Raw genomic sequence first — 461,373 nt, 5'->3', positions numbered from 1 at the left:
TTAGTCGTCCGCCTGTTCCGAGAGGGGAAGTTCGGCAAGGGGGAGGTGGTTATACAGGGAGTCGACGACGACACAGGTAATGCGCGAAGGTTCCGCGTTGAGTTGGATGAATCTGAATACAAGCTGGCAGTGCGAGCACATGGAACCGGCCTCGAAGTCACTGCTACCGGCGATCTTGATATCCGTGGAACGCGCCGCTCGCTACGTCGGTTGACCTCCTTCTCGGTGCTGCCTGGAATTGAGGACGATTAGGGGTTCCAGTACTGCATTCTTAGTTCTTGAGGTAGTGGGTCGCTGTGTCTTCGGTAGTGGCTGATGATTGTGCGGACCCTGATTCAGGGCCGGGCGAAGAAGAACGGCCCGTTCAGGGGTGGCGCCTTCTGTTGACGCACTTGAGAACGGAATGCAGAGGCAGATCGGCTTCTTGACGAGGCCGGCTCCTCGCGTGTGTCTGGGAGTGCGAGGAGCCTATGGAGACCGTCCGGAGAGTGGTCCAGGCCGTCAAAGGTGGGTAGATCTGGGCTTCGATATGCTCGGACGGTGAGCTCCGCGAGAACGCTTGTGCTGTGGGACATCGATCACACGTTGGTCAGCATTGACGGGATCGGCAAGGACATCTACGCCGAGGCCTTCCGTCTGGTCACCGGGCAGCCGATGGAGCGGGTCGCGGCCATGGCGGGGCGGACCGATTGGGCGATCACGGTGGAGACGCTCCGAATGCACGGCGTCGAGGTGTCGGATCGGCTGCTGGACTCCTTCGGGGTGGCCCTCGCCGAGGCGTTCGTCGTTCACGAGGCGGCGATCTCGGGGCGGGGCAGGGTCCTGGCCGGAGTACGCGAGGTGCTCGATGTGCTGGCGGGCCGGGCCGATGTGATCCAGTCGGTGCTCACCGGGAACATGGAGCCTCTCGCGATCGGCAAGCTCAGGGCGTTCGGGCTGGAGCACTTCGTGGACTTCGAGGTGGGCGCCTACGGGATGGACCACGAGGACCGTGCCGTGCTGGTGGGCATGGCGCAGAAGCGTGCCGCCCAGAAGTACGGGGAATCCTTCACCACGCACAACACCGTGCTGGTCGGGGACACGCCGAACGACATCCTCGCCGGCCACCTGGGCGGAGCGAGGGTGGTCGCCGTCGCCACCGGCTCCAGCGATGTCCGCGCGCTGAAGGAGGCCGGTGCCGATCTGGTGCTGGAGGACCTCACCGACACGGACGCCGTCGTGCGGGCCGTACTCGTCGCGGCGGATGGGTAGCGCTCGTGACAAAGGCCTATTTCCGAGGCCTCCTCGGAGGGTAGTCGCGGTAGATCACGGGATTCTTCTCGGCTCCGGGGAACACCATGATCAGTAATTGGACTGTGCCGTCAGGGGCGTCGATGTGCTCCTGCGCGGTCTTGCGCCCGCGGACGTGGACGCGGACCCGGTAGCTTCCCGGTCCACCGGCGGCGAGATTGGGAAGCCGTCCGCCCTCGCCGTCCACGATGACCATGACTCCCTTCGCGGTCTCGTAGCCGACCTCGACGACCTGCTCCCACCCCCGGGTCTCCACCGGCGGACGGCGCCGGTAGGCCTCGCCCGTCACGCACGCGTGGCCGATCTCGTCCGCCGCCCAGATGTTCAGCGCGCCGGGCCCGCTTCCGACCAGGTCGGCGATCATGTCACCGACCTCCCCGCCCTCGCTCCCCTCGTCCCACGCGTTGATGTGCCAGAACTCCGTCCACATGGTCGCGCGGACCTGTCGCACCGGCTTGATCCTCGGCCGGTGGCGGGGGTGAGCGGCACAGCTCTTCTCCGCCGCCGCGATGAAGGCGTCGTTCTCCGCCTGCCTTTGCCGCTCTCTTTCCTGCTCCACCTCGGCCACCTTGGGACACAGCCTCGTCAGTGGCCCCACCAGTGAGTTCATCTCACCGATCACTTTCGACACGGCGGGTGCGTTGATGTCGCCCCCGTTCCGTACGGCCAGCTCGCACAGATGGCGGCCGTACGCGAGAAGCTCGCGGTCCGGCAGGTCCGCCAGCTGGGGCACGCCTTCACCGAATGCGCCATCCCGGATCCCGCACAGGAATCCCTTCTCGCGTCCGTCGAGCTCGGATGCGACGCCGTCGCCGAATCCGGCGCAGTCGAGTGTCTGCGAGTCGCTCACCTTCCCGGCCGCGGTGTCGGCCACCGCGCCGATGATGATCATGATCGCGAGCGACACCGCGGTCCCCGTACGGGCGAGGCGGCCTCTCCGGGAGGGGCCCGGAGTGCGGACGGCGAGGAGCACGAGGGCCACGGGGACCAGGTAGTAGAGGTCCATCGTGATGCCCCAGCCCGTCACCTCCAGCGGCCCCCAGCTCTCCATGCACCTGCGATCGGCGGACGCGTCGAGCATGAACAGCAGCGGGGAGGGGAGGTGGCGGACGATCATCACTGTGACGGCGGAGTGGGCGAGGATCCGGCCGAGCCGGGGGCGGCCGGTCCGCTCGCTCAGCAGCCGTCCTCCCCAGGCGAGGGCGATCAGTGGTGCGGACCCGAACCACAGAAGAGGGAAATCCCAGACCGGGTCGAGCAGCGACTGCAGCTGAGAGTCGACCTCGTAACCCGTGCACCGTCCCCAGGAGACCCAGCTGAAAAAGACGCCGCCCTCCGCGCCGGACCACATCGGCGCGACCCGGAAATAGATGTCGGGGGCCACGGTGGTCAGGATCGCCGCCGCCCAGAGAATTGATGATCTTTTGGGCACGAGACGGAAGGCTATAGGGCCTTTATCGCGTCTATTACGGCAACGACGGGTTGTGATGGGATCTTCATTTGTGGTGGCCGATGCGGGCTTCTCGGCGCTGCCGCCCCGCATCGGCTCGGGGAAGCTGTCTCACATCGGCTCGGCGCTGCCGCCTCACATTGGCTCGGGAAAGCCGCCTCACATCGGCTCGGGTGAGCCGGCTGCCGCGGCCCGGGTGTCGACGAGGCGGACCAGCTCCGGAAGAGCCGTGCCCAATGGAGCGTCGACGGCGAGGGCCGCGTATTTGTCGCCGCGGGTCGGGCCCTGGTTGACGATCGCCACGGGGATGCCGAGTTTCGCGGCGTGCAGGACGAACCGGCGGCCTGACATCACCGTCAACGACGACCCGAGAACCAGGAGCAGGCGCGCTCTCTCCACGAGGGCGAAGCACTCGCGCACGCGCTCCGCCGGGACGGTCTCCCCGAAGAAGACCACGTCGGGCTTCAACACCCCTCCGTCGCACGCCCGGCATCCGACCACCTGGAACCCGTCGACCTCCTCATCCCCCAGCTCGACGTCACCGTCCGGGTTGACCGTGGTGGCCCGGGCGCCGAAGTAGGGGTTGGCCCGGGTCAGGCGCTGGTCCAGCTCCTCCCGCGGGCTGGAGTCGCCGCAGTCCAGGCAGATCACGTGGTGCAGGCTGCCGTGCAGTTCGACGACCGCCCGGGCGCCGCCCGCCTGGTGCAGGCCGTCGACGTTCTGCGTCACGACGCCGGCCACCAGGCCCAGCCGTTGGAGGTGCGCGACCGCGTGGTGGCCGCTGTTCGGCGTAGCCCGGGTCATCGCCCGCCATCCGACATAGCTACGGGCCCAGTAACGACGCCTGGCCGCCGGGTCGCCGACGAACGTCTGGTAGGTCATCGGGGTGTGCCGGCGCGAGGCCCCGCTCGGCCCCCGGTAGTCGGGGATCCCCGACTCCGTCGACAGCCCGGCCCCGCTGAGCACCACGACCTCGCCCGCGGCCAGCAGCTTCGCCAGCATGCTCGTACCCTCGTTCACCCCTCCATGCTGCCCCACCACGTGTGCGGGGCGCTCTCCGGCCGCCGTCGAGCACCACGTGTGCGGGGCGGTCTTCGGCCGCCGTCGAGCCGCGCTGCCCCGACCTCTCCGGGGCCGGGTCAGGCATCGGCAGGCCGGGGATCGCAGGCCCGGCTACCCGTGCTCGGCGAGCCAGGCCTGTAGCTCGCGGTGCCGGAACTGGTAGCCGGTACCCGCCACCCGCAGGAGCCCCGCCTGGCACGCCCATTGGCAGAACGCGGCGAACCGCCAGGGCAGCCGCCCGCGCAGGGCGGCGAGCATGATGCCGATCACGTAGTACGCGCCGCTGCTGCCCACGGTGAGCCCGCCCACGAACGCCAATACGAGCCCACCCACGAGCCCGGACCAGAGTCCGATTTCAAGATCGACCCGGAGTCCCATCGGAGGATCGACCACGGCCCCTAGCGCGACCATGAGCCCGAAGCCCACCGCGATCGTGATCACCTCTGACAGGCGATCATCGTCTCTGCTCTCGCCTGGGGGGCTGATGAATCCCTGCGCGGACGTCAAGGAGGTGAGCATGACGAATATGAGCCCGAATATGAATCCGAACGGCCCTCCCACGAGCCCTCCCATGATCCCGAGCACGAGACCGGACGCCAGACCGAACACGAGATCGCGGTGGACGGCCTGCCGAGGGGAGACGAGATCGGCTGACGGGTTCCACGACCCCCGACCGCCCATGAGTCCGAACACGAGCCCGCCGACGGGCCCTCCCACGAGCCCGAAGACGGCCATCACCACGAGCTCGGTCCGTACGGTGCCGAACACGCTTCCGATCGCGGCCAAGCCCACGATCAGGAGTCCGCTCATGAGACCGCCCCCGAGGCCGGCCTGGAGTGCGGGGGCGGAGATGTTCCGCATGGTGACGTGAGGTGCGGGCCATTCGGCGTGGGAGAGGAGGAGGGGGAGGGACGTCATCCCGAGGACGGCACCCATCACCCAGCGAGGGGTCTCGTCAGGCCAAGGGGCGGGCGGGAACGGGATGAGGACGGGGGCGGCGACGGCGACGATGCCGACGAGCAGCGCCGTGGTGTGCAGCAGGCGGGTCAGGTGGCGGCCGCCGATCGGCCACAGCAGATGCGGGACGATGTCGACCTCGGACATGCCGCTGGGGGCGGGGTGGTGCTGCAGATAGCCGGCCTGCCAGCGCAGGTGCCGGGCCAGCGCGGTGAGCCACCGCTCCACCTGCTCAGGGGTGTAGGAGCTACGGCCGCGGGGGGTCAGCGCGGTCGCGGCCGGGATGAAATTGGCCAGCATGCCGCTCTCCAGCCGCTGCCGGGTCTGGGCCGCCGTCTCCGTGCTGTGGTGATCGGTATGCGGGACGAGCTGGGCGGCCTGGCCGGGGTCGTGGTCGATGGCGCTGGTGGCCAGTATCAGCCGCCAGGGCGTGGACAGGAACTCCCGCACGCCCGCATGCCCGGGATGATCGATCCGGTCCAGTACGGCTTGCCAGGCGTGATGCTGGCGGGGCTGGTAGCGGTAGCGCCTGTGCAGGTAGTCGGTGACCTGCTGAACGGTGAGCGGCTGGATGGTGATCTGGCGGGCGTGTTCGAGCAGCAGGCCGCGTTCGAGCAACTGGGTGTGGCGGTCCGGACGGGTGGTCACCACCACCGGGCCGAACACCGCGCCGGTGTAGAAGCGGTTGAGTTCTTCGATCAACGCGGCTGCCCGCACCGGTGCGGCGTCCCGCTTTTCCAGGACGTCCCCCCGTTTTTCCAGGGCGTCTCCCTGGTTCTCCAGGGCGTCCCCCTGGCCGCCCGGCGCCGGGTCACTGCCGGGGGCCGGGCTCCCGCCGCCGGTCTGGACGGGATCGGGGTCCATCTCGTCCAGACCGTCCAGGATCGGGAGGACGGCGTGCTCGGCGACCAGACGCGCGGCCTCCTGACGGGACATGGCGTAGCCGAGGACGAGCTGGTCGGCCAGCCAGTCGGCCGGCGGCCGGCCGGTGGGCCAGGAGGCGGCGCTCAGGCGGACCGCGACCGGTCCGCCGGCGGCGGGGTCGTCGAGGATGGCCTGGTTCAGGTCGATCACCAGTTGGATCGCCAGCATCGTCTTGCCCGATCCCCGCTCCCCGACGATGATCAGACGCTGGTCGGGCAGGGCCGAGAAGTAACCGGCGACGCCGGCCGGGGTGCCCTGTCCGGCGGGTGGTCCGCCGGCGTCGCCCCCGGCCGGGACGGGATCGGTCTCCTGCCAGAACAGCAGCCCCGCCGCCTTCTTCGACACCCATCTCGCCACCGCGCTGCCCTCTGGCTCCCGGCCGTCGCCGTCACGGCCGCGATCAGCGCCGTAGCCGGCGGCCGCGGGATCGGTGTCGTCGAAGGACAGGTCGGCGGCGATGACACCACGCAGCAGTGCGGCCCGCACCTGGCATTCCTGCTGATGGACCTGGCGGGCCAGAGCCACCCGCACCGGCTCCGGCACGGTGGAGCGGCGAGCGGTGACGGAGGGCACCACGATGCTCACCACAGCCAGCGGGAGGCCGATGATCTGGCTGATGTTCGCCACGGTGGCGAGCCAATCGGGACCTCCCGCGGCGACGATGAGGTAGATCGATCCGCTCAGGAGGATCGTGAGCCCGAGCGAGATCAGCCCCAGCCGTGTGGACGCCCGCGACCGCCGCCACAGATTCCGCATGATCGTATGATGATGCGTTCCGCTCCGGCCCGGGATCGAAACGTCTCATTGTGGTTCACGTGTGACACGCTGCCGCGCGGGCGCGTCAGCGGCGGATCCGGTCGGCGTAGGCGCGCAACCGGGCCGCAGCCTCGGCCAGGTCGGCGGAGGCCACCGTACAGGCGGCGATGTGGGCGTTCACGGTCTCCCGCAGCCACTCCGGCGTGGCGCCCTCACCGTCCAGCCGGACGCCGATCTCCCGTAGGCGTTCGGCGCATTCGGCGAGCACGCGGGCGTCGGACCGCAGGACTCCCGCGTGGGCGGCGATCGCTTCGGGGACGGCGGGCATCCGAATACTCCTTCGGCTCAGATGGTCGGGGACGCCGGTCAGGTGGTCCATACGAGGACGTCGGTCAGGTGGTCCGTACGGGGACGCCGGCGGCGCGGAGTGTCTGGTGGGCGACGGTGGACAGGCACAGCAGCGGGCGGGCGCCGTCGAGGCCCAGCTCTCGCAGGTGCCGGGCCATGGGGTGAGCCGTCTGCCCGACGGCCAGCCGTGCCCGTGGCGCGGGATGCGCCCGTCCCCGGCCGCGTGCCTCGACGCAGGACCGCAGCGTGGTGCCCTCGCGGCGGGAGTAGCCGACCAGGTCCCAGGCCTCGGCGGGGATCCCAGGGCCGAGGGGGCCGCGGAAGGTGAGGAGCGTGCCGTCCGGGCCGCCGGCCACGACGCGGGCGGACCTCGCCGTGACTGCGACGTCCAGGGCCGCGACGGACGGCTCGCAGCCCCAGATCTCCGGCGCCACGGCTGACACGGTGTCCGTGTCGACCACGGAGTCGAGGAGAAAGCTGCCGGAGCGCCTGCGGTCCGCTCTCCGGACGAGATCCGGCCAGACCCGGAACGGCCGCGGCCGCCACGGATCGTGCACGACGATCCCGAGCTGGACCTCACGGTAGCCGCCCAGGCTGGTCCGCCGGTTCCAGAACGCGTGGACGGCGACGAGGGCACGCCCCGCGACCTGGACGGCGGGCCCGAGCCCGGTCCCCTCCAGCAGGGACGCCGCCACGCCCGGGTCCGCGGCGAAGTAGGCCGTGAGGGCGGACCCGTCCTGGCATCTGACCGGCAGTTCGAGCGTCCCCCGCGAGGTCACCGCCGGATAGGTCGGCACGGTGAGGAAGGGGAAGCCCTCGGGGTGGGGGTCGCGGTCGAACAGCAGATAGGCCTGCGAGCGGGTGACCGGGCCCCGGTACGGCGTGAGCTGACGGTCGATCCGGTCGCGGGCCTCGGGCAGGTCGTCGGCGATGTTGGCGGTGTAGTGCTCGATGCTGTGGCAGATCGGGAACAGATGGGTCGAGTCGAAGTAGTCGACCACGTACCAGCCGGGATGCAGGTCGAAGCAGCCGCCCGCGCCCTGCCCGTCCAGGGTGGGGATGATGTCGTGCTGGTTGGTGACGCTGGCGATCCACGTCCGCGGGTCGGCGGGTCTCTTGAAGTCGACCGGCGAACCGACGGCCACGGCGTGGGTGACGGTGTAGCGGGCGCAGAATCCCGGGTCCTGCGCCAGGTTCATGATCGCCGCACCGCCCGCGCTGTGCCCGATCAGGGCGATCTCGGCTCCCGGCGGGATGCCGAAGTCGTCGACGGCCTTGATCAGCGCGCGGCTGTAGGGGCCGCTGTCCAGTACGGCGCTGCTGAAGGCGCCGAGCAGATCCTGCGGCGAGTCGTTGTCGGGCCGGCCGGACCGCATGCCGGGCACCTGGACGACGTGGCGCACCACCCCGTCCGGGCCCGCCACACTCTGGATGAGCATCCGCCCGGTCGTGCCGACGGCGCCGATGTTGCGGAGGAAGCCGAGCAACGACCCCTCCGAGCTCAGCCGCGCGGACTCGGCCGGGTCCAGCTCCAGCCGGCGCGCGCCGCCCTCTCCCGTGTCGAGGACCGCTACGGCCCGGTTGCTCAGGCCGATGATCGGATCGGCGCTGGCGTACCCCTTCCCGGTCGCGATCAGCCAGGCGGCGGTGTCGTTGAGCGGGTTCTCGTCCAGCAGGGCCCGCAGGGCGAGGACCTCGCCGAAGACCGGGGCGAGCTCACTGAGCGTGCGTACGGCGCCGCGGTCCTTCAACAGGGCGCGCAGTGCCCGGACCGACTCGATGTCGCGGTCGGCGCCGACCGCTCCGATGAGCCTGCCCAGCAGAGGGTCGTCGGCCAGCTCCGGATGGTCCAGGGTCACGGCGGTGATCCGCAACCGCAGCGAGGTCGCCAGGATGAGGACGGCCAGGCTCTCCACGCCGGTCATGCCGCCGAGCTTGGCCGCGAGACCGCCCAGCCGTCCGCCGGCGACCGCGTATCCGAGCCCCCTCCGATCCGTCACCGCGCGGAGCAGGGCGCGCTGGGCCCGGTATCCCTCCGCCGGGGCGTACGGCAGGGCGCCGAGCACGGCGCCGTCGGTGAGCGCCGCCGTGGCGTGGACGGACGCCTCCCGGATCGCCACCCCGATCTCGGACAGCTCCCGGGCTGCGGCGCGCAGCAGCTTCGCGTCCGCGGCCGGGGCACCTTCGGCCAGGGCGCCCTGGGCGGGGGAACCTCCGGCCGGGGTGTCGCCGGCCGGGGTCTCTCCGGACGGGGCGCTCGCGGCGGGGGGACCTCCGGCCGGGGCGCCTTCGGCTGTGGTGTCCCCGGCCAGAGCGCCTTCGGCGGGGAGATCCCCGGCCGGGGCGCCTTCGGCCGCGGCGTCTCCGGACGGGTCGCCCTCCCCGCGGGCGTCGGAGCGGGGGCGGGTCCCGGAGGCATCCGCGCCGCTCACCGCGCTCCCTGCCGGGTCATGCTCACGAAACGCGGTCGCGGGTCCTCCGGGACGTTGCGGTGGAGCACGTCCGACAGTGTTCGCGTGGTGGCGATGACCTTCATCCCGTGCGGGGAGAAGGTCGCGGCGTTGAACACCCGCGACGCCAGCAGCGGATTGGTCAGCGCCTGCGAGAAGGCGTCAATGGCGATGATCTTCGTCAGGAGCGGCGGCAGCATGGCGTTCGGGGCGCCCGGCTCCTCGGCGAACAGGCCGACGTACAGATCCAGGTCGTCCACGTTCCGGTAGAGCTCGCCGAGCGCCTCGCTCACCCTCGCGTCACCGGAGACCTGGTCGAAGCGGCGCACGCGGGGGAAGCGGCAGTGCTCACGGTAGCTGTTGTAGGGGGCCAGCTTCAGGGCCCGCGATTCGGCGACGCTGGCCACGTCGACCGCCCGCAGCACGGGGTCGGTGTTGAACAGGCCGATGCGCCCCGCGCGCTGCCGGGAGGCGTCCTCGAAGAGCCGGCCCAGGCCCGGCCCGGGGATGAGCGCTCCACCGACCAGGGTCTCCGCCATCGGAAGCTCCCGGTCGCCCACGGCCAGTTTGGAGGGGATCAGGCTGTGCCAGCGGTAGACGAGGTTGAACTCCGCCGAGGCCCAGTTCTCCCGGTGCCAGGGCGCGCGGGCCAGCATGGTGGAGAGCCGCGGATCCAGGGCGAAGCGGAAGTGGTAGGGCGTGATGTGGTTGATGTACTCCTCCACCACCAGTTTGATGAGGAGCACGATGAGGATGTTGCGCGCCGTCTGGAACAGGCGCTCGTCGTCCCAGCGCGGATAGTGGCCTGCCAGCAGGCGCGCCACCCTGTTGTGCTCGCGCAGGAACAGCACCGTGAGCATGGTGAAACCGAGCTGGATGTTGCCGCGGTCGCTGCCCGTCGCGAACAGGGTGTCGCGCTGCGCGTCGGTGAGCTCGTCGAAACGGATCACGCTCAGCGCGGAGAACTCGTCTTTGATCTTGCCGTTCTCGCAGAGCTTGGGAGGGAACTCCGCGCCGTTGACGAGCCGGCTCTTGAGCAGTCCGCCGTCGAACGTCCGGAGGGCGGCGGTCGCCGCCTCGTCGAGCCCGTAGAGCTGGTTCAGGTCGATGTGGTGGTTCGAGCTGTTCTTACGCGGATCCCTGGGGACGTGGGTGTCGCCGCGGAGGAACCCGTCGGTGAACCACTGGGCGAAGTAGGCGAACAGCACGGTGGACCGGGGACACGGGATCATGGCGTCACCCCGGGTGAACAGGTCGGCGGCCTGTTCGGGGGTGGGCCGGCCGCCCTCGGGTCCGGAGACCGGCGGCATGTGACGCCCGCTGAACGTCCGATCGGTCAGCGAGGCCCACGAGGTGTAGTCGGCCATGGTGCTCAGCGGCTCGGGCCGTGGTGGCATCTCGCGGACCGCGTGGTCGATCAGCGAGGCGTTGAGGTGCCGCCGTACGGGCTGGACGCGCTGGGCGAGGTCCCACAGCGGACGTCCGCTGGTCAGGGCCAGGAACCTGAGGCGGTTGGCGGCGCCGTCGGTCGCGATGCTTCGCGCCCGCGCTCTGCTGGGTGCCACCGTCACGCCTCCTGCACGTCTGAGCCGGGACGTCCGTCCGGGCCGAGACCCAGGACGAACCGGTCGGGGAAGATCCCGTGGCTGCGGACGATCGCTCCCTCCGGTGGCGGGAGCACGCGCACGCCGGGGCGGCGGAACAGGCGGCGCACGACCTCGCAGATGACGACTCTGGCGGGGTGCACGCCGAGGCAGGCGTGGTGGCCGTGTCCGAAGTGCAGCTGGAGGTGCTCCGGCCGGTCGAGGCGGAAGTCGTCCGGCTCCTCCACCACGTCCGCGTCGAACATGGCCGAGGCCGGCGCCGCGAGCACGAACGTCCCCGCGGGGATGACCGTCCGGCGCGGGGTGCCGGCGGCGAGGACGTAGTCGCGCTCGCACAGCCGGGGGAGCAGCTTGAAGAACGGGCTGAACCGCAGCGCCTCCCAGACATGGCGATCGAAACGGGCGGGATCCGGGTCGGCGGCGGCGGCGATGGCCTCCGCCCGCACCCGCGGGCGGAGCATGAGCTGCTCCACCGCCTCCACCATGGCCCCCGGCCCGCTCTCCACGAACCCGAGGGGCAGCCCCGCCATGTTGATCAGCAGGCGCTCGTCGTCGAGGCCGACCTCGGCCGGGAGGGTCGTACGGATGAGGCGGCCGAAGACGTCATCGGGCGCCTCGCGCCCCGCCTCCAGGGCGGCCCGGCGTTCGGCGAGCAGGTCGCGCAGGTAGGCCATCATCTCCGCGCCCGCGCGGACCGACCCGGCCTGGATCGCCGGATCGCCCTGGAAGTTGGCGAAGCCGTCGGTGATCACGGCTCTCGTCCACCGCGACAGGGTCTCCGGAGTGGGCCCGGGGAAGCCGAAATACTCCCCGCACACCCGCAGGGTGACATGCCGGAAGAGCTCGCCGACGGCTTCGATCCGCCCTCGCCGCGACGCGGCGTCCAGGGCCTCGTCCGCGATCCGCCCCGCCAGCCCGCGCAGGTCCGCCGCGTCCTGGGGGGCGAGCATGACCTGCATCAGCCCCTTCTCCCGCCAGTTCATCGGCGTCGCGTCCCGGCCCAGCATGAACGGGGCGCCCAGCGCCGCGTCCAGGCGCGGGCCGAAGGCCCGGACCGTGAAGGTCTCCTCCCGGGAGAGCACCTCGACGACGTCGGCGAAACGGGTCACGACGGTGAAGGCCGGTGTGACGAAGATCGGCCGCTGGGTGCGGAGCTCCGCGAAGAGGGCGCGCCAGTCCGTGCGCATCCATTCCCGGACGAGGCCGAACGCGGCGATCGGATCGCGCGCCACGGCCACGTCGTATCGCTCCAGATGGCCGCCCATGGTCGATTGATCAACAGCACCCATGCCGTAGGACCCTCCGCTCCACGCGTGAACCGACCACTGAAGCCATGGCGAACAGAGATCGTCACTTTCCGTAGCCACAATCTAGGCAGGCGATACATTAGCTCAAGATGGCTACTGAATGCATTGTTTTGACTCCAGTAAGTAATTAAGGCATCACTTCCCGGCAACTCCCGCCGTCCGGCCGTCCGGCCGTTCAATGGGTGGCCGGACCGGCCCCGCCGGATCGCACACCAGGCGGTCTTCGCCGACCGCGAGGAGGCAGCGTGACCATCTCGGCCTTCCCGCCGGGTCAGCCGGAGTCAGGCAGGGCCGAGACGGTGGCGGTCACGGCCGGCCGCCGCACCGTCTACCTGGTCGTCCTCGTCGTCCTGCCGGTGCTGACCCTGGCCGCGGCGGTCCCCGCAGCCTGGGGATGGGGGATCGGTCCACGTGACGCGGTCATCGCCGTCGTCATGTATCTGATCAGCATTTTCGGGATCGCGATCGGCTACCACCGGCACTTCACCCATCGTGCCTTCAAGTGCCGCAGGCCACTGCGCATCGCCCTCATGCTGGCCGGCGGCATGGCCCTCGAAGGCCCGGTCACGCTGTGGACGGCCGAGCACCGCCGCCACCACAAGTACGCCGACCGGGCCGGCGACCCGCACTCGCCCTGGCGCTACGGCGACAGCGGCCTGGCCCTGCTGCGCGGCATGGCGCACGCCCACATCGGCTGGTTCTACACCGCGCGCAGCCGTTCCAGCCGGCAGCGCTGGGTGCCGGACCTGATGGCCGATCCGGACGTCCGGCGGTTCGACGCAGCCTACCCGGCCGTCGCGGCGCTGTCGTTCCTGCTGCCCGCCGCGGCGGGAGGGCTGTGGTCGATGTCGTGGACCGGTATGTGGACCGCCCTCTTCTGGGGCGGGCTGGTCCGCTACGCCGTGGTGCACCATGTGACCTGGTCGGTTAACTCCATCGCCCACACCTTCGGCGACCGCCCCTTCAGGACCAGGGACCGGTCGTCCAACGTCCGGTGGGTGGCGTTCCTGACCCTCGGCGAGGGCTGGCACAACTGGCACCACGTCGACCCTGCCTGCGCCCGCCACGGGGTGCTCAGAGGCCAGCTCGACCCGAGCGCCCGGCTGATCCGCTGGTTCGAGCGGGCGGGCTGGGCGTACGGCGTGCGCTGGCCGGACCCCGCGCGCCTGGCCGCCCGCCGCGTCGAGGCGGGACCGGGGACGTCCGGGGCGGGAGCGGGACCGTCCGGGGCGGGACCGGGGACGTCCGCCGGGCGGGATCCCGGGCGGCCGGCGCGAGGCGGGGAAAGAGCGCGAGGCGGGGAAAGGGACGGCGTCCGCCGAGCGCCGCCGCGCGTCTGACCGGGCAGCCGCCGGAGCGGCCCCGGGCGGACCCGCTCCGGCGACCCCGGACGGAGCCGCCGGAGCGGGTCCGTCCGGGGTCGCCGGCCGCGACGGCCTACCCTCGCACCCCCGTCACCTCCTCCCCGCTCACCTCGTCGCCGTCCGGGACCAGGGCGCCGCTGAACTGGGCGGAGTACAGCCGGTGGTAGGCGCCCCGAGCGGCCAGCAGCTCGTCGTGGGTGCCCTGCTCGACGATGCGGCCCCCGTCCATCACCAGGATGAGGTCGGCGTCGCGGATGGTGGACAGGCGGTGGGCGATGACGAAGCTGGTGCGGTCGGAGCGGAGGGCGGCCATCGCGTGCTGGACCAGGACCTCGGTCCGGGTGTCGACCGAGCTGGTGGCCTCGTCGAGGATGAGCAGCGACGGGTCGGCGAGGAAGGCGCGGGCGATGGTCAGGAGCTGTTTCTCTCCGGCGCTGACGTTGTTGCCCTCGTCGTCGATCACGGTGTCGTAGCCGTCGGGCAGGGTGCGGACGAACCGGTCGACGAACGTGGCCCGCGCGGCGGCCTGGAGCTGCTCCTCGGTCGCCCCGGGGTTGCCGTAGGCGATGTTCTCGCGGATGGTGCCGCCGAACAGCCAGGTGTCCTGGAGCACCATGCCGATGTGCGAGCGCAGGTCCTCGCGGCGCATCGCGGTGATGTCGACCCCGTCGAGGGTGATCCGGCCGGCGTCCAGCTCGTAGAAGCGCATGATCAGGTTGACGAGGGTCGTCTTTCCCGCACCGGTCGGGCCGACGATCGCGACCGTGTGCCCGGGCTCGGCCACCAGCGACAGGTCCTCGATGAGGGGCTGCTCCGGGACGTAGCGGAAGGACACCTGCTCGAACTCGACGCGGCCCCGCCGGGCGGTGGGCGGCACCGGGTCGGCGGGGTCCGGGGACTGGTCCTCGGCGTCCAGCAGCTCGAAGACCCGCTCGGCCGACGCCACCCCCGACTGCAGCAGGTTGGCCATCGAGGCGACCTGGGTCAGGGGCTGGGTGAACTGCCGTGAGTACTGGATGAACGCCTGGACGTCACCCAGGCTCATCGACCCGGTGGCGACCCGCAGGCCCCCGACGACGGCGATGGCGACGTAGTTGAGGTTCCCGATGAACATCATCATCGGCATGATGATCCCGGAGACGAACTGGGCGCCGAAGCTGGCCTTGAACAGCTCCTCGTTCCTGTCCCGGAACACCTGCTCGACCTCCGGCTGCCGCCCGAAGACCTTCACCAGCTCGTGGCCGGTGAAGGCCTCCTCGATGTGGGCGTTCAGGGTGCCGGTGTTGGCCCACTGCGCGACGAAGAACTTCTGCGAGCGTTTCGCGATCTGCCCGGTGACGATTATCGACAGCGGGATGGTCACCAGGGCGATCAGCGCGAGCAGCGGCGATATCACGAACATCATCGCCAGCACGCCGATCACGGTCAGCAGCGAGGTCAGCAGCTGGCTCATCGTCTGCTGCAGGGTCTGGGACACGTTGTCGATGTCGTTGGTGACCCGGCTGAGCAGCTCACCGCGCGGCTGGCCGTCGAAGAACTTCAGGGGGAGCCGGTTCAGCTTGTCCTCGACGTCCGCCCGCAGCCGGAACACGCTGCGCTGCACCACGTCGTTGAGCAGGTAACCCTGCAACCAGCTGAAGACCGAAGCCGCGACGTAGAGCGCCAGGGCCCACACCAGGACCGTGCCCAGTGCGCCGAAGTCGATCCCGTGACCGGGCACGACGTCCATCCGTGCGAGCAGGGCGGCGAAGTTGTCGTCGCCCGACGCGCGGGCGGCCTGGACCGCCTGCTCCGTGGTCGTCCCGGCGGGAAGCTGCTTGCCGATCACACCGCTGAAGATCAGGTCCGTCGCGTGGCCGAGGATCTTCGGTCCCACGACGGCGAAAACCACGCTGGTCACGGCGAGGCCGATCACGGCCAGGATCCTCGGGCGTTCGGGGCTCAGCCGCCGCATCAGCCGCCGCAGGGACGGCCCGAAGTTCATCGACTTCTCCGCGGGCATCCCGGCCCCCCCGAAGGGCCCCCGGCCGAAGCCTCCGCCGCCCGCCGGCGGTCGTGTGGTCGTCACGGGCTTGTCGCTCATGCTGCGCTCCCCGCGGTCAGTTGGGACTCGACGATCTCGATGTATGTCGGGCAGGAATCCAGCAGCTCGTCGTGGGTCCCCATGCCGACGATCACTCCGTCGTCGAGGACGATGATCTGGTCGGCGTCGGCGATGGTGGACACCCGCTGGCCGACGATGACGACGGCGGCCTGGGCGGTGTGCGGGCGCAGGGCGGCGCGGAGCCGGGCGTCGGTGGTCAGGTCGAGGGCCGAGAACGAGTCGTCGAACAGGTAGATCTCGGGTCTGCTGACCAGCGCCCTGGCGATCGAGAGCCGCTGCCGCTGCCCGCCGGACACGTTCGTGCCGCCCTGCGTGATGGGGGCCTCAAGGCCCTCGGGCATCGCCTCGACGAAGTCGCGGGCCTGGGCGACCTCCAGCGCCTCCCACAGCTCCTCGTCACTGGCGTCCGGGTTGCCGTAGCGCAGGTTGCTCGCGACGGTGCCGCTGAACAGGTACGGCTTCTGCGGTACCAGGCCGATGCGTGTCCAGAGCATCTGCGGATCGAGGTCGCGGACGTCGACGCCGTCGACCGACACCGTGCCGGAGGTGGCGTCGAACAGCCTGGGCACCAGGGAGACCAGTGTCGTCTTGCCCGCCCCGGTGCTGCCGATGACGGCGGTGGTCTGCCCGGCGGTGACGCGGAAGGAGATGCCGGACAGCACCGGTGCCGCCGCGCCCGGGTAGCGGAACTCGACGTCACGCAGCTCCAGCTCGGCGCGGCCGTGCACCTGCCGTACGGGATCCCGGGGCGGGGTCACCGACGACTCGGTGTCCAGCACCTCGATGATGCGCTCGGCGCAGACCGCGGCTCGCGGGATCATCATCGAGATGAAGGTGGCCATCATCATCGAGGCAAGGATCTGCATCAGATACATGAGGAACGCGGTGAGGGCGCCGACCTGCATCTCGCCGCTGTCCACGCGGCTCGCGCCGAACCACAGTACGGCGACGCTGGAGGCGTTGAGGATCAGCATCACGACGGGGAAGATGAGCGCGGTCAGCCGCCCGACGCGCAGCGAGGTCCCGGTCAGCGCGTCGTTCGCCGCGGCGAACCGGCGGGTCTCCTCGCGTTCCCGGACGAAGGCGCGGACGACCCGGATGCCGGAGAGCTGCTCGCGCAGCACCTGGTTGACCACGTCGATGCGGTCCTGCATCGCCCGGAACTGGGGGACCATGCGCGAGATGATCAGGCCGATCGACACCAGCAGCGCCGGGACGCAGACCAGCATGAGCCAGGACAGGCCGAGGTCCTGCCGCAACGCCATGACGATGCCGCCGACGCCCATGATCGGCGCGGCGACCAGCATCGTGCAGGTCATCACCACGAGCATCTGCACCTGCTGCACGTCGTTGGTGCTGCGGGTGATCAGCGAGGGCGCTCCGAACTGGGCGACCTCCCGGGCGGAGAACCCGCCCACCCGGTGGAAGACGGCCGAGCGGACGTCGCGCCCGAATCCCATCGCCGCGCGGGCGCCGTAGTAGACCGCCGCGATCGAGCAGGCGATCTGCACGAGGGACACGGCCAGCATCCAGCCCCCGGCGGACAGGATGTAGCCGGTGTCGCCGACGGCGACGCCCCGGTCGATGATGTCCGCGTTCAGGCTGGGCAGGTACAGCGAGGCTATGGTGCCGACCAGCTGCAGCACCACCACGGCGGTCAGCGTCGACGAGTAGGGCCGCAGGTAGGTGCGGAGCAGCCGGCTCAGCATGGGGGTTCCCCGCTCGTGGAGTCCGGGTGGAGCGCGTCGTGCCCGGGACGCAGGCGGATGCCGTCCAGCAGCGTGGAGACGATCTCCGTGGGTGATATCGGGTCGTCGGCGACGAACCGGGGATGGCTGAACGCGACGGTCAGCAGCTGCAGCCGGCGCGCGGCCTCGTGCGGCTCGCAGCGCAACTGGTCGCGTCCGGTGTCGATCAGGTCGACGAGCGCCTGCCCGATGAGAACGCCCTGGTCGGATCGGGCGCGGCGGTCGCGGTCCGTCTCGGGGGCTCCGAGGCATCCCAGCGCGTCCAGCAGCCGGAAGACGCGTGCCGTACGCTGCTGCAGGAGCTCGACCGCCGCGACGAGCCGGTCCGGCAGGGGAGCGGTGCGGTCGATGGCCGCCAGGTCCCGCAGGAGCGGGGAGGGGTCGAAGGCGCTGGCCACGGCCGCGCCCACGAGCTCGTCCTTGGTGGTGAAGACCCGGAAGATCGTCCCTTCGGCGACGCCGGCCGCCTGCGCGATCTGCCGGGTGCTCACGTCGGGGCCGTGGGCGAGCACCAGCGACAGGGTTGATTCGATGAGCGCGGCACGCCGTTCGTCCGGTGGGAGGGGAGCCGCGCGCTGGGAGGTCAAGATCACCCGGGTCACCCTAGTACAGGAATGAGTGAGTCGCTCACTCATTTAACTGACCGGTATCCGGCCCGTCCGTACGGCGTCCGCGGTCGCAGCGCCTCCCGGGCCTAGCTTGACCTGCGCGGCCGTTAGGTCGGCGGGGGTGCCGGGTATGGCCCGCCGTACGGGTGAGCGGGTAGGGCCGTCGTGCGGACAGGGAGGTGCGTCCATGGCTCTCGTCGACCGGGAATGCGTCCTGCGGCTGCTGGAGTCACCGGATCCCGACACCGCGCTGGTGTTCGTCCGCGGCGACTGCCTGATCCTGCGGGACGAGGAGATCGACGACGATCACCGGCCGCTGATCATCGTGCGCCGCCGGGACCTGGAGGGGTTCGTCTCCGGGGACACGGTGACGGACCGGGAGCTCGACACGCTGACGGACCGGCTGGACAACATCGCCCGCGACATCGGGGTCTGAGACTCGCCCTCGCGGGGCCTGGAGGGCGGGGCGGCGCCCGGTGGGTCATTCGGGCGTGTGGAATCTCTCGACGCGGGTGTCGTAGAGAGCGCGGGTGGTCTCGATCTCTTCGACGTGCTCCTCGGCCCAGTGGATGAGGAAGCCGACGGTGTCGAGCAGCGTGCGGCCCAGGGGGGTGAGCGTGTAGTCGACGCGGGGCGGCATGACCGGATACATGGTCCGCGAGACGATGCCGTCGCGCTCCAGCCCGCGCAGGGTGACGGTCAGCATGCGCTGGCTGATGCCGTCGATATCGCGTTTGAGCTCGTTGAACCGCTTGGTGCGGTCGCTCAGCTGGGAGATCACGTACAGCGACCACTTGTCCCCGATGCGCTCCAGGATCTCGCGGGCCCGGCAGGCCGCCGGGGTGTGGCCGGAGGGGAGTGCCGGGGTGTGGCCGGAGGGGAGTGACGTCTCCATGGTTCTCTCCAGGTAACTGGGTGAGGTGAAAGTGCCTTCTTGTGCCCTTTGGGGAAGTGTCACCAGGATAGGTGCGGTTCCTTTTCGGAACTGCCCTACCTGAGGGAACCGGCTTACCCCATGTAACTCAAGGAGACACGATGACGACCAAGGCTGTCGAGATCCCGGGCTATGTCGCCGGGACGTGGAGCATCGACCCGGTCCACTCCGAGGTGGGCTTCGTCGTCCGGCATCTCATGATCAGCAAGGTGCGCGGACGCTTCACCGGCTTCGAGGGCCGGATCGTGACCGGCGACGACCCGCTGGAGTCCAGCGTCACCGCGACCGTCGACCTGACCTCGGTCGACACGGGCAACAAGCAGCGGGACGACCACGTCCGCTCCGCCGACTTCTTCGACGTCGACGAGCATCCGGCCATGACCTACCGGTCCGTCGGGATCCGTCCCGACGGGGACGACTTCCTGCTCGACGGCGAGCTCATGCTCAAGGGGGTGACCCGGCCGGTCCCGCTGAAGCTGGAGATCAACGGGTTCGGCCCCGACCCCTTCGCCGCCGACCCCTTCGCCGGTGCCCGTGCCGGGTTCACGGCCACCGGCGAGATCAACCGCATGGACTTCGGCGTCAGCTACAACGGCCCCATCCCCGGCGGAGGCGTGTCACTGAGCGAGAAGGTCCAGATCGTCATCGAGATCCAGGCGGTCCTCCAGACCGCCGTCGCCCCGTGACGACCGGGTGCGGCCGGAGCGGCGGGTGAGCGGTCACCCCCGCTGACGGGAGTGCCACCTGGCCAGAAGCTCGGCCTCCCGGTCCGGGCTGATCGTCGTGGCCGTGGCGAACGAGGCCTCGGACTCGCGGATCTCGCGCACCGACCTGCGGAGGGGGCGCGGGTCGAGCCCGGCCGCGGTCGCGGCGGCCGGGTCCGCGGTGTTGATCTCCCCGCCGCCCTCCGGCCAGAGCGGCAGCGACCGCCCGTCCTCCCCCTCGGCGAGCAGGAACTCCTGCCCGACCCAGGTCAGCGTGGTCCCCGGTGGCCCGACCTCGGCCACGATCGTCTCCAGCATGTCGCCGAAGGAGAACGGCGGGCGCGGGCTGACCGCGTGGAAGGTGCCCGAGTCCGTCTTCTCGACCATGGCGATGATCCAGGTGCCCATGTCACGTCCGTCGATCACCTGGATCGGGTCCGACGGGTCACCCGGGGCCAGGACCTCGCCGCCGCGTGCGATCCGGTTGACCCAGTAGGTGAAGCGGCCCGTGTAGTCGTGCGGGCCGATCACGTAGGTCGGCCGTACGACCAGCGTCCCCGGCCCGAAGCGGTCGACCGCGGCGCGCTCGCAGAGCACCTTCAGGGGCCCGTAGGTCTCGGCGGTGACCGTCTCCGCGACCGGGCCGTCGGGCTCGGACAGCGGCGAGTCCTCGGTGAAGCCCGGCGCCGGCGGGACGGCGTAGACCGCGGTGGTGGAGATGAAGACGTACTGGCCCGTGGAGAGCACCCCGGCCAGGGAGGCGATCTGCGACGGAAGGTAGGCGCTGGCGTCGATCGTCGCGTCCCACCGCCGGTCACGCAGGATGGACAGGTCCTCGTTCCGGTCGGCCCGCAGGTGTTCCGCCTCGGGGAACAGCTCCGGCCCGGTCTGCCCCCGGTGCAGCAGGGAGACCTCGTGCCCGGCCGCCATCGCGGCCTCGGTGATGTGCCGGCCGACGAACCGGGTTCCACCGATGATCAGAATACGCATGTGGGTCATTTTCCTGCATAAGTTGCATCTGGCTCAGACTTATCCTTCATCCCGAGGGCCGTGGTGTGCGGTTGAGCGCATCCTTTTCGCTGTTAAAGGCGACAACGGGTACGTTGGAGGTGTCCATCGTCGACTTCAGGATGGTCACCGTGACGATCTGGCCAGAGGTGAGACCGCGCGGGCCGTCACAGGCCGCCGGACCTGGCTCTTCGACATCCGGAGCCCGCGGGCCGTCCCCCCACGACCTCCACCTCGACCTGACCGGCCCGCCGGTCCGCCTGAAGGTCAGCGGCGACATCGACCGCACGACCAGAAGGCTCTGGGAAGAGGCACTGGACGGCCTGGTCACCCAGGGCGATGACATGCACATCGACCTCGCCGGACTCACGTTCGTCGACGTCCGGGGAACATGGCTGCTGGCCCAGGCCGCCCACAGCCTCCCCACGGGCAAAAAGGTGTTCCTGCACCACGCGCCCTACTGTCTGAGATCCGTACTCGCCTTGATCGGACCGGACTCCTCCCCGATCGAAGTGGAGACGTGATGACCACGACGACGACCACCACGGTGGATCCGTTCGTCCATCCCGCGCTGTTCTACCGCGGGGCCCGGCAGTATCTCGACGGCACCGTGCCGTTCATCCGCGAGGGCCTGGCGGCCGGAGAGCCGGTCGCGGTGGCCGTACCCCCGCAGAACGTGGAGCTGCTGCGGGCCGAGCTCGGCGAGGCGGCCTCCGAGGTGCGCTTCCTCGACATGACGCAGGCCGGTCGCAACCCGGGGCGCATCATCCCCGGCGTCCTGCGTGCCTTCGCCGACCTCCACCCCGCCGGCAGGGTCCGCATCATCGGCGAGCCGATCTGGGCCGGCCGGTCGGTGACGGAGTATCCCGCGTGCGTCCAGCACGAGGCGCTGATCAACCTCGCGTTCTCCGGCCGCGCCGTCACCATCCTGTGCCCCTACGACCTCGACGGGCTGGACCCCTCGGTCATCGAGGAGGCCGAGATGACCCATCCCATCCTCCAGGACGGGAGCGGCCTGCGCACCAGCCCCGCCTACGCGCCCGAACGCATCATCCAGGACTACAACCGGCCGCTGCCCGACCCGCCGGACGCCGCCTCCCTCGGATTCGCCGGCGGCGACCTGGGGCGCGTGCGAGACTTCGTCGTCGGGCACGCCGCCCGCATGGGGCTCTCCGGAGAGCGTCTCGAGGATCTGCGACTGATCGCCAGCGAGCTGGCGGCCAACAGCCTCGACTACGGAGGAGGCTCGGGAACGGTGCGTATTTGGGGCGAGAACGGGCAGGTGGCCATGGACGTCACCGACGCCGGTCACATCCTCGACCCCCTTGCCGGACGCCGGCCGGTCGATCCCCGCCAGCGGGGCTCTCGCGGCCTGCTCGTCACCAACCTGCTCAGCGACCTGGTCCGCATCCACACCAGCCAGGACGGCACCACCATCCGCGTGTATTTCAGCATCTGAACCGTCCGGACCCCCCAACCCTCTGTCAGAGCCCGTGTCGGCCCTTCGCCCGCCACCAGGTTCCCCCAGGCCGATCACGGCCATGCGGAAGGAAGCGATTCTGAGCCCAGGAGATGGACGTCACCTGCTGCCCTCCGGCAGGTCGAACGTCATGGAGACGAGCATCGGGGCCGCGCCGCTTCCCGGAACGATCGACGCGGAGCGCCTCTCCGCCTCCACGGCGGCGGTGCAGGCCGTGCTCGACGTGATGCCCGGATCGGCGAGCTGGTCCGTGCCGATCCGTGACGCCACGGGAACGATCGTCGACCTCCTCATCCAGGCCGTGAGCCCGGAGGCGGAGGACGTCCACGGCCGGCGGGGCGAGGAACTGGTCGGCCTGCGCACCCGGCAGAGTTACCCGTCGGTGGCGGAGACGCCGCTCTGGCAGGCCTACCTGCGGGTGATGGAGACCGGCACGTCCGAGCGGTACAGCCCGTACGAGCACGTCGAGGTCGCCGACGGCGTCCCGCACCGCTCGACCTACGCCATGCGGATCGCCCGTCTCGACGACGGCCTGCTCGTCACCTGGGTCCGCGACGACATCGGGCAGCGGCTGGAGTCCCGTCTCGCCCGCACCGAGCACCTGGGCAACCTCGGCTGGGGACGCTGGAACATGGTCACCGGGGAGATCGTCTGGTCGCCGCAGCTCTACCGCATCCACGGGCGCGACCCGGCGGAGGGCCCCCTCACCATCGAGGCGTACTCCGACCTCGTCCACAGCGAAGACGCGCCGCTCCTCGCGGGGGCGGCGGACATGTGGACGCGCGGTGGCGGACCCCACGAGCTCGAAGTCCGGATCGGGGTGGGAGATTCCCTCCGCCACATCCGCATCTCGGCCGAGGCCACCCTCGACGCGGCGGGCCGGCCCCTGGAGATCCACGGGATCATGCAGGACATCACCGGCTGGCGCCGGGCGGCCGACGAGCTGGCCAGCGTCAGCCGGCGGCTGGAGGAGGAGAACCAGCTCACCGCCCACCTGCAGAAAATCATCATGCCGGTCCAGGACGAGCCCTACACCCTGCCCGGCCTGCGGGTGGCCGCCCGTTACCAGCCCGCCGAGACGGCGGCCTACCTCGGCGGGGACTGGTACCAGGCGATCGGCCTGGACGACGGTGACGTGCTGCTCGCCGTCGGGGACGTGGCCGGCAACGGGCTGGCCGCCGCCTCCGCCATGGCGAAGCTGCGTCACGCGATCACCGCCCTGGCCTTCGCCCATCACGACCCGGCGGAGATCCTCACCGTGCTGAACCGCCTGCTGTGCAAGCTCCGGCCCGACGTGCTGGCCACCGCGCTCGTGGCCCGCTACCGCCCGGCCGACCGCACCCTGCGGTGGACCCACGCCGGTCACCCCCCGATGCTCCTGGCCCGGGGCTCGCACGTGGAGCGCCTGCTCCATCCGGGCGTGCTGCTCGGCGTCTTCGAGGACGCCGCCTACACCTGCGGCACCGTACGGCTCAGGCCCGACGATCTCATGGTGATGTTCACCGACGGGCTCATCGAGAAGCGCGGCAGCGACCTCTACGAAGGTCTGGATCTCATGAGCGCCGCCCTGACCGAGGCCCTCAGGCCGATCTCCCCCGCCTCCCCGGACCGGCTTCCGGCGGTCATGGACGCCATGGTCCCGGCCAACGCGGCCGACGACACCTGCATCCTGGTCACCCAGGTCACCCAGAACGGTGAGATCATGACGCTCCCCCGCCGGGACGGCTGACGCCGGGCCCTCGCCTGGAGACGCCGGGCCCTCGCTTGGAGACGCCGGGCCCTCGCTTGGAGACGCCCGGCCTCCGTCCGGAGGCGTCCGGCCTCGCCTGGAGGCGTCCGTCCTCCGTCCGGAGGCGTCCGCCGCGCCGCGAAAGCCTGCGAGCAGGCCGGCAGCGTGGCGGCCGGCACGTTCACCGGGGCGTAGCCCGTGAGGCCCCGCAGGGGTCACTGCCCGCGGATGCCACTGATCAGCCGGATCAGCTCGGCCCGCAGGGTCTCGGGGTCCTCCACCCGGTCGGAGATGATCCGCTCGGCGGAGTCGCCGGCCAGGAGCGCGGTGTATGTCCGCTCTCCCCGGGGAGTGCGGGTCACCATCACGCGGCGCCGGTCCACCGGGTCGCGCTCCCTGCTGATGTGGCCGTTGCGTTCGAGCCGGTCGAGCACCGGGCGGATCGTCTGCTCCTCGACGTAGGTGCGGGCCGCGAGCTCCCGCTGGGTCCGGGGGCCGTCATCGAGCGCGTTCAGGGTGAGGAACCCCGCGTGGGTGAGGCCACGTTCGGCGAGCACGGCGTTCCACTCACGCTCCACCAGGCGCGCGGCGACCAGGAGGAGGCGGCCGGTCGGCCAGGACGCGTGGTCGTCCATGGAACTCCATCTGCCGGTGCTCGGATGAAACCCTGAGGTCACGCTATCCGAATGAAGCTCAGGGCACTTAGTGCCGGATCGCGAGGGGCAGCCGGGCGAGTGTGACGAGATCATCGGAGACGGCGCGTGGGGAAAGCCGGGCGCGGTGGGCGGGGAAGTCGGGCGCGGCGCGTGGGGAAAGTCGGGCGCGGTGGGCGGGGCCGCCGCTCGGCGGCCGGAGCCGGCCGCTCGCGATCTCGGCGGTGTCCGTGGCCTCCGCCGCCTCCGCGCTCGCTCCGACCCGGGTGCCGGGTCTCTCAAGTGAGCCCGGCGGCCTCGCACGCGACCCGGACGTCCACCGCGCAGATCTCCTGGACCGTCCAGAAGCCGTCCTTGACCACGGTGTCCTTGATGTTGTCCCAGGTGACCACGGTCGGCTGGATGATCTGGGCGGGGATCGAGGACGAGGTCCCGTTGTCCACGGTCCCGCTCCCGCTGCCGCTGCCCGTCACCGGCTTGCCCGACGCGAGATCGACGGCCAGCTGGGCGGCGTTCACGGCCTCCGGCCTGATCGGTTTGTAGACGGTCATCGTCTGGGTGCCCAGCAGGATGCGCTGGATGGCCGCGAGCTCGGCGTCCTGGCCGGTCAGCGGGGTGCCCTTCCTGACCCCGGCGTTCCGCATCGCGAGGGCGACGCCGCCGGCCATGCCGTCGTTGGCCGCGTACACCCCGATGATCCGTTCGGCGCCGAGCTCGGCGAACGCGGCGGCCGCCTCGGTCCCGGCCCGTTCGGGGCTCCAGCCGGGGGTGTCGTACTCCCTGCCGACGATCACCTGGCCGTTGAGGATCGAGTGGACGCCCTTCTTGAAGTCGTCCGCGTTCGGGTCGGACGGCGAGCCGTTGATCATCACGATCGGTCCCCTCCCGGGGTCGCCACCCGCCTTGAGCGCGTCGAGCAGCGCCTGGCCCTGCATCCTGCCGACCTGGATGTTGTCGAAGGAGGTGTAGGCGTCGATCGGCCCGTGGGCCAGCCGGTCGTAGGCGACGACCTTCACCCCCTGGCTGCGGGCGTTGGACACCGACTGCGCGATCGCCCGGGCGTCCACCGGATCCAGGATGATCACCTTGACGTTCTCGTTGAGCATCGCGTCGAACTGCTGCCGCTGCCGGTCGGGGTCGTCGCCGGCGTTGCCGTAGACGACCTGGCACTTGGGGCAGAGTTCGGCGAGGTGCTCGGTGATGTAGGGGCGGTCGAACTTCTCGTAGCGCGCCGTCCGCGACTCCGGCAGCAGCAGGCCGATCTTGAAGCCCCGGTCCACGGCGCCCGTGTCGCCGGCGGAGGCGGAGGCCGCGCCGCCGTCCCCGGCCTGTCCGGTGGTCCCGCAGGCCGCCATCCCGAACGCCATGGCGAGGGCCATCCCGCCCGCCGCCAGACGGGTCACCGCACTCTTCACTCAAACCCCCCAAGTCCTATCTTTGATATCAAAACCGGGCACTCAGCGGCAGCCGTACCCAGCGGCGGGGAACGCGATGCCCGGCGATCTCCGATCGTTGTGAGATCCCGGTCCGGCGGGCGCCCCGCCGGGGAGCGCTTTCCCGGGAGCGGGGCGCGGCGTCCGCGACTTTCAGCGGTACCTCGCCCTCCGGCCGGTACCTCGCCCTCCGACGGCGCCTCGCCCCCTCAGCCGCCTCGCCGGTCGTCGAGCCACACGTCCGTCTGGCGGGTCGTGCTGGTTCTGGGCGACGACTGGGGTGTGGCCCGGGTCTCCGTCACGGTGAAGTTGGCGACCACGTGCCGGTTGTGGAGGAGAAAGCCGATCACACCCGCGATGGCCTCGACGCTGCCGCGGGCGCGGGCGTGGCCGGTCAGGAGGTAGACCAGCGGCGTGGACGGCTGGTCGAGGGCGAAGCGCCGGCCGTGGTGGTGAACGTCCTGAAGGGTCCTGATGGGGATCGGCCGCTCCGTGGTGAACCAGGCGGCGACCTCCCAGAACGGCAGCGCGGGGTCGGGGCTGACCGATTCCTCGTAGCAGGCCACGCAGCCTCGGCGGGCGTCCTGCCCGTGGGGGCACGCCCAGGAGGCGGCGTCGTGTGGCATGCTGCGCTCAGACATGAGCCGACCGTACCTTCCGTATTCCCATGCGGTGGTTCCCGGGGATCAAATGTCCGGCCAGCCGAGGGCCGGTGGCGCCGGGCCTCCCGGTCGCGGCGGCTGCGGTCTCCGCTCCGGCTGCGGTCTCCACTTCGGCGGCGGCGGCGCCACCACCCGCCGCGACCCCGCCCGCCGGGGTCCGGCCGACCGCGATCCCGCCCGTGGAGGTCCTGTACGTGGAAGTCACCGGCCGCTGAGAATCGTCCAGCCGTGGGCGGGGACGAGCGCCGGGTCACCGGAGGCGGGCGCCGTCTCCGATGTCTCCTCCACGGTGAGCCCGCCGGTCTCCAGCGGGAAGAGGCAGGGCTGGTCGTCGGTGTTGAGCAGCGTCACGATCCTGGGGCACGGGTCGTCCGCGCCGGTCGACACCAGCGCGACAGTCCGGTTGGTCAGGTGGTGAGTGGTGGTGTGGGCCCTGACCAGCCACGGATGGCGGCGGCGCAGGCCGATCAGGCGCTGGTGCAGCCGGTGGACGGGCCATCCCAGGGGAGAGAGGGCGTCCGGACGGCCGGGGAAGGCGGGGCGGATGGCGTCGTCCCCGCCTTCCCGTTCCTCCTTGACGCCGCGGAAGGCCTGCTCGTCGCCGTAGTAGACGCTGGGGACGCCGCCCACGGTGAACAGCACGGCGAGCGCGTGGCCCAGGTGCCGCTCATCGGCGAGACGGCTGGCCAGCCTGGTCACGTCGTGGTTGCCGACGAAGGTCAGCGGGGGCGGTACGGCGTCCAGCAGGCTGTTGTGCCGCTCCAGGGTCCAGGCGAGCTCGAAGAAGTTGCCGTCGTTGAGCGAGCTCCAGATCGCCTTCCACAGCTCGTACTGGGTGACCGAGTCGAGGCCGCTCGCCCTGACGTATTCGGCGTAGTCGCCGTGGATCACCTCCCCGACGAACCACGCGTCGGGGTGGCGCGGCCGCACCTGTGCCAGGGCGCTGCGCCAGAAGCCGGCGGGCACCGCGTAGGCCGCGTCGAGACGCCAGCCGGACGCGCCGCGATCCAGCCAGTGGTCCATGACCCGTACGACGTGGTCGAGCACCTCGGGTTCCTCGTGATTGAGGGCCACGAGCCGGTGATGCCCCTCGAAGGTCGCGTAGTCCGGCTCGCCGCCCTCCCCGAACAGCCGGAACCAGCGCACGTAGCGCGGGTCGGGGTCGGCGGCCGTCGCCCGTGCGAACGCCGGGAACCCCCGGCCCACGTGGTTGAACACCCCGTCCAGGACGATCCGCAGGCCACGGTCGCGCGCCGCCGCGACGAGACGATCGAAGTCCTCGTCGTCGCCGAGCCGCGGATCGATCCGGAAATGGTCGACGGTGTCGTAGCCGTGGGTCTCCGCTGCGAATATCGGGCCCAGCAGCAGCCCCGAGCAGCCCAGGTCCACGGCGTAGTCCAGCCAGGGTTCGAGCTGCCGCAGGCGGTGCCGGACCGGCGTCCCAGGAGACGGCGCCGAGCTCTCCGCGCCCGCGAACCCGAGCGGATAGACATGCCAGAAGACCGTGTGGTCCACCCACGACGCCATGTACGCCCCTTACCCCGGCTCTCCGGCGCGAGCCGTACGGCCCGCGGAAACCGGCTACCCCGGATCAGGTAATCCAGCCTGCCCGATCGGGTGCGGCGTATCCTCGGCGGGGACCCGGTCCCGGCCGCCGCGTCGCGCGGACAGCGGGTTACGTCCACGGATGTGGTGTACGGGTTCCACCGGCGACCGGCGACCGGCGACGATAGCGGCCCCGTTCACCTCCACTCCGCCCCAGGGCCGCTCCATCCGTACGGTGCCGCGCGAAAAGGGCGGCCCCGGGCCCACTCCACCACCCCTTGCTGCGCTTTTGACCTGCACCCCGTACGGCGCCGCGCCGGGGGCACGGTGCCGTGCGAGAAACCGCCGCCGGCCGAGAGCTCGAGCCGGGGTGGCGGCCTGCTCGACCGGCTGTTCAGGGCCGGTCGCCGGCCGGTGTGGTCACTCCAGGGGCCAGGGGCGGGCGATGGCGCCCAGCCGGTTCCAGGCGTTGATCACCGTGATCGTCCAGATGAGCTCGGCCAGCTCGGTCTCGGTGAACTCGGCCGCGGCCCGCCCGTACACCTCGTCGGAGACCGGTCCGTCGGTGAGCCGGGTGCCCGCCTCGGTCAGTTCCAGGGCCGCGCGTTCCCGGCCGGTGAAGAACGGCGTCTCCCGCCACACCGGGAGGGCGAACAGCCGCTGCTCGCTCTCGCCACCCTTCCGGGCGTCCCGGGAGTGCATGTCGACGCAGTAGGCGCAGCCGTTGAGCTGCGAGGCGCGCGCCCTGACCAGCTCCAGCAGGGAGGCCTCCAGCCCGGTCTGCCTGGAGGCCGTGTCCAGCGCGTTCATCGCCCGGTTGATGTGCGGGGCGAGCTCGTCCACCGCCAGCCGGACGGTGGAGGGATTCGTCGTGGTCATGTCAGAGACTCTAGGAAAGCAGTGGATCGGCAATAAGATCCAATATCGTGTCAGAATTTTGGACCACTTTCGGCGTCGACCTGTATCTGGAACTCGACCCCGCGACCGGCCGCCGGTCCGGTCTGGAGCACGCCCTGCGCGACGCGGTCCGTGCCGGACGGCTCGCGCCCCGGGCCCGGATGCCCTCGACCCGCAAGCTGGCCATCGAGCTCGGCCTGTCCCGCGGCACGGTGAGCGCCGCCTACGACCAGCTGATCGCCGAGGGCTACCTGACCGCCCGCCGGGGATCCGGCACCACGGTCGCCGACCTCACTCGCCATCCCGCACCGGCGCCGCCGCCGCGGCAGGATGCCGTCGCGCCCCGCTACGACCTGCGGCCGGGCAGCCCCGACGTGGGCACCTTCCCCGCGGAGGCCTGGGTGCGCTCCACCCGCCGCGCGCTCGCCGCGACGTCGGCCGAGGCCTACGACTACGGCGATCCGCGCGGGCGGATCGAACTCCGCGTCGCGCTGGCCGAATACCTGGGACGGACCCGCGGCGTGTTCACGACCCCCGGGCAGATCGTGATCACTTCCGGCTACGTCCAGGGCCTGGCCCTGCTGGCCCGGGTGCTCGGCGACGCCGGGACGGCTGCGATCGCCATGGAGGACCCGGGCCTGGGCTTTCACCGGGAGGTGGTCCGGCGAGCCGGGCCGGCCGTCGTCGCGCTCCCGGTGGACGGCCGCGGTGCCCGTCCCGACCTGCTGCGCGACCACGAGAGGGTGGGCGCGGTCGTGGTGACCCCGGCCCACCAGTATCCGACCGGGGTCACCCTGCACCCGGCCCGCCGCCGCGCCCTCACCGAGTGGGCGCGCACCCACGACGGCCTGATCGTCGAGGACGACTACGACGGCGAGTTCCGCTACGACCGCCAGCCCGTCGGCGCCCTCCAGGGCATGGCACCCGACCACGTCGCCTACCTGGGCAGCGCGTCCAAGACCCTCGGCCCCGCTCTGCGACTGGGCTGGATGGCGCTGCCGCACCGCCTCGTCGAGCCGGTCGTGGACGCCAAGCTGCATCTCGACCATCACACCGAGGCGGTCGGGCAGCTGGCTCTCGCGGACCTGATCACCACGCATGTCTACGACCGGCACATCCGCGCCTGCCGCCTGCACTACCGGCGCCGGCGGGACCTTCTGCTGGCCCGCCTGGGCTCCGTCCCCGGTCTGGCCGTCCACGGCATCGCGGCGGGACTCCACGCGATGGTCACCCTGCCCGCCGCCGGGCCCGGAGAGCAGGAGACACTCGCCCAGGCCTCGGCGCGGGGCGTGGCCCTGGGAAGTCTGGGCGGCCACTGGCACCGTCCCGGCGACCACCCGCCGGCGATCATCGTCGGGTACGGCACGCCGCGCGAGCATGTGTACCCGGCCGCGCTCGACACCCTCGCGGAGGTTCTCACGCAGGCCGGAGCGCCGCTCCGGCCTGCGTGAAGTGAACAGCCGCCCGCCCGGACCCGGTCCATGCCGGACACTGGTTCAGGAGGCGGGGATGCCCCCTCCGGTCAGGAAAGCTCCTTCCAGTCCAGGTAGCCGTCGGCCAGGTCGTGGACGGCGGCGAGGAGACCGAGCCGGTTGGCTCTGACGGCCGGGTCGTCCGCCATGACCAGCACCTCGTCGAAGAACACGGTGACCGGATGGACGACGACAGCCGCCTCGGCGGCGAAGCGCCGCAGGTCGGTCTCCCCGCGCAGGCCCGCGCGGGCCTTCTCCAGGGCGGTGGCCAGTCCCTCCTCCGCCGGGCTGTCGAACAGTCCCGGGTCGTAGCCGGGCGTGGCACCGGCGGGGATGATGCGGCGGATGCGCTGGACCGCGGCTTCGAGCTCCTGGAAGTCCTCGGTACTCAGCAGGGCGGCGAGGTGGTCGAGGGTCTGCTCGGCGCGGACGGGGCTGTCGACGAGGCCGGCGACGGCCCGGATGTTCGCGGCGGGGTGGCCCTGTTCGAGCATGAGCTGCTCGAACCGGCGCCTGACGAAGTCCAGCACCTGGTCGGGCAGGCGGGCGTCCGTGGGGACGGGCTGGTGGCTCGCGGCGATCGCGAGCGCTTCGCGCAGCGTGAGGCCCGCTAGATCGGGGTGGGCGCGCAGGATGTTGATCACTCCGAGGGCCGCCCGCCGGAGCCCGAACGGATCGGAGCTCCCGGTCGGCTCGGAGCCGATCGCGAACAGCCCAGCCAGCAGGTCGAACCGGTCGGCGAGCGCGAGCAGCGCCCCGGGACGGCTCCGCGGCAGCGCGTCGCCCGCCTGGCGCGGAAGCTCCATCTCGTACAGGGCTTCGGCGACCGCCTCCGGCTCGCCGGCCTGGCGCGCGTACTCGCGGGCCATCACGCCGGCGAGGCTGGACAGCTCGATGACGAGCTCGGACCCCAGGTCGAACTTGGCGAGCCGGCCGGCCCGGCGCAGCGTCTCGCCATCGTCCCCGCCGAGCAGTGCCCGCGCGGCCAGGTCTGAGGCGATCGCGTCGATGCGGTCGGCGCGTTCGGCGACCGAACCCAGCCGGGTCTCGAAGGTGAGCCGCGCCAGACGCCGCTTCATCTCGGTGAGCGGGGTCGCGAGGTCGTTGCGCCAGAAGAACCCGGCGTCCTCGTAGCGGGCGCGCAGGACCGCTCCGTTCCCGGCCCGCACCGCGTCGTGGTCGCACGCGCCGTTGGCGATGGTCACGAACCGGTTCAGCAGCCGGCCGTCGCCGTCCAGGACCGGGAAGTAGCGCTGATGCTTCTTCATGACGGTCGTCAGGATCGCCGCCGGAAGCTCCAGGTACTTCTCGTCGAACGTCCCCAGGATCGCGACGGGCGCCTCGACCAGGTTCGTGACCTCGTCCACGAGGGCGCTCTCGGCCTCGAAGTCGATCCTTCCGCCCGCGCCCGCGGCGAGCCGGGCCGCCTGCTCGACGATGTCGTCGCGCCGTACGGCGGCGTCGGGTTCGATCGCGTGGCGGCGCAGCGTCTCCACGTAGCCGGTCGCGGTGCTGAGGGTGATGACGGGTTCGGCGGCGGTGCGGTGCACGCGGCTGGACCTGCCGGAGGCCAGGTCGGCGACCGTGAACGGCACGACCTCCGCGCCCAGCAGCGCGGTGATCCAGCGGATCGGTCGGCTGTAGGACAGGCCCGGCGAGCGCCAGCGCATGTTCTTCTCGGCGCGCAGTCCGGTGACGATCTCCGGCAGGATCGCGGCGAGCACCTCTCCGGCGGGACGGCCGGGGACGTGCTTGACGTATCCCACGTACTCGCCGCCGCCGGCGCTCAGAGGCGCCAGCTCGGCGACGTCGATGCCCTGGCCGCGCGCGAAGCCCTGCGCAGCCTTGGTCGGAGCGCCCTCGGCGTCGTACGCCGCCGACAGGCGCGGACCGCGGACGGTCTGCTCGTCGTCGTCCTCGCGCGGTGCGATGTCCTCGACGAGCGCCACGATGCGCCGCGGCGAGGACATCACGGTGACGGAGCCGTGCCGTAGCCGCGTGGCGGCCAGCTTCTCGGTGAGCGCCTGCCGTACGGCGTCGGCGGCCCGGGTCGTCTCGGCGGGGGGCAGCTCCTCGACGCCGATCTCGAAGGCGAGCGTCTGGTCCGTGCCGGGCCGCGGGCTCTCCGCGGCCGCCGCCTCGGCCGGCGGGACTTCCACGCCGCCGAGCGGGTAGCCGAGCTCGGCGCGGCGCTCCACCCAGAGCTTGGCGACGCTGTGAGCGAGCCTGCGCATCCGGGCGAACGCCTGGGCCCGCTCGGTCGTGGAGATCGCCCCGCGCGAGTCCAGGACGTTGAACGCCTGGGAGCACTTCAGCACGTACGTGTGGGCGGGGACGGGCAGGCGCGCCTCGACCAGCCGGTCGGCCTCCGCCGCGTACGCCTCGAAGAGGCCGCGCTGCGCGGTGACGTCGGCGTCGTCGAGGTAGTAGCGGCTCATCTCGTACTCGGCCTGGCCGAAGGCCTCGCCGTAGGAGATGCCGGGCGCGTAGGCGATGTCCTTGAAGTGGTCCACGCCCTGGAGCGCCATGATGATGCGCTCCATCCCGTAGGTGATCTCTACCGACACCGGGTCCAGTGTCATGCCGCCGGCCTGCTGGAAGTAGGTGAACTGGGTGATCTCCAGGCCGTCCAGCCACACCTCCCAGCCGAGCCCCCACGCCCCGAGCGCCGGGGACGCCCAGTTGTCCTCCACGAAGCGGACGTCATGCCGGTCGATGTCGATGCCCAGAGCCCTGAGGCTGCCGAGGTAGAGCTCCTGCGGGTCGCCCGGCTCGGGCTTGAGGATCACCTGGAACTGGGTGTGCGTCTGCAGCCGGTTCGGGTTGTCGCCGTAACGGGAGTCGTCGGGCCGGACGCTCGGCTCGACGTACGCCACCCGCCACGGCTCGGGCCCCAGCACGCGCAGCGCGGTCGCCGGGTTCAGGGTGCCCGCCCCGACCTCGGTGTTCATGGGCTGCACCACCATGCATCCCTGCTCGGTCCAGTACCGCGTCAGTGCGAGGAGAGCGTCTTGCATGGTGAGCATGGCCAAAACCCCCGGAAATGATTGTCGAACGGCCGTGAGAGCGGGCCTCGGAAGCGGAGCGCCTGACAGGAGCGAGCCGGCGGTTTCCGAATTCTATCCACCAGCTCGAAAGTCGTCGCGCAAGTCTTCCGGAGTCACCGGTGGGATCCGGTGCGGGGGGCTTCTGAGGCGGGGGAGCCGCGGTCGTCTTCACGCGGTCCGGGGTGCCGGTCGTGTCCTTGCCGGCGGCCGCTCGGGTGACGAGGTATCCGTCGGTCGTTCCGAGCTTTTCTTGCCTTCGTCCGGCGGGAAGTGATTATCCGTAATCTTTCGGCCGGTGGTACGGGCGGTTCCGCCGGGGTCTTCCGCTCTTTTTGTCGGCCGGATTTCTTCTGTTATCTCATTTGTTCCGGAGCTGGTTTTCCGGGGTTTTTCAGAGCGTGGTGGTGGCCGCGGAGTCCCAGGTGGTGCCGTCGGTGGAGTCCCACGTGGTGCCGTCGGTGCCGGCCGAGTCCCAGGTGGTGCCGTCCGTGGAGTCCCAGGTGGTGCCGTCGGTGCCGGCGGCGTCCCAGGTGGTGCCCGCGGCGAGCACCGAGGCCGAGTCCCAGGTGGTGCCGTCGGTGGAGTCCCAGGTGGTGCCCGCCATGACCGCGGTGGCCGAGTCCCACGTGGTGCCCGCCGCTGCCGTGACGGCCTGGCCGCCGATGAGGGCGGTGAATCCGATGACGGTCGAAACAATCGCGGCCGAGAACTTGGCGGTGACGTTGAAGCTGATCTGGGAGGCGGTGGAGTTCTTCATTTCTTTTCTCTTTTCTTGAGTGGTTGTTCTCTTCCGGTACAACCAACTCTGCGCCTTTCGCGGCCCGTGGAACAGGCGGATCGGAGTCAGCAAGTTCCCCCCCGGTGGCAGCTTCCTGCCACCGGGCGCCGGACGGCCTCCACGCGGCCGGCGAGGGTGTTCCCGAGTACGGCGAGCGCGGCCCGACTCCCGCCGTGACGGCGAGTCACGGTCCGGTGCGGGCGATCGCCGGAACGGCCATTGATTCGCCGTTGCTCCGAGCGTATGTTCCTCCCAACATTCGAGTACGCCTCATGTTTTGGGGGTTCTCACATGCATGCACGTCTCCGGCGGAAGATCACGGCGGCCTCCGCGCTCGCGATCCTCACGCTGGCATCCCTCGTCGTGCCCGCATCGGCAGCCACTTTCACCACCGACGACTACTGCCTCGGCGAATGCGCGGACATCCTGCCACCCGGCCAGAACGGCAACGCCACCCTGGTCGAGATCCTCGCCAACCAGTCACTGGGCACGATGCCGCGCCACAGCGACGACCAGCTCGGCAAGTACGCCAACCTCCTCTCCGGCTACACCGGGCTGACCGACGACCAGATCACCACGTTCTTCAACGACAGCTCCTTCGGCGTGCCGGCGGGGCAGGTGCAGAGCACCACGAGCCCCCGGCCGGACGTCACGATCGTCCGGGACAAGGCGACCGGTGTCCCGCACATCACCGGGACGACCAGGGAAGGCACGATGTTCGGCGCCGGGTACGCGGGCGCGCAGGACCGCCTGTGGGTGATGGACCTGATGCGGCACGTCGGCCGTGGCGAGCTGACGCCGTTCGCCGGCGGCGCGCCCGGCAACCGCGCGCTGGAACAGAGCGTCTGGCGGAACTCCCCCTACACCGAGGCGGACTTCCAGGCGCAGATCAACCGGCTCAGGACCTCCGGCACCCGGGGCGCGCAGCTCTACGCCGACGTGCAGAACTACGTGAGCGGGGTCAACGCCTACATCGACCGCTGCATGGCGAACCGGAACTGCCCCGGCGAGTACGTCCTGACCGGGCACCTCGACGCGGTCACCAACGCGGGCGGCCCCGAGGACTTCACCATGACCGACCTGATCGCGGTCTCCGGGGTGGTCGGCGGGCTGTTCGGTGGAGGCGGCGGGGCGGAGATGCAGTCCGCGCTGGTACGGGTGGCGGCGCGGGCCAGGTACGGCACGGCGGCCGGCGACCAGGTCTGGGCGGCGTTCCGGGCGCAGAACGACCCGGAGGCCACGCTCACCCTGCACAACGGCCAGAGCTTCCCCTCCGGGAACGCGACCGGCGCCACCGGGACCGTCCTGCCCGACCCGGCGACGGCACCCGTGGACATCACCGAGAACGAGACCGGGTCGGCCACCACCTCGGCCTCACCCTCCCGGGGCCTGCTGGACGGGCTGATCGTCGACAACTCCAAGCCCGGCATGTCCAACGCCGTGGTGGTGTCGGCGGCCAAGTCGGCCTCCGGGCATCCGATCGCGGTGTTCGGCCCGCAGACGGGCTACTTCGCCCCTCAGCTGCTCATGCTGGAGGAGCTCTCCGGACCCGGCATCCGGGCGCGCGGGGCGGCGTTCGCCGGGCTCAACCTCTACGTGCTGCTCGGCCGGGGCACGGACTACGCCTGGAGCGCGACCTCCAGCGGCCAGGACATCACCGACACCTACGCCCTCCAGCTCTGCGAGCCCGGCGGCGGCACGGTGACCACGGCGTCGAACCACTACCTCTACCGGGGCACCTGCACGGCGATGGAGACGCTGAAGAAGACCAACGCGTGGAAGCCCACCACCGCGGACTCCACCGCCGCCGGTTCCTACGACCTCGTGATGAAGCGCACGAAGTACGGCCTGGTCAGCTGGCGTGGCACCGTCAACGGGCAGCCCACCGCCTTCGCCACCCTGCGGTCGACGTACCAGCACGAGGCCGACTCGGCGATCGGGTTCCAGATGTTCAACGAACCCGCCCAGATGGGCGACGCGGCGGCGTTCGCGGCCTCGGCCTCCAAGATCGGGTTCGCGTTCAACTGGTTCTACGTGAACTCCTCCGACGCGGCCTACTTCATGTCGGGCAACACCCCGGTCAGATCCGCGGTGTCCGACCCGAACCTCCCGATGACGGCCGACGCGGCCCACGAGTGGGCGGGCTTCGACCCGGCGACCAACACCGCGACGTACACGGCTCCCGCCGCCCACCCGCAGACGGCCGACCAGGACTACCTGGTCAGCTGGAACAACAAGCAGGCCAAGGACTACGGCGCCGCGGACGGCAACTTCAGCTTCGGGCCGGTTCACCGGGCCGACCTGCTGGACGCCCCGGTCAAGGCGGCCCTGGCAGGATCCGGCAAGCTCGACCGGGCGGGCACCGTCAAGATCATGGCTGAGGCCGCCACAACCGACCTGCGCGGCAGGAAGGTCCTGCCCGACCTGCTCCGAGTGATCAACAGCGCGACCGTGACCGACCCGGCCCTCGCCTCGGCGGTCTCCAAGCTGTCCGCCTGGGCGTCGTCGGGAGCCAGGAGGCTGGAGGCCTCGCCCGGCGGCAAGGCCTACGCGCACGCCGACGCGATCCGCGTGTTCGACGCGTGGTGGCCCAAGCTCGTCCAGGCGGCGTTCAAGCCCAGCCTGGGAGACGGCCTGTACCAGTCGCTGGTCAACGCCCTCCAGATCAACGAATCACCCTCGGGCCACCAGCAGGGCGACGTCTCCAACCTGCCCACCTCCGCGAACGAGGCCCAGACGCACAAGGGCTCGGCGTTCCAGTACGGCTGGTGGGGCTACGTGAGCAAGGACGTCCGGGCCGTGCTCGGCGACCCGGTCTCCGGCCCGCTGCCCGGCAGGCACTGCGGGGGCGGCACGCCGGCGGGCTGCCGTACGGTCCTGCTGAACAGCCTGTCGGCGGCGCTCGCGGAGCCCGCGACGACGACCTACCCGGCGGACGGCGTGTGCGCGGCGGGTGACCAGTGGTGCGCCGACGCCGTCCAGCAGTCGCCGCTCGGCGGGATCAAGCAGTCGCTGATCTCCTGGCAGAACCGGCCGACCTACCAGCAGGTCGTGTCCTTCCCCGCCCACCGGGGCGACAGCGTCACCAACCTGGCGGGCGGGAAGAAGGCGAGCGCGTCCAGCGTCCAGTCCTTCCTCTATCCGGCGGGCAAGGCCGTCGACGGCGACCCGACGACCCGCTGGTCGAGCGCGGCCGGCGACGACCAGTACCTCCAGGTCGACCTCGGATCCGCCATGACCGTGGCCCGGACGGTGCTGCGCTGGGAGTCGGCCTACGGGACCGGCTACTCGATCCAGACATCGTCCGACGGCTCCACCTGGACCACCGTCCACTCCACCACCACCGGGAACGGCGGCGTGGACAACGTGACGTTCAGCCCGACCACCGCCCGTTACGTCCGCATGCGGGGCGTCACGCGCGCGACGTCGTACGGCTACTCCCTCTACGAGCTGGAGGTCTACTCCCGCTGACGGCGGCGGGGCCGCGCTGAGACGCGGAGTTCGCTGACGGCGGCGGGGCCGCGCTGAGGTGCGGCGCCCGGTTACGGCGGCGAGGGCGGATGGAGACGCGGAGCCCGGTTACGGCGGGCGAGCCGGCCGATCGCGGAGCGCGGAGAGTCGCGACCGCGGAGGCCGTGCAGGACGCCGTGACCGGGCGATCCCGGTGACCGCCGCGCTGGCTACACTCCAGTCATGCGCCGAGCAGCCACGATGCCTTTGCGGCGTGCTGTCGGCCTGCTCGCGGGGGTGCCGACCGGCCTGGTCGGGCTGGGATGGACCTGCGTCGCCTGGGCGGTCGGCGCCGGGCGCGCGAGAAGGGTGACGGCCGCCCTGGTCGAGCTGGAGCGCACGCGTCTGGCCGCCTGGTACGACCACCACCCCGGCAGGGGCCGCGGCGGGCACGCCTACCTCCTCCTGCGGGGCCTCCTCGGAGTGCTGGGCGGCTACCTCGCCGTCACGGGCCTGTTCGTGGCCGCCCTCTTCCTGTACGGCGGAGCCGGGCAGCTCGTCTCGGGCGACACGGACCTGATCCCGCTTGAGTTCCCCGGGGTGCGGCTGACGGGCAGTAGCTGGGCGTACGGCATCGTCCTCGGACTGGCCGCCCTGGCGCTGTCCGTCTTGTGGAGCGCCGCGTTGATCGGCATGGAACGCCGCCTGGCCGACCGCTTCGTGGGCCCCGACCGGAACGAGGCCATGGAACGACGGATCGCCGAGCTGACCGCCTCCCGCACCGGCATCGTGCGAGCCGTCGACGACGAGCGCCGCCGGATCGAGCGCGACCTGCACGACGGGGTCCAGCAACGGGGCGTCGCGCTGGCGATGCTGCTGGGACGGGTGCGGCACACCGCCGATCCCGCCCTGATCGACGAGGCGTACGCGGAGTCCCGGCTCCTCCTTGAGGAGCTGCGCAGCGTGGCGTGGCAGGTCTACCCCACCGCCCTCGACACGCTGGGGCTGCAGACCGCGCTGACGGAGGTGGCGGAGCGCTCCGCCGTACCGGTGACCGTCCGCCACGCGCTCCCCGGCCGGCCCGCGCCGGAGATCGAGACGGCCGTCTACTTCGTGGCCAGGGAGGCCATCACCAACGCGAACAAGCACGCCGGAGCACGTACGATCACAGTCGATCTGCGCGCGGGGGAGGGGGAGGTGATCGTGACGATCTCCGACGACGGACGTGGCGGCGCCTCGCCGGGCGGCGGCGGGCTGTCCGGACTGTCGCGGCGGGTGCGGGCGCTCGACGGGACCTTCGACGTGGACAGCCCGCCCGGCGGCCCGACGAAGGTGACCGCGAGGCTGCCGTGCGCCTGATACTCGCCGACGACTCCGTCCTGCTCCGCGAAGGGCTGGCCCGGCTGCTCCAGGACGCCGGGCACGAGGTGACGGCGGCGGTGGGCGACGCCGGCGCGCTCCTGGACGCCGTGGCCGCTCGGCAGCCGGACGTGGCGGTCATCGACGTGCGCATGCCGCCGTCGCACACCGACGAGGGACTGCGGGCCGCGCTGGAGATCCGTGACCGGTGGCCGGGCGTCGGCGTGCTCGTGCTGTCGCAGTACGTCGAGCAGACCTACGCCTCCAAGCTGCTCGCCGGCCCTCCGGAGGGCCTCGGCTACCTGCTCAAGGACCGGGTGTCGGAGGTGGCCGAATTCCTGGACTCCCTGGAGAGGATCGGCTCCGGCGGCACGGTGTTCGACCCCGACGTGGTCCGGCGGCTGCTCGCCCACACCCCGCTGAGCACGCTGACCGCCCGCGAGCGGGCCGTTCTCGAGCACCTGGCCCAGGGCATGGTCAACACCGCGATCGCCGAACGGCTGCACGTGTCGCAGAGCACGGTGGAGAAGCACGTCAACGCCGTCTTCGACAAGCTCGGCCTCGCCCGCACGCCGGGCTACAGCCGCCGGGTCCTGGCGGTCCTCCGCTACCTCGACGGATGAGCCGCGCGACTGACGCGACGGGCGAGCCGTGGGACTATCGCGATGGACGAGCCGTGTGACCACCGCGATGGATGAGCCGCGCGACTGACGCGACGGGCGAGCCGTGTGATCATCGCGACGGGCGAGCCGTGTGACCACCGCGACGGACGAGCCGTGCGATTACCAGCGCCAGGCCCGCGACGGTGGCCGTCACCAGCCAGATCATGAAGGTCGGATAGAGATAGACCACCTGGATCCACATGATGTCGCTCCCCCGGGCGAGGACCCGGAAGATCGGGACGACCGTCACACACAATGCGAGCGGCGCCAGCCAGGGCAGCAGCCGCAACCGCTGCCATCCCGTACGGCGGGCGGCCCACCGCCGGGAGCGGGCCACCCCGCGCGCCGCCAGCCCGATGGTCACCAGGGTCATCAGCGCGAACACGATGTCGGTGACCAGGTAGGGCGAGGAGGGGATCTCCGGCGCCCCTCCCTCGACCATGGCGACCAGGGCGTCCATGAGGGCGCCGCTGTCGGCGAAGGCCATGCCGGTGTTCGCCATCACCGCGACGCCGTACCCGGACACCGGCATCAGCAGCTGCTCGGCGGTGGAGGTGAACAGATCCCCGCCATGCCGCACGACAGGGGTGCCGCGCTCGGTCTCGCCGATCGACCAGCCGAGGGCGTACTCCTCGTCCTGTTCCGAGGGGGTGCGCATCTCCGTGATGCTCGCGGGGGAGAGGATGCCGTTGTTCTGCGCGATCAGCCAGCGTGCCATGTCGTTCGCGCTGCTGAGCACCCCGCCTGACCCGTTGCCGAATCCGGTCGGCTCCGGCAGCGCGACCGCCTGGCCGAGGATGTAGAGATGGCCACGCGCGCTGTCCGGCAGGTCCCGATCGGTGTCGATGGTCGTGCTGTTGCGCATTCCAAGCGGGGCGAACACGTGCGCCCGGAGATAGCCGGCGAACGGCTCGCCGCTCACCACCTCGACGAGCCGCGCGGCGACCTGGTAGTTCGTGTTGTGGTAGCTGAAGACGGTCCCCGGGTCCGCGGCGAGCTCCGCCGTCCTGAGCCGTGCCACGGCGCCTTCCAGCGTGCCGGGCTGGGGCAGGCTTTTCTCACGGAAGGCCGAGTCGGCCATGCCGGACGTCTGGTTGAGCAGCTGCCGTACGGTGATCCTCGCCGCCCGGGGATCCGCCATCGTGAACTCGGGCAGGTAGCCGCGGACCGGCCGGTCGAGGTCCACCTCGCCCTTCTCCACCAACTGCATGACGGCCAGGGAGGTGAAGGACTTGCTGACCGACGCCACGGCCATGGGAGTGTCCGCCGTCACGGGATCGCCCGCAGCCGTCTCGCCGTACCCCGCGGCGTGGATGACCTCCGTCCCCTTGGTGATCGCCACCGCGGCCCCGGGCAACCCTGTCTTCTCGCGGTACTCCGCGACGAACGCGTCGACGGCCGCGGGGGTGACGGCGCCGGTCGGGATGGGGCCGGTCGGCGGCGGGGACGGGACGTCGGCGGCGGCGGGCGGGAGTAAGGCGAAGCAGATCGCGGCAAGAACGTTTCCAAGCATTCGTCGAAGCTAGTTGCGTGGTCTTGCCCGGGACCATTGCGAGATTCCTCCGCGTCTCGTACGGGAATCCGCCACTCCCGCCCCCGGGAGGGCCGCGGCCCCGGCCTGCCCGGCTGATCGCTACCGTGTCGATGGTGAAGTCGCACCGACGCCTGCGGCGGGGCCGCCGTCCCGCGCGGGACACCCGGCCGCCGACGGGGCGGAGCCACCCCTCACCTGTGGGGCTGACCGGTAGGGACGTCCTCGTCGTCGGCTATTTCTCCGCCAGGCAGAAGCGGTACGCCGCGCTGATGGACGAGCTCGCCGACGCGGTGACGGCCCTGGGTGCCCGCGTGGTGGGACGCTCGGTGCAGCGCCGGGGCGTCTCCGGCGGCGGCGTGAAGGCGATGGATCGTCCCTACTCCTCCCGCACGCTGGTCAGCGCGGGCAAGGCGCGCGAGATCGCACGTGCGCGTGAGGAGTCCGGCGCCGGCGCGGTCGTCTTCCTCAATCCGCTGACAGGCCATCAGCGGGACGTCCTCGCGGAGATCCTCGGCTGCCCGGTGCTCAGCTCCATCGACCTGCGGACGTGACCGACGACCGGACAAACTGGTCCCAGCCCGCCAGGCCGTCTCGGAGCAGACACGGACGGACCGGCAAGATCAAGAGAAGGAGAGCGCATCTTGAACTGGACTCTCGAGGTGGTGGTGGTCCCCGTGTCCGACGTGGACCGCGCCAAGGCCTTCTACTCCCAGCAGCTCGGCTTCACCGTGGACCACGACACCAGGGTCGGCGACGGTGCCCGCGTCGTCCAGCTGACCCCTCCGGGGTCGGGCTGCTCGATCGTGGTGGGTGCCGGGGTCGTCCCGGACATGCCGCCGGGCTCGCTCAAGGGCCTGCAGCTGGTGGTCCCCGACATCCACAGGGCACGTGCCCAACTCGTCGAGCGAGGGGTGGAGGTCAGCGAGGTCCAGGTCATGGGCGAGAGCCCGAACGTCGAGAAGGATCCTCTCGACAACGTCGGATTCGTCTTCTTCGAGGACCCGGACGGCAACGGCTGGGCCGTTCAGCAGATATCGGCGCGGGGGTAGTCGCACTGTCCGGCGCACAGCCGGAACCGGCGGCCCGAACGCCTCGGCCGACACCCCGGTGACACCTCGCGATCCTCCGGGGTGAGGTCGCGTGGAGACGGCCACCACGTGATCATTCGGTGCCCGCGAATGAAGATCGCGTGGTGGCCTGCCGGCGACCCGGCTGACCTCCGGAGGAGGGGGCCGTGTCGCGAGGTCGGGGGCGCGAGGGCGCGGGTGTGAAAGCGAGGGCGCGAGGTCAGGGGCCGGTCAGGCGGCGGTCGCCGCGGGTGGTGACCACGAACACCTGCCAGCTGTAGTAGGCGTAGTAGTTCCTGATGTCCTGCTTGATCTGGCGGGCGTGCAGCAGCACCGCGTCGACGTACGCCTGGGAGTGGTTGTAGGCGTACAGCGCGCGCCGGTAGTCGCGCGGTGCCCCCGAGGCGTGCAGGTAGTTGGCCGCGGCGAGCAGGGCGTCGCGGGTGTCCTGGATGTCGCCGCCCATGCCGTAGGCGGCCCACGTTCCCGGCATGAACTGCATGGGCCCCTTGGCGCCGGTGTGGCTCGGTGACCGCACGCGGCCGAACTTGGTCTCGACGAACATGACCGCCGCCAGCACCTCCCACTCGACGCCGAACCTGCGTTCGGCACGCCGGAAGTGGCCGAGCAGGGCGTCCGCGGGCTCGGGCGGCTGGACGCGGAACTTCGCCGCCCCGCTGATGGGCCGGACGAGGGAGCGCAGGTTCCGGCCGGCCGTCACGTTGTCCTTCGCCGGCCCGGCCAGGGCCTTGGGCAGCCTGGTGTAGGTGCGGGAGGCGACCTTCGGGTTGCGGACCAGGTAGCGGTAGATGCGCTGCTGGTGCAGGGCCAGCAGCACCACCGGCTCGGGGGGCTGGCCCTTGCCGGGGTCGCCGTCGCGCACCCACTCGTCGACGGCACGCCGGAGCTGGGCGGTGGTGGTGGTCAGGGAACGGGCCAGCTGCGACGGGTCGGTGGGGATCGCCGCGTCCGGCGTGGGCAGGGCGGGCACCTGGCCGGCGGGTGTCTGGGGTGCGGACTGCTCCGCCGGCGGCGTCGCCGGCTGCTCCGCGGCGGGCCGGGTCGCCGTCTGGCCGGCGGCAGCCGGTGAGGCGGCGCTCGGCGAGGTGGCGCTCGATGTGGCGGCGCAGCCGGAGATCGCAACGGCCAGGCCGACGAGCGAGGCGACCAGCGGCCTTCCGCGCAGCCGGCCTGTGCGCAGGGTCCGGCCTGTGCGCGGCATCCGGTCTGTGCGGCCGTCCGGCGGCCTGCCACCCAAGGCGTCCGGCTCCGCGGGCATCGTCTGCCCGCCCGGCCGGTGGCCCTGCTCCGGTCGTACGATTCCCGCCTGCTGATCGTTCATCGGCCCCAACGTACCCGAGCGGCGACCTCTGAGGCCGTTTTCCCGAGTGACGGCGGCGCGGGGAGAGCTCGCCGTACCGGTGCCGGAACCCGGCCGGCACGTGTCTTCTCCTCGTGAGGAGAGGCGCCGCACGCGACGTGAAGGCGGTACGGCGCGACCTGTTCCGTGAGGACCGGCAAGATCGCTGTCCGGGCGGCGCATACCTGGTGGAAAGGCCGTGGCCGTGGCGCCGGGCTTGCGTGAGGAGGTCGTGGCCGTGGCGCCGGGCTTGCGTGAGGAGGTCGTGGCCGTGGCGCCGGGCTTGCGTGGGCGGCCAGGACGCGCCGGCCCTACTCGTCGGGCACCTGTTCCCCGACGGTGTCGGTGATCCAGGAGCGGTAGTGGGTCACGTCGGTCCAGATGCCGACCCCCGGCTCACCCTTGGGGTTGGTGGAGCAGCCGGCGCCGCCGTCCATGCGGTCCTCCACGTCGTCGCCGTCGCGCGAGGTGGCTCCGATCAGCTCCCACCGGCCGCCCACCCTGCGGATCTGCGGACCTCCGGAGTCGCCGTTGCAGGCGCTGGCCGCACGCCCGTGCTGCTCGCCGGTGCACAGCTCGCTGCCGCGGTTGAGGGAAACGCACCGGTTGTCGGGCACGCGTACGGTGTCGAGTTCCTGCAACCGCCGGGGACCGTTCTTGCAGGTCGGATCGTTCTTGTCCTCGCATGCCATGCCCCAGCCGATGACGCGGCTCGGCTCGCCCACCCGGCCGGGGGCGTCGGCGATGCGGATGGGTTCGAGGTCTACCTGCCGGTCAAGCTGGACCAGCGCGATGTCGTCCTCGAACTGCCCGCTCCGGCCGCGTCCGTCGGGGCCGGGATGGGTGATGACACGCTTCACACTGGTGAGAGCTCCGCCTTCGCCGCGGTCGAGAGAGCCGACCCGTACCTGCGTCCTGCCGGGCTTCATGAGTCCCTTGCAGTGGGCGGCGGTGACAACCCAGTCGGGGGCGATGAGGGAACCGCCGCAGTGGTGGCCGGGCAGCCCTCGCAGCCGGAAGGAGACCATGAACGAGTAGGGCTCCGTCACGGCCCTCCCGCCGATGATGGAGAGGTGGCCTGTGCCCGCTGAGCGGGCTGTGGCCGCGGCGGCCGTTGTGGCGGTGGTCAGTGCGAGCCCGGTGGCCATGAGGGCGGCGAGCACCGCTGATCGTCTGCCAGTTGCCCTGAACACAGATCTCCCATCGGTTGAGGGGTGCGGCTGGGGAGACACCTTGAATGTTCCGCGATTCGATCGCGGTTCTTCGGCGGCGGGCTCGACGGGGGCAGCCGCACTGGCCCAGCTCACCCAACGGCCCGCACCGCGGACTTCCGACAGCGGCGAGCCGGACGGTTCCACGGTGGCCGGGCCGGCGGCGCCCACCGGCTCGACACGCAGCGACACAAGGCTACCTGCGGCTTCTGGTGGAACCGACGTCGATGAGCCAGGCCGTTCCTGGGAACGACCTGGGGAAACGCCTCCAGGGTCGCCTCGGAATGTACCGCGATCATCGGCCTACGGCTGCACACGATCCCTGGGCGAGCACACGCTGGGCCCGGGGCCACCGGTGCCGGCGGACAGGAGGCCGTGGACTCCCCGGCCTTCGCCGAATGGTCCGAATCAGAAGTATTCGGGGCAAATGTGATCCTAATGTCATAAAGATCCGCCATCGTGGAGAAGTGCGAACGTGGCTCAGTGATCAAGCTAGGAAACGGCTGGGCACGTTTGGCCTGATTGCGCCATCCATCGTGCAGTGTGCCGTGGGTGCCGCGCTGGCCTGGATCGTGGCCGTTCACCTGCTCGGCCACGTCCACCCCCTGTTCGCGCCCATCTCCGTGATGATCTGCGTGGGTGTGGGGCTCGGGCGGCGGCTGCGCAGGGTGGCCGAGCTGGTGGTCGGCGTCAGTCTGGGCGTGGGCATCGGCGACCTGCTGGTGTCCTGGATCGGCTCGGGCCCCTGGCAGATGGCGCTCGTGATCGCGCTGGCCATGACCATCGCGGGGCTGCTGAACAGCGGTGAGCTGTTCGTGTCGCAGGTCGGGTCGTCTGCGGTGCTGGTCGCCATGCTGGTGCCGGGCGAGGACGTCGGCGGGCTGGACCGGATGGCAGACGCGCTCACCGGCGGCGTCATCGGCATCGCCGCGGTCGCATTGCTGCCCGCCAGCCCGCTCACCATCGCGGGCAAGCATCTGTCCGGCGTGCTCGACGCCCTCTCCACCGTGCTGGAGCAGGCGGCGGAGGCGATCGAGAAGTGCGACATGGACCTGGCCGCCGAGGCCCTGGAGGGCGGACGCAGGACCCAGACAGCGGTCGAGGAGTTCGAGGCGGCGCTGGAGAACAGCAAGGAGATCATCATGATCTCGCCGCTGCGCTGGCATCACCGGGCCAGACTGACCAGGTACGAGACCGCCGCCGTCCCGGTGGACCTAGCGCTGCGCAACGCGCGGGTGCTGGTCCGCCGTACGCTCGCGGCGCTGGGCGAGGCCAGCCCGCCACCGGCCGCGCTGGCCGAGTCGCTGCGCGAGGTCTCGGAGGCGGCGCTGCTGCTCCAGCTCGAACTGGGGGCCGGGCGCGAACCGATGCTGGCCAGGCAGGCGTTGCTCGCCGTCGCCGCGCGGGAGCGGCCCAGAAACCTGGGCTTCTCCGCGAACGTCACCATCGCGCAGCTGCGCTCCATCGCCGTCGATCTGCTGGAGGCGACCGGGATGGACCACGACGCGGCCTCGGCCGCGCTGACCCCGCTGAACGAGCCGAGCAACGAGAGCCCGCGCGCCTGAGGCCCGAACAGCCCGGAGGGGCAGCGCCGATGACGGCCCGCCGCCCAGCACATCCGAACATCGCATGATCGAGAAGAGACAGGCGTCATCGGACCTGCTGAGGGCCGCTGTGGGACGGAACCGTCCCACGGTTTCAGAGATTGACAGCGATGAGACGCACTTCACACCCGGCTTCCTGTCACACACGACCCGGGCTACCCGGTCAACCGTGTGCAGAGCCCCGACTCATCGCCGTCGTCAACGCCCGCACCCGCATCAAGGTCGTCAACCGGCAGCCCTGAGCACTGCAGGACCGGCCGGTTCGGCCAGGACACGCCCAGACACGGCCGAAGGCAGATCCGGCCATTCCGCATCGGACCGACGTGGCGAGCCGGAGCGAGCCGGCGTGCCCGTAAGGCCCCTGTCCCTCTGCTCCGCCGCCGCGACTTGAAGGAGAAGACGCATGTCCCAACCTCTCCCGTTCGTCATCGACCCCACCGGCGCCGACCGGCATGCTGAATACCAGGCCATGCGGGCTCGCGGCCCGGCCACCCCCGTGGACATCCTCGGCCTGCGCGCCTGGGCGGTCACCGACCCCGCCCTTCTCAAGTCTCTGCTCACCAGCCCCGATGTCTCCAAAAACGGCCGCGCTCACTACCCGGCCTTTCAGCAGACGACCAGCACGTGGCCGCTCGCCCTGTGGATCGAGGTGCAGAGCATGCTCACCGCATACGGCGCCGACCACCGCAGGTTACGGCGGATGGTCGCCCCCGCCTTCAGCGCACGCCGCATCGCCGAGCTGAGGCCGACCATCCAGTCCCTGGTCGCAGAGCTGATCGACGACCTTGCTGCGGTGCCCCCCGGCCAGGTGGTGGACCTGCGCGAGCGGCTGGCCTACCCGCTGCCCATCGCCGTGATCGGCCACCTGATGGGGGTGCCGGAAGACCAGCGGGACGATTTCCGGCAGCTCGTCGACAACGTCTTCGACAGCACGCTCACGCCTGAGCAGGCCAAGGCCAACACCGCACGTCTTTTCGAGACCACCGAGCAGTTGATCGCCACCAAACGCAGCGACCCCGGCGACGACATGACCTCCCTCCTCATCGCGGCACGCGACGAGGAGTCGGACGGCACCGGCCTCACCGACGTCGAACTGCGCGACACGATGATTCTGATGATCAACGCCGGGTACGAAACGACCGTCAACGTCATCGACCAGGCCGTCTTCGCGATGCTGACGTCCCCCGACCAGCTGCACCTCGTCCGTACAGGCCAGGCCGCCTGGGAGGACGTGGTGGAGGAAACCCTTCGCGCCGAGCCCGCCATCAAGTACTTGCCGCTGCGCTTCGCCGTGACCGACATCAGGCTGCCTGACGGACAGGTCATCGCCGCGGGAGACCCCATCCTCGCCGCGTACGGGGCCGCCAATCGTCACCCCGGCTGGCACGGGCCGGATGCCGACACCTTCGACGTCACCCGCAAGGTGAAGGACCACCTGGCGTTCGGCTACGGCGTGCACTTCTGCCTCGGCGCTCCCCTGGCCCGCCTCGAAGTCGCGGAAGCCCTGCGTCAGCTCTTCGAGCGTTTCCCCGCCATGTCACTCGCGGTACCGGCCGACACGTTGCGGCCGGTACCCACCCTCATCAGCAACGGTCACCAGGAACTCCCCGTGCGCCTGCGCGCCGTCGAGTAGCGCGGCCGGCCGTTCGGCGCCGGGCGCGCCGAGCGGGTCAGCGGGGTGCGGCGCCCGGCAAGGGACGGTCCTCAAGGGCGCCGCGGTTCCGCGGGTACTGATCACTGTGTAGTTGCGCGGCGTGGCGATGGAAGGCAGCGCGGCCCGGTTGCCGGAGGAACACACCGTCCTGAAGCCTCGACACCTCCTGGCGTACCCTGCTGCGATCGCAGGCCGAAACCCCGCGGCCTGTGTCACCGCTCATGCATCGCCAATGTCTTGGATAGGATCTGGCGCGCCAAAGCACCAAGCATCGGTGAATCCCAGCGAAGGTGACAGCGTGACAGAGACCGCGCCGCTGCGGGGACGGCATCGCGAGGTGGCGGAGCTGGACGGGCTGGTGGGCCGTGCCCGCGCCGGTCACAGCGGCGCGCTGGTCGTCTCCGGCGAGGCCGGTGTCGGCAAGACCGCGCTCCTGGACCACATGGCGGTGCGCGCCACGACCGACGTCCGAGTCGAGCGCATCGTCGCGTCGGAGTCTGAGATGGAGCTGGCCTACGCCGGCCTGCAGCAGTTGTGCGGGCACATGATGAGCTCGGCCGGGCGCCTGCCTGCCCCGCAGCGCGAGGCGATCGAGGCGGCGTTCGGCCTGCGCCAGGCCGCCGCGCCCAGCCCGTTCCTCGTCGGGCTCGCAGTGCTCGGGCTGCTCACCGAGGCCGCGGGCGACCGGGCGCTGCTCTGCGTCGTCGACGACGCGCAGTGGCTCGACGAGGCGTCGGCGCGCGCTGTCGCGTTCGCCGCCCGGCGGCTCGATGCCGAGGGGATCGCCATCGTGCTCGCCATGCGCACGGCCGGTGAGGCGTTCGCCGGGATCCGGCAGATGGTTGTCGAAGGGGTGGGCGACGACGACGCGCGCGAGATCCTGCGCCTCTCGGCCCCCGGTGGCCTCGACCGGCGGGTACGCGACCAGCTGATCGCGGAGGCGCGCGGCAACCCACTGGCGCTGCGGGAGCTGCCCCGGTCGCTGAGTCCGGCCGAGATCGCCGGCGGGTTCGCTCTCATCGGCTCGATGCCGCTGGAGAGCCGCATCGAGCAGAGCCTGGTCGGGCAGCTCGAGCCGCTGCCCGAGTCGGCGCGCCTCCTGTTGCTGCTGGCGGCCGCGGACCCGACCGGCGATCCCGGGCTGCTGTGGCGTGCGAGCACGGTACTGGGACTGGGCCTGGAGGACTTCGACGCCGCCAGGGACGCCGATGCGCTCGTCGTCGGCACGCGCGTCGGCTTCCGCCACCCGCTCGTGCGGTCGGCGGTCTACCGGTCTGCGTCGCCGCAGGACCGGCGGCGCGTCCACGCCGCGCTGGCCGACGTCACCAGCGTCGATCACGACCCGGATCGCCGGGCATGGCATCGCGCCAGCGCGACGCTGCACCCGGACGAAGAGGTCGCCGCCGGCCTGGAGCGGTCCGCGGTGCGTGCGCGGACCCGCGGCGGCGCGGCCGCCGCCGGTGCGTTCCTGGAGCGGGCGGCGGAGCTGACGCCCGAGCCGGTCCGCCGCGGGCAGCGGCTGATCGCGGCCGCCGAGGCCAAGCACGAGGCGGGCGCGCCCGCAGCCGCCCTGCGCCTGCTCGACACCGCGCGCGACCATCCCCTCACCGCGTTGCAACAGGCGCTCGTCGCCCGGCTGCACGCCCGCGCCGGATACGCGCTGCGGCGCGACAGCAGCGGTGCGCAGCTCCTCCTCGCCGCTGCGCAGGGCCTCGAAGAGCTCGACCCGGTGCTCGCCCGCGACACCTACATGGAGGCGCTGTCGGCCGCGATCTACGGCGGCCGGCTCGGTGACGCCGAGCAGGTGGCCGCCGTCTCGAACGCGGTCCTGGAGGCGACCGCCGGCGAGGAGTCCGACCGTGCGCGGGACCTGATCCTGCGCGGCCAGGCGCTGCTCGCCGCCAAGGGGCAGGAGGCCGCGCTCGAAACCCTGCGCCGGGCGCAGCGCGCGTTCCTCGAACAGGCTCCGGACTCTCTCGAACTGCACTGGATGTGGTTCGCCTCCCGCGCGGCGCAGGACCTCTGGGACGCCCGCGGCCTCCGCACGCTCGCCGATCGGCAGGTCGAGCTCGCCCGCACCGAAGGCGTCGTGACGGTGCTGCCGATCGCCCTGAGCCTGCTGATGGTGGCGCAGACGGTCGACGGCGAGCTGGACGCGGCCGAGGCCTCCTGCGACGAGATCGACGCCATCAAGGACGTCACGGGCCACCCACTGCCGCAGTACGGACGGTTCTTCCTCGCGGCATACCGAGGGCAGGCCGACGAGGCAGAGCGCCTGGCCGAGCGGATCCGGCCCGACGCGCTCGCGCGGGGCGAGGGGTACGGGCTGAGCGCGGTCAACTTCGGGGAGGCCATCCTCTACAACGGCCTGGGGCGCTTCGCCGAGGCGATGACCTCCGGCCGCCGTGAGCTGCCGTACACGCACGAGCTGAGCCACGCGATGCGCACGCTGCTCGAGCTCGTGGAGGCGGCCACACACACCGGCGAGCGGGTGCTCGCCGAGGAGGCGTTCGAGAAACTGGCGGGCGTCACGCGGCCGGTGGGGACCAACTGGGCGCTGGCCGTGCTGACGATGGCAGAGGCGCAGCTGCGCCAAGGCGACGAGGCCCAGGCCCTGTACCGGGACGCGATCGAGCGTTTCGAACGCGAGCGGATTCCGATCATGGTGGGGCGCTGTCGCCTGCTGTCCGGAGAGGAGCTGAGCCGCCAGGGCCGGCACGAGGACGCGCGCGAGCAGCTCCGGGCCGCGTACGAGGTGTTGTCGGGCATCGGCTTGAACGGCTTCGCCGAGCGCGCCGCACGCGAGCTGAGCGCGAGCGGCGAGACCTTGCGCGTGCGCGCGCACGGGACGGCGGCGCGACTCACCGACCAGGAGCTCAATGTGGCGCGCCTCGCACGCGAAGGACTCACGAACCGGGACATCGGCGCGCGGCTGTTCATCAGCGCGCGCACCGCCGAGTACCACCTGCGCAAGGTCTTCATGAAGCTCGGCATCAGGGGACGCGCCGAGCTGAAGGCCGCGCTCGCCGAGCTCGACCAGGCGGCGCCGGGTACCGGACAGCCCATGGGCAGACGAACGGAATGAACATCTTCGGGAACGGGGCGATGATCGGCGTGCGGCGGGGAGGCGGTGATCCCGGCAGGGACACGTCGGTCAGGTCGAAGACCACGTGGTCGCCGGGCCGGCGGACCCGGTTGACGTAGCAGGCCGGCCGCTGCAGCGGCGGCCAGTGGTTGCAGTCGAGCTTGATCACGTGTTCCGCCTGGACGGCCCGGCCCAGTTCGTCGGCGGACTCGACCTGACAGGCGGGGTCGCGTGCGCCCCGGAACACGAGGCCGGGCGCAGTCATCTTCGCCAGCTCGGGTTCCCACTCGCCGCCCATCCGCATCGCGGAGCGGTAGAGCTTGAGAATGCTGTCCTTCATCGGCGCGTCCACGTGCCGCACCATCTCCTCGGCCAGGTCGGCGGGCACCTCGAAGCCGGTGATCAGGTCGTCGGCGTACTCCTCCTTGGTACTGCCGAAGCCGTCCGGACGTGGAGCGCCGAAGCCCGGCAGGTCCCACGCTTCCACATCGCCACGCTTCAGGTGCCGGCGGACGCCCGCCCGGACGCGGTGGGTGCCGGGGACGCCGTGGACCAGGACGATGACGGGCCGCTCGCTCATGAGTGGACCTTTCCGGTGTTCAGGGCGGTCTTGAGGACGTCGATGGCCTGGGCGGTGGCGGTGCGCGCGGCGTGGGTGTCGCGGACGGGGTTGAGCATCATGAAGTCGTGCGGGTGCGGCACCGCCTCGCGCTCGCCCGCGTACAGGCTCTCGTCCACCCGGGATCCGATGAGGCCGGTCCCACCAACGACGATCTTCATTTCCGGGCTTCGGCGACGCCAGCGGTGCTCGCCGCCGCGGCCGGAACCACCGTCACGGAGTCGATCGGCCCGGCGGCCTCGGTACCTACCCACCAGGCCCCAGTCGTCCGGGCCAGGGTGTCGACCAGGCTCTCCCCAGGGCGCGATGGAGGGGCTCAGGAAACGACCGTGATCACAGTGGCATCGCCGGATGCTGCGGTGCGAACGGAGCCGAGATCGTGACCATGCACCTGTTGGAGTCGCACGGAGACCACGCGGAGCAGACCGATGACCGGTCGGTCGGAAGACGGGACGGAGCCGTTTCGGTGTTCGTCAGCGCCGCGCCCCGGCTCTTCGCGATCGGTCTGCGCGTCCTGCAAGACGTGGGCGAGGCCGAGGACGTGGTGCAGGAGACGTGGCTGCGATGGGCCCGCGCCGACCGCTCGGTCGTCATCAGCCCGCCCGCATTCCTTGCGCTGACCACCACCAGGCTCGCCATCAACGTCGTCCAGTCCGCCCGCAGGCGCCACGAGACCTCCGCCGGCCCCTGGCTTCCCGAGACGACGGACCGCTCTGTCAGCCCCGAGACGGCAGCCGAACGACGCGAGGCGGCCGACACCGCGATCCGGCTGCTGCTGGAGAGACTGACCCCCGCCGAACGCGCGGCCTATCTCCTGCGCGTGGCCTTCGACTACCCCTACCGCCGGATCTCCGAGATCCTCCACCTGGGCGAAGACCATGCGCGGCAGCTCGTGCGACGCGCCCGCGATCACCTCGCCACCGAGCGATGCCACCCGGTGAGCGCCACCGCGCACCGGCGCCTCGTACAGACGTTCCTCGCCGCCGCGCAGACCGGCGACCTCGCCGAACTGGAAGAACTGCTCGCCACCGGTATCGCCCGCTAGGTCGTCCGGCGCGGCGAAGCTCGCCCCGCGCAGGGCCGGTGCCGCTCGCCTACCGGGTCTGGTCGCTCGGGCGGATGAGGATCTCGTTGACCGCGACGTGCTCCGGCTGGGTGACCGCGTACACGACAGCGTTGGCGATGTCCTCGGGCTGCAGGGTCCGCATGGAGGCGGCCATGTTCTGCGCGGCGGCCTGCATCACGGGGTCCGTGATGTGGTCGGCCAGTTCGGTGGCGACGAAGCCGGGCTCGACGACCACGACACGCACGCCCTGGGTGGTGACCTCCTGCCGCAGCGCCTCGGAGAAGGCGGTGATGCCGAACTTGGTCGCGGCGTAGGCGCCGTTGCCGGTCGACGCGATCCGGCCCGAGGTCGAGGAGACCTGCACGACGGCGCCCTTGCGCTCCAGCAGGTGCGGCAGCGCCGCGTGGACCATGTACATCGACCCGAGCAGGTTGGTGTCGACCATGCGCGTCCATTCCGCGGTGTCCGCACCCGCGATCGGACCGGCGAGCATCACCCCGGCGTTGTTCACCAGGATGTCCAGGGCGCCGAAGTGCTCGACGGTCTTGGCGACCGCGGCCGTCACCGAATCTTGGTCGGTGACGTCCAGTTCGAGCGCCGGCATCTCGCTGGGCGCCTTGCGCACCAGAGCCTCCAGACCGACCTGCGCCGAGGTGGCCGGTTCCTGTCGCGGCCGCCGGCAGGGCGACGTGAAGCTCGACCGGCCCGGCACGCCGACGTCGTGCCGCACCGCCTCGGTGACCTTGTCCTTCTCTTCCTGCGCCAGGGGCCTGTCGATCGCCTCCCGCCGCTCCGTGACCGACATCCGACGGGACCGGTGCCCACGGCGGTGCCTCCGTCGCCAGTGGCTTGCCGCATGGCCGTACGGGGTGCGGATGGCGGTGGAAGCGGAGGGGAGAGCGCCGTCAGGTGTCGGCTCGGCCGGAAGCACCGACGGCCCGGCTCTGCCGGACGCGGTCCGGCCACGTCCTCGTGCGATCAGCTCGCGACGGCGCCGGAGACCTGCGCACCCGCACGACGGCGACGCTGCCGCGCGTCGACCCGTCCGAGGTGATCTTGGAGGTGGTGTCCCGGAGCCGGCTCAACGCCGTCAATGATCGAGGGACGGCGTGAGGGGCGAAGATCGTGTCGGGGGCGGTCCGCGACTCCCTCCACATGCGGTCCGCGACTCTCTCCACATGGTGGACGCGCATGAGCGTGCTCTGTTCTTCCGCATGGAGCGGCCAGTCGTCGCCGCTGACCTGGCCGAACGCAGTCGCGTGTACTTTATGACAGCTCGGTCGCCGGCACCCTGGGTCCGGAAACTTGGCCTGGCGTGTGTCTTGGGTGTATTCAGAGTCGTGCAATTGGGACAAAGGCCGGAGCGTGGACAACGTAAGCGGGGCGCCCGGCACGGCGAGAACGTCGGGCTGCTCGGGCGGGGGGCGGAGTGTGCTCTCCTCGACCAGCTGATCGCGGCCGTCCGCATGGGGGAGAGCCGCGTGCTCGTGGTCCACGGCGCGCCGGGAGTCGGAAAGTCAGCGCTGCTGGAGTACGCGGAGAACTCGGCGACGGGCATGCGGGTGCTGCGTGCGGTCGGTGTCGAGTCCGAGATGGAATTGGCTTTCGCCGCATTGCATCAGCTGTGTGCGCCGCTGCTGGATCGGCTGGAGAGCCTTCCCACGCCGCAGCGTGATGCGCTCGAGACGGTGTTCGGGATGCGAGAGGGAATGCCGCCCGAACGCTTCCTGGTCGGGCTGGCAGTACTGAGTCTGCTGTCGGACGCCTCGGAGGGGGGTCCCCTGCTCTGTGTGGTCGACGACGCGCAGTGGATGGACCGGTCCTCGGCGCAGGTCCTCGGCTTCGTCGCCCGGCGGCTGCTGGCGGAGTCGGTCGCCCTCGTCTTCGGCTCCCGCCGGCGGGCTCAGGACTTGCTCGGACTACCGGAGCTGGAAGTCACCGGGCTGAAGGCCGCAGACGCACACGCTCTGCTGAGCTCGGTGACACACGTCCGGATCGATCAAGACATCCGCGATCGGTTCGTGGCCGAGACCAGGGGCAACCCGCTTGCCCTGCTGGAGCTGCCACGTGAGCTGGCCGTGACCCAGGTGGCGGGCGGATTCGGTCTCCTGGACGCCGACACGCTGCCGGGCCGGATCGAGCAGAGCTTCCTGACCCGGATCGAAGGCCTGCCCAAGCAGACCCGGTTGCTCTTGCTGATCGCCGCAGCCGAGCCGGTCGGCGACCCCTCGTTGGTGTGGCGTGCCGCCGAACGGCTCGGCGTCACGCCGGCGACGGTCCTGGCGAGCGGGACGGACGGGCTGCTGGAGTTCGACGTACGGGTGATCTTCCGTCACCCGCTCGTGCGGTCGGCCGTGTACGGGTCGGCGAAGGAGGGGGATCGCCGGGCAGTCCATCTCGCACTGGCGGAGGTCACCGACGCGCAGGCCGACCCGGACCGCCGTGCCTGGCACCTCGCGACCGCGACGGCCGCGCCCGACGAGACCGTCGCCGCCGAACTGGAACGGTCTGCCGGCCGAGCACAGGCGCGCGGTGGGCTGGCCGCCGCAGCGGCGTTCCTGCAGCGGTCCGTGGCACTGACCATCGACACCTCGCGGCGCGCCGAACGTGCTTTGACGGCTGCGGACATCAGCCTCCGGGCGGGCGACATCGAAGCCGCGCGCCGATTCGTCGACATCGCCGACCGGGATGCCCAGAGCGAGTTCCAACGCGTGCGAGCCCACCTGGCACGCGGTCACATCACTTTCGCGGCCGGCTTCAACAACGAGGCGCCGCTGATGTTGCTGACAGCCGCGCAGCGGCTGGAGCCCTTCGACATGGACCTGGCGCGGGAGACGTATTTCATCGCCTGGGGTTCCGCGTCATTCGGTGCCGCGAACCGGGACAGCCTCATGGCCATCTCTCGGGCGATGAGGGAACTCCCCTCTCCCGAAGGTCGTCCGCGCGCTCTCGATCTCGTGCTCGAGGGCTACGCGCTGCTCATCACCGACGGCCGGAGCGCCGCGCTTCCCACGTTGCAAAGGGCGAAGACCGCGCTCGCGGACCATCCCGTGCAGGACCTCCTGAAATGGGGCTGGGCGGCCTGTGGCGTGAGCGCGCTCCTCTGGGAGGACCGGATCATGCCCGATATGCCCGCCAGGGCGCTCGAAGAGGTGCGTACGGCCGGCGCCCTGTCCGAGCTTCCCATCTATCTCCACGCGTTGGGGATACCGATCTTGTTGAGCGGAGAATTCGCCGCCGCAGCGGCGCTCGTCGCCGAATCCGAAGCCGTCGCCGATGCGACGGGCGTGCCGATGACGCAGCACACCCAGCTCCTGCTGACGGCAATGCAGGGTAAGGAGGCCGAGGCCGCGGCGCTGATCGCCGCCACGATCGAAGAGGCCGGTGCCAGTGGTCAGTTGAATGGCGTCGCGTCGGCCCACTGGGCGGCCGCGGTCCTCTACAACGGCCTCGCCCGCTACGGGCTCGCGCTACCGGCGGCCCGGGCCACCCAGAGCGCCAACCCGATCGTCTCCCAATGGGCGCTGCCCGAGCTCGTCGAGGCGGCGGCGCGCGTCGGGGACGACACGGCCGCCCGCGGGGCGCTCGAAGGTCTGGCGGACGCGGCGGAACCGTGCGACACGGACTGGGCACAGGGAATCCTGGCTCGCTGCCGCGCGCTGCTGAGCGACGCCGCCGCCGCGGACGACCTCTACCGCGAGGCGATCGAACGGTTGGGCCGGACGATCTTGCGTCCCGAACTGGCGCGCGCTCACCTGCTGTACGGCGAGTGGCTGCGCCGGGACCGTCAGCGGGCCGAGGCACGGGCTCACCTGCGTACCGCGTACGAGATGTTCGTGTCGACCGGGATGGAGGCGTTCGCCGAGCGTGCCCGCCGCGAGCTTCTCGCCACGGGCGAGACCGTCCGCAAGCGCAAGCACGGGGCCTCGACGAGTGACGAGTTGACGGCGCAGGAGAAACAGATCGCGCTGCTCGTGCGGGACGGCCTCTCCAACCCGGAGATCGGGGCTCGTCTCTTCCTGAGCCCGCGTACGGTCGAGTGGCACCTCCGCAAGATCTTCACCAAGCTCAGGATCAGCTCGCGAAGGCAGCTCGGCGACGCCCTGTCCCGCGGAGAGCATCCATGACGCGGTGAAGTTCAGGGAATGAGCCGCCGGCCGCCGTCGACTTCATGCCGCGCAGCCGCTCCCGGCGCTGCTCGCGTCCGTCGCCGGGCCGGCGGACCGGCAGCGGGGTGTTGACGGACCTGGCGGTGTTCGTGTCGTCCTGGGGCGGGGCGAGCTCGGGGGCGGTGTTCGTGTCGTCCTGGGGCGGGGCGAGCTCGGGGGCGGTGTTCGTGTCGTCCTGGGGCGGGGCGAGCTCGGGGGCGGTGTTCGTGTCGTCCTGGATCGAGGCGAGCTCAAGGGCGGCGATCGCCGTGCTGGCAGGTGCGGCGCGGCGGCCGCGATGACCGCAGTGGCCGCGAGACTCAGGCCCATCCCCGGAATGGCAGGCGTGAGCGTCGGTGCCGAACGTCGGCGATCCGCCGGCCCGGACACGGGCGGCGCACCGTTCTGCCTGGTCCGAGGGGCGCGGAAGGCGATCCGCCGGCCCGAACACGGGTGGCGTACTTCCGCGCGACGCGCAGCGATCCCACCAGATGCTCATCGAGCACATTCCGCGACTGATCGACGTCCATCTCGGTGATGGGTGCGTAGACCGAGCCGCCTCCAGCTGACCGGTACGTGGCCTGCCGGCGCGGGCGGTTCGGTGAGGAACCGGTGCGGCCAGGTCACGGGTACGCGCGGCTTCACCTGCCTGGATGTCGTCCACAACGTGCGTCGATGTTCCGTCCGGCAGCCGTGTGGTCACGGTGGCCGTGCACGCCATGTCGTGGGGTGGTCACGGTGACCATGCACTCCATGTCGTGCCTCCAGAGCTGTCAGCCCGTCAGAATCGGGCCGACGGGGGCCGCTCGGACCCGTGGCCGTCCCTGGCCCCGGTTGACCAGTGAGACTCCCTGGTGCGACCCGGCAGCCGGTTGCGCGAGTCTCGTCGTGCCGGCATTCCGTCCGAGAGCAGGAAGACGAGAGCAGGAAGAGCGGTCATGGAAATGAAGCGTGAAGTCGTCGTGCTGCCGGTCTCGGACGTCGACCGCGCCGAGAACTTCTACACGGCGCTGGGCCGGCGGTTCGACACCGGATCTCGCGGCCGCGTACGGCGAGCACGAGGTGCGCAGCGGTGCGAAGGACCCGGACCGGTCGGACCGGCCGGACTGGTACGCCGGCCACATGGCGCGCGAACAGGCCGGAACCGGACTCCCGTCGTGAGCGCGTCCGCCCACCGTGCCGTCACCGTCTCCGGTCGGCGGCAGTTCGAGCCGGTCGAATGCGAGCGCCATGAGCCGTCGCCAGGGCATGTACGGATACATGTCGAGGCCTGCGGGTTCTGCCACAGCGACGTCCTCGCCGCAGAAGGGCGGCGGCCCCACCGCTCGATGCCGATCGTGCCCGGCCACGTGATCGACGGCGTGATCGAGGCCAGCGGCGACGGTGTCGACCCGGGGTGGCGGGTCGGCGAGCGCGCCGGCGTCGGGTTCCCCGGCGGTCATCGGGCGCGTCGATGCCGCCGCCGGTGCAGGGGTTCGGCCGGCATGGCACCTAAAACTCATCAGTAAACGATCTGCGGCGACGCCCGCTTCCGCGTCGTCCTCGACCCGAGGGAATGAGGCAGCCATGTATGACCGGCCGCTAGACGGAGCCGTCGCGCTCGTCACCGGCGCCAGCAGCGGAATCGGCGCCGCGACCGCGCGCCGCCTCGCCCGCGAGGGCGCGGCGGTAGCCCTGGTCGCCCGTCGCCGCAACCGCCTGGACCAGGTCGCGAGCGACATCGCGGAGCTGGGCGGAGAGGCGGCCGTGTTAGAGGTCGACATCACCGAGCCTGAACGCGCCGACGACATGGTGCAGGACACGCTGGAACGGTTCGGGCGCCTGGACATCCTGGTCAACAACGCCGGGATCATGCTGCTCAACTCGGCGCTGCACACCACCATCGAGGAGTGGGATCGGATGATCTCGCTCAACGTGGCTGCACTGTTGCACGTCACACACGCCGCCATCCCGCACCTGATCTACGCGGCGTCCACATCCCCGCGGCAGGTGGCGGATCTGGTGAACGTCGGCTCGACGGCCGGGCGAGTCGCCCGGCCGGGGAGCAGCGTCTACGGCCTGACCAAGTTCGGCCTGAACGCGTTCACCGAATCGCTTCGCCAGGAACTGCTCGGCGAACGCGTCCGGGTCAGCGTGGTGGAGCCCGGCGCCGTGGACACCGAACTGGTGAACCACCTCAGCGACACCACCCGGGACGCGGCCCGCCGACAGATCGACGGCATCGAAGCGTTGCGGCCGGAGGACATCGCGGACGCGATCAGCTACATCGTCACGCGAGAGCGGCGGGTCGCCGTCAACGAGATACTGGTCCGTGCCGGCGACCAAACGTGGTAACTGCGCCTACTCAAGCGCGAGCCTACGGAGGCCGGTGCCGGCGACGTTCGCCATCTCACTGCCGCCAACATGATCTACTTCCGGCGGGTGGCCGTGCTTGGCGAGTAGCCGCTTGATGATGGAGCGGATCTTGGCCTGGACATCGTCTCGGGTTGCCCAGTCGGTCGAGAGATTCTTGCTGACAGCCACAACGAGGTCGCGGGCGATCGCTGCGAGTTTCTGCTCCCGATGAAGGCATCGCCGTCGCCCATGATGCCTTCACGGTGTCGGCCGCTACGGCCGCGAAGACGGCGAGTTCGTCTGCGGCTTCGGCGTGGCGACGTAAGGCTTGTAATGTCTTGCTGGATATGTCGGCAGGACTACCCACAATGATCATCAGGCTGCACAATTCACTGCATGCGTGCATATGTCGGAGTCACTGACGGCAACTGGTATCAGTTCCTTGCAGACCGCCCGGCCTTGACCGAAGCCAACTTCTGGCGCCCGTCGGGAGGTATGCAGTTCCGCGCGCTCAAGTCCGGAGAGCCGTTCTTCTTCAAAACCCATCACGAGGACAAGCGAGTAGTGCGCCGCGGCCCGCATAACCGCGTGGTTGGCGGCGGCTTCTTCGACGCCTTTGAGCCGCTGCCTCTCTCCGAGGCCTGGCAGATATTCGGTGAGGCCAACGGTGCTGCCGACATGGGGCAGATGAGACGGCGGATCAGCCAGTACCGCAAGCAACCTATAGCTGAGGGCGAAGATCCTGTCATCGGCTGCATCTTGCTCCGAGACACTCGCTTCTTCGACCCTCCTGCGTCGGCTCCTCCCGACTTCGCCCCCAACATCGTTCAGGGCAAGGGCTATGACCTGGCCGTTCCCGAGGCCGGCTACTTTCGTGAGCTGGTTGCCCGCCTGCTCGACGGCCGCCACGTCGAGGGCGATCTCACGCAACCATGGCGGCGCGAAGGCCCGGTCTTCGGCGACCCCCGGTTGGTCCCACAGCGCCTCGGGCAGGGGGCTTTTCAAGCAGTCGTCCTCAACGCCTACCACCGGCAATGCGCGATTACCGGCAGCAGGATCCTCCCTGCCCTCCAAGCTGCTCACATCCGCCCGGTCTCCGCCGGCGGTCAGCATCGCCTGGACAACGGCATTCTGTTGCGCTCAGACGTACACACGCTGTTTGATCGTGGCTATCTGGGCATTGATGCGGAGTATCGGCTATGTGTCAGCCCACGCCTGCGAGAACAGTTCGGCGATGGCGACGAGTTCTATCAGCGTGCCGGAGCTGTGATCGCGCTGCCCGATGAGCGGCATGATCGCCCCGATCGGGACGCCTTGGAGTGGCATCTAAGAGAGGTGTTCTTGGCCTCCTGAAGACCGTGCGCGAGACGCTCCCCGGTTTGGCGCAGATCAGGGCGGCGATCGAGACCCGTTCATGGCCGCGGTAGGCCACTTGTAACCCCGGGGTGTGCCCCTTGCAGGCCCAGGTCCTGGCCTTGGGCGGTCTCAGGTTCCGGCCGGACTCGTCGGCGAAGACGAGCCAGGAGTTCCACTGCGAGGCGCCTGAGCGCGGCCTGCTCGACGCGCTCAATGAAGAGTTCGACCAGGAGCGTCCGGAGTTGGTGGAGGCGCTGACCTACTGCGACATGACCACCAGCCCGGGCGGAACTCCCCTCGACGTCGATGACCGGCTGGCGGAGATCCATTCCCGTTACGGTCCTGAGCACCTGGTCAGCCGGTCGATCAGCAACGCGACTCCGTGCATCTCCTCGGCTGTGCGGGCGGTGCAGGCCGCACTGGCTGACGGTGCTCTGCCGGATGGCCGGGACGGCCGCTGACGGCAGGCCGAGTCCAGGACGCCCTGGCGGCCGGCCAACCGGACTCTCGTTTATCGTGGTCATGGCGCCGCGTGCCTGTCCCGCGCGGCATCCCGCACGCGGAGAGCACGCACCCTTCAGCACAGCGAAAGAAACCAACTCATGATCTTCATTGCCGTCAAGTTCACCGTCCGTCCTGAGCGGAGCGAGGAATGGCTCTCGCTCGTTGACGACTTCACTCAGGCCACTCGGCAGGAGCCGGGCAACGTCTTCTTCGAATGGTCCAGGAGCGTCGAGACGCCCCACCAGTTCGTCCTGCTTGAGGCATTCGCCTCATCCGCGGCGGGCGAGGCCCACGTGGGCTCCGAGCACTTCAAGACCGCCATGGCATGGATGCCCGAGGTGATCGCGGAGACGCCGGAGATCATCAACGTCGAGGTGCCCGGCGAGGGCTGGTCGCAAATGGCAGAGCTGACACCGGCCTAGCCGGCTGATGTACGGCCCTGTGGACTCGGCCTGCTTCTCCGATAGCCGCGGCCCTCGGCCGCCTGGCGGATCTTCGCTCCGCCGTACTGGCCACGCGGGATGCACATGGGGCAGGGGCAGGGGAATCTGCCGTGGGCGTCGGGCATGTATCGCCAGCCGGTCACCGGGTTCACGGCGCGGACGCGGTGGAGCTCCTTGGCGGGGATCGCCCGAGGGACGAACACCTCCTATCCCCGGGCGTCTTCGCATCCGGCGATCAGGGCTGCGGCTCGGCGCTGGGAAGCTCCTGATGGGCCCGTCCATAGTGGCCTACGAACACGGGTTCATCGTCAGGCAGTCGGAAGTCGACGGCGGCCATCGTGCGCCGCCCGCCGCGTCGCAGCTCCCGGCTTCACTGGTGGGTGAGCTGGTAGGAGGGCAGGATCGGCAGGCAGAAGACCTCGGCCGTTCCCCTCGTGGTCGCGGCTGCGGGCGCGAACGCCGGCCCGCCGGATCGAGCGGACGTCATCGGCTGAGGTGAGGTGCGTGAACAGGGTCATTGGGCGTGTTCCCCGGATGTCTTCTCCACCATGATCGGCACCTTACGGGCGCCGGCAAGGCGCGGCCACAGGGTTTGGCTCTGGTGCAAAGCCCGTCGGAAGCGGTGCGTTGGCCACCGCAGCGGGTCAGCTCACCCCGCCCACGATGGCCTTGCCCTCTCGTGCCGCCGCCGCGTAGAACGGCCCGAGGTCCTCGAACCCCTCATGAGCGCCCTCTGCCGCGTCCCGTCGAGCGGCGCCGAATCCCCATCCCTCGCCCATCAGGCCCTGCGCGACGGCCGTCACCTGGCCGGGGTCGAGGACGAACGCCGGGCCGTAGCCGAACTCGTAGCCCTCCACGTCGTTCTCACCGGTCTCGCCGGTCGCCGCCGCGAGCCAGGGATAACACTCCTGCCACTGCGCACTCTCATGCTCGGCCTTGGCTCTGCCCTCCGCGATGGCGCTGAGGGTTCGGTAGTCATCTCCGAACATGTCGGTTTCCGGCTGGAAGCCGACGGGCGCCTGCCCGTCATCGAAGAAGATCTCTCCGATCAGATCAGGGTCCGCCTGTACGGACTCCAGCAGCTCGACATCGATCTTCGCCAGGTTCAACCACATCGACATGATCATGAATGGTAGCCGTGCCGGTCGAGGCCGAGATACGCCTGGCGGAGACCTGCTCTCGGTACGGCCCCGAGCACTTGGTCAGCCGGTCGATCACCCAGGCGACCCGTGCATCACCGCGGTCGTGCGCGCCGTACAGGCCGTGTTGAAGCAGCGCTGGAAATCGCTGCCCTGTCCATCTTCATGATGCTGTGCTGCTCAAGAGATACGTATGACGCGCACAGGCCACAACGTCCTGCCGTGGAATCAGTGAGCGCCCCGGGGATGATGCAGCCCAAGTTACCCATTTCCGCGATAAGGGAAGGGGGGCGTATGTAAAACGCCTAGCATTCCTAGGCGTATGCCCTAATGTTCATCGCCATGAAGATTCGTGCGATCATGGTGGCTGTCGGGGCATCCGTCCTGCTCTCCTCCGGTACGACCAGTGCCTACGCATATCCGGTCAACGATGCCCAGGACTTGACCAACAACTCTCTTTACGCCGTCGGTAAGCTCCCCGAGGCGGCATGTGCGGAGAAACCCGCCAAGGGAAAGACGCTGGCCTCGGTCACGAAGCACGTCAACGCGGTCATCTCCTGCTTGAACGACACCTGGGGTTCCTATCTCAAGGAAGCCAGCCTGCCGTTCGTCCCGACCCTGGTGGAGATGAAGGGCACGTACAAGACGGACTGCCGTGGGCGGACGCTGAGCCCGAAGAAATCAGCGGTCTTCTACTGCGGGGGACACGCCAACTTCATCGTGCAGATCCGTTCTGACTGGCTCAAGGCGTCCGACGATGTCCAGATTTTCGCGCAGCTGAGCTCGGCGTACGGCGAGCACGTGCTGAACATGGTCGACATCGCCGAGGCCTACAACGCCCTGCACGCCGACGACGGCACTGAGATGTCCGAACAGCTCCGCCGTTACAACCTGCAGGCGCAGTGCATCAGCGGAGTGACCGCCAAGAGCCTGTGGTCCGCTCTCGGCTACCCCGCCAAGGACGCCAAACGCCTGGCGGAGCTGGCGAAGACCGGGGCGAACAAGAGCAAGATCGACATATTCGGCAAGGGCGCCAACCTGGCCTACTGGTTCAACCGGGGCTACTCCACCGGCAACCCCAAGTCGTGCAACACCTGGACCGCCCCGTCCGGCAAGGTCGCGTAGCCTGCCGCGACCGAATCCTGTCGCCGCCATTTTCCCGTTCGACGGCACGGCTCTCGCTTCGCGGGCGCCGTGCCGGACGTGGATGGGTTATCCGATGTACGGACCGTCGGCCGTACCGGCCAGGTAGTGCCGGATCCGCAGGCGCATCGACCGGTCCATGGTCAGCGAGTCGATCTCGTCGCGAGGCACCCAGCGCACCTCGCGGGACTCGTCGCTCGGGGTTGGCTCGCCGGCTACCGCGCGGCCGGTTAACACGATGGAGAACTCCTGGCGGGCCTCGCCGTCAGAGGTGTAGAGGATCACATGACGAGGGTCGGTGTAGGTGCCGACCAGGCCGGTGATCTCGCAGGTGATGCCGGTCTCCTCCAGCGTCTCCCGGACGGCTGCCTGCGGCAGGGACTCGCCCAGGTCGATCGCGCCGCCGGGCACGGCCCAGTTGTCGTTGTCGCTTCGCTGGATCATGAGAATGTCCCCGGCGTCGTTGGTGACCACGACGTTCATCGAGGGGACGAGGCTGTTGGGCGCGGGCGCCTCAGGGTCGTCGTAGAAGTCGATGCGGCGGGCCATGGCTCAGGACTCTACGGGGGTGGCGCCGGCCCAGACGGCTTCGAAGCTGTCGGTGTAGGTCGAGACCATGTCCCCGCCCGCTATCTTGCGCAGGTGCATGACCGGGGCGTCGGCGGCGAACTTGCCGTAGATGTGGGTGTTGACGAGAAGTTGGTCGTCCCCGCGGTAGATGGAGTTGTACAGGATGGTGTGGTGCAACCGGATCTCGATGCCCTCGACCTGCTGTAGCGGCCGGTAGAGCATCAGGGCCATCCGGGTCTGCGCGGCCATGCCGTCGCCGACGCCTTCGTCCGCGCCGTGCTGGGCGACTTCGAGCGCGTCCGGGTTACCGAGCAGGATACGGACACGCACCCCGGCCTTGGCCTTCTCGGCGAAGGTGCGCATGATGCCGGTGTCCTGGGCGATGAAGATGCCGCTGTAGACCAGTACGCCGATCTCCTCCTGGGCCGCGGAGAACAGACGTCCCCAGGTGTCCTTGGGTACGGCCCAGCGGTGCGGGTAGACGGTGACGAGTTCGCTTCCGGAGACGGCTGCGGCCTGTTTGGGGGTCAGCGCGTCCGGCCATAGGTAGGCCTCTTCCACGCCGAGGAGTTTGGCGACCGCGAATCTGTGTTTTCGGTACGGTATGCGACCTTGGGTGATCCACCGCTCCACGGTCTTGGCGTCGACCCGGACGGCTTCGGCCAGCGCGTCGACGGTGGTGCCGTGTTCGAGGAGGGCTACCCGTAGCCGCTCGTTCGCCATCTCACCTGCCCGTAGAGGGGACGTCCGGGGACTTGGCAATCGTAGACCGGACGTCCTGAACATGTCCCATCCTGTAGTGATCACGTCCTGACTCCTTGTCGCACTCTCGGTATCGCAAGGCACCACCGGCAGCGACCGAGAGGAGAGCCGACAGTGATCAACCACATCAAGCCGATCGACGAGACCCCCATCTGCGAGTGCGGCGCGGCCCTGGAGCAGGGGCGATTCCGCTGCCTCAAGTGCCGGGCCCGGGACCGCTGGACGCGCCGTCGGCTCGCCAGACACTGGACGGCCGCGAGGAACGGGCAGTCCCGGCGTCCGGCCAACCGTCCGCGCGGCATCGTCGAGGCGGGGGTGATCTGGACGTGACCGCGATCCCGTTGATCATCGGCCTCGTGCTCAGTGTGACCGTAGCCGTCGGCTACGTGCTCGTCCTGGTCGGGATGCGCCAGGAGGACCGGCGGATGCGCCTGGGCGACATCCCACCGAGTCGCGCGGCGGGCCTGGCCCGGCGGGTCACCGGCTGCCACGTGCGAGGATGAGGATGCTACTCGCGCTCGGCAAGCCGGGATTCCACCCGTTCCAATCGCGCAGACAGGTCCTGCAGCGTGGCGCGGATCTCGGAGAGCTCATCGGAGGCCGGCGGAGTCGGGGCGGCGTCCTCGCGGACGAAGACGTCCTTGCCCTGCTGGCCGATGACCAGCCCTTCAGCCCGTAGAGAACCCCCACAGCCAGCTTCACCACGCTCAGCGAGGCGTCGTAGGTGGTCGCGAGCTGGGGCGTGGAGGGCAGCGGGTCACCGGGGGCGAGGGACCCGCGTCGTCGACCAGGACACAGGCAAGATCAAGACCGACAAGGACGGTGACAAGGTCTACGAGTCCGTCCTGCTCGCCGAGGACGAGTTCGGCCGGATCGAACTGGTCAAGGTCGGAGGCAAGCAGAAGTCCAAGACCTTCCGAACCAAGGCGCTGGCCAACAACTTCCTGTCCACGCTTCGCCAGGCGGCGAAGCGGGGAAGAGACCTGCGACGTCGTGACCGGACTCCCTGAGTCGATGTCGGGGCCGGAGAAGGACGTTGGTCCGAGCTTCTTGGACTTCGCTCGGTCGTTCATGGCGTCCTGGTGGCTCCACTCGGCGGCGCGGACACGAGAGACCGACACCTATGCCCTTCTCTCCCTGATTCCCGCCTTCGTCAAGAATCTGCCCGGCAAGCCCGCTGACGAGGAGTTGCGGGCCGTCCTCCGGGACTACGCGCTCCTTCCTGAGGGGCGGCGTGGTGACCTGGCGGCGGACTATCTGCCCATGCTGCGCCGGATGGAGGCAGCTTCACTGCCTCTGGCTACTCCGCAGGAGCCCCGCATCGTCAGGACGGCCCTCGACGCGGTGACGCTCACCTTCGATGACAAGGTGGCGTCGGCCAACTCAGTGCGGTGGAAGCGCTCCGTCCTGCATCACCTGATCGAGACCGCGGTTGAGCTGAGGGAACTGCCCTCCAACTCGTTGAATACGATCAAGTGGAAGCTGCCCGAGGCAACAGACGCCGTCGACCCTCGAACCGTGGTCAATCCGGCACAAGCCCAGGCGCTGCTGGCGGTTCTGCCGTCCATCGGGTGGACGCGCGCTCCTCGGATGGCGGCCATGTTCACCTGCATGTACTACGCCGCGCTCTGGCCTGAGGAAGCCTCGGCACTCGGCCGTCAGAACTGCGAGCTGCCGGAACAAGGGTAGGGACGGCTCGCTTCGGAGAAGGCACGTCCGCAGGCGAACAAGCAGTGGACGAACTCGGGGGAGACCCACGACGAACGCGGTCTCAAGCACCAGGCCAGGAACGACACGCGAGACATCCCTATCCCTCCGGCCCTTGTCACCATCCTCCGAGAACGCCTTGTCCGGTACGGCACGGCCGACGACGGCCGGTTTTTTTTCCGGACGAGCAGGGGCCGTCCGTTCTCCTCATCGGCATACTCAGCTGTCTGGCAGGAAGCTCGACGGCTGGCACTCGCCCCTGAACAGGTCGCATCGCCTCTGCCGGCTCGGCCGTACGACCTGCGCCACGCGACCGTCTCGCTCTGGTTGAACGTGGGCGTTCTGGCCACGGAGGTGGTGAAGCGTGCCGGCCACAGCGTTGACGTTCTGCTGCGTGTCTATACCAAGTGCATGGAGGGGCAGCAGCACCGTGCCAACGGGAAGATCGAAGGCGCTCTGGGCGAATGACGGGTAGGTCTAAGGCGACCTGGATGGCTTGCGGTCAAGTCGCTCACGTCCTGTGGACAGGACTGTAGATCACGTTCTCCTGAACCCTCTATTCATCTCGATGACTGAGATGAGGCATCCAAAACAGAAGGCAGTGCGTCACTATGAGAGGGTTCTGGGCGTACGAAGCAGAGGTAGCGAAAAGTTACGATATGTCGGCAGTAACCGGAGATGAGTTGTCCGCCACGTCTGATGTTGGTTAACTCTGGACGTCTTCCAAGACTCTGCTTGCATACTGCATCTGAAGCATTACTGTAAGTGAATAGAACGTTCGCGGGTCTACCCGGCTGGGTTGCCGGGTAGACCACGTGGAACACAGTGACGCAGGCGCCCTCGTCCTGCCAGACATCAGCGGGCGCAGGCATCACCCTCTAGGGCGCGGTCCTGAGATCTTCTCTCGCTAGTGCGGGAGAGATCCAGGGCCGTCGTCGTCTCCGAAGATTACTTCCCAGATGTGCTGGCCCAGTCCACGAAGGAAGCCGCAGCCAATGGCTGCGGCTGTCGGGAGGATCCAGCGGCGAGGTTTTCCCCCATCCGGGTCTTCGGCACCGACGCGGCGGTGCTTGCCCATGAGTACCACCTCCCCTCGGCCATCGGTCCCCGCTGTTCGGGGACGGACAACGACCGGCCAGCTGACCTCTGGCTGAGGCCCGCTCCGACCCGGTCGCCCTTCGGGCGACCAGCTGGTATCGCCCGATGCAAGGCGATGACCATGAGATGGTGAGGAACAGCCTAGCGACGCTGTGCGATAGCCAATACCTCCTGTGGACAAGCCTTTTTGACGCGTCACGCGTTTCGATCTTGATGGAGGTTAGGGCAGTGTGTGTGGCATATGTCACTACCTGCAGGGACAGGAGCGTCGTCTTCTGACGCTCCTGGTCGAAAGAGGTCAGTCTCTTACCAAAAAATCTTGGTGCGCGTGGTCGCATTTTCGGTATCAGTCGGCATGTGAGGGCGGATGGCGGCCGGCTGGTACGCGTTTTAGATCATTTAGTGTCTGGTCGCTGGGGTCGACGGTGTGTTGGACCTCGGCTTGCCGGGCTGCGGTCGGCGTGGAATCCATCCCGCGCATATCCCGCGATCGGCGACTCATGGCTGCACACGGCTGCGTTCGGCGGCCTATCAAGCAAAAGACCTGCGGCGGAGAGGCCGCAGGTCAGATGAGGAATCGCAAGGTCAACAGAGTGCCCCCGGCATGATTCGAACATGCGACACCCGCTTTAGGAGAGCGGCGGCTATTCCGCCCGGATAGGTGACTTGAGCTGGGCAAATAGCCTACGTGGTGTGGGAGATGCGCAAGATCATCCCGCGTATATCCCCAGCCCGGTCATGCGAGCAACTAGGTCATCCGGTGGCAAGCGGACCTGGACCGCAGCGACACATCGCCATGCTCGGCTTCAGCCGGGCAGTTCAAGCTGGGGCAGCTCAAACCGAGCATGCTGGTGCCGAAGTACGGAGTGTCGCTAAACACCCCCTCCAGCCTGTTGGACGCCTTCTTCACTCGCACCGGCCTGCTCCTCACTGCCGGCTCCCTATGAACTCTGACCTTGTCAACCTCTGTAGTGAATTGCTTACGACAGCAGCCTCTGGAGTGACAGGATGTGCCTCATGGTCGTACCCAACAAAGATATCGGCTTCGCCCAGGATCGCATCAGATGCACCCGAGAGTTGGACGGGACGTTCGCACGGTGGGCTCAGCACGAAGCCCAATCTAGATTTGGGCCACAGCCATGGTCTACGGATCTATCTGCAGGACTGGTGGAAGATGCTCAGCCGTTTCTTGATCGTTGCGTAAAGCTGCGCGATCAGGCGCTTGCGCAGCTTGAAGGCTTTCTTGTGGAGACAGACCTGCAAACCTGCGCTGAACTTACAATCATGCTCGGACAGGTGGCCCCTGACCTGAACGCCGTCACCGGAGCATCGAATGCGTTCTCGTCCGAGCTTGAGCTGGTTTCGACTGGCATACGGTCGTATATTCGGACGGGCGCGTTGACGGTGGAGTCTGTGATGGCCTCATACGCAGCGCTTGTCTCTGCGCGTCGCGTGCTCGTGTTTGAGCAGATGACTACCTGGGCGGATCAATTTCTCGACACACGCACCGCTAAAGGTGGAATCGGTTCGCTCTTTCAGACTGAATGGTTATCCCGACGAGGAAAATTTGTCGGAGCGTTCGATTTTCGGTACCTATCGAGGCTCGTTGATAACTTGCGTGCACGTGGTATTGAGGTACCAGACCCTGCTGGTGTCCAACATGCACTCATCGCATTTCTTAATCGATGGCGGCAGGTCTTGTCGCGTTACTGTGATGCCCTACCCGAATCGGCCGTGACGAAAACCGTGATCGGGACGCATGGACTACTGCACGAGGAGCAGCTTGAACTGTCAGAGCTGGAAATCAAGCTACTGTGCAAGGCTCTTCCCGCCTTGTCGTTGAGTGGTGACGCGATTGCTATGGCGGCGCCGCGCGAGCTCTCGGAGGAAGTCCTACAGTGGGTTGACGCGCTTTCGTTGGACAGTTCAGCGCTAAGCGGTGACCGGAAATATGACCTGTACGCCCTATCTCCTCTGCGCGCTTACCCTATCCTCGTCGGTGCAGAAGGATTTATGCTAACATCACCGCACCGCCTAACTGCCGATCTATCCACCTTAACTGATGAGGTATGGGGTCGCAGATATGGAGAACCATATTTTGCCGCGCGCGGGGCGACTGTCGAGGAACTCGCGCTGGAAACGGTCAGGGCGCTGGCGCCGAATGCGAGTGGATTCGCTCAGGGCGTTTATAGCTCGAGGTCTGGCGAAATACGAGGCGAAGTAGACGCTGTCGCCGTGTGGCGAGATGTTTGCATCGTCTTTGAAGGCAAAGGTGGGTTTCTGTCTCTAGCGGCACGGAGAGGTTCTACGGAGGCAGTGCTCGCTGATCTCTTTAACACGATTTCGCATGGTTACTACCAGGCGGCGCGACTAATTAGACTTATATCCGCCGAAAAAGAAGTTGTTCTCCAGGGCGGGCATGGCTCGACTTTCGCCCTTAATCGAAAAAGTCTTCGGAGGGCATATGTGGTTGTGCCAACCGCGGACCATTTTGGCGATATCACTACGAGACTTGAGTTTTTGTGGAGCAACAAAGTGCTCCCCGAAGGCAGCGCGCCGGTCATCATCTCAGTGCAAGATCTAATGCTGCTCTGCGAAGTGCTCGGCGACATGAAGGAATTTGTAGCGTATCTTGATTTCCGGGAGGAGATTCTTCGCAACAGCTGGATAAGCTTCCATGATGAGCGAGAGATTCTCGGTGCTTACGTAGGCGGGCGAGACGCGGTAACGTCTGGCATGCGGCAGCTGCGCGAAAGCGGACTACTTCGAGACTCGAGCCGTATCCATCTGGTTAGCATCAATCCAGTGCAGGAAGAACGCTACCTGACCCCGTGGATCACCCAGAAGTATGGCAAAGACTTGACGGGAGATGATTCTGTACCTGCACCTATCCGGCATACGGAGCAGACCCTTGGCCAACTGAAGCTTGTGTGGGAGAGTACGCAGGACGTGGCAGCGTATACATCTGCAGCAGCGCTATCCCCGGAGATGCTTAAAGGAATCCTTCAGACCGCCGTTCATCCTCGTGGGAGACGCCCCGTCGTAGAGACGCACGACTACATCACGTCTGTCAGCTACCATGGGTTGCTTGGATTGCAGGCAGCACGGCGTCATCCAGATGTCAAGGCCGCGACGCGAGTGGCCCGTTACGTCATCTTTATGGAGCATTCTGGGGCTGGTGCCCGACTATCACATGCGGAACGCGGCCGACGACACGCATGCTTTCGAGAAGGCAAAGTAGGGTTCGCACTTCAATCTCATGTTGCGATCCACGACCCTTGGTTCACCTGGTTCGAGGGCCGGCGGAAAAGGCACTTCGATCGTGTAGTCGTTGCGGCACTTGAAGTCGATGGCCTACCTCGTGACTTGGCGATCGGGGTCGCAAGGTATGGCATCTCAGATCAGGTGCGCGAGCTGGCGAGTCACGGAGTTGCGATCAGTCGTGCTGCTGAGTTGTGGCTCGGCACCATACGGCGGATCGCAACTGACTTCGCGACACCGGTTGATCAACTCGTCATCGATGCTTCCTCTCTTGTCGAAGTGCTGCGGTATGTCGACAGGGGCGGGCTAGCTCACCGAGACGTTAAAACGATCATCGCAGCGGTGGTGGATGGGGCCGAATCAGTCCACGATGTGATTAGGGCGATGAAGCTGCCATCTGAGGTCTCATCAGATGTCGTCTCTGAGGCGGTTGCCGATGTGGCAGCCGCCCATCCAGACGCGGTGGACAAGTTCGCTGCTGGGCATCGGGGGGTCGAAAACTTCCTGATCGGCCAAGTGATGAGACAGCTCGGTGGACGAGCACAAATTGATAGCGTTCGTTCCGCGCTTGTCCGATACGTTGCTCGATAGGGTGCTGCTCGCCGCATGACGGGCTAATGTTCAGAACGGGGAAACCCATGTGGTGCGCGACAGGCCATCGTTAGCACTCTGCTGCAGGGTCGTGCTGTAGAACTCGGTGATCCAGGTGGCAGTCTTCAGGCGCGTTGCGGGCAGGCACTCGTCCGCAACTGCCAGTGCAGCATGCTGGCAGGGATGGCTACCTACCTACCAGATCCATAACGAAATGCGGGGACTAAAGCCTCATACTTTCACAAAACGCCCCATTGGCTGATGCCTAGGTGCAGCGATGGAGTGAGATATCTGAGTTAATGCCGTAGCATCCGCTCACGGCCCATGTGGCCCATGACTTCCGGAGCGATGTGTGCGGAGGGGTGGCGTTCTGATGGACTGCGTTGTGCCGGTGGCCCTTCCCTGCCGATCTGTATCGGAGCACATGGTGTTGATCCACAACTCGCCGGCTCGGAAACCACTCCGCACCGAAGAAGCGTCTCTACACAAGTCACAGACTGCAGTCTTTCACCGGGATTTGGTCGCCTGTGACTAGCCGGTACACGATCTTCGACCTTCTAGGAGCCTCCCAACGTACCCGTTCCCTCGTGGATCCCCGAGTGGTCCGTACCGTTGCCGAGTTTGTCCGCGCTGGCCTCATACCCAGGATGCCAACCGAGGCAGTACTCGCTGCAGCGTGTCTCGGAGATCCGGTGTCAGCCGTTCGACGCCTCACCGACGTCGGCATGTTGCCCGATGAGTTGCCACCAGAGCTGCGCCAAGCCTTGTCAATCCGCTTGTCTCTAGGGACGGCTGAACTAAACACACGAGCGGTTCTTGCGGATCCCAGTCGCGTTGCGGTCTTCCTCGGTCTCCCGGAGGCCCGCAGCGACAAGGCGGAGTCTCTGCCCGCTGGTGCCGCTCCTGCATACGGGCTGTTTCCTCATCAGCGACGCGCGATCTCGAAAGCACGGGCGTTGCTAGGGAAGGGCAGGACCCGTCTTCTGCTGCACATGCCGACAGGGTCTGGGAAGACGCGTACGACCTTGAGCATGGTATGTGACTTTCTTCGAGAGCACGAGGGGCGACCGGTGCTCTGGCTCGCCTCCACGCGCGAGCTTCTTGACCAGGCGGCGCGCGAGTTCCACCGCGCCTGGAGTTCACTGGGTGATCGTGAAGTCCCCATCCTGGCTGCATGGAGCGGACAGGACTGGCGTAGCGAAGACCTGACCGACGGTCTCCTCGTGGCAAGCCTGCAGACGATCTATGCACGCCGGGCCGAGCCTGGGTTACTCCGCGACCTTGGGCGACGGATAGGGCTGATCGTCTTTGATGAAGCTCACCAAGCTATAGCTCCGACCTACCGGCAGGTTGTGCAACAACTGTCCGTGGCGGGGCAGCCGATCACTCCCATCGTGGGTCTAAGTGCCACGCCGGGACGCACATTTGTGGGTTCTCCTGCAGACGACGAACTCGCGGAGTTCTTCGAGCACACCAAGATCGAGCTCGAGACTGCTTCGGATGGCGGTGCAACTGGCCCGGTTGAGTACCTCATACAGCAGGGCTACCTTGCCGAACCTGAGTTCCGCCTACTAGGTGAGCTACCGGACGTGGACGAAGAGCCGTCCGTCGACAGCGATGATCCAGCCGAGCTGGGGATGGATGAGGGCGACTATCTTAAGGAAGTCACTGCGGCAACGCTGCAGTTGGTTAAGGAGTCGCACCGGCGGATCATCGTCTTTGCGGCGTCCGTCGAGTTGGCCCACGTTGTCGCGGCCACATTGAGAGCATCGGGCGTGCTAGCTGACGCTGTCGATGGCACCACAGCACCGGAGATCCGCGACACTGCGATCCGCATGTATAAGGGTGCAGCGCCCGTAGCTCGCGTGTTAGTCAACTACGGTGTACTGACCACAGGGTTCGATGCTCCACAAACGAGCGCGGTCGTGATAGCTCGCCCCACACGCTCACTCGTGTTGTACAGCCAAATGGTCGGTCGTGGTATCCGCGGTCCAAAGGCCGGAGGAAACGCGAAGGCTGTAGTCGTCACCGTTGTCGACCCCTCGGTTCCCGCTTTCGGCTCTATCGCCGCTGCTTTCACGCACTGGGAGGACTTGTGGTAACGCCAGAAACCACGCAAAGGGAAGCACCTCTCCTTTCTGGTTCGCAGACTGTGAAGTCGATCCGAGACACCGGCTACAAAGGCACTGATTATGCCTTGGCTGAACTGATAGACAACTCCTTTCAATGGGGCGATGCCAACACAGTGCTGTTGGTGATCGTGCAACGCAAGGTACAAGGCAAGCAGCGCGCGGCGAAGCGAGTCGATGAGATCTGGGTCATCGACGATGGCGGAGGCATGACGGACGAGGCGCTCAATCTCGCCTTGTCTTTCGGTGGTTCCGGCAAGTACGACGACCGATCCGGCATCGGCCGTTTCGGTATGGGACTGCCACAGGCAAGCGTTTCGCAGTGTAAGCAAACGGACGTGTGGACCTGGCAGAAGTCGCAGCCAGAAAACGCATCGCACACATATCTCGACCTAAAAGAGGTTGAAGATTCGGCGAAGAAGGCAGCGCTGACGGTTCCCTGGCCGACCACCGCCGGGAGCCCGGATTATACCGAAATGCCTGACTGGGTTCGTGACGTCTTTAAAGAACATGCCATTCCTGATACGTCCATGGGGCTGCCGGTCTATAGCGGTACCGCGATCCGGTGGACGAATCTGGATAAGCTGCGTTGGGTACGTGCCGATGCAATGTTCGCGCACACTGAGTACCTTCTAGGTCGGGTCTACCGCCACTTCCTGACCTCAGATACGCGTCGGCGTAGTATCAAGGTCGCCATCATGGAAGGGGACACCTTGGTTGGGCCCGGCGTGTTCCAGGATGTTAGGCCCAACGACCCGCTGTACCTGCAGCCGGCGTCGGAGACCACGCTGGAGTACTGGGAAGCGGCTGCCGAAGATGATAAAGCCCCGCTAATTCACATCACCGACGAGCCGCCTTTCGCGGAGCACTACGGATCCCGCGATTTCGTGATTCAAAGGCCAGACGGGCAAGGCGCCTCGACGGTCCACGCTCGCCTTTCCCTGGCGAGGCCTGAAGCAAGGCCTGGGCGCAACCCCGGCAAGGATACTCACCAAGGACGCCACGCCCGCGACAACTCGGGTATTTCTGTCATGCGGGCTGACCGCGAGTTGGTTCTGGAGAAAACGTTGGCGCAGGAGGCCACGGACCGCTGGTGGGGTGTCGAGGTCGCGTTCGATCCGTGTCTCGACGAGGTTTTCGGCGTCACCAACAACAAGCAGGATGCCCCTTACCTCGGGCAAGCACTACGTCTGGCGCGCGAGCACCATCTGCCCAAGGACGAGGCGATCGAGGAGGGGCTGTTTGACGAGGAGCATCCCATCGCGGAGCTGTACGACATGGCGTATCAGCTCGTCGCTCTCGTTAACCAGATGAAGCAGGAAGGCAAGAGCGAGAAGCAGGCTGCCTCGCGCGCTCGAGGTACGCAACCAGATGTCACGAATGTGGCCTCCAGCGTCAAGCAGAACCGCTCCGCCGTCACTCCCACGCCTGGCGAGACTGACTTCGCTGACACTAAGCCGGATCCCAGCAAGGCGGTCGAAACGATCCAGCAGGCGTTGGAAGAGCAGGATGTGCCGGCAGAGATCCGCAAGCTGATCATTGCCAACTATCAACGCGGAGTTACGGTCCAGGTGATCGAGCGCCCCATGAAGCAAGCAGCAGCCTTCTTCTGGCCCGACGAGGCCCTCAACCTTGAGATCTTGTGTCTCAATAATGCTCACCCGGCCTACGAGAGCCTAATCAGGCCACTCCGCGTCTCGAGCGAGGAGCTCGAGAGGATGACTGAGGATGAAGCGAAGGGCATGCTCGTGCAGAGCGCAGATGCCATGACATGGCTTCTGCTGGCATGGTCCCGCTACGAGAATGAGCACCGGAAGAGCCCGCTCAGCCGGAACATCCAGGAGATTCGCGATGGCTGGGGCCGCCGTCTCGCGGAGTACGTTGAGGACCAGGCCTTCAAGGCAGCCCTGCAATTTGACGGAGAGGATGAGACCCAGGACGGGGAGGGCGGAGCGTGATCCAGTCGGGGTTCGACCCGCAACGCTGCGGTGAACGCCTCCTGGCGCTGACCAGGGATGCGGACGTCCTCACAGTGGTCGCGCCCTTCATTACCGTCTCAGGCATTGAGCCCTTACTATCAACACTTCCTAGCGAGTGCTCGCTGGAAGTGATCACGCGATGGCGACCAGACGAGGTGGCGGCGGGAGTCAGCGACCCGCGCATTTTTGACCTAGTCAGTGGATTTGGTGGAATCGTAGCGCTTCATCCCGTCGTGCATGCGAAGGCTTACATTACGAGCACTCGAGCCTTGGTTGGTTCCGCGAACGTTACTTCCAACGGCCTGGGATGGGGCCGCCCCGGAGCGGTTGAGATCTTGGTTGAGAGTGCAGCAGACGATCCCGCTCTCGTGTCATTGTTAGGCGTGCTAAGAGGGACGTCTGCGGTGGCCACAGAAGCCGATCGCGACGCCGTTCTCGTTGCTGCAGCAACGCTGCCGCCTGCGGTACTCCGGACACCTATCGAGGCAACAGACCGCAGTGACTGGTTGCCCACCTACCGACCTCCCGAAGTCCTCTGGAAGGTATACGCCGGGCAGCGCGAAGAAAGCGTGGCAAACCTCGTACGGCCAGAACTTGCAGCTTTGGGTGTACCAGTCGGACTTTCGACGGAGAAAGAGTTTAATACATACGTGGGAGCCATCCTTCGGCAGGGGTTCACTGGACGGGTCGCACGCGAATGTAGCAACCTGACTACTATGAAGGCAGTCAAGCGGCTCGTCGACCTTTGCGGCGAGATGGGTCATACGGTCGATGATCCTGCCGATTTGTGGGAGACCTTAGCTGCCTGGATCGCTCATTTTCTTCCCAACTATCAGCGCATCTTGGGGGGCACTCGCCTAGTCGGTTGAGCTCGCATGAAATCAGTCGTCCGCTATTTGGGTTCACGCGCCTCTTGTGCTGAGGAGACAACGGTGATGCACTGACTTTAGTGTCGAACTTAGAGATGCGTCTCGTAGGTCAAGAATGGCATGCATCAGGCCAGCTGCTCTTGTCGTACCCGGTTTCGGTGTCAGGGGAAGGCAGCGCCCGAATGTCATGCTTCACCTCCAATCGACCGCCGAACCTCTCAGCCCTCGTATGCCGAAAGCAATAGCGCTGTGTCCTTGTGGTGTGGTCCAGAGGTGTTCTTGGTCACATTGGGATCCGAGTACTCTGATAGTCACAGCTCGGCTGTTCACTCCCTTAACCCGACCTGCTGAAACGTCGGGTCCGTCGTGGTAGAGGAGCGTCGACAAGGTGCCGGTCGTGGGTGAGCGACCGCTTCTGAGCTAGAGATCCACTTTGTTATCTGTGAGGCTGCCCCTGATGTCAGAGGGGTTCGCTAGGATCTCAGAGCACTCCTGGTGGGGCGAGAGCGACCCACAATGGAACCCGCCAGGAGTAGCTAGAGGGAGGCGCAGCGGCATATGGAGCGATACGTGCCGATTGATCCTGATCGCGCGGAAGAGGTGTATCTCGACTACAACGCCACTGCACCTCTGCGTCATGAGGCGCTTGAAGCCATGCTGGACGCGCTGCGAAGCGTCGGTAACGCCTCCAGTGTCCATGCGGCCGGCCGTGATGCAGCCTCGCGCGTCGAGCTAGCGCGTCAACAGCTTGCCCGCTTGCTCGGCTGTGCGCCCGGCGAACTCATCTTCACCTCCGGAGCCACTGAGGCGAACAACCTGGCACTCCGTGCAGGTTACTCGAGCGGCGGGATCCTTGCGACCACTGCCGTTGAACATCCGGCGATCCTTGAGGCGGCGCGTGCCATCACCGCGGATGGTCCCGGCACGCTGGTTGAGCTGCCCGTGGACCGAGACGGCGCGGTCGAGCTGGCGCCTCTGGAAGCGGCGTGCGGTCAGGGCAAGGTGGCGATTGTCTCGGCGATGCTGGCCAACAACGAGACCGGAGTCCTGACCGACCTGGAGCCCATTATCAAACTGGCGCACGAGGCAGGGGCGCTGGTCCACACCGATGCCACACAGTATGTCGGTCGGCTCCCAGTAGATCTGAGCGAACTTGATGTCGACCTAGTGTCGTTGTCGGCTCACAAATTTGGGGGCCCGCAGGGCGTCGGTGCACTATTCGTTCGTCGCGGAGCGTCCGTGCCTCATCGTCCTCTTCTGATCGGAGGTGGTCAGGAGCGGGGCTGGCGCGCAGGAACGCTGAACGTGCCGGGTATCGCAGGACTGGGCGCTGCCGCCGAAGCAGCACGGATTCACCTGCACAATGAATCCACTCGTGTCACTGCTCTACGTGGCGTGCTCGAGGAGGGATTGACTTCTCGTCTGCCCGACTGCCATATCAACGGCGTTCGCTCTCCACGGCTGCCTGGCGTCACGAGCGTCACTCTCGCTGGGCTGCCAGCGGATGCACTTCTGGCCGCAATGCCGGAGATCGCTGCCTCGGATGGCAGCGCCTGCGCCTCGGGTGCCCCCACCCCAAGCCACGTGTTGCTGGCGATGGGGCTTAGTCGACCGGACGCTGATTCCACGCTGCGTTTCTCCTTGGGATACGCCACCATCGAGCACGACGTCGAACGGGCCATAGAAGCAACCGTCCGGGCTGTCGGAGAGGTTCGAACGGCCATGACGGCCACTTCAGAGCCGTCATCGTCGCCTTGAAGCGTAAATAGCCCACCGTTACCCATCGAAAGGATCCAGCACATGTCCGACAGCCGGCTGGCAGAAGCGACAGAGCCGAGATTCGCGCGGCACGAGACCTTCGCTCCTCGCTATGGCTGGCTTTACAAAGCCCACACCGAGATTGTTCGGGACGGTGAGGGCGGCAGCGACATTTTTCACCGGGAGAACGCGCCTGTGCTGCTGGGCGTCGGCCGCAACATGGTGAACGCCATCCGGTTCTGGTCGCAAGCGTTCAAACTCACCCGAGAACACCCACACCCCGATCCCTCGAACCGAGCCTACATCGCCTCCCCGACCTGGAGAGCGGAGTGGCTGCTTGGAAAGAACGGGGCGGACCCCTATTTGGAAGACACGGGGAGCCTGTGGCTGCTGCATTGGTGGCTGTTGTCCAGTGAGCCCGGGGAACAAGGGGCAAAGTGCATGGTGCCCAGCTGGTACGTTATGTTCAACTTGGCCCCGTTCTCCAAAGTCACGACGGCGGAGATGATCACGTTGATCACCCGACACGTGAACGAGAGCTATGCTGAGAACGCTGTTCCAGCCGCCGAGTCGATCAAGCGGGACGTGGACTGCCTCATAAAGATGTACGCCCTCGACCTGGAGCCCAACCCGCAATCGCAGGGCAGCTTCGAAGACCAGCTAATGAGCCCGTTCCGGGAACTCGGCTTGCTGGAAGGTCAAGGGAAGGGCAAGAGCCAGGTCTGGCGATTCACCACCCGATCGCGGGTCAACCTCCCCGCAGCGGTACTGCTCTACGCATGCCTCGACTATGCATCCCATGTCACCGGAGGCAATTCCATCTCGCTTGCACGGCTCGCCAACGAGCCAGGCGCTCCCGGGCGTGCCTTCCGCATGAGAGAACCCGAGCTCATCAAGGTCATCGAACCGTTGGTTGCGGATCAAGGTGACGTGTGGATCACCGACTCGCTAGGCCAGCGGAGCCTGTCCTTTGCGGCTAATCCTCAGGAACTGGCCTGGGAGATCCTCGATCGTCACTATGGTCACGTTAGCCGCCAGGACGGATTTCCCATTGCAGACGAGTGGAAACAGCGCTACCCCGGTCTGAAGCACGCTGGCAAGGGCCGCAAACGTGAGCAGCTATCTGAGCAGCCCGGAGCCCTGGAATTGATCGAGGAGCAGGTGTGACTACGGCCATCAATCCCCTTCCTGGTACTCACGAGGACCGGACCGCCGCTGAGCTTCCCGCAGGTATCACTCTGGTTGGCTCCGAACTACGTTCCACCAACCTTGAGCGTGATGTCCGCGAACCCCACTTGAACTCCCCCTACGTGGGAGCAAGAGCGCTGGACGTTCTCGATCGTGTGGCGAACGCGGTCGCTGACCTCAAGAGGACACGAGCCTGGTCGTTCACTGGCCCCTACGGCTCAGGTAAGTCGACGCTGTCGAACCTACTCGACGCCTTCCTGGGACATGAAACCGCTCGACAGGCCGAGGCTCGGCAAGCTGTGGAGGCCACCAGTCCAGGCCTAGCGGCACGGTTGGAACAGGCACGTGATGACATTGCCCCAGAGGGTTTCCTGGGAGCGGTGGCGACCGCGCGCCGCGAGCCGCTGGCCGCTACCGTGCACCGCGCACTGGCAACCGCGGCGGAACGCAAGTGGGGAAAGCGGCCGCCGAAGGCCGTCGCGCAGGCCCTGCGGACGTGTGCGGAGCGCGAGGTCCCGACGACCGAAGATCTCCTCGATGCGCTCACCGCACTGTGCGACACCGGCCACCCGGTTCTGCTGATCCTCGATGAGTTCGGCAAGTCGCTGGAATATCTCGCCGCCTCCGGCGACTCGGGCAGCGCCGAGAACGACGTGTTCCTGTTGCAGATGCTCGCCGAGAAGGGAGCCGGACGCTCAGGACTGCGGCTGTTCATTTTCACCCTGCAGCACCTGGCGTTCAGTGACTACGCAGCACGATCCAGCCTGATCCAAACCAAGGAGTGGGCCAAGGTCCAAGGTCGCTTCGAGGACATCACCTTCACGCCGAATTTGGGTGATTCCGTCCACCTTCTTCAAAGACGCCTTGACCAGTCCGCCGTCACCGAAGTCGGCCAGCAGCTAATCCGTAGCCAGGCGCAAGCTGCTGCACAAGCCTGGCTTGAGCACGGGCTGGATTCCGTAGTGCATATCTCCCCGGAGATGCTCGCCGATCTCTACCCCTTGCATCCCCTTACGGCTGTGGCAGCACCGCTCCTTGCCTTCCAGATTGGTCAGCATGACCGCAGCCTCGTCGGGTTCCTCACCAACGACGAGCCGAACACGGTCCGTCGCACCATCGATGAGGCATCGACCGACGGACCCGAGCGAGCCTCGACTATACGGCTGCCCCAGCTGTACGACTATTTCTTTGCCTCCGGCCGCACCACCATCCTGGCCTCGGCCAATGCCAGCCGCTGGTTGGAGGTTGACAACCGACTCAACGAGGCGCACGGGCTTCCCCCCGAAGACCGGGACATCCTCAAGACGATCGGCATCTTGAATCTCATCGATGTCGACGGCGTTCTGCGTGCTACCCCGGCGATGATCCAGTTCGCCATGCATGATCCGACAACCGCCGCAGATCCAGAGCGATTCAACATGCTGCAAGGGCGGCTGCAGCATCTCGTCGAAACAGGGTTTCTCACCCATCGGACCTACAGCAATGAGCACCGGGTCTGGCAGGGCACCAACATCGACATCGACGCTCGCGTCAAGGAAATAGCTGTCCACGTCGCACCCAGCCACGTAGTCGATCACCTCGGTGAGCACCTAGGAACGGTTTTGCCCAGGGAGGTGGTCGCCGGAGCGCACATGCAGCGCACCGGGATGCTGAGATACTTCCGCACCGCCATCAGCCTCCAGGCCGACAAACTCGACGGTCCCGATGTCGTGAGCGACGCCGCCGACGGCATGATCATCTTCCATCTCGGGGAGCCAGGCACGCGCCCGCTGGTCAACTCCCCACTGCCCGTAATCATTGGAACCACCAGAGACCCTGCTGCCATTCTCGAGGCAGGGATTACCCTCAGAGCCCTCGAAGACCTCCGGCATCAGGACGACATTGACCTCGTGGCTGGACGCGAGATCGAAGAACGCATAGCCGAGATTTCTCAAGAGCTCGGTGCCCGGCTGGACGAGGCATTCAACCCGCGGCGAGACGAGTCCACCTGGTACCTGTGGAGGAGTGGACAAGAGATCCGCACTGAGCAGCGCGAGACCATCGAGGCCCGCAGCTACGGTGCATTGGTGTCGGCCGCCTGTGATCGTGTGTATCCGCAGACACCGCACATCCGCAACGAGATGGCAGGCCGCCACGAACTGACCAGCAACGGCGCCCGCGCACGACGTGTGCTCCTGTCTGACCTAGTGACTAACACAGGTCTGCCGGTGCTGGGATATGACACCACCAAGTACTCGCAGGAACGGGCGATGTACCACGGCGTCGTGGAATACCTCGGCCTCCACCGTGCTGCCAAAGAGGTAGACCAGGCCATTCAGGCCCAAACCATCGCCACACACGGTGTCTCCCGACCGGACCCGAAGAAGCATCCAGAGGTCATTCCTTCCTGGGAGATGCTTGAGCGGGCACTGACCAATGCCGCTCGGCCCACCACGATCGTCGAGATCTACCAACAGCTCATGGCGCCCCCCTTCGGCGTCAAGGCCGGCGTCGTGCCGATTCTGATGGTCGCCGCGCTGATCCTTCGGAGCACGGACGTGGCGCTCTTCGAGGAGGGGAACTACTGTCCGCGGCTCAACCCAGAGATCATCGAGCGTCTACTTGCCGACACGGGGCCTGACCGGTTCACTGTCAAAGCCGTGCCCATCGGGGAAGGGCAGCGCAGCCTGGTTGTTGACCGCCTTGCCGCAGCCCTCAACGTGGACGTTCCGCGTTCCCGAACGGCCCGCAATCCCAAACTGCTGGCAGTGACTCGGGCGATGCTTGAGCGGGTCATGGTGCTAACTCCCTACGCGCTCTACACCAAGCGTCTCAGCCCGGAAGCGCTCAAGGTTCGACAAGTCCTCTCCGCGGCAACCGATCCGGACGAACTGGTCTTCACCGGCCTGCCACAAGCACTTGGGCTCAATGCCATTCCGGCAAACGCCACGAAAGACGAGCAGGTCGCCGAGTCGTATGTCTCTCGCCTGGCTAGCGCCCTAGGCGCTATCTCAGGGGCCAGCACAGCACTGCGGCAAGACGTAGTGGTCGCGATAGGCCAGGCCTTCGGTATCGCCGGTGACCTCAAACAAGTACGCACAGGCCTAGCAGAGGCGCTTAGCGGCTTCGCCAACGCCTCACTCGAAGTTGATCTGCAGGGATTTGTCTCCCGCGTCCTTAACACCAGCCTGCCAGACGAGGACTGGCTTGACCCGATCATCATTCGCCTCACCAATAAGGCGCTTGGTGACTGGACTGATCAGGATGTCGACAACTTCCCCCCGCGTGTGAAGGAGATGGGCCGCCGGCTCGACCGCGTCGGCCACCTCTACCAGGCGCAGGAGACATCTGTACTTCAGACACAGGCGCCCGAACCCAAGCAGATCGACACTCACCTACTAACGCTCACGACACCCCAAGGGACAGAAGTACGCACGCTCATCCATGTGCCAAAGCAAGCCAGGAACACCGCCGAGACTCTCGTTGTCGGTGTCATAAGGCAGGCTGAGCAACAGCTAGGACCCGGCGGTGCGCGCATCTTGCTCGCCGCCCTAGCTGAGCGTCTCACCGCGACGGACCCTGACCACGACCCCCAGGGGGAGGAGAAGCTGTGACCAAGACCAACGGCTCTGGCGGAGAGACTCGCCATGTCCTGGGCATTTCCGGAGGGAAGGACTCCTCGGCCCTGGCCATCTACATGCGCGACGAGGTCCCGCAGATGGAGTATTTCTTCTGCGACACCGGTGCCGAGCTACCTGAGACTTACGAGTATCTAAATCGCCTCGAGGCTGCGCTCGGAAAGCCGATCGAACGCCTCAACTCCACTCGCGACTTCGATCACTGGCTCGAGGTCTACCAGGGAACCCTGCCGAGCCCTCAGATGCGCTGGTGCACTAAGAACCTCAAGATCAAGCCGCTGGAGGCTTGGGTTGGCGATGACGATGTCATCTCCTATGTGGCTATCCGAGCCGATGAGAACCGCCTCGGCTACGTCAGCACCAAGCCCAACATCACCGCAGTCTTCCCCTTCCGAGAAGATGGGATCGACCGGGCCGGTGTCGACCGCATCCTCGACGAAGCAGGCATTGGCCTGCCAGCCTACTACGAATGGCGCACCCGCTCGGGCTGCTACTTCTGCTTCTTCCAGCGAAAGCACGAATGGGTCGGGCTCAAGGATCGCCACCCCGAGCTGTTCGATAAGGCCGTCGCCTATGAGGAGAAGGTCAATTACCAGCAAACTGCCATGAAGGGGCGCAAGTACACCTGGTCTCAGGGCGAGTCACTCGATGAACTGCTTGCCCGACGACAAGAGATAGAGGCGAAGCACCGCGACGCGATGGAACGCGCTGCCCGACGCATCAAGCCGAACCGTCCCCTTCTCGAGATACTGTCTGACGCGCACGACGAGGACGATGATCAGGTTGGATGCGCCGTCTGCCATCTCTGATGCGCTGTGAGCTTCGATCCCTTCCCTAAACGGCAGAGGTGGCCGGGAAGGGGTTGAAGTACCACATCAGCTACGGTCCGCCGTCTGGTGTTCCTGCACGACGCAGTTCTCCCAGTTCCGTGTCGGCCGACCGGCGTCAGTGCCTTCATAGAGGCGGGCTAATGTGACCTTTGCACGGCCTGGATGGGGCCGCGAGGCTCGACGGCGTGGGGAGAACGTGGCCATGGGCACCGAGCGCATTCCGTACCTGCTCGGCTACCACGAGATCGCGCGGCTCTTTCAGGTGGCCCGTGACGCTCCGCTGCAATGGCGCAAGCGCTCTCTACTTCAAGAACCCGACTGCGTAATCTCTGGTAGCCCCTACTGGTTGCTGCCCACGGTCTTCGCGCTCTCCAAACCCGGTTACCGGGAGATAGACCTGCAGCGGCTTGACGACTATAAAGCGGGCATTCCAGGCGGCTACGTCACGCACGACACAGACCAGATGCCCCCTCTGATCGGAATCCAAGAAGTCTCCTGGATCTTCGGCAAGAGTTCATCCGCTATCGGGCAGTGGCGCAACCGTGGCACTCTTCCTCGTCCTGACTTGACCCTTTCAGGCTCGCCCTTGTGGAGACTGGAGACGATTCTCGCCGACGCCGAGCGGCGAGACCGTTCTGTCTCACAAACCGTTATCGCACGAATTCGAGCTGGGGAGAGAGCGCAACCGAGTCGCCGACGGCTTCCTAGCCCTCATGCAGGGGAACAGGAGATTGTCCCCGCGGCGCGCACCTTCACCAGTGCGGAGTATCCAGCTGCCACCAGCTTTCTTGAAAGCGTGCTGGCTGCTGGCCATGCCGTCGAAATCCGACCTCACCCATTCAATTTGCCTAGCCCAAAACAAGACATTTCTCCCCTTGACTAATCAAGTCGCCTGAACCGTAACCCGGGTCGTCTAAGCGGTAGATCAATCCGCGGGCATGCGAAACGTAGCGGCCTGGGTGCAGAGAGCGCTTGACCGTGTGACCATAATAAATTATGGTCACAGTGGAGGTGTTGAATGCCTAGTGCAGGCAAAGCAGCGGTTTCGGGCCCTCGAGAGAACCCATTTATGGCGACAGTTCAGGAACCCTCTCCAAGGGTAATCTCGTACGGCGGAGGGGTTCAGTCGACGGCGTTGCTAGTGCTCGCCGCGCAGCGCGAGATCAACTTTCCTACGTTCCTGTTCGCAAACGTAGGAGATGACAGCGAGCATCCGGCCACGCTCGCCTACGTGCGTGAGATCGCCACCGGGTACGCCCGAGAGCACGGCATCGACATACATGAGATACAGCGCCGCCGGCGGGATGGCAGCATCGAAACCCTCTGGGAACGTCTCCATCGGCCCCAATTGCGATCCATCCCAATACCCATTCGCATGAACAACGGTGCGCCCGGTCGACGATCTTGTACTTCAGACTTCAAGATCAAGGTAATAGCTAAATGGCTGAAAGAGCATGGCGCGACAGCGAGCCGTCCTGCAACTGTCGGTGTGGGGATCTCTTTGGACGAGATTCACCGAGCGAACAAGCGTCGAAGCGAACCGTACGAGCAAATCGAGTATCCTCTCCTCGATCTCGCTCTCCGTCGCGATGACTGTATACAGATCATCGCCGCCGCCGGGCTTCCTGTGCCTTCAAAGAGCGCATGCTTCTTTTGTCCCTTCAAAACGGTGGATGCGTGGCGGCACCAGCGACGTCACGAGCCAGAACTCTTCGCCAAGTGCGAGGAACTCGAGGCCACGCTAAACGAGAAGCGGGCAATGTTGGGACGGGATGCCGCCTACCTGACCCGTTACGGAATCTCGCTCGACCGCGCTATTCAGCTGGCGCCTCAGGAGCCTGGAACCCTCGACGCAGGTTGTGACTCGGGTTGGTGCATGACCTGAGCTGCTATCTCCCAGAAGGTCGTGCCTCTGAGGTTGAAGGGCTGAAGTTACAGCGGTTTGAGGATGAAGCCGGTCTGAGCAATGAATCCGTCCAACAGGCCGGATCGGTACTGCATTCGTTTGAGCTTGGTGGCGACGACTCCGGCGAGTTCGTCGATGTCGCGAGGCGCGAGGTTGGCCAAAGCGCGCTTGAGCGCCGACCACACGCCCTCGGCCGCCTTTCAGCTCCGGCGCGTAAGCGGGCAGGTGAAAGACCGTCAGCCACGGGCGGGCATCGATCAACGCGCGCATCGCGGCCGACAAGTGGCGGCGGTCGTTGTCCCACACCAGCACGATCGCCCCGCCGAGCTGGACGTGCGCGGCATCCAGCAGAGCTGCGAACCGCCGGGGATCAAAGCCCTTGACCTCCCCGGGTCGCCTGCGCCGGATCAGCATCCGATACATCAGCCGGGTGCGCTGCCCGGGCTTGGCGCACACCAGCCCAGCCAGGCACACGCGGCCGTAGCCCTTGCCGGTTACGCGCATCACCGGGGTCTTGCCCTGCGGCGCCCAGGTGGTGGCCTTGGGCGGTCTCAGGTTCTGTCCGGCCTCATCTTCCCAGCACAGCCAGGCGCCCAGGTCGAGCGTCGTCCTTTTATCGCCGGCCACTGTTCGATGGTCCACTGCTCGATCACCTCCTCGTCGCGCTCAGCGGCGTGATGGACGGGCATCTGTGGGGTCCAGCCGAGGCGATGCAGCAGATAGGAAGCTCCGCGCGGGGTGTAGCGGATGCGAAACAGCGCAGCGGTCAGGTCCGCCACCCGGGCCAGGGTCCAGCGCTGGTCCTCGGTGTAGCCATGCGCGGCCGGGCCGCGCTCCAGCTGGGCTTTCAACCGCTTCAACCGGGCCTCGTCCAGGCGGCACTTCTCCCCGCCGGGGCCTTTGGAGGCCAGGGACTCGATGCCGCCGGCCTGCCAGGCCCGGTACCAGCGGTTGGCCGACATCCGGCTCACCCTGAACCGGCGGGCCACCTCCGGTGCCGCAACTCCCTGGGCGAACAGGTCAGCGGCCTCGAAACGCAGCTGTTCTCGTCTGGCGCGTGCGGCGGCGGTCAGCCCGCCACCTTCGGGGTACCTCATGCCTCCGGTATGACCGCTATGGAGCGATCATCACACTTTCAGCGAGGTAACTTCAGCCCTTCAACCTCAGAAGCAACACTCCACGCTCAGCCGAAGCTCCTTCAATCACGTCGGCGACTCGCCAAATGAACCGATTCGTGGATTGCCATGCGATCCCAAGCCGACTCAGACGGTGTTTTCCGCGGAGTCCTCATCTTCGTCGAGTTCAACCTCATCATCGACATGGCGGACCACTGGATCAGTCGTCGATTCTGACCACGCGATGCCGAGCCAGTCCTTCAGCCGCGCGTAGGCGAGTCGAAGGAGAACAGCGGCTCGCTGATCCATGAAAGCCGGGTCCCACTCCGCATCGCGCTGCCCGAGCGCTCGCAGATGCGGCAGGTAATGAGACATCTGGGCCAGTTCCTGGGTCGACTGCGCGAACGTCAAGCCCGACTCATTGAGGATGATCTCGGCCTCCCCGGTAGTCGTAGCACCAAGTGCGGCATACAGCACCTTCTTCTCAGTCCACGGCCGCGAACTTAGTGACGCGTTAGCAGCCCCCGGCGCAAGGACCAAATTGCCGATCTTGTGAACGATCTCCTTTTCGCTGTAGAAGCCCTTGTGCCATCCACCAGTCTCTTGCTGCGGAGCGATGTGCTCGATTGTGAAATGCGTTTCATCGAACCAGCCGTCTGACGTGAAGCACGGAGCCACACCCACCTTTCCCTGCTTTATCAGGCCGGGATGGTCGGGGTCTTCAATGGTGTCGTGGTAAGCCGCCAGCAGAAGGAAGCGCGTCAGCGGCCGGCTGATCGTGTAGAGAGGCAACGCTGTTGCCGCCGCCAGAAACGACGCAAGGTTCGGGATGCCGCCGTACTTCTTGTCGGTGCTGGACAAGCGCGCCGCGAGCTCCTTCTTCAGGGCTTCGGCGTCCACCATCGGCTCAGGCTCGTCTTGGTCTGGCACCGCCCGCTGACGCGCGAGGGGGCCCATGCCAGTCAGCGAGGAGTCACCCGCCATGATGGCCCGATACTGGCTGTCGATGTTCCCGGTGCCACGTCGGGTTGCTCGCCAGAGGACTGTGAAGGCGGTGATTGCCTTGATTGCCGTTTCAAACTCCGCGACTCGTCTGTCCCGCTCCTCACCCTCTTCTGCATGAACAGCTTCGGAGTAGAAGCGCAGCAGGGGTGCAATGGCGATCGTGTGGTTGAGGTCTTTTAGGAACGCTAGGCAGAGCTTGACCGTGTCCGTCATGGCGGAGGTGGGGAGTCCGACGAGCTGACGGGTAGCGTCCTTCGCTGGCTCCCACGTCGTGCCAACGAAAGTCGCTGTGTCGCTCAGGTGACGCAAGTACGCAGCGCGATCGTCGTCGGATTCCCTATGACGGTCGAAGGTGTCCTTCATGTAGACGCGTTGGTCAGGTAGCCGCTTCGAGAGCTTCTTGGCCGTCTCCGCGAGGGCGAACGTCACTAGCAGCTCGCGGGTCGCATTCTGCAGCTTCTCTCCCACGTCAAATCGGTCGAGGTAGCTCTGAACAGCCTTCATGCGCTCGTGCGCGCTAGAGCCCCGGTAGTCCTGAACTCTTTCCGCCATCACAACGCGCGGCAAGAACGTCTCGAAGGCAGTTAAGGGCTCACCGGTTGTGTTCAGTGACTCGAAGATGGTAAAGGCATAGTCCTCGTCCTTGCCCTGCACTACAGTCAGCGCAATGCGGTTCAGGGCATAGGCGGCGAACAACACGAGCCGCATCAAGACGGCCTCGGGCTCGTCCTCCAGCTCGCATAGCCACGTGCACAGCTTGGGGTCGAGCTCATGGTTGAACAGCGCACGCTGAAACTCGATCTGAGTGGCCAAGATCGAGAGCGGTGGCAAACCCTCAAGCTCCTCAATCGGTTTGCGCTGAGCGAGCTTGGTTAGCGCGGCACGGATCTCGCTGAACCGCTTGATTAGATCGCTCTCGCTTTCACCTGCACCGGAACGCGCCTTCGGCCTGAAGTCGGTCGGCTTCACGGTCGGGGGCTCCGCGTCTGCCTTCACCGAGTAGATGTAGATTAGGTTCGCAATTGGAGACTCATATAGTTTGAGCTTTGCATCCTTGGACCACTGGTCAGCGAAGGCACGGATCAAGCGGGGGTAGATCGGCGCATCGCCGAAGTTCTTTCGTTCATAGAAAGCAGTACTGAGGGTCTGCAGGATGCTAACGGTTTCTGAGTAGAGCGCGACACCGGCAGGGTCCGTGGAATCCGGTGTCTTGCCCTTGAAGACCTTCCACGAGTGCTGGCGGATCAGATTGTGAAGGCTCACGAGCAGAAGGAGCAGGCTCGACAGACGTTGCTGCCCGTCGATCACGGTGAGCACCTTGGAAGGCACTTCGGGCTTCAGAATCGGCTGCACCGTAACGTGGTTGACGTCATGGATGGTGATTACGGTGCCTAGGAAGGTGAAGCTGTCGGAAGCCTCGCCGAGATTCTTCAGACCGTGAAGGGTATCGTCGAGCAGCTTCTCGACTTTGTCCTTACCCCAGCCATACGGTCGCTGATACGGCGGAAGGTACAGGCCGAGACCATTGTCCGACAGCAACTCACGGAGGCTCTTGCTCTGCGCCTCGAATATCTCTTTGGCCTGGGTGGGCATGGGGCGTCCTTCGAATTCAATTGGCTGGTCACGTTAGATGCGGCACGCCATTGCAGGCGTCGTCGGCATCGTCCTCCGCGAGGACGTCTCGAGCACGTCCATGAGTGGAAGGTTCGTCCGACGGCTGGCAGCCCGCTCTATTGCGGCGGCCCCGGAGATGAAGATGGTCGACGCGGCGATCAACCGTACCCAGAATGCGGTCACGGTCACCTGAGCCGCCTCGGCGGCGGGTGTGAGATCGGCTGTGGGGCGTTGCCTGCGGTATTGCCCTTCTTGGCCGAGCCGCAGGGCATGGTGTCGCCAGTGGCGACGCTCCGGGAAATGGTCTGCGCGGCGATCGACCGCGTTCCGGACTCTGTCACCTGCGGCCTGCAGGGCGGACCGCAGAGCACGGCGACTAATCACTACCCTGTACCCGGAGATGTTCAGGCCGAGCAGCGCCGCAAATACACCGATCAGGCAGGCCCACTTGTTGGCATGGTTAAGGCCGGTCTTGAACAGCAGCACTCCCAGCGATACCAGGGCGAGCCCTGCCGCTATCCCGCCCGCCGTCCGCCACCCACGCGCCATGGCCCCATGATGAACCGCACATCCAAGATCAGACAGTTACTCCTGGAAAATCAAGAAGATCGTTACATCCGCCGCTTCGGCGCAGTTCCCACGCCCTGATGCGGCCCCGCACACATCGCCCTATCCTGATCACCTTGTACACCATCGACCCGACGGGTGCTCTGCTGGGCTTGCCTGGGTCGATGATGTGCGCGGTGATCAGGGTACCCTCAGCCACCCCGCAGCATTCGAGGTCCACGCGACGCTCACCTCGAAGCCGGAAATCACCGTCGGAGGCGTCTCTTCTGCTCTCGTGACGGTTCGCTGCCGGCCTATCAGCGCGTGGGCGGCGCTGGCCACGACCGGCCGAAGAGCCGCAGCGCGGCCAGCGACCGCCCGACGCGCGGCGAGACGCCGCAGGCGGATCGCCTTTAAAGACGAACAGATAAGTTTCTTCCGATCTTGAGCAGGATGCTGATTAGGCTCCCTGGGCTGCGGGTTTGGCGCTGTTCCAGACGCGTTCGAAGCTGTCGAGGTAGGTCGTTGCCGGGCTGTCAGCCTGGCTGTGGGTCACGTAGATGACGGGAGCCTCGGGGGCTCGGGCGCCATAGGCGTGGAGGTTGACCAGCAGTTCGTCGTCCGCGCGGTAGATGGAGTTGTAGAGCACCGTGCGGTGCAAACGGATCTCGACTCCTTCAACCCCTCGGAGCGGTTGGTAGAGGGTGAGGGCGTTACGAACTCTGGCGGCCATGACGTCGCCGCCGATGCCTTCCTCGACTCCGCGGGCTGCCACGTGCGGGCTGTCGGGATCGCCGAGCAGGATGCGCACCCTCACCCCGGTCTTCGCTCGCTCGGCCAAGATGCGCAGTAGCCCGGCATCTTCGGCGAGGAACAGCCCGCTGTAGACGAGGATGCTGATCTCCTTGCTGGCGGACTCAAAGAACGTGCGCCAAGCGTCGGCCGGCACAGCCCAACGGTGCGGATAGACGGCCTTGATCTCGGTGGAGAGCCCTCGACGCTGGCGCACGCTCTCAGGCCACAGGTCACCCTCGTCAACGTGGAGGAGGTCGGCGACGGCCAGGCGATGGCGGGGGTGTGGGACCCGGCCGCTCAGCCAGCGGCTCACGGTTTTGGGGTCAACGGCCAAGTGGGTGGCGACGTCGAGGGGTTGTATCCGTGCTCGGATGAGGGCGTGGCGAAGGTTCTCGTTCATGGGGGCGCCTTCCGTGACAGGGGCACTGCCTGCGACGCTAACATAAAACATCCCTAGACGTCCCCTAGTTGTGGTGTCAGGAAAAGACCACGCGGACGAAGCTCGTCGGCACGGGGTCCAGCATCCGGACCTTGCCCTCCACGCCGACGGGAGTTCACCACATGACGATCGCACGGGAGCGACAGCGCGCCTACCAACAAGACCTTCTCACCGCTCTGGAGATCGAGCTCCGGCCGCATGAGACCACCACGGTCCTGATCGTGGACAGCGGCGGGCAGCCCTGCCTGGAGGTCGTCGACCGTCACTTCCGGACCCGGCGCGTGTACGTGCAGATGGCGTTCCACTGGTTCTACTGGGGTGATCAGCACGACGAGCGGACCTCGTCCCTGCATCTGCTGAAGGCCGCCGAGCGGATCGCCGCTGCCGCGCGCGAAGGCTGGCGCGAGGGCGAACAGGGAGCACTCAGCGTCAACGTGGGCAAGATCGCAGACGCGTACCGCGGCTGATCCGATGAGAGCCGCCACGAGTCGATGGCTGACCGGCGGGCTGGTCTACCGCCAGCTCGCCGACCGCATCCGCGCCCAGATCACCGCCGGCGAGTATCCCCGAGGAAGCACCCTGCCCTCAGAACCAGCCCTGGCCGAGCGCTTCCGCGTAGCCCGCAGTACCGTCCGGCGCGGCCTGGCCCTATTGGAGGGAGAGGGGCTGATCACCGCGCTGCCCGGCAGGGGACGCGTGGTTAACGACCCCGACCAGGAGACGGGTCCGGCCTACCGGTATCAGGTGATCGCGAATGACCTGCGGGAGCAGATCCGTACCGGGGCCCTCGTGGCCGGCGCCAGGCTGCCGAGCGAGACGGCCTTGCGCAGACACCACGGGGCCTCGCGTAACACGGTCCGCCAGGCTCTCGACGAGCTGAGACACGAGGGGCTGATCGTGGCAGCGCACGGCAAGGGCCGATTTGTTCGATTCGCGCCAGACTGAGACGTCTTGAGACGTCTCGTCCGCAACTCTGGATTCACTTCGGGGACCGGCATCTATGGTGAACCGCATGGGACAAGCTGAGTGGGCGCGTGACCTGGCCCACCACCTCCTTGCCGAGTCGCTGCCGCGCCGGTGGGCGCACACGCAAGGGGTGGCCGCACGCGCCGAATCGCTGGCGCCGATCCTCGGGGAGGAGTCCGACCTGCTGACCGCCGCGGCCTGGCTGCACGACATCGGATACGCGCCCGAGCTGATCGACACCGGCTTCCACCCGCTCGACGGCGCCCGCTACCTGCGCGACGTCCACCAGACCGACGACAAGCTCGTCCGGCTGGTCGCGCATCACTCGTGTTCGGTCTACGAGGCGACTGAGCGCGGCCTGCTCGACGCGCTCAACGAAGAGTTCGACCAGGAGCGTCCGGAGTTGGTGGAGGCGCTGACCTACTGCGACATGACCACTAGCCCGGACGGAACTCCCCTCAACGTCGCCGACCGGCTGGCGGAGATCCACTCTCGCTACGGCCCCGAACATCTGGTCAGCCGCTCGATCGCCAATGCGGCTCCGTGCATCACCTCGGCTGTGCGGGCGGTGCAGGCCGCGCTGGTTAACGGTGCTCTGCCAGATGGTCGGGACGGCCGCTGACGGCAGGCCGGGCCCAGGACGCCCTGACGGCTGGCCGACGGGGCTCTCGCTTATCGTGGTCATGGCGCCGCGTGCCTGTCCCGCGCGGCATCTCGCACGCGGAGAACGCGCACCATTCAGTACAGCGAAAGAAACCAACTCATGATCTTCATTGCCGTCAAGTTCACCGTCCGTCCCGAGCGGAGCGAGGAGTGGCTCTCGCTCGTTGACGACTTCACTCAGGCCACCCGGCAGGAGCCGGGCAACGTCTTCTTCGAATGGTCCAGGAGCGTCGACACTCCCAACCAGTTCGTCCTGCTTGAGGCGTTCGCCTCATCGGCGGCGGGCGAGACCCATGTGGGCTCCGAGCACTTCAAGACCGCCATGGCCTGGATGCCCGAGGTGATCGCGAAGACGCCGGAGATCATCAACGTCGAGGTGCCCGGCGAGGGCTGGTCGCAGATGGCGGAACTGACACCGGCTTAGTCAGCCGATGTGCGGCCCGGTGGCCTCGGCCAGGAAATGCCCGATCCGCAGTCGCATCGAGCGGTCCATCAGTAACGAGTCGACCTCATCACGGGGCACCCAGCGCACCTCGCGGGACTCGTCGCTCGGCGTTGGCTCGCCGGCTACCGCGCGGCCGGTCAGCACGATGGAGAACTCCTGGCGGGCCTCGCCGTCAGAGGTGTAGAGGATCACATGACGAGGGTCGGTGTAGGTGCCGACGAGGCCGGTGATCTCGCAGGTGATGCCGGTCTCCTCCAGCGTCTCCCGGATGGCCGCCTGCGGCAGGGACGCGCCGAGGTCGATGGCTCCACCTGGAACGGCCCAGTTGCCGTTGTCCGTGCGGCGGATCATGAGGATGTCCCCGGCGTCGTTGGTGACCACGACGTTCATCGAGGGGACGAGGCTGTTGGGCGCGGGCGCCTCAGGGTCGTCGTAGAAGTCGATGCGGCGGGCCATGACTCAGGACTCTACGGGGGTGGCGCCGGCCCAGACGGCTTCGAAGCTGTCGGTGTAGGTCGAGACCATGTCCCCGCCCGCTATCTTGCGCAGGTGCATGACCGGGGCGTCGGCGGCGAACTTGCCGTAGATGTGGGTGTTGACGAGAAGTTGGTCGTCCCCGCGGTAGATGGAGTTGTACAGGATGGTGTGGTGCAACCGGATCTCGATGCCCTCGACCTGCTGTAGCGGCCGGTAGAGCATCAGGGCCATCCGGGTCTGCGCGGCCATGCCGTCGCCGACGCCTTCGTCCGCGCCGTGCTGGGCGACTTCGAGCGCGTCCGGGTTACCGAGCAGGATACGGACACGCACCCCGGCCTTGGCCTTCTCGGCGAAGGTGCGCATGATGCCGGTGTCCTGGGCGATGAAGATGCCGCTGTAGACCAGTACGCCGATCTCCTCCTGGGCCGCGGAGAACAGACGTCCCCAGGTGTCCTTGGGTACGGCCCAGCGGTGCGGGTAGACGGTGACGAGTTCGCTTCCGGAGACGGCTGCGGCCTGTTTGGGGGTCAGCGCGTCCGGCCATAGGTAGGCCTCTTCCACGCCGAGGAGTTTGGCGACCGCGAATCTGTGTTTTCGGTACGGTATGCGACCTTGGGTGATCCACCGCTCCACGGTCTTGGCGTCGACCCGGACAGCTTCGGCCAGCGCGTCGACGGTGGTGCCGTGTTCGAGGAGGGCTACCCGTAGCCGCTCGTTCGCCATCTCACCTGCCCGTAGAGGGGACGTCCGGGGACCTGGCAATCGTAGACCGGACGTCCTGAACATGTCCCATCCTGTAGTGATCACGTCCTGACTCCTTGTCGCACTCTCGGTATCGCAAGGCACCACCGGCAGCGACCGAGAGGAGAGTCGACAGTGATCAATTACATCAAGCCGATCGACGAGACCCCCGCCTGCGAGTGCGGCGCGGCCCTGGAGCGGGGGCGATTCCGCTGCCTCAAGTGCCAGGCCCGGGACCGGTGGGTGAGGCGTCAGGCGGCCAGGCGCAGGACGGTCGGCAAGAGGAGCGGCCAGACCCGGCGTCCGGCCAACCGTCCGCGCGGCATCGTCGAGGCGGGGGTGATCTGGACGTGACCGCGATCCCGTTGATCATCGGCCTCGTGCTCAGTGTGACCGTAGCCGTCGGCTACGTGCTCGTCCTGATCGGCATGCGCCAGGAGGACCGGCGGATGCGGCTGGGCGACATCCCGCCGAGCAGGGCGGCGGGCCTGGCCCGGCGGGTCACCGGCTGCCACGTCCGAGGGTGAACGCGCTACTCGCGCTTGGCGAGCTGGGATTCCACCCGTTCCAGCCGCTGCGACAGGTCGCGCAGTGTGGCGCGAATCTCGGTGAGCTCATCGGAGGCCGGCAGGGCCGGGGTGGCGTCCTCACGGACGTAGACGCCCTTGCCCTGCTGGCCGATGACCAGCCCTTCGGCCCGTAGGACCCCAACAGCCAGCTTTACCACGCTCAGCGAGGCGTCATACGTCGTCGCGAGCTGGGTCGTGGAGGGCAGCGGGTCACCGGGGGCGAGGGAACCGCGCCGGATCTGCTCGCGCAGGTCATCGGCGATCTGCAGGTAGCCGGGCCGCCCGGTGTTCCTGACCATCCATCCTTCTTCCGCCGCGCCGCATGGTTGGTAAGCCCATTGGGCCTACCAACCTCTTAGTTGAGCACAGACGCGCGACCAAGCCAACTACGAGAACGTTGACAACCAGGCTAACTAGGTTGACTATGTTGACCGAGACGAACAAGGAGGTCTACTCATGCGCACCATCCCGATCCCCGTCGACACCCACCGGCTCCGCTTCACCTGCGTCAAAGCCGCCCGTCCCCGCGTCGTCGACCAGGACACCGGAAAGATCAAGACCGACAAGGACGGCAACAAGGTCTACGAATCCGTCCTGCTCGCCGAGGACGAGTTCGGCCGGATCGAACTGGTCAAGGTCGGAACCTCCGGAGAACCACCGATCGCGCCCGGTCAAGACGTCGTACCGACCAGCATGGTCGGCTACGTCTGGGAGATCCCGCAGAACGGCACCTCCCGCTGGGGCATCAGCTACAAGGCCGCCTCGATCGTCCCCGTCTCCGGAAAGCCAGGAGGAGGCGGGGATGCCTGAGTCCCTGCGGCTGCTGCTTCTCACCCTGGCCTGCACGCTGGTCGTGCTCTGGACCTGGCAGCGCTTCCATCACCGCTCCTTCTGGCTGGTGGCCGGCTACCCGCTCACCGCGCTCAGCGTCCGAGCCTCCTGGCGCAAGGTCGCCCTCGGCTGCGGCCTGACCAAGAAGCGGGCGCGCTGGGCTTTCACCCTCACCCCCGGCGCGCTGATCTCCACCGGCAACGTGAAGGTCCGGCGGCGCTTCCGCAGGGTCGCCGTCGACACCACCCCCTGGATGTGGCTGCCCCTGCCGACCCGGCACGGCTGGCGCGTCACCCTCCACCTGCTGGAGGGGCAGATCCCCGATGACTACAGCCAAGCCGCCGAACGCCTCGCGCACTCCTGGGGCGTGCACGCCGTCCGGGTCTCGTCCCCACGTCCCGGACGGGTCGTCCTGGCCGCCACCATCCGAGATCCACTCGTCCGGGTCGACAGGCTGCCGCCGTCCGACGAACTGCTCAAGGTCACCGTAGGCCGTCTGGAAACAGGCAAACCCTGGGTGATCGACTTTCGAACCGTCCCGCACTGGCTCAACGCCGGGGCCACCCAGTCCGGCAAGTCCAACCTCGCCAACGCCCTGCTCGTCGGGCTGGCTCCGCAACCAGTCGCGCTGGTCGGCTTCGACCTCAAGGGTGGGGTGGAGTTCACCCCGTACGGCTGCCGCCTGTCGGCGCTGGCCACCACCCGCGCCGAGTCGGTTGGCCTGCTCGACGACCTGGTAGCGCTCATGCTCGACCGGATGGGCCTGTGCCGTACGGTGGGCGCCCGCAACCTCTGGCAGCTCCCCCCGGCGGTGCGGCCGGTTCCCATCGTGGTCCTGGTCGACGAGCTGGCCGAGCTCTACCTGATGGCCGACAAGTCCGAGAAAGACGAGATCGCCAAAACCTCCACCGCTCTCCTGCGGGTGGGCCAGCTCGGGCGGGCGTTCGGGATCTACCTGTTCTGCTGCGGCCAGCGGATCGGCTCCGACCTCGGACCCGGGGTCACCGCGCTGCGTGCCCAGTGTTCGGGGCGGATCTGCCATCGGGTCAACGATCCCGAGACCGCGACCATGACCCTCGGCGACCTCGACCCGGCCGCCCTAGTCTCCGCCCGTGCGATCGCCGCCGAGACGCCCGGCGTCGCGATCGTCGCCTCCCAGGACGGCCAGTGGTACCGGGCCCGCTCCTTCCACGTCTCCGAGACCGCCGCCGAACACGCGGCCCGGATGTACGCCGACCTGGCTCCGTCCTGGGCCGAGATCACCGCTGGCGTCCACGCCTCTGAGGTCACCGAGTCCGACCTGACCGAACTGCTCAACGCCTGACCTGCTGAAAGGGGGACACGATGCGACGCCTTGCCCGTCGGCTGCTCGACTCCGGGCCGATCCTGGTCCTGGCCGCCATCGCGGGTGCCGGATCGTTCACCCACATTCGCGACACCGCCACCGAGCACGGCCAGTCCGGCTGGATGGCCTGGGCGGTCGCCGTATGCGTCGACCTGACCTGTGTCATGGCCGCCCGCGAACGCCAGCGCGACAAGCAGACCGGACGCGTCCGGGACGGCCGGATCTCCTGGCCGACCCTCGTCCTGGTCGCCGGGATCGTCCTGTCCCTGGCCGCCAACCTCAACCAAGCCGATCCGTCCCCGTGGGGCTGGATCACCGCCGCGACCCCGGCCGGCGCCTTCCTCGTCGCGGTCTCCATGCTGGAGCGCCGCGCCTCGGCTCCCCGTCCCGAGCCGTCCCCAGCCCCGTCCTCCGTCCTGGAGGTCGCCGCCGAACCGGCTCCGGTTCCCAGACCCGTCCCCGCCGAACAGGACGGGCCGTCCTCTGAGCTCCTCGATTACGCCCGACGCGTGGCCGAGGAATACCAGACCGCGCAGGGCAAGCCGATCAGCCGCGACACCCTGCGCGCCCGTCTGGGCGTGTCCCACCAACTGGCCTCCGACCTGCTGCGCCACCTGCGCACAGCACCGGAAGCCCTGTGAAAGGAGAACCATTCATGTCCACCGACGCCGAGCGCCGTACCGCCTTCATCCACGGCCTTCGGGATCTGGCCGCCTTCATGGAGACCACTCCCGCTGTCCCCGTCCCGACCGACCCGACGATCATCACCTACTACCCCGAGCAGAGCACCGACACCGGCCTGCGCGCCGAGGTCGACCGGATCGCCGCACTGTTCGGTACGAAGGTCGACCCGCGGCTGTTGCCACATGGGCTCTACACGGCCGCCCGCTGCTTCGGGCCGATCCACTTCGAGGTGACGGCGATCCTCGAAGCCGCCCGGGACGGCGCCGCCGGCGAACCGCCCCATGGTTTCTGACCCGCCCGACGAGCAGGTGACCTCGGTCGCGATCCCGCCCAAGCGGTGGCGGTGCTGCCACTGCGGCGGCACCGGAGTCGGCAGCTACGGCGACACCTGCGAACACTGCGACGGCCTCGGCTTCTGCTGAGACGTCGGCGCCCCCGGCCTGGCCGTACATCCGCCAAGACGCCTGCCAGGTCGGGGGCCATCCCCCCTCACCCGTACGAGTGAAAGGAGGAGACCATCTTGCCCACAACCCATCCCAATCCGCACGCGATCGCCGGCATGATCACCCGCCTGAACGATCCCCACTACTCCCGGTGGGCCGCCCAGCTCCGCGCCACCGGCGGCTGCCGCCAGCCCATCCACATGCGGGGCCGCGTCCTGCACGTCGACCGCGCCACCGGCCGACTCCTGCACAGCTACACCACCGCCGCCGAACCGGACGGCGTGCTGCGCCTCCCGTGCAAGACTCGCCGAACCTCCCGCTGCCCGGCCTGCGCCGAGGTCTACCGCGCCGACACCTACCAGCTCATCCGCGCGGGCCTGGTCGGTGGCAAGGGCGTCCCCGCCTCGGTCACCGCCCACCCCTGCCTGTTCGTCACCCTCACCGCGCCCTCCTTCGGAGCCGTCCACACCCGGCGCGAGCAGAACGGCAAGACCCTGCCCTGTCACGCCCGCCGCGACGCCGAAACCTGCCCGCACGGGCGGGTCATGTCCTGCACCGCCCGGCACGGCGCCGACGAGTCCTGTCTCGGGGAGCCGCTGTGCCCGGACTGCTACGACTACACCGGCAGCGTGCTGTTCAACGCGCTCGCTCCCCAGCTGTGGAAGTACGTCACCGACGCCCTGCGCCGCCGCGTCGCCAAAACCGCGGGCTTGACCCTGCGGGAGCTGCGCGAGCAGGTCACCATCTCCTTCGCCAAGGTCGCCGAATACCAAAGGCGCGGCGTCGTCCACTTCCACGCCGTCGTCCGCCTCGACGGCCCCGACGGGCCCACCTCACTGCCTCCGGCCTGGGCAACGGCCGAGATGCTGACGCACGCCGTACAACACGCCGCTCAAGCGGTGACCGTCACCATCCCCGCCACAGATGACGAACCCGCGCGCGTCCTGCGCTGGGGACGACAGCTCGACATCCGCGAGATCGCCATGGACGGCGAGCTGTCCGACCAGGCCGTGGCCGGCTACATCGCCAAGTACGCCACCAAGGCCGCCGAATGCGTCGGCACCCTGGACCGGCGCATCAACCCCCTCGACGACCTGGAAGCATTCAACCTCCGCGACCACCCTCGGCGCCTCATTGCCGAGTGCATGCGTCTGGGGGAACTCGACGAGCTGGCCGACCTCCGCCTCGCCCAGTGGGCCCACATGCTGGGCTTTCGCGGCCACTTCTCCACCCGCTCCCGACACTACTCCACCACCATGGGCTCCATCCGCGACGAACGCCGTGACTTCGCCCGCACCGAAGAGATCGCCACAGGCCGCCTGCCCCTGTTCGACGAGGACACCGTCCTCGTGATCGCCAGCTGGGAGTACGCGGGCAAGGGTTTCTCCGTCGGTGACGCGCTTTTGGTAAGTGCTCTTACCGGAATTCCTCTCGCGGCCCCTCCGGATTTCGGAGGTGATACCGATGAGCCGGCGTGACGAGCTGCTGACCGTTCTCCAAGTGCTCGATGAACTGGGCGGGCTCTCGCGCCGGACGTTCTACCGCTGGCGCGAACTCGGCCACGCGCCCAAGTGCATCAAGCTGCCCAACGGAGAGATCCGCGTCTGGCGGAGCGACTTCGCGGCCTGGCTGGACACCCTCCGGGAGGCGGCATGAACGTCTCGTATGACGTGCGGATCTGGGACATCCGTCGGAACGCCTCCAGTAAAACGCCTTCGTATGTCGTCCGGTGGAAGGTCGGCGCCAAGGAGCGGTCCAAGACTTTTCGGACGAAGGCGCTCGCCGAGAATTTCGTCTCTGACCTACGGCAGGCGACCAGGAAAGGGGAAGCCTTCGACCTGGCTACCGGTCTTCCCTCGTCGATGACCAAAGCTGCCGATGCCGGGCCGACCTTCTTCGACTTCGCCCGGTCGTACATGGCGGCCCGGTGGGTCCACTCGGCGGCCCGAACCCGCGAGACGATGACGTACGCCCTGCTGTCCCTCGTCCCCGCGCTCGTCAAGGATCTTCCGGGCAGGCCTGATGATGAGGATCTCCGCGCGGTGTTGCGGGAGTACGCCTTCCTGCCCGACTGGCGGCGCGGAGAACTGCGGCCCGCGCACAAAGCGGCGCTCAGCTGGCTTGAAGTGGCGTCCTTGCCTCTCGTTGACCTGTTGGAACCGGCCGCGATCCATTCAGCCCTCGACGCGATCGCCCTCCGCTTCGATGGTGAGCCTGCGGCGGCCAACACGGTACGGCGCAAGCGGGCCGTGCTCCATCACATGATGGAGTCCGCGGTGGAGCTCAAAATGCTGTCCGCCAACCCGCTGCACGCGGTGAAGTGGAAGCCGCCGAAAGCCACCGGGACCGTCGATCCTCGAACGGTGGTCAACCCGGATCAGGTGCGGGAACTGCTCGATGCCGTGAAGCACGTGGGTTGGACGCGTGGTCCCCGGATGGTGGCCATGTTCGCCTGCATGTACTACGCGGCGCTCCGCCCTGAAGAGGCCTCGGGGCTGTGCCGACAGAACTGCGATCTTCCCGCTCAGGGCTGGGGCCTGATCACCCTGGAGAAAGCACGTCCGCAGGCGAACAAGCGGTGGACGAACACGGGGGAGACCCATGACGAACGCGGTCTCAAGCACCGAGCCAAGGACGACACGAGGGAGGTCCCGATCCCTCCTGTCCTCGTCGCGGTCCTCCGCGAGCACATCGAGAAGCACGGCGTCGAGAGGGACGGCAGGCTCTTCCGCACGAGCAAAGGCCGACCTTTCTCCTCCTCGGCCTACTCCGCCGTCTGGCAGGAAGCTCGGCGACTGGTGTTCACCGTCGAACAGATCACCTCTCCACTGGCGGCCCGTCCGTACGACCTTCGGCACGCGGCGGTCTCTCTGTGGCTCAACGCAGGAGTCCCGCCGACCGAGGTAGCACAGCGAGCCGGCCACGGGGTGGACGTGCTCCTCCGTGTCTACGCCAAGTGCATCGAGGGGCAACGGGCTCACGTCAACGGGCAGATCACCAAAGCCCTGGAGACATGATCGAGAAGCACCATGGAGAGGCCCTGGCGAGTCCGGGGCTTCTTGCTTTTCGACCTTGGTGACCCCTGCAACTCGGCCGCTGAGCCTTTTTCATTCTCATCGCCCCGTCTATCAGGAGCTTCTTTGCGTCATTCGGCAAACGCCGCACCTGTGATCATGATGTGACCGGACAGACTGCCGCCCGGGGGCGAAAAGATTCATTACGCAACGGCGCTGAGGCCGCTATGGTCTCGATCATGAAAAGGGTGCTCGGCTGTTTGTTGATGGTGGTTGTGAGTTTCTTGGTGGTGGCTGGTCTCGCCGCTGCCCCTCTGATCTCCGAAATATGGGAGCACCGGAGAGTCTGTGGCGAGTACTACGACAACATCGAAGCCGCCTTGGCGTCGTTCGACGTCCTGGACGCTGCCCCAGTCGGAGAGCCCGACCGCTCATGCACAGACACCGACGACCACCATGCCACCATCAGCCGCTCCTATCGCCTTCCGGGGCAGCACGGGTCGCCCAAGGACATTGGGTCTCTCTACCGAGACCTCGCCCTGCGCAACGGCTGGAAGCTCCTTCATCCCGGGGGCTCCACTGACGAGCCAGGGTGCATGGTCAAGGAGGTCGAAGGCGCAGAGGTCAGCATCGAAGTCTGGTCTCACCCGGATTCGGAGGATACCTACGAGGTGAGTGCGACTACCTGGCCCTGCTGAGGTGGTCACGGTCAGGTTATCGACGCCAAAAAGGGATTATCGAGCCTTTCTAATCTGTCGCCGCAGCTCAGGGGGCTGACCTCCTTTGTGACAAGGCAAGAAGCGCTACCGGGTAGACCGTCCTGCGGTCCCAGCCGATCCGCCCCCTGCCGACCGGGCTCAGGATGTCCGGGATACGAGGATTAAAAAAGGCCCACTGAGCACGGCGATATTTCGAAAGTAGATGGTGAGATGAGTTCTGCTGTACTGCTACGCCGGCAGCAGCGACCTGCAACAGCTCGATGCGGAGAGCACAGTGCCTGAAATCGTGAGTAACCGGGCGGTCGAACAGGCCGCCATCGAATACGTCATTGCCAGAGAGCGTGAGGAGGGCCGTCTCGCGCGCGACACCCGTGGTACGGGCGCTGCCGCGGACGTCGACAGCCCACCACGCACTATCGAAGTGAAAGCGTACGGCCGTTCAGCCCGAGGAACAGATCTATGGCTGGAGGTCCGCCAAATCGAGGAAGCCCGGCGCAATCCCGACTTCTATATCTATGTCGTCGAGAACGTACGCCAAGGGAGTCCGGAGCTCTTCACACTGAAAGTGCTTGGAGGCCAGCGACTCGTCCACCTCATACAACGCGCGAAGGAGCAGCGCTACTACACCGTGCCGTGGCCGGTGGCAGATTATGACGCTGGCTGATCCCGATCATTGTTGAGCCGATGCTCTCACCCCACCACGCCTTGCTGATCCCGCCGCCGCGTACACCGCTCTCACGTTTCCGCCGTTAACTCGCAAGGTCACAGCGTGTTCCCAGGGAGTTGGGCCAGGGAGAGCTGGCCGGATTGGACGCTGTGACCTGGCTGAACGACTCCAAGATCATCCCGCGCATATTCCGTGACCAGTGAGTCAGGGCTGCGTTCGGTGGCCTACGGCTGCACGCGGCGGAAGCCGTACCTGAGAAGAACTCCCAGGTCACGCGGCAGACAGCAAGGTCAATTAGGTGCCCCCGGCATGATTCGAACATGCGACACCCGCTTTAGGAGAGCGGTGCTCTATCCCCTGAGCTACGGAGGCAGGGGCTACATGTAAGAGTAGCGAAAATGGCGAGTGCGTGTGCGGTCGGAGGGTGAGTGGGGGCCGGTGGGTGGGTTATCGCTTCGCTGAGCTGCGGTAAAAGGGTGGCAAGTGGTCGAGGATCACGGGTTTGGCGTAGCTAGTGTCACGCTCCGTGATCGAACGGCGACGGAAGCGGATCCGAGGGCATCGCGCGCTGCGGCCGTTGGTGCTGTGCGGGGCGATGCTGGCGCCCGCGCTTCTGGCGGGCGGTCTCCTGGTGGCTGAGCTTACCGGGTATGGCGGAGTCGTCCAGGGAGTTGTCGCCGGGCTGGGGTCTCGGGGAGGCGGGGGTGCCGGGACGCCCGCGGCGATGGCGCCCGCCCGGGACGCGCTCTTCGAGCCGACGTTGCTGCCTCCTCCCTCCCCTTCTCCTGCCTCCGAGCGTTCTCCTGCCTCCAAGGGGTCTCCCGGATCCGAGGGGTCTTCGGGATCCGAGGGGTCTCCCGGATCCGAGCGGGCGTATGAGGGCTGGGCGCCCCCGGCCATGGCGGATGTGCGCCGTTCGGCGGCCGATGTCGCTCCCGTGGACGTCCCCGAGGTTGCGGCGAAGGTGGTGCCCCGGCGGTCTGAGCCGCCCCCGGTGAGGCGGGCGTCGCCGCAGCCGGCGCCGCGGACGGAGGCCGGGTTCGGCTGCCCGGGGGAGTGGCGGGAGACCTGGCTGTGGGAGGTCTGTAAGGAGCAAGCACGGCGAGAGGCATGAGGGAGGGGATCGCAAAATGGGGTGTTCGACGCATATCGGCTGCGGGGAGTCTGGCCCGGACACTCAGCGAGCTGTAGTAGCGTGCGTGCCTGACCCAGGTCACGAGTTCGCAAACGGAGGGGTCGAACGTGCCACCTCGTCGATCAGCGGGTCTGATCGCCGTTGTCGCGACCATGACTTCCCTTTTGCCGGGGGCCGCTGCCGCGCAGCGGGCGTCGGCGGAGGTCCAGCCCGTCGCCGCCCGTGAGTCCGGGAGCCCTGCCGAGCTGCGTAATGGGCCCGGGGGCCTTGCCGAGCTGCGTAATGGGTCCGCGAGTCCCGCCGAGCCGGGTAGCGGGTCTGCGAGCCCTGCCGAATCGGGTAGCGGGGCCGTGGCTCTCGCCGGATCGCGTCACGAGTCCGTGAGTCCGGCCGGGGCGCCCAACGGGTCGGCGGGCCTGGCCGGGGCGGCGCCTGGGTCCGCGAGTTCCAGCGGGCTGCTCCGCGACCCCGTGAACCTCACCGAGCTGCGTCGTGAGGCGGAGAAGGCGTCCAAGGACCTGGAAGGCGCGACGAAGGCCCTGGAGCAGCGGCGGGCCAAGATCCAGTCCTCGCAGAAGGAGCTCACCGCCAAGCTGCGCGAGCTGCAGGTCGCCGAGAAGGCCTTCGCCCAGGTACGGCAGCCGCTGTCGGACATCGTCGGGCAGCTCTATCAGCAGTCCGCGGGCAGCGACGTGGCCGCCTTCCTGTCCGGCACGTCCAACACCTCGACCTTGCGGGCCATGGCGGACATCTCCCAGCTCGTGGCCGAGCGGGATCAGATCCTCCAGGAGGGCGGGCGCCTGCAGGCCGAGCGCGAGCGGCTGGCCACCGAGGCGCAGGAACTGCGGGCGAGCAACCTCCTGTCGGAGGCACAGATGGGCGCCGAGATCGAGACGCTCAGGGCGCGTTCGGACAAGATCGTGAAGTCGCTGACCCAGGCTCTGGTGAAACTGGGCGTGAAGGTCGACAAGGGCGGGCAGCCCGCGGCGGGCTGTGCTCCGACCAAGGCGTTGTCGGCGAACGAGTTCGCCAACGGGCTGATCCCCAAGGCGTATCTGTGCCCGCTCCAGCAGCGGGGCAACGAGCTGCGCGGGGACGCGGCGCTGGCGTTCATCAGCCTCAACGAGGCCTACAAGAGGCAGTTCGGCAGGCCCATGTGCCTGACCGACAGCTACCGGAACCTGGCCGAGCAGCAGTCGGTCTACTACCGGCGCCCCGGCTTCGCCGCCATCCCGGGCCGTAGCAACCACGGTCTGGGGCTCGCGGTCGACCTGTGCGGGGGCGTGGAGCGTTTCCGGTCGCCCCAGTTCAACTGGCTGGAGGCCAACGGCAAGAAGTTCGGCTGGTTCCATCCGAAGTGGGCCTATGTCAGTCCGTTCGAGCCCTGGCACTGGGAGTATGACCCGAAGCTGGGCTCTCTGCTCTAGCAGCCCTCACGGCGCTGCGAGTCGATGCGTCCGGGCATCCTCACAGCGCGGGGGTGACCTGCGCGGTGCACTGGGCGCAGCGGACGGCTGCCGAGGGGATCTCCGAGAGGCACTCCGGGCACTCCCGGTGAGTGGCTTCCTCCCGGGCGGCGAACCGGGCGGAGATCCTCTCGTAGGGGCGGACGACCAGGAAGTAGATGACGGCCGCCACCATCAGGAACGCGATCAGCGCGTTGAGGAAGAGGCCGTACCTGATCTCGCCGGCTCCGATTCTCAGGGTCAGCCCGGAGAAGTCGGGCTGACCGCCGATCGCCGCTATCAGCGGGGTGAGGACGTCCTTGACGAACGAGTTCACGATGGCGGTGAAGGCGGCGCCGATCACCACCGCGATGGCGAGCTCGACCACGTTGCCGCGCATCAGGAACTTCTTGAACCCACTCAACATGGCCACTCCTCGCCCCGTGCCTCCGGTCACCGCCGGTGCGTCCGACGTGACCGGGACCTTATTACCCTCGGGAATGCGGCGCTTACCTTCCGTGAGGGTTGATCGTGATCGACAGATGGCCGCCGGCCTGGGCCGAGGCCAGCTCGACGGCCTGATCCGAGGTGGTGGCCAGCACGAGGAGCGCCCCCCGGTCCGCCTCCCCGTCCGGGGTGGTGAGGACCGTGACGTCTTCGGCCACGGTCCTGGCGGGGGCCGCGCCTTCCCAGGTGGAGGGCGCGGCCAGGACGTCCACGACGTCGCCGGGGGACAGCAGGCGCGCGGTCTCGGGATCGGCGACGCGGACCGGGGTGGCGACCGTCCCGGGGCCGTGGGCGGCCAGCAGGCTCGGGCCGAGGATGCGGGCGTCCGTCAGGGGTTCTCCGCGTCGCATGGGACCGGCCAGGACTCTCCCCGCGATCGCCGTGCCGGGCTTCACGGCGCCGTCGGGGACGGTGTCGGGCCGCAGGGCCACCGCCTTCAGGTCGGCGGCCTCCAGCACCCCGCTCGGAAGGTCCCTGGCCGCGGCGAGAACGGTCACCGACGCGGTGTCCGGCTTCAGTCCGACGAGGGCGCACGCCATCGCCAGGGCGGCGACGGCGGTGGCGATGAGGCGGTGACGGCGGCCGAGGAGGCGGCGGAGGGCGCGCATGACTGACTCCATCAGGGGCGAGCCGGGCGGCGCGGAGCCCGTGACTGGGGGCCCGCCGTACGGCGGGGCGGGGACGGGTGCCCGCCGTACGGCGGGGCGGGGTGGGGCGGTCCCGCCGGGAGGGCGGATCGGACCGGAGAAGCCGGGAGGTCGGGGCTACTCGGGGAGGTCGAAGGGGAGTTTGATGCCGTCCAGCGCGTTGCCGCAGGGGCAGGCGCGGTCGAGGGGCAGGGCGGTGACGACGTCGGTGACGAGGGAGCGCATGCGGGCGATGTTGGTGGCGAAGAAGGCGAGGACCTCCTCGTGGGTGACCCCCTCACCGGCCTCGACTCCGGCGTCGTGGTCGGTGACCAGCGACAGTGAGGTGTAACACATGGCCAGCTCGCGGGCGAGGACGGATTCGGGGAAGCCGGTCATGCCGACGATCGTCCAGCCGTTGGCGGTGAACCAGCGGGACTCGGCGCGGGTGGAGAAACGGGGGCCTTCGATGACCACCAGCGTGCCGTTGTCGGCCAGATCCCATCCGGTGGACCGGGCGGTCGACGCGGCCGCCGCCCGGCCGGCGGGGCAGTAGGGGTCGGCGAAGGCGACGTGGACGACGCCGTCGGTGTCGTAGTAGGTCTGCACGCGGCCGGAGGTGCGGTCGACGAGCTGGTCCGGGACGACCAGGGTGCCGGGGCCGAGCTCGGGACGGAGGGAGCCGACGGCGCTGGGGGCGAGAACCTGGCGGACGCCGAGGGAGCGCAGGGCCCACAGGTTGGCGCGGTAGGGGATGCGATGGGGTGGGAAGCGGTGGTCGCGGCCGTGGCGGGGCAGGAAGGCGACCGGGCGCTCTCCGATCCTGCCGACGGTGACGACGTCGCTGGGGGGACCGTAGGGGGTCGCCACCTCGATCTCCGTAGCGTCGTCGAGCAGGGAGTAGAAGCCCGAGCCGCCGATGACTCCGATGTCCGCGCGAGTGACCATGGCGCTGAGATTAGCGTCATCGTGGCCCGTGAGGTGGGCGGGGCCACGCCCTGTGGACAGGGCGCAGACCCTGTGGATAACCCTGTCCGTAATGTGGTCGTCTGATCACTCTGGGTATGATCTGCCGTACACCGATCGGGGGTTCGGATGGATGCCCACCAGTCCGGGCGGCAAGCGCGGCGCACAGGAGGCTTGGGGCTCGTCATCGGCGCGCTCATGCTCGGCATGCTGCTCGCCGCGCTGGACCAGACGATCGTCTCGACCGCGCTGCCGACGATCGTCAGTGACCTGGGCGGCCTGGGGGAGCTGTCCTGGGTGGTCACCGCCTACATCCTGTCCTCGACGGTCTCGACGCCCCTGTGGGGCAAGCTGGGTGACCAGTACGGCAGGAAGAGCCTGTTCCAGGCCGCGATCGTCGTCTTCCTGGCGGGCTCGGCGCTGTGCGGCCTGTCGCGGAACATGGGAGAGCTCATCGGCTTCCGCGCCCTGCAAGGGCTGGGCGGAGGCGGCCTCATGGTGCTCGCCCAGGCGATCGTCGGGGACGTCGTGCCGGTCCGGGAACGGGGGAGATACCAGGGGTTCTTCGGCGCGGTGTTCGCGGTCTCCAGCGTCGCGGGGCCGCTGCTCGGCGGTCTCTTCGTCGACCACCTGTCCTGGCACTGGGTCTTCTACGTCAACCTGCCGATCGGCGTCCTCGCGCTGATCGTGATCTCCTCGGTGCTGCCGTCCGGCACGGAGCGGACACGGCACACCATCGACTACCTCGGCATGGTCTTCCTCGGCGGCGGGGCCGCCTGCCTGGTCCTGATGGCCACCTGGGGCGGGACCGCCTATCCCTGGGGCGACCCGGTCGTCGTCGGGCTGGGAGTCGCCGCGGCGGCGCTGCTGGCGCTCTGGTGGCAGGCGGAGAAGCGGGCGGCGGAACCGGTGCTGCCGCCGCGCCTGTTCAGGATGAGGGTCTTCAACGTGGCCTCGCTGATCGGCTTCGTCGTGGGGTTCGCGATGTTCGGCCCGCTCACCTACATGCCGCTGTTCCTGCAGGTCGTCCAGGGCGTCTCGCCCACCGCGTCCGGGATCCACCTGCTGCCGATGATGGGCGGCATGCTGGTGACCTCGATCGTCAGCGGGCAGATCATCACGCGCAGCGGGAGATACAAGGTCTTCCCGATCCTCGGCACCGCGATCGTGTCACTCGGGCTCTACCTGCTCTCCCACGTCCACGAGGACATCTCCACCCTCCGGCTCAGCGTCTACCTGCTCGTGCTGGGCGTGGGCATCGGCCTGGTGATGCAGGTGCTGGTGATCGTGGTGCAGAACGCCGTCGGGTTCGAGGACCTCGGGGTGGCCACCTCGGGGGCGACCTTCTTCCGCCTGATCGGCGGCTCGTTCGGTGTCGCGATCGCCGGATCGATCTTCACCTCGCGGCTCACCGACGACCTGGTACGGCTCTCGCGGACGGTGAGCATCCCGCCGGGGATGGAGAGGACGGTCCAGTCGGACCCGACGGCCGTCCGGAGGCTGCCGCCGGAGACCGCCGCGGCGTTCCTCGCGGCCTACTCCGACGCGATCGCCCACGTGTTCCTCTTCAGCGCGCCGGTGGCACTGGTCGCCTTCGCCGCGGCCTGGCTGCTGCCCGAGCTGCCCCTGCGGGAAACCACCAAGGCGGCCGACCTGGGCGAATGCTACGGCGCCGCGCCCACCGAGCGCTCCTCGCTCGCCGAGGTGGAACGGGGGCTGTGGCGGCTGGCCGACGCGGACATGCGCAGGGACTACTACCGCCGCCTGGGCGACATGGCCAACCTGGATCTGCCGCCGGGCGCCGTGTGGCTGCTCGCGCGCCTGGGCACCCGGGGCCCCCAGGCGGGCGCGGAGCTCGCCGAGCGGGCGGGGGTGACGGTCGAAAGAGGCCGGCCGTACGCGGACCTGCTCGTCGCGCGTGGCCTGGTCCGCCGGGCCGGCGACGGGGTCCTGGGGCTGACCCCGGCCGGAGAGCAGGTGGCCGACCGGCTGGTCACGGAGGCCCGTGAGGGTCTCGGGCGGCTGATCCGGGACTGGAACCCCGAGGAGCATCCCCGGCTCCGCGAGCTGCTGGACCGGCTCCCCCACGAGCTGCTCGGCTCGGCGGGCGATCGCCCGCGGAACGGCTGACCGGCCGCGGAACGGCTGGCCGCTGTGAAGGGACGGCCTGCTCCTGGAACGTGCCCCCCGGAACGGCTGGCCGCCGTAAAAGGACGGCCGGCTCCTGGCGCGTGGCTTCCCGGAACGGCCGGCCCGGTCCGGGTGGCCGGCTCAGGACGCCGCGGGGGCAGGGCTGCTCGTGGTCTTCGCCGTCTTCGAGGACGACGAGGACGACGAGGACGACGAGGACGCCGACTCCGTCGACGAGCCGGATGAGCCGGACGCGGCCGGCGAGCTCGACGAGGAGCTCGTGTTGCCGGAGCTCACCGTGCTGGTGGAGGAAGACCGGCTGTCGGTCCGGTAGAAGCCCGACCCCTTGAAGACGATGCCGACCGCGGAGAACACCTTGCGTAGCTCGCCCGAGCAGGTCGGGCACTCGGTGAGCGCGTCGTCGGAGAACTTCTGGACGATGTCGAACTCGTTGCCGCATGCACTACAGGCGTACTGGTAGGTGGGCACGCGCTCCTCCTCGGTTGTCCGCGCCGATTGGCACTCTATAGACGCGACTGCTAATGGTACGCAGCCGACAAGCTTAAACGCGAGTCGAACCTGTCGCATTCCACTCGGATCAGGTGCCCAGCTCGCCGAACCAGCCCGCGAGTTTGCCCCTGCGGCTGATCGCCCGTATTCGCCGTTCGACCGGATCCCTGCAGGCCGCGGTGGTCACGACCAGGAGTTGGTCGTCCACCCGGATCCTCGTGGAGTCGGCGGGCACGAACGTCCGGCCGTCCCTGACGATCAGCGTTACCTGGGCATCGGTGGGCAGCCTCAGCTCGAAGATCTCCACGCCGTGCAGCTTCGAGGTCGGCGGCACCCTGATCTGCAGCAGGTCGGCGTTGAGCTCCTCCAGCGGCGCCGAGTCCACTTCCAGGTCGCGGGCCTCGTCCGGAGTGGAGAGCCCGAGCAGCTTCGCCACGAAGGGCAGCGTCGGCCCCTGCAGCAGGGTGTAGACGACGACGATGACGAAGACCTCGTTGAACACGAACTTGGCGGTGCCCTCCGCGACCGAGTCGGCGGCCCAGGGAATGGTCGCGAGCACGATGGGCACCGCTCCGCGCAGTCCCGCCCACGACAGGAAGGCCTGCTCCCGCCAGTTCAGCCGGTCGACCCGCGCCAGCCGTACCAGCTGGGCGGAGAGGACGATCGACAGCGGCCGGGCCAGCAGGACCAGGATCAGCCCGGCCACCAGGCCCGGGACGATCGCCGACGGCATCTCCGACGGGCTGGCCAGCATGCCCAGCATGACGAACAGGCCGATCTGGGCCAGCCAGGCCACGCCCTCGGCGAACCCGCGGGAGGCGGCCCGGTGCGGCATCCGGGAGTTGCCCATCACCAGGGAGGCCAGGTAGATCGCCAGGAAGCCGCTGCCGTGCAGGAGCACGGCGCCGGCGTAGGCGACGAACGACAGCGCCAGCACCGCGATCGGATACAGGCCGGAGACCGGCAGCGCGATGCGGCGCAGCGCGTAGACGCCGAGCGGCCCGACCGCCAGGCCGACGATCGCGCCCACCGTCAGCTCGAAGACGACCAGCAGCAGCGCGCTTCCCAGGCTGGGCGAGGTGGCGGCGCTCAGCAGCATCACGGCGATGACGGTCGGCGCGTCGTTGAGGCCGGACTCGGCCTCCAGGATGCCCGCCAGGCGCGGGGGCAGGGGGAGGCGGCGCAGGACGGAGAAGACGGCCGCCGCGTCGGTGGACGCGAGGATCGCGCCGAGCAGCAGCGAGGTCCGCCAGTCCATGCCGAGCAGCAGGTGCACGGGGACCGCGACGGCCGCGATGCTTATCCCGACACCGACGGTGGCCAGCACCAGCGCGGTCGGGATGGAACGCTTGACGTGGCTCCAGTTGGTGGTCAGACCACCCTCGGCCAGGATGATCGCCAGGGCGACCAGCCCCATCTGCTGGGCGAGCTCAGGGTTTTCGAACTGGAGCCCGAAGCCGGACTCGCCGACGAGCAGGCCGAAGCCCAGGAAGATGAGAAGGCTCGGCAGTCCGCTCCGGTGGGCGACCCGCACCGCGAGGATGGCCGCGATGACGATTCCAGCCCCGAGAAGCAGCCAGACATCCCATCCCATCTAGCCCCCTCTCTGACTCCAGGGACCATTGTGTCGCATTCGGCCGAGTCGTCAGGCACTCCGCGGAGCGACGGCGGTGATCCCGTCCGGCAGGGCCGCGTAGCGGACCGGCAGGTCGTGAGGCTCGGCGGGGACGCCTTCCAGCAGCTCTCCCTCGTACAGCAGGGCGACCGTCGGCACGTTCGGGCCGACCCTCGCCAGCGCCCGGTCGTAGGAGCCGCCGCCGCGGCCGAGCCGTACTCCGGTGAACCGGTCCACCGCCAGTGCGGGCACGATCACCAGGGCGGCGGTCCTGATCGCGTCGACGCCGCGCCGGGTGTCCACCGGCTCCATGAGCCCGAAGCGGCCGGGAGCGAGCGTGTCGGGGCCGTCGTACACCGCCCAGTCGAGGTCGTCGTCATCGCGGAGCACCGGCAGGATCACGGTGGCACCGTGTTTCCACAGCGCGAAGACGAGCCCGTGGGTCGCCGGTTCCGTCCCGATGGACCAGTAGCACGCGATGAGGCCGGCCATCTGGACCCATGGCTGCTCCAGCAGCGTTTCCCGCGTCCGGACGGAAGCCGCGTGCCGCTCGTCTGCGGGGATCGAGGCACGCGCGGCCTCGATCGTCGAGCGCAGCTTCAGCTTGTCCACAGATCCCTCCACTATGGTTTCGGTTATGGCCGACTTGCATCCTGTGACCAAAGCCGTTGTTCCCGCTGCGGGCCTGGGCACCCGCTTCCTACCGGCGACCAAGGCGACTCCCAAGGAGATGCTGCCGATCGTCGACAAGCCCGCGATCCAGTATGTCGTCGAGGAGGCGGTCTCCGCCGGGCTGCTCGACGTCCTGATGGTCACCGGTAAGAACAAGCGCTCCATCGAGGACCACTTCGACCGGGCGATCGAGCTTGAGGACGCCCTGGAGGCCAAGGGCGACGACGAACGGCTCTCCCAGGTGCGAGAGCCCGCCGACCTGGCGACGCTCCACTACGTGCGGCAGGGCGAGCCGCGCGGCCTCGGTCACGCCGTGCTCTGCGCCAAGCAGCACGTGGGCGACCACCCGTTCGCCTGCCTGCTCGGCGACGACCTGATCGACTACCGCGACGAGCTCCTCAAGCGCATGATCGAGGTACGCGGCGCCTACGGCGGCAGCGTCGTCGCGCTGATGGAGGTGCCCAAGGAGCAGGTCTCCCTGTACGGCTGCGCCGCCATCGAACCCACCTCCGAGGACGACGTGGTGCGGGTGACCGACCTCGTGGAGAAGCCCCCGGCGGAGGAGGCCCCGTCCAACTGGGCCGTCATCGGCCGCTACGTGATCGACCCCGCCGTCTTCGAGGTCCTGGAGAACACCCCTCCGGGCCGCGGCAACGAGATCCAGCTGACCGACGCCCTGCGTACCCTGGCCGGTCGCGGCGGGGACGAGGGCGGACCGGTCCACGGCGTGCTGTTCCGCGGACGCCGCTACGACACCGGCAACAAGCTCGACTACCTCCGGACCGTGGTGCAGTTCGCGGCGGACCGGTCCGACCTGGCACCGGAGTTCATGCCCTGGCTGAAGGAGTTTCTGGCATCCCGATGACCCCGACGAGCCCGATGAGATCGGTCGACGACCACCTGGCGGACATCCTGCTCACCGTGCGGGCGCTCGCCCCGCTGGAGGTGGACCTGGAGCAGGCGCTGGGCACCACCCTGGCCGAGGAGGTCACCTCCCCGGTCCCGCTGCCGCCGTTCGACAACTCGGCCATGGACGGCTACGCCGTACGGGCCGAGGACGTCAGGCAGGTCCCGGTGACGCTGCCGGTGCTCGGCGACATCGCGGCCGGTGACGACGGGCGGCTCGCCGTCGGCCCCGGCACGGTCACGCGGATCATGACCGGTGCCCCGATGCCCGAGGGCGCCGACGCCGTGGTCCCTGTCGAGTGGACCGACGGCGGCACGGCCCAGGTCACGATCGACCGGCAGGCGCCGCCGGGAAACGCGATCCGCCGGGCGGGCGAGGACGTGCGCGCCGGTGAGGTCGTGCTGCCGGTAGGGACCTTGATCGGCCCCGCGCAGCTCGGCATCCTGGCGGGGGTCGGCCGCCGCCGGGTGCTGGTACGGCCCCGGCCGCGGGTCGTGGTGATCTCCACGGGCGCGGAGCTGGCCGAGCCCGGCACCCCCCTGGCTCCCGGCCAGATCTGGGAGTCCAACAGCTACACCCTGGTCGCCGCCGTCCGCGAGGCCGGGGGCGAGGGGTACCGGGCCGGAGTCGTGGCCGACGACGCCCGGCTGTTCCTCGACCAGCTCGACGCGCAGCTCCTGCGGGCCGACGTCGTGATCACCAGCGGTGGCGTCTCGATGGGTGCCTACGAGCCGGTCAAGGAGGCACTCGGCCCCCTTGGCACGGTCCGCTTCGACCGCGTCGCCATGCAGCCGGGCATGCCCCAGGGGTTCGGCGTGGTGGGCGAGGACCAGATTCCGATCTTCGCGCTGCCGGGCAATCCGGTGTCGTCCTTCGTGTCGTTCATGCTGTTCGTCCGGCCGGCGCTGCGGAAGATGCGCGGCCTGCCCGCCGGGCCCGCGCCGACGGTGCGCGCCGTGACCGTCTCCCCGCTCCGCTCGCCCCAGGGCAGGCGGTCCTACCTGCGGGCGGTGCTGGCCACCGACGGGTCCGTCACGCCGGTGCGGGGGCAGGGCTCGCACCAGCTCGCCGCCCTGGCCGCGGCCAACGCCCTGATCGTGCTCCCCGAGGACGTCACCGAACTGCCCGAGGGCGCGACCGTGGAGGTCATCCCCCTGTGAACGGGCGGGTTCGGGCGGCCGCGGTGATTCGGGCGAGCGGGCGGAGTGTCGGGCGGAGCGATTCGCGCGGGCGGGTTCGGGCCGGCGGGCAGGGGAGCGGACGGAGCGAGCGAGCCGGTGCCGTGAGCGCGGATGCCGGGACGCAGGGCATTGTGTGCGTATGAGTGGATTCACGCATATCGATGAGACCGGCGCGGCACGCATGGTGGACGTCTCCGCCAAGGACGTCTCCGTCCGTACGGCGAGCGCCACCGGCAAGGTGCTGCTGTCCAGCGAGGCCGTGGCCCTGCTGAGGTCGGGTGACATCCCCAAGGGCGACGCGATCGGCACCGCGCGGATCGCGGGCATCATGGGCGCCAAACGCACCCCCGACCTGATCCCGCTCTGCCACCCGATCGCGCTGCACGGGGTGAAGGTCGAGCTGGCCGTGGTCGACGACGGCGTGGAGATCACCGCCAGGGTCAAGACCGCCGACCGGACCGGTGTCGAGATGGAGGCGCTGACCGCCGTCTCGGTCGCCGCGCTCGCGCTGATCGACATGGTCAAGGCGGTGGACCCGGCAGACGTGATCACCGATGTCCGGGTCGAGGAGAAGACCGGCGGCAAGACCGGGGTGTGGAACCGGCAGTCCTGATCACCGGCGGCAGGTGTGTCGCCCGGGTCGGTAAGTGTGTCGCCCGGGTCGGCAGGTGTGTCGCCCGGAGCGGCGGGTCGTTAGGTGTGTCGCCCGGAGCGGGAGGTGTGTCGCCCGGGTCGGGAGCGGGAAGGGGCGAGGGGCCGGGGTCTGAGGGCTGCCGCGGTGCGCGAGGCTGGGAGGATGGCGGCATGAGAGCTCTGGTGATCACGGCGTCCAACCGGGCCTCCGCCGGGATATACGAGGATAAATCCGGAAAACTGCTGGCCGAGCTCCTCGCCGAGGCCGGATGCGACGTGGACGGTCCCCGGGTGGTCCCCGACGGCCACGAGGTCGGCCTGGCCCTACGGGCGGGAGTGGCCGAGGGATACGACGTGATCATCACCACCGGAGGCACCGGGCTGACCCCGGCCGACCTCACCCCGGAGATGACCGCGCGGGTGCTGGACCGGGAGATCCCCGGCATCGCCGAGGCCATCCGCCAGTCCAGCCGCGACAGGGTGCCCACCTCGATCCTGTCCCGCGGGCTCGCCGGGCAGGCCGGCGGCAGCCTGATCGTCAACCTGCCGGGCTCCACCGGAGGGGTCCGCGACGGAATGGCGGTGCTTCTGCCCGTGCTCGAACACGCCGTGGACCAGATTCGAGGGGGAGACCACCCGCGCTGAGCCGCCTGACGGACTCCATGGCACGTCGGCGTGTCTTGGGGGGATGATGGAGGGCGTGGATCGACTACGTGGCTGGCCGGTGACCCTGACGGAAGGCCCGGTGGGACTTCGGCCGCTGCGCCTGCGGGATGTGCGTGTCTGGCGGGAGTCGCGGCTGCGCAACGCCAACTGGCTCCGTCCCTGGGAGCCCAGCAACCCTGAGACCCCCCTGTTCAGGACGGGCCTCGGTCCCTACATCTCGATGGCCGGCACCCTCCGCAGGGAGGCCCGGCAGGGGCTCGCGCTGCCCTGGGTCGTCACCTACGAGGGCGCCTTCGCCGGGCAGCTCACCGTCGGCGCCATCGTCTGGGGCTCGGCCAGGTCGGCCCAGATCGGTTACTGGGTGGACGGCGCGCTGGCCGGCCGGGGCATCACCCCCACCGCCGTGGCCATGGCGGTCGACCACTGTTTCTTCACCACCGGGCTGCACCGGGTGGAGGCCAACATCAGGCCGGAAAATCACGCAAGTCGCAGGGTGGTTGAAAAGCTCGGCTTCAGGGAAGAAGGCATCAGAAGGCGACATCTGCACATCGACGGTGCTTGGCGTGACCACATTTGTTACGCGCTCACGGTCGAAGACGCACCAAGAGGCCTGCTCGTGCGGTGGCGGAGGGCCCGAGAATCGGCGGCCCATGGTGGCGCTCCCCATGAAGAGGTTTGAAGATCTCGCGACACACCGCACTGAATACTCGTCAAATAGTGACACGCGGTCTTACGGTGCGTGACGTGAGCACATTGAAGACGCCAAGAGAGCACAGGCGTTTTCATGCTGCCCGGAGGTTGCCGTGAGCAGCGCTCTTCTCTATCTGGCCATTGTCGTGATGTGGTTGTGCGTCCTCGTTCCCATGTGGTTGCGCCGGGACCGCCCCACCTTCGCCGAGACCGACAAGGGCGCTGAGCCGTACGTCGCGGACGAGCAGCCGATCGAGGACGAGGCCTCCGACACCAGGTCCGATCTCGCACCCGCGGGGGAGTCCCATCCCATGCGGCCCTCGGGTGACCACCGTCGCGCCGAGCAGCGCCGCCGGGCGCACCAGGTGGCCAAACGCAGGCGGCTGACCTTCTGGTGCACGCTCCTGCTCCTCGCCTCGGTGGTGACAGCCGCCGTCCAGATCATCCCCTGGTGGGGCATCGCGCCCTCGGTGGTGCTTCTGGGCTCTTATCTGGCTATTCTGCGGGTCTCGGTCCAGATCGACGCCGAGCAGCGCAGGGCGGCCGCTCAGGCCCGCGCGGAACGTGCCAGGCGCGCCCGGCGGCGGGCCGCCCAGCAGGAGGCCCGGCAGCCGGTCGCGGAGATCATCGACCTGGCCGCGCACCGGGACGAGATCTTCGACCAGTACGCCGAGGCCCCCCGCCGCGCGGTCGGCGATTGATCTTCCCGCCGTGAATGGCGCGAGCGGCTCCGGAAGTTTGCTAATCTAGTGCACGTCTTGGGGATGTAGCGCAGTCCGGTAGCGCACTTCGTTCGCATCGAAGGGGCCAGGGGTTCGAATCCCCTCATCTCCACAAGATCGAAAGGCCCGGTTCCAGATCATGGAGCCGGGCCTTTTTGCTGTTCAGGTGACGTGCAGGTCGTCAGTGGCCGGGGTCGGGCGGGGTGGTGTCCGTTGAGGGTTCCGGGGGCAGAGTCAGCGAGAAGTCAGCGGACGTCTTCGGAGTGGGCGAGCTGCCACCGCGGCGAGGATGCCGGCCGACAACCGGTCAGGCGGCAGGGTTGTCGAGGATGACGACGGGGGCGTCCTCCACATCCGGCAACTCGCTGTCCAGGTCCATGCCGGTGGCCGCCTCGATGAAGGCGAACGCCGCACCGCGTTTGCCGCGGTAGTCCTCCGGGGCGAGAGCGTCGAGCATGGCGCGGAAGCCGGCCAGGATGCTCGGATCGCCTTCCTCGAAGACGTGCTCGGTGAAGATGAAGTCGCGCATCCGCGCCCTGATCTCGCCGGCGGCCGCATAGAGGATCGTGTATCCCCCGTTGAAGTGCCAGGTCACCATCCACACGCGTGACTCCGTGCTGAGGGCGGTGAGGACGCGGTCGGACAGACCGAAGCCACAGGTGAGTTCGAGGAAGCCCCAGGTTCCTTCTCCCCCGGAGACGAGGAGGACGGGGCGGTCCTCCTCCCCGGCCTCTTCTCGGGGATACTCCATGACGCGCTGCTCGGGGGCGAGGCCTCCGTTCAGCCGTCGCAGGAGATCGTCCACCGTGATCTCTTCGTTGAGGGGTTGCACGACGGTCCAGGAGAGTCCGTGCTCCAGCCACTGATGCCGCTCGAAGAAATCGCGGTAGTAGTCGATCACATGATCATTGTGATGGAAGCCAGAGACGAAACACGCTCATTTGATGCTTCTTCTCGCCGTCATAGCCCGTTGTGGGGCGAGAGACCGAAAGACCCGGAATCGGGTCTTCACCGTGTCCGGGCTACGTGGCTGATTCGTCAGCGGAGGATTGTTGGTCCATGGGTAGGACCTCCGGGAACGAGGCCAGGGAGAAGTCAGCGAACACCGCGCGAGCCCTGTTGTTGACGAGGTGTCCGGCATCGTGGCCCTCGCCTGCCCGTGGGCACGCAGTGCCGGCTGATCGATCGTGCCCCGTGCTGGAAGGGCGATGTCGTCCTCATCTGCCGATGACAGCGCCGCCCTCCGGGGACTGCGCCGATGGTGGCGGGCCGTCGGTCGTCAACTCCGCAAGAACAGTCGGTCGTCAACTCCGCGGGAACATTTGTCCAAGACTGATGGTCGACCGCCCGTGCATAGTCTCCGCATGAGTGAGTACGACATTGAGCACTCGCATGGGCTGCACGTGGTCCATGACGGCCCGCGGCAGGCGCCGCCGTTGTTGCTCATCCACGGATCGGGGGCCTCGGGCGGCTTCTGGAGCCCGATGGTCCCGGCACTGGTCGGCCACCATCACGTCATCCGGGTCGACCTCCCGGGCTGCGGCCAGTCCCCGCCCGCGCCGCCGTACGATGTGCCTGCGCAGGCGGGCCGGGTGGCGGCGCTGCTGGACGACCTCGGCCTTCGTCACGTCGCCGTGGGCGGGCACTCCAGCGGCGGCTACGTCGCCACCGCGCTTGCCGAACAACGTCCCGACCTCGTGGGTTCGCTTGCACTGATCAGTAGCGGCCCAAGTATGGACGCGCTCCTTCGGCAGCCGTTCATCCTTCGGGTCCTGTTGGCCCCGCCTTTGGGCCCGCTCCTGTGGTCGAGGCGTTCGGATGCGATGATCCGCAGGGGGATCAGCGCGACGGCCGCTCGCCCGGTGGACGTCCCTGACGACGTGGTCGCCGGCCTACGGGACACCACCTACCGCGTGATGAGGACGGTGCTGCGCCGGAACACCGCGTACATCGCCGAGCGGAGCGTGCCCGAGCGTCTCGCCGCCCTCAAGGTCCCCGTGCTGGTGATCTTCGGCGCTGCCGACCCCCGTTGGGAGCCGTCGTCGGCGCACCGGTACGACGCGGTGCCGAACGCGCGGGTCGAGCTGCTGCCCGGCGTCGGGCACCTACCCATGTTGGAAGCGCCCGAGACGACCAGCAAACTGCTGCTGGGCTTCACGGCAACGGGCCGCTGACAGCCCGCCCGCCCGTGATCCCTGAGGCCTAGACTGGTCACGTGTTGTCGACCGGGACGCCACCTGACCGAGCGTGGGTGGACATCGCAGTCCCACGCCCGTCGGTTCGGCTGCCGGGGATCAGCATGGCCGGGTTCCGCCATCGTGCCCCGGCCTCTGTGGACCTCGCCATGGTCGCGCACCCGTCCGTCACCCTGCTCGTCGATCTGAGCGAGGGAGAAGGCGTCGTCTACGAAACCCATGGCCGGCACGAGCGCGGCAGTGTCGTCGTCGGGCTCCTCCCCGGCGATCTTCGGGCAGCCGGCTGGGGAGTCGGCGAGTGCCTCCAGATCCGGCTGGAGCCGGTCGCGGCGGCTGCGTTGTTCGGCGCATCGACCGAGCTCAGCGGGACGGTGGTAGCCCTTGAGGATGTCTGGGGCCGCGACGCCGGGCGAGCCGAGGACAGGCTGCGCGCCGCCGCATCGTGGGACGAACGATTCACGATCGCGGTGGACATCCTCGGCCGACGGCTGGGCGCCCACCCACCGGTCGATCCGCAGGTCGCCTACACCTGGCGGCGGACGCTCACCAGCCGGGGGCGGGTGCGGGTCGACGGCCTGGCGGACGAGGTCGGCTGGAGCCGCAAGCGCCTGTGGTCCCGCTTCCGGTCCCAGCTCGGCATCACACCCAAACGCGCCGCCCGACTGGTGCGCTTCGATCACGCCGCCCACCTTCTCGCGGCGGGTCACGCCGCCGCCCGCGTTGCCACCGAGAGCGGCTACGTCGACCAGTCCCACCTCCACCGCGAGGTCACGACGTTTGCCGGGCTCACGCCCACGGCCCTGGCCGTCGCGCCGTGGCTAGCGATCGACGACGTTGCGTGGCCGGCTTCATCGCCAACCCAGCGCCCTGCGAAGGGTGGCGAACGCATCCCCGCCCTTCGTTGAACAGCTTGCCTACACGATGCGGCTGCCACGGGCTGCGCAGATCGAGAAACCCGCCGCGTCAGGGCAGTTCCGTCAAAGTCCCCGCGGAAGGTTCGCTGGTCGTGGCCGCATCTCGAGAACTTCCTGCCCGGCACTTGCCGCGAGGAGTGTGATGTCGACGACGGGGCGCGACTCCTCCAGACGCTGGCCGCCATGACGAGCATCACGGCGTCAGCGGGCGAGAGTCGATTCCCGACCGCAATGCTACGGACCGGATCGGAAACCGAGTTCGCTCTGCTCAGAGCAGATCTGCCGCAGGCAGATCGTGTCGACGCCGATCCGGATCGCCCCACATGATGGACGCATGGGCGAAGAATCGAAACCTCCACTGTTCGACACGCGGGTAAGGCGTCAGCTTTACGAGGGGCGCGTTCTCGTTCTCGACGGTCCTCTCGATGACGACAACGGGACGCTGCTCGCCACGCAATTGATAGCACTCGCCACGCAGGATGCGTCGACCGATATTGCACTGTGGATTCACTCCCCGGGCGGCTCGGTTCCATCGATGCTTGCGATCCGTGACATCATTCGGCTCATTCCGTGTGACGTATCGACCCTCGCGATGGGTATCGCCTACAGCGCCGGGCAATTCTTGCTGTCATCGGGTACCCCGGGGAAGCGCCGCGCCCTGCCGCACGCACGTGTCCTGATGCACCAAGGCTCGGCCGGAATCGGTGGCACCGCAGTCGACATCGAACTGCAGGCCGACGACCTTCGGCATACTCGTGACACGGTGCTCGGACTCATCGCCGAGGACACAGGTCAGCCTGTGGAGCGCATATTCGAGGATTCCCTGCATGATCGCTGGTACACAGCGCAAGAGGCACTGGACTACGGCTTCATAGACGCAATCGTCCAGAGCTTCGACGAAATTGCGCCACGCGATCGCCTGCGGTCCGGATTCGGCGTCACCGAAGGAGTCGGCCAGTGAGCACGTACACGATCCCTAACGTCATCGCCCAGAATCCTCGTGGCGAGCGGATCATGGATGTCTACTCGCATCTTCTCACCGAGCGAATCGTCTATCTGGGGACCGCAATCGATGCAGGCGTCGCGAACGCGCTCGTCGCACAGTTTATTTTTCTGGAGTCAGAAAACCCCGATGCCAGCATACAGTTCTATATCAACTGTGAAGGCGGGGACCCGAGTGCAATGCTCGCGATATATGACACCATGCGCTATATCCGCCCGCGGGTTGAGACAACCTGCGTTGGACAGGCCATCGCGGTGGGTGCCGTCCTTCTCGCCGCGGGCGCCGAAGGAAAACGTGCCGCTCTCCCGCACGCACGGGTAATCCTGCACCAACCGGCCGCTCAGGGACGCGGAACGATCCCCGATCTCATCTTGCAAGCCGACGAGGTCGTACGTGTCCGAGCGGACATCGAGCGCATACTGTCACGGCACACGGGCCAGACTGTCGAGACCCTACGCGCCGACACCGATCACGATCGCGTGTTCACCGCGACCGCGGCCTTGGAGTACGGGCTCCTCGATCAGATCATCGAGGAGCGTTCATAGACCTGTGGATGATCCCGGCAGGCCACGCTACGCGGCCAGAGCATACGCCGCCGAGCAGGTAGCACCTCTCGACGTGCTGCTCTGAGCAGACCGCAAGCTCTCGGCAACGGCAAGGGTCAGATCGACCAGGGTGACATCCAGCGCGCCGGCGACCGCAGCGATCATTTCGCTCGATGGCTCTTTGACGCCTCGTTCCATCTCGGAGAGATACTGCGGCGAGACGCCGGCGCGACGCGCCGTCTCGCTCAACTTCTCGCCCCGCTCGTGACGAAGACCTCTGAGACGCTCACCGAGCGCGTGCCGCCACAGCGGCTCGCGAGCCGGAGACGACTTAGGATCGGTCCGATCGGTCGCCGGACGTAGCGGCGGGACAGAGGAGGCCATACCTCACCATAGGTAGACGGCGCGTTCGAGTCTTGCCGACTTCGCGCAGGGCGGAACCGTCCCCGCCTCCTCCGTCCCGCCCTCGTGTAGACGTGACCCAGGTCAGAGACCGCTTCCGAGCGATCGGGAGCGGCCTTCTATGTTGCTGAGTGACCAACTGGGTGGCTACGCCTCACGGGGTGGCTGCGGCTTGCCGAGCGCCGTACTCGGCGTGGTAGCGATCTGCCAAGGCGTTGAACAGGTTGCCCGTCTCCCGTAGCGTCAGACGTCGGTCCGGCACGCTACGGGGCAGCAGGGCACGCCCGCTTGCTTCAGGCGAGCCGCCAGGCGAGGAACCCCTCGGGCGCGTCGGCCTGGACGAAACCCGCCCCGACCAGCTCCCCTTCGATCGTCTCCCACACGGGACGGTAGGCGGGGCCGGCGATCTCCTCCTCGCTGATGACTCTGTCGCCCTCGGTGATCCGATAGAGGTAGCGGGCCTCGCACGACTCTTCGCTCGACTCGAGAATCTCCAACAGGACCGTGTAGGTGTGACGGCCTACCTGCTGCGACTCCAGCTCCTGGAGAGGACGCGGCGCCGGGGGGCCGCCGTCGCGCCAGGTGAAAACCAGTAGGCCGCCAGGTTCCAGCCGGGTCGCCAGCACCGGCCAGAGCCGCTTGCGGTAGTCCGGTTCCAGGGCGTACATCACGTTGATCATCACTATGGCCTCGACCGGCTCGTCCAGCTCCACGCTCAGCGCGTCACAGGGAAGCACGGTCACACGCTTCAGCAGCTCCGGGCGCGCGTTCAGCCGGGACAGCAACATCGCGCGCATGCCGGCCGAGGGCTCCAGCGCGAAGATCTCGGCCGGTGTCCAGTCGGCCAGCGACGTGGTGATCAGGCCGGTTCCCGCTCCGATCTCCAGGATGCTCCGCCGTATCCCGGCGAGAAGCGGGGGAAGCTTCTCACGGGCCTCCGGTACGTGCCCGTTTTCGTGGAACAGGTCGTAGAAGGGGAGGGAGATGAAGTCGGTCATGGCCGACAACGCTATCCCAGATACCGGAACCGCCTCTGGAGCTTCTTCACAACTGGCGAGGTGATTCGGGTGGCAGGGCAGAGTCGTTCAGGATGGGCCGCTTGCGGCCTCTGATCGGGGTGAATCGAGAGTGTTCTGGCTGGTCAGGCAGACGCGGTTTCGCGAGCCGGCGGATCCGGAACGGGCTGCGCCCGAGCCGCGGGATCAGTACGGGACAGGCCTAATTGGGACAGCTTCGGCTTGTCCGGGATCGTGATGTCGACGTCGACGCCGCACGTCCTGGCGATCCGGGTCGCGGCCTTCGCGATGACGTGAGCGTAGTTGCGTGCCTCCGGGGAGCTGAACCTGGCATCCAGGTGGCCCTCTACGGCGGACAGGTAGCCTTCCAGCCCCGCTGCCGCGTCCCCCAGAGGCGACCCGACCGTGCCCATGGCGATGTATCGGACCTGCTCCAGGGTGGACTCCCAGTCGCGGAGGGGCGCGTCGGGGTCGAGGCCGGCCCGGCCGGCGTACTTCTCGACCTCGTTGAGGAAGGTCCGCAGGTTCGGGTGGGCGCAGATGGAGCTGTCGTCCCCGGCGACGGTGGGCGGGGCTGTGGACAAGGGGAACGGTGCCGGGTCGGTGTGCTGCTCCGAGGCGGCGGGCGCAGCCGGGGTGGGCTCCCTGGGTCCGGAGCAGCCGGACGCGGCGATGACGAGGGTGAGAGCGAGGAGAAAGAGGGTGAGAGCGAGGAGAAATCGGCGCATGGGTTCTCCCGGGACGGGGGTGGGGCCCGCAGGGGACGTTGACCGCGGACCCCCGGCTGGCCACTCACCACTAGATCACCCCTATGGGCTGCGGCGACAGGATGAAAAAGGCCCGGTGTGCTTCGCCCGCGGATGGCCCTGGCAGTAGTGCTGTCGCCTCCCGCAGGGCATGCCTCCACTCCCAGAGCTGTGAGCGCCACCGCGTTCACCCCGTCGGCCGAGGACGATGGGCCGGCTCCTGAGTCAGGCGTCAGGGTTGTCGAGGATGACGACGGGGGCGTCTTCCACATCCAGCCACTCGCTCTCCAGGCCCATGCCGGTGGCCGCCTCGATGAAGGCGAACGCCGCACTGTACTTACCGCGGTAGTCCTGTGGGCCGAGGCTGTCGAGCATGGCGCGGAAGTCGGCCAGGACGCTCGGATCGCCGTCCTCCGTGATGTGCTCGGTGAAGATGAAGTCGCGCATCCGGGCCCTGATCTTGCCGTCGGCCGCGTAGAGGATCGTGTACCCCCCCTTGAAGTGCCAGGTCGTCATCCATACTCGTGATTCCTTGCTGAGCTCGGTGAGGGCGCGATCGGACGGGGCCATGCCGTAGGTGAATTCGAGGAAACCCCAGGCTCCTTCATCCTCGAAGACGAAGAGCACGGGCTGGAACTCCTCGATGGCCTCCTCCGTGGGATACGCCATGGTGCGCTGCTCGGGATCGCGGCCCCCGTTCAGTCGCCACAGGAGATCGTCCACCGTGATCTCTTCGTTGAGGGGTTGCACGACGATCCAGCAGAGCCCGCTCTCCAGCCACTGGTGACACTCGAAGAGGTCGCGGTAGTGATCAATCACATGATCATTGTGGCGGTGGCTGAGGTTCCCCGGGTTGCGGTGGGCGGCCCACCGGGCGTAGGTGACGGCGGGGCGCCCGGTGACCTCCTCGACGGTCGGCAGTACCTCCGCGGTCGTACCGTCCATCGAGGCAAGCCTGTCGAGGAGAAAATCGACCGCCGGCGGGGCCGCTCCCTGAACTGTTCCCTGGGCTGCTCCTCGAACCGCAACGGCCGCCCGATCGTCTCGCCGATGATCCTCGCTCGGTCGATCTGGGTCAGCGACGTGCGGCCGGCCGGCTACGGGGTGTGCTTCCTGGGGCCGATGATCAGGAACACGGCGACGGCGGCGAGGCAGAGGAATCCGGCGGCGGCCAGGCCCGCGAGGTTGTAGCCGTGGACGGTGGCCCGTGCGGTGAGGTCCGCGGTTCCTGGATGGGCCTGGAGGTAGCCGGTGGCGGCCGATCCGGCGAGGCTGCCGAGCAGCGCGATTCCCAGTGAGGAACCGATCTGCATCGAGGTCATCACGGTGGCCCCGGCGACTCCGGCGTCCGGTCCGGCGTCGAGGGTGGCGGTGCTGTTGGCGGGGACCAGCACCCAGGCGTTGCCGAGTCCGAGCAGGATGACGACGGGCAGCAGGTGCGTCGCGTAGCCGCTGTCGGGGCCCAGCAGGCCGAGCAGCGCGAGTCCCCCGGCCGTCGCGACCAGTCCGGGGCTCAGCATGAGCCTTACGGGGGCGCTGGTGACGAACCTGCGGGCGAGGCGTACGCCCAGGACGATGGCGGCGGTGTAGGGCAGGAAGGCGAGCCCGGCCTTGAGCGGGGAGTAGTCCAGGACGTTCTGCAGGTAGAAGGTGAGGAAGAAGAATCCGGCGAAGTTGCCGACCGCCATGCACAGGACGGCCAGGTAGGCGCCGCCGCGCCGGCGGTGCAGGACGACGCGGAGCGGCAGCAGCGCGTGGGCGGTGCGGTTCTGGGACCGGGCGAACAGGGCCAGGAGGATGAGCCCCGCCGCGAGGCCGGTCAGCGTCGAGCCCGCGGTCCAGCCGTCGGATTCCGCCTGGCTGAGCCCGAAGACCAGTGCCATGAGGCCTGCCGTGGCGAGGATCGCGCCGGTGACGTCCACCCGGGGGCCGGCATGGTGGCGGGGCGTGGCGCGCACGGTGGCGACGACACCGAATGCCGCGGCGGCCGCGATGGGCACGCTCACGAACAGGCTCCAGCGCCAGCCCGCGTAGTCGGTGAGCAGCCCGCCGAGGACCAGACCGACACCGGAGCTGCTTCCCATGACCGTGCCGTAGATCCCGAACGCCTTGCCGCGCTCGTCAGGCGTGGTGAAGGTGGTGCCGATCAGGGCGAGGACGGAGGGCGTGAACAGCGCCCCGAAGGCGCCCTGCAACGCGCGGGACGTGAGGATCATGGCTGGGCCGGTCGCCATCCCTCCCAGGACCGAGGCGACCGCGAAACCGGACAGCCCGATCAGCAGGCACCGTTTGCGGCCGATCAGGTCCGACAGCCGGCCGCCGAGGAGCAGGAGCCCGCCGTACCCGAGGGCGAAGATGGTGATCACCCACTGCCGTTGCGAGCCGGTCAGCCCCAGCTCCTGCTGAACGGTCGGCAGCGCGATGTTCATGATGGTGGCGTCTGCCGCGATCATGAGCTGCCCGACGGCCACCGCTGCCAGCGCCCACCAGCGCCGATCCGCTGCGGGTGCCGGTGTCATCGCCGCTGTGCCGACCGGACCCGTCTGACTGCGTATGTCGGTCATCGCGGGTCACGGAAGAACGTCCGCACGTCGTCGTGGGACTGCTCGGACAGGGGGCCGGCCACCTCGTCAGGCCGGCGGGTCCGAGCCGGCCGGTCGGTCAGGCCGTCCGGGCCGGCCTGGGGGATGTCGATACGGAAGGGCTTAATCATGATCATCTCCTTCGCTCCGCGGGCATTGACGTTAATCTGCATTATCTCAATCGTCAATCTCCCAACTATCAGAGAGTTGTTATATCAACTTCCTGGCCGTAGACTTTCCCGGGGAGGTGGGACCTGTGCCTGATCAGCAGGAAGGCCGCGTGGACGAGGAATCCGGGCCGCTGCACGAGACCGTCGGTCATCTGCTGCGCAGGGTCTTCACCGGCATCACGGCCGAGGCCATGCAGAACGGGGCGCAGTCCCGTGACTTCGTGGTGCTCGACATGCTGGCCGACGAGGACGCTCCCTCGCAGCAGGACCTCGCGCACCGCCTCGGAATCAACCGGACGATCATGGTCAAGCTGCTCGACCGGCTCCAGCAGGCCGGCTACGTCACCCGGACCCGCAACCCGGCCAACCGCCGCACCTACATCCTGTCGGTGACCGACGAGGGCCGTGCCGCCCTGAAAGACATGCGCCAGGCCGTCGCCGACCGGGACGCCCGGCTCACCGCCCCGCTGTCCCCTCCGGAACGGCGCCGCCTCAACGAGCTGCTCAGCGGGCTGGTCGCCCACGACGAGCAGTCCACCATCCCCAGCACCGAACACCTCGTCGCCCAGGCTCACTACCGCCTGCGCCGGCTCGGCGACCACCGGCTGGAGGACTACGGCCTGCGCACCCGCCACTTCAGCCTGCTGCCCGCCCTGGACCGGCTCGGTCCCTGCCCCCAGCAGCAACTCGCCCAGTACCTGTACCTCACCGAACCGGCCACCGCGTCGCTGATCGAGGAACTCGTCCAGGCCGGGCTCGTGGTCCGCGGCCAGGACCCGCACGACCGCCGCCGCTACGCCCTGGAACTCACCGACCTCGGCCGCGCCCGCATCCCCGCGGTCCGCGACGCGATGCGCGGCGTCGAGCACGACATCGAGGAGATCCTCGGCCCCGACGGCACAAGGGACCTCCGCACCCTGCTCATCACGCTCCTGCCGTAGGCCAGGCGGCCCGCTGCAGGCGGGCGGTCAGCGTGCGAAGGTGCTCCACGAGCTCGGGCGGCTCGTGGACGTCGAACTCGAAGCCGAACGCGGCCACCCATACCGCGAGATGGTCGAGGCTGTCCGAGCCGATGCGCAGGGTGCAGGTGTGATCGTCGATGGGTTCCACCACACCGAGCGTGGGCGGCACCTCCTCGGTCACCTCCGCGGCCGAGCCGTACATTGTGAGCACCGCCCGGTAGCGGTGGCCGTTCACGGTCGGCCCCATGGCGAAGTAGTCGGCCAGGTCCTCTGCGGGCAGCGGTCTCGGGCCGAACCGAGGTCCGGTGGGGATGCGCATCGACAGCCTGTCGGCCCGGAACCTCCGCCAGTCCGACCTGCCGGTGTCCCAGGCGAAGAGATACCAGCGCCGCCCGTCCTGGACCAGCCGGTACGGTTCCACGTCTCGTGTGGTCGCTGAGCCGTCATGCGAGACGTAGTCGAAGCGCAGCCGTTCGTGGTTGCGCACCGCCGAGGCGATCGCGATCAGCGTCGACGGATCGACCGTGGGGCCGGGCATCGGTATGATCACCACGGCCGAGCTGAGGGTGTCGATCTGGTAGCGCAGCCGCGAGGGGAGCATCTGGTCCAGCTTGGCCAGCGCCCGCACCGAGGTCTCGGCGATACCCGTGATCGCGCCGTCGGCCGCCGTGCGCAGCCCGACCGCCACCGCGACCGCTTCCTCGTCGTCGAGCAGCAGCGGGGGCAGCGAGGCGCCGGCGCCCAGCCGGTAGCCGCCGCCGACGCCGCCGATCGCGTTGATCGGATAGCCCAGAGTCCGCAGTCTGTCGACGTCGCGGCGGATGGTCCGTGGGCTCACCCCGAGGCGTCCGGCCAGCTCCGTCCCCGGCCAGTCGCGGTGAGCCTGGAGCAACGCGAGCAGACGGAGCAGCCGGGCCGAGGTTTCCAACACCCGACGATGGTGGCACCGATCGCGGTCAGAAGGTGACCGCGAATACCGTCGGCCTCACACGAGGTTCTCGAAGAACCGCCGCACGTCCCCGGCGAACACCCCGGGCCCCTCCAGCCGGGTCCTCCGGGCGGGCCGGGTCAGACCTGTTCCTGGCGGGGCATGACGACCTCGCGGACGATGAGCAGGAGGGCCGCGACCAGCGGGATGCCCAGCAGGGCGCCGACCACGCCGAGCAGGGCGCCGCCGACCAGGGCACCGACGATCGTGGCGAGCGGCGGGACGTCCACCGAGCTCTTCATCACGCTCGGCGCGATCCAGTAGTTCTCGACCTGCTGGTAGACGGTGAAGAAGATCACGCAGATGATGCCGACGGTCGGTGAGACGAAGAATCCGACCAGGGAGGCGACCCCCGCGCCGATGAAGGCGCCGACCATCGGGATGAGGTCGGTCAGGGCCACGATGAGGGCCAGTGCCAGGGCGTAGGGGACCTTCATGGCGATCAGGAAGAAGAAGGTCGTCACTCCGGCGATCAGCGAGATGATCAGGTTGCCGGCGACGTAGCCGCCGATGCTGTCGATGATCTTGTCGCCGAGCAGGCCGGCGCGGGTCCGGCGGGACTTCGGCACCAGGCGGTAGGCCATCTTCTTGAGCGAGTTCAGCGAGCCCAGGAAGTAGAGCGTCAGGACCAGGACCGTCAGCGCGTTGAAGACCGCCCCGATGAGCACCTGGCCGAAGCCGAGGACGCCGCCGAACATCTGGCTGCCGAAGTCGCCGCTCGTGACGTACTGCTGGAGCTTCTCCAGGATCTGGAAGCGCTGGTCCAGGTCGCGGATCATCGGATTGTTCTGCAGCTCCTGGACGTACTGCGGGAGCTTCTCCACGAAGTCGGTCGACTGCGTGGTCAGCGGCGGCACCACGGCCAGGCCGAAGACGGCGAAGACGGCGATGACGCCGAGGAAGACCACGGTGATGGCGACCACGCGGGCGAGCCCGCGCTTCTGCAGGTTCTCGACGGCGGGGTTCAGGCCGATGGCGAGGAAGAGCGAGACGATGATGAGGATCAGCACCGAACTCGCGCTCATGACCGCCTGCACCAGCCACCAGGCGGTGAGCACGCCCAGGGCGGCGGTGAAGCCGAACACGAACGGGTTGCCGCGCATCGACCGCCCCGGCCGGCCGAAGGGCAGGTCGGTGGTGGCCATGTCGGTGGGGGCCTCCAGCGGTCGCACGGGACCCGCGGAGGTGAGGACCGGTCCGTCGGCGGGGGCTTCGAGAGGGCGCACGGGGCCGGCCGAGGTGAGGACCGGCTCGGCCTCGTCGGCGGGGGCGGCCTTGGCGGAGGCGGCGGGGACGGTGGCGGGGACGGGAGCGGCCGGTTCGGCGCGGTCACTGGAGATGGGCTCGGACACGCACGGCCACTGCCCCGGCTGTGATGGATTAGTCGGTTCCGGGCAGTGGCGGGAATCACCCCGGAGTCGCTCCATGCCGATGTCCGCGGGAATCACCCCGGGGTCGGTCCATGCCGACGGGCCGCGGGAATCACCCAGGCGGATCAGCTCATGTTGACGTACTGGCGGGGCCGCAGCGCGTGGCTCCTCAGCGCGGCCAGGGCGGCCGACCGGCCCGCGGGGGTGAGCCTGCCCGCCCGCCGCAGGCCGAAGGCGTCCAGGCGCCGCCCCAGGTCGGCCAGCGAGTCGTCCACCTCCGAGGTCTGCCACTCCTCGCAGTCGATCACCGAGGCGACGCGGTCGCGGTCCGCGGGTGAGCCGTCGGCGAGCAGCATCAGCGCCACCTCCCGGGCCGAGGCCCTGAAGCCGTGCTCCCCGGACGCCGGGGCCAGCAGCGCGGCGGCCGCGGCCTCCCAGAGCAGGTCGCGGTCGTGGAGCAGGCGTTCCCCGGTCGAGGTGATCACCAGCCGCCTCCCGGCGCGGCGCAGCGCGCCCATCTGCCCCTGGGCCACCTCGCGGACCGCCGCCAGCTCCGCGCCGCTCCAGGGACTCTCCGCGAGCACCGAGCGGGCCAGGTTGTGCCGCTGGGTCAGCGGGACGCCGCCCTGCCGGCGGCCCTGCTCCAGCAGCCATCGCAGCGCCTCAAGGTGGTCCTCGGCCGGAGCCGGGATCGGGGCGTGCAGGCGCACCTCGAAGGGCTGGGCGAGCTCGCGCCAGGCGGTGCCCCGGCCGAGCACCCAGCGGTTCAGGCGCTCACCCTGGACCCGGTGGAGCCAGTTGTCCCCGCCGAGCTCGGGCCGGGGCGTGGTCAGCCACTGGCGGGTCAGCGCCTGCCGTTCGGGGGAGCCGATGGCGAGCTCCCCGGAGACGATGGCGAGCTCCAGGGCGGCCGAGCACGCGCCGTGCGCGCCCAGCTCCTCGGGACCCATGATCGAGCTCCACCGCAGCTCCGGCACGTCGGGCGGGAGCACCCCGGTGGCGTCCAGAGCGCTCTGGTAGGCGGCCATCCCGGCATCCTCGCCGGAGCGGGCGTAGGTGCGCAGGATCTGCGCCGTCGCGGAGGAGAGGCAGAGCGCGGCGTAACGTTCCAGGCCGCCCAGCCGGAGGAGGCTGGCCAGCGCGCGGGCGATCGCGGGACGGTCGCCGGAGACCTTGGTCGGCAGTGTGTACCAGAGGAACTCGCACACGTTGAGCTCGGTGATGGTCTCCAGCGGCTCGCCGCCGGTCAGCCAGTCGATGGCGCTCCGGGCGTGCTCGGCGTAGTCGGGCTCGGACCGCTCCAGCTCGGAGAGGAGCGCGGCCACGTCCGGTGCAGGCATGCTTCGAAGTCTGCCGTATGCGGGCCTGCCCTGACGATGAACGTGACGTAATGGATCGTGCACGTCGCCTACCCTAAGGAATCAGCACTAAGCAGCTCATATGTGTGGACGGTCAGACCCAGCCCTTCTTGAAGAGCATGCGCGAATGCCACTCCGCGTAAGGGATGATCTCGGCGGTGAGCACGGGGTAGAGCCACCAGAAGTTGATGAGCGACAGCAGCGTGAAGGCGCCCACGATCGAGGCGCCGACGATACGCCGTCGTGGTGCGGCGTTCACCGGGCCGATGATCAGGCCGGCGGCGAGCACGATCGCCAGGATCATGAAGGGGACCATGGGGATCGCGTAGAACAGGAACATGGTCCGGTTGTCGGCGATGGCCCAGTAGAACCAGGGCAGCCAGCCGGCGGCGTAGCTCAGCAGGACGGCTCCGGCGCGCCAGTCGCGGGTGGCCACATACCAGGCGATCATCGCGATGAGCGCGGCCAGCCCGCCGTACCAGATGACCGGGGTGCCGACCCCGAGCACCGCCTGCGAGCAGCTTGAGGCGTCGCATCCGCTCTTGGGCGTCTCGTAGAAGAAGGCCACGGGGCGCAGCAGCAGCGGCCAGCTCCACGGCTCGGACTGGTAGCTGTGCGGGGTCGCCAGATCGGTGTGGAAGCCGAGGACCTGGAAGTGGTAGTTCAGCCACGACCGGACCGAGTCGAAGACGAAGAAGAACGGCCCCTGCGAGGTCGCCTGGGCCCAGTTGCGCCCCCAGCCGGAGGAGGAGGCGAACCAGCCGCTCCACGAGACCATGTAGGTCAGCGCGGGGATCAGGCCCATCGCCAGCAGGAGGTTGGGCAGGTCCTTGCCGAACATGCCGCCGTACGGCCGGCGCAACCCGACCGCCCGACGGGCCCCGGCGTCCCAGACCAGGGACATGACCGCGAAGGCCACCAGGAAGAAGATCCCCGACCACTTGACCGCGCACGCCGCGCCCAGGCAGAGCCCGGCCGCGATCCGCCAGGGACGCAGTCCCAGCCACGGGCCGTGCTCGCTCAGCGGCGAGGTCTCGTACCAGTCGACCAGGCGGCCGCGCGCCCGGTCGCGGTCGACCACCAGGCAGGCGAACCCGGCCAGGACGAAGAACATCAGGAAGATGTCCAGCAGCGCGGTGCGTGACAGCACCAGGTGCAGTCCCTCGATGGCCAGCAGGAAACCGGCCAGGCAGCCCAGCATGGTGGAGCGGGTCATCCGGCGGGCCGTCCTGGCCAGGATGAGGATCGACACCACGCCGACCAGCGCCCCGGCGAACCGCCAGCCGAACGGGGTCATGCCGAACACCTGCTCGCCCACACCGATCATCCACTTGCCCAGCGGCGGGTGGACCACGTAGGAGGCGCACTTGTCGAGCTCGGCCGGCGCGCACTGCTGCCAGATCTCCGTGCTCTTCTGCATCAGGAGCTTGTCGGCGTCCTTGAGCGCGTTCCGCTCGGCACCGAAGTTGATCAGCGCCCACGCGTCCTTGGCGTAGTACGTCTCGTCGAACATGACCGCGTTCGGACGCCCGAGGTTGGTGAAGCGCAGGATCGCCCCGAATGCCGCCACCAGCAGCGGGCCCAGCCAGCCCCACATGGCGTCGCCTCGCATCGGCGGCACCAGCCGGTCTCGTACGGAGCTCGCCGATTCGCCGTCCGGCTGGGGCTCCGGCTGCTCGGACGCCTGGTTGGTGAAGTCGGTCACGGCCACCCGGACATCGTACGGGCCACTCCAACCGGGCAACCCAAGAAACACCGCCTACATGCCTAATTAGGGAACTTCCCCCCGGGATGAAAACCCCCTGGGACGGGATCTCACCGGGAATGGGGGAGGATGGCACCGTGACGGACAACGGCAGGCTGGTGCTCGCGGGGGCTCCGATCGGGCAGGTGGGGGACGCCTCGCCCCGGTTGCGGGGGGCGTTGGAGGCCGCCGACGTGGTCGCGGCCGAGGACACCCGCCGCCTGCGCAGGCTGGCCGGCGAGCTGGGCGCGGAGATCAGGGGCAGGGTCGTCTCCTACTACGACGCCAACGAGGCCGGCCGGGCGGCCGAGCTCCTGCAGGCCCTCCAGGACGGCAAGACCGTCCTGATCATCACCGACGCGGGCATGCCCGGCGTCTCCGACCCCGGCTACCGCCTGACCCGTCTGGCCGTCGAGGCCGGGATCACGGTCACCTCGCTGCCCGGCCCGTCCGCGGTCACCACCGCGCTGGCCGTCTCCGGCCTGCCCAGTGACCGTTTCTGCTTCGAGGGCTTCCTGCCGCGCAAGCCCGGCGAGCGCGCCCGCAGGCTGGACGCCCTGGCCGGGGAGGAGCGCACGATGGTGTTCTTCGAGGCGCCGCACCGGCTGCAGGCCGGGCTGGCGGCGATGGCCGAGGCGCTCGGCGCCGACCGCCCCGCGGCGGTCTGCCGGGAGCTCACCAAGACCTACGAGGAGGTACGGCGGGGCGGCCTGGGCGAGCTGGCCGAATGGGCGGCCAAGGGCGTCAAGGGGGAGATCACCGTGGTCGTCGCCGGGCACGTCCCGGAGAACCTGCCGCCGGTCGTCGAGGACCTGGTCGCCGAGGTCGCCCGCCGCGAGGAGACGGGCGTGCCCAGGAAGCAGGCGATCGTCGACGTCGCCAAGGCGGCGGGGATCCCCAAGCGCGATCTCTACGACGCGGTCCATCGCGGCTGAGCCCGCAGAGGCGGAGAATGCGGGAGATCCAAAAGTGATCTATATTGCGCGCCCCATGAGGGCTGGATTATCCCCATAATTTCCCAAATGGGATCAACGCGGAATCGGCTGCTGCCGCCTATGCCGGGAAATGTCCTGTGGGGCTGGCTGGGTCCACTGCTGGTCGCCGGGTTCGGGGCGATCCTCCGGTTCTCCGGCCTGGGACGCCCGCACGCGGTCGTGTTCGACGAGACGTTCTACGTCAAGGACGCGTTCGCGCTGATCACCTACGGTGTGGAACGTGCCTCGCACGGCAAGGTCGAGGACCCGGTGGCCGACCGGATGCTCGTGGCCGGTAACACCGACATCTGGGTCAGGTGCACCCCGCCCGAGGCCGATCCCTGCCCGCTGTACGTGGCCCATCCGCCGCTGGGCAAGTGGATGATCGGTGTGGGCGAGCAGGTGTTCGGCATGACCCCGTTCGGCTGGCGGTTCGCCGGGGCGCTGGTCGGCGTGGTGTCGATCCTCATCCTGGCCAGGACGGCCCGCCGGATGACCCGCTCCACCATGCTGGGCTGCCTGGCCGGTTTCCTGCTGGCCATCGAGGGACTGCACCTGGTGCTGTCACGCACCGCGCTGCTGGACATCTTCCTGATGTTCTTCGTCCTGGCCGGGTTCGCCTGCCTGGTGGTCGACCGCGACCGGGCGCGCGGCCGCCTGGTCGACTGGTACGAGACCTCGCCGCTGAGCGAGCACGGCCCGTGGCTGGGACTGCGTCCCTGGCGGATCGCGGCCGGGCTCTGCCTGGGCGCGGCGTGCGCGGTCAAGTGGTCGGGGATCTTCTTCCTGGTGGCCTTCGCGGTCATGTCCCTGGTCTGGGACGCCGGGGCCCGTCGGGCGGTCGGGTTGCGCCGGCCGTACGGCGGCATGTTCGGCAAGGACCTGCCCACCGCCCTCACGGCCATGGCGGCGGCTCCGGCGATCGCCTACGTGGCCTCGTGGAGCGGTTGGTTCGCCTCACCGCTGGGCTGGGGGCGCAACTGGGCCCAGGCGACCTCGCAGGGACCCGCGTACTTCGTCTTCGACTCGGTCCGGTCGTGGCTGAACTACCACTTCCAGGTCCTCGGCTACCACACCGACCTGGCGACCCCGCACGGCTACCAGTCCGAGCCGTGGAGCTGGCCGCTGCTGCTGCGCCCCGTGGCGTTCTTCTGGGAGACGCCCAAGAGCGGGTGCGGGACGGACAGCTGTGCCCAGGAGGTGCTCGGGGTCGGCACCCCGGTCATCTGGTACGGCGGGCTGGCCGCGCTCATCGCGATGATCGCCTGGTACGTGGCCACCCGCGACTGGCGCGCCGGAGCCGTCCTGCTGAGCTACGCCGCCGGCTGGCTGCCCTGGTTCTACTGGGCCATCGCCGACAACCGGACCATGTATCTGTTCTACGCGATCCCCATGGTCCCCTTCATGATCCTGGCGATCGTGCTCGCCGCCGGCCTGGTCATCGGGAAGGCGGACGCCGCTCCCAACCGCCGGGCGGTCGGGGCCGCGTTCGCCGGGGCCTTCATGATCCTCGCCTTGATCAACTTCGCCTGGCTCCATCCGGTGCTCGTCGCCGAGATCATTCCGCACGGGCAGTGGTGGACGCGGATGCTTTTCTCGCGGTGGGCCTAGCGAACCCGCGGCGCAGCGAGATCGCGGCGGCGAGACAGGCCAGCGGCACCGCGGGCAGCAGGTAGCGGTAGTCGAACTCGGCGGTCGCGGCCGGGGCCAGGATGAGCCCGAAGGCGGCCAGCCAGGGCAGGAGCACCGGTCCGCCCAGCTTGCGCCAGCGCACCGCCACCCCGGCCAGGCCGATCAGGAGCAGGACGCCGACGGCGATGCCGGGCATCCGGACCGTCCGCTGGTAGGCCTGCATGAAGGAGGCCCACGGGTCGTGGACCTGGGTGCCGACGACGCTCGGCCGCCCGCGGATCTCGGCGGTCGGCAGGCTCGGGTCGTACTTGCGCGCGTCGGTGTCGGTGTTGCCCTTGTAGGAGGCCCAGGCCGGGAGCACCTTGTCCTCGAAGGAGAACTCGTACTGCTGGAAGGTCGCGTAGTCGGGGAAGCGCGGCCGGCCCCACTGGAAGGCGCGGAAGAAGTCGAGAGCCACCCGGGCGAGGTAGTCGCCGGGCTGGGACATGATGGCCCGCCTGGCGAACGTCCCGGCGGCCTGGTTCATCTGCGGGGTGAACGTGCTGCCCGTCCCGAAGGCGTGGAAGCGCTGGCCGCCCCTGGCCCACCACAGGTAGTTCTGGCCGGAGAAGCTGCGCTCGCTCGGCGGGTCGGTGATGCACAGCAGCGCGATCTCGAGATCCTTACGGGGGTCGAGCTCCATCTTCCTGCAGTCGGCGAACAGCGCGGTCCGCATGTAGAGGATCGCCCCGTCGCTGCTGGTCATCGAGAAGGTGCCGTGCGCGGAGGCGAACCAGCCCATGTAGGCGACCACCGGGAGCGCGCACGCGGTCAACATCGCCGTGATCGGCTTCCAGCCGGTGCGCTTGATCAGCATGTAGGCGCTGACCAGGGCGAGGATCGGCAGCCCGATCGACCGGGTCAGTGCGGTGAGGGCGAGCAGCAGGCCGATGACCGCGCCGAGCCGCCAGGACATCTTCCGGTGCCAGAGCACCAGCGTGACGACGCCCACGACCAGCAGCATGAACATCGTGTCGGACATGATCAGGTGTTCGAGCTGGATCTGGTAGGCGTCGAACAGCACCGGCACCGTGGCCAGCGTCGCCCCCCAGCCGGGCAGGCCGAACCTCCTGCGCAGCAGCGCGTAGACCAGCACCGCGATGGACAGGCCCATCAGGTGCTGGGTGAAGGCCACCAGGCCGAAGCTGTGGAAGGGGCGCAGCAGGAGGAGCCAGAAGGAATAACCGTTCGGGCGCAGGGCACTGGGCCTGTCGGGGTTGACCGCCCCCGACACGTATTCGAAGGAGTCGTTGAACCACAGCGCCGGGCCGTACCCGAGCATGGTGACGACACGCAGCACGAACGCCAGCGAGAGCGCGGCCACGAAGACGCGGTGGCGGCGTAGGAACGCCCACAGGCGTGCGCTCCAGTCGCCTGGAGGCGTCTCCAGACGTGCTCGTTCGGCGACGGTCACCATGCATTACAGGATGCCAGTCGTTTCACGGAGTTGACCCGCGCAGTACTCGATAGAGGGCATCATGATGAGATTGGCCTGTGCCGTACATGAGGGGTTGAGACGTGGAACTGACCGTGGTCATGCCTTGCTTGAATGAGGCGGAGACCGTGGAGACCTGCGTACGCAAGGCACTGGCCTGCATGCGGGAACACGGGATCGACGGAGAAGTGCTGATCGCCGACAACGGCAGCACCGACGGCTCGCAGCAGCTCGCGCGAGACGCCGGCGCCCGGGTCGTGCACGTGGACGCCAAGGGGTACGGCAACGCTCTCATGGGCGGCATCCGGGCCGCCCGGGGCCGGTACGTCATCATGGGCGACGCCGACGACTCCTATGACTTCACCGCGCTGCTGCCGTTCGTCGAGCAGCTGCGCGACGGCGCCGACCTGGTGATGGGCAACCGGTTCAAGGGCGGCATCGCGCCGGGCGCCATGCCCCCGCTCCACCGCTACCTCGGCAACCCGGTGCTCTCCTTCATCGGCCGCCTGTTCTTCCCCAGCGCCATCGGCGACTTCCACTGCGGGCTGCGCGGCTTCCGGCGCGACTCCATCCTCAAGCTGGGCCTGCAGACCGGCGGCATGGAGTTCGCCAGCGAGATGGTGGTGCGCTCGACGCTGTCCGGGCTGGACGTGCGCGAGGTGCCCACCACGCTGTCGCCCGACGGCCGCTCCCGGCCGCCGCACCTGCGCTCCTGGCGCGACGGCTGGCGCCACCTGCGCTTCCTCATGCTCTACAGCCCGCGCTGGCTGTTCCTCATCCCCGGCATGGTCCTGATGACCCTCGGCCTGGTCGCGGGCGCCGCCCTGACCTTCGGCCCGGTCTACATCGGCAAGCTCGCCTTCGACGTCGACACCCTGGTCGGCGCCTCCGCCGCGATGGTGATCGGCTTCCAGGCGGTGCTGTTCGCGGTGTTCACCAAGGTCTACGCGGCGGAGGAGGGCTTCCTGCCCGAGGACAGGCGGGTGCGCAGGCTCGTCGACATCGTGACCCTGGAGAAGGGCCTGGTCGTCGGCGGCCTGCTGGCGCTGGCCGGTCTCGGCGGTCTGGTCGCCTCGCTGGTCCACTGGCAGACGCGCAGCTTCGGCACGCTGATCCCGTCGGAGTCGCTGCGCCTGGTCGTGCCCTCGGCCACCGCGCTGATCATGAGCTTCCAGACCATCTTCGCGGCGCTGTTCGTCAGCATCCTCGGCATCCGCCGGACCAGGGAGACCCCCATCGACGTGGCCGCCTCGGCCGCCGAGGAGGCCGCCGAGGCCGTATCCCGGGAGAGCACCAAGGCCTGAGCCCGCGTCCCTTAGGCTTGGCACCATGTCCCAGCACATCCTGACCGCCGTCGCGTGGCCCTACGCCAACGGCCCCCGCCACATCGGACACGTCTCCGGATTCGGCGTGCCGTCCGACATGTTCAGCCGCTACCAGCGGATGGTGGGCAACAAGGTCCTGATGGTCAGCGGGACCGATGAGCACGGCACCCCGATCCAGGTGCAGGCCGACAAGGAGGGCGTGAGCGCCCGCGAGCTCGCCGACCGCTACAACCGGGTGATCGTCGAGGACCTCCAGGCACTCGGGCTCTCCTACGACCTGTTCACCCGGACCACGACGGACAACCACTACGCCGTGGTGCAGGAGATCTTCAAGGGTCTCTACGAGAACGGCTACATCTTCCCCAAGACCACGATGGGCGCGATCTCTCCGTCCACCGCCCGCACCCTGCCCGACCGCTACATCGAGGGCACCTGCCCGATCTGCCACTACGACAGCGCCCGCGGCGACCAGTGCGACAACTGCGGCAACCAGCTCGACCCGATCCAGCTGATCAACCCGGTCAGCAAGATCAACGGTGAGACGCCGATCTTCGTCGAGACCGAGCACTTCATGCTCGACCTGCCCGCGTTCGCCGAGGTGCTGGGGTCCTGGCTCCAGTCCAAGCAGGGCGAGTGGCGGCCCAACGTGCTGAAGTTCGCCCTCAACCTCCTGGGCGACCTGCAGCCGCGTGCGATGAGCCGCGACCTCGACTGGGGCGTGCCGATCCCGCTGGAGGGCTGGAGCGACCAGCCCAACAAGCGGCTCTACGTCTGGTTCGACGCCGTCGTCGGCTACCTCAGCGCCTCCATCGAGTGGGCCCGCCGCTCCGGCGATCCGGACGCCTGGCGGCAGTGGTGGCAGAGCCCCGACGCCCGTGGCTACTACTTCATGGGCAAGGACAACATCGTCTTCCACGCCGAGATCTGGCCGGCGCTGCTCCTCGGCTACAACGGCCAGGGCTCCCGGGACGGCAAGCCGGGCGCGCTGGGCACGCTGAACCTGCCGTCCGAGGTCGTCTCCAGCGAGTTCCTGACCATGGAGGGGCGCAAGTTCTCCTCCTCCCGCCAGGTCGTCATCTACGTGCGTGACTTCCTGGCCCGTTACGACGCCGACGCGCTGCGCTACTACATCGCGGTGGCCGGCCCGGAGAGCCAGGACACCGACTTCACCTGGTCGGAGTTCCTCAACCGCAACAACGGCGAGCTGGTGGCGGCCTGGGGCAACCTGGTCAACCGCTCGATCTCGATGGCCGCCAAGAACTTCGGCGTCATCCCCGAGGCGGGCGAGCTGACCGACGCCGACCGGGCGATGCTGGAGCGCAGCCGCGCGGCCTTCGCGAAGGCCGGCGCCGAGTTCGAGGCCTCCCGGTTCAAGAACGCCACGAACGAGGCGTTCGAGGTCATCCGCGAGGCCAACCGGTATCTCGCCGAGCAGGAGCCGTGGAAGATCAAGGACAACCCCGAGCGGGTGAAGTCCATCCTCCACGTGGCTCTCCAGGTCGTCGACGACGCCAAGACCCTGCTCACCCCGGTCCTGCCCGGCTCCTCCAACAAGATCTACGCGATGCTCGGCGGCACCGGCGTGTGGTCGGGAATGCCGGAGATCCAGGAGGTCACCGAGGAGGACGGCCGGTCCTACCCGATCATCACCGGCTCCTACGAGGGCGCCGCCCGCTGGGAGTCCACCCCGATCCGGCCCGGCACCCCGCTCGCCCCGCCGACCCCGCTGTTCACCAAGCTCGACCCGAAGATCGTCGAAGAGGAGCTCGCCCGCCTGGCCGGGTGACGCGCGTACGGCCCGCCCGGGTGGGTGACCTCCGCCGAGGATCCGCCCGGCCGGGCGGTGCGCGTCGGCCTGCCCGCCCGGATGGGTGCGCCCGTCGATCCGCCGGCCCGGCCGGAGACGGCCCGCGCCCGGCGGTCCCGGCGCGGGCCGTGCCGGCTCCTCGGTAGGTTGGGGGCCGTGAGCACGACGAAGCTTCCCGCCCTCCCCGAACCCCTGGCCGCCGAGGTGTTCGACAGCCACTGCCACCTGGACATCATGGTGGGCAACCGCCAGGCGTCCTCGGGAGACCCCGTCGCCCAGGCCGCCCAGGCGGCTCAGGCGAGCATCGAGGGGATTCTCCGGGAGGCCCGCTCGGTAGGGGTGACCAGGCTCGTCACGATCGGCTACGACCTGCCGTCCTCGCGCTGGAACGCCGAGACCGCCGGGCTCCACGCCGACGTCTACGCCGGGGTGGCGATCCATCCCAACGAGGCGCACGCCTCGACGCCGGAGACCCTCGCCGAGATCGAGGAGCTGGCCCGCCTCCCCCACGTCAGGGCGGTGGGGGAGACCGGGCTCGACTACTACCGTGACTGGGCGTCCAGGGACGACCAGCACGCCAGCTTCCGGGCGCACATCGAGATCGCCAAGCGGACCGGCAGAGCCCTGGTGATCCACGACCGCGAGGCCCACGACGACGTGCTGCGCGTCCTGGCCGACCAGGGCGCCCCGGACGTCGTGGTCTTCCACAGCTTCTCCGGCGACGCCGAGATGGCCGGCAGGTGCGCCGAGGCCGGCTACTTCATGTCCTTCTCCGGCCCGGTCACCTACAAGAACGCCGGCTACCTCCGCGAGGCCGCGGCGGTCGTGCCCAAGGAGCTGATGCTCGTCGAGACGGACGCGCCCTACCTCCCGCCGACCCCGCACCGGGGCAAGCCCAACGCGCCCTACCTCATCCCCCTCACGCTGCGCTGCCTGGCCGAGGTCAAGGGGATGGAGCCGGCCGGGCTCGCCGAGGCCATCAGCGCGAACGGGGAGACCGTCTTCGGCGCCTGGTGATCCGCGGTCAGCCCACCGCCGCGCCGAAGTCGGCCGGGCCGCCGCCGTCGAGGGCGGGCACCTTGCCGGTGCCCGGCGCGAGCGGGATCCCGGTGGAGTCGTTGCGGCCCAGCAGCGCCACCGCTCCCGAGCCGTTCCGGTCCGGCGCGCCGACCACCAGGCGGTTCCCGCTGAACCCCACCGACCAGCCGGAGCGGTCACCGGGGCCGCCCCGGCCGACCAGCCGGGTCTGTCCCGGATCCCGCACCGGCACCAGCCGTACGCCGCCCCGCTGGTCGGGCCCGTCGAACGGGACTCCCACGGCCAGCCGGGCGCCGCCCTCGCCGGTGAAGGCCAGCGAGAAGCCGTATCCCTCGCCGGCGGCGCCTTCCGCCCCCTGGTCGAAGACGCCCGCGGGGGTGATCTCCGCCGTGCTGGACGCCTGGAAGAGGTGGACCAGCCCGGAGTCCTTCACCCGCCCGCCGTCGCCGAGCGGCGCGCTCACCGCCAGGTAGCCCACGTCGCCCTCCTCGGCGTAGGCCATCGCGTAACCGAACCGGTCACCCGCGTCCGCGTCGACGATCTCGTGCAGGTCCCATTTCCGGCCGGCGTATCCGCTCTGGGCGGTGCGCACGTCGAAGAGCACGGCGATGGATCCCGAGTCGGACCTGCCGCCGCCGTCCTGCCGCCCCAGCCCGTCGTCGTTCTCGTACGGCGCGCCGACCGCGAGGTCCTGCTCGCCGGAGACACCGCCCAGCCTGCCGATCGCCACCGACCAGCCGAACATGTCGCCGGCCTCGCTGTTGCCGGAGACGCCCTCGCTGTCCTGGGAGATCCGCCGGCCCTGGCCGAGCGCGCCGGTCTGGAACAGGTGGACCGCCCCCGCGTCGGCCACCCCGTCGGCGTCCTCGTACGGCGCGCCGACCGCCACCAGGGTGCCACCGGAGGCCAGGGACCAGCCGAAGTGGGCCTCGCGCTCCGGCCTGGGGGCGACCAGGCGGACCGCCTCGCGTCCCGCTCCGCCGTACACGGCGTAGACCGCTCCCGCGTCCCGCAGCCCGGAAACGTCCGCGTACGGCGCGCCGATCAGCAGGTCCGCGCAGCGGTCGGCGTCGAGGTGGGTCAGCTTCACCGACCATCCGAAGCCGTCGCCCGCGCCGGGCTCGGGGGCGCTCACGACCGTCGCGCCCTCGCCCCGTCCGAGCAGCACGTGCACGGCGCCGGCGCCGGCGATCCCGCGGTGGTCCGCGAACGGGTCGCCGACCACCGCGTCGTCCGTGCCGTCGCCGTCGAAGTCGCTCGCGCTCGCCCCCGAGCAGTCGGCGGAGCGGGCGGAGGCGGCCCCGGCGGCGGCGGGCGGCACCGCGAGCATGGCCGTGACCAGCAGGGACGTCAGAAGCCTCATGACAGCCTCACCTCGATCTCCGATCCGCCCTCGATCACGCGGCCGGTCAGCTTCAGCGGCTTGCGGACCGGCGGCAGGTCGTAGACCAGGACCCCGTCCGCCCTGCCGCCGGGGGCCAGGGTGCCCGGCAGGCCCGTCGAGATCGGCTCGGGGCTGTGGGGCGCGCCGCGGTCGTCCACCAGGATGAGCGGGGTGCGGCTGATCGCCGCCGCGGTCCCCGCGGTGTTGAGCAGGGTCCACCGGACCGCGCAGAACCGGCCGCGGGCCGGGGTGGCGCCCTGGTAGGAGGTCAGGCCGCACCGCGGGGCCTGGGAGATGATCAGCTGCGGGGCGTCGAGGAGGGAGCCGGTCGCGATCCGCCTGCCCACGTCGGTGACGCCGGCGGTGGTGCCGGTCGTCGGTCCCTGCTTGGCCTCGCCGCCCGTGTTGACCAGCACGGCGACCGTGACGGCCAGGGCCGCCGCCACGGCCGGCAGGGCGAGCAGCCAGCGCCTGCGCGGCGACCGCCCGGCGGTGGCCGTATCGGGCGGGGGCGGGGCCTGGGCCGTACCCGGCGGGGCCGGAGGCGGGGTCTGGACCGTACCCGGCGGGGCCGGAGCCGGGACGGGGGACGGGGCTGTGAGCGGGTCCGGGGCCGAGGGGGCCGAGGGGGCGTTCACGTCCAGCGCGCCGAGTGTCTGGGTGGAGTCGGGCTCCACGTTGGCCGGGGGCCGCCACGACCGGCTGAGCATGTCGCCGGCGATCAGGGTGGGCGGATCCGCGGGGGCGGCGACCGGCCCGGCCGGTGCCGCGATCCCGCCGCCGACCAGGGCGAGCAGCAGGTCCTGGGCGGTGGGCCGCTGGTAGGGGTCCATCGCGGTGGCCCGGCGGGCGAGGTCGTCGAGCGGAGCGGGGAGCGCGCCCAGGTCGGGCGGGCTGTTGAGCAGCCGGGTGGCCATGGTGACCAGGTCGCCCCGGCCGTAGGGGTGACGGCCGTTGCCCGCGTAGGCGACCAGGCATCCCCAGGCGAAGACGTCGGCGGCCGGGGTGATCTCCAGGCCGCGCACCTGCTCGGGAGCCCACCAGCCGGGGCTGCCGAGCACCTCGCCCGACTGGGTGAAGCCCTGGGTGGAGTCCAGGGCGCGGGCGATGCCGAAGTCGATCACGCGGGGCCCGGACATGGACAGGATCACGTTGGCGGGCTTGAGGTCGCGGTGGACCAGTCCGGCGACGTGGATCGCGGCCAGCGCGGCGGCGACCCCGAGGGCCACCCCGTGCAGGGGGCCGGCTTCGAGCGCGCCGTACTGGGCGATCTGGCGCGACAGCGGCGTGCCGGCGATGTATTCGGTGACCATGTACGGCCGGCCGTCCTCGGTGTTGCCGTTGTCGAGCACCTGGGCGGTGCAGAACGAGGCCACGCGCCGGGCGTTGCGCACCTCCGCGTGGAACCGCGCGGCGAACCCGTCCTCGACCGCGAACTCCGCCTTGACCATCTTGACCGCCACCGGCCGGCCGGTGGGGGCCAGCGCGAGATAGACGGTCCCCATGCCGCCCTCGCCGAGGCGGCCGAGCAGCCGGTAACCCCCGACCTGCTCCGGATCGCCGGGGCGCAACCCCTCGACCCCGGGCTGGTTCACGTCCTCATCACGGGGCGGATTCCCTTCCTCGCCGACGATCCCCCGTATGGCAACGTTATCCACAACGGAACCTCCCGTGTCCATCACGCGTCTTCACAGTGTGTTCGATGCGCGAAACTTGTCGGATGACGTGGGGAGTGCATCCGTGAGCAAGCGCAGCGAAAGATTCAGTGGGCACAGCGGCCCGGCGGACGCAGGTGCCGTCGCGCCGGGCGGGGAACCAGCATGAGCCTTCTCGGTCCGGTGGAGATACGTAATTTGGCGGAGAAGCTGGATATCCGCCCCACGAAGAAGCTCGGCCAGAACTTCGTGATCGACGGCGGCACGGTCCGCCGGATCGTCCGGGTCGCCGGGTTGCGGCCGGACGACGTGGTCATCGAGGTCGGTCCCGGGCTGGGCTCGCTGACCCTGGCGCTGCTCCCCGAGGTCCGCGGCGTGGTGGCGGTGGAGATCGACCCGGTCCTGGCCGCGCAGCTCCCGCTGACCGTCGCCGAGCGCGCCCCGGAGTTCGCCGAGCGCCTCACCGTGGTGCTCGCCGACGCGATGCGGGTCCTCCCCGAGGACCTGCCGGAGGACCTGCCGACCGCGCTGGTCGCCAACCTGCCCTACAACGTGTCCGTCCCGGTGGTGCTCCACCTGCTGGAGACCCTGCCGTCCCTGCGGACCATCCTGATCATGGTCCAGTCCGAGGTCGCCGACCGGCTGGCCGCCGCGCCCGGATCGAAGATCTACGGCATCCCCTCGGTCAAGGCCGCCTGGTACGCCGACGTCCGCCGGGCCGGTCCCGTCGGTCGCACAGTCTTCTGGCCGGTCCCCAACGTCGACTCCGGCCTCGTCGCGATGACCCGCCGCGAGCCCCCCTCGACCAGGGCCGCCCGCGAGGACGTGTTCGCCGTCGTGGACGCCGCCTTCGCCCAGCGCCGCAAGACCCTGCGCGCCGCCCTGGCCTCTTGGGCCGGTACGCCCGCCGCCGCCGAGCAGGCGCTCCGCGCCGCCGGGATCGACCCCTCGGAACGTGGTGAACAGCTCACCGTGGAGGATTTCGCGCGGATCGCCGAGAATCGCGCGTAGGGGGATTTGCGTGGGGCGGGCGGAGACCCCGTTACGATCGGACACCGTGACGAGCAAGCGAGCGCCGATGAGGGACGCATGAACTCCGTGACCGTCCGTGTGCCCGCGAAGGTCAACCTGCAGCTGGCGGTCGGGCCGCTCCGTGACGACGGCTACCACGACCTGGTGAACGTCTTCCACGCCGTCTCGATCTTCGATGAGGTGACGGCCACCGCGGAGACCGGGATGAGCGTCCGGGTCGAGGGCGAGTCCGCCGACCAGGTGCCCGAAGACGACGACAACCTCGCGATCCGGGCCGCCCTGGCGCTGGCCAGGCACGCGGGGCGCTCCTACGGCGTGAACCTGATCATCCGAAAGGCGATCCCGGTGGCGGGCGGCATGGCCGGCGGCAGCGCCGACGCCGCGGCCGCGCTGGTCGCCTGCAACGAGCTGTGGGGACTCGGCCTGCCGGTCGAGGACCTGATGGAGATCGCCGCCGACCTCGGCAGCGACGTCCCGTTCGCGCTGCTCGGCGGTACGGCCGTCGGCACCGGCAGGGGGGAACGGCTCACGCCTCTGGAGGTGGGAGGCCGGTTCCACTGGGTGTTCGCCCTGGCCGACGGCGGCCTGTCCACGGCCAAGGTCTACGCCGAGTGCGACCGCATGCGCGAGGCGACCGGCGAGGAGATCGCCTGGCCCCGGGCCGCCGACCCGCTGCTGGCCGCGCTCCGCCGGGGAGACGCCAAGGCCCTCGGCTCCGAGCTGGCCAACGACCTGCAGCCCGCCGCCGTGATGCTCCGCCGCTCCCTCGCCCGGACCCTGGAGGCCGGTCGCGAGCAGGGCGCCGTGGGCACCCTCGTCTCCGGCTCCGGCCCCACCTGCGCCTTCCTCGCCGAGTCCGAGGCCCACGCGGGCGAGCTGGCCCTGTCCCTCAAGGCCGCCGGCGTGGCCCGCGACGTCATCACCGCCTACGGCCCCGTCCCCGGTCCGACGGTGGTATAGGCCGGGACCGGATACGCTTGTAGAGCGATGAATCTGGTCAATCTTGAGTCGGTCTCCCACTCCTACGGTCCCAAGCCGCTGCTCAGCGACGTCTCCCTCGGCATCGAGGCGGGCGACCGCGTCGGGGTGGTCGGCCGCAACGGCGGCGGCAAGACCACGCTCATCTCGGTGATAGCCGGCGATCTCAAGCCCAACGGCGGACGGGTCACCCACAACCGCGGCCTCCACGTCGCGAGCCTGTCCCAGGGCGACGATCTCGACCCGGCGCTGTCGGTGCAGGAGATCGTCCTCGGCGGCAGGCCCGAGCACGAGTGGGCGGGTGACGCGGGCATCCGCGAGATCCTCTCCAGCCTGCTCGGCGACATCGATCTCACCGCGCTCGCCGCGAGCCTGTCGGGTGGCGAGCGGCGCCGTACGGCACTCGCCAAGCTGCTCATCGACGAGCACGACCTGATCATCCTGGACGAGCCCACCAACCACCTCGACATCGAGGCCATCGACTGGCTGGCCAGGCACCTGTCCGGCCGGAAGACCGCCCTGCTGGTCGTCACCCACGACCGGTGGTTCCTGGACGCGGTCTCCACCCGGACCTGGGAGGTCGTGGACGGCTCGGTCGAGCGCTACGAGGGCGGCTACGCGGCCTACGTGCTGGCCAAGGCCGAGCGCGCCCGGATCGCCGCCTCCGCCGAGGCGCGCCGGCAGAACCTCATGCGCAAGGAGATCGCCTGGCTCCGCCGGGGCCCGCCCGCGCGCACCTCCAAGCCCAAGTTCCGCATCGACGCCGCCCAGGCGCTGATCGCCGACGAGCCCCCGGCCCGGGAGACCGTCGAGCTGGTCAAGTTCGCCGCGGCCAGGCTGGGCCGTACGGTCTACGACCTTGAGGACGTCACCCTGCACGCCGGCGGTCCCGGTCAGGGCCCGCTGGTCCTGGACCACTCCACCTGGCAGTTCGGCCCGGGTGACCGGATCGGCCTGATCGGCGTGAACGGTTCCGGCAAGTCCTCGGTGCTGCGGCTGCTCGCCGACACGGTCCAGCCCGACTCCGGCAGGGTCGTGCGGGGCCGGACGGTCCGCCTGGCGCACCTGTCACAGGAGCTGGGCGAGCTCGACCCCGCGCGCCGGGTGCTGGAGACCGTCGAGGAGGTCCGCAAGTTCATCCAGGTCGGCAAGAAGGAGTGGACCGCCTCACAGCTCCTGGAGCGTCTCGGGTTCAAGGGCGACGCCCAGTGGAAGGTCGTCGGCGACCTGTCCGGCGGCGAGCGGCGGCGGCTCCAGCTGCTGCGCCTGCTGATGGACGACCCGAACGTGCTGCTGCTCGACGAGCCGACCAACGATCTCGACATCGAGACGCTGAACGAGCTGGAGGACCTGCTCGACGGCTGGCCGGGCACGCTGGTCCTGGTCAGCCACGACCGTTACTTCCTGGAGCGGGTCTCCGACCGGATCGTCGCCCTGCTCGGCGACGGCAAGCTGTCCATGCTCCCCGGCGGCGTCGACGAATATCTGGCGCGACGTGCCTCGGGTGCGGCGCTGTCGGCACGGGCGGCCTCCGGCGCGGCGGCTCCCGCGGCCCCGGCCCCGGCGGGAGCGGCGCAGGACTCCGCGTCCGGCCTGTCGGCCAAGGAGGAGCGCGAGCTCCGCAAGGAGCTCTCCCGCCTGGAGCGCCAGCTCGACAGGCTGAGCGGCCGTGAGGCCAAGCTGCACGCGTCCATGGCCGACGCCGCCGCCGACTACGGCCGTCTGGCCTCGCTCGACGCCGAGCTCAAGGACATCGTCGCCGAGAAGGACGGCATCGAGGCGGAGTGGCTGGAGGTGGCCGACCGTCTCGGCGAATGAACACCCGTTGATCTCAACCGGTTTATCCCGCTCTGTGCGGGCAGAGTGCTCAATGCGCTCCGGTGTCGGTCGCGTCAAAAGGGACGAGTAGCGTGCGCAGCAGGCCCGAAAGGGCCTGCTGTTCATGTTTTCCGAGGCTTGCCAGCAGCTCGCGCTCGCGGCGGAGCAGGTCGGCGAAGGCGTTGTCCACCCGGATCCGCCCGGCGTCGGTCAGGGAGACCAGGACGCCGCGCCGGTCCTCGGGGTCGGGACGCCTGCGGACCAGCCCGGCGGCGGCGAGGCGGTCGATCCGGTTGGTCATCGTCCCGGATGTCACCAGGGTCGCGCGGAGCAGGGCTCCCGGGCTCAGTTCGTACGGCTCGCCGGCCCTGCGCAGGGCCGTGAGCACGTCGAACTCCCAGTTCTCCAGGTCGTGTTCGGCGAAGGAGGCCCGGCGGGCACGGTCCAGGTGGCGGGCGAGCCGGGAGACCCGGCTGAGCACCTGGAGGGGCTCCACGTCCAGGTCGGGGCGCTCCTGGCGCCAGGCCGCGACCAGCCGGTCGACCTCGTCCGCGGGGCGGTCGGCGTCGTGGTCCGCGTGGTGCAGGGTCATGCCACGAGTGTATCTCTCTTGACATCGAGATATCTCGCTCGCTATCAATTATCTTGATGTCAAGAGATATGTGGGACCCTGAGATCTACGGTCGCTACGCCGACGAGCGTTCGCGCCCCTTCTTCGACCTTGTCGCAAGGATATCCGCCGAGCGCCCCGGCCACGTGGTCGACGCGGGCTGCGGCAGCGGCGAGCTCACCGCCGAGCTGGCCAGGCGCTGGCCGGACGCCGAGGTGCACGGCTTCGACTCCTCACCCGCGATGATCGGCAAGGCTCCGGCCGGGGGCCGGCTGACCTTCGCCGTCGCCGACGTCACGCGCTGGCGCCCCGAGCGGCCGGTGGACGTGATCGTGTCCAACGCGGTCCTGCAGTGGGTGCCCGAGCACCGGGAACTGCTGTCGCGCTGGGCCGGCGCGCTCGCCCCCGGGGGCTGGCTCGCCTTCCAGGTGCCGGGTAACTTCGACGCCCCCAGCCACGCGCTGGTCCGCGAGCTGTGCCGGACGAAATGGCGTGACCGGCTCGGCGACCTGGCCAGGGAGTCGCCGGTCGACGACCCGGCCGGCTATCTCGACCGGCTCACCGCGCTGGGCTGCCGGGTGGACGCGTGGGAGACCACCTACCTGCACGTGCTGCCCGGCGAGGACGCCGTGCTCAACTGGATCACCGGCACCGCCCTGCGTCCCATGCTCGACCGGCTGGACCCCGACGAGGCGGGTGCCTTCCTCGGCGACTGCGCCGCGCTGCTGGACGAGGCCTACCCGCGGCGGCCGTACGGGACGGTCTTCCCCTTCCGCCGGATCTTCGTCGTCGCCCAGAAATGATCGACTGCCCAGAGTTTCTAGACGGATAACCGGGCATCAATAAATACTGCTGGAACGCGATAGATATCTGGGCAAATCAGGGGATGGCCTGTGGCAATAGAGATCGAGGACAAATTCGACGTACCAGTGGACTACGAGATCCCCGAGCTGACCGATCTGCCGGGAATCGCGGAGGCCGTCGGCCCCAAGACCCACCAACTCGTCGCGCTCTACTTCGACACCCCCGACCTGCGGCTCGCCACGCGGGGCATCACCCTGCGGCGGCGCAGGGGCGGGACCGACCCCGGCTGGCACCTCAAGCTGCCCAAGGCCAAGGGCGTCCGGCAGGAGATCACCCACCCCCTGACCCGCAGCGCCAAGATCGTCCCCTCCGAGCTGGCGGAGCTCGTGCTCGCCTACACCCGGGGCGCCCCCCTCGCCCCGATCGCCGAACTCGACACCCGCCGCGCGGTGACCCAGCTGGTCAACGGCGCGGGCGTACGGCTGGTGGAGATCGCCGACGACAAGGTCAAGGGCACGGTGCTCGGCGCGGAGCCGCACATCGAGCGCTGGCGCGAGGTCGAGGCGGAGCTGATCGAGGGCGACGAGAAGCTGCTCCGGAAGACCGGCAAGCGGCTGACCAGGGCCGGAGCCGCCCCCGCCGACTCCGCCAGCAAGCTCTCCCGCCTGCTCAACGCCGCCGCGCCCCTCTCCGGGCCGCCGCACGCCGAGACCGTGCCGGGGTCCGCCGGAGAGGTCGTCATGGGCTACCTCTCCGCCCAGGCGGGCGCCCTGCTCTCCCAGGACCCCCGGGTACGGCGGGCCGAGGAGGACGCCGTGCACCAGATGCGCGTCGCCAGCCGCCGGCTCCGCAGCGCGCTGAAGTCGTTCAGGACGGTCGTCGAGGGCACCGAGCGCCTCCAGGCGGAGCTCAGGTGGCTCGGCCAGGTCCTCGGCGAGGCGCGTGACCTGGAGGTCGTCCGCGAGCGGTTCGCCCGCAGGCTCGACAGCCTGGACGACGCGCTGATCGTGGGCCCGGTGCGGGCGCGCCTCAGCTCCGACCTGCTGGACGCCGAGCACGAGGCATACGACCGGATCAGGGAGGTGCTCGGCGGCGAGCGCTACTTCGCCCTGCTCGACGCCCTCGACGACCTGGCGGGCACCCCCTCGCTCACCAAGCCCGCCGGCAAGCCCGCCGGGACTCTGGACGCCCTCGCCGCCAAGAGCTGGCGCCGGGTGACCAGGGCCTACGACCGGGCCCAGGCCATCGCCGACCCCGTCGAGCGCGAGCACGCCATGCACGACGTCCGCAAGGCGGCCAAGCGGGCCCGCTACACCGCCGAGGCACTCGGGATGAACAAGCTCGCCAAACGGGCGGAATCCGTACAGGAAGTGCTCGGCACCCACCTGGACGGCGTCGTCGCGCAGGGACGGCTGGCAGCCGAGGCCGAGACCGCCCGCCAGTCAGGGGAGGACACCTTCACCTACGGCGTGCTGACCGGCCTGGAACGGGCCGCCGCCGAGCGCGCCTACGAGGAGTTCCCCCGCGTCTGGGCCGAGACCACCGAGGCCGTCGCCAAGCTGCTCTGACCCCGGCGGGGACCTGTCAGGTGAGGGAGGTCCACCGGCGGGGGCGTCAGGTGAGGGGTGGTCCATGGGTGGAGAGCCGTCAGGTGAGGTAGCGGTCCATGCCCACGATCCTGCCGGCGGTGTGGTGCAGCACGATGAACGCGCCCTTGCGCAGCTGCACGTCCCCCGGCCGGTCGCTCACCCCGGCGATCAGCTCGGGCAGGACCTTGCCGTGGCTGCAGATCACCGTGGGCCGGTCCGAGGCCAGCGCCTTGGAGACCAGGCGCAGGCCGGCACGGGGGTCGTAGTGGGTCTCCGACAGCAGGCGCTCGCGGCGGATCTCCAGGCCGAGCCGCTCGGCGTACGGTTCCAGGCTCTGCACGCACCGCTTGCTGGGGGAGCTGATCAGGTCGGTGGGCTGGTAGCCGGACAGCACGTCCGCGAGCACCTCGGCCTGCATCGTGCCGACCTCGTCCAGTGGCCGCTCGTCGTCGTCGCCCTCCCAGTCCTGGCGTGACCCGGCCAGGCCGTGCCGGACGAGGATGAGCGGCGTGGTCTCCAGGGGGACCGCGGTGAGCGCGCGGAGCAGCCCGGCGTCCCACTCGTAGGTCAGCCGCCGCCTGGCCTCCTTCACCGGTAGCCAGACCACCTCGTCGACCTCGTCCACCGCGGTGTACCGGTCCCCGGAGACCATCCGGGCCGCCCAGTAGTCGACGCGCTTGAGGCGCTTGCCCTTCAGGTAGTGGATGGGCGGCAGCGACCGGCCGAGCAGCGCGGTGATCCCCGTCTCCTCGGCGACCTCGCGCAACGCGCCCGCGATGACGTGCTCACCGGGCTTCAACTTCCCCTTCGGGAACGTCCAGTCGTCGTATTTCGGCCGGTGGACGAGTGCGACCTCCGGTGCGGACTCCGTGCCCCGCCACACCACCGCGCCCGCGGCGCGGATCATGTCAGTCGGATGGACGTCCAGGTCAGTCATCAATCGTCCTCCACCTCCGGGTACCGATCAGATGGGACTGCAGGTCGTCGCCCCGGTGCCGGGACCACGTCCCGTCCGAGTTGAGCCACCAGGTGGAGGTCTCCTCCGACGTCGCCCGGTCGAGGAGATCGCTGAGGTAGAGCCGCTGCTGCTGGCTGGTGACCTTGACCAGTGCCTCCACCCGGCGGTCCAGGTTGCGGCGCATCAGGTCCGCGCTGCCGATCCAGATCTCCGGCCTGCGTCCCCGGCCGAACTCGTAGATCCGCGAATGTTCGAGGAAACGGCCCAGCACGCTCCTGACCCGGATGTTCTCCGACAGTCCGGGCACGCCCGGCCGCAGCGTGCACACCCCGCGCACCCACAGGTCGACCGGTACGCCCGCCTGGGAGGCCTGGTAGAGCGCGTCGATGACCGGCTCGTCCACCAGGGAGTTCGTCTTCATCCTGATGGCGGCCGGGCGGCCCGCCCGCTGGTGGGAGGTCTCCCGCTCGATCCTGGCCAGCAGCCCGCCGCGCATCGAGTGCGGGGCGACCAGCAGCCGCCGGTAGGCCGAGTGGCTGGAGTATCCGGTCAGGTGGATGAACAGGTCGGTGACATCCTCGCCGACCAGCGGATCGGCGGTGAGCAGTCCCAGGTCCTCGTAGACCCGGGCGGTCTTGGGGTTGTAGTTGCCGGTGCCGATGTGGCAGTAGCTGCGCAGCTCGCCCGAGGGCTCCTGCCGTACGACGAGGGCCAGCTTGCAGTGGGTCTTCAGTCCCACCACCCCGTAGACCACGTGACAGCCGGCCCGCTCCAGCTTGCGCGCCCAGGTGATGTTGGCGCGCTCGTCGAACCGCGCCTTGATCTCCACCACCACGACGACCTGCTTGCCCGCCTCGGCCGCGTCGACCAGCGCGTCCACGATCGGCGATTCGCCGCTGGTGCGGTAGAGGGTCTGTTTGATGGCCAGCACGCTCGGATCGGCCGCGGCCTGTTCGATGAAGCGCTGCACGCTCGTGGCGAACGAGTCGTACGGGTGGTGCAGCAGCACGTCCCGCTCGCGGAGCACCGCGAAGATGTCGTCCTCGACGTGGACGACCTCCGCGGGCACGAACGGGCGGAAGCTCAGCTCGCCCCGGTCCAGGTCGGCGATCGTGTGCAGCCCGGTCAGGTCCAGCGGGCCGGGCAGCCGGTAGATCTCGTGTTCGGCGACCCCCAGCTCGTCCACCAGCAGGTCGAGCACCTCGGGCGTGATGGTGTCCTCGACCTCCAGCCGGACCGGCGGACCGAAGCGGCGCTTGAGCAGCTCCCGTTCCAGCGCCTGCATGAGGTTCTCGGTGACGTCCTCGTCCACCTCGAGGTCCTCGTTGCGGGTCACCCGGAAGACGTGGTGCTCGACGACCTCCATGCCCTTGAAGAGCTGGCCGAGGTGGGCGGCGATCACCTCTTCGAGCGGGACGAAACGGTCCTTGGACGCCGCCACGAAACGGGGGAGCTGGCTCGGCACCTTCACCCGGGCGAACACGGTGTGACCGGTCGTGGGGTTTCGGACGGTAACAGCGAGGTTGAGCGATAGGCCGGAAATATAGGGAAAAGGATGGGCGGGATCGACGGCCAGGGGCGTCAGCACCGGCCGGATCCGCTCCCGGAACAGCTTGCGCATCTCGGTGCGCTCGTCCCGGCCGAGCTCCTCCCAGTGCGTGATCTCGATGCCCTCGGCGGCGAGCTGCGGGCAGAGCCGGTCGTGGAAACAGGCCGAGTGCCGCTGGGCGAGATCGTCGGCTATGGCGGCGATCCTGGCCAGCTCCTCGCGGGGCTTCAGCCCGCTTTTGGTCCGCAGGAGCAGGCCGGTGGCCATCCGCCGCTTCAGTCCGGCCACCCGCACCCGGAAGAACTCGTCCAGGTTGCTGGCGAAGATCGCCAGGAACCTGACCCTCTCCAGCAAGGGCAGGGACGGATCCTCCGCCAGTTCCAGGACCCGCTGGTTGAACTGTAGCCAGCTCTCCTCGCGGTTGAGGAAACGCTCTTGTGGAAGGGGCGGTCCTTCGGCGGCGGGGTGTGCGGGTTCGGCGGACATATGACCAGAATGCCCGCTTTGATTGAACGGAACGTTAATTCGGGCTCAACTACCGCTGTTGCTTACCCGCTTGATTCGATTTTCTGTCACCCCTCGCCGGGACGGCCGGTGTCTCCGGCCTGCCGGACGGCGTCCCGCTCGGCGGCCTTGGCCTCCCGCATCCGGATCTTCTCCTGCTCCCTGGCCTCGCGCTCGCGGATCTTCTCCTGCTCCTTGAAGAGCCGCTCCCGCTCGCGGAACTCCCGTTCGCGGGCCTTCTCCAGGTCGCGCTGCTCCCGCAGCCGCGCCTTCTCCTGCTCCCGGGCCAGCTTCTCCTGCTCCCTGGCCTCGCGCTCGCGGATCTTCTCCTGCTCCTTGAGCTCCCGCTCGCGGGCCTTGCCCATCTCCCGCAGTTCCTTGTCGGTCGGGCGCGGCGGCAGCGGCGCGCGCCGCTGCTCCATGCCGCGGGAGGAGGCGGTCAGCCGGGGCCGCGGGTCCAGCCCGACGAGGCCGTTCCATGCCAGGTTGACCAGGTGCGCGGCCACCTCCTCGCGAGGGGGCCTGCGCACGTCCAGCCACCACTGCCCGGTCAGCGCCACCATGCCGACCAGCATCTGGGCGTACATCGGCGCCAGCTTCGGGTCGTAGCCCCGTCCCACGAACTCGTCGACCATCACGTCTTCGACCTGGCTGGCGATGTCGTTGATCAGGCTGGCGAACGTGCCCGTCCCCGAGGCCGCGTGCGAGTCGCGGACCAGGATGCGGAAACCCTCGCTGTTCTCCTCCACGTAGGCCAGCAGCGCCAGCGCGGCCCGCTCCAGCTTGATCAGCGCGTGCGAGGCGGAGAGCGCCTCCGTCACCATGGCCAGCAGCTTCTGCATCTCCCGGTCGACGACGACCGCGTAGACACCCTCCTTACCGCCGAAATGTTCGTAGACCACCGGCTTGGAGACATTCGCGGTGGCCGCGATCTCCTCGACCGATGTGCCGTCGAAACCCTTCTCCGCGAACAGGGTCCTGCTGATCTGGATCAGCTGTTCCCGGCGTTCCTTGCCTGACATGCGTCGTCGGGGCTCGCTCACGGTTCTAATAATGGCGCTCCCCGGTTGTGAAGCGGGAACCACGCCCCGGGCCGCCGGGGCGCCCTCTGCGGCGTCGCCGGGCGGCGGTGGCGCGGCGCTGGAGGTCGGAGCGGGCCCGGCGGGGCCCCCGGACGGTGCCGGCGTCGCGCGGGCCGGTGAGGTGGTCTCCGCGGGATCGTCAGATGGGGTAGGTGCTACGCGGGCCGCCAGGGCGGCCCCCGTAGAGCCGTCAGGCGGCAATGCGCTTCGCCGCCAGCCGCTCGGGGGTCGGCCAGCGGACGTCGTAGGCCCAGCCGGCCTTCTCGAACCAGCGGATCACGCCCGCGCTGAGGTCGATCTGGCCCTTGAGCACGCCGTGCCGGGCGCAGGTGGGGTCGGAGTGGTGCAGGTTGTGCCAGGACTCGCCGAACGAGGGGATGGCCAGCCACCAGACGTTGCGCGACTTGTCGCGGGACTCGAAGGCCTCTTCGCCGAAGACGTGGCAGATGGAGTTGATCGACCACGTCACGTGGTGCAGCAGCCCGATCCGGACCAGCGTGCCCCAGAAGAAGCCGGTCGCCATGCCCCACCACGACATGGTCAGCAGGCCGCCCAGCAGCCCGGGGAGCACCATCGAGGTGATCGCCAGCACCGGGAAGTATTTGTGGAACTTGACGATGTCCGGGTCCTTGACCAGGTCCGGGGCGTACTTCTCACGGTTGGCCCGGTCCGTCTCGAACAGCCAGCCCATGTGCGCCCAGAGCAGACCCTTGGTCACGGCCCGGAAGCCGGTCCCGAACCGCCACGGCGAGTGCGGGTCCCCCTCCTTGTCGGAGAACTTGTGGTGCTTGCGGTGGGTGGCGACCCAGTCCAGCACCGACATCTCCATGGAGAGGCTGCCGGCGATGCCCAGCGCGATCTTCAGCGGGCGCTTGGCCTTGAAGGAGCCGTGGGTGAAGTGGCGGTGCAGTCCGACGGTCACGCCCAGGCCGGTGATGACGTAGAAGACGCCGGCGATCACGATGTCGCTCCAGCCCAGCCCCCAACCCCAGGCGAAGGGGATCGCGGCGATCAGAGCGATCAGCGGCGCGGCCACGACCACCCCGAAGACGATGATCTCGGGTTTGGTCTTCGGCTCGGGATCGGCCTCTGGTTTGGGGCCCGGAGCAGGGCGTTCTGCCGTGACGGTCATGCGCTACCTCGCGGAGGCTCGGTGAAGAAAGGTGGGCTTCGACTGGCTACGCCACCGTAACCTACGCCATCGTAAGTTAGGAATCCCTAAGTATCTAATGGAGGGAAGCTGACTCTCGCCGGGGGATCCCGTAGTGGTTTCATGTCTTGTCTACCACCAGCCTGACCTGCTAAACGGTGCGTCCGGCGCCGCCTGTGGGCGATCATTCCCCTCCTTGATCGCCTCTATGGTCGATGGAGACCCAAAACGAGGCGCGTTTGATATCAAGGGCTCGGTATCGTAGGGGGGCCGGGCGCTTCGGACCCCGTCCGATCCGTCAGGTTGATCCGGCATTGGGTAATTGGCAGCCCGCAAGGTTTTGGTCCTTGTTGTCCAGGTTCGAGTCCTGGTGCCGGAGCCATCACTTGAGTCCGTTTTATTGTTCGGGCTGGTCGGCTGGGTGGGTTCTCGGCGGGGAAGGTATCCTCACGTTGTCGAGTGGGTGACCAGGCGATGCCCTCGTGGTAGCCATCTGGCATCCCGCTCCGTCATGTCTCAGCCGCGACGCCGAGGGAGCCTCGTCCGTGAGTGTGCCGCGCCCGGCCGCCGTCATCGTCCTTGCCGCAGGCGAGGGCACCCGGATGAAGTCGAAAACACCCAAGATCCTGCATGAGCTGTGCGGCCGTACCCTGGTCGACCACATGCTCGCCGCCGCTCGAGGTCTCGAACCCGAGCGGCTCATTGTTGTCATAGGTCACGAACGAGAGCGGGTCCAGGCGCACCTGACGCGGACCAGCCCCGACGCGCAGGCCGTCGTGCAGGCCGAGCAGAGGGGAACGGGCCACGCCGTCAGGATCGTGCTGGAAACGGCCGGAGGCATCGACGGCACCGTCCTGGTGACCTACGGGGACACGCCGCTGCTGCGCGCCGAGACCCTCGCCACGCTCCTGGAGCGGCACGAGCAGGATCGCAACGCCGTCACCGTCCTCACCGCCGAGGTCCCCAACCCGTACGGCTACGGCCGGATCATCCGTGACACCACGGGGGCGGTCCTGGAGATCGTCGAGGAGAAGGACGCCAGCCCCGAGCAGCGGGCGATCCGGGAGATGAACTCCGGGGTCTACGCCTTCGACGGGCCCCTGCTGGCGGACGCCGTCAAGCGGGTGTCCACCTCCAACGTCCAGGGCGAGGAGTACCTCACCGACGTCCTCTCCATCCTGAGGGAGGACGGTCACCGCGTCGGCGCGCACATCGCGGCCGACTACGTCGAGGTGGAGGGCGTCAACGACCGCGTGCAGCTCGCCTTCGCCCGCAAGGTGCTCAACTCCCGGCTGCTGGAGACCCACATGCGCGCGGGGGTCACGGTGATCGACCCGGCCACCACGTGGGTGGACGTGGACGTGACCCTGGAACAGGACGTGGTGATCCACCCCGGCACCCAGCTGCACGGCCGTACGGCCGTCGCCGAGGGCGCCGAGATCGGCCCGGCCACCACGCTGACCGACACGGTCGTCGGCGCGGGGGCGGTGGTCCGCAACGCCGTCTGCGTCGAGGCCGAGATCGGCCCCGAGGCTCTGGTGGGGCCCTACGCCTACCTGCGGCCGGGCACCGTGCTCGCCCGCAAGGCCAAGGCCGGGACCTACGTCGAGATGAAGAACGCGCAGGTGGGCGAGGGCGCGAAGGTTCCTCACCTGACATACGTGGGAGACGCCACGATCGGCGCCGGGGCCAACATCGGCGCCTCGACGATCTTCGTCAACTACGACGGGGTCAACAAGCGCCGCACGACGGTGGGCGAGCACGCCTTCGTCGGGTGCGACACCATGCTCGTCGCGCCGGTGAACATCGGCGACGGCGCCTACACTGCCGCGGGCTCGGTCATCGACAACGACGTCCCGCCAGGGGCGATCGGAGTGGCCCGGGGACGGCAGCGCAACATTGAAGGGTGGGTCGCGCGCAGGCGCGCGGGCACCAAATCGGCCGAGGCGGCGCTGCGGGCCGCCGAGACCGGGAATCAGCAGGGGAGCAAGTCGTGAGTGGCATCAAGCAGACCGGCGAGAAGAACCTGATGTTCTTCTCCGGGCGCGCGCATCCGGATCTCGCGGAGGAGGTGGCCAGCCATCTCGGGGTGGACATCACCCCCACCACGCTACGTGACTTCGCCAACGGCGAGATCTATGCACGCTACCTGGAGTCGGTCCGGGGATGCGACGCCTTCGTCATCCAGAGCCACACCGGGCCCATCAACAAATGGATCATGGAGCAGCTGATCATGGTGGACGCGCTCAAGCGCGCCTCCGCCAAGCGGATCACCGTGATCATGCCGTTCTTCGGCTACGCCCGCCAGGACAAGAAGGGCCGGGGCCGCGAGCCGATCACCGCCCGCCTGATGGCCGACATGTTCAAGACCGCGGGCGCCGACCGGCTGATGTCGATCGACCTGCACACCTCCCAGATCCAGGGCTTCTTCGACGGCCCGGTGGACCACCTGTTCGCCATGCCGGTGCTGTTCAACTACCTCAAGGACAAGCTCGACCTGGAGACGACCACGATCGTCTCGCCCGACACCGGCCGGGTGCGGCTGTCGGAGCGCTGGGCCGACACGCTGGGCACCCCGCTGGCCTTCATCCACAAGCGCCGCGATCTCGACGTCGCCAACCAGGTGAAGGTGAGCGAGGTCGTCGGCAAGGTGCGCGGCCGTACCTGCGTGCTGATCGACGACATGATCGACACCGCGGGCACGATCTGCAAGGCGGCCGACGCGCTGTACGAGCAGGGCGCCACCAACGTGCTCGTGGCCGCCACCCACGCGGTGTTCTCCGACCCGGCGGTGGACCGGCTGAAGAACTCCAAGATCTCCGAAGTGATCGTCACCAACACGCTGCCGCTCGCCGAGGACAAGAGGTTCGACAAGCTCACCGTGCTGTCGATCGCCCCGCTGATCGCCCGCGCGATCACCGAGGTCTTCAGCGACGGCTCGGTGACGAGCCTGTTCGAGGGCGACACCTGACCCGCGAGGGAGGGTGCCGGTCACCGCGACCCCGCGTCGCGGGGCGGAGCCCGGAAATACACCGGTAGGCTATGCAGATTGCGTGCGTTCGTAACGCCTTCCGCTAGGGCGGGTGAGGGGGAACGCACCTTTCCATCGTCGAAGATCCCTAGGAGATCCGTCGTGTCCGAAGTAGTCATCAAGGCCGAGTCGCGCAACGAGTTCGGCAAGGGCGCCGCCCGCAAGATCCGTCGCGAGAACAAGGTGCCCGTCGTCCTCTACGGGCACGGCACGGACCCGCAGCACCTGACCCTCCCGGGTCACGAGCTCCTGCTCGCCCTGCGCACGCCGAACGTGCTGATCCGCCTCGAGGGCGCGGCCGCCGAGCTGGCGCTGCCCAAGGGCGTCCAGCGCGACCCGATCAGGGGCTTCCTCGAGCACGTCGACCTCCTCCTGGTCAAGCGCGGCGAGAAGGTCACCATCGACATCCCCGTCACCGTGGTGGGCGAGGTGGCCGACGGCATCCTCGACCAGCAGCTCGTCTCCGTCTCGGTCGAGTCCGAGGCCACCCACATCCCGACGGGCGTCGAGGTCGACGTCGAGGGCATGGAGATCGGCACCCAGTTCACGGCCGGCGACCTGAAGCTGCCCGAGGGCACCAGCCTGATCGCCGACCCGGAGACGCTGGTCCTGCACGTCACCGCGGCACCGACCGCCGAGCCGGAGCCCGAGGCCGCCGAGGGCGAGGCCGCCGAGGGTGAGTCCGCCGAGGCCGCCGAGTAGTTTTCTCTGCTACACCTGTCAGGGCAGTCCGGCACCGGGCTGCCCTGACGCGCATATGAAGGGATGCCGACCGTGGACCGCTGGTTGGTCGTTGGCCTGGGGAATCCCGGGCCGGAGTATGCCGGGAACCGGCACAACGCGGGTTTCATGGTGCTCGACGAGCTCGCCGCGCGGGCCGGCGGGCGCTTCAAGGTCCACAGGTCGCGGGCCGAGGTGCTGGAGGGCCGCCTGGCGGGCGCCCCGGCGGTGCTGGCCAAGCCCCTGTCCTTCATGAACCTCTCGGGCGGGCCGGTCAAGGCCCTGGCCGACTTCTACAAGGTGGACCCGGCACGCGTGATCGCGGTCCACGACGAGCTGGACATCCCCTACGGCGCGCTCCGGGCCAAGCTGGGCGGCGGGGACAACGGTCACAACGGGCTGAAGTCGATCACCAAGTCCCTGGCCACCAAGGACTACCTGCGGGTGCGGTTCGGCATCGGCCGCCCGCCCGGCCGGATGGACGCCGCCGCCTACGTCCTGCGGGACTTCGCCACCGCCGAGCGCAAGGACCTGCCGTTCCTGGTCGACCGGGCGGCCGACATGGTCGAGTCGCTGATCACCTCGGGCCTTGAGCCGACCCAGAACACCTTCCACGCCGGCGACCTGAACGTCTCCGGACCTCCCAGGTAGCCGGAGACGCGCCCAGGCGACGGAGGCCGCGCGGCCGGCGGATTCCGGCGCGCCGTACGGCCGCCCGGGCCACGCCGCCCGGTCTCTCCCGGCCGTGCCGTCCTTCCCGGCCGTGCCGTACGGCGGCGCGCTCAGGTGAGGGCCATCAGGTTCTGCAGCAGCTCCGCCTGCTCGATCGCGTCGTCGAGCGCGTTGTGGGTGTGCGGCCGCGAGGAGAGCAGATGCTTGGGCATCTGCCGCTTGGTGGCCCAGCCGATGGGCACGCCCGCCTTGGCGGCGTAGAGCGTCTTGATGTCCAGGCAGCGCGAGTGCCCGAACGGTGAGGCGCCGTCGAAGCGCATGAAGTACCAGTACATCCACATCCAGTCGTAGGAGAGCGGGTAGGCCGCCAGCACCGGCGTGCTGTTGCCGCAGACCTCGCGGATCCACCCGGCGGCGTCCTTCATCGCCACGGACGGCTCCGTGCCCTCGCGGATCAACGTCTCCCGGTCGAGCCCGCTGACGGCCAGCGCCTCGGGCACGTGGTCCTCGCTGATCGGCTTCAGCTCGGCGTAGAAGGTGTGGATCTGCGGATCGACGGGTTCGAAGGCCTTCCCGGTCATGCGCCCGGCCACGGCCATGCCGAAGCTGACCATCGAATACGGCCCAGGAATCGGGCCATCCGCTTCAATGTCCACAGAGATATACGTTTCGGTCTTCAACCTTCCGGCCTTTCTTCTGCCCGCTAACATCCAGTGACTGTCCGTCCACGAATGGCTACGCAGGGGGAGCGCGTGCGCGACGTTACCGTCGTCCAGGCGACGCCGAGACCGGTGCCGGCGACCCGTCCGCGTATGCCGGGCTGGGTGCGCGGATACCGTGCGCGAGCCGTCGCCGCCGACATCGGCTCCGCCTCCCTCGCGGGCTTCCTGGCGCTGTTCGTCCGCTTCGGGGAGGTTACTCCCTACGTCACTCCCTACGTGATGTTGAGCGCCGCGCTCCCCGCCGTCTGGATCTGCGCGGTCGCGCTGAACCGCGCCTACGCGCCCCGCCTGTTCGGCCTGGGCCCGGAGGAGTTCCAGCGGGTCTTCCAGTGCGGGTTCATGCTCACCGCCACCCTCGCCATCGGCGCCTACGTGACCAAGACCGATGTGGCCCGCGGCTACGTGGTGCTGGCGCTGCCGCTGACGACGCTGCTCACCCTCCTCGCGCGCTACGGCCTGCGCCGCTCCCTGCACCGGAGGCGGGCGCGCGGCCACTGCATGCGGCGGGTCGTGACGGTCGGCCACCGGGCCGCGACCGCCGAGCTGATCCGCCGATTCCGCCGGGAGCGCTACCACGGCATGGAGGTCGTGGGGGTCTGCATGCCGCGTGACGGCATGGGTGACGTGGAGGGGGTCCCGGTCCTGGGCGACCTCTCCGACGTCCCGCTCGTGGTCGGGCAGATCGCGGCCGACACCGTGGCCGTGCTGGCCTGCCCGGAGATGGACGGCCTGGCGCTGAGGCGGCTGGCCTGGCGGCTGGAGAAGACCGACACCGACCTGGTCGTCGCCCCGGCGCTCGTGGAGGTGGCCGGGCCGCGGATCACGATCCGCCCGGCGGCCGGCCTGCCGCTGCTGCACGTGGACCATCCCGAGATCGCGGGCCTGCGCCAGGTGGTCAAGAACCTCTTCGACCGGGTCGGGGCGGGGCTGCTGCTGGTGGCGCTGCTGCCGCTCCTCGTCGGCCTGGTGGCGGCCGTGCGGATGTCGAGCCCCGGGCCCGCGTTCTTCCGGCAGACCCGGGTGGGCCGGGGCGGCACCGAGTTCACGATCTACAAGTTCCGGACGATGGGCACCGACGCCGAGCAGCAGAGGATCGACCTCGCCGGAGACGGGCACGGCGTGCTGTTCAAGATCCGTAAGGACCCTCGGGTGACCCCGCTGGGTGCCCGGCTGCGCCGCCACTCCCTCGACGAGCTGCCCCAGTTGATCAATGTGGTGCTCGGTCACATGTCACTGGTCGGCCCCCGGCCTCCGCTGCCCGACGAGGTCGCCCGCTACGGCGACGACGTCCGGCGCAGGCTGCTGGTCAAGCCGGGAATGACCGGCCTTTGGCAAGTAAGTGGGCGATCTGACCTATCTTGGGAGGAATCGGTGCGGCTGGATTTGCGTTATGTGGAGAATTGGTCCCTCACGCTGGACCTGCAGATCCTGTGGAAGACTTGGTCGGCTGTCGCGCGAGGGGCTGGAGCATACTGATGACGATTCGCGACGATCACGTTCTCGCCATGGACCTGGCGACGGAGGCCGGTGAGAGGCTGCTCGCCCTGCGGGAGAAGCAAGGGTTCGCCGACCCCTCCGCGCTCCGCAAGGAGGGCGACGCCTCCGCGCACGTGTTCCTGATGGACGCCCTGGCACGGTTGCGCCCGAGTGACAGTGTGCTGTCCGAGGAGGCGACCAGGGAAGAGCGTCTCGACCCCCGGCGCCTCAAGGCCGAGCGGGTCTGGATCGTCGATCCCCTCGACGGCACCCGCGAGTTCGCCGAGGAGGGGCGCGGCGACTGGGCGGTCCACGTGGCGCTCTGGGAGAACGGCAGGCTGAGCGCCGGGGCGGTGGCGCTGCCCGCCCAGGGCCGGACCCTGTCGACCCTCGAACCCCCCGTGCTGCCCGCCGTCCGGCCGGAGGCCAGGCCGCGGATCGCGGTCAGCCGGACCCGGCCGCCGGAGTTCGTCCAGAACCTGGCCGGCCTCGCCGGCGCCGACCTGGTCCCGATCGGGTCGGCCGGCGCCAAGATCGCCGCGGTGCTCACCGGAGAGGTCGAGGCCTACGTGCACGCCGGTGGCCAGTACGAATGGGACTCCGCCGCGCCGGTCGCCGTGGCCCTCGCCGCCGGAGCCCACGCCAGCCGCATTGACGGATCGCCCCTGACGTACAACCAGGACGACCCGTCATTGCCGGATATCCTTGTTTCCCTACCGGGACTAGCGCCAACGTTGCTCGCTGGAATCCGGGATCTGCACCGATAAATCCCCGCTAGGAGAGTCTGATGCTCCAGTGCGACTACACCACGTCGCAGCTCGATGTCCTCGAGGCAGAGGCCATTCACATCATGCGTGAAGTGGCGGCCGAGTTCGAGCGTCCGTGTCTGCTCTTCTCCGGTGGTAAAGATTCCATCGTCATGCTCCGCATCGCCGAGAAGGCGTTCTGGCCCGCGCCGATCCCCTTCCCGCTGATGCACGTGGACACCGGGCACAACTTCCCCGAGGTCATCGAGTTCCGCGACCGCCGCGCCGAGGAGCTGGGCGCGCGGCTGGTCGTGGCCAGCGTCCAGGACTCCATCGACGCCGGCCGGGTGGCCGAGGAGACCGGTCGCAGGGCCTCCCGCAACCGCCTGCAGACCACCACGCTGCTGGACGCGATCGAGGACAACGAGTACGACGCGGTGTTCGGCGGCGCCCGCCGCGACGAGGAGAAGGCCCGCGCCAAGGAGCGGGTGTTCTCCTTCCGCGACGAGTTCGGTCAGTGGGATCCGAAGAGCCAGCGGCCGGAGCTGTGGAACCTCTACAACGCCAAGATCCGCAAGGGTGAGCACATCCGGGTCTTCCCGCTGTCCAACTGGACCGAGCTCGACATCTGGGACTACATCCGGCGCGAGGGCATCGAGATCCCGTCGATCTACTACGCGCACACGCGCAAGGTGTTCGAGCGTGACGGCATGCTGCTGGCCGACAGCGAGTTCATCACCCGCGACGAGGACGAGCAGCTCTTCGAGAGCGTCGTCCGCTACCGCACGGTCGGCGACGTGACCTGCACCGGGGCCGTCCAGTCGGCCGCCGTGACGGTCGAGGAGATCATCAACGAGATCGCCGCCACCCGGATCACCGAGCGTGGCGCCACCCGCGCCGACGACCGGGCCTCCGAGGCCTCCATGGAAGACCGCAAGAGGGAGGGCTACTTCTAGTGCGTGATCTTCTGTCGCGCCGCCCGGTCCTCGTGGAGGGCCGGCCGGCCGAGAGCCGAGGGCCACTTCCGACGCAGTCTTCCCGCGAAAGCCGTACGACCCCTGGAGAGCAGTTCTGATGGACATCCTTCGCTTTGCCACGGCGGGAAGCGTCGACGACGGAAAGTCGACCCTCATCGGGCGGCTGCTCTTCGACTCCAAGGCGATCTTCGAGGACCAGCTTGAGGCGGTCGAGCGCACCTCCCGCGACCGCGGCACCGAATACACCGACCTGTCGCTGCTCACCGACGGCCTGCGGGCCGAGCGGGAGCAGGGCATCACGATCGACGTGGCCTACCGCTACTTCGCCACTCCCAAGCGCAAGTTCATCATCGCCGACACCCCCGGGCACATCCAGTACACCCGGAACATGGTCACCGGCGCGTCCACGGCCGACCTGGCGATCGTCCTGATCGACGCGCGCAAGGGCGTGCTGGAGCAGTCGCGGCGGCACGCGTTCCTGACCACGCTGCTGCGGGTCCCGCACCTGGTGCTGGCCGTGAACAAGATGGACCTGGTCGACTACTCGCAGGAGCGGTTCGAGGAGATCCGTGAGGAGTTCACCTCCTTCGCCGCCAAGCTGAACGCGCCCGACCTGACGTTCATCCCGATCTCGGCGCTGCACGGCGACAACGTGGTGTCGCGGTCGGAGAGCATGCCCTGGTACAACGGCTCCTCCCTGCTGCACCATCTGGAGAACGTGCACATCGCCTCCGACCGGAACCTGGTCGACGTGCGTTTCCCCGTCCAGTACGTCATCCGGCCCCAGCGGGCCACCGACCCCGCCCTCCACGACTACCGGGGATACGCGGGTCAGGTCGCCGGCGGCGTGCTGAAGCCGGGTGACGAGGTGATGCACCTGCCCTCGGGCCTGGTCACGCGGATCGCGTCGATCGACACCTTCGACGGGCCTGTGGACGAGGCGTTCGCGCCGATGTCGGTGACCCTCCGGCTGGAGGACGACATCGACATCTCGCGCGGCGACATGATCTGCCGTCCGAACAACCAGCCGCACGTGGCCCAGGAGCTGGAGGCGATGATCTGCTGGATGAGCGACGTCACCAAGCTGGGACCGCGTACCAAGCTGACCATCAAGCACACCACCCGGACGGCCCGAGCCCTGGTCCGTGACCTGCACTACCGGCTGGACGTCAACACCCTGCACCGCGACGAGTCGGCCCAGTCGCTCGGCCTGAACGAGATCGGCCGTGTCTCGCTCCGCATCACCCAGCCGCTGTTCGTGGACGACTACGCGAGAAACCGCCTCACCGGCGGTTTCATCCTCGTGGACGAGTCCACCAGCAACACCGTCGGCGCCGGGATGATCGTCGAGGCGAAGTAGGCCCGTCCCGGGCGGTCACCGCACACACCACGCCGGCCCTCTCCGCCGACGCCGCCGAAAGCACCGGCGCGGGGGAGGGGGCCGTCGTGCTGCCGTGACAGCCCGGAGCCGGAGCCGGCCTGGAGTCGGTCGGGAGTGGGCCCGGAGTGGGGGCCGGCCTGGAGTCGGTCGGGAGTGGGCCCGGAGTGGGAGCCGGCTTGGAGTCGGTCGGGAGTGGGCCCGGAGTGGGAGCCGGCTTGGAGTCGGTCGGGAGTGGGAGCCGGCGGGAGCGGGGAGGGCTGCCGGACGGCGCGATTCCGGCGTGACGCCGCCCAGGTAGATCCTTTGTCTGTTCTCTGACCGGTTGATTACTCTCCGCGCTATTGTCAACACGTTCCGTATCCGTCGGGTAAGGATTCGCGCCTGTGTCTGATAGCCCCGTCCCCGCCAGGGTCGTTTTCGTGGGCGGCCTCGGCCGTAGCGGCACCACTCTGCTGGAGCGCCTCCTCGGTGAGGTGCCCGGCGTCGCGCCGCTCGGAGAGGTCGTTCATCTCTGGGCCCGGGGAGTGCTGGCGGACGAGGCGTGCGGATGCCGCGAGCCGTTCGGCTCGTGCCCGTTCTGGCGCAAGGTCGGCGAGCGCGCGTTCGGCGGCTGGTCGGAGGGGCTGGCCCACCGGGTGCTGGCGCTCCGGCATCGGGTGGACCGCACCCGGCGCATCCCCGTCCTGGCCCAGCTCCTCACCGAGGAGCGGCCGGACGACGGCGGATGGCCCTCCTCCGGCCTCGCCGAGCTGAGCGAGTACGCCGCCGCCCATCGCCGCCTGTACGACGCGGCGGGCGAGGTCGCCGACTGCCCGGTCGTGATCGACTCCAGCAAGCACGCCTCCCTGGCCTTCTGCCTGGCCGCGGCCGGAGTCGACGTGCACGTCGTGCATGTCGTCCGCGACCCCCGGGCGGTCGCGCACTCCTGGCACCGGCGGGTCGCGCGCCCCGAGGACGGCCGCCCCATGACCCGCTGGTCGCCGGCCCGGACCTCGCTGCACTGGCTGACCCAGAACCTCAGCCTGGAGCTCCTGGCACGCCGGGGCGTCTCCGTCACCCGGATCCGCTACGAGGATCTCCTCGGCGCCCCCGCCGAGACGCTCAGGCGCCTGGTCGCCAGGATCGGGCTCCGGCCCCGCCTGGACTTCCTCGCCGACGGCGGGGCCGAGCTCTCGATGGCCCACACGGCCTCGGGCAACCCCATGCGCTTCACGGTCGGCCGGATCGGGCTGACCCCGGACGAGGGCTGGCGCACCGCCGCCTCGGGCCGGCACCAACGCCTGGTCGCCGCACTGACCTGGCCGCTCATGCACAAGTACGGCTATCGCGGGAGGCTCGCGTGAGTCCATCGGTGGGTGTGGTCATCCCCACAAGAGGGCGCCGGCCCGACCAGTTGCGCTCGGCCACGCGCGCCACGCTCGGTCAGGATCATTCCGGCGCCGTGGAGGTCGTCATCGTCGTGGACGGCGGCGACCCGGTCTCGGTCGTCGACCAGGTGGCCGGCCTGCTGGCCGGCCGGGTTCCGGCGGCCCGGGGGGAGACGACGGGCGCGCGCGGTGTCCGGGTGGTGGCCAACAGGCTCAGCCCCGGCCTGCCCGGGGCACGCAACACGGGCATCGCGGCGCTCGGCACCGACCTGGTGGCCTTCTGCGACGACGACGACCAGTGGCTGCCCGGCAAGCTCAGCGCCCAGGTCGCCGCCCTGGAGGCGGCGCCGGGTGCGGAGTTCTCCAGCTGTGCCATCCAGGTCGAGTACGGCTCCCGCCGCGTTCCCCGTCTCGCCGGGACCGACCTGGTCACCCGTGCCCACCTGGTGCGCTCCCGCATGGTGATGGTCCACTCCTCGACGTTCCTGTTCCGGCGGGGCACGTTCTGGGTCGACGAGAGCGCGCCCAACGGCCAGAACGAGGACTGGGACCTGGCGCTGCGCGCCGCCGCGCGCCACCCGATCGTGCACGTCGACCGCCCCCTGGTGCGCGTCCGCTGGGGCGGCTCCCTGTACGCGACCCGATGGGCCGATCGAATCGCCGGGCTGGAGTGGATGCTCGCCCGGCACCCTGATCTGGCCGTGGATCCGCGCGGCGCGGCGCGGGTCTACGGTCAACTCGCCTTCCACCACGCCGCCCTCGGCCGGCGGCGGGAGGCGGGCCGCTGGGCCTGGCGGGCGTTCGCCGCGCGGCACGGCGAACCCCGCGCGCCCCTCGCGCTCGCCGTGGCGGCGGGCCTGGTGTCGGCTCAGGCCGTGCTCAGCACGCTGCATCACCGCGGGCACGGCATCTGATGGCGTTCAGGACCGTCCAGGGGGCGTTGAGCGTCCCGCGCCAGCGGCCGCGCCCGGACAAGGCCACCCGCAGGCGGCTCCGCCGCAGGGTGCACGTAGCCGGTCTGGCGATCGATCCGATGACCGAGAGCGAGGTCGTCGACCACGTGGTCGACGCGCTGAAGCGCGGTGAAGGCGGTCACCTCGTCACCCCGAACGTGGACATCAGCTGGGCCGCCGCCCGCGACTCCGAGGTGCGCGGCATCATCGAGGAGGCCGACCTCGTGGTGGCCGACGGCATGCCGCTGGTGTGGGCGGCGAAGCTGCTCGGCACGCCCGTCCCCAGCAGGGTGGCCGGCGCCGATCTGATCTGGTCCCTGGCGGAGGCCGCCACCTTCTACCGCTACCCGATCTACCTGCTGGGCGGGCCGCCGGGGGTGGCCACGCAGGCGGCCGGCCGGCTGACCGCCCGCCATCCCGGGCTGCTCGTCGCCGGCACCGACGCCCCGCCGTACGGGTTCGAGGCCGACTCCGAGAGCTACGCGAAGGTCAGGGACGCCCTGGTGGCGGCCGGGCCCCGGCTGGTCTTCGTCGGGCTCGGCTTCCCCAAGCAGGACCGGCTCATCGGGATGCTCCGCAAGGACCTGCCCGGCACCTGGTTCGTGGGGTGCGGCTCGGCCATCGCGTTCGCGGCCGGTGCGGTGCGCCGGGCGCCCCAGTGGATGCAGCGGGCCGGGCTGGAGTGGCTCTTCCGGCTGCTCAACGAGCCCGGCCGGCTGGCCCGCCGGTATCTGCTCCACGACCTGCCGTTCGCGCTCTGGCTGCTCACCGTCTGCCTGTTCCGGCGGCTGTTCTCCTGATGGGCCCGTCTTCCGGGTCGCCTGATGGATCTCTGTCCTGTCTCCTGGGTCTCCTGACGGGCCCGTCTCCCGGGTCTCCTGACGGACCCCCGCCCGGTGGCCCCTCTCCGATCGTTATCTAGGGTTGTCGGACCCTTTCAGCAGGTCAGAGGATGATGATCTCTTCTTTCACGTAGGCCAAGTTGACCGAGCTCAGCTCTGATTTTGCGGTCGGCCACCGCCCTAAGCGGACGGGCGTCCCAGCCGACCAGGCGGCGGCCGTCGAGCGCCGCTCGTAGTGCGGCCGCCCCCTCGTCCGCGGTGACCGCGTCGGCTGGAGCGCCGGAGGTCCGCGGCCCGGCCAGCCGTACCAGGACGTCGAGCAACCGGCGGCCGGTGCCGTCGACGGCCTGGACTAGCAGGCCCAGAACCGCTTATCGCTATTGACTGTTCCATTGTTTCCCCGACGCCGACCTTGGCCATGCTCGCCCTGGCCCTCCTGGCCGCGATCGCCGCCGCCCCGCCAACCGGCACCCCGATCGCATCCCGCTGACACTGCCCAAGATCCGGCGACTGCTGGCCGCGCTCGTCCTGACTGTCACCCACACGATCATGGCCATCCTGCACTGGTCAGACTGGCGGCGTCGCCACCAAGCCGGAGCCCGACACTTTCACTACCAGCGCAGATCCGAACCATGATCGAAAAGTGTCACTGCAGTATTAGATGACCAAGAAGTCGCGAGACGCTCTCAAGGTATCGGTGCGTCACGCTGCGCCGGGCTGTGCCCGGTTGGCGGAAGGCGCGTTTTCTGAGTAAATGAATCACGGCACATCTATGATCCTCTACAACTGCCACCTCGGAGGCCGCGCTCGATGAAGCAATCCCGACGTGTGCACCCTGCCGGTCATAGACCTCGCCCGCGATGGAGGCGGTACATCGCATGGGCCCTTGCGACAATTTTCGTTCCCGTGCTCGTCGGAGTGTTGATCAAGATTGCCGAAAAACCTCTGGAGGGAGAGAAAAGTGCCTTGAGCACATTGCCCCCTGGTTCACGCCCTCCTCATGTTTCCATCAGCCCTTCACCGGCCCCCTCGGTCTCGCTCACGCCTTCTGCCGGGCCTCCGGTCTTGATAGATCTCGCGCGCGTTGAACCACCCGGCCCGGACGACGGTGGCTCGATGGTGGCTGCCGACGCTATCGATTTCAGCCATTCCGAGCTGGCCGAACTGCATTCCCTACCAGACCGGTCGCGGAAGCAAGCGGACTGGCTACGCCAGCACGGCGCGGTCGACGGGGGAAGCGTCAAGATAAAGATCGTCGTCCGGGGAAACGCCGACAGGGGCGTCGACATCGTGGGGATGGAGGCAGAAAAGAGCTGCTCAGCCCCCCTGCGGGGAACGATGTTCTATGACCCTTCAGCTGGAGAGGTAGAGAATGTTCCCATCGGCTTCGATCTCGACGCCCCTACGTCCCGCGCCGAGGGAGAAGTCGAAGGGGAATGGAGAGGCGACTACTTTTCGGAGAAGACAGTAAAGCTAGCAAAAGGCGAGAGCATCACTTTCCAGGTCGCAGCATCCACCCGGAGAAGTTATTGCGAGTTCTCTCTATCCATGGAGACCCTGAGCGAGGGGAAACTGGCGACCCACATGATTGACGATCATGGATCGCCGTTTCGTGTCAGCGCTATGACTGATGAAAATTTTTCGTCCTACAAAGCGTTGTATCTTGGGGGTGCAGCCATCCCCAATGACGCATACCCCAAAGAATGGACAAAGTCGGACCCGAAGGTCTATTGACGGACGCCGCCGCCCTGCTTTGCCTCCGTGCTTGCCGAAGCGCTACGTACACGCGGCCCCCTCGGCCCCCCTCCCGCTCCTCGGGTGCCGACTCGCCATCCTGGCGAATGTCGTTAGCGGGGCGTCTGCCCGACGAGCTCCGGCCATCCGGCGCTTCCCGCCCAAGTGACAACGGCTACACAGGAACCTTGGCGCGCTCCCTCTGAAGGCGTCAACCGTGCCTGACGCAGACCGGGGATCCCTGGGATCCGCGGGAGGAGCCGCCGAGAGATCCGTCGGGTTCCACAGGCAGCGAACGTGCCTGACAACCCCCGATAACGTGTCAGGCACGTTCGTGGGAGCCCACTTGCCTCACATGCCTGACGCGTTTCCAGCACCCCAGATAACTGCCGCTCCCGCCGGGTCTCTCACTGACCCCCTGTCCCGGTGGTCCCCGTCTTGGCTGCGGAGGCGGCCTGGAAACGCCGGTAGACCGGTGCCACCGGGAGTGCGGTGCGGCTTGTCGTGGCTACGTCGGAGGCCACGTAGCCGGCGCCCGGCCACCCGGCTGCCGAGGGGGGGAAGGTCTACCGGGAGGCCAGCTCCCTGACCCGATGGATCTCCTCCGGGGTCAGCCGGCCGGCCGCCGTGACCAGGGCCCGGCGGGAGTCCATCGGCCGGTAGGCGGTGCGGGACAGACCGCTCCAGGCGAAGCCGCCGGCACCGGTGGCGGCTGCCGTGCACGCGCGGGAGATGCGCTCCTCGGCACGGACGGACCAGGTCAGGCCCGACCAGTCGTACAGGCGGCGGAAGCCCCGCGCCGGATCGGCGGCCAGATCCTCGTAGCGGGCCAGCAGGATCCCCGGATGCCGCGCGGCCAGGTCGGCGGCGACGGTCCGGGCCGCACGCCACAGGGCGACGGCCTTGGCGAGCCGGTCCTGGCAGCCCACCAGCGGGCGGAGCTCCTCCAGGTGCGGGTGGTCCCGGACCAGCAACGGCTGTTCGAGCAGCTCGTGGAAGTAGATCGTCCAGCCCAGCCGCTGCCAGCTCCCGACGAACGACACGGGGTCGCGGAGCAGGATGACCACCCGGCAGCCGAGCCGCTCGGCGAACCAGCCGGCCGAGAACAGCGCGAACGGGTCGTCCAGCAGCGCCCGGCGCCCGGTCAGCCGGCCGAGCGTGAACGCCGTGCCGTACCGGGCCATCCTCGCCAGGTCGTACGGCGAGCGGTTGCGGCGCAGCTCGGCCAGGAACCGGTAGCGCAGTGCGACGGTGTCGGCGAAGGCGGGCAGCCAGGTCTCGTCGTTGTCCGGGCAGATGTACTGGAAGCGGTGGGTGACCTGGGCGTTGAGCACCCCCGGGCACCGTCCGGGCGGGTGCTGGGGGTTCAGCGGCTCGTTGACGTAGACCAGCTCGCCGCCCGCCGAGAGCATCTTGCCCGTCCAGCTCGTCCCGCTCCGCGGCAGCCCGGTCACCAGCACGGGCGTCATCGTGCCCGCCACGACTTCAGGGCGGCCAGGCTGTGGGCGCCGAAGGGGCGCAGGCCGTACCGGCGATGGATCCGCCACAGCGGGAGCAGGTTCTTGACCAGCATGCCTCCGGCCCAGCCGAGGGCGGCGCCGTACGCCCCCCAGACGGGGACCAGCAGCGCGTCGAGCGCCACCGTCACCGTGATGGCGGCGACCAGGTTGGCCAGGCCGGCGCCGGTGTGCCCGGCGGAGGCCAGCACCACGTCGGCCATGCCGCAGGCGGTGGCGAGCATCATCGTCGCGGCCAGCACGAGCGCCACCGGGACGCCGGAGGCGTAGCCGTCGCCGAACAGGCCGAGCAGCCACGGTGCGAGCACGGCGTAGCCCAGCCAGATCGGCCAGGTCAGCAGGACCAGCCACATGGTGGTCGACTGGTACAGCTCGCGGGCGCGCGCCAGGTCCCCGGCGGTCAGCGCGCGCACCAGCCTCGGCTGCACGGCCTGGGTCAGCCCCTGGTTGACGAGCTGACCCACGATCTTGAATCGGGTGGCGGCGGTGTAGACCGCGGCCTCGACCGGCCCGGCGAGCATCGCCACGACCACGATGTCGAGCCGCTGGAACACCGCCTGGATCCCGGCGGCCATCGACCGGGGCCAGGTGTAGCGCCACAGGTCGTGCGCGGTCCCCGGCAGGTAGGGCGTGTACGGCAGCCGCCGGCGCAGCCAGATCGCCGACAGCAGCAGGACTGGCAGGGACGGCAGGGCCCAGGCCGCCGCGAGCAGCGGCACCGACCCGGCTCCCGCCACCACCACGGCCGAGACCAGCACGAGCTGGGCCACCGGCTGGAGCACGCCGCCCAGCAGCACGGTCGGCCGCATCGCGCCGAACCCGCGGGTCGCGGCCACGACGATGTCCGCGCACACCACCACCGGCAGCGCCGCGGCCAGCACCCGGACCGTGGGGTCGGGGGTGCTGAGCAGGGCTGCCGTCGCGGTGACCAGCGAGAGCGCCACCACCGGGACGAGCGCCGCGCGGACGTAGCCGGAGGTGCAGCGGTATCCGAACGGCCGGGAGCGGGCGATGAAGTAGATCAGCCCGTTGCCGGCGTCCATCCGCAGGATGCCGGCGGCCATCAGGCACAGCGCGGTCGCCGCGAAGAAGGCGCCCGCGGCCTCCTGGCCGGCTTCCCGGGTGACCAGCACGACCACCGCGAACTGCGCGGCGGCGGCGGTCGCCGCCCCGGCCAGCCCGGCCAGCCCGCCCCGCGCGGGCCCGTTCAGGCGGGGCAGCCGGAGCGGCCGGAGCAGGGTCAGCGCCGGCACGGCTGCCCTCCGTCCTGGGGCGGGGGCGGCGGTGGGCCGGAGAGGGGCGGGGCCGCCCCGCCGGGGGGCGCGCTGTCCCGCGGATGCGCGCCGGGGGAGGTCAGCGCCGCCATGTCGGCTCCGTGCCGAGCCACGGGGTCAGCAGGGCGTCGGACTCCTCGAAGAGGTCGGTCAGCTCGCGGCGGAGTGGGTCGGGCATCGGCGCGGGCCGGGGCCGGGCGTTGTGCCGTTCGAACACCGGGTCGCCGATGTGCGGCAGTCCGAGGAACTCCAGCACCCGGTCGTAGACGGTCTCCGGCTCGGCGAAGAACCGCCCGCTGTCCAGGACGAGCACCCGGTCCCGGCCGATCAGCGGCTCCAGCGGGGCGAGCTGCTCGGCGTAGCGCCCCCTGGCCAGGTAGGCGTGGTGGCGGTGGGCGTGGCTCACCGAGTACGGGGAGGCGCACAACCCCTCCACCGCCCCGGCCAGCCGGCTCTCCTCCAGCTCCACCGCCCTGGCGAAGGAGGTCTCGTTCTCGAAGCCCCGGGCCAGCTCGTGGGCGTGGGCAGAGAAGGCGCGTTCCACCGGGTCGCGGACCAGCACGATCACCTTCACGCCTGGCAGGTCCCAGGCGATCCGGGGGCAGGCGAGCGGATGGAACAGGTAGTAGGGCGACGATTCGAAGGCCTGCGGGCGGCAGCCGTACCGGCGCGCCAGCCGGGAGGCCGTGGCCTGCAGCGGGAAATGCGCCCGGTACCAGGGCAGGCCGCGGTCGTAGGCCACGTCGAAGTAGTGGACGCCCTTGTGGAGGACGGGCTTGAGGATCAGCGGGTGCTGGGCCAGCGCCCGGTAGAGCGAGGTGGTGCCGGAGCGCTGCGCCCCGGCGATCAGGAAGGAGGGCAGCACCCGGCTCCCGGCGGTGAGGCGTCCGGTGGTCCGCGACACGGCGTGGACGGAACGCTTCAGCCTGGGTCTCACGTCAGGGCCTCCTCGAAGTCGACGGCGGGGTTGAGCCAGTGCTCGGCCGGGCCGAGCGGGGCGTGGCCGTCGGCCGCGTGCCGGTCGGCCAGCGCGATCAGGTAGCGGATCGCGGTCAGCCTGGCCTCCGCCGCCGACAGCCCGAACGGGGCCAGGATCGGCAGGGCCCGCGCCACGCATGCCCGCGCCGCGGTCGCCGGGCGGGTGCGGCGCAGGGCGCGCTGGAAGAAGTGGTGGACGGCGTCGAAGCCGAGCGGCACGCTGGTGGCGAACCGCTCCCAGTCCCAGACCAGCAGCCGCCCGTCCGCTCCGCGTGCGATGTTCCATGGCGAGAAGTCGCCGTGCCAGGCGGACCCGTGGCCGGATATCCGGCTGATCTCGCCGATCGCGCCGATGAGCAGGTCTTCGGGGATCCTGCCCCGCCGTACCGGGAGCGGGGTCAGCGCGAGCACGGACAGGCCGCGCCAGGATCCGTGGTGCAGCACGGCCGGGGGGACGACGGTCTTCAGCGGCACGCCGGCGAGCAGGTCGAGCGCCCGCGCCTCGTTCGCGATGAGCTCGCGGACCCTGTCGGTGGCGCCGATCTTCACGAAGGCGGCCAGCCCGTCGGGGGCGTGGGCCTCCAGGACCGGCTTGCGGTTGGCCCGCAGGGCGGGCCGGACGTGCAGCACGATTCTGATGGGGGCGCCCAGCACCTCGCTGAGATAGGTCTCGATCGTGGCCTCGTCCGAATCCGACGCGACCATGACCTTCCTGCCGGGATGCCACCACGCGCGGGGCACCAGCCTGCGGGGGAGCAGGGGATGGGGCAGCACGCTGTACGGCCGGCGCCCGCCGGAGCCGGGGAACAGCAGGCCGATGGTCTCGTCGAGGTAGCGCAGCCGGACGCGGGCGTCGTTCATGCGGCCCTGCTCGCCATCGAGTTCCTCCAGAGCAGCGCGAATGAGATCAGATACAGGCTGAGCGGCGTGACCAGCCCGTCGTAGACGAACATGTAGAGCAGGGTGAGGATCATCACCAGGACCCCGGCCAGGCCGATCGGGCTCCGGTCGCGCCAGTGGCGGCGGACGGCCCCGGCGAAGAACGCCACGTAGAGCGTGGCTCCGACGAATCCCTGCGTGATCATCAGGTGCCAGAGCTGGCCGTCGCTGCCCAGCGGAGGGTGGCCGCAGACGTCGCACCAGCCGGTCTTCCCGGTGGTGACCGTGCGGTGGTTGCCCGTCGCGTTGCGGGTGTTGCCGTAGCCGATGATCGGTGAGGTGGCCGTCGCCGCAACGGTCGCCGTGACGGTGAAGGCCCGGATGTCGTTGCTGTGGGGGTTGTCCAGCCGCTGGGCCACCATCGCCTGCAGCGGGCTGAGGAAGAGCACCAGTGCCCCGCAGGCGGTGGCGGAGAAGACCACGACCCGGGCCCTCGTGCCCAGGCGCAGGAACAGGTAGGCGGTGGCGATGCCCAGGCCGATCCAGAGGCCGCGGTTGAGGGAGTAGACGATCGGGACGGCGGCCAGCGCGATCAGCGGGGCCACGGCCAGGCGCCTACGCGGCCCGCCGTACACCCACCAGCCGACCACGAACCAGATGAGCAGCACCGAGACGTTGCTGCCCCAGGCGTTGGCCCACTCGAACGGGGCTTCCGGGCGCGGGGAGGAGTGGCCGAGCACCTTCTGCACCTGGGCGGCGGTGGGGTGGATCAGGTTGTGGACGAAGGAGTTGCCGCTGATCCACTGGGGCAGGAGCCGCTCGACCGGCGAGGTGAAGTCGGCCCGGGGGGCCAGCACGCCCAGCAGGCCGCCGGCGACGGCCGTGACGAACAGCACGCCGAGCATGCGTACGAGGGTGAGCTGCGGCAGCTCCCGCTCGGTCAGGTTGCCCAGGTAGAGCACCATGATCATTAGTGAGACGTAGAGGAACAGGCGCATCAGGTAGCCGATCACCCGTCCGGCGCCGAGCTCGCCGTAGGTGCCGGGCGGCATCTCGCCGAGCATGAGCGCGCTGACCAGGTAGCCCGCCAGCAGCAGCAGCCAGAGCCCGAACCCGCGCGGTGCCCTGATCGGCCGCCGTCGCCACAGGACCAGTGCCATCGACGGGGCCAGCACGATCACCGCCAGGCCGCCGAAGCCCAGTGCCCACCAGAGGGGGTAGCCGATGAGCAGTGCGGCGATCGGCCAGGCCGCCGGGGGGAGGCCTCTCACGTCGGGAAGACCATCTTGTCGGCCGAGGGCGGGTGCGGCTGCGACGGCGGGGCGGCCTGGTGCGGGGCCGGCGCGGGCCGGCCTCCGGTGCCGTGGGCCGTCCCGCCGGCGAAGGTGGGCGCGGAGGCGTCAGCGGGGGCGGAGGCGCGGGTCCGGCCGGACTTGGGGACCCGGCCGGACTTCGAGGCCCGCCCCGCCCTCGGAGTCCGTCCGCTCTCCGGGGTCCGCCGGCTCTCCGGGGGCCGGCCGCCGGAGACGGCCGACGGCCCGGCCGGCGGGGCGGCGAGCGCGCCGAGCACGGGGATCCTGCGCTCGTCGAGACCGCGTACGGCCTGCGCCACGTCCCGCGAGGACGTCCCCGGCACGGTGATCAGCAGCACGGCGCTCCCCGCGCCGTCCGTCAGCTCTCCGACCTCCTCCGCGCTGAGGAGGTCGAGGCCGGTCAGGCGCCTGACGTCGGAGCCCGTGCGGATCCTGGTGTCGAGGCGGTCGCGGACCCAGGCGGCGCCGACCCCGGCGAGCAGGCCGATCATGAGACCGCTGCCGAGATGCAGGGGTGGGCTGGGGGCGCTGGGCCCGGCCGGGGCGACCGCCTCGCTGATCACCGAACCCGGGGTGACGGGGATGGTCCTGAGCGCGTCGTATCTGACCGTGAGGTGGTAGATCTGGCGGCCGAGCACGTTCTGCCGCTGCAGGGCGATGGTCCGCTCCGCCGTCCCCCTCGCCAGGCCGGGGAGCGTGTCCGCCACCGTGACCAGGCTGGCGTTGACCTGTTTGAGCTTGGCGAGGAGCGCCTTGAGCTGGGCGTCCAGCGCCTGCGTGGCGGACTCGCCCCGGTTGGCCAGATAGGCCTGCGCGTAGGCGCCGGCCCCGGCTGCCGCGGTGCGCGGGTCGGCGGCGGTGTAGGAGATCTCCAGGACCGAGGTGTTGGGCGGCACGGAGACGTCGACGGGTGCCGGCGTGCTCTTGAGCGCGGCCCGGACCTTCCCGGCGACCACGGCGGACTGGGCGATCTGCACCTCGGTGTCGAGGTTGAGCGGCTCGCGCTGCCGGCTGGTGACCTGGTTGGTCTGTTCGTAGAGGCCCGTCGGGGAGACCAGCACCTGGGCGGTGGCGGTGTAGGAGGGCGGGGTGAGCCGGAGCAGGGCGCCGCCGCCGCCGATCCCGGCCGCGAGGAAGAACAGCAGGATCGGCCATCTGCGGCGGAGGAGGGACGCGTAGTCCGCCAGGTCTCCACCGGAGCGGCGGACGGGGGTGTCCGGTGGCAGGCTCATACGTTGCGGTCCCTTTCGGGCGGCGTCGGCGCTTCAGAACCCTAGGAACTATAGGTCGGATCGCCATTTCCCCGATCCATTACACAAGATTTTCTTCAGATTGATCCTGCTAATCACGGTGCGATAACTATCGTTTATCCGATATTTCCCTTCTCTGGTCGGACGGCTGCGGCACGGACCGGCAAAGCCCGTGACGCGGCACGTCCGGAGGGTGGGAGGGTGTGTTCCGGATAAAGTCAGGAAACGTGCAAGCGGAGCGTCTGCGAGGAAGCGTTGCGTCGGATAAAAGCCGCTTTAGGGATAAAGTCATGCATGGTCAGAATCGGCGGCGTGGGTCTCGCCCTGGCCCTGGGAATGAGCGCGTGCGCTCAGCCCGCGGCGGTCTCCGGGGAGTCGCCGGAGCGCGCCGCGGCCCGGGTCAACGGCCTGCTGGGCATCAGCCCGTCGGCGACCGGCTGCGAGGTCACCGCCAAGCTCATCCCCTCGTGCGGGGCGTGGTGGGGGATCGCGCCGGAGATCTTCACCGGCAGGCGCCCCGGGCGGGCGCTGGAGCGGGCCGAGGGGCGCATGGGCCGCCCGGCCGGCATCATGCACGTCTACCACCGGGGTCCGGAGCTCTTCCCGACCCCCGAGGAGCGGAAGATCGCGCGCGATCCCGCGGGCCGCAGGCTCCTGCTGATCAACTGGAAGCCGTCCACCGACCGGACCTGGGCGGAGATCGCCGGGGGAGCGCTGGACCAGCGGATCGACCGCCTGGCCGACCACGTCCTGAGGAGCTTCCCCGAGAGGTTCTTCCTGACCGTGCACCACGAGCCGGAGAACGACGTGCGTGAGACCCCGGGCTCGGGGATGACCGCCGAGGACTACTCCGCGATGTTCCGGCACGTGGTGCTGCGCCTGCGGGCGCGGGGCGTCCGGAACGCGGTCACGGTCATGACCTACATGGGCGCGCCCAACTGGGCCGCCGAGCCCTGGTTCGAGAGGCTCTACCCCGGTGACGACGTGGTCGACTGGGTGGCGATGGACCCGTATGTCGACGACAGGGTGCACACCTTCGACGGGCTGGTCAACAAGACCCGCGAGGAGTTCGCCGGGTGGCCGGGGTTCTACCGCTGGATGCAGTCGCGCTTCCCGGGCAAGCCCATCATGATCGCCGAATGGGGCGTGTTCGAGCGCCGCGGCCGGCCCGGGTTCAAGGAGTCGTTCTTCACCTCGGTGCGCGAGGAGATGCGGCGCTACCCCCAGATCAAGGCGCTGGTCTACTTCGACTCACCGCGGGCGCCGCGAGGAGACACCCGCTTCGACACCACCCCCGGCGGCCTGAGGGCCTTCTCCGAGCTCGCCCGCGACCCCTACCTCCGCGCGACCCCGGTCCCTGAGCAGTGACCACCCGGCGGCGGCGGCCGCCACGGCGCCGGCCAGGATCCAGAGCGTGGCCGCGTTGCCCACGCCGAGGAGCTTCAGCGCGGACGCCAGCAGCACCACCGCGAGCAGCGCGCGGATGATCCCGCCGGGAGCCCACGCCGAGACCCGCGCGCCCAGGTAGACGCCGGGGATCGAGCCGACCAGCAGGGAGGTGGTGACGTCGAGCTGGAAGTCGCCGAACAGCAGGTGCCCGAGCGCGGCCGAGACGACCAGCGGGACGGCCTGGACCAGGTCGGTGCCGACGAGCTGGTTGGCCTTCAGCGCGGGGTAGAGCACGAGCAGCGCCACGATGATCAGAGATCCCGAGCCCACGGACGAGATGCCGACGACCAGGCCGCCGATTATACCGACCAGTAAGGTCGGAAATGGGCGCACGACGATCTCACCGAGGTCCGTCGAGACCTCCCCCTCGCGTCGCGAGAGCCAGGCCTTGGCGACCAGGCCCGCGACGGCCAGCAGCAGCGCGACGCCCAGGGCGTACTTGATCGTCTGCTGGATCTGCTCGCCGTCCCCGAACGCCCGGGCCACGAGCACCCCGCAGAAGGCCGCGGGCACCGATCCCGCGCACAGCCAGCCGACCAGCCGCAGGTTGACGGTGCCCTGGCGCATGTGGACGGCCCCGCCCACCGGCTTCATCACGGCCGAGGCGACCAGGTCGCTGGAGACGGCCGCCAGGGGCGGCACGTTGAAGAACAACATCATCATCGGCGTCATGAGCGCGCCGCCGCCCATGCCGGTCAGGCCGACGACGATCGCGACGAAGAACGATCCGGCCGCGAGGGGGAAGTCGATGCCCATCGGTCGTTCACCTTTCCTCGACGGCCGCGTGCACGGTCCCGTGGTCGCGCCTCAACGGGCGCGTCCTCCGATCGGCGGCGCGGTGACCGCCTCCCGGCGGGCGCGCCCTCCCCGGATCGGCGGTGCCGTGGTCGCCTCTCAACGGACCCACCCTCCCTGGACCAGCGGATCCAGCACCTGCTGGACGGCCCGGTCCACGCTGATCGAGGTGGTGTCGACGACCAGGTCGGCGTCGTCGGGCTCCTCGTAGGGGTCGGAGACGCCGGTGAACTCGGGGATGAGCCCGGCCCGGGCCTTGGCGTAGAGCCCCTTGCGGTCGCGGCGCTCGCACTCGGCGAGCGGCGTGGCCACGTGGACGAGCAGGAAGTCGGCGCCGACGGCCTCGACCATCGCGCGGACCTCGTCGCGGGTGGCGGCGTAGGGCGCTATGGGCGCGCAGATCGCCAGGCCGCCGTGCCTGGCGGCCTCGGCGGCGACGAACCCGATCCGGCGGATGTTGAGGTCGCGGTCCTTCTTGGAGAAGCTCAGCCCCGCCGACAGCAGGTGACGGACCACGTCGCCGTCGAGATAGGTGATCGTACGGCTGCCGCGCTCCAGCAGCGCGTCACGCAGCCCTCGCGCGACGGTGGACTTGCCGGAGCCCGACAGGCCGGTGAAGAAGACCACCAGTCCCCGCCGGTGCGGCGGCCCGGGAAGCGTCACGGGCTCGGGGCCGGCCAGATGCTCCGTCGCGCCGTAGGCCTCCGCCACGTGCTCGCGCAGCTCCAGGTCGATGCTGGGCTCGTGCCGGGGTGCGAGGGGCACCACGGCCACGAGCGTGCCCTCGGGCAGCCGGTCGCGGGCCTTGAGCGCGGCGCGGACCACGGCGGGGCCCGCCTCGCCGAAGGCCAGCGGGAGCAGCAGGATCGCCGCGTCCAGCTCCTCGGCGGTCGCCCTGATCTCCTCCAGGTCGTCCAGCGGCCCGCGCATGGTGACCGCCAGCACCTCCCGGCCGGACAGTTCCTTGCGGACCTCGGCGGGAGTGCGGCGCAGCCGGGCGAACGGCCCGTGCTCGGGCGTGTCCAGCGTTTCCAGCGGGCCTGCGACGGCCCCGTCCGCCCGCTCGGTGACGGTCAGCACGGCCAGCGCGGCGCCCTCGGGGTCGCGTAGCGTGATCCGGTCGCCGGGCGCGGCGGGGTGGTCGTCGGGCAGCGCGAGCGTCACGGGCGCGGGCCACGGAGTGCCGTCCGCCAGCGTGCCGTGCTCGTCCACCGCGTGCGCGTCCGCTGAGGTCAGGAAGCCCGTCAGCGGCTGGAAGGCACCGGAGAGCAGCAGCTCCAGATCGGCCAGCTCACGGGCGTCGGGGGTCCACTCGAAAGGCGCCGTCATCTGCTCCACAATCCCGATCGAATTAGTCGGATTTCGTCAGCTTACCCACTCCGTTTCCCCCGCACCAGCCAGGTGACTCTCAGATCAACCGGGCGAAGTGGCTCTGGGGTTTGCGGATCACCATGATGATCTCATCGTGCGAGGAGGGCCGCCGCCCCCTGGAGAGGGTCTCCACCAGGGAGCAGGCCACGCGGGCCAGCCTGCCCAGCGGCCCGCGCAGCGCCGGCCCGCTCGTCGCGGAGGCGTCGTCGGTCACCATGAGGCCGCGCGTCAGGCAGAAGGAGTGCATCCCCTCGCGCGAGGTGACCTGTCCGTAGAAGGGGGGCAGGGGGCCCACGGTGCCGGGCGGGGCGAACCTGTGCCACAGCGTCCGCCGCAGCGCGGAGGGCGCCAGCCGGTCGCACGTCCCGTAGGCGGAGGCCCTGTCGCGCATCCGCAGCAGCAGCAGCCCGCCCGGCCGCAGCCCGGTGAGCAGCCGGTCGAGCACCAGCTCGGGGTGCTCGATCCGCTCCAGCAGGAACGACACGTGGACGATGTCGAACGACCGCGGCGGCACCGGCACCGACCGCAGGTCCCCCAGCGCCCAGGAGTCCAGGTCCTTACGCGTGGACGTGCTCGCCCGCAGCACCGGCAGGTCCTCGTCGATCCCGGTGACCCGGGCCTCCATCTGGTCCAGCTCCAGCTCCAGCGGGTCGGGCCACCCGCATCCGGCGATCAGGACGTCGAGCCGCCGGCCCGACTGCCCCGTCCACTGCTCGCGGATGCGCCGACTGAATATGTCGTCTCGCGCGACGACCGACCGTACCTCTGACATGTAACTAAGAGTAGTCAACTCAATACGATTCGTCGCGCATTTCCCACTCCTCACCGCAGCGATCTCCCTGCGGGAGGAAGCCCGCGTGCAAGTAGCCTTGGGTGGTACCCCCGTGCCTCACCGGCCGGGGGCCTGTCGTGTTGCCGTCGTGGGGCTGTGGGCGAATCTGATGAGCCTTTCCGGACTGCTGGACCTTGTCGCAGGGGAGCCGAAGCTGGCTTCCGTTCTTGAGGACGTCCGAGGGGGAGACTCCTCCGACGTGTCGCTGATCGCGCCACCCGCGCTGCGGCCGTTCACCGTGGCCGCGCTGGCCAGGGAGGGGGCCAAGGACGGGGCGCGGGCCGTTCTCGCGGTGACCGCCACCGGGCGCGAGGCCGAGGATCTCGCCGCGGCGCTCACCAGCCTGCTCGACCCGAACACCGTCGCCGTCTTCCCCGCCTGGGAGACGCTGCCGCACGAGCGCCTGTCGCCGCGCGGCGACACGGTCGGCCAGCGGCTCGCCGTACTGCGCAGGCTGGCCCACCCGATTGAGGGCGACGTCGCCGCGGGCCCGCTGCAGGTGATCGTCGCGCCGGTCCGGGCGGTGCTCCAGCCGATCGTGCGCGGTCTGGGCGACCTCCGCCCGGTACGGCTGCGCGCCGGTGACGACGCCGATCTCGACGGCATCGTGCACCGGCTCGTGGAGAACGGATACAACCGGGTCGACATGGTGGAGAAGCGCGGCGAGGTGGCCGTCAGGGGCGGCCTGCTGGACGTCTTCCCGCCGACCGAGGAGCACCCGCTCCGGCTGGAGTTCTGGGGCGACAGCGTCGAGGAGATCCGCTGGTTCAAGGTCGCCGACCAGCGGTCGCTGGAGGTGGCGGAGGAGGGGCTGTTCGCGGCCCCCTGCCGTGAGCTGCTGCTGACGGAGGACGTCAGGCGGCGGGCGCGGGAGCTCGCCGAGCTGCATCCGGCGCTCGCTGAGATCCTGGACCAGCTCGCCGAGGGCGTCCCGATGGAGGGCATGGAGGCGTTCGCGCCGGTGCTCGCCGGGGAGATGGACCTGCTCATCGACCACCTGCCGGCGCAGGCGGCGGTGTTCGTGTGCGACCCGGAGCGCATCCGCGGCCGCGCCGACGAGCTGGTGCGGACCAGCCAGGAGTTCCTGGAGGCGTCCTGGATCAACGCGGCGTCCGGCGGGGAGGCGCCGATCGACCTGGGGGCGGCGGCGTTCCGCACGCTGGAGGAGATCCGTGACCACGCGCGGGAGCTCGGCCAGCCCTGGTGGTCGATCGCGCCGTTCGGCGGCGACGACCTCGGCGACGGGCTGGTCCTGCAGGCGCGCGAGTCGGAGGCCTACCGGGGCGACACCCAGCGCGCGCTGGGCGACATCAAGGGCTGGCTGGAGGAGGACAAGGTCGTCGTGCTGCTCAGCGAGGGCCACGGCCCCGCCGAGCGGATGGTCGAGCTGCTCAAGGGCGTGGATCTGCCCGCGCGGCTGGAGAGGGCGCTCGATCGGGCGCCGGACGGGACGGTCGTCCACGTCAGCACCGGCCTGATCGAGCACGGCTTCGTCAGCCCCACCCTGGCCGTGCTGACCCACCTGGACCTGGTCGGGCAGAAGGCGTCCACCAAGGACATGCGGCGGCTGCCGTCCAAGCGGCGCAACATGGTCGACCCGCTCCAGCTCAAGGTCGGCGACCACGTGGTGCACGAGCAGCACGGCGTGGGCCGCTACGTCGAGATGGTGCAGCGGACCGTGCAGGGCGCGACCCGCGAATACCTGGTGATCGAGTACGCCAAGGGCGACCGGCTCTACGTGCCGACCGACCAGCTCGACGAGGTCACCCGCTACGTCGGCGGCGAGTCGCCGACGCTCAACCGGATGGGCGGCGCCGACTGGGCCAAGGCCAAGACCAAGGCGAAGAAGGCGGTCAAGGAGATCGCCGGGGAGCTGATCCGCCTCTACTCCGCCCGGATGGCCTCGCCGGGACACGCCTTCGGCCCCGACACGCCGTGGCAGCGGGAGATGGAGGACGCCTTCCCCTACGCCGAGACCGGCGACCAGCTGGAGGCCATCGACGAGGTCAAGCGCGACATGGAGCGCGGGATCCCGATGGACCGGCTGATCTGCGGCGACGTCGGCTACGGCAAGACCGAGATCGCGGTGCGGGCGGCGTTCAAGGCCGTGCAGGACGGCAAGCAGGTGGCGGTGCTGGTGCCGACCACGCTGCTGGTCCAGCAGCACCTGTCCACCTTCGCCGAGCGGTTCTCCGGATTCCCGCTGAACGTCCGGCCGATGTCGCGTTTCCAGAGCGACGGCGAGGTCAAGGCGACGCTGGAGGGCCTGCGCGAGGGCTCGGTGGACGTGGTGATCGGCACGCACCGGCTGTTCTCGCCGGAGGTCAGGTTCAAGGAGCTGGGCCTGATCATCATCGACGAGGAGCAGCGGTTCGGCGTCGAGCACAAGGAGGCCATGAAGCACATGCGGACGCAGGTCGACGTGCTGGCCATGTCCGCCACGCCGATCCCGCGCACGCTGGAGATGGGCCTGACCGGCATCCGCGAGATGTCGACGATCCTCACCCCGCCGGAGGAGCGGCACCCGATCCTCACCTTCGTCGGCCCCTACGACAACAAGCAGATCGGCGCCGCGATCCGGCGCGAGCTGATGCGCGACGGCCAGATCTTCTTCGTCCACAACCGCGTCTCCAGCATCAACAAGGTCGCGGCCATGCTGCGCGAGCTCGTGCCCGAGGCCAGGGTCGCCGTCGCGCACGGCCAGATGAACGAGCACCAGCTTGAGAAGATCATGGTGGGCTTCTGGGAGCGCGAGTTCGACCTGCTCGTCTGCACCACGATCGTCGAGTCGGGCCTGGACGTGCCCAACGCCAACACGCTGATCGTGGACCGGGCCGACAACTACGGCCTGTCCCAGCTCCACCAGCTCCGCGGCCGGGTCGGCCGGGGCCGCGAGCGCGGCTACGCCTACTTCCTGTACCCGCCGGAGAAGCCGCTCACCGAGACCGCCCACGAGCGGCTGGCCACCATCTCCCAGCACACGGAGATGGGCGCGGGCATGTACGTGGCGATGAAGGACCTGGAGATCCGCGGCGCGGGCAACATCCTGGGCGCCGAGCAGTCGGGCTTCATCGCGGGCGTCGGCTTCGACCTCTACGTGCGGATGATGGCGGAGGCCGTGCAGGAGCAGAAGGCCAAGCTGTCGGGCGGCTCCGTGGAGGAGGAGCGGCCGGACGTCAAGGTCGAGCTGCCGATCAACGCGCACATCCCGCACGACTACGTGACCTCCGAGCGGCTGCGCCTGGAGGCCTACAAGCGGATCGCCGGGATCGGCGCCGACGTCCACATCGCCGCGGTCCGCGACGAGCTCGTCGATCGGTACGGCAGGCCGCCGCAGGAGGTGGAGAACCTGCTGGAGGTCGCCCGCTTCCGGATCCGCGCCCGCGTGGCCGGGCTGACCGACGTCACCCTGCAGGGCCAGCACATCAGGTTCGCCCCGGTGACGCTCAGGGACTCCCAGCAGGTCAGGCTCCAGCGCCTGTACCCGAAGGCGCTGCTGAAGCCGGCAACCGGTACGTTGCTGGTGCCCGTCCCCAAGACCAGGCCCCTCGGCGGTCAGCCGCTGCGCGATCTGGATCTGCTCAAGTGGTGCGGGGATCTGGTCGAGGCGATGTTCCTCCAGAACATGCCGGTAAAATGAGCGGCGTTTGTCGTGAAGGGATCGCATGTGAAGTCGACTCGAGTGCGTGTCATCGTGGCGGTCGCCGCCGCGGGTGTCGCGCTGACCGCCTGCTCTCCGACGCAGGCCGGCGCCGCCGCGGTGGTGGGCGGTGACCGGATCAGCTCCAACGAGCTGGACGGCAACGTCCGGGAGTTCGAGGCCGCGCTGGCGAAGGCCAACGTCTCCGTGGCGGATCTGAAGTTCCCCGGCAGCCTTCCGCAGGTCGTGCTCTTCCAGCTCGCCACCGCCAAGCAGTACACCAAGGTGGCCGAGAGCAAGGGCGTCACGGTCACCGACGCGGAGATCGATCAGGTGATCGCGGCGACCGGCGGCCAGGCCCAGCACGAGCAGCAGATGCTCCAGCAGGCCGTGGCGCCCTCGCAGTCGCGCGACTTCACCAGGGCGAAGCTGCTGATGACCAAGCTCATGGCCAAGTACGGCGGCGGCAGCGACCAGGCCGCCCTCCAGCGGGGCCAGGAGCAGGCCATCAAGGACCTGGCGAGCGTGAAGATCACCTGGAACCCCCGTTACGGGCAGATCAACGCGCAGCCGAGCCAGGAGCAGCCGAACATCTTCCTCGACAACGGCCGTTTCGGCGCGGGCCCCGCCGCGGCGCCGCAGCAGTAGCCTCGACGGCATGCCCCTGATCGTCGTCACCACCTCGTCCCGGGTCGCCCCGGGGCTGCTCAGCCGCCGCGCCTGGCAGGTCCTTGAGGATGGTCCGGTGCGCACCGGGTCGGCGGACCATCCGCACCTGCCCTACCTCGCCGACGCGGGGATCGCCGTCGAGGTCGTGACGCCGGATCCGGCCGCCCTGGTCCGGGAGGCGTGTGAGGGGACCGTCGTGTGGCTGGAGGCCGACGAGGCGCTCATGCGCTCCATCGGCTACGCGGCCGTGGCGCTTGAGGACCCGCCGGTGATCGAGGTCGTCCCCGGCTCCTACGACCTGCCGGGGGCACGGCTGCTCGACCTGGTCGCGGTGATGGACCGGCTCCGGACCGGCTGCCCGTGGGACGCCGGTCAGACCCACGAGTCGCTGGTGCCGTACCTCCTCGAAGAGGCCTACGAGGTGCTGGAGACCATCGAGGAGGGCGATTACGCCGCCCTGCGCGAGGAGCTGGGCGACCTGCTGCTCCAGGTGGTCTTCCACGCGCGGGTCGCCCATGACCGCGCCGACGGTTTCGACATCGACGACGTGGCCGACGGGATCGTCTCCAAGCTGGTCCGCCGCCACCCGCACGTGTTCGCCGACACCCGGGTCGAGGGCGCCGAGGAGGTCAGCGACAACTGGGAGACCATCAAGGCGGCCGAGCGCGCGGCCAAGAACGGCGGCGACTCGGGGTCGGTCGTGGACGGCGTCCCGATGGGCCAGCCCGCTCTCTCCCTCGCGGCCCAGCTCCTGCGCCGCGCCGAGCGCGCCGGGGCTCCCGCCGTCCTCCCCGCCGAGCCCTCCGCCGGCGACCTGGGGGCACGGCTGTTCGAGCTCGTACGGCAGGCGCACGTGGCCGGTCTCGATCCGGAGGCCGAGCTGCGCGCCACCGCCCGCCTCTACCGCGACCGGGTCCGTGCGTGGGAGGCCGGGGACGCCTGAGGGCCGGTCAGGTCAGGCGCCCGCTCACGAACTGCATGAGCCCGTAGGTCTTCTGACGCACCCCGGAGAAGCCGAGCCGGGCGAGGGCGCCGGTCACCTCGCGGTCGCCGAACATGCGGACCCCCGAGACCGCGCCGGCCACGTCGTTGACCGGGCCGGCCAGCGGCAGCCGCCGGGTGGTCAGGAGGGCGATACGGCCGCCGGGCCTGAGCACCCGGGCCATGCCCGCGAGGGCCTCGAAGGGCCGGTCGAACAGGTAGAGCGCGGCCAGGCAGCACACCGCGTCGAAGCTCGCGGGCCGGAAGGGCAGGTCCACGGCGTCCCCGCGGACGTAACCGATGTGTCCCGCCGGGGTGTCGCGGACCGCGCGGGCGAGCATCGTCGCCGAGGCGTCGATCCCCACGACCAGCCCGTCGTCGACGTCGCGGGCCAGGGCCCGCGTGATGTTGCCCGGACCGCAGGCCACGTCCAGCACCAGGTCGGCGGGCCCCAGGGCGAGCATCGCGCGGACCAGCGCCTCCTCCTGCCCGGTGTCCGGCCCGAGCGGGCCCTTCATCGCCCCGATCAGCGCGGGCCGCCAGAACCGCTCGTAGATCCTCGGCAGGAACCCCGAACGCATGAGCCGCTGTGCCGGAGACCCGGCGGGGGACTTCTCCCCGAGGAGGTCGAGATATCCGGCATCGGAGGTGGGCTCCGGCAGGACCGGGATCAGCAGTTCACGGATCCGGTCGAGCGCTGCGAGATCGCGCATGCCTCCGATTGGAACACACGACCCGCCCGGAGGGGATGGCGGCCGCCGTACCGGCAAGTAGGCATCGGTAGGCTTCTGAGGCAAACTGTCCTGCGACTTTAGGAGCGCTTCGTGGCTTCCATCGAGGGCGTCACCGCCCGCGAGATCCTTGACTCCAGGGGCAACCCGACGATCGAGGTCGACATCCTGCTGGACGACGGCAGCGAAGCTCGCGCCGCGGTTCCGAGCGGCGCGTCCACCGGCCAGTTCGAGGCCGTGGAGTTGCGCGACGGCGATGAGCGCTACGGCGGCAAGGGTGTGGAGAAGGCCGTTCTCGGCGTGACCGACGAGATCGCCGACGAGATCCTCGGGTTCGACGCCGCCGAGCAGCGCAGCATCGACCAGGTCATGATCGACCTGGACGGCACGCCGAACAAGGCCCGTCTGGGTGCCAACGCCATTTTGGGTGTCTCCCTCGCCGTGGCCAAGGCCGCCGCGGAGAGCGCCGAGCTGCCGCTGTTCCGCTACCTCGGCGGCCCGAACGCGCACGTGCTGCCGGTTCCGATGATGAACATCGTCAACGGTGGCGCGCACGCCGACACCAACGTGGACATCCAGGAGTTCATGATCGCGCCGATCGGCGCCGAGTCGTTCCGCGAGGCCGTGCGGATGGGGACCGAGGTCTACCACGCGCTCAAGGCCGTGCTGAAGGAGAAGGGCTACGCCACCGGCCTGGGCGACGAGGGCGGCTTCGCGCCGAACCTGCCGTCCAACCGCGACGCGCTGGACCTGATCCTGGTCGCCATCGAGAAGGCCGGCTACGTGCCCGGCGAGGACATCGGCCTGGCCCTCGACGCGGCCGCCTCGGAGTTCTACAAGGACGGCCTCTACACCATCGACGGCAAGGGCCTGTCCGCCGCCGAGCTGATCGCCTTCTACGAGGACCTGGTCGCGAACTACCCGCTGGTCTCCATCGAGGACCCGCTGGACGAGAGCGACTGGGAGGGCTGGAACGCTCTCACCAGGGCGATCGGCGACAAGGTCCAGCTCGTCGGCGACGACCTGTTCGTGACCAACCCCGAGCGGCTGTCCCGCGGCATCGCCGAGGGCACCGCCAACGCGCTGCTGGTCAAGGTCAACCAGATCGGCACCCTGACCGAGACCCTCGACGCCGTGGACCTGGCCCACCGCAACGGCTACCGCTGCATGATGAGCCACCGCTCCGGCGAGACCGAGGACACCACGATCGCCGACCTCGCCGTGGCCACCAACTGCGGCCAGATCAAGACCGGCGCCCCGGCCCGCTCCGACCGCGTGGCCAAGTACAACCAGCTTCTGCGCATCGAGGAGCTTCTCGACGACGCCGCCCGCTACGCGGGTCGCGCGGCGTTCCCGAGGTTCCAGCGGTAGTTTCGCACGGTACGGCTTGCGCCCGATTTGGTCGGGCACAAGCCGTACCGCGCCGGAGACCGCCCGGTGCCCGGTTCCGTGCCGGGGCGCGGGGAGGTCGCCGGTGGCGTCCGTGCCGTGGCGCGGGAGGGCCGCCGGGCCGGGAGACCGGGCCGGCGTGCGTGGCACGGCAGGGAGCACAGACGGGAGAGGGTGCATGGCGAAACGGCCGCAGTTGACCGGACGGGCGGCGATCCTCGCGATCCTGGTGTGCGCGATCGCCATGAGCCTCGCCTACCCGGTGCGGGAGTACATCGCGCAGCGCCGCCAGATCTCCCAGCTCCAGCAGCAGCAGGTCAAGGAGCTTGAGGCCATCAAGGCCCTCGACGACCGGCACAAGCAGCTCCAGGACCCCGGCTACATCAAGCGGCAGGCCAGGGAGCGGCTTTTCTACTGCGACCCCGGGCACAAGTGCTACGTCGTCATGGGCAGGGAGCGCTCGGAGGGCAAGGGCACGACGGGGGAGAAGAAGGTCGTCAGGCCGCCGTGGTACCAGACGCTCTGGGAGTCGGTTGAGGCCGCCGACACCGGGAAGGGCCAGAAGGCGGCCGGGGGCGCGGGATGACCCCGATAACCTGGGTGCCGTCTTCTCAGGGGGTGTCACGGATGGTGGATGATCGCGATGTGGCGGCGGTGGAGCGGCAGCTCGGCCGGACGCCACGGGGGCTGCGGGCGGTGGCGCACCGCTGTCCGTGCGGGCTGCCCGACGTGGTGGAGACCGCGCCCCGGCTGCCCGACGGATCGCCGTTCCCGACGCTGTACTACCTGACCTGCCCGAAGGCGGCCTCGGCCATCGGCACGCTGGAGACCTCCGGGATGATGCGGGCCATGCAGGCCAGGCTCGCCGAGGATCCCGCCCTGGCCCAGGCCTACCAGGCCGCCCACGACGACTACATCGCGCGCCGTGACAAGGCCGCCGCGGAGGACGGCCTGGAGCCGCTGCCCAGGGACATGCAGAGCACCGGGGGCATGCCCGCCAGGGTCAAGTGCCTGCACGCCCTGGTCGGGCACGAGCTGGCGGTCCCCGGCAGCAACCCCTTCGGCCGCGAGGCCCTCGACGCGCTCGGTGAGTGGTGGGCCGACGGGCCCTGCTGCTCCGTCGCGGAGACCGGGGCCGAGACCCGGCAGGGCGAGGAGGCGTCCCCGGCCGGGGGCGCCGGAGGGGCGGCCGTGACCGCGATCACCGAAGAGGAGAGCAAGTGACCCGCGTCGCCGCCATCGACTGTGGCACCAATTCCGTCCGTCTGCTCATCGCGGACATCGAGGCCGACACCCTGACCGACGTCGAGCGGCGGATGGAGATCGTCCGGCTCGGCCAGGGAGTGGACAAGACCGGCAGACTGGCTCCGGAGGCTCTGGAGCGCACCTTCGGCGCGATGCGCGGCTACGCCAAGCTCATCGACCAGCACGGTGCCTCCGCGGTCCGTGTGGTGGCCACCAGCGCCACCAGGGACGCCGCCAACCGGCAGGACTTCGTGGACGGCGTGCGCGAGATCTTCGGCGTGGAGCCCGAGGTGATCACGGGCGCCGAGGAGGCGGAGCTGTCGTTCACCGGCGCCACCCGCGACCTGGTACGGCTCTCGCCCGAGACCGGCCTGCCCACCCCCGACGGCACCCGCCCGCCGTACCTGGTGGTCGACATCGGCGGTGGTTCCACCGAGTTCGTGCTCGGCTCCACGCATGTGGAGGCCGCGCTGTCGGTCGACATCGGCTGCGTCCGGCTGACCGAGCGGCACCTGCGCGACGCGGGCGCCCCGCCGCCGGCCGAGGTGCTGGAGGCCGTGGTCGCGGACATCGACGAGGCGCTCGACCGGGTCGCCCAGGAGGTCGCGGTGGAGCGGGCGCTCACATTGGTCGGCCTCGCCGGCTCTGTCACCACCGTTGCGGGAATAGCGCTTGACCTGCCCGGATATGACCCGGATAAAATTCACCACTCACGGATTGCGGTAAATCAGGTCCGTGAGGTTTCCGAACGACTGCTGGCGATGACCCACGATGAACGGGCGGCCATTCCCGTCATGCATCCCGGCCGGGTCGACGTGATCGGCGCGGGGGCGCTGATTCTGGACCGGATTATGGAACGGTTCGGTTTCACCGATGTTGTTGTCAGTGAACACGACATTTTGGATGGAATCGCCTGGTCCGTGTCTAAACCTTAACAACATCTGGACATTTCATATGCTGAGGGAGTATTGAGGGACCCTTCCGTTTTATGGTTAGGTAAAGAAGCTTTAGCGAGGCTTTGCCGTGGGGCCCGGCACAGCTGGTGTCGGGGCGGCAACCGTCTCCGGAGCGCACTTTCGTTCCTAACGAAACGGAGCATCCCCTCATGTCCGGACTAGCTCGTAAGCTAGCCGCCGTAGGAGCCAGCACGGCCATGCTGGCGACGATGGCGGCAGGACTTCTGGCCACGCCCGCAGCGGCGGCCAGCGGTTCCACCACCCAGGCGGGGAAGACGGCTTCCTCCTCCTCCGCCACGCCGAGGCCCGCGGTCTCGGTGAGCAAGACGAAGGCCTCCCCCTCCCACTCCGACGAGTGCCCCACCCGGGTGACGTTCTCCTCGCGGATCAAGGTGAAGGCCTACGGGGGCAAGACCACCGTGGCCTACCGCTGGCTGCGCGGGAACGGCTCCAAGAGCGCGGTCAAGACCGTCGTGCTCAAGGGCAAGGGCGTCAAGTACGTCACGGCGAAGGAGTCCTCGACCTTCAAGGGCGGCGACCTCAAGGGCTGGCAGGCGCTGCAGGTTCTGGCGCCGCGCAAGGTCACCTCCGCCAAGGGCTACTTCAAGGTCTCCTGCGGTGACGAGGGTGACGACGACAAGTACGTCGTCAACACCCACACCGTCGGAGCCCAGGCGTGGGTCGACGAGCGCAACTGTGAGGCGACCCTCATCGGCCGCATCACCGCCTCCGGCACGCGCTGGGTGCGCTACCAGTGGGTCGTCAACGGCCGCGTCGTCGACCGGGACGCCGTGCGCGTCTACGGCTCGCGCAAGGTCTACCACGTGATCAGGCCGCACGAGAGCCTGCGTGGCTGGGCGGTCCTGCAGATCCTGAGCCCGGGGGACGCCTCCTCCAACCGCGCCTACTTCAAGATCTGGTGCCGGGACTCGTCGCCGAAGGTCTCGGCCTCCGTCAACGCCCCCTCGAACTACGAGGGCGACTGCCCGGTCACCCGCACCTTCACCGGCACGATCAGTGCCTCGCACGGTCGTGGCGAGGTCAAGTACCGCTGGATCCGTGACGGTGTCGCGGGCGGCTGGCAGAGCGTCTACTTCGACGGCCGTGGCTACGGTCACCAGAGCCGCAGCGTGAGCGACTCCTGGACCGCCTCGGCGTCCGGGACCAGCAGGCGCTCGATCGAGATCTACGGCGGCCCGACCAGCGGCACCGTCGAGGGCAAGGTCACCTGCAAGGCCGCCCCGCCGGCGTCGAAGGCCTGGATCCAGGCCGGCACGTCGGTCAAGCAGGTCGAGGCCGGCTGCCCGGCGGGCTCGGTCACCGGCACCGGCAGCATCTACGCCACCGGTCCGATCAAGGTCACCGTCACCTGGAGCCTCAACGGCTCCGTCGTGAAGTCCGAGGACCTGGAGTTCACCTCGGAGGGCACCAAGTCCGTCTCCTTCACCAGCGCGTCGGACGGCCTCAAGGCCGGCAACGCCAGGCTGGGGATCGTCGGCGGCGGCTCGACGACCCTGGACTACGAGGCGGTCTGCGTCAAGGCCACTGACAAGTCCGCTGAGGCCAAGGACGCCTGACACCGAGTCTCGTCCTGACTGAAACAGGCGGCGCCCGCACCCAGCGGGCGCCGCTTTTCGCTGTCCGGGGCCGGGGCCCTCTCCGCGCGGTCCTTTCCGTGCGGGCCGGGGTCCTCCCCGTGCGGTCCTTTCCGTGCGGTCCCGGGCTCTCTCCGCGCGGGTCTTTCCGCGCGCGAGCCGGAGCTCTCTCCACGCGGGCCGGGGTCCTCCCCGTGCAGAGACCGGGGCGGGCCCGGCCTCCCGGCACATCGACCTCGTCCGATCGGGCACCATCGAGGTCATGACCCATGTTCCTCCCGGATCCGGCTGCTGGCCGGACGACCCCGCCCGGCCGGACACCCCCGTGGCCCACGACCCCGCCGAGGTGGGCGAGCTCGCGGGCGCGAGCCGTACCCTCGCCGAACTCACGGCCCGGCAGTCGGTCTGCCGGGCCTGCCCGCGCCTGGTGGAGTGGCGCGAGGAGGTCGCGACGGTCAAGCGGCGGGCCTTCGCCGGGGAGACCTACTGGGGGCGGCCCATCGCGGGGTGGGGGGATGAGAGGCCGGAGGTCCTCATCGTCGGGCTGGCCCCGGCCGCGCACGGGGGCAACCGGACCGGCCGCATCTTCACCGGGGACCGCAGCGGGGACTGGCTGTTCGGCTCGCTCCACCGGACAGGTCTGGCCGCGCAGGAGACCAGCGTCCGCGCGGGCGACGGGCAGCGGCTCATCGGCGCGCGCATGGTGGCCGCCGTCCGGTGCGCCCCGCCGGCCAACAAGCCCGAGCCGTCGGAGCGGGCCGCCTGCTTCCCGTGGCTGTCCCGGGAGGTCGCGCTGGTCGCCGGCAGCGTGCGCGTGGTGGTCGCGCTGGGAGGCTTCGCCTGGCAGGCCGTCTGGCCCGCGCTGAAGGACGCCGGATACGACCTGCCGCGCCCCAGGCCGCCCTTCGGGCACGGCGCCGAGGTGGAGATCTCACGTGACGGGACTCCGGTCCGGCTTCTCGGGTGCTACCACCCGAGCCAGCAGAACACTTTCACCGGCCGGGTGACCGCCGAGATGCTTGACCAGGTCTTCACCAGGGCAAACGTCCTTCGTCACTTGTGAACTCGATCACAAAGGTAATATTGACCGAATTTTTGGGGAGAAGGGAGATAGTTCCTCCCGATTTGGGAAAAAGTCGCGCAAATTACCTGGAGGGCGCATGGCGCGACCGGCGGGGTGGACGTATGCTTGTGAAAGCTTTCACAAAGCCTTGGACCTAAGGATGGCGCCGAAGTGAACCGCAACTCCAAGCACATCGTGGTCGTCGGTGGGGGCTACGTCGGTCTCTACACCGTGCTGCGCCTGCAGCACACGCTCCGCAAGGAACTGCGCGAGGGCAGCGTGCGCATCACCGTCCTCACTCCCGAATCCCACATGACCTACCAGCCCTTCCTTCCCGAGGCGGCGGCCGGAAACCTCTCGCCCCGGCACGTAGTGGTCCCGCTCCGCCGGGTGCTGAAGAGGGCGACGATCCTCAACGGCAAGGTCTCCAAGGTCAACCACGCGACCAAGACGGTCGCCTTCGAGCCGAACGTCGGCACGCCGCACGAGATCGGCTACGACATCGTGGTCATGGCCGCCGGCTCGATCTCCCGCACCCTCCCCATCCCAGGCCTCGCCGACGCCGCGATCGGCTTCAAGACGATCGGCGAGTCGATCGCGCTCCGCAACCGGGTGCTCGAACTCCTCGACCGGGCCGAGTCCGACGACGACGCGGGCCTGCGCCGCAGGGCGCTGACGTTCGTCGTGATCGGCGGCGGCTTCGCGGGCGTCGAGGCGCTCGCCGAGCTGGAGGACATGGCCGTCGACGCCGTCCGCTACTACCGCAACATCTCCCGCGAGGACATGCGCTGGGTCCTCGTCGAGGCGACCGACCGCATCCTGCCCGAGGTCGGCCCCGAGATGGGCAAGTGGACCGCCGAGCAGCTCCGCGAGCGGGGCATCGAGGTCAAGATGAACACCCGCCTGGACTCCTGCGAGGGCGGTCTGGTCAAGCTCTCCGACGGTGAGGAGTTCGAGTCGGCGACCATCGTGTGGACCGCCGGCGTCAAGCCCAGCCCGGTCGTCAACGCCGGCGACCTGCCGCTGGACGAGCGTGGCCGGATCAAGACGACCACCCGCCTGACCGTCGCCGGAGTCGACGACGCCTTCTCCGCCGGCGACGTGGCCGGAGTGCCCGACGTGACCAACCCGGGCCAGTACTGCGCGCCCAACGCCCAGCACGCCGTACGGCAGGCCAAGGTCCTCGCCGACAACATCACCCACCTGCTCCACGGAGAGGAACTGGTCGACTACCGGCACAAGTACGTCGGATCGGTCGCCGGCCTGGGCCTCCACAAGGGCGTCGCCAACGTCTACGGGGTCAAGCTTCGCGGATTGCCTGCGTGGTTCATGCACCGCACCTACCATCTGTCGCGGGTGCCTACTCTCAACCGCAAGGTCCGTGTGATGGCGGACTGGACCTTGGCGCTGTTCTTCAAGCGGGAGACCGTCTCACTCGGAGAGATCGAGGCGCCGCGCACGGAGTTCCGCAAGGCCGCGACGTACTGAGTCCCGGGCACCCGCAGGTGGGAAACTGCTGGGTTCTCGTCAGGGTTTGTTGCTGATCGTCATGCTCGTCCCTTGAGCCCCAGCCCAAGCCGGGAGGGGGTGGGGGGTGGACCTGTCTGCGATCACCGTGCTGGGAGTTGACAGACCGGGAACGATCGCCGAGGTGACCGCGGTGCTCGCCGGGTGTGGCGCGAACGTCGAGGATTCGGCGATGACGCTGCTCGGCGGCCATGTTGCGATGATGCTGCTGGTCTCCGGCCGGTTGCCGCCGGCCTCGGCCTTCCCCGGGGTGGCGGTCACCGTGACCGGCGTCGAGTCCCGCCGTGACGCCGGCCGCGACCCGGACGGCCTCGGCTACGTGCTGACGCTCCACGGTCCCGACCGTCCCGGCATCATCTCCGCGGTCAGCGCGGTGCTCGCCGGAGCCGGGGGCGACATCACCGGCATGACGTCCCGTCTCTGCGGCCGGCTGTACGTCCTGATCGCGGACGTACGGCTGCCGGAGGCGGTGGACGTGGCCGAGCTGATGTGCCGCCTGGCCGCGGTGGGCGCCGACCTCGGCTCCGAGATCACCTTCCGCCCGGCCGAGCCGGACGTGCTGTGATGGGCGCGCCCGTGTCCGGGACCCCCCGTGAGCTGATCGCCGCCCCGCATCCCGTGCTGACCGCCCGGGCGCGCGCCGTGGACCCCGCCGACCCCCGGGTCGTCGTCGCGGCGGCCGACCTCCTCGCCACCATGCGCCGGGCACGGCACTGCACGGGCCTGGCCGCCCCCCAGATAGGCCTGGACTGGCGGCTGCTCTCCGTCGACGTCTCCCTCCATCCCGGCGCCCGTTCCTGCGCCGGGGAGCTGGTCGTGGCGAATCCCCGGCTGGTCGCCGCCTCCCGCTGGGAACCCGCCCGCGAGGGCTGCCTGTCCGTCCCCGGCCTGACCGGTGACGTCCTGCGCGCGACCCGCATCACCGTCCGGGGCGAACGCCCCGGTACCGGCGCTCCCGTCACCATCGACGCCGACGCCTTCGAGGCCCGCTGCATCCAGCACCAGCTCGACCATCTCGACGGCGTGCTGTTCCTGGACCGCGTCACCCGCGCCTGGGCGGTCCGCCGAGTGGAACCGGCCGGGGAGTAAGCATTTTCGCGGTTTTCGTGATTACCTGAGGCCTTTGTTTCTTAAGTCTGTTTTCTTGTCGATGTTCCGTGGTGGACCACACGGCGACCAGCCGTTGACGTCAGGGGTGCCGTCGCGCCGGATCGGCTATGCCCAAAGGCTTCAGGGGCATCGCCGGTCACATGTTCGTGTGACGCATGATACGAAGTTGTGCTCCTCGGATGAGTGGTCCGTTACGTATGATTACGGCGTCCCCGTAGCCCAACGGCAGAGGCAAACCCCTTAAAAGGGTTCGAGTGAGGGTTCGAGTCCCTCCGGGGGCACTGTGCGCTCACACGGCGAACGGCCCGTGACCGGCAACGCGGTCACGGGCCGTCCGTCTCCCGGGGCCGGGCCGAGACGGGGCGATCCGAGACGGGGCGCTGGAGGCGGCCCGGCGGGTTCCCGGTGCACGGGCCGTGATACCCGTGTGAGAGACGGGAACCCGACGGGAAGGTCGTTCGTTGGATCGTTCGGCGGTAGCCGTACGGCCACATGGATGAGACAGACATGGATATCAACACGATACGGCCGTGTGACAACCGATCTAATACGCTGATCGCGTAGGTCGCAGCGTGGAGGCAGCGATGGAGAGTAAGAACCCCGTATTCAGTCGGCAGTCCAGCGGGAACCAGCAGGCATGGGGAGCGCCGACCCCCACCCCTGACCAGCTTCAGGGGATGTACGACAGGCCGGCGTACGCGCCCCCCGCGCAGCGGACCATGACGATCGACGACGTGGTGGTGCGCGGGTTCATCACGCTGGGGACGCTGGTCGTCTCCGCGGCGGTGGCCTGGGCGCTCAACCTCGGCACGGCGGCTCTGCTCGTCGGTGTGATCGCTGGTCTCGTCCTCGGCCTGATCGTCTCGTTCAAGCAGAGCACGAACCCGGTGCTGATCCTCGGATACGCCGTCTCCTACGGCGTGGCCATCGGCGTGATCAGCCACATGTACAACAACCTGTACAACGGCATCGTCTTCCAGGCGGTGGTCGGCACGGCTCTGGCCTTCGCCGCCATGCTCGCCGTGTACTCGCTGCGGATCATCCGTGTCACACCGAAGTTCACCAAGTTCGTCGTGGCGGCGGGTCTGGGCCTGATGGGCCTCATGCTCGTCAACTGGGTCGCGACCTTCTTCATCGCCGACGGCATCGGCATCCGCTCGGGCGGCCCGCTGGCCTACGTGTTCAGCATCGCCGCGATCCTGATCGGCTGCTTCTTCCTGCTGCTCGACTTCGACGCGGTCGAGCAGGGCGTGCGCGCCGGCGCCCCGGCGAAGTACTCCTGGCTGATGGCCTTCGGCCTGACGGTCACCCTGGTCTGGATCTATCTGGAGATCCTGCGTCTGCTGAGCTACTTCTCCAGCAGCGACTAGGCATGGCTGAAAACCCCCGCCGGAGCATCTCCGGCGGGGGTTTCTTCTTGCCTGGGGTGGGCAAGCCGATGAACGAGAAGCCACCAATGAGCGACGCATCATCACGGATGACCAGCTAGTGAGGGCTTGCTATCTGCGGACTCGTGATGCACTGTCGAGCAAAGGAGCCCTATCCGTGGAGGTGCCCATGTCGTTGAACCACTCACTGGAGACGCAGAGCAAGCTGATCGCAAGGGTCCCGGATATCACAGGACGCGCCCTCCCAGAGTGGTTCAAAGCCATCGACAACGGCCCGTCGTTCCTGCGCTGTGACGAGCGGGCCAACTGGCTCGCCGACGAGCACGGGCTGACCCACGGCTACGCGGCCGCCATCGTGCACGAGCACGAGCGCCACCGCCGTAGCCGCTACCTGTAAGCCGTCTATCTTCGCGGGGCCCGCACCTTCCGTCCGGTGGTGCGGGCCTTCGCACGCGAAGCCATGATCGTGGCATGCGTGACGGCGCCCTGACTTCTCCACCCTCCGGAGCCTCTCGTCCGAGGTGGGTGACGGCCGAGCCCTGACCGTTTCGGACGGCGAAACCCCCGAGAGAAGGCGATTCGTCCGCCGGATAAAACACGGCAGCACCCTCACCGGCCATGATGGTGCCATGGATCTCGACAAGGCACGTAACTTCATCCGCGACAACCACCGCGCGGTCCTGCTTACCCGGCACGCCGACGGGCGGCCGCAGATGTCCCCCGTCACCGTCGGGCTGGACGGCGAGGGGCATGCGATCGTCAGCACCCGGGAGACCGCCGCGAAGGTCCGCAACCTCCGCAGGGATCCCCAGGTGGCGCTCTGCGTGACGACTGACGCCTTCTACGGCGAGTGGATCCAGATCGAGGGCACCGCGGAGATCGTCTCGCTGCCCGAGGCGATGGAACCGCTGGTGAACTACTACCGTGACATCTCCGGCGAGCATCCCGACTGGGACGACTACCGCGCGGCCATGGAGCGGGACCGGCGGGTGATCCTGAGGGTCGAGCTCACCCGTGCCGGCCCCGACGTCCACGGATGACTAGCTGAGGCGCTCCAGGACCATGGCCATGCCCTGACCGCCGCCCACGCACATGGTCTCCAGGCCGATCGACCGGTCGTGGAACCGGAGGCTGTTGATCAGCGTGGAGGTGATCCGGGCACCGGTCATGCCGAACGGGTGGCCCACCGCGATGGCGCCGCCGTTGACGTTGAGCCGGTCGAGGTCGATGCCGAGATCCTGGTAGGACGGGATGACCTGGGCGGCGAAGGCCTCGTTGATCTCGACGAGGTCCACGTCGCCGATCGACATGCCCGCCCGCGCCAGGGCCTGCCTGGAGGCCTCGACCGGGCCCAGGCCCATGATCTCGGGGGACAGGCCCGTCACGCCGGTGGAGACGATCCGGGCGAGGGGGGTGATGCCCAGCTCGGCGGCCCTGGTGTCGCTCATCACGATCACCGCGGCGGCGCCGTCGTTCAGCGCGCAGCAGTTGCCGGCGGTGACCGTCCCGTCCGGCCGGAAGACCGGCTTGAGCTGCGAGACCGCGTCGTAGGTGGTGCCCGCGCGGGGACCGTCGTCCTTGCTGACCACGGTCCCGTCGGGCAGGGTGACCGGGGTGATGTCGGTCTCCCAGAAGCCGTTGGCGATCGCCTTCTCGGCCAGGTTCTGGGACCGGACGCCGAACTCGTCCTGTTCCTGGCGGGAGACGCCCTTCAACCCGGCGAGGTTCTCCGCGGTCTGGCCCATCGCGATGTAGACGTCGGGCACGGTGCCGTCCTCGCGCGGGTCGTGCCAGACCTCGCCGCCGCCCTCGGCGGCCTTGGCCGAACGGCCGCGGGCCTCGTCGAACAGCGTGTTCTGCGTGTCGGGCAGCGAGTCGGAGTTGCCCTTGGCGAAGCGGGAGACGCACTCCACGCCCGCCGAGACGAACACGTCGCCCTCGCCCGCCCTGATCGCGTGCAGCGCCATCCTGGTGGTCTGCAGCGAGGACGAGCAGTAGCGGGTGACGGTGGTGCCGGGCACGGTGTCCAGCCCGAGCAGCGTGGAGACCACGCGGGCCATGTTGAACCCCTGCTCGCCGCCCGGCAGGCCGCAGCCCAGCATCAGGTCGTCGATGCCGGTGGGGTCGAGCTGGGGGACCTTGGCCAGCGCGGCCTTGATCATCTGTGCGGTCAGGTCGTCGGGACGGATGTCCTTGAGGGATCCCTTGAAGGCGCGTCCGATCGGCGAGCGCGCGGTTGCGACGATGACTGCCTCGGGCATGTGGCTCTCCTGGGTTGGTTGGCTGCTCCTCATGCGGAGGTTACCGCGCAGTAGCGCGGATGCCACGACCCGGGGCGAGATGAAACAGAACTTTGTACGGCGCGCACAAGGGCCCTGCCCGGAGACGGGCCCCTGCCGTGCCCGGGTCAGCGCCGTGCCTGGGTCAGCGCCGTGCCCGGGTCAGCCGTACATGCCCGGAGAGGTGCCGGTGCCGTCCTTGATCCCGTGCAGGCCGCCCCGCTCGTCGCGCCATGTCCGCCAGCCGTCCTGGCCGCCGGTGAACCAGGCGGGCGGGGCGTCGGAGCCGGCGACCTTCCTGCCGTCGGCCAGCTCGAACTCGCACAGCGAGGCGACCGAGTAGAAGCCCGGACTCTGGCCCTTGATCGGGAGGGGCTTGGGGTCGGTGACGCAGAAGGACCAGCCCCGCTCGCCCTTGATCTCGGCGTTCCGGCCGGTGGTCAGGTCGAAGGCGCTGCCGGGCTTGCCGTGCTTGAGGAAGCCGAGCTTCTCCATCCGGTCGGGGAAGGCCAGCCACCAGCCCGAGTCGGGGACCTGGGTGGCGGGGATCTGGCCGAGGACCCGGCCGCTCTCGGCGTCCAGCCGGGCGAAGCCGCCGTACTGGCCCTGCTGGTCGACCGGGCGGACCACCGGCGCGAAGCCTGGGCTGCCGCTGGGGTAGACGCGCACGACCGAGGGGCGTATCCAGTTGACCGTGCCGTCGGCGAGCTTCAGGGAGAACAGGCCGAAGGCGGAGACCTTCTTCGTCTCCGGGTTGGTGTAGGGGGCGACGTAGCCGATGAGGTTGTCGGCCGTCGCGCCGAACGACCAGCCGCCCGACATGTCGACCCCCGCGCCGAGGGGCTGCTCGACCGGCAGCCGCCAGCCGGCCTTGCCGGTCTTCAGGTCGTAGGACTCCAGGACCGGGTGCCGGGCCAGGCGCAGGAACACGACGCGGGAGGCGTCGGACCACTCGACCTCGGCGATGCCGGGGAGCTTCCACATCAGCTCGCCGGTGGCGGGGTCGAGCACGACGACCCGCGCCGTGGCCAGGGCGGTCTGTTCGGACATGCACACGAACGCCCCGCACCTCTGCGGGCCGAACGTGGAGTGCACCGGGCGGGTCCACTTCTGGGCCCCGGTCCTCGCGTCGCGCGCGATGAGCGTGGCGTTCCACCGGCCCTGCCTGGTCGGGTCGACCGCCACCGCGACGGCCTGCCCCTCGCCGGTCTCGATGATCGCCGGAGCCGGGACCCCCATCCCCGGCAGGCGGCCCGCCATCGTCGCGGGATGGGCCCACAGCTTCTTGCCCGAGGCGAGGTCGAGGGCCACTGTCTCCAGTGCGCCGTCGGGCTTCATGGAGGTCGTCATGGCCACGCCACCGGCGGCGGTGGTGCGGCTGACCGCGTTCACCTCGGCGTTGTGCCAGGTGGGATGGGCCGGTGTGGCCGCTTCACTGCCGGAGCAGCCAGCCAGGGCCAGGGCTCCGGCGAGCACCAGGGCCGGTTTCGCGTGAGGCCAGATCACGGGCATTCCACTCCAATGGGGGCGAGACGTCACGACTTCGCCGCGGAGGGTAACCGTGTTCAGGCATCGTGAGGCGGCGCCCCGGGCCTCCGGCGGAACATCGTCACCCAACGTCCGTGGGGTCCGGTTGCTCGGCCGGCGACACGAGTCGCGGACACCTCGGTGCCGGGTTCCTCCGCGGCCATAGCCGCCGCGAGGTAGATCGACTCACTGCGCTGGCGCCGTGGTTCGGGCCACAGTCCCAGCGCACTGCCTACAGAAGGTAGCACCGCGTAAGCAACCTGTAGATAACCTTGGACAGATGGATGGAAACGATCCGGTCCGAACATTTCACCCGGGTTTGCAGTGAATTCCTCCCCCAGGAGGTCGGCGAAGGCCACCGTCCGCCCGCCCGCCTCGACCACGGCCACCGTCTGCGCGGCGGCGAGCTGACGGCTCCAGCGCCGGGTCACCCAGCGCAGCGGCTGCACGATCGGCCGGACCGTGCCGAGGTCGGGGCAGGTGCCCACGACCACCTCGGCCCCGGCCTCGCGCAGCCGCCGCACCGCCTTCTGCAGATGCCGTACGGCCTGCGCGGGCAGCGTCTGCGTGGTGACGTCGTTGGCGCCGATGAAGATGACCGCGACCTCGGGCATGGCGTCGAGCGCCAGGTCCACCTGGTCGGCGAGCTCGACGGAGGCCGCCCCGGACTTGCCGAGCACGGTCAGGCGCACCGGACGCTCGGCGACGACGGACAGGCCCGAGGCGATCAGCACGGCCGGGGTCTCCGCGGGGTCGTTGGTGCCCAGGCCGACCGAGGTGGAGTCGCCGAGCATGACCATCCGGATCGGCTCGCCGTCGAAGTCGCCGTAGACCCCGTCCGAGGGAGGCCCCTCCATGCCGTGCGGGCGGCCGACGATCCGGCGGGCCAGCAGGGCCTCGGCCAGCAGCAGCCCGTAGGTGGCCGCTCCGAGCGCGGTGATCCCGCCTCCGCCCACGGCCGCGGCGGCCGCGATGCGCCGGGCGGTCCGTACCGCCCCCGGTGTCCAGGTCACGTGGCGTTGCTCCCTCGATACGGCGCGGCGGTAGCGTTGCCTTGAAAAGTAACCGAGTCCCGTCCACCCCCAGGGGACCCGGGCGTTCAACACAACAAGCTGACAAAGCTTTGGTATTTCGAGGTGATCATCCGGTGCGCGTACATGATTCACTCGTGGAGCTGATAGGCAACACTCCACTCGTCCGGCTGCACAAGGTGACGGCGGGGCTGCCGGCTCAAGTGCTGGCCAAGGTGGAGTATTTCAACCCGGGCGGCTCGGTGAAAGACCGGATCGCGGTGCGGATGATCGATGCCGCCGAGAAGTCGGGCGCGCTGCGCCCCGGCGGCACGATCGTGGAGCCCACGTCGGGCAACACCGGGGTCGGGCTGGCCATCGTGGCCCAGCAGCGGGGCTACAAGTGCCTGTTCGTGGTGCCCGACAAGGTCGCCCAGGACAAGATCGCGGTCTTGCGCGCCTACGGTGCGGAGGTCGTGGTCTGCCCGACGGCGGTCTCTCCCGACCACCCGAGTTCCTACTACTCCGTCTCCGACCGGCTGGCCCGGGAGACTCCGAACGCCTGGAAGCCGGACCAGTACTCCAACCCGAACAACCCCGACAGCCACTACCACTCCACCGGCCCGGAGATCTGGGAGCAGACCGAGGGCCGGCTCACCCACTTCGTGGCGGGCGTCGGCACGGGCGGCACCATCAGCGGTATCGGTCGCTACCTCAAGGAGGTCTCCGACGGCCGGGTGAAGATCATCGGAGCGGACCCGGAGGGCTCGGTCTACTCCGGCGGCAGCGGACGGCCCTACCTGGTGGAGGGCGTCGGCGAGGACATCTGGCCGGCCACCTACGACACCACGATCTGCGACGAGATCATCGCCGTCTCCGACAAGGACTCCTTCGGCATGACCCGTCGCCTGGCCCGCGAGGAGGCGCTGCTGGTGGGCGGCTCCTGCGGCATGGCGGCGGTCGCGGCACTGCGCGTGGCCAAGCAGGCCGGCCCGGACGACGTGGTCGTGGTGCTGCTGCCCGACGGCGGCCGGGGCTACCTGTCGAAGATCTTCAACGACGACTGGATGGCCGACTACGGCTTCCTGACCACCTCCAGCGACGAGGGCCTGGTCAAGGACGTGCTGACCCGCAAGGGATCCGGCATGCCGGAGTTCGTGCACACCCACCCGCACGAGTCGGTGGACACGGCCATCTCCATCATGCGGGAGTACGGCGTCTCGCAGCTCCCGGTGATGAAGGAGGAGCCGCCGGTCATGGCCGCCGAGGTGGTCGGCTCGATCCTGGAGCGCGACCTGCTCGACGCCCTCTACCGCGGCCGGGTGCGGCCGAACGACCCGCTGGCCGACCACATGTCCCAGCCGCTGCCTATGATCGGTGCGGGGGAGCCGGTCTCCATCGCGGTCGAGGCGCTGGAGAAGGCCGACGCCGCGGTCGTCCTCGACGACGGCAAACCCGTCGGACTGGTCACCCGTCAGGACCTGCTGGCCTTCCTCGCCAACCACTAGCCGCCCCCCTCACCGGCCGCCGGTCGAAAGGCCGGATGGCCGGGAGGCCGGGAGGACAGGAGGTTGGGAGGCCGGCGGCCGGAAGGTCGGTCGGCCGGACAGTCGGAGGGTCGGTGGGCCGGACAGTCGGAAGGCCGGTGGGCCGGACAGCCGGAGGGTCGGTGGGCCGGACAGCCGGAAGGCCGGACAGCCGGAAGTCGGAAGGTCAGAGGCCGGAAGGTCAGAGGCCGGAAGGCCGGAAGGCCGGATGGCTGGTGGGCCGCCGGCTGGAAGGTCAGACGGCGAACTCCGCCAGCACCTCCCAGGCCCCCTCCGGGGTGGGGCCGGCGACAAGACGGCCGCCGAGCGCCTCGACGCGCTCGGCCATGCCCACCAGGCCGAATCCACCCCCCAGACGGGAGACCCTGACGTCGGCCGCCGAGCCGTAGTTGCGCACGCGCAGCCGTACGGTGCCCATCGCGCGGCCCGGGGGGGTCCGTGGAGCCTGCCTGCCGTTCGAGGCGGGCCGGTCGGGCCCGCCCTGCCCGTCGGAGCCGGTGAGGAGCCGCAGGTCCGCCTCCACCCAGCCGGCGCCCGGGGCGTGCCGCCGGACATTGGTCAGGGATTCCTGCAGGACCCGGTGGAGGGTGGTCATCACCTCCGGAGCCAGGGTCTCGTCGGTGATGCCCTGGCCGATGTCGAAGGCGACCCGGGGGCCGTCGGCGGAGAAGCGCTCCACCATGATCCGCATGTCCGTGAGCCTGGTGCCAGGGGTCCGGGCGGCATCGTCCTCCGCCCGCAGCACGCTCACCAGGCGGCGCATCGAGGTCAGCGCGTCGGCGCCGGCGTTGGCGATCGCCTCCAGCGAGGGGACCACGGCCTCCGGCTTCTGCTGGGCGACTATCTTGGCTGCCTGCGCCTGGACGACGATCCCGGTGATGTGGTGGGCGACCAGGTCGTGCAGCTCCCTGGCGAGCTCCAGGCGTTCGGCCCGCCGTACGGAGCTCACCGCCTCCTTGCGGCGCTCGAACTGGAATCGGAGATACGCGCCGACCGCGGCGGCGAAGGACCAGCCGACGAAGACGAGGAAGCCGGTGCCGAGAGCCATGCTGCTCTGGGGGATGCGGCCCGTCGCGGTCTCCAGCACGATCATCGACGCCACGGAGAACAGCGCGGCCCGCCTGATCGGCTCGATCCAGCGCAGCCCGCCGATGGTCAGGATCAGCAGCGATCCCGTCTCGGCCAGACCCGGCGCCCCCCGGCCCCCGACGATCCCTATGACCAGGGTGAAGACGAACGACATCACCAGCAGGACGGCGAACCCGCCGACCCGCCGGGTGCGGCGCCACAGCACGGCCAGGACGCCGACGACGCCGCAGATGAGATTCAGCCACGCTGCCCATTCGTCGTTCGATGCCGCGATCGCGAGGTCGACCAGAAGCAGCAGGGAGAGCCAGCCGATGAGCGCGAACTCGCTGAGCCGTTGGATCCAGTAGACGACGCGATGTGTTTCTCCCACGGCCCCTGAGCCTAGGCCGAACAGCTGACATGAAATATCAGCCGTTCGGCTGATCGCTGCCTCCGCGAACCGATCCTTCAGCGGAGGCGGGGCGGGGGCCCGCCGCCGATGCTTGAGGTGTCGAAGAGGAGAGCGAAATGACCGTCATCGGGATCGTGTTGCTGGCCGTCGGACTCGTGGTCGCGGTGTCTCTGACACTCGCGGACCCCGTCCTGCTGTCGCGCATCAACGGGGAGCCCGCCGAGGGCGCCAGCGGCCGCCACATCCAGGCCCCGCCGCTGGGCGCGGGCGGGGAGGTCGTACGGCTGCGGCCGCGTCGCGTGGAGGACCAGGAGCCACAGGCGGCCTGAGGGGCGGCGTGCCGTCCGGCGATCGCCGTCGTACGGCGTGCCGTACGGTGGCCGCCGTCGCCTGACACGCCTGTCCGGTTACCGCCGTCGTACGGCGTGCCCGTCCCGTGATCGCCGTCGTGACGTGCGGTCCGGTGGCCGCCGTCGTACGGCGTGCGGTCCCGTCATGCTGCCGCATGGCGGCGGCGCTTTTGCGAGTAGCGTTGGCCGTATGAGTGAAGGATTCGAGACGCTTGCCATCCACGCAGGTCAGGAGCCCGACCCCTACACCGGGGCCGTCGTTCCTCCGATCTACGCGGTGTCGACGTACAAGCAGGACGGCGTGGGAGGGCTGCGCGCCGGATATGAGTACAGCCGGTCGGCCAACCCGACCAGGACCGCGCTGGAGGAGGCGATGGCCGCCGTCGAGGGCGGCACCCGGGGCCTGGCCTTCGCCTCCGGTCTGGCGGCCGAGGACGCCGTGCTCCGCACGGTCTGCAAGCCGGATGACCACGTCATCATCCCGAACGACGCCTACGGCGGCACCTACCGGCTGTTCTCCAAGGTGCACTCGCGCTGGGGGCTGCACTACGACCCGGCGCCGCTCGGCGACCTGACCGCCGTCGCGGCCGCCATGACCCAGAAGACCAGGATCGTCTGGGTGGAGACGCCCACCAACCCGCTGCTCGGCATCGCCGACATCGCGGCGCTGGCCCAGCTCGCGCACGACAACGGCGCCCTGCTGGTGGTCGACAACACCTTCGCTTCGCCCTACCTCCAGCAGCCGCTGTCGCTGGGCGCGGACATCGTGGTGCACTCCACCACCAAGTACGTGGGCGGCCACTCCGACGTGGTCGGCGGCGCGCTCGTCACGGCCGACGCCGACCTGGGCGCGGAGCTCGCCTTCCACCAGAACGCGATGGGCGCGGTGGCGGGGCCGTTCGATGCGTGGCTGACGTTGCGCGGTCTCAAGACGCTCGGGGTGCGGATGGACCGCCACTGCGACAACGCCGAGCGCGTGGTCGACCTCCTGCTCGCCCACCCGCGGGTGACCTCGGTGCTCTACCCGGGAATGCCCGACCACCCCGGCCACGAGGTGGCGGCCAAGCAGATGAGGCGCTTCGGCGGCATGGTCTCCTTCCGGGTGGCCGGAGGGGAGGCCGAGGCGGTCGAGGTGTGCAACCGGACCAAGCTGTTCACCCTGGGTGAGTCGCTCGGCGGTGTCGAGTCGCTGATCGAGCACCCCGGCCGGATGACGCACGCCTCCGCGGCGGGCTCGCCGCTGGAGGTCCCCGGCGACCTGGTCCGCCTGTCGGTCGGCATCGAGTCGATCGACGACCTGCTCGCCGACCTGAGTCAGGCGCTGGGCTAGCCGTACTGCCCGCACAGATCGGGTCGCGGCGACCGCCGGGGCACGTCAGTACGGGTCGCCCCAGACCATCAGGACCAGGATGACCAGCCAGATCAGGGTCATCACGCCGGAGAGCGCGGCGATCCGCCCGGTCTGCACCTTCGCGTCGTCGTCCGGGTTCTCGTCGCTGAGGACCCGGATGGCGGTGATCTGGTCCCGGTCCACGATGACCAGGAGCACCGCGGCGACGATGAACAGGGTCATGGAGATCGACAAGTAGGGTTTGCCAAGGTATTCGCGGCCCAGCAGCAGGCCGAACAGGAACACGCCGACGGCCGCGATGGCGTAGACGCGCGTGGTCTTGTGCAGGTAGCGCAGGACGTTGACGTCCTTGGCGCGGATGAACCTGGGCGTGGACATGGTGGCGGCGGTGACCGGCCCCAGGGCGAAGATCGCGAAACCGATGTGCAGCCAGAGCAGCAGGTCTGTCATGCGCCAGACATTAGCCCCCGGTGATCTCGGCTGGGTATGGGGCGCGCAAGATCTCCGGATGTCTCCGCGCCCTCTGCGGGGGGCGCCGTGTCCGGAGAGGGGGCCCGGTCACTCCGTACCGGAGACGTCCCGCCCGTCGCGGGTGGCGGGAACTGCCTGTCGCGGGTGCGTGAGACCATGCACAGCTCGTAACACACGCCGGCGACCAGCGTCAGCGCCACGAGAATCGCCGCGACCATCGGACTGCCTCACTTCCGTTCACTGACGGTGTCTGCCATCAGTGAAAGAGACAGAGCGGATGGATAAGTGGTTGTCACGAAAACATCACATTGTGGATGTCATGGCTTCCGGGCCACGTGCGATGGTAGATCTTCGCATTTCGGCCCTGAGCACCCCGGTGGAGTGAGTAGGATCACTGGCGAGCTCGTTCCCGTGTGATGGGACCGTCGGCGTTGAGGTCGCGGTCGTGCCGGGCGAGCGTTGAACCGGATCGTGCACGACGGCACAAGGGAGTGCCCGCTGTGGGTGTGAGACATGTCGAGCCGTACACCGAGGAGTGGCTGAGGCAGCCGGCTCTGTACGTGAGCCGCGTCGTCGAGGCGCTGGGCGCCGAGGCCACCGACTGGTGGGAGGGGCCCTGCGACCCGCGCGCCGTCACCATCCTCCTGACCGGCGGCGACGCGCTGGTGTGGGACGAGGAGAGCGGCTGGCGCCGCGGCCGTTACGTGTCCGGCGACCGTGAGCTCTGCACGGTGCTGGCCGACGCCCGCTATCTCGGTGGCGGCCTGCTGCCCCGCCCGGAGCGGGTCCCCTCCGCCATCGCCGACGCCCGGGCGGGCGTCGGCAACAGCACGGCCTGGCGGCCCTGCTACCGCTCCTACCGCCACTACCGCGACGGCTTCGACCTCGCGCTCAACGGCTACCACGCCTACGCCGAAGCGTGAGACGAGGCCTCCCCGCGCTTAGCGCGCCCGGCGGGTCCGCAGGAAGTCGCTGACGACGTATTCGCCCAGCCGGTCGGCGCCGGAGGAGAACACCCGGCCGCCGTTGCGCCGGGCGACCTCGTTCACGAACTCCTTCAGCCGCTCGTCCTCGGCGAGCATGAACACGTTGAGCGTCGCCCGGCGCCGGGTCATCTTGTCGACCTCGGCGAGTGTCAGCTCCAGCGTCTCCTGCGTGGGTGGCCACTCGAAGGCCGCTGAGCCGTTGCGCCGCAGGTGGGCGGTCGGCTCACCGTCGGTGACCACGAGCACGACCGGCTCGAAGTCGGGATGGCGGTCCAGATGGCGGCCCGCGATCAGCAGGGCGTGGTGCAGGTTGGTGCCCTGGACCATGTCCCACTCCAGCCCGGCCAGCTCGTCGGGCTGCAGGACGCGGGCGTAGTTGGAGAAGCCGATGATCTGCACCGAGTCCTGGGGGAACTTCGAGGCGACGAGTGCCTGCAGCGCCATCGCGGTCTGCTTGGCCGCGGCCCAGGTGCCGCGCAGGGCCATCGAGTAGGACAGGTCCACCAGCAGGCACACCGCCGCGGCCGTGCGCCGCTCGGTCTCCGCCACCTCGAAGTCGTCGACCGACAGGGTGACCGCACCGCCGCCCCCGCCGCGCCGCACGCCGTTGACCACCGTGCGCACCACGTCGATGGGCTGCTCGTCGCCGAACCGCCAGGGCCGGGAGGAGCCGGTGAGCTCCCCGGCGGCGCCGGCGTCGACCTGGTCGTGGTCGCCGCGGCGGCCCGACTCAAGCGAGGCGAAGACCCGGCGCAGGGCGGTCTCGCCGAGGCGGCGGACGGCCTTGGGGGTGAGCTCCAGCTTGCCCCGCTGGCGGCGGAGGTAGCCCTGCTGCTCCAGCTCCCGCTCGATCTGCCGGAGCGCCTCCAGGTCGTCGACGGCCGCGCGGCCCAGCGCGCGGCGGATCGCCCCCTCGTCGATGTCGTCCAGCCGCGCTCCGGGGTAGTCCTGGCGGAGCGCGGCCTCAAGCTGGGTCAGGTCGGCGAGCTCGTCGAGGGCCGTCACCGCGTCGCCCATCCCCATGGGGTCGTCGCCGGTCAGCCGTTCCGGGGTGTTCCAGGCGAGGTCGGGGCGGCGGGCGTAGAGCGACTCGCCCAGGCGGCGCATCTGCTCGCCCATCCCGGCCTGCTCCAGCGTCTGGTTGATCAGCGCGTTGAGCTCCTCGCGCTGGCGGGGGGTGAGCGAGGCCAGCAGGCGCTGGGTCGCGGCGGCCCGGCGCGCGAGGGTGTCGACCAGCTCCTCCAGGTTCCGCGGCGACTCCGGGAACATGTCTCCATATTTCGACATGAAATTCTCGAAGTCATCCTGCGTGTGCTCGCCCCGCGCGTCCCGGTCGAGCATGTCGTTGAGCTCGGACATCATCTCCCGGACCCGCTCCATCGCGGCGGGGTCGGGGTTGGCCAGCGCCTCCCGCATGCCGCGGAACTGGCTGTCGAGCACCTCCCTGCGCAGCAGGTCGCGCAGCTCCTCGAAGGTCCGCCGGGCGGCGGCCGAGCGCCACTGGTAGGTGCTCAGATCCTGGATCGCGCTCGCCGTGTCCTCGGGGAGACCGTCGAGCTCCGACTCGCGGAGCCGGGCGTCGTCCGACGGGTCGGGGAACAGCTCGCTCCGCTCCTGGCCGATCGCCTTGTCCAGCAGGGCCCTGGCCCGCTCCAGCGTGCCGTCGAGCCGGCCGCGCTCACGCAGCTCGCGCCGGCGCCGCCGTACCTCGCGGAGCAGATCGTCCAGCCCGCGCCGGTCCCGCGCTCCCGGCAGGCCCTGCTTGAGCAGGTCACGCAGGGCGTGGCCGGGGTTGGAGCCGGACAGGACGGCGTCGCCCATCTGGTCGAGCGCCGAACGGACGTCGTACGGCGGGGCGAGCGGGTCGGGCCCGTCCCGGTATTCGCCATAGCGATAGCTCATGCTGACACCTCAGGTGCGGTAGACCGCCGTGCCGTCCACTTCGTCCTTGGACAGGCGGCGCAGGAGGTAGAGCCCCTCCAGGGCGAACTCCAGCGCGGCCGCGGCGTGGCCCGGTGACTCGTCGCCGATGCCGAGCCTCGACATGATCTTGGCCAGGCCGGGCACCGGACCGATCCTGCGCAGCAGCTCGGCGGCGGGGATCATGGGCCCGGACTCGACCTGGACACCCTCGGAGAACCGCTCCAGCAGCGCGTTCAGGTCCGCGCCCCCGAGCGTGCCCCGGAACGTCTCGGCCACGGCCCGGCGGAGCAGGTGGGCGAGGACCTCGGTCTCCCGGCCCTCCTCGCTGACCTCGAACTCCACCTTGCCGCGCAGCGTGTGCACGATGCCCGGCAGGTCGGCCACCCGGGTGACCGCGTGCTCCTCGCCGGTCAGGGCCGCACGCCGTACGGCGGAGGCCGCGGCGGTCTCGGCCGCGGCGATGGAGAAGCGGGCCGACACCCCGGAACGGGCGTCGACCGCCGTGGACTCGCGGACCAGCCGGGTGAAGCGGGCGATCACCTCGACCAGGTGCTCGGGGAGGTCGGCGCCCACCTGGTCGAGTGCCGCCTCCTGGCGGATGAGCGTGAGCTCGGCCTCGATCGAGAGCGGGTAGTGGGTGCGGATCTCGGCGCCGAAGCGGTCCTTCAGCGGAGTGATGATCCGGCCGCGGTTGGTGTAGTCCTCGGGGTTGGCGCTGGCGATCAGCAGGATGTCCAGCGGAAGCCGCAGGTTGTAGCCGCGGACCTGGATGTCGCGCTCCTCCAGCACGTTGAGCAGCGACACCTGGATCCGTTCGGCCAGGTCGGGCAGCTCGTTGACGGAGAAGACACCCCGGTTGCTCCGCGGGACCAGGCCGTAGTGGACGGTCTCCGGGTCGCCGAGCGTGCGCCCTTCCGCGATCTTGATCGGGTCGATGTCGCCGATCAGGTCGCCGACGGAGGTGTCGGGGGTGGCGAGCTTCTCGCCGTACCGCTCGTCCCGGTGCTTCCAGGAGATCGGCAGCTCCTCGCCCGCCTCGCCGGCCAGGCGGCGGCAGCGGACGCAGGAGGGCTCGTAGGGATGGTCGTTGATCTCGCAGCCGTCGACGACCGGCGTCCACTCGTCGAGCAGGCCGGTGACGGTGCGGATGAGCCGGGTCTTGCCCTGGCCGCGCTCACCCAGCAGGACCAGGTCATGCCCGGCGAGCAGGGCTCGTTCCAGATGCGGCAGGACGGTGTCGTCGAAGCCCACGATGCCGGGGAACCGCGGCTCTCCGGCCCTGAGGCGGGCCAGGAGGTTCTCGCGGATCTCGGCCTTTACCGTACGGTGGATATGGCCGCTCGCGCGTAGCTCGCGCAGAGTACGTGGCTCTGGGATTTGAGGCACGAGATCGAGCCTACGTCCCCGGAGCCGAAACCGGCACTCTTATCCCGGTTTCGGATCTTGCTCATTGCGTGACGGCCGGTGCGCGTGCTTGTTCCCACAGTGGGGAGAATCGCTCCAGGACAAGGTTTCGGGGAAGAAGGAGAGGCGAGGCGAGTGGTGCTTCTGACAAGTCGTTTCGCCGACGGTCTCGCCGTGGGATCCGATCTGGTCACCAATGCCGAGACTGCGGTCCGCCAGGCCCTGTCGGGCCTGTCCGCACCGCCTGACCTGGTCTGTTTCTTCATATGCGGTGAGGATCCCGACAACGTCTCCCGCGCGGGACTACGGGTGATGAGCATGGCCTCCGACGCCTCGGTGATCGGCTGCAGCGCCACCGGGGTGATCGGCGACGGCCAGGGGATCGAGGTCACCCCTTCGGTGAGCGTCTGGGCGGCCACGCTGGAGGGCGCCCGGCTGACCACCTTCGCGCTGGACACGCTGCGGACCGATGACCGTTTCGTCGTGGTCGGCCTGCCCGAACGCCACCCCGACGACCACGCGGCCATCCTGTTCGCCGATCCCTACAGCTTCCCGACCGACGGCTTCGTCGAGCGCTCCCAGGAGGTGCTGGGCGACCTCCCGCTGATCGGCGGCCTGGCCAACGCGATCCAGGGGCGCGGCGCGGTACGGCTGTTCGCCGACGGGGAGATCTACACCGAGGGCGCCGTCGGCGTGCTGCTCAGCGGCCCCGTCAACATCAGCACCGTGGTCAGCCAGGGGTGCCGTCCCATCGGGCCGACGATGGCCGTCACCGCGGTCGAGGACAACCTGCTCCTCGAACTCGCCGGCCAGCCGGCCCTGGCCCGGCTGGAGGAGATCGTCAGCGCGCTGGACGAGGACGACCGGGACCTGGTCGCGTCGGGGCTGCAGATCGGCATCGCCATGGACGAATACGCCGAGCGGCACGAGCGCGGTGACTTCCTGATCAGAGGGGTGCTCGGCATCGATCCCGAGCGGGAGGCCGTGGCCATCGGCGACGTCGTCGAGATCGGCCGCACCGTCCGCTTCCAGGTCCGCGACGCCGCCACCGCCGACGAGGACCTCTACGAGCTGCTCGACGCGCACCGCGAGGAGTTCGGCCGGGTGGACGGCGCCCTGCTGTTCTCCTGCAACGGCCGGGGCTCGGCCATGTTCGGCACCGCCGACCACGACGCGGTCGCGCTCCGCGACACGCTCGGTCCCATCAGCGTGGCCGGTTTCTTCGCGGCGGGGGAGGTCGGCCCGGTCGGCGGGCACAACCACGTGCACGGATTCACCGCCTCTGTCCTGGTCTTCTCCTCTCACCCGTCCGCAGATCAGTCTTATGATCACTAGATGTCCGGATTAGTGCTTGCTGTCGACATCGGCGGGACGAAGTTCGCCGTCGCCCTGGTGGATTCCGACGGGAACGTGCGGACTGCCCGCCGCGCGGCGACGCCGCCGGGTGGCGACGCGCGGACCCTGTGGAAGGCGCTCGGCGAGCTGGTCGACTCCCTGCTGGACGGCGCCGCGGCCGACGGCCTGATCAACGGCGACGCCGCTGCCGGCGGCGCGGTCGCCGGTGTCGGAATCGGCTGCGGCGGCCCGATGACCTGGCCGGAGGGGGCCGTCTCCCCGCTGAACATGCCGGGCTGGCGAGGCTTCCCGCTGCGCGCGAGGCTCGCCGAGCGGTTCCCCGGCGTGCCGGTCCGCATCCACAACGACGCCGTCTGCCTGGCCGTCGCCGAGCACTGGCGGGGGGCCGGGCGGGGCAGCGCCAACATGCTCGGCATGGTCGTGTCCACGGGGGTGGGCGGCGGGCTGATCCTGGGCGACCGGCTGATCGACGGCGGCAGCGGCAACGCCGGGCACATCGGGCACATCGTGGTCGACCCCGGCGGGCCCCCCTGCGGATGCGGCGGCCGGGGCTGCCTGGAGGCGGTCGCCCGCGGTCCGGGCCTGGCCGCCTGGGCGGTCGAGCAGGGCTGGAACCCGGGCGCCGCCGGCCCGCCCGCCGCCGCGACCGCACCGCCCGGCGAAGGGCCACGGACCTCCGGCGGTACGGCCGCGACCTCCGGTGGGGGGAACGGCGCCCTCAACGGCGAGCCCGGGGATCCGGGCGCCGGGTCCGCCTATGCCGGGTCCGGCTATGTGGAGGCGGCGGTGGCCAGCGGGCGGCAGCTCGCCCTGGACGCGGAGGCGGGCGACGAGATCGCCCTCGCCGCCATGAGCCGTGCCGGCCGGGCCCTGGGCCTGGCCATCGCCTCGGCCACGAACCTCTGTGACCTGGACGTCGTCACCATCGGCGGCGGCCTTTCCCAGGCCGGTCCGCTGCTGTTCGATCCGCTGGAGGCCACCCTCCGGGACCACACCCGGATGGAGTTCGCCCGGCGGGTCCGGGTCGTCCCGGCCTCCCTCGGCCAGGACGCCGGCCTGGTCGGCGCCGCCGCCCTGATCCTCGCCACCGACCGCTACTGGACCCACTGACGGCCCGTCCGCCCCCCGTACGGCTCCGCCCCCTTGGCCCGCCTCGCCGTACGGGGCAGGGCTGCGTGGAGCGCCGCCCCGCCGGCGGGCCCGCCGGGTGGCCGTTCGTGCGATTGGAAGAGCCGGCGCCATAGTGCCGGCCATCGGGCGAAAGCTGTCGAACGATCAGCTGACCTTGAGCTGCTCGTCGCCGAAGTCGGCGATCAGTTTGAGGGTGCCTCCGAGCGCGGCGACATATCGATCCAGGACTTCGCGAGTCGACACATCGCCCTTCTCGATCTGTGACACTCGTCCGACCGAGACACCCATGTTCTCCGCGACCTGGTTCTGGGTGAGTCCACGGCGTTTACGCATCTCGGCCAGACGCCATGCCTGAGCTTCTTCCCGCAGGTGCAGCGTCTCCGCTTCGAACCGCTCCACGCCCCCCGCGGTCTCGATCGCACGCTCCAGATGGCCGCTCTCACGCCACTTGCGATGGCCGGTCACCGCGTCATCTCCTTCTGCCGATCCACCAGTTAAATCTCGTACAGCCGCTCGCGATGCTCCCAGGCTGGCTGAAGTTTAGAATATTCTAAAGTTTTTTGTTGTGTCAGGGGCGAGAATGCGCGATCAGCCAGCGATCATTGACCACTGGAACCTGTGAAGGTCACCAAGAACTCACCGCAGGGCGTCCACGGGTTCCATGCGGGCGGCTCGCAGCGACGGATAGAGGCCCGCCAGGAGGCCTACCAGGGCGCCGGCGACGGGAGCCGCCAGGGCGAGGCGGGCGTCGAGGACGGGGGTCCACTCCTTGGCGGCGGAGATGGCGACGACGGAGACCAGGCCGAGGCCGGCGCCGATCACGCCGCCCGTCATGCCGATCAGGGTGGACTCCAGCAGGAACTGGGCGGCGATGTGGCGGCGGGCGGCGCCCAGCGAGCGGCGCAGGCCGATCTCGGCGACGCGTTCCATCACGGTCACCAGCGTGACGTTGGCGATGCCGATCGCGCCGACCACCAGGGACACCATGCCGAGGATCAGGAACAGGCCGTTGACGTCGTCCTGGACGCCGTCGCGGGCGCGCGTGGGACTGGGCGGGGCGATCACCTGGAGTGCGTCCGGATGGTTGGGGCTCAGCGCGACGGGGGCCTGACCGGCGATCAGGTCGGCGGCGCCGAGGGTGGTGTTGACCAGGACGCGGGTGACGTTCTTCAGGCCGAAGTCGGCGCCGAGCGTGGGCGGCACGATCACGGCGGTGGACAGGATCTGCTCGCGGCGCAGGCCGCCCAGGATGCCGATCACCGTGTAGGCGCGGTCCTCGATGAAGACGGCGGGGGCGCTCGTCAGACGGGTGACGCCGAGCATCCTGGCGGCCTGGTCGCCGAGGACCACCACGCGGTCGCGGCGCTCGACGTGGCCGGCGTCGAAGAAGCGGCCCTCGGTCATCCGGCCGCGGACCGCCTGCGGGAGCTCGGGCCCGCCGGCCACCACGGCCAGGGTCTGGTTGGTGACCCTGGCCGGGTCCACCAGGGTGTTGGAGGCAACTTGGAGGTTGGAGCTCTCATCGGTCTGGGCGAGCGCGGCGGCCGAGGTGACCCCGCGCAGCCGGGTGAGGGCGGCCGGGGCGTCCCAGGTGACCAGCGGGTCGGCCTTCTCGGGGACCTCGACGGTGATCGCGGTGGCGGTCAGCTCGTCGAACCGGCCGACGATCTGGTTCCCGGCGGTGGCGGCGACGCCCAGGGTGATGACCAGGGTGGTGATGCCGAGGACGGTGCCGAGCGTGGTCAGCGCGGAGCGGAGAGGGCGGGCGAGCATGCCGGCCAGGGCTTCGGCCCAGAGGTCGCGGATGTCCATGGTCACTCCTTCCGGAGGGGACGGAGCGCGCGGGACGCGACGGTCTCGCCACGGTGGACGGCTGTGCGGTGGAGGGGACGGGGCACGCGGGACGCGATGGTCTTGTCATGGTGGACGGCTGTGCGGTGGAGGGGGCGGGGCGCGCGGGACGCGATGGCCTCACCACGGTGGATGGCCGCGCTGCGGAAGAGTCGGGGACGCATGATCATTCCTCCGTGAGGATGCCGTCGCTGATGCGGACCCGGCGGCCGGCGCGGGAGCTCACCGCGTCCTCGTGGGTGATGACCAGGAGGGTGAGCCCCTGGTCGCGGAGGCCGTCGAAGAGGTCGAGGACCGCTCCGGTGTTCCTGCTGTCGAGGTTGCCGGTGGGCTCGTCGCACAGCAGCAGCGACGGGCCGCCCATCAGCGCGCGGGCGATGGCCACCCGCTGGCGCTCGCCGCCGGACAGGCGGTCGGGCAGGAAGTCGAGGCGGTGGGTCATGCCCACCTTCTCCAGCGCCTCCTCGGCGCGGGCTCGCCGTCCCCGCCGGCCGTACTCGTTGGCGGCCGCGCCCGCCGGCCCGTTCTCCGGCTTTCCCCGGCCCGCCGGCTCGTTCCCGGGCCTCCCGCGACCCGCCCTCCCGAGTGTCGGCCTTCCGAGTGTCGGCCTTCCGGGCCCCGCCTTCTCCCGCCAGGCCCGGCCGCTCCGGCCGTAGACCTCGGCGAGCATGACGTTCTCCACCACGGTCCGGTGGGCGAGCAGGTGGAAGGACTGGTAGACGAACCCGATCTTGCGCCCCCGCAGCCGGGTCCTGGCGCCGTCCCTCAGGGTGGTCGTCTCGATCCCGTCCAGCAGGTAGGAGCCCGAGGTGGGCCGGTCCAGCAGGCCCAGCGTGTTGAGCAGGGTGGACTTCCCGGACCCCGAGGGGCCCACGATGGCCACGTAGTCCCCCTGCCCGACGCGCAGGCAGATCCTGGAGAGCGCGAGCACGGGCGGCTCCGTGGGGAACGCCCGGCTGACGTCGTCCAACCGGATGACGTCGGGGGGCACGTCAGGAATCACCGCTGACCACCACCCGGTCGCCCTCTTTCAGCCCGTCCGGCTTCACGGGCGTCACCTCGACGTCGCCGTCGGCGGTGAGGCCGGTCCTGACCTCCACGTCGCGGACCTTGTCGCCGCCGCCGGGCACCTCCACCTGGACCCGTGGCCGGCCGTCGGCCGAGGTGACGACCGCGGCCACCGGCACGGTGAGCACGGCGCCCCCGGTGGCGCCGACGGAGATCCGTACGGTGACGGGCACGCCGACCAGCTCCCGCAGGCCCTTGGTGACCGCCGGGGCGAGCAGCACCGGCACCGAGCCCAGATTCTTATCGGATGCCCCGGCGCCCTTGCCTTTCTCGTCCTCCTCTTCCTCAGCCGGCACGGCCGCCTCCCCGGTCGCGCTCAGCACGGCCGGGAGCTTCGCGCCGTCGGGAGTCTCCATCGTCGCCTTCATGCCCTTGCGCAGGAGCTTGGCCTCCTTGCTGTCCACCGAGCCGGTCACCGCGAAGGCCGAGCTGGTCACCGTGGCGACCTTGTCCCCGACGGTGTCGCCGGGCTTGACCGACGCCTTGTCCAGCCGGGCCGGGAGCGTGGGGAGGAAGGCGATCTCGCCGGGCGGGATCGCGATGCCATAGGTCTTCATGTATTCGCCCAGGATCGCCTTGGCGCTCGCCACGTTCCTGCGGCCGTTGGCGATCTTCAGCCGGAGCGGGGAGTCCTGGCGGGCCTGGCGCAGCGCCTGCTCGGCGGCGACCACGGCCTCCTGTGCCGGCCGTACGGCCTTGCGCAGCTCCTCAAGGCGTTTCTCCTTGCTCACGCCCGCCTCGTCCCCGAAATCCGCCAGAGCGGCGCGCGCGGACTCCAGGTTCTTCCGGGCATTGGAGACCTTCATCTCCAGCAGCCGCGTGTCGGCCTCGGGCTTGGCCGGGGCGGGGGTCTGCTCGGGCTTGGGCGTGGGGGGAACCGGCGAGGACCTGGCCGCGGTGAGGGCCTGCTCGGCGGCGAGCACCTCCTCCTCGGCGGCCCGTACGGCTTGGCGCAGGGTCTCCAGCTGCCGTGTCTCCTCGGGGGTGAGGTCGGTGGCCTCCTCCCCCTCCAGCGCTCCTTCGGCGGTCCGCAGGTCCTCGCGGGCGTTGTCGAGCTTGAGCTTCAGCGGCATGACGTCACGTCCGGCGTCGAGGGTCTCGCGGTCGGTGAGCAGGGCCTCCTCGGCGGTCTGCACGGCCTGGCGGAGCTGCTCCCTGGTCTGCTTGGCGGTGAGGTCGGGCTCCTGGGCCGCATATCCCCGCTTGGCGTACCAGCGCTGGACGGCGGCCGTGGTGGCGGAGTCGAAGACGCCGGTGACCGGCGCGCCGAACCCGAGGCGGCGCAGCGCCGTCTGGAGCTGCCTGACGTCGGCACCGGTGGTGCCCGGGGCCATGGTCCGGTGCATGGGGACCTTGCCGCGCAGGGCGAACACCGGGCGGCCGTTGACCTCCATCAGCACCGAGCCCTCGACGATTCTCCCGGGGCGCGGGGCCCGGGTGACCCGCTGGGCCTCGGCGGTGCCGCCGACCACCCCGGCGAGGCTGACGGGCAGCGGCGAGCCGTACGCCAGGGTGCCGCTGACGGCGACCGTGCTGGTCAGCTGCTGCCGTACGACGGGTGAGGTGATCAAGGAGGGTATGGGCGGCTGCCGCAGCGCGGCCTCGTCGGCGGGGGAGCGCAACCGCGTGCCGACCGCCCACCCGGCGCCGGCGATCACGACGACCCCGGCCACGATGCCGCTCAGCACGCGACGCCTCGACCTCACCATGGCTCGCCCCCGGTGAGCACCGCGTGCGTGGCCTTCACGACGCCGGTCCGTCGCCGCGGCCGAACTCCCGGTTCACCCTGTCGTAGATCTGCCGCTGCCGGGGTTTGAAGGCGGCGTAGAAGTCCCTGCCGCACTCCAGGTCGTCGAGTGCGATCTTGACCTCCCGGGCCAGGTACGGCATGGCCTCGCCGGGAGACAGGCTCGGCATCAAACGGACGGTACTGCCGGTGTCGCCCTGTTCTCCGGCGAGGGTTCTTATGCGGTCGGGAAGGTTGACTCCCCTGTCGGTACGCTGCTTTTCGCCGAGGGCGTACATCTCCTCACGGAGAGCCGTCTCGTTGGCGGAGGCGACCGCGGTGGGCTTGAGCGAGCGGACCTTGACGCCCTTGGTCTTGAGGCAGTCGCCGAACTCCGCGGCCAGGTCCAGGAGCCGCGCGTCGCCGTCGAGCTCGCGGGCCTGGACCTGTTCGCGCGCCGCCTCGGCCTGCTCGTACAGGTCGAACTCCGAGCGCACGGTCTTGCCGGTGAACTTTTTGACGGCCGCCGAGTAGCAGGTGTCCCGGGTGGCCCGCCAGGACTCCAGCTGGACCCGGGAGAGCGCCATCATGATCGGGTTGTTCGGGTCCTGCTTGCCGAAGTCAACGCCTCCGGCCTGTTTGTCCCCGGGATACGCATATCCGGTGTAGATGCCGAAGCCGTACTTCTCCCGGTGTTTCCTCAGCGCCTCGTAGTCGCCCGCCTCCCGCCTGGACTCCTCGTCGGTCTTCTGGCCCGAGGGCGGCGTGTCCGGGTTGTATTTGAAGCCCTTCTGCTTCATGCAGTCCCCGATCGCCGCCTCCATCTGGCGGCGCCTGTCCTGTGAGGGAGCGGCCGGTTCCATGAGTGCCGCCGGCTCGGCGCCGCAGCCGGTCAGTACGGCGGCGGCCAGGGCGACCGCGGGCGCGGCGGTGAGAGCTCGTGACATCGGGTGACTCCGTTTCGATGCGGGGACGCGCGCATGGGCCGGTGGCGCCGGCCTCACCACGGCAGCAGCCCTTCTTTCCGGCCGAACTGGTCCCAGATCTCGTCCCGGAGCTTCTCGCTCCTGGGGCGGTATTCGGCGTAGAAGTCCTTGCCGCACTCCAGGTCGTCGAGCGCGACCTTGATCTCCTTGGCCAGGTACGGGCGTGCCGCGTCGGGCGGCAGCCGCCAGGCGTCGATGCCCTTCGCCCCCGACTCCATGTGCTTGTTCAGCGTGGCGGTCCGCTGTTTCTCGAAGGTGTCCCGGCCGTTGGTCTCCAGTGCGGTGGGCCTGAGCGAGGTCACCGGGTAGCCCTTGCCCTTGAGGCAGTCACCGAAGTCCCCGGCCAGCTCGGCCAGCCGGGGGTCGCCGTCGAGCAGGCGCTCCTTGGTCTTCCAGTAGAGGGTGTCCGCCTGCGTGTAGACATCGTCCTGGGAGGAGATCTTCTTGCCGGTGAACTTGGTGAACACCGTCGCATAGCAGATGTCGTCGGCGGCGGACCAGGCCTCGTACTGAGTCTTGGAGAACGACTCCGCCAGCTTCATGTTGGGATCGGGAAGGGGCTGGTTGGTGCCTTCCTCGGGGTCGTCGGGATAGGCGAGGGCGAAGAAGACCCCGAAGCCGTGCTTCTCGCGATATTCGCGCATCGCCGCGTAGTCGCCGCTCCGCTGGAGAAGCTTCTCCTCGTCGGCCGTCTCCGGTGGGGAGATGTTCGGGATGTACTTGAAGCCCTTCTGCTTCATGCAGTCGGCGCGCGCCGCCTCCACCTGGCGGCGCTTGCCGTGCGGATCGGCGGCGGTGGACGCCTTCCCGGTGGCGGGCGCGGCGGACGGCGCCGCCTCCGTGCCGCAGCTGGCGAGCACGGCGACGGCCAGGGCGATCGCGGGCATGGTTGTGAGGACTCGTGACACTGTGCGACTCCGTTTCGATGTGCGGGCATGCTCGTGAGGGGCGGGGGCGCCGCCCAAGGAGAGAAAGGACTTCCGGGGGGAAGGGCTAAGGAGTCAGGAAGGGATGAGAGGTCACAGGAGGACGTGCCGTTTCGCGCGGTACGGCACCGCCGCGGCGGACGCGGTGAGGAGGATCAGCGCGGCCAGGTGGGCCAGGTCCCGCTCGGAGTGGGCGCCGAGGTTCTCGGCGTACACCGCCAGCACCGATGTCAGGTAGACGCCGGCGGCCATGGCCCAGCGCGGGTCGTGCGCCACGTGACCGGCCCAGACGGCGAGCAGCAGCACCCCGATCTCCAGCGCGACCCTGACCGTGGCGTGCGCCCCGCCGGCCGCGGGGAAGTCCAGCCCCGCCGGGTCCGCGCCGGCGAGCAGCGGGGCCGCCGGCAGCCAGAACCACGAGCGGGTGCCGAGCCGCCCTCCGCGGGCGGCCAGTACGAGAAGGCCGAGGACGGCCAGCGCGTAGCCGATCATCGGCGCCACCGGTCCGCCGCCCCCGTAGAGCGTCCCGCCGCCCCCGTAGAGCGTCCCGCCGCCCCAGAACCGGTCGGGATCGACGGGCAGCAGGGTCCGGTCCAGCCAGGGCCGCCCCAGCGTGATCGCGCACACCTTCACCGCGACCAGCACCACCACCGGCAGCGCGAGCCGTACCCGGCCGCGCATGATCAGCAGGACGGCGAGCGCCGACAGACCCACCCAGAGCGGGACGGCCGTCGCGTACGGCACCAGCATGGCCAGCTGGGCGACCGACAGGGCCAGGACTCCGAGATGGACCCCGTCGACCCATGCGGGCCGCTCCGTGGCGTAGATCACCCGTGTCCGCAGCCCGCCGACGACCAGCGCGAACGACTCGCGGGCCGAGGGCAGGGTGCGCCCCGGCTCCGCGGTGTCGAGCAGGGTGGCGATGAGCTCGCCGCCGTATCCGGACCGGTAGGCGCGGGGATAGCCCAGCAGCAGCCGCCGGTAGCGCCGCTCCAGAACTCCCGTGCCGGCCCCTGTGTCGGCGCGGGGTTCTGTCGCGACGGTCACGAGAACGCCGATCCGGGGCGGAGGATCCGTTTGGTCACGACCGAGGCGGCCTGCTGCATGCGCAGGGCCTCGGCCGACACCAGGGTCCGCCCCTGGTCGGTGAGCTGGAAATACCTCCTCGGCCGCCCGTCGACGACCTCCTCGCGGTCCACGGCGATCAGGCCGGCGGCGGCCAGCCGGTCGAGCGCGCCGTAGAGCGTGCCGACCGGCAGCTTCACCCGGTTCTCCGAGAGCTCCAGGGTCTGCTTGATGATCCCGTGCCCGTGCAGAGGGCCGTCGAGCAGCGAGGCGAGGATGAAGTAGGTCGGCTCACTGACCGTGGGTGATCCTTTAGCCATGCGGAGGACCATACTTCGTCGGACGAAGTATGGTCAACACGGATGTCCCGCAAGGCTTGCCCGGTATGCCGTCCGCGAGCCCCGCCGGGCCGGGTGTGTGCGTGCCGTACCGGGCCGGGTGTGTGCGTGCCGTACCGCGCCGGGCGTCCGCGTGCCGTACCGCGCCGGGGTGGAAGGATGTGCCGCATGTCAGATGCCGAGGTGACCTACGACGACGTGGTCGCCGCCCGTGAGCTCCTGGCCGACGTGGCCCTGCGGACGCCGCTCCTGCACTCGCACGTGCTGTCGGCCGCCATCGGCGGGCCGGTCCACCTCAAGTGCGAGAACCTGCAGCGCTCCGGGTCCTTCAAGGTGCGCGGGGCCTACGTGAGGATCGCCGGGCTGACCGAGGAGGAGCGGGGCCGGGGCGTGGTCGCGGCCAGCGCCGGCAACCACGCGCAGGGCGTGGCGCTCGGCTCGGGCCTGGTCGGGGCCAGGGCGACGGTCTACATGCCGGAGGGGGCGCCGCTGCCCAAGGTGGCCGCGACCCGCTCCTACGGCGCCGAGGTCGTCTTCGCCGGCCACACCGTGGACGTCGCGCTGGCCCGCGCCAAGGAGCACGCCGAGCGGACCGGGGCGGTGTTCATCCACCCCTTCGACCATCCGGACGTCATCGCCGGGCAGGGCACGATCGGGCTGGAGATCCTGGAGCAGCTCCCCGAGGTCGGCACGATCGTGATGTCGCTCGGCGGCGGCGGGCTCACCGCCGGGGTCGCGCTCGCGGTCAAGTCGCTCCGGCCGGGCGTGCGGATCGTCGGCGTGCAGGCCGAGCGGGCCGCCGCCTACCCGGCCTCGCTGGCGGCCGGGCAGCCGGTCATGGTCCAGCCCGCCTCCACGATGGCCGACGGCATCGCGGTGGGCCGTCCGGGGGAGCTGCCCTTCGAGCTGATCCACTACCTGGTCGACAGCGTCGTTACGGTCACCGAGAGCGACATCTCCCGGGCGCTGGTGCTCTGCCTCGAACGGGCCAAGCAGGTCGTCGAGCCCGCCGGGGTGGCGGGTGTGGCCGCGATCCTGGCCCAGCCGCAGGTCTTCGAGCCGCCCGTGGTGGCCGTGCTCTCCGGCGGCAACATCGACCCGCTGCTGCTGGCCAAGGTCCTCCGGCACGGCCTGGCCGCGGCGGGACGCTACCTGACCCTGCGGGTGCCGCTGCCCGACCGGCCGGGCGCGCTGGCCGTGCTCCTGACCGAGCTGGCCGGGCTCGGCGCGAACGTCCTCGACATCGTGCACGAGCGGCTCGGCGTGCACCTGGGCGAGGTCGAGGTCCAGCTCCAGCTGGAGACCAAGGGCCCCGCCCACTCCGACGAGGTGCTCGCGTCGCTGCGCAAGGAGGGCTACCGGCTCATCTTCGGATGACCCGCGCCGCTCGTCCCGGGACGACTCGCGCCGTGCGCCTTCGGGCGACCCGCGCCGCTCGTCCCGGGACGACCCGCGCCGCGCAGCGGGGCGTCACCACTCCGTGGGCTTGCGGTCGGTGAACAGCCAGACCTCGAAGAGCCTGTCGAGCTGCTTGCCGGAGAGCTTCTCGGCGAGCGCCACGAACTCCTCGGTGGTCACGTATCCGTACTTGTGCTCGGCGTTCCATGTCTTCAGCAGCTTGAAGAACACCGGGTCGCCGATCCGCTGCCTGAGCGCGTGCAGCGTCATGCCGCCGCGGTTGTAGACCGAGCTGTTGAACAGGTCCTCCGGCTTGGCACGGCCGGGGGCGTACTTCCAGATGGCGGCGTCCGGGGCGGCCGCGTAGTGGCCACGGAAGATCTTCTCGGTGGTGGAGTCGCCGTTGTGCTCCGACCACAGCCACTCGGCGTAGGTCGCGAAGCCCTCGTTGAGCCAGAGGTCCCGCCAGCGCTTGATGCTCAGGCTGTTGCCGAACCACTGGTGGGCCAGCTCGTGGGCGATGATGCTCCCGTCCGGGGTGAACCCGCCGTACATGGGCTTGGTCTGGTTCTCCAGCGCGTAGCCCGCGGAGAAGTCGTCGATCACGCCGCCGGTGGAGGAGAACGGGTAGGGGCCGAACACCGTGGCCCAGTAGTCGGTGGCCTTCGCCGACTGCGTGTAGAGGTCGTCGAGCGCGGCGCGGTAGCGCGGGTCCACGGCCGCCAGGTTCGGGATCCCCGTCGCGGTCTTGCCCTGGCGCAGCTCGAACTTGCCGAGGGTCGCGGTGGCCAGGTAGCTCACCATCGGGTGGCTCTCCCGCCAGACGAAGGTCGTCTTGCCGCGGGCGGACTTCGGCCGGCCGACGAGCTCGCCGTTGGCCAGCGCGGTCAGCCCCTCGGGGACGGTGATCTCGAAGTCGTAGCGGGCCTTGTCGGCCGGGTGGTCGTTGCTCGGGAACCAGGTCTTGGCGCCGTTGGGCTCACACGCGACGAACGCGCCGTCCTCGGTCGGGATGAACCCGTAGGTGCCCAGGTTGGAGGAGCCTCTGACCGGCTTGGGCTCCCCGGCGTAGGTGACCTCGACGGTGAACCGGGCCTTGTCGGGGATCGTCTTGGCCGGGGCGACGACGAGCTCGTCCTTGAACCGCTCGAACGCCGCGGGGCTGCCGTCCACGGTGATCCGGCTGACCTCGAACCCCCGCAGGTCCAGGTTGAACTTGGCCAGATCGTGGGTGGCCCTCGCCTCGATCCCGGTCACGCCGGAAAGCTGCTTGGCGGCGGGGTCGTAGTCGATTTTGAGCCGGTAGCGGTCGACGTCGTAGCCGCCGTTGCCGTCGGTGGGGAAGTCGGGGTCGCCGATCCCGGGGGCGCCGATCCTGCCCGGAGCGTGCGCCGGTGCGGAACCCGCGGCGGCCGAGGGCAGCACGTCCCCGGCCGGGGCGCTCTCGCCACTCGACGCCGAGCAGGCGACCGTACCGAGAATGCCGAGAAAAGTGGCGGTTGCCGCAATAGCCAGCCGACCGGACGCCATGCCCCTGAATCCCCTTTCCGGGCCCGGCCGTGCCGGGCCACCTGGATCGCAGACTACGCGAGCGAGGCGCGTGACCTGGGGTGATCAGGTATCTACGACCAGTGTCCTGGCGACGATGTCGTGGATGGCCTGTTTGCGACTGTTGAAAAGGATGAAGGCGAGGTTGATCCAGCCCAGGCAGCAGGTGGCGTACAGCAGCCACGCCACCACCTCGCGGGCCGCGGCCTGCCCGACCCCGACCTTGCCCCAGCCGATGTCGACCACGCGCAGGCCGAACAGCTTCTTGCCCAGGGTCTGCCCGTTCCAGAAGGCGGTCAGCAGCCAGTAGTAGAAGAAGCCCACGAGGGCCGCCAGAAAGGTGTGCTGGATGGGGACCCGTACGAAGAGGTCCTTGTCGGCGTCCCACACCGTGGTGAACGACTCGTACGTGAACGGCGAGGAGATGACGCCGACGATGAGGATGTCCAGGATGCCGGCGAACAGGCGGCGCCAGCGGCCGCCGAGTCTCCCGGCCGCCGATCCGCCGCCGCCGCGGCCCTGCCCGGGGGGCGGGGCCGACCAGGGATACGGTCCCGAGTCGTCCGGCGGTGGCGGCGGTGGTGGTGTTCCCATGAGCTTTTGATCACCAGGGACTCACCCGCGCAAAGCCAAGAGCTGTTACAGGTTGCCCCTGAGGTCCTGCTCGCGCTCGATCGCCTCGAAGAGCGCCTTGAAGTTGCCCTTGCCGAAGCCCAGCGAGCCGTGCCGCTCGATGAGCTCGAAGAACACCGTCGGGCGGTCCTGCACCGGCTTGGTGAAGATCTGCAGCAGGTAGCCGTCCTCGTCGCGGTCGACCAGGATCTTGCGCTTCTTCAGCTCCTCGATCGGCGCGCGGACCTCGCCGATGCGGGCGCGCAGCTCCGGGTCGTCGTAGTAGGAGTCGGGCGTGTCGAGGAACCGCACCCCGGCCGCGCGCATGTGGTCGACGGTGCTGAGGATGTCGTTGGTGGCCAGCGCGATGTGCTGCACGCCGGGTCCGCCGTAGAACTCCAGGTACTCGTCGATCTGCGACTTCTTCTTGGAGATCGCCGGCTCGTTGAGCGGGAACTTCACCTTGCGGGTGCCGTCCGCGACGACCTTGGACATCAGCGCCGAGTATTCGGTGGCGATGTCGTCGCCGATGAACTCCGCCATGTTGGTGAAGCCCATGACCCGCCCGTAGAACTCCACCCACTCGTCCATCTTGCCGAGTTCCACGTTGCCGACGCAGTGGTCGACGGCCTGGAACAGGCGGCCGTTCCGCACGTCGGGGGCCGGCACGAGGGGCTCGGCCGCGGCGTAGCCGGGCAGGTAGGGGCCGCTGTAGTTGGACCGGTCGACCAGCGTGTGCCGGGTCTCGCCGTAGGTGGCGATGGCCGCGAGCACGACCTTGCCGTGCTCGTCCTCCATCGTGTACGGCTCGGCGAGGCCCTTGGCGCCCCGGGCCAGCGCGCCGGTGTAGGCCGCCTCCACGTCCGGGACCTCGATGGCCAGGTCGATCACGCCGTCGCCGTGCTCGGCCACGTGGCGGGCGACGCCGGTGCCCGGCCGCACCGCGCCGCGGAACTCGAACCGGGCGCTGCCGGAGGTGAGGACATAGGCGACCTCGTCACGGCTGCCGTTCTCCGGGCCGCGGTAGGCCACCAGCCGCATGCCGAAGGCGCTGGAGTAGTAGTGGGCGGCCTGCTTGGCGTTGCCCACGGCGAAGACCACGGCGTCCATGCCGTTCACGGGAAAGATGTCACTCATGCGGACACCTTCTGTTTCGATGGACTGGTTGTGCAACAGTCACTTGAATTAGTGGACAATTTGTCTATCTGTCCGTGTATTCCGCAGGAGTGTCTGTACATCATGACGATTGATCAACTCGACGCCCGGCTCATCGCCCTGCTGGCGGCCGAGCCCAGACTCGGCGTGCTGGAGTGCTCCCGGAGGCTCGGTGTGGCCAGGGGGACCGTGCAGGCCCGCCTCGACCGGCTGGCCGCCAGAGGGGTGATCACCGGCTACGGTCCCGACATCGACCCCGCCGCGCTCGGATACGACGTGACCGCGTTCGTCACCCTGCAGATCCGGCAGGTCAGCGGGCACGATCCGGTCGCCGACCAGCTCGCCGGCATCCCCCAGGTCCTGGAGGTGCACACGATCACCGGAGGCGACGACATGCACTGCCGGGTCGTGGCGCGCAGCAATGCCGATCTGCAGAGGGTCATTGACCTGATCGTTGACGTTCACGGGGTGGTGAGGACCTCATCGGTGATCGCGCTGGACACCCCCGTGCCATACCGGGTCCTTCCTTTGGTGGCCGATGTACCGCGCCAGGGGAAGAGCTAGCCGTACTATCCCAAGCGGGGTTCAGACACCGTTATCCATCGTTTACCCTTACGGTCCGCACTGCTCACGGGGGGTGAATGCGGAGTGGATGGGGGTTCGGGCGTGCTGAAGGGCGGAGAGAAGGGCAAACCCAGAAGAAGACTTCTGCGGATCACGCTCGTCGTCTTCGGCGTCGCCGTGGTCGCGGGGATCGGTCTCCTGGGGGTGGCGTGGCTCATGACGCCGATCCCGGACAGCACCCAGCCCAGGGCCACCGCGCAGGGTTCGGTTATCTACTACCGGGACGGCAAGACCGTGCTGGCCAAGCAGGGGGTCAACCGCAGGAGCGTGGCCCTGGCGCAGATCCCGGAGAGTGTCAGGGACGCGGTCATCGCGGCCGAGAACCGCTCCTTCTACGAGGACAAGGGCGTCTCCCTCAAGGGCACCTTCCGCGCCATGTGGTCCACGGTCACCGGCCAGCAGCTCCAGGGCGGCTCCACGATCACCCAGCAGATGGTCCGCAACTACTACAGCGGCCTCAGCCAGGAACGCTCCGTCGTCCGCAAGCTCAAGGAGGTCATGATCTCCTTGAAGGTGGACCAGTCGAAGTCCAAGGACTGGGTGCTGGAGCAGTACCTCAACACGATCTACTTCGGCCGGGGCGCGGACGGGATCCAGGCGGCGGCCGACGCCTACTTCCGCAAGGACGTCGGCAAGCTGACCGTCGCCGAGGGCGCCTACCTCGCCGCGGTGATCCAGCAGCCGTCCCGGTTCGCCGACCCCCAAGGCGCCGACCTGGAGGCGGCCACGGCCCGCTGGAAGTCCGTGATCGACGGCATGGTGCAGACCGGGGCCCTGACCTCCGAGCAGGCCGCCGCGACCACCTTCCCCACCCTCAAGAAGCCCAGGGCGATCTTCGCGCCCAAGGGGCAGGAGGGCTACATGCTCGACCAGGTGGCGGCCGAGCTCAAGCGCATGGGCTACACCGACGAGGCCATCAACCAGGGCGGCCTGAAGGTCGTGTCCACCTTCGACAAGGGGCTGATGGCCGCCGCGCAGCGGGCCGTCACCTCGGTCCTGCCCGAGGGTACGTCGAAGAAGGTCCGCACCGGCCTGGCCGCCGTGGACCCCGGCAGCGGGGAGGTCGTGGCCTTCTACGGCGGGCCCAGCTACGAGGCCAACAAGTTCGACAACGCCTTCTCGGCCAAGGTGCAGGCCGGATCCACCTTCAAGGCCTACACGCTCGCGGCCGCCCTGAACAACGGCTTCGGCCTCGACACCCGCGTGGACGGCAACTCGCCCCTGCACGTCACCTCGGGCGACAAGGGCATCCCCAACTCGGGCAACTACTCCTACGGCCAGGTCAACCTGGTCAAGGCGACCCAGAGCTCGGTCAACACCGCCTTCGTGGACCTGGGGCAGCGGGTCGGGCTGGAGAAGGTCGTCAAGATCGCCAAGGCCGCGGGCATCCCCGCCGACCAGCTCGCCCGCCAGGCGAGCTTTCCCACGCTGCCGCTGGGGACGGCGTCGGTGAGCGCCGTGCAGAACGCCTCCGGCTTCGCCACGTTCGCCGCCGGCGGCGTCCACCGCGACGCCCACGTGATCCGCTCGGTCACCGACGCCAAGGGCAAGACCACCAAGATCAAGGTCAAGGGCGAACGGGCCTTCACCGAGCAGACCGCCATCGACGCCACCTACGCGATGACCCAGGTCGTCGAGGCGGGCACCGGTTCGGCCGCCCGCCTCTACGACCGGCCGGTGGCCGGCAAGACCGGCACCACCGACAAGTCGGCGGCCGTGTGGTTCGCCGGGTTCACCCCGCAGATGGCGGTCGCGGTGGACATGTTCCGCGACGACAACAAGCCGGTGGTCGTCAACGGCAGCGCCCAGTACGGCGGGACCTACCCGGCGCAGATCTGGCGTGCGTTCATGACCGAGGCGATGTCCGGCAAGCCGGTCAAGGAGTTCGCCGAGCCGTCCAACTACGGCTACTCCACCTACTACGACGACGGCTACGGCTCCGACGACGACTACGGCGACTACGACGATCGTCAGGACGTCTCGCCCACCCCGCTCCCCGACGGGACGACCGGCGAGGTCCCCGACCAGACCCCGTCCCCGGACGGCACGGGCGACGGGACCGGTGACGGCACGGGCGACGACCCGGGTGACGGGACCGGCACCGGCGACGGCACGGGCGACGGGACGGGCGACGGGACGGGCGACGACACGGGCACCGGTCCCCGCGACCAGACCCGGCCTCCGGGAGAGTTCTCCCAGAGGCCGCCGGACCGCTAGCCGCTGACCCTCAGGACGCCAGTTCGGCCCGTAGCCCGGCCGGAGTGGTGACGGGCATCCTGCAGGTGAACCCCCGGCACACGTAGGCCGCCGGGGCGCCGTCGAGCAGGCCCCGGCCCTCAAGGAGCGGGACCTCGGCTGACCCGGGCTCGCCGAGCGCGACGACCAGGCCGGGGGCGGGGGAGAGCAGCGCGGTCCTGTGCAGCGCCGAGGTCGCCGGGTCGTCGAGCGGGCCCACGATCGCGGCCTCGACCGGTCCGGACACGGCGGCCTGGGCCACCGCGAGCCCCCACCCGGCGAACCGCGCGTGCTTGTCGGCCAGGACGGTCACCGTGCCGAGAGCCGCCTCGGCCGCCTCCCGGTGCCTGGCCGAGCCGGTCAGGGCCGCGTACGACAGCAGCGCCCCGGCGGCGGCGAACTGGCCCGAGGGGGTCGCGTTGTCGGTGGGGTCCTGCGGGCGCTGGAACAGCCGCTCGGCGTCGTCGGCGGTGTCGAAGAATCCGCCGGAGCCGTCGGCGAACCGGTCGAGGACGGTCTCCAGCAGCGCCCCGGCCCGGTGGAACCAGCGGACCTCCCCGGTCACGCCGTACAGGGTGAGCAGGCCTTCGGCCAGGTCCGCGTAGTCCTCCAGGACTCCGGCGTTGGCACCCGCCCGGCCGTCGCGCGAGGTGCGCAGCAGCCGGTCGCCGTCCATGTGCGACCCGTCGAGGAGTACGGCCGCCGCCCGCGCCGCCTCCACCAGGTCGGGCCGGTCGAACAGGGCCCCGGTCTCGGCCAGGGCGGCGATGGCCAGGCCGTTCCAGGCGGCCACCACCTTGTCGTCCCTGCCGGGCCGCACCCGGTGGGCCCGCGCGGCCAGCAGCTCGGCGCGTACGCGGGCGGACCGCTCGGCGTCGTCGGGGTCGGACAGGAGCTGGAGCACCGAGGTGCCGTGTTCGAACGTGCCGGTCACCTCGTACAGGGCGACCGCCCAGGCGCCGTCCTCCTCGCCCAGGACCTCGTGGATCTCCTCCGGGGTCCAGGCGTAGAACTTGCCCTCCACGCCCTCGCTGTCGGCGTCCAGGGCGGAGGCGAAGCCGCCCTCGGGGGTGCGCATCTCGGCCAGCAGCCAGTCGGCCGTCTCCAGGGCCACCCGCCTGCCCAGGGCCGACCCGGTCAGGCGCCACCAGTGGGCGTAGACCCGCAGCAGCAGGGCGTTGTCGTAGAGCATCTTCTCGAAGTGCGGCACCACCCAGTCGGCGTCCACGCTGTAACGGGCGAAACCGCCGCCGAGCTGGTCGTATATCCCGCCCCTGGCCATGGCCTCCAGCGTGCGCCCGGCCATCGCCGTCGCCGTCGGCGCGCCCGCCCCGGCCCCCGCGCCGGCTCCCGGTTCCCGCCGGTCCTCCGGCTCTCCGCCCTCGGCCCCGGTGCGGGGCTCGGCGGCGGCGCCGTACCGCAGCAGGAACTCCAGCGCCATCGACGGCGGGAACTTGGGAGCCCCGCCGAACCCGCCGCGCACCTGGTCGAAGGACCGGCTCAGGCTCTGCACGGCGCGGGCCAGCGTGTCCGGCGTGGGCAGCGGGCCCGAGGGCAGCGCCGACCGCTCGTTCAGCGCCTCCACGATCTTCGAACTCTGCTCCAGCACCGCCTCGCGGTCGCCGTTCCAGGCATTCGACACCCCGGCCAGCAGCCGCTGGAACTGGGGCCGGGGGAAGTAGGTCCCGGTGTAGAAGGGATGTCCTCCGGGGGTGGCGAAGACGGTCATCGGCCACCCGCCCTGGCCGGTCATGGCCTGGGTGGCCGCCATGTAGACCGCGTCGACGTCCGGCCGTTCCTCACGGTCCACCTTGACGTTGACGAAGTGCTCGTTCATCAGCGCGGCGGTGCCCTCGTCCTCGAACGACTCGTGCGCCATCACGTGGCACCAGTGGCACGCCGAGTAGCCGACGGAGATCAGCAACGGCACGTTTCGCCGGGCGGCCTCGGCGAAGGCGTCCTCCCCCCACTCGAACCACTCGACGGGGTTGTCCGCGTGCTGGAGCAGATAGGGGCTCGTCGCGTCCTTCAAACGGTTCATCATGACCTCCCCTGCGTACGCGGTGCGTACGTTCGCCTCGCGCGAGGTACGCGCGCCGCGCGTCACGGCTCTGCCCGCACGGTCCTACCCACAGTAAACCGGCGGAGGGGCGAGGCTGTGAGCGTGCGCCGGCGGCCCGGCCGCTCGCCGTCGCACCCCCGGATGATCACCGTACGGCCCGGCGCTCCCCCGCCGGGTGGTGTCCACCCGGCGGGGGAGCGGGGCGCCGTGACCTCAGCAGCCCCCTCTCGGACGTGCCCGGGTGGCCAGGTCGATGTGGGCGGCGGTGCCGTCCACCCAGACCACGCGGGCGCCCTCGACCGCCGCGAACTGGGCCTGCTCGCCCCGGTTGCACGTGACCCGCACCGGCGTGCCGCCCGCCGCCGGGATCTGGGTGATCTTGGGCAGGTTCTCGTTGGAGGGCACCGACAGGTCGGGGTAGATGCTGTAGGTGATGGCCGTGTCCGTGGCGTCCATGTCCAGGAGCTCCAGCGCGGACGCGTCGTCGGGGACCACCACCGCCGGGGCGCTGCCGTCAGCCTTCGCGCGCATGATGCCCGCCCTGCCGTCCTGCTGGGCGTCCTCCAGCCAGACCAGGTGGGAGCCGGTCAGCACGGGGGCGGCGGTGAGCCCGATCACGTTGGGCGGGCCCTGCGGGGCGGGCAGCTCGGTCTCCTGCCCCGAGGCGAGGTCGCGGGTGGCGACCAGCATCCGGCGGGGGCCCTCCCGCAGGTACAGCTTGACGTAGGCGATCCGGCCGTTCCGGATCGACGGCGCCCTGCTGAAGACCCCCTCCTGGGGCGTCAGGTTGACCGGGGCGGCGCCGCCCCTCCTGACCCACAGGTCGTAGCCGCCCGTCGCGGGGTCCCAGAGCGAGTAGGCGACCGTGTCGCCCTCCACCGCCACGTTGAGGACGTCCTCGTCGCCCTCGTGCACCAGCGCGGGCGGACGCGAGCGGTCCAGCGGCCGGCTCCACACCTGGATCTTCCACGCGGTCCCCGTGTCGACGTAGGTCGCCCAGGCCCCGGTCCTGCCGTCCGTGGCCGGAGCGAAGTTGTACTGCTCGCCCGGAGCGGAGAGCAGCTCGGCCCGGCCGCCGCGCACCCGGCCGGTGTACACGGCCGGGGGCGCCGACAGGTCGGCCGAGGAGTTGGTGATCACGTAACGGTCGCCGGCCGCGTCGGGCTGGGCGTAGAGGTCGGTGATGCCGCGCAGCAGGACGTCGTGGTCGGTGGGGATGCGCCGCTCCCAGCCCGCCTTGATGCCGTGGGCGTCGAAGGCGCGCGCGATCGTCAGCAGGTCCTTGGCGCCCAGCCGCATGCGCGCGGCGGCCGCGAGCACCGCGCGCCGGCCGTCGGTGAAGTCGTCGAGCGGGGTCATGTACTCCGACAGCGCCTTGTACGCGATCTTGTCGGTCCTGGATCCCAGCTTCTCCCGGATGTCCCACAGGGCGCCACTGAAGATCGTCGAGTTCAGGTGGACGCCCGCGTTGTCGATGCGGCCGGTGGCGCCCACGTAGTCGGCGGGCCCGGTGCGCCCGTCGTTGAGGTCGCGGAACGCGCACTCGCGTGGCGGGAGGGTGCGGCAGTACGACTCGCCCAGCAGGCCCGCGTCGGGGTCGGCGAGGTCGATCCCCTCGACCTCCGCCTGTACGGCGTTGCCGAAGTAGTCGGCCAGGCCCTCGTTCATCGCGCCCGGCTGGCCGAAGTACACCAGGCCGGCGGTGTGCTCGACCACGCCGTGGGTCATCTCGTGGCCGACCACGTCGAGCGCCGAGGCCAGCGAGTAGGCGGCGTCCCCACCTCCGCCGTACACCATCTTCGCGCCGTCCCAGAAGGCGTTGATGAAGGGGCGCCCGGAGTCGGTGACGTTGACGACCGAGCTCATCGAGCCGCCCTCGCCGTCGAGGCCGTTCCGGCCGAGCCGCCGGTAGTACTCGTAGACCTGGCCGGCCCCCCAGTGCGCGTCCACCGCGCCGATCTCGGAGGCCTTGCCGGTGAAGGCGGGGGTGTCGGAGTCGACGACGGGGGTGTCGGCCGGGAGTTCGCCCAGGAACTCGTAGACGTCGCGCTCCTGGCCGTCGTAGGTGAGGATCTCCCCGGTGGTGCCGTTCCACATCGCCCGCGCGCGGTCACGCAGCTCGTACTTCCCGTCGGCCCTCTGGTGGGCGTTCAGCGGCACGTTCCTGCCCCGGACCGTCGTGCCCGAGGTGACGACCGGGCCCTCGGCCACCGTGCGGATCCGGCTGGAGGCGAACAGCGGCGCGCCGGTCCGGGCGTCGACGTAGACGTCGGCGAGCAGCGGCATCCGCTTCCGCGCGTCCGTCCCGCGGACGGTGACCTGCCAGGCCAGCAGGCCCTTGCCCACCGGGACGACGGTGAGCCCGCCGGGCTCCGCGGTGAGGCCGGCCTTGTCGCCGCCGCTCTCGGCGGCCACCCGGGACCGCGCGACGTTCAGCGCGAGCCGTTGGGGGAACCTCGGCGTGGTCGAGACGTTCAGGCGGGTGAGGAAGCGGCCACCCGCCCCGGTGACCTTGTGGGCGTCGCCCTCCTTGCTCATCTGCACCAGATAGTGGGCGCCGAACACGCGGACGCCCTGGTGACGCTGCTCGAATCGCACGGTCTCGTCGGCGCCGTCGCGGACGACGTCGAGTGGCGCCAGATCGGTGTCCACATTCTTTATCCCGTACCGTCCGTCGCGCAGATGGCCCCGGGCGACGGCGACGGGATCACCGTTCCTGGGCGCCTCGGCGAGGCCGCTCACGAGAGCCGGGGCATCCGTCCCGGTACGGGTCTCCACCTGGGCCGGAGGTGGATCGGCGGCCTGGGCGGGACCTCCTGTCACGAGGGAGAGCGCCGTGGTCAGGGTCGCCGCCACGGCGAGGAGGGCGGGGGGTCGTAACAAGGATCCTCCTGACATCTCGGAGATCGCCGAGACAGATCAAAAAGGGCGATCATTACGATTTAACAGGAGTATGATAAAAAATCATGACTGTTAGTCAGATTCATTGTGTGGTAACTAAAGGCGCGATAAAGGGAGAATTTTCCCTTTCTTGATTCCGTGTCATGTTCCTCGCGATCCGTGCGGACAGGAACGGCGTCCGCGGGGCGGGAGATGTGCTCATGCGGCTTCGGGCGTAGGCTCACTGGGCGTGGATCTCGACTTCGTCTGTGTGCACGCCGGACGGGCAGCCTCCGAGCTGACCCGCCGTGATGTGGCCCTCGCCCTGCTCGCGGTGCCGTCGGGGATGGCGCTGGTGGCCCTCCCCGACCTGCGCCGGGCGCTGATGGCAGCGGGCAACCCGCTGTCCCTGCCCTTCTGGGAGTCCGCCAAGGCGACGCTGCGGGAGATCGAGTCCGGTGGCGCGACAGTGGGAGACGTGCAGCGGTGGCTGGAGTCCACCGGGACCGAGCCGCTCCTGCTCACCCGGAGCTTCTTCGTCTGGCCCGAGGAGGACGAGCGGGGGCCTGTCGCCGAGGAGATGTTCCGCGGCCTGGTCGCCTACCTGGAGGGACGGGTCATTGCCGGAGAGGTCGACCCCGACGCGCTCGCACAGGGGGACGAGGGGGCCAGGGAGGTCTACGAGGACCTGCAGGAGCGCTGGCTCAACAGCCCGCTGCCCGACGGGCGGGTGCCCGGGGTCGCGGTCAGCGACGAGCAGGACGAGGAGCTGTTCGCGGCCTGGGACGAGGAGGAGGCCTTCGCGCTCAGCGAGCTGCGGCGCATCCTGGCCGAGCTGCCCGAGCCCGAGCGGCCCGCCGGGGACCTGCGGGCCGCGTGCGCCCGGCTGCGTGAGGTGCTGGCCGACCCGGGCTACCCGGGCAACGTGCTGCGGGCGTGCGCCGGTTACGACGGGGAGCCGCTGCCCGCCGACGACGAGGAGCTCTGGCTGACCGTCACGGCGGGGATCGCCGGGCCGATCTCGGACCTGCCCGAGGACGACGACACGCCCGAGGGGTTCTCCGACCTGGAGGGCGAGCTCAGCCACGAGGACTCGGTGCTGGCCGCGCTGTGCGCGATCCACCACGCCGACTGGCTGGCCGTGGTGGCCGCGCTGGCCAGGCGCGGTCCGGGGGTGCTGGCCTCGCCCGAGCGGATCGCCCGGCTCATCGCCGAGTCCGAGGACATCGACGTCCGGATGGACGAGCCGGAGGACCTGGAGGCGGCCGAGACGCTGTTCAGCTCGGTCACGCCGCTCTGGGCCTGCCTGGGCATCGTGGACAAGACCGAGGTGCTCACCCCGCTGGGCCGCTGGGGCCTGCCCAAGGCGCTGGAACGGGCCTGGTCGGCGGGCTGAGGAGACACGGAGGGCCGGTCGGCGGGCGGCCCGGCTGGGCCGGGGCGCGCCGAAGAACCGCCGGGCGGGGACGGGCCGGCCGGCCGGCCGGGCGGCGGGGTCGTCGCGGGCGGGCGCCGGGCGGGGGCGGTCAGGTCAGGCGGTCGGGTTCTGCTTGTTCCTCAGGTCGGCCTCGGATGGGACCTCGATCCTGGAGATCTGCTTCTTCATCGACTTGACGAGCAGGAACAGGGCGAACCCCATCGCCGCGACGACGAGGAACCCCAGAAGACCCGGGCTGACGTCACTTTTGGCGAAGGTGTCGAGTGCAATCACACCTCAAGTCTGCCACCGCCCCCCCACGGTCGTGTCAGTGGCAGGCGGGCGACACCTCTTCGGCGTGGATGCCGGTGAACAGGTCGTCCTCGGGAAGCTCGGTGTCCACGAGGGAACGGGCCAGGTGGTAGTCCTCGGTCGGCCAGATCTCACGCTGCAGCTCACGCGGGCAGACGAACCAGAAGCCGTCGGGGTCGACCTGGGTGGCGTGGGCGAGCAGCGCCTCGTCGCGGACCTCGAAGTAGTCGCCGCAGGGGACGCGGGTGGTGACCGGCCACTTCTGCGGGCGGTCCTCCCAGCGGGAGATCCAGTCGGCGTAGGGGGAACCCATGTCACGGGCGTTCATCGCCTCGTGCAGCGCCTCGAACCGCTCCTTGGTGAAGCCCATCTGGTAGTAGAGCTTGAGGGGCTGCCAGGGCTCCCCGGTCCCGGGGTAGCGGTCGGGGTCGCCCGCGGCCTCGAAGGCCTCCACCGAGACGCGGTTGGTCATGATGTGGTCCGGGTGCGGGTAGCCGCCGTCGTCGTCGTAGGTGAGGATGACGTGCGGCCTGAACTCGCGTACGGCGGCGACCAGCGGCGCCGAGGCGGCCTCGATCGGCTGCAGGGCGAAGCAGCCCTCGGGCAGCGGCTCGCTCTCGTCGTCCGGCAGGCCCGAGTCGACGAACCCCATGAAACGCTGCCGCACGCCGAGGATCTCCCGCGCGCGCTCCATCTCCAGGCGCCGCACCTCGCCGATGTTCTCAAGGATCTCGGGACGGTCCATCTTGGGGTTCAGGATCGAGCCACGTTCTCCACCCGTGAGGGTGCAGACCAGCACCTCCACGCCTTCCGCGACGTAGCGCGCCATCGTGGCGGCGCCCTTGCTCGACTCGTCGTCAGGGTGCGCGTGAACGGCCATCAGCCTCAGCGGTGCACTCACGGGCTCGATGTCTCCTCTTGATAGGTCGCGCTCAGATCTTCGCTCGTCTGGGGGCCGGCCGGCTGCGCCGTACCCGTCCACCTGCTCGTTCCGATGCCGCGCCGCTCCCCGGGTTGGCCTGGGTCACTCCAGGGAGAGGTTAGTTTCTCTTATGGCGGTCGCGAGGGCGAGGCCCCCGCGAGGGACAATTGTCTCGGATAACGCCGAGGTAGTGCAGGGAGATTCCGTCATGGCCACCAGCGAGGCCGAGGAGGGCCGGCAGACCGGTCCGATCCTCGGCACCCCGGGCGACTTCCCGGACCGTCCGGAGCGCAGGGGACGCTTCGTCGTGCACGTCGTGATCGCGATCCTGTGCGCGGTGTGCGCGGGCGGCTGGGGTTACGTGATGTGGGCGTCCAAGGGCAACACCGAGGTCATCGACCAGGTCATCGCTTTTGACGCCAGCCGCGGCGATTCTATTCAGATCACCTTCGAAGTGGTCAAGCCATCCGATCGCGAGGCCCTCTGCCGGCTGCGGGCGATGGATGTGGCTCACGTTGAAGTCGGGAGCCGTGAGGTCAGTATTCCGGCTGGTGAGGGATATGTCCGGCTTACTGAGCGGCTAGAGACCAGTGCCCAGGCCACTTCCGGCGCCGTCCACTACTGCTATCTCGTATAGTGAGATATTTGGGGAAGCGTTCGGGCGGTTAACTTGTTAGCCTTTCGAAATTCGAACGACAGCTACCCAAGTACGAAGCCCCCATAGAGGATGCAAGGAGAACCCGTGGCCGACTCCCACAACGAGAGCGTCACCTGGCTCACTCAGGAGGCGTACGACCGCCTGAAGGCGGAGTTCGAATACCTCTCGGGGCCCGGGCGCGTCGATATCGCGAAGAAGATCGAAGCCGCCCGCGAAGAGGGCGACCTGAAGGAGAACGGCGGCTACCACGCCGCCAAGGACGAGCAGGGCAAGATGGAGGCGCGTATCTTCCATCTCCGCCAGATCATCGACAGTGCCAGGGTGGGGGAGGCGCCGCGCACCGAGGGCGTGGTCGGTCCCGGCATGACCGTCACCGTCCGCTTCGAGGGCGACGACGAAGAGGTCGCCTTCCTGCTGGCCTCCCGTGAGGAGAGCGGCGCCCCGATCGACGTCTACTCGCCCAAGTCGCCGCTGGGCTCAGCGATCAACGGCAAGAAGATCGGGGAGAAGGCCACCTACACGATGCCGAACGGCCGCTCCAACACGGTCGAGATCCTTGAGGCCGTGCCCTACATCGGCAACTGACCTCGTCCGAACCAGTCGACACCAGTTGATCCGCCGGGATGCCGTCCCGGCGGATCGCCGCGTTCCTGGGGACATGCGGAGCCATGTGCCGGCAGGCATGCCCGGTGATGCGCGTCTGGGGTATGTCGTCCGGCTTGCGACCGTGTCGTAGATAACAGAGCGTTTTGGCGGGTTCGCGTGCATCGTGGCGCGCTGTACGGCACTCTCTTAGGGCGGGATCCCAACGGGGGAAGGGGACACATCGTGTTGGATCGGCGGACACGCGTCTCCGGCCTGATCCACGAGGCCCGGCAGGACCTCGCCTACCGTCCGCGCATCGGCTACGGTCGCCGCCGTGCCCGCCTGCCCAGGCAGGCCGTCCCCGTCATCGTGCTCGTCCTCGTCGCCGCGCTGACCACGGGAGTGGTGGTCGTCACCCAGCTGCCGGAGCAGACCCGGGAGACGGTCGCCCTGCGCAAGCCCGTCACCAGGCAGGCCGTCCAGGAGCAGGTGCCCGCGGTCCAGCCCACGCAGGCACCTCCGCCCCCCGTGGCCCCGCTGACCTCCATCCACCGGCCGAACCTCTTCGTCGTCGCCGGCAAGCCGCTGCGCCCGGCCGTGGTGGCGAAGATCTCGCAGGTCGCCGGGGTGCGGGCGGTGGAGCGCGCCGACGCGGCGGAGGTCGGCATGGACGGCAAGCGGGTGCAGACCCTGGGGGTCAACCCCTCGACGTTCCGCGCCTACACCCCCAAGCCGACCGCGCGGTCCGACAGGCTCTGGCGCAACGTCTCCGCCGGTGAGGTCGCCGTCTCCTTCGTCCTCGGCAGCGACGGCGGCCTGTCGCTGGGCAGGTCGGTCACCACGGCCGGGCAGTCCCTGCGCGTGGGCGCCTACGCGACGATGGGGATGGGGGGCATCGACGCGGTGGTCTCCCGGCAGACCGCGCGTGCGCTGGGCATCCCGGAGAACAACGCGCTGGTGGTCAGCGCCCCGAAGGCCGACTCGGCCAAGCTGCGCCGCACCCTGTTGCGGATCCTCCCCCGGGGCAGCCAGGTCGCCACGATCAACCCGGTGCTGGCGGTTCCCCGGCGGACGACCTGGTCGGCGGGCGCCTTCATGACCGCGCCCCAGGTCAAGACCGCCCTCACCGCGGCGATCGGCAAGCTCGGCCGTCCCTACGTGTGGGGCGCGGAGGGGCCGGACACCTTCGACTGCTCGGGCCTGGTCCAGTGGGCCTACGCCCAGGCGGGCATCAAGGTGCCCCGGGTGACGCACCAGCAGTTCGTCTCGGGCCCGCAGATCCCGCTCTCCCAGGCCCAGCCGGGGGACCTGCTGTTCTGGCGGCACGACCCGACCAACCCCGGCTACGTCTCGCACGTGGCGATCTACTGGGGCAACGGCAAGATGCTGCACGCCCCCAGGACCGGAGACGTGGTCAAGATCGTCCCGGTCAGCACCCGCAACTTCGCCGGCGCCGTGCGGATCAGCCCGGGGGTCGCGGCCCGGGTCCGCTGACGCGCCGCGACCGGAGGGGCCCGCCGCTCAGGGGCGCAGGCCCGACTCCAGGAGGGCCAGGGCCTCGTCGGTGACGTCGGCCAGCCGTCTGGCGCCGTCGGACCGGGCCCAGCCGAACAGGGCCGGGAGCAGCGCGCCCACCACGGCTCCGGCGGTCGTGAGGCTCAGCGCGTCGGGGGCGTCGAGCCCCCGGCGCCGGGCGACGCCCTCGGCGAGCATGTCGATCGTGCCGATCATGTTGTCCACGGTCTTGGCGCGCAGGGCGGCATGGCTGAGCTGCAGCCGGGTGCGGGCGAGGATCTGCGGCTCCTCCTCCCGGGGGAACCGCTCGAACGCTCCGCGCACGGCGGCGCGCAGCGCCGGGACCGGCTCCAGGTCCGCCGGCTGCGCGGCCAGCATCGCCGTCAGGACGGGGGCGTAGTCGTCCTGGAGGACGGCGTCCTCCTTCGCGGGGAAGTAACGGAAGAAGGTGCTGGGGGAGATCTCCGCCGCCTCCGCGATCTGCTCGACCGTCGTGGCCTCGTACCCCTGCTCGGCGAACAACCGCAGGGCGTGCTCCTGGATCGTCCGCCGAGTCTTGGCCTTCTTGCGTTCGCGCAGGCCCTCAGCGCGCGGAGGTGAGCTCATGTGTCGATTCTCGCGTCTCGTGCGACGCGCATGAACAGCGCCGCGAGAACCGCGCTCGCCGGCGCCGGCGCCGCGCACACTCCGAGCGCCGTGCCCCTGGCCTGGGTGAATGCCCGCCCGTGGCCCGGGTGGACGCCCGGTGGCGTCTGCGGTGTGCCGGACCCGGCGCTCACCCCGTCCTCCTGCGGTACGGCGAGCACCACCGAGCCGGCAGGGTTCGTCGGCGCTCCGAAGAAGTGAAAGTGACCATAATTTGAGAGAAACTATCAAAAAATGGCCACCGTCGACAGGGGTCCTGGCTTCTCCGATTGAAGCGATGTAATCTCGATTACATGGAAAACGACGAAGCAGTGAAGAAGCTCCGGGGCTGGTTCTCCGGCCGGCTGCCCGAGGAGTGGTTCGAGGGGCCGCCGGAGATCGTGCTGGACCGCGAGGAGATCGCGGTCGTCGGCAGGCTCCAGGCGCCCGCGCTCGGCGACGACGTCTCCGAAGTGGAGCGGGCCGCCGCGGTGGAAGGCGGCGTGCAGCGTTTCCGCGAGGAGACCAGGGAGCGCCGCATCGAGATCGCGCTGGAGGCGGAGCACCGCTTCCGCCGGAAGGTCTCCTGGGGGGTCGCTGTCGGTGACGAGACGGTGATGTTCACCACACTGTCGGTGCCGGTCATGACCCGGCTGCGCCAGTCGGAGCGGCGGGTCCTCGACACTCTCGTGGCCGCCGGGGTCGCCCGCAGCCGGAGTGACGCGCTGGCCTGGTGTGTGCGCCTGGTGGGCAAGAACACCGACACCTGGCTGACCGATCTGCGGGACGCGCTCCAGCACGTCGACCGGGTGCGGGCCTCGGGGCCCGACCTGAGCTCCTGAGGCTGGGCAGGGAAAACGGTCCGAAATTGGTCTGAACCTGTTCAGTGATTGGTTTAGACCTCTGCGATTGGCCTATACCACTGCCGGAACGGCTTTCTTTAGTTTCTCTTCTTTTGGGTACGTCACTCAGAACGTCGGGGCCCCTGCCAGCTCGTATGCCAAACGGGGCGGGCGCATCGAGGGTGCCGCGGCGTCCGACCGCATACATTCACTGGTCTACGCCAATTGGATTAAATGCGGTTTCTCTGTCAATGATGTTTTGGCCCTGAGAAGCGTAAGGAGCCGCAGCAGTGTCCGTTATCGCAGACGTAACCGCCCCCAGCCCGACCAGCCACCCGGAGCTGGCCGCATGGGTCAAGGAGATCGCCGAGCTGACCCAGCCCGACCGGATCGAATGGTGCGACGGCTCGGAGGCCGAGTGGACACGCCTGACGAACCTGCTGGTCGAGCAGGGAACATTCAAGCGACTGGCCAAACGGCAGAACAGCTTCTACGCCGCCTCGGACCCGAGTGACGTCGCCCGCGTCGAGGACCGCACGTACATCTGCTCCGAGCGCGAAGAGGACGCCGGTCCGACCAACAACTGGATCGCCCCCGCCGAGATGCGCCGGACCTTCGGCGAGATCTTCAAGGGCAGCATGCGCGGCCGCACCATGTACGTCGTGCCCTTCTGCATGGGCCCGCTGGGCGGCGACATCTCCCAGCTCGGCGTCGAGATCACCGACTCGCCGTACGTGGTCGTCTCCATGCGGGTCATGACACGCATGGGCGACCCCGCGCTCAGGCTCATCGAGAAGACGGCCGGCCGCGCGGACGGGAACCCGGGCTACGTCAAGGCCGTCCACTCGGTCGGCGCCCCGCTGCAGCACGGACAGGCCGACGTGCCGTGGCCGTGCAACTCCACCAAATACATCAGCCACTTCCCCGAGACGCGGGAGATCTGGTCCTACGGCTCCGGCTACGGCGGCAACGCGCTGCTCGGCAAGAAGTGCTACGCGCTGCGCATCGCCAGCACGATGGCCCGCGACGAGGGCTGGCTGGCCGAGCACATGCTCATCCTCAAGCTCACCCCGCCGTCCGGGGAGACCCGCTACGTCGCGGCGGCGTTCCCGAGCGCCTGCGGCAAGACCAACCTGGCCATGCTCCAGCCGACCATCCCGGGGTGGAAGGTCGAGACGGTCGGCGACGACATCGCCTGGATGCGCTTCGGCGCCGACGGCCGCCTGTACGCCATCAACCCCGAAGCCGGCTTCTTCGGCGTGGCGCCCGGCACCGGCGAGTCCACCAACGCCAACGCGATCAAGACGCTCTGGGGCAACAGCATCTTCACCAACGTCGCGCTCACCGACGACGGCGACGTGTGGTGGGAGGGGCTCACCGACCAGCCCCCGGCGCACCTGACCGACTGGAAGGGCCGTTCCTGGACCCCGGACAGCCAGGAGCCCGCCGCCCACCCCAACGCCCGCTTCGCGGTGCCCGCCGCGCAGTGCCCGACGATCGCCCCCGAGTGGCAGGACCCCCGGGGCGTGCCGATCTCGGCAATCCTGTTCGGCGGGCGCCGCGCCACCGCGGTCCCCCTGGTGACCGAGTCGCTGAGCTGGCAGCACGGTGTCTTCACCGGGGCCAACATCGCCTCGGAGAAGACCGCCGCCGCCGAGGGCAAGGTCGGCGAGCTGCGCCGCGACCCGTTCGCGATGCTGCCGTTCTGCGGATACAACATGGGCGACTACTTCGCCCACTGGATCAAGATCGGCCAGCGCGAGAACGTCCGGCTGCCGCGCATCTACTACGTGAACTGGTTCCGCAAGAACGACGAGGGCGCGTTCATCTGGCCCGGCTTCGGGGAGAACAGCCGCGTGCTCAAGTGGGTCGTCGACCGTCTCAACGGCGAGGCCGAGGCGGTGCGGACGCCGATCGGCCTGCTCCCCGCCGAGCTCGACACCGACGGCCTCGACATCTCCGACGAGGACCTGCGGACCCTGCTGAGCGTGGACAGGGAGGTCTGGAAGGACGAGGCGGCACTGATCCCGGCCTTCTTCGAGACCTTCGGCGACCACTTCCCCAAGGAGCTCTGGGAGGAGTACGAGGCGCTGGTCGACCGTCTGAACCAGGACTCCGGCACTCGGCCGAACTGAGATCTGACAGCTGCAACTTCCGCGCGGCCCCGTGCGTCTACATGACAACGGGGCACACGCCCCGCCTTCCCCCCCGGAGGCGGACATGGAATTCGTACTGTTCGTCACAGCCCTCGTCCTCGCGCTCGTCGTCAACTTCGCGGCCGCGGCGCTGCGCACCGAGCACCGCCGGGTCCGCTCGGCCGTGACCGGCCATCACGGGGGGCAGCCGACCCCCTACGAGCTCGCCTACCTGTCCGGCGGGCCGCTGCGAGTGGTCAACACCGCCCTCGGCGTGCTGGCCAGGGGCGGGGCCGTCCGGGTGTCCCGGGGCGGCCAGGTCAGCCTCGTGCTCGGAGCCCCGCCCTCCCCCGAGCCGATCGAGCAGGCCGTCCTCGACGCCCTGCGCGCCCGGGGCAACTCCTGCTCCGTGGGCGAGCTGCGCCGTACGACGGCCGACGGCCAGGCCATGAGCGGCCTGCGCTACCGCCTGCTGGGCATGGGCCTGCTGGTGCCCGACGGCGCGCTCACCGGGGCGGCCCGGCTGCTGAGCCGGCTGCTGCTCCTCTCGCTGCTCGCCGTCGTCTTCGTGATCGGCGCCTTCCTGGCCGTCCCCGTCCGGGAGTTCTACGGCGCGGCCGCGGTGCTGATCGGATTCTTCACCGTGGCCAGCGGCCTGATCACCTACTTCAGGCAGAGGCGCGCGCTGCGCGGGCTTCTCAGCAAGGCGGGCCACGACGTGCTCGCCTCCGCCCGCAAGGTCCACGTGCGCGGTGCCCGCCCGATGGCCCCGGATCTGGCCTTCGCCGTCGCCGTCCCGGTGGCCCTGTACGGCCTCGGCGAGCTGGGCGACCCGGGCCTGGAGGAGGAGCTGAAGCAGGGCGGTACGCAGGGCGGCACGCAGGGCGCCGGTTGCGCCGGCGGTTCCTGCGGAGGCGGGTCCTCCGGTTCGGACGCCTCCTACGGCGGTGGCGGAGACTTCGGCTCCGGCGGCTGGGGCGGAGGAGACTCGGGCGGCGGGTCGAGCTGTGGCGGCGGGTCGAGCTGCGGTGGCGGCTGCGGTGGCGGCGGCGGCTGAGCGGTCCGCCGCGGCCGTGAAGGACCCGCTGCGGCGGTGAAGGACATGGAGGACGTAAGAGACGTAGAGGATGTGGGGGAAGTAAAGGACGTGGCGGCAGCGGGGGTGTGGCAGTGATCGGGGTGGTCGTGACGGCGTCCGAGCGGTCCGCCACGGTGGCCGGGGAGGTGGCGTGACGATGTCCGGATCCGGATCGCTGGGCGTCGGCATCGGCTGGCGCCCGGAGATCGACCTGACGGTGGAGCGCCTGCCCGGCGTGGACTTCGTCGAGGTCGTCGCCGAGAACGTGCGCCCCGAGCGGCTCCCCGAGTCGCTGCGGGTGCTCCGCGCCCGCGGGATGCCGGTGATCCCGCACGGTGTCGGGCTGGGCGTGGGCGGCGCGGAGCCGCCGGACCCGGCCCGGCTGGCGCATCTGGCGGCCTGTGCCCGGGCCCTGGACGCGCCGCTGGTCAGCGAGCACCTGGCCTTCGTACGCGCCGGCGGCATGGAGGCCGGTCACCTGCTCCCGGTCCCACGCACCCGGGCCGCGCTCTCGGTGGTCGCCGAGAACGTACGGCGGGCGCAGGCGGCACTGCCCGTCCCGCTGGCCCTGGAGAACGTGGCGGCCCTGTTCGGCTGGCCGGAGGACGAGATGACCGAGGCGCAGTTCCTCGGCGAGCTGGTGGAGCTGACCGGGGTCGGGCTCCTGGTCGACGTGGCCAACCTCTACACCAACCAGGTCAACCTGGGCCTGTCGGCCACCGCCGCGCTGGACGGCCTGCCGTTGTCCGAGCTCGCCTACGTGCACGTCGCCGGGGGCCACTCCCATCAGGGCGTCTGGCACGACACCCACACCGCCCACGTCCCCGGCGAGGTGCTGGACATCCTGTCCGAGCTCTGCGCCCGGGTCGACCCGCCCGGCGTGCTGCTCGAATGGGACGACGACTATCCCAGCGACGCCGCGCTCGAAGCGGAGCTCGGCCGCGTCCGCGGCGCGATGGCCCATGCCTGACGGCCACACCCGGCAGGCACCGGCCGGCGGCGGGGATGCCCTGGACGATGCGGGGAACGCGGTCGGCGGGGATGCCCGCGACGGCGCGGGGGACGCGGTCGGCGGGGATGCCTGGGACGGCGCGGCGGATGCGCCGGCCGGTGGCCCGGGTGTCTTGAACGATGCGGGGGACGCGGTCGGCGGCAGAGATGCCCAGGACGGCGTGGGGGGCGCGCCGGCCGGTGCGCGGGAGGCGCTGGCGGGCGCGCAGGCCGTACTGCTGGCCGCGCTGGTCGCGGGCGGTGAGGCGCCCCCGGGGTTCGACGAGGGACGGCTGCGGATCCAGGCCGCCAGCCTGATCTCCAAGCGGCGCGGAACGGTGGCCCGGGTCCGGCCCGACCTGGTCGCGCTGCTCGGCGGTGACTTCGCACGGGAGTTCGAGGCCTACGCGCGGGGCCGCCCCAAACCGCCCGGCGGCTCCCGCGCCGACGCCCGCGACTTCGCGGACCGGCTCAGGACGGTGGGACGGCTGCCACCGGAGCCGGAGACGGCCGCCGGGGCTCCCCGGTGGCTCCGGCCCTTCCGGAGGGTCCTGAAACTTCTCGCGGGCACCGTTCGTCCAACTGGGTGAGGACACCTTCTCGGGGCGGAGGTCGTCATGCTGACCACTCTGATCGTCGTCATGACGGTCGCTCTGGTGGTGGTGGCCGGTCTGGTCGCGCTGAGGCTCGCCATGCACTCCCCGAAGATCTACCGAGGGCCCGCCCTGGACCCCTACGAGCTGGCTCTGCTGGCGGGCGGCCGGTTCCGGGTCGTGAACACCGCCCTGGCCTCCCTGGCCACCAGAGGGGCTCTCAGGGCCTCGCGCGACGGGCGGCTGACCGTGGCGGATCCCGGGCAGGAGCGGTCCCCGGACCTGCCGGCGGCCGGGTGGTCCCCGCATCCGCCGGAGGCCGAGGTCGCGGGGCGGCCCCCGGATCCGCCGGCGGCCGAGTGGTCCCCGCATCCGTTGGAGGCCGAGTGGTCCCCGCATCCGCTGGAGGCGGAGATCCTCGCCCTGCTCGGGGCCGGGCGTGACGGCCCGCCGGTCTGGGAGGTCAAGGCGGCGCTCGTCCACGGCCCCGCGGTCGCCGCGCTGATCGGCCGTCTGGAGGAGCTGGGACTGGCCGACACCGGCGACGGCGCGCGGGCCGAGCCCACGCGCCTGGGACAGGCCGCGCTGGCCCACTACCGCCTGCGCCACCGGGAGGAGGTGTCCCTGCCGCCGCGCGCCCGGGATCACATCTCCAGGGAGGAGATCGAGCTCTCCGGGATCGCCCTGTACGGCCTGGGCCGGATGAAGGACCGGCGGCTGGCCTCCCTGCTGTCGACGAGCGGCACGCCGCCGCCTTCCGCGCCGCCCGGGCGCGACCCTCCCGCCCCTCCGTCCCCGGATGTCCCGCCGCCTTCCGGCCCTTCGGGTCGCTCCGGCGCCTGTGGCCCTTCCGGCTCCTCGGATGTCCCGCCGCCTTCCGGTCCCTCGGGCCCTTCGGGTCGCTCCGGCGCCTGTGGCCCTTCCGGCTCCTCGGATGTCCCGCCGCCTTCCGGTCCCTCGGGCCCTTCGGGTCGCTCCGGCGCCTGTGGCCCTTCCGGCTCCTCGGATGTCCCGCCGCCTTCCGGTCCCTCGGGCCCTTCGGGTCGCTCCGGCGCCTGTGGCCCTTCCGGCTCCTCGGATGTCCCTCCGCCCTCCGGCACCCTGGGCCTTTCCGATGCCTGTGGCCCCTCCGGCTCCTCCGACGGCGGCGGCCGTGACGGGGGAGGCCGCTGAGGGCTGTCCCGCGGGGGCGCGGTCGGTTAGGTTGGCCCGATCGTGTGGCCAAGCGCTTGCATGGGAGTGGGCCGTGGTGAAGATCTTCGATCATGGGACGTGGCCGCTGGGAGAGGCGGACGAGGGGGTCCACCCGGCCGGCGGCGAGCGGTTGTGGAGCGAGTCCTTCTACCTCGACTTCACGGCCGAGGACGGCTCCGTCGCCGGATACGTCCGGCTGGGCCTGTACCCCAACTGGGACCGCGCCTGGTACTGGGCGTGCCTGGTCGGCAGGGACCGGCCGCTGGTGCTGCTCGCCGACGACCGCGCCCCGCTCCCCGGGCCCGGCCTCGCGGTGCGCGGCCGGGACTACCGGGCCACCCAGGAGGTGACGGCCCCCATGCGCTCCTTCAGGCTGACCCTGGAGGCCGGGGCCGCCGCCGTGCTGGAGGACCCCTGGCGGGCCTGTGCGGATCCGGGCGGGGATCCGGGCGGGGGCGCCACGACCTCGCTGGAGTTCGACCTGGAGTGGGAGACCGTCGGCGGGGTCTATCCCTACGGGTTCATCCCGCGCTACGAGATCCCCTGCAGGGTCGGCGGCGTGATCCGGGTGGGCGGAGAGGAGATCCCCTTCTTCGGGTACGGCGAGCGCGACCACAGCTGGGGTGAGCGCGACTGGTGGAAGGTCTCCTGGCTGTGGAGCTCCGGGCGGCTCGACGACGGCACGTTCTTCCACGGCATGCGGGCCAACGTCGGCTTCGAGATGCCCTGGCCCTGCTTCACGGTCTCGCCGGACGGCCTGCTCGACCATCGGGAGGGCTTCACCGCGGCGACCGAGTTCGGCGAGGACGGCTTCCCCGCGCTTTCGCGACTGGCCGTGCCGGGTTCGCCGATGACCGCCGTCCCCGTCGCCTTCGCCCCGGTGGCGATGACCTCGCCGGACGGCGCGGTCGCCCGCTTCCCGCGCGCCCTGTGCCGGTTCGAGGCGGAGGACGGCCGGCGGGGTTACGGCTGGACGGAGTGGCACCAGCCGCCGGGGTGGCGCGAGCACGGCTGGCGTTAAGAACGTTTTGGCAGGCTGTGCCAGGGATAACCTCTCTGAGGTGGGGGGACTGCGTTGTCTTGATGGGTCGTATCTGACCGTTACGCCGGTGGCGTGCCGGGACAGTGTCGGCTTGCCGTACGAGGTCACGCTGGAACTCCACCGCGACGGCGCGCTCTACGGCACGGTGGGGGAGCGGTGCGGCTGGCTCCTCGTCCGGCTGGCCAAGGGCGTCGCCGAGGCCCGTGCCGCCTCCGGAGCGCAGTGGCCCGACCCCGACGACCGCTTTCCCGACGAGGAAGAACTGTTCGCCTTTCGTTACCGGGCCAGGAACGGGGTCGTCAGCGGGGGCGAACTCCGATGCCAGTTGCGGACCATCCCGATCTGGATCCCCGCCCAGCGCGGGAGTTCCGGCGAGTGGCGGCTGACCAGGAGGGCGTTCGTGGAGGCCTGGGGCGGCGGCGTGGGCATGCGGGCGGTGCTCACCTCGGCCGAGTTGGGTGCCTTCGTGGCGGCGCTCGTCACGGAGGCGGAGGAGTGTCTGGCGCCGCAGAAGTCCGGCAACTCAACCAGAACCCGATAGACGGGGCGGAGAGGTCGTCTGGGCGGTGATAATTGCCTGTCAGCGCCCTTCGACGTCGGGCGTTGAGGGGAGGGACTCCAATGGGCGTGCGCGATCTCGTCTACCGGCTGTACGAACGGCGGCTGGAGGCGAAGCTGTCCCGCCAGAAGGAGATGGCCCCCCGGCACGTCGGCGTCATCGTCGACGGGAACCGGCGCTGGGCGCGTTCGATGGGCATCGACGATGTCAGCCGAGGTCATCGCAAGGGCGCGGACAAGATCTCCGAACTCCTCGGCTGGTGCCGCGAGGCCGGTGTCGAGGTCGTCACCGTGTGGCTGCTGTCGAGCGAGAACATCAACCGCTCGAAGGACGAGCTGGACCTCCTCGTGAAGATCATCGAGGACGTGGTCCAGGAGCTCGTCGCCGACGGCTGGCACATCAACCCCATGGGGGCGCTTGATCTTCTGCCTGATCACACAGCGCATGTCCTGAAAAACGCAAAAGAAGCGACATCACACCGTCCCGGTTTGATTGTGAACGTTGCTGTTGGGTATGGAGGAAGGCGTGAGATCGCTGATGCGGTGCGCTCCCTTCTCCAGGAGCACGCCAGCAAGGGCGCGAGCATCGAGGACCTGGTCGAGGTCCTCGATGTCGAGCACATCGCGGAGCATCTCTACACGCGCGGTCAGCCCGACCCGGATCTCGTCATCCGGACCTCGGGAGAGCAGCGCCTCTCCGGCTTCCTGCTCTGGCAGAGCGCCCACTCCGAGTTCTACTTCTGCGAGGCCTACTGGCCTGACTTCCGCAGGGTCGACTTCTTGCGGGCTCTCCGTTCGTACGCCGCGCGGCATCGACGGTACGGGAACTGAAAGACAGCATGAACACCCCCTTTCGGACAGGCTTGTGCCTTTGGAAGGTGGGTATTCAGGACGTACCGTAACAAGTAGGCGGGCGCAGCTCGCCTACTCCGGAGAGGGCCCGCCTTTGCGTCACGACTGCCAAGGAGGGCCGGTCACCGGTGCCTCCTCGGCAAGCCGCGAGCGTGGGCCCGGGTCCGGTCCGCATCCCAGCTCATGGCAGGGCGCCCCCCATGGCGCCCGGGGGAGAACGCGTGGCAAACCCTTCGTCCTCACCCACGTCGCCGGTCACCAATCGGCGTACGTACGTCCTGGACACCTCGGTACTGCTGGCGGATCCAGCGGCGATGAGCCGCTTCGCCGAGCATGAGGTCGTCCTCCCGATCGTCGTCATCACCGAGTTGGAGGGCAAACGCCATCATCCAGAACTCGGATACTTCGCGCGCAAGGCGCTGAGGTACCTCGACGACCTGCGGGTGACACACGGGCGGTTGGACGAGCCCATGCCGGTCGGCGAGGGCAGCATCCGGGTCGAGCTCAACCACAGCGACCCGTCGATCCTGCCCGTCGGCTTCCGGCTCGGTGACAACGACACCCGTATCCTCACCGTGGCGAGGACACTCGCCGCCGAGGGGCGCGACGTGGTGCTGGTCTCCAAGGACCTGCCGATGCGCGTCAAGGCGGCCTCCATCGGTCTCTCCGCGGAGGAATACCGCGCCGAGCTGGTGGTGGAGTCCGGCTGGACCGGCATGGCCGAGCTCCAGGTGACCGCGGAGGACGTCGAGACGCTCTTCGAGCACGGCACCGCCGACCTGGCGGAAGCCCGTGACCTTCCCACCCACACCGGCCTGCGGCTGCTGTCCAGCCGGGGCTCCGCGCTGGGCCGGGTGCTGCCCGACAAGTCGGTGCGGCTGGTCCGCGGCGACCGGGAGGTGTTCGGCCTGCACGGCCGCTCCGCCGAGCAGCGCATCGCGCTCGACCTCCTGATGGACCCCGAGGTCGGCATCGTCTCGATGGGCGGCCGGGCGGGCACCGGCAAGTCCGCCCTCGCCCTCTGCGCCGGCCTGGAGGCCGTCCTGGAGCGCCGCCAGCACCGCAAGGTCATCGTCTTCCGCCCGCTGTACGCCGTGGGCGGCCAGGACCTGGGCTACCTGCCCGGCTCCGAGAACGAGAAGATGGGCCCGTGGGCGCAGGCCGTCTACGACACCCTGGGCGCGGTCACCACGCCCGAGGTGATCGAGGAGGTCATGGACAGGGGCATGCTGGAGGTCCTCCCCCTCACCCACATCCGCGGCCGCTCCCTGCACGACGCCTTCGTGATCGTGGACGAGGCGCAGTCGCTGGAGCGCGGGGTGCTCCTGACGGTGCTGAGCCGGATCGGCGCCAACTCCAGGGTCGTGCTCACCCATGACGTCGCCCAGCGCGACAACCTCCGGGTGGGCAGGCACGACGGCGTGGTGGCGGTGGTGGAGAAGCTCAAGGGGCACCCGCTGTTCGCGCACGTCACGCTGACCCGTTCGGAGCGCTCGCCGATCGCCGCCCTGGTCACCGAGATGCTGGAGGACGTCACGATCTGAGCCCCGTCCCGCGGACCCGTCCCGCGCGGTCGCCATCCGGCGCCCGCGCGGGGGTCCGCGGGACCCGGCCGGTCACGGGGGCAGCCGTACGCCTTCGGCCGCGAGGTCCCGGAACTCGAAGCAGGTGTGCTCCCCGAGCGACTGCGGGGCCCCCGGGAACAGCCGGGTGACCTCGACGCTCCAGATGCTCTCCTGCTTGTTCTGCCTGATGGTGCAGGTGATCTGGGCGAGGCCCGCCCTGGAGATCGCGCCCTCTCCGGTGATGATCACGTTCAGCCGGTATCCCAGCTTGCCCCCGGGGTCGTTGCGCTGGGCCGTCTCGGAGTATCGGGTGGTGTCGGTGTCGTAGTGGCTGAACTTGTTGAGCGCGCTGCCCAGCCCCTCCCGCGGAGGCTGTTTCCCGGCCCGGAACAGGGTGGAGATGATGTCCTTGACGGAGTCGGAGGCCACGGGGATGTTGGCGGGCTCCAGCCGCCCGTCGCGCAGCAGGTAGACCGTCACCCACGTGGGGCTGTAGCTGATCACCGGAGGGCGGCCCCGGTCCTCGATCGAGGTGGGGGCCACTCCGCAGCCGCACAGCGTCAGGGCTGCGGCGAGCAGGCACGCGAGCCGCCGCGTGCCGGGGGTGGCCGGGACACGGAGCCTCATGCCGAGGGCAGCCAGAGCGTGAAGAGCGTGCCCGGATCCTGCGGGTGCGCCGAGATGGTGCCGCCGTGCAGGTGGGCGTTCGCCTGCGCGATGGACAGGCCGAGGCCGCTGCCGTCACCCCGGACGCCCGCCTTGTAGAAACGGTTGAACACGTGCTCCAGGTCCGCCGGGGGGATGCCCCTGCCGTGGTCGCGCACCTTCACCTCCAGGCCGTTCGGGGTGCCGCGGGCGGCCACCACGACGGGAGGCTCGCCGTGGCGCAGGGCGTTGCCCACCAGGTTCGCCAGGATCACGTCGAAACGCAGGGGGTCGACGGAGAAGGCCAGCCCCTGCGGCACGTTCACCCGCACCTGGTCCGACCAGCCCCGCAGCTCCAGGCAGTCCCGGACCGCGTCGGCGACGTTCACGGTGTCCATGTGCAGCGTGGCCGTGCCCGAGTCGAACCGGCTCGTCTCGATGAGCTGCTCCACCAGGGTCCGCAGCCGCCCGATCTCCCGCAGCACCAGCCGTACGGCGGTCGCCGGCTCCTTGGGCAGCCGTTCGGCCTCCTCGGAGAGCATGTCGGCCACCGCGGTCATCGCGGTCAGCGGGGTCCTGAGCTCGTGCGAGACGTCGGCCACGAACCGGCGTGACATCGCCTCCAGGGAGCGCAGCTCCGACACGCTGCGCTCCAGGGCGACCGCGGTCTCGTTGAACGTCGCGGTGAGCTCGGCGAGCTCGTCGTGGCCGTGCACGGGAAGGCGGGTGTCCAGGTGCCCCGCGCCGAGAGCGCGGGCCGCCGAGCCGAGCCGCCGGACCGGCAGCAGCACCCGCCGGGCCAGCACCAGGGCCACGGCGAGCGCGATGACCAGCATGATGGCCCCGGCGGCGGCCAGCGGCTGCCTCAGGTCGGCCAGGAGCTGTTCCTCGGCGGTCAGCGGGACGAACACGAAGACGCTCATTCCGGTGGGCTGGGCGATGTGGATGGGCTCGATCCGCCACACGGGGGTACCGATGAGCAGCCACATCCTCCCGTCGATCACCTGGCGCTTGGTCACCATCCGCCGGGCGGCCCCGGAGGCGAGGTCGGTGGGGACGTCGTTCATGCTGAAGTCGCCGTCGGGGTAGAGGTAGCTCTCGTAGCGGACCACCACGCCGCCGTCCCGCATGCGCAGGCTCTTCTGCAACGTGCTGATCTGCGCGTCGGTCGGCGGGCTGTCGCCCGGCCAGAGCGCGCCGATGGGCACCCTGGTCCCCTCCAGGGTGTCGCGCACGTCGCGCACGGCCACCTGCTCGGCGAGGTCGATCACCCGGTGTTTGACGAGCTCGTAGCCGATCCCCGCGACCAGCGCGGAGGCCGCCACCGCGATCAGGGTGAAGGTGATGACCAGGCGCCCGCGCAGCCCGGTGTAGGAACGCCTCACGGCGGGCTGAACCGGTAGCCGAATCCGCGGACGGTGTGGATGAAGTCGGGCTCGGCCGGCACCGACTCGATCTTGGCGCGGACCCGCTGGACGCAGGCGTCCACCAGCCGGGAGTCGGCGACGTGGGTGTGGTCCCAGACGGCCCGCAGCAGGTATCGGCGGTTGAGCACCTGGCCGGGATGGCGGACCAGTTCGAGCAGGAGCCGCAGCTCGGTGGGGGTCAGGTGGATCTCCCGGCCGGCCAGTGACACCTTGAGCGCCCCCCGGTCGACCACCAGGTCGCCGAAGGTGATGCGGTCGGAGGCGACCGACTCCACCCGGCGCAGGACGGCGCGGATCCGGGCGTCCAGCACGCGCGGCTCGACCGGCTTGACCACGTAGTCGTCGGCTCCCGCCTCCAGTCCCACGACCACGTCGAGGTCGTCGCCCCTGGCGGTGAGAAGGATGACCGGCAACTGGTCCATCTTGCGGATGCGACGGCACACCTCGACCCCGTCGATCCCGGGGAGCATGACGTCGAGGATGACGATCTCCGGACGGCGCGACCGGATGTGGTCGAGCGCCTCCTCGCCGCTGGCGTAGGAGGTCACGGAGTGGCCCTGGCGTGCCAGCGCCAGCTCGAGCCCGGTCCGGACCGAGGGATCGTCTTCAACAAGGAGGATGCCGGCCACCTGGTAATTATTCGTCCATTGCCCGATAAAGCCTGCACCGTCACGGAACTGTGACGTGAGGCGGACAGGAACCGGATGCGGCGATGACACCCTGACAAGGGCACTCCCCCTCGGCGCAGGGGCACGTGGGGTAGGCCCCGGACGGTAAATGTGATGAAAGTCACATCTAGCTGGCCGAATGCCACGAAAGACCATGTAACCAGCCAGTGAGCGGTAAAAAAATCGGTGGACAGGCGGGGGAACACCAACCAACTCTCCCGTTTGGGTTGCGGACCACCCCCCTGTCCACGGCAAGCTCATAGGTCGTGAGTTCAGGACCGCCGCACTTGAAGGAGCACTCGGCTCCCCGCCCCCGCCGTACGGCCGGCAAGCCGGTCAAGGCCAAGAAGCAGGGGTGGCTGACCCCCATGCGTGCCGTCGTCCTCGGCACGGTGGCCGTGGTCCTCGTGGGCGGTGGAAGTTTCACCGTCTACACCGCGATCCAGAACGCCTCCGCCCCGCCGCCCGCGCCGCTCAGCCTGGACGACCTGTCGAAGATGCTCGGCGACGACCCGTTCGGCGCCGACCCCGAGGCCGACATCCTCAAGGCCCAGGCGGCCCAGGCGCTCAAGGAGAACCAGCTGGCCGCCGAGCGCGGCAAGCGCAAGAGGCTGGACCCGATCGTGATCCCCACGGAGGCGCCCGGAGGCGGCGGCTTCGACCCGCAGCAGCTCCCGCCCGGCACCGCCAACCCCACCGGCAACAAGGCGCTGGGCAAGCAGATGCTGGACGCGCGCGGCTGGGCCGACCAGTGGGGCTGCCTGGAGAAGCTCTGGATGAAGGAGAGCGGCTGGAACGAGCGGGCGATGAACCGCTACAGCGGCGCCTACGGCATCCCCCAGTCGCTGCCCGGGCACAAGATGGCCAGCGCCGGCAACGACTGGCAGACCAACGCGGCCACCCAGATCGAGTGGGGACTCGGTTATATCAAGGGCCGTTACGGTACGCCTTGTGGTGCCTGGGGCCATTCCCAGGCCAAGGGCTGGTACTGAGACACCAGGAGTCGGCAAGTCTGGCCGCCTCCCGGCCGTGGGCATCGCACGCTTGGCCGTATGGATGTGAAGGTCAGCGTGGTGGTGCCGGTGCACAACCCCGGTGATAGCGCCGACGCGTGTATCCGTTCGGTGCTGGAGCAGTCGATGCCCTCGGAGGAGTACGAGGTCATCTTCGCCGACGACGGGTCGGACGACGGGATCCAGCAGCGTCTCGACGCCGTCGCGGCGGTGCGGCCGAACGTGCGGGTGCTCCATCTCGGCCCCGACGGCTCGCCGATGCGCGCGCGCAACATCGGGATGGCGATCGCCAAGGGCGAGTACGTCTACCTGATGGAGCAGACGGACCGCCTGGAACGGGTCGCCCTGGAACGGATGTACGAGCGCGCGGTGGCGACCGACGCCGACATCCTCATCGGACGCCTGGTCAACGACCAGGGGCCGCCCTCCACCGTGTTCGACGGCAACCGGGAGCGCGCCGACCTCTTCAGGGACCGGCTGCTCTCGCTGCTCACGCCGCACAAGCTCTACCGCAAGACGTTCCTGGACGCCGAGGTGCTGAGCTTCGCCGACCCCGGCGGGCGCCTGGCCGAGCAGGCCTTCGCGATCCGCGCCTACCTGCGGGCCAAGGTCGTCGCCATCCTGGCCGACCAGGTCTGCTGCCACGTCGACGAGCGTCCCGAGTCGCAGGTCAACCCCTACGTCTGGGGCGCGGAACTGCGCGAGCTGCTCGACATCATCGACTTCGAGGTCCCCGCGGGACGCCAGCGCGACCGGATGTACGCGCACTGGTTCCGCACCTCGGTGCTGCGCCGGCTGGGGGGAGCGAGGTTCCTGTCCGCCTCCGCCAGGGAGCGGGCGGCCGTCTTCACCACCCTGCGCGAACTGGCCGTCCAGCGCTTCCCCCCGCGCCTGGACCCCCACCTGCCCGTGCACCTGCGCGCCCGCGCCGCGCTGCTGCGCGCGGGCCGCCTCGACCAGCTGGTCGTGCTGGCCGAGGCCATGCGCGGCACCCACCTGCAGGCCGACCTCAGGGAGGTCGTCTGGGACGACGGCGTGTTCATCATGGGCCTCGCCGTGGAGATCATCCGGGGGGACGGGTCCCCGATCCGCTTCCTGCCGTACGGCGAGGACGGCCTGCTCTGGGAGCCGCCCGTGCCCCTCGACGGACTCCGCCTTGCACCCGAGATGGCCGACGTCTCCCAGGCCGCCTCCCGCGCCCGGTTCGAGGTCTACGTCAGGCACGAGGACACCGGCCTCGTCTACTTCCTCCCGGTGGCCTGCTCGATGCTGCGCTCGCGCCACCGCAACGGGGTCAGGCTGCAGGCCGCCGGCACGGCCCGGCTGGACGTCGACTCCGCCGCCCTCGGCCACCCGCTGCCCCCCGGCCTCTGGGAGATCCACGTGCGCATGTACGGCGGAGCCCACCACGCGCGCACCCGCGTCACCGGGTCCCCGCTGAACTGCACCGGGGTGCTGGCCGACTACTCCAAGCGGCTGGTCATCCCCTGGTGGTCCGACAGGGGCGAGCTGGGCGTCTGCGTGGAGCCCCGCTCGTTCGCCGAGTCGATCGTCCTGGTCTCACCGGGAACGACGATCACCCGGCAGCGCGAGCACGTCTTCGTCGTCGTGCCCGTGCCGTACGTGCCGCCGAGCGGGGGCCCGCCCGCCGAGCTGGTGCTGCGCCACGCGGTGCGCCGGGAGCGCGAGGTCTGCGCGCCCGCCCTGATCGAGCCGGGCGTGCCCGGACAGCACGCCGGACGGCTGGTCGCCAAGGTCCCCATCCGGCTGATACCCCGCGACGGCGCCCTCGCCCCGGGCGACTGGGTGCCGTACCTGCGGGTGGACGGCCAGGAGACCGGGCTCCGCTTCCGGGTCGGGATGGGCTGCGGCGGCCGGGTGGAGATCCACGAGTCCGCCGCCGGGCCGCCCGCGCCCCGGTATCCGCTGCTCAAGCGCGTCGCGCTGCGGATGCCTGGGGCCCGGAACGCGGCCCGGGTGACCCGGACCGTGCAGAAGCGCTACCTGCCGAGCTGACAGTCGTTGACGAGGTCCCCGCCCGCCGGACGCGGCAGGGTCGCGCTCGGCGGCGGGCTCTGCCGCCGTTCCACCCAGCCCTCCAGGGCCTCGAACGCGCCGCGGAAGCACGGCAGCAGCGGGCGGAGCCTGTCGGGGTAGGCGGCGTAGAGGCTGTCCACGTGGGTGCCGTCGGTGATCCGGTAGTACCGGAACGGCCGGCGGTCGCCGACCATGTCCGCGTAGACGTCCCCGGAGCGGGAGATCGGCAGCAGCGTGTCGAGCGTGCCGTGGACCGTGATCAGCGGCTTGCCGATCCGGCCGGTCAGCCCGATCTTCTCCACCGCCCGGTACGGCTTGCGCGCGTCGTAGTCGTAGTCGGCGTCGCAGGCGGGGGTGCCCGAGGTGCAGAAGGGCGTGCCCGCCTCGGTGTCGCCGTCGAAGGCCGGGTCGAGCTCCTCGCGGTAGAGGCGCTGGGTGAGGTCCCAGTAGTACTGGTGGTGGAAGGGCCACAGGAACTCCGACCCCCTGGCGAACCCGGCGTCGTACATCGCCTGGGTGTCGCCCTTCGGGTAGGCCCGCAGCGCGGGCGGCAGGAAGGTGAGCAGGTTGTCGCCCTTGACCCGCCAGAGCGTGCCCTCCCAGTCGACCCCGCCGTCATACAGCCAGGCCTGGTTCTCCAGCTGCCAGCGGACCAGGTATCCGCCGTTGGAGATGCCCGCGGCGTAGGTCCGCTCGGGAGGCCTGCCGTAGCGCCGCGCGATGGTCGCCTTGGCGGCGACCGCCACCTGGGTGACCCGCTGGTTCCACTCGGCGACCGCGTCGCCCGGACGGCGGCCGTCCCGGTGGAAGGCGACCCCGACGTTGCCCTTGTCCGTCACCGCGTAGGCGTAGCCCTTGGCCAGCGCCCAGTCGGAGATGGTGAAGTCGTTGGCGTACTGCTCCCGGTTGCCGGGGGTGCCCGCCACGACCAGGCCGCCGTTCCACCTGTCGGGCAGCCGGAGCACGAACTGGGAGTCGTGGTTCCAGCCGTGGGTGGTGTTGGAGGTCGAGGTGTCGGGGAAGTAGCCGTCGACCTGGATGCCGGGCACGTCCTTCGGATTGACCGCCCCCGCGGGGTGCAGCCCCGCCCAGTCGGCCGGGTCGGTGTGCCCGGAGACCGCCGTGCCCGCCGTGGTGAGGTCGTCCAGACAGGCCTTCACCTGGTGCTCGGCCCCCGGGACCGTCACCCGGTCCAGCCGCGCGCAGTGCCCGTCCACCGCGGTCCGGCCGGTGGAGGCCCCGGCGCCCGCGGCCGGTGCGCCCGCCAGCAGGGCGGCGGCGGTGATGACGGCGGTGAGGGCGCCGAGCCCGGCGGCGGGCACGGCGCGCCCGCGGGATCCTGACGGTGTGCGCATCGGTCAGCTCCGCTTCAGGTGGTCGACGAGGGCGGCGCGGAACTCCTCGGGCCGCTCGATGTGAGGGCTGTGGCCGCAGTCGAGGACGACCTCGCTGTGGTCGCCGTACCGCCGCAGCGCGGCCCGGGTCTGGGTGACCATCGGCTGCGCCGGGGTGCCCGGCGAGCCGGGGACGACCCCGAGCGCGCCCAGGTGGGCCAGGTCGAACAGCGAGGTGTCGGAGACGATCACGTCGGCCTCGCCCCTGATCCACAGGATCGGCGGCTTGGGGTCGATCACGTGCAGGTCGTCCAGCCGGAAGTACGTGGGGGCGAGCGCGTTGAGCAGCCCTCGCGTGCCCGGGGCGACCCCGGGCCACACGTCGGAGGAGACCGCGTCGCCCGGATAGTTGTCCTCGCCGACCCTGGTGGACAGCATCGACTCCACGAGGGCGTCCTCGTCCTCGATCACCGTGCCGGGCTTGACGTAGGTGCCCCGGAAGACGTTCCTCGGTGACACCGGGGAGCCGTCCGAGCGGTCCCCGGCCGCGAGCAGCCGCACGAAGTCGGGGTTGGCCGCCCCCGCCCCGCCGCCCACCCCGGCGGGGTGGTTCAGCGCGCCGTCCGGCCCGTGCGTGCCGCCGAAGCCGTACGGCGAGACCGGGTTGACCAGCGTCACGCTCCGCACGGCGGACGGCCGGTCGCGCAGCGCCTGGAGCACGACCCCGCCGCCCATGCTCCAGCCCACCAGGTGCACGCCGGTGAGGCCGAGGGCGTCGATCAGCGCGAGCACGTCGTCGGAGTAGTCCCGCAAGCCGCGGGTGGCGTCGACCGGCGCGGGATCGGTGTCGCCGAAGCCCCGCAGGTCCACCGCCAGCGGCCGGTAGCCGCCGGGCAGGGCCGTCAGCGTGCCCCGCCAGAAGGCGGCGCTCGACACGTTCCCGTGCACGAACAGGACCGCCTCGCCTCCGGTCTCGCCGGCCGACAGCACGTTCTGTGTGATCCGGGCGGTGGGCACCCGCCGGTTGTCCAGGCGCATCGAATGTTCTCCGTACGGCTCAGCGGGCGGTGGAGTTCTCGGCGTCGCCGAGGGTGGCGAGGTCGCGGCCCCGGGTCTCCCGGGAGACGAACACGGTGATCAGGGTGAGCACGGCCGCGCCGGCCACGTAGAGCATGACCGGGAACGAGGAGTTGTAGGCCCCCAGCAGCGCCACCGCGATCAGCGGGGCCAGGCCGCCGGCGACGATCGAGGCGAGCTGGGCGCCGATCGACACGCCGGAGTAGCGCATCCGCGTGGCGAACAGCTCGGAGAAGAACGCCGCCTGCGGGCCGTACATCGCGCCGTGCAGGATCAGGCCGACCGTCACCGCCAGGGTGACAGCGGCGAAGTTCCTGGTGTCGATCAGCGGGAAGAACGCGAAGGACCACAGGCCCACCCCGGCCGCGCCGAGCAGGTAGACCGGCCGGCGGCCGAGCTTGTCGGAGAGCGCGCCCCACAGGGGGATCGAGAAGAAGTGGACGGCGGATCCGATCAGCACCGCGTTGAGCACGACGGGCTTGGCCAGCCCGGCCTCGGTCGTCGCGTAGACCAGCACGAACGCGGTGAGCACGTAGTAGGAGACGTTCTCCGCGAAGCGGGCGCCGATCGCGGTGATCACGTCACGCCAGTGGTACCGGAAGACCTCCACGATGGGCATGCTCCGCGAGGGCTTGGCGTTGGCGACGGCCTGCTGGAAGATCGGCGACTCGCTGATGGACAGCCGGATCCAGAGACCGAGCAGCACCAGCACGCCCGACAGCAGGAACGGCACGCGCCAGCCCCAGCTCTGGAAGGCCTCGTCGGACTGGACCGCGGCCAGGACCGCGAGGACGGCGGTGGCCAGCAAGTTGCCGCCGGGGGCGCCGGCCTGCGGCCAGGAGGCCCAGAAGCCGCGCCGCGCGGTGTCGCCGTGCTCGGAGACGATGAGCACCGCGCCGCCCCACTCGCCGCCGAGGGCGAAGCCCTGGACGAGCCGGAGCGCGGTCAGCAGCAGCGGGGCCGCCGCGCCGATCGCCGCGTGGGTCGGCAGGCAGCCGATCAGGAAGGTCGCGCCGCCCATCAGCAGCAGGCTGATGACCAGGAGCTTCTTGCGGCCGAGCCGGTCGCCGTAGTGGCCGAAGACCAGCGCGCCCAGCGGGCGGGCGACGAAGCCGACCGCGTAGGTGAGGAAGGCCAGCAGGGTGCCGGTGAGCGGGTCCGACTTGGGGAAGAAGAGCGCGGGGAAGACCAGCGCGGCGGCGGAGCCGTACAGGAAGAAGTCGTACCACTCGATCGTCGTGCCTATCAGGCTGGCCGCGACGATCTTTCCGATGGGGGTGCGGGTTTTCTCTGACATCTCACTCACCAATGGGTAGCGCTGTTGGGGGGATGTCGGCTCACGGTACGTAGTGACCGGCGTCACTCCTATGGGTCCGGCCTCCATACCGGGCGGACGGGCTATGTGGGTGTCCCCGTCCGGCACGCGGAGCGCCGGGAGGAGGGCGGGGCGCAAGACGTGACGGCCGGCCCCACAGGCCCCCGGGAGGGGCTGTGGGACCGGCTGCGGGGCGTCCGGCCTACCGGCTGAGGCGGTGGAGGCGGAGGGCGAGCTGGATCTCCAGGGCGCGCTCAGGGGCCTGCCAGTCGGCGCCGAGGAGCTGGGCGATCCGGTCCAGCCGCTGGGTGACGGTGTTGACGTGGATGTGGAGGGCCTCGGCCGTACGCGAGAGCGAGCCGCCCGCGCCGAAGTAGGCGGTGAGGGTGCGCACCAGGGCGGTGCCCCTGCGGGCGTCGTAGTCGATCACCGGTCCGAGCGCCGAACCCAGGAACGCCTCGATGTCGCGGCCGTCGCCGACGAGCAGCCCGACGAAGCCCAGCTCGGTGGCGCTCGCGCCCTCCCCGGCCCGGCCCAGGGCCAGCAGGGCGTCGGCGCAGCGCTGTGCCTCGCGGTGGGCGGCGGCGACCTCGGCGGGACCGCGCACCGGGCCGGAGGCGCCCGCGGTGGCGGGGTGGCCGAGGGAGGCGCTGAGCTCGGCCGCCACCCGTTTGGCCAGGTGGCCAGGTCTGTCGCCGGGCAGGAGCAGCACCACCTCGTCCCCGCGCAGGGCCGCCAGGCCGTGGCTCAGCGTGGCCTGGGAGGAGGCCCAGAAGGCGGCGCGCTCGCGCCGGCCGCCGTGGCGGACCACGACCACCACGTGGTCGGCCTCCAGCTCCACCCCGACCCGCCGGGCCCGCTGGACCAGGCCGTCGAGGGCGGGGCGGGAGATCAGGTCGTCGAGCAGCTCACCCCTGACCCGGCCCTCCGCCTCGGCCACCGTCCGCCGGAACAGCAGGAGCAGCGCGGTGACCAGCGCGGCCCGTTCGAGGATGCGCTGGTCGGTGTCCGCCACCTGGCCGTCGGCCCGCAGCACGAGCGTGCACAGCGGCTCGGCCCCCACGTCCACCGAGGCGACCAGCAGGTTGCCTTTCTTGACGGTACGGCCCAGCGCCCGGGACGACCGCGCGGCCTCCGCGATCACCGCCGCCGTCGCCTCGGGCCCCTGCCCCGCGTCCTCGGGGCCGCCCTCCCGCGCCAGCCCTCCCGCGTCGCCGGTGATCGGCCGCCCCACGTCGTCCAGCACGACCAGCGAGCCGCCGAGCACCTCGGTGACCACGGCGGCGACGTCCTCGACCCCGCCGCCGCGCAGCACCAGCCCGGTCATCCGGTCGTGCGCGAGCGCGGCCCGCTCCACGGCCTCGCTGTGCGCGTTCACCTGCCGGTTGGCCTCGCTGAGCTCCTCCAGGGCGTTTCTGGTCTCCTGCAGCAGCCGGGCGTTGTCGATCGCGACCGCCGCGTGCGCGGCCAGCGAGCCGAGCAGCACCACCTCGTCCTGGGTGAACGGCCGCACGCTCCGGTTGGCCGCGAACAGCACCCCGATGACCCGCGCGCCGAGTTTGAGCGGCACGCCCAGGATGGCGACCAGGCCCTCCTCCGTCACCGCGTCGTCGATGTGGAACTTGTGGCGGAAGCGCTCGTCGGCGAAGTAGTCGGCCGTCGCGTACGGCGTGGCGGTCTGGGCCACCAGCCCGCCGAGCCCGGCGCCCATGGCCAGCCGGAGCGCGCGGAACTTGGCCGAGACCGAGCCGTCGGTCACCCGCATCCAGGTGTCGCCCCGCTCGGGGTCGTGCAGCGTCATGTAGGCGGCGTCGGTGCCCAGGAGCTGCCTGGCACGGTGCACGATGGCTTCGAGCACGGCGTCGAGGTCCCGCAGGCCGGCCAGGTCGCCCGCGGTGTCGAACAGCGCCGACAGCTCGGCCTCGCGCTTGGCCCTGCGCCGCAGCAGCGCCCGCACCTTCAGCGCGGCGAGCTTGGCCTCCTCCAGCTCGGCCAGCGCCGCCGCGTCGGCCCCACCGGCTCTAGCGGCCAGGATGGGCCCCTCGAACTCGACCGCCGACGCCTCCCTGGCCAGCAGTTCGAGAAAGACCCGTGCGCTCATGTCTTCCATTCTCATGGTGACTCTCATGGCGACGCTGCGCGCCGCGGCTCAGCGCGCCGTCCAGCCGCCGTCCACGGGCAGGGAGGTCCCCGTGACGAACGAGCCGTGCGGGCCGCACAGGTAGGCGACCAGCTCGGCGACCTCCTCCGGTTCGATCAGCCGCTTGATCGCGGCGGGGGCCAACATGATCTGCTCGACGACCTCGTCCCTGCCGATGCCGTGGCTCTCGGCCTGGGCGTCGACCTGGTTCTCCACCAGCGGGGTGCGGACGTAGGCGGGGCTGACGCAGTTGGAGGTGACGCCGTGCGGAGCGCCTTCCAGGGCGATGACCTTCGACAGCCCTTCGAGCGCGTGCTTCGCAGTGACATACGCCGACTTGTACGGCGAGGCGCGGAGCCCGTGGACCGAGGAGATGTTGACGATCCGTCCCCAGCCCCGCTCGTACATCCCCGGCAGAGCCGCCCGGACCAGCAGGAACGGCGCCTCCACCATGACCTTGAGGATCTTCGAGAAGATCTCCGGCGGGAAGTCCTCGACCGGCGCGACGTGCTGGAACCCGGCGTTGTTCACCACGATGTCCACGCCGCCCGGCAGCGCGTCCACGAAGTCCGGAGCCGACAGGTCCGCGACCACCGGTGTCCCGGAGACCTCCGCGGCCACCTTCGCCGTGGCCTCGGCGTCCATGTCGACCACCACCACATGCGCGCCGGCTGCGGCCAGCCGCTGCGCGCAGGCGCGCCCGATCCCGCTGCCCGCCCCGGTCACCACGGCTCGCCGCCCCGCTAGGTCGCTCATGCTGCCGAATCTAGGCAATCAGCCGAATCCCGGCCCATGTCGCCAGTCGCCATAGTCCTGCCGCGATCTATGTGTGCGGGGCGGATCCAGCCCGCGACGATCAGACGGTCACCGGGTAGGTGAGCGCCAGCTCGTCGCCGGGCATGCCGCGGATGCCCCAGTTGACCTGTGGCGATTCCAGGATCACGATCTCCAGGTCCTCGGCGGGGAGGTCGAGCTCCTCCTGGGCGCGGGCGAACAGGGTGCGGATCAGGTCACGCTTGGCCTCGTCCGACCGGCCCTGGAAACAGATGATCTCCACGATCAGGTACCGCTCGCTGCGCTGCGGGCAGACGAGGTCCTCGGCGTCCAGTAGCAGGAACCGGTGGAACCTCTTGTCCGCAGGGAGCCGCCACACCTCGTTCAGGCAGCCGTGCACGGTGTCCGACATCTTCTGGCGCCGTCCGGACCAGACGTCGCGGCGGCCGTAGAACTTGATCTGGGTCATGATCCCAGTCTTCCAGGGGAGCGGGCCTACGACGGCGGCCGGGTCATGGACAGCACGTCGAGGAGGGCGTCGAGCTGCTCCGCGGTGAGGGTGCCCCTGGCGACGTGGCCGCGCTCGATGACCACCTCGCGGATGGTCTTGCGCTCCGCCAGGGCCTGCTTGGCTATCTTGGCGGCCTCCTCGTAGCCGATGTGGGGGTTGAGCGGCGTGACGATCGAGGGGGACGACTCGGCGTACTCGCGGAGGCGTTCGGTGTTGGCCGTGATGCCGTGGACGCAGCGGTCGGCCAGCAGCCGGGAGGCGTTGGCGAGCAGCCGGATGGACTCCAGCGCGTTGCGGGCGATGACCGGCAGCATCACGTTGAGCTCGAAGGTGCCCGAGGCTCCGGCGAAGGCGATGGCCGCGTCGTTCCCGATGACCTGCGCGGCGACCATGCACACGGCCTCGGGGATCACCGGGTTGACCTTGCCGGGCATGATCGACGACCCGGGCTGGAGGTCGGGCAGGTTGATCTCACCGAGTCCGGCCCGGGGGCCCGAGCCCATCCAGCGGAGGTCGTTGGCGATCTTGTTGAGCGAGACCGCCACCGTGCGGAGCTGGCCGGAGAGCTCCACGATGGCGTCCCGGGCGCCCTGGGCCTCGAAGTGGTCGGGGGCCTCGGAGAACGGCAGGCCGGTGGCCTCGCGGAGCTTCTCGATGACCTGGGAGGCGAAGCCGGGCGGGGTGTTGATGCCGGTGCCGACGGCCGTGCCGCCCAGCGGGAGCTGGGCGAGGTGGGGGATCGTGCCGCGCACCCGGGCGATGGCGTTGTCGATCTGGGTGGCGTAGCCGCCGAACTCCTGGCCGAGCGTGACCGGGGTGGCGTCCATCAGGTGGGTCCTGCCGGCCTTGACCACCTGGTCGAACTCGAACGACTTCTCCCGCAGCGCGGTGGCCAGGTGCCTCAGGGACGGGATGAGGTGGTAGGTCACCTCGGTCGTGGCGGCGACGTGGATGGAGGTGGGGAAGACGTCGTTGGACGACTGCGAGGCGTTGACGTGGTCGTTGGGGTGGACGGCGCGGCCCAGCCGTTGCTCGGCGAGGGTGGCGATCACCTCGTTGGCGTTCATGTTGGAGGAGGTGCCGGAGCCGGTCTGGAAGAGGTCGATGGGGAACTCGCCGTCCCACTCGTTCTCCGCGACGTCGGTGGCGGCCTCGGCGATGGCCTGGGCCAGCTCCTTGTCCAGGACTCCCAGCCCGGCGTTGACCTCGGCGGCGATCGCCTTGATCAGGCCGAGCGCGGCGATGTGCGGGCTCTCCAGGCCCCGCCCCGAGATGGGGAAGTTCTCCACCGCCCGCTGGGTCTGCGCCCGCCACTTCGCATCCGCCGGGACCCGTACGTCACCCATCGAGTCGTGCTCGATCCGATACTCGCTCATCAGTCCAGTCTGCGTCCTGCGGGATAAAGCGGAAATTTAACTTGAGTGATGCTCATCTCCGGCCGGGGACGCGCCGGTCCCGGCGGGGGCGTGCCGGGTGACGGCGGCCGGGACCGGCGCGTCCCGGAACGCGGCGGCCGCCGGGTGCGGTACGGCGGGCGCCGCCCCGCTCCTGCCCTTGTTCGCGAAGACCGCCACCGCCACGATCACGATCACCACCAGCGCGACGGCCGCCACCCCCATGAGGACGATCAGACCGGTCCGGGTCCTGGCGGGCGTGGTCGTCTGCTCTCCCTTGCCGCCCTGTCCCGCGATCGCGAACAGCTCGGTCCCCAGCCCGTGCCCCCGGTCGGACGCTCCCGGTCCGGGGCGCCGCGGGGGGTCCGCGCCGGGTGTTCCAGGTCCGGGCTGCCAGGGGTGGGCTCCGCCGGGTGTCCCCGGTCCGGGCTGCCGCGGGTGGTCCATGCCGGGTGTTCCAGGTCCGGGCTGCCAAGGGTGGGCTCCGCCGGGTGCTCCCGGTCCGGGCTGCGGGTGGTCCGCGCCCGGTCCTCCCGGTCCGGGCCGCTGCCAGGAACCCGGCGGCGCGGGGTCCGCGTGACCGGGCAGCCGTCCGCGGTCCGTCGGGTGGCCGTCCGGTGAGACTCCCGTGCGCGGCTCCGCGGGGGACCCGGGTCCCCAGGCCACCGGCGTCCCCGGCGCGGACGGGCCCCGCCCTCCCGGGGCGGGGTTGCCCCGCTGTGACGGGCCGGGCGGACCCTGCGGCCCCGGGACGGGGGGCGGTTCCGCGGCGACCGGGGCCGGCCCGGCACCGGGCAGGCGGAGGCCGTTCTTGGGCCGGATGACCAGCATGGTGCGGTCGGCGTCGAACTCCTCGCCCTCCTCGCCCGCCGGGGGCGCGGCGGCGGGAACCGGCGGGGTGGGAGTCGCGGGCGTCACTGGTTTCACGGGGGCTGCCGCTTTCAGGGGAATCGCCGGCGTCGCGGACGCCGGATTCACCGAGGTCGAAGGAGTGTCGGCCACCGCCCGGAGCATCGCCGCCGCCTGGGCGGGCGCCAGCCGTACCGTGTGGTCCCGCTCCAGGAGCTGTTCGAGCACGGGACGGAGCGGTCCGGCCTGGGTCGGTGGGTCGGCCCTGTCGGTCATCAGCGCGGCGAGGGTCTCGGCCACCGAGGACCGTTCGTAGGCCGGCCGGCCCTCCACCGCGAAATACAGCGTGGCGCCGAGTGACCAGAGATCCGACTCGGGTCCGGTGTGCTCTCCGCGCGCCCGCTCGGGCGCGGTGTATCCGGGGGAGCCGATCACCATGCCGGTCTTGGTGAGGTTGGTGTCGCCCTCGGCCTTGGCGATGCCGAAGTCGGTCAGCACCACCCGGCCGCTCTCGGTGATCAGCACGTTGCCGGGCTTGACGTCGCGGTGGAGCACCCCTTGGGCGTGGGCGGCCCGCAGCGCGCCGAGAAGGTCCACCCCGATCTCGGCGACCAGCCGGGGAGGCAGCGGCCCCTCCTCCTCGATCACCTGTTCCAGGGAGCGCGCCTGCACGAGCTCCATGATGATCCACGGGCTGCCGTTCTCGATGATCGCATCGTGGACGGTGGCCACGGAGGGATGGCTGATACGGGCAGCCGTACGACCCTCACGGATCATGCGCTCTCGAAGTTCGGCGCGCTGTGCTTCGCTGAGCCCGGACTCCTGGCGGATCTCCTTGACTGCGACCTCACGGCCCAGGGAACGGTCGTAGGCACGCCAAACCGTGCCCATGGTGCCCCGGCCGAGCGGTGCGATCAGCTCGTAGCGGTCAGCGAGCACGCGCGTCTGCTGTTCCGGCATGAGAAGAAGATAGCCATTCTTACTTGAAGATCGCTTTATCCGCGCTTACGAAGTTCCCTGGGCCACAGGAGCCGCGGGAGCATCAACCGTATGAAAGGCGTCATGAACCGGATGAACGGGCGCTGAGCAGGGGGGCGTTCCGACGGCTTGCGGTGCACCCCCTCGGCCGGACGCCGGTGCCCGCGGGGGTGTGGCACCGGGGTCGGCACGGGCAACGGGGCCGGGATCGGCGCCGAGCCGACCCGGTGCGTCCCGCGGTGCTGCGGACGGCGGTTGAACGAGGGGACGGTGATCGTCGCGGCGTTCTTGACGGTCCTGCTCGCGGCCCGGGCGAGCGGCTCCTCGGCCGATCCGCCGGCCGCCACCCGGGCGAGCATCAGCGAGGCGCGCACCGCGTCGAGCCGGGCATTCGGGTCGATCTTGAGCAGGCCCTGCAGCACCGGGGTCAGCGGCCCGGCCTTCTCCATCGGGATGGGCTCGCCGCTGGTCAGCGCCGCCAGCGCGGCGGCGGCCGTACGGCGTCCGTGCAGGCCGCGGCCCTCGACGGCGGTGTAGAGGGTGGCGCCGAGCGACCACAGGTCTCCGGAAGGGTGGGCCTTGGCGCCCAGCACGCGCTCGGGGGCGATGTATCCGGCGGAACCGAGCACGATACCCGCCTGGGTGATCGACACGTCGCCTTCGAGGGCGGCCAGGCCGAAGTCGGTGAGCACCGCCCGGTCGTCGGTCACCAGGACGTTGCTGGGCTTGACGTCGCGGTGCAGGATCCCCTTGGCGTGCACGGCCCGCAGCGCGCCCAGCACCTGCCGCCCGATCTCCGCCACCTGGCGCGGCGGCAGCGGGCCCCGGTCCTGGAGGAGCTGCTCCAGTGACCTGGCCCGGAGCAGCTCCATCACGATCCAGGGGCGCTCGTCCTCGGTGACGACGTCGAAGACGGTGATCACCGAGGGGTGGGCGACCATCGCGGTCGCCCGGCCCTCGCGCTCGGTCCTGGCGCACAGCTCCGCCCGCAGCTCCTCGTCGAGGACGAGGGGCAGGCGCACCTCCTTGACGGCCACCTCCCGGTCGAGCAGCTCGTCGTGCGCTCGCCAGACGGTGCCCATGCCGCCGCGCCCAACCGGTTCTGACAGCCGGTAGCGCGCTGCAAGAAGGTATCCGGACGGCGCACGCATGTGGGGCAGCTTACCGATTTGCGTAATGCGACCAGTAGAGACCGGGCCGAATCTTCTTGCGTTCTTCGGTCAGATTTTCGCGCTCGTTACAGTTGAGAAACGCTGAGTGACATCCGTCCAATTGACGAGGCTCCACAGCTTCTCGACGTAGTCGGGGCGCACGTTGCGGTACTGCAGGTAGTAGGCGTGCTCCCAGGCGTCGAAGACCAGCAGCGGGGTGGTGTTGATCCCGACGTTGCCGTGGTGGTCATAGACCTGCTCGATCACCAGGCGGCGCGACAGCGGCTCCCAGGCCAGGATGCCCCAGCCGGAGCCCTGCACGCCGGCCGTGGCGGTGGTGAGCTGCTTCTGGAAGGCCTCGAACGAGCCGAAGTGCTCGTCGATCGCCGCGGACAGCTCGCCGTCGGGGCGGTCGCCGCCGTCGGGGGAGAGGTTCTGCCAGAAGATCGAGTGCAGCACGTGCCCGGACAGGTTGAAGGCGAAGGTCTTCTCCAGCCCGACCAGCCCGCCGAACTCGCCCTTGTCGCGGGCCTCGGCCAGCCGCTCCAGCGTGTCGTTGGCGCCCTTGACGTAGGCGGCGTGGTGCTTGGAGTGGTGCAGCTCCAGGATCTCGCCGGTGATCGCGGGCTCCAGTGCCGCGTAGTCGTAGGGCATATCCGGAAGGGTGTACTCGCCCATGGGGTCTACCTCCTCGTTGATCACTGCTCCTTCGGACACTATTGCAACTTTCATGCACCTGCATCAGTCTTGCGACCTAGGACTCTCAGTTATTGCGAATATCTCGCAACTACTTCATGATGGCAGGTGTCAGTTTGGTCCAGAGGGGGCTCGTGCCTGCGGGGCCGACGTTCGATCGAGCGCCTGCCACCGTGGCGTTGAGATCGGTTTACGCGGCGGCGTTCGCACCGCCGCCGTGGCGCGAGCCCCCCGACCAGCTCGACGCCCTCACCGGCCACTCGCTCCCCGAGGTCCGGCTTCCGCTGTGACGTCGCCTACGTGGCCGGTCACCTCGCCGAAGGGCGCCGTCGTCTGCCTCTGCGGACGCCTCGGCGGGTGTCGACGGGCAGAGCTTATGTCCGCGGCGTCAGGCGGTCGCCGGCGGCGGTTGGGGCAGCGGGTGGGCGCCTTCCGGCCGCAGGCCGTCGAAGATGATGGCGAGGTATCGCCGCCACAGGTCAGGTGAGGCGTCCGGCGCGTAGCCGGCGATGTAGTTCGGCGCGCACATCAGCAGGATGACGTCCGTACCGGTGATGTCGGCTCGCACGGCGCCGTGCTCCCGGGCCCGGTCGACCAGCGTGTGCACGGTGTGGAACATCTTCGTGCGGACCCTGGTGACCTCCGCGTCGAGCTCGCCGGCCGCCTGCAGGAACGACAGGTCGCGCTGCTGCCGTTGGTGCGCGGCGACGGTGAGGAACTCCAGCAGCGCCGCTCCCGGATCCGCCGCTCCGAGCAGTCTTTCGCCGACCTCGTTGAGCGCGTCGATCCGGTCGAGGACGATCGCGGCGATCAGGTCGTCCTTCGTGGCGAAGTGGCGGAACACCGTGCCCTTCCCGACGCCCGCCCGGCGGGCGATGTCGGCGACCGAGGCGTCCAGGCCCCGCTCGGCGAACTCGTCCGCGGCGGCCGCCAGCAGCGACTGCCGGTTGCGGGCGGCATCGGCACGCAACGGACGCGTCGGGTTCACATCGACACCCTAGCAAGTTGACCGGGCGGTCCGCTTCCTGTTAGCTTCCCGGAAAACATGACCAAGCGGTCCGTTTTCTGGAGGGTACATGAAGGCAGTTGTCGCGACCGGTTACGGGCCACCCGAGAAGTACACGGTGACCGACGTGCCGACGCCCCGGCCCGGCCCGGGGCAGATCCAGGTCCGGATCGCCGCCGCCTCGATCAACCCGGCTGACGTCCGGCTGCCCAGCGGCGATTTTCGCGACACCGTGCCGCTGGAGTTCCCGCACGTGCCCGGCAACGACTTCGCCGGCACCGTCAGCGAGGTCGGCGCGGGGGTGACCGCCTACCAGGTAGGCGACGAGATCTTCGGCCAGGCTGTGCCCCGGGCGCTGCGCGCGATGGCCGGTGCGACCCGGCCGTCGCTGAGCACCGGTTCGCTGGCCGAGTACGCGGTCTTCGAGGCCGACACCCCGTTCCTGGCGCACAGGCCGGACGGCCTCGGCGTCGAGCAGGCGGCGGCCCTGCCGACCATCGGCCTGACCGCGCGCGTACTCATGGCCACCGCCGAGCTCCGGCCCGGCGAGACCGTCCTGGTCATCGGCGCCACCGGTGGCGTCGGTACCGCGGTGATCCCGCTGCTCGCCGCCGCGAAAGCGCGGGTGATCGCCACCGCGACCGACGCCGACGCCGGCATCCTTCGCGGTCTCGGCGCCGATCGGACCATCGGGTACGCGGAATCCGAGTACCCCTCGGACATCGACGTCGCGTTCAACCTGACCCTGCCCAGCGACCAGCTGACCGGAGTCGCGCGGGCGATCCGCCCGGGCGGACGCCTCCTCACGATCACCTATCCCGTACCGCGGCAGGAGTGGATCGGCCGCGATGACGTCCGCCTGCATTTCGTGCTGGACATGGACGGCACGTTCGGCGGGATGCGCGAGGTCGGCGAACTGGCGGCCCGCGGCGGACTGCCCGCCACGATCGGCCGCCGGTACACCCTCGACGAGGGCGCGCAGGCATGCGTCGACTTCGCCCGCCTGCACACGACCGGCAAGCTGGTCGTCACCATGGGAGACGCGGTCCTGGAAAGTCCGGCCGTCCGATGACCGCCGCACGACAGGACGACCACGTGACGGCCGGCATCCGCGAACTCCGGCAGGCCTTCGACGACGCTGAGCTGCGCGCCGACACCGCCCGCTTGAACGCGCTGCTCGCGGACGACTTCATGTCCATCGGCGAGCGCGGCTACCAGCTCGACAAGCGGCAGTGGATCGACCGGCACGCCGACTTCGGTTACCTCTCCCTGGAGACGTCCGAGCTGGACGTGCGCTGCTACGACCGCGCCGCGATCGTGCGCTGCGTCCAGCGCAGCCGGGCATCCTGGCGTGGCGAGGTGATGACTCTGGCAGTACGGCTGAGCCAGACATGGATCGAGCTGCCCGGCGGATGGCGGCTCGCCGGCATCCAGTTCAGTCCGCTCGACCACGCCTGAACGCCTCAGGACTGCTCCCGGGCGGAGGCCGACAGCAGGGTGAGCGCGGCGCGGCGGGCGTGCTCGCCCGTACCGGCCGCGCCGAGGTGTTCGGCGACGACGGTCGCGCCCTCGACCAGCATGAGCAACTGCCGGGCCAGGACGTGCGGATCGGCGGCTCCGGCGCGGGTGGCGATACCGGTGAGGAGTTCGAGGTAGCGGCCCAGGTGGCGCGCGGTGATGGCGCGTACGGCCTCGACGTGGTGCTGGGCGGCCGCGTTCACCATCGCGCAGCCGCGGAAGACCGGCTCGTCGTACCAGCGCTGGAGGGCGTCGAACACCGCCGCGAGCTGGTCGGCGGGATCGTCTCCGGCTGCCGCGACGGCATCGGCCAGCCAGGCCGACACCCGCTCGCTCCGGGCCTCCAGCATGGCCTGGACGAGCCCGTCCTTGGTGCCGAAGTGCCGGTAGAGCGTCTCCTTGGACACTCCGACGCGGGTGCACAGCTCGGTGACGCCGATGCCGTCGAGTCCGCGCTCGTACAGCACCAGGGTGGCTGCCTCCAGGATCGTGGCGCGGGTGCGTGCGGGGTCGATCGTCGAGCCTTTGGCGACTGGCATGCGGCAGATGGTACCGATTGGTTCGATCGACTGCTAGCATCCCGGATCGTAATGATCGGTTCGATCTCTGGAGTCCGCGATGACAGACCCGCTCGCCACCGACCCTCCGGGCGATCGTGACTTCCCGGCCACCACGCCCGCGCTGACCTTCGACAGCGGCGGAGCGACCCTGCGCGGGGTCCTGCACGTACCGGCAGGCCGGGGGCCGCACCCGGTCGTCGCACTGCTGCACGGGTTCCCCGGTAACGAGCGCAACTTCGATCTCGCACAGGTGCTGCGTCGCGCAGGCTACGCGTCATTGGTGTTCCACTACCGCGGCTCGTGGGGAGTCGGTGGTCCGTGGTCGTGGTCCCACGTACTCGAGGACACGGCAGCGGTCGTGGCCGGCCTGCGCGACCGTGAACTGGCAGCCGCTCACCGGCTCGACCTCCGGCGATTGGCGTTGATCGGCCACAGCCTCGGCGGCTTCGCCGCGCTGATGACCGCGGCGGCGGACCCGTCGATCACCGCGGTCGCCTCGGTGGCCGGGTTCGACTTCGGCACGGTCGCGGCGCTCTGCCGCGACGACCCGGGTGCGCGGGCCCGCTATGTCGAAGCATTCGAGGGCGAGCTCGGCCCGCTCCAGGGCACCAGCGGGGAGGCACTCGTCGACGAGATGGAGGCGGCCGGGGAGACGTGGCGGCTGGCCGGCCTCGCACCGCTGCTCGCGGACCGCCCTGTCCTCCTGATCGGCACCGGCCTCGACCCCGTGACCCCGCACGACGTGCACCACGGACCGGTCGTCCAGGCATACCGGGCGCAGCCCGTGAAGAAGCTCGAACACCATGTGTTCGCGACCGACCACTCCCTGTCGGACCACCGTGTGACGCTGGCGCGTACGGTCCTGAGCTTCCTCGCGCGGTACCGATGAGGCCACCGATGTGGCAGGCGGTACGGCTGGCTCTCGGCACCGCTTCGGCGCTCGGGCTCGCGCGCTTCGCGTACGGGCTACTCGTCCCGGCCATGCGTGACGACCTCCACTGGAGCCTGGCCGAAGCCGGGGCGATGAGCACCGCCAACGGGCTCGGCTACCTCCTCGGCGCGATGGCGGCCGCCGTCGTCGTCCGCCTGCTGGGCACCGCCGCCACCTTCCGCTGGGGCATGCTCCTCACGGCGGTGGCCCTGGCCGCCACCGCGACCAGCGATGACTACCTGGTGCTGCTGACCGCGCGGGCCGCCGCCGGGGCGGCGGGGGCGGTGGTGTTCATCACCGGCGGTGTGATCGCATCGCGCATCGCGACCCGCGTCTCCTCCGGCGCGCCCATCACCGTCTACTTCGCCGGCACCGGGCTGGGCATCGTCCTCAGCGGCGCGACCATCCCGGCGCTGGGGGATCACTGGCCCGTCGCCTGGGCCGGCCTGAGCGTCGCCGCCGGTCTGGCGACGGTGGTCAGCTGGACCGCCGCGCGCACGGACGAGGACGCGCCGGCCGCCACCGCCGGGCGGGCGCGGGTGCGTCCGGTCTGGCGGACCGCCCTGGCCTACGTGCTGTTCGCCGCCGGTTACATCACCTACATCACCTTCCTGTCCGCCTATCTCGCCGAACGGCATGCGCCGACCACCCAGGTGGTGATCGTCTGGACGTCGCTGGGCCTGGCCGTCATGGCGGCGCCCGCGCTGTGGAGCCGCCCGATCACCGACTGGCCCGGCACCCGGGCCCTCGCCACGTTGCTCGGCGTCCTCAGCGGTGGAGCGGCGCTCGCCCTCGCGGCGCCCACGCTGCCGGTCATCCTCGCTTCCGCGATCATCTACGGGGCGACGTTCATGGGCGTTCCCGCGGCCGTCACCGCGCTCATCAGGAGCGACACCCCGCCCGCGGACTGGACGGCCACGTTGGCGGCCTTCACCATGCTGTTCGCGGCCGGTCAGACCGCCGGCCCCTGGGTCGCCGGCATCCTCGCCGACCACACCTCAACCGAAGCCACGCTGGTGTGGACCGCGGTCCTGTGCGCCGTGGCGGCCATGATCGCGGCGCCGGTCCGCCGTCAGCGGCCCGCACCGCCGACCGTGGCGCGCGACCCGGCCTCGCCGGGACGGGGCGCCTGATCCCGGGCCCGACGAGCCGGCACTCATCACCCACGCCCGGCCGCGGTGGATCCGGAGCTGACGGAGGACCAGCGGGCCCGGCCGGACGCGGCGCACGTCTAACCCTCGTAGGACCAGCCCGTCCAGGACTCCACCGCGATCAGGACCACCGGGCCCCGGGGAGGGCGGTCGCGGTACTGCGGGTAGCGCTCCGCCAGACGCCCGAGGGCCCGTTCCCGGTCCGCGCCGTCCCCGGCGACCCGGGCCCTCCCGTCCGCGCGGACCCACCACAGCCGCGTCCAGTCGTCGTCGTAGTGGTCCACCAGCAGGCAGACCCGGTCGTTGGCCGCGATGTTGCGCAGGCGACGGAGGTCCGTCGTGCGTTTGGGCTTGGGATCGACCGCGAAGGCGACCGTGTCGCCGTCCAGGTCGAAGGTGACGGGCACCAGGTGGGGCCTGCCCTGGGCGTCCGCCGTGGCCAGCCGGGCGACCCGGGCGTCCCGGAACCGGGCGCGGGCCTGGAACTCGTCCATCCCGCCATTCAACAGCGCGGCCCACCGGCCACGGCCGGCGGGCTACCGGCGGCCGATGGACAGGACGGGACCGGTCGAATCGGTGAAGAAGTCTTCGCCCTTGTCGTCGACGACGATGAAGGCGGGGAAGTCCTCGACCTCGATCCTCCAGACGGCCTCCATCCCGAGTTCGGGGTACTCCAGGACCTCGACCTTCTTGATGCAGTCCTGGGCGAGGCGGGCGGCGGGGCCGCCGATGGAGCCGAGGTAGAAGCCGCCGTGGGCCGCGCAGGCGTCGGTGACCTGCTTGGAGCGGTTGCCCTTGGCGAGCATGACCTTGGAGCCGCCGGCGGCCTGGAAGCGCTCGACGTAGGAGTCCATGCGGCCGGCGGTGGTGGGGCCGAAGGAGCCGGAGGCGTAGCCCTCGGGGGTCTTGGCGGGACCGGCGTAGTAGACCGCGTGGTCCTTGAGGTACTGCGGCATCTCGCCGCCGGCGTCGAGCAGCTCGCCGATCTTGGCGTGGGCGATGTCGCGGGCGACGACCAGGGGACCGCTCAGGGACAGGCGGGTCTTGACCGGATACTTGGTCAGCTCGGCGAGGATCTCCGGCATCGGCCGGTTGAGGTCGATCCGCACGACGTCGTCCGACAGGTGCTCGTCGGTGGTCTCCGGCAGGAACCTCGCCGGGTCGGTCTCCAGCTGCTCCAGGAAGATCCCCTCGGGGGTGATCTTGGCCAGGGCCTGGCGGTCGGCGCTGCAGGAGACCGCGACGGCGACCGGGCAGGAGGCGCCGTGGCGGGGGAGACGGATGACGCGGACGTCGTGGCAGAAATACTTGCCGCCGAACTGGGCGCCGATGCCGAGCTTCTGGGTGAGCTCGAAGACCTTGGCCTCCAGCTCGGTGTCGCGGAAGCCGTGACCGCTGGCCGAGCCCTCGGTGGGGATGGCGTCCAGGTAGCGGGCGCTGGCGTACTTGGCCGTCTTCAGGGCGAACTCGGCGGAGGTGCCGCCGACGACGATCGCCAGGTGGTACGGCGGGCACGCGGCGGTGCCGAGGGAGCGGATCTTCTCCTCCAGGAACTGGAGCATCCGCTTCTCGTTGAGGACCGCCTTGGTCTCCTGGTACAGGAACGACTTGTTGGCGCTGCCGCCGCCCTTGGCCATGAACAGCAGCTTGTACTCGTCCGGGTGGCCGTGGGGGTCCTCGGCGTAGAGCTCGATCTGCGCCGGGAGGTTGGAGCCGGTGTTCTTCTCCTCCCACATGGTGATCGGGGCCATCTGGGAGTAGCGCAGGTTCAGCTTGGTGTAGGCGTCGTAGACGCCGCGCGAGATGTGCTCGGCGTCGGCGCCGTCGGTGAGCACGTGGCGGCCGCGCTTGCCCATCACGATCGCGGTGCCGGTGTCCTGGCACATGGGGAGCACGCCGCCGGCCGAGATCGAGGCGTTCTTCAGCAGGTCGAGGGCGACGAAGCGGTCGTTCCCGCTGGACTCGGGGTCCTCGATGATCTTGCGGAGCTGGGCGAGGTGGGACGACCGGAGATAGTGGGAGATGTCGTGGATCGCCGTCTCGGTCAGCAGCCGGAGCGCCTCGGGCTCGACCTCCAGGAACCTGCGGCCCGCAGCCTCGACCACGCGCACCCCCTCGGCGCTGATCAGACGGTATCGCGTCTCATCCGGTCCCATGGGGAGCAGGTCGGTGTAGTCGAACTCGGGCATCGTCTTCGATCCTCCGTGCCGGGGGCCTTCGGTCCTCCTAGAGGGTAAGGCCTCCCCGTCGCGCTCGGCTGTCGCGGTCGGGGAGGGAGGCGTGTCCCTCGTCACGGCGTGGAGGACGGGGTGATATGCGATGAGAAATCAGTATTTGGAACAAGCATTGGGTGCCCTTGGCGTCCACCGTCCCCATGTGGCCGAAGACACAGAGGAAGCTGGAAAAGGACCGGGTTACATGCCAGGCGGAAGCCGGAGGACACCATGGACACCGCCAACACCATCATGAGCAGCAATATCGTCATGATCGCGATCATCGCGGTTGTCGTGATCGTCGGACTGACAGTCTCGTTGATCGTCCTCACGCTCAGAAACATCAGGGAGATCGACGGGCAGACGCCCCAGTGGCCGGTGAGCTGGCCGGAGCCGCCGGTGAACCTGCCCCAGCAGCAGGTTGACGTCCCCCAGCAGCGGGCGAGCCTGCCGCAGTCGCAGGCGGACCAGCCGCACTGAGGCCGATGACGATCCCGGCGACCACCAGGGCGGCTCCGAGCAGGTCGGGCACCGAGGGCGTGCCCAGGCCGAGGACCGCGCCGGTGGCGATGGCGCCGACCGGGATCAGCCCGGCGAAGAGACCCGCGGTCGCGGCGCCGATCCGGGGCAGCGCGTCGTACCAGAGGAAGAAGGCGACGGTGGTCACGACCACCGACTGGTAGCCGAGGCCCAGAGCCTCGGGGAGCGTGGGCACGCGCAGCATCGCGGTGCCGTCCAGGAGCAGGCCGGTGACGGCCAGCAGCGGCACGGCCAGCGCGGCCGAGTAGGCCGAGACGCGGACCGCCCCCAGCTTGGGCAGCAGCGGGATGGCCAGCAGCGAGAAGCAGACCTCGCAGAACAGCGCGCCCAGCGACCACATCAGTCCCGGCAGGTCGCCGCTGCCCAGCCCGGTGGCCAGCGTCGCCCCGGCCACCACCACCGCCGCCGCTCCCAGGACGCGGGGGGAGGGGCGGCCGCCGAGCAGCGCCAGCGCCAGCGGAACGGTGCCGAGCACGGTGCCGACCAGGGCGGGGCCGCCGCGCCGGGTGGCCTCGATCACGCAGACGTTGAAGATCACCAGCCCGAACAGCGACAGCGCGGCCAGCAACGCGCCCTCCCGGACTGTGAGCCGTGCGGCCCGCAGGCCGATGAGCCGGGTGACGGCGAGCAGGACGGCGGCGGCGAGCAGGTAGCGGAGGGCCTGACCGCCGTAGAGCGGGTAATCCTGGATCACGCCGGCGACCCCGGCCAGGGTGCCGACCAGGAACATGGCCCCCGCCGCCTGGCTCAGGCCCCGGATCCGCGTCCGGGGGGTGTCGGTACTGACATCTGTGCTCATGTCGGCCATGCTAGGAAGCCAATGGTTCCCGCACAGGGTCCAATTAAGCGCTGAAAAAGAGGACCAATTGGCCGATCTGCATCTGGTCGTCGACCGGGCGGCGGGTGGGATCGCCGGGCAGATCGCCCGCGAGCTCCGGGAGGCCGTACGGCAGGGCAGGCTCCCGGCCGGCGGGCGGCTGCCCGCCAGCAGGGAGCTGGCCAGGGATCTGGGGCTGTCGCGCGGCGTGGTCGTGGAGGCCTACGAGCAGCTCGTCGCGGAGGGACTGCTGATCTCCCGGGTCGGCGCGGGCACCAGCGTGGCCCCGGCGGCGAGCCGGCCCCCGGGCGCGGCCCTCCGCGACCCCCTGGTGCCCGCCTTCGAGCCGTACTACGGCCACCGCTCCACATCCCCCGACCTGAGCGCCTTCCCGCGTGAGCGGTGGCTCGCCTCGATCAGGCGGGCGCTCGCCACCCTGCCCGCCGACGCGCTGGACTACGGAGACCCCGGCGGCGTCCCGGCCCTGCGCGAGGAGCTGGCCGACTACCTGCGGAGGGTCCGCGCGGCGGACGCCGGCCCCGACGACATCGTGATCGTGGGCGGGGTGGCCCAGGGGCTGAGCCTCACGGTCCAGGCGCTCGCCGGGCAGCTCCCCGAGGGCCGGGCCGGCCACGACCTGAACTGGTTCGTCGACCGTCTCGCCCACCCCGTGCCGCCTCCCGGCCGGATCCGGCTGGCCGTGGAGGACCCGGCCGGCGTGCGCCAGCTCCCGCTGCTCCGCGCGGCGGGGGCCGACCTGGTCGCGGTCCCGGTGGACAGGGAGGGGATCGACGTCGGGGCCCTGGCCGCGACCGGGGCGCGGGCGGTGCTGCTGACCCCCGCCCACCAGTACCCCACCGGAGTCGTGCTCTCCCCCCGCCGCCGCGCCGAGCTGATCGAGTGGGCCGCCGGGACCGGCGCGACGATCCTTGAGGACGACTACGACGCGGAGTTCCGGTTCGACCGCGATCCGGTGGGCTGCCTGCAGGGGCTCGCCCCCGGCCGGGTGGTCCTGGCGGGCAGCGTGAGCAAGTCCCTGGCCCCGGGGCTCCGGCTGGGCTGGGTGGTGGCCCCGCCGGGGATCGCCGAGTCGGTACGGCGGGCCCGCGGCGAGCTGGATCTGGGCTCGCCGGTCCTGGAGCAGTACGCGCTGGCGGACCTCATCGGCAACGGCGGCTACGACCGGCATCTGAGGAGGATGCGCCGGGAGTACCGTGCCCGGCGTGACGCGTTCGTGCGGGCGCTGGCCGAGCATCTCCCCGAGATCAGGGTGCACGGCGTCTCCGCCGGGCTGCACCTGTTCGCCGAACTCCCCGGCGGCTGCGACGAGTCGCAGGCCACCGAGGCGGCCCAGGCATGCGGCCTCGCCGCCGAGCCGGTGGGTGCGATGCGCGGCACCCCGGGGCCGCCCGCCCTGGTCATGGGTTTCGCCCGCCTCCCCGTCCACCGCGCCGACCAGGCCATCCGCGCCTTCGCGGCCGGGCTGCGGCGCTGACGGCGAGGCTCCGCGCCGCAGGTGATAGATCGTCCGTATGTCCTGACAAACCCTTGACGGCTTCCGATCTCTTCGCTTAGAACTGAAGACCAGCCGCTATCTCCCTCGGAGGCATGATGCGTGTTGGTCTGCTAGGTCTCGGCCGGATCGGGGCATTCCACGCCGCGACGCTGGCGGCGCATCCCTGGGTCGACGAGCTGGTGGTGGCCGACGCGGACGCCGCGCGGGCGGCCGAGGTCGCCGCCCGGCTGAACGCCAGGGTGGGAGACGCCCTCGACGCCGACGCCGTGGTCATCGCCACCCCCACCGCCACCCACGCCGAGCTCCTGATGCGGGCCTGCGCCCAGGGGGTGCCGGCCTTCTGCGAGAAGCCGGTCGCCACGGGGGTGGAGGACACGCTCCGGGTGCTCAAGGCTGCCAGGCAGAGCGGGACGGTCGTGCACATCGGCTTCCAGCGCCGCTTCGACGCCGGCTACACGGCCGCGCGCGAGGCGCTGCGGAGCGGCGAGCTCGGCGCGCTGCACCGGGTGCACATGATCACCGCGGACCCGGCGCCCCCGGCCCCCGGCTACGTCCCCATGTCCGGCGGCATCTTCCGGGACTGCCACATCCACGACTTCGACATCCTGCGCTGGGTCACCGGCCGCGAGGTGGAGAGCGTCTACGCGACCGGCTCCAACCGGGGCGAGGCGTTCTTCGCCGAGGCCGGCGACGTCGACAACAGTGCCGCCCTGCTCACCCTGGACGACGGCACGCTGGTCACCCTGCAGGGCTCCCGTTACAACGGCGCCGGCTACGACGTGCGGATGGAGCTGGCGGGCACCCTGCGGACCCGGGCGGTCGGCCTCGACCCGCGCGCGCCGCTCACCAGCGCCGAGGGGCTGCAGCCGCCGGGCGAGCCGTGGCCGGACTTCGTCACGAGGTTCGAGGCCGCCTACATCGCCGAACTCGGCGCGTTTCTCGGTGCCGCACGCGGGGAGACGGACAGTCCCTGCACAGTTGAGGACGCCCTGGCCGCGCTCTATCTCGCGGAGGCCGCCGAGCTCTCCAGGCACGAGGGGCGTCCGGTCCGCACAGCGGAGGTAATCAGTTGAAGACGGCCGGTGCCCCCATCTCCTGGGGCGTGTGCGAGGTCCCCGGCTGGGGCCGCCAGCTCGACCGCTCCCAGGTGCTCGCCGAGATGCGGGAGCTGGGCCTGACAGCCACCGAGCTGGGGCCCCAGGGCTTCCTGCCACCCTCGCCGTCGCGCTGCCGCTCCCTGCTCGACGGGTACGGCCTGCGCGCGGTCGGCGGCTTCGTCCCCGTGGTGCTGCACGACCCCCACCACGACCCGCTCCCGGAGGTCCGGGGCGCCATGCGCGCCTTCAGGGACGGCGACGTGGAGGTGGTCGTGCTGGCCGCGTCCACCGGCGGCGAGAGCTACGACGCCAAGCCCGCCCTGGAGGCGCGGGGCTGGAAGACCTTGCTGGCCAACCTGGGGCGGATCCTCAAGAACGCCAAGGAGTTCGGCCGCACGGTCACCCTGCATCCGCACGTGGGGACCATGGTGGAGAGTCCCGAGGAGGTGGACCGGGTGCTCGGCGGCAGCGCGGTCCCGCTCTGCCTGGACACCGGCCACCTGCTCATCGGCGGCACCGACCCCGGCGAGCTGGTCACCCGCGCAGCGAGCCGCATCGCGCACGTCCACCTCAAGGACGTCGACGCCGCCCTGGCCGAGAGGGTCAGGTCCGGTGAGCTGTCCTACACCGAGGCCGTGAAGGCGGGGATCTACCGCCCGCTCGGCCGCGGCGACGTGGACGTCCCCGGCATCGTCGCCGGTCTGGGCGCCGCCGGATACGCGGGCTGGTACGTCATGGAGCAGGACGTCATCCTCGGCCCCGGCGACGGCGCCGGCCCCAGGGAGAACGTCCGCGAGAGCCTGGCGTACCTGCGAGGACTCGTGAACGGCGACCGCGGCGACGGGCGGGGCTCCGGGCCCGGCGCCCCGGCGGACGCCGGCGACCGCCGGAGCGAGGGGCTTGCATGATCGAGGTCCTGACCATGGGGCGGGTCGGGGTGGACATCTATCCGTTGCAGGTGGGGGTGTCGCTGCGGCGGGTGGAGACCTTCGGCAAGTATCTGGGCGGCAGTCCGGTCAACGTGGCGGTGGCCGCGGCGCGGCTGGGCCGTTCCAGTGCGGTGATCACCCGGACCGGCGCCGATCCGTTCGGGTTGTTCGTTCATGATGCGTTGCGGGAGTACGGGGTCGATGACCGGTATGTCAGTGCGGTGCCGGGGCTGCCGACGCCGGTGACGTTCTGTGAGATCCGGCCGCCGGAGGATTTCCCGCTGTATTTCTATCGCTGGCCGAAGGCGCCGGATCTGGAGATCCTGGCGGGGGAGTTGGATCTGGAGGCGGTGGCCGGGAGCCGGTTGTTGTGGGCGACGGTGACGGGGTTGTGTCAGGAGCCGTCGCGGGGGGCGCACTGGGCGGCGTGGCGGGCGCGGGGGCGGCGGGCGCACACGGTGCTGGATCTGGATTACCGGCCGATGTTCTGGTCGGATGCGCGGGCGGCGCGGGTGCAGGTGCGGCGGGCGCTGGGGCAGGTGACGGTGGCGGTGGGGAATCTGGATGAGGTGGAGGTGGCCACCGGGACGCGGGATCCGTTCGAGGCGGGCCGGTTGCTGCTGGAGGCGGGGGTGGAGTTGGCGGTGGTGAAGCGGGGGTCGGCGGGGGTGGTCGGGATGCGTGCGGGGGAGACGGTGGAGGTGGCGCCGGTGGAGGTGGAGGTGGTCAACGGGCTGGGGGCGGGGGATGCCTTCGGTGGGGCGTTGTGTCACGGGCTGCTGGCGGGGTGGCCGTTGGAGCGGGTGTTGGGGTTCGCGAACGCGGCGGGGGCGATCGTGGCCGGGCGGTTGGCGTGCGCGCCGGCGATGCCCACCCTCGACGAGATCGAGAACGTGCTCGGTGCGGAGTGGCCGGGCCGGGCACAGGGCGGAGAGTGGTGAGCGGGGCCGTTCCGGGACCGCCGGGCGCGGCAGGGAACGGAGGCGTCCCCGGGAGTGCGATCGCGGCACCGGGCTCGGGCGCGCCCGGGCGTGCGGGCGTCTCCGGGCACATCGGGGAGGAGGGCTACCGGGCCCTGCTCGACATCCGCGCGCGCTTCCCCGGCCGGATCGCGGAGGCGGCCGCCGTACGGCGGCGCAGGGGACTGCTGGAGGAGCGCGACCGGATCCTCGTCATCGCGGCCGACCACCCGGCGCGCGGCGCGCTCGGCGTCGGTGACCGCCCGATGGCCATGGAGAGCCGCGCCGGCCTGCTCGACCGGCTGACGACCGCCCTGGCCAGGCCCGGCGTGGACGGGCTGCTGGCCACCCCCGACATCGTCGAGGACCTGCTGCTGCTCGGCGCCCTGGAGGGCAAGCTCGTCATCGGGTCGATGAACCGGGGCGGCGTGCAGGGCTCGGCGTTCGAGTTCGACGACCGCTTCACCGCCTACGACACCGCCTCGATCGTCCGGATGGGGCTGGACGGCGGCAAGATGCTCTGCCGGATCGGCCTGGACGACCCCGTCACCGCCGCCACCCTGGAGTCCTGCGCCAGGGCGATCACCGAGCTGGCCTCGCACGGCCTGGTCGCGATGATCGAGCCGTTCTGGTCGAGGCGGGCCGGCGGGACGGTCGTCCACGACCTGTCCGCCGAGGGCGTCATCCGTTCCATTCACGTCGGCCAGGGGCTGGGCGCGACCTCCGCGCACACCTGGCTGAAGATCCCGGTGGTCGACGACATGGAACGGGTGATGCGCGCCACGACGCTGCCGACCCTGCTGCTCGGCGGCGACCCCGGGGACGCTCCCCAGCGGGCCTACACCGCCTGGCGCGAAGCACTCAGACTTCCCGGCGTGCGGGGGCTTGTGGTCGGCCGCGCGTTGCTGTATCCCTCCGATGACGACGTGGCAGCGGCCGTCGACACCGCCGTGGCGATGCTGGAGGTGGCTTGAGCGAGCGATCGGGCAGGCGCGGTGCCGGAAAGTCATGTCCCGGCGGGCCACGAGGGGAGGAGAGGCCATGACCCTCATCCCCGCGGGCAGCGCGGCACTGGCCCCGTGGGCGCTGTTCATCACTCCCGAGTCGGCCGGGTGGGTCTACGCCGGGCTCCGCGTGCTTTGCCTGTCCGGCGAGAGCGTGGAGTTCACCACCGGCGACGAGGAGATGCTGGTCCTGCCCCTGTCGGGCTCGTGCGAGGTCGAGTGCGACGGGGTACGGCTCACGTTGCACGGCCGGACCTCGGTCTTCCACGCGGTCAGCGACTTCGCCTACCTGCCCGTCGGCGCGACCGCCCGGGTCACCGGCACGGGCCGTTTCGCGTTCCCCGCCGCCCGGGCGAGCAGGAGTTTCCCGGTCCGGTACGGCCCGGCGCGCGAGGTCCCGGTCGAGGTCCGCGGCGCCGGCCAGGCCAGCCGCCAGGTCAACAACTTCTGCGCCCCGGACGCCTTCGACTGCGACAAGCTCGTCGCGGTCGAGGTGCTCACCCCCGGCGGCAACTGGTCGTCCTACCCGCCGCACAAGCACGACACCGCCTCCGAGCACGAGGCCGTCCTGGAGGAGATCTACTACTTCGAGGGCGGCCCCGGCTACCAGCGGGTCTACGGCACCCACGACACGCTGGCCGAGGTGGCGGGCGGAGACGTGGTGCTGGTCCCGCACGGCTACCACGGCCCGTCGATGGCGGCCCCCGGCTACGACCTGTACTACCTCAACGTGCTGGCCGGGCCCGCCCCCCAGCGGTCCATGGCCTTCTGCGACGACCCTCGGCACGCCTGGATCCGCTCCTCCTGGGCGGAGCAGGCGGTCGACCCCCGGCTCCCCATGACGAAGGCGTGGCGTTGACCTCCTCCCGGGGCTGACGCCCGGATTCTCCACGCGGGAGGTCGCCACCGCCGTGCGGGAGGTCGCCGAACCCGCCGTCGTCCTGGTCGGCGACCACGGCTCCGCCTCCATCGGCGACCTCGGCGAGCCCGCCGGCGCCCGGCGGCTCGGCACCTCCTGCCGGATGCGCGGCCCCTTACCTCTGACCTTCTGAACCTCTGACCTTCTGAGCGGTGAGCTCCGGATCCGGCTGGAAGCCCTTGGCCAGCGGCACGATCAGGGCCACCACGACGGCGGCGGGCACGAACGCCATCCGCGCGTCCACGGTGTCGTTGATGGTGCCGACCACGGCCGCGCCGACGAGGAAGCCGACGTAGTTGAACATGTTGACGCGCGCGATCGCCGTCTCGGCTCCGGCGCCGAGACGGCCGGCCGCCGAGAACGACTGCGGCGCGATGACCGACAGGCCGATGCCGATCAGGCCGAACGACAGGACGGCCACCAGGACACCGGGGGCGGCGACGACGCCGAGCGTGCCCACGGCCGCGATCACCGCTCCCACGCGGACGACCGGGGCAGGGCCGTACCTGCGCACGGCGAAGTCCCCCGGGACCCGCGCGAGGAGCATGGCCGCCTGGTAGACGAGATAGGCGAAGGGCACCAGCCAGCCGCTCGCCGACAGCGCGCTCTCCATGTAGACGGTGCCGTAGTTGGAGACCGCGGCGTCGCCTACGTAGAGGAACGCCATCGCCAGGCAGAGCGGGATGATCGGCCGCCACGGCACCCTGGCCGCCGTCCGCGCGGCCTGCGCCGTAGCCCGCTCCCCGTCCCGGTCGTAGAGCCGGGGAAGCATGATCGCTGAGATCGCGGCACCGATGGCCACCGGGATGGAGAACGACCAGCCCAGGTCCATCCCGAGCGCGGTGAAGGCGGAGTTGAACCCGGCGCCCAGCATCGAGCCGACGCTCCACACGGCGTGGAAACCGGTCAGCACGCTCATGCCGTAGCGGCGCTCGACCGCGACGGCCTGCATGTTCATCGCCGCGTCCACCGCCCCGACGAACAGGCCGAACACGGCGCTGAGCACGTACAGCCCGGCGAGCTCGGTGTTCCATCCGGACAGGGCCACGACGGCGCAGACGCCCAGCTGGGAGATCCGCAGGACCGGGCCGCTGCCGTACCTGGCGGCCAGGGGGGCGGCCACGACGCTCCCGATGCCGGCGATCACCGGAACGAGCAGCAGGACGAGGGTGAGGTCGCCGTCGCTCAGCCCGAACCTGTGCTGCAGGTCGATCACATGGGTGAGCAGGGTGGCGAAGCAGAGACCCTGGACGAAGAAGGCGGCCCAGGTCGCCACTCGTGCTTGTCTGTCGCGTGGGGTCGGCACTACGACCTCCGGAGAACATGAGGGGGGTTCAGGTTCTCGCCAGGGTAGGGGCGCCGTCTCCGCCGGTCAATGGCCGTTCACCTGGGTCTGCGCGTTAGGGTGCTCACGTGAGGGCGGGAGCTGACCGGCGCAGAGGTTATCCGGCCGGGGAGGCGCGGAGGGAGCGCATCCTGGCCGTCGCGCTGCAGGAGTTCGCCGAGAACGGCTACCGGGGAGCCTCCCTCGCCCGCATCGCCGAGCGGGCCGAGCTCTCCCAGGCCGGGCTGCTCCACCACTTCCGGAGCAAGGAGCACCTGCTGACCGCGGTCCTCGACCACCGCGACGAGCTCGACCTGCGCCGCTACGACCTCGGCGGCGTGCGCACCGGCGCCGACGCGCTCGGCGTCCTGGTCGACGTGGTCGAGCACAACTCGCGCGTCCCCGGGCTCGTCCAGCTCTTCACCGTGATCACCGGTGAGGCGGTCACCGCCGACCATCCCGGCCACGACTGGGCCCGCCGCCGCTACCGGCGGCTCCGCGGCGAGGTGACCCGGGCGCTGGGCAGGGCGGTGGAATCCGGCGAGTTCCGCGCGGGCACCGACCCCGAGGCCCACGCCGACCGGCTGATCGCCATGATGGACGGCCTGCAGAACCAGTGGCTCCTGGACCCCGACCGGGTCGACATGGCCGCCGTCTTCCGCGGCTATGTCGACGACCTCGTCGCGCTGCTACGGCCCTGAGAGCGATTATCGTCGAAGGGTGGACAGTTTCCCGCCCCCGGTGACCCGCAACTCCGCCCGCCCGCCGCGCCCCGGTGACCTGCGCGCCGGAGACGCCGACCGGGACCGGGTGGCCGCCGTGCTGAGCGACGCGCTCGCCGACGGCCGGCTGGACCACGACGAGCACGAGGAGCGGATCCAGGCGCTCTACCAGGCCCGCACGCTGGGCGAGCTCACCGCGCTCACCGCCGACCTGCTCCCGCCGGAGGCCCAGCCGCTGCGGACCGACGACGGCCCGGTGATGGCTTTCTTCGGCTCGCAGGAGCGCTCGGGCCGCTGGGTGGTGCCCACCCGTTTCTCCGCCACCGCGATCTGCGCCAACGTCACGCTCGATCTGCGCGAAGCGCTGCTCCAGTCCGGTCACGTGACCCTTCAGGTCACGGTGATGGCCGCGACCCTCACGCTGATCGTCCCGGAGGGCGTCCGGATCGAGATGCCCGCCTCCGCCATCATGGGAGGCAAGAAGAACCAGGTCCCTCCCTCGCCCGACGGCCCGGTCATCGAGATCACCGGGCTCGTCACCCTGGGCAGCATCGTCGCCAAGTCGCCCAAGCGTCCCCGCCGCTCATGGTTCCGCCGCTGACCCGCTGACCCGCTGAGCTGTTGACCTGCTGAGCCGCTGAGCTGTTGACCTGCTGAGCCGCCGAGCGGCTGAGCCGTTGAGCTGTTGACCTGCTGAGCCGCCGAGCGGCTGAGCCGTTGAGCTGTTGACCTGCCGCGCGGCAGAGCCGCCGAGCCGTTGACCCGCTGAGCTGTTGACCCGCCGCGCCGCTGAGCCGCTGAGCCGTTGACCCGCCGAGAGGCCCGGCGGCGGCCCCGCCGGCGCCGGTCCGCTCAGCTCGCGCTGTCGAAGTTGATCGCGCTGTAGGCGCGCAGCTTCCAGAGCTGGTGCTCGCTCTCGATCTTGCGGATCGTGCCGGAACGGCCCCGCATGACCAGGGAGCTGGTGACGGCGCGGCCGCCGCGGTAGCGGACGCCCTGCATCAGCTCGCCGTCGGTGATCCCGCTGGCCGCGAAGAACACGTCGTCGGAGCGGACCAGGTCGTCGGTGCTCAGCGTGGCGTCCAGATCGAGGCCGGCGTCCAGCGCTCGGCGGCGCTCGGCGTCGTCCTGCGGCCAGAGCCTGCCCTGGATGACGCCGCCCAGGCACTTGAGCGCGCAGGCGGCGATGATGCCCTCGGGCGTGCCGCCGATGCCGAGCATCAGGTCGACGCCGGTGCCCGCGCGGGCGGCCATGATCGCTCCGGCCACGTCGCCGTCGGTGATGAGCTTGATCCGCGCGCCGGCGTCGCGGATCTCCCTGATGATCTTCTCGTGCCGGGGGCGGTCGAGGATGACCACGGTCACGTCCGAGGGCTCGCCCCCCTTGGCGCGGGCCACCGCGGAGATGTTGTCGGCCACCGGAGCGTTGATGTCCACCGCCCCGGCGGCCTCGGGACCGGTGACCAGCTTGTCCATGTAGAAGACGGCCGACGGGTCGTACATCGAGCCGCGCTCGCTGACCGCGATGACCGAGATCCCGTTGGGCATGCCGAGCGCGGTGAGCCGGGTGCCGTCGATCGGGTCCACGGCCACGTCGCACTCGGCGCCGCTGCCGTCCCCGACCTGCTCGCCGTTGTAGAGCATCGGCGCGTTGTCCTTCTCGCCCTCGCCGATCACCACCACGCCGTTCATCGAGACCGTGTTGATCAGCTGGCGCATCGCGTTCACCGCGGCGCCGTCGGCGCCGTTCTTGTCGCCGCGCCCGACCCAGCGGGCCGCGGCCATCGCCGCGGCCTCGGTGACCCTGACCAGTTCGAGGGCGAGGTTGCGATCAGGTGCGTGTGCGCCCGTGGCGAGCGCGGCAGGTACGGACGTCTGATCGGACATGACGAGGAGCCCCTCTCGTGGATTACTGCAACGATCGTAGTTGCACCCTTCTTGCCGGAGGGCGCGGGATAATGTGTGCACACCATGAGCAGCGACACGGAACGGCTGGTGACAGGCGTGACTGCACGGACCTCCGAGCGGGGTGCCGCCACGCGCGTCGCGCTTCTCGCGGCGGCCAGGGAGATCTTCGTCACAAGCGGCTTCGCGGAGGCCGGTGTCACCGAGGTGGTCTCCCGCGCCGGGGCGAGCGTCGGCAGCCTCTACCACCACTTCTCCGGCAAGGCCGACCTCTACCTGACGCTCTTCGAGGACTTCCAGACCCGGCAGACCCAGCGGACCAAGCACGCGGTCCAGGAGGCCCGCGCCGAGGGCGAGACCGACCCGATGCGGCTGTTCATCGCCGGCGCCCGCGCTTACCTGGAGGGCTGCCTGGAAGAGCGCGAGCTCGCCGCGCTCTTCCTGCGCGGCGACGGGCCGCCCGGGTTCGAGGTCATCATGCGCGACCGGCTCCGCCAGTGGGCCAAGCGCAACGCCGCCCTGTTCGAAGGCGACGAGGGCGCGCTGGTCGTGGTCCTCACCGGCGCGCTCGCCGCGGCCGTCTCCGAGGTCGCCCTGTCCGAGGACGAAGACGCCTCCCGCACTCTCGCCGAGGGCGTGCTGGACATCATCGGCCAGATCAGACGCCCCTGAGACCGGACCGCGCCCCCGAGCGACTAGTCTCGACAGTCGTGGAACGGTTCACTCAGGGTTTCTACGGCTACGCGGTCGCGATGCTGGTCTGCCTCGCCGGCGTCGGCGTCTTCCTGCTGGTCACGCCGCAGAGCAGGACCGAGCACCTCCCCAAGGTCGACTTCTCGATCGACGTGGCCAACATGCGCCGCGACGCGCCCTACCAGGTGTGGACGCCGGAGCCGGTGCCCGTCGGCTGGATCCCGACGAGCTCACGGATGACCAAGGAGAAGGGCGCGGTGACCTGGAAGCTCGGCTTCGCCACCGCCAAGCGCCCCGAAGCCGCCACGCGCTCCCACGCGATGCTCGCCCAGAGCGACGAGAAGCCGGCGGCCGAGTTCGCCAACCGGATGGCCAACACCAGCGAGGTCACCGGCAGCATCCAGATCAACGGCGTGACCTGGGAACAACGCCTCCGCAAGGACAAGGACCAGCGCTCCCTCGTCCGGCTCCTGCCCGACGCCACGGTCGTCGTCACGGGCACCGCCCAGTGGGAGGAGCTGTCCGCCCTGGCCGGATCCCTCAAGCAGCAGGCGAAAGTCGCCCCCTAGCCGAAAGACGGCCGCCGCCCGGCCGGACGAGAAACCTTCTCCGAGTACGGCGAGAAATCCTCCGGGCACGGTGAGAAGGCCCCTCCGATCACGGCGAGCAACCTTCTCCAGGCGCGGTGAGAAACTCTCCGGGCATGGGGAGAAGGCCCTTCCGGGCGCGGTGAGAAACCTTCTCCGGATACGGCCCCGCTCGATCGGGGGGGGCGAGAGTGGCCCGCCGGCCACGCCCCGGCCGGTCAGAAGGGCGCGTCTCCGGCGGGATCGGGCTGCCGGCGCTGCGCCATGGCGGCGGCGAGCTTCACCCGGGCGCCCTGGAGCCACTCCTCGCACAGCGACGCCAGCTTCTCGCCGCGCTCCCACAGCTCGATCGACTGCTCCAGCGTGAGACCGCCCGCCTCCAGACGGCGGACCACCTCGGTCAGCTCCTCGCGTGCCTGCTCATACGACGGTGTCTTCTCATCGGCCACATCCACCACCCTAGAGGGCACCCACCGGGGAACGCTCCAGACCACGGGCCTGGGACACTGCATGGATGAGTGTCCGCACCGCGACCCACGACGACATCCCCGAGCTGCTCCGTCTGCGCGAGATCCTGGCCGACCGGATGGCCCAGGACGGCAGCTATCCGGTCGACGGCGACTGGCGCCAGGCCTACGCCGACAGCCTCGCGGAGCGGCTGGGCAGCGACGACACGGCCGTCTACGTGGTGGACGCCCCCAGCGGGAGGCTGGCCGCCTGCGGGATGGGCCTCATCTTCGAGCGCTTCCCCGGCCCCAGCCTCCCCGACGGCCGCTACGGCTACATCCAGGGCATGACCACCGACCCCGGCCACCGGCGCCGGGGACACAGCCGCGCGATCATGGCCAGGCTCATGGAGTGGTATCGAGGCAGCAGGATCCACCGCGTGGACCTGCACGCCACGTCGGACGGCGAGCCGCTCTACCGCGAGTTCGGCTTCGTCGACGACGGCCACCACTACCCCTCGCTCACCTGGCGGGATCCCTCCTGACCGTCACCCGGTCGTCGGGGAACCGGATCGTCAGCTCGTCGCCGGGGGCGACGTCGCCCGCCCGCCGTACGACGTCGCCCGTGGGGCGCTGCACGATCGCGTAGCCGCGTTCCAGGGTGGCGGCGGGGGACAGGGACACCAGGCGGGCCCGTAGGTGCTCCAGGGAGTCCTGAGCGCGGTCCAGGGAGCCGGTCAGCGAGCGCCTGGCCCGGTCCCTGAGCTGCTCGGCCTGCTCGGCCCTGCGCTCGATCTCGCGGACCGGGTCGGCCAGCGAGGGGCGGGAGCGGACCGCGGCCAGCCAGGTGGTCTCACGCTCCAGCCACCCGCCCGCCACCCGCCGGCCCCGATCACGGAGCTGGCGGATGAGCGTGAGCTGCTCGCCGACGTCCGGCACGACCTTCTTGGCGGCGTCCGTGGGGGTGGAGGCCCGTACGTCGGCGACCAGGTCGAGCAGGGGGTTGTCCTGCTCGTGGCCGATCGCGCTGACCACCGGCGTCCGGCACGCGGCCACCGCCCGGACCAGCGCCTCGTCGGAGAAGGGCAGCAGGTCCTCCATCGACCCGCCGCCCCGCGCGATCACGATGACGTCGACCTCGCCGTCCGCGTCGAACTTCCGCAGAGCCTCGCCGACCTCGGTGACCGCGTACGGCCCCTGCACGGCCACCGGCTCGACCTTGAACCGCACCGCGGGCCAGCGCCGCCGCGAGTTCTCCAGCACGTCGCGCTCGGCGGCCGAGTCACGGCCGCAGATCAGCCCGATCGTGCCGGGCAGGAACGGCAGCCGCCGCTTGCGGTCGACTCCGAACAGCCCCTCGGCGGCGAGCACCTGGCGCAGCCGTTCCAGCCGGGCCAGCAGCTCGCCGACGCCGACCGGCCGCATCTCCAGCGCGGTGAACGCGAAGGAGCCCTTGTTGACCCAGAAGTCCGGCTTCAGATGCATGACGACCCGGGCGCCGTCCACCGGCCGGGGGACGGTCGCCTCGTAGACGCCACGGGGGCAGGTGACCCGGGCGGACACGTTGGCCACGGGATCACGCAACGTCAGGAACACCGTGCCGCCGCGAGCGGTCAGCTCGGTGATCTGCCCCTCCACCCAGACGGTGCCGAGCTTGCCGATCCAGCCGCCGACCATCTGCAGCACCGTGCGGACAGGGAGCGGCTGTTCCGGGGTGGTCTTCGAGCTCATGGTCGGGAGCCTACGCGCCGGCTGCCGCTATTCCGCCGCCTCCAGCTTGGCCAGCCGGTTCTCGTACATCCGAACGACCTCCGCGCGGGCGGTGGTGGCCCGCTCGTAGGCGAGGAACTCCCGGATCTGCCCGGCCGTCTTGCCGCGCATCCGGGCGCGCAGGGACGCGACCGTCAGCTGGCCGTAACCGGGCATCGGCTCGGCGGGTACGGTGACCGCCCCGACCGGCGCGGCCGCCGGCTTGGCGACCTTGGTCTCCGTGACCTCGACCAGCGCGGCGTCAGCCGTCTCGGGCTTGGCCACCTTGACCTCGGTGACCTCGACCTGCACGGCCGCAGGGGCGGGGATCTCGGTCTCGGAGACCGTGGCCTCGGTGGCCTCGGTGGCCTCGGTGGTCCTCGCGGCCTTGGCGGGCTCGCTCCCGGCCGGCGTGGTCGCGGCGGGCTCGGGCTTGGCGGCCTCGGCCTCGGTCTCCGGCTTGGCGGCCTCAGCGGCCTCGGCTTCGGTCGTCTTGGCCTCGGCGGGCTTGGTCTCGGTGGCCTTGGCTTCGGTGGCCTCGGTCGTCTTGGCCTCGGCGGCCTTGATCTCAGCGGCCTTGGTCTCGGTGGCCTTGGCTTCGGTCGTCTCGGCTACGGCGGGCTTCGGCTCGGTGGCCTTGGCGGGCTCGCTCCCGGCAGGCTTGGTCTCGGCCGTGACCGGCTCGGCCTCCTGCTTGGTCTCAGCGGCCTTGGTCTCGGTCGTCTCGGCCTCGGCGGGCTTGGGCTCGGACGCGGGTCCGGTGGCGGCCTTCGGCTTGGCGGGGGCGAAGATGACCGGCTCGGGGCGGGGCTTGGCGCCGTTGGCCTCGGGCCTGTCCTCCTTGGGGGAGGAGCTCTCCGGGCGCGGGGCGAAGATGACCGGCGCGCGCCGGGCCGGCTTCTCGGCGACCTTCTCCTCCGCCTTCTCGCCCTTGCCGGGCTCGTCGGCGGTCTTCGGGCGGGTCTCCTCGGTGTCGTCGTCCTGCCCGGCGATGCGCTTGATCGTGGTCCGCATGCGGTCGCCGATCAGCAGGGCCTGGCCGACCCCGCTCAGCGCGGACTGCAGCACGTAGAGCGGCAGCTCCTTCGCCTTCTCTTTGAACCCCTCGCGGCTGGAAAGCGCCTCGCGGACATTTCTGGTGACATTGCGGACGATGTCGGGGACTGCCATGTCGTCTCCCTGGGAGGTCTGTTTTAGGCGTCTAGTCTCGCAAGACTGTGCCGTATGAGGTCATAGGACGCGTGGGCGGCCCAGCGGACACTCCACGTAGCATAAGAACATGACTTCAAAGACCCCCGCGACCCGACGCGTACTTGTGGCTAAGCCCCGTGGCTACTGCGCGGGGGTCGATCGAGCGGTCCAAGCCGTGGAGAAGGCCCTGGAGCAGTACGGCGCGCCGATCTACGTCCGTAAGCAGATCGTCCACAACACCCATGTGGTCAGGACGCTGGAAGAGCGTGGAGCGATCTTCGTCGAGGAGACCGAGGAGGTTCCCGAGGGCGCCATCGTGGTCTTCTCCGCCCACGGCGTCTCCCCGGTCGTCCACCAGGAGGCCGCCCGGCGCAGCCTCAGGACCATCGACGCCACCTGCCCGCTGGTGACCAAGGTGCACAACGAGGCCAAGCGCTTCGCCTCCCAGGACTACGACATCCTGCTCATCGGCCACGAGGGCCACGAGGAGGTCGAGGGCACCGCGGGCGAGGCGCCCGACCACATCCAGCTCGTCGACGGCCTCGACTCGGTCGCCGCCGTCCAGGTGAAGGACCCCAGCCGGCTGGTGTGGCTGTCGCAGACCACGCTGTCGGTGGACGAGACGGTCGAGACGGTCTCCCGCCTCAAGGAGCGCTTCCCGAACCTCATCGATCCGCCGAGCGACGACATCTGCTACGCCACCCAGAACCGCCAGGTCGCGGTGAAGGAGATCGCCGCCCAGGCCCAGCTCGTCATCGTCGTCGGCTCGGAGAACTCCTCCAACTCCAAGCGACTGGTCGAGGTCGCCGTCGACCACGGGGCCGACGCCTCCTACCTGGTCGACGACGCCTCGCTCATCAAGGACGAGTGGCTCGACGGGGTCACCACGGTCGGCGTGACGAGCGGCGCTTCGGTCCCCGACGAGCTCGTCTCCGAGGTGCTGGCCCGCCTCGCCGCGCACGGCTTCGCCGACGTCGAAGAGGTCGAGTCGATCGAGGAGAACGTCCGCTTCGCCCTCCCGCACGAGCTCCGCAAGGACCTGCGCGCCACCGTCTGACCCGGCGCCTCCCCGTACGGCGGCGCCGGACGTCGCCGTACGGTGACCGGCGCCGCCGTACGGGTCCCTACTGGCCTTCGCGGGGCGTGCCGTACACCTTGGGCTCGAAGTAGCCCTCGGGCTCGGGGGCGTAGCCGACGCTGTCACCGCTCCTCGGGCGGGGGATGTCGGGGCCCGCGGCCCGCAGCTCCTCGCGCAGGTCGCGGACGCACCGGGCCAGGCCGCGGCGCCAGGCGACGAGCAGGACCAGCAGCGAGCCGCCGAACAGCCATGGCGCGCCGGCCGACAGCTTGGTCAGCATGCCCAGGCCGAGGGCCTGGACCGGCGAGGCCGCGCCCAGCGCCCGGACGGCCTCGGCGATCAGCGTGGCCGTGAAGAAGACCAGCGGCGGGGACACCACCAGCGAGAGCAGGTCCCGCCGGTTCACCAGCGAGACCGCGGCCCCGCAGCCGGCCACGAACATCAGGCCGATCAGCGCCGGCAGCCCGAGCAGAGCCTGTAGAAGACTGCCCAGCAGCGTGAACACCAGCACGGACGCCATCGCACCCCGGGCGGTCAGCCGGATGCCGGTGCTCCGCTTCTGCTCACTCACATGATCACCCCGCCAAGCGCCTGCCCGTCGCGTCGCTCGTCCACCAGTCGTCCCCCTCGACCTCGGCCCCTCATCGCCAGCCCTCTCCGCTCCGCCTCCAGTGTCCGGCCGTCGGCGTCTTCAGGGAACAGCTTCTAGGACAGGTCGTTCGTCAACTTACCGTTCAGGCGGGAGACGAGAGGCGGGCTTGGCTCCTCTTCCTCCAGCAGTTCGGGCGAGGTCAGCGCGCGCGGCAGGTCCTCGACCGTCGCGGGCGTGTCCAGCTCCGCGTCGACCAGCCCCAGGTCGTTCAGCCTGCGCGCGCTCACCAGCACCCGCGTCTCCAGGGAGCCGACCGTCCGGTTGTAGGACTCCACCGCCCTGCCCAGCGACCGGCCCATCGTCTCCATGTTCCGTCCCATGGTGCCCAGCCGTTCGTAGAGTTCCTTGCCCAGCTCGAAGACCGCCCGCGCGTTCTCGCTGAGCGCGGCCTGCTGCCAGGCGTACTGCGCGGTGCGGAGCATGGTGATCAACGTGGTGGGCGTGGCGATGTGGATCCGCCGCCGCATGGCGTACTCCAGCAGGGCGGGATCGCGCTCCAGGGCCGGGGCGAGGAAGGCCTCACCCGGGATGAACAGCACCATGAACTCCGGCGCCGGGCTGAACGCCTGCCAGTAGGCCTTGGAGGCGAGCCGGTCCACGTGCTCGCGCACATGCCGCGCGTGGGAGTCGAGCCGGGCCGACTGGTGGTCGGGATCGCCGGACTCGGCGGCCTCCAGGTAGGCGGCCAGGGAGACCTTGGAGTCGACCACGATGTTCTTGCCGCCGGCCAGCCGTACGACCATGTCGGGCCGGAGCGCGCCGTCGGGGGTGGTGACGCTCGCCTGCTCGTCGAAGTCGCAGTAGCGCTGCATCCCGGCGATCTCGGCGACCCTGCGGAGCTGGAGCTCCCCCCACCGGCCCCTGGCCTCCGGACGCTGCAGGGCGCGCACCAGCGCGGTCGTCTGGACGCGGAGCTGGTCGTTGCTCTCGCGGACGATGTCGATGTGCTTGGCCAGCTCGGCGTGGGCGGCCCGCTGGCCCGACTGGGTGTCGCGCAGCTGCGTCTCGACGCGGGCCAGGGTGTCCTTCAACGGCTCGATCAGGTGCTCGACGGCCTGCTTGCGCTGCTCCAGCTCCCCGGCGGCCTCGGCGCGGCTGGAGGCCAGCCGGGTCTCGGCCAGCTCCAGGAACCGCAGGTTGTTGACGTCGAGCGCGCGGGCGGACAGGGCCTGGAAGCGTTCGGCGAGCTGTCCCTCGACGTAGGCGACCTTCTCCTCGGCGACTCTGGCCCGCGCCTCGGCCTCGGCCAGACGGGCGCCGGCATCCGCCGCTCCCGAGGAGGCACGCGCCCGGCCCAGCAGGAATCCGATCGCGAGTCCCGCGGCGAGTCCCACGGCGAGCTGGAAAGCGAGTGCCATGACATCCACCACGGAATGATCGCAGGCCCGGCGGCTCCTGGCTTCCCGACACGCCTTCAGGCCCGGCCCCCGCGTCCCGTTCGCGCCGTCCCACCCCCTCACGCGAAGTCCTCACGCGGGCACGGAGGGTGGGATCCGGTGGCCGTGCACCGCCCGCGGCCGGACGGCGAGGACCGCCCGGACCGGGGCGCGGGGGCGCTGCCACGCGGGCGCGGACTGCTGCCCGAGGGCCTGTGAGCGCGATGTCCACCGGCCTGTGACCCGTCCACGGCGGGTAGCACTGGGTGATTCGCCGTAAACTCGGCTGACGTGAGCCTGAGCATCGGCATCGTCGGATTGCCCAACGTCGGCAAGTCAACGCTTTTCAACGCGCTGACGAAGACCGCCAACGCCCTGGCGGCGAACTATCCGTTCGCCACCATCGAGCCCAACGTGGGCATCGTCGGCGTTCCCGACCCGCGTCTGGAGAAGCTGGCCGAGATCTTCGGTTCCGCGAAGATCCTGCCCGCGAAGGTCGAGTTCGTCGACATCGCCGGACTGGTCCGCGGCGCCTCGGAGGGGCAGGGGCGGGGTAACCAGTTCCTCGCCAACATCCGCGAGACCGACGCCATCTGCCAGGTCATCCGGGTCTTCAACGACCCCGACGTGACCCACGTGGACGGCGGAGTCGCCCCCGAGCGCGACATCGAGACGATCAACACCGAGCTGATCCTCGCCGACCTGCAGACCCTGGAGAAGGCGATCCCCCGCCTCCAGAAGGAGTCCAGGACCAACAAGGACCGCAGGTCCACGCTGGAGGCGGCCGAGGCCGCGGTCAAGCTCCTCGACGGCGGCACCACCCTGTACGCCGGAGCGAAGGGGGCCGGGATCGATGTGGCCGACCTCCGCGAGCTGCACCTGCTGACCGCCAAGCCGTTCCTCTACGCGTTCAACCTCGACGCCGACGAGCTGACGGACGAGGACCTGCGGGCCCGGCTGGCGGCGATCGTCGCGCCCGCCGAGGCCGTCTTCCTGGACGCCAAGATCGAGTCCGAGCTCGTCGAGCTCCCCGACGACGAGGCCCTGGAGCTGCTGCAGTCCGTCGGCCAGGAGGAGTCCGGCCTGTCGCAGCTCGCCCGGGTCGGGTTCGAGACCCTCGGCCTGCAGACCTACCTGACCGCCGGCCCCAAGGAGACCCGGGCCTGGACGATCCGCAAGAACGCCACGGCTCCCGAGGCGGCCGGGGTCATCCACACCGACTTCCAGCGCGGTTTCATCAAGGCGGAGATCGTCTCCTTCGACGAGCTGGTGGAGGTGGGCTCCATCGCCGCCGCCCGCCAGGCGGGCAAGGCCCGGATCGAGGGCAAGGACTACGTGATGCGCGACGGCGACGTCGTGGAGTTCCGCTTCAACGTCTGACGTCTCACCCGCGAGAGAACGGGCCTGGTCCTCGGACCAGGCCCGTTCTCGCATGTGGTGACGCTGCGTGACGTATTCCGGATGAATGCGCAGGTCGCGATACTCTCCCTGCCGTTTGGACAGCAATGCGTGGCGTTTGGGTAATCGGGTTACCCGCCGACCAGGCATAACGTGCTTTCTTGACGATGTGGGCAGGTAACGGGTTCTGGCAGGTTCCAGACCGGGTTTGCTCAGTCGCGAGGATGCCTGCAGCATAGGCGTGGCTTTCCTGGAACAATCGGCGAGGCGGTTAGAGTAAGTGCTTGACCATGGTTAACGGGGTCGGGAGTAATACGACACCGCGCCAACCGGGGGATGGGCGCGAGCGGAGGCATGATGGCTCGAAGGGCAACGGTCCAGCGTGATCCTCGGATCGCTGGCGACCCTGAGCTGTCGGCATACCCGGAGGCGCCCTACGACCCCGATCTCACCGGCGCTCCGGCGCGCGGGCGGGGCGCGTCGGCCCGGGGCCGATGGTCCGGCGGAGGCGGGCGCTGGCTGGTGTGGACCGGCCGGGCGGTGCTCTGGGCGTTAATAGTGGTCGTCGTGGTGAACGGGGTCCGTGCACCTTTTGAACGTTTCACCCGGCCGAACACCGCAGGCGGGTCCGCTCCCGTTTCCGTGGACAGCGAATTCCCGGTCAGCCGGGCGACCTCTTTCGCCAGCCAGTTCGCCGCCGTCTATCTGAATTTCGAGGCCGTCCGTTCCCAGGAAAGGGCGGCGCGGCTCGCGCCCTATCTGCCCGACGGCGCCCCGCCACAGTTCGGCTGGGACGGGCTCGGCCGAATGGCCGCCGGAGCGGTGCAGCCGTACGGCACGGAGATCGTCGACAGGGCGAACGCCGTCGTGACCCTGGCGTTCCAGTCGGGCAGCCGCCGCCAGCTCCTGTCCGTGCCGGTCTTCCACGACGGCGAGACCGACAGGTTCGTGGTCTCCGGGCGACCGGGGATCCTCCCCGCGCCGACGCCGGCGAACCTGCCCGCGGTGCCCGCCGGGGAGAGCGACGAGGCCGCTGAGACCGAGCTCCGCACCCCGCTGGCCGACTTCTTCAAGGCCTACGCCGCGAGCGACAACGCCTCCCTGCAGCGCTACGCCGCCGCCGGGGTCACCCTGGAGGGGTTCGGCGGCGCGTTCACCTTCGTGGAGCTCAAGAACCTCGACGTCCCCCTCGTCGGCGGCGCCACCCGCGAGGTCACCGCCACGGTCGTGTGGGGCGTGCCCTCGGGCGCGTCGCCCACCGCCGACCCCACTCCCTCCGATCCCGGGGACATGAGCGGGAAGCTGGAGCAGGCCTACCTGCTCACCGTGGTCAAACAGGGTGACAAGTGGTTCGTCAAGGACATCCGAGGCGCGAAACGGTCTGTGGGGTAACACATGATCGAATGGTGTCGGACCGCAGTGAACAGACCCCCCCTGATCGGCGAGTCGGCGGTGGACGGATCCGGGCATGCGTGTCGCGGGCACGTGGCCGCCCGGCGAGCGCGATCATGAGCACGGAGGACGAGAAGTGATCCTGAAGACCATCCTGCTGAGCGCGATGGACCTCGCTCAGCCGACCACTCCTCCGGCGGGTGTCAACACCGAGGGCCTGGCCGACTTCCTCCGCAAATTCTTCGCCCCGCTCTTCCTCGTCGTCGTCTCCGTCGTCGCGCTCTTCTTCCTCTTCACCCGCGAGATCACCCGGTTCGTGCAGTTCATCATCCTCGCCGTGGCCATCGGAGTGATCTTCTACGTGCCCAACATCATCGAGGTGACGGCCAAGGCGATCGCGGGCGCGCTGGGCATCACGGGGGGTTGAGACCGCGCGTAGCGGTCAAAGAACGAGAGGCGGAAAGGAGGAGCGTGTGGACCTGCCCACGTATACCAATATCTGGCGGATTGAGAAGCGGCTCTACAAGCTGTACGACCTACGGCTGCCGATGCCGCTTCCGATTGTCTGGATCGGTGTGTTCGTGGGTGTGGTGGTGCCCTGGTCACTGCTGCTCTACCTGCTAGGCCTGCCTTTCGACGCGCCCTGGCACGTGGTGTACCTGGTGCCGCCGGGGATCGTCACCTGGCTCTCCACCCGGCCGGTGATCGAGAGCAAGAGGCTCACCGAGCTGCTCCAGTCACAGGCCCGCTACGTGGGTGAGCCGCGCACCTGGTGCCGGATGGCCCCCGCCGCCGAGCCTTCGGAGGTCAGCCTGACCGGCCGGGTCTGGCAGGCCGCGCCCCAGCGGGCGGCGCCGGTCCGGGTCAAGGCCTCCCGCAAGGCCCGGCACGCCCAGTCGAAGCGCGCGGCCGCCTCCTCCCGCGAGGTCCGCCCCGCGGTGGCCGCCGCCGCGGCGGCCGCGGCAGCCGCTCCGGTCACCCGCGAACGCACCGCCTGGGGTACGGCCGTGGCACCTCGCCGGGGCACCGCCCCGGCTCTCGGGCAGGCGGTGTCCGCCGAGGATCCCGGAGCCGTCACATCCACCGCGCGCGCGACCCCCGCTTCCCGGACGCGTGCGACCCCCGCCTCCGAGACGCGTGAGACCCCCGCCTCCCAGACGCACGCGCCCCCCGCCTCCGCGGTGCGCGCGACCTCCGCCTCCGCGGTGCCGGTCGAGCGGGTCTCCCTCGCCCCGCCCCCCGCGGCCTCCTCCGCGCTGGTCAAGGCGCCGGCCGACCCCTCTCCGACCCCTACGGCTCCTCCGGCCCCTGCCGCCGGGCAGGCTCCCGCCGGCCCGGCCGCCCCGCCCGAGCAGGCCCCGGCCGCTCCGATCGGCACCGAGGCGTTGCGGCGGCTGCGCAGGCTCGCCGCCTCGGCCGAGGCCGAGCGTGCCGTTCCGGCCCAGGCCGACCAGGGCAGGGCCCCGGCGAGCGCGGCGTCCTCGTCTCCGGCTCAGTCCGAGGTGCCCGTGGAACGTGCGATGTCCTCCGAATCCGCGGAGTCTCCTGAATCCGGGGCGTCTGCTGCCGAGCGTGCGGCGTCCGCCGAATCCGGGGCGTCTGCCGAACGCGAGGCGTCCGCCGAGTCCGGGGTGCCCGCTGCCGAGCGCGAGGGGTCCGCCGAGCGGCTCGTGACTGGTGAGCCTTCCGCGCCCGCCGGTGAGCGTCGTGACTCCGCCGGGCGGTCCGCGGCGGCTGAGCGCGAGGGGTCCGCCGAGCGGCTCGTATCCGGTGAGCCTTCCGCGCCTGCTACTGAGCGTCGTGAGTCCGCCGGGCGGTCCGCGGCGGCTGAGCGGTTCGCGGCCGGTGAGCCTTCCGTGCCCGCTGCCGGGCGTCGCGAGTCGGCGGGGCGGCCTGAGGCCGTCTCCGGGCCGGTGGTGCCGCTTCCGCAGCGTCCCGCGCCCGTCGAGCGCCGTCCCGCGGCCGTCGAGCGGCCCGCTGCCGTCTCCGGGCCGGTGGTGCCGCTTCCGCAGCGTCCCGCGCCCGTCGAGCGCCGTCCCGCGGCCGTCGAGCGGCCCGCTGCCGTCTCCGGGCCGGTGGTGCCGCTTCCGCAGCGTCCCGCGGCCGTCGAGCGGTCCTCGGCCGCCGCCGGATCCGGCGAGCCCGCCGAATCCGGCGGATCAGTCGAGCAGTCCCCCGCCGGATCCCGGTTCGTCGGGCCCGCTCCGTCCCGGCGGCGTGCCGCCGAGCCGGAGGTGAAGGCGGACGAGGCGGACGAGAGCCTGTGGGCCCGGCACCGCAAGGGGCAGCCGGCGCAGGCGGGGCAGTTCGCCGAGACGCAGAGGGCGTGGCCGCAGGATCGGCCCGCGGGTGTCTCGATCCGGGCGGTCCCCACGGGGGCGGAGGCCAAGGCCGACCCGGTGGTGCCCGCGGTGCCGGTGCCCAGGCCCGGCCAGGGCGAGGCCCGGGTGCGCCGGGTGGAGTCGGTCGTCGGCCGTGACTCCTCGGGGGGCTGGCGGCGGCTGGCCCAGGTGGTCATCGGGCCGGGCGGCGCGGGCCGTACGGACGGGTCGGAGATCGACGAGGCGCGGGCCAGGACGGTGTTCGCCGGCAGCCGCCGGGTGGTGGTGCTGGGCTGCACCGGCGGCGCCGGGCAGACCACGACGGCGCTCATGCTCGGTCACACCCTCGCCCGGTATCGCGAGGACCGGGTGCTCGCGGTCGACGCCAACATCGGCATCCACGCGCTGTCCAGCCGTATCCAGGGCGAATCGCCCGAGACGCTGAGCTCCCTGCTGGCCGGGCTGGACAACGTCCACGGCTACCTGGGCATGCGCGCCTACACCAGCCGCTGCGCCTCCGGCCTCGAAGTCATCGCCGGTGACAGCGACTCCGGCGCCGAGCAGCGGCTCACCGACCGCACGCTCTTCTCCGACCGGCGGCTCAGCCAGACCATGGACATGCTGGACCGCCACTACAAGCTGATCGTCATGGACCCGGCGGCGGCACTAGCCGCCCGGGTGCTTCCCTACGCCGACCAGCTCGTCCTGGTCGTCCCGGCCAGTGAGGACGGGCCGGACGCGGTGGCCATGACCTACGAGTGGCTTGACGGGCACGGCTGCGCGGACCTCCGTCGTCGCGCGATCATGGTCGTCAACGGCGTGAGCCGCCGGAGCATGGGCGACGTGGAGCAGGCCGAGGCGGTCGCGCGGGGCCGGTGCCGGGCGATCGTGCGGGTGCCCTGGGAGGACGAGCTGGCGCCCGGCAGGTCGGAGCGGGTGGAGCCGTCCCATCTGCGGGCGCCGGGCCGCCGGGCGTATCTCGCGCTGGCCGGCGTCGTGGCGGCGGGTTTCGGAGCGGCGCAGACGGTTCGACCCAGCGAGGAGGAATTGGCCCAGTGATCCCCCGGGCGCGAGGAGACGTGGTGAACGGGCGTAACGAGGTGGGCGCGTGAGCGGGCGCGACGAGCGGGCCACCGGTCACGGGAACCCGGCCGCACGGCCGGCGAGGGAGGTCGTGTGAGCCGCGCCTCGCGGGCACGCAACCGGCTCGCCGTCCGATACTTCGACGACCGGATCCTGCTGACCGACTCGGCGGTCTGGGCCTACTTCCGGCTGCCGACCGTGAGCTACGAGTTCATCACCCCCGAGGAGCGGGAGGCGCTGGCCACCAACATCACGATCGCGCTGGCGGCGATCCGGATGCCGGACGCCGAGGTGCACCTGCGGGTGGCGCACCGCACCTACCCCGCGGCCGAGTGGGCGATGGCGCTGAACGCCACCTCCGACGAGGGCCCCGGCTGGCGCGACTACCTGGAGGAGATGTACCGGCACGTCTGGGCGAAGGACTTCTGGAGCAAGGAGGTCTACCTCGGCGTACGGCTCGGCCTGCGCGGCAGGCAGCTCGGCACCGGCGTCCTGTCCCAGCTCTTCGGCTTCTACCAGCGCAGCGAGAAGGTCCTGGGCCTCGAGGACGACCACGTCCCCAAGGCGGAGATCGCCAAGTGGTCCGAGCAGGCGGAGCGGCTGGGCCGGGCCCTGTCCGCGAGCGCCCTGTACGCCCGGCACGCCACCTCCACCGAGATCGCCTGGCTCTTCCAGCACGCCGCGACAGGCTCCCTCGGCGACCCGCCGCCCTCGGCCAGCCCCAAGCGGCGGTGGGGACAGGGCGAGATCGAGTCCCTCGTCGAGGGGCAGATCCACAACGGCAGGTCGCTGCTCCGGATCGAGCAGCCGCAGGGCGACTCCTACGTCGCGTACCTGTCCTTCGCCCGGTTCCCGGATCTGATGCCCTTCCCCGACGGCGAGCCGTGGATGCACTTCGCCGACCAGCTCCCCTTCCCGGTGGAGATCAGTTCGAGGATGCGGCTGATCTCGCCGGTCAAGGCCAGCAAGGACGTGGCGCGCAAGCTCGCCCACGCCCGTGACATGGACATCCACATCCGGGAGGCGGGCGCCGAGGCGCCGCTGGCGCTGGCCGAGCAGATCGACGCGGCCCGGATGCTGGAACACGGCATCACCAAGGAGCGCCTGCCGTTCGTGTACGGCTGGCACCGGCTGATCGTCTCCGCCCCGACCGAGGAGATCTGCGTGCAGCGGGTCGAGGCGGTCGTGGAGCACTACCGCGACATGGGCATCGACATCGTCAACTCCACCGGCGACCAGTTCTCCCTGTTCTGCGAGGCGCTGCCGGGCGAGCGGGTCCGGGTCAACGCCTACGCCCAGCGGCAGCCGCTGCGCACCATCGCGGGCGGCATGGCGACCGCCACGGTGGACCTGGGTGACCGGGCGGACGAGGGCAACGCCGGCTGGATGGGACCGTACGTCGGGGAGACCCTGGGCCGGGCCCGGAGCATCGTGCACTTCGACCCGCTGGTGGCGGCCACGCGCAACCGGCCGACGGCCATCGCGATCACCGGTGAGCCGGGCGGCGGCAAGACCACCCTGGCACTGCTGATGATCTACCAGATGGCGCTGCGCGGCGTGACGGTCGCGGTCATCGACCCCAAGGGCGACGCCGACTCCCTGGTCCAGCTGCTGCAGCGGCGGGGCAGGAAGGCGCGGGTCATCCCGCTCGGCTCGGCCGCGCCGGGGCTGCTCGACCCGTTCTCGTTCGGCGACGACATCGCGGCCAAGAAGACGATGGCCAGCGAGACCCTCCGGCTGCTGCTGCCGCGCATGTCGGAGGAGCGCGAGTCGGCGATGATCCAGGCGGTCGCGGCGGTCTCCAACGGCGAGGACCCCTCGCTGGGCAAGGTCGTCGACTTCCTGGAGCAGACCGAGGACGCCGCCTCCAAGAACCTGGGCGCCGTGCTCCGCTCGATGTCGGAGATGCACCTCGCCCGGCTCTGCTTCGACCCCTCCGGCGGCGACCAGATCGACACCGAGGGGTGGACCACGGTCTTCACCCTCGGCGGCCTGACCCTTCCGGACGCCTCCACCGGGCGCGACGACTACTCCTACGAGCAGCGGCTGTCGGTGGCCCTGCTCTACCTGGTCGCCCAGTTCGCCCGGGGGCTGATGAACGGCCTGGACCGGCGGACCCCCAAGGCGATCTTCCTGGACGAGGCCTGGGCGATCACCTCCACGCCGGAGGGCGCCAAGCTGGTGCCCGAGGTCAGCCGGATGGGCCGCTCCCGCAACACGGCCCTGGTGCTGGTCTCGCAGAACGCCGGCGACCTGCTGAACGAGCAGGTGACGAACTGCCTGTCGTCGGTGTTCGCCTTCCGGTCCACCGAGCGGGTCGAGGTGGAGCACGTGATGGCGCTGCTCGGGGTGGAACCCTCGGAGGAGCACAAGGCGATCCTGCGCTCGCTGGGCAACGGCGAGTGCGTCTTCCGGGATCTGGACGGTCGTGCGGGCCGTATCGGGGTGGACCTCATCTCCGACGAGCTGGTGCGCTGGCTCGATACGAATCCGACCCACGACAAACCAGGCGAGAACGTGCATGATCTTTCCGGGGGCGACAGAGTCAGTAGGCCGGGGGCCGCGGCGCTGGAGGTAGGGTCATGAAGGTTTCCCGCAAGGGGCTGAAGAGTTCCCGCAAGGGACGACTGGGCAAGCGGATCGCCATCGCGCTGGTGGCGCTGACCGCGTTCCTCGCACTCCCGCTGCTGTCGCCGGCGGGCGCACCCACCGCCGTCGCCGCCGCCCCCTGCGACCTCTCGCCGGACCTGGCTCCCGAGGTCGTCGGTTCAGGCGTGGACGGCCTGCTCAAGCCGCCGTCCCCGGCCGCGCCCACGCCGGGCGCGCCGGCGCCCGCCCCGGCTCCTGCCACGCAGGGCAACTACGCCACCTACGGCATGAGCGGCCAGTTCTGGCACACCCACCAGCTCGGCTGCGACGACGTCGCGGCCGTGATGGGCAACACGATGGCCAACACGATCTTCTCGTGGGCCAAGGCGCTGGACCGGCTGACCATCACCACCTATCAGGCGGCGGCCACCGAGGGCCCGCTGGAGTCGATCAAGGATGTCGTCGACGACATCGTGATCAGCCTCTCCAACGCGATGTACTGGCCGTTCCTGCGGCCGATCGTGATCCTCGGGGCCATCTGGCTGGCCTGGTACGGCCTGATCCGCAAGCGGGCGACCACGACGGCCGAGGGCGTCATCTGGATGGTCCTCGCGGTCACCGTCGCGGTCTGGTTCTTCAGCCGCCCCGGCGACTTCACCGGCATGGGCAAGCTGGTCACCGACAAGACCAGCGAGGTCGTCAACTCCGCCTTCTCCGGGCTGCCCGGCGCGGGCGGAACCTCCTGCATTCCAGCCAAGGGTGACACCAATCCCGAGGTCAAGTCCGGTGGTTACGGTCAGACCGGCGTCCCGGGGGTCGAACAGAACGCCGAGGCGCTCTGGTCCACCCTGGTCTGCAAGCCGTGGCTGATGGGCGAGTTCGGCACCGCCGACCCCGCGGCGCCGGCGGTGACGGCATACGCCTCCAAGCTGCTGAGCGTCCAGGCACTCGACGAGGCCGAGCAACGGGCCACGCAGACCCCGAACACCAGCGCCCACCAGGCACAATATGAGGCCGAGATCGCCGACAAGCTGGAGAACACGCCGATCTTCTTCCTCTTCCAGGGAAAGGATTGGACAAACCGGCTGGGCATCGCGATCGGCGCGCTGATGGCCGCGATGGTCGCGGGACTGCTGATCTTCCTGGTGGCCGTCTCCCTGCTGGTGCTCAAGGTCGGCTTCCTGCTGTTGCTGATCCTCGCGCCGGTCTTCCTGCTGATCGGCGTGCATCCGGGGTCCGGCCGGATCATCGCGATGCGCTGGGTGGAGATGCTGGTCGGCACCCTGCTCAGACAGGCGGTGCTGACACTGGTCCTGGGCGTCCTGGTGTACGGCTACGCCCTGATCATCTCCACGGCGATGCCGTGGGGCATGCAGGTCATGTTCATGGCTCTGCTGACGATCGCGGTCTTCTTCTACCGGCGTCCGTTCCAGCACCTGTTCGCCTCCATGGACGGGCACACGATCGCCACCCGCGTGCTGGGCGACGCGGTCACCGCGCCGACCCTGCAGCGCGCGGCGGGCGTGCTGCCACCGGTCGCGGCGGCCCGGATGGGCCGCTGGGGCATGCGCAAGGCGGAACCCGTGATGCAGGCGGCCGCGCTCGCCGGCGGCGCCTCCGTCGCGACGGCGGCCGCCGCGGTCGCCCAGGGCAAGGTCCGCGGGGAGGAGGGCGCCCCCGGCGGGAACACCCCCTCGGGCGCCCGGGTCCCGGCCGGCGCGCAGCCCACGCCACTCGACACCGACGCCCAGGCGGGCGGCCGGCGCAAGGGCACCGGCCGGCCGGTAACCGCGGCGCGCGCCGGCGCGGCGCCGCCGCTCAACCTCTCCGGAGGCGGTACGGCGGGCGGCACCGTCCCGACCCGTTCGGGCGGTGCCGGCCGCGGCGGCGCGGGCGGCTGGTTCAGCGGCCGCTCCGGCGGCTGGGCCCCGCAGGGAGGCTCGTCTCCGGCGGGCGGATCCTCTCCGGCGCCCTCGTCCGGCGGCAGGTCCTCCGCCCCCTCCTCCGGTGGGGGGCCGGCGTCCCCGTCGGGGGGCGGCCGGTCGGGCGGGAGCGTCTTCGGCTCCGGCGGCGGTTCCCGGCGCTGGGACTCCGGCTCCCGAGGCTCGGGCTCCGGCTCGCGGAGCGGTTCCGGGTCCGGGTCGGGCTCGCGTGGCGGGGGCGGCGGTTCCCGCGGCTCTTCGGGATCCGGCGGTTCCCGGAGCTCCTCCGGCTCCGGCGGCGGCATCTTCGGGGGCTCCCGTGGCTCTTCGGGGTCGGGCGGCAGCCTGTTCGGCGGATCCTCCGGCGGATCGAGGAACAACGGCGGCGGGCGCCCGGACAGGTCGTCCGAGGCACCCCCGCTCTGGCTGCCCAGCCGGTCCGAGCGGGGCAGGCAGGCGGATGAGGCCGCGCCCTTCTGGCTCCGCGCGTCCAACCCCGACAAGGACTGACGATGGTCGAAGGGGGCAGCCGCCGAGGGTTCGTCTTCGCGGTGCTGGTCATCATGCTGGCCGCGGTCGGGATCTACCTGACCATGTGGCCGGACTCCGGCGACAAGGGGGGGACGCAGGCCGACCCGGTGGGCGCGAGCCGTACGGTGTCCGCGTCGCAGGCGCCCGCGGGCGCCGAGCGGCCCCGGCCGTCGGCGACGGCCAGCAACGCGCCCTTCGACGTCTACTCCTACCTGCCGATGACCAAGCAGGAGCTGGCCGCCGCCGCCGACTACGCCCAGCGGTTCACCACCGAGTACGGCACCTTCAGCTACGACGAGGACCCGGCGGACTACGGGGATCGGCTCAGCGGCTACACCACGACCGAGTTCGCCGCCGTGCTGCTGCGCACGGTCACCTCGCCGGGCAGCGTCGAGGCCAACCGCGCCGACGAGGTCGTCTCCGTCGGCACGGCGCGGGTGAAGGAGATCCGGCAGGTCCAGAGCGCCTCGGTGACGTTCGTGGTCACCGGCACCCAGAGCGTCACCGCCAGGAGCGGGCCGAAGGAGCGGACCGAGGACTACGCCGTCACGCTCATCGCGGTGGGCGCCGACTGGCGGGTCCACGATCTGCAACCGGCGGACGACGGCCAGGACGGAGACGACCAGTCCTCGCAGACGGGCCGGATCGGATGACCGGAGAAGACGACCAGTCCTCGCAGACGGGTGAGATCGGATGACCGGCAACAGGAAGCTGCACCTCGCCCTGATCCTCGGCGTCGCGGGGCTCTGCCTGCTCGCACTGGTCATGGCGCCGATGCTGATGGTGAGCACGTTCCCGTCCTTCACCGGCGGCGGGATGCCCGACTGCGAGGACATGGCCAGGACCGTGAGCGCGCAGTCCGAGACCGCGGCGTCGGACATACCGGCGGAATACCTGAAGCTGTACCACGAGCACGGCGAGAAGATCGGCGTGCAGTGGAACGTGCTCGCCGGGGTGGGCAAGCGGGAGACCGACCACGGGCGCTCCACGCTCCCCGGGGTGCGCAGCGGCACCAACTACGCCGGGGCCGCGGGGCCGATGCAGTTCCTGATCAGCACCTGGGGCGGCAAGGCGAAGATCAAGATCCCGTCGCGGTTCAACGGCTACGCCTCCGACGGCGACGACGACGGCTGGGCCGACGTCTACAACCCGGCGGACGCGATCCTGGGCGCGGCGAAGATGCTCAAGCGCAACGGCGCGCCGGAGGACGTACGGCGGTCGCTGTTCGTCTACAACCGGGCCTGGTGGTACGTGGACCAGGTCATGGAGATCGCCGGGAAGTACGCCGAGGACGGCGCGGTCAGCGTCCCTCCGGAGGCGGAGGCGGCCTGCGACGAGCCCCTGGTGGAGGCGGCGCCGAGCGGCACGGTGGCCGGGATCCTGGAGTACGCGCTGGCCCAGCGCGGCAAGCCGTACCTGTGGGGCGGCACCGGGCCGGACGCCTTCGACTGTTCCGGGATCATCTACATGGCCTACCGGAGCGTGGGCCTGAGCATCCCGCGCACGACCTTCGGCCAGTGGCCCTTCGGCGTGAAGATCGCGCCGGGTGACGAGCAGGCAGGGGATCTGGTCTTCTTCAACTCGGGGCCGGGCACCGGGGCCGACAATCCCGGGCACGTGGGCATGGTGGTCTCACCGGGCAAGATGGTCGAGGCGAGGTGCCGCCTGTGCGGGCCGATCAAGGTCACCACCTACCGCGACCGGACCGGCATCGTGGGGTTCACCCGGCCGTTGCGAAACCCCGATGTCCTCGCGCAGCTCAAATTAAGGGAGCAGGGCTGACACAATCGGGTGCCATGGACAAGGTCGTTGTGGGAGCCGCGATCGTCGACGGCAGCGGCAGACTGCTTGCCGCCCAGCGCGCCGAGCCACCTGAGCTCGCCGGTGGCTGGGAGTTACCCGGTGGAAAGGTCGATCCGGGGGAGGACGATCACACGGCGCTGATCCGGGAGTGCCAGGAGGAGCTCGGCGTCCTGGTCGAGGCCGGGGAGCAGGTCGGCGGCGACTGGCCGCTGACCGACGGTTACGTGCTCCGGGTCTGGCTGGCGGAGATCGTGGAAGGGGAGCCGGAGGCCAAGGAACACCTGGATCTGCGCTGGCTGCCCATGGACGAGCTGTACGACGTGCGATGGCTGCCCGCCGACCTGCCGATCGTGCGTGCCGTACAAGGTCAGCTCGACGAGGGTTGAGCGGTAACGTGTTGTGACATAACAGTTACTGGATGTGTCATTGTCGTGCGTCCGTATCGGGGGATCGGAGAAGTGCGGTGACCGGATGGTGGCAGCGTGCCCGGGTCGTGTCGGCCGTGGGGACGGGAGCGCTCCTTCTGGGGGGAGGTCCGGCGGTGTACGCGGCCGGGGCGGACGACCCCTCCGCGCTTCCCGCCGAGGCGGCGGAGGCCGACGAGCTCAACTCCTGGTCGCGATGGGTCCGCGCCGGTGACATGATCCGGTTCCGGGTGTGGCTGGAGGGATCGGGCACCGACGCCCGGCTGGCGGTCGAGACCACGCCCGCCGAGGCGCTCAGGGGCATCGAGTGCCCGCAGGCGATCGACCCCCAGCTGCTGGCCCGAGGCGGTCCCCAGCTGTGCTCCCTGGGAGAGGTCAACGCGCGCAGATCCGTGGACGTGCTGCTCGCCATGCCGGACGAGGCCGAGGACATCGAGCTGACCGCGGTGGCCCGGATGCGCAACCGCGAGGGCGTGTGGGTCACCCACACGGCCCGGACCACCGTCGAGAACCCGGAGTCCAGGGCCGCCGAGATCGTGAAGGCGGCCCAGGTCCTCAACCTGGCCGACCCCGTCCTGCCCCGGCCCGCGCCGGGCGTGCCTCCCCGGCCTCCGGGATCCCCCGCGGAGGGCGCGGGGGCGCCGGGGCGCGCCGAGGATACGGCGGCGGGCGCGGGGCAGGCCGTCCCGGCGGTCACCGGCAGTCCGCTCGCACCGTCCGCGACGCCGCCCGGTCCCGCGACGCCGCACGCTTCCGTGGATCCGCGCGCTTCCGTGACGCCGCGCGCTTCCGTGGATCCGCGCGCTTCCGTGACGCCGCGCGCTTCCGTGGAACCACACGCTTCCGTGACGCCGCACGGTCCCGGGGAACCGCCGGACGCCCTTCAGGTCCGGCCGGCGCCGGCCGCGCCGCTGAACCCGCCGGCGCTCGGGGCGCCGCGGATCGTGGGGGAGCCGGGGGCGCGGGCCGTGCCGCCGGATCCGCGCCCGAAGGACCGCCGTGAGGGGGAGGGGGCTCCGATGATCCTGGAGGAGCCCGAGACGCCCCAGGGGAGCGCCTCGGTCTACGAGGACCCCGGGGCCGAGCAGGTGGCGCCGGAGGCCTCCGGCGCCCCGGAGAGCGCCGATCCGAGCGCCGGGCCCTCCGGCCCGGCGGAGCAGGACGGCGGCGGTGCGGCCGCCGGGATGGGGCAGGGCGGCGGGGGGCCGCTGGAGCCGATGACGGCCGAGGGGCCGGCCTGGCCGAAGGGGGCGACCCAGGCGCGGCGGGCCGGGCGCGAGCAGGTGGACGCCGGGGCGCGTACGACGTCCTCGCTCTCGCAGGAGCTGGCAGAGGCCGGGCAGATGCCCCCTCTGACGGGAGAGGTGCCGCAGATGGCGGCGCCGATGCCGCAGCCACCCGGGCCGATCCCGCAGGTGTGGAACGACCCCAACCTCCGGATGCCGCTGGCCGCGCCCGCGCCGGTCGCTCCGCCGTCGTCGGTCATGGCGGACTCGCAGCCGCTGGGCGCGCCGTTGCCCCAGGACCTCGACGGGCCGAGCCAGGAGGTCAGGCCGATCGCCGAGTCGGGTCCGATCCTGACTGGAATGCGGGGGATCCCGGTAGTGGGAGTCGCGCTGGGGGTCCTGCTGGGGCTGCTCTGGCTGCAGATGAGGGTCCAGCGTCGCCGTGAAACGCGATCCGTGTTGTAAAAAGCACTTTGCTGTTACTTTTGCCCAACTAGTATTTTCCTTGACTCGTTCTGTATGGGAAATCCGCGGAGGGCACCGGTGACGCGATCACGGCGTACGGCGGCCGTCTCCGCCGTTGTCATGTCCCTGGGACTGAGCGGGGTGGTGCTGCTCGCCACCGCGCCGCTCACCGCCTCCACCCCCGCGGGCGCGGCAGTCCGGCTGATCGTCGCCAACCCCTCCGAGATCCCCGGTTGTGACGTCGACCCCGGGGCTCCGTGCGAGGAGCCCACGCCGGTCGTCACCGTCACGGTCACCGACGACCCCGAGGAGACGGCGACCACTCCGGCGCCGCAGAAGACGGTGACCACGGTCACCGTCCCCCCGACGACGAAGGCGCCTAAGCCCCCCAAGACCACGGCCCCGCCGGAGACGACCGCCCCGCCGGTCCCGACGTCCGACCCCGTCGTGCCGCCTCCCGTCGTCGCCACGTCGCCGACGTCGGAGCCCGAGGAGGCGACGGAACCGCAATTCCCCACCACCGAGCAGAGCCCGGCGCTACCCACGGCCTCGGCCGAGCCGACCGTCAGCCCGACGTTCGAGGACACCGCGCCCGCCGCGGTGCCCTACGAGATCCGCAACGCCGGCTCGGAGTTCGACGGGGCCACCCTGAGCGGCCAGCTCGCCATCCCGGCGCTGATCCTCGTGCTCCTGGTCCTGTTCGCCGTGCTGATCTTCGAAGGCAGGCTGCGCCGCCTGGCCCACGCCGCGGCGATCCGCCGCGCCGGCCCCCGCGCCCTGGGGCACCAGCGCGGCGACGTCATGAGCACGATGGGCTACCCCGCCGGCCCCGGCTACGGTCCCGCACCGGGTTTCCCGCACGGCGCCTACCAGGGCGGTGCGGCTTACGCCCCGATAATCAGCTTCGTCCCCATGCAGATGTACGCCCCGGTCTACCCGGAGGGCTACGCGCCGGAGCAGTATCCCCAGTCGTACGAGCAGCCGACGGCCTACCTGCCCCAGCCGGGCTACGAGCAGCCGCCCGCCGGTTACGTGGAGCAGCAGTACGGGCAGGCGCCCTACATGCAGGCGGGCCCGGACGCCGCGCCGGCCGCGTTCCAGGACCGGGGTGCCCAGCCGTACGGCGGCCCGCAGGGGCCGGGCGAGTTCCCCGGCGCGCCGTTCCCGCAGGAGCCGGCGCATGTCCGCGGCCACGCCCAGGAGCCGTTCCCCCCTGCGCCGGAGCAGTTCCGTGACCACCCGCAGTCCGGCGGGCCGGAAGGCTCCCTCCTCGAGAGCCCCGGGTCACACGGTGGGGCCCTCCCCTCGGAAGGCGCGCCGTTCCCGTACGACCCCGAGTCCCCCCGCCAGGACGGGCCGCAGCCCCCGTACGGTCCCGGCCCGCAGTTCCCGCAGGGCTCCGGCCGTCAGGACGGGCCGCAGCCCCTGTACGGTCCCGGCCCGCAGTTCCCGCCGGGGCGTGACTTCCAGGACGGTCCCGTTCCGCAGGGGCCGGGCGAGTTCCCCGGCGCGCCGTTCCCGCTGGAGCCGCCGCACGCCGGTGGCCCCGGCCAGGACCCCCTCATCGGCCCGCCGCCCTCCGAGCCCACCAGCACGGCGGTCTACCCTCTCCCAGGCCAGGACACCGGCAAGAAGAGGCGCGGCCTCTTCCGCCGTCCCAAGTAGCCGCCGGGAGCGGATCCGGAGCCGCCGCCGTACGGGCGGTGGCGACCGTGTCCCGATGGGGAGAGGTGCCGGCGGCACGGAGCGGCGAGGTCGTCCGCCTCCGCCGGGAAACGGGCGCCGAAGTCGTCGACCCGCGTCGCGGGCCGTTCGGACCGCCTGTCACGCGATGGCCGGAGGGCGTCGCGGAGACGCGGCAGCGCCGGCCGCGGGGAGGCGGGCCGGCGCTGCCGAGGGGGGTCAGCTCTTCGAGCCGGAGCGCTTGAAGATCTTGCTGCCGAGCCAGACCAGCGGGTCGTACTTGCGGTCGACCACGCGTTCCTTCATCGGGATCAACGCGTTGTCGGTGATCTTGATGTGCTCGGGGCAGACCTCGGTGCAGCACTTGGTGATGTTGCAGTAGCCCAGGCCGTGCTCCTCCTGGGCGGAGTCCTTGCGATCGGCCACGTCGTAGGGGTGCATGTCCAGCTCGGCGATCCGCATGAGGAAGCGCGGGCCGGCGAAGTTGGTCTTGTTCTCCTCGTGGTCACGGATCACGTGGCAGACGTTGTTGCACATGAAGCACTCGATGCACTTGCGGAACTCCTGGGACCGCTCGACGTCGATCTGCTGCATGCGGTACTCGCCGGGCTTCACGTCCGCCGGCGGGGTGAAGGAGGGGATCTCCCGGGCCTTCTGGTAGTTGAACGACACGTCCGTGACCAGGTCCTTGATCACCGGGAACGTCCGCATGGGCGTCACGGTGATCGTCTCGTCCTCCGTGAAGGTGGACATCCGGGTCATGCAGCCGAGCTTGGGCCTGCCGTTGATCTCCATGGAACAGGAGCCGCACTTGCCTGCCTTGCAGTTCCAGCGGACCGCGAGGTCGGGAGCCTGCGTGGCCTGGAGCCTGTGGATGATGTCGAGGACGACCTCGCCCTCGTTCACCTCGACGGTGAAGTCCTCAAGCTTGCCCTCGCCGCCCTCGCCCCGCCACACGCGGAACTTCGCCTTGTAACTCATGGCTACTCCTTGACCAACGCGTCGAAGTCGGCCAGCTCATCCTCGGTGATGTACTTCTTCAGCTCGTCCCGGTCGAACAGCTTGATCAGGTCCTCGCGCATGGCGGGCTGGACCTTCTCCTCGACGGTCACGCCTGAGCCGTCGGGGGAGAGCCCGCAGAGCAGGATCTTGCGGCGCCACTCGGACGACATGCCCGGGAAGTCGTCGCGGGTGTGACCGCCGCGGCTCTCCTGGCGGAGCAGGGCCGCCTTGGCCACGCACTCGGAGACCAGGAGCATGTTGCGCAGGTCGAGGGAGAGGTGCCAGCCGGGGTTGTAGATCCGGCTGCCGACCGCGCCGACCCCCCGGGCCCGCTCCTTCAGCTTGCCCACCGCCTCCAGGGCCTCGGTGACCTCCTCGGCCTTGCGGATGATGCCGACCAGCTCGTTCATCGTCCGCTGCAGCTCGTGGTGGACCTCGTAGGGGTTCTCGCCGGCGCGCTCCAGCGGGGCGAGTGCCTCCGCCTTCGCGGTGTCCACCGAATCCGGGGAGACCTTCGGGCGGGCCGCGAGCCCGTCCACGTACGCGGCCGCTCCGGCGCCCGCGCGGCGGCCGAACACCAGCAGGTCCGACAGCGAGTTGCCGCCCAGCCGGTTGGAGCCGTGCATGCCGCCGGAGACCTCGCCGGCCGCGAACAGCCCGGGGACGTCCGCAGCGCCGGTGTCGGCGTCCACCTCCACGCCGCCCATGATGTAGTGGCAGGTCGGGCCGACCTGCATGGGCTCCTTGGTGATGTCGACGTCGGCCAGCTCCTTGAACTGGTGGTGCATCGACGGCAGCCGCCTGACGATCTCGGCGGCCGGCAGCCGGCTGGAGACGTCGAGGTAGACGCCGCCCTGCGGGGATCCGCGGCCGGCCTTCACCTCGGAGTTGATGGCCCGCGCCACCTCGTCACGGGGGAGCAGCTCCGGGGGACGGCGGTTGTTGGCCTGGTCGGTGTACCAGCGGTCGCCCTCCTCCTCGGTGGTGGCGTACTTGTCCTTGAACACCTCGGGGATGTAGTCGAACATGAAGCGCTTGCCGTCGGAGTTCTTCAGCACCCCGCCGTCACCGCGGACGGACTCGGTGACGAGGATGCCGCGGACCGACGGCGGCCAGACCATCCCGGTGGGGTGGAACTGGATGAACTCCATGTTGATCAGCTTCGCCCCGGCCAGCAGCGCCAGCGCGTGGCCGTCCCCGGTGTACTCCCAGGAGTTGGAGGTCACCACGTAGGACTTGCCGATGCCGCCCGTGGCCAGCACGACCGCGGGGGTGTCGAACAGGATGAGCTTGCCGTTCTCCCGCCAGTAGCCGAAGGCGCCGGAGATCGCGTCCCCGTCCTTGAGCAGGCGGGTCACCGTACATTCCTGGAAGACCTTGATGTAGGCCTCGGCGTCGCCGTGCAGCTTCTCGTCCTCCTGCTGGAGCGCGACCACGCGCTGCTGCAGGGTGCGGATCAGCTCCAGGCCGGTACGGTCGCCGACGTGGGCGAGCCGGGGATATTCGTGCCCGCCGAAGTTGCGCTGGCTGATCTTGCCGTCCTTGGTGCGGTCGAACAGCGCACCCCACGCCTCCAGCTCCCAGACCCGGTCCGGCGCCTCCTTGGCGTGCAGCTCGGCCATCCGCCAGTTGTTGAGGAACTTGCCGCCGCGCATGGTGTCACGGAAGTGCACCATCCAGTTGTCGGCACTGTTGACGTTGCCCATGGCCGCGGCCGCGCCGCCCTCGGCCATGACCGTGTGTGCCTTGCCGAACAGCGACTTGCAGACGATCGCCGTCCGCTTGCCCTGCTGGCGGGCTTCGATGGCCGCCCGCAGTCCTGCTCCGCCGGCGCCGATGACGACGACGTCGTATTCGTGACGCTCGATTTCCACAGCAGATCCTTATGCGAACGGGAAGTTGATGATGCCCTTGGCGACCAGCCGGACGTAGAGGTCGGCGCCCATCACCGAGAACATCGAGATCAGCGCCAGCTCCTGGTGCTTGGCGTTGAGTTTGGAGACGAAGCCCCACGCCCTGTAGCGGACGGGGTGCTTGGAGAAGTGGTTCAGCCGCCCGGCCGTGATGTGACGGCAGGAGTGGCACGACAGCGTGTACAGGTTGATCAGTACGGCGTTGGCGATGAGGATCCACGTCCCGAGCCCCGTCGGGTTGCCGATGAGGGCCTTCACCGCGTCGATGGCGAGGACCAGGCCGACCACGATCGCCGCGTAGAAGAAGTAGCGGTGGACGTTCTGCAGGATCAGCGGGAAGCGGGACTCACCGGTGTACTTGCTGTGCGGCTCGTTCACCCCGCACGCCGGGGGCGACAGCCAGAAGCCCCGGTAGTAGGCCTTGCGGTAGTAGTAGCAGGTGAAGCGGAAGCCGGCGGGCAGGCCCAGGATGAGCAGGCCCGGAGGCAGGGTGTACCAGTCGCCGAAGGGCGCGAAGCCGAACAGGCGCGACTCCGGCGGGCAGCTGGTCGCCAGGCACGGGGACGCGAACGGAGCGTGATACGGGGACACGAAGTAGTCCGTGTCGAAGATCGCCCACGTGGCGTAGACGAGGAACGCAGTGAAGATGATGAAGGTGATCAGTGGATAGCGCCACCACTGGTCGGTACGCAGGGTGCGCTCCTTGATCTGCGCACGCTGTCTTCTGGCCGGGCTGTCGGCCGTTGTCTGGGTCATCGGTGACCTCTCCACCTCCCACGGACCCCGCTCGCCAAGGGTCCGGGTCGTTTCAGTTGTGCCGCGCGCTGGGCCATGGTCGCGCCGGCTCACACGTGCGCGCGCATATTGGTGGGGATACGTTACGACGGAGCCCGGGGGTTATGTGAGAAGGGTCACTCACATTTTCACTGACCGGATGTGATTCCTGTCACGTTAGTCAGGCAGAGGCCATCGACCTGCCATGATCTGCGGGCTGAGCGGGTCTCCAGGGAGATTCTCGGTCAGCCCGGTCTGGGCGGCGGGAACGCTCCGGCTCAGTAGTGCTGGTCGGAGTTGGGCAGCTTGACGACGGTGACGAAGAAGTCGTCGATCCGCCGGACCACGCTGATGAACTGGTCGAAGTCCACCGGCTTGGAGACGTAGGCGTTGGCGTGCAGGTTGTAGCTGCGCAGGATGTCCTCCTCGGACTCCGAGGTCGTCAGCACGACCACGGGGATGCCGCGGAGCCGCTCGTCGCCCTTGATGTCCTGGAGCACCTCGCGGCCGTCCTTGCGGGGCAGGTTGAGGTCCAGCAGGATCAGGTCCGGCCGGGGCGCGTCGGCGTACTCGCCCTCCTTGCGGAGGAAGGCCATGGCCTGCTCGCCGTCGTTGACGACGTGCAGCTTGTTCCTGACCTTGTTGAGCTCGAACGCCTCCCGCGTCAGCAGGACGTCGCCCGGGTCGTCCTCGACCAGGAGCACGTCGATCCAGCGCAGGTCATTCATCCGTATCTCCGTAAGGAAGGGTCCAGCGGAAGGTCGTGCCGGGTCTGTCGGGCTCCTCGCCGTCCACCCAGATCCGGCCGCCGTGGTATTCGACGATCTTCTTGCACAGCGCCAGCCCGATGCCGGTGCCGGCGTAGACGTCGCGCCCGTGCAGGCGCTGGAAGATCAGGAAGATCCTGTCAGTGTATTTGCTCTCGATGCCTATCCCGTTGTCGGCGCAGGAGAACTCCCACATGTCCCCGTCGCGCCGGACTCCGATGTGGATCCGCGGCGGCTCCTGCGAGCGGAACTTGACCGCGTTGCCGACGAGGTTCTGGAAGAGCTGGGTGAGCTGGGCCCGGTTGCCGTGCACGGTGGGCAGGTCGTCGGAGCTGATCGTGGCCCCGGCGTCCTCGATCGTCACGGCGAGGTTGTTCAGCGCGGCCTGAAGGGACAGGCCCGTGTCGATCGCGGTCCGCTCGCCGCCGAGCCTGCCGACCCGGGAGAAGTCGAGCAGGTCGTTGATCAGTAGCTGCATGCGCTTGGCGCCGTCGACGGCGAAGGCGATGTACTGCTTGGCACGGTCGTCGAGCTGGTCGCCGTAGCGCTGGTCGAGCATCTGGGTGAAGCTGGCCACCTTGCGCAGCGGCTCCTGCAGGTCGTGGCTCGCCACGTAGGCGAACTGCTCCAGCTCGCCGTTGGAGCGGCGCAGCTCCGTCGTCTGCTCCTCCAGCTTGCTCTGCGCCTCCGAGGCCCGCCGCCACTCGGTGAGGATGCGGCGCCGCATGGCGTCCACGTGGCTGGAGAGCTCGGCCAGCTCGGAGGGGCGCTCGACCCTGAGCTTGTGCTCGAAGTCTCCCTGGGCGACCGCGCGGACCTGGCCGTTCAGCTCCGCCATCGGACGCAGTACGGCGTGCCGGACGATGAGCACGGAACCGATCCCGGCCAGGACCAGCACACCGGCCACCCCGCCGAGCGCCAGGTAGAGAGCCTGCCAGCCCCTCTCCAGCCGGAGGCCGCCCTCCACGTGCAGCCGGTTCAGGTGGTCCTGGAGCGCGGTGAGCGACTGGCGGATCTCGGTGAAGCGGGCGGCGTTGACGGGCGCGTTCTGCCGGTTGGAGGCCTCGGTCTTCAACGTCGGCACCGAGGCGATGAGCTTCTCCGCGTAGTCGCGCCGCCAGGCCTCTCCGGCCGCCTTCAGCCGGGCGACCTCGGCGGCGACCGTCCGCTTCTCCGGCATCCGGGACATCAGCCCGTCGATCGCGGTCAGCGCGCCGGCCTCCGCGGCGACCGCCTTGCGGTAGTCCTGGAGGGACGCCTCCTCGTTGGTCCTGCCGTAGGCCCGGACCGAGCTCTCCTGCGAGGTCAGCGCGTTGGAGATCTCCAGGGCGCGCAGCGCCGCGGGGTCGACGACGTCCACCACGGCCACCCTGGCCTCGCGGGTCTCCTCGATCGAGATGACGGTGAAGGCGCCGGCGACGGTGAACACCATCAGGATGAACACCCCCGCGAGCAGGAACCACTGCCCGACCCGGAGCTTGCCGAAGCCCGTCGCCGGGGTGGCGGCGGGCAGGGGGCGCAGGCCGTGGCGGACGTTCAACGCTTCTCGCCGCGTGAGATGAGCACGGCCGCGAGGTCGTCGCTGAGCGCGTCCTGGTTCAGCTCGATCACCCGGTCGATGAGCCGGTCGAGGTGGATCCCGCCCTGCTCGTGGACCAGGCGGAGCAGGCCCTCGGTCCCGAGCAGGTCGGGGCCGCCGCCGACGGTGGCCTCGATCAGGCCGTCGGTGTAGAGCAGCAGGGACCAGTCGGCGCCCAGCGGCACCTCGATCTCCGACCAGTCGACGCCCTGGAAGATGCCGAGCGGCGGCCCCGAGGGGGTGCCCTGGACCACGCCGATCACGCCGTCGCGGATCAGCAGGGGCGGCGGGTGGCCGACCACGTGCATGCGCGCGGTGCCGAGCGCGGGGTCGATCGTGACGATGCACAGCGTCGTGAAGATCTCCGCGGACTTGCGTTCGAGGCGGAGCACCGAGTCGAGAGTGCGCAGCAGCTCATTGCCGGTGTGCCCGGCGAGGACCAGGGTCCGCCAGGCGATCCGCAGCGCGACGCCCAGCGCGGCCTCGTCCGGGCCGTGCCCGCACACGTCGCCGACCACCACGTGCACGGCGCCGTCGGGGCTCTGCACGGTGTCCCAGAAGTCGCCGGCGAGCAGGGCCCGGCGGCGGCCGGGCAGGTAGCGGGCCTGGTGCTCCAGGAGCCCGGGTTCCAGCAGCGGCACCGGCAGCAGCCCGCGTTCGAGGCGGGAGTTCTCCTTGGTGAGCAGCTCGGCCTCGACCAGCCTGCGCTGGGCCAGGTCGGCGCGCTTGCGCTCCATCGCGTAGCGGATCGCCCGCGCCAGCAGCCGGGCCTCCACGTCCTGCTTGACCAGGAAGTCCTGGGCGCCCGCGGCCACGGCCTCCGCGCCCACGTGGGTGTCGTTCAGCCCGGTCAGCACGAGCACGGCGGCGTGCGGCGCCATGGAGAGCACCTGCTCCAGCGCTTCGAGGCCGGTCGCGTCGGGCAGCGAGAGGTCCACGAGCACGCACTGCACGTCCTGTGTCAGCCGTACCCGGCTCTCCGCCAGGCTGCGCACCCAGATGATCTTCGGTGGATCGTCCGACTCGCCGAGCAGCTCCTCCACGAGGAAGGCATCGCCCGCGTCGTCCTCGATGAGAAGGATCGTGAGCGTGTCATGGGGAGGGGCGGTCACTGACGCCTCTTTGCGAGATCGGGGGGACACCTATTAACGCTATGCAGAATAGTGTGACACCAGGACTTATGGGACGGTGATCGACCGCGGACTCCCGCCGGTGGTCCGGAGTGGGGCGGATGCCGCGACCCCTGCCCCGGTGCGGTCGCCCGAGGACCCCGACCATTTTCTACGGCCCGCGCCTTCCCCGGTATGCCGATCCGGCAAAGATCCCGGAAATGGCCCCGATCAGCCCTCGGTTATCAGCTCCAGGCCTTCGGGAAGGCTGCCCTCGTGGGCGGCCTCGGCCAGGAAGAACAGCAGGGTGTCGTGGAAGGCCTGGGCGGCGCGGGTGGGTTCGACGTCCTTGCGGTGCGCGATGGCGATGGTGCGCTGCAGCCCTGGGGGCGCCAGCGGCGTCCCGGTCAGGCCGGGGCGGCCGTCCAGCACCATCGAGGGGACCAGCGCGATCCCCAGCCCGGCCTCCACGAAACGGAGCACGGCGTCCATCTCGCCCCCCTCCACCGACAGCCTGGGCTCGAACCCGGCCTGGCGGCAGGCGCCGAGCGTGGCCTCCCGCAGGTCGTAGCCGCGCCGGAACATCACCATCGGCTGCCCGCGCAGCTCCTCTATCCGCAGGTACGGCCTGCGAGCCTGGGAGTCGGTGGGGGAGACGACGACCAGGTTCTCCCGCAGGACCTCCTCGGTGACCAGGGCGGGGTCGTCGCTCTGCAGGGGCATGATGATCAACGCGAGGTCGAGCTGGCCGCGCGCCAGGGTGCGGACCAGGTCGCGGGAGCCGCCCTCCTCCACGAGCAGCTCGATGCCGGGGTAGGCGCGGTGGAACCTGGCCAGGGCGTCGGCCATCAGCCCGGCGCAGAGCGAGGGCGTGGCGCCCAGCCGGACCCGGCCGCGGCGCAGCCCGGCCAGCTCGCCGACCTCGCGCCGCGCGGTCTCGGCGTCGGCCAGCATCCGGCGTGCCAGCGGCAGCAGGGCCTCCCCGGCGGCGGTGAGGGTGACGTTCCCCCGGGCGCGGCTGAGCAGCGGCGCGCCGAGCTCGGCCTCCAGGGCCTTGACCTGCTTGCTGAGCGACGGCTGGGCGACGCGCATCCGTTCGGCGGCCTGAGTGAAGTGCCGGGCCTCGGCTACCGCCACGAAGTAGGCGAGTTGCTGGAGCTGCACGTTTCCCTAGCGTACGGAGGCGCCGGTGGCGCATCCGGGGCGGCCCCCGCCGTCGGGGATGATGTGAGATTGCTCGCACCGGCCCGCGGGACCCCGGGAACGAAGCCGCCCGGACGCAGAGATAATAGCCGGAGGCTATGGAAACGACATCCACGATGACTTGGACGGAGGGAAACCACCTTACCTAGCGTCGCGTGTGTGACTGCCACGATTGAGCGCGGATCCGCCACCGCGCGGGTCAACCCCCCCGCGGACGCCGCCGCGAAGACCGCGAAACCCCGGAGGCCCGGATTGCTGGGCTCCTCCAACGGTAAGAAGGCTGTGATGGCCGTCACGGGCGCCATCCTGGTGCTCTTCCTCATCGGCCACATGGCCGGGAACCTCAAGAGCTTCTTCGGCGCCGAGTCCTTCAACTCCTACGCCGAGTTCCTGCGGACCATGGGCGAGCCGATCGTCCCGCGGCGCGTCCTGCTGACCGTCGTCGAGGTCGTGCTGGCCGCGGCCGTCGGGCTGCACATGTGGTCGGCGATCTCCCTGGCCCGCCGGGCGCGCAAGGCCCGCCCGGTCAAGTACGCGGCCAAGCGCAAGTCCCAGGCGGGCGGCTACGCCGTGCACACCATGCGGTACGGCGGTGTGATCATCGTCCTGTTCGTCATCTGGCACCTGCTGGACCTGACGTTCGGCGCGGTCAACCCGGCCGGCTGGGACGGCACGCCGTACGACCGGCTGGTGCAGGGCTTCGACCCGTCGCGCTGGTGGGTCACGGTCTTCTACGTGGTCGCGGTCATCATGGTCGGCCTGCACCTGAGGCACGGCCTGTGGAGCGCGTTCCAGACGCTCGGCCTGGCGAGCGGCCGCAGCTACCGCCCGCTCAAGGGCGTCGCCGCCGGGATCTCCGCGGTGCTGGTCCTCGGCTTCCTCGCCGTCCCCCTCGCCGTCATGGCCGGGGCGATCAAGTGAGCGGATCCGACGCAGTGAGCGTGGCGGCAGGCGCCGCGCGGCAGGCATTCCGCGTAGCGAACGAGGAGCGGTGAGCGGACGATGACCACGAAATACACCGAAGGCGCGCCGATCCGCGACACCAAGGCTCCGGAGGGTCCGATCGAGGACCGCTGGGAGAAGCGGAAGTTCAGCGCCAAACTGGTCAACCCGGCCAACAAGCGCAAGCTCAACGTCATCGTCATCGGCACCGGCCTCGCGGGCGGCTCGGCCGCCGCGACCCTCGGCGAGCTGGGCTACAACGTCAAGTCGTTCTGCTACCAGGACTCGCCCCGGCGCGCGCACTCCATCGCGGCCCAGGGCGGCATCAACGCCGCCAAGAACTACCGCGGTGACGGCGACTCGATCTACCGGCTGTTCTACGACACGGTCAAGGGCGGCGACTTCCGCGCCCGCGAGTCGAACGTCTACCGGCTCGCCCAGGTCAGCGTGAACATCATCGACCAGGCCGTGGCCCAGGGCGTGCCGTTCGCCCGCGAGTACGGCGGCCTGCTCGACACCCGATCCTTCGGCGGCGCGCAGGTCTCCCGGACCTTCTACGCCCGGGGCCAGACGGGGCAGCAGCTGCTGCTCGGCGCCTACCAGGCGCTGGAGCGGCAGATCGCGGCCGGGACCGTGGAGATGCACACCCGCCACGAGATGCTCGACCTGATCATCTCCGACGGCCGGGCGCGCGGCGTCATCGTCCGCGACATGGTCACCGGCGAGATCGAGCGGCACCTGGCCGACGCGGTCGTGCTGGCCAGTGGCGGCTACGGCAACGTGTTCTTCCTGTCCACCAACGCCAAGGGCTGCAACACCACGGCGATCTGGCGGGCGCACCGGCGCGGCGCGATGTTCGCCAACCCCTGCTACACCCAGATCCACCCGACCTGCATCCCGGTCAGCGGCGACTACCAGTCCAAGCTGACCCTGATGTCGGAGTCGCTGCGCAACGACGGCCGCGTGTGGGTGCCGGTCAAGGCGGGCGACGACCGGCCCGTCTCGCAGATCCCCGAGGACGAGCGCGACTACTACCTGGAGCGCATCTACCCCGCGTTCGGCAACCTGGTCCCGCGTGACATCGCCTCCCGCGCCGCCAAGAACGTCTGCGACGAGGGCCGCGGCGTCGGCCCCGGCGGTCTGGGCGTCTACCTCGACTTCGCCGACGCGATCCGCCGCCTGGGCCGCGACGCGGTGGAGAAGAAGTACGGCAACCTCTTCGAGATGTACGAGCGCATCACCGGCGAGGACCCCTACACCCAGCCGATGCGCATCTACCCCGCCGTGCACTACACGATGGGCGGGCTGTGGGTGGACTACGACCTGCAGTCCACGATCCCCGGCCTGTTCGTGATCGGCGAGGCCAACTTCTCCGACCACGGCGCCAACCGCCTCGGCGCGTCCGCGCTGATGCAGGGCCTGGCCGACGGCTACTTCGTGCTGCCGACCACGATCGGCGACTACCTCGCCAACGGTCCCTACGGGGAGGTCGACGAGGAGGCCGTGGCCGAGGCCGAGATCGCGGTCCGCGAGAAGATCAACAGGCTGCTGTCGAACAACGGCGACCGCACCGCCGACTCCTACCACCGCGAGCTGGGCAAGCTCATGTGGGACTACTGCGGCATGGAGCGCACCGAGGAGTCGCTGCGCAAGGCGCTGGAGCGGATTCCGGAGCTCCGAGAGGAGTTCTGGAAGAACGTGAAGGTGTCCGGCGAGGCCGACGAGCTCAACCAGGCGCTGGAGCGGGCCGGCCGGGTGGCCGACTTCTTCGACCTGGCCGAGCTCATGTGCATCGACGCGCTGCACCGCACCGAGTCGTGCGGCGGCCACTTCCGCGCCGAGTCGCAGGACGCCGACGGCGAGGCCCTGCGCGACGACGACAACTTCGCCTACGTCGCGGCCTGGGAGTACGGCGAGCAGGGCCCGGTCCTGCACAAGGAAGACCTCGACTACGAGTACGTGAAGATGAGCCAGCGGAGCTACAAGTGAACCTGACACTCAAGGTCTGGCGCCAGAAGGGCCCCGAGGACAAGGGCCGGATGGTCACCTACGGCGTCGAGGACGTGTCTCCTGACATGTCCTTCCTGGAGATGCTCGACGTGCTCAACGAGCGTCTCATCCTGGAGGGCGACGACCCGGTCGCCTTCGACCACGACTGCCGCGAGGGCATCTGCGGCATGTGCGGCATGGTCATCAACGGTGTCGCGCACGGAGAGCAGGTGGCCACCACCACCTGCCAGCTCCACATGCGGCACTTCGAGGACAACGCGGTCATCACCATCGAGCCGTGGCGCGCGGCGCCCTTCCCGGTGGTGAAGGACCTGGTCGTGGACCGCTCGGCGTTCGACCGGATCATCCAGGCGGGCGGCTTCGTGTCCGTCCCGGCCGGGTCCGCCCCCGACGCGCACAGCGTCCCGGTCAAGAAGGTCGACGCCGACGCGGCGTTCGACGCGGCCACCTGCATCGGCTGCGGCGCGTGCGTCGCCGCCTGCCCGAACGGCTCGGCCTCCCTCTTCACCGCCGCCAAGATCACTCACCTCAGCCTCCTCCCGCAGGGCCAGCCCGAGCGCGACTCCCGCGCCAAGGCCATGGTCGAGCAGATGGACGCCGAGGGCTTCGGCGGCTGCACCAACACCGGCGAGTGCACCGCGGTCTGCCCCAAGGGCATCCCGCTGGACACCATCGCCCAGATGAACCGCGACTACCTCAGGGCGTCGAAGTAGCCCCCGGTGGTCCCGCGTAGGCGGTGAGCGCCCCGGTGCCCGGCCGTCTCGGCCGGGCACCGGGGCGTCGTCCTTTCCCGGGCCGGAGCGCCGGCACCCCTCACCGGGGCCGGTGTGCTTGCGGGGCGCCGGACTCCGGGCGAAGGGGCCTCCCGGGGCGCCCCGCCCCGGTGCGGTCTCCGCCCGGCCTCGTACGGGTCCCTACCCGGCCTTGCGCCGGGTGCCGAGCCGCAGGACGACCTCCCGCCGCACAGCCTCGGTGTCGATCTCCGCGTCGGCGAGGACGCGTGAGCCCAGCCCCTGCCCCTCGCGGAGCACCCCCAGCAGGATGTGGCCGTCGCCGATGTAGCCGTGCTTGAGGGCGACGGCCTCCCGCAGGGAGAGTTCCAGCGCCTTCTTCGCCCGGGGGGAGAAGGGGATGTGCCGTCCGCTGATCAGCCCGCCCCGGTGGCCGCGCTGCGGCGGCCGGTCCAGGGCGCCGGGTCCGAAGGCCGCCTCGACCCTGTCCCTGATGGCGGACAGATCGATGCCGATCGACTCCAGCGCCTCCGCGTCGAGCGCGTCCTTCGGCGTGCGCGGGACGAGGTCCATCACCGCCCGGGAGGCCCGGTCGTGGTCCAGCCCGTGCCGCCCGAGGATCTCGGCCGAGTCGCTCTCCGGCTGGTCGAGCAGGCCCAGCAGGACGTGCTCGGTGCCGACGAGGTGGTGGTTCAGCCGGCGGGCGTTCTGCTGGGCGAGCTTCACCGCCTGCCGGGCTTCGCTGGTGAACCGTTCGAACATGGCTATTTCTCCCGTCTCAGCAAACCTCGGCCGCCCGCGTACTTCTTGTGCACCGCCTGCCGGGTGACTTCCAGGCAGTACGCGATCTCCTGCCAGGACCAGCCCTGATCCCTGGCGTTCTCCACCTGAAGGGCCTCCAGCCGATCGACCAGCATCCGCAACGCCCGTACGGCCCGCAGGCCGACGGCCGGATCGCGGCTGCCGGCGTCGGAGGCCAGCTGTGCCGTATCGCTCATGTCTGTCAATTTAGGTTGACATCATATGGTTGTCAACCCTGATTGACGGTTTCCTCGGCCGGGAGCGCCGATCGGCCGGTCAGGGAACCGATCGGCGGTGCCGCCGGTCAGAAAATGGTTTGCTGGTGAGGCGGGAGTTTGTCAGCCTGGGGAGGCTATGCGCTCCCTACCTGTTGCCGACCCCGGCATTCCTGACGCCCGCAGTCCGATCCGATACCTGCGCTGGATAGCCCGTATGCAGGCGGGCCCGCTGCTCATCGGCATCGGCTACGCCATCCTGTGGTGGCTGGCGATGGCGCTCGTGCCGGAGGCGATGGGCAAGGGCATCGACGCCATCAGGGCCAAAGACCTGCCGGCCCTCCTCACCTGGGGCGGGGTCCTGCTCGGCCTGGGGATCGTGCAGGCCGTCGCCGGCATCCTCCGGCACCGGATGGCCGTCTACAACTGGCTGAGCGCCGCCTACCGGACCGTCCAGGTCACCGTACGGCAGTCGACCCGGCTGGGCGCGACCCTGCCCAAGCGCATGTCCACCGGCGAGGTGGTCAGCGTCGGCAACTCCGACATCGCCCACATCGGCAACGCGATGGACATCCTGCTCCGGGGCACCGGCGCGATCGTCGCCATCGTCACGGTGACCGTCATCCTGATCAGGGCCTCGCTGCCCCTGGGCCTGATGGTGCTCATCGGCGTGCCGATCATGGCCGTCGCCGTCGCCCCCCTGCTCCGGCCGCTGCACAGGCGCCAGCACGCCCACCGCGACCTCCAGGGCGACCTGTCCACCCGCGCCGCCGACATCGTCGCCGGTCTGCGGGTGCTGCGCGGCATCGGCGGCGAGCAGGTCTTCGCCGACCGCTACACCGAGGAGTCCCAGAAAGTACGGCACGCGGGCGTGCGGGTGGCCGCGGTCGAGTCGATGCTGGAGGGCGCCCAGATCCTGCTGCCCGGCCTGCTGATCGCCTTGGTGACCTGGCTGGGCGCGACCTTCGCGATCCGGGACGAGATCACCCCCGGCCAGCTCGTCGCCTTCTACGGCTACGCGGTCTTCCTGATCGCCCCCATGCGGGCGCTCACCGAGGCGGCCGACAAGCTGACCAAGGGCCACGTCGCCGCCCGCCGGGTGGTGCGGATCCTCACCCTCGAACCGGAGGTGGGCGGCGGCGCCGCCGGGCACTCCGGCGGGGGCCTGCTGCGCGACGTGGCCTCCGGGGTCGCGGTCCGTCCCGGCGTGTTCACCGCCCTCGCGGCGACCTCGCCCGAGGAGGCCGTCACGATCGCCGACCGGCTCGGCCGCTACGGCGACGGCGACGTGGACTTCGGCGACGTGCCGCTGGACACCCTGCCGCTCGCCGAGGTCCGCCGCCGGATCCTGGTCGCCGACAACGGCGCGAAGCTGTTCGCCGGGGTGCTCAGGGACGAGCTGGACGTCTCCGGCGAGGCGTCGGCCGAGGACATCGCCGACGCGCTGCGCACCGCGTGCGCGGAGGACATCGTCGAGGCGCTGCCCGGCGGCCTCGACGGGCATGTGGCCGAGTCGGGGCGGGAGTTCTCCGGCGGCCAGCAGCAGCGGCTCCGGCTGGCCAGGGCGCTGACCGCCGACCCGGAGGTGCTCATCCTCATCGAGCCCACCAGCGCGGTGGACGCCCACAGCGAGGCGCGCATCGCCGACCGGCTGGCCAAGGCCCGAGCCGGCAAGACCACCCTGGTCTGCACGACCAGCCCGCTGGTACTCGACCGCACCGACCAGGTGATCTACGTCGAGGGCGGTGTCGTGCGCGCCCAGGGAACGCACCGGGAGCTGCTGGCCACCGTGCCGGCCTACACCGCCCTGGTCACCAGAGGGGAAGACTCGTGAGCGAGCGGGCCGCAGGGCGTCGTGAGCGCGTGAACGCAGGTTACGGGTACCGAGGGGAGGAGAACGCATGAGCAGGCAGATCCTGCCCGTCGCCGACCAGGCGCAGGTCCGGGCGTACGCCCGCAGGCTCACGCTGAAGTACCCCCGGGACCTGACGGCGGCGCTCGGCCTGCACGGCCTGGCCGCCGTCGCGGGCCTGGCGGTGCCGTGGCTGCTGGGCTCGCTGGTCGAGGGGGTCAGCGACGGCGCCGGGGTCGACGTCACGTTGGTGGCGCTGGCCGTCGGCGGCTTCCTGGTCGCCCAGGCGGTGCTGGTCAGGTTCGCCGTCTACGTCTCCTCCAAGCTCGGTGAGAAGGTCCTCGCCGAGCTGCGCCAGGAGTTCGTCGGCCGGGTGCTCGGCCTGCCGCTGTCCACCGTCGAGCGTGCTGGATCCGGCGACCTGATCACCCGGACCTCGCGGGACGTGGACTCGCTGTCGCGCACCGTACGGCACGCCGTACCCGAGACGTTGATCGCGGTGGTCACCTGCGTGATCACCGTGGGCGCGCTGCTGCTGGTGGGGCCGCTGCTCGTGCTGCCCTCGCTGCTGGCCGTGCCGATCCTGTGGATCGCCACCCGGTGGTACCTCAAGCGGGCCCGGGACGGCTACCTGCGTGAGAGCGCCGCCTACGCGGACATGACCGACGGTCTGGCCGAGACGGTCGGAGGGGCCCGCGCCGTGGAGGCCCTGGGCCTGCAGGCCCGGCGGCACCGCCGTACCGACACCGACATCTCCCGGTCGTGGGCGGCCGAGCGCTACACCCTCAGGCTGCGCACCATCTGGTTCCCGGCGGTCGAGCTCGGCTACGTGATCCCGATCGTGGCCACCCTGGTCCTGGGCGGCGTGTTCTACATCCAGGACTGGGCAACGCTGGCCCAGGTCACCTCGGCCACGCTGTACGTGCAGCAGCTCATCGACCCGCTCGACCGGCTGCTCATGTGGATCGACGAGCTCCAGGTGGGCGGGGCCTCCATGGCCCGCCTGCTGGGGGTCGCCGAGGTGCCCGACGACCGCGAGGCCGGTTCCGGCACTCCCGACGGCGAGAGGCTGCGGGCCGAGGACGTCCGCTACGCCTACCGCGAGGGCCACGACGTGCTGCACGGCATCGACCTGGTGGTCGAGCCGGGGGAGCGGCTGGCGATGGTCGGCCCGTCCGGGGCGGGCAAGTCCACGCTGGGCCGCCTGCTCGCGGGCATCCACGGCCCGCGCACCGGCGAGGTCACGGTCGGCGGCACCTCTCTGGTCGAGCTCCCGCTGGACGACCTGCGCGGCCATGTCGCCCTGGTGACCCAGGAGCACCACGTGTTCCGGGGCACCCTGCGCGACAACGTGCTGATCGCCCGCCCCGACGCGGACGACGCGCGCGTCCGCGAGGTGCTGGAGGCCGTGGACGCCTGGGACTGGGTCGAGGCCCTGCCCGGCGGCCTGGACACCGCCGTCGGCTCCGGCGGCGAACCGGTCTCGGCCGCCCAGGCGCAGCAGCTCGCCCTGGCCCGCCTGGTCCTGGCCGATCCGCACACCCTCGTCCTGGACGAGGCCACCTCGCTGATCGACCCCCGGGCCGCGCGCAACCTGGAGCGGTCACTGGCCGCCGTCCTCGACGGCCGCACCGTGATCGCCATCGCCCACCGCCTCTACACGGCGCACGACGCCGACCGGGTCGCGGTGGTCGAGGACGGCCGGATCAGCGAGCTCGGCTCCCACGACGAGCTCGTCGCGGCCGAGGGCTCCTACGCGGCGCTGTGGAGCAGCTGGCACGGCACCTCGAAGTGAGACCGGCCGGGCGGGGCACGGCCCCGCCCGGCCGGAGGAGCCGTCCCGGGGCCGGCCTCAGCCCAGGGCCTTCTTGAGGAAGTCGACCTGGAGCAGGAGCAGGTTCTCCGCCACGACCTCCTGGGGGGTCATGTGGGTGACGCCGGACAGCGGCAGGACGTTGTGCGGGCGGCCCGCCGCCAGGAGGGCGGAGGACAGGCGGAGGGTGTGGGCGGCGACCACGTTGTCGTCGGCCAGGCCGTGGATCAGCAGGAGGGGGCGGTCCAGCTTCTCGGCGTCGGCGAACAGGGACGACGATTCGTAGTGGCCCTCCTCCGGCCGGCCGAGGTAGCGCTCGGTGTAGCAGGTGTCGTAGAGACGCCAGTCGGTCACCGGCGCTCCGGCGACGGCCGCGTGGAACACGTCCGGGCGGCGGAGCACGGCCAGGGCGGCCAGGAAGCCGCCGAAGGACCAGCCGCGGATGCCGACCCGGGACAGGTCCAGGTCGTCGGGGAACCGCGCGGCGGCGCCCTGGAGGGCGTCGACCTGGTCCTCCAGGGGCGGGGTGGCCAGGTCGTGCAGGACGGCCCGCTCGAACTCGGGGCCGCGCCCCGGGGTGCCGCGGCCGTCGGCCACGACCACCGCGAAGCCCTGGTCGGCGAACCACTGGCTGGTCAGGTAGGCGCCGGAGGCGGCCAGGACGCGCTGGGCGTGCGGCCCGCCGTAGGGGTCCATGAGGACCGGGAGCCTCGCCGAGCCGGGCACGTGGTCCGACGGGAAGAGCACGGCGGTCGCCAGGTCGCGCGCGCCCGCGCGGATCAGGGAGACCCGCAGGTCCAGGCCGTGCCGCTCGGCGTGCGAGGCGATGTGGCCGCGGGGCTTGCCGTGGTGGAGGACGCGCGTGACCGGGCCCTCGCTGTCGAGGGTCTGGCCGGTGACCACCAGCGTGCCGCCCGCGGTGTGGCCGCTGTAGACGCCGCTCTCGGCCGGGCTGACCAGCGTGATGCGGCCGTCCTTGTAGGCCCACAGGGCGATCTCGGTGGGATCGCCGCCGGCCCGGAAGAGCACGGCGTCACCGTCGACGTCGACGACCTCGCGGACCTGGAGGGTGGCCGGCGTGACGGGCTCGTCACCGATGATCAGGCGGTGGCCACCGCCGACGTTCGCCGCCCAGACCAGGGTGCCGTCGGACAGGTGACCGGGCACGCCGGGGACGATGTCCACCCAGGCGGGGTCGGTGTCCTCGCGGACGACCGTCGAGCCGCCCGTGGCCGGGTCGACCTTGAGCAGGCGGATGCTCTTCTGGTCGCGCGGCATCGTGACGATCGCCAGGCCGTGGGCGTCCCAGGAGGCGGTGACCAGGTATTCGTCCTCGAAGGGCACGGGAGTGCGGGAGCCGTCCAGGGCCAGGAGGAACAGCTCGACCCTGGTGTTCGCCGTGCCGGCGGCGGGGTAGCGCTGCTCGGCGGCCGGGCGGGAGGGGTTGGCCGGGTCGGCGATGTGCCACCTGTCGACCGGCGAGTCGTCGGCCCGCTCGGCCAGCACCGCGTCGCCCGCCGGGGACCACCAGTAGCCCCGCATGCGGTTCATCTCCTCGGCGGCGATGAACTCGGCCAGGCCGTACGTCACCTCGGGGGACTCGGGGCGGGCCAGCACGTGGTCGACCTCGTCCTCGAGGTCCTGGACGTGGAGCGCGCCGCCGGTCACGTAGCCGACGTGCTCGCCGGTGGGGGAGACCCGCGGGTCGATCACCGGGCCGGCCGTCTTCAACCGCCGGATCCTCTTGGTCTTGAGATCGGCGACGTAGAGGCCGCCGGAGAGCGCGAAGGCCGCGGTGGTCACCGCCTTGTCGGTGCTGTAACCGACGATGCCGCCCGCCTGCTCCCGGCTGCGCTCGCGGCGGGCCCGCTCCTCGGCCGGCAGGTCGTCCTCGTTCACGGCCAGCGCGCGCGGGTCGGCGATCAGCCGCTCCTTGCCGCCGGCCACGTCGAACTCCCACAGGCAGGTGACCGGGTCGGAACCGCCCTTCGTCCGGAGGAAGACGACGCGGTCGCCGCCCGGGGCGATGGTGAAGCCACGCGGCACCCCGAGGGTGAATCGGCGGGTCCTTGCGTGCAGACGAGGGAAGCTCTCACTCATACCAGTCATCTTGCCAGCTCCACGTCCGGTCCCGGGGGTCCCGATGCTGGCTTGGGCAACAGATGTCTTGGGAGAAACTTGGGCAGGTGACACTTTCCGCGCGAATCGCTCGCTCTCCGGCAACGCCTGCCGTGCTGTCGCTCGTGCTCGTGCTCTGGGGGATCGGCACCCCGTCCTTCTGGCGGGACGAGTCGGTGAGCGTGATGGCGGCGACCATGTCGTTCGACGAGCTGTGGCGGCTGCTCGACGACATCGACGCCGTGCACGCGCTGTACTACCTCATGCTCAGGCCGTTCGCCGCGTTCGGCGGGGAGTTCGCGGTCCGGCTGCCCTCGGCGCTCGCGGTCGCCGGGGCGACGTTCGGGGTCGCGGCCATCGGGCGGCGGCTGGCCACCCCGCAGGTGGGGCTGCTGGCCGGGCTGGTCTACGCGCTGCTGCCGATGATCAGCCGATACGGCCAGGAGGCGCGGAGCTACGCCCTGGTCAGCGCGGTGGCGGTGGCCGCCACCTGGGTCCTGCTCGGCGAGCGCCGGTCGCGCTACGCCTGGTACGGCCTGCTGGTCGCGCTGCTCGGCTGGTTCCACCTCTACGCGCTGCTCCTGCTGCCCGCCCACGCCGCCGTCGTCGTCCGCAGGCGCGGGGAGACCGTCCCGTGGCTGGCGTCGCTGGCCGGCGCCGGGGTGCTGCTCGCGCCGCTGGCGGTGATCGCCTCCGGGCAGCGGGAGGAGCAGCTCTTCTGGCTGAAGGTGCCCGGCCTTCCCGAGCTGGGGCAGCTCGGCGTGGACATCGCCGGAGGCGACGCGGCGTGGACGTCGCCGCTCCTGCCCGCGCTGTTCCTCGCCACGCTGATCGCCCTGGTCCTGCTCGGGATCTGGCACGGGACGCGCCTGCGCCGCCGGGGAGTCCTGACGGCGGGAGGTCGCCGGCAGGACGCGGAGGCGGGAGGTCACCGGGAGGACCTGACGGATCACCGGGAGGACCTGACGGGTCACCGGGAGGGCCTGACGGCGGGAGGTCGCCGGGAGGGCCCGGTGGCGGGAGAGGGGCCGGGGCGGCCCTCGCTGGCGGGGGTGGCGGTGCCCTGGGCGGTCCTTCCCGTGGTGCTGTCCCTGCTGATCTCGCAGATCCATCCGGTCTACAGCCCGCGCTACGTCCTCTTCGCGGTCCCGGGCCTGGCCCTGCTGGCCGGAGTCGGCCTGGCCGCGCTCCGCCGTACCCCGGCGACCTGGGCGGCCCTGACGGCTCTGGCCGTGCTCGCCGCGAGTGCCCACCTCGCCGTCCGCGGGCCGGCCAACCGCCCCGACGACCTCCGTACCCTCGCCGCGGAGCTGAGCGCCCAGGAGCGGCCCGGCGATGCCGTCCTCTACGTTCCCGAGCGCTTCCGGCTGTTCGTCGTCGTGTACGGCGAGCCGTACCGCAGGCTGAGTGCCCTGGGACCGGGATCCGACCGTGTGTGGCTGGTCTCGCGGCGCATCCGTGGTCCCGAGTGGGAGGAGAACCCCCGGTTGAAGGAGCTCAAGCGGGACTTCCGGAAGGCCGGGCAGACCCGGATATCCGGGGCGGTCCGCATCACCCTCTACACCAGGCGGATACCCTCTGACGCATGACTGATCGGCGCCTGCTGCTCGTGCACGCCCACCCCGACGACGAGACGATCGGCAGCGGCGCGACCATGGCCAAATACGCCGCCGAGGGGGCCCACGTCACGCTGGTGACCTGCACGCTCGGCGAGGAGGGCGAGGTCATCCCGGCGGAGCTGGCCCATCTGGCCGCCGACCGGGACGACACGCTGGGCGAGCACCGCGTCGGCGAGCTCGCCGCGGCCTGCGAGGCCCTCGGCGTCACCGACCACCGCTTCCTGGGCGGCGCGGGCCGCTGGCGCGATTCCGGGATGATGGGCGTCGCTTCCAACCACCGCGACAACGCCTTCTGGCAGGCCGACCTCGACGAGGCCGCAGGGGAGCTGGTCAAGGTCATCCGCGAGGTGCGCCCCCAGGTCCTCGTCACCTACGACCAGAACGGCTTCTACGGCCACCCGGACCACATCCAGGCCCACCGCGTCTCCTGGCGCGCCTTCGAGCTGGCCGCCGACCCGGCGTTCGGCGAGGGGGAGCCGTGGCGGATCGCCAAGTTCTACTTCACCGCGACGGCCAGGTCCACGATGCACCGGACGGCCGAGGCGTTGCGCGAGGCCGATGTGAGCTTCCTGACCGAGGACGCCATCGACGACCTGCCGTTCGGCTGCGCGGACGAGGACGTCACCACCGAGATCGACGGCCGGGCCCACGTGGGCCGCAAGCTCGACGCGATGCGGGCGCACGCGACCCAGATCAGCGTGGAGGCGCCCTGGTTCGCCCTGTCCAACAACATCGGCCAGGAGGCGCTCGCGGTGGAGCACTTCATCCTGCGCTCCGGGGTGCCCGGACCCGCGGGACCGGGGGCGCCGCTCGAAGTCGGAGGCCTCGGCGAGCCGTACGACCGTGAGGCCGATCTCTTCGCGGGGATCCACTAACCTCGATGATTGTGACGGAGCAGGTCCACCAGACGGCACAGCGGCCTTCGGCGGCGACGGTCGCCGCCGCGGCGTACGCCGTGCTGGTCCTGCTCGGCCTCATGATGGGGGTGCTGGGCGGCTTCCAGCACTCGTGGTATCTCCGGCCCTTCCCGATCTCGGCCGTCGGCTGGGTCGTCCTGCTGGCCATGGCCTGTTACGGCGCCGGGTATGCAATGAGGGGCCGGCTGGCCGCCCTGGCGCCCGGGGTGGGCTGGATGGCGATCACGCTGATCTGGCTGGGCGGCAGCCCGGAAGGCGACGTGATCATCGCCAACGACCCGGCCGGATACGTCTACCTCTACGGTGGCCTGATCGCGATCCTGGCGGGTGTCCTGCTCTCCCCGTCGGGCGGCGGGGCGTGGCTGCTCACACAGGGCCCGTACGGCTCCCGCCCGCAGGACCTGGACCCCCACCCGGACCGGCCGTACGGCTCCCACACCGCTCAGCCGGACGCCTCCCAGGCTCGGCCGGACCCCGCCCACCCGCAGGGGGAGGACCGCTACCGCGGCCCGGCCTGATAGCGCACAATCCCGGTATGCGGCGGTTGCACCGGGTACGGCGGACGCTCAACTACGTGAACCTGTCCACGCCGCTGGGGCTGCTGGTGGCACGCCTCGGCGGGGCGCGGACGGCGGCGGGGCCCGGCGGGCTGATCCTCGCCCACGGCTACCGCCTCCCCTTCCCGGTCGCCGGCGCGTTCACCGTCGGCAACGTGGTGCTGACCCGGCACGAGGAGGGTTACCTGACCGGTGGCCTGCTCAGGCATGAGGCCCGGCACGCCTCCCAGTACATGGTCTGCGTCGGCCTGCCGATGCTCCCGCTGTACGTCGTGGCGGTGGTCGTCTCCGTCCTGATCTGCGGGCACCAGGCCTCGTGGAATGTCTTCGAGCGACTGGCGAACCTGGAAGACGGGAACTATCCCCGTAAAACGCCCTGGTGGATACCGACAAAAAATGATGAGAGGGGCGATTGCTCGCAATAGGTTCATCGGGGGATGGATAGCTGCCGAAGGGGGCGTTCATGTCGCAGACCATCCAGCCGGAGACATCGCCGCGCGTGCCCGGCCGATCGTGGCCGCGGAGCTTCAGGGATCGGCTGACCTCTCCGCTCCCCGCGTTCCGGGAACTGCTGGCCGTGGCCTGGCACGGCGGTTTCCGGCCCGACATCGGGGACGCCGACCAGATCCCGGTCCACCGCGACGGGCTGCCCCGGGCGGCCGGGACCGAGACGATCGTCACCTGGGTGGGCCACGCGACCTACGTCCTGCAGATCGGCGGCCTGACGATCCTCACCGACCCGGTCTGGGCGCGGAAGATCCCCGGGATCCGGCAGCGGCTCACCCCGCCGGGCGTCGCGTGGACGGACCTGCCCCGCGTGGACGCCGTGGTGATCAGCCACAACCACTACGACCACCTGGACGCGCCGACGATGAACCGGCTGCCCAGGACGACCCCGGTCCTCGTCCCGGCAGGGTTGAGGCCCTGGTTCACCCGGAGGCGGTTCCGCGACGTCACCGAACTCGACTGGTGGGAGAGCGTCCGGATCGGAGAGGTCGGGTTCGACTTCGTGCCCGCCCACCACTGGAGCCGCCGGTCGGTCTGGGACACCTGCAGGACCTTGTGGGGCGGCTGGGTCATCAGGTGCGCCGGGCAGGCGGTCTACTTCGCGGGGGACAGCGCCTACGGCGAGCGGTTCGCCCAGATCGGGGCCCGCTACCCGGGCGGCATCGACCTGGCGCTGATGCCGGTGGGGGCGTTCGAGCCCCGCTGGTTCATGAGGGCCGTGCACGTCGATCCGGCGGAGGCCGTACGGGCGTGTGAGGAGGTCGGGGCGCGGCGGATGGCGACCATGCACTGGGGCACGTTCGTGCTGTCGGGTGAGCGGCTGCTCGCGCCGGTGGAGCAGGCCCGCGCGGCCTGGGCGGGGGCCGGCCGGGACCGCGCGGACCTGTGGGATCTCGCCGTCGGCGAGTCCCGCACCCTCAAGGGAGCCGACCAGGCGGACCTGAGAGGGGCGACGGACCGGTGAGCGGCGCGGCCGCGGCGCCCCCGCCCGCCGCCACGCGGCTCCCCTCCTGGCCCGTCCGGTCCCGATGCACCTCTCTCCGGCGCGGCAGGCCCCTCAGGGCCTGAGGATCAGGGTGTTCCTGGCGGCCTTCTTGATCGACTCCTCCCGGGCGAGCATGGGGGTGGTCCGCCCGCCCGCCCAGAGCGGGGCCTGGTCCCAGTAGTTGTCGTGGAAGGCGTGGCCCGACGCGCCGGTCAGGTTGATCCACTGGGACCTGTCCAGGTCCGCCAGGTCGACCACCATCCGCATGGACGGCAGCCAGTTCACGGCGTAGTCCTCCTGGACGTCCCAGCCCGCGGCGTTGACCGCGTCGTCGTTGCCGCTCACCGGGAGCGGGCCCCGGTTGAACAGCCACTCGACCGGGGCGATCCCGGAGGTGCCGAAGGTCTGGTTGGTGAGCGTCAGCGCGTGCAGGTCGCCCCAGCGCCAGGCCTTGACGTCCGGGCCGAGGCGGGTGCTCAGCTCGTCGTAGGCCATGGCCATGGCCCGCCGCAGCATGTCGTCGCGGGTCTCCGTCCCCGAGGTCCGCGCGTCGTCCCAGAACGGGTCGCCGGGGTTGTCGAGCATGACGCGGACCACCTCGAACCAGCGGTCGCCGCCGGTCGGCCAGGCGTTCTCCGGCAGGTCGTCGTTGAAGGTCTCGATGAGCAGGTGCCGCCAGACGGCGTTGAAGTACATCGCCGGGCTCGACCCCGCGCCCTGGGAGTAGTCCCAGGTGCGCAGCAGATCGCGGGCGTCCCCGGAGGCTCCGGCGACCTTGAGGGCCATCAGTTTGGGCACCAGGAACTGGGCGAAGCCGTTGTGGGTGTCCTGCTGCACCTCGCCCATCGCCTCCGCGTCGACCTTGCCCTTCCTCAGCTCGGCCTGGAGGCGGTCCAGGATGCGCTGGGAGCGGTAGCCGTACGCCCAGTCCTTGGTGAGCATGCGCGGGTAGCGCTCGGGGTCGATGGCCGCGTTGTTGGCGGTCACGATGTAGCCCTCGGGCGGGTTGTAGACGCTGGGCAGCTCGTCGAAGGGGATGGTCGACTGCCAGGAGTACTCGCCGGTCCAGCCCGGCACCGGCCAGGTGCCGTCGCCCCGGGTCCGCACCGGGATCCGGCCCGGTGCCTGGTAGCCGATGTTGCCCTTGGTGTCGGCGTAGATCAGGTTCTGCGCGGGCACGTCGAACCTGCTCGCCGCCGCCCGGAACTCCTGCCAGTTCTGCGCGGCGTCGAGGGCGAAGATCGCGTCGGCGCTCCTGCCGGGCTCCAGCGCCGTCCACTTCAGCGCGACCGCGTCGGCCTTCTCCTGGAAGGCCGTCGCCGCGCCGGGCAGGGTGTCCTTCACGTCCCGCATGACGTCGGAGACGATCGGGCCGTGCATGGTCTCCCGGACCGTGAGCCGGACCGGGTCGCCTCCAGCCACCTTGATCGTCTCGATCCTGGTGGTGAGCGGCTTCCAGTCGCCCATGAACAGGTAGGAGTCGTCCTTCACCCGCTCCAGATACAAATCGGCGACGTCGGGGCCGAGGTTGGTGAAGCCCCACGCGATCTTGTCGTTGTGCCCGATGATCACGCCGGGCACCCCGGAGAAGGTGAACCCGGTGACGTCGAACGGGCACTCGGCGCTCTTGGTACGGCAGTGCAGCCCGGCCTGGTACCAGACCGAGGGCATGTTCGCCGACAGGTGCGGGTCGTTGGCGAGCAGCGGCTTGCCCGAGCCGGTGTGCTTGCCGCCGACCACCCAGGAGTTCGAGCCGATGCCGTTGCCGCCCTTGGGGTCGCCCATCAGGCTCGGCACCGCCCGCAGGGCCTCGGCCGCGCGGGTCAGCGCGCCCGTGTCCGGCCGGCCGGTGCCGGTGTCCACCTGGTCGGTGTCCGCGCCGGGCTCGACGTCCTGGTCGAAGCCGCGCCGGGTGACCGACCCCTGGGCGACGATCGGCTGGTGGGTGTCGAAGGGATAGCCCGGCCAGAGCTGTTCGACCCGCTCGCGGGGCAGCCTGCTCGCCGCGAGCGCCCGGCCGATCTCGTCGGCCATGTTGGAGCGCAGATCCCAGGCCATGGCCTTGAGCCAGGACAGGGAGTCCACCGGAGTCCACGGCTCGGGCTCGTAGCCGAAGTTGGTGAGCTTGAGGACCGCGTACTCCAGGCTCTTGGAGGTGAAGCCCTCGTGCTGGTCCATCCAGGAGTTCACGCCCTTGGCGTAGGAGTCGAGGTGGCGCCGGGTCTGCTCGGTGAGCATCGGCAGCTCGGCCTCGGCGACCTTGCGCCAGCCCATGGTCCGGATGACCTTGTCCTCGACGAGCGTCGCGGAGCCGAACATCTCCGACAGCCGTCCGGCCGTCACGTGCCGGCGGAAGTCCATCTCGAAGAACCGGTCCTGGGCGTGCACGTAGCCCTGGGCGAGGAACAGGTCGTCGGAAGAGTCCGCATAGATATGAGGAATACCTGTTTTATCGCGATATACAGTGACTTTTCCGGTCAGACCATCCACTTTGAGCTCGCCCGCGAGCTGAGGGAAGGAGGCGCGCACCGTCCACACGCCCACCCCGGCGAGGACCAGCCCGAGGACCACGAGGACGGTGAACGCCCGTGCGAGCCACTTGAGCGGCCGGGGCATCCAGGCATACGGCCGGAACCTCACAAAGACCTCCTATACGACGTGATCGAATAAGTTTGGCAGCACCCCGGAGGCGAAACGCCGATTCCGCGTTAGCCAGAATGCGACGCATGGAGTTCACGACCGCCGATCTCATCGACGCCCACGGCGACGTCCTCGACAGCTGCCTGACCCAGTTCCGCTCGTACGGCCTGCGTCCCCGCTTCGCCGGGCCGATCGCGACCATCCGCTGCCTGGAGGACAACGCCCTGGTCAAGCAGGTCCTGACCACGCCGGGCGAGGGGCGCGTGCTGGTCGTGGACGGCGCGGGTTCCCTGCGCACCGCCCTGATGGGCGACCTGATCGCCGCCTCCGCCGTCTCGTCGGGCTGGTCCGGCGTCGTCGTCAACGGGGCCGTCCGCGACACGGTCGCCCTGGGCGGTCTGGAGCTGGGCATCAAGGCCCTCGGCTCCAACCCCCGCAAGAGTGCCAAAAAGGGCGCCGGAGACCTCGACGTCCCCGTCACCTTCGGCGAGGTCACCTTCGTCCCCGGCGCATGGCTCTACAGCGACGAGGACGGCCTCGTCGTCAGCCCGCGCGCCCTGCTCTGAGCCCGCGCGCCGGGGCCGGACGGGTTCACCGGCGTGGTGTCCCGCCGTACACGGGCCGGGACCGCTACAGCGCGGTCTCCAGCACCACCGACCGCGTGGCGAAGCCGTTGCGCTCGTAGAAACGCACGGCCGCCTCGTTGCTCGCGTACGACGTCACCCCGGCGTACCGCGCCCCGCGGCGGCGGGCCCACGCCCTGAACTCCTCCACCAGATCGGCCCCGATCTTCTGGCCGCGGTGGGCGGGCCGCACGTAGACGCTGCCCAGGGTCGCCACCGTGACCGGCCGCATCACGGTGGGCCCGGACAGCCGCCCGGTCAGGTGGCCGATGATCCGGCCGCCCGCCTCGGCGACCGTCACCAGGTGGTCGGGGTCGGCCAGCGCGTCGGCGAACCAGGCCGGGCCGTGCTCCACGGGCCAGTTCAGGTTGAGGGTGAGGTCACGGGCTCCGGCGTCCTCGGCGAACAGCGCGGAACTGCAGGCCACTACCCCCTCCAGATCCGCAACCGTGGCAGGCCGTACGACAACGCCAGTCTCACTCATGATCGGGACGCTATCGGCCGCCACCGACATTAATCGCGATCCGCCCTTGCGCCCTGCCGGAGCATGACCATTCCATACTGGATCGGCGAGGCCGGCGCCGGAAGGGACGCGGCCGCCGGGGCCGGGACTACGACCAGGTCTGGCCCTCGGGGGTGTCGGTGACCTGCACACCCATGGTGGCCAGCTCGTCGCGGAGCCGGTCGGAGACGGCCCAGTCCCTGGCGGCGCGTGCCCGCAGGCGCCGCTCCAGCAGGTCGGCGGCGCCCGGCGGCAGGCTCCTGGACCTGCCGATGTCGATCGACAGGTCCAGCCCGAGGATCTGGTCCAGGTGCAGGAACGCCTCGAACCGGGAGCCGGGCGCGATCGAGTCGTCGCGTTCCAGCTCCCGCATGAGCCGCAGGGCCAGCGGGGTGTCGAGGTCGTCGTCGAAGGCGGCCTCGATCCGCGAGACCCGCTCGGCGGGCATCGGGCGGCTCGGCGTCTCCGACCACTCGGCGACGTGGGAGCGCCAGCGCCGCAGGGTCCTGTCGGCGGCCCGGAGCGTGTCCCAGGTGAGGTTCATCTGCTGGCGGTAACGGTGCTCCAGCAGCGCCAGCCGTACGGCCAGCGGATCCAGGCCCGCGTCCACCACGTCCTGGAGCAGCACCACGTTGCCGGTGGACTTGGCCATCTTGCGCCCGTCGAACAGCAGGTGCTCCCCGTGGACCCAGTGCCTGACCACCTCGTGACCGGCGGTGGCGTCGGACTGGGCGCGCTCGTCCTCGTGGTGCGGGAAGCGCAGGTCGATCCCGCCGGTGTGCACGTCGATGTGCTCGCCGAGGAACCGCAGGGACATGGCCGAGCACTCGATGTGCCAGCCGGGGAAGCCGCGGCCCCAGGGGGCCTCCCAGGTCATCTCGCGGTCCGAGGGCTTCCACAGGGCCCAGTCGGCGTGGAACCGCTTGCGGGGATCGACGCCTTCGAGCCGGTGGCCGGGCTTCAGCCGGTCGAGCCGGTTGCCGGAGATCTCGCCGTAGGTCGGGAAGGAGGCCGCGTCGAAGAAGACCGACCCGTCGGGGGTGGGGTAGGCGTGCCCCTTCTCGATCAGCTTGGCGATCATCTCGATCATCAGGTCGATCGTCTCGGTGGCCCTGGGGGAGTGCTCGGGCGGCCGGATGTTCAGCGTGGCGGTGTCGGACAGGAAGGCCGCCTCGTAGAACCGCGCGATCTCCAGCCCGGTCCGTCCCTCGGCCCGCGCCTGGAGCAGGATCTTGTCCTCACCGGCGGGGTCGATCTCGGCGTCGTCCACCAGATGCCCGACGTCGGTGATGTTCCGGCAGGCGACCACCCGGATCCGCTGCCGCTCGCTGACCCGTCTGATCAGGTCCGCCAGCACGTACGACCGGAAATTGCCGACATGGGCGTAGCGGTAGACGGTGGGCCCGCAGGTGTACATCCGCATGGACCGGGCCCCTTCGGGGAGGACCGGTCCGACCTGGCGGTTCCGTGTGTCATACAGCCGTAGCATGCCTCGACCCTATTCTCCTCAGCCGGAGCCCTCCAGGAAGGCGAGGATCTCGCGGTCGCCGCGATCGCGCAGGCGGGCGATGACCTCCTCGCGGGTGCAGCCGTCGGCGAGGCCGATCCGGGCGCCGATCAGGCGGATGCCCTCGGCCTCGGAGGCGACCGGGGCGGTGTAGCCGATCAGGTAGAGGGCCCGGTTCAGGGCCGGGAGGCCGGGGGAGGCGGCGGGGAGGTAGCGGGTCAGCAGCTCGCCGCCGTCGGAGACCGTCAGGAAGACGTGGTCGCCCTCGGAGGCGTTGGAGGCGACCAGGATCGGCCGGATGGACCCCATGGTCGGCTGGTTGTGCCAGCTGATCACCACGTCGCCCGACGGGGTGGAGGCGGTGAGCTGGCCCCCGGGGGCCATGCCCAGGTGCGCGGCGAAGCCGGTGGGCAGGGGGGAGCCCGAGCCGCGCAGGTGCTCGGCGTTGACGTCCACCCGGTGCCACCAGCGCCCGTCGCGGCTGCGGAAGCAGCGGCGGGTCGCCGAGACGTCGCGGCGGGGCTGGTAGTCGGCCTGCTCGGACCCGGCGACCCGGATCCACCCGCGCTGGGTGCGCTCGAAGCCGGGCCCGCCCGCGTAGGCGCGGACCGAGCTCTCGCTCACGTCGTAGCGCGCGGTGAGGTTCGTCACGACCGTGTTGACCGACGCCTCGCCGTTGGACCGTTCGATCTCCCGGACGATCATCTCCCTGATGCCCAGATACTGCTCGCCGCCCCAGCGCGACAGCCCGTACTTGTTGCGGTCCAGCCGCAGGAACCGGTCGTCGGCGGTGAGCTGGTTGCGGATGCCGACGAGGCTGTAGTCCTCGCCGATGCGCTCCTGGATCTCCTCGGGGGTCAGCGCGGTCCCCGCCACCGCGAGCACGGCCTCGGCCTTGTCGTTGACGCTGCGCGGCCAGGGCACCACGTGGCCTTCGAGGACCCGGAGCTGGGGCACCGCGATGAGCCACCGCTCGGCCACGTCCTCGCGGATCCCGAGCTGGCTGACCAGCGTGACGGCCTCGTCGAGGGGGCGCGGCCCGTCGGTGAAGAGCTGGCGGGTCTTCTCCCGCAGCTCGTCGGCGCCGCCCGCCACCAGCCAGCCGTCCACCTGGTCGTAGCCGCTCAGCAGGGTCCGCACGAACCGCCAGGCCGGGATGCCCAGCGTGGCCATGTCGGTGCGGTGCCACGGCACCGCCGCGGCCAGGTCGTCGGCCGGCACGGCGGAGCCGAGCCGGCCCCGCAGCCAGGACACGTGGGCGACCAGCGGCGCGGCGTCCTCACTCGCCAGCCAGGCGTCGACGTGGTCGCGCAGGTCGCGCTCGATCTGCCGGATGCGTTCCCTGGTCACCGAGAACCGCTGGGCCAGGTCGTCGAGCGTGGCCCGCTGCGAGGCGTAGAGGCGGTCCCTGGCGATGGCGCGCTGGCGGTCGTCCAGGGCGGCGAAGACCTCGTCGATCAGCTCGGGCAGCGGCCGGTCCGGCCGGGAGGGACGGACCTGGGCGACACTCTCCTCGGTGACGGGTTCGAGCAGCCGCTCCAGCACGCCGGTGAACAGCTTGTGCACCACTTCCCGGCCGAGCCCCTCGGGCGTGCGGACGCTCTCCGCCGGGTCGGCGAACCTGAGCAGGGGCAGGATGTCGCCGAGCATCAGATGTCCCCAGCACGCCAGGGCGAGATCGGCGAGACGTCCGGCGACCTCTGAGGTCCCGATGGTGGAGCAGGCCCGGTCCAGCGTAAGTGCCTGCCACCATGCCTCTGGGAGACGGGGGTCGGTTGCGATCGGCGCTACCTGGCCGGGAGAGGTCCAGCGCAGGGGTGGCGCGATGTCGCTCAGGCTGAGGTTCATTGAGGTCCAACCGGCAAAGGGGAATATATCCGCAGTTCAGAGTATGTGATCAGGTGGGAAGGAAGGGACTGGCTCGCCCGGAGTAGGAGACATAGAGCAGCTCCCGTGCCCGGGTGCAGGCGACGTAGAGCAGGCCGCGCTCACGCTGGAGGTCGTGTGCCCGGGCCGAGGGGTCCTCACCGGCGGGGGTCAGCGATTCCGGGGACGGCACGATCCCGTCGGCCACGCCGATCACGGCGACCCGCCGGAACTCCAGTCCCTTCATGCCGTGCAACGTCGTCACTCTCACCCCCAACTCGTGCAGGGCGGACCGGGCATCGCGCACGAGGCCGGCGGTCCTGGCGGCCACCCCGATCTCGCGCGGCGGCACGCCGTCCTCCACCCACTGTCCCACTTGTGCGACCAGACCGGTCAGCTCTTCCTCCGGTGAATCGTAGGCTCGGACCATCGGACGGTGCCCGTGCCGGGTGGCATGTAAGCCGTACAGCTCCTGGACCCCCTCCACCAGACCGTCTGCGGGGCCGCCCCCGCGCAGCCGCACCCCCCAGGAGAGGATCTCCTGGGGAAGCCGGTATGACACCTGAAGCCGCCGCTGGATCGCGTCGATTCCCACGGAGCCCAGGGTGACCCGCGTGTCGAAGATGCGCTGGTGCGGATCTCCCACGATGAACAGGTCGTCGCGGGCGTGCGGCACCGCCGCGCGCAGCAGCCGCCACTGCGCGGGGTGCAGGTCCTGCGCCTCGTCCACCACGATGTGCCGGTACGGCTCCCGCCTGGGCGCCGTCTCCTCCAGCAGGTCGCCCGTCGTCTGGCTCAGGAGCAGCGACGCCTCGGCCGCCAGCTGGAGCAGGGTGCGCTTGCCGCGCTCCCGCAGCTCCCCGGTGACGTGCTCGACGGCCCGCCAGACGGCGGTCCGCTCCGGGGCCGTGAGCTCGACGCTGCGGCCCGGACGCGGGGCGCTCAGATACTCCTCCAGGGTCCGGAGGTTCTGCGCCAGCACCACCTGCTCCCACTCGCGCAGCAGGAACGCCGGGCTGTGGTCGCTCTCCGTCTCCTGCCAGAGCGCGGTCATCTCGGTGGCGCCGACCAGCGCGGGCGAGCGCCCCTCGGACTCGGAGACGATGCGGTGGGCCAGCCGGTCGACGTTGCCGACCTCGACCCGCTTGCGTGCCGCCTCGTCCTCGATCAGCAGGTCGAGCCGGGCGGCGAGGTCGGCGCTCAGCCCCTGGGAGAAGGTGACGAGCAGGATCTGGCCGGTGGCGCGCCCGGCCAGGAAGGCCGCGCGCTGGAGGGCGACGAGGGTCTTGCCGGTGCCCACGCCGCCGGTGACCAGCATCGGCTGCTCGTAGGACTCCCAGCGGGCCAGCCGGTGCTGCGGCGGGTGCAGGAACACGCACCAGCCGGGCGCGTCGAGCACGTGGTTCAGCTCGCGCGGGCTGCCGACGAAGACGGCCCGGTCCGGGCTGCGCAGGAGCGCGGCGGCGAAGTCCTCGGGGTCGACCGGGTCCCCGGTGGCGGCGACCGCGCGGCAGGCCTCCAGCTCCCGCCAGGCCCCGGTCATCGACTCGCCCCTGGCCAGCGCGGCCAGCGGCGCGTACTGCGTCGGAGGCAGCAGCGGCTCCAGCGCCTCCAGGATCAGCTCGTCGGTGATCTGCCGGGCGAGCGGCAGGAACCGCCTGTCGACCCCCAGCTCGGCCAGGTCGGTGTCACAGGTGTCGGCGAACAGCCGTGTCGGGGAGGACTCGGCCGCCCTGCGCACGGCGGGCTCCACCCGGTCGAGCGCCTCGGCGTCCCACATCTCGATCACGCCCAGCGCGGTGTTGACGCCGAACCGGTACCGCCGCGCGTAGGCCCACGCCTCGGCGTCCGGCAGCACGGTCAGCAGCCAGTAGACGTCCCGCTGCTTGACCACGACACCGCGATGGCCGTCGCCCAGCCGGAGGGTGACGATCCGGGGGTCCCTGGCGCCCCTGACCCGTTCGGGGTGCGGCGCGCCCGCCACGTTCTGCATGAACCTGCGCACCGCGACGACGGCGTCCCGGCGCACCGGCTGGGCCAGGGCGCCGAGTTCCACGGGGAACTCCGGGGAGATCGCGAGTCGGGGCATCGGCTAGGCCAGCAGGGACAGCAGGTCGCGGTCCCCGCGCTCTCGCAGCCGGCTGAGGAGGTCAGGCAGGCTCACCTGGCCGGTCATGCCGACCCGGGTGGCGATGACCCGGCCGGCCTGCTCCGGGGTGCCGCCCGGCGCGGTGTAGCCGACCAGCCGCAGCGCCTGCGCCGTCGCCTCGACCCCCTTGCCCGCGGCCGGCAGGTGCCTGGCACGCAGCACCCCCTCGTCGGACAGCGTCAGGAACAGGTAACTCCCCTGCTTGGCGCCCACGTCCGTGAGGAGCGTCCTGAGCGATTCCACGACGGGCCGCTCCTGCCAGCTCAGGGTGAGCTCGCCCACCGCGCTGTTGACCGTACGGCTGCCGCCGGGCGACATGCCGAGGTAGGCGGCGAACCCGCTGGGCAGCGGGCACTCGGCTCCCTGGATGTGCTCGGGGGTGACGTCGATCCTGAGCCACCACCGGCCGTCCGGCTGCCGGAAGCAGCGCCGGGTCAGCGAGACGTCCTTGAGCGGCCGGAACGGGCTCTTGCCGGGCTCCCCGTCCGGTCCCTTGCCGCGGGCGTCGGCCACCGGCCGCTCGGCCTTCTCGGCGCGCTCCGCCTTCTCGGCCTTCTCCGCTTTCTCGGCCCGGTCGGCGCTCTTGGCCCTCTCGGCTCCCTTGGCCTTGGTCGCCGAGCCGTTCGCCCGCTGGGGTGGCCGCTGGGGCGGTCGTTGGCCGGCGCCCAGGATGCGGAGCTGGGGGACGTTCTCCAGCCACTCCTTCGAGACCTCGGGGTGGATGCCGAGGGAGGTGACCAGGGCGAGGGCCTTGGTCATCGTCAGCGGCGGCTTGGCGCCGCTGATCACGTCACGCGTGTGGTGGCGCAGCTCGACGATGTCACCCTCCACCAGCCACTCGTCGACCAGGTGGTATTCGGGGAGGCTGGCCAGCACGAACTGCCAGGCGGGCACGTCGAGGGAGTGGAGCTCAAGGGAGTGCCAGTCGGCGGCCGTGATCAGGCGCGTCTTGGGCGCGGCCTTGCCGAGGACCCGCTTGACCTCGGCCAGATGCTCCCGGTACGGCGCGGCCTCGTCCGAGCCGAGCCACGCGCTGAACCGCAGGCGCAGGTCGCCCTCCAGCTCGCGGATCACCTCGGGCTGCACCGCGAAGAGCTTGGCCAGCGCCTCCACGGTCGCCGGTTCGTCGCTGAACAGCCTGTTCTGCGCGATGGCCCAGCTCTTGTCCTCCAGGTTGGCGAAGGCGCCGTCCACCAGCGCGTGAACGCTCTCGGCGGGCCACCGGGCCTCCTCGTCGTCCGCGCCGCTCGCCGCCTCGGCCTCCAGCGCGGCCCGTGCGGCGGGTACGGCCGCGGCCGGTGCCGCCCCGGCGTCCGGGCCGGGCAGGGGCTCCGGGCCGGCGGAAGCGTCCTCGGAGCCGTCTCCCGGGCCGTTCTGCGGGCTGTCCCGCGGGTCGGTTCCCGCGCCCGGCCCGGGGCCGGTCTCCGGGCCGGACCCGGCGGGCTCGGCAGGGACCGCCCCGGCGGCGGGAGCGATGTCCGGCTGGGGTACGGCGACAGCGGCGGGAGCGGCGTCCGGCCGGGGAGCGGCGTCCGGCCACTCCGGCACCGCCCGGAACGGCGCCTCGGGCCCGCCCACGACGGCCCCCGGCACGGCGGCCTGGGACGGCGTCTCCGGACGCGCCGCGACGGCGGCGGCCGCGGCCGCGAGCCCGAAGGCCGCTTCACGCGCTCCCGCCCCGGCCGGGCTCTCGCGGTCCACGGCCATCGACGCGGTCCTGGAATCGACCGCGGCGGGCGCCATCTCCGGGAACCCGGGGCCCGGTCCGGCCCCGGGATGGGCCATCCGGTGGAAGACCGCCGAGAACAGGACGTTCAGCACGGGGAAGGGCTGGATGAACGGCTGGTCGCGCAGCTGGTGGCCGGTGAGGGAGAGGAGGCCGGACCAGGAGCCGGTACGGTCGAGGGCGATGGCCGTGCAGGGCTCGTCGGCCTCGTCGGGATCCAGGACGTACAGGGCGGGGAGCACGTCGCCCACGGCGGCGGCCGGCCAGTGCTCCAGGGCGATCCGGGCCAGGATCTCGGCCAGCTCGTCCGGGTCCAGCACGGCGAGCACCCGGGCCATCGGCAGGCTGCGCCACCAGGCGTCCGGGAGGTCGGGCTGGTCGCGCAGGAGTGGGATCGTGGCCGCGTCGCTCCAGCGCAGCGGCGGCACGAGGTCACTCAGACAGAAGTTCATCCGTTCCCTTCACCAGCCCCTCAAGCCGCCCGAGTCACTCCACGTCGCCGGGGAACGAGACTCATGGAACAGACCATAGTCTGGCAAATCGCCCTGGCGCATCGGGTCTCGTCAGCGGCGTACGGCGGCGAACCGGAGCCGCACGTAGTCGGCCATCCAACCGGTCTCCCGGCGCAGTGCGGGCGCGGCCAGCTCGTTCACCCGGCGCAGCAGCGATTCGACCAGGTCTGCGGGCACTCCCTGGAGCAGTGACCCGGCGAACATCCGAACCCAGTCCGCCGCTCCGTTGGGGCATTCGTCAAGCGGAGTCGGCCGGTCGAAGTACTCCAGCAGGCGGACGACGAACCCGCCCTTCTCCAGCCGCGTGGCGTATTCGGCCGGAGTCGGGAAGTACCAGGGGAGGTCGGGCTCTCGCAGCCCGTGCTCCCGCCACGCGGTGGACAGCGCCGCCGTCAGCGCGGCGCAGTTGCCCGCGCCGCCCATCTCGGCCACGAACCGCCCGCCGGGGGTCAGCGCCTCGCGCACGCTGGATATCACCGCGTCCGGCTCGCGCCCCATCCAGTGCAGGGCGGCGTTGGAGAAGACCGCGTCGTACGGCTGGGCGACCGTGAAGTCGCGGCCGTCGCCGACGATGAAGTCCAGCCCCGGATACTGCGCCAGGGCCTTCTCGATCATCGCCGAGGATCCGTCGATCCCCAGGACGCGGGCCCCCCGGGAGGTGATCTCGGCGGTCAGCACCCCGGTGCCGCAGCCGAGGTCCACGATGCGCTCCCCTGGCTGGGGGTCGAGCAGCTCAACCAGGGGGGCACCATGTGCCGAGACGTATCCGAAGCTGCTGTCATAGGAGCGAGCGTTCCACCTCGTCGGGCTCGGGGCGTCGTATCGCAAGACGATCAGCTCACATTCCGAGACGCCACGGCCTCTTATCGGTGCTCTCCAGACACTTTAGAGCCTCCGAGATGTCGCGACATGTCAGTCCCAGCAGCCTCAGGCCTATCCGGTCTTTCCGTTCCACGCGCGCTGAAGGTATGCCTTGGCGGCGTCGATCTCCGGGATGTTCAGCATCACCGGCTTGGCGGTCGTGGCGGGAAGCCTGGCGGCGAGCTCTCTGTCCAGCGTGCCGCGCATCTGGAGGGCCTCCATCCGGGCCGGGCGGGCGTAGCCCTTGAGGAAGAGGTTCTGGCCCCTGTCGGAGAAGAGGAACTCCTGCCACAGCCGGGCGGCGGCCGGGTGCGGGGCGTTCTTGCTCACGGCCTGGACGTAGTACGAGCTGAGCACCGCGTCACCCGGGATCGCGACCTTCCAGCCCGACCGCTCGGCGTTGTCGTAGTCCCAGTCGAGGACGGCCGAGGCCGTCCGCTCCGACGCCGCGAGGTTGCCCGTCTTCCTCAGGCGCTCGAAGAACTCCACGCCCCGCTTCGCCTGGGGCTCGCCGCGGCTGAGCGAGGCCGCCATCACCGCGTTGAAGGCCGCCGCGCTGTGGCGCGGGTCGCCGGGCAGCGAGACGCTGTAGCCGGGCTTGAGCAGGTCGCCGTAGGAGGTCGGGGCCGCGACCTTGCGGGGGTCGTAGCCGATGGACATGTAGCCCCCGTACCCGGCGTACCAGCGCCCGGCGTTGTCCTTGACGTCGTCGGGGATGTCCTGCCAGTTCTGCACCTTGTACGGGGCGAAGGCGGCGGCGTTGGCCACCGCGACCTCCAGGCTCAGGTCGAACACGTCGGGCTTGAGCCGGGCCGCGGACTCGATCTCCTGCTTGCTGCTCGCGTCCGGCTCCAGCTGGTCGACCTTGATTCCGTACTCTTCGGAGAAGGCGTCGATGATCTCGCCGTAGTTCACCCAGTCGCGCGGCAGCCCGACCACGGTGAGCGAGCCCTCCTTCCGGGCCGTCTCGACGAGGTGCTCCATCGTCGAGAACCCCTCCTGCAGGGAGGCCGCCTGGGGCTTGACCGGCGGTAGTTGTCTGTCCGGGGTAGCCGGGGCGCCGCACCCGGCGATCGTGGCGGTGAGGATCACGGCGGCGGCGGCGCTGATGCGTACGGTCACGCGACGCATACTCCACGTGACGATCGGGTGGATCGAGGAGGCGCGGCCTTTTTTGGTGAACGGCTTACGTCCGGTTTGCCTGGGGAGGGCGCCGGCACGGTCAGCCGGGGACGACCTTCGCCGCCGCGAGCGTCTCCTGGGGGATCTCGACCAGGGTGCCGTCGCGTTTGCGCACGCCGAGCACGCCGTCCCGCCAGAATTCGAGCCGGCCCACGGCGTCGCGAAACCCTTCTGGAACACGGCGTCGTGTGGTTACTCTTTTGCCCACGTCAGAAGGGGTTATGGTGATATTGAGGCGAGCGCCGAGGCCCGGGTTCACCGTCTTTTGCCCCCTCCCGTTTCAGTCATTTGGCGGGCACGGCAATACTAGGGCGTAGCAACCCGCGGTCGAAGTCGTGCCTAGGTGCGTAAAAAAGAAGGAGCCCGAGGTGACCTACGTCATCGCGCAGCCTTGCGTGGACGTCCTGGACAAGGCGTGCATCGAGGAGTGCCCCGTCGATTGCATCTACGAGGGCGAGCGCATGCTCTACATCCACCCTGACGAGTGCGTGGACTGCGGTGCGTGCGAACCCGTCTGTCCCGTTGAAGCGATCTTCTATGAGGACGACCTTCCCGACCAGTGGAAGGACTTCTACAAGGCGAACGTGGACTTCTTCGAAGACCTCGGGTCGCCCGGAGGCGCCTCCAAGGTCGGCAAGATCAACAAGGACCACCCGGTCGTCGCGGTCCTGCCCCCGCAGGCCGAGAGCCACTAGCAGCCTGTGCCGCCGGGCGGGCCGTCCCCGCCCGGCGGAGTCCACGGAGAAGACGTCTTTCCCCTCCCGGCCCTGGTGGGGGACATGCCTAGCGGGGGAGAGCTGTGATCGGCCTGCCGGATTTCCCATGGGATCGGCTCACGCCGCTTAAGGAGCTGGCGCAGTCGCATCCTGAGGGGATCGTCGACCTCTCGGTCGGCACCCCCGTCGACCCGGTGCCGGCCGTCGTACGGCAGGCGCTGGCGGACGCCTCCGACAGTCCGGGCTACCCGCTCACCTACGGCACCGAGCGGCTCCGCTCCGCCGCGGCGGGCTGGCTGCGGCGCCGGCACGGCGTGACCCTGGACCAGGCGGACGTGCTGCCGCTGATCGGCTCCAAGGAGTTCGTGGCCTGGCTGCCGACGCTGCTGGGCATCGGTTCCGGCCAGCGCGTGATCTTCCCCGAGCTGGCCTACCCCACCTACGACGTGGGCGCCCGTCTCGCGGGCGCCGAGCCGTACGCCACCGACGGGCTGCTGGCGCTCGGGCCCGAGCGGGTGCCGCTGGTCTGGGTGAACTCCCCGTCCAACCCGACGGGCAAGGTCCTGCCCGCCGAGCACCTGCGCAAGGTCGTCTCGTGGGCGCGCGAGCACGGCGCGGTCGTGGCCTCCGACGAGTGCTACATCGAGCTGGGCTGGGAGGAGCGGCCGGTCTCGATCCTGCACCCGGACGTGTGCGGCGGGTCGCACGAGGGCCTGCTCGCGGTGCACTCGCTGTCCAAGCGCTCCAACCTGGCGGGCTACCGTGCCGGGTTCGTCGCGGGCGACCCGGCGCTGATCCGGCGGCTGCTGGAGGTCCGCAAGCACGCCGGCATGCTCATGCCGGCGCCGGTCCAGGCGGCGATGGCCGTGGCCCTGGACGACGACGAGCACGCCGAGGAGCAGCGCGCCCGTTACGCCGCCCGCCGGGCGGCGCTCCGTCCCGCCCTGGAGGCGGCCGGCTGGGAGATCGAGCACTCCACCGCGGGCCTGTACCTGTGGGCGTCCAACGGCACGGACTGCTGGAAGCAGGTGCGCGCGCTGGCCGATAAGGGGATTTTGGTGGCACCCGGTGATTTCTACGGAGAAGCCGGTGGCGGACATATCCGAATTGCCGTGACCGCGAGCGACGAACGCATCAGTGCGGCGGTCCGCCGCCTCCAGTAGGATCGCGCGGCATGACCCCTGAGGTCGCCGCGATACTCGGACTGAGCGCAGTGACACTGGTTCTTTTGCTTGGCGCGTTCTTCGCGACCACGCGTCAGGACAGGAAGCCGCGCAAGGCGGAGCCGCCCGGCGATACCCCCCTCCAGCCGGCCGAGGTCGCGCCGCCGCCTCAGCCGAGCGCGGGCCATGTCGGCATCGACTACCCCGACCCCCGCACGATCAAGGTGGGCGACACGATCGACTGCCAGAGCGTGCGGACCCGCGTCCTGGGCGCGATGTACCTGTCATGGCAGGGAAACCAGTGGACGGAGTACCTGCTCGACGACGGGACCCGCCGCTACCAGTGGCTGTCGATCGAGACGCGTGCCGGCCTGAACCCGGGTGACCCGCCCCACCTCGAGGTGCTGCTGTGGACGCCGGTGCCCACGCAGGGCATGATCCCGGCCAAGACCACGCTGAGCGTCGAGGGAGTCGAGTTCTTCCCGGTGGACCGCGGGACCGCGGCCTTCCGCGGGGAGGGCGTCACCTCGATGCCCGAGCGGGGCCTGCTCGACTTCGCCGACTACCGGGCCGCCGACGGCCGCCTGCTCTGCTTCGAGCGGCTCCAGGGACAGCCCTGGAGCTCCTCCTACGCCCAGCCGCTGCCGCCGGGCTCCATCAAGATCGAGAAGAAGGGCTAGGAGATCTCGACCTTGCCCGCCGGGGCTCCGGCGTCGGCCTTCCACGCGTCGTCACCGCTCACCGGAGCCCAGCTCCGGCCGTTGTAGCGGACCCGCCGCAGCCCGAACTCCTTGGCGTGGGCGATCGACCAGCCGGACATCAGCCAGCCGTGCTTCTGCGAGGTGGCGTTGAGCGTGGTCCCGGAGCCGAGCGCACGGGCGAGCTCCTGCCTGGCCCCGGCGGCGCCGGCGACGGGCGTCTTCCCGGTGGGGGCGGGGAACCAGCAGTGCACGGCCTGGGGCACCCGCCCGGTGAACGCCGCGGCGAGGATCTTCGCCTCCCCCTCGTGCTGGGCGTAGGCCGAGCCGTCGGCCGAGCGCTGCACCTCCTGGGCCGCCTCGTGGAGCGGCAGCTTCCGGTAGCGCTTCACCTTCACCAGCGCGGAGAAGAACTTGCCCGAGGAGTAGACCGGGTCGACGAGCTGCTCGGGCCTGCCCCAGCCCTGCGAGGGCCGCTGCTGGAACACCCCGACCGAGTCGCGGTCGCCGAACGGCAGGTTCAGCAGCTTGGACTCCTGGATGCCGGTGGCGTACGCGATCACGACGGCCCGCTCGGGCAGTTTCCTGCGGGCCGCCACCGCCGCGATGACCGAGGCCACCTGGGCCTGCGGGATCTCCAGCTCCAAGGAGCCCTCCGGGGTGGTGATCTTGCACCCCTCCACCGGCTCGGTGAACGGCGTGACCCTGTTGAGCAGGGCGAAGATACCCACGGTGATGGCCACCGCGAGCACGCCCACGATCACGATGATCGCGATGACCCCTTTGGAGAATCGCCGTCGCACCCTGAAGAACCTACCGGTCCCGGGCAGGGGAAGAACCGCCGGAAATTATCGGTCTAATCTTGAAGTCGGACGGTCGCCCTCTGTTATCGTTCCACACGTTCTGCGGGCAGGGCTTGTCCGTCGCGACGCCCTGCGGCCTAGCGAGAAGCCGCCTCCTCCGGGAGGCGGGAAGCCGCTTTCGCGTGGGAGCGGAGGAGCCACGATCCAGACCCATTCCAGCCCGCTGCCGGCGGCCGTCGACGAGCTGTGGGAGCGCCGGACCGAGCTGGGTCCCGGTGACGCCGAGGCGCGGAGCGTCGTCGTCGGCGCCGTCGACATGCTCGACACCGGCAGAGCCCGGGTCGCCGCCGTCTCCCCCACCGGCGAGGTGGTCGTGGACGAGCGGGCCAAGCGGGCCATCCTGCTGGCGTTCCGCGTGCTCGGCATGGCCAGGTCCCAGGTGGGAGACTTCCACCATCACGACCGCGTCCCGCTGAAGACCTCCTTCGACGGCGTCCGCGTGGTGCCCGGGGCGATCGCCCGCTGGGGCGCCTACGTCGCGCCCGGCGTGGTGCTGATGCCCTCCTTCGTCAACATCGGCGCCTACGTGGACGCCGGGACCATGGTGGACACCTGGGCCACGGTCGGCTCGTGCGCCCAGATCGGCAAGAACGTCCACCTGTCCGGCGGGGTCGGGATCGGCGGCGTCCTGGAGCCCCCGAACGCGGTCCCGGTGGTCGTCGAGGACGACGCGCTGATCGGCAGCCGCGCGATGATCGTGGAAGGGGCCCGGGTGGGCAGGGGCGCGGTGGTCGGCGCCGGCACCATCCTGTCCGCCTCGATGCCCGTCATCGACGTACGGACGGGTGAGGAGCTGGGCCGGGGCCGCGTCCCCGACTGGTGCGTGGCGGTCGGCGGCACCCGCAACCGGGAGTTCCCCGGTGGCACCTTCGGGCTGCCCTGCGTGCTGGTGCTCAAGCGCCTGCGGGAGGGGCGGCGGCACGACAAGGCGGAGCTCAACGAGATCCTCCGCGAGCACGGCGTCAACGCCTGAGCCGCGGCCGGGGCGCGCGCCGGCGCGCACCGCACGCGCGGTGCACGGTGCGCGACGGGGTCCGTGCGGCGGGTGAGGTGTGACGGGGCGCGCGGTGCGTGAGCGTCGTGGGTGTCAGGGCGTGAGGAGCTCGACGACCCTGCGCTGGGCGGGTGACAGGGAGCCGACCATCATCGCGCTGAGCGTCTCTCCCGCCACGGCCCCCGCCGGGCCGCCGGGCCCGGCCGCCGCACGGTCGCCGGCCGACACGGCGTCCATGAAGGGGCGCAGCGCGTCGGCCAGCTCGGCGGCGAGCGCCGCGACCTCCGGGTCGTCGGGGGAGGCGTCCTGCAGCGCCTCGAACCGGAGCCCGATGTCCCACATCCGGCGCTGGAGCCTCTCGTCGCCCATCGACATCCGGTAGACGCCGGTCAGCGCCCGTGCCGCCTCCGGCGCCGCCGCCTCCAGCAGGGTGATCGTCTCCCGTTCCCGCTCCAGCAGTGGGTGGGAGGGGAAGATCTGTTCCAGCTCGGCGAAGATGTGGCCCATCTCCGGCGTCAGCGCCGGATCGCGACCGGTGTGCATGAGCTCGGCGAGCATGGCCCGCTGCCGCCGGACGGCCTCCTCCTCCCTGGCCAGGTCGGCGTCCAGATCCGCCAGCGCCTCGCGCAGGTCCTGCCTGGGACTGAGCACCCGGCCGATGTCGGGAAGGCTCATGCCGAGGGCCGTCAGCCGGCGGATCCTGATCAGGCGGACCACGTCGGCCATGCCGTACAGCCGGTAGCCCGCCGCGGTCCGCGGGGGTTCGGCCAGCAGCGCCACCTGGTGGTAGTGGCGGATCGTCCTGGTCGTGACGCCGGCCAGCGCGGCCAGTTCGCCGATGCGTAACACGCCTTCCAGTAAAGCCCACGGCCGGGGATAAGGTCGCGAGCATGAGTACGCGTCTGGATCTCACACAGGATGTCGGGGCGCTCACCGCGCGGATCGTCGACGTCGAGTCGGTCAGCGGCGACGAGAAGGCACTGGCGGACGCGGTCGAGGAGGCCCTGCGCCCCCTCCCGCATCTGAGCGTGCACCGCGACGGCGAGGCGATCGTCGCCCGCACCGAGCTCGGCCGCGGCGAGCGGGTGGTGATCGCCGGGCACATCGACACCGTCCCGGTCGCCGGCAACCTGCCCAGCCGGGTCGAGGGCGACCTGCTGTACGGCTGCGGCACCTCGGACATGAAAGCCGGCGTCGCGGTCGCGCTGAAGCTGGCCGCGGCGCTCCGGGAGCCGAGCCGGGACGTCACCTACGTCTTCTACGACTGCGAGGAGATCGAGGCCGAGCGCAACGGCCTGCTCCGGCTCAGCCGCCGGCACCCCGCGTTGCTCGCGGGTGACTTCGCGGTGCTCATGGAGCCCACCGACGGCGTGATCGAGGGCGGCTGCCAGGGCACGCTCCGGGCCCAGATCACGACCCGTGGCAAGCGCGCGCACAGCGCGAGGTCCTGGCTCGGGGTCAACGCCGTCCACGCCGCCGAGCCGGTCCTCGCGATCCTGAACGCCTACCGGGCCAGGCTGCCGGTGGTGGACGGGCTGGAGTACCACGAGGGCCTGAACGCGGTGGCGATCGGCGGCGGCGTGGCCGGCAACGTGATCCCCGACGAGTGCGTGGTGACCGTCAACTACCGCTTCGCCCCCGACCTGTCCCTGGAGGCTGCCCAGGAGCACGTGAGCGAGGTGTTCGACGGCTTCGAGGTCCGGTTCACCGACGGGGCCGCGGCGGCGCGGCCCGGCCTGACCCATCCGGTGGCGGCGGCCTTCCTGGAGGCCGTCGGCGGCACCCCCAGGGCCAAACTCGGCTGGACCGATGTATCGCTGTTCTCCAGCCTTGGGGTCCCCGCCGTGAACTACGGTCCGGGCGACCCGAATCTGGCGCATCAGCGCGGGGAGTACGTCTCGCTGGAGAAGATCGCCGACTGCGAGCGCAGAATGCTCGGCTGGCTGGGCTGACCTGGGCAGACGTCGTCCGGGCGGATGGGCATAAATGAAAGTGGCTTTCCTCGCCGGCCATTTGGCGGGGAAAGCCACTTTCAGTCCCGAGCAGCACCCTCGGCAGTTAGACGCAGGCTCGTCGAAATCCGGTTCCGTCTTTTCCCGGAGATTTTCCAAGATTTTTCTGAAGGCGGCGCTACGGTGACCGACATGAAGAAGACACGTCCGGAACGCCGTCAGGGAGCCGCCGTGGTCCGCGGCGATCTCGTCTCCGACTCCACCCATGACCAGCGGCTTCTTGATCGCAGAGGCCCGGCCGACTGGCTGCACATGGACCCGTGGCGGGTGATGCGCATCCAGGCGGAGTTCGTGGAGGGCTTCGGTCAGCTCGCCGAGCTTCCTCAGGCGGTGACCGTCTTCGGGTCCGCCCGTAGTCCCGAGGACACGCCCGAGTATGAGATGGGCGTCCAGATTGGCCGGAAACTCTCCGAGGCGGGCTACGCCGTGATCACCGGTGGCGGCCCCGGCTGCATGGAGGCGGCCAACAAGGGAGCCAGGGAGGCGGGCGGGGTCTCCGTCGGCCTCGGCATCGAACTCCCCTTCGAGCAGCACATGAACGAATACGTGGATCTCGGCATCGAGTTCCGCTACTTCTTCGTCCGCAAGACCATGTTCGTGAAGTACTCCTGCGGCTTCGTCGCGCTGCCGGGCGGCTTCGGCACGATGGACGAGCTGTTCGAGGCGCTGACGCTGGTCCAGACGCGCAAGGTCACCTCCTTCCCCGTCGTGCTGATGGGCACGGAGTTCTGGGGAGGGCTGCTCGACTGGATCAAGAACACCCTCGTGTCCAGCGGCAAGATCTCCCTGGCTGACGTGGATCTCGTCCACGTCACCGACGACGTGGACGAGGCCGTACGGATCATCGCCGACGCCGACCGGAACAGGGCGGAGCGGCTCAGGGAGGAACAGCGGGCGGTCCGTAACACGGTCGGCGACGCCCAATAGGGTTTGCCCGTGTTCATTTGTGTATTCCTGGCATCGAGTCAGAAGATCGACAACAAGTATCTGACCCTGGCCGAGGAGGTCGGCGCCGAGCTGGCCAGGCGGGGGCACGCACTAGTGAGCGGGGGCGCCAAGGTCTCCTGCATGGGCGCGGTGGCACGGGCGGCACGCGCGGGCGGGGGCCGGACCATCGGGGTGATCCCGCAGGCCCTGGTGGACATCGAGGTCGCCGACGAGGAGTCCGACGAGCTGATCGTCACCACCGACATGCGTGAGCGCAAGGGCATCATGGACGCCCGCTCCGATGCCTTCCTGGTCCTGCCCGGCGGCATCGGGACGCTGGAGGAGCTGTTCGAGATCTGGACGTCGCGGACGATCGGCCTGCACGACAAGCCGCTGGTGCTCCTCGACCCGTGGGGCGTCTACGCGCCGTTGAGGAGCCTGGTGGAGGGGATGCACGAGCAGGGGTTCACCCGGCCGGACGTCTTCGACGCGATCTCCTGGACCACCACGGTCGAGGAGGCGTTCCGGCACCTGGAGAAGACGACCACGTACCTGGTGCCCAGCGCCGAGGAGCTAGGCGAGGCCACGGCGGGTTAGCGCGGGCGGCCGCCGCCCGGCCAGGGACTCGGTCATCTCGACCGCCAGCCGTACCTGAGCGGGGCGGGTGGTGCGGAAGACCCGGGCGCCGGCCCAGGCGCAGATCGAGGCCGCGGCGAGTTCCGCGGCCTCGCTGCCGTCTCCGGCCAGCGCGGCGGGCGTGACGGCGACGGTGTGCCCGGCACGGGTGAGCTCCTCGATCTCGGCGATCGAGTGGGCCTCGGCCCAATCGGGGTCACCCGGGTCATCGGGAGCGAACACCACGAGAGCTGTCATGGCGCGATCCTAGATCAGAGGAGTTGTGGCACGATTCGTATGTGCTGGTCGTACTCGCTCTCGCTGCCGTAGCCATCCTCGCAGGCGTGGTGGTGGTCGCCATGGGCGGGGGCGGCGAACTGAGCGAGTTCGCGCCCGACGTCCCCCCGCTGGATCTACCCGCCGCCGGGCAGGTCGGCTCCGCCGACCTCATGGCCCTGCAACTCCCGGTCAGCCTCGTCGGATATCACACGCAGAGCGTGGACGAGACCCTGAACCGGATCGTGAACGCGCTGAGCGAGCGCGACACCAGGATCGCGGTGCTCGAACAGCGGGTGGCGGAGCTGCTGGCCGGCAGGCTCCAGGCCCGCCAGGAGATCCACGCCGGCCCGCTGACCGCCCCGCGTACCGAGCACGAGCCCGAGGGCCCCGCGGAGTTCCCCGAGCTGTCCGAGACGCCGCCGGAGTCTCTCGCCGCCCGTGACGGCGACGGCGCGGACGTCCGTGAGGATGACGGCGAAGACGTGCGGGGGCGCGACGGGGAGGCCGTCCGGGAGAGTGACGGGGAAGCCGTCCGCGACGGTGATCGGGAGGACGGCTGGGAACGCGACCGGCTGGGCGTGCCGGACGCGAAGGAGGTCCGATGACCGAGTCCGTGGAGCCCGTCCGCTGCGGCTGGGTGAGCTCGGCCCCCGACTACCTCGCCTACCACGACGAGGAGTGGGGCCGCAGGGTCGAGGGCGACGACCGCGTGTTCGAGCGGCTCACCCTGGAGGCCTTCCAGTCCGGCCTGTCATGGATCACGATCCTGCGCAAGCGGGAGAACTTCCGGGCCGCCTTCGCCGGGTTCTCGATCCCGGCCGTGGCGGCGTTCGGCCCGTCCGACGTGGATCGCCTGCTGGCCGACACCGGCATCGTCCGCAACCGGGCCAAGATCGAGGCCGCGATCGCCAACGCCAGGGCCGCCCTCGACGTCGGCCTGTCCGACCTCGTCTGGCGTCACGCCGACCCGGCCTCCCCCGTCCCGAAGACCCTGGCGGACGTGCCCGCCCATACTCCCGGCTCCAAGGCGCTCGCCAAGGAGCTCAGGTCGCACGGCTTCCGGTTCGTCGGCCCCACCACCGCCTACGCGCTGATGCAGGCCATCGGCCTGGTCAACGACCACCTGTCCGACTGCTGGGTGCGCGACGCGGGCAGCTAGCGCGCCGGGCGGGCCGTTAGTTTCCCGGTCAGCGCCGCTGTGATCCGGCCCTGTCCGCCAGCTTGAGGAAGTGCGCGGCCAGTGGGTGCGCGCCGCGGGCCGGAACGGCCAGGCGCACGGCCTCCGGCGGGGCGTTCTTCAGCCGGACGAAGCGGACGTCCGGGTGCGGCTGCCGATGTATGACCGATTCCGGGGCCACCCCGATCCCGTGGCCGGCCGCCACCGCCTCCAGCCACTCGTCGAAGTTGCCACTGGTGCAGGCGAGGCTGGGCCGGTGCCCCTCGGGCCAGTGCTCCGGCCGGACGGTGCCGCTCACGGTGTTGACGACCAGCGGAAGGCCGGCCAGCTCCGTCCAGTCCATCACCCGGCGGCGTGCCACGGCGGCGGCGGCCCCGCCGGCGGAGCGGGAGACCGCGGCGACCCTCGGCTCGTGGAAGAGCGTCGTGACGCGCAGGGAGCCGTCGGCCGGATCGCCGCGTAGCACCGCGACGTCGGCCTCCCCGGTGTCGAGGCCGGCCAGTGCGGAGTCGCGGCGCACCAGCCGTACGCCCGCACCGGTCTCCGCCTCGAACGCCGAGACCAATGAGGAGCACGCCGCGGGCAGCAGCCAGGTGAAGCCCAGTCGTAACGTGGCCTTGGCACAGAGAGCACGCAGGGCCTCTCCCAGCCGGGGCAGCAGGGCGCCGAGGTCCCGGTAGAGACGCCGTCCCGCTTCGGTCGGCTCCACCCGGCGGGTAGAGCGATCCAGGAGCCGGGCGCCGACGGCCTCCTCCAGCGCTCGAACCGTGCGTGTCAGGGCCGGCTGGCCGATGCGCAGCCGGTGGGCGGCGTAGGTGAAGCTCCGTTCCTCCATGACCGCGACGAACCCGCGCAGGTGTCGCAGCTCCACATCCAGGCCGTCCAGGCCGTCTTCCGTATTCATGCCCGCCAAGCATAAACGCGGTGAGCCGGGCATTTCCGTGGGCCCCACGGGCCTGCCTACGCTCCCGGCCACGTGCTTCCGCGATCGATCGCACACCAGTCCGTCGCATGCGAGAAGCGCGAGAGGAAGGAGATGTGCTGTGCGCAACGTCCTGCTCCTGGCCCTGGGGGCGTTCACTCTCGGCCTGGACGCGTATGTCATGGCAGGGCTGCTGCCTGTCGTGGCCGCGGATCTCGGCACCACGGTGTCGCTGGCCGGTCAGATGGTGACGGTGTTCACTCTCGCCTACGCCGTGTCGGCGCCGCTGGTCACGGGCCTGCTGTCGCACCTGCGGCCCAGAACGACGTTGGTGGCGGCCCTCGCGCTGTTCAGCCTCGGCAACGGGCTCACCGCGCTCGCCCCCTCGCTCGCCCTGCTGCTCGCCTCCCGGGTGCTGGCCGGAGTGGGCGCCGGGGTGTACTCGGCGCTGTCCACCGCCGCCGCCTCCGCGCTGGTGCCCGGGGAGCGGCGCGGGCGGGCGCTCGCCCTGGTGATGGGCGGGATGAGTTCCGGGACGGTGCTGGGAGTGCCGCTGGGGGTGCTGCTCGCCGGGCACACCGGCTGGCGGGCCACGATGTGGCTGATCACGGCGCTGGGCGCGGCCGCGATGGTCGGGCTGGCCGCGCTGCTGCCTCCGGTGCCGGCGGAGCCGCCCGTCCCGGTACGGACCCGGCTCGCGGCCTTGACCGACCGCGTGGTGGCTCCGGTGGTCGCGGTGTCGTTCCTGGCCGCCGTGGCCAGCCTCGGTCTCTACACCTATCTCGCGCCGGTGCTGGAGTCGGCGGGCGGCGTGCACGAGGTGGCGCCCTACCTGTGGGCCTGGGGGGCGGGCGGGGTGCTCGGAAGTGTCGCGGTGGGCCCGCTGGTCGACCGTACGGGTCGGGTCCTCGCGCTCGTGGGCGGGGTGCTCGCCGCGATCGCGCTGACGCAGGCGCTCCTGCCCCCGCTGGCCGGAGGGATGCTGCCCGCCGCGGCCGTGGCGATGGTGATCTGGGGTGCGGCGGGTTGGGCGCTCCAGGTGCCGCAGCAGCATCGGCTGCTCGCGCTGCGGGCCGAGCGCGGCACGGTCGCGCTGGCTCTGAACAACTCGGCTCTCTACTTGGGCAGCGCGGTCGGCTCGGCGCTGGGCGGGCTGGCCCTCTCGGCGGGCATCGCGGCGTACGCGCTGCCGTGGGCCGCCTCGGGGGTGGCGGCACTGGCGCTGGTGCTCCACCTCGCGACGGTGACCCGGGGACGGCGGATCCGGGCCCGCCGCGCGCGCGGCGATGCCGGACCGCGTCCGGCCGGCTGCACGCGATGAGGAGAACAGCCGCCCACCCATGCTCGGCCGGGCACGCCCTAGCGGCCCTCGAAGACGGGGCGCTCCTTGTTGAGGAAGGCGCGGGTGGCGTTCAGATGGTCGGCGGTCTTGGCGCAGGCGTCCTGGAGGTCGGCCTCCAGGGCCAGGGCGTCGGCCAGCGAACCGCTCGCGGCGGCCCCCAGGGCCCGCTTGGTGGCGGCGTAGGCGCTCGTCGGGCCCTGTGCCAGCCGTACGGCCAGGGCGTGGGCCGCGGTGGCCAGCTCGTCGGCGGGGACGACCTTGGAGACGATGCCGAGCTCCAGCGCGCGGGCCGCGTCGAAGGGCTCGCCGAGCAGCAGGAGCTCGGCCGCGCGGGCCGGGCCGACTAGGCGCTGGAGCGTCCAGGACGCGCCGGAGTCCGGGGCCAGGCCGATGCCGGTGAAGGCCATCGCGAACTTCGCCCTGTCGGAGGCGATCCGCAGGTCGCAGGCGAAGGCCAGGGAGGCGCCCGCGCCCGCGGCGACGCCGTTCACCGCCGCGACGACCGGCTTGCCCATCTCGGTGATCGTGCGGATGATCGGGTTGTAGTGCGTGCGCACGGTGTCGTTCAGGCCCCGGCCCGCCTCCAGGTTGGCGGCGTGCTCGTTCAGGTCCTGGCCCGCGCAGAACGCCCGGCCCGACCCGGTCAGCAGCACCGCCCGTACGGCGTAGGCCTGCGAGGCCATGGTCAGGGCCTCAAGGAGGTCGGTCTTCGCCCGTACCGTCAGCGAGTTCATCGCCTCCGGCCGGTCCAGGGTGATGGTGGCGACGGCGTCGTCGTCGACGGAGTAGAGAACGTCGTTCAACGGAGAGGCTCCTTCTACGGCTCGGTCAGATGGTGGTCGACGAACGCGGCGGCGGCGGGGAGCAGGCGGGCCGCCTCCTGCTCGAAGTAGGCCCTGGCCTTCTCGCCGGGCCAGCCCGGCGGCAGGAGGTCGGCGGGGAGCCCGGGGTCCCGGAACAGGAAGTTGCGCCAGCCGTGCAGCAGCCTGCTCCGGGTGGCGAACACCCGGTCGTCGGCGGCGTCGCCGGGCAGCGCGCCGACCAGGTCGACCGCCCGGGACAGCCATTCCTCGTAGGCCGAGCCGATGCTCTCCAGATCCCAGGTCCTGGCGACCAGCGCCCTGGGGTCGCCGTCGAGCACCGCGTCGAACCGGTCGGCGTGGATGTCCTCCCCGGCGAGGAGCGCGCCGAGCTCGGGGGAGGGGCGCGGACCTATCCAGGTCGTCTCCGACAGCGGGGCGTAGCCGAGAAAGGCCAGATCGGCCTTCAGGCGCTCCCGGCGGGGCCGCTCGCGCACCGGTTCGACCACGAGCATGTGCCACCGGCCCGTCCAGGTGATCGTCCCAACTCGGTAAATTCTCAGCGCCGTCTCGTCGAGACGGCGCACGCATCTGGGGGTGACCTCGTAGCCGGGCCCCTGCGGCAGCCGGGAGGGGGTCAGCCAGCCCTGCCGCACCATCCGCGAGACGGCGGTACGGACGGCGGGAGGGGCGATATCCAACGGTGCGAGCAGGCGGACGAGGGCGGCTACGGACGCGCGACCGCCTCGGGACCGCAGATGGTCCCCATACAGATCGAAGAGAGCGGCACGGGCGTTCACGAGGACAAGTTTGGTCGTCTGCAGGGTCTCGGACAACGGTCTTGATTGCCCGATGAGTCGATGCTGAGGCTGATCGTTCCCATTCCGAGCGCGGAGACGGGATAATAGGACATCACAGAAGACGTGAATGCGTCGGCCACCCTCGGGTCAGTCGGAGATCCGGAGCCCGAAGCAGGAAGGGATACACGCATGGCGGCTATGAAGCCGAGGACCGGTGATGGTCCGCTGGAGGTCGTCAAAGAAGGCAGGGGAATCGTCATGCGGGTCCCTCTGGAGGGTGGCGGCCGGCTCGTCGTCGAACTCTCGGCAGACGAAGCCAGCGCCCTTGGTGAGGAATTGAAGAAGGTCGTCGTCTGATCCCGATCTGAGATGCAGCGGTGTAGCCGGGCCCTATCTGATCTTGCTTGGAGAGCATGACATCCGCCATGGCCCACGCGACCGCGACCGATGAACACGGCCCTGGCCGCCGGACCGCCCTGTGGCGGCTCGCGCCAGGGCCGTAGTGTTCTTCCCAGATGATGACTGGAGTTCGCATGCCCATATCTCCCTATCTGCTGCTGCCCCGCGCCTCCTACGGGCGGGGCCTGTCCGCCGTGACCTCGCCGGCCCCCTCCGGGAGTGGCGCGGCCGCCGAGATCCCCGTCGCCGAGGACGCCCAGCTGTTCGCCGTCCCCTTCGCGGCGGACCTCGCACCCGAGGTGGGCTTACCGCTGCCCGCCGCCGCGCTGCTGGCCCACTACGAGGCCAAGGGCGAGGCCGGCGAGGTCGTGGAGGTCCCCGTCGCGAACGGTGAGACCGTCGGCCGGGTGCTGCTCTACGGGATCGGGGACGGTTCGGCCGGTGCCCTGCGCAAGGCCGGCGCCGCGGTGGCCAGGCGGGGCAAGGGCAGAGACGCGATCAGGATCGTGCTGCCCGAGGGGCCGGTGGCCGCGTTCGTGGAGGGCGCCCTGCTGGCCACCTACACCTTCCGGATCGGCGAGGTGAAGTCCCCGCCGGTGGCGGTGATCGAGTTCGTCGGTGACGGGGCCGAGGCCGAGGTCGCCAGGGGCGAGGTGATCGCCAAGGCCGTCGCCCTGGCCAGGGACCTGGCCAACATGCCCTCCTCGGTGAAGACCCCCGCCTGGCTCGCCGAGCGCGCCGTGGAGCAGGGCGTCACCGCCAAGGTGTGGGACGAGGAGGAGCTGCGCGCCGGGAGGTTCGGCGGCATCGTCGCCGTCGGCCAGGGGTCGGCCAACCCGCCGCGCCTGATCCGGCTGTCCTACGAGCCCGAGGGCGCCACCGGTCACGTCGTCCTGGTCGGCAAGGGCATCACCTACGACACCGGCGGCCTGTCGCTCAAGCCGACCGAGGGCATGAAGTTCATGAAGACCGACATGGCCGGCGGCGCGGTCGTCATCGCGGTCCTGGGCGCGCTGGCCGCCCTCGGCGTGCGGGTCAGGGTCACCGGCCTGATCGCGGCCGCGGAGAACGCCTTCTCCGGCACGGCCCAGCGTCCCTCCGACGTGATCACCCAGTACGGCGGGCGGACCGTCGAGGTCCTCAACACCGACGCCGAGGGCCGCCTGGTGATGGCCGACGCGCTGGCCTACGCCGACGCCGAGCTGGACCCGGACGTCATGGTGGACATCGCCACGCTGACCGGGGCCATCGGCATCGCCCTGGGCAAGGACCTCGGCGCCGTCTTCGCCTCCGACGACGATCTGGCCGCCGAGCTGGCCGGGGCGGGGGAGAGCACCGGCGAGCGGCTCTGGCGGATGCCACTGATCGACGACTACGTCCCGGCGCTCGACTCCAGCGTGGCCGACCTGGCCAACATCGAGGTCGGGTCGTCCTACGGCGCGGGTTCCGTCACCGCGGCGCTGTTCCTGCGCGAGTTCACCGGCAAGCGGCCGTGGGCGCACCTGGACATCGCCGGCGTCGGCCGCAGCAGCGCGGACGAGGGCATCTTCAGCAAGGGCGCCACCGGCTACGGCGTGCGCCTGCTGCTGGAGTGGCTGTCTAGTCGGTGAGTTTGATGGCGGCCAGGATGCCGTCGCCGAGGGGCATCATCAGCGGGCGGAGCCGTTCGTCGGAACGGACCAGCTTGCCCAGCTCCCGCACGGCGACGGTGTCCGGGTCGCGCTGCGCCGGGTCGGCGACCCGGTTGTGCCACAGGGCGTTGTCGAAGACCACGATCCCGCCGGGGCGCAGCAGCCGGACGGCCTCGGCGAGGTAGTCGCCATACTCCTGCTTGGCGCCGTCGCAGAAGACCAGGTCGTAGCCGCCGTCGGACAGGCGGGGCAGGACGTCCAGGGCACGGCCGGTGATCAGCCGGATCCGGCCGCCGGAGAACCCGGCCTGGGCGAAGCTCTGCCGTGCCAGACGCTGGTGCTCCGGCTCCACGTCCACGCTGGTGAGCGTGCCGTCCTGGCGCATGCCGCGGAGGAGCCACAGTCCGGACACACCGCAGCCGGTGCCGATCTCCACGACCGCGCGGGCGTTGACGGCCGTGGCGAGGAAGCAGAGGGCGGCGCCGCCACCGGGCAGGATCGGGGGCGCTCCCACCTCCGCCCCGCGCTGACGCGCGGTGAGCAGGATCTCGTCCTCCGTGTGGAATTCCTCGGCATAGGCCAGAGTGGCCTCCAACGGACTTGTCGGCGTCTCTGCCATCGGCCTCTCCTCCCGCTTTCTCCGTACACAGTCATATAGGCACTGGGTCGCAGCCTAAGGGAGGCAGGCCCGATCGGGAACTCATGTCGCGCCCGGTGCGTTGCACGGTTTAAGCGGCCTTTGCCGGTCCTGAAGGTAGTGAGTGCGCACGAAGGGACGAAACCAGGCACTATGGCGATAGCGGTGGTCCCGGAGAGAGGAGTGCTGGTGGAGGAGTCCGACCACCAGACGGAAGCTCCCATGCCTGACTGGACGCCTCCCACCTGGGAGGAGGTGGTCAGGAACCATTCGGCGCGCGTGTACCGGCTGGCCTATCGGCTGACCGGCAACGTGCACGACGCCGAGGATCTCACACAGGAGGTCTTCGTCCGGGTCTTCAGGTCTCTGTCGAACTACACGCCGGGCACCTTCGAGGGGTGGCTGCACCGCATCACCACCAACCTGTTCCTCGACATGGCGCGGCGCAAGCAGCGCATCAGGTTCGAGGGGCTCGCCGACGACGCCGCCGAGCGGCTGCGCGGACGCGAGCCGTCCCCCGCCCAGGCGTACGACGACAACCATCTGGAGCCGGACATCCAGGCGGCGCTCGACGCGCTCGCGCCGGAGTTCCGCGCGGCCGTCGTCCTGTGTGACATCGAGGGGCTGTCCTACGAGGAGATCGCCGCCACGCTCGGCGTGAAACTCGGCACGGTCCGCAGCCGCATCCACCGCGGCCGGGCGCAGTTGCGTGAGGCGCTGGAGCACCGCGCGCCCCGTGGCGACCAATTCCCCCCGACCATCACCCGCGGGGAGGAGTTCGCATGAGAAACCACAGTCATGACGAATGTCACGACGAGCCGCTTGGCAAGGAGTGGGCATGAGTCATCTCGGAGAGCGTGTTTCCGCACTGGTCGATGGTGAGCTGAACCACCATGAGCGCGACCGCGCCCTGTCTCATCTGACCTTCTGCGCCGCCTGCCGGGCCGAGGTCGATGCCATGCGGGCTTTGAAGAACCGGTTGCGATCCCTGGACGGGCCCGCCATGCCCGCCGACCTGACCATGTCGTTGCTGCGGATGTCCGAGCCCGGCGGCCCGTTACCGCCGCGTGAGCGGCCTTTCCCGACCTCCTCGGCCTCGCGGACGTTCGGCGGTGCGCCGATCCCGAGCATGCACAGCGTGGCGCCGCCGGACAACCGGCCGCGCGGCCGTGCCGGAGGTCCCCGCCGGGCGAGAAGGGCGGGTTACGTCGCGGTGGGCGTCGCCTCCGCGGCCGTGGCGCTCGGCACGCTGTTCGTCGCGGGCGGCTCCGGCCCCAGCCCGCGTGTCGTGCCGCCGGTCGACATGTTCGCCAACCAGCACAGGAACACCGCGCCCTACGGAGGGTCGGCGACGCCGACCTTCTCCCCCACTCCGTGATCCGGCTGCCCGCCACCCTCGTTCTCGCCGCTGTCATGCTGCTGGGGCTGGTGGCGGGCAGTCCGGCGCACGCCGCCCGGCCGGACGAGCCCGAGGGCGACGACACCGGTCTGCACCTGCTGCGCGAGGCGGCGATCGCGGGCCGTACCCGCGGATACTCCGGCACCCAGTACGTCACCACCTGGGGCCGCTCCGGCTCCGGCGCCGTCTCCTCGGTGCTGGAGGTCCGCAACGTCCCCGGTGAGGGGCTGACCGTGCACACCCAGCCGTCGGGTCTCGTCCAGAGGGTGGACCCCGGCACCCCCGCCGGCGGCATGTCCACCCCGTCCGAGACCATGCTTGAGGTGCTGGCCCGCAACTACCGGGTCGTGGTCGTGGGCGAGGGGCGCGTCTGCGGCCGGCCGGCCCGCCTGGTCCACGCGGTGCGCGCGGACGGCACGGTCGCGGCCCGTTACTGGCTCGACGAGGCCGGAGGGCCGGTGCTGCGCCGCGAGCTCCTCGACGGTCACGGCAGGGTCGTCCACGCCGGGGCCTTCGTCGACCTGACCCTCGGACCGGCGCGGAAGGCCGCCGCTCCCGTGTCGGCCGCCGGCGGTCTCGACCTGGGGGAGACGCCCGGACTGCTGGCCCGGGGCTGGCGTTTCCCCGCCGCTCTGCCCGGTCGTCTGGAGCTGTTCGCCGCGCACGACGCATCTCCTGGATACTTGTATCTGGGATATTCGGATGGCTTGTCAGTCGTGTCCGTTTTTGTCCAGCCTGGTGTCCTTGATGAGGAACGTCTCCAGGGGTGGCATGCTCGGCAACGCAACGGGCATACGATCTGGATCCGGGACTCAGCCGAGCAGGAGACGATCTGGGCGAGTGGGGGTCATGTCTACACCGTCTTCGCGGACGCTCCGGCCGACATGGTCGACGCCGCCGTCGCGGCGCTGCCGCACGAGCCGGTGCCCGCGCCCGACCTGTGGACGCGGCTCGGCCGAGGGGCGGATCGCCTCCTGTCCTGGGTCAACCCCTTCGGGTAAGGCGCGCTTTACATCTCTCGTATCCCGCTCAGGGGAAGATTGCCGGGGCATACCTGTGAGCGGCCTCATACGAGGCAAGGAGTGGTGAATAATCGATGACCGACGAGACCCGTACCCGCGAGGCGCACGGTGCTGAGGGGCGTACGCCGTCGGACTTCACCGACGACAGAGGCCAGGCCCCCGAGCCCCCCCGCCCGGACTTCCTGCCCGCCGAGGAGGCGGTCCCCTCCCACGGCGAGCAGCCCCGCAACGACGGCTGGAGCCAGCTCGGCGGGCCGCCGGGCCAGGGCCGGTGGGGCCAGGCCCCGCAGGGCGGCGCCGAGCAGCCCCGCCCCGACGACCGGGGCGGGCAGCCCGGCCCGGTCGCTCATCCCGGCCAGAGCGGCTGGGGCGATCCGTCGGGCAGGGCACGGCAGGACACCGCGGTCTTCGGCCCGCCGGCCGGTCCGCCCCCTCCGCCCTCCCAGGCGTTCGGCATGGGCCCCGGCTGGGCGCCGCCCCCCGGCGGCTACGCCGGTGCCGGCTACGCGGGCGCCGCGGCTCCCGGCCGGCGCGGGCCGCGCACCAGCACGCTGGTCGTCCTCGCCGTGGTGATCGCGCTGCTGGCCTCGACGCTGGGGAGCGTCGGCACCTACCTGCTCACCCGCCCCTCCCTCTCGGACCGCGACCCCTCCTTCACTTTGGGGAAGGCGCCGACCGGTTCCAACTCCCGGCCTCCGGAGTCGATCGCCGGAGTGGCGGCCAGGGTCCTGCCCAGCGTGGTCTCGCTGGCCGTCGACGGCGGCACCAGCGCGAGCACCGGCTCCGGCTTCCTGATCAAGGGGGGCTACGTGGTGACCAACAACCACGTGGTCGCCGCGGCCGCGCCGGGCGGTGAGATCCAGATCCAGTTCAGCAACCGCAAGTCCACCTCCGCCCGGATCATCGGCCGCGACCCCGAGTCCGACCTCGCGGTGGTCAAGCCCGAGGAGACCTTCGGAGCCCCGGAGATCAGCCTCGGCAACTCCGACAACGTGGTCGTGGGTGACCCGGTCGTGGCGATCGGCTCCCCGCTCGGCCTGGTCGGCACCGTCACCTCCGGCATCGTCAGCTCGCTCAACCGCCCGGTCCAGGCGGGGGAGGAGAACAGCTCCGACACCACCTGGCTCAGCGCCATCCAGACCGACGCCGCCATCAACCCCGGCAACTCCGGCGGCCCGCTGGTCAACGCCAACGGCGAGGTCATCGGGGTCAACTCGGCGATCGCCACGCTCGGCAGGTCGGCCGGCGGGCAGAGCGGCAGCATCGGCCTCGGCTTCGCCATCCCGGTGAACCACGCCCGCCGCATCGCCGAGGAGCTGGTCAGCACCGGTGTGGCCAAGAAGTCGCGGATCGGCATCACCATCGACCAGACCTACCAGGGCGCCGGGGTCCGCATCGACAGCGAGGTCAAGCAGGGCACCCGCCCGGTCGAGCCGGACGGCCCCGCCGACAAGGCGGGTCTCAAGCCCGGTGACGTCATCCTGGAGATCAACGGCACGGTGGTGCAGGACAGCACCGAGCTCATCGCGCTGATCAGGAACAAGGCCCCGGGAGAGAAGCTGGTGATCAAGTTCCAGCGCGGCGGCCAGGAGAAGACGGCCACCGTGACCGTGGGCGCCGCGGCCGCGCAGCCCACACCCGCACCCCGGCCTTCCTGACCAGCGATCGGGGATGCCGGGCGCGGGCCCCTGGCTTCAGTCATGGGGGTACGTCCGGTGCGGGAAGGCGCTCCAGCGCCTGAGCGTGCCTTGACCGGAACGGGCTGCGGCAGCGCACCGCGCGCTGGTACAGTCAGTCGTGGTCGAACACGTGAGCGATAACCAAGCTTGCGACTTTGGCCGTTACTCACCGCCGGGAGGGCGGAGCCCGCGTCACCCGGAACGGGATCGTGGGCTGGGGCGTGGAAACCCGTGTAAACGGGGCCGGAAGGTGAACCGCCAAGCAACAGCGTCGCGACCGTGCGCAGAGCCGCACGGTCGGGATGGCTGGAATCCCCCGGATTCATCCGTGGGGAGCGCTTCAAATGTGTGGGTGCGTGCTTGGAGTTGGGGGCATTAGTCTGGAAGCTCTCCGGGTGTATGCCCGGGGAGCCGCTCTAACGTTGTCCCGGTAGGAGATCACCGTGTTCGGACTCGGCTGGCCTGAGATCGTGGCGCTGGTGGTCATCGCCCTTCTCGTCTTCGGCCCGGAGAAACTGCCCCAGGCCGCCGCCCAGGCGGGCAAGACGCTGCGCAACCTCCGTCAGATGGCCAACAACGCCAAGAGCGACCTGCAGACCGGGCTCGGTCCCGAGTTCGCCGACTTCGACCCGGCGGACCTCAACCCGAAGAACTTCGTCCGCAAGCACCTCACCGGCGAGCTGGAGGACGACTGGAACCGCCCGGCGGCCACCGTGGCGGCCGCCGCCCCGGCCTACACCGACTCCTACGCCTCCGAGGCGGCCGGTGAGCTCGGATACGGCGAGCTCCCGCCGTACGACTCGGAGGCGACCTGAGCCCGGCGAGCTCCCGTCCCGGAGCCCACGGCGGCCGGAGCGTCGTCCGGCGCCGCGGGGCGGGCCGGGCCCGATGACGACGGAAGAGGCGCCCTCCTTGAAGGAGGGCGCCTCTCGTCATGCCGGGGGAGCCTAGCGGCCCCGGGTGGGGGAGATGCCGAGCTGCATGCCCTTGAGGCTGCCCGACTTCTTGCTCAGACCGGCGGCGATCCGGCTCAGCTCGGCGGCGGCCGGGGCGTCGGGGTCAGTGAGCACCAGCGGCTTGCCCTCGTCGCCGCCCTCGCGCAGCCGCATGTCGATCGGCACCTGGCCGAGGAGCGGCACGCGGGCGCCGAGGGTGCGGGTCAGCGCGTCGGCCACGGTCTGGCCGCCGCCCTCGCCGAAGACGGAGATCCGCTCGTCGCAGTGCGGACAGGGCAGCCAGGACATGTTCTCGATGACGCCGGCGATCTGCTGGTGGGTCTGCACGGCGATCGACCCGGCGCGCTCGGCCACCTCGGCGGCGGCCTGCTGCGGGGTGGTCACCACGAGGATCTCGGCCGACGGCATCCGCTGCGCCACCGAGATCGCGATGTCGCCGGTGCCGGGGGGCAGGTCCATCAGCAGGACGTCGAGGTCGCCCCAGTAGACGTCGGCGAGGAACTGGTGCAGCGCCCGGTCCAGCATCGGACCGCGCCACACGACCGGGGTGTTGCCCTCGGGCTTGAACATGCCGACCGAGATCACCTTGATGTCATGCGCCACCGGCGGCATGATCATGTCCTCGACCTTGGTGGGGCGCTCGGAGACGCCGAGCATGCGGGGGATGCTGTGGCCGTAGATGTCGGCGTCCACGACGCCGACCTTGAGGCCGTTGGCGGCCATCGAGGCGGCCAGGTTGACGGTGACGGAGGACTTGCCGACGCCGCCCTTGCCGGAGGCGACCGCGAAGACGCGGGTCAGCGAGCCGGCCTGGGCGAAGGGGATCTCCTTCTCGGGGCCCTTGTCGCCGCGCAGCTTGGTCTGGAGCGTCTTGCGCTGCTCGGGGCTCATCACGTCCATCTCGACCTGGACCGCGCGCACACCGTCAATCTTGGAGACCGCGCCGGTGACGTCACGCGTGATGGTGTCCTTCATGGGGCAGCCCGACACCGTGAGGAAGATCCCGACACGGACCGTCCCCTCAGGGGAGATGTCGACGCTCTTGACCATGTCGAGTTCGGTGATCGGCCGACGGATCTCAGGGTCGTTGACGGTCGCGAGCGCGGCCATCACCAGTTCCGGGGTAGGTGCCATCGAAGTGTCGGCAACAGGCCGTCACCCTGCGGCGACGGGAGGATGCCGTCCCTCCTTGTCTATGTGTCCAGGCGTTCTACGGGCAGGGCTTGTCCGTCGCAGCGCCCATGTGGCTGAGCGAGAGGCCGCTCCCACAGGAGAGCGGAGGAGTCATGCACCCATGGTATGAACCCGGGGGCCATGGATGGAATTCCGGCATCCGACCATGACGGTCAGATTCGGACAATTCGCTATGTAGATGCGCGTGCAACGTTCTAAGGTTACTCCGTGACCGTGACCGTGACAGCAGGCGAGTCGGGAGAGGCGATCAGCTCGGAGGAGCTGGCGGTCTGGCGCATGCTCCAGCGGGCCCAGGTCCGCATCACCCGGGTCCTGGAGACCGATCTGCTGGTCGAGCACGATCTGGCGCTGGCCTCCTACGACGTGCTCATGCAACTGTCGGAGTCGCCCGACCGGCGGCTGCGGATGAACGACCTGGCCGACCGGGTGCTCCTGTCGCGCAGCGGCCTGACCCGGCTCATCGACCGCCTCCAGCGCGACGGCCTGGTCGAGCGCGAGGCTTGCCCCAGCGACGCGCGGGGCCTGTTCGCGGTCCTCACCGACGGCGGCGCCGTACGGCTGGCCGAGGCCACTCCCACCTACCTGCGCGGCATCCGCGCCCAGTTCCTGGACGTCCTCGACGCCGGGGAGCTGCGCCAGTGCGCGGCGATGCTGAACAAGCTCTTCCCCGCCCCGGACGGCGAGGAGATCCCCGGCTAACCCGTCTCCCCGGAGCGGGACGCGCCCGACGGCGCGTAGGGCTCCTGGAGCTCGTCCTGCAGGCGCTGCAGCTCCGAGCGGATGTAGTCGCGGGTGGCCACCTCGCCGAGCGCGATGCGCAGGGCCGCGATCTCCCGGGTCAGATATTCGACGTCGGCCTGGTTCCGCTCGGCCGCGCTGCGGTCGAGCTCGTTCTGGATCCGGTCCCGGTCGTCCTGCCGGTTCTGGGCGAGCAGGATCAGCGGCGCGGCGTAGGACGCCTGGAGCGAGAGGATCAGCGTGAGGAAGATGAACGGGTAGGGGTCGAAGCGCAGGCTCTCCGGGGCGAAGACATTCCACAGTGCCCAGACCGCGACGAAGACGGTCATGTAGACCAGGAACCTGGCGGTGCCGAGGAACCGGGCGATCTGCTCCGACAGCCGCCCGAAGGCCTCCGGGTCGTAGTGCGGGCGCAGGCGCAGGCCCTGCTGCCTGGGCTGGTCGAGCCGCTCAGTCATGGTCGGTCTCCGGTCCGTGGTCCCGTTCGCGCCAGTCGTCGGGGAGCAGGTGGTCGAGCACGTCGTCCACGGTGACGGCGCCGACCAGGCGGCCGACCTCGTCCACCACGGGCACCGCCATCAGGTTGTAGGTGGCCAGGTAGGAGGTCACCTGGTTCAGGGTGAACTCGGGCTTGATCGGATCGATGGAGGTGTCCATGACGCCGCCGAGCAGCGCGGACGGCGGCTCGCGCAGCAGCCGCTGGAAGTGGGCGAGACCGAGGTAGCGGCCGGTGGGCGTCTCGATGGGCTGCCGGGCCACGTAGACCTGCGCGGCCACCGTCGGGGTGACGTCCCGCTGGCGGATGTGGGCCAGGGCCTCGGCGACCGTGGCGTTCGGGGGGAGCACCACGGGTTCGCTCGTCATGATGCCGCCCGCGGTGTCCTCCGGGTAGACCAGCAGCCGCCGGACCGACGCGGCCTCCTCCGGCTCCATCAGCGCCATCAGCGCCTCGGCCTGCTCGGGCGGGAGGTCCTGGAGCAGGTCGGCCGCGTCGTCGGGGTTCATCTCCTCCAGCACGTCGGCGGCCCGGCCCGGGGAGAGCCGGCTCATGATGCCGATCTGGTCGCGTTCGGGGAGCTCTTCGAGCACGTTGGCCAGCCGTACGTCGTCGAGGGCCGCGGCCACCTCGACGCGCCGCTTGTCCGGCAGTTCGTGCAGGGCGCTGGCCAGGTCGGCGGCGCGCATCGTCTCGAAGGCGACCAGCAGGTTGGCCGCGCCCTGGTCCTTCTGCACGGCGCCGAAGCCCCTGACCTCGGCCCAGTCCACGATCCTGGTCGGGCCGCGCCGCCGCAGCCCCAGGCCCGATCCGCCCTTGACCACCGCCACCTTGGTGATCGTCCACTCCGCGCGGCGGTTCTCCTCCATGGCCAGGTCCAGGACCGTCATCCGCTGGCCCTCGACCTCCACCTCCAGGTCGAGGATCTCGCCGATGGCCAGCGTCTCCGTCGCCCGCTGCTCGAAGCGGCGCACGTTGATCTGGCCGCTGAAGACGACCGACCCGGCCTCGATGCCCCGGACCCGGGTGATGGGCAGGAAGACCCGCCGCCGGGGCTGGACCTCGACGACCAGCCCGTGCACGCGCGGCGGGGTGGTGCCGGCGATGGCCACCACCACGTCCCGCACCCGCCCGATCTGGTCACCGGCCGGGTCGAAGACCGGGGTGCCGGCGAGCCGTGCGATGAAGATCTTCACATTTGAAGCGTAGGCGGCGTCCCGGTGTCGCCGGTTCAAGGCACGCTCACATTTCGGACGCCCCCTTGCTGGGATCCGGCATGTCGTGACAGCATCAAAAGGACCGTACGGTAGTTACATGGATGGTGTCTTATGAGGCGTGCCGGTCTGCTGATCGCGTTCGCGTCGTCCTGGTGTTTCGCCTTCTCCGGGCCCATGGCCAAATATCTGGGCGCCGCGGGGCTGGCTCCGCTGGAGTCGGTCTGGGTGCGGATGGCGGGCGCCGGGCTGCTGCTCGCCGGCGTCCTCGCCGTCGTCAGGCCCCGGGCGCTGCGCATCCCGCGCTCGCGGCTGCTGTTCTTCCTGGCCTACGCCGTGATCGCGGTCGCCGGCGTGCAGGCGCTGTACTTCGCGGCGATCACCCGGCTGCCGGTGGGCATCACCCTGCTGATCGAGTTCACCTCGCCGGTGCTGGTCGTGCTCTGGGTCCGGTTCGTCCGCCGGGTACGGCTGCCGCGGGCGGCCTTCGTCGGCGCCGTGGTCGCGGTGGTCGGGCTCGGCATCGTGGTCGAGGTCTGGTCCGGCCTGGCCCTGGACCCGGTGGGCCTGCTGCTCGCCTTCGGCGCGGCGGCCTGCTGCGCCGGATACTTCCTGCTCAGCGACGGCTTCGGCGACGACGTCGACCCGCTCGGCCTGATCGCCTGGGGCCTGCTGGGCGCGGCCGCGGTGCTCGTCCCGATCTCCCAGCCGTGGGACATCCCGTGGACGGCGTTCACCCGGACCGTGGCGCCCGAGGGCGGCCACGCCCTGCCGGCGCTGGCGGCGGCGATCTGGATGATCGTGATCGCCACGGTCGTCGCCTACATCCTCGGTGTCACCGCGGTCCGCCGCCTGTCGGCCGCGATCGGGTCCACCGTCGCCTCGCTGGAGGTCATCGCCGGTGCGGTGATCGCCTGGATCCTGGTGGGGGAGGCGCTCGGGCCCTTCCAGATCGCCGGTGGCCTCATCGTCCTGTCCGGCGCCTACCTGGCCCAGCGGGCCACGGCCGTCGTGCCTGCCGCCCCGGTGGAGGTCAGGGAGCCGGTTCGCGCGGGGTGAGCCGTACCACCTGCGACCGGGCGGCCCAGCGGGCCGTCAGGCCCGCGCCGTCGACGGCGTTGAGCCGCTCCTTGGCGAGCGCGGCCACCGCCTCGGCGGCCTCCGCCTGGTCCACCACCTCGACGGAGGCGTCGAAGACGACCAGCCGGCCGCCGTTGTCCTTGCTCCGGAGCGTCACCTGGACCTCGCCGGACCCGGCGAGGCCGGGCAGCGACTGCTCGCCGCCGCCGGTGACCACGTAGATCGCGCCGTCGTGCCAGGCGTGCCAGGCCAGCCGGGGCCGGTCCAGCGAAAGCCACAGGACCCCCGACTTCTTGGCGCCCTCTTCGATCACACCCATGAGACGAATGTACGGCCCGCGCCTCCCGGATCGGAGGCGCGGGCCGTACGCGGTCACCGGATCAGCGGCCGGAGAGCTTCCACGCCGCCGGCAGCAGGCCGGCCGCGACAGCGATCTTGAGGGCGTCGCCGGCCAGGAAGGGGATCACGCCCGCCGCGAGCGCCCCGCCGAGGCCCAGCCCGGTGCCGGCCATGAGGACCGGCAGGCCGAAGGCGTAGATCGTCAGGTTGCCGAGGACCATCGTGCCGGCCGTTCGCAGGACGGTGCGGTCGCCACCGCGCTCGGCGAGCCTGCCGACGATGGCGGCGGCGGCGATGAAGCCGATGACGTAGCCGATGGTGGGACCGCCGAGGCCGGAGGTGCCGCCCTGGAACCACGGGACGCCCGCGACGCCGACGAGCATGTAGAGGGCCATGCTCAGCGCCGCGCGGTTCATCCCGAGCGCCGCGCCGACCAGCACGACGGCGAAGGTCTGGCCGGTGACCGGGACGGGCCACATGGGGAAGGTGAGCTGCGCGGCCAGGCCGGTCAGGGCCGCGCCGCCGGCCACGAGCGCGAGGTCGCGGACGCGGGAGCCCGGGATGAGGTCGGACAGTACGGCGGGCCGGGCCACCGGAGAAGCGTTTGCCATGGTGAATGTCTCCCTTACCGATGCTTGGCATCCATTGTTCGGACAAATCGGTCAGGGGTCGTACGAGATCGGCGCCAAGAACGGGGCGCGCTCTTTGTATGGGCGCCATAGCCCGGCCCGGCCTGTCGCGAGGGACGGGACGGCCGCTAGCGTGTGGCCATGCGCTCGCGACGTTCGTGCCTGGCGGTGCCGGGCAGCAACCCCCGCTTCCTGGAGAAGGCCCAGGGCCTGCCCGCCGACGAGGTCTTCCTCGACCTGGAGGACTCCGTCGCGCCGCTCGCCAAGGAGGGGGCGCGCAAGAACATCGTGGCGGCCCTGCGCGAGGGCGACTGGTCCGGCAAGACGCGGGTCGTGCGGGTCAACGACCTGGGCACGCAGTGGACCTACCGGGACGTCATCGAGGTCGTGGAGGGCGCGGGGGAGTTCCTCGACTGCCTGATGCTGCCCAAGGTGGAGGACCCGACCCAGGTGGTCTGGCTCGACACGCTGCTCACCCAGATCGAGAAGGCCAACGGCCTGGAGGTCGGCGGGATCGGCATCGAGGCCCAGATCGAGAACGCCCGGGGCCTGGTCAACGTGGACGCCATCGCCGGCTCCTCCAGGCGCCTGGAGACGCTGGTCTTCGGCCCCGCCGACTTCATGGCCTCGATCAACATGCGGACCCTGGTGGTCGGCGAGCAGCCTCCCGGCTACACCGAGGGCGACGCCTACCACTACATCCTGATGCGCATCCTGATGGCCGCCCGCACCCACGACCTGCAGGCCATCGACGGCCCCTACCTGGCGATCAAGGATCTGGACGGCTACCGCCGGGTGGCCGGACGGGCCGCGGCGCTCGGTTTCGACGGCAAGTGGGTGCTCCACCCCACCCAGGTCGAGGCCGCCAACGAGGTGTTCTCGCCGTCCCAGGAGGACTACGACCGCGCCGAGCTGATCCTCGACGCGTACGAGTACTACACGACGGTCGAGAAGCGCGGCGCGGTCATGCTCGGCGACGAGATGATCGACGAGGCGTCCAGGAAGATGGCGCTGGTGGTGGCGGCCAAGGGCAGGGCGGCGAGCCTCGGGCGCACCACCGCCTTCACGCCGCCTACAGCGTGATCCCGATCGTGGTGAAGAACCACAGCGACGAGGTCAGCCAGAGCCCGGTCAGAGCGGTGAACGTCAGCCCGCCCAGCACCGGGAGGGTCCAGCCGGGCAGCCCCCGCCTGGGCAGCGCCAGCATCTTCGCCGTGAACACGCCGTAGAAGAAGCAGCCCAGCAGCGAGTGGATCATCACCCGGGGCGCGTCGAACTGGGCGCCCAGCGCGTACAGGCAGTGGAACGCCACCGGGACCGTCAGCAGGAACGCCGCCCGGCCCGACCAGCGGTGCAGGGTGCCGATCCACGGCGCCTCCAGCCTGATCCGGCCCCACATGACCAGGGCCGAGAGAAGCTGGACCACTGCCAGCACGAACGCTCCGGTCGTGAGCCAGGCCTTCATGGCCAGCGGCCCGGAGAAGCCGGCCGGGCCGATCGCGTACCCGGTGGGCAGGTGGACGCGGCCGTACACGCCCAGCCCGACGGCGATCAGGCCGCCCACGGCGAGCGGCATGAGCAGCGGGGCGAGGTTCTGCCTCCGGGGGACCTGCGAGACCTGAGTGTCAGCCATCAGAACTCTCCAATGAACTCGTCGACGTCCTTGGGGTCGACCACCTGGCCGTTGACGGTCGCGTTCCCGCCCGGCTCCGGGATCGCCACATCGGCGGGCGCGCCGTCGACGAGGGTCAGCCCGACCCGGCTGCCGTCGTCCAGATAGATCCAGCCGGCCCGTACCTTCGCCCCGCGGACGACCGCGCTGGCCCGGTAGAGCCCGGAGGGCTTCTTCACGGTGGGCGCGCCGAAGTCCCACCGCCTGCCGCCGAACTCCAGCTCCCCGGACGCCCGGCCCCCGCCGAGCCGGGCCACGACGGAGGCGCCGCCCGGCCCGGACAGCAGGACCCTGCCGTCGGCGGCCCTGCCCCGGAGCCAGGCCTCGGTCCTGCCGTCGCAGAAGTAGCCGATCGCCTTGCCGTCGCGGACGGAGATGGCGATGAGCCCGCCGTTGCCCCTGACCCGCCCGGCGTAGTCGGCCTTCGCGGGCGTGGGCCTGGCGGTCCTGGTGGCCTCGGGGGTGGCCTGCGGGGCGGCCGGTGTCCGCGAGGCGGCCCGCGCCTGCGGGGCGGTCCCGACCGCCTCGGCGGGGACGTTCCGCGCCGCCGGTGTGGTGATGACGCTGAGCGCGCCGAGTGCGACCGCTGTCGCCGCTCCGGCCGCCAGTGTGTGGACGGGCCCCAGCCGTTTCATCGTCTGCTCCCTGGGGTGGTGGTTTCCTCCCCTCAGGTGTACGCCCGCCGGACGCGGGCGTCTGTGAACTAATCCGCACAAGGACGGAATCCGCGCGGGAACCGGCGGCGGTGTCCACACCGTGGACAGCGATCTCGGAATTACAGCGTCAAACAGTGATAATTCCGGCGCTGGCGCGATAAATCTGACTAGAGAGGTCTCGTCATCGCGGCTCCGACGTGTTGCTCTTGACTGTGTACGGCCAAGCCTCGATCACCCGGCCGGTGGCAGGTGATCGTTCCGACAGAACGGGGTAGTAGTAGGGTCGCGTGCGATTTGCCGCTCCCATAGGGGGTTGCGGCAGAGTGTCACGGAGACGACTGGAACGGTCCGGGGTGGTGGCCCCGGGCGCAAACGGGCTTCCTACAGGAGGTGCTGAGCGTGGCCTCGGGCCCCCACGACCCGCGCTCGCGAGAGTGGCCGGCGGACGACGGCGGTCTCCGCGACGACACGACACCCCCGGCCGGGTCCCAGGAGCCCCAGGAGTCCCCGCCGACGATCCAGCACTCCCCGCCCGGCCCGTCCGACGACAGCCCCCGGGGCCTCCCGCTGGCCTCTCCCTGGATGCTCCCGCCGTTCGCCTCGCCCACTCCGGACGACGGCGAGCCCCTCCAGGCCCGTCCCGAGGGCCTGGGCGGCGAACGCCGCCGCCCCCACACCCAGCCCTACGCCTCCACCCCCGGCCGGCCCTCCACTCCGGACCAGCCCTACGCCCCCGCGCCCGGCCGGCCCTCCGACTCCGCCTCCGCGCCCGGCCGCGCCTCCGGCGACCCGCCGGACCGCCCTCCCGGCGACGATCACCCGGCCGCCGGCGGCCGGGCTTCCGGGGCAGGGCACGAGGACATCCCGCCCGGCCGCCCGCCCCGCCCGGACCTGCTGGTCGCCTCCGGGCCGCCCCGCCGTCCCGGCGGCGAGAACCGGCCCCCGGTCGCCTCCGACCTGTCGCACGAGCCCGGCAAACGCCCCCGGCCGGACCTGCTGGTCGCCTCCGGGCCGCCCCGCGAAAGCAGGGACGAGACGCGGCCCGCCCCTCCGGCCGCCCCCGAACCGCCGCACGACCCCCCTGACGAGCCGTACGGCTCCCGGGGCGAGAGGTACGGCTCCCACGACGAGGCCTACGGTTCCCATGACGAGCCGTACGGCTCCCGGGGCGAAAGGTACGGGTCCCACGACGAGGCCTACGGTTCCCATGACGAGCCGTACGGCTCCCGGGGCGAGAGGTACGGCTCCCACGACGAGGCCCATGGTTCCCATGACGAGCCGTACGGGTCAGACGACGGGATCCGGGTCGGGGCCGAGATGCCCGCGACACCGGAACCGGGGCCCGGCCGGCCCGCCGTACCGGCTCAGGACGACTTCGAGCCGGTACGCCGGGTGGGACGGCCTCCGGAGGGCCGGCCGGCCCGTCCGGACCTGCTGGTGGCCCAGGGCCCGCCCGGCAGGCGGGGGCCGAACGGCGGGCGGCACCATCGCGGCGCCCCCGCGCCCTCCGCCATGCGCCGCTCCAGCCCGACCAGGCGCAGGCGCGGCCGTGGCCTGGTGATCCCCTTCCTCATGGTCCTGGTCCTGACCGTCACGGTCGGCGGTGGCCTGGTGCTGTGGGGGTGGGTGAGCGGCCCCTTCACCACCGGACTCCGGCTGGTCGGCGACGAGGTGCACTCGGGGGACGCGAACTTCGTGCCGCCGCCCGGCGTCGGCGGCGACGGATCGAGCCAGGTGCTCAACGCCGTCGCCTCGGTGGGCACCGTCATGGTCGCCGTCGGCAGCGACACCACCAGCCCGGTCCCCAGGCCGCTGTTCCTGGTCTCCCCGGACGGGGGCGACACCTGGCGGCTCGGCAAGGTGACCGGGCCGGTGGGATACGGGACGGGGCCGGCCACGGTGGGGCTGGTGGCGGGCGGCGACGGCCGCTGGCTGGCCGCGGGGAACGACCTGCTCGGCGCCGGACGCGGCCTGTGGACCAGCGCCGACGGCCACAGCTGGAACGCGGTGGACCCCGGTCTGCTGGGCGCCTTCGCGGCCGGGGACAAGATCATGGACCTGGCCAGGACCTCCTCGGGCTTCGTCGCGGTGGGCACGACCGTACTCCCGGACGGCACCACCGGAGCCGTCGCCTGGGTCTTGTCCGACGAGCGGGGCTGGGAGCGGGTGACCGCCGGGGAGGGCGGTCTGCCGGACGGAACCCGGGGTCTCAAGACGGTCGCCGCCAAGGGCGACGCCGTGGTGGCGCTGGGAGACCCGGCCCCGGGCCGGTCCGCCCCGGCCATCGCGCGCTCGGCCGACGGGGGCAGGACCTGGCTGCGGACCGAGGCGTCGCAGGCGGCCGTCGTCCCCGGGCCGGGCGTGCTGGCCGTGGCCGCCGACGGGTTCGTGCTCGTCCCCACCCGGCGGCACAGCGACAAGGACGAGGTGGAGGTCTACTGCTCGCCCCAGGGCGCCGACTGGGCCCGGTGCGGCACCATCGGCGGCCTGGCCCCCGACGGCTCGGGCGTCAAGCGCCTGGCCTCCTCCCCGGGCGGGGTGGCCGCCATCACCGAGTCCGGGTTCGAACGCTATGCCGTCTACACCAGCAAGGATGGCCACGACTGGAGCAAGTCCACCGACCTCGGCCGGATGCCCGGTTCGCTGCGGGCGCTCGCCGTCTCCGACGAGGGCACGCTCGTCGTCGGCGGCGACGAACGCGCCGCCGACGTGGACAACCGCCTGGTCCTCATCACCGCGCCCAAGGGGGGCCAGGCGCGGACGGTCCCGCTGAGCGGGATCGACGGGCTCGCCCGGGCCGCCCGCGAGACCGCCAGGGTGGCCGCCGGGGGAGGAAGGTTCGTCGCCGTGGGCGCCGCGTCCGGCGACGCGGGGATCTGGACCAGCACGGACGGCGAGAACTGGACGGCCGGTGGCCCGGCGCAGGTCCTCGGCGGCTCACGGCGCCAGGCGCTCGGCGACGTCGCGCAGGGCCGGCGAGGCTGGCTGGCCGCGGGCAGCACCATGACCGACGCCTCCTCCACCGAGCCCCTGCTCGTCACCTCCGACGACGGCGTGAACTGGCGCAGGGTGCCCGTCCTGGGCGCCCTCGCCCCGGCCGCCGAGCACGACTACCTCGCTCCCCACGCGGTCGCCGCGGGCCCGTCCGGCTACGTCCTGGCCGGTGAGGACCGCGGTCCGGCCGGGACCGTCCCGGTCGTGTGGTTCTCGCCCGATCTGAAGCGCTACACCAGGGCGGGCAAGCTCCCCGGCGGCGGCGGGGTGCGGCTGCACGACGTCTCGGCGACCTCCTCCGGGTATGTGGCCGTCGGCGGCGCCGGTAACGCGGACCACGAGACCGGCGTGGTCTGGGTCTCGGCGGACGGGGTCGACTGGACCGCGCGGAAGCCGGTCCTGCCCCCGGGGGCGACGTCGGCGGGACTGCGGCACGTGGTCCTGCACGGCGGCCATGTCGTCGCCGCCGGCACCGCCCGGACCGGGGACGGCCTCCGAGCCTTCGGCGCGGTCTCGGCCGACAACGGCACGACATGGGAGTTCACCTGGCTCCCCGCCGACCAGGCGGCCGCCGTACAGGATCTGGCCGCGACGGAGGAGGGCGTGGTGGCGGTCGGCTGGCAGGGTCCGCCCGGAGAGGGCGACAGCGTGGCCTGGACCTCCGAGGACGGGCTGGACTGGCAGCGCCACACCCCCACCCAGGGCAGCCTGAGCGGGGACGGCGCCCAGTGGCTCGGCGCGGTGGCGGTCGCCGGCGGCCAGGTCGTGGCCCTGGGCAGGTCCACCACCTACGACGCCGACCACCTCACGCTGTGGCGCTCGACCCTGACCCCGGCCCGATGACCGCCCATTCGACCAGGGCCTCCAGCAGGCCGGGGGCGAGCGGGAGCCGTACGAGCTCCTCGTGGGTGAACCACCGGGCGTCCACGGCGTCGTCCCCGGCGGCGAGCGTGCCGCCGGAGACCTCGGCCAGATAGTCGCGGATCTCGTAGACGAGACCGCCCGGCCCCAGGTGGTCGGCGGTGCCGGCGAGGCGGCCTGCGGTGACCGTCAGGCCGGTCTCCTCCAGCACCTCGCGGACCACGGCCTCGGCGTCCGGCTCGCCCGGCTCGACCCGGCCGCCGGGGACGGACCACAGGCCCTCGCCGGGCGGGTGCCCGCGGCGGATGAGAAGCATCCGCCCGGAGCCGTCGTGGACGATCGCGCCCACACAATTTACACGCACATTGATAAGATTACGGCTCGATAACGCGGTGTGCCCTTGACGGACGGGCCACTGACAAAGCACCGTGGGTAGGCGTGAGAGCCGCGCCTGTATGCCCGCGGTGTTTCGGCCCGCTCCGTCCGCCGAGCGCTTGGTCAAGCGCCTGGCGGTGTGGTCCGCACGGTGACGTCCTGCCACTGCAGCCGCCGAGACGCCCCTCCTCCGCCGCCGTAGAGGCGATCAGCCGAAATGCCCTCGTCCCCGCCTGGCTGCCGTGGCCCCTGCCGCAGGGCTGGCTGGTCACCGGGCTGGCCGAGGCGGGTGACGAGCGCAGCGGGGTCAGGGCCACCGTGATCGCGCTCTCCGGTCCCTCGCTCATCCACGGCCCGGCCGACCTGTTGATCATCGCCGAGGAGCCGGGGGTGGGCCTGGGAGCGGGGTTCGCCGGCCTGGACGGCACCGACCCGGGCACGGGGTTCGACGAGGGGCCGCCGCACGCCAAGGTCGAGATCAAGGGGCATCCGGCCGCGCTGTGGTGTGTCGGCGCCGCCCCGGACCGGGCGGTCTACGCCGGCGAGGCACTGGGCAACTGGCTGTGGACGGTCATCTGGCCGGCCGAGGCGGGTTACCTGATGACCCTGGCCGAGCTCTCCCTGCGTGACCTGCGAGATCAGGACCAGGCTATCGACCCGCCCTTCGGCGCGTTCTCCCCGCGCCTGGACGGCGAGGACGCCTGACCCGGCACCGACCACTCCCCTCACGACGGTTCATGGGGAGTGCGTGTTGGACGTCCAGTTCTTCGTCGAGGCCTTCGTCACCATGTTCGTGATCATGGATCCGCCCGGCATCATCCCGCTCTTCCTGGCCTACACCCGCGGCCGCACGGAGCGGGAGCGCACGCGGATCGCCTGGCAGGCGCCCATCGTCGCGTTCTGCCTCATCGTGGTCTTCGCGGTCTTCGGCCGGGCCATCCTGGGATACCTGCACGTCGAGGTGGCGGCCATGCAGATCGCCGGAGGGCTGCTGCTCCTGCTGGTCGCCCTGCAACTGCTCACCGGCGAGACCGGGCCGCCCCCCAACACGATGAAGTCCAACGTGAACGTCGCGCTGGTCCCGCTCGGCACCCCCCTGCTGGCCGGGCCGGGAGCCATCGTCGCGACGATCGTCTTCGCCCAGCAGGCCGGTCAGAAGAACGGCGGCATCCTGGCCCTGGCCCTGGCCATCGCGGCCGTGCACATCCTGCTCTGGGTGTTCATGCGCTTCTCGGTGACCATCCTCCGGGTCATCAAGGAGAACGGCGTCGAGCTCGTCACCCGCGTCTCGGGCCTGCTGCTCTCCGCCCTCGCCGTGCAGCTCATCATCACGGCGATCCGCACCCTCCTCGCGACGGGATAGGGCTGTTCGACCCACTGTTGGCCTGAAACGGGCGATGAGGAGTGAATAGGCGGGCGAATAGGGCGAATGGGAAGACTATCCGTTACCTGTGCTCGAACCGCAGGGTGGAGCGAGGCAGTAAAGTTCGGAAGCGTGACAGCGCGTATCGAACGAGTGGTGACCGAGGGCGTCGTCGATGTCGACGGCGCCGAGCACAAGGTCGAGAACAACACCTGGATCCTGGGTGACGATGAGGAGGTCATCGTCATCGACCCCGCGCGCGACGCGGAGAAGATCCTGGAGAAGGTCGGCGAGCGGGAGGTGCTGGCCGTCGTCTGCACCCACGGCCTGCCCGACCACGTGGGCGCGGCCATCGAGGTGGCGGCGCGCGACGAGGCCGTGGTGGCACTCCACCCCAAGGACCGGCCGCTGTGGCGGCTGACCTGGCCGGACACCTGGCCCGACATCGACATGGAGGACGAGGGCGTGTTCGGCGTCGCGGACGTCGAGCTGGAGGTCCTGTCCACCCCCGGTGTCTCCCAGGGCGGCGTCTCGCTCTACTGCGAGGCCCTCGGCGTGGTCTTCACCGGCAAGTCCCTGCAGGCCGACGGGCCCGGCAAGGTCGGCGGGGAGTATCCCGCGCTGGCCGACCAGCTCACCGCCATCGGCGGCCGGCTGTTCACCCTGCGCCACGGCATCCGCGTGCTGCCCGCGCACGGCGAGGAGACCACCATCGGCGCCCTGGAGTCGCAGTTCGACGCGTGGCTGTCCGGTTCGCTGACCCGTGGCGACGTGATCGAGAAGACCGAGGGCCCGCTGAGCGACGGGACGCGGGCGGCCAAGATCAACTTGAAGCTCCTCGACGAGTAGTCCTCCGTGGACCAGCTCCCCCTTGAGGGCATGCCGCGGCGGCTGTACTCCTGCACGCCGTCGCGGCTGAACACCTGGCTGGAATGTCCCCGGCGTCACCGGTTCACCTACATGGACCGGCCCTCGCCGCAGAAGGGCCCGCCCTGGGCGCACAACAGCGTGGGCGTCAGCGTGCACAACGCCCTGGCCGCCTGGTGGCGCGAGCCGTACGCCCGGCGGACGCCGGTGACGGCGGCCGTCCTGGTCACCAGTGGTTGGATCAACGAGGGCTTCCGCGACGCCGAGCAGTCGGCCGCCTGGCGTGACCGGGCACGCGAGATGACCGCCGGATACGTCGCGAGCCTCGACCCCTCCGACGAGCCGGTCGGCGTCGAGCGGACCGTGGCCGCCAAGACCTCCGTCATCGCCGTCTCCGGCCGCGTCGACCGGCTCGACCGGCGTGGCGACGAGCTGGTCGTGGTCGACTACAAGACCGGCCGCCGGCCCCTCACCGCGGACGACGCCCGGTCCTCGCTCGCGCTGGCCGTCTACGCCGTCGCCTCCTCCCGGGTGATGCACCGCCCGTGTCACCGGGTCGAGCTCCACCACCTGCCGACCGGCACGATCGCCGAGTGGGAGCACACCGACGCGTCCCTGGCCCGCCATCTGAGCCGGGCCGAGGACATCGCGGTCGAGGCCTCCGACGCCGAGGACCGCTACCGGGACTGGTCGGGTACGGCACGCGCCAGGGGCGCCGGCCGCACACCCCCCGGGGTCCCCCCGGAGATCGACGCGCTCTTCCCGCCCAAGCCCGGCCCCCTCTGCTCCTGGTGCGACTTCCGCAGGCACTGCCCGGAAGGCCAGGCGGCCGCGGGCGACCGCCTGCCCTGGGACGGCCTGGCCGACTGACCCCGGGAACGCGCCGGAGGGGGCTCAGGCGGCTGCCGCGACCCCGTCCGGCCAGCGGCGGGGGTCGGTCAGGCCCTTGAGCCCCTTGCCCAGGTCGTAGCCCGCGGCGCCCAGGCGCGTCCGGGCCCCGGCGAGCATGTCGCGGGTGGAGGGCATGAACGCGCGGTCGTGCACGGTCTCGGGGACCGAGTTCATGCCCAGCCGGAAGGCCTTCAGCGCCGCGCTCACGGTGCTCCGGGGCACGTCGGGCAGCACGCCGTACAGCTTCCTGGCCCAGTCGGGCAGCGAGTAGTAGCACAGCGCGCCGAAGGGGAAGTAGGCGGGCTTGCCGGGGGTGAGCGTCCGGAGGTCGGCGGGCAGGCGCGGCCACAGCAGGAAGCGCACCGTGGAGGCGGACTCCGGGGTCACCTTCAGCCGGGACCGCATCCCGGCGAAGTAGTCGTCCATCTCCGCCGTCGAGCCGGGCACGTCCTCGGCGTGCAGGCCCACGTAGGTGGCGCTGCGGCGCTGCTCGGCCAGGTAGCGGTCGGCCTGGCGGTCGGTGAGGCCCAGGCCCGCCCGCCGGGCGACGGACAGGTAGGACGAGACCTCGGCGCAGTGCACCCAGAGCAGCAGCTCGGGGTCGTCCACGCGGTGGGTCCTGCCGGTGTCGGGGTCGTCGATGCGCAGCCGGCGGTGGATCCCCCGGACCCGGCGGCCGATCTCGTCGGCCTCCGCGGGGCTGCCGAACGTGACCCGGCCCACGAAGTCCGCCGTACGGCGGAGCCGTCCGAACGGGTCCTCCTGGAAGTTGGAGTTCTGCCAGACCCCGCGCATCGCGAGTGGGTGCAGCGCCTGGAGCATGAGGCCCCGGACCCCGCCGACCCACATGGAGCGGTCGATGTGCACCAGCCATGTCGCGGTGTGCGGGGGCTGGACGACGATGTCTTCGATGCTCGCCATAGTAAGTAGATAATTACATGGCATTCGACGGGGCGTCCAACAGGGGTGGTGCAAAACGGGAAGGCGCCGGTGCGGGAGCCCGCGGACCGGGCCGGGAGGCCTCAGCCCAGCAGGCGTGCCTCGGCCGCGTTCCAGAACCGGGTGAGCGCGGCGGCCGTCGTCTCCGGGGCCTCCACCGCGGGGGAGTGGGCGGCGCCGGGAACGACCACGCACTCGGCGCTCAGCCGGTCGGCCATCTCGGACTGCATCCGCGGCGGCCAGCCGTCGTCGTGCTCGCCGTACAGGACCAGGGTGGGGACCTCGACCTGGGTGAGCTCGTCACACCGGTCCGGCGAGGAGAGCACCTGACCCGTCATCGTGGTCATGCCGGTCGGGGAGTTGGCGAACAGCCGCTTGCGCAGGAACGCGATGATCTCGTCCGGCACCCCGGCGGCCAGGACCTCCGGCTCCATCCGGGTGTGCCATATGTGTTCCAGGCCGGACTCGGGCAGCTCCGCGAGCATGGCCCGGCCGGCGCGCTCGCGCACGCCGACGATCGCGGCGGGGCCCGAGCTCATCAGCGTGAAGGAGGCGAACTTGGTGCGGCCGTCGATGACCGCCTCCCGGGCGACCAGGCCGCCGAAGGAGTGCCCGACCAGGTGCAGGGGCTCGCCCCCGCCGATCGTGTGCGCCAGGACGTCGATGTCGTTGCCGAGGGCCGCGCAGGTGTAGGCGCGGGGGTCCTCAGGGCCGCCCGTCTCGAACTGCCCGCGCATGTCGACCGCGATGACCCGCCGTCCCGACTGGGCCAGCGTCTGCAGGACCGCGATGAAGTCCTCCTTGCTGCCCGTGAGACCGGGGACCAGCAGGGCGGGCCAGCGCTCGGGGACGCCGCTGACCGGCATGGCCTCCAGAACGGCGAAGGCGCCCACCGGCGTGTCGATCTGACGGGATCGGACGCCAGGAGGCAGGGTCAGAAATCGCGGCGTACTCACGTGGCCCCACGATACCTCTCTTGGTGACATGGCTCTGTGCGTCTGTGACATGGCTCTGTGCGTCCCAGGACGCGAAAAGGGGCGCCACCCTGCGGTCGCGCCCCTTTTCCTTTGGTACGGCTAGCTCGGGCGGCGTGGGCCCCGCTGCTGGCCCCTGCTCGGCGGGCGACGGCGGCTCTGCGCCCTCTCGGAGGCCGCCGACGGGGCGATCTCGTCGTCGTCCGTCGCCAGGTCGGGCGACTGGAAGATCACCGAGAACGGACTCGCCGGAATGATCTTCTCCGGCTGCGGCCGGGGCGCGGGCGCCTCCGCCACGGGCTCGTCGTCCCAATGACCGTCCACGGACTCATCCTCCCACTGCGGAACCTCGGCCACCGGCTCCCGCCTGCGGCGCGGCCTGTCGGCCTGCTCCGCCACGGGCTCCCTGCGCGACTGAACCCCGGTGCCCTCGGTGAGGCTCACCTCCGGGTTCAGCCCGGCCTTCCGGGTCCGGCCCCGGCGGGGCGCGGTCTCGGCGGGCTGGTCGTCACGGTTGTCATCCTTACGAGACGTCACGTCCACCTCCACCTCGGTGAGCTCGACGACCGGGCTCTGGATCTCCTGCTCCGTGACCGGAACCGGGGTCTCCTCGGCGGCACGGCCGGCGCGTGAGCGGCGACGCCGGGGCTCCTCGACCGGCGCGGCCTCGGCGACCGTCTCCTCCCGTACGTTCTCCACGGGCTCCGTGGCGTCCGCGCCGGTACGGCCCCCGCGGGTGCGGCGGCGCTCCCGGGGAGTGCGGGCGGGGCGCTCGCGTCGCTCGTCCCGCTCCTCCTCGCGTCCCCTGCGGGGACCGCGGGAGCGGACACGGCCGGTCTCGCCGAGGTCCTCGACCTCTTCGGCGGCCAGGCCCGCCCGGGACCGGTTGGCGTGCGGCAGCACGCCCTTGGTGCCCTCGGGGATGCCCAGGTCGCTGAAGACGTGCGGGGAGGTCGAGTAGGTCTCGACCGGCTCGGCGAAGTCGAGCGAGAGCGCGTTGTTGATGACCTTCCAGCGAGTGAGGTCCTCCCACTCCACGAAGGTCACCGCGACGCCGGTCTTGCCCGCCCGGCCGGTGCGGCCGATCCGGTGCACGTAGGCTTTCTCGTCCTGCGGGCAGTCGTAGTTGACGACGTGCGTGACGTCGTCGACGTCGATGCCGCGCGCCGCGACGTCGGTCGCGACCAGCACGTCGATCTTGCCGTTGCGGAAGGCCCGCAGAGCCTGCTCGCGCTGGCCCTGGCCCAGGTCTCCGTGAACGGCCGCGGCGGCGAAGCCGCGCTCCTTGAGCTGCTCGACGACCATGTCGCAGGCGCGCTTGGTCTCACAGAAGATCATCGTGAGCCCGCGCCCGTCGCACTGGAGCAGACGGCCCACGATCTCGATCTTGTCCATCCGGTGCGCGCGCCAGACGAACTGGGTCGTCTGCGGCGTCGCCTCGGCCTCGGCGTCGTTGTTCTCGGCCCGCACGTGGGTGGGGCGGGTGAGGTAACGCCGGGACAGGGCGACGATCTCGCCCGGCAGGGTCGCGGAGAACAGCATCGTCTGCCGCTTCTCCGGGATGAGCTTGATGATGCGCTCGATGTCGGGCAGGAAGCCCAGGTCGAGCATGCGGTCGGCCTCGTCGAGGACGAGAACGTCGATCTGGCCGAGGTCGAGGTGCTTCTGCTTGACCAGGTCGAGCAGGCGCCCGGGGGTGCCGACGATCACGTCGACGCCCTGCTTGAGCGCTTCGACCTGGGGTTCGTAGGCGCGCCCGCCGTAGACGGTGAGAATCCGCGAGCCGAGCTTGCCGGCGGCCGTCACCAGGTCTTCGGTGACCTGGACGGCCAGCTCGCGGGTCGGCACGACGACCAGCCCGCGGGGCTTCTTGCGGTTCTTCCGGGGCTTGCCGACACGCTGCAGCATCGCCACGCCGAAGGCGTAGGTCTTGCCGGTGCCGGTGCGCGCTTGGCCGATGATGTCCTGGCCGTTGAGGGCCAGGGGGAGTGCCATCTCCTGGATGGGAAACGGCGTGATGATGCCCTCGGTCTCGAGGGCATCGGCGATCTCCGGTGTGACTCCGAGGTCTCGGAACGTCGTCAGCTTGGCCTGCCTAAATCTCCGTTGAAGGCAGTCCTGCCGGGACCACGGGCTGAAAAAAAATTTTTCCCCGTGCCGGGTCCTCGCGGAAGGGCCAGCCCTCTCAATGTCATCAGCGACCGCTGCGGCATGATGCCGACTTCGGGGGCTTCCGGGAGCAGATCTCCCGGATTAACACAGTGCGGTCGCACTTTCTCAGAGCAGTGTACTCGATACCACAACGCGGAACCGATTTCTTAGTATTCCTGGTGAATCGCTGGGCGTGTCAACTCGTAGGCTGCCTGCATGAGTGATTCCCCTGCCGGTGTCGGCGACCTGCTCGGCGTCCTTGCCTACGCCGAGCTGACGGCGTTCCTCCGTCTCGCCGAGGACGCCACGCGGCACGCGCCCTCGCTGGCCGACCGGGCCGCCCTGGGCGATCTGGCCGCGACCGAATACGCCCACTTCCGGCTGCTCCACGACCGCCTCGCCTCGCTCGGGATCGACCCGGAGGAGGCGATGGCCCCGTTCGTCGGGCCGCTGGACGACTGGCACACCCAGACCACGCCGGGAGACTGGCTGGAGGCTCTGGTCAAGGCCTACGTCGGCACCGGGATCGCGCTCGACTTCTACCGCGAGGCCGCCGTCCACGTGGACGCCGAGACGCGGCGGCTCGTGGAGGAGGTGCTCGTCGACGAGGGGCGGTCGCAGTTCGCCGTGGAGCGGGTCGGCGCGGCACTCAAGGAGGACCCCACGCAGAGCGGGCGGCTGGCGCTGTGGGCCAGGCGGATGGTGGGGGAGGCGCTCAGCCAGGGCCAGCACGTGGCCGCGGCCCGGCCCGAGCTCGCGAAGCTGCTGGTGGAGGCGGCGGGTGAGGACATCACCCGGATGTTCGCCCGGCTGACCGAGGCGCACGGCGAGCGGATGGCCGCGATGGGGCTGACCCCGGGGCCGTGACACGCGTCCGCGCCGGAGGCCGTGGCGCGTGCCGGTGCCGGGGTGCCGGGGACCGGATTCACGGGCGAGGGCCGGATCCGCGGGAGGGAGCCGGATTCACGGGCGAGGGCCGAATTCGCGGGAGGGAGCCGGATTCACGGGAGGGAGCCGGATTCACGGGCGGGAGCCGGATTCACGGGCGGGAGCCGGATTCACGGGCGGGCGCCCCGCGGGGAGGAGACCCGGCCCGGCGTACGGCGCCGCGCGGGTCTCCGGGAGACGCGGACGGGGCTCCGGGAGATCAGGTCTGCTGATCGAGCAGCGTGAAGGTGCCAAACGGTTGTACCGTGCGAGATATGAGGGCCTCGCGCCGCTACGGCAGTTCCTTGACGAGATGTGGGCCGAACCGCTGGATTTCCCGCGCCGTGTTACGCAGAGGTGGCGCGGACTGTCCGGCCATCAGTCTGGAGCGGCACCGTGTTCGCCGGGCCCGCCGTCCGCACGGCTGCGCTCTGGGCGAGCGCGAGGAGTGTCGCGGCGACTGAGCCGGCGCCGTGCCCGCCCCCGGACCCGCGCCATGGCCGATGGGGGACGACGGCCTGGCGCGAGCCCTGAGATCTCTAGAGGGTGCCGCCGAAACCGACGGGCCGGGCCTCCTCCTCGCCGATCTCGATGAAGCCGAGCGAGGAGATCGGGACGAGGACCCTGCGGCCCTTGCTGTCGCTGATGCCGAAGATGCCCCGGTCCGCGCTCAGGGCCTTGCCGAGCTCCTCCTCGACCTGCTCGGCCGAGAGGTTGGTCTCCACTACAAGCTCACGGTGTACGGAACGCACGCCGATCTTGATTTCCATCGTGCTCCCTTTCGACGAGGGTTGCTCGTCCCATGGTCGCCCCAACGGGGACCCGACGCGCCGGTTGATCGCGTCAAGCGAACAGATGTCAGTGCTCGGCGGTCGTCCGGGGGAAACCCGAGATGCCGCGCCAGGACAGCCGGGCGATGAGCTGGGTGGCGGCGTCCTTGGGAATGGAGCCGTTGCTGCTGATCCAGTAGCGGGCGCTGACCTCGGCCATGCCGACCAGGCCGACGCCCAGCAGGCGGGCCTCGTCGCTGGAGCAGCCGGTGTCCTCCTGGATGACGTGGCTGATCATCTCGGCGCTCTCGCGGAGGTTGCGCTCGATGCGCTGGCGGACCGGGGCGACGTTGCGCAGGTCGGACTCGAAGACCAGCCGGAACGCCTCGCCCTGACCGGAGACGAAGTCGAAGAAGGCGCCGATCGCGGCCTGGACGCGCTGCTTGTTGTCCGTGGTGGAGGCGAGGGCGTCGCGGCAGCGGGCGATCATGTCGTCCACGTGCAGGTCGAGCAGGGCCAGGTAGAGCTCCTGCTTGCCCGGGAAGTGCTGGTAGAGCACCGGCTTGCTGACCCCGGCCCGCTCGGCGATGTCGTCCATCGCGGCCGCGTGGTAGCCGTTCTCCACGAACACCTCCTGCGCCGCGCTGAGCAGCTGGCGGCGACGGGCCATTCGGGGCAGCCGGGTGCCCCGGGGCTTGGCGTCCGGGGTAGCGGTCACGGGGTTCTCCTTGCGGGTGCTCCTGGTGTCGTGAATCATCCTACGCGCGGGTAACTCGGGGCAGCGATAGCCGGGACCCGGGTCAGCGGTAGTCGTCCTCGTCCAGGTCCACCGTGCGGCTCTGCTCGGCGGCGTCGGCGGGATCGGCCTCCAGGGGGATGTGGTCGGGCCACTCGGGGCCGTCCTCGTTCACCGGGCGGTGCTGGTCGGCCACGTCGGCCTCGGGCATCTCGGCCGAGATCTCCTCGGGCCAGTCGGGGATGTCCTCGTTCACCGGGCGGTGCTGGTCGGCCACGTCGGCCTCGGGCGCCTCGACCCCGATCTTCTCGGAGAGGGCGTCCTCGGGCTCTTCGCCGTGCAGGCTGTCGTCGCGCACATCCATCTCTGACATCCGCTCTGCTTCCGTTCTCCTGCGAACACCGGACATCGCCAAGCGTACGGCGTCGCGCCCCGCCGGCTGAGAAAGGCATGGCATCGGATCCGCCATGACGGGTACCTGCCCCGTTGGTGAGTGTTTACATCCACCCGACACCGATTCCGAACGTGTGTGCGAAACTTGGTGGGTAGCTCGACGGCAGGGAGACGCCATGCGGAGCATCTGGAAAGGCACGGTCTCGTTCGGGCTGGTCACGATCCCGGTCAGGCTGTTCACCGCGACGGAGCGCCGCGACGTCACCTTCCACCTGGTGCACGGCGAGGACGGCGGCCGGATCAGGTTCCGCCGGTTCTGTCAGGCGTGCGAGGAGGAGGTCCCGTTCGCCGACGTGGCCAAGGGCTACGAGCTGCCGGGCGGCGACATGGTCGTGCTCGCCGGCGACGACTTCGACGACCTGCCGCTGTCCACCTCGCGCAGGATCGAGGTGCTCCAGTTCAGCCCGGCGGGCCAGATCGACCCGATCCTGCTGGACAAGGCCTACTACCTGGAGCCGGACCCCGCGGGGGTGAAGCCGTACGTGCTGCTCCGTGACGCGCTGGAGCGTTCGGGGCTGGTGGCGGTCGTCAAGGTGGCGCTGCGCCAGCGCGAGTCGCTCGCGGCGCTCCGGGTCCGGGACGGGGTCTTCCTGCTGGAGACCATGCTCTGGCCGGACGAGGTGCGATCGGCGGACTTCGCGTTCCTGGAGGAGGGCGTCGACGCCAGGCCGCAGGAGGTGCGGATGACGGAGTCGCTGATCGAGACGATGGTCGCGGACTTCGAGCCCTCGGCGCACAGGGACGGCTACCGGGAGGCGGTCCAGGAGGTCATCGAGGCGAAGATCGAGGGCAGGGAGATCGTGTCCGCCGGGGCGCCGGTCGAGGAGGGGCCGCCGGCCGACCTGATGGCCGCGCTGCGCGCCAGTGTCGAGGCCGCCAAGAAAGAACGCCGGGGCGCGGCTCCGGCGACGGGAAAGGCCGCCGCCGAGCCCGCGAAGAAGGACGGAGCCGCAGAGGAGAAGGCTTCCCGCGGGCGGAGGACCGGCCGTCCGGCGTAAAGGCGGCGCCGGGAATTCGGTTCCCGCGGAATGGGGGCCCCGTGGATCGGACGACCACGGGGCCCCCACCCGGAAATGCGGAAAAGAACAGCATCTCGCGCCGGCTGAGAATCGGATAATCGAAATCACCTTTTAAGTGCCCGTGTTCCCTGTGTTGATCGTGATCCCCTGTGGGGGACCGTGATCCCAGCGAACACGGGCACCCTGCTCCCCGCCGTGGGCCCGAAGCTCATGCCCCGCCGTGGGCCCGGAGCTTGCAACAACGGTGGATCGGGTCGTGTGCGGTCATCTGGCTCGACCGCGCACCGCGCTCAGGTTCGGGCGCCCCGGTCCGGCGTCCGGCCGTGAAGGCTAGACGTTGTTGTTGTTGTTGTCGTTCTGGGCGTCCTCTTCGTTGTTGTTGTTGTTGTTGATGTTGATGTTGAACTTCTGGTGGTGACGGCGGTGGCTCCAGTGGTTGTGACGACGGTGGCAGCCCCAGCCGCCACCGCAGCGCCAGCGGCGGTTGCAGCCGCAGCTGGCCCAGCCGAAGTTCGTCTGGAAGGAGGCGATGGAGGTGGTGCTCGTACCGGCGGTGGCGCCGGCGCTGGTCGCTGTGGTCGCAGCGCCCATGCCGACGACGCCGCCGGTCATTGCCGTGCTGAGAGCGAGACCTGCCATGACACTCTTGAACTTGGGCATTGCGTTTCCCCCTTGAAAGGATCGGTTGCCCCGTTTTCAACATTTTCCGGAGTGATCGGAAAATGTCCGGGATGGCCGCTAATGGGCCGTCCCTGGTTGTCTTGATTTCCTCGCATGTCGGGTGACAAACGAAGATTCGCGCCTTTTGCTCTCTGCTTATCGCTTTATTGACGATAGAGTACTTTGGTGGTGAGTTTTGAAATGAAATGCCTTTAATGTCGCATTTGTGCACGGGCTGTCCGGCGGGGGCTATCGTCAGAGGGAAGCCGAACGAGGGAGGACGCGTGAGTGTCGAGCCGATTCCGAGCTGGCCCGGTGAGCTGATGGATCTGGGGGAGCGGCGCGTCCACGTGCGCTCGACCCCGCCCGGTCCCTCGGAGACCGCCGTCTACGTGCACGGCCTCGCGGGTTCGGCGACCAACTGGACCGACCTGATGGGCGAGCTGTCCGACGTGGTCACCGGCCACGCGGTCGACCTGCCGGGGGCCGGGCACTCCCCGGAACCGCCCGGCGGGGACTACTCGATCGCCGCCCACGCCCGGACCGTCACCGCGCTGATCGACCGGGTCGCCGGCGGCCCGGTCCACCTGTTCGGCAACTCCCTGGGCGGCGCCGTCTCGGTGCGGGTCGCCGCGACCCGGCCGGACCTGGTCCGCTCCCTCACGCTCATCTCACCGGCCCTGCCCGACCTGCTCCCCAGGTACGGCCCGGCGCGGGTGGCGCTGTCGGCGGTGCCGAGACTGGGCGAGTGGGCCGCGACGCAGCTGAGCGCCCTGCCCGCCGAGCGCAGGCTCAACGCCACGCTCGGCATGTGTTACGCCGATCTCGGCCGGATCCACCCGGAGCGGCTCCGGGAGGCGGCCGAGGAACTGCGCCGCAGGGACGGCCTGCCGTACGCGGCGGCCGCGCTGGTCGGCTCCGCGCGGGGCCTCGTCGCCGAGTACTTCAGGCGCGGCGCGGAGAACCTGTGGCGGCAGGCGGCTCAGGTGACCGCGCCCACGCTGGTCGTCCACGGGCGCCACGACCGCCTCGTCAACCCGCGCATGGCCGCGCGGGCCGGGCGGACCTTCCCCCATGTGAGGCTGGTGCTGCTGCCCGACGCCGGGCACGTGGCGCAGATGGAGCTCCCCGGAAGGGTGGCCCGCGAGGCCCGGCGTCTGATATGTGAGACTGCCCCCATCCCGATTGGGAATGACTGAGGCATCGCATTAGGTTGTGAGTGGTGCGTGCTGTGCTCAGCCGTACTCTCAAGACCCCCTGAAACGGGAGCAGAACTGTGTCGTTGCCACCGCTGGTAGAGCCGGCAGCCGAGCTGACCGTCGACGAGGTGCGCCGCTACTCGCGCCACCTGATCATTCCCGACGTGGGCATGGCCGGGCAGAAGCGCCTGAAGAACGCCAAGGTGCTCTGTGTGGGCGCCGGCGGCCTGGGCTCTCCCGCCCTGCTGTACCTCGCCGCCGCGGGCGTGGGCACGCTCGGGGTCATCGACTTCGACGTCGTCGACGAGTCCAACCTGCAGCGCCAGGTCATTCACGGCCAGTCCGACGTCGGCCGCCTCAAGGCGGAGAGCGCCGCGGCCAGCGTCAGGGAGATCAACCCGCTGGTCGACGTGGTCGTCCACAACGTGGCGCTCACCACCGACAACGTCATGGAGATCTTCTCCGGGTACGACCTGATCGTGGACGGCACCGACAACTTCGCCACCCGCTACATGGTCAACGACGCGGCCGTCCTGCTCGGCAAGCCGTACGTCTGGGGCTCGATCTACCGCTTCGACGGCCAGGCCAGCGTGTTCTGGGCCGAGCACGGTCCCTGCTACCGCTGCCTCTACCCCGAGCCCCCGCCCCCCGGCATGGTCCCCTCCTGCGCCGAGGGCGGCGTGCTCGGCGTGCTGTGCGCGTCGATCGGCTCCATCCAGGTCAACGAGGCCATCAAGCTCCTCACCGGTATCGGGGAGCCGCTCGTCGGCCGCCTGATGATCTACGACGCCCTGGAGATGAACTACCGTTCGGTCAAGGTCCGCAAGGACCCCGAGTGCGTGCTCTGCGGCAAGAACCCGACGGTCACCGAGCTCCTGGAGGACTACGAGGCGTTCTGCGGCGCGGTCTCCCAGGAGGCACAGGAGGCCGCCTCCGGCTCCACGATCACCGCGACCGACCTCAAGGCCATGCAGGACGCCGACGAGAACATCTACGTGATCGACGTCCGTGAGCCGAACGAGTACGAGATCGTCTCCATCCCCGGCGCCGTGCTCATCCCCAAGGGCGAGTTCCTCAACGGTTCCGCGCTGGAGAAGCTCCCGCAGGACAAGCGCATCGTCCTGCACTGCAAGTCCGGCGCCCGGTCCGCCGAGGTCCTGGCGATTGTCAAGAACGCCGGCTTCTCCGACGCCGTCCACGTGGGCGGCGGCGTGCTGAGCTGGGTCAAGACGGTCGACCCGAGCCTGCCGAGCTACTAGTCGCCCACGGCCGGCGCCCCGCGGAGCCCCGCTCCGCGGGGCGCCGCGTCATTTCGGGGGGCAAGGGGCCGCCCGGGTGGCGACGGCCCGCGGGGCGGCCCCACGGCCGGGACGGGCCTGACACCCCGCTTTCCGTGTCGTCAAATACTTTCCAACACGTCGGATCCGGACGGAACGGCGGATGACACCCTCCTCTCCGCATTAAGGTCGAGGGCGTGAATGAAGTCCCAGGTCAGCGGCGGCCTGCCTGGTCGACGCTGGTCGTGGCGTCCACGCTGACGCTGCTCTGCGCGGTGGTGGCCGGGGTGGCCGCCGGGACCGCCGGGACCGAGCTCACACGCGGCCCGAGCCAGGCGGAGCTGGACAGGGCCGCCGCCGGCGAGATGGCCCTGCGCTGGCAGGTGTGGCCCGCCGGGAGAGTCTTCCCCGAGACCATCAGCTACGCCGCCGAGCAGGGCGGGGAGGAGAAAGCCCGCAGGGTGGGCATCTCGCCGGAGACCCGCTGCGACAGGGGTGTGGACGCCAAGCTGAGGAAGGCGATGCGGCGGGCGGGCTGCCGGGGCATCCTGCGCGCCACCTATCTCGACGCGCTCCAGGGCGTCGTCGTCACCGTCGGCGTCGCGGCCTTCACGGGGGAGGCGGGCGCGGCCGCCGCCAAGGCGGCGCTGCCCAGGGCCGGCCGTCCCTCGCCGGGCCTGCGGGCGCTGGCCTTCCCGGGCACGGTCACCGACCGGTTCACCGCCGCCGGACGGCAGAGCAGCCTGGTGCGGCAGGCCGGGCCGTACGTGGTGATGACCACGGTCGGCCAGGTCGACGGGCGTCCCGCCAAGGCGGTGGGGGAGCAGCGGCCGGCCATGTTCGCCTTCACCGGCGACATCGCCGACAGGATCCTCGCCGAGCTGTCCACGCCCGTGCGGCCCGACTGCGTCTCCGAGGAGTGGCGATGCTGAGGCGGGCGGGCGCGGCCGGGGCGCTGGCCATGATCGCGCTGGGGGCGGCCCCCGCCGCGCACGCCGACGACGTGCGGGGCAGCCAGCGTCAGGTGCTGCGGACCCTCGATCTGCCCGGTGCCTGGCGGATCTCCAAGGGCGGGGACGTGACCGTCGCGGTGCTGGACTCGGGGGTGGATCCGCACCATCGCGACCTGGTGGGTTCGGTGATCGAGGGCAAGGACTTCACCTCGGGGGCCAACCCGCCGGGGGTCGCTCCGCTCCGGCTGCACGGCACCTACATGGCGTCGCTGATCGCCGGGCACGGGCACGGCCCCGGCGGAGCCGACGGGGTGATCGGCGTCGCGCCCAGGGCGCGGGTGCTGTCGGTCCGGGTGATCCTGGAGGACGAGGAGCCGGGCTTCCGCGAGTTCAACACCGCCGAGCGGTTCGAGGACGTGGTGGCCAGGGGCATCAGATACGCCGTGGACCAGGGCGCGGACGTGATCAACATGTCGATCTCCAAGGAGCTGGCGACCAGGGAGGAGCGGGCGGCGATCCGTTACGCGATCTCCCGGGGGGTCGTGCTGGTCGCGGCGGCGGGCAACGAGGGCGCGGGCAAGCCCGACTCCACCGGCTACGCCCCCTACTCCTACCCGGCGGCCTTCCCCGGGGTGGTCTCGGTGGCCGCGGCCGACCGGGGGCTGCGCAGGGCCTCGTTCTCCAACTGGAACCCCTCGGTCCTGGTGGCCGCGCCCGGAGTGGACATCTTCGGCGCGGGCCCCGGCGACGAGTACTGGGTCGGCCGCGGCACTTCGCAGGCGACCGCGCTCGTCTCGGGCGTCGCTGCACTGATTAAAGCGAAATATCCAGAAATGTCGCCCGCGTTGGTCGCGCAGGCGCTCACCGCGGGGGCGAGCCGGCGGCCGACCGGAGGGTACGACACCGGCATGGGCTTCGGCGTGGTCAACGCCCCCCGGGCGCTCGCCGAGGCCGCCAGGATCTCCCGCCACACCCTCACCGCCACGGGACCCGGCAGCCACGATCCCGCCCGCCCGATGGGCAGGGGGGTGGAGCCGGTCCAGGTGATCCAGCGGGACCAGCACAAGATCACCCTGTACGGCGGGGTGGCCGTGGCCGCCGGATTCGGCGCGGTCGCGTCCCTGATGGTGATCGCCGTGTCCGTCGGCCGGGCCCGGTCGTCGGCCGGCTCGGCGGAGGGGGCCGCGAGCGGCCTCGTGCACGGTCCCGTGGACGGCTCCGCCACAGGTCCCGCGGACGGCTCCGTGAACGGCATCACGGACGGCTCGGCGGAGCCCTCCGTGAACGGCATCGCGGAGGGTTCCGCGGGCGGTCCCGCGGACGCGGCGGGGCACCCCGGCCCCGGCTCTCCGGCCGCCCCCTGACGGCCTGCGGGCCGCCGGCGCGAGACGGAATCCCGTACGGAGGGTGACATCATAAATACACTCCGACGATAGGGCGGCAGAGCGCTGCGACGTAGCATCGAAGTATGTCGAAGCCGGAGCGGTCCCAGGAGCCGGGACGGCGCAGGGAAGCCTCGGCGTCCCCTGCCCGCGACGGCTGGCCGCCACCGGGTTCCTGGACACCGCGCGCGGGCGGCGCCCCGGTGAGGCGGGCAGCTCCGACCGGCACCGGCGCCGGCGCCCGGCGGGTCCGGGTGCGGGCCTGGTCGGCCGCGGGCCGCGACCGCCTGGCGGCCGAGCGCGCCGAGCTGGCGACCCTGGAGCAGGGGATCCGGTTCCGCACGATCTTCCTGATCCTGATGGGCACGATCCTGGCGATCGCCGCGAGCAACGTGCTGACCGGCGCGGTCGGACTGTTCCGCGAGACCGCGGCCCGCCCGCTCACCGCCGCCGAGCAGGCCCGTTACATCAAGGACGACATCGCCAGGCGCTGGCAGGCCTGGTCCACCGACCTGGTCTTCCCCGCGGAGCTGCAGTACATCGGCCTGGGCCGGGCCCAGCAGTACGCCCGGCGGGTCGGCCTGGCCCCCGAGACCCCCTGCAGGTCCGGCGTGGACGCCTCGACGGGCTCCGTCCTCGCCCAGTACGGCTGCCGCACGCTGCTGCGGGCCACCTACGTGGACCAGACGTCCACCTTCGTCATCACCGTGGGCATCGCGGTGCTGCGGGACGAGGAGACGCGGATCGCCGCGACCGCGCAGCTCCCGGTCGACGACCGCGTGGGGGTGCGGCCCGTGGCGTTCCCCGGCACGGCGAGCGAGCTGTTCGGCGCCGCCCAGCGGCAGCGCAACGCCTGGATCCCGGTCGGTCCCTACGTCGTCTTCTCCACCGCCGGTTACAGCGACGGACGCACCCGCGCGTCGATCTCCCCGGAGGAGATCCTGCACAGCGAGCTGTGGCCGGCGGCGCAGGCGGTCGCCGGGCGCATCGCCCGCGCCCTGGGTGACGAGCCCAACGCCGTGCCGCAGTGCACTCAGGGGAACGTGTGTTGAGGCGGCGGTTCTGGGCGGCGGGCGCCCTGGTCGGGCTCTCCCTGACGGTCTCCACCCCGGTGGGGGCGGCCGACGTGCGCGAGGAGCAGCGCTGGGTGCTGGAGGCGATGAACGTCGAGCAGGCCTGGAAGACCACCAGGGGGGCGGGCGTCACCGTGGCCCTGGTGGACAGCCGGGTGGACGGGGCCGTCGCGGAGCTGCGCGGCCGGGTCGTCTCCGGTCCCGACATGGGCTCGGCGCAGCAGGCGAGGGGCAGGCCCGGCGCGGCCTGGCACGGCACGGCGATGGCCTCGCTCATCGCCGGGGCGGGCAAGGGGAGCGGCGGCCTCCTCGGGATCGCCCCCGAGGCGCGGATCCTCTCCCTGCCGCTGGTCCTGCGGAACGGGACCGAGGACCGGGCCGGCCTGCCGGAGGCGGACCTGCGGACGCGGGCCGACAGCCCGCTGGCCCGCGCGATCCGCTACGCCGCCAACCACGGGGCCAAGGTCGTCAGCATGTCCCTGGGGGCCTACGGGCCGCACAAGGCCGAGCGCGAGGCCGTCTCCTACGCGCTGTCCCGGGGGGTGGTGCTGGTGGCGGCCGCCGGCAACGACGGCACCTCCGAGTACGCCCTCGACAACGCCACCTCCTTCTGGAACTTCCCCGCCGGATACTCCGGGGTCATCGGGGTGGGCGCGGTCGACTCGACGGCCCGGCCGGCCCCGTTCAGCAGCGACAACCTGTCGGTGCTGGTCTCCGCGCCGGGGGTGGACGTGCCGGTGGTGACCCCGGGGGGCGCCTACGGCTCCTCGGAGGGGACCAGTTCGGCGACGGCGCTGGTGGCGGGAGTCGCCGCACTCATAAAAGCTAAATATCCGGATATCTCGCCGCATCTGGTGGCGCAGGCTCTCACCTCCACCGCCACGTCCGCCCCCGCCGACGGATACGACGACCACGTCGGCTTCGGCGTCGTCGACGCCGGCGCGGCACTCGCCAGGGCGGGGGAGCTGGTGAACCGCGCGGCTCCGGCGACGGCGCCCGCGGTCAAGCACTTCGGCGAGGGCCCCCTGCCCCAGGAGCCCGCCCGGCCCGGCCCGGAGCCGTTCCGGCTCTGGCTGTACGGCGCGGGCCTGCTCGGCGGGCTGCTGGCGTTCGGCGGTGCCGTGGTGATGCTGAACCGGCGGTCGGAGCAGTCCGTCCCGGCGCGGGGAGAGCCGGTGACCGGGCAGGGGCGGCCGTGGCCGTGATCCACGGCCGGGAGGACATGACGGGAGTTGAATTCGATTGGAACGCGTTTTGGACACTGTTCGGACGCGGTGGGGCCGATGACGGCCCCGATGGTTCGAGGACCGTCAAATATTCGCTAGGGTCGCCCGTCATGGGGTACGAGTTGCGCGTGGAGCGCCCGGCGCCTCTCGCCTTCGCGGAGCTCGCGACTGTGCTGGGGCAGGCGGGGTTCGAGTTCCGCGGTTCACAGGAGGCGGGCGAGGTCCTGGCCCGCCATGGTGACGGGGTTCATGCCATAGCCGTCTGGAACGGCGGCGGCCTGTCCGGCACGCCCGGATCCGACTGGCAGGTGGCCCAGCTGGCACGGGTGTCCGCCCTGCTGGGCGCGCGCCTGGTCGGAGAGGACGGGGAGTCCTACGCGATCCGTGACGGCCTCGTCGAGCAGCTGAACGGCTCCGCGGCCTACGAGTTCGGCAAGATCGACGAGATCCTCGCGGCCGGGCCAGCCGTATGGAGCCGGTAGGCCACCCGCCCCCGTATGCGGAGCGGGTGCTCGACGTGGTCGAGCGCATCCCGCGCGGCAGGGTGATGTCCTACGGCGACATCGCCGAATACCTCGGAGAGGGAGGCCCCCGCCAGGTCGGGAGGGTCATGTCCACCTGGGGTGGCGGTGTGCCCTGGTGGCGTGTCGTGCACGCCGACGGGACCCCGCCGCCGGGCCACGAGCAGAGATGCCTGGCCAGGTGGCAGGAGGAGCGGACCCCGTTGCGGGGCGCCCGCGCGGACATGCGCGCGGCGAGATGGGACGGGCTGCCGGAAAGCACGGCGTAACCGGCTCCGGCGCGGCACACTAACATGGCCTAGGACAGCGCTCTGTCCGAAAGGCGGTGCCTCCCCCATGGCCACCGGCGCCACACCCGCGCGATCCGGCGGCGATCCCGTCGCCGACCGTCTACGGGCTGTTCAAGATCTCTGTGACCGGGGAGAACCACTCGAATCCATCATGGCGGCGGTGCTGGCCGAGGGGCTGACCCCGGCCGAGCGCCGCAGGTTCGACGCCGACGCCCTGGCCGGTCCGCTCGGTTCCCGGCTGGACCTGGCGGTCAAGCGCGGCGCCGCCCGCCGGCGCGAGTTCGTCACCCTCTTCAAGCCCTACATCGCCGCCGCCGACGCGCGGGTCAAGCGTGATCTGCCGGTGGCCCGCAGGATCGCCTTCCACCTGGTCGAGCACCGGGAGGTGGACGACCTCGCCGACGGCGACGCGCTGCAGAAGATCGCCGCGGCCGCGGCGGAGCCGTCCAGGCGGGTCCGCAGGAAGCTGCGCTGGTATGCGGATCTGCCGCTCCAGGACGAGCTGCCGGAGGCCATGTTCCGGCTGCGGGCCGCCGACCTGATCCCGATGACCCAGGTCGAGGACGTCTCCTGGTCCGGCGGTCGGTTGCGGATCAGCGGCCACGCCTACCTGGCCGGGCTCTCGGTCCGCGGCCCCCGCTTCAACCGGGCCGTCGTCGTGCTGCGCGGCCCCCGCTGGCTGCCCCCGGTATGGCTGCGCACCCGCAGGGTCTTCCATCCGGAGGCCACCTACGGCGCCCAGGAGGCCGGCTGCAACTACGACTGGTCCGGTTTCACCGCCGAGCTGCACCCGTGGTCGCTGCGCTGGCGCGCGGGCGTGCGGGCCGTCGTGCGCGGCGGCAAGCGGCTGCTCCGCCGCCGGGCCGTCGTGCGCGACACCACCACCTGGCGCGCCGAGATCGTGATCTGGAGCCGGGGCGCCCGCGCCACCGGCCTGCTCCGCGGCCCCTCCATCGGCCGTACCGAGCGTCCCCGGGGTCTGGATCTCGGCCGCGGCTGGTGGGTCCGCCCGGTCTGGACCTCCGACCGCGCCCTCCAGGTCGTGCTGCAGCCCACCCGGGCCGAGCTGACAGGGGTGCGGCTGGACGGCGACCGGCTGGAGCTGAAGGTGTTCCTGCCGGGCAGGGGGCAGGGCAAGGGCCACGCGCGCCTGGACGGCCACCGGATGTCGGCCGACTTCACCCCCGTGGAGGGGGGCACCGAGGTCGTCGTGCCGCTGGCCGTACCGTCACTGCTGCAGGAGCGTGACGGCGGCCGGCTCTGGATCGAGCCCAAGGGCGACCCCGCGGCCGCCGTCATGCTCGGCCGGGCCGCGGAGAGCCGTTCGGTCGTCGGCGAGCGGGAGATCACCGTGCTGGGCGACCGGCGTGACCGGGTGATCGTCTCCGCGCACCGGATCCGCCCGGTCGTCTCCGCGGTGACCTGGGGCGACGACGGCGTGCTCACCCTCGAAGGCTCGTATCCGGGCTCCGGGCCGGCCGAGCTGACCCTCCGGCACCGCACCGGACTGATCCACACCGTGGCGTTGGAGCGTGCCGACTCCCGTTTCTCGGTGCGGTTCGCACCCGCCGCGATGCCCCGTTTCGGGGAGACCGTGCCGCTGGGCAGCGGGAGCTGGAGCATGGCGGTCCGCGACTCCTCCGGGCAGATCGTGCCGCTCCGCGTCGACCACGCCATCCTCGACTCGCTGGACGAGGACCCGAAGGTCCGTGACGGCCGGGAGTACCGCCTGATCTCCACCAGGTTCGACGTGCCGGTGCTGACCGTCGCCGAGGACCTGCCCGACGACGAGCGGGGCGCCGGCGGCCTGTACGCGCTGCGACGCTCGTTCTACCCCGCCGAGCGGGCCCGCGAGCTGAACGACGCGACCGTCTACGTCGCCTACGACGGGCGGCAGTACGAAGGCAACGTCCGCGCGATCTACGAGGAGCGGATGCGGCGCGGCGACGACCGCGAGCACATCTGGGTGGTCAAGGACGGGGCGTTCGTGCCCCCGGCCTCGGCCGATCTCGGGTTCGGCTCGGACGTCCGGCCGACCGTGGTCCGCGCGGGCAGCAGGGAGCACTACGCCGTGCTCGCACGCTCGCGGCACGTGGTGACCAACGGCTTCCTGCCGCCGTGGTTCCGGGCGCGCGAGGACCAGACGGTCGTGCAGACCTGGCACGGCAGCCCGCTCAAGCGCCTGGGCAACGACCTGCCGCACATGTCCCGCGATCCGAAGCCGCCTGCCTGGCACCGGCAGGCCGTGGAGGTGCGGGGCTGGGACCTGCTGGTCTCGCAGAGCCCGTGGGCGACCCCGATCCTGCGCAAGGCGTTCGGCTACCAGGGCGAGGTCCTGGAGAGCGGTTACCCCCGCAACGACGTGCTGTCCGCCCCCGACAGGGACGAGCTGGCCGCGCGGGTGCGCCACCGGCTCGGCATCGCCGAGGGCGTCAGACTGGTGCTCTACGCGCCGACCTTCCGCGACTACGACCGAAAGAACGCCTCGCTCCGGCTGGACCTGGCCGAGGCGCGGCGGGTGCTCGGCCCCGGCTACGAGTTCCTGATCAGGGCGCACTCGATGCAGGCGTCGCCCAACGTGCCCCAGGGCCTCGGGCGTGACGTCACGACTTATCCGGATATGGCGGATCTGTTGCTGATCGCCGACGTGCTGATCACCGACTACTCCTCCGTCATGTTCGACTTCGTCGCCACCGGGCGGCCCGTGCTCTTCTTCACCCACGACCTGCAGCGCTACTCGTCCAAGCGCGGCCTCTATCTCGACCTGGCCGCCGAGGCCCCCGGGCCGCTGCTGACCACCGGCGCCCAGGTGATCGAGGCCGTCCGGACGATCGACGAGGTGAGCGCCGCGCACGCCGAGCGGTACGAACGGTTCCGGCGCGTCTACGCTCCCCGCGACGACGGCAAGGCGACAGCCCGGCTGGTCGACCACGTCTTCGTCGCCTGAACCCGGCCGGGGCGGAGCCGGGTCCGGCGATCAGATGGCATGCGTCACTGTGCGATCCCTTCCGCCGGAGTGCGATCCCGGCCCGGCGGGGGCCGTGCCCGGCGCCACGCCCGGCCCGCACCGGTCTGAGCTGGGCGTGCGCTCGCACCGATCATCGGCGGAAGCCGGGACGGGCTGATCATCCGGCTGGTTGAATCGGGGGTTCGCCATACCGCGCACCCGGACTCGGCACGATCATCGTCCGAGATCTGGTGGAATGGCGAGTTGTGAGTGGCCAGAGCTGGCGTTTGGTGCGTCGTGAGGGTGCGGGGAGAGCTGTTGCCCCCGTGCTCGACGAGCATCAGCGGGCGGTGGTGGCCCATGAGAGCGGCCCGCTGCTCGTGCTGGCGGGGCCCGGCACCGGCAAGACCACCACGATCGTGGAGACCGTGGTGGACCGGATCGAGCGCCGCGGTGTGGATCCCGAGCGGGTGCTCGTCCTCACCTTCAGCCGCAAGGCGGCCGAGGAGTTGCGCGAACGCATCACCGGCCGGATGCGCCGCACCACCCGCACGCCCCTCGCCCTGACCTTCCACAGCTACGCCTACGCGCTGCTCCGCCGCGAGGCCGTGCTCGCCGGGGGCGTGCCGCCCCGCCTGCTGACCGGCCCCGAGCAGCTCCTGGAGGTCCGCCGGCTGCTCCACGGCGAGCTGGAGGACGGCGCCCCGCACTGGCCGGACGACATGCGCGAGGCGCTCAAGACCCGGGGCTTCGCCCAGGAGCTCCGCGACTTCCTGTCCCGCGCCGCCGAGCGCGGCCTCGACGGCGACGAGTTGGTCGAGCTGGGCCGCCTTCACGGCCGCGCCGACTGGGTGGCCGCCGGGCGGTTCGCCGACCGCTACCAGTCCAGGTTCGACCTGGACATGGAGCCGGTGCTCGACTATTCGGACCTGATCCGCACCGCCGCCGGCCTGCTCGCCGACCCCGAGGTACGGCTCCGCGAACGGGCCGCCTACGACGTCGTCCTCGTGGACGAATACCAGGACACCGACCCGGCCCAGGAGTTCCTGCTCCAGCAACTGGCGGGGGAGGGCCGCGACCTCATCGCGGTCGGCGACCCCGACCAGTCGATCTACGGCTTCCGCGGCGCCGACGTGCGCGGGATCATGCGCTTCCCGGAGAGCTTCCCCGGGGCCGACGGCGAGAACGCGCCCGTCATCGCCCTGCGCGTGTGCCGTCGCAGCGGCTCCGAGCTCCTGAGGGCATCGCGCCGCGTGGCCGCCCGGCTGCCCGCCACGCCGGGCGGCGCCGCGCACCGCGACCTGCGGGCGCTGCCGGACGCCGAGCCCGGTGACGTCCGGGTGCTGGTGACCGACGGCGCCACGCAGGAGGCGGCGGTCGTCGCCGACACGCTCCGCCGGGCGCACCTGCTGGACGGGGTCCCCTGGTCGCGCATGGCGGTGCTGGTGCGATCGGCCACGCGCCAGGTGCCGTTGCTGCGCCGCGCCCTGGTCACCGCCGGGGTGCCGGTCGTGGTCGGCGGCGGCGAGCTGCCGCTGTTCCAGGAGCCGGGCGTGCGGCCGCTGATCAGGCTCATCCAGGTCGCCCTCCATCCGGAGACCCTCGACGAGGCGATGGCCGAGGAGCTGCTGACCGGCGCGCTCGGCGGCACCGACATGGTCGGTGTGCGCCGCCTGCGCAGAGCCTTGCGGATCGCCGAGCACGAGGCGATGACGCACCCCGACGAACGCGACATGGTCGACCACTCCGGCGAGCGCGACGTCGCCGGGCCGCGCTCGTCGGGCGAGCTGCTGGTCGCGGCGTTGAAGGACGTGCGGGAGCTGGTCCGGGTGGAGCCGCACGTGGCGCTGCCCGCCGAGCGGCTCGCCAAGCTCGTCTCCGGCGCCGCCGAGGCCGTACGGCAGGGCGGCACCGCCGAAGACGTGCTCTGGACCGTCTGGCAGGCCACCGGCCTGGCCGAGAAGTGGACCGGCGTCAGTGTCTCGGGCGGGTTCAGGGGGACCATGGCGGACCGCGACCTCGACGCGGTGGTGGCGCTGTTCGACCACGCGGCCAGGTTCGTCGACCGGCTGCCGCACGCGGGTGTCGAGGTGTTCGTGGACGACCTGGTGGCCCAGGAGATCCCCGGCGACTCCCTCGCCGACCGCGCCCCCGACACCGACTCGGTGCGGATCCTGACCGCCCACCGGTCCAAGGGCCTGGAGTGGGACGTCGTGGTCGTCGCCGGCGTCCAGGAGGGCGCCTGGCCGGACCTGCGGCTGCGCGGGTCCATCCTGAGCACCGACGACATGGTCGCCAGGGCCGAGGGATCCGAGCACGAGAACCCGGCCGCCGTCTCCGCCGCGCTGGCCTCCCAGCTCCTGGCCGAGGAGCGCCGCCTGTTCTACGTGGCGGCCACCAGGGCCAGGACCAGGCTGATCGTCACCGCGGTGGGAGGCGAGGACAGCGAGGAGCGGCCCTCCCGGTTCCTCACCGAGCTGGTCCCCGGCGCGGCCGAGGAGACGGCCGTCGACGAGCGCTCCCGCTGGCTGAGCATGTCCGCCCTGGTGGCGGACCTGCGCTCGGCCGTCTCCGACCCGACCCGGCCCGCCTCCCTGCGCAGGGCCGCCGCCGAGCACCTGGCCAGGCTCGCCGCCGAGGGAGTGTCCGGCGCCCACCCCAACGAGTGGTACGCCCTCACCCCGATCTCCGATGACCGCCCGCTGAGCTGGCCCGACGACGTCGTACGCATCTCGCCCTCCGCGGTGGAGAACTTCACCAAGTGCGGCCTGCGCTGGCTGCTGGAGACCTCCGTGGGGGCGAGCGGCACCGACGCGGCCCGGGGGCTGGGCACGGTCATCCACGCGCTGGCCGTGCTCGCCGCGACGGGCATGCCCTCCGAGGACACCCTCGGCAAGCGCCTGGACGAGATCTGGCACGAGCTGGACTTCGGCGGCGTCTGGTACAACCGCAAACAGCGCAAGGTCGCCGAGCAGATGATCTCCAAGTTCGTCCGCTGGCACCAGGACAACCCCCGCGAGCTGGTCGGCCTGGAAGAGGCGTTCACGGCCATGGTCTCCGAGGGCGTGCAGATCAAGGGGCGGGTGGACCGGGTCGAACGCGACGCCGAGGGCCGGGCCGTGATCATCGACATCAAGACGGGGAAGAACGGGCCGAAGGACGCCGAGATCGAACGCCACCCCCAGCTGGGGGTCTACCAGCTCGCCGCGCTGCTGGGCGCCTTCCAGCGGCACGGGATGACCGAGCCCGGCGGCGCGGCCCTGGTCCAGGTGGGCGACGCCGCGGGCAAGAAGGACGCCAAGGAGCAGGCCCAGCCGCCCCTGGCGGAGGACGCCGACCCCGGCTGGGCGCGCGACATGGTCGACACCGTGGCGCTCGGCATGTCCGGGCCGTTCTTCCAGGCCAAGGTCAACGACGGATGCCGCACCTGCGCCGTGCGGGCGAGCTGCCCGGTCAGCAAGAACGGGGACCAGGTGTGCTGAGCCGCGCCCGTGCCGTGCGGGTGGGCTGCGCGGTCGGCGAGAACGGGGACCAGGCGTGCTGAGCCGTGCGGGTGGACTGCGCGGTCGGCGAGAACGGAGATCAGGTGTGCTGAGCCGTACCACCCGCCGTGGGGGTGCCCCGTGCTGAGCCCGATCCAGCTCGCCGCCAAGCTGGGCATCCTTCCCCCCACCCCCGAACAGGCCGAGGTGATCGAGGCCGGTCTCGAACCCATGGTCGTGGTCGCCGGAGCCGGGTCGGGCAAGAGCGAGACCATGGCCGGGCGGGTCGTCTGGCTGGTGGCCAACGGCCTCGTCCGCCCCGAACAGGTGCTCGGCCTGACCTTCACCAGGAAGGCCGCCGGCGAGCTGGCCATCCGGGTCCGCGAGCGGCTCAACGGCCTCGTCGCGGCCGAGCAGGTCCCCGCCGAGCTGCTGGAGGGCGAGCCGACCATCTCGACCTACCACGCCTACGCAGCCAGGCTGGTCACCGACCATGCCCTGCGTGAGGCGCTGGAGCCCACCATGCGCCTGGTCAGCCCGGCCGTCTCCTGGCAGCTCGCCGTGCGGGTGGTCAGCGCCTACGACGGGCCCATGGAGCAGATCGAGTGGGGTCCGGCCACCGTCACCCGGGCGGTGCTGGAGCTGGCCGGGGAGCTGTCCGAGCACCTGCGCGGCCCGCAGGACGTGCGGGAGGTCGGCGCCTGGCTCGCCGACCGGTACGGCGAGCTGCCCGGCTCGCCCACCCTGCCCCAGCGCAGGCCGCTGGCCACCCAGCGGGCCAGGGAGCAGCTCCTGCCGCTGGTCGAGGCCTACGACCGGCTCAAACGGAGCCGTGAGGTCGTCGACCACGGCGACCAGATGGCGCTGGCCGCCCGGATCGCCGCCAAGCACGCCGAGGTCGGCGAGATCGAGCGGGGCCGGTTCGCCGTCGTCCTCCTCGACGAGTACCAGGACACCAGCCACGCCCAGCTCGTCCTGCTCCGCTCGCTGTTCGGCGGAGGTCACCCGGTGACCGCCGTGGGCGACCCCTGCCAGTCCATCTACGGCTGGCGCGGCGCCTCGGCGGGCAACCTCACCCGCTTCCCCCGCGACTTCACGACCGCCTCGGGGGAACTTGCGCCGGTCCGCCGCCTGTCGATCAGCTTCCGCAACGGCGACGCCGTACTGGACGTCGCCGCCCGGGTGCAGCTCCCGCTCCGGATGGAGGCGCGGGAGGTGCCGGTGCTGGTGCCCGGCGGCAACCGGGTCGAGCGCGGCCGGGTGGTGTGCGCCTTCCACGAGACCGCCGACGACGAGGCGGCGTGGGTCGCCGACGGGATCGCCAGGGTGCTGGGCGGTGAGAGCGCGCCCGACGGCATGCCGTGGGGTGAGGGCGAGCGGAAGAAGGCCAAGCAGAGCGCGTGGGGCGGCCCGCAGTGCCTGCAGCCGCACGACGTGGCGATCCTGGCCCGCAAGCGGTCGCAGTTCCCCGCGCTGCGCCGGGCGCTGGAGGAGCGGGGGATCCCGGTCGAGGTGGTCGGCCTGGGGGGCCTGCTGACCGTGCCGGAGGTCTCCGACATCGTCGCCACCCTGCGCGTGCTCTACGACCCGACCGCGGGCGACGCGCTGGTCCGGCTGCTGTCCGGTCCCCGGTGGCGGATCGGCCCGGCCGACCTGAAGGAGCTGGGCGAGCGGGCGCGTGAGCTGAACCGTGAGACCCGGGAGGGCGGATCCATGGCGTCCGACCCGCTGGACCAGGTCGTGGCGGACATGGCCGAGGAGCGCGGCAGCCTGATCGACGCCCTCGACGAGCTGCCCGACCGTCCCGAGTGGCAGGACCTGTTCTCACCCCTGGCCCGGGTACGGCTGCTCGCCATGGCGCAGGAGCTGCGGATCCTGCGCGCCCACACCGGCCAGCCGCTCCCCGACCTGATCATCGAGATCGAGCGGAGGCTCGGCCTGGACATCGAGGTGGCGGCGCGGGGGACGGCCATCGGGCCGTTCGCCGCCCGGGCCGATCTGGACGCCTTCCTCGACGCGGCCGCCCGGTTCGCGGGCGACTCCGAGGATCCGACGCTGGGCGCGTTCCTCGCCTTCCTCAAGGCGGCCGACGAGGAGGAGAACGGCCTGGACGCCGGGCGGGTGGGGGAGAGCAACAGCGTCAAGCTGATGACCATCCACGCCTCCAAGGGCCTGGAGTGGCCGGTCGTCGTGATCCCCGGCATGTCCCAGGCGCTGTCCAAGGCCGGCACCCTGACCGTCGGCACGATGTTCCCGGCCCGCCCGACGACCAGCCCCAAGTGGACGGACAACCCGCGCAAGCTGCCCTACCCGCTCCGCGGCGACGCCTCCGACCTGCCCCGGCTGGGCGGGCTGAGCAAGGAGGAGCTGGCGGAGTTCGACGAGCGCTGCCGTGACCGCGATCTGCTGGAGGAGCGCCGCCTGGCCTACGTGGCCGTCACCCGCGCCCACTACCTCCTGATCGCCTCCGGCTACCGCTGGGGCAGCGCGGCCAAGCCCCTGGAGCCCTCCGACTTCCTGGTGGAGATCCGCGAGACCTGCGGGCGCGTCTCCGTCTGGGCGCCCGAGGCCGGCGAGGGCGCCACCAACCCCCTGCTCGCCGAACCCGCCGAGGCCGGCTGGCCCGTCACCCCCGACGGCCTCCGCTACGAGGCCGTCCTCGACGGGGCCACCATGGTCGAGGCCGCCCTCGCCGCCCTCGCCGGGCAGGGCGGCGACCCGGCCGCCTCCCGCCCTCGGGACGGTTCCGCCCAGGCTCCCGGAGCCGAGAACGCCCCCTTTTCCGATTTTTCCGATATCCCCTTCCCTGACGTCCCTCCGGAGGACGAGGAGGTTCCCTTCCCCGAGGCGCCCGAGGACGAGGACGTCCTCTTCCTGGAGGTCCCGGAGTTCTTCGACGACCCGGACGACGAGGAGGCCACTTCTCGCGCTCGGCAGGACGTCTCGGCCGAGGCCGTACACGAGGCCGTGCACGAGGCCGTGCATGAGGGCGGGCGCGTGCCCGGGGAGGAGCCGGGGAACGGGCATGTGCTGCCCGAGGGGGAGCCGGGACCGGAGCACCGGCGGGTTCCCGAGGAGGGGCAGGAGCCGGGGAACGAGCGCGCCGGTGCCCTCGCGGACTTGCGCGGCTGGGACAAAGAGCGGGCGAAGGCCTGGGAGCGCGACACCGAGCTCCTGCTCAGGGAGCGGGCCGTGAACCGGCGGCGCGGTGGCGGGCAGGTCGAGCTGCCCACCCATCTGACCGTCTCGTCGCTGGTCACCCTGGCCTCCGATCCCAAGACCCTGGCCCGGCAGGTCCGCCGCCCGGTGCCCAGGAAGCCCACCCCGCTGGCCCGCCGGGGCACCTCCTTCCACCGCTGGCTGGAGTCGCGGTGGGGTCAGCAGCGGCTGCTCGACGAGATGGAGCTGCCGGGCTCGTCCGACGGCTTCGAGGAGACCGACATCCAGCTCGACCAGCTGCGTGACCGGTTCGAGGAGAGCGAGTGGGCCGGCCGGGAACCGCTGGACGTCGAGGTCCCCTTCGAGACGATGATCGCCGACCGGCTGGTCCGGGGCCGGATGGACGCGGTGTTCGAGCTCCCGGACGGCCGCTACGAGGTCGTCGACTGGAAGACGGGTCAGCGTCCCGAGGGCAAGAAGGCCGAGGCCGCCGCGGCGGTCCAGCTCGCCGCCTACCGTCTGGCCTGGTCCCACCTGGCCGACGTCCCCCTCGCCCAGGTGAGCGCCGCCTTCCACTTCGTCCGCCTCAACGAGACGGTCAGGCCGGTCAACCTCCTCGACGAGCGGGGCCTGGTCAGGCTCATCGAGTCGATCCCTGCCCTCGGCTGACCCGAGGAGACAGCGGGACCCGAGGAGACAGCGGGACCCGAGGAGACAGCGGGAAAGGGGGAAGCTCCTCCTCGTCGCCGGTGCTCCTGCTCCAGCCCGGGCGCCCGGCCTTTGCCTCGGCCTACTCATCGCTGTGGATGATGAGAAGTACCTGGTCATCCACGGCGGACTTCGCCGTTCCACCCGGTCCCGGTTTCTGGGAGCGCGGCGACGCTGAGGCCGAGGTCCGTGAAACGGAGGGCGCGCATGAGCAGCGGAACCGTTCCGAAGCCCATAGCGAGCACAAGCAGCTTCATCGACGACCGCATCGGCGCGGGAAACTTCCTCAAGCGAAATTTACGGAAGATCTTTCCTGACCACTGGTCGTTCCTGCTGGGCGAGATCGCGCTGTACTCGTTCATCGTCCTGCTGCTGACCGGCACGTTCCTGACCTTCTTCTTCAAGCCCACCATGGCTCACGTCGTCTACGACGGCTCCTACGAGCCGCTCAAGGGCGTCATGATGTCCGAGGCGTACGCCTCGACTCTGCACATCAGCTTCGACGTCCGCGGTGGCCTGCTGATGCGGCAGATGCACCACTGGGCCGCCCTGCTGTTCGTCGCCGGCATGATGGTGCACATGCTCCGGGTGTTCTTCACCGGTGCGTACCGCAAGCCGCGTGAGCTCAACTGGCTGATCGGTGTCGGCCTGCTGACGCTGGCCCTGTTCGAGGGTCTGACCGGCTACTCCCTCCCCGACGACCTGCTCTCCGGCGCCGGTCTGCGGATCACCGAGGGTGTGATGATCTCGCTGCCGCTGGTCGGCACCTGGATCACCTTCTTCCTCTTCGGCGGCGAATACCCCGGCGAGGACGTGGTCTCCCGGTTCTACTCGCTGCACATCCTGCTCATCCCGGGCATCCTGCTGGGGTTGATCACCGCCCACCTCATGTTGATGTGGGTGCAGAAGCACACGCAGATGCCGGGCAAGGGCCGCACGAACACCAACGTGGTGGGCGCTCCGCTATATCCGGCCTTCATGGCCAAATCGGGCGCCTATTTCATGTTCACCTTCGGCGCCATCGCGCTGCTGGGCACCTTCGCCCAGATCAACCCGATCTGGCTGTTCGGTCCCTACAGCCCGGCCGACATCTCGGCGGGCTCCCAGCCCGACTTCTACATGGGATTCCTGGAGGGTTCGCTCCGCCTGATGCCCGCCTGGGAGATCAACTTCCTGGGCTTCACGCTGCCGCTGAGCGTGCTGATCCCGGCGCTGGTCCCGATGGGCATCGTCATGACGGGCCTGGCCCTGTATCCCTTCATCGAGCAGTGGGTCACCGGGGACCGCAGCGAGCACCACGTCGCCGAGCGTCCCCGCAACAACCCGCACCGCACCTCGATCGGCATCTCCGCGGTCACCTTCTACGGTGTCCTGTGGCTGCTGGGCGCCAACGACGAGATCTCCGCGTTCTTCCACGTCTCGCTGAACTGGACGACCTACGTCGGCCGGGTGCTGGTCTTCGTCGGTCCCGCGGTCGCCTACTTCATCACCTACCGGATGTGCCTGGGCCTGCAGCGCAGCGACGCCGCGGTCATCGGGCACGGCGTGGAGTCCGGCGTCATCAAGCGCCTGCCCTCGGGTGAGTACATCGAGGTCCACGTCTCGCCGAACGAGGCCATCGAGGCGCACATGCGGGGCAAGACGGCGATCCCGGTGATCACCGGCACCTCCGCCGACAGCGACGGCATCCCGCCCAAGGGGATGCGCGGCCCGCTCGGCAAGCTCCGCGCCAAGCTGAGCAAGGCCTACGGCGGGGAGAAGATCCCGCTCGACGGCGAGCACCCTCACGAGGAGCACGCGGCCGTCGGCTCGGACGTCAAGAAGGACAAGTCACTGCCCTCCTGACCGGTTCCGGTCGGGGCCACGGTTCCGGCCGGCGCCTGTCGTCATCGCTCCGAGGCGGGTGAACGACGAGTCGACCATCTCTCCGATCTCCTGGGATCAGGGAAGTCTCGGACCTCGGGCCTCAAGGTTCCTGCTGTCCCGTACGGCCCCGCCCCCGGACAGGCGGCCGAGTTGTCAGGACAGGAAGCCGGCGACGGCGTCGAGCCATGCGCGGGGTTGGTCGATGTGGGCCATGTGGCCCGCTTCCCCGATCACCACGGAATGGGCGGCGGGTATCAGCTCCGCGGTCTCCTCAGCCAGGGACGCGGGAAAGATCATGTCCTGTCGGCCGTGGAGCAGGAGCAGAGGGACGCCGAGGGCGGCGAGCCGCTGGGCCGCGTCCCGGTGACGGGCGCTGGGCAGGGTGCCGGCCCGCCAGGAGCGCGCCCACTCGGCGGAGAAACGGACGTCCGCGAGGCGGTCCAGGTAGGCGGGCAGCGCTTCCGGGCGCCAGACGTTCGCCCCGGCTCCGGCGACCGCCGCCGCGCGGGTGAGTTCCGGACCGGACAGCTCCGGATCCGACCACACCGCGGCCTCCGGGGCGCGTCGTTCCTCGCGCTCGCGCCAGCCGTCGAAGGCGTCCGGGGGCACCGGCAGGACACTGCTGGAGGCGACGATCAGCCGCCGGACGCGCCCGGGAGCGGCCAGGGCCAGACGCTGGGCGATCAGGCCTCCGTAGGAGAACCCGAGGACGTCGGCCTGCGCCGTGCCGAGCGCGTCCAGCAGGGCGACGAGGTCATCGGTGGCCGCGGCGGGGGTGTATTGATCGTCGGCGAGGCCGCGGGTGGAACGCCCGCAGCCGCGCAGGTCCGGCAGGACCACCCGGTGACGGCCGGCGAGCTCCGCCAGCGGCTCGCGCAGGTAGGTGTGGTCCCAGTCGGGACCACCGTGGATCACCAGCAGCGTGCGCTCGGCGGGCCCCCGGCTCCGCGCGACGAACAACTCCACGGCGGGCTGACCGGACACGGCCACGAGACTCTCGCTGAACACCTGCCCACTATTCCAGCCTTTCTCGTCTCGCCGTCCACCGCCTGGAGTCATTGATCACCGACCCGGTGGCCGTGTCACATCCGAGGGTGCCGATGATCGATGGCAGTGACATGGAGGACTTCGGTGAAAAGCCCTACCCCGTCAGCCGAACTCGTCGTTCTTCACGGTGCCGTCGAAGGTGTGCCACTGGTTGTGTTCGGAGCCGGACCGGCCGTCGGCGGCATATGTTCCGCACAGGCCCGCCGTATTCCATCGGACGGCATCGGCCCCGGCGAGGGAACCGCGAGTGGAGGTTCTCGTTCCGGTGAATAGCCGATCCTCTTTCCCGGATCCTGCAACTGCCTCAAGGGCGGAACTCCGTTTTACTCTTGAATGGTTGAATCTATTTTCGTAACCTCACGTCGTGAGGGGTGAGAGCAGACATGAATGGGGGCGGCGCGAGGAGGCTCGGCTGGCGTTTCGGGAGGCCGGGAGCGAGGTGCGCTGGGCCAAGGGCCGCTATGGTCAGGCGCAGCAGGCATTCGATGAGGGAAACGGATCGCCTGCCGAATTGGCGCGGGCACGGCAGGCGTGGATCTGGGCGTTGACGGAGTGGGTAAGAACGCTGACCGTCCGGGAAGAGGTCCTTGACGGAGGCCGTCCCGCTGCGGACGCCGGAGCGGATGTCCTTTCCTCTGGTGCCGACCATTCGGCCCTCACACTCGATGAAGCGCACCGGCGGGTCGAGGCCCTGTCAAAGGAATACGACCGTATTCGCCGGAGCAGAAGCTTTCCCGCCGAAGTGACTTCGGCGCGGCGCGCGTGGAGTGAGGCGCTGAAAAGGTGGGCGCGCGTTCTCATCTCCCAGGAGGAGTCCCGGGACCGTGCGCGGATCGCCGTCCGGGAGAACCGGGATCTGATCGGCCTGCCTGTGGCCGGAGAAGACGGGTCGCCGAACGGGGTAAGCCACCGTACGGGGTGAGAAGTGCGACGAGGGCGGGTGCGGGGTCGGATGGACGCGGTGTTCGAACTCCGGGACGGCCGCTACGAGGTCGTCGAATCGATCCCGGCCGCGCGCTGCCCCGAGGGGGCCGTACAGCCCGGACCTGGCGATGGGCAATGACCGTCAACCCACGTCGGGTAGGCGATTGACCCGCACGATCGCCACCTGAACGGCGGAGGCGACGATGAAATAGACCACCTCGATCTGCCGATGAACGAAGGCGTACATGGCGGCCTGCGGTGCCTCCTTGCGCAGGATCAGGCCATTCTCCGGTACCAACCGGAGCACCTCGTAGATCTCCATCAAGGTGGCGAACTCGCTGTCTGACAGGTCGTCCACCTGGGCCTCGGTGATCTTATCGACGAGGATGATCGTGTAGGCCACTATCGCGGCACCTGATATCCACGCTCGGCCAGGACGTCGGCGAAGTCGCGCCCTCGTGGAGGTTCTCCCCGCTGGATGCGTTCAGCGACGTTCAGGACCCGATGCCAGTCCTCGCGGTCACGGCCGGCGATGACGGCGGTGCGCCACCACGATTCCAGGAACTCATCCAGGGATGCCAGATCGATCGGGCTGATCGACGTGAGCTTGGCCAGTCCGGCATCGAACGCCGCGATGTCGTCAGGGTGGAACAGCGCTTTACGGACGCTCGCGAACTTCTTGTCGATCGTCGGCATGGCGCCCTGCTCGTGGGGCTGCGCGGTCATTACGAGCCTCCTCCTCGATCCGTCCTGCCCCTTCAGGGTACGGCTCGCGCCAAGTAGCCGCACGACTCTCCTTGATGTCTCGACAATCGCCTACGCCTCCTTGACCACCTCAGGCCGGATGCGATCGGCGTATGACCTGAAAACGATCAACAGTCGGCGGGTGGAGTCGTTGATCACCGGCCCGGTGGCCGCGTCGCATCCGGGGATGCCGATGATCGATGGCAGCGGCATGGAGGACTTCGGTGAAAAGCCCTGTCCCGTCAGCCGAACTCGCCGTCCTTCACGCCGCCGATGAACGCCTGCCACTCATCGGGGGTGAAGCGCAGCATCGGCCCGTCCGGGTTCTTGCTGTCCCGTACGGCCCGGCCGCCCCCGGGCAGACTGGCCACCTCGACACAGTTGCCGGTCTGGCCGCTGTAGGAGCTCTTGCGCCAGACCAGACAGGAGGGATCGGGTTGGTCCATCCCTCGGCTCCTTCTCTGCTTTGGGCTCTAGCTCAGACTGTCGGCTGCTCTTCTCGTCAGGCCTATGGAGTCGTCCGGCGACAGAGCCGTAGCGCACAACCGTTCAAATGCAATGCTATAGGCGGCAACGTCGCTGTGCTTTTCCAGATAGAGATCCCCGGTCAGAGTCTCGACGTACACCACATGAGGGTCGGCCGGCTCCGGGAATCCCAGAATGACGAGCGAACCACTCGTTCCCGCATGAGCACCCGCGCTGAACGGTATGACTTGCAAGGTGGTCTTGCTCTCTTCGGCGGCGGAAACCAAGTGGTGCAACTGGGCGCGCATGACGACCGGTGCCTTCCCCACAGACCGCGACACGACTACGACCGGCCGACCCACGCCCGGTTCCGGGCGCGGTTGGCGGAGTGGTGGCGGCTGGGTTTCGCACGGCGGATGTCTTCGGCGGCACCGGTAGGTCCGCCGGGAAGGATGCCATCATCCGATGCCTTCCCGAGGGGAGCGTCTGGCCAGGGCCTTCACTCCCGGTTCGAGGAGATGGCGATCGCCGGATCACCCGGGCGGGGCCGTCCTCCAGACGGCTCTCTTCCCGCGAGATATCGCGAGCCGTACCCTCACGAACGCCATGTCCGGAGGGCCGCGTGAAGGGGCGGCACCGAAGGAGGGCGCCCGCCGTCCGGATGGCTCGCCGGGAGTGGGATCGCGATCAGCGGGCGCAGGCCGCCCGGCTCGATCAGGCCGAGGCGGGCTGGACGGTGATGTACGGCGTGGGCGGGCGCCGGTTCTACGCCATCGCCACCGCACAGGCTCCGGGGCCGCAGGTCGTGGAGGCCCGTACCGCCGAGGAGTTGCACGAGCTGATCCGCGAGACCGGGCCGGCGGTGCCGCCGCCTGCCGTGCCGCACCGCCACGGACAAGGAGTCCCGATGATCGAAAGCACCCCGGACGGCCTCCGGACCGTGGGCTGGGAGCTGCCCTGCGACCCGGCGATCACCCATGAGGCCCGCAGGATGGTGCGCGAGACCTTCACCACGTGGAGGCTGCCGTCCGATCTCGTCGACGACGCGGTGCTGGTCGTCAGCGAGCTGGTGACGAACGCGGCGGTGTACGGCGGGCCGCCGGTCCGGCTGTCGCTGTGGGCCACGCCCGAGGGGATCTGTGTGCGGGTCACCGACCACGGTCCCGGACGGCCCCACCGGCTCGACCTCGGTCAGGACGCGACCTCCGGCCGAGGACTCGCGATCGTCGAGGCGCTCGCCGACCAGTGGGGTGTCATCCCAGTCCGCGACAAGGTCGGCAAGACGGTGTGGGCTGCGTGGCGGCTTCCCTGCGGGCGATCCGACGCGCCCCGCACGGCCGATTGCGCGGACGGGACGCGTGTGGCCGCTCACCCGTAGTGGAAGCCGGGTTTCGGGTGCATCAGGAAGTCGTGGTGGGAGATGTTCCAGGCGTAGGCGCCGGCCATGGTGAACTCCACGATGTCCCCGGCGGCCAGGCGCACCGGCACCCGGTGGGCCAGGACGTCCTTGGGCGTGCAGAGCTGGCCGACGATCGTGACCGGCTCGCCCGGCGGTAGCGCGGCCAGTGGCTGGGAGTGGCCCTTGGTGGCGGGGGTGCGCAGGTGGTGGGTGCCCCCGGCGACCACCGCGAACAGCTCGCCGTGGACCCGCTTGACGTCGATCACCCGGGTCACGTATCGCCCGCAGTAGACGGTCAGCGCCCGTCCCGGCTCGATCCGCAGCACCTCGCCTGGACGGCGCAACCTCGCCAGGCCCTCGCCGTAGGAGTGCCAGTCGAACCGCGCGTCCGGGGCGGCGTACGACACCGCCATGCCGCCGCCGAGGTTGATCTCGGTGACGCCCAGCTCCCGTGCGTACTCCAGCACGGCCGCCGCCAGCTCCAGCAGCGCGGGCGCCTCCAGCCCGCTGGCCAGGTGGGCGTGGATGCCGCGCAGCCGTACCGCGTCCTGGCCGGACAGCAGCGCGACGCACTCGGCGATCCCGCCGGGGTCCATGCCGAACGGGGTCGCGCCGCCGCCCATGGCCAGCGACGCCCCGGCCACGGGAACGTCGAGGTTGACCCGGAGCAGCACGTCGGCGCGGCGTCCCGACGCCAGCAGGCGGCGCAGTTCGCCAGGGCTCTCCACGTGCAGCCGGGTGACGTCGCCGAAGAGCTCCGCGTCGGTCTTCCCCGGACCGCCGAGGGCCACGCGGGCGCCGGGGAACAGCCCGCGCACGTGCGCCAGCTCTCCGCCCGAGGAGACCTCGAAGCCGTCCACGTGCCGCGCGAGCACCCGCAGCAGCTCCGGGTCGGGGTTGGCCTTCACCGCGTAGTACAGCTCGATGCCCGGCAGCGCGGCCCGTACGGCCGCCGCGTGCTCGTCGAGGGAGGCCAGGTCGTAGACGTAGGCGGGCAGGTCGTCCGGTGTCAGCCCGTCCGGGACGGGGACGACCGCGGTCGGTCTGTCCGTGATCGAGCCGGCCGGGAGTGCGCTGTCTGTGATCGAGCCGGTCGGGAGTGCGCTGTCTGTGATCGAGCCGGTCGGGAGCGGAAGGTCCGGGGTCACGAGAGCACCGCCAGGGGGTTGGCCACCGGCACGTATCCGGCCGAGCGGTCGGCCGAGCGCGCCCACCGGACCGAGAGGTTGGCCTTGGCGGGCAGCGGCGCCCCGGCCAGCAGGTCGGACAGCGGCTGCGGCCACCCCACCGAGTCGGCGTATCCGGCCAGCACCTCCCCGGCCGCCGCCCACAGCTCCCGCGTGGACCCGGGCCCGGCGAGGGAGGCGGCGATCTCGGCGAGGTGGTTGACCATCAGGCAGTAGACCACCCGGTCCCAGCCGCCGGCCGCGTCGTAGGTGAGGGCCTCGGCGACCCGCTCCGGCAGGCCGGACAGGTCGTGGCGGCCGGCGACGAGCTTGGTGCCCTCCATGTCGCGGAAGACGGCCTCCACCGGCAGCCCCGCCTCGTCCACGCCGATCAGGACGTTCTGCAGGTGGGGCTCCAGCACCACGCCGTGGCTCAGGTAGGCGTCGAGCACCGGCGGCGCGACCCGCTCCACATAGGCGCGCCACCAGCGCACGGGCTCGGCCGGAGGGGAGCCCGGAACGGCCAGCGCTCCGCTCAGCAGGGGGGTCACCCCCGGGCGGCAGACCGACCACGGGCTCGTACGGATGATCACACCCAGCCCCTCCAGGAGCCGGGTGCCCAGATCGGCGGAGCGGTAGCCGGGTTCGGGGAGCCAGCGGGTGCCGGGGAAAACGGCCGACAGGCTCTCGAAGACCGGTCCCAGGCGCCGGGTCAGCTCGACCGCGCCCGCCAGCTCGTACCAGGAGTTCTTCCTGACGCAGTTGGTGATCCGCACGTCCAGGCTGAATTTCAGGCACCGGTCGATCCGCGGCTCGTAGACCGTGCGGACCGACGAGGTGGGGACCGCCATCCGGGAGCCCTGCCCCAGGTCGATCAACCGCCCGTCGGCCAGCGGGGCGGTGAGTTCCGCCGCGAGCAGGTCGAGCTGCCACGGATGCGCGGGCAGCAGCGTGTAGCCGTGCGGCGCCGGGCCGAGCCCGTCCAGCGCGCCGGTGTCGCCCGCCTCGGCCAGCACGTCGTCGCGGACCCCGAGCAGCCGGAGCGGGAAGGCGGCGTGCGCCTCGGGGGCGTAGCGCAGCCAGTCGGCGCCGCCGCGTGCCTTCGGACTGGGATGGAACGGATGTCCGAACACCAGTCCCTGCTCGGAGGCCAGCCACGGATCCGCCGGCGGCGTGGCGTCCCGGCGGACCGAGAGCAGCGTCGTCATGGCGTTCCGGCTCGCCTCCACCTGCGCCGCGAACTCCTCGTTGCTCCCCCCGAGCTCGGACTCGACGAGCCGGACGAGCAGGTCCGCGGAGAGCGGCTGCCAGCAGCCGTGTTCCAGCCACTCGGGCGGCCCCTCGAACCGCAGCGCGAGCCCGCCGTGCGTCCGGATCCGCAGCAGGGCGCCGGCGACACGCAGCAGCACGTACGGCTCGGCGTGCCAGACCTGCCCGCGCGGTCCGGCCACCTCCCTGACGCAGCACCGCAGCAGTGCCGCCAGCGACGCCTCCTCGGCGAGGGCGGTTGGAGAGGAGTCGAGTGCGAGGCTGGTCATGGTGTCCTTCGCATGATCACGTTCTGGAGGGCCTGAGGGGGCTGGCGCAGGTAGTTGGGGCCGCTGGTGCCGTAGAACTTGTTCACGTCGCGCGCCCCGGTGCGCGCCTTGTCCACCAAGGTCCCGGCGGTGATCATCGATTTGCCGACGAGCCGGGCGGCGTCGAGGGTCCTGGCCCGCAGCAGCCTGGCCATCGGGTCGTCCCCGTGCTCGGCCAGCGCCTCCCGGAGCGCGTCGCGGACCAGCCGGGAGGCCTGCGGCGACGGCAGCGCGCCGAACGCCACCGCCGCCGCCGCCAGGTGCAGGGTGATGGTCACGAACACGTCGGCGAGCGCGTGCGGGTCGTCGGTCAGCATCCGCCCGTCGGCGAAGCCCGGCACCGCGAGCCCGGCCGCGCGCAACCGGTCCGGCGATGTCAGCAGCCCGTCGTTGTCCTTGACCAGCAGCTTGGCGGGACCGTTCCCCAGCACCAGCGCGAGGTTCTGCTGGTGGGCCTCCAGCGCCGTGCCGTACCGGACGAACAGGCGCACGTGGAAACCGAACAGCAGCCGCAGGTAGTCGGTGAGCAGCCGCGTCACGTCCCCGTCGTACCACCGCCCGGCGATCTCCTCCACGACCAGTCCGCAGCCCGGCAGGGGGGCGGGCAGCGCGGCCACCGTGACGATCTCACCCGGCGGGAGGCGGCGGACGAGCCAGCCCAGATACTCGTGGTCCGCGTGGCCGTAGGTCTGCTCGTCGGCGAGGAGCACCCCCGGGTCGGGCATATCGCGCAGCAGCCGTTCGGCTCGCGCCCCGTCGGCCAGCGTGTCCGGCCTGATCGACCTGCGGTTGCGCAGCCCGAGCGTGCTGGTGGCCAGCGGCAGCTTCAGGTGCGTGGCCGGGTCGATCACGACCGTGCGCATCGACAGCGTGGGCCTGACCTCCAGGTACGGCTCGGGCCCCATGATCACCCAGGGGATCCGCTCGACCTCCGGGACTGTCAGCGGGTGCACCGGGAACAGCACGTGCGTCCCGGCGAGCTCCCGGGGCAGCCCGGCCGCCGGGAAGTCCGGCGCGAACGGCATCGCCGCTCCGGCCGCCCGCTCCCGGGGCACGGCCGCCCAGCGCAGCTCGAAGGCGGGCGCGAACTCCGGCGCGTAGGCCGCCAGCTCCTCGTCCGACAGGCCCGCCCGGCAGCGCGCCGTCGGGTAGACCGGATGGTCGACGGAGGCCGCCAGCGTCTCGTAGCGCACGGCGCCGAGCCGCCCGCCGGTCCGGGAGGCGGGGACGTCGCGGTCCAGCCCGGCGAGCACCTCGTCGCGGCGGGCGTCGTGGAGGCCGAGGGCGCGCAGCGCCTCGTGGCACTCGCGGGTGAAGGCCTCGACCCCGGTGGCGTCGGCCGGGGCGGAGATCTCCCTGAGGGTGCGCAGGACCTCCTCCAGGCGGAGCGACTCCTCCGGGGCCACCACGAAGTCCTGGAACAGCGAACCCGGCGTCAGCCGTACCCTGCGCCCTCCGGGCAGCAGCAGCGCGACGCCGTCCTTGCTCCGCGTCACCCGCCCGGTCAGGCCGCCGTAGTCCTCGCGCAGCAGCGCGTTCAGGACGCGGGCCGACAGGTACGGCTCCCGCCCTCCCGGGCCGCGTCCGCCGATCACGCGATCACCCAGGGACTCTCGGCGGTGAAGGCCGCCACGGCCGCGTCCACGTGGGCCCGGTCGGGGCCGATGGCGCGGACGATGCCCAGGTAGTCACGGTTGGTGTTGGTCGGCTCGATCCGGTCGCCCACGGCGCGCAGCGGCCGGTGCCAGAGCCGGACCGGGCCGTCCGCCCCCGGTACGACCGCGCCGGGGGCGGACACCACGGTCCCCGGCCGGTCCGCCACCAGGCTGAGCACGGTGCCGTGCCGCCCGGGACCGACCGGCGCCGGTCCGCCGTGGGCGCCGTGCCCGTCCTCGCCGGCGCGGAGCGGGTCGCGCAGCCCCGATCCCAGGTGGACGCCGAGGATGCGCTCGAACAGCGGGACGTCCAGCAGGCTGCCGACCAGGAAGTCGCAGTTGTCGCCGATCACCCGGTAGTTGACCTCGATGATCCGCGGTCCGGCGGGGGTCATCACGTATTCGGTGTGGCAGGCCCCGAACCCCACGCCCAGCGCCTCCAGCGCCCGCAGTACATGGTCGCGCGCGGGCGGGGGCTCCCAGTCGAGCCGTTCCTCCACGAAGTACGGCAGCGGCCCCAGCGTGGTCCGGAAGCCGCCGAGCACCTGGACGCTCCGCCCGTCGCCGAGCGTCTCCAACGTGTGCAGGGGGCCGTCGAGATACTCCTCCACGACCAGCGTCTCGCCCGGCCGCCGGTCCCGGATCGCCCGTACGGCCGCCGCGAGCTCGCCGGCGTCCCCCACCAGCACGACGTCCTCGCTGGCCACGCCCTCGCACGGCTTGACGACCGCGGGGAACGGAGGGTCCGGCGGTATCGGGTCGCCGGGCGCCAGCCGTACCGAACGGACGGTCTCGACTCCGGCCGCCGCCAGCCGGCGCCGGGTGAGGGCCTTGTTCTTGGTGGCGACGCAGGCGCGCCAGTCCTTGCCGGGCAGGCCGAAGTAGGCGGCGGCGAGGGCGGTCTCCGCCTGGATGTGGTCGGAGTTGGAGAAAACCGCGTCCGGCGTGTGATGGTGCGCGATGATGTCGATCACCGCTCGCGCGTCGCGGACGTCGCAGCGGAGCACCTCGGTCCCCGTGTCCAGATGGTGCTCCGGCCGGTCGGTCAGGATCGTGACGTCGCAACCCAGGGCGCGTGCCGCCGGGAGGAACCCGTCCGTGACCGAGTCGGTCGGTTTGAGCGCGGTGAGGTACAGCCGCAATGCAGGGACCCCCGATATCAGGTAAGCCTAACCTAACCGGCTGTATCTTAGCCGGGTAGAGATCATCGCGCTGGCCTGATCGCGTATTCGGCGGCATCTCCTCGGCGGGCACCCCCGTCCCGGGCCGCCCGCCGTCCTGGTCGAGGATCCGGCGAGATGAGGGGGACCCCGGGATCGGCCCTGTTCCGCGGCGTAAGATGTCCACTCGGTCTGGGAGGCGGGGCGACGTGGAGATCACCACACAAGAGGGACTACTGGGACCGCTGCTGCTCGCGCGCAGCGCCATCGACCGCTCGGCGACGCTCCGCGGCGACGCCGAGTGGCTCAAGCGGGCATGGGCGGACGGCGCGAGCAGGGTCGTGGTCGTCGACGACGGGCAGGCGCTGGTCCGGCGTGACGGGGACGAGGCCGCGCTGGTGCTGCTGCCCACGGCCGAGGCGCCCGAAGGCGAGCGCTACCTGCTCGGCGTCGACGTCGACGGCGTCGTCTACTTCGCCGTGTCGGCCTCGCTGGAGGGCGTCACCCACGGCGACTCCTTCAACCGGATCGTCGCCCCGCTCGCCCCCTCGGCGTTGCAGCAGGGGCAGGCCGTCGCCGCCGGGCTCCGCCAGGTGGGGTCGCTGCTGGGAGACCTGGACGCCGGCCTTCTGGTCTACGCGGTCGCGCTGGAGGCGTGGCACTCCACCCACGAGTTCTGCCCGCGATGCGGCGGCCACACCGAGGTGCGGGCCGGCGGGCACGTGCGCGTCTGCCCCAGGGACGGCAGCCAGCACTTCCCCCGTGTCGACCCGGCGGTGATCATGCTGGTCCACGACGACGAGGACCGGTGCCTGCTCGCCCGGGGGCCGCAGTGGCCCGAGGGGCGGCTGTCGGTGCTCGCCGGTTTCGTCGAGCCGGGCGAGTCGCTGGAGCACGCGGTGGCCCGTGAGGTGGTCGAGGAGGTCGGCGTGCACGTCGTCGACCCCCGTTACCTGGGCAGCCAGCCCTGGCCGTTCCCGCGCAGCCTGATGCTCGGCTTCTTCGCGCGTGCCACGACGACGGAGCTCGTCCCCGATCTTGAGGAGATCGCCGAGGCGCGCTGGTTCAGCCGAGCCGAACTGCTGGCCGCCCTGGAGAGCGGCGAGGTGCGCCTGCCGTCCGAGGTCTCGATCGCTCGCAGGCTGATCGAGACCTGGTACGGCGGGCCGCTGACCGGCGACTGGTGATCAGACGCTCAGGCGGGCCTTGACCTCTCTCACCGAGGGGTTGGTCACGGCCGTGCCATCCTCGAACAGCACGGTCGGCACTGTCTGGTTGCCGTTGTTGACGCTCATGACGAACTGCGCGGCGTCGGGGTTCCGCTCGATGTCGATCTCCTGGTAGGAGATGCCCTCCCGGGTGAGCTGGGACTTCAGCCGCTTGCAGGGGCCGCACCAGGTTGTGGTGTAAACAGTCAGCGCCATTTTGTGAAATCCCCTCATGTGATGTTCGGCGCTCTTGGCAACAAAGTGAGAGCCGTTCATCTTCCCGCCGGTCGGACGCCCGCCGGTCGCCGGTCGGTCGCCGGTCCTCTCGCCGGGGCCTCCCGCCGGGCTTCTCGCCGGTCAGAGCAGCTTGGCGGCGACCCAGGCGTGCACCGTCTCGGCCACGCCGGGCAGCCGGTACAGCGGCGAGCTGTGCTCGATGCCCGGCTCGGTCAGCACCGTCATGTTCACGCCGAAGCGGGCCAGGCGGTCGCGGAGCCGGACGCTGTGCTCCGCGGGCACGAACTCGTCCTGCGAGTGCACGCTCAGGACGGGCACGTCACCGCTGCTCGCGTGCAACGGCACTTCCATGCTGTTCCAGATCCTGGGGCACTTGTCCGGCTCGCAGCCCCCGGCCAGGCGGATGGCCGACTCGCGCAGCTTGCGCCGGTTGGCATCGACGGTGTCGGTGCCCTCGTTGTAGGCCGTGAGCGGTGAGATCACCGGGGAGATGCCGACCACGCCGCGCAGGCCGGGCAGGCCGCTGTTCTTGTAGGTGCCGGCGGCGGCGGCCAGGTGGCCTCCGGCGGAGAAGCCGATGACCACGTAGTTGGACGAGTCGAAGCCCCACAGGAGGGCGTGCCTGCGCGCGGTCGCGATGGCGTCGAGCGTGTCGGTGCGCTGGGCGGGCCAGGCGGCGTCGCCGGAGAGGCGATAGTTGATGTTGAAGACCGTGTAGCCCTGCTCGACGTAGCTCCGGCTCAGCGCGGTCATGTACTTCTTGTCCCCGGAGGACCACCAGCCGCCGTGGATCAGGAAGACGCCCGGATGCCCGACGCCGTCGGAGTGGTGCCAGACGTCCATCCGCTGACGGACGTGCGGGCCGTAGGAGACGGTGTCGACGGAGACGTCCTGGAGCAGCGGGTCGGTGGCCGGCGTCGAGGTCGGCGACGGCGTCGGGACGGGGGTCGGAGTGGGCGTCGGGTCGCCCTTCCCCGCCGCTCCGGCGGACGCGGTCTTCGCCGTGGCGGCGCTCCCCGTGGCGGCCTCGGTCCTCGCCGTCGCCGTCGTGGCCCGGGTCTTCGTGGCGGACGCGGCCTCCGCGGTCGCCTTGGCGCCCGCCGGCGAGGGCGCCGAGGTCGCGTGCGCCGCCGGAGACGCGTGCACCGCGGTGGGGCCGATCACCAGCGCCGCCAAGGCGAGCGCACTCACGGTTACCGCAGTTCGCACGGGTCTCTTCCTTCCCCCAGGGCACAGTTCGGTCCCCATTGTGGGGGAAACGACCTTGTCTGTGCATCTCGGCGAACGACATAGGTTGACGGCGGCATGTTGTCAGAATGGGCGATGCTTGGCCACTGACTGGGAGGATGTTTTTCATCCGGCCGGTTAATCGCGTGTAAGGAGTCTCCGTGGAGCCCGACGACGTTCTGGCGGGGCTGGATCCCGAGCAGCGTGAGGTGGCGCAGGCCGTCCGAGGCCCGGTCTGCGTGCTCGCGGGAGCGGGCACCGGCAAGACGCGGGCGATCACCCACCGCATCGCGCACGCCGTGCGCAGCGGGGTGGTCGACGCCCAGAGCGTGCTGGCCGTGACATTCACCACACGCGCGGCGGGCGAGCTCAGGCAGCGCCTGCGGCAGCTCGGCACCCCGGGGGTGCAGGCACGCACCTTCCACGCCGCCGCGCTGCGCCAGCTCACCTACTTCTGGCCGCGCGTCATCGGCGGCGACCCGCCCAGGGTGATCGAGTCGAAGCTCCCGCTGCTGATCGACGCCTGCCGTTCCGTCCGGAAGAACCCCGACCGCTCCGAGCTGCGGGACATCGCCTCCGAGATCGAGTGGGCCAAGGTCACCCAGGTCGGCCCGGAGGACTACGCCGAGGCCGCCAGGAAAGCCGGCCGGACCCCGCCGGTCCCGGCCGAAGAGGTCTTCCGACTCTACGACGCCTACGAGACGCTCCGCCGCGACCGGCACCTGGTCGACTTCGAGACCATCCTCGAACTCACCGCCGCCGTGATGACCGAGCACCGCGAGGTGGCCGCCCAGATCCGCCAGCAGTACCGCTACTTCGTCGTGGACGAGTACCAGGACGTCAACCCCCTGCAGAAGCTGCTGCTCGACACCTGGCTCGGCGGCCGCGACGACCTGTGCGTGGTCGGTGACCCCAACCAGACCATCTACTCCTTCACCGGGGCCACCCCCCGCTACCTGACCGGCTTCTCGGTCGAGCATCCCGACGCCGCCGTGATCAAGCTCGTCCGCGACTACCGCTCCACTCCCCAGGTCGTCTCCCTGGCCAACCGGGTGCTCGACAGGGCCAGGACCCCGCACAAGCTCGCCCTGATCGCCCAGCGCCCCGACGGCCCCGAGCCCGTCTTCGCCGAGTACGACGACGAGCCCGCCGAGGCCGAGGGGGTGGCCCGCGCGGTGAAGAAGCTCGCCGACGGCGGGGTGCCGACCCGCGAGATCGCCGTGCTGTTCCGGGTCAACGCCCAGTCCGAGGTCTACGAGCAGGCCTTCGCCAAGGCGGGCGTCCCCTACCTGCTGCGCGGCGCCGACCGCTTCTTCGAGCGCCCCGAGGTCCGCCAGGCCGTCGTGCTGCTGCGCGGCGCCGCCCGCTCCGCGGCGGACGACGACGAGCTGGCCCCGACCGTCCACCACATCCTCGCCGGCATCGGCCTGACCCCCGAGGCACCCGGCGGCGGCAAGGCCCGCGAGAAGTGGGAGTCGCTGCGGGCCCTGGCCGACCTCGCCGAGGACCTCGCCGCCGAGGGCGGGGACCTGCCCGCCTTCGTGGCGGAGCTGGAGCGCCGGGCCAGCGAGCAGCACGCGCCGCCGGTCGAGGGCGTGACGCTGGCCTCGCTGCACGCCGCCAAGGGCCTGGAGTGGGACGCGGTCTTCCTGGTCGGCGTCACGGACGGCATGATGCCGATCATCTACGCCGAGACGCCCGACCAGATCGAGGAGGAGCGCCGTCTCCTCTACGTCGGCATCACCCGGGCCCGCGCCCATCTGGCGCTGTCGTGGGCGCTGGCGCGCTCGCCGGGCGGACGCCGTTCCAGGAGGCCCTCCCGTTTCCTCGACGGTCTCACGGGCCGTCCGGCCGCGCAGAGCCGCGCCTCGTCGCCCGCCCCCAAGGACCGCCGGGCCGTCGCCGCGCCGGTGAGCTGCCGCGTCTGCGCCAAGACCCTCGTCGCCGCCGCCGAGCAGAAGCTCGGCAGGTGCGCCGGCTGCCCGGCCGACTACGATGAGGCCCTGCTGGAGCGTCTGAAGGCCTGGCGCACCGGCGTCGCGAAGGAGACCAAGGTCCCGACCTACGTGATCTTCACGGACGTCACCCTGCAGGCGATCGCGGAGCGGTCGCCGACCTCCGAACAGGACCTGCTGGCGATCACCGGAATCGGACGGGTCAAACTGGAGCGGTACGGCGAGGCGGTGTTCGCCCTCTGCCGTGCTGCCCAAGATCAGACGGAGGACGCGTGAACGAGGCGCTCAAGGAGCTGCTGGACCTGCTCGACCTGGAGCAGATCGAGCTTGACATCTTCCGGGGCCGTAGCCCCGAGGAGCGCATCCAGCGGGTGTTCGGCGGCCAGGTGGCCGCCCAGGCGCTGGTGGCGGCCGGCCGGACGGTGCCGCCGGAGCGTTACGTCCACTCGCTGCACGCCTATTTCATCCGGCCCGGCGACCCGGCGATCCCGATCGTCTACAACGTCGAGCGGGTCCGCGACGGCCGCTCCTTCACCACCCGCCGGATCTCGGCCATCCAGCACGGCAAGGTGATATTCACCATGTCGGCCTCCTTCCACGTCATGGAGACCGGTGTCGAGCACCAGGCCGCCGTCATGCCGGACGTGGTCGCGCCGGAGAGCCTGCCCATGTTCCAGGATCGGATGCTGGAGGTCGTGGGGGAGGACTCGCCGTGGCGGGAGTGGCTGGCCAGGCCGCGCCCGGTGGACGCCAGGTATGTGACCCCCCTGACGTGGGAGGCCCACCGCGACCCGGAGCTGCGCGGCTCGGAGACGAACGTGTGGTTCCGCTACGACGCCGAGCTGCCCGACGACCCGCTGCTGCACGTGGTGCTCGCCGCCTACGCCTCGGACTTCACCCTGGTGGACACCGTGCTGCTCACCCACGGCCTGGCCTGGGGCGCCTCCAACGTCGCCGGGGCCTCGCTCGACCACGCGATGTGGTTCCACCGCCCCTTCCGGGTGGACGACTGGATGATGTACGCCCAGGAGTCGCCGTGGTCGGGGGCGGCACGCGGGCTGGCCAGAGGCGAGATGTTCACCCGCTCCGGTGAACTGGCGGTGTCGGTGGTGCAGGAGGCCATGATCCGCGTGAGTTAGTGTAAAACTGCAGGTAGAAAATATGTTGCTCGTCCCCGGGACCCGGGTTTAGGGTCATGGTCAAGCAAGTCGGACGGTCCTGTCCGACGATCCACGAATGGAGGTGAGTCCACTGTGAAGATCAACATGATGTCCGTCCAGATCGGACTCACTTCCGAGCGCCGTAGCACCGTCCTGCCCTGCGGCAGTCGCACCCTCCTCACGGTTGGCGCGGCCGCTCAGCTTCAGCAGGAGCAGTCTGTCCGCATTCAGATCCCGGCAGGCCACACGACCGCCCTGACCGCCTTTCCGGCGGCGGGCGCCCTGGCCGTCCCGGTTCCCGATGCAGGCGGCTACGCACCGACCAAGCACGCCCGAAACGGTGGCCTGCGCGGTCCGCATCCCTGGGGGCAACCTCCGGTCATAACCTGACCGAGAGGAAGAGCCTTCAGGCCGCGGATCCGCAACCAGGATCCGCGGCCTTCTTGTTTGTCCGCGTCATTCCTGACCCCCACCCAGAGGTAACCAAAGATCAACACCTAACAGAGAGGTGAAGCAGATGGGGGCCCAGACGGTCATGGACCTGATCGACGAAGCCACAATCCCCTGTCGTACCGACCCCGACCTCTGGTTCGCCGAGTCTCCGGAGGACGTGGAGTTCGCCAAGGCGCTCTGCGGAGGCTGCCCGATCCAGCAGGCCTGCCTGGCCCGCGCGCTCGAGCGCGAGGAGCCGTGGGGCGTCTGGGGCGGCGAGCTCATCCTTCGGGGAGCCGTCGTTCCGCGGAAGCGTCCGCGTGGACGTCCCCGCAAGACTCCGCTCGCTGCCTGATCAACACCTGATCGACCCAAGAACTTCGAAGTTCCTGAAAGGACTACTTCCAATGAGCTACTTCGCCACCCGGAGCCTGGACATGCCGTCTATGCATGAAGAACTGGTCCGGGACCGAATACGGACGCTCCACCGCGAGGCGGAGGAGCAGCGTCTGGTCTCGGGCATCATGCGCCTGCGACGCGCCCGTCGTGATGCGGAGCGCGCGTCCTCGCGTCTCCGCCACGCGCTCCTGCGCCTCGTCTGATCCGGTAAGGATCACCGAGCGAGACAAATGACACAGAACAAATGACACAGAGGGGTGGCCCGTCCGAACGGGCCACCCCTCCGCGCTGTGTCGATCCGTGCCGCTATGCGCTGTGTCGATCCGTGCCGCGCCGGCCGCCTCCCCGCTGCAGTCCGATCACACCGCCCGCCCCGCCCATGCCGTCTGACTGTGCCTGCCCCGCCGTGCGTGATCGGCCGTGCCCGTCCGGCTGTGCCTGCCCTGCCCATGCCGTCTGGCTGTTCCCGCCCCGCCCTGCCGTGCCTGGCCTGCCGTGCGTGATCGGCGGTGCCCGTCTGGCTGTGCCTGCTCCGCCCATGCCGTCTGGCTGTGCCTGCCCCGCCGTGCGTGATCGGCCGTGCCCGCCTTCCTGTGCTCGCCTGGCCCGTGTCCGGTTCAGCTCGCGGCGACCGCGTGCTCCTCGGGATCCTCCTCGGTGAAGCCGGGAACCCAACGGATCACTTCTTCGCGGAAACGGGCGGTGGTGCCGAGCTGGCAGAGCACTCCGATCCCGGCCGCGTGCACCCGGTGGATGAGAACGTAGGACACCGGCAGGTTGAGCTGGCGCACCACGTTGCCGGGGCGCAGGTCGGTGACCGTGGCCGCCTGGTGCTGCAGCCACTCCCGGCTGAAGGTGAACTCCTCCACCGCGGTCGGCTCGATGTAGGGGGAGAGGAAGGCCCGCAGCGCCTCCATGTCCACCTCGATGTGCGGGAGGATGAACCCCTCGTCCCGCAGGCCCTGGACCACGTTCGCCATGTCGCCGTTGTTGAAGATGCGGGTCAGCTTCCCGAAGACCGCCGGGTAGCCGTCCGGCAGCCGGTTGACGGCGCCGAAGTCGAGCACACACAGCCGCCCGTCCTCCAGGACCCGGAAGTTCCCCGGATGGGGGTCCGCGTGCAGCATGCCGACCCTGGCGGGGGAGGAGAACAGGAACCGGACGAGGAGAAGCCCCGCGCGGTCGCGCTCCTCCTTGGTGCCGCCGGTGATGATCCGTGACAGCGGGGTGCCGTCCACCCACTCGGAGACGAGCACCTGCTCGTTGGCGGCGATGACGTCCGGGACCAGGAAGTCGGGGTCGTCCTTGTACTCCAGCGCGAAGGCGTGCTGGGCCTCCGCCTCGCGGAGGTAGTCGAGCTCCTCGACCACCCGCTCACGCAGCTCGCTGAGCACGGCTTTGATGTCGAGGCCGGGCAGCAGCACGCCGAAGAGCTTGCCGAGCCTGGCCAGCTGGGTGAAGTCGGACAGCAGTGCCTTGCCCGCCCCCGGATACTGGATCTTGACCGCGACCGTCCGGCCGTCGTGCCAGACGGCCTTGTGCACCTGCCCGATCGACGCGGCGGCGGTCGGCCTGTCCTCGAACGACTGGAAGTTCTCCCGCCAGTCGTCCCCCAACTGCTCGACGAGGACCTTGTGCACGGTGGTGGCGGGCAGCGGCGGAGCGGCGTCCTGCAGCTTGGTCAGAGTCGCACGGTACGGCCCGGCGACCTCCGAAGGCAGAGCGGCCTCGAAGATGGACAACGCCTGGCCGAGCTTCATCGCCCCGCCCTTGAGCTCTCCCAGAACCTTGAAGATCTGCTCGGCGGTGCGTTGCTGGATTTCCTGGGCGACGATCTCTGCGGGCTTGCCCCCGATCCGTTTTCCCAGCCCGAGAGCGGTGCGGCCGGCGAACCCGATAGGGAGGGCCGCCAGCTTGGCGGAGCGCGCAACGGCGCGGCGCGGAAGGTCACTCACCTTTGGTTTGCGGCGTGTCCGCCGTACAGCGAGACGCCGCTCCCTCCCTTCGGTGTGGTGTCTATCAGCGGCAGGTAGCCGACGCGACCATTGTTAGCGAACCCATGTCGTTTCGGAAGCAACGACATTGTGGATGAACACTCCAGGATCGCCGCTTCCATCTCCAATCAGGCAATACATCCATTGTGCCGTTGGTCACACTTGGCTCACCCCCGTCCAGCAGAGCAAGCGCATGACCGGCAGCCGCCGCCGCGACCAGCGTCGACATCACCGTGCCGCAGGCTATCTCCCCTGCGGGGAAGCCTCCCAAGCGGGCACTGACGACCGGCCAGCCGGGATCGCGATCGCGTCGAATCAAATCTAGACACTGCAGGCATGTGCTCCGCCCAGGCAGCACCATCGGACCGACCGACCCGGACCCCTCGAAGGCGGTCACCAGCAGGTGCGGAACCCTCCAGGCGACGAGCTCGCCGACCAGCAGGCCGTCCAGCGGCTCCACCGGTGCGAGGATCGCCAGATCCGGCCGGCGGGCGCCGTCGGCGAGATGGGGCGCGCCGTCACCGGTCCACGCGGTGACCTCGGGCGCCAGGGCCCTGGCCACCGCCACCGCGCCGTCCTGCCTGCTCATCCCCACCTCGGCCCAGGTCAGCCCGCCGGGCACGACATCCCTGGGCCGGGCCGTACCGGGATCGACGACGCAGAGCCTGCCGACTCCGGAGGCGGCGAGCAGGGCGACGATCTGCGCGCCCACCCGGCCCGCCCCGTACACCCGCACCTGGGCGTCGCGCCTGCGCTCCAGCGCCGCGAGCCCGCCGTCGGTCGTGCCGGGGGCGAGGGAGAGCGCGTCCAGGTCGGGCTGGAGCCGGTCCCGCTCGGCCATCGTGAGCGTGCGCAGCGGGCCGGGCGGTACCCCGGCGTCATCCACCACACCCCGGCTGACCAGCAGGTCGAGCAGGGTCTGGCCGTGATCCTCCCCGAGCCCGGCCTCGGCCGCGGCCGCCAGCACGCCGGGGAGGTCCCGTACGCCGTCCAGGCTCTCGACCCAGCGGCGGACCTCGGGTTCGAGATCGGCCAGCAGCACCGCGTGCCGGGGATGCAGGCCGAACTGCAGGGTGCGCTCGTCGCGCGCGACCCTGCGCAGCGCGGGCTTCAGACGTGGTCTCATGCGCCTGCCTTTCCTGGGGGGGCGTGCCGGCCGGGGGGGGCGTGTCGGCGTGCCGGCCTCCGCAAGTTCCCACGCCCCCGCAAGATCCCGGGCGGGTTTCCCATCGCCTGTGGATAACTCCCGCACCCCCTGTGGACGGACGGATGACCTCCGCGTCCCCTGCGGGCAGGCCCGCATCCGCGCCCCCTACGGGCAGGACGGCATCCGCGCCCCCTGGACGCGGATCCGCCGTGCATTACGCTCACCGCATGAACGAGCTCTTGGTCGACCGGCGGGACGACGGCGTCGTGGTGCTCACCCTGAACCGCCCGGACCGGCGCAACGCGATGACCGACGGGATGACCGAGCAGTGGCGGCAGGCGATCGCCGACCTGCGCCGGGACCGGGACGTGCGGTGCGTGGTGGTCACCGGCGCCGGGAGCGCGTTCTGCTCCGGGGGAGACCTGTCCTGGCTCGCCGAGCGCGGCGCCGAGAGCGTGCCCGACCTGCGTGACAGGATGCTCGCCTTCTACCGCACCTGGCTGGCGATCGCGGACCTGGAGGTGCCGACCATCGCCGCGGTCAACGGCGCCGCGGTCGGAGCCGGGCTCTGCTTCGCCCTCGCCTGCGACCTGGTCTACGCCGCCGACGAGGCCAGGCTCGCCGTCCCCTTCACCTCGCTCGGCCTGCACCCCGGGATGGCGGCGACCTATCTGCTGCCCCGCGTCGCCGGGGTGGGGGTGGCCAGGGAGATGCTGCTGACCGGACGGACGATGCGGGGCGCCGAGGCGGCGTCGGCGGGGCTGGTCACCAGGGCGTTCCCTCGCGAGAGCCTGATGGCGGAGGTGCTGGGGATCGCGTCCGGGACCGCCGCCAACGCGCCCATCGCCACCCGGCTCACCAAGGTCGCCCTCGCGGGCGGCGGGCACGCGGACCTCGACGCCGCCCTGCGCTGGGAGTCACTCGCCCAGCCGGTCACCATGACCTCAGCCGACATGCTTGAAGGGCTGGCGGCACAGAGAGAACGGCGGGTCCCGCGATTCGGCAACTCCTGAGACAGGCGATATCCAGGTTAATTCGATAAGTCGCCGCCATAACCGATCGGTCTCGCTGAACAATCAACGAACGGGGATTGACCAGCCAGAACGTCTTCCGCCCTCTGGTGTGAATTCGTCATTCTCGGCTACCGTTCATATGTGCCCCCCGAGACAGTCGAGGTCCGTCGAAGTTCTCGTCGCAGGCGGACGGTTTCCGCGTACCGCGACGGCGAGAAAACGATCGTGCTGCTTCCCGCAGGATTGAGCAGCACCGATGAGGAGCAATGGGTACGGCGGATGCTCGACCGGCTCGCGGCCAAGGAGCAGCGGAGACGCCCCTCGGACGACGACCTGCTCGAGCGGGCCAGCGAGCTGTCATCGCGTTATCTGGACGGCAGGGCGATGCCCTCCAGCGTGCGTTGGGTGGACAACCAGCAGCACCGCTGGGGCTCCTGCACCCCCGATCACGGCACCATCAGGCTCTCCACGCGGCTCCGGGGAATGCCCTCGTGGGTGGTCGACTACGTGATCATGCATGAGCTCGTGCACCTGCTGGTGCCCAGCCACGGTCCCCGCTTCTGGGCGCTGGTGGAACACTATCCCAAGGCCGAACGGGCACGAGGGTTCCTTGAGGGATTCTCCATGGCGGCCAACGGCGCCGCGGAGGAATGTTGACGGAAGAGCGACTGGTGGCGGTCGTCGTCACCCCCTCGATCGCGGAAGCCACCCCACCGGGAGTCGACGCCGCCGCGTTCCTGACGGCCGTGGCCGAGGACACCTACGAGCTCGTCGCCGGGCTCGATTTCGTCTCGCCGGTCCTGGTGACGAGCGTGCCGGGGATGGAGGAGATCGTCTGGCCGGGGACCCCGGTCGTCGAGATCCCCGACCTGTCCGGGGAGGCCCTGGTCAGGGCCGCCTTCGCCGCCCTGCCGTACGGCGGGCAGGCGGTGTTGCTGAGCGGAGACGCCCCCGACCTGCCTCCCCTGCTGATCGGCAAGCTCTTCCGCCAGCTCGGCCGGGCGCAGGTGGCCGTCTGCCCGGCGGCCGACGGCGGTGCCGTGGCGATAGCCGCCCACCTGCCCTACCCCGACTGGGCCGGGACGGGTTTCGACGACCACGACCCGGTCAAGGCGCTGCGCGCCGCGGCCCCCGGGCCCCGGACCGTCGCCACCGGGCCGGGCTGGCACCGCCTGCGCACCCCCGACGACATCGCACGGCTGGACCCCGGCCTGGAAGGCTGGGACAACACCCGGGCGCTGCTCTCGGCCTGAGCGGCCGTCCCGGACGGATATCCGGCGGCGGCCGGTGGGCCGGACGCCGCTTCCCGGGGTGGGCCGCGTCAGGGCGCGGGCAGGCGCGGGTCGGCGGACAGGGCCCGGCGGCCGGACGCCGCTCCCGGGCCGGGTCAGGACACGGGCAGGCGCAGGTCGGCGAACACGGCCCGGTGGTCGGTGCCGGGGACGGTGTGGACGCTGACCTCGTTCACCTTCACCCGCTGGTCCACCACCACGTGATCGATGGTGATGAGCGGCGGGATCCGCTCGTTGGCGGGCCAGGTGGGCGTCAGCCCCTGGCCGGCCCGGTCGGCCGAGTCCACATAGCCCCGGCTCAGGAAGCGGCGCATGGCGGCGTGGTCGAGGCTGGCGTTGAAGTCGCCGGCGAGGATGCGGATCCTGTCGGGGACGGCCGGGGGGAAGGCCTCCAGCGCCTCCGTCCATTCGCGTACGTGCTCCTCCAGCGGCGGGTAGGGATGAACGTCGACGACCTCGACGGGCTTGACGCCGGGCAGGACGATCGTGGCGGCGGGCATGTTGTGCCCGACCGGCCGGAACATGCCCTCCAGCGGGTCCAGCGGATACCTGGCGTACAGGCCGCTGCCGCTCGCACCGTGGTCCGGGGCCAGCAGGCGGTAGGGCAGCAGCTCCCGGAGACCGGCCGCGTCCAGCTTCTCGACCATCTCCGCGGTCAGCTCCTGCGTGCTCAGCACGTCCGGCCTCAGCCGCCGGACCAGGGCCGTCACGGGCTCGGGCTCGGCCCCGCCGAACAACATGTTGAGGGTCAGCACCCGCAGCGGCGTCCCGGCGGCGGCCTCCGAGGAGCCGAGGGCCCGGGGCAGAACGCTGGAGCCGAGTGCCGCCGCGGTGACCAGCGCGACGGCCGTGACCGCCCGGTTGCGGGCCAGCGCGGCCAGGACCACGGGGAGGAGCGAGCCCGCCGCCACATACGGCGTGCCGGTCATGATCTGGGTGACCAGCGCCCCCCGCTCCAGCCCGGCCACCCGGGCCACGGCCCAGGCGGCGAACGGGGTGACCACCACCCAGGCGAGAGCCCGGGGGAACCTCCGGCGCCGCCGCGGCGGGGTCACGATGGCGCCGCCCACGTCCCTGTCGGCTGTGATGTCCACGCTCACGATGCCCCGTCCCGATCGTCACGCCAGTGAGCGGGACGATAACCAGGGGAATGTGAGACGAGCATAAAACGCCCGGCTAGGAGGAACGCAGAATTTCTCGCGCGCGGCGTGCCAGCCGGCGGGTCGCCTCGTCGGAGAGCTCGGGGATCTCCTCCACCGGGAACCATCTCAGGTCGAGCGACTCGTCGCTGATCACGGCCTCGACGTCGGCCGGGGCGACCGCGCCGTACTCCACGTCCAGGTGGTGGCTGTGCGGCGGGTGGCACCAGACCCGGTGCCGGTCGAGGGCGAGCGGGCCGGGCAGCAGCCGCAGGCCGGGGATGCCGGACTCCTCGGTGGCCTCCCGCAGCGCCGTGGCCTCCAGCGAGTCGTCGCCGCGCTCGCAGTGGCCGCCCATGGGCAGCCACATCCCGGCCTTGGGGTGCAGCGTGAGCAGCACCCTCTCGCCGTCGTGGGAGAGCACCGCGGTCGTGGCCGTCAGGTGGCCCGGCACGCACTCGCGCCACATTGCGTCCTCGTGGGCGTCCACGTGCCCCAGGAACTCCTTGCGCAGGAGCTCCTCCTGCGCCGTCGGCGCGACCCAGGCCGCGAGCACACTCTGCGCGTGCGCGCGAAGGCTCACCCGGCGTCGCCCTTGCCGTCGTCCTTGTCGTCCTTGCCGTCCTCGGCGGGAGGCTCCTGCAGGGACGCCTCCAGACCGGACAGGTCGAACTCGGGCTCTCCGCGGACGAAGCCCTCGGGGTTGCCGAGATCGTCGGCGGTGGGCATCAGGTCGGGGTGGCCCCAGACCGCGTCCCGGCCGTCGACGCCGCGGTCGGCCTCCAGCGCCTGCCACAGGGCCGCCGCCTCGCGCAGCCGGCGGGGGCGCAGCTCCAGGCCCACGAGCGTGGCGAAGGTCTGCTCGGCGGGACCACCGGTCGCCCGGCGGCGCCGTACGGTCTCCGCCAGTGCCGCCGACGAGGGCAGCTTGCCGGCGGCGGCGCCGTCCACGACCGTGCCGACCCAGCCCTCGACCAGGGCGAGCATGGTCTCCAGCCGCGCCAGGGCGGCCTTCTGCCGGTCGGTCTCCTCGGGCTTGAGCAGGTTGCCGCCGCTCAGCGCCTGCTGGAGCTGCTCGGGGTTGTTGATGTCCAGCCCGCGGAGCTGCTCCTCCAGGGCGGAGACGTCCACCGTGATGCCCCTGGCGTACTCCTCCACCGCGCCGAGCAGATGCGAGCGCAGCCACGGCACGTGCTGGAACAGCCGCTGGTGGGCCGCCTCGCGGAGGGCCAGATACAGCCGGATCTCCTCGGCGGGCGTCTCCAGACCCTGGCTGAACGCGGCGATGCCGCCGGGCAGCAGGGCGGCGTTGTCGGACAGCGGAAGGCCGATGTCGGAGGAGCCGATCACCTCGCGGGCGAGCGAGCCGATGGCCTGGCCGATCTGCTGGCCGACCATCATGCCGCCCATCTGTTTCATCATGCCCATCAGCGGCCCGGCCATGGCCTGGGCCTCTGCGGGCAGACCGGCGGCGCCGAGGGTGCCGCTCATGGTCTCGACCATGCGGGCCGCGATCGGGTCGCAGAGCTGCCGCCAGACGGGAACGGTCTGTTCGATCCATTCCGACCGGCTCCACGCTTGCGGGTTGCTCACCCCGCTCGGAAGCGCGGTCGCCTCGTTCAGCCACAGGTCGGCGAGGTTGAGGGCGTCCACGATCTGACGCCGCTCGCCTTCCATGACACTCGGGTCGCCTTCGGCGGCCACGACGTGCCGGGCGATGTTCTTCGCCATGTCCCAGTTGACGGGACCGGAGCTCGGCGGCGCGGAGAGCATGTCTGCGAACTGGCGCATGGCCGCTGCGATCTGCTCCGGGTCGCCGAACATGGCGAACGGATTCTCGTTGGGGTCGTTTTCCCGACCTGGCAAGTCAGTCACCGCTCTACCTCGTGCAGGATGGAGGAGTCCACATCCGCCACGTTATCCGTCGCATGGCGGGTCAGTGCAAAGTGAGGACATGGTGCCTACCTCAAAACGCCTCCGGCCCCCGGTCGTCGCCGTCACCGGCGCGGCCTCGGGTATCGGCCGCGCATTCCTCGCGAAGGTCGCCTCGTCTGCGGATTTCCGCAGGGTCGTGGCCATCGACGAGCAGCGCGGCGACGTGCCCGACGTCACCTGGCGGGTGCTCGATGTCCGAGATCCGCTCTTGGCGAACCGGATCTCCGACATCGACGTGCTCGTTCATCTGGGGGGTGACTACGCGCTCGACGCCGACTCCGGAGAGCGACGCGCCTACAACCTGCGGGCCGCCCAGACGGTGCTCACCGCCAGCGCCGCCGCCCGGGTGCGCCGCGTCGTGCTGGTCACCAGCGCCATGGTGTACGGCGCGGCGCCCGACAACCCCGTCCCGCTGCCCGAGGACTCCGCAGTGGCCGCCGAACCCGACACCGGCATGGTCGGCGACCATCTGGAGATCGAGGCACTGGTACGGCGCTCGCTGCGCAGCCACCCAGGCCTGGAGGTGACCGTGGTACGCCCGGCCGCCGTGGTCGGTCCGGGCGTGGACAGCGTGGTGACCCGCCACTTCGAGGCGCCCAGGCTGCTCAGCGTCAAGGGATGCAGCCCCCGGTGGCAGTTCTGCCACGTGGACGACCTGGTCTCGGCGCTGGAGCTGGCCGCGCTCGGCACGGTCTCCGGGGTGGTGGCCGTCGGGAGCGACGGCTGGCTGGAGCAGGACCAGGTGGAGGAGCTCTCCGGCCTGCGCCGGTTCGAGCTGCCCGCCGGGCTGACCTTCGGCACCGCCCAGCGCCTGCACCGGCTGGGCATCACCCCGGCCCCGGCGACCGACCTGCACTACGTCGTCTATCCGTGGGTGGTCGACTGCTCGGCCCTGCGCGCGGCCGGCTGGAAACCGCTGTGGAGCAACGAGGCCGCCTTCGAACAGCTCCTGGAACTGCGCGAGGGCAGGCACACGGTCGTCGGCCGCCGCCTGTCCGGCAAGGAGGCGACGATCACCGCCGCCGGCGCGACCGTCGCGGTCCTCGGCACCGCCGCGATCGTCCGCGCCGCTCGCAAGAAGCGTCGCGTCTGAGCCTCCGGGCACGGCTCGCGCCCCGGGGAACCGCTCTCCCGGGGCGGGCGGCCGGGGACGGACCTCCTTCCGAGCCCGGAGGCCCGCTTCCCGGGGAGGTACGCTTTCTGGCGTGACCGTCATCCGTTTGCTGGGCATTCGCGACAGTGCGCTCTCCGTCGACGAGGTGTATTCCGCCGTCGGTGACCATGCCGCGGGCGGCACCACGATCTTCGTCGGCACGGTGCGTGACCAGGATCACGGCAAGCCCGTTACGCGGCTGTCCTATTCGGCGCACCCCAGCGCCGAGGACGAGCTGCGCCGGGTGGCCGAGAAGGTCGCCACGGACTTCCCGGTGACCGCGCTGGCCGCGGTGCACCGGGTCGGCGACCTCGAACTCGGCGACATCGCGGTCATCGTGGCGGTCGCCTGCCCCCACCGCGCCGAGGCGTTCGCGGCCTCCCGGAGGCTGATCGACGATCTCAAGAGCGAGGTGCCGATCTGGAAGAACCAGCTATTCACGGACGGTTCGGCCGAATGGGTCGGGGCCTGCGAGTGAGATCGGGCGCAAGCCGTACGATCTGGAGTATGACGGCGCGTACGTACACCTCCATGACCGGTCACACGGCATAGGCTTCCTTCATGTCCCGACGAGCGCTGACCTTGATGGTGGCCGGCTTCCTCACGCTCATGCTCGGCGTCGTCGGCGCCCTGCTGCCGGTTCCGTACGTCGTCCTGAGCCCAGGACCGACCGAGAACACCATCGGCGACGTCAAGGGCAAGCCGGTGATCAGCATCGAGGGACACCCGACCTACCCGACCTCCGGCAAGCTCAGCCTCGTCACCGTGGCCTACCAGGGGGGACCGGGCAACAGGATCGACCTGTTCAGCGCGCTCAGAGGCTGGGTCGACCCGACCGTCGCGGTCGTGCCGGAAGAGACGATCTTCCCGCCGACGAGCACGGCGGAGGAGGTCGAGCAGCAGAACACCCAGGAGATGACCAACTCCCAGGATGACGCGACCGCGGCGGCGCTGACCGAGTTGAAGATCCCCTACACCTCGGTCGTGAGCGTGGCCTCCGTTCAGAAGGGCCTGCCGGCCGACGGGAAGTTCAAGGCCGGCGACGAGATCGTCTCGGTGGACGGGACGCCCGCGGCCGACCGCGAGACCGTCTCCGCGGCCGTCCGCAAGCACAAGGCCGGCGAGAAGGTCAGCTTCACCGTCAACCGCGGCGAGCAGAGCAGGACCGTGGCCGTCCCGACCGCCGCGGCCAAGGACGGCACGCCCATCGTGGGCATCACCATGCAGATCAGATACAAGTTCCCGTTCAAGGTGAAGATCAACGTCGGTGACGTCGGCGGGCCGAGCGCGGGGATGATGTTCTCCCTCGGCATCATGGACAAGCTCACCCCGGGGGCGATGACCGGGGGCAAGGCGGTCGCCGGGACCGGGACGATCACCCCGGAGGGCAGGGTCGGCCCGATCGGCGGCATCCAGCAGAAGATGGTGGGCGCCCGCAAGGCCGGGGCCACGGTCTTCCTCACCCCGGCCGAAAACTGCGCCGAGGCGACGAAGGCCATCCCCGACGGCCTCAAGCTGGTCAAGATCGAAACGCTGCACGACGCGGTGAAGGCGATCGACGTGGTCCGCACCGGCTCCGGCACCGCGCCGAGCTGCCCCGTCGGTTGACGGCGTGAGCGAGGGCGCGGACCGCGCCGAGCACCCGGACCACGTGCTTGGGCACTGATCCGGCTTCTCGTACGTTGACAGTGGTGGACCCGAGACCTGTGGGGGGTTGTGGCCGGACCGTGGCCAAGCGGCTGAGCACGACGGAACCCCTGCCGGTGTAGGTTTCCAAACACGGACCGTGCTCTTACGACAAGGGGTTGGCCTTGAGCTTCCGGACCCCCGGAGCCGGTAGGGCAATGCGCTTGCCCCGCCGGCCACGACTGCTACTTCCTGTCGCGATCGCCATCGTCGCGCTCGTTGCGTTGTTCTTCCTCTTCGCCGGCATCTTCACCGACTACCTCTGGTACGACTCGGTGAACTACACGACGGTCTTCTCCGGTGTGATCGTCACACAGATCGTGCTCTTCATCGTGGGCGCCGTGCTGATGGTCGGCCTCGTGGGCGGCAACATGCTGCTGGCCTACCGGATGCGGCCGATGTTCGGCCCGGGGATGTTCGGCGGCGCCAGCGGCGCCGACCGCTACCGGATGGCCCTCGACCCGCACCGCAAGCTGATCTTCCTGATCGGCGTCGCCGTGCTCGCCCTGTTCTCCGGCTCGTCGTTCTCCAGCCAGTGGAAGACCTGGCTGGAGTTCACCAACGCCACGCCGTTCAAGGAGACCGACGCGCTGTTCGGCATGGACGTGTCGTTCTTCATGTTCACCTACCCGTTCCTGCGGATGGTGCTGAACTTCCTGTTCACGGCGGTGGTGCTGTCGGCCATCATGGCGGCGATCGTGCACTACCTGTACGGCGGCTTCCGGCTCCAGTCGCCGGGCGTGCACGCCTCGCGGGCCGCCCGGGTGCACCTGTCGGTGCTGCTCGGCGTGTTCGTGCTGCTGAAGGCGGTCGCCTACTGGATCGACCGGTACGGACTGGTCTTCTCCGACCGGGGCTTCGCGTACGGCGCGTCCTACACCGACGTCAACGCCGTGCTGCCGGCCAAGACCATCCTGGCGATCATCGCCCTCATCTGCGCCGCCCTGTTCTTCGCCGGAGTCGTACGGCCCGGCGGCATGCTGCCCGGCGTCTCCTTCGGACTGCTGGTGCTCTCGGCCATCCTGATCGGCGGGGTCTATCCGGCCCTGGTCGAGCAGTTCCAGGTCAAGCCGAACCAGCAGGACAAGGAACAGGTCTACATCAAGCGCAACATCGACGCCACCAGGAAGGCCTACGGCGTCGACAAGTCCGAGGTCACCGACTACACGGCGCAGGGTGACGCCAGCAAGGTCAACGTCACCGCCGACAGTTCGATCTCGGGCGTGCGGCTGCTCGACCCCAACCTGGTCGCCAAGACCTACCAGCAGAAGCAGCGCATTCGCGGCTACTACGACTTCCATGACCCGCTCGACGTCGACCGCTACCCGGATGAGTCGGGCAAGCTGCGCGACACCGTGGTGGCCGTGCGAGAGCTCACCGGCCCGCCGCGCGAGCAGGACAACTGGATCAACCGGCACCTGGTCTACACCCACGGCTACGGCTTCGTGGCCGCGCCGGGCAACGAGGTCGACTCGCAGGGCCTGCCCAACTTCGACGCCAAGGACATGCCGGTGACCGGCCCCCTGGTGCAGCGGACCGGGCTGAAGGAGTCGCGGATCTACTTCGGCGAGTCCCCGACCGCACCCGAGTACGTCGTGGTGGGCGGTGACAAGAAGCAGGAGCTCGACTACCCGGAGAGCGGCGGCACCGGCCAGCAGAACACCACCTACGTGGGCAAGGGCGGCGTCCCGGTCGGCTCGTTCCTCAACCGGGTTCTCTACGCGGCCAAGTACGGCGAGAAGAACCTGCTGCTGTCGAGCGACATCAACGACAAGTCGAAGATCCTCTACGAGCGCAACCCGCTGGACCGCATCGCCAAGGTGGCGCCGTTCCTGAGCCTGGACGACAACCCCTACCCGGCGATCGTCGACGGCAGGGTGGTCTGGATCGCCGACGCCTACACCACCTCCAACGCCTACCCCTACTCCGACAGCCGGAGCCTGGAGGCGATGACGCGGGACACCGTCACGGACCCGCGCCTGGTGGTGCAGCAGCCGCGCGACCAGATCAACTACATGCGCAACGCGGTCAAGGCCACGGTCGACGCCTACGACGGCACCGTCAACCTGTACGCCTGGGACGAGACGGACCCGATCCTGCAGACCTGGCGCAAGGCCTTCCCCGGGATCATCAAGCCGCAGAGCGAGATGGGCGACGGTCTCAAGCAGCACCTGCGCTACCCGGAGGCGCTGTTCAAGGTCCAGCGTGACGTGCTGTCCCGCTACCACATCGAGGACCCGAACGCCTTCTACAGCGGTCAGGACTTCTGGAACGTCCCGAACGACCCGTCGTCGGGCGAGCGCGACGTCAAGCAGCCGCCGTACTACCTGTCGGTCAAGATGCCCGACACGACGGCCCCGACGTTCTCGCTGACCACCACGTTCGTGCCGCGCCAGGGTCCGAACCTGGCGGCGTTCATGGCAGTGGACGCCACCCCGGGAGCGGACTACGGAAAGCTCCGCATCCTGCGGATGCCCTCCAACACCACGATCCCCGGCCCCGGCCAGGTGCAGAACAACTTCCAGAACAAGTTCTCCGGCGAGCTCAACCTGCTCGGCCTCGGCCAGGCGAAGGTCCGCTACGGCAACCTGCTGACCCTGCCGTTCGCCGGGGGCCTGGTCTACGTCGAACCGGTCTACGTGGAGATCGCCGCGGCCTCCGGCCAGGAGCCGTACCCGATCCTCCGCCGGGTCCTGGTCTCCTACGGAGACAAGGTCGGCTCCGCCGACACACTGGAAGCCGCGCTGCAGCAGGTCTTCGGGGAAGGCGCCGCGCCGCCGGCCAAGCCTGACGTCACCAAGCCGAACACGCCCGCCCAGCCGAGCACCGCGCTGAGCCAGGCGATCGGCGAGGCGCAGCAGGCCTACGAGAAGGCGCAGGCGGCCCTGGCGAAGAACCCGCCGGACTGGACCGCGTACGGCGAGGCACAGAAGGAGCTGGAGAAGGCCCTGGAGAAGTTGAAGGGCGTCGCGGTCCCGTCGGCCACGGCCACTCCGGTCCCCTCGCAGAGCCCGACTCCGGCCCCTTCCGGAAGCCCCACACCAGCGGCGACACCGACGTCCTCACCGAGTCCATAGGGGGTCACGGGGCCCAGCGAGCCGTCTGATTCGCGTCCACCGCCAAAGCCGGGTAGTCTTTAGACACACCGACGCGGGGTGGAGCAGCTCGGTAGCTCGCTGGGCTCATAACCCAGAGGTCGCAGGTTCAAATCCTGTCCCCGCTACTGAAACAGAAGGACCGGATCTCCTCGGAGATCCGGTCCTTCTGCGTTGCGCGGGCTTCCTGGACCCATCGGGCCTTCCGAGTCCGGCGGACTCCCCGGCCGATCCGGCCTCCCGGAGCCGGCGGGACCTTCCGGATCCGGCCCGGTTCTCCATGAGGGCCGGGCCTTCCGCGTTGATCCGGTTTTCCGTGTTGCGCAATCAATTTGCACTCCACCGCCGGAGCCCGGTAGTCTTTAGACACACCGACGCGGGGTGGAGCAGCTCGGTAGCTCGCTGGGCTCATAACCCAGAGGTCGCAGGTTCAAATCCTGTCCCCGCTACTGCAACGAAGGCCCTGATCTCTCAGAGATCAGGGCCTTCGTCGTTTTCCAGGCCATCCGGGATTTTCTGGCAGCATTCAGGTGCGTTCAACATCAATTACATGATTACATCGACACATAGGTTGCATCTGTCTGAAGGGGATGAACCAATGATCGTCGAATACATCCGCTACCGCGTCCCCGCCGAGCGTTCAGCCGAGTTCGAGGCCGCCTACCGGCGCGCCGCGGTGCCACTCGCGAGCGCCCCCCAGTGCGTGGACTACGAGCTCACCCGATGCGTCGAGGAACCCGCCTGCCACATCCTGCGGATCACGTGGTCCTCCGCCGAGGACCATCTCCAGGGATTCAGGGGCGGTCCGCACTTCGCGGCCTTCTTCGCCGAGATCCGGCCCTACGTCTCCGACATCGAGGAGATGCGTCACTACGAGCCCACCGGCATCCGGGGCCAGGGAGCCGCGGTGCCGACGCTGTACGACTGGGCCGGCGGGGCGGAGGCCCTTGAGCGGCTCACCGAGATCTTCTACGGCCACGTGATGAAGGACGACCTCATCGGACCGCTCTTCGCGGGCATGGACCCCGGCCACCCCGGATATGTGGCGATGTGGCTCGGCGAGGTCTTCGGCGGCCCGGACCGCTACACGCGCGAGCGCGGGGGATATCCCCACATGCTCTCCCAGCACCTCGGCAAGGGCATCACCGAACCGCAGCGCCGCCGCTGGGTGAGCCTGCTCCTGGACGCCGCCGACGAGGCCGAGCTCCCCGGCGACCCGGAGTTCCGTGCGGCGTTCCTCGGCTACATCGAGTGGGGGACGCGCCTGGCGTTCGCCAACTCCCAGCCCGGCGCCGCCCCGATCGCCCACGCCCCGGTGCCGCACTGGGGCTGGGGCGTGGCGCCGCCGTACGTGCCCAAGGGCTGAGCGCGGCCGAGACGCCGGGGCGGTGCCGCCGCACGCATCCGGCCGCCGAGCGGTTAGCGTGCCAGTGTGGATGACATGTCCGGACCGGTCCTGCGCTGGCGCGTGCGCCGCGACCTCCTCGTCCTGAAAGGCGTCGCGGCGCTCGTTTTCGCGGTGGCCACCGCGCTGAGCGTCGGCGACCCGCGCGGGATGATCCTGGCGGGCGCGGCGACCGTGATAATGGCCGCGCTGGCCCTGCGCGACGTCCTGGCCCCGGTACGGCTCAGCGCCGACAGCGAGGGACTGGCCGTGGTGAAGGGATTCGCCGGCTCGCGGCGGCTGCCGTGGAGCGAGGTCGAGCGGATCCGTGTGGACACGCGGAGCCGCTTCACCTCGCGGACGGGGCTACTGGAGATCGACACCGGTGAGGAGGTCTTCCTCCTGAGCCAGTTCGACCTCGGCGCCCCGTGCCAGGAGGTCGCCGACGAGCTGCGCTCCTTCCGGACCGGTTTCTGACCGTCAGACCCCGATCCCGCGATGCCGCGCCGTGACCTTCGACAGGGTACGGCGCAGCAACAGGCCCGCCTTGTGCAGGGACCAGCCCACCAGGAAGGTCCCGAAGACGCCCTGCCCGATCCGCGACCACATCGCCGCGTCGAAGGCGGCGAACGCCACAACGCCGACCCACAGGACGCCGAAGACGCCCACGAAGACCGTCGCAGCCCAATCCAGTCTCCGCTGCCACATGCCCGAAGTCTTACAGATCTTGCTTCAAGTCCAGGTCAATGACGCGGAACGCCTCATCGGGGGAGGCTACGGCTTGTACCCGCGCACCTGCGGGCACGGGCTCCTTTACCGGCTACCGCGAGGGGCGCCTGTTCCAGGCAGGCCAGCAGCGCGGCCGCGGTGTGCGCGTCGGCCAGGATCCGGGTCACCTCGTCCTCGGTCGCCGGGAGCTGGCCTCGCTTGGCGAGCTCGTCGGTGAGGAAGGTGAGCGGTTCCGGATAGCCGGCCGCCTCAGCGGCGACGGTCGCCCGAGCCGCTGTGAGAAGACGCAGGTAGTAGGCGCGAAGCGTCGCCTCGCGCATCCGTGCGTCTTCGAGATCGCTCAACAGAGACCTGGCGACCCTGATCAGGTCACCGGGGTGATCGGCCTCCGCGTCGATGTGCGCGCGGATGTCATCGAACTCCGAGCGGGTCATGGTGCTCACCTCCACGGTGGAGTCAGGATCCTGACCCTCGTGCCTACTTCGTATCCAGAGCCGATTGCGGATGGCTTGTTGTCTGCTTGCGCCGTCCGGTTTGGGACGCGCGAGCCCCGGGAATGGTTGGCAAGTTGTCTCTGTGACACGAGAGTCCTGCTACTGTTCTTTCTGCAGGGCAACGAGCCCCGGAAGCCAGAAGGTCTCCAGGTCGGCGAACTGCTCAGCACCTCCCTTCGATCTGACCCGGAGATCCGGGCCTGTCCGCACGATTGGACAAGCCCTGGATGTCGGAGTAAGTTAGAAGGGTTGCTCCGGAAACGGGGCGGTCGACATCCTAACGGATTCGGCGGGTTCGGATCGGCTGAAGCGAAAAGCGACAGTTTGACACGAACCGGGCGGATCTGATAAGATGGGAACACGGAATGGAACGCCCTGAAGTCGGGACCACGGTCACGGCGACGGAGAACGCGTCCGTTTCTTGAGAACTCAACAGTGTGTTAAAAGCCAGTGCATGAAGCACAACCCCGTCCAACCCATTTTTAGTGGGGGACGGATTCCTTTGGTTGATACATCCGATGCGAATCGGGTGCTTTCAGCTGGGAAAACCTTTCAAACATTGTTTGGAGAGTTTGATCCTGGCTCAGGACGAACGCTGGCGGCGTGCTTAACACATGCAAGTCGAGCGGAAAGGCCCTTCGGGGTACTCGAGCGGCGAACGGGTGAGTAACACGTGAGTAACCTGCCCCTGACTCTGGGATAAGCCCGGGAAACTGGGTCTAATACCGGATACGACCACTTCTCGCATGGGATGGTGGTGGAAAGTTTTTTCGGTTGGGGATGGACTCGCGGCCTATCAGCTTGTTGGTGGGGTAACGGCCTACCAAGGCGACGACGGGTAGCCGGCCTGAGAGGGCGACCGGCCACACTGGGACTGAGACACGGCCCAGACTCCTACGGGAGGCAGCAGTGGGGAATATTGCGCAATGGGCGAAAGCCTGACGCAGCGACGCCGCGTGGGGGATGACGGCCTTCGGGTTGTAAACCTCTTTCAGCAGGGACGAAGTTGACGTGTACCTGCAGAAGAAGCGCCGGCTAACTACGTGCCAGCAGCCGCGGTAATACGTAGGGCGCAAGCGTTGTCCGGAATTATTGGGCGTAAAGAGCTCGTAGGTGGCTTGTCACGTCGGGTGTGAAAGCTTGGGGCTTAACTCCAGGTCTGCATTCGATACGGGCTGGCTAGAGGTAGGTAGGGGAGAACGGAATTCCTGGTGTAGCGGTGAAATGCGCAGATATCAGGAGGAACACCGGTGGCGAAGGCGGTTCTCTGGGCCTTACCTGACGCTGAGGAGCGAAAGCGTGGGGAGCGAACAGGATTAGATACCCTGGTAGTCCACGCTGTAAACGTTGGGCGCTAGGTGTGGGGACCTTCCACGGTTTCCGCGCCGTAGCTAACGCATTAAGCGCCCCGCCTGGGGAGTACGGCCGCAAGGCTAAAACTCAAAGGAATTGACGGGGGCCCGCACAAGCGGCGGAGCATGTTGCTTAATTCGACGCAACGCGAAGAACCTTACCAAGGCTTGACATCGCCCGGAAACACTCAGAGATGGGTGCCTCTTCGGATCGGGTGACAGGTGGTGCATGGCTGTCGTCAGCTCGTGTCGTGAGATGTTGGGTTAAGTCCCGCAACGAGCGCAACCCTTGTTCAATGTTGCCAGCACGCTCCTTCGGGGGTGGTGGGGACTCATTGGAGACTGCCGGGGTCAACTCGGAGGAAGGTGGGGATGACGTCAAGTCATCATGCCCCTTATGTCTTGGGCTGCAAACATGCTACAATGGCCGGTACAGAGGGTTGCGATACCGTGAGGTGGAGCGAATCCCAAAAAGCCGGTCTCAGTTCGGATTGGGGTCTGCAACTCGACCCCATGAAGTCGGAGTCGCTAGTAATCGCAGATCAGCAACGCTGCGGTGAATACGTTCCCGGGCCTTGTACACACCGCCCGTCACGTCACGAAAGTCGGCAACACCCGAAGCCCGTGGCCCAACCAGCTTGTCTGGGGGGAGCGGTCGAAGGTGGGGCTGGCGATTGGGACGAAGTCGTAACAAGGTAGCCGTACCGGAAGGTGCGGCTGGATCACCTCCTTTCTAAGGAGCATCGACTGCGGCCACCTGGTGGTCCGTGGTCCATGTCATGTCTGCAGGCGAACGTTCTGCACGTGACGCGCTCATTAGTGGAGCACTGGCTACTCAACCGGACCGCATTCGCCGGGCCGCTAGTACCGCCTGTCTCTTCTTCGGAGGAGCTGGGAGTGGGAACGCCGGCTGCGGAGGGTCGGACTGGTTGGACACACTGTTGGGTCCTGAGGAAACGGACCGGGCGGGCCCGCTGAGGCGGGCTTGCTGTCTGTTTGACCTCGTGCGGGACCGGCCTTCTGTCACATCGGCCTGGGTGTTGTCCCGGGTGTCTGGTGGCGGGTGCGGTTCGGTCGCTGTTTGTTGTTTGAGATTTGCATAGTGGACGCGAGCATCTTTGTGGCCAAGTTTTTTAGGGCACACGGTGGATGCCTTGGCATCAGGAGCCGATGAAGGACGTGGGAGGCTGCGTTAAGCCCCGGGGAGTCGCCAACCTGACTTTGATCCGGGGATGTCCGAATGGGGAAACCTAGCACCAGTCATGTGGTGTTGCCTCCGCCTGAATGTATAGGGCGGTTGGTGGTAACGCGGGGAAGTGAAACATCTCAGTACCCGTAGGAAGAGAAAACAAATAGTGATTCCGTGAGTAGTGGTGAGCGAAAGCGGAAGAGGCTAAACCGTATGCGTGTGATAGCCGGCAGGCGTTGCGTGTGCGGGGTTGTGGGACCCTCTGGGAGAGGCTGCCGCTTCTCCAAGCAGTGAGAAATCGATGGGATAGCCGAAGTTTCTGGGAAGTTGCGCCGTAGACCGTGAGAGCCGGGTAGGCGAAATCTTGTCGACTGTTTGAGGGGATCCCAAGTAGCACGGGGCCCGAGAAATCCTGTGTGAATCTGCCAGGACCACCTGGTAAGCCTAAATACTCCCTGATGACCGATAGTGAACAAGTACCGTGAGGGAAAGGTGAAAAGCGCCCCGGTGAGGGGTCGTGAAATAGTACCTGAAACCGTGTGCCTACAAGCCGTAGGAGCGTAGACGTCTTCGGGCGTCTGTGATGTGACTGCGTGCCTTTTGAAGAATGAGCCTGCGAGTTATGGTGTGTGGCGAGGTTAACCCGTGTGGGGGAGCCGTAGCGAAAGCGAGTCTGAATAGGGCGTTTGAGTCGCATGCTGTAGACCCGAAGCGGAGTGATCTAGGCATGGGCAGGTTGAAGCGCGGGTAAGACCGCGTGGAGGACCGAACCCACCAGGGTTGAAAACCTGGGGGATGACCTGTGTTTAGGGGTGAAAGGCCAATCAAACTCCGTGATAGCTGGTTCTCCCCGAAATGCATTTAGGTGCAGCGTTGCGTGTTTCTTGCCGGAGGTAGAGCACTGGATGGCTAATGGGCCCGACAAGGTTACTGACGTCAGCCAAACTCCGAATGCCGGTAAGTGAGAGCGCAGCAGTGAGACTGCGGGGGATAAGCTCCGTAGTCGAGAGGGAAACAGCCCAGACCACCGACTAAGGCCCCTAAGCGTGTGCTAAGTGGGAAAGGATGTGGAGTCGCAGTGACAACCAGGAGGTTGGCTTAGAAGCAGCCATCCTTGAAAGAGTGCGTAATAGCTCACTGGTCAAGTGATTCCGCGCCGACAATGTAGCGGGGCTCAAGTACACCGCCGAAGTCGTGGCATTCACGCATTAACCTGGCAGCTTGTCTGTCTAGGTGTGTGGATGGGTAGGGGAGCGTCGTGCGGCCGGCGAAGCAGCAGAGTGATCTAGTTGTGGAGGCCGTGCGAGTGAGAATGCAGGCATGAGTAGCGAATCAGAAGTGAGAAACTTCTGCGCCGGATGACCAAGGGTTCCTGGGCCAGGCTAATCCGCCCAGGGTAAGTCGGGACCTAAGGCGAGGCCGACAGGCGTAGTCGATGGACAACGGGTTGATATTCCCGTACCCGCTACGATGCGCCAATACTGAATCCAGTGATACTAAGGGTCCTTAACTCGGTTGTCCCTTCGGGGACGGCGTCAGAGTGAACGCCTGGCCTGATCTGGTAGTAGGTAAGCGATGGGGTGACGCAGGAAGGTAGCCCAGCCCAGGCGATGGTAGTCCTGGGGTAAGCATGTAGGGAGAGAGGTAGGCAAATCCGCCTCTCATGTATCCTGAGATGTGATGCCGAGCCGATTGTGGCGAAGTGGGTGATCCTATGCTGCCGAGAAAAGCCTCTAGTGAGTGTCGTGGCGGCCCGTACCCGAAACCGACTCAGGTGGTCAGGTAGAGAATACCAAGGCGATCGGGTGAACTGTGGTTAAGGAACTCGGCAAATTGCCCCCGTAACTTCGGGAGAAGGGGGGCCTTCGCTGGTGATGAACCTTTGCGTTCGGAGCTGGTGGGGGTCGCAGAGGCCAGGGGGAAGCGACTGTTTACTAAAAACACAGGTCCGTGCGAAGTCGTAAGACGATGTATACGGACTGACGCCTGCCCGGTGCTGGAACGTTAAGGGGACCGGTTAGCTGCAGTAATGTGGCGAAGCTGAGAACTTAAGCGCCAGTAAACGGCGGTGGTAACTATAACCATCCTAAGGTAGCGAAATTCCTTGTCGGGTAAGTTCCGACCTGCACGAATGGCGTAACGACTTCCCCGCTGTCTCAACCGCAGACCCGGCGAAATTGCACTACGAGTAAAGATGCTCGTTACGCGCAGCAGGACGGAAAGACCCCGGGACCTTCACTACAGCTTGACATTGGCGTTTGGAACGTCTTGTGTAGGATAGGTGGGAGACTGTGAAGCTGTCACGCTAGTGGCGGTGGAGTCATTGGTGAAATACCACTCTGGTCGTTTTGAACGTCTAACTTCGGTCCGTGATCCGGATCAGGGACAGTGTCTGGTGGGTAGTTTAACTGGGGCGGTTGCCTCCTAAAGAGTAACGGAGGCGCCCAAAGGTTCCCTCAGCCTGGTTGGCAATCAGGTGTCGAGTGTAAGTGCACAAGGGAGCTTGACTGTGAGACCGACGGGTCGAGCAGGAGCGAAAGCTGGGACTAGTGATCCGGCGGTGGCTTGTGGAAGCGCCGTCGCTCAACGGCTAAAAGGTACCCCGGGGATAACAGGCTGATCTTCCCCAAGAGTCCATATCGACGGGATGGTTTGGCACCTCGATGTCGGCTCGTCGCATCCTGGGGCTGGAGTAGGTCCCAAGGGTTGGGCTGTTCGCCCATTAAAGCGGTACGCGAGCTGGGTTTAGAACGTCGCGAGACAGTTCGGTCCCTATCCGCTGCGCGCGCAGGAGACTTGAAAGGAGCTGTCCCTAGTACGAGAGGACCGGGACGGACGAACCTCTGGTGTGCCAGTTGTTCCGCCAGGAGCACGGCTGGTTGGCTACGTTCGGAAGGGATAACCGCTGAAAGCATCTAAGCGGGAAGCTCGCCTTGAGATGAGGTCTCCCACCACGTGAGTGGGTAAGGCCCCCAATAGACGATTGGGTTGATAGGCCGGAGGTGGAAGCACAGTAATGTGTGGAGCTGACCGGTACTAATAGGCCGAGGACTTGACCACAAAGCATAAGCTTGGTTTCTGCAGCGCTCTGTCCCTTCGCCGGGTCCGGAGCAGCGCGAAACCAAGGTTCTTGCCCGCGTCCACTATGCAATTCTGAAACAGCAAGCACCGTGTGTGTTTGACAGTTTCATAGAGTTACGGCGGTTATGGCGAAGGGGAAACACCCGGTTACATTCCGAACCCGGAAGTTAAGCTCTTCAGCGCCGATGGTACTGCACCGGGGACGGTGTGGGAGAGTAGGTCGCCGCCGGACAATCTTTGGGAAAGGCCATCCTTCGGGGTGGCCTTTTCTGTTTTTCCGGGCTTTTTCCGGCGGGCCTTTTCGGCCGGCGCTTTCCCGCGGCCTCTTTCCGTGGCCTCTTTTCGGGGCCTCTTTCCCGCAGGCTCTTTCGGGAGGCCCGGCCTTCGGCTGTGAATGATCCGTCTTCCGATGGATCCGGTGCGCGTGACGGCGTCTCCGTCAGTGTCCCTGCTCGGCGTCCCTGCTCGGCGTTCCCGCTCGGCCGCCTCAAGCGCATCCGTCTGCCCGTCTCGCCCGTCCGCGTCAGGGGGACTCCCTGCTCAGGTGTCCGGAGCCGCGTGGAGCAGAGGTTCGATCCGGTAGGGAACCTGGACTGACAGGGCGATCGTGGTGTCGGTGCGCTGGACCGCGGGCGAGGTCAGGATGCGGGCGATGATCTCCTGAAGGTCCGGCGTGCTCCGGGCGACCACGCGGCAGAGCAGGTCGGCCTGGCCGCTGGTGCCGTAGACCTCAAGGATCTCGGGCAGGGACTGCAGCGCCTGCACGGCCTCGGCCAGCCGGCCCTGCGCGATCTGCAGGGATACGAAGGCGAGGATCGGGTAGCCGATGCCCTCAGGGGTGACGGTCGGGCCGAAGTCGGCGATGACGCCGCGGGCGGTGAGCTTCTCGACGCGGGCCTGTACGGTGCCCCGGGCCACGCCGAGCAGCCGGGCGAGCTCGGTGAGGCCGATGCGGGGATGGGCGCGCATGGTCACCAGGAGGCGGCTGTCCAGGTCGTCGATGGTCACCGCATCAGATTAGGCGATACGACCAGTCAGAGACAGCTCTGACGGTACGAACATGCATGGATCGCACAGTCAAACTGCTCACTCTTGTCAACGATTCAAAGAATTGCTGTCATTTCATACATGTTCGAAGAAGCGCAGTACTTCGCGCCGGTGGCGACCCGTGACGACGGCACGGTGGAGGTCGAGCTCGCCGCGAGTCACCCCGGCTTCGCCGATCCGGTCTACCGGCTCCGGCGCAACGCCATCGCCGCGCTCGCGGTGGGACACGTGCCCGGCACGCCGATCCCCCTGGCCGAATACACCCGCCAGGAGCACGAGGTCTGGGCCCTGGTCAGCCGCGAGCTGGCGATCAAGCATCGCAAATACGCGACCGTGGAATACCAGGACGCGGCCGAGCGGCTGAGGTTGCCCGGCGAGCGGATCCCGCAGCTCCAGGAGGTCGGTGAGCTGCTGGAGCCGCTGACCGGGTTCCGCTACCTTCCTGCCGCGGGGCTGGTGCCTCTGCGGGACTTCTACGGCGTGCTGGCCGACGGCTTCTTCCACTCGACCCAGTACATCCGCCACCACTCCACGCCGCTCTACACACCGGAACCGGACGTGATCCACGAGGTGATCGGGCACGCCAACGCGCTCGCCTCCGATCGGTACTCACAGCTCTACCGGCTGGCGGGCGGTGCGGCGCGGCGGGTCGAGAGCGAGCGGGCGCTGGAGTTCATCTCCAAGATCTTCTGGTTCACGCTGGAGTTCGGCGTGATGACCGACCAGGACGAGCTGCGGGCGTACGGCGCGGGCATCCTGTCCTCCTACGGGGAGATCGAGGAGTTCCGGAACATGGACATCCGGCCCCTGGACCTCGTCGCCATGGGTACGACCCACTACGACATCACCAAATACCAGGATGTGCTGTTCCGCGCGGAGTCGCTGGCACACCTCGAGGATGTGGTCGGGGAGTTCTGGGCCACCTGTGACGACGAGAGCATCGCCCGGCTAATCGCCGACGCCCGTCAAGGCTAGGTAGCCCGCCGCCCCGTTCTCCAAGGACTCCGCCCCCATCCGGGCGAGGTTCCGTCTCACACTCTTCCGGACATTCCTCCGGGGATAAATCCCGATCATGGCGTGATCGGGGAGAGTGTTCGAGGCTGATGGTGAAGTCAGTGCATCGGGCGGCTGCGGCGGCAGCCGTACTGATTGCCGCGTTCGGAGGTGGGTGCGCGGCCGAGGGAGTGATGACGGCGGATGTCGGTTCGTCGGCCGCTCCGAGGGCGGTGCCGCCTGCGGGTATCGGTTCGCCGTCCGCTCCGGGGGCGGTGGAGCCGAGGGTCGTCCCCTCCGGCGGGCTCCGGACACCTGCCCCCAGGCCGCCGGCACCGCCGAGGGTCTCCGCTCCGAGGCTCACCCGCACCCTCGACCGGTTCCTCGCGCGCTACGGCGGCCGGACCACCGCCGCAGTGCGGGATCTGACCACCGCTCGGACCTACCACTACCACCGGGACCTGCAGCTGCCCACGGCCAGCGCCTCGAAGATCAACATTCTGATGGCGCTGCTGCTCACGTCCCCGTGGCGCCGGCTGGCCCGGCAGACCAGGGACGACGCGGAACGGATGATCCGCTTCAGTGACAACGCGGCGGCCGACCGGCTGTATGAGCGCATCGGTCTGGAGGCCGGCCTGGCCAGGGCGGATCGCGAGTTCGGCCTCAGACGCACCTATGCGCCGGCGGGACGGTGCGTGGATCTGTACTGCTGGGGCATCACGCGGACCACCGCGAGCGACCAGGTCCGGCTGATCGGAGCGCTGGCCGGGAAGAGAAGCCCGCTGCCGGAGAAGGACCGCGAACGGGTGCTGCGGCTGATGGCGAACGTGACCCCGGAGCAGCGATGGGGGATCAGCGCGGCCGCGTGCGAGGGCGACCAGGTGTCGTCGAAGAGCGAGGTGTCGCTGAAGAACGGCTGGCTGCGGCATGTGGCCAACGGGCGCTGGGTGGTCGTCAGCGTCGGGCTGATCAGGGAGGCCGGGCACGACTACGCCGTGGCGGTCCTCACCGAGGACAGCCCGAGCATGGGTACGGGCGTCGCCAGGGTCGAGGGCGCGGTCAAGCGCATCCTGGCCGCCTTCCGGGGCAGGCGAGGATGCGCGACGGCAGGAGGTCAGGCCGTCTTGTCGACCATCCGGTAACCCACCCCGCGCACGGTCTGGATCAGCTGGTCGTCGGTGTCGCCGAGGCGGGCACGCAGGCGCTTGACGTGGACCGCGATCGTGTTGGTCGAGGTGGTGTCGGTGGAGTTCCAGACATGCCGCATGATCTGCTCACGGGTGACCGTGCGGTGAGCGTTGCGCATCAGGTAGTGCAGCAGCTCGAACTCGCGCAGCGGCAGGTGGACGGTGTGGCCGTCGACCTTCACCTGGTAGGCGTTCACGTCGAGCTCGACCTTGCCGACCACGAGGGCGCGGCGGCTCGCCGCCTCGCCGGAGAAGGCCGCCTGCACCAGGGGCAGGAGCTCCGGCACCCGGTACGGCCGGGCCACACACGCGGCGGCCCCGGCCGCGAGCGCCTGGACGGCCTGCTCGGCATGGCCCTCGCCGACGCCCAGCAGCACGGGAATCGGCCGCGACAGCCGTACGGCGCGGATGAACTCCACTGCCCCGATGACCGGCAGCGAGGCGCTGACGAGCACGACGTCGGGCCGGAGCGCCCCTGCCTGCAACAGGGCCTGCGCGCCGTCGGTGACGCCCGTGACCACGACACCCTCGCGTTCGAGGGCGTCGGCCAGACCGTGGACCAAGGTTGCTTCGGGATCGGCCACCAGCAGCAGGGGCGCCGTCCGAGTGTCCCCGTTCACCTCGGGTGCCGTCTGCGGCTGGATCACCCGGGTCCTCCAATGTGGTCGATTTATCCGAAGCGACCGGTGATGTAGTCCTCGGTCGCCTGCTGGGCGGGGTTGGTGAAGATGCGTGAGGTGTCGTCCATCTCGATGACGCGGCCCGGCTGGCCCTGTCCCGCCAGGTTGAAGAAGGCGGTGCGGTCGCTCACCCGCGCGGCCTGCTGCATGTTGTGCGTCACGATGATGATCGTGAACCGGTTCTTCAGCTCGGCCATCAGGTCTTCGATGGCCAGCGTGGAGATCGGGTCCAGGGCGGAGCACGGCTCGTCCATCAGGAGGACCTCGGGCTTGACCGCGATGGCCCTGGCGATGCACAGGCG

Annotated in this window: 412 protein-coding genes, 7 tRNA genes, 3 rRNA genes and 4 pseudogenes (2 of these 426 only partly in view); 239 read left to right on the top strand and 187 right to left on the bottom strand. The window is 70.2% G+C overall.

The features are described from left to right. Positions 1–252: the 3' portion of a hypothetical protein gene (locus tag SROS_RS48405; RefSeq protein ID WP_012895115.1), read on the top strand. Its footprint begins 891 nt before the window's first position; 252 of the gene's 1,143 nt are visible here — the last part of the coding sequence; its start codon lies off the left edge, out of view; the stop codon is at positions 250–252. 288 nt (positions 253–540) lie between these two features. Then, the gene (locus tag SROS_RS42255) at positions 541–1,251 is read left to right on the top strand and encodes an HAD hydrolase-like protein (protein WP_169369501.1); all 711 of its coding nucleotides are present in this window, start codon (positions 541–543) and stop codon (positions 1,249–1,251) included. Positions 1,252–1,267: 16 nt separating this feature from the next. Here SROS_RS42255 and SROS_RS42250 read toward each other — a convergent pair whose 3' ends face one another. The 7 genes from SROS_RS42250 to SROS_RS42220 form a co-directional block, all read right to left on the bottom strand. Next, a complete protein-coding gene (locus SROS_RS42250; RefSeq protein ID WP_012895113.1) occupies positions 1,268–2,722 on the bottom strand; it encodes a hypothetical protein in 1,455 nt (484 codons plus the stop codon). A gap of 177 nt (positions 2,723–2,899) precedes the next feature. Then, positions 2,900–3,742 carry an NAD-dependent protein deacetylase gene (locus SROS_RS42245; RefSeq protein WP_086012441.1) on the bottom strand — a complete coding sequence of 281 codons (843 nt, stop codon included), beginning with the start codon at positions 3,740–3,742 and terminating at the stop codon, positions 2,900–2,902. A 171-nt stretch (positions 3,743–3,913) separates the two neighbouring features. After that, entirely contained in the window at positions 3,914–6,439 is a 2,526-nt protein-coding gene (locus SROS_RS42240) for an NACHT domain-containing protein (protein ID WP_012895111.1), read from the bottom strand. Positions 6,440–6,524: 85 nt separating this feature from the next. Next, complete coding sequence (locus SROS_RS42235) at positions 6,525–6,767, bottom strand: hypothetical protein (RefSeq protein ID WP_012895110.1); 243 nt, start codon at positions 6,765–6,767, stop codon at positions 6,525–6,527. A 64-nt stretch (positions 6,768–6,831) separates the two neighbouring features. Further along, on the bottom strand, positions 6,832–9,219 hold the full coding sequence (locus SROS_RS42230) for an alpha/beta hydrolase family protein (protein ID WP_012895109.1): 2,388 nt from the start codon (positions 9,217–9,219) through the stop codon (positions 6,832–6,834). After that, positions 9,216–10,802: a peroxidase family protein gene (locus SROS_RS42225; RefSeq protein WP_012895108.1), complete on the bottom strand. Its 1,587-nt coding sequence runs from the start codon at positions 10,800–10,802 to the stop codon at positions 9,216–9,218. Before SROS_RS42225 ends, SROS_RS42230 begins: the two co-directional genes overlap by 4 nt. Positions 10,803–10,804: 2 nt before the next feature. After that, positions 10,805–12,130 carry a cytochrome P450 gene (locus SROS_RS42220; protein ID WP_012895107.1) on the bottom strand — a complete coding sequence of 442 codons (1,326 nt, stop codon included), beginning with the start codon at positions 12,128–12,130 and terminating at the stop codon, positions 10,805–10,807. Positions 12,131–12,393: 263 nt separating this feature from the next. Here SROS_RS42220 and SROS_RS42215 point away from each other — a divergent pair, with 263 nt between their 5' ends. Next, on the top strand, positions 12,394–13,488 hold the full coding sequence (locus tag SROS_RS42215; protein WP_012895106.1) for an acyl-CoA desaturase: 1,095 nt from the start codon (positions 12,394–12,396) through the stop codon (positions 13,486–13,488). A 97-nt stretch (positions 13,489–13,585) separates the two neighbouring features. On the opposite strand, the gene SROS_RS42210 is transcribed toward SROS_RS42215, so the two are convergent. The 3 genes from SROS_RS42210 to SROS_RS42200 are packed head-to-tail and all read right to left on the bottom strand — an operon-like array spanning position 13,586 to position 17,957. Then, on the bottom strand, positions 13,586–15,595 hold the full coding sequence (locus tag SROS_RS42210; RefSeq protein ID WP_012895105.1) for an ABC transporter ATP-binding protein: 2,010 nt from the start codon (positions 15,593–15,595) through the stop codon (positions 13,586–13,588). Next, complete coding sequence (locus SROS_RS42205; protein WP_012895104.1) at positions 15,592–17,325, bottom strand: ABC transporter ATP-binding protein; 1,734 nt, start codon at positions 17,323–17,325, stop codon at positions 15,592–15,594. Before SROS_RS42205 ends, SROS_RS42210 begins: the two co-directional genes overlap by 4 nt. Beyond that, positions 17,319–17,957, bottom strand: a complete 639-nt coding sequence (locus SROS_RS42200) for a TetR/AcrR family transcriptional regulator (RefSeq protein ID WP_169369499.1) — start codon at positions 17,955–17,957, stop codon at positions 17,319–17,321. Before SROS_RS42200 ends, SROS_RS42205 begins: the two co-directional genes overlap by 7 nt. A gap of 202 nt (positions 17,958–18,159) precedes the next feature. Here SROS_RS42200 and SROS_RS42195 point away from each other — a divergent pair, with 202 nt between their 5' ends. Further along, positions 18,160–18,408: a hypothetical protein gene (locus tag SROS_RS42195; protein WP_012895102.1), complete on the top strand. Its 249-nt coding sequence runs from the start codon at positions 18,160–18,162 to the stop codon at positions 18,406–18,408. Positions 18,409–18,453: 45 nt separating this feature from the next. On the opposite strand, the gene SROS_RS42190 is transcribed toward SROS_RS42195, so the two are convergent. Beyond that, complete coding sequence (locus tag SROS_RS42190) at positions 18,454–18,867, bottom strand: winged helix-turn-helix transcriptional regulator (protein ID WP_012895101.1); 414 nt, start codon at positions 18,865–18,867, stop codon at positions 18,454–18,456. Positions 18,868–19,007: 140 nt separating this feature from the next. Between SROS_RS42190 and SROS_RS42185 the strand changes: the two genes are divergently transcribed. Beyond that, entirely contained in the window at positions 19,008–19,592 is a 585-nt protein-coding gene (locus SROS_RS42185; protein WP_012895100.1) for a YceI family protein, read from the top strand. A gap of 33 nt (positions 19,593–19,625) precedes the next feature. Here SROS_RS42185 and SROS_RS42180 read toward each other — a convergent pair whose 3' ends face one another. Continuing rightward, the gene (locus tag SROS_RS42180) at positions 19,626–20,600 is read right to left on the bottom strand and encodes an NAD-dependent epimerase/dehydratase family protein (protein WP_012895099.1); all 975 of its coding nucleotides are present in this window, start codon (positions 20,598–20,600) and stop codon (positions 19,626–19,628) included. 149 nt (positions 20,601–20,749) lie between these two features. Between SROS_RS42180 and SROS_RS42175 the strand changes: the two genes are divergently transcribed. The 3 genes from SROS_RS42175 (at position 20,750) to SROS_RS42165 (ending at position 23,827) form a co-directional block, all read left to right on the top strand. Beyond that, a complete protein-coding gene (locus SROS_RS42175) occupies positions 20,750–21,142 on the top strand; it encodes an STAS domain-containing protein (protein WP_169369497.1) in 393 nt (130 codons plus the stop codon). After that, positions 21,142–22,077: a sensor histidine kinase gene (locus SROS_RS42170; protein WP_012895097.1), complete on the top strand. Its 936-nt coding sequence runs from the start codon at positions 21,142–21,144 to the stop codon at positions 22,075–22,077. Before SROS_RS42175 ends, SROS_RS42170 begins: the two co-directional genes overlap by 1 nt. 151 nt (positions 22,078–22,228) lie before the next feature. Further along, positions 22,229–23,827 carry a PP2C family protein-serine/threonine phosphatase gene (locus SROS_RS42165; protein WP_012895096.1) on the top strand — a complete coding sequence of 533 codons (1,599 nt, stop codon included), beginning with the start codon at positions 22,229–22,231 and terminating at the stop codon, positions 23,825–23,827. 215 nt (positions 23,828–24,042) lie between these two features. Here SROS_RS42165 and SROS_RS42160 read toward each other — a convergent pair whose 3' ends face one another. The 5 genes from SROS_RS42160 to SROS_RS42140 form a co-directional block, all read right to left on the bottom strand. After that, positions 24,043–24,462 (bottom strand): MarR family winged helix-turn-helix transcriptional regulator, encoded by a 420-nt coding sequence (locus tag SROS_RS42160; protein WP_012895095.1) that lies wholly within the window; start codon positions 24,460–24,462, stop codon positions 24,043–24,045. A gap of 296 nt (positions 24,463–24,758) precedes the next feature. Then, the gene (locus tag SROS_RS42155) at positions 24,759–25,859 is read right to left on the bottom strand and encodes a sugar ABC transporter substrate-binding protein (protein ID WP_043658114.1); all 1,101 of its coding nucleotides are present in this window, start codon (positions 25,857–25,859) and stop codon (positions 24,759–24,761) included. Positions 25,860–26,122: 263 nt separating this feature from the next. Further along, positions 26,123–26,554, bottom strand: a complete 432-nt coding sequence (locus SROS_RS42150; protein WP_148269394.1) for a hypothetical protein — start codon at positions 26,552–26,554, stop codon at positions 26,123–26,125. A 222-nt stretch (positions 26,555–26,776) separates the two neighbouring features. Continuing rightward, complete coding sequence (locus tag SROS_RS42145; RefSeq protein ID WP_012895092.1) at positions 26,777–28,102, bottom strand: alpha-amylase family protein; 1,326 nt, start codon at positions 28,100–28,102, stop codon at positions 26,777–26,779. Between the two features lie 438 nt (positions 28,103–28,540). Then, positions 28,541–28,999: a carboxymuconolactone decarboxylase family protein gene (locus SROS_RS42140; RefSeq protein ID WP_012895091.1), complete on the bottom strand. Its 459-nt coding sequence runs from the start codon at positions 28,997–28,999 to the stop codon at positions 28,541–28,543. A gap of 47 nt (positions 29,000–29,046) precedes the next feature. Here SROS_RS42140 and pdxR (SROS_RS42135) point away from each other — a divergent pair, with 47 nt between their 5' ends. Further along, on the top strand, positions 29,047–30,468 hold the full coding sequence (gene pdxR, locus SROS_RS42135) for a MocR-like pyridoxine biosynthesis transcription factor PdxR (RefSeq protein WP_012895090.1): 1,422 nt from the start codon (positions 29,047–29,049) through the stop codon (positions 30,466–30,468). Positions 30,469–30,539: 71 nt separating this feature from the next. On the opposite strand, the gene SROS_RS42130 is transcribed toward pdxR (SROS_RS42135), so the two are convergent. Both SROS_RS42130 and SROS_RS42125 read right to left on the bottom strand, forming a co-directional pair. After that, positions 30,540–33,515 (bottom strand): glycine--tRNA ligase, encoded by a 2,976-nt coding sequence (locus SROS_RS42130; RefSeq protein WP_012895089.1) that lies wholly within the window; start codon positions 33,513–33,515, stop codon positions 30,540–30,542. A 412-nt stretch (positions 33,516–33,927) separates the two neighbouring features. Continuing rightward, the gene (locus SROS_RS42125; protein ID WP_012890219.1) at positions 33,928–34,293 is read right to left on the bottom strand and encodes a hypothetical protein; all 366 of its coding nucleotides are present in this window, start codon (positions 34,291–34,293) and stop codon (positions 33,928–33,930) included. Positions 34,294–34,605: 312 nt separating this feature from the next. Here SROS_RS42125 and SROS_RS42120 point away from each other — a divergent pair, with 312 nt between their 5' ends. The 3 genes from SROS_RS42120 (at position 34,606) to SROS_RS42110 (ending at position 39,746) form a co-directional block, all read left to right on the top strand. Further along, positions 34,606–37,785: a penicillin acylase family protein gene (locus tag SROS_RS42120; RefSeq protein WP_012895088.1), complete on the top strand. Its 3,180-nt coding sequence runs from the start codon at positions 34,606–34,608 to the stop codon at positions 37,783–37,785. A 222-nt stretch (positions 37,786–38,007) separates the two neighbouring features. Further along, entirely contained in the window at positions 38,008–39,123 is a 1,116-nt protein-coding gene (locus tag SROS_RS42115; RefSeq protein WP_148269393.1) for a sensor histidine kinase, read from the top strand. Beyond that, entirely contained in the window at positions 39,114–39,746 is a 633-nt protein-coding gene (locus tag SROS_RS42110) for a response regulator transcription factor (RefSeq protein ID WP_012895086.1), read from the top strand. The genes SROS_RS42115 and SROS_RS42110 overlap by 10 nt, the downstream gene beginning before the upstream one ends. 109 nt (positions 39,747–39,855) lie before the next feature. On the opposite strand, the gene SROS_RS42105 is transcribed toward SROS_RS42110, so the two are convergent. After that, positions 39,856–41,298, bottom strand: a complete 1,443-nt coding sequence (locus SROS_RS42105) for a serine hydrolase domain-containing protein (protein ID WP_012895085.1) — start codon at positions 41,296–41,298, stop codon at positions 39,856–39,858. Positions 41,299–41,516: 218 nt separating this feature from the next. Here SROS_RS42105 and SROS_RS42100 point away from each other — a divergent pair, with 218 nt between their 5' ends. Next, positions 41,517–41,870, top strand: coding sequence for an HflX-like GTP-binding protein (locus SROS_RS42100; RefSeq protein ID WP_012895084.1), 354 nt, complete (start codon positions 41,517–41,519; stop codon positions 41,868–41,870). 90 nt (positions 41,871–41,960) lie between these two features. Further along, the gene (locus tag SROS_RS42095; RefSeq protein WP_012895083.1) at positions 41,961–42,368 is read left to right on the top strand and encodes a VOC family protein; all 408 of its coding nucleotides are present in this window, start codon (positions 41,961–41,963) and stop codon (positions 42,366–42,368) included. A gap of 238 nt (positions 42,369–42,606) precedes the next feature. On the opposite strand, the gene SROS_RS42090 is transcribed toward SROS_RS42095, so the two are convergent. Together SROS_RS42090 and SROS_RS42085 are read right to left on the bottom strand one after the other, a co-directional pair. Further along, positions 42,607–43,728, bottom strand: coding sequence for a lytic transglycosylase domain-containing protein (locus SROS_RS42090; protein ID WP_148269392.1), 1,122 nt, complete (start codon positions 43,726–43,728; stop codon positions 42,607–42,609). A 329-nt stretch (positions 43,729–44,057) separates the two neighbouring features. Next, positions 44,058–44,939, bottom strand: coding sequence for a S1 family peptidase (locus tag SROS_RS42085; protein ID WP_218919772.1), 882 nt, complete (start codon positions 44,937–44,939; stop codon positions 44,058–44,060). A gap of 485 nt (positions 44,940–45,424) precedes the next feature. Between SROS_RS42085 and SROS_RS42080 the strand changes: the two genes are divergently transcribed. The 3 genes from SROS_RS42080 (at position 45,425) to SROS_RS42070 (ending at position 51,300) form a co-directional block, all read left to right on the top strand. Beyond that, entirely contained in the window at positions 45,425–46,522 is a 1,098-nt protein-coding gene (locus tag SROS_RS42080) for an FUSC family protein (protein ID WP_012895080.1), read from the top strand. A 442-nt stretch (positions 46,523–46,964) separates the two neighbouring features. Beyond that, the gene (locus SROS_RS42075) at positions 46,965–48,194 is read left to right on the top strand and encodes a cytochrome P450 family protein (protein ID WP_012895079.1); all 1,230 of its coding nucleotides are present in this window, start codon (positions 46,965–46,967) and stop codon (positions 48,192–48,194) included. Between the two features lie 319 nt (positions 48,195–48,513). Continuing rightward, on the top strand, positions 48,514–51,300 hold the full coding sequence (locus SROS_RS42070; protein ID WP_218919771.1) for an AAA family ATPase: 2,787 nt from the start codon (positions 48,514–48,516) through the stop codon (positions 51,298–51,300). Here SROS_RS42070 and SROS_RS42065 read toward each other — a convergent pair. Next, a complete protein-coding gene (locus SROS_RS42065; protein ID WP_052317150.1) occupies positions 51,209–51,880 on the bottom strand; it encodes an alpha/beta fold hydrolase in 672 nt (223 codons plus the stop codon). The two genes, SROS_RS42070 and SROS_RS42065, sit on opposite strands and share 92 nt — an antisense overlap. After that, positions 51,877–52,080, bottom strand: coding sequence for a hypothetical protein (locus SROS_RS42060; RefSeq protein ID WP_012895077.1), 204 nt, complete (start codon positions 52,078–52,080; stop codon positions 51,877–51,879). Before SROS_RS42060 ends, SROS_RS42065 begins: the two co-directional genes overlap by 4 nt. Positions 52,081–52,304: 224 nt before the next feature. Between SROS_RS42060 and SROS_RS42055 the strand changes: the two genes are divergently transcribed. Beyond that, on the top strand, positions 52,305–52,964 hold the full coding sequence (locus SROS_RS42055; protein ID WP_012895076.1) for a sigma-70 family RNA polymerase sigma factor: 660 nt from the start codon (positions 52,305–52,307) through the stop codon (positions 52,962–52,964). A 49-nt stretch (positions 52,965–53,013) separates the two neighbouring features. On the opposite strand, the gene SROS_RS42050 is transcribed toward SROS_RS42055, so the two are convergent. Next, on the bottom strand, positions 53,014–53,790 hold the full coding sequence (locus SROS_RS42050; protein ID WP_012895075.1) for an SDR family NAD(P)-dependent oxidoreductase: 777 nt from the start codon (positions 53,788–53,790) through the stop codon (positions 53,014–53,016). 535 nt (positions 53,791–54,325) lie between these two features. Here SROS_RS42050 and SROS_RS42040 point away from each other — a divergent pair. The 4 genes from SROS_RS42040 to SROS_RS42030 all read left to right on the top strand — a co-directional run bounded on the left by SROS_RS42040 (position 54,326) and on the right by SROS_RS42030 (position 59,467). Further along, positions 54,326–57,112: an ATP-binding protein gene (locus SROS_RS42040; RefSeq protein ID WP_012895074.1), complete on the top strand. Its 2,787-nt coding sequence runs from the start codon at positions 54,326–54,328 to the stop codon at positions 57,110–57,112. 44 nt (positions 57,113–57,156) lie between these two features. After that, on the top strand, positions 57,157–57,435 hold the full coding sequence (locus SROS_RS42035) for a hypothetical protein (RefSeq protein ID WP_148269390.1): 279 nt from the start codon (positions 57,157–57,159) through the stop codon (positions 57,433–57,435). 636 nt (positions 57,436–58,071) lie between these two features. After that, positions 58,072–58,641: an alcohol dehydrogenase catalytic domain-containing protein gene (locus tag SROS_RS54700; protein WP_218919769.1), complete on the top strand. Its 570-nt coding sequence runs from the start codon at positions 58,072–58,074 to the stop codon at positions 58,639–58,641. Positions 58,642–58,699: 58 nt separating this feature from the next. After that, positions 58,700–59,467, top strand: coding sequence for an SDR family oxidoreductase (locus SROS_RS42030; RefSeq protein ID WP_012895072.1), 768 nt, complete (start codon positions 58,700–58,702; stop codon positions 59,465–59,467). A 6-nt stretch (positions 59,468–59,473) separates the two neighbouring features. On the opposite strand, the pseudogene SROS_RS54695 reads toward SROS_RS42030, so the two are convergent. Beyond that, positions 59,474–59,686, bottom strand: a pseudogene (locus tag SROS_RS54695) (type I restriction enzyme endonuclease domain-containing protein); the annotation flags it as partial. Between the two features lie 177 nt (positions 59,687–59,863). Between SROS_RS54695 and SROS_RS42020 the strand changes: the two are divergent. The 3 genes from SROS_RS42020 (at position 59,864) to SROS_RS42010 (ending at position 61,749) form a co-directional block, all read left to right on the top strand. Then, positions 59,864–60,820: an HNH endonuclease gene (locus SROS_RS42020; protein ID WP_012895071.1), complete on the top strand. Its 957-nt coding sequence runs from the start codon at positions 59,864–59,866 to the stop codon at positions 60,818–60,820. Between the two features lie 101 nt (positions 60,821–60,921). Further along, positions 60,922–61,284, top strand: a complete 363-nt coding sequence (locus tag SROS_RS42015; protein ID WP_174435276.1) for a hypothetical protein — start codon at positions 60,922–60,924, stop codon at positions 61,282–61,284. A gap of 141 nt (positions 61,285–61,425) precedes the next feature. Continuing rightward, positions 61,426–61,749: a putative quinol monooxygenase gene (locus SROS_RS42010; protein WP_012895069.1), complete on the top strand. Its 324-nt coding sequence runs from the start codon at positions 61,426–61,428 to the stop codon at positions 61,747–61,749. Positions 61,750–62,414: 665 nt separating this feature from the next. On the opposite strand, the gene SROS_RS42005 is transcribed toward SROS_RS42010, so the two are convergent. Beyond that, positions 62,415–62,891 carry a hypothetical protein gene (locus SROS_RS42005; RefSeq protein WP_148269389.1) on the bottom strand — a complete coding sequence of 159 codons (477 nt, stop codon included), beginning with the start codon at positions 62,889–62,891 and terminating at the stop codon, positions 62,415–62,417. Positions 62,892–63,251: 360 nt separating this feature from the next. Between SROS_RS42005 and SROS_RS42000 the strand changes: the two genes are divergently transcribed. Further along, the gene (locus tag SROS_RS42000; protein WP_169369495.1) at positions 63,252–64,034 is read left to right on the top strand and encodes a neutral zinc metallopeptidase; all 783 of its coding nucleotides are present in this window, start codon (positions 63,252–63,254) and stop codon (positions 64,032–64,034) included. 87 nt (positions 64,035–64,121) lie between these two features. Here the strand turns inward: SROS_RS42000 and SROS_RS41995 are convergent, their stop codons facing one another. After that, entirely contained in the window at positions 64,122–64,601 is a 480-nt protein-coding gene (locus SROS_RS41995; RefSeq protein ID WP_012895066.1) for an NUDIX hydrolase, read from the bottom strand. A 3-nt stretch (positions 64,602–64,604) separates the two neighbouring features. Next, the gene (locus tag SROS_RS41990; RefSeq protein WP_012895042.1) at positions 64,605–65,345 is read right to left on the bottom strand and encodes a transcriptional regulator; all 741 of its coding nucleotides are present in this window, start codon (positions 65,343–65,345) and stop codon (positions 64,605–64,607) included. A gap of 153 nt (positions 65,346–65,498) precedes the next feature. Here SROS_RS41990 and SROS_RS41985 point away from each other — a divergent pair, with 153 nt between their 5' ends. The 4 genes from SROS_RS41985 to SROS_RS53605 all read left to right on the top strand — a co-directional run bounded on the left by SROS_RS41985 (position 65,499) and on the right by SROS_RS53605 (position 67,073). Next, the gene (locus SROS_RS41985) at positions 65,499–65,714 is read left to right on the top strand and encodes a hypothetical protein (protein WP_012895065.1); all 216 of its coding nucleotides are present in this window, start codon (positions 65,499–65,501) and stop codon (positions 65,712–65,714) included. Further along, a complete protein-coding gene (locus SROS_RS51520; RefSeq protein ID WP_012895064.1) occupies positions 65,711–65,887 on the top strand; it encodes a hypothetical protein in 177 nt (58 codons plus the stop codon). Before SROS_RS41985 ends, SROS_RS51520 begins: the two co-directional genes overlap by 4 nt. A gap of 153 nt (positions 65,888–66,040) precedes the next feature. Continuing rightward, positions 66,041–66,394, top strand: a complete 354-nt coding sequence (locus SROS_RS50470; protein WP_148269388.1) for a hypothetical protein — start codon at positions 66,041–66,043, stop codon at positions 66,392–66,394. Continuing rightward, the gene (locus SROS_RS53605; protein ID WP_245564479.1) at positions 66,378–67,073 is read left to right on the top strand and encodes a hypothetical protein; all 696 of its coding nucleotides are present in this window, start codon (positions 66,378–66,380) and stop codon (positions 67,071–67,073) included. Before SROS_RS50470 ends, SROS_RS53605 begins: the two co-directional genes overlap by 17 nt. A gap of 1,710 nt (positions 67,074–68,783) precedes the next feature. Here SROS_RS53605 and SROS_RS50465 read toward each other — a convergent pair. Further along, positions 68,784–68,866: transfer RNA gene (locus tag SROS_RS50465), tRNA-Arg, on the bottom strand. 490 nt (positions 68,867–69,356) lie between these two features. Between SROS_RS50465 and SROS_RS48390 the strand changes: the two genes are divergently transcribed. The 9 genes from SROS_RS48390 to SROS_RS53600 all read left to right on the top strand — a co-directional run bounded on the left by SROS_RS48390 (position 69,357) and on the right by SROS_RS53600 (position 86,296). Continuing rightward, positions 69,357–72,041, top strand: a complete 2,685-nt coding sequence (locus SROS_RS48390; protein ID WP_169369493.1) for a GatB/YqeY domain-containing protein — start codon at positions 69,357–69,359, stop codon at positions 72,039–72,041. Between the two features lie 647 nt (positions 72,042–72,688). Then, the gene (locus SROS_RS41970; RefSeq protein WP_342632950.1) at positions 72,689–74,143 is read left to right on the top strand and encodes a DEAD/DEAH box helicase; all 1,455 of its coding nucleotides are present in this window, start codon (positions 72,689–72,691) and stop codon (positions 74,141–74,143) included. A 50-nt stretch (positions 74,144–74,193) separates the two neighbouring features. Then, positions 74,194–76,128 (top strand): ATP-binding protein, encoded by a 1,935-nt coding sequence (locus SROS_RS41965; protein WP_169369491.1) that lies wholly within the window; start codon positions 74,194–74,196, stop codon positions 76,126–76,128. Between the two features lie 1,448 nt (positions 76,129–77,576). Continuing rightward, the gene (locus tag SROS_RS48385; RefSeq protein WP_012895057.1) at positions 77,577–78,776 is read left to right on the top strand and encodes a cysteine desulfurase family protein; all 1,200 of its coding nucleotides are present in this window, start codon (positions 77,577–77,579) and stop codon (positions 78,774–78,776) included. A gap of 42 nt (positions 78,777–78,818) precedes the next feature. Beyond that, the gene (locus SROS_RS41960) at positions 78,819–79,943 is read left to right on the top strand and encodes a DUF4007 family protein (protein ID WP_012895056.1); all 1,125 of its coding nucleotides are present in this window, start codon (positions 78,819–78,821) and stop codon (positions 79,941–79,943) included. Continuing rightward, a complete protein-coding gene (locus SROS_RS41955; protein WP_012895055.1) occupies positions 79,940–83,557 on the top strand; it encodes a hypothetical protein in 3,618 nt (1,205 codons plus the stop codon). The genes SROS_RS41960 and SROS_RS41955 overlap by 4 nt, the downstream gene beginning before the upstream one ends. Continuing rightward, complete coding sequence (locus SROS_RS41950) at positions 83,554–84,390, top strand: phosphoadenosine phosphosulfate reductase family protein (protein ID WP_012895054.1); 837 nt, start codon at positions 83,554–83,556, stop codon at positions 84,388–84,390. Before SROS_RS41955 ends, SROS_RS41950 begins: the two co-directional genes overlap by 4 nt. A 223-nt stretch (positions 84,391–84,613) precedes the next feature. Next, on the top strand, positions 84,614–85,294 hold the full coding sequence (locus tag SROS_RS50460) for a hypothetical protein (RefSeq protein ID WP_148269387.1): 681 nt from the start codon (positions 84,614–84,616) through the stop codon (positions 85,292–85,294). Between the two features lie 258 nt (positions 85,295–85,552). Continuing rightward, positions 85,553–86,296, top strand: coding sequence for an adenine nucleotide alpha hydrolase family protein (locus SROS_RS53600; protein ID WP_245564477.1), 744 nt, complete (start codon positions 85,553–85,555; stop codon positions 86,294–86,296). Between the two features lie 47 nt (positions 86,297–86,343). Here the strand turns inward: SROS_RS53600 and SROS_RS53595 are convergent, their stop codons facing one another. The 6 genes and pseudogenes from SROS_RS53595 to SROS_RS41930 form a co-directional block, all read right to left on the bottom strand. Further along, the gene (locus SROS_RS53595; RefSeq protein WP_245564475.1) at positions 86,344–86,502 is read right to left on the bottom strand and encodes a hypothetical protein; all 159 of its coding nucleotides are present in this window, start codon (positions 86,500–86,502) and stop codon (positions 86,344–86,346) included. Positions 86,503–86,578: 76 nt separating this feature from the next. Next, positions 86,579–86,944, bottom strand: a pseudogene (locus SROS_RS54690) (transposase domain-containing protein); the annotation flags it as partial. Then, positions 86,869–87,414, bottom strand: a complete 546-nt coding sequence (locus tag SROS_RS41940; RefSeq protein WP_012895051.1) for a winged helix-turn-helix domain-containing protein — start codon at positions 87,412–87,414, stop codon at positions 86,869–86,871. The gene SROS_RS41940 and the pseudogene SROS_RS54690, both read right to left, overlap by 76 nt. Before the next feature lie 165 nt (positions 87,415–87,579). Next, on the bottom strand, positions 87,580–90,030 hold the full coding sequence (locus tag SROS_RS41935; RefSeq protein WP_012895050.1) for a DUF262 domain-containing protein: 2,451 nt from the start codon (positions 90,028–90,030) through the stop codon (positions 87,580–87,582). 33 nt (positions 90,031–90,063) lie between these two features. Then, on the bottom strand, positions 90,064–90,537 hold the full coding sequence (locus tag SROS_RS50455) for a hypothetical protein (protein WP_148269386.1): 474 nt from the start codon (positions 90,535–90,537) through the stop codon (positions 90,064–90,066). Between the two features lie 520 nt (positions 90,538–91,057). Beyond that, positions 91,058–91,792 (bottom strand): XRE family transcriptional regulator, encoded by a 735-nt coding sequence (locus tag SROS_RS41930; RefSeq protein ID WP_012895048.1) that lies wholly within the window; start codon positions 91,790–91,792, stop codon positions 91,058–91,060. 161 nt (positions 91,793–91,953) lie between these two features. On the opposite strand from SROS_RS41930, the gene SROS_RS41925 reads away from it, so the two are divergent. The 4 genes from SROS_RS41925 (at position 91,954) to SROS_RS41910 (ending at position 93,884) form a co-directional block, all read left to right on the top strand. Continuing rightward, positions 91,954–92,298: a hypothetical protein gene (locus SROS_RS41925; RefSeq protein WP_012895047.1), complete on the top strand. Its 345-nt coding sequence runs from the start codon at positions 91,954–91,956 to the stop codon at positions 92,296–92,298. A gap of 4 nt (positions 92,299–92,302) precedes the next feature. Next, positions 92,303–92,776, top strand: coding sequence for a GntR family transcriptional regulator (locus tag SROS_RS41920; protein WP_012895046.1), 474 nt, complete (start codon positions 92,303–92,305; stop codon positions 92,774–92,776). Positions 92,777–92,843: 67 nt separating this feature from the next. Then, positions 92,844–93,419: an HD domain-containing protein gene (locus SROS_RS41915; RefSeq protein WP_043658096.1), complete on the top strand. Its 576-nt coding sequence runs from the start codon at positions 92,844–92,846 to the stop codon at positions 93,417–93,419. Between the two features lie 141 nt (positions 93,420–93,560). Continuing rightward, positions 93,561–93,884, top strand: coding sequence for a putative quinol monooxygenase (locus SROS_RS41910; RefSeq protein ID WP_012895044.1), 324 nt, complete (start codon positions 93,561–93,563; stop codon positions 93,882–93,884). Here SROS_RS41910 and SROS_RS41905 read toward each other — a convergent pair whose 3' ends face one another. Beyond that, a complete protein-coding gene (locus SROS_RS41905; protein ID WP_012895043.1) occupies positions 93,885–94,361 on the bottom strand; it encodes an NUDIX hydrolase in 477 nt (158 codons plus the stop codon). A 3-nt stretch (positions 94,362–94,364) separates the two neighbouring features. Next, on the bottom strand, positions 94,365–95,105 hold the full coding sequence (locus SROS_RS41900) for a transcriptional regulator (protein ID WP_012895042.1): 741 nt from the start codon (positions 95,103–95,105) through the stop codon (positions 94,365–94,367). Between the two features lie 153 nt (positions 95,106–95,258). On the opposite strand from SROS_RS41900, the gene SROS_RS41895 reads away from it, so the two are divergent. Together SROS_RS41895 and SROS_RS51515 are read left to right on the top strand one after the other, a co-directional pair. Then, positions 95,259–95,477, top strand: coding sequence for a hypothetical protein (locus tag SROS_RS41895; protein ID WP_012895041.1), 219 nt, complete (start codon positions 95,259–95,261; stop codon positions 95,475–95,477). Then, entirely contained in the window at positions 95,474–95,650 is a 177-nt protein-coding gene (locus tag SROS_RS51515; RefSeq protein ID WP_012895040.1) for a hypothetical protein, read from the top strand. Before SROS_RS41895 ends, SROS_RS51515 begins: the two co-directional genes overlap by 4 nt. Before the next feature lie 5 nt (positions 95,651–95,655). On the opposite strand, the gene SROS_RS41890 is transcribed toward SROS_RS51515, so the two are convergent. Beyond that, positions 95,656–95,991: a GntR family transcriptional regulator gene (locus SROS_RS41890; protein WP_012895039.1), complete on the bottom strand. Its 336-nt coding sequence runs from the start codon at positions 95,989–95,991 to the stop codon at positions 95,656–95,658. A 157-nt stretch (positions 95,992–96,148) separates the two neighbouring features. Here SROS_RS41890 and SROS_RS41885 point away from each other — a divergent pair, with 157 nt between their 5' ends. The 10 genes from SROS_RS41885 (at position 96,149) to SROS_RS48370 (ending at position 103,392) form a co-directional block, all read left to right on the top strand. Continuing rightward, entirely contained in the window at positions 96,149–96,502 is a 354-nt protein-coding gene (locus tag SROS_RS41885) for an SCO3933 family regulatory protein (protein ID WP_012895038.1), read from the top strand. Then, positions 96,495–97,847: an FtsK/SpoIIIE domain-containing protein gene (locus SROS_RS41880; RefSeq protein ID WP_012895037.1), complete on the top strand. Its 1,353-nt coding sequence runs from the start codon at positions 96,495–96,497 to the stop codon at positions 97,845–97,847. The genes SROS_RS41885 and SROS_RS41880 overlap by 8 nt, the downstream gene beginning before the upstream one ends. Before the next feature lie 20 nt (positions 97,848–97,867). Next, positions 97,868–98,509 carry a DUF2637 domain-containing protein gene (locus tag SROS_RS41875; protein WP_012895036.1) on the top strand — a complete coding sequence of 214 codons (642 nt, stop codon included), beginning with the start codon at positions 97,868–97,870 and terminating at the stop codon, positions 98,507–98,509. A gap of 14 nt (positions 98,510–98,523) precedes the next feature. Next, positions 98,524–98,844, top strand: a complete 321-nt coding sequence (locus tag SROS_RS41870) for a hypothetical protein (RefSeq protein WP_012895035.1) — start codon at positions 98,524–98,526, stop codon at positions 98,842–98,844. Next, positions 98,834–98,974: a hypothetical protein gene (locus tag SROS_RS51510; protein ID WP_012895034.1), complete on the top strand. Its 141-nt coding sequence runs from the start codon at positions 98,834–98,836 to the stop codon at positions 98,972–98,974. The genes SROS_RS41870 and SROS_RS51510 overlap by 11 nt, the downstream gene beginning before the upstream one ends. 98 nt (positions 98,975–99,072) lie before the next feature. Continuing rightward, positions 99,073–100,473, top strand: coding sequence for a replication initiator (locus tag SROS_RS41865; protein WP_012895033.1), 1,401 nt, complete (start codon positions 99,073–99,075; stop codon positions 100,471–100,473). Further along, complete coding sequence (locus SROS_RS41860; RefSeq protein WP_012895032.1) at positions 100,460–100,651, top strand: helix-turn-helix transcriptional regulator; 192 nt, start codon at positions 100,460–100,462, stop codon at positions 100,649–100,651. Before SROS_RS41865 ends, SROS_RS41860 begins: the two co-directional genes overlap by 14 nt. After that, positions 100,648–102,012, top strand: a complete 1,365-nt coding sequence (locus tag SROS_RS41855) for a tyrosine-type recombinase/integrase (protein ID WP_012895031.1) — start codon at positions 100,648–100,650, stop codon at positions 102,010–102,012. Before SROS_RS41860 ends, SROS_RS41855 begins: the two co-directional genes overlap by 4 nt. Positions 102,013–102,248: 236 nt before the next feature. After that, on the top strand, positions 102,249–102,707 hold the full coding sequence (locus SROS_RS41850; protein ID WP_148269385.1) for a hypothetical protein: 459 nt from the start codon (positions 102,249–102,251) through the stop codon (positions 102,705–102,707). 295 nt (positions 102,708–103,002) lie between these two features. After that, positions 103,003–103,392 (top strand): protein NO VEIN domain-containing protein, encoded by a 390-nt coding sequence (locus SROS_RS48370; protein WP_012895029.1) that lies wholly within the window; start codon positions 103,003–103,005, stop codon positions 103,390–103,392. 302 nt (positions 103,393–103,694) lie between these two features. On the opposite strand, the gene SROS_RS41845 is transcribed toward SROS_RS48370, so the two are convergent. Continuing rightward, a tRNA-Arg gene (locus SROS_RS41845) sits at positions 103,695–103,767 on the bottom strand. Between the two features lie 1,113 nt (positions 103,768–104,880). On the opposite strand from SROS_RS41845, the gene SROS_RS41840 reads away from it, so the two are divergent. Continuing rightward, entirely contained in the window at positions 104,881–105,957 is a 1,077-nt protein-coding gene (locus SROS_RS41840) for a M15 family metallopeptidase (RefSeq protein ID WP_245564473.1), read from the top strand. Between the two features lie 40 nt (positions 105,958–105,997). Here SROS_RS41840 and mscL read toward each other — a convergent pair whose 3' ends face one another. The 3 genes from mscL to SROS_RS41825 form a co-directional block, all read right to left on the bottom strand. Continuing rightward, positions 105,998–106,402, bottom strand: a complete 405-nt coding sequence (gene mscL, locus SROS_RS41835) for a large conductance mechanosensitive channel protein MscL (protein ID WP_012895027.1) — start codon at positions 106,400–106,402, stop codon at positions 105,998–106,000. 82 nt (positions 106,403–106,484) lie between these two features. Continuing rightward, positions 106,485–107,090: an RcpC/CpaB family pilus assembly protein gene (locus tag SROS_RS41830; RefSeq protein ID WP_043654057.1), complete on the bottom strand. Its 606-nt coding sequence runs from the start codon at positions 107,088–107,090 to the stop codon at positions 106,485–106,487. A 156-nt stretch (positions 107,091–107,246) separates the two neighbouring features. Continuing rightward, positions 107,247–108,056 carry an S-methyl-5'-thioadenosine phosphorylase gene (locus SROS_RS41825; protein WP_012895025.1) on the bottom strand — a complete coding sequence of 270 codons (810 nt, stop codon included), beginning with the start codon at positions 108,054–108,056 and terminating at the stop codon, positions 107,247–107,249. A 147-nt stretch (positions 108,057–108,203) separates the two neighbouring features. Between SROS_RS41825 and SROS_RS41820 the strand changes: the two genes are divergently transcribed. Then, positions 108,204–110,204, top strand: coding sequence for an MFS transporter (locus SROS_RS41820; protein WP_012895024.1), 2,001 nt, complete (start codon positions 108,204–108,206; stop codon positions 110,202–110,204). A gap of 169 nt (positions 110,205–110,373) precedes the next feature. Beyond that, positions 110,374–110,538, top strand: coding sequence for a hypothetical protein (locus SROS_RS54295; RefSeq protein ID WP_342632951.1), 165 nt, complete (start codon positions 110,374–110,376; stop codon positions 110,536–110,538). 14 nt (positions 110,539–110,552) lie between these two features. Here the strand turns inward: SROS_RS54295 and SROS_RS54290 are convergent. The 3 genes and pseudogenes from SROS_RS54290 to SROS_RS41810 form a co-directional block, all read right to left on the bottom strand. Continuing rightward, positions 110,553–110,792, bottom strand: a pseudogene (locus SROS_RS54290) (FmdB family zinc ribbon protein); the annotation flags it as partial. Positions 110,793–110,802: 10 nt separating this feature from the next. Beyond that, positions 110,803–112,308, bottom strand: coding sequence for a potassium/proton antiporter (locus tag SROS_RS41815; protein WP_012895022.1), 1,506 nt, complete (start codon positions 112,306–112,308; stop codon positions 110,803–110,805). Between the two features lie 51 nt (positions 112,309–112,359). Further along, positions 112,360–112,941 (bottom strand): 5-formyltetrahydrofolate cyclo-ligase, encoded by a 582-nt coding sequence (locus SROS_RS41810; protein ID WP_012895021.1) that lies wholly within the window; start codon positions 112,939–112,941, stop codon positions 112,360–112,362. 25 nt (positions 112,942–112,966) lie between these two features. On the opposite strand from SROS_RS41810, the gene galU reads away from it, so the two are divergent. The 7 genes from galU (at position 112,967) to SROS_RS41775 (ending at position 117,912) form a co-directional block, all read left to right on the top strand. Further along, positions 112,967–113,866 (top strand): UTP--glucose-1-phosphate uridylyltransferase GalU, encoded by a 900-nt coding sequence (gene galU / locus SROS_RS41805; protein ID WP_012895020.1) that lies wholly within the window; start codon positions 112,967–112,969, stop codon positions 113,864–113,866. A gap of 14 nt (positions 113,867–113,880) precedes the next feature. Further along, positions 113,881–115,068, top strand: a complete 1,188-nt coding sequence (gene glp / locus SROS_RS41800) for a molybdotransferase-like divisome protein Glp (protein WP_043654054.1) — start codon at positions 113,881–113,883, stop codon at positions 115,066–115,068. Positions 115,069–115,228: 160 nt separating this feature from the next. Then, entirely contained in the window at positions 115,229–115,702 is a 474-nt protein-coding gene (moaC, locus tag SROS_RS41795; RefSeq protein WP_012895018.1) for a cyclic pyranopterin monophosphate synthase MoaC, read from the top strand. Between the two features lie 191 nt (positions 115,703–115,893). Further along, complete coding sequence (locus SROS_RS41790) at positions 115,894–116,367, top strand: MogA/MoaB family molybdenum cofactor biosynthesis protein (RefSeq protein ID WP_012895017.1); 474 nt, start codon at positions 115,894–115,896, stop codon at positions 116,365–116,367. A 46-nt stretch (positions 116,368–116,413) separates the two neighbouring features. Then, complete coding sequence (locus SROS_RS41785; protein ID WP_012895016.1) at positions 116,414–117,067, top strand: GNAT family N-acetyltransferase; 654 nt, start codon at positions 116,414–116,416, stop codon at positions 117,065–117,067. Positions 117,068–117,191: 124 nt separating this feature from the next. Continuing rightward, positions 117,192–117,779, top strand: coding sequence for a divisome protein SepX/GlpR (gene sepX / locus SROS_RS41780; RefSeq protein WP_012895015.1), 588 nt, complete (start codon positions 117,192–117,194; stop codon positions 117,777–117,779). Between the two features lie 59 nt (positions 117,780–117,838). Then, positions 117,839–117,912: transfer RNA gene (locus SROS_RS41775), tRNA-Ala, on the top strand. Between the two features lie 195 nt (positions 117,913–118,107). Here SROS_RS41775 and SROS_RS41770 read toward each other — a convergent pair. Beyond that, positions 118,108–118,701, bottom strand: coding sequence for a hypothetical protein (locus SROS_RS41770; RefSeq protein WP_012895014.1), 594 nt, complete (start codon positions 118,699–118,701; stop codon positions 118,108–118,110). Positions 118,702–119,164: 463 nt separating this feature from the next. Here SROS_RS41770 and SROS_RS41765 point away from each other — a divergent pair, with 463 nt between their 5' ends. The 4 genes from SROS_RS41765 (at position 119,165) to SROS_RS41750 (ending at position 122,457) form a co-directional block, all read left to right on the top strand. Then, positions 119,165–119,974, top strand: coding sequence for an alpha/beta fold hydrolase (locus tag SROS_RS41765; protein ID WP_081453341.1), 810 nt, complete (start codon positions 119,165–119,167; stop codon positions 119,972–119,974). Between the two features lie 158 nt (positions 119,975–120,132). After that, entirely contained in the window at positions 120,133–120,900 is a 768-nt protein-coding gene (locus SROS_RS41760; RefSeq protein WP_245564471.1) for a helix-turn-helix domain-containing protein, read from the top strand. Positions 120,901–121,243: 343 nt separating this feature from the next. Then, a complete protein-coding gene (locus SROS_RS41755) occupies positions 121,244–121,870 on the top strand; it encodes a ClpP family protease (RefSeq protein ID WP_012895010.1) in 627 nt (208 codons plus the stop codon). After that, complete coding sequence (locus tag SROS_RS41750) at positions 121,867–122,457, top strand: ClpP family protease (protein WP_012895009.1); 591 nt, start codon at positions 121,867–121,869, stop codon at positions 122,455–122,457. The genes SROS_RS41755 and SROS_RS41750 overlap by 4 nt, the downstream gene beginning before the upstream one ends. 27 nt (positions 122,458–122,484) lie before the next feature. On the opposite strand, the gene SROS_RS54125 is transcribed toward SROS_RS41750, so the two are convergent. The 6 genes from SROS_RS54125 to SROS_RS51505 all read right to left on the bottom strand — a co-directional run bounded on the left by SROS_RS54125 (position 122,485) and on the right by SROS_RS51505 (position 127,334). Further along, positions 122,485–122,841 carry a helix-turn-helix domain-containing protein gene (locus SROS_RS54125; protein ID WP_012895008.1) on the bottom strand — a complete coding sequence of 119 codons (357 nt, stop codon included), beginning with the start codon at positions 122,839–122,841 and terminating at the stop codon, positions 122,485–122,487. 311 nt (positions 122,842–123,152) lie between these two features. Continuing rightward, entirely contained in the window at positions 123,153–123,857 is a 705-nt protein-coding gene (locus tag SROS_RS41740) for a class I SAM-dependent methyltransferase (protein WP_012895007.1), read from the bottom strand. Positions 123,858–124,000: 143 nt separating this feature from the next. Next, a complete protein-coding gene (locus SROS_RS41735; protein ID WP_012895006.1) occupies positions 124,001–124,603 on the bottom strand; it encodes a hypothetical protein in 603 nt (200 codons plus the stop codon). A gap of 243 nt (positions 124,604–124,846) precedes the next feature. Then, a complete protein-coding gene (locus SROS_RS41730) occupies positions 124,847–125,566 on the bottom strand; it encodes a hypothetical protein (RefSeq protein WP_012895005.1) in 720 nt (239 codons plus the stop codon). Positions 125,567–125,718: 152 nt separating this feature from the next. Continuing rightward, the gene (locus SROS_RS41725; protein WP_012895004.1) at positions 125,719–127,185 is read right to left on the bottom strand and encodes an MFS transporter; all 1,467 of its coding nucleotides are present in this window, start codon (positions 127,183–127,185) and stop codon (positions 125,719–125,721) included. Then, positions 127,182–127,334: a hypothetical protein gene (locus tag SROS_RS51505; RefSeq protein ID WP_169369208.1), complete on the bottom strand. Its 153-nt coding sequence runs from the start codon at positions 127,332–127,334 to the stop codon at positions 127,182–127,184. Before SROS_RS51505 ends, SROS_RS41725 begins: the two co-directional genes overlap by 4 nt. Positions 127,335–127,459: 125 nt before the next feature. Here SROS_RS51505 and SROS_RS41715 point away from each other — a divergent pair, with 125 nt between their 5' ends. After that, positions 127,460–128,314 (top strand): MarR family winged helix-turn-helix transcriptional regulator, encoded by an 855-nt coding sequence (locus SROS_RS41715; RefSeq protein WP_043654042.1) that lies wholly within the window; start codon positions 127,460–127,462, stop codon positions 128,312–128,314. Here SROS_RS41715 and SROS_RS41710 read toward each other — a convergent pair. The 4 genes from SROS_RS41710 to SROS_RS41695 form a co-directional block, all read right to left on the bottom strand. Next, complete coding sequence (locus tag SROS_RS41710; protein WP_012895001.1) at positions 128,298–129,266, bottom strand: helix-turn-helix transcriptional regulator; 969 nt, start codon at positions 129,264–129,266, stop codon at positions 128,298–128,300. The two genes, SROS_RS41715 and SROS_RS41710, sit on opposite strands and share 17 nt — an antisense overlap. A 137-nt stretch (positions 129,267–129,403) precedes the next feature. Next, positions 129,404–130,675, bottom strand: coding sequence for an AI-2E family transporter (locus SROS_RS41705; protein WP_012895000.1), 1,272 nt, complete (start codon positions 130,673–130,675; stop codon positions 129,404–129,406). A gap of 143 nt (positions 130,676–130,818) precedes the next feature. Further along, a complete protein-coding gene (locus tag SROS_RS41700) occupies positions 130,819–132,033 on the bottom strand; it encodes a hypothetical protein (protein ID WP_012894999.1) in 1,215 nt (404 codons plus the stop codon). A 112-nt stretch (positions 132,034–132,145) separates the two neighbouring features. Then, the gene (locus SROS_RS41695; RefSeq protein ID WP_043654039.1) at positions 132,146–133,762 is read right to left on the bottom strand and encodes a phospholipid carrier-dependent glycosyltransferase; all 1,617 of its coding nucleotides are present in this window, start codon (positions 133,760–133,762) and stop codon (positions 132,146–132,148) included. Between the two features lie 113 nt (positions 133,763–133,875). Between SROS_RS41695 and rsmI the strand changes: the two genes are divergently transcribed. Continuing rightward, the gene (gene rsmI, locus SROS_RS41690; protein ID WP_043654037.1) at positions 133,876–134,730 is read left to right on the top strand and encodes a 16S rRNA (cytidine(1402)-2'-O)-methyltransferase; all 855 of its coding nucleotides are present in this window, start codon (positions 133,876–133,878) and stop codon (positions 134,728–134,730) included. Positions 134,731–134,850: 120 nt separating this feature from the next. Beyond that, positions 134,851–136,380, top strand: a complete 1,530-nt coding sequence (locus SROS_RS41685; protein WP_148269847.1) for a dolichyl-phosphate-mannose--protein mannosyltransferase — start codon at positions 134,851–134,853, stop codon at positions 136,378–136,380. Here the strand turns inward: SROS_RS41685 and SROS_RS41680 are convergent. Beyond that, positions 136,328–137,857, bottom strand: a complete 1,530-nt coding sequence (locus SROS_RS41680; RefSeq protein ID WP_012894995.1) for a hypothetical protein — start codon at positions 137,855–137,857, stop codon at positions 136,328–136,330. The genes SROS_RS41685 and SROS_RS41680 overlap by 53 nt on opposite strands. A gap of 101 nt (positions 137,858–137,958) precedes the next feature. On the opposite strand from SROS_RS41680, the gene SROS_RS41675 reads away from it, so the two are divergent. The 3 genes from SROS_RS41675 (at position 137,959) to SROS_RS41665 (ending at position 142,024) form a co-directional block, all read left to right on the top strand. Next, entirely contained in the window at positions 137,959–139,179 is a 1,221-nt protein-coding gene (locus SROS_RS41675) for a glycosyltransferase (RefSeq protein ID WP_012894994.1), read from the top strand. 25 nt (positions 139,180–139,204) lie between these two features. Further along, on the top strand, positions 139,205–140,986 hold the full coding sequence (metG, locus tag SROS_RS41670; RefSeq protein WP_012894993.1) for a methionine--tRNA ligase: 1,782 nt from the start codon (positions 139,205–139,207) through the stop codon (positions 140,984–140,986). A gap of 177 nt (positions 140,987–141,163) precedes the next feature. After that, positions 141,164–142,024 carry a TatD family hydrolase gene (locus tag SROS_RS41665; protein WP_012894992.1) on the top strand — a complete coding sequence of 287 codons (861 nt, stop codon included), beginning with the start codon at positions 141,164–141,166 and terminating at the stop codon, positions 142,022–142,024. Positions 142,025–142,031: 7 nt separating this feature from the next. Here the strand turns inward: SROS_RS41665 and SROS_RS41660 are convergent, their stop codons facing one another. After that, positions 142,032–143,408 carry an FG-GAP-like repeat-containing protein gene (locus tag SROS_RS41660; protein ID WP_012894991.1) on the bottom strand — a complete coding sequence of 459 codons (1,377 nt, stop codon included), beginning with the start codon at positions 143,406–143,408 and terminating at the stop codon, positions 142,032–142,034. Then, on the bottom strand, positions 143,405–145,024 hold the full coding sequence (locus tag SROS_RS52485; RefSeq protein WP_052317147.1) for a serine/threonine-protein kinase: 1,620 nt from the start codon (positions 145,022–145,024) through the stop codon (positions 143,405–143,407). Before SROS_RS52485 ends, SROS_RS41660 begins: the two co-directional genes overlap by 4 nt. Positions 145,025–145,249: 225 nt before the next feature. Between SROS_RS52485 and rsmA the strand changes: the two genes are divergently transcribed. The 3 genes from rsmA to SROS_RS41640 all read left to right on the top strand — a co-directional run bounded on the left by rsmA (position 145,250) and on the right by SROS_RS41640 (position 148,912). Continuing rightward, positions 145,250–146,095 (top strand): 16S rRNA (adenine(1518)-N(6)/adenine(1519)-N(6))-dimethyltransferase RsmA, encoded by an 846-nt coding sequence (gene rsmA / locus SROS_RS41650; RefSeq protein ID WP_012894989.1) that lies wholly within the window; start codon positions 145,250–145,252, stop codon positions 146,093–146,095. A gap of 78 nt (positions 146,096–146,173) precedes the next feature. Further along, positions 146,174–147,076 (top strand): 4-(cytidine 5'-diphospho)-2-C-methyl-D-erythritol kinase, encoded by a 903-nt coding sequence (locus SROS_RS41645; protein ID WP_012894988.1) that lies wholly within the window; start codon positions 146,174–146,176, stop codon positions 147,074–147,076. A gap of 27 nt (positions 147,077–147,103) precedes the next feature. Beyond that, a complete protein-coding gene (locus tag SROS_RS41640) occupies positions 147,104–148,912 on the top strand; it encodes an ABC-F family ATP-binding cassette domain-containing protein (protein ID WP_012894987.1) in 1,809 nt (602 codons plus the stop codon). Between the two features lie 49 nt (positions 148,913–148,961). Here SROS_RS41640 and SROS_RS41635 read toward each other — a convergent pair whose 3' ends face one another. Continuing rightward, positions 148,962–149,504, bottom strand: a complete 543-nt coding sequence (locus SROS_RS41635; RefSeq protein ID WP_012894986.1) for a MarR family winged helix-turn-helix transcriptional regulator — start codon at positions 149,502–149,504, stop codon at positions 148,962–148,964. 56 nt (positions 149,505–149,560) lie between these two features. Here SROS_RS41635 and SROS_RS41630 point away from each other — a divergent pair, with 56 nt between their 5' ends. Together SROS_RS41630 and SROS_RS41625 are read left to right on the top strand one after the other, a co-directional pair. Continuing rightward, positions 149,561–150,325, top strand: coding sequence for a trans-aconitate 2-methyltransferase (locus tag SROS_RS41630; protein WP_245564469.1), 765 nt, complete (start codon positions 149,561–149,563; stop codon positions 150,323–150,325). A gap of 90 nt (positions 150,326–150,415) precedes the next feature. After that, positions 150,416–151,894 carry a CYTH and CHAD domain-containing protein gene (locus tag SROS_RS41625; RefSeq protein WP_012894984.1) on the top strand — a complete coding sequence of 493 codons (1,479 nt, stop codon included), beginning with the start codon at positions 150,416–150,418 and terminating at the stop codon, positions 151,892–151,894. Between the two features lie 79 nt (positions 151,895–151,973). Here the strand turns inward: SROS_RS41625 and SROS_RS41620 are convergent, their stop codons facing one another. From SROS_RS41620 to SROS_RS41605, 4 genes are all read right to left on the bottom strand, one after another. Then, the gene (locus SROS_RS41620; protein ID WP_012894983.1) at positions 151,974–152,852 is read right to left on the bottom strand and encodes an NUDIX hydrolase; all 879 of its coding nucleotides are present in this window, start codon (positions 152,850–152,852) and stop codon (positions 151,974–151,976) included. After that, positions 152,845–154,908 (bottom strand): RNA degradosome polyphosphate kinase, encoded by a 2,064-nt coding sequence (locus SROS_RS41615; RefSeq protein ID WP_012894982.1) that lies wholly within the window; start codon positions 154,906–154,908, stop codon positions 152,845–152,847. The genes SROS_RS41620 and SROS_RS41615 overlap by 8 nt, the downstream gene beginning before the upstream one ends. Before the next feature lie 86 nt (positions 154,909–154,994). Further along, positions 154,995–155,969: a TetR/AcrR family transcriptional regulator gene (locus SROS_RS41610; RefSeq protein WP_245564467.1), complete on the bottom strand. Its 975-nt coding sequence runs from the start codon at positions 155,967–155,969 to the stop codon at positions 154,995–154,997. A 229-nt stretch (positions 155,970–156,198) separates the two neighbouring features. Beyond that, the gene (locus SROS_RS41605) at positions 156,199–157,140 is read right to left on the bottom strand and encodes an acyl-CoA desaturase (RefSeq protein WP_012894980.1); all 942 of its coding nucleotides are present in this window, start codon (positions 157,138–157,140) and stop codon (positions 156,199–156,201) included. Between the two features lie 325 nt (positions 157,141–157,465). On the opposite strand from SROS_RS41605, the gene SROS_RS41600 reads away from it, so the two are divergent. The 5 genes from SROS_RS41600 to pth all read left to right on the top strand — a co-directional run bounded on the left by SROS_RS41600 (position 157,466) and on the right by pth (position 161,560). Beyond that, a tRNA-Gln gene (locus SROS_RS41600) sits at positions 157,466–157,540 on the top strand. Positions 157,541–157,703: 163 nt separating this feature from the next. After that, the gene (gene glmU / locus SROS_RS41595) at positions 157,704–159,155 is read left to right on the top strand and encodes a bifunctional UDP-N-acetylglucosamine diphosphorylase/glucosamine-1-phosphate N-acetyltransferase GlmU (protein ID WP_012894979.1); all 1,452 of its coding nucleotides are present in this window, start codon (positions 157,704–157,706) and stop codon (positions 159,153–159,155) included. Beyond that, entirely contained in the window at positions 159,152–160,129 is a 978-nt protein-coding gene (locus SROS_RS41590) for a ribose-phosphate diphosphokinase (protein ID WP_012894978.1), read from the top strand. Before glmU ends, SROS_RS41590 begins: the two co-directional genes overlap by 4 nt. A 162-nt stretch (positions 160,130–160,291) precedes the next feature. Continuing rightward, on the top strand, positions 160,292–160,891 hold the full coding sequence (locus SROS_RS41585; protein ID WP_012894977.1) for a 50S ribosomal protein L25/general stress protein Ctc: 600 nt from the start codon (positions 160,292–160,294) through the stop codon (positions 160,889–160,891). Positions 160,892–160,954: 63 nt separating this feature from the next. After that, positions 160,955–161,560, top strand: coding sequence for an aminoacyl-tRNA hydrolase (gene pth / locus SROS_RS41580; protein ID WP_012894976.1), 606 nt, complete (start codon positions 160,955–160,957; stop codon positions 161,558–161,560). Positions 161,561–161,691: 131 nt separating this feature from the next. Here pth and SROS_RS41575 read toward each other — a convergent pair whose 3' ends face one another. Then, complete coding sequence (locus SROS_RS41575; protein WP_218919766.1) at positions 161,692–162,237, bottom strand: 3'-5' exonuclease family protein; 546 nt, start codon at positions 162,235–162,237, stop codon at positions 161,692–161,694. A gap of 75 nt (positions 162,238–162,312) precedes the next feature. Here SROS_RS41575 and SROS_RS41570 point away from each other — a divergent pair, with 75 nt between their 5' ends. From SROS_RS41570 to SROS_RS50450, 9 genes and pseudogenes are all read left to right on the top strand, one after another. Then, the gene (locus SROS_RS41570; protein ID WP_012894974.1) at positions 162,313–163,779 is read left to right on the top strand and encodes a sugar transferase; all 1,467 of its coding nucleotides are present in this window, start codon (positions 162,313–162,315) and stop codon (positions 163,777–163,779) included. After that, a complete protein-coding gene (locus SROS_RS41565; protein ID WP_012894973.1) occupies positions 163,779–164,546 on the top strand; it encodes a 3'(2'),5'-bisphosphate nucleotidase CysQ in 768 nt (255 codons plus the stop codon). The genes SROS_RS41570 and SROS_RS41565 overlap by 1 nt, the downstream gene beginning before the upstream one ends. 20 nt (positions 164,547–164,566) lie before the next feature. Beyond that, positions 164,567–165,481: a sulfate adenylyltransferase subunit CysD gene (gene cysD, locus SROS_RS41560; RefSeq protein ID WP_012894972.1), complete on the top strand. Its 915-nt coding sequence runs from the start codon at positions 164,567–164,569 to the stop codon at positions 165,479–165,481. 118 nt (positions 165,482–165,599) lie between these two features. Beyond that, positions 165,600–166,862 carry a sulfate adenylyltransferase subunit CysN gene (cysN, locus tag SROS_RS41555; RefSeq protein WP_012894971.1) on the top strand — a complete coding sequence of 421 codons (1,263 nt, stop codon included), beginning with the start codon at positions 165,600–165,602 and terminating at the stop codon, positions 166,860–166,862. A 404-nt stretch (positions 166,863–167,266) separates the two neighbouring features. After that, a complete protein-coding gene (locus tag SROS_RS48960) occupies positions 167,267–168,226 on the top strand; it encodes a sulfotransferase (protein ID WP_012894970.1) in 960 nt (319 codons plus the stop codon). After that, positions 168,223–169,164, top strand: a complete 942-nt coding sequence (locus tag SROS_RS48955; RefSeq protein WP_012894969.1) for a glycosyltransferase family 2 protein — start codon at positions 168,223–168,225, stop codon at positions 169,162–169,164. Before SROS_RS48960 ends, SROS_RS48955 begins: the two co-directional genes overlap by 4 nt. After that, a complete protein-coding gene (locus SROS_RS41540; RefSeq protein ID WP_012894968.1) occupies positions 169,164–170,003 on the top strand; it encodes a WecB/TagA/CpsF family glycosyltransferase in 840 nt (279 codons plus the stop codon). Before SROS_RS48955 ends, SROS_RS41540 begins: the two co-directional genes overlap by 1 nt. Positions 170,004–170,454: 451 nt before the next feature. After that, positions 170,455–170,681 (top strand): annotated as a pseudogene (locus SROS_RS54685) (IS701 family transposase); the annotation flags it as partial. A gap of 270 nt (positions 170,682–170,951) precedes the next feature. After that, complete coding sequence (locus tag SROS_RS50450; protein WP_148269382.1) at positions 170,952–171,779, top strand: hypothetical protein; 828 nt, start codon at positions 170,952–170,954, stop codon at positions 171,777–171,779. 566 nt (positions 171,780–172,345) lie between these two features. Here the strand turns inward: SROS_RS50450 and SROS_RS41535 are convergent. From SROS_RS41535 to SROS_RS46690, 6 genes are all read right to left on the bottom strand, one after another. Beyond that, positions 172,346–173,248, bottom strand: coding sequence for a sulfotransferase (locus SROS_RS41535; RefSeq protein WP_012894966.1), 903 nt, complete (start codon positions 173,246–173,248; stop codon positions 172,346–172,348). Beyond that, on the bottom strand, positions 173,245–174,549 hold the full coding sequence (locus SROS_RS41530) for a lipopolysaccharide biosynthesis protein (RefSeq protein ID WP_012894965.1): 1,305 nt from the start codon (positions 174,547–174,549) through the stop codon (positions 173,245–173,247). The genes SROS_RS41535 and SROS_RS41530 overlap by 4 nt, the downstream gene beginning before the upstream one ends. Positions 174,550–174,649: 100 nt before the next feature. Next, positions 174,650–175,507 (bottom strand): sulfotransferase family protein, encoded by an 858-nt coding sequence (locus SROS_RS41525; RefSeq protein WP_012894964.1) that lies wholly within the window; start codon positions 175,505–175,507, stop codon positions 174,650–174,652. Continuing rightward, positions 175,504–176,409: a hypothetical protein gene (locus SROS_RS41520; RefSeq protein WP_012894963.1), complete on the bottom strand. Its 906-nt coding sequence runs from the start codon at positions 176,407–176,409 to the stop codon at positions 175,504–175,506. Before SROS_RS41520 ends, SROS_RS41525 begins: the two co-directional genes overlap by 4 nt. After that, the gene (locus SROS_RS41515; protein WP_012894962.1) at positions 176,406–177,698 is read right to left on the bottom strand and encodes a hypothetical protein; all 1,293 of its coding nucleotides are present in this window, start codon (positions 177,696–177,698) and stop codon (positions 176,406–176,408) included. Before SROS_RS41515 ends, SROS_RS41520 begins: the two co-directional genes overlap by 4 nt. Next, on the bottom strand, positions 177,695–178,972 hold the full coding sequence (locus tag SROS_RS46690) for a YveK family protein (RefSeq protein ID WP_012894961.1): 1,278 nt from the start codon (positions 178,970–178,972) through the stop codon (positions 177,695–177,697). The genes SROS_RS41515 and SROS_RS46690 overlap by 4 nt, the downstream gene beginning before the upstream one ends. A 312-nt stretch (positions 178,973–179,284) precedes the next feature. Here SROS_RS46690 and SROS_RS41505 point away from each other — a divergent pair, with 312 nt between their 5' ends. Further along, on the top strand, positions 179,285–180,358 hold the full coding sequence (locus SROS_RS41505; RefSeq protein ID WP_012894960.1) for a glycoside hydrolase family 26 protein: 1,074 nt from the start codon (positions 179,285–179,287) through the stop codon (positions 180,356–180,358). On the opposite strand, the gene SROS_RS41500 is transcribed toward SROS_RS41505, so the two are convergent. The 3 genes from SROS_RS41500 to SROS_RS41490 all read right to left on the bottom strand — a co-directional run bounded on the left by SROS_RS41500 (position 180,242) and on the right by SROS_RS41490 (position 183,377). Further along, complete coding sequence (locus SROS_RS41500; RefSeq protein ID WP_012894959.1) at positions 180,242–181,195, bottom strand: sulfite exporter TauE/SafE family protein; 954 nt, start codon at positions 181,193–181,195, stop codon at positions 180,242–180,244. The two genes, SROS_RS41505 and SROS_RS41500, sit on opposite strands and share 117 nt — an antisense overlap. A 138-nt stretch (positions 181,196–181,333) precedes the next feature. After that, positions 181,334–182,563: an adenylyl-sulfate kinase gene (cysC, locus tag SROS_RS41495; RefSeq protein WP_012894958.1), complete on the bottom strand. Its 1,230-nt coding sequence runs from the start codon at positions 182,561–182,563 to the stop codon at positions 181,334–181,336. A 79-nt stretch (positions 182,564–182,642) separates the two neighbouring features. Next, positions 182,643–183,377 (bottom strand): class I SAM-dependent methyltransferase, encoded by a 735-nt coding sequence (locus tag SROS_RS41490; RefSeq protein ID WP_012894957.1) that lies wholly within the window; start codon positions 183,375–183,377, stop codon positions 182,643–182,645. A gap of 169 nt (positions 183,378–183,546) precedes the next feature. Here SROS_RS41490 and mfd point away from each other — a divergent pair, with 169 nt between their 5' ends. Genes mfd through SROS_RS41475 form a run of 3 tightly spaced genes read left to right on the top strand, consistent with a single transcriptional unit; the run spans position 183,547 to position 188,689 of the window. After that, positions 183,547–187,077, top strand: a complete 3,531-nt coding sequence (mfd, locus tag SROS_RS41485; protein WP_043654026.1) for a transcription-repair coupling factor — start codon at positions 183,547–183,549, stop codon at positions 187,075–187,077. A gap of 27 nt (positions 187,078–187,104) precedes the next feature. Beyond that, positions 187,105–187,725, top strand: coding sequence for a SurA N-terminal domain-containing protein (locus SROS_RS41480; RefSeq protein ID WP_012894955.1), 621 nt, complete (start codon positions 187,105–187,107; stop codon positions 187,723–187,725). A 10-nt stretch (positions 187,726–187,735) separates the two neighbouring features. After that, positions 187,736–188,689: a nucleoside triphosphate pyrophosphohydrolase gene (locus SROS_RS41475; protein ID WP_012894954.1), complete on the top strand. Its 954-nt coding sequence runs from the start codon at positions 187,736–187,738 to the stop codon at positions 188,687–188,689. A gap of 7 nt (positions 188,690–188,696) precedes the next feature. Here SROS_RS41475 and SROS_RS41470 read toward each other — a convergent pair whose 3' ends face one another. Then, a complete protein-coding gene (locus SROS_RS41470) occupies positions 188,697–189,440 on the bottom strand; it encodes a class I SAM-dependent methyltransferase (protein ID WP_012894953.1) in 744 nt (247 codons plus the stop codon). Between the two features lie 111 nt (positions 189,441–189,551). Between SROS_RS41470 and eno the strand changes: the two genes are divergently transcribed. The 13 genes from eno to SROS_RS41405 all read left to right on the top strand — a co-directional run bounded on the left by eno (position 189,552) and on the right by SROS_RS41405 (position 200,771). Then, positions 189,552–190,829, top strand: a complete 1,278-nt coding sequence (gene eno, locus SROS_RS41465; protein WP_012894952.1) for a phosphopyruvate hydratase — start codon at positions 189,552–189,554, stop codon at positions 190,827–190,829. Positions 190,830–191,025: 196 nt separating this feature from the next. Further along, positions 191,026–191,433: a septum formation initiator family protein gene (locus SROS_RS41460; RefSeq protein ID WP_043654021.1), complete on the top strand. Its 408-nt coding sequence runs from the start codon at positions 191,026–191,028 to the stop codon at positions 191,431–191,433. Between the two features lie 41 nt (positions 191,434–191,474). Beyond that, positions 191,475–192,071, top strand: a complete 597-nt coding sequence (locus SROS_RS41455; RefSeq protein WP_174435275.1) for a DUF501 domain-containing protein — start codon at positions 191,475–191,477, stop codon at positions 192,069–192,071. Continuing rightward, a complete protein-coding gene (locus tag SROS_RS41450) occupies positions 192,068–193,027 on the top strand; it encodes a Ppx/GppA phosphatase family protein (protein ID WP_012894949.1) in 960 nt (319 codons plus the stop codon). The genes SROS_RS41455 and SROS_RS41450 overlap by 4 nt, the downstream gene beginning before the upstream one ends. 230 nt (positions 193,028–193,257) lie before the next feature. Further along, positions 193,258–194,625: a hypothetical protein gene (locus SROS_RS41445; protein WP_148269381.1), complete on the top strand. Its 1,368-nt coding sequence runs from the start codon at positions 193,258–193,260 to the stop codon at positions 194,623–194,625. 280 nt (positions 194,626–194,905) lie between these two features. Continuing rightward, positions 194,906–195,706, top strand: a complete 801-nt coding sequence (locus tag SROS_RS41440; protein ID WP_012894947.1) for a uracil-DNA glycosylase — start codon at positions 194,906–194,908, stop codon at positions 195,704–195,706. Between the two features lie 171 nt (positions 195,707–195,877). Continuing rightward, complete coding sequence (locus SROS_RS41435) at positions 195,878–197,194, top strand: NAD(P)/FAD-dependent oxidoreductase (protein ID WP_012894946.1); 1,317 nt, start codon at positions 195,878–195,880, stop codon at positions 197,192–197,194. 106 nt (positions 197,195–197,300) lie between these two features. Further along, positions 197,301–197,798 carry a glycine cleavage system transcriptional repressor gene (locus SROS_RS41430; RefSeq protein ID WP_012894945.1) on the top strand — a complete coding sequence of 166 codons (498 nt, stop codon included), beginning with the start codon at positions 197,301–197,303 and terminating at the stop codon, positions 197,796–197,798. An 11-nt stretch (positions 197,799–197,809) separates the two neighbouring features. Next, complete coding sequence (def, locus tag SROS_RS41425) at positions 197,810–198,322, top strand: peptide deformylase (protein WP_218919765.1); 513 nt, start codon at positions 197,810–197,812, stop codon at positions 198,320–198,322. Between the two features lie 229 nt (positions 198,323–198,551). Further along, positions 198,552–198,624: transfer RNA gene (locus SROS_RS41420), tRNA-Leu, on the top strand. A 303-nt stretch (positions 198,625–198,927) separates the two neighbouring features. Further along, a complete protein-coding gene (locus SROS_RS41415) occupies positions 198,928–199,713 on the top strand; it encodes a Bax inhibitor-1/YccA family protein (protein WP_012894943.1) in 786 nt (261 codons plus the stop codon). A gap of 187 nt (positions 199,714–199,900) precedes the next feature. Further along, positions 199,901–200,128, top strand: coding sequence for a DUF4287 domain-containing protein (locus SROS_RS41410; RefSeq protein ID WP_012894942.1), 228 nt, complete (start codon positions 199,901–199,903; stop codon positions 200,126–200,128). Positions 200,129–200,360: 232 nt separating this feature from the next. Next, positions 200,361–200,771: a PPOX class F420-dependent oxidoreductase gene (locus SROS_RS41405; protein ID WP_012894941.1), complete on the top strand. Its 411-nt coding sequence runs from the start codon at positions 200,361–200,363 to the stop codon at positions 200,769–200,771. On the opposite strand, the gene SROS_RS41400 is transcribed toward SROS_RS41405, so the two are convergent. The 3 genes from SROS_RS41400 to SROS_RS41390 all read right to left on the bottom strand — a co-directional run bounded on the left by SROS_RS41400 (position 200,772) and on the right by SROS_RS41390 (position 204,550). Further along, the gene (locus SROS_RS41400) at positions 200,772–201,992 is read right to left on the bottom strand and encodes an acetyl-CoA C-acetyltransferase (RefSeq protein WP_012894940.1); all 1,221 of its coding nucleotides are present in this window, start codon (positions 201,990–201,992) and stop codon (positions 200,772–200,774) included. A gap of 180 nt (positions 201,993–202,172) precedes the next feature. Beyond that, the gene (locus tag SROS_RS41395; protein WP_012894939.1) at positions 202,173–203,522 is read right to left on the bottom strand and encodes an outer membrane protein assembly factor BamB family protein; all 1,350 of its coding nucleotides are present in this window, start codon (positions 203,520–203,522) and stop codon (positions 202,173–202,175) included. 53 nt (positions 203,523–203,575) lie between these two features. Further along, positions 203,576–204,550 carry an SGNH/GDSL hydrolase family protein gene (locus SROS_RS41390; protein ID WP_012894938.1) on the bottom strand — a complete coding sequence of 325 codons (975 nt, stop codon included), beginning with the start codon at positions 204,548–204,550 and terminating at the stop codon, positions 203,576–203,578. 134 nt (positions 204,551–204,684) lie between these two features. Here SROS_RS41390 and SROS_RS41385 point away from each other — a divergent pair, with 134 nt between their 5' ends. Continuing rightward, positions 204,685–206,055, top strand: a complete 1,371-nt coding sequence (locus tag SROS_RS41385; protein ID WP_012894937.1) for a cystathionine beta-synthase — start codon at positions 204,685–204,687, stop codon at positions 206,053–206,055. A gap of 274 nt (positions 206,056–206,329) precedes the next feature. On the opposite strand, the gene SROS_RS41380 is transcribed toward SROS_RS41385, so the two are convergent. Beyond that, a complete protein-coding gene (locus SROS_RS41380; protein WP_012894936.1) occupies positions 206,330–207,553 on the bottom strand; it encodes a sensor histidine kinase in 1,224 nt (407 codons plus the stop codon). 137 nt (positions 207,554–207,690) lie between these two features. Between SROS_RS41380 and SROS_RS41375 the strand changes: the two genes are divergently transcribed. Both SROS_RS41375 and SROS_RS41370 read left to right on the top strand, forming a co-directional pair. Then, positions 207,691–207,903, top strand: a complete 213-nt coding sequence (locus SROS_RS41375; RefSeq protein ID WP_012894935.1) for a hypothetical protein — start codon at positions 207,691–207,693, stop codon at positions 207,901–207,903. 211 nt (positions 207,904–208,114) lie between these two features. Further along, on the top strand, positions 208,115–209,254 hold the full coding sequence (locus SROS_RS41370) for a cystathionine gamma-synthase (RefSeq protein ID WP_012894934.1): 1,140 nt from the start codon (positions 208,115–208,117) through the stop codon (positions 209,252–209,254). 45 nt (positions 209,255–209,299) lie between these two features. Here SROS_RS41370 and SROS_RS41365 read toward each other — a convergent pair whose 3' ends face one another. Further along, complete coding sequence (locus tag SROS_RS41365; protein ID WP_012894933.1) at positions 209,300–209,725, bottom strand: hypothetical protein; 426 nt, start codon at positions 209,723–209,725, stop codon at positions 209,300–209,302. A gap of 521 nt (positions 209,726–210,246) precedes the next feature. Between SROS_RS41365 and SROS_RS41360 the strand changes: the two genes are divergently transcribed. After that, positions 210,247–210,669, top strand: a complete 423-nt coding sequence (locus tag SROS_RS41360; protein ID WP_012894932.1) for a DUF6292 family protein — start codon at positions 210,247–210,249, stop codon at positions 210,667–210,669. Between the two features lie 18 nt (positions 210,670–210,687). Here SROS_RS41360 and SROS_RS41355 read toward each other — a convergent pair whose 3' ends face one another. Together SROS_RS41355 and SROS_RS41350 are read right to left on the bottom strand one after the other, a co-directional pair. Further along, positions 210,688–212,634 (bottom strand): vWA domain-containing protein, encoded by a 1,947-nt coding sequence (locus tag SROS_RS41355; protein WP_012894931.1) that lies wholly within the window; start codon positions 212,632–212,634, stop codon positions 210,688–210,690. Between the two features lie 9 nt (positions 212,635–212,643). Then, positions 212,644–214,041, bottom strand: a complete 1,398-nt coding sequence (locus tag SROS_RS41350) for a sigma 54-interacting transcriptional regulator (RefSeq protein WP_012894930.1) — start codon at positions 214,039–214,041, stop codon at positions 212,644–212,646. A gap of 156 nt (positions 214,042–214,197) precedes the next feature. Between SROS_RS41350 and SROS_RS41345 the strand changes: the two genes are divergently transcribed. Together SROS_RS41345 and SROS_RS41340 are read left to right on the top strand one after the other, a co-directional pair. Continuing rightward, entirely contained in the window at positions 214,198–215,394 is a 1,197-nt protein-coding gene (locus SROS_RS41345; protein ID WP_012894929.1) for an FIST signal transduction protein, read from the top strand. Continuing rightward, the gene (locus SROS_RS41340) at positions 215,395–216,525 is read left to right on the top strand and encodes an ROK family protein (RefSeq protein ID WP_012894928.1); all 1,131 of its coding nucleotides are present in this window, start codon (positions 215,395–215,397) and stop codon (positions 216,523–216,525) included. A gap of 165 nt (positions 216,526–216,690) precedes the next feature. Here the strand turns inward: SROS_RS41340 and SROS_RS41335 are convergent, their stop codons facing one another. The 8 genes from SROS_RS41335 to SROS_RS41295 all read right to left on the bottom strand — a co-directional run bounded on the left by SROS_RS41335 (position 216,691) and on the right by SROS_RS41295 (position 224,488). Further along, on the bottom strand, positions 216,691–217,011 hold the full coding sequence (locus SROS_RS41335) for a helix-turn-helix domain-containing protein (protein WP_012894927.1): 321 nt from the start codon (positions 217,009–217,011) through the stop codon (positions 216,691–216,693). 171 nt (positions 217,012–217,182) lie between these two features. Then, positions 217,183–218,358 (bottom strand): ABC transporter permease, encoded by a 1,176-nt coding sequence (locus tag SROS_RS41330; protein WP_012894926.1) that lies wholly within the window; start codon positions 218,356–218,358, stop codon positions 217,183–217,185. A 205-nt stretch (positions 218,359–218,563) separates the two neighbouring features. Continuing rightward, the gene (locus tag SROS_RS41320; protein WP_012894924.1) at positions 218,564–219,400 is read right to left on the bottom strand and encodes an ABC transporter ATP-binding protein; all 837 of its coding nucleotides are present in this window, start codon (positions 219,398–219,400) and stop codon (positions 218,564–218,566) included. Then, the gene (locus SROS_RS46685; RefSeq protein WP_081453339.1) at positions 219,390–221,174 is read right to left on the bottom strand and encodes a peptidoglycan-binding protein; all 1,785 of its coding nucleotides are present in this window, start codon (positions 221,172–221,174) and stop codon (positions 219,390–219,392) included. The genes SROS_RS41320 and SROS_RS46685 overlap by 11 nt, the downstream gene beginning before the upstream one ends. Positions 221,175–221,208: 34 nt before the next feature. Beyond that, positions 221,209–222,138 carry a hypothetical protein gene (locus SROS_RS41310; protein ID WP_012894922.1) on the bottom strand — a complete coding sequence of 310 codons (930 nt, stop codon included), beginning with the start codon at positions 222,136–222,138 and terminating at the stop codon, positions 221,209–221,211. Between the two features lie 53 nt (positions 222,139–222,191). Continuing rightward, positions 222,192–223,085 carry a hypothetical protein gene (locus SROS_RS41305; protein ID WP_148269378.1) on the bottom strand — a complete coding sequence of 298 codons (894 nt, stop codon included), beginning with the start codon at positions 223,083–223,085 and terminating at the stop codon, positions 222,192–222,194. A 111-nt stretch (positions 223,086–223,196) separates the two neighbouring features. Further along, complete coding sequence (locus SROS_RS51500) at positions 223,197–224,150, bottom strand: hypothetical protein (RefSeq protein WP_012894920.1); 954 nt, start codon at positions 224,148–224,150, stop codon at positions 223,197–223,199. Continuing rightward, a complete protein-coding gene (locus SROS_RS41295) occupies positions 224,147–224,488 on the bottom strand; it encodes a PadR family transcriptional regulator (RefSeq protein ID WP_043658054.1) in 342 nt (113 codons plus the stop codon). The genes SROS_RS51500 and SROS_RS41295 overlap by 4 nt, the downstream gene beginning before the upstream one ends. 186 nt (positions 224,489–224,674) lie before the next feature. On the opposite strand from SROS_RS41295, the gene ilvA reads away from it, so the two are divergent. Continuing rightward, positions 224,675–225,883 carry a threonine ammonia-lyase gene (gene ilvA / locus SROS_RS41290; RefSeq protein ID WP_012894918.1) on the top strand — a complete coding sequence of 403 codons (1,209 nt, stop codon included), beginning with the start codon at positions 224,675–224,677 and terminating at the stop codon, positions 225,881–225,883. A 93-nt stretch (positions 225,884–225,976) separates the two neighbouring features. On the opposite strand, the gene SROS_RS41285 is transcribed toward ilvA, so the two are convergent. The 3 genes from SROS_RS41285 to hppD all read right to left on the bottom strand — a co-directional run bounded on the left by SROS_RS41285 (position 225,977) and on the right by hppD (position 229,201). Beyond that, complete coding sequence (locus SROS_RS41285) at positions 225,977–227,434, bottom strand: M1 family metallopeptidase (RefSeq protein ID WP_012894917.1); 1,458 nt, start codon at positions 227,432–227,434, stop codon at positions 225,977–225,979. Between the two features lie 84 nt (positions 227,435–227,518). Continuing rightward, entirely contained in the window at positions 227,519–228,046 is a 528-nt protein-coding gene (locus tag SROS_RS51495; RefSeq protein WP_012894916.1) for an RDD family protein, read from the bottom strand. 45 nt (positions 228,047–228,091) lie between these two features. Beyond that, positions 228,092–229,201 (bottom strand): 4-hydroxyphenylpyruvate dioxygenase, encoded by a 1,110-nt coding sequence (hppD, locus tag SROS_RS41275; RefSeq protein WP_043654009.1) that lies wholly within the window; start codon positions 229,199–229,201, stop codon positions 228,092–228,094. A 102-nt stretch (positions 229,202–229,303) separates the two neighbouring features. Between hppD and SROS_RS41270 the strand changes: the two genes are divergently transcribed. Together SROS_RS41270 and SROS_RS41265 are read left to right on the top strand one after the other, a co-directional pair. Beyond that, positions 229,304–229,783 carry an Lrp/AsnC family transcriptional regulator gene (locus SROS_RS41270; protein WP_012894914.1) on the top strand — a complete coding sequence of 160 codons (480 nt, stop codon included), beginning with the start codon at positions 229,304–229,306 and terminating at the stop codon, positions 229,781–229,783. Positions 229,784–229,885: 102 nt separating this feature from the next. Next, positions 229,886–232,060: a transglycosylase domain-containing protein gene (locus SROS_RS41265; protein ID WP_012894913.1), complete on the top strand. Its 2,175-nt coding sequence runs from the start codon at positions 229,886–229,888 to the stop codon at positions 232,058–232,060. 10 nt (positions 232,061–232,070) lie between these two features. Here the strand turns inward: SROS_RS41265 and SROS_RS41260 are convergent, their stop codons facing one another. Beyond that, positions 232,071–234,122, bottom strand: coding sequence for a thioredoxin domain-containing protein (locus SROS_RS41260; RefSeq protein ID WP_043658047.1), 2,052 nt, complete (start codon positions 234,120–234,122; stop codon positions 232,071–232,073). A 231-nt stretch (positions 234,123–234,353) separates the two neighbouring features. Further along, positions 234,354–237,023 (bottom strand): M4 family metallopeptidase, encoded by a 2,670-nt coding sequence (locus SROS_RS41255; RefSeq protein WP_012894911.1) that lies wholly within the window; start codon positions 237,021–237,023, stop codon positions 234,354–234,356. Positions 237,024–237,270: 247 nt separating this feature from the next. On the opposite strand from SROS_RS41255, the gene SROS_RS41250 reads away from it, so the two are divergent. After that, a complete protein-coding gene (locus tag SROS_RS41250; protein WP_012894910.1) occupies positions 237,271–238,416 on the top strand; it encodes a hypothetical protein in 1,146 nt (381 codons plus the stop codon). A gap of 135 nt (positions 238,417–238,551) precedes the next feature. On the opposite strand, the gene SROS_RS41245 is transcribed toward SROS_RS41250, so the two are convergent. Together SROS_RS41245 and mca are read right to left on the bottom strand one after the other, a co-directional pair. Further along, a complete protein-coding gene (locus SROS_RS41245) occupies positions 238,552–238,731 on the bottom strand; it encodes a hypothetical protein (RefSeq protein WP_012894909.1) in 180 nt (59 codons plus the stop codon). A 34-nt stretch (positions 238,732–238,765) separates the two neighbouring features. Further along, positions 238,766–239,650: a mycothiol conjugate amidase Mca gene (mca, locus tag SROS_RS41240; RefSeq protein WP_012894908.1), complete on the bottom strand. Its 885-nt coding sequence runs from the start codon at positions 239,648–239,650 to the stop codon at positions 238,766–238,768. 229 nt (positions 239,651–239,879) lie between these two features. On the opposite strand from mca, the gene SROS_RS41235 reads away from it, so the two are divergent. From SROS_RS41235 to SROS_RS41225, 3 genes are all read left to right on the top strand, one after another. Beyond that, positions 239,880–240,308: a DUF4307 domain-containing protein gene (locus SROS_RS41235; RefSeq protein WP_012894907.1), complete on the top strand. Its 429-nt coding sequence runs from the start codon at positions 239,880–239,882 to the stop codon at positions 240,306–240,308. A 90-nt stretch (positions 240,309–240,398) separates the two neighbouring features. Then, on the top strand, positions 240,399–240,914 hold the full coding sequence (gene greA / locus SROS_RS41230) for a transcription elongation factor GreA (protein ID WP_037934435.1): 516 nt from the start codon (positions 240,399–240,401) through the stop codon (positions 240,912–240,914). A gap of 243 nt (positions 240,915–241,157) precedes the next feature. Continuing rightward, positions 241,158–242,408 (top strand): C40 family peptidase, encoded by a 1,251-nt coding sequence (locus SROS_RS41225; protein ID WP_245564463.1) that lies wholly within the window; start codon positions 241,158–241,160, stop codon positions 242,406–242,408. Between the two features lie 27 nt (positions 242,409–242,435). Here SROS_RS41225 and SROS_RS41220 read toward each other — a convergent pair whose 3' ends face one another. Then, on the bottom strand, positions 242,436–243,035 hold the full coding sequence (locus SROS_RS41220; protein WP_012894904.1) for an acyl-CoA-like ligand-binding transcription factor: 600 nt from the start codon (positions 243,033–243,035) through the stop codon (positions 242,436–242,438). Between SROS_RS41220 and SROS_RS50435 the strand changes: the two genes are divergently transcribed. The 11 genes from SROS_RS50435 to phoH2 all read left to right on the top strand — a co-directional run bounded on the left by SROS_RS50435 (position 243,036) and on the right by phoH2 (position 253,881). Next, a complete protein-coding gene (locus SROS_RS50435) occupies positions 243,036–243,275 on the top strand; it encodes a hypothetical protein (protein ID WP_012894903.1) in 240 nt (79 codons plus the stop codon). A gap of 92 nt (positions 243,276–243,367) precedes the next feature. Continuing rightward, positions 243,368–243,895: a hypothetical protein gene (locus SROS_RS41215; RefSeq protein WP_012894902.1), complete on the top strand. Its 528-nt coding sequence runs from the start codon at positions 243,368–243,370 to the stop codon at positions 243,893–243,895. Positions 243,896–244,185: 290 nt separating this feature from the next. Then, the gene (locus tag SROS_RS41210; RefSeq protein WP_012894901.1) at positions 244,186–246,030 is read left to right on the top strand and encodes a phosphoenolpyruvate carboxykinase (GTP); all 1,845 of its coding nucleotides are present in this window, start codon (positions 244,186–244,188) and stop codon (positions 246,028–246,030) included. 85 nt (positions 246,031–246,115) lie between these two features. Next, complete coding sequence (locus SROS_RS41205) at positions 246,116–247,087, top strand: TIGR04222 domain-containing membrane protein (protein ID WP_012894900.1); 972 nt, start codon at positions 246,116–246,118, stop codon at positions 247,085–247,087. Between the two features lie 178 nt (positions 247,088–247,265). Beyond that, positions 247,266–248,078, top strand: coding sequence for an MbnB/TglH/ChrH family RiPP precursor modification enzyme (locus tag SROS_RS41200; RefSeq protein ID WP_043658045.1), 813 nt, complete (start codon positions 247,266–247,268; stop codon positions 248,076–248,078). Further along, positions 248,071–248,688: an SCO6045 C-terminal-like domain-containing protein gene (locus SROS_RS41195; RefSeq protein WP_043654000.1), complete on the top strand. Its 618-nt coding sequence runs from the start codon at positions 248,071–248,073 to the stop codon at positions 248,686–248,688. Before SROS_RS41200 ends, SROS_RS41195 begins: the two co-directional genes overlap by 8 nt. A 27-nt stretch (positions 248,689–248,715) precedes the next feature. After that, a complete protein-coding gene (locus SROS_RS54120) occupies positions 248,716–249,864 on the top strand; it encodes a TIGR04222 domain-containing membrane protein (protein WP_012894899.1) in 1,149 nt (382 codons plus the stop codon). A 73-nt stretch (positions 249,865–249,937) separates the two neighbouring features. Next, the gene (locus SROS_RS41185) at positions 249,938–250,906 is read left to right on the top strand and encodes a DUF7064 domain-containing protein (protein ID WP_012894898.1); all 969 of its coding nucleotides are present in this window, start codon (positions 249,938–249,940) and stop codon (positions 250,904–250,906) included. A gap of 112 nt (positions 250,907–251,018) precedes the next feature. Further along, the gene (locus tag SROS_RS41180) at positions 251,019–251,468 is read left to right on the top strand and encodes a hypothetical protein (RefSeq protein ID WP_012894897.1); all 450 of its coding nucleotides are present in this window, start codon (positions 251,019–251,021) and stop codon (positions 251,466–251,468) included. A gap of 80 nt (positions 251,469–251,548) precedes the next feature. Beyond that, positions 251,549–252,316, top strand: a complete 768-nt coding sequence (locus tag SROS_RS41175; protein WP_012894896.1) for an isoprenyl transferase — start codon at positions 251,549–251,551, stop codon at positions 252,314–252,316. A 221-nt stretch (positions 252,317–252,537) separates the two neighbouring features. Then, complete coding sequence (phoH2, locus tag SROS_RS41170) at positions 252,538–253,881, top strand: RNA 5'-3' helicase PhoH2 (protein ID WP_012894895.1); 1,344 nt, start codon at positions 252,538–252,540, stop codon at positions 253,879–253,881. 72 nt (positions 253,882–253,953) lie between these two features. Here the strand turns inward: phoH2 and SROS_RS41165 are convergent, their stop codons facing one another. From SROS_RS41165 to SROS_RS41155, 3 genes are read right to left on the bottom strand one after another with little or no spacing between them, the layout of a single operon-like run. Beyond that, entirely contained in the window at positions 253,954–254,529 is a 576-nt protein-coding gene (locus SROS_RS41165; protein WP_012894894.1) for a hypothetical protein, read from the bottom strand. Then, a complete protein-coding gene (locus tag SROS_RS41160) occupies positions 254,526–255,932 on the bottom strand; it encodes a sensor histidine kinase (RefSeq protein ID WP_012894893.1) in 1,407 nt (468 codons plus the stop codon). The genes SROS_RS41165 and SROS_RS41160 overlap by 4 nt, the downstream gene beginning before the upstream one ends. Continuing rightward, the gene (locus SROS_RS41155) at positions 255,929–256,603 is read right to left on the bottom strand and encodes a response regulator transcription factor (RefSeq protein WP_012894892.1); all 675 of its coding nucleotides are present in this window, start codon (positions 256,601–256,603) and stop codon (positions 255,929–255,931) included. The genes SROS_RS41160 and SROS_RS41155 overlap by 4 nt, the downstream gene beginning before the upstream one ends. A 326-nt stretch (positions 256,604–256,929) precedes the next feature. Here SROS_RS41155 and SROS_RS41150 point away from each other — a divergent pair, with 326 nt between their 5' ends. Further along, the gene (locus SROS_RS41150) at positions 256,930–257,634 is read left to right on the top strand and encodes an aggregation-promoting factor C-terminal-like domain-containing protein (RefSeq protein WP_012894891.1); all 705 of its coding nucleotides are present in this window, start codon (positions 256,930–256,932) and stop codon (positions 257,632–257,634) included. A 60-nt stretch (positions 257,635–257,694) separates the two neighbouring features. Next, entirely contained in the window at positions 257,695–259,671 is a 1,977-nt protein-coding gene (locus SROS_RS41145; RefSeq protein ID WP_012894890.1) for a glycosyltransferase family 2 protein, read from the top strand. Here the strand turns inward: SROS_RS41145 and SROS_RS41140 are convergent. The 11 genes from SROS_RS41140 to SROS_RS41085 all read right to left on the bottom strand — a co-directional run bounded on the left by SROS_RS41140 (position 259,656) and on the right by SROS_RS41085 (position 272,899). After that, positions 259,656–261,047 carry a 3-hydroxybutyrate oligomer hydrolase family protein gene (locus tag SROS_RS41140; protein ID WP_012894889.1) on the bottom strand — a complete coding sequence of 464 codons (1,392 nt, stop codon included), beginning with the start codon at positions 261,045–261,047 and terminating at the stop codon, positions 259,656–259,658. The two genes, SROS_RS41145 and SROS_RS41140, sit on opposite strands and share 16 nt — an antisense overlap. Before the next feature lie 3 nt (positions 261,048–261,050). Further along, positions 261,051–262,064, bottom strand: a complete 1,014-nt coding sequence (locus SROS_RS41135; RefSeq protein ID WP_012894888.1) for an alpha/beta fold hydrolase — start codon at positions 262,062–262,064, stop codon at positions 261,051–261,053. 19 nt (positions 262,065–262,083) lie between these two features. Next, positions 262,084–263,400, bottom strand: a complete 1,317-nt coding sequence (locus SROS_RS41130; protein WP_012894887.1) for an MFS transporter — start codon at positions 263,398–263,400, stop codon at positions 262,084–262,086. A 220-nt stretch (positions 263,401–263,620) separates the two neighbouring features. After that, complete coding sequence (locus SROS_RS41125) at positions 263,621–265,519, bottom strand: helix-turn-helix domain-containing protein (RefSeq protein WP_245564462.1); 1,899 nt, start codon at positions 265,517–265,519, stop codon at positions 263,621–263,623. 48 nt (positions 265,520–265,567) lie between these two features. Then, positions 265,568–266,314: a 3-hydroxybutyrate dehydrogenase gene (locus SROS_RS41120; RefSeq protein ID WP_043653982.1), complete on the bottom strand. Its 747-nt coding sequence runs from the start codon at positions 266,312–266,314 to the stop codon at positions 265,568–265,570. Positions 266,315–266,414: 100 nt separating this feature from the next. Further along, positions 266,415–266,801, bottom strand: a complete 387-nt coding sequence (locus tag SROS_RS41115) for a tautomerase family protein (RefSeq protein ID WP_012894884.1) — start codon at positions 266,799–266,801, stop codon at positions 266,415–266,417. A 26-nt stretch (positions 266,802–266,827) separates the two neighbouring features. Further along, entirely contained in the window at positions 266,828–268,219 is a 1,392-nt protein-coding gene (locus tag SROS_RS41110; protein WP_012894883.1) for a class II fumarate hydratase, read from the bottom strand. A 36-nt stretch (positions 268,220–268,255) separates the two neighbouring features. Next, positions 268,256–270,046 carry a serine/threonine-protein kinase gene (locus SROS_RS54115; protein ID WP_012894882.1) on the bottom strand — a complete coding sequence of 597 codons (1,791 nt, stop codon included), beginning with the start codon at positions 270,044–270,046 and terminating at the stop codon, positions 268,256–268,258. A 35-nt stretch (positions 270,047–270,081) separates the two neighbouring features. Next, positions 270,082–271,215 (bottom strand): serine/threonine-protein kinase, encoded by a 1,134-nt coding sequence (locus SROS_RS41100; RefSeq protein WP_012894881.1) that lies wholly within the window; start codon positions 271,213–271,215, stop codon positions 270,082–270,084. 69 nt (positions 271,216–271,284) lie between these two features. Next, positions 271,285–271,893 (bottom strand): superoxide dismutase, encoded by a 609-nt coding sequence (locus tag SROS_RS41095; protein ID WP_012894880.1) that lies wholly within the window; start codon positions 271,891–271,893, stop codon positions 271,285–271,287. A gap of 406 nt (positions 271,894–272,299) precedes the next feature. Then, positions 272,300–272,899, bottom strand: a complete 600-nt coding sequence (locus tag SROS_RS41085) for a TetR/AcrR family transcriptional regulator (RefSeq protein WP_012894879.1) — start codon at positions 272,897–272,899, stop codon at positions 272,300–272,302. An 88-nt stretch (positions 272,900–272,987) separates the two neighbouring features. On the opposite strand from SROS_RS41085, the gene SROS_RS41080 reads away from it, so the two are divergent. Together SROS_RS41080 and SROS_RS41075 are read left to right on the top strand one after the other, a co-directional pair. After that, positions 272,988–273,989: an NADP-dependent oxidoreductase gene (locus SROS_RS41080; protein ID WP_012894878.1), complete on the top strand. Its 1,002-nt coding sequence runs from the start codon at positions 272,988–272,990 to the stop codon at positions 273,987–273,989. Then, positions 273,986–274,375: a nuclear transport factor 2 family protein gene (locus SROS_RS41075; RefSeq protein WP_012894877.1), complete on the top strand. Its 390-nt coding sequence runs from the start codon at positions 273,986–273,988 to the stop codon at positions 274,373–274,375. The genes SROS_RS41080 and SROS_RS41075 overlap by 4 nt, the downstream gene beginning before the upstream one ends. 5 nt (positions 274,376–274,380) lie before the next feature. On the opposite strand, the gene SROS_RS41070 is transcribed toward SROS_RS41075, so the two are convergent. Beyond that, positions 274,381–274,974, bottom strand: a complete 594-nt coding sequence (locus SROS_RS41070) for a TetR/AcrR family transcriptional regulator (RefSeq protein ID WP_012894876.1) — start codon at positions 274,972–274,974, stop codon at positions 274,381–274,383. A gap of 79 nt (positions 274,975–275,053) precedes the next feature. Here SROS_RS41070 and SROS_RS41065 point away from each other — a divergent pair, with 79 nt between their 5' ends. After that, the gene (locus SROS_RS41065; RefSeq protein WP_012894875.1) at positions 275,054–275,884 is read left to right on the top strand and encodes an alpha/beta hydrolase family protein; all 831 of its coding nucleotides are present in this window, start codon (positions 275,054–275,056) and stop codon (positions 275,882–275,884) included. After that, positions 275,881–277,059 carry a YbfB/YjiJ family MFS transporter gene (locus SROS_RS41060; protein ID WP_218919764.1) on the top strand — a complete coding sequence of 393 codons (1,179 nt, stop codon included), beginning with the start codon at positions 275,881–275,883 and terminating at the stop codon, positions 277,057–277,059. The genes SROS_RS41065 and SROS_RS41060 overlap by 4 nt, the downstream gene beginning before the upstream one ends. Positions 277,060–277,157: 98 nt before the next feature. On the opposite strand, the gene SROS_RS41055 is transcribed toward SROS_RS41060, so the two are convergent. From SROS_RS41055 to SROS_RS41040, 3 genes are all read right to left on the bottom strand, one after another. Beyond that, positions 277,158–277,571 carry a TIGR03668 family PPOX class F420-dependent oxidoreductase gene (locus tag SROS_RS41055; protein WP_012894873.1) on the bottom strand — a complete coding sequence of 138 codons (414 nt, stop codon included), beginning with the start codon at positions 277,569–277,571 and terminating at the stop codon, positions 277,158–277,160. 42 nt (positions 277,572–277,613) lie between these two features. Continuing rightward, positions 277,614–279,266 carry a fumarate hydratase gene (locus SROS_RS41050; RefSeq protein WP_012894872.1) on the bottom strand — a complete coding sequence of 551 codons (1,653 nt, stop codon included), beginning with the start codon at positions 279,264–279,266 and terminating at the stop codon, positions 277,614–277,616. 367 nt (positions 279,267–279,633) lie between these two features. Continuing rightward, positions 279,634–280,629: a DMT family transporter gene (locus SROS_RS41040; RefSeq protein WP_218919763.1), complete on the bottom strand. Its 996-nt coding sequence runs from the start codon at positions 280,627–280,629 to the stop codon at positions 279,634–279,636. Between the two features lie 67 nt (positions 280,630–280,696). Here SROS_RS41040 and pdxR (SROS_RS41035) point away from each other — a divergent pair, with 67 nt between their 5' ends. The 7 genes from pdxR (SROS_RS41035) (at position 280,697) to SROS_RS51490 (ending at position 287,204) form a co-directional block, all read left to right on the top strand. Beyond that, entirely contained in the window at positions 280,697–282,142 is a 1,446-nt protein-coding gene (gene pdxR / locus SROS_RS41035) for a MocR-like pyridoxine biosynthesis transcription factor PdxR (RefSeq protein ID WP_012894869.1), read from the top strand. 116 nt (positions 282,143–282,258) lie between these two features. Then, positions 282,259–283,236, top strand: coding sequence for a Gfo/Idh/MocA family protein (locus tag SROS_RS41030; RefSeq protein ID WP_012894868.1), 978 nt, complete (start codon positions 282,259–282,261; stop codon positions 283,234–283,236). Further along, positions 283,233–284,168, top strand: coding sequence for a TIM barrel protein (locus SROS_RS41025; RefSeq protein WP_012894867.1), 936 nt, complete (start codon positions 283,233–283,235; stop codon positions 284,166–284,168). The genes SROS_RS41030 and SROS_RS41025 overlap by 4 nt, the downstream gene beginning before the upstream one ends. Further along, complete coding sequence (gene iolC / locus SROS_RS41020) at positions 284,165–285,130, top strand: 5-dehydro-2-deoxygluconokinase (protein WP_012894866.1); 966 nt, start codon at positions 284,165–284,167, stop codon at positions 285,128–285,130. Before SROS_RS41025 ends, iolC begins: the two co-directional genes overlap by 4 nt. A 110-nt stretch (positions 285,131–285,240) precedes the next feature. Beyond that, positions 285,241–286,122, top strand: coding sequence for a Cgl0159 family (beta/alpha)8-fold protein (locus SROS_RS41015; RefSeq protein ID WP_043658026.1), 882 nt, complete (start codon positions 285,241–285,243; stop codon positions 286,120–286,122). A gap of 67 nt (positions 286,123–286,189) precedes the next feature. Beyond that, a complete protein-coding gene (iolB, locus tag SROS_RS41010) occupies positions 286,190–287,011 on the top strand; it encodes a 5-deoxy-glucuronate isomerase (protein WP_012894864.1) in 822 nt (273 codons plus the stop codon). Positions 287,012–287,063: 52 nt separating this feature from the next. Beyond that, the gene (locus SROS_RS51490) at positions 287,064–287,204 is read left to right on the top strand and encodes a hypothetical protein (protein WP_169369487.1); all 141 of its coding nucleotides are present in this window, start codon (positions 287,064–287,066) and stop codon (positions 287,202–287,204) included. Here the strand turns inward: SROS_RS51490 and SROS_RS41005 are convergent. Further along, complete coding sequence (locus tag SROS_RS41005) at positions 287,187–288,347, bottom strand: MFS transporter (RefSeq protein ID WP_245564461.1); 1,161 nt, start codon at positions 288,345–288,347, stop codon at positions 287,187–287,189. The genes SROS_RS51490 and SROS_RS41005 overlap by 18 nt on opposite strands. 137 nt (positions 288,348–288,484) lie before the next feature. Here SROS_RS41005 and SROS_RS41000 point away from each other — a divergent pair, with 137 nt between their 5' ends. After that, positions 288,485–289,096, top strand: a complete 612-nt coding sequence (locus SROS_RS41000; RefSeq protein WP_012894862.1) for a TetR/AcrR family transcriptional regulator — start codon at positions 288,485–288,487, stop codon at positions 289,094–289,096. Positions 289,097–289,115: 19 nt separating this feature from the next. Next, complete coding sequence (locus tag SROS_RS40995; protein ID WP_012894861.1) at positions 289,116–289,718, top strand: DUF1707 SHOCT-like domain-containing protein; 603 nt, start codon at positions 289,116–289,118, stop codon at positions 289,716–289,718. A gap of 251 nt (positions 289,719–289,969) precedes the next feature. On the opposite strand, the gene glpX is transcribed toward SROS_RS40995, so the two are convergent. Beyond that, positions 289,970–291,004, bottom strand: coding sequence for a class II fructose-bisphosphatase (glpX, locus tag SROS_RS40990; RefSeq protein WP_012894860.1), 1,035 nt, complete (start codon positions 291,002–291,004; stop codon positions 289,970–289,972). A gap of 84 nt (positions 291,005–291,088) precedes the next feature. Here glpX and SROS_RS40985 point away from each other — a divergent pair, with 84 nt between their 5' ends. Together SROS_RS40985 and SROS_RS40980 are read left to right on the top strand one after the other, a co-directional pair. Beyond that, positions 291,089–291,694 carry a TetR/AcrR family transcriptional regulator gene (locus tag SROS_RS40985; protein ID WP_012894859.1) on the top strand — a complete coding sequence of 202 codons (606 nt, stop codon included), beginning with the start codon at positions 291,089–291,091 and terminating at the stop codon, positions 291,692–291,694. 38 nt (positions 291,695–291,732) lie between these two features. Then, positions 291,733–292,284 carry a DUF4245 domain-containing protein gene (locus SROS_RS40980; RefSeq protein ID WP_012894858.1) on the top strand — a complete coding sequence of 184 codons (552 nt, stop codon included), beginning with the start codon at positions 291,733–291,735 and terminating at the stop codon, positions 292,282–292,284. A 236-nt stretch (positions 292,285–292,520) separates the two neighbouring features. Here SROS_RS40980 and SROS_RS40975 read toward each other — a convergent pair whose 3' ends face one another. Next, positions 292,521–292,751: an exodeoxyribonuclease VII small subunit gene (locus SROS_RS40975; RefSeq protein ID WP_165781356.1), complete on the bottom strand. Its 231-nt coding sequence runs from the start codon at positions 292,749–292,751 to the stop codon at positions 292,521–292,523. 65 nt (positions 292,752–292,816) lie between these two features. Here SROS_RS40975 and SROS_RS40970 point away from each other — a divergent pair, with 65 nt between their 5' ends. Continuing rightward, entirely contained in the window at positions 292,817–293,293 is a 477-nt protein-coding gene (locus SROS_RS40970; RefSeq protein ID WP_012894856.1) for a GNAT family N-acetyltransferase, read from the top strand. On the opposite strand, the gene xseA is transcribed toward SROS_RS40970, so the two are convergent. Both xseA and SROS_RS46670 read right to left on the bottom strand, forming a co-directional pair. Further along, on the bottom strand, positions 293,271–294,479 hold the full coding sequence (xseA, locus tag SROS_RS40965) for an exodeoxyribonuclease VII large subunit (protein ID WP_012894855.1): 1,209 nt from the start codon (positions 294,477–294,479) through the stop codon (positions 293,271–293,273). The two genes, SROS_RS40970 and xseA, sit on opposite strands and share 23 nt — an antisense overlap. A 27-nt stretch (positions 294,480–294,506) precedes the next feature. Then, positions 294,507–295,667, bottom strand: coding sequence for a hypothetical protein (locus SROS_RS46670; RefSeq protein ID WP_012894854.1), 1,161 nt, complete (start codon positions 295,665–295,667; stop codon positions 294,507–294,509). A gap of 109 nt (positions 295,668–295,776) precedes the next feature. Between SROS_RS46670 and SROS_RS40955 the strand changes: the two genes are divergently transcribed. Beyond that, positions 295,777–296,745, top strand: a complete 969-nt coding sequence (locus tag SROS_RS40955; RefSeq protein ID WP_012894853.1) for a 4-hydroxy-3-methylbut-2-enyl diphosphate reductase — start codon at positions 295,777–295,779, stop codon at positions 296,743–296,745. Between the two features lie 67 nt (positions 296,746–296,812). Here SROS_RS40955 and SROS_RS40950 read toward each other — a convergent pair whose 3' ends face one another. Beyond that, complete coding sequence (locus SROS_RS40950; RefSeq protein ID WP_012894852.1) at positions 296,813–297,337, bottom strand: DUF6542 domain-containing protein; 525 nt, start codon at positions 297,335–297,337, stop codon at positions 296,813–296,815. 134 nt (positions 297,338–297,471) lie between these two features. After that, positions 297,472–298,776, bottom strand: a complete 1,305-nt coding sequence (locus SROS_RS40945) for a DNA recombination protein RmuC (RefSeq protein ID WP_012894851.1) — start codon at positions 298,774–298,776, stop codon at positions 297,472–297,474. 309 nt (positions 298,777–299,085) lie between these two features. Between SROS_RS40945 and ychF the strand changes: the two genes are divergently transcribed. The 11 genes from ychF to SROS_RS40885 all read left to right on the top strand — a co-directional run bounded on the left by ychF (position 299,086) and on the right by SROS_RS40885 (position 315,614). Further along, entirely contained in the window at positions 299,086–300,174 is a 1,089-nt protein-coding gene (gene ychF, locus SROS_RS40940) for a redox-regulated ATPase YchF (protein WP_012894849.1), read from the top strand. 660 nt (positions 300,175–300,834) lie between these two features. Further along, on the top strand, positions 300,835–301,584 hold the full coding sequence (locus SROS_RS40935) for a conjugal transfer protein (RefSeq protein WP_245564460.1): 750 nt from the start codon (positions 300,835–300,837) through the stop codon (positions 301,582–301,584). Positions 301,585–301,750: 166 nt separating this feature from the next. Next, entirely contained in the window at positions 301,751–302,011 is a 261-nt protein-coding gene (locus SROS_RS40930; protein WP_148269836.1) for a hypothetical protein, read from the top strand. A 46-nt stretch (positions 302,012–302,057) separates the two neighbouring features. Continuing rightward, the gene (locus tag SROS_RS40925) at positions 302,058–304,964 is read left to right on the top strand and encodes a TcpE family conjugal transfer membrane protein (RefSeq protein ID WP_012894846.1); all 2,907 of its coding nucleotides are present in this window, start codon (positions 302,058–302,060) and stop codon (positions 304,962–304,964) included. Between the two features lie 117 nt (positions 304,965–305,081). Continuing rightward, complete coding sequence (locus SROS_RS40920) at positions 305,082–307,574, top strand: ATP-binding protein (RefSeq protein WP_012894845.1); 2,493 nt, start codon at positions 305,082–305,084, stop codon at positions 307,572–307,574. Beyond that, positions 307,571–310,009, top strand: a complete 2,439-nt coding sequence (locus SROS_RS40915; RefSeq protein ID WP_012894844.1) for a type IV secretion system protein — start codon at positions 307,571–307,573, stop codon at positions 310,007–310,009. Before SROS_RS40920 ends, SROS_RS40915 begins: the two co-directional genes overlap by 4 nt. A 2-nt stretch (positions 310,010–310,011) precedes the next feature. Then, complete coding sequence (locus tag SROS_RS40910) at positions 310,012–310,683, top strand: hypothetical protein (protein ID WP_012894843.1); 672 nt, start codon at positions 310,012–310,014, stop codon at positions 310,681–310,683. Between the two features lie 40 nt (positions 310,684–310,723). Beyond that, the gene (locus SROS_RS40905) at positions 310,724–311,812 is read left to right on the top strand and encodes a C40 family peptidase (protein WP_012894842.1); all 1,089 of its coding nucleotides are present in this window, start codon (positions 310,724–310,726) and stop codon (positions 311,810–311,812) included. Between the two features lie 14 nt (positions 311,813–311,826). Then, positions 311,827–312,219: a (deoxy)nucleoside triphosphate pyrophosphohydrolase gene (locus SROS_RS40900; protein ID WP_012894841.1), complete on the top strand. Its 393-nt coding sequence runs from the start codon at positions 311,827–311,829 to the stop codon at positions 312,217–312,219. Between the two features lie 77 nt (positions 312,220–312,296). Further along, entirely contained in the window at positions 312,297–313,949 is a 1,653-nt protein-coding gene (locus SROS_RS46665; protein WP_148269373.1) for a hypothetical protein, read from the top strand. 78 nt (positions 313,950–314,027) lie between these two features. Further along, positions 314,028–315,614, top strand: coding sequence for a hypothetical protein (locus tag SROS_RS40885; protein ID WP_012894839.1), 1,587 nt, complete (start codon positions 314,028–314,030; stop codon positions 315,612–315,614). A 237-nt stretch (positions 315,615–315,851) separates the two neighbouring features. Here the strand turns inward: SROS_RS40885 and SROS_RS40880 are convergent, their stop codons facing one another. From SROS_RS40880 to SROS_RS40850, 7 genes are all read right to left on the bottom strand, one after another. Further along, on the bottom strand, positions 315,852–316,613 hold the full coding sequence (locus tag SROS_RS40880; protein ID WP_012894838.1) for a succinate dehydrogenase/fumarate reductase iron-sulfur subunit: 762 nt from the start codon (positions 316,611–316,613) through the stop codon (positions 315,852–315,854). Positions 316,614–316,615: 2 nt separating this feature from the next. Next, on the bottom strand, positions 316,616–318,508 hold the full coding sequence (locus SROS_RS40875; RefSeq protein ID WP_012894837.1) for a fumarate reductase/succinate dehydrogenase flavoprotein subunit: 1,893 nt from the start codon (positions 318,506–318,508) through the stop codon (positions 316,616–316,618). A 9-nt stretch (positions 318,509–318,517) separates the two neighbouring features. Then, positions 318,518–319,303: a hypothetical protein gene (locus SROS_RS40870; RefSeq protein ID WP_012894836.1), complete on the bottom strand. Its 786-nt coding sequence runs from the start codon at positions 319,301–319,303 to the stop codon at positions 318,518–318,520. Positions 319,304–319,599: 296 nt separating this feature from the next. Continuing rightward, positions 319,600–320,049, bottom strand: coding sequence for a response regulator (locus SROS_RS40865; RefSeq protein ID WP_012894835.1), 450 nt, complete (start codon positions 320,047–320,049; stop codon positions 319,600–319,602). Continuing rightward, entirely contained in the window at positions 320,042–321,628 is a 1,587-nt protein-coding gene (locus tag SROS_RS40860) for a sensor histidine kinase (protein WP_012894834.1), read from the bottom strand. The genes SROS_RS40865 and SROS_RS40860 overlap by 8 nt, the downstream gene beginning before the upstream one ends. Then, positions 321,625–322,779 carry a PP2C family protein-serine/threonine phosphatase gene (locus SROS_RS40855; RefSeq protein WP_148269372.1) on the bottom strand — a complete coding sequence of 385 codons (1,155 nt, stop codon included), beginning with the start codon at positions 322,777–322,779 and terminating at the stop codon, positions 321,625–321,627. The genes SROS_RS40860 and SROS_RS40855 overlap by 4 nt, the downstream gene beginning before the upstream one ends. 228 nt (positions 322,780–323,007) lie before the next feature. Further along, positions 323,008–323,940 (bottom strand): LysR family transcriptional regulator, encoded by a 933-nt coding sequence (locus tag SROS_RS40850; RefSeq protein ID WP_012894832.1) that lies wholly within the window; start codon positions 323,938–323,940, stop codon positions 323,008–323,010. Between the two features lie 198 nt (positions 323,941–324,138). Here SROS_RS40850 and SROS_RS40845 point away from each other — a divergent pair, with 198 nt between their 5' ends. From SROS_RS40845 to SROS_RS40835, 3 genes are all read left to right on the top strand, one after another. After that, on the top strand, positions 324,139–324,900 hold the full coding sequence (locus SROS_RS40845) for a succinate dehydrogenase cytochrome b subunit (RefSeq protein WP_012894831.1): 762 nt from the start codon (positions 324,139–324,141) through the stop codon (positions 324,898–324,900). An 81-nt stretch (positions 324,901–324,981) separates the two neighbouring features. Then, a complete protein-coding gene (locus tag SROS_RS40840) occupies positions 324,982–326,910 on the top strand; it encodes a fumarate reductase/succinate dehydrogenase flavoprotein subunit (RefSeq protein ID WP_012894830.1) in 1,929 nt (642 codons plus the stop codon). Next, on the top strand, positions 326,907–327,644 hold the full coding sequence (locus SROS_RS40835; protein WP_012894829.1) for a succinate dehydrogenase/fumarate reductase iron-sulfur subunit: 738 nt from the start codon (positions 326,907–326,909) through the stop codon (positions 327,642–327,644). Before SROS_RS40840 ends, SROS_RS40835 begins: the two co-directional genes overlap by 4 nt. Positions 327,645–327,845: 201 nt before the next feature. On the opposite strand, the gene SROS_RS40830 is transcribed toward SROS_RS40835, so the two are convergent. Then, a complete protein-coding gene (locus SROS_RS40830; RefSeq protein WP_012894828.1) occupies positions 327,846–328,424 on the bottom strand; it encodes a Clp protease N-terminal domain-containing protein in 579 nt (192 codons plus the stop codon). Between the two features lie 2 nt (positions 328,425–328,426). Then, positions 328,427–328,660, bottom strand: a complete 234-nt coding sequence (locus SROS_RS40825; RefSeq protein WP_012894827.1) for a hypothetical protein — start codon at positions 328,658–328,660, stop codon at positions 328,427–328,429. 235 nt (positions 328,661–328,895) lie between these two features. Here SROS_RS40825 and SROS_RS40820 point away from each other — a divergent pair, with 235 nt between their 5' ends. Together SROS_RS40820 and SROS_RS40815 are read left to right on the top strand one after the other, a co-directional pair. Then, positions 328,896–330,512 carry an ABC transporter ATP-binding protein gene (locus SROS_RS40820; RefSeq protein WP_245564459.1) on the top strand — a complete coding sequence of 539 codons (1,617 nt, stop codon included), beginning with the start codon at positions 328,896–328,898 and terminating at the stop codon, positions 330,510–330,512. A 67-nt stretch (positions 330,513–330,579) separates the two neighbouring features. Then, positions 330,580–332,325 carry an ABC transporter ATP-binding protein gene (locus tag SROS_RS40815; RefSeq protein ID WP_012894825.1) on the top strand — a complete coding sequence of 582 codons (1,746 nt, stop codon included), beginning with the start codon at positions 330,580–330,582 and terminating at the stop codon, positions 332,323–332,325. A 57-nt stretch (positions 332,326–332,382) separates the two neighbouring features. Here SROS_RS40815 and SROS_RS40810 read toward each other — a convergent pair whose 3' ends face one another. Beyond that, complete coding sequence (locus SROS_RS40810; RefSeq protein ID WP_043653958.1) at positions 332,383–334,443, bottom strand: S9 family peptidase; 2,061 nt, start codon at positions 334,441–334,443, stop codon at positions 332,383–332,385. A gap of 131 nt (positions 334,444–334,574) precedes the next feature. Here SROS_RS40810 and SROS_RS46660 point away from each other — a divergent pair, with 131 nt between their 5' ends. From SROS_RS46660 to SROS_RS40785, 5 genes are read left to right on the top strand one after another with little or no spacing between them, the layout of a single operon-like run. Next, positions 334,575–336,050, top strand: coding sequence for a glycosyltransferase family 39 protein (locus SROS_RS46660; RefSeq protein ID WP_052317146.1), 1,476 nt, complete (start codon positions 334,575–334,577; stop codon positions 336,048–336,050). Further along, a complete protein-coding gene (mshB, locus tag SROS_RS40800; RefSeq protein WP_012894822.1) occupies positions 336,047–336,955 on the top strand; it encodes an N-acetyl-1-D-myo-inositol-2-amino-2-deoxy-alpha-D-glucopyranoside deacetylase in 909 nt (302 codons plus the stop codon). Before SROS_RS46660 ends, mshB begins: the two co-directional genes overlap by 4 nt. Positions 336,956–336,960: 5 nt before the next feature. Beyond that, positions 336,961–337,515 carry a DUF6113 family protein gene (locus SROS_RS40795; RefSeq protein WP_012894821.1) on the top strand — a complete coding sequence of 185 codons (555 nt, stop codon included), beginning with the start codon at positions 336,961–336,963 and terminating at the stop codon, positions 337,513–337,515. A 17-nt stretch (positions 337,516–337,532) separates the two neighbouring features. Then, the gene (locus tag SROS_RS40790; protein ID WP_012894820.1) at positions 337,533–337,979 is read left to right on the top strand and encodes a hypothetical protein; all 447 of its coding nucleotides are present in this window, start codon (positions 337,533–337,535) and stop codon (positions 337,977–337,979) included. Between the two features lie 38 nt (positions 337,980–338,017). Further along, positions 338,018–339,025 (top strand): MBL fold metallo-hydrolase, encoded by a 1,008-nt coding sequence (locus SROS_RS40785; RefSeq protein WP_012894819.1) that lies wholly within the window; start codon positions 338,018–338,020, stop codon positions 339,023–339,025. A gap of 93 nt (positions 339,026–339,118) precedes the next feature. Here SROS_RS40785 and SROS_RS40780 read toward each other — a convergent pair whose 3' ends face one another. Further along, the gene (locus tag SROS_RS40780) at positions 339,119–341,686 is read right to left on the bottom strand and encodes a penicillin acylase family protein (RefSeq protein ID WP_012894818.1); all 2,568 of its coding nucleotides are present in this window, start codon (positions 341,684–341,686) and stop codon (positions 339,119–339,121) included. 86 nt (positions 341,687–341,772) lie between these two features. Between SROS_RS40780 and rraA the strand changes: the two genes are divergently transcribed. Continuing rightward, positions 341,773–342,252: a ribonuclease E activity regulator RraA gene (rraA, locus tag SROS_RS40775; protein WP_012894817.1), complete on the top strand. Its 480-nt coding sequence runs from the start codon at positions 341,773–341,775 to the stop codon at positions 342,250–342,252. A 64-nt stretch (positions 342,253–342,316) separates the two neighbouring features. Here rraA and SROS_RS40770 read toward each other — a convergent pair whose 3' ends face one another. From SROS_RS40770 to SROS_RS54680, 8 genes are all read right to left on the bottom strand, one after another. After that, the gene (locus SROS_RS40770; protein ID WP_043658009.1) at positions 342,317–342,793 is read right to left on the bottom strand and encodes a GNAT family N-acetyltransferase; all 477 of its coding nucleotides are present in this window, start codon (positions 342,791–342,793) and stop codon (positions 342,317–342,319) included. Between the two features lie 127 nt (positions 342,794–342,920). After that, entirely contained in the window at positions 342,921–344,300 is a 1,380-nt protein-coding gene (gene cysS / locus SROS_RS40765) for a cysteine--tRNA ligase (protein ID WP_012894815.1), read from the bottom strand. An 18-nt stretch (positions 344,301–344,318) separates the two neighbouring features. Further along, positions 344,319–346,166 (bottom strand): sigma factor-like helix-turn-helix DNA-binding protein, encoded by a 1,848-nt coding sequence (locus SROS_RS40760; RefSeq protein WP_012894814.1) that lies wholly within the window; start codon positions 346,164–346,166, stop codon positions 344,319–344,321. A 49-nt stretch (positions 346,167–346,215) separates the two neighbouring features. Continuing rightward, positions 346,216–348,273, bottom strand: a complete 2,058-nt coding sequence (locus tag SROS_RS40755; protein WP_012894813.1) for a UvrD-helicase domain-containing protein — start codon at positions 348,271–348,273, stop codon at positions 346,216–346,218. Positions 348,274–348,276: 3 nt separating this feature from the next. After that, positions 348,277–350,511: a hypothetical protein gene (locus SROS_RS40750; RefSeq protein WP_012894812.1), complete on the bottom strand. Its 2,235-nt coding sequence runs from the start codon at positions 350,509–350,511 to the stop codon at positions 348,277–348,279. 111 nt (positions 350,512–350,622) lie between these two features. After that, positions 350,623–351,399 (bottom strand): class I SAM-dependent methyltransferase, encoded by a 777-nt coding sequence (locus tag SROS_RS40745; protein WP_012894811.1) that lies wholly within the window; start codon positions 351,397–351,399, stop codon positions 350,623–350,625. 105 nt (positions 351,400–351,504) lie between these two features. Next, positions 351,505–352,563, bottom strand: coding sequence for an ABC transporter substrate-binding protein (locus SROS_RS40740; RefSeq protein WP_043653949.1), 1,059 nt, complete (start codon positions 352,561–352,563; stop codon positions 351,505–351,507). A gap of 91 nt (positions 352,564–352,654) precedes the next feature. Beyond that, on the bottom strand, positions 352,655–352,822 hold the full coding sequence (locus SROS_RS54680; protein ID WP_425358625.1) for a putative acetyltransferase: 168 nt from the start codon (positions 352,820–352,822) through the stop codon (positions 352,655–352,657). 160 nt (positions 352,823–352,982) lie between these two features. Between SROS_RS54680 and fdxA the strand changes: the two genes are divergently transcribed. The 3 genes from fdxA (at position 352,983) to SROS_RS40720 (ending at position 355,173) form a co-directional block, all read left to right on the top strand. Continuing rightward, positions 352,983–353,309, top strand: a complete 327-nt coding sequence (fdxA, locus tag SROS_RS40730) for a ferredoxin (protein ID WP_012894808.1) — start codon at positions 352,983–352,985, stop codon at positions 353,307–353,309. A 104-nt stretch (positions 353,310–353,413) separates the two neighbouring features. Continuing rightward, positions 353,414–354,493, top strand: coding sequence for a succinyldiaminopimelate transaminase (gene dapC, locus SROS_RS40725; RefSeq protein WP_012894807.1), 1,080 nt, complete (start codon positions 353,414–353,416; stop codon positions 354,491–354,493). Positions 354,494–354,504: 11 nt separating this feature from the next. Beyond that, a complete protein-coding gene (locus SROS_RS40720) occupies positions 354,505–355,173 on the top strand; it encodes a DUF4178 domain-containing protein (RefSeq protein WP_012894806.1) in 669 nt (222 codons plus the stop codon). Here SROS_RS40720 and SROS_RS40715 read toward each other — a convergent pair. Then, positions 355,170–355,994 carry a hypothetical protein gene (locus SROS_RS40715; RefSeq protein ID WP_012894805.1) on the bottom strand — a complete coding sequence of 275 codons (825 nt, stop codon included), beginning with the start codon at positions 355,992–355,994 and terminating at the stop codon, positions 355,170–355,172. The two genes, SROS_RS40720 and SROS_RS40715, sit on opposite strands and share 4 nt — an antisense overlap. A gap of 202 nt (positions 355,995–356,196) precedes the next feature. Here SROS_RS40715 and SROS_RS40710 point away from each other — a divergent pair, with 202 nt between their 5' ends. Beyond that, a complete protein-coding gene (locus SROS_RS40710) occupies positions 356,197–357,027 on the top strand; it encodes a 2,3,4,5-tetrahydropyridine-2,6-dicarboxylate N-succinyltransferase (protein WP_012894804.1) in 831 nt (276 codons plus the stop codon). A 114-nt stretch (positions 357,028–357,141) separates the two neighbouring features. Here SROS_RS40710 and SROS_RS40705 read toward each other — a convergent pair whose 3' ends face one another. Then, the gene (locus SROS_RS40705; protein WP_012894803.1) at positions 357,142–357,897 is read right to left on the bottom strand and encodes a MerR family transcriptional regulator; all 756 of its coding nucleotides are present in this window, start codon (positions 357,895–357,897) and stop codon (positions 357,142–357,144) included. Between the two features lie 41 nt (positions 357,898–357,938). On the opposite strand from SROS_RS40705, the gene dapE reads away from it, so the two are divergent. From dapE to SROS_RS40690, 3 genes are all read left to right on the top strand, one after another. Beyond that, complete coding sequence (dapE, locus tag SROS_RS40700; protein WP_012894802.1) at positions 357,939–359,000, top strand: succinyl-diaminopimelate desuccinylase; 1,062 nt, start codon at positions 357,939–357,941, stop codon at positions 358,998–359,000. Between the two features lie 192 nt (positions 359,001–359,192). Then, positions 359,193–359,987: an LOG family protein gene (locus SROS_RS40695; protein ID WP_043658004.1), complete on the top strand. Its 795-nt coding sequence runs from the start codon at positions 359,193–359,195 to the stop codon at positions 359,985–359,987. A 9-nt stretch (positions 359,988–359,996) separates the two neighbouring features. After that, positions 359,997–360,584 (top strand): LOG family protein, encoded by a 588-nt coding sequence (locus SROS_RS40690; protein ID WP_012894800.1) that lies wholly within the window; start codon positions 359,997–359,999, stop codon positions 360,582–360,584. Here the strand turns inward: SROS_RS40690 and SROS_RS40685 are convergent. Continuing rightward, positions 360,561–360,860, bottom strand: coding sequence for a hypothetical protein (locus tag SROS_RS40685; RefSeq protein ID WP_043653947.1), 300 nt, complete (start codon positions 360,858–360,860; stop codon positions 360,561–360,563). The genes SROS_RS40690 and SROS_RS40685 overlap by 24 nt on opposite strands. Positions 360,861–360,901: 41 nt before the next feature. Between SROS_RS40685 and SROS_RS46655 the strand changes: the two genes are divergently transcribed. Next, entirely contained in the window at positions 360,902–361,486 is a 585-nt protein-coding gene (locus tag SROS_RS46655; protein ID WP_052317145.1) for a hypothetical protein, read from the top strand. Continuing rightward, positions 361,483–362,040, top strand: coding sequence for a DNA-3-methyladenine glycosylase I (locus SROS_RS40675; protein WP_012894798.1), 558 nt, complete (start codon positions 361,483–361,485; stop codon positions 362,038–362,040). Before SROS_RS46655 ends, SROS_RS40675 begins: the two co-directional genes overlap by 4 nt. Positions 362,041–362,068: 28 nt before the next feature. Here SROS_RS40675 and SROS_RS40670 read toward each other — a convergent pair whose 3' ends face one another. Further along, positions 362,069–362,962, bottom strand: a complete 894-nt coding sequence (locus SROS_RS40670; protein WP_012894797.1) for a LysR family transcriptional regulator — start codon at positions 362,960–362,962, stop codon at positions 362,069–362,071. 139 nt (positions 362,963–363,101) lie between these two features. Here SROS_RS40670 and SROS_RS40665 point away from each other — a divergent pair, with 139 nt between their 5' ends. Further along, positions 363,102–364,301: an MFS transporter gene (locus SROS_RS40665; RefSeq protein ID WP_012894796.1), complete on the top strand. Its 1,200-nt coding sequence runs from the start codon at positions 363,102–363,104 to the stop codon at positions 364,299–364,301. Between the two features lie 38 nt (positions 364,302–364,339). Here the strand turns inward: SROS_RS40665 and SROS_RS40660 are convergent, their stop codons facing one another. Both SROS_RS40660 and SROS_RS52480 read right to left on the bottom strand, forming a co-directional pair. Then, a complete protein-coding gene (locus tag SROS_RS40660; RefSeq protein ID WP_012894795.1) occupies positions 364,340–365,125 on the bottom strand; it encodes an enoyl-CoA hydratase-related protein in 786 nt (261 codons plus the stop codon). A gap of 14 nt (positions 365,126–365,139) precedes the next feature. Then, entirely contained in the window at positions 365,140–365,922 is a 783-nt protein-coding gene (locus SROS_RS52480; RefSeq protein ID WP_012894794.1) for a PaaX family transcriptional regulator, read from the bottom strand. Positions 365,923–366,111: 189 nt separating this feature from the next. Between SROS_RS52480 and SROS_RS48350 the strand changes: the two genes are divergently transcribed. Both SROS_RS48350 and SROS_RS40650 read left to right on the top strand, forming a co-directional pair. After that, positions 366,112–366,279 (top strand): DUF3117 domain-containing protein, encoded by a 168-nt coding sequence (locus tag SROS_RS48350; RefSeq protein WP_012894793.1) that lies wholly within the window; start codon positions 366,112–366,114, stop codon positions 366,277–366,279. A 176-nt stretch (positions 366,280–366,455) separates the two neighbouring features. Beyond that, positions 366,456–367,931 (top strand): leucyl aminopeptidase, encoded by a 1,476-nt coding sequence (locus SROS_RS40650; RefSeq protein ID WP_012894792.1) that lies wholly within the window; start codon positions 366,456–366,458, stop codon positions 367,929–367,931. Here the strand turns inward: SROS_RS40650 and SROS_RS40645 are convergent. After that, complete coding sequence (locus SROS_RS40645) at positions 367,921–368,571, bottom strand: O-methyltransferase (protein WP_012894791.1); 651 nt, start codon at positions 368,569–368,571, stop codon at positions 367,921–367,923. The genes SROS_RS40650 and SROS_RS40645 overlap by 11 nt on opposite strands. A 171-nt stretch (positions 368,572–368,742) precedes the next feature. Here SROS_RS40645 and sigE point away from each other — a divergent pair, with 171 nt between their 5' ends. From sigE to SROS_RS40620, 5 genes are all read left to right on the top strand, one after another. Next, on the top strand, positions 368,743–369,375 hold the full coding sequence (gene sigE / locus SROS_RS40640; RefSeq protein WP_012894790.1) for an RNA polymerase sigma factor SigE: 633 nt from the start codon (positions 368,743–368,745) through the stop codon (positions 369,373–369,375). A 52-nt stretch (positions 369,376–369,427) separates the two neighbouring features. Continuing rightward, positions 369,428–369,967: an anti-sigma factor family protein gene (locus SROS_RS40635; protein WP_012894789.1), complete on the top strand. Its 540-nt coding sequence runs from the start codon at positions 369,428–369,430 to the stop codon at positions 369,965–369,967. After that, positions 369,964–370,989, top strand: a complete 1,026-nt coding sequence (locus tag SROS_RS40630; protein WP_012894788.1) for a sigma-E factor regulatory protein RseB domain-containing protein — start codon at positions 369,964–369,966, stop codon at positions 370,987–370,989. Before SROS_RS40635 ends, SROS_RS40630 begins: the two co-directional genes overlap by 4 nt. Positions 370,990–371,084: 95 nt before the next feature. Next, positions 371,085–372,668, top strand: coding sequence for a S1C family serine protease (locus SROS_RS40625; RefSeq protein ID WP_012894787.1), 1,584 nt, complete (start codon positions 371,085–371,087; stop codon positions 372,666–372,668). 464 nt (positions 372,669–373,132) lie between these two features. Next, positions 373,133–373,504 (top strand): sec-independent translocase, encoded by a 372-nt coding sequence (locus SROS_RS40620; protein ID WP_012894786.1) that lies wholly within the window; start codon positions 373,133–373,135, stop codon positions 373,502–373,504. A 132-nt stretch (positions 373,505–373,636) separates the two neighbouring features. Here the strand turns inward: SROS_RS40620 and SROS_RS40615 are convergent, their stop codons facing one another. After that, positions 373,637–374,779: an Mrp/NBP35 family ATP-binding protein gene (locus tag SROS_RS40615; protein WP_012894785.1), complete on the bottom strand. Its 1,143-nt coding sequence runs from the start codon at positions 374,777–374,779 to the stop codon at positions 373,637–373,639. Between the two features lie 267 nt (positions 374,780–375,046). Between SROS_RS40615 and SROS_RS40610 the strand changes: the two genes are divergently transcribed. Continuing rightward, positions 375,047–375,538, top strand: a complete 492-nt coding sequence (locus SROS_RS40610; RefSeq protein WP_012894784.1) for a MarR family winged helix-turn-helix transcriptional regulator — start codon at positions 375,047–375,049, stop codon at positions 375,536–375,538. Here the strand turns inward: SROS_RS40610 and SROS_RS40605 are convergent. Further along, complete coding sequence (locus SROS_RS40605) at positions 375,535–376,035, bottom strand: DUF1003 domain-containing protein (protein WP_012894783.1); 501 nt, start codon at positions 376,033–376,035, stop codon at positions 375,535–375,537. The two genes, SROS_RS40610 and SROS_RS40605, sit on opposite strands and share 4 nt — an antisense overlap. Continuing rightward, entirely contained in the window at positions 376,028–377,269 is a 1,242-nt protein-coding gene (locus tag SROS_RS40600; protein ID WP_245564458.1) for a magnesium transporter MgtE N-terminal domain-containing protein, read from the bottom strand. The genes SROS_RS40605 and SROS_RS40600 overlap by 8 nt, the downstream gene beginning before the upstream one ends. A 132-nt stretch (positions 377,270–377,401) precedes the next feature. Between SROS_RS40600 and SROS_RS40595 the strand changes: the two genes are divergently transcribed. Next, positions 377,402–378,346, top strand: coding sequence for an EamA family transporter (locus tag SROS_RS40595; protein WP_012894781.1), 945 nt, complete (start codon positions 377,402–377,404; stop codon positions 378,344–378,346). On the opposite strand, the gene SROS_RS40590 is transcribed toward SROS_RS40595, so the two are convergent. Continuing rightward, positions 378,321–378,686: a hypothetical protein gene (locus SROS_RS40590; protein WP_012894780.1), complete on the bottom strand. Its 366-nt coding sequence runs from the start codon at positions 378,684–378,686 to the stop codon at positions 378,321–378,323. The two genes, SROS_RS40595 and SROS_RS40590, sit on opposite strands and share 26 nt — an antisense overlap. 61 nt (positions 378,687–378,747) lie before the next feature. Further along, complete coding sequence (locus SROS_RS40585; protein WP_012894779.1) at positions 378,748–379,317, bottom strand: biotin transporter BioY; 570 nt, start codon at positions 379,315–379,317, stop codon at positions 378,748–378,750. Positions 379,318–379,476: 159 nt separating this feature from the next. Here SROS_RS40585 and SROS_RS40580 point away from each other — a divergent pair, with 159 nt between their 5' ends. Further along, positions 379,477–380,418, top strand: coding sequence for an HpcH/HpaI aldolase/citrate lyase family protein (locus tag SROS_RS40580; protein ID WP_012894778.1), 942 nt, complete (start codon positions 379,477–379,479; stop codon positions 380,416–380,418). Here SROS_RS40580 and SROS_RS40575 read toward each other — a convergent pair. Continuing rightward, positions 380,408–380,968 carry a DUF6529 family protein gene (locus tag SROS_RS40575; RefSeq protein WP_012894777.1) on the bottom strand — a complete coding sequence of 187 codons (561 nt, stop codon included), beginning with the start codon at positions 380,966–380,968 and terminating at the stop codon, positions 380,408–380,410. The genes SROS_RS40580 and SROS_RS40575 overlap by 11 nt on opposite strands. Continuing rightward, positions 380,968–381,642: a hypothetical protein gene (locus tag SROS_RS40570; protein WP_012894776.1), complete on the bottom strand. Its 675-nt coding sequence runs from the start codon at positions 381,640–381,642 to the stop codon at positions 380,968–380,970. The genes SROS_RS40575 and SROS_RS40570 overlap by 1 nt, the downstream gene beginning before the upstream one ends. Positions 381,643–382,062: 420 nt before the next feature. Between SROS_RS40570 and SROS_RS54110 the strand changes: the two genes are divergently transcribed. Next, complete coding sequence (locus SROS_RS54110; RefSeq protein WP_012894775.1) at positions 382,063–385,500, top strand: hypothetical protein; 3,438 nt, start codon at positions 382,063–382,065, stop codon at positions 385,498–385,500. Here SROS_RS54110 and SROS_RS40560 read toward each other — a convergent pair. Then, positions 385,463–385,882 (bottom strand): NUDIX hydrolase, encoded by a 420-nt coding sequence (locus SROS_RS40560; protein ID WP_012894774.1) that lies wholly within the window; start codon positions 385,880–385,882, stop codon positions 385,463–385,465. The genes SROS_RS54110 and SROS_RS40560 overlap by 38 nt on opposite strands. A gap of 74 nt (positions 385,883–385,956) precedes the next feature. On the opposite strand from SROS_RS40560, the gene SROS_RS40555 reads away from it, so the two are divergent. From SROS_RS40555 to SROS_RS51775, 4 genes are all read left to right on the top strand, one after another. Next, a complete protein-coding gene (locus tag SROS_RS40555; protein WP_012894773.1) occupies positions 385,957–386,598 on the top strand; it encodes a DUF6758 family protein in 642 nt (213 codons plus the stop codon). A gap of 46 nt (positions 386,599–386,644) precedes the next feature. Further along, positions 386,645–387,256 (top strand): MarC family protein, encoded by a 612-nt coding sequence (locus SROS_RS40550; protein WP_012894772.1) that lies wholly within the window; start codon positions 386,645–386,647, stop codon positions 387,254–387,256. Positions 387,257–387,388: 132 nt separating this feature from the next. Beyond that, entirely contained in the window at positions 387,389–388,105 is a 717-nt protein-coding gene (locus tag SROS_RS51780; protein ID WP_012894771.1) for an MBL fold metallo-hydrolase, read from the top strand. A gap of 6 nt (positions 388,106–388,111) precedes the next feature. Then, positions 388,112–388,993 carry a RecB family exonuclease gene (locus tag SROS_RS51775; protein WP_012894770.1) on the top strand — a complete coding sequence of 294 codons (882 nt, stop codon included), beginning with the start codon at positions 388,112–388,114 and terminating at the stop codon, positions 388,991–388,993. Between the two features lie 24 nt (positions 388,994–389,017). Here SROS_RS51775 and SROS_RS40535 read toward each other — a convergent pair whose 3' ends face one another. The 3 genes from SROS_RS40535 to SROS_RS40525 all read right to left on the bottom strand — a co-directional run bounded on the left by SROS_RS40535 (position 389,018) and on the right by SROS_RS40525 (position 392,922). Then, positions 389,018–389,935: an oxygenase MpaB family protein gene (locus SROS_RS40535; RefSeq protein WP_012894769.1), complete on the bottom strand. Its 918-nt coding sequence runs from the start codon at positions 389,933–389,935 to the stop codon at positions 389,018–389,020. A 101-nt stretch (positions 389,936–390,036) separates the two neighbouring features. Continuing rightward, positions 390,037–390,909: an alpha/beta fold hydrolase gene (locus tag SROS_RS40530; protein ID WP_012894768.1), complete on the bottom strand. Its 873-nt coding sequence runs from the start codon at positions 390,907–390,909 to the stop codon at positions 390,037–390,039. Between the two features lie 120 nt (positions 390,910–391,029). Continuing rightward, positions 391,030–392,922, bottom strand: coding sequence for a DEAD/DEAH box helicase (locus SROS_RS40525; RefSeq protein WP_081453333.1), 1,893 nt, complete (start codon positions 392,920–392,922; stop codon positions 391,030–391,032). A 372-nt stretch (positions 392,923–393,294) separates the two neighbouring features. On the opposite strand from SROS_RS40525, the gene SROS_RS40520 reads away from it, so the two are divergent. Beyond that, the gene (locus SROS_RS40520; protein ID WP_012894766.1) at positions 393,295–393,945 is read left to right on the top strand and encodes a ferritin-like fold-containing protein; all 651 of its coding nucleotides are present in this window, start codon (positions 393,295–393,297) and stop codon (positions 393,943–393,945) included. Between the two features lie 599 nt (positions 393,946–394,544). Here SROS_RS40520 and SROS_RS40515 read toward each other — a convergent pair. From SROS_RS40515 to SROS_RS40505, 3 genes are all read right to left on the bottom strand, one after another. Further along, positions 394,545–394,775 (bottom strand): DUF3107 domain-containing protein, encoded by a 231-nt coding sequence (locus tag SROS_RS40515; RefSeq protein WP_012894765.1) that lies wholly within the window; start codon positions 394,773–394,775, stop codon positions 394,545–394,547. Between the two features lie 88 nt (positions 394,776–394,863). Next, positions 394,864–395,493, bottom strand: coding sequence for a TetR/AcrR family transcriptional regulator (locus SROS_RS40510; RefSeq protein ID WP_148269370.1), 630 nt, complete (start codon positions 395,491–395,493; stop codon positions 394,864–394,866). 82 nt (positions 395,494–395,575) lie between these two features. Next, the gene (locus SROS_RS40505) at positions 395,576–395,884 is read right to left on the bottom strand and encodes a hypothetical protein (RefSeq protein WP_012894763.1); all 309 of its coding nucleotides are present in this window, start codon (positions 395,882–395,884) and stop codon (positions 395,576–395,578) included. A 196-nt stretch (positions 395,885–396,080) separates the two neighbouring features. Between SROS_RS40505 and ku the strand changes: the two genes are divergently transcribed. Continuing rightward, positions 396,081–396,962: a non-homologous end joining protein Ku gene (gene ku / locus SROS_RS40500; protein ID WP_012894762.1), complete on the top strand. Its 882-nt coding sequence runs from the start codon at positions 396,081–396,083 to the stop codon at positions 396,960–396,962. Between the two features lie 351 nt (positions 396,963–397,313). On the opposite strand, the gene SROS_RS40495 is transcribed toward ku, so the two are convergent. Further along, positions 397,314–397,622 carry a hypothetical protein gene (locus SROS_RS40495; protein WP_148269369.1) on the bottom strand — a complete coding sequence of 103 codons (309 nt, stop codon included), beginning with the start codon at positions 397,620–397,622 and terminating at the stop codon, positions 397,314–397,316. A 305-nt stretch (positions 397,623–397,927) separates the two neighbouring features. Here SROS_RS40495 and SROS_RS40490 point away from each other — a divergent pair, with 305 nt between their 5' ends. The 12 genes from SROS_RS40490 (at position 397,928) to qcrB (ending at position 417,705) form a co-directional block, all read left to right on the top strand. Continuing rightward, positions 397,928–398,842, top strand: coding sequence for an alpha/beta fold hydrolase (locus SROS_RS40490; RefSeq protein WP_012894760.1), 915 nt, complete (start codon positions 397,928–397,930; stop codon positions 398,840–398,842). Between the two features lie 77 nt (positions 398,843–398,919). After that, on the top strand, positions 398,920–400,101 hold the full coding sequence (gene moeZ, locus SROS_RS40485; RefSeq protein WP_012894759.1) for an adenylyltransferase/sulfurtransferase MoeZ: 1,182 nt from the start codon (positions 398,920–398,922) through the stop codon (positions 400,099–400,101). Between the two features lie 215 nt (positions 400,102–400,316). After that, a complete protein-coding gene (locus tag SROS_RS40480; RefSeq protein ID WP_148269368.1) occupies positions 400,317–401,051 on the top strand; it encodes a hypothetical protein in 735 nt (244 codons plus the stop codon). Next, positions 401,045–402,436, top strand: coding sequence for a S8 family serine peptidase (locus SROS_RS40475; protein WP_012894757.1), 1,392 nt, complete (start codon positions 401,045–401,047; stop codon positions 402,434–402,436). Before SROS_RS40480 ends, SROS_RS40475 begins: the two co-directional genes overlap by 7 nt. A gap of 104 nt (positions 402,437–402,540) precedes the next feature. Further along, the gene (locus SROS_RS40470; RefSeq protein ID WP_245564457.1) at positions 402,541–403,506 is read left to right on the top strand and encodes a hypothetical protein; all 966 of its coding nucleotides are present in this window, start codon (positions 402,541–402,543) and stop codon (positions 403,504–403,506) included. Further along, complete coding sequence (locus SROS_RS40465; protein WP_012894755.1) at positions 403,500–404,732, top strand: S8 family peptidase; 1,233 nt, start codon at positions 403,500–403,502, stop codon at positions 404,730–404,732. Before SROS_RS40470 ends, SROS_RS40465 begins: the two co-directional genes overlap by 7 nt. A gap of 131 nt (positions 404,733–404,863) precedes the next feature. Continuing rightward, a complete protein-coding gene (locus SROS_RS40460) occupies positions 404,864–405,235 on the top strand; it encodes a hypothetical protein (RefSeq protein WP_012894754.1) in 372 nt (123 codons plus the stop codon). Continuing rightward, complete coding sequence (locus tag SROS_RS40455; RefSeq protein WP_012894753.1) at positions 405,223–405,543, top strand: MGMT family protein; 321 nt, start codon at positions 405,223–405,225, stop codon at positions 405,541–405,543. Before SROS_RS40460 ends, SROS_RS40455 begins: the two co-directional genes overlap by 13 nt. Positions 405,544–405,715: 172 nt before the next feature. Beyond that, positions 405,716–408,511 carry a CDP-glycerol glycerophosphotransferase family protein gene (locus tag SROS_RS40450; protein WP_012894752.1) on the top strand — a complete coding sequence of 932 codons (2,796 nt, stop codon included), beginning with the start codon at positions 405,716–405,718 and terminating at the stop codon, positions 408,509–408,511. A gap of 326 nt (positions 408,512–408,837) precedes the next feature. Beyond that, on the top strand, positions 408,838–411,993 hold the full coding sequence (locus SROS_RS40445; protein ID WP_012894751.1) for an ATP-dependent helicase: 3,156 nt from the start codon (positions 408,838–408,840) through the stop codon (positions 411,991–411,993). Between the two features lie 141 nt (positions 411,994–412,134). Further along, positions 412,135–415,821 carry an ATP-dependent helicase gene (locus SROS_RS40440; protein WP_012894750.1) on the top strand — a complete coding sequence of 1,229 codons (3,687 nt, stop codon included), beginning with the start codon at positions 412,135–412,137 and terminating at the stop codon, positions 415,819–415,821. Between the two features lie 246 nt (positions 415,822–416,067). After that, a complete protein-coding gene (gene qcrB, locus SROS_RS40435) occupies positions 416,068–417,705 on the top strand; it encodes a cytochrome bc1 complex cytochrome b subunit (protein WP_012894749.1) in 1,638 nt (545 codons plus the stop codon). Positions 417,706–417,879: 174 nt separating this feature from the next. On the opposite strand, the gene SROS_RS40430 is transcribed toward qcrB, so the two are convergent. After that, on the bottom strand, positions 417,880–418,734 hold the full coding sequence (locus tag SROS_RS40430; RefSeq protein ID WP_012894748.1) for an alpha/beta fold hydrolase: 855 nt from the start codon (positions 418,732–418,734) through the stop codon (positions 417,880–417,882). A 478-nt stretch (positions 418,735–419,212) separates the two neighbouring features. Between SROS_RS40430 and SROS_RS50425 the strand changes: the two genes are divergently transcribed. After that, entirely contained in the window at positions 419,213–419,695 is a 483-nt protein-coding gene (locus tag SROS_RS50425; RefSeq protein ID WP_148269367.1) for a hypothetical protein, read from the top strand. 144 nt (positions 419,696–419,839) lie between these two features. Here the strand turns inward: SROS_RS50425 and SROS_RS40425 are convergent, their stop codons facing one another. The 5 genes from SROS_RS40425 to SROS_RS40410 all read right to left on the bottom strand — a co-directional run bounded on the left by SROS_RS40425 (position 419,840) and on the right by SROS_RS40410 (position 421,235). Further along, entirely contained in the window at positions 419,840–420,100 is a 261-nt protein-coding gene (locus SROS_RS40425) for a hypothetical protein (protein ID WP_012894747.1), read from the bottom strand. After that, a complete protein-coding gene (locus SROS_RS40420; RefSeq protein ID WP_012894746.1) occupies positions 420,100–420,423 on the bottom strand; it encodes a DUF6247 family protein in 324 nt (107 codons plus the stop codon). The genes SROS_RS40425 and SROS_RS40420 overlap by 1 nt, the downstream gene beginning before the upstream one ends. A gap of 90 nt (positions 420,424–420,513) precedes the next feature. Continuing rightward, a complete protein-coding gene (locus SROS_RS51485) occupies positions 420,514–420,654 on the bottom strand; it encodes a hypothetical protein (protein WP_012894745.1) in 141 nt (46 codons plus the stop codon). A 29-nt stretch (positions 420,655–420,683) separates the two neighbouring features. After that, a complete protein-coding gene (locus SROS_RS40415) occupies positions 420,684–420,887 on the bottom strand; it encodes a DUF397 domain-containing protein (protein ID WP_012894744.1) in 204 nt (67 codons plus the stop codon). A 27-nt stretch (positions 420,888–420,914) separates the two neighbouring features. Beyond that, complete coding sequence (locus tag SROS_RS40410; protein ID WP_281047983.1) at positions 420,915–421,235, bottom strand: DUF5753 domain-containing protein; 321 nt, start codon at positions 421,233–421,235, stop codon at positions 420,915–420,917. 332 nt (positions 421,236–421,567) lie between these two features. On the opposite strand from SROS_RS40410, the gene SROS_RS46650 reads away from it, so the two are divergent. Continuing rightward, the gene (locus SROS_RS46650) at positions 421,568–422,284 is read left to right on the top strand and encodes an ATP-binding protein (RefSeq protein WP_052317143.1); all 717 of its coding nucleotides are present in this window, start codon (positions 421,568–421,570) and stop codon (positions 422,282–422,284) included. On the opposite strand, the gene SROS_RS40400 is transcribed toward SROS_RS46650, so the two are convergent. Genes SROS_RS40400 through SROS_RS40385 form a run of 4 tightly spaced genes read right to left on the bottom strand, consistent with a single transcriptional unit; the run spans position 422,275 to position 427,845 of the window. After that, positions 422,275–423,453 carry an alanine racemase gene (locus tag SROS_RS40400; protein ID WP_012894742.1) on the bottom strand — a complete coding sequence of 393 codons (1,179 nt, stop codon included), beginning with the start codon at positions 423,451–423,453 and terminating at the stop codon, positions 422,275–422,277. The genes SROS_RS46650 and SROS_RS40400 overlap by 10 nt on opposite strands. After that, positions 423,450–425,009, bottom strand: coding sequence for an IucA/IucC family protein (locus tag SROS_RS40395; protein ID WP_012894741.1), 1,560 nt, complete (start codon positions 425,007–425,009; stop codon positions 423,450–423,452). The genes SROS_RS40400 and SROS_RS40395 overlap by 4 nt, the downstream gene beginning before the upstream one ends. Further along, positions 425,006–426,643, bottom strand: coding sequence for an IucA/IucC family protein (locus SROS_RS40390; RefSeq protein ID WP_012894740.1), 1,638 nt, complete (start codon positions 426,641–426,643; stop codon positions 425,006–425,008). The genes SROS_RS40395 and SROS_RS40390 overlap by 4 nt, the downstream gene beginning before the upstream one ends. After that, on the bottom strand, positions 426,640–427,845 hold the full coding sequence (locus tag SROS_RS40385) for an ATP-grasp domain-containing protein (protein ID WP_012894739.1): 1,206 nt from the start codon (positions 427,843–427,845) through the stop codon (positions 426,640–426,642). The genes SROS_RS40390 and SROS_RS40385 overlap by 4 nt, the downstream gene beginning before the upstream one ends. 227 nt (positions 427,846–428,072) lie before the next feature. Between SROS_RS40385 and nudC the strand changes: the two genes are divergently transcribed. Beyond that, entirely contained in the window at positions 428,073–429,050 is a 978-nt protein-coding gene (gene nudC, locus SROS_RS40380; RefSeq protein ID WP_012894738.1) for an NAD(+) diphosphatase, read from the top strand. Here nudC and SROS_RS40375 read toward each other — a convergent pair whose 3' ends face one another. Beyond that, positions 429,051–429,287: a mycoredoxin gene (locus SROS_RS40375; RefSeq protein ID WP_012894737.1), complete on the bottom strand. Its 237-nt coding sequence runs from the start codon at positions 429,285–429,287 to the stop codon at positions 429,051–429,053. 141 nt (positions 429,288–429,428) lie between these two features. Beyond that, positions 429,429–430,517 (bottom strand): alpha/beta hydrolase, encoded by a 1,089-nt coding sequence (locus tag SROS_RS40370; protein WP_012894736.1) that lies wholly within the window; start codon positions 430,515–430,517, stop codon positions 429,429–429,431. 179 nt (positions 430,518–430,696) lie between these two features. Between SROS_RS40370 and SROS_RS40365 the strand changes: the two genes are divergently transcribed. From SROS_RS40365 to SROS_RS40345, 5 genes are all read left to right on the top strand, one after another. Continuing rightward, positions 430,697–432,766, top strand: coding sequence for an ATP-dependent DNA helicase UvrD2 (locus SROS_RS40365; protein ID WP_012894735.1), 2,070 nt, complete (start codon positions 430,697–430,699; stop codon positions 432,764–432,766). Continuing rightward, positions 432,763–433,629, top strand: coding sequence for an acyl-CoA thioesterase (locus tag SROS_RS40360; RefSeq protein WP_012894734.1), 867 nt, complete (start codon positions 432,763–432,765; stop codon positions 433,627–433,629). Before SROS_RS40365 ends, SROS_RS40360 begins: the two co-directional genes overlap by 4 nt. A 114-nt stretch (positions 433,630–433,743) precedes the next feature. Then, positions 433,744–434,040, top strand: coding sequence for a hypothetical protein (locus tag SROS_RS40355; protein WP_012894733.1), 297 nt, complete (start codon positions 433,744–433,746; stop codon positions 434,038–434,040). Between the two features lie 127 nt (positions 434,041–434,167). Then, complete coding sequence (locus tag SROS_RS40350; protein ID WP_012894732.1) at positions 434,168–434,437, top strand: WhiB family transcriptional regulator; 270 nt, start codon at positions 434,168–434,170, stop codon at positions 434,435–434,437. 52 nt (positions 434,438–434,489) lie between these two features. Continuing rightward, positions 434,490–434,684, top strand: coding sequence for a hypothetical protein (locus SROS_RS40345; protein ID WP_043653931.1), 195 nt, complete (start codon positions 434,490–434,492; stop codon positions 434,682–434,684). Between the two features lie 414 nt (positions 434,685–435,098). On the opposite strand, the gene SROS_RS40340 is transcribed toward SROS_RS40345, so the two are convergent. Together SROS_RS40340 and SROS_RS40335 are read right to left on the bottom strand one after the other, a co-directional pair. Continuing rightward, positions 435,099–436,436: an ABC1 kinase family protein gene (locus SROS_RS40340; RefSeq protein WP_012894731.1), complete on the bottom strand. Its 1,338-nt coding sequence runs from the start codon at positions 436,434–436,436 to the stop codon at positions 435,099–435,101. A 64-nt stretch (positions 436,437–436,500) separates the two neighbouring features. Beyond that, positions 436,501–437,601: a ThiF family adenylyltransferase gene (locus SROS_RS40335; protein ID WP_012894730.1), complete on the bottom strand. Its 1,101-nt coding sequence runs from the start codon at positions 437,599–437,601 to the stop codon at positions 436,501–436,503. A 248-nt stretch (positions 437,602–437,849) separates the two neighbouring features. Here SROS_RS40335 and SROS_RS40330 point away from each other — a divergent pair, with 248 nt between their 5' ends. The 3 genes from SROS_RS40330 to SROS_RS40320 all read left to right on the top strand — a co-directional run bounded on the left by SROS_RS40330 (position 437,850) and on the right by SROS_RS40320 (position 439,888). Next, positions 437,850–438,635, top strand: a complete 786-nt coding sequence (locus tag SROS_RS40330) for an enoyl-CoA hydratase/isomerase family protein (RefSeq protein ID WP_012894729.1) — start codon at positions 437,850–437,852, stop codon at positions 438,633–438,635. Between the two features lie 141 nt (positions 438,636–438,776). Continuing rightward, positions 438,777–439,292: a M48 metallopeptidase family protein gene (locus SROS_RS40325; protein ID WP_012894728.1), complete on the top strand. Its 516-nt coding sequence runs from the start codon at positions 438,777–438,779 to the stop codon at positions 439,290–439,292. Beyond that, entirely contained in the window at positions 439,286–439,888 is a 603-nt protein-coding gene (locus tag SROS_RS40320) for a DUF2064 domain-containing protein (protein ID WP_043653927.1), read from the top strand. Before SROS_RS40325 ends, SROS_RS40320 begins: the two co-directional genes overlap by 7 nt. Positions 439,889–440,022: 134 nt before the next feature. Here the strand turns inward: SROS_RS40320 and SROS_RS40315 are convergent, their stop codons facing one another. The 3 genes from SROS_RS40315 to SROS_RS40305 form a co-directional block, all read right to left on the bottom strand. Further along, positions 440,023–441,027: an endonuclease/exonuclease/phosphatase family protein gene (locus SROS_RS40315; RefSeq protein ID WP_012894726.1), complete on the bottom strand. Its 1,005-nt coding sequence runs from the start codon at positions 441,025–441,027 to the stop codon at positions 440,023–440,025. 76 nt (positions 441,028–441,103) lie between these two features. Next, positions 441,104–441,649 carry an NUDIX hydrolase gene (locus SROS_RS40310; RefSeq protein ID WP_012894725.1) on the bottom strand — a complete coding sequence of 182 codons (546 nt, stop codon included), beginning with the start codon at positions 441,647–441,649 and terminating at the stop codon, positions 441,104–441,106. Beyond that, positions 441,646–442,941 (bottom strand): zinc-dependent metalloprotease, encoded by a 1,296-nt coding sequence (locus SROS_RS40305; protein ID WP_012894724.1) that lies wholly within the window; start codon positions 442,939–442,941, stop codon positions 441,646–441,648. Before SROS_RS40305 ends, SROS_RS40310 begins: the two co-directional genes overlap by 4 nt. A gap of 79 nt (positions 442,942–443,020) precedes the next feature. Between SROS_RS40305 and SROS_RS40300 the strand changes: the two genes are divergently transcribed. From SROS_RS40300 to SROS_RS40265, 8 genes are all read left to right on the top strand, one after another. Next, entirely contained in the window at positions 443,021–444,094 is a 1,074-nt protein-coding gene (locus SROS_RS40300) for an NAD-dependent epimerase/dehydratase family protein (RefSeq protein WP_012894723.1), read from the top strand. Between the two features lie 112 nt (positions 444,095–444,206). Next, positions 444,207–444,632: a molybdenum cofactor biosynthesis protein MoaE gene (locus tag SROS_RS40295; RefSeq protein ID WP_012894722.1), complete on the top strand. Its 426-nt coding sequence runs from the start codon at positions 444,207–444,209 to the stop codon at positions 444,630–444,632. 83 nt (positions 444,633–444,715) lie between these two features. Further along, the gene (locus SROS_RS40290) at positions 444,716–445,762 is read left to right on the top strand and encodes a YlbL family protein (protein ID WP_012894721.1); all 1,047 of its coding nucleotides are present in this window, start codon (positions 444,716–444,718) and stop codon (positions 445,760–445,762) included. Positions 445,763–445,998: 236 nt separating this feature from the next. Next, entirely contained in the window at positions 445,999–448,917 is a 2,919-nt protein-coding gene (locus tag SROS_RS40285) for a UPF0182 family protein (RefSeq protein WP_063610304.1), read from the top strand. Between the two features lie 72 nt (positions 448,918–448,989). After that, positions 448,990–449,063, top strand: a tRNA-Met gene (locus tag SROS_RS40280). Positions 449,064–449,310: 247 nt separating this feature from the next. Continuing rightward, positions 449,311–449,384: transfer RNA gene (locus tag SROS_RS40275), tRNA-Met, on the top strand. A 149-nt stretch (positions 449,385–449,533) separates the two neighbouring features. After that, entirely contained in the window at positions 449,534–450,301 is a 768-nt protein-coding gene (locus SROS_RS40270; protein WP_012894719.1) for a group II truncated hemoglobin, read from the top strand. A 75-nt stretch (positions 450,302–450,376) separates the two neighbouring features. Beyond that, the gene (locus SROS_RS40265) at positions 450,377–450,796 is read left to right on the top strand and encodes a PH domain-containing protein (protein ID WP_012894718.1); all 420 of its coding nucleotides are present in this window, start codon (positions 450,377–450,379) and stop codon (positions 450,794–450,796) included. 3 nt (positions 450,797–450,799) lie between these two features. On the opposite strand, the gene SROS_RS40260 is transcribed toward SROS_RS40265, so the two are convergent. Together SROS_RS40260 and SROS_RS40255 are read right to left on the bottom strand one after the other, a co-directional pair. Beyond that, entirely contained in the window at positions 450,800–451,027 is a 228-nt protein-coding gene (locus tag SROS_RS40260) for a hypothetical protein (RefSeq protein WP_012894717.1), read from the bottom strand. Positions 451,028–451,080: 53 nt separating this feature from the next. Then, the gene (locus tag SROS_RS40255; RefSeq protein WP_012894716.1) at positions 451,081–451,482 is read right to left on the bottom strand and encodes a hypothetical protein; all 402 of its coding nucleotides are present in this window, start codon (positions 451,480–451,482) and stop codon (positions 451,081–451,083) included. A 620-nt stretch (positions 451,483–452,102) separates the two neighbouring features. Between SROS_RS40255 and SROS_RS40250 the strand changes: the two genes are divergently transcribed. The 3 genes from SROS_RS40250 to rrf all read left to right on the top strand — a co-directional run bounded on the left by SROS_RS40250 (position 452,103) and on the right by rrf (position 457,396). After that, positions 452,103–453,627: ribosomal RNA gene (locus SROS_RS40250) — 16S ribosomal RNA — on the top strand. A gap of 389 nt (positions 453,628–454,016) precedes the next feature. Further along, positions 454,017–457,143: ribosomal RNA gene (locus SROS_RS40245) — 23S ribosomal RNA — on the top strand. 136 nt (positions 457,144–457,279) lie between these two features. After that, a 5S ribosomal RNA gene (rrf, locus tag SROS_RS40240) occupies positions 457,280–457,396 on the top strand. Together the 16S, 23S and 5S rRNA genes form the textbook arrangement of a ribosomal RNA operon. Before the next feature lie 308 nt (positions 457,397–457,704). On the opposite strand, the gene SROS_RS40235 is transcribed toward rrf, so the two are convergent. Next, on the bottom strand, positions 457,705–458,172 hold the full coding sequence (locus SROS_RS40235) for an Lrp/AsnC family transcriptional regulator (protein WP_012894715.1): 468 nt from the start codon (positions 458,170–458,172) through the stop codon (positions 457,705–457,707). 120 nt (positions 458,173–458,292) lie between these two features. On the opposite strand from SROS_RS40235, the gene SROS_RS40230 reads away from it, so the two are divergent. Then, positions 458,293–459,186, top strand: a complete 894-nt coding sequence (locus SROS_RS40230) for a phenylalanine 4-monooxygenase (protein ID WP_012894714.1) — start codon at positions 458,293–458,295, stop codon at positions 459,184–459,186. 212 nt (positions 459,187–459,398) lie between these two features. Then, a complete protein-coding gene (locus tag SROS_RS40225; protein ID WP_012894713.1) occupies positions 459,399–460,346 on the top strand; it encodes a hydrolase in 948 nt (315 codons plus the stop codon). Here SROS_RS40225 and SROS_RS40220 read toward each other — a convergent pair. Then, positions 460,319–461,038, bottom strand: a complete 720-nt coding sequence (locus tag SROS_RS40220) for a response regulator transcription factor (protein WP_012894712.1) — start codon at positions 461,036–461,038, stop codon at positions 460,319–460,321. The genes SROS_RS40225 and SROS_RS40220 overlap by 28 nt on opposite strands. Before the next feature lie 23 nt (positions 461,039–461,061). Beyond that, positions 461,062–461,373, bottom strand: the 3' portion of a protein-coding gene (gene pstB / locus SROS_RS40215; RefSeq protein ID WP_012894711.1) for a phosphate ABC transporter ATP-binding protein PstB. The gene runs 465 nt beyond the window's last position; 312 of the gene's 777 nt are visible here — the last part of the coding sequence; the start codon falls outside the window, past its right edge; it ends in the stop codon at positions 461,062–461,064.

Source organism: Streptosporangium roseum DSM 43021, assembly GCF_000024865.1.
In the GTDB taxonomy this organism is placed as follows: Bacteria; Actinomycetota; Actinomycetes; order Streptosporangiales; family Streptosporangiaceae; genus Streptosporangium; species Streptosporangium roseum.
Note: the sequence above shows the minus strand (reverse complement) of the source record. Positions and strands in the feature narration are given on the sequence as shown.

Bases quoted from the DNA above. Each gene is read 5' to 3' on its own strand.
- SROS_RS41755 (WP_012895010.1), top strand. From the start codon at position 121,244: ATGGGCGAAGAATCGAAACCTCCACTGTTCGACACGCGGGTAAGGCGT.
- SROS_RS46690 (WP_012894961.1), bottom strand. From the start codon at position 178,972: ATGAGCCTGCCACCGGACACCCCCGTCCGCCGCTCCGGTGGAGACCTG.
- SROS_RS41130 (WP_012894887.1), bottom strand. From the start codon at position 263,400: ATGTCAGAGAAAACCCGCACCCCCATCGGAAAGATCGTCGCGGCCAGC.
- SROS_RS42115 (WP_148269393.1), top strand. From the start codon at position 38,008: ATGCGCCGAGCAGCCACGATGCCTTTGCGGCGTGCTGTCGGCCTGCTC.
- SROS_RS41960 (WP_012895056.1), top strand. From the start codon at position 78,819: ATGTCCGACAGCCGGCTGGCAGAAGCGACAGAGCCGAGATTCGCGCGG.
- SROS_RS41830 (WP_043654057.1), bottom strand. From the start codon at position 107,090: ATGCGCGCCCTCCGCCGCCTCCTCGGCCGCCGTCACCGCCTCATCGCC.
- SROS_RS41765 (WP_081453341.1), top strand. From the start codon at position 119,165: ATGAGTGAGTACGACATTGAGCACTCGCATGGGCTGCACGTGGTCCAT.
- SROS_RS41990 (WP_012895042.1), bottom strand. From the start codon at position 65,345: ATGGCGAACGAGCGGCTACGGGTAGCCCTCCTCGAACACGGCACCACC.
- hppD (WP_043654009.1), bottom strand. From the start codon at position 229,201: ATGAGTGACATCTTTCCCGTGAACGGCATGGACGCCGTGGTCTTCGCC.
- SROS_RS42065 (WP_052317150.1), bottom strand. From the start codon at position 51,880: ATGAGCGAGCGGCCCGTCATCGTCCTGGTCCACGGCGTCCCCGGCACC.
- SROS_RS40330 (WP_012894729.1), top strand. From the start codon at position 437,850: ATGAACGAGCTCTTGGTCGACCGGCGGGACGACGGCGTCGTGGTGCTC.
- SROS_RS40285 (WP_063610304.1), top strand. From the start codon at position 445,999: ATGCGCTTGCCCCGCCGGCCACGACTGCTACTTCCTGTCGCGATCGCC.
- SROS_RS41145 (WP_012894890.1), top strand. From the start codon at position 257,695: ATGGATGTGAAGGTCAGCGTGGTGGTGCCGGTGCACAACCCCGGTGAT.
- SROS_RS41570 (WP_012894974.1), top strand. From the start codon at position 162,313: ATGGCTACGCAGGGGGAGCGCGTGCGCGACGTTACCGTCGTCCAGGCG.
- SROS_RS40635 (WP_012894789.1), top strand. From the start codon at position 369,428: ATGAGTCATCTCGGAGAGCGTGTTTCCGCACTGGTCGATGGTGAGCTG.
- SROS_RS41235 (WP_012894907.1), top strand. From the start codon at position 239,880: ATGGCCACCAGCGAGGCCGAGGAGGGCCGGCAGACCGGTCCGATCCTC.
- SROS_RS41940 (WP_012895051.1), bottom strand. From the start codon at position 87,414: ATGAGGTACCCCGAAGGTGGCGGGCTGACCGCCGCCGCACGCGCCAGA.
- SROS_RS41850 (WP_148269385.1), top strand. From the start codon at position 102,249: ATGAAAAGGGTGCTCGGCTGTTTGTTGATGGTGGTTGTGAGTTTCTTG.
- SROS_RS41505 (WP_012894960.1), top strand. From the start codon at position 179,285: ATGGTCAGAATCGGCGGCGTGGGTCTCGCCCTGGCCCTGGGAATGAGC.
- SROS_RS42240 (WP_012895111.1), bottom strand. From the start codon at position 6,439: ATGCGGAATCTGTGGCGGCGGTCGCGGGCGTCCACACGGCTGGGGCTG.
- cysD (WP_012894972.1), top strand. From the start codon at position 164,567: ATGCTCCAGTGCGACTACACCACGTCGCAGCTCGATGTCCTCGAGGCA.
- SROS_RS41860 (WP_012895032.1), top strand. From the start codon at position 100,460: ATGAGCCGGCGTGACGAGCTGCTGACCGTTCTCCAAGTGCTCGATGAA.
- SROS_RS40740 (WP_043653949.1), bottom strand. From the start codon at position 352,563: ATGCGTCGCGTGACCGTACGCATCAGCGCCGCCGCCGCCGTGATCCTC.
- mshB (WP_012894822.1), top strand. From the start codon at position 336,047: ATGACTGATCGGCGCCTGCTGCTCGTGCACGCCCACCCCGACGACGAG.
- rsmA (WP_012894989.1), top strand. From the start codon at position 145,250: ATGAGCCTTCTCGGTCCGGTGGAGATACGTAATTTGGCGGAGAAGCTG.
- cysN (WP_012894971.1), top strand. From the start codon at position 165,600: ATGGACATCCTTCGCTTTGCCACGGCGGGAAGCGTCGACGACGGAAAG.
- SROS_RS41445 (WP_148269381.1), top strand. From the start codon at position 193,258: ATGGCGGCAGGACTTCTGGCCACGCCCGCAGCGGCGGCCAGCGGTTCC.
- SROS_RS41460 (WP_043654021.1), top strand. From the start codon at position 191,026: ATGGCGAAACGGCCGCAGTTGACCGGACGGGCGGCGATCCTCGCGATC.
- SROS_RS40450 (WP_012894752.1), top strand. From the start codon at position 405,716: ATGGCGGCGGTGCTGGCCGAGGGGCTGACCCCGGCCGAGCGCCGCAGG.
- SROS_RS41890 (WP_012895039.1), bottom strand. From the start codon at position 95,991: ATGGTCAGGAACACCGGGCGGCCCGGCTACCTGCAGATCGCCGATGAC.
- SROS_RS41640 (WP_012894987.1), top strand. From the start codon at position 147,104: ATGAATCTGGTCAATCTTGAGTCGGTCTCCCACTCCTACGGTCCCAAG.
- SROS_RS41140 (WP_012894889.1), bottom strand. From the start codon at position 261,047: ATGCGCACACCGTCAGGATCCCGCGGGCGCGCCGTGCCCGCCGCCGGG.
- SROS_RS41135 (WP_012894888.1), bottom strand. From the start codon at position 262,064: ATGCGCCTGGACAACCGGCGGGTGCCCACCGCCCGGATCACACAGAAC.
- glp (WP_043654054.1), top strand. From the start codon at position 113,881: ATGAGATCGGTCGACGACCACCTGGCGGACATCCTGCTCACCGTGCGG.
- SROS_RS54120 (WP_012894899.1), top strand. From the start codon at position 248,716: ATGCTGACCACTCTGATCGTCGTCATGACGGTCGCTCTGGTGGTGGTG.
- SROS_RS40840 (WP_012894830.1), top strand. From the start codon at position 324,982: ATGACCACGAAATACACCGAAGGCGCGCCGATCCGCGACACCAAGGCT.
- SROS_RS41205 (WP_012894900.1), top strand. From the start codon at position 246,116: ATGGAATTCGTACTGTTCGTCACAGCCCTCGTCCTCGCGCTCGTCGTC.
- SROS_RS40650 (WP_012894792.1), top strand. From the start codon at position 366,456: ATGCCCATATCTCCCTATCTGCTGCTGCCCCGCGCCTCCTACGGGCGG.
- phoH2 (WP_012894895.1), top strand. From the start codon at position 252,538: ATGGCGCCCGGGGGAGAACGCGTGGCAAACCCTTCGTCCTCACCCACG.
- glpX (WP_012894860.1), bottom strand. From the start codon at position 291,004: ATGTCCGATCAGACGTCCGTACCTGCCGCGCTCGCCACGGGCGCACAC.
- SROS_RS40225 (WP_012894713.1), top strand. From the start codon at position 459,399: ATGACGGCGGATGTCGGTTCGTCGGCCGCTCCGAGGGCGGTGCCGCCT.
- SROS_RS42090 (WP_148269392.1), bottom strand. From the start codon at position 43,728: ATGAACGATCAGCAGGCGGGAATCGTACGACCGGAGCAGGGCCACCGG.
- SROS_RS42185 (WP_012895100.1), top strand. From the start codon at position 19,008: ATGACGACCAAGGCTGTCGAGATCCCGGGCTATGTCGCCGGGACGTGG.
- SROS_RS41855 (WP_012895031.1), top strand. From the start codon at position 100,648: ATGAACGTCTCGTATGACGTGCGGATCTGGGACATCCGTCGGAACGCC.
- SROS_RS41565 (WP_012894973.1), top strand. From the start codon at position 163,779: ATGACGATTCGCGACGATCACGTTCTCGCCATGGACCTGGCGACGGAG.
- SROS_RS40625 (WP_012894787.1), top strand. From the start codon at position 371,085: ATGACCGACGAGACCCGTACCCGCGAGGCGCACGGTGCTGAGGGGCGT.
- SROS_RS41200 (WP_043658045.1), top strand. From the start codon at position 247,266: ATGTCCGGATCCGGATCGCTGGGCGTCGGCATCGGCTGGCGCCCGGAG.
- SROS_RS40320 (WP_043653927.1), top strand. From the start codon at position 439,286: ATGTTGACGGAAGAGCGACTGGTGGCGGTCGTCGTCACCCCCTCGATC.
- SROS_RS41475 (WP_012894954.1), top strand. From the start codon at position 187,736: ATGCCCCTGATCGTCGTCACCACCTCGTCCCGGGTCGCCCCGGGGCTG.
- SROS_RS41370 (WP_012894934.1), top strand. From the start codon at position 208,115: ATGAGTGAAGGATTCGAGACGCTTGCCATCCACGCAGGTCAGGAGCCC.
- SROS_RS41880 (WP_012895037.1), top strand. From the start codon at position 96,495: ATGCCTGAGTCCCTGCGGCTGCTGCTTCTCACCCTGGCCTGCACGCTG.
- SROS_RS40535 (WP_012894769.1), bottom strand. From the start codon at position 389,935: ATGGCGAGCATCGAAGACATCGTCGTCCAGCCCCCGCACACCGCGACA.
- SROS_RS40815 (WP_012894825.1), top strand. From the start codon at position 330,580: ATGAGCAGGCAGATCCTGCCCGTCGCCGACCAGGCGCAGGTCCGGGCG.
- SROS_RS42190 (WP_012895101.1), bottom strand. From the start codon at position 18,867: ATGGAGACGTCACTCCCCTCCGGCCACACCCCGGCACTCCCCTCCGGC.
- cysC (WP_012894958.1), bottom strand. From the start codon at position 182,563: ATGACGGCGCCTTTCGAGTGGACCCCCGACGCCCGTGAGCTGGCCGAT.
- SROS_RS40520 (WP_012894766.1), top strand. From the start codon at position 393,295: ATGAGTGATTCCCCTGCCGGTGTCGGCGACCTGCTCGGCGTCCTTGCC.
- SROS_RS41030 (WP_012894868.1), top strand. From the start codon at position 282,259: ATGCGTGTTGGTCTGCTAGGTCTCGGCCGGATCGGGGCATTCCACGCC.
- mfd (WP_043654026.1), top strand. From the start codon at position 183,547: ATGAGCCTTTCCGGACTGCTGGACCTTGTCGCAGGGGAGCCGAAGCTG.
- SROS_RS42105 (WP_012895085.1), bottom strand. From the start codon at position 41,298: ATGCTTGGAAACGTTCTTGCCGCGATCTGCTTCGCCTTACTCCCGCCC.
- SROS_RS41535 (WP_012894966.1), bottom strand. From the start codon at position 173,248: ATGACGCCCGTGCTGGTGACCGGGCTGCCGCGGAGCGGGACGAGCTGG.
- SROS_RS41365 (WP_012894933.1), bottom strand. From the start codon at position 209,725: ATGACAGACCTGCTGCTCTGGCTGCACATCGGTTTCGCGATCTTCGCC.
- SROS_RS54115 (WP_012894882.1), bottom strand. From the start codon at position 270,046: ATGCCGGAACAGCAGACGCGCGTGCTCGCTGACCGCTACGAGCTGATC.
- SROS_RS41825 (WP_012895025.1), bottom strand. From the start codon at position 108,056: ATGGTCACTCGCGCGGACATCGGAGTCATCGGCGGCTCGGGCTTCTAC.
- SROS_RS41470 (WP_012894953.1), bottom strand. From the start codon at position 189,440: ATGCGCGATCTCGCAGCGCTCGACCGGATCCGTGAACTGCTGATCCCG.
- metG (WP_012894993.1), top strand. From the start codon at position 139,205: ATGTCCCAGCACATCCTGACCGCCGTCGCGTGGCCCTACGCCAACGGC.
- SROS_RS40455 (WP_012894753.1), top strand. From the start codon at position 405,223: ATGGAGCCGGTAGGCCACCCGCCCCCGTATGCGGAGCGGGTGCTCGAC.
- SROS_RS41925 (WP_012895047.1), top strand. From the start codon at position 91,954: ATGACGATCGCACGGGAGCGACAGCGCGCCTACCAACAAGACCTTCTC.
- SROS_RS40230 (WP_012894714.1), top strand. From the start codon at position 458,293: ATGTTCGAAGAAGCGCAGTACTTCGCGCCGGTGGCGACCCGTGACGAC.
- SROS_RS40795 (WP_012894821.1), top strand. From the start codon at position 336,961: ATGATTGTGACGGAGCAGGTCCACCAGACGGCACAGCGGCCTTCGGCG.
- SROS_RS41415 (WP_012894943.1), top strand. From the start codon at position 198,928: ATGGAGAGTAAGAACCCCGTATTCAGTCGGCAGTCCAGCGGGAACCAG.
- SROS_RS42000 (WP_169369495.1), top strand. From the start codon at position 63,252: ATGAAGATTCGTGCGATCATGGTGGCTGTCGGGGCATCCGTCCTGCTC.
- SROS_RS51510 (WP_012895034.1), top strand. From the start codon at position 98,834: ATGGTTTCTGACCCGCCCGACGAGCAGGTGACCTCGGTCGCGATCCCG.
- SROS_RS42030 (WP_012895072.1), top strand. From the start codon at position 58,700: ATGTATGACCGGCCGCTAGACGGAGCCGTCGCGCTCGTCACCGGCGCC.
- SROS_RS41095 (WP_012894880.1), bottom strand. From the start codon at position 271,893: ATGGGCGAGTACACCCTTCCGGATATGCCCTACGACTACGCGGCACTG.
- SROS_RS40865 (WP_012894835.1), bottom strand. From the start codon at position 320,049: ATGAATGACCTGCGCTGGATCGACGTGCTCCTGGTCGAGGACGACCCG.
- SROS_RS40670 (WP_012894797.1), bottom strand. From the start codon at position 362,962: ATGAATACGGAAGACGGCCTGGACGGCCTGGATGTGGAGCTGCGACAC.
- greA (WP_037934435.1), top strand. From the start codon at position 240,399: ATGCAAGGAGAACCCGTGGCCGACTCCCACAACGAGAGCGTCACCTGG.
- SROS_RS41790 (WP_012895017.1), top strand. From the start codon at position 115,894: ATGAGAGCTCTGGTGATCACGGCGTCCAACCGGGCCTCCGCCGGGATA.
- SROS_RS41885 (WP_012895038.1), top strand. From the start codon at position 96,149: ATGCGCACCATCCCGATCCCCGTCGACACCCACCGGCTCCGCTTCACC.
- pth (WP_012894976.1), top strand. From the start codon at position 160,955: ATGCCGACCGTGGACCGCTGGTTGGTCGTTGGCCTGGGGAATCCCGGG.
- SROS_RS40570 (WP_012894776.1), bottom strand. From the start codon at position 381,642: ATGAAACGGCTGGGGCCCGTCCACACACTGGCGGCCGGAGCGGCGACA.
- SROS_RS40460 (WP_012894754.1), top strand. From the start codon at position 404,864: ATGGGGTACGAGTTGCGCGTGGAGCGCCCGGCGCCTCTCGCCTTCGCG.
- SROS_RS41970 (WP_342632950.1), top strand. From the start codon at position 72,689: ATGCCAACCGAGGCAGTACTCGCTGCAGCGTGTCTCGGAGATCCGGTG.
- SROS_RS41175 (WP_012894896.1), top strand. From the start codon at position 251,549: ATGGGCGTGCGCGATCTCGTCTACCGGCTGTACGAACGGCGGCTGGAG.
- SROS_RS40810 (WP_043653958.1), bottom strand. From the start codon at position 334,443: ATGAGTGAGAGCTTCCCTCGTCTGCACGCAAGGACCCGCCGATTCACC.
- SROS_RS41070 (WP_012894876.1), bottom strand. From the start codon at position 274,974: ATGCCAGTCGCCAAAGGCTCGACGATCGACCCCGCACGCACCCGCGCC.
- SROS_RS40945 (WP_012894851.1), bottom strand. From the start codon at position 298,776: ATGGCACTCGCTTTCCAGCTCGCCGTGGGACTCGCCGCGGGACTCGCG.
- SROS_RS42220 (WP_012895107.1), bottom strand. From the start codon at position 12,130: ATGGGTGCTGTTGATCAATCGACCATGGGCGGCCATCTGGAGCGATAC.
- SROS_RS42140 (WP_012895091.1), bottom strand. From the start codon at position 28,999: ATGACCACGACGAATCCCTCCACCGTCCGGCTGGCGGTGGACGAGCTC.
- SROS_RS42235 (WP_012895110.1), bottom strand. From the start codon at position 6,767: ATGCCCGCCGTCCCCGAAGCGATCGCCGCCCACGCGGGAGTCCTGCGG.
- SROS_RS42055 (WP_012895076.1), top strand. From the start codon at position 52,305: ATGCACCTGTTGGAGTCGCACGGAGACCACGCGGAGCAGACCGATGAC.
- SROS_RS41915 (WP_043658096.1), top strand. From the start codon at position 92,844: ATGGGACAAGCTGAGTGGGCGCGTGACCTGGCCCACCACCTCCTTGCC.
- SROS_RS41375 (WP_012894935.1), top strand. From the start codon at position 207,691: ATGACCGTCATCGGGATCGTGTTGCTGGCCGTCGGACTCGTGGTCGCG.
- SROS_RS41615 (WP_012894982.1), bottom strand. From the start codon at position 154,908: ATGTCCGCCGAACCCGCACACCCCGCCGCCGAAGGACCGCCCCTTCCA.
- SROS_RS40255 (WP_012894716.1), bottom strand. From the start codon at position 451,482: ATGACCCGCTCGGAGTTCGATGACATCCGCGCGCACATCGACGCGGAG.
- SROS_RS40750 (WP_012894812.1), bottom strand. From the start codon at position 350,511: ATGAACTTCTGTCTGAGTGACCTCGTGCCGCCGCTGCGCTGGAGCGAC.
- SROS_RS40720 (WP_012894806.1), top strand. From the start codon at position 354,505: ATGACCCCTGAGGTCGCCGCGATACTCGGACTGAGCGCAGTGACACTG.
- ku (WP_012894762.1), top strand. From the start codon at position 396,081: ATGCGGAGCATCTGGAAAGGCACGGTCTCGTTCGGGCTGGTCACGATC.
- SROS_RS41120 (WP_043653982.1), bottom strand. From the start codon at position 266,314: ATGAGCGACCTAGCGGGGCGGCGAGCCGTGGTGACCGGGGCGGGCAGC.
- SROS_RS41310 (WP_012894922.1), bottom strand. From the start codon at position 222,138: ATGTCACGAGCTCTCACCGCCGCGCCCGCGGTCGCCCTGGCCGCCGCC.
- SROS_RS42005 (WP_148269389.1), bottom strand. From the start codon at position 62,891: ATGTCGATGTGGTTGAACCTGGCGAAGATCGATGTCGAGCTGCTGGAG.
- rsmI (WP_043654037.1), top strand. From the start codon at position 133,876: ATGGGGGAGGATGGCACCGTGACGGACAACGGCAGGCTGGTGCTCGCG.
- SROS_RS46650 (WP_052317143.1), top strand. From the start codon at position 421,568: ATGGCTCGCCGGGAGTGGGATCGCGATCAGCGGGCGCAGGCCGCCCGG.
- SROS_RS41735 (WP_012895006.1), bottom strand. From the start codon at position 124,603: ATGCGCCGATTTCTCCTCGCTCTCACCCTCTTTCTCCTCGCTCTCACC.
- SROS_RS40415 (WP_012894744.1), bottom strand. From the start codon at position 420,887: ATGGACCAACCCGATCCCTCCTGTCTGGTCTGGCGCAAGAGCTCCTAC.
- SROS_RS40575 (WP_012894777.1), bottom strand. From the start codon at position 380,968: ATGGCTGACACTCAGGTCTCGCAGGTCCCCCGGAGGCAGAACCTCGCC.
- galU (WP_012895020.1), top strand. From the start codon at position 112,967: ATGGCCGACTTGCATCCTGTGACCAAAGCCGTTGTTCCCGCTGCGGGC.
- SROS_RS41060 (WP_218919764.1), top strand. From the start codon at position 275,881: ATGAGGCCACCGATGTGGCAGGCGGTACGGCTGGCTCTCGGCACCGCT.
- SROS_RS41635 (WP_012894986.1), bottom strand. From the start codon at position 149,504: ATGACCCTGCACCACGCGGACCACGACGCCGACCGCCCCGCGGACGAG.
- SROS_RS48385 (WP_012895057.1), top strand. From the start codon at position 77,577: ATGGAGCGATACGTGCCGATTGATCCTGATCGCGCGGAAGAGGTGTAT.
- SROS_RS42060 (WP_012895077.1), bottom strand. From the start codon at position 52,080: ATGAAGATCGTCGTTGGTGGGACCGGCCTCATCGGATCCCGGGTGGAC.
- SROS_RS40910 (WP_012894843.1), top strand. From the start codon at position 310,012: ATGGTCGAAGGGGGCAGCCGCCGAGGGTTCGTCTTCGCGGTGCTGGTC.
- SROS_RS46685 (WP_081453339.1), bottom strand. From the start codon at position 221,174: ATGGTGAGGTCGAGGCGTCGCGTGCTGAGCGGCATCGTGGCCGGGGTC.
- SROS_RS40770 (WP_043658009.1), bottom strand. From the start codon at position 342,793: ATGAGTGAGACTGGCGTTGTCGTACGGCCTGCCACGGTTGCGGATCTG.
- SROS_RS41875 (WP_012895036.1), top strand. From the start codon at position 97,868: ATGCGACGCCTTGCCCGTCGGCTGCTCGACTCCGGGCCGATCCTGGTC.
- SROS_RS40595 (WP_012894781.1), top strand. From the start codon at position 377,402: ATGAGGCGTGCCGGTCTGCTGATCGCGTTCGCGTCGTCCTGGTGTTTC.
- SROS_RS40350 (WP_012894732.1), top strand. From the start codon at position 434,168: ATGGGGGCCCAGACGGTCATGGACCTGATCGACGAAGCCACAATCCCC.
- SROS_RS41785 (WP_012895016.1), top strand. From the start codon at position 116,414: ATGGAGGGCGTGGATCGACTACGTGGCTGGCCGGTGACCCTGACGGAA.
- SROS_RS40880 (WP_012894838.1), bottom strand. From the start codon at position 316,613: ATGAGTTACAAGGCGAAGTTCCGCGTGTGGCGGGGCGAGGGCGGCGAG.
- SROS_RS41520 (WP_012894963.1), bottom strand. From the start codon at position 176,409: ATGAACGACGCCCGCGTCCGGCTGCGCTACCTCGACGAGACCATCGGC.
- rraA (WP_012894817.1), top strand. From the start codon at position 341,773: ATGGAGTTCACGACCGCCGATCTCATCGACGCCCACGGCGACGTCCTC.
- SROS_RS41605 (WP_012894980.1), bottom strand. From the start codon at position 157,140: ATGACCGTCACGGCAGAACGCCCTGCTCCGGGCCCCAAACCAGAGGCC.
- SROS_RS40525 (WP_081453333.1), bottom strand. From the start codon at position 392,922: ATGGCACTCCCCCTGGCCCTCAACGGCCAGGACATCATCGGCCAAGCG.
- SROS_RS41395 (WP_012894939.1), bottom strand. From the start codon at position 203,522: ATGCCCGTGATCTGGCCTCACGCGAAACCGGCCCTGGTGCTCGCCGGA.
- SROS_RS41295 (WP_043658054.1), bottom strand. From the start codon at position 224,488: ATGGCTAAAGGATCACCCACGGTCAGTGAGCCGACCTACTTCATCCTC.
- SROS_RS42155 (WP_043658114.1), bottom strand. From the start codon at position 25,859: ATGGCCCTCGCCATGGCGTTCGGGATGGCGGCCTGCGGGACCACCGGA.
- SROS_RS42020 (WP_012895071.1), top strand. From the start codon at position 59,864: ATGCGTGCATATGTCGGAGTCACTGACGGCAACTGGTATCAGTTCCTT.
- SROS_RS40755 (WP_012894813.1), bottom strand. From the start codon at position 348,273: ATGCCCCGACTCGCGATCTCCCCGGAGTTCCCCGTGGAACTCGGCGCC.
- SROS_RS41740 (WP_012895007.1), bottom strand. From the start codon at position 123,857: ATGACCGACTTCATCTCCCTCCCCTTCTACGACCTGTTCCACGAAAAC.
- SROS_RS40260 (WP_012894717.1), bottom strand. From the start codon at position 451,027: ATGTGGCAGCGGAGACTGGATTGGGCTGCGACGGTCTTCGTGGGCGTC.
- SROS_RS40955 (WP_012894853.1), top strand. From the start codon at position 295,777: ATGACTTCAAAGACCCCCGCGACCCGACGCGTACTTGTGGCTAAGCCC.
- SROS_RS42165 (WP_012895096.1), top strand. From the start codon at position 22,229: ATGGAGACGAGCATCGGGGCCGCGCCGCTTCCCGGAACGATCGACGCG.
- SROS_RS41440 (WP_012894947.1), top strand. From the start codon at position 194,906: ATGACCCATGTTCCTCCCGGATCCGGCTGCTGGCCGGACGACCCCGCC.
- SROS_RS42050 (WP_012895075.1), bottom strand. From the start codon at position 53,790: ATGTCGGTCACGGAGCGGCGGGAGGCGATCGACAGGCCCCTGGCGCAG.
- SROS_RS41935 (WP_012895050.1), bottom strand. From the start codon at position 90,030: ATGCCCACCCAGGCCAAAGAGATATTCGAGGCGCAGAGCAAGAGCCTC.
- SROS_RS40300 (WP_012894723.1), top strand. From the start codon at position 443,021: ATGGTGCCTACCTCAAAACGCCTCCGGCCCCCGGTCGTCGCCGTCACC.
- SROS_RS42120 (WP_012895088.1), top strand. From the start codon at position 34,606: ATGCATGCACGTCTCCGGCGGAAGATCACGGCGGCCTCCGCGCTCGCG.
- SROS_RS41220 (WP_012894904.1), bottom strand. From the start codon at position 243,035: ATGAGCTCACCTCCGCGCGCTGAGGGCCTGCGCGAACGCAAGAAGGCC.
- SROS_RS40695 (WP_043658004.1), top strand. From the start codon at position 359,193: ATGAAGAAGACACGTCCGGAACGCCGTCAGGGAGCCGCCGTGGTCCGC.
- SROS_RS41870 (WP_012895035.1), top strand. From the start codon at position 98,524: ATGTCCACCGACGCCGAGCGCCGTACCGCCTTCATCCACGGCCTTCGG.
- SROS_RS40760 (WP_012894814.1), bottom strand. From the start codon at position 346,166: ATGAACCTCAGCCTGAGCGACATCGCGCCACCCCTGCGCTGGACCTCT.
- iolC (WP_012894866.1), top strand. From the start codon at position 284,165: ATGATCGAGGTCCTGACCATGGGGCGGGTCGGGGTGGACATCTATCCG.
- SROS_RS42180 (WP_012895099.1), bottom strand. From the start codon at position 20,600: ATGCGTATTCTGATCATCGGTGGAACCCGGTTCGTCGGCCGGCACATC.
- iolB (WP_012894864.1), top strand. From the start codon at position 286,190: ATGACCCTCATCCCCGCGGGCAGCGCGGCACTGGCCCCGTGGGCGCTG.
- SROS_RS40905 (WP_012894842.1), top strand. From the start codon at position 310,724: ATGACCGGCAACAGGAAGCTGCACCTCGCCCTGATCCTCGGCGTCGCG.
- SROS_RS40265 (WP_012894718.1), top strand. From the start codon at position 450,377: ATGTCCGGACCGGTCCTGCGCTGGCGCGTGCGCCGCGACCTCCTCGTC.
- SROS_RS41730 (WP_012895005.1), bottom strand. From the start codon at position 125,566: ATGGACGGTACGACCGCGGAGGTACTGCCGACCGTCGAGGAGGTCACC.
- SROS_RS41660 (WP_012894991.1), bottom strand. From the start codon at position 143,408: ATGAGGCTTCTGACGTCCCTGCTGGTCACGGCCATGCTCGCGGTGCCG.
- xseA (WP_012894855.1), bottom strand. From the start codon at position 294,479: ATGAGCTCGAAGACCACCCCGGAACAGCCGCTCCCTGTCCGCACGGTG.
- SROS_RS41920 (WP_012895046.1), top strand. From the start codon at position 92,303: ATGAGAGCCGCCACGAGTCGATGGCTGACCGGCGGGCTGGTCTACCGC.
- cysS (WP_012894815.1), bottom strand. From the start codon at position 344,300: ATGCTACGGCTGTATGACACACGGAACCGCCAGGTCGGACCGGTCCTC.
- SROS_RS41215 (WP_012894902.1), top strand. From the start codon at position 243,368: ATGGAAAACGACGAAGCAGTGAAGAAGCTCCGGGGCTGGTTCTCCGGC.
- SROS_RS42210 (WP_012895105.1), bottom strand. From the start codon at position 15,595: ATGAGCGACAAGCCCGTGACGACCACACGACCGCCGGCGGGCGGCGGA.
- SROS_RS48350 (WP_012894793.1), top strand. From the start codon at position 366,112: ATGGCGGCTATGAAGCCGAGGACCGGTGATGGTCCGCTGGAGGTCGTC.
- SROS_RS40605 (WP_012894783.1), bottom strand. From the start codon at position 376,035: ATGACTGAGCGGCTCGACCAGCCCAGGCAGCAGGGCCTGCGCCTGCGC.
- SROS_RS40270 (WP_012894719.1), top strand. From the start codon at position 449,534: ATGATCGTCGAATACATCCGCTACCGCGTCCCCGCCGAGCGTTCAGCC.
- SROS_RS41270 (WP_012894914.1), top strand. From the start codon at position 229,304: ATGACGATTGATCAACTCGACGCCCGGCTCATCGCCCTGCTGGCGGCC.
- SROS_RS40580 (WP_012894778.1), top strand. From the start codon at position 379,477: ATGCGCTCGCGACGTTCGTGCCTGGCGGTGCCGGGCAGCAACCCCCGC.
- SROS_RS40985 (WP_012894859.1), top strand. From the start codon at position 291,089: ATGAGCAGCGACACGGAACGGCTGGTGACAGGCGTGACTGCACGGACC.
- qcrB (WP_012894749.1), top strand. From the start codon at position 416,068: ATGAGCAGCGGAACCGTTCCGAAGCCCATAGCGAGCACAAGCAGCTTC.
- SROS_RS42035 (WP_148269390.1), top strand. From the start codon at position 57,157: ATGCCGCGCAGCCGCTCCCGGCGCTGCTCGCGTCCGTCGCCGGGCCGG.
- SROS_RS42130 (WP_012895089.1), bottom strand. From the start codon at position 33,515: ATGCTCACCATGCAAGACGCTCTCCTCGCACTGACGCGGTACTGGACC.
- SROS_RS42075 (WP_012895079.1), top strand. From the start codon at position 46,965: ATGTCCCAACCTCTCCCGTTCGTCATCGACCCCACCGGCGCCGACCGG.
- SROS_RS40970 (WP_012894856.1), top strand. From the start codon at position 292,817: ATGAGTGTCCGCACCGCGACCCACGACGACATCCCCGAGCTGCTCCGT.
- SROS_RS41700 (WP_012894999.1), bottom strand. From the start codon at position 132,033: ATGCCTGCACCGGACGTGGCCGCGCTCCTCTCCGAGCTGGAGCGGTCC.
- SROS_RS41040 (WP_218919763.1), bottom strand. From the start codon at position 280,629: ATGAGCACAGATGTCAGTACCGACACCCCCCGGACGCGGATCCGGGGC.
- SROS_RS41455 (WP_174435275.1), top strand. From the start codon at position 191,475: ATGGTGGATGATCGCGATGTGGCGGCGGTGGAGCGGCAGCTCGGCCGG.
- SROS_RS40515 (WP_012894765.1), bottom strand. From the start codon at position 394,775: ATGGAAATCAAGATCGGCGTGCGTTCCGTACACCGTGAGCTTGTAGTG.
- SROS_RS40345 (WP_043653931.1), top strand. From the start codon at position 434,490: ATGAGCTACTTCGCCACCCGGAGCCTGGACATGCCGTCTATGCATGAA.
- SROS_RS40790 (WP_012894820.1), top strand. From the start codon at position 337,533: ATGCGGCGGTTGCACCGGGTACGGCGGACGCTCAACTACGTGAACCTG.
- SROS_RS40505 (WP_012894763.1), bottom strand. From the start codon at position 395,884: ATGTCAGAGATGGATGTGCGCGACGACAGCCTGCACGGCGAAGAGCCC.
- sigE (WP_012894790.1), top strand. From the start codon at position 368,743: ATGGCGATAGCGGTGGTCCCGGAGAGAGGAGTGCTGGTGGAGGAGTCC.
- SROS_RS54700 (WP_218919769.1), top strand. From the start codon at position 58,072: ATGGAAATGAAGCGTGAAGTCGTCGTGCTGCCGGTCTCGGACGTCGAC.
- SROS_RS41100 (WP_012894881.1), bottom strand. From the start codon at position 271,215: ATGCGTGCGCCGTCCGGATACCTTCTTGCAGCGCGCTACCGGCTGTCA.
- SROS_RS41125 (WP_245564462.1), bottom strand. From the start codon at position 265,519: ATGAGCGCACGGGTCTTTCTCGAACTGCTGGCCAGGGAGGCGTCGGCG.
- SROS_RS42150 (WP_148269394.1), bottom strand. From the start codon at position 26,554: ATGTCTGAGCGCAGCATGCCACACGACGCCGCCTCCTGGGCGTGCCCC.
- SROS_RS40615 (WP_012894785.1), bottom strand. From the start codon at position 374,779: ATGGCACCTACCCCGGAACTGGTGATGGCCGCGCTCGCGACCGTCAAC.
- SROS_RS40290 (WP_012894721.1), top strand. From the start codon at position 444,716: ATGTCCCGACGAGCGCTGACCTTGATGGTGGCCGGCTTCCTCACGCTC.
- SROS_RS41115 (WP_012894884.1), bottom strand. From the start codon at position 266,801: ATGACCCAGATCAAGTTCTACGGCCGCCGCGACGTCTGGTCCGGACGG.
- moaC (WP_012895018.1), top strand. From the start codon at position 115,229: ATGAGTGGATTCACGCATATCGATGAGACCGGCGCGGCACGCATGGTG.
- SROS_RS40825 (WP_012894827.1), bottom strand. From the start codon at position 328,660: ATGAGCGATACGGCACAGCTGGCCTCCGACGCCGGCAGCCGCGATCCG.
- SROS_RS41815 (WP_012895022.1), bottom strand. From the start codon at position 112,308: ATGGGATGGGATGTCTGGCTGCTTCTCGGGGCTGGAATCGTCATCGCG.
- SROS_RS51495 (WP_012894916.1), bottom strand. From the start codon at position 228,046: ATGGGAACACCACCACCGCCGCCACCGCCGGACGACTCGGGACCGTAT.
- SROS_RS42125 (WP_012890219.1), bottom strand. From the start codon at position 34,293: ATGAAGAACTCCACCGCCTCCCAGATCAGCTTCAACGTCACCGCCAAG.
- SROS_RS41995 (WP_012895066.1), bottom strand. From the start codon at position 64,601: ATGGCCCGCCGCATCGACTTCTACGACGACCCTGAGGCGCCCGCGCCC.
- SROS_RS46670 (WP_012894854.1), bottom strand. From the start codon at position 295,667: ATGGCAGTCCCCGACATCGTCCGCAATGTCACCAGAAATGTCCGCGAG.
- SROS_RS40475 (WP_012894757.1), top strand. From the start codon at position 401,045: ATGCTGAGGCGGGCGGGCGCGGCCGGGGCGCTGGCCATGATCGCGCTG.
- SROS_RS40930 (WP_148269836.1), top strand. From the start codon at position 301,751: ATGGACCTCGCTCAGCCGACCACTCCTCCGGCGGGTGTCAACACCGAG.
- SROS_RS40915 (WP_012894844.1), top strand. From the start codon at position 307,571: ATGAAGGTTTCCCGCAAGGGGCTGAAGAGTTCCCGCAAGGGACGACTG.
- SROS_RS41355 (WP_012894931.1), bottom strand. From the start codon at position 212,634: ATGAGCTATCGCTATGGCGAATACCGGGACGGGCCCGACCCGCTCGCC.
- SROS_RS41110 (WP_012894883.1), bottom strand. From the start codon at position 268,219: ATGAGCGAGTATCGGATCGAGCACGACTCGATGGGTGACGTACGGGTC.
- SROS_RS40820 (WP_245564459.1), top strand. From the start codon at position 328,896: ATGCAGGCGGGCCCGCTGCTCATCGGCATCGGCTACGCCATCCTGTGG.
- SROS_RS40900 (WP_012894841.1), top strand. From the start codon at position 311,827: ATGGACAAGGTCGTTGTGGGAGCCGCGATCGTCGACGGCAGCGGCAGA.
- SROS_RS42205 (WP_012895104.1), bottom strand. From the start codon at position 17,325: ATGCTGAGCCGGCTGCTCCGCACCTACCTGCGGCCCTACTCGTCGACG.
- SROS_RS40830 (WP_012894828.1), bottom strand. From the start codon at position 328,424: ATGTTCGAACGGTTCACCAGCGAAGCCCGGCAGGCGGTGAAGCTCGCC.
- SROS_RS40375 (WP_012894737.1), bottom strand. From the start codon at position 429,287: ATGGCGCTGACTGTTTACACCACAACCTGGTGCGGCCCCTGCAAGCGG.
- SROS_RS42245 (WP_086012441.1), bottom strand. From the start codon at position 3,742: ATGCTGGCGAAGCTGCTGGCCGCGGGCGAGGTCGTGGTGCTCAGCGGG.
- SROS_RS41620 (WP_012894983.1), bottom strand. From the start codon at position 152,852: ATGACTGACCTGGACGTCCATCCGACTGACATGATCCGCGCCGCGGGC.
- SROS_RS40685 (WP_043653947.1), bottom strand. From the start codon at position 360,860: ATGACAGCTCTCGTGGTGTTCGCTCCCGATGACCCGGGTGACCCCGAT.
- SROS_RS41065 (WP_012894875.1), top strand. From the start codon at position 275,054: ATGACAGACCCGCTCGCCACCGACCCTCCGGGCGATCGTGACTTCCCG.
- SROS_RS41930 (WP_012895048.1), bottom strand. From the start codon at position 91,792: ATGAACGAGAACCTTCGCCACGCCCTCATCCGAGCACGGATACAACCC.
- SROS_RS40420 (WP_012894746.1), bottom strand. From the start codon at position 420,423: ATGACCGCGCAGCCCCACGAGCAGGGCGCCATGCCGACGATCGACAAG.
- ilvA (WP_012894918.1), top strand. From the start codon at position 224,675: ATGTCAGATGCCGAGGTGACCTACGACGACGTGGTCGCCGCCCGTGAG.
- SROS_RS40590 (WP_012894780.1), bottom strand. From the start codon at position 378,686: ATGGGTGTGATCGAAGAGGGCGCCAAGAAGTCGGGGGTCCTGTGGCTT.
- SROS_RS41820 (WP_012895024.1), top strand. From the start codon at position 108,204: ATGGATGCCCACCAGTCCGGGCGGCAAGCGCGGCGCACAGGAGGCTTG.
- SROS_RS40870 (WP_012894836.1), bottom strand. From the start codon at position 319,303: ATGACCCAGACAACGGCCGACAGCCCGGCCAGAAGACAGCGTGCGCAG.
- SROS_RS41410 (WP_012894942.1), top strand. From the start codon at position 199,901: ATGTCGTTGAACCACTCACTGGAGACGCAGAGCAAGCTGATCGCAAGG.
- SROS_RS42160 (WP_012895095.1), bottom strand. From the start codon at position 24,462: ATGGACGACCACGCGTCCTGGCCGACCGGCCGCCTCCTCCTGGTCGCC.
- SROS_RS41490 (WP_012894957.1), bottom strand. From the start codon at position 183,377: ATGTCAGAGGTACGGTCGGTCGTCGCGCGAGACGACATATTCAGTCGG.
- SROS_RS42145 (WP_012895092.1), bottom strand. From the start codon at position 28,102: ATGGCGTCGTGGGTGGACCACACGGTCTTCTGGCATGTCTATCCGCTC.
- SROS_RS40495 (WP_148269369.1), bottom strand. From the start codon at position 397,622: ATGGCAGGTCTCGCTCTCAGCACGGCAATGACCGGCGGCGTCGTCGGC.
- SROS_RS41055 (WP_012894873.1), bottom strand. From the start codon at position 277,571: ATGGACGAGTTCCAGGCCCGCGCCCGGTTCCGGGACGCCCGGGTCGCC.
- SROS_RS41645 (WP_012894988.1), top strand. From the start codon at position 146,174: ATGAACTCCGTGACCGTCCGTGTGCCCGCGAAGGTCAACCTGCAGCTG.
- SROS_RS40675 (WP_012894798.1), top strand. From the start codon at position 361,483: ATGACCGAGTCCGTGGAGCCCGTCCGCTGCGGCTGGGTGAGCTCGGCC.
- SROS_RS41075 (WP_012894877.1), top strand. From the start codon at position 273,986: ATGACCGCCGCACGACAGGACGACCACGTGACGGCCGGCATCCGCGAA.
- SROS_RS51485 (WP_012894745.1), bottom strand. From the start codon at position 420,654: ATGCCGCTGCCATCGATCATCGGCATCCCCGGATGCGACGCGGCCACC.
- SROS_RS41725 (WP_012895004.1), bottom strand. From the start codon at position 127,185: ATGACCGACATACGCAGTCAGACGGGTCCGGTCGGCACAGCGGCGATG.
- SROS_RS41540 (WP_012894968.1), top strand. From the start codon at position 169,164: ATGGCGTTCAGGACCGTCCAGGGGGCGTTGAGCGTCCCGCGCCAGCGG.
- SROS_RS41165 (WP_012894894.1), bottom strand. From the start codon at position 254,529: ATGAGGCTCCGTGTCCCGGCCACCCCCGGCACGCGGCGGCTCGCGTGC.
- SROS_RS41330 (WP_012894926.1), bottom strand. From the start codon at position 218,358: ATGGACATCCGCGACCTCTGGGCCGAAGCCCTGGCCGGCATGCTCGCC.
- SROS_RS50460 (WP_148269387.1), top strand. From the start codon at position 84,614: ATGGGCACCGAGCGCATTCCGTACCTGCTCGGCTACCACGAGATCGCG.
- SROS_RS42170 (WP_012895097.1), top strand. From the start codon at position 21,142: ATGACCACGACGACGACCACCACGGTGGATCCGTTCGTCCATCCCGCG.
- SROS_RS42195 (WP_012895102.1), top strand. From the start codon at position 18,160: ATGGCTCTCGTCGACCGGGAATGCGTCCTGCGGCTGCTGGAGTCACCG.
- SROS_RS40395 (WP_012894741.1), bottom strand. From the start codon at position 425,009: ATGACCAGCCTCGCACTCGACTCCTCTCCAACCGCCCTCGCCGAGGAG.
- SROS_RS41900 (WP_012895042.1), bottom strand. From the start codon at position 95,105: ATGGCGAACGAGCGGCTACGGGTAGCCCTCCTCGAACACGGCACCACC.
- SROS_RS41405 (WP_012894941.1), top strand. From the start codon at position 200,361: ATGGATCTCGACAAGGCACGTAACTTCATCCGCGACAACCACCGCGCG.
- SROS_RS41260 (WP_043658047.1), bottom strand. From the start codon at position 234,122: ATGATGAACCGTTTGAAGGACGCGACGAGCCCCTATCTGCTCCAGCAC.
- SROS_RS41050 (WP_012894872.1), bottom strand. From the start codon at position 279,266: ATGCCCGAGTTCGACTACACCGACCTGCTCCCCATGGGACCGGATGAG.
- SROS_RS50470 (WP_148269388.1), top strand. From the start codon at position 66,041: ATGACCAGCCCTTCAGCCCGTAGAGAACCCCCACAGCCAGCTTCACCA.
- SROS_RS41080 (WP_012894878.1), top strand. From the start codon at position 272,988: ATGAAGGCAGTTGTCGCGACCGGTTACGGGCCACCCGAGAAGTACACG.
- SROS_RS40335 (WP_012894730.1), bottom strand. From the start codon at position 437,601: ATGAGACCACGTCTGAAGCCCGCGCTGCGCAGGGTCGCGCGCGACGAG.
- dapE (WP_012894802.1), top strand. From the start codon at position 357,939: ATGAGTACGCGTCTGGATCTCACACAGGATGTCGGGGCGCTCACCGCG.
- SROS_RS40645 (WP_012894791.1), bottom strand. From the start codon at position 368,571: ATGGCAGAGACGCCGACAAGTCCGTTGGAGGCCACTCTGGCCTATGCC.
- SROS_RS41500 (WP_012894959.1), bottom strand. From the start codon at position 181,195: ATGGGCATCGACTTCCCCCTCGCGGCCGGATCGTTCTTCGTCGCGATC.
- SROS_RS41340 (WP_012894928.1), top strand. From the start codon at position 215,395: ATGTCCGGATTAGTGCTTGCTGTCGACATCGGCGGGACGAAGTTCGCC.
- SROS_RS41910 (WP_012895044.1), top strand. From the start codon at position 93,561: ATGATCTTCATTGCCGTCAAGTTCACCGTCCGTCCCGAGCGGAGCGAG.
- SROS_RS42010 (WP_012895069.1), top strand. From the start codon at position 61,426: ATGATCTTCATTGCCGTCAAGTTCACCGTCCGTCCTGAGCGGAGCGAG.
- SROS_RS41195 (WP_043654000.1), top strand. From the start codon at position 248,071: ATGCCTGACGGCCACACCCGGCAGGCACCGGCCGGCGGCGGGGATGCC.
- SROS_RS40785 (WP_012894819.1), top strand. From the start codon at position 338,018: ATGTCGCAGACCATCCAGCCGGAGACATCGCCGCGCGTGCCCGGCCGA.
- SROS_RS41905 (WP_012895043.1), bottom strand. From the start codon at position 94,361: ATGGCCCGCCGCATCGACTTCTACGACGACCCTGAGGCGCCCGCGCCC.
- SROS_RS41680 (WP_012894995.1), bottom strand. From the start codon at position 137,857: ATGGTGACCGTCGCCGAACGAGCACGTCTGGAGACGCCTCCAGGCGAC.
- SROS_RS41285 (WP_012894917.1), bottom strand. From the start codon at position 227,434: ATGGCGTCCGGTCGGCTGGCTATTGCGGCAACCGCCACTTTTCTCGGC.
- SROS_RS41630 (WP_245564469.1), top strand. From the start codon at position 149,561: ATGTCAAGAGATATGTGGGACCCTGAGATCTACGGTCGCTACGCCGAC.
- SROS_RS54125 (WP_012895008.1), bottom strand. From the start codon at position 122,841: ATGGCCTCCTCTGTCCCGCCGCTACGTCCGGCGACCGATCGGACCGAT.
- mscL (WP_012895027.1), bottom strand. From the start codon at position 106,402: ATGTTGAGTGGGTTCAAGAAGTTCCTGATGCGCGGCAACGTGGTCGAG.
- SROS_RS40470 (WP_245564457.1), top strand. From the start codon at position 402,541: ATGTCGAAGCCGGAGCGGTCCCAGGAGCCGGGACGGCGCAGGGAAGCC.
- SROS_RS40585 (WP_012894779.1), bottom strand. From the start codon at position 379,317: ATGGCAAACGCTTCTCCGGTGGCCCGGCCCGCCGTACTGTCCGACCTC.
- SROS_RS41685 (WP_148269847.1), top strand. From the start codon at position 134,851: ATGCCGGGAAATGTCCTGTGGGGCTGGCTGGGTCCACTGCTGGTCGCC.
- SROS_RS41400 (WP_012894940.1), bottom strand. From the start codon at position 201,992: ATGCCCGAGGCAGTCATCGTCGCAACCGCGCGCTCGCCGATCGGACGC.
- SROS_RS51505 (WP_169369208.1), bottom strand. From the start codon at position 127,334: ATGATTAAGCCCTTCCGTATCGACATCCCCCAGGCCGGCCCGGACGGC.